The 451,611-nt window shown below is 45.1% G+C and carries 538 protein-coding genes, 1 tRNA gene, 1 other RNA gene, 9 pseudogenes and 4 riboswitches (2 of these 553 running past the window's edge); of the genes and pseudogenes, 448 read left to right on the top strand and 101 right to left on the bottom strand.

The genetic code is table 11. The features are described 5' to 3' along the window. The 11 genes from recO to QRX25_RS12195 form a co-directional block, all read left to right on the top strand. A protein-coding gene (recO, locus tag QRX25_RS12245) for a DNA repair protein RecO (protein ID WP_014470678.1) crosses the window boundary here: on the top strand, positions 1-482 show its 3' portion. Its footprint begins 286 nt before the window's first position; 482 of the gene's 768 nt are visible here — the last part of the coding sequence; the start codon falls outside the window, past its left edge; it ends in the stop codon at positions 480-482. 302 nt (positions 483-784) lie between these two features. Further along, a complete protein-coding gene (glyQ, locus tag QRX25_RS12240) occupies positions 785-1,672 on the top strand; it encodes a glycine--tRNA ligase subunit alpha (protein WP_013352917.1) in 888 nt (295 codons plus the stop codon). Next, entirely contained in the window at positions 1,665-3,704 is a 2,040-nt protein-coding gene (gene glyS / locus QRX25_RS12235) for a glycine--tRNA ligase subunit beta (RefSeq protein ID WP_212098494.1), read from the top strand. Before glyQ ends, glyS begins: the two co-directional genes overlap by 8 nt. Positions 3,705-3,804: 100 nt before the next feature. Further along, entirely contained in the window at positions 3,805-4,443 is a 639-nt protein-coding gene (ccpN, locus tag QRX25_RS12230; protein WP_014470676.1) for a transcriptional regulator CcpN, read from the top strand. Positions 4,444-4,468: 25 nt separating this feature from the next. Then, the gene (locus QRX25_RS12225) at positions 4,469-5,281 is read left to right on the top strand and encodes a pyruvate, water dikinase regulatory protein (RefSeq protein ID WP_013352914.1); all 813 of its coding nucleotides are present in this window, start codon (positions 4,469-4,471) and stop codon (positions 5,279-5,281) included. Between the two features lie 255 nt (positions 5,282-5,536). After that, complete coding sequence (locus QRX25_RS12220; protein WP_013352913.1) at positions 5,537-6,043, top strand: YaiI/YqxD family protein; 507 nt, start codon at positions 5,537-5,539, stop codon at positions 6,041-6,043. Positions 6,044-6,064: 21 nt separating this feature from the next. Beyond that, entirely contained in the window at positions 6,065-7,876 is a 1,812-nt protein-coding gene (gene dnaG / locus QRX25_RS12215) for a DNA primase (protein WP_065522749.1), read from the top strand. 193 nt (positions 7,877-8,069) lie between these two features. Further along, positions 8,070-9,191, top strand: coding sequence for an RNA polymerase sigma factor RpoD (gene rpoD, locus QRX25_RS12210; protein ID WP_013352911.1), 1,122 nt, complete (start codon positions 8,070-8,072; stop codon positions 9,189-9,191). Positions 9,192-9,542: 351 nt separating this feature from the next. After that, on the top strand, positions 9,543-9,905 hold the full coding sequence (gene cccA, locus QRX25_RS12205) for a cytochrome c550 (protein WP_013352910.1): 363 nt from the start codon (positions 9,543-9,545) through the stop codon (positions 9,903-9,905). Positions 9,906-10,030: 125 nt separating this feature from the next. Beyond that, on the top strand, positions 10,031-10,735 hold the full coding sequence (locus QRX25_RS12200; protein WP_212101735.1) for a tRNA (adenine(22)-N(1))-methyltransferase: 705 nt from the start codon (positions 10,031-10,033) through the stop codon (positions 10,733-10,735). Then, a complete protein-coding gene (locus QRX25_RS12195) occupies positions 10,728-11,849 on the top strand; it encodes a Nif3-like dinuclear metal center hexameric protein (protein ID WP_212098491.1) in 1,122 nt (373 codons plus the stop codon). Before QRX25_RS12200 ends, QRX25_RS12195 begins: the two co-directional genes overlap by 8 nt. A 19-nt stretch (positions 11,850-11,868) precedes the next feature. Here the strand turns inward: QRX25_RS12195 and QRX25_RS12190 are convergent, their stop codons facing one another. Together QRX25_RS12190 and vrrA are read right to left on the bottom strand one after the other, a co-directional pair. After that, positions 11,869-12,813 carry a 4-hydroxy-3-methylbut-2-enyl diphosphate reductase gene (locus QRX25_RS12190; protein ID WP_065981902.1) on the bottom strand — a complete coding sequence of 315 codons (945 nt, stop codon included), beginning with the start codon at positions 12,811-12,813 and terminating at the stop codon, positions 11,869-11,871. Between the two features lie 122 nt (positions 12,814-12,935). Next, a complete protein-coding gene (gene vrrA / locus QRX25_RS12185) occupies positions 12,936-13,652 on the bottom strand; it encodes a VrrA/YqfQ family protein (protein ID WP_065981901.1) in 717 nt (238 codons plus the stop codon). A 165-nt stretch (positions 13,653-13,817) separates the two neighbouring features. Here vrrA and QRX25_RS12180 point away from each other — a divergent pair, with 165 nt between their 5' ends. Further along, positions 13,818-15,134: a DEAD/DEAH box helicase gene (locus tag QRX25_RS12180; RefSeq protein ID WP_065981900.1), complete on the top strand. Its 1,317-nt coding sequence runs from the start codon at positions 13,818-13,820 to the stop codon at positions 15,132-15,134. An 11-nt stretch (positions 15,135-15,145) separates the two neighbouring features. Then, positions 15,146-16,039: a deoxyribonuclease IV gene (locus QRX25_RS12175; RefSeq protein ID WP_115997651.1), complete on the top strand. Its 894-nt coding sequence runs from the start codon at positions 15,146-15,148 to the stop codon at positions 16,037-16,039. A gap of 30 nt (positions 16,040-16,069) precedes the next feature. Here QRX25_RS12175 and QRX25_RS12170 read toward each other — a convergent pair whose 3' ends face one another. Then, the gene (locus tag QRX25_RS12170) at positions 16,070-16,324 is read right to left on the bottom strand and encodes a DUF2624 domain-containing protein (RefSeq protein ID WP_003153013.1); all 255 of its coding nucleotides are present in this window, start codon (positions 16,322-16,324) and stop codon (positions 16,070-16,072) included. 117 nt (positions 16,325-16,441) lie between these two features. Here QRX25_RS12170 and QRX25_RS12165 point away from each other — a divergent pair, with 117 nt between their 5' ends. Both QRX25_RS12165 and zur read left to right on the top strand, forming a co-directional pair. Further along, entirely contained in the window at positions 16,442-17,323 is an 882-nt protein-coding gene (locus QRX25_RS12165; protein ID WP_045510535.1) for a YitT family protein, read from the top strand. A 123-nt stretch (positions 17,324-17,446) separates the two neighbouring features. After that, positions 17,447-17,857, top strand: coding sequence for a zinc uptake transcriptional repressor Zur (gene zur, locus QRX25_RS12160; RefSeq protein ID WP_013352901.1), 411 nt, complete (start codon positions 17,447-17,449; stop codon positions 17,855-17,857). A gap of 31 nt (positions 17,858-17,888) precedes the next feature. Here the strand turns inward: zur and QRX25_RS12155 are convergent, their stop codons facing one another. Next, positions 17,889-18,470 (bottom strand): nucleotidase, encoded by a 582-nt coding sequence (locus tag QRX25_RS12155; RefSeq protein WP_013352900.1) that lies wholly within the window; start codon positions 18,468-18,470, stop codon positions 17,889-17,891. A 133-nt stretch (positions 18,471-18,603) separates the two neighbouring features. Between QRX25_RS12155 and QRX25_RS12150 the strand changes: the two genes are divergently transcribed. Next, entirely contained in the window at positions 18,604-18,981 is a 378-nt protein-coding gene (locus QRX25_RS12150) for a DUF308 domain-containing protein (RefSeq protein WP_115997649.1), read from the top strand. 30 nt (positions 18,982-19,011) lie between these two features. Here QRX25_RS12150 and ispG read toward each other — a convergent pair whose 3' ends face one another. The 3 genes from ispG to QRX25_RS12135 all read right to left on the bottom strand — a co-directional run bounded on the left by ispG (position 19,012) and on the right by QRX25_RS12135 (position 21,421). Next, positions 19,012-20,130: a flavodoxin-dependent (E)-4-hydroxy-3-methylbut-2-enyl-diphosphate synthase gene (ispG, locus tag QRX25_RS12145; protein WP_182425410.1), complete on the bottom strand. Its 1,119-nt coding sequence runs from the start codon at positions 20,128-20,130 to the stop codon at positions 19,012-19,014. Between the two features lie 132 nt (positions 20,131-20,262). Beyond that, positions 20,263-20,568, bottom strand: a complete 306-nt coding sequence (yqfZ, locus tag QRX25_RS12140; protein ID WP_115997648.1) for a protein YqfZ — start codon at positions 20,566-20,568, stop codon at positions 20,263-20,265. An 88-nt stretch (positions 20,569-20,656) separates the two neighbouring features. Next, positions 20,657-21,421, bottom strand: coding sequence for a DUF1189 domain-containing protein (locus QRX25_RS12135; protein WP_013352896.1), 765 nt, complete (start codon positions 21,419-21,421; stop codon positions 20,657-20,659). Positions 21,422-21,581: 160 nt separating this feature from the next. On the opposite strand from QRX25_RS12135, the gene QRX25_RS12130 reads away from it, so the two are divergent. The 9 genes from QRX25_RS12130 (at position 21,582) to pstB (QRX25_RS12090) (ending at position 31,033) form a co-directional block, all read left to right on the top strand. After that, positions 21,582-22,064: a DUF456 domain-containing protein gene (locus tag QRX25_RS12130; protein ID WP_013352895.1), complete on the top strand. Its 483-nt coding sequence runs from the start codon at positions 21,582-21,584 to the stop codon at positions 22,062-22,064. Between the two features lie 165 nt (positions 22,065-22,229). Further along, positions 22,230-22,835, top strand: a complete 606-nt coding sequence (sodA, locus tag QRX25_RS12125) for a superoxide dismutase SodA (protein WP_014470669.1) — start codon at positions 22,230-22,232, stop codon at positions 22,833-22,835. Between the two features lie 119 nt (positions 22,836-22,954). Further along, complete coding sequence (locus QRX25_RS12120) at positions 22,955-24,244, top strand: MFS transporter (protein ID WP_212098489.1); 1,290 nt, start codon at positions 22,955-22,957, stop codon at positions 24,242-24,244. Between the two features lie 101 nt (positions 24,245-24,345). After that, on the top strand, positions 24,346-26,493 hold the full coding sequence (gene pbpA / locus QRX25_RS12115; protein ID WP_065981895.1) for a penicillin-binding protein 2A: 2,148 nt from the start codon (positions 24,346-24,348) through the stop codon (positions 26,491-26,493). A 156-nt stretch (positions 26,494-26,649) separates the two neighbouring features. Next, complete coding sequence (locus QRX25_RS12110; protein WP_045510545.1) at positions 26,650-27,552, top strand: phosphate ABC transporter substrate-binding protein; 903 nt, start codon at positions 26,650-26,652, stop codon at positions 27,550-27,552. 48 nt (positions 27,553-27,600) lie between these two features. Then, entirely contained in the window at positions 27,601-28,530 is a 930-nt protein-coding gene (gene pstC, locus QRX25_RS12105) for a phosphate ABC transporter permease subunit PstC (protein ID WP_013352890.1), read from the top strand. Next, on the top strand, positions 28,530-29,414 hold the full coding sequence (gene pstA / locus QRX25_RS12100; protein WP_065981894.1) for a phosphate ABC transporter permease PstA: 885 nt from the start codon (positions 28,530-28,532) through the stop codon (positions 29,412-29,414). The genes pstC and pstA overlap by 1 nt, the downstream gene beginning before the upstream one ends. 18 nt (positions 29,415-29,432) lie before the next feature. Continuing rightward, positions 29,433-30,239 carry a phosphate ABC transporter ATP-binding protein PstB gene (gene pstB, locus QRX25_RS12095; RefSeq protein WP_013352888.1) on the top strand — a complete coding sequence of 269 codons (807 nt, stop codon included), beginning with the start codon at positions 29,433-29,435 and terminating at the stop codon, positions 30,237-30,239. Between the two features lie 11 nt (positions 30,240-30,250). After that, on the top strand, positions 30,251-31,033 hold the full coding sequence (gene pstB / locus QRX25_RS12090; protein WP_013352887.1) for a phosphate ABC transporter ATP-binding protein PstB: 783 nt from the start codon (positions 30,251-30,253) through the stop codon (positions 31,031-31,033). 98 nt (positions 31,034-31,131) lie between these two features. Here the strand turns inward: pstB (QRX25_RS12090) and QRX25_RS12085 are convergent, their stop codons facing one another. Further along, entirely contained in the window at positions 31,132-31,596 is a 465-nt protein-coding gene (locus QRX25_RS12085; RefSeq protein WP_212098487.1) for an endolytic transglycosylase MltG, read from the bottom strand. Then, positions 31,593-31,946 carry a hypothetical protein gene (locus tag QRX25_RS12080; RefSeq protein ID WP_003153047.1) on the bottom strand — a complete coding sequence of 118 codons (354 nt, stop codon included), beginning with the start codon at positions 31,944-31,946 and terminating at the stop codon, positions 31,593-31,595. The genes QRX25_RS12085 and QRX25_RS12080 overlap by 4 nt, the downstream gene beginning before the upstream one ends. A gap of 347 nt (positions 31,947-32,293) precedes the next feature. Here QRX25_RS12080 and rpmG (QRX25_RS12075) point away from each other — a divergent pair, with 347 nt between their 5' ends. The 3 genes from rpmG (QRX25_RS12075) to yqgO all read left to right on the top strand — a co-directional run bounded on the left by rpmG (QRX25_RS12075) (position 32,294) and on the right by yqgO (position 33,321). Then, positions 32,294-32,443 (top strand): 50S ribosomal protein L33, encoded by a 150-nt coding sequence (rpmG, locus tag QRX25_RS12075; RefSeq protein ID WP_003153056.1) that lies wholly within the window; start codon positions 32,294-32,296, stop codon positions 32,441-32,443. A gap of 79 nt (positions 32,444-32,522) precedes the next feature. Continuing rightward, positions 32,523-33,077 (top strand): 5-formyltetrahydrofolate cyclo-ligase, encoded by a 555-nt coding sequence (locus tag QRX25_RS12070; protein ID WP_212098485.1) that lies wholly within the window; start codon positions 32,523-32,525, stop codon positions 33,075-33,077. A 70-nt stretch (positions 33,078-33,147) separates the two neighbouring features. Next, complete coding sequence (gene yqgO / locus QRX25_RS12065) at positions 33,148-33,321, top strand: protein YqgO (RefSeq protein WP_115997645.1); 174 nt, start codon at positions 33,148-33,150, stop codon at positions 33,319-33,321. 77 nt (positions 33,322-33,398) lie between these two features. Here the strand turns inward: yqgO and nhaC (QRX25_RS12060) are convergent, their stop codons facing one another. Further along, complete coding sequence (gene nhaC / locus QRX25_RS12060) at positions 33,399-34,763, bottom strand: Na+/H+ antiporter NhaC (RefSeq protein WP_212098483.1); 1,365 nt, start codon at positions 34,761-34,763, stop codon at positions 33,399-33,401. Between the two features lie 200 nt (positions 34,764-34,963). On the opposite strand from nhaC (QRX25_RS12060), the gene QRX25_RS12055 reads away from it, so the two are divergent. The 5 genes from QRX25_RS12055 (at position 34,964) to QRX25_RS12035 (ending at position 38,806) form a co-directional block, all read left to right on the top strand. Continuing rightward, a complete protein-coding gene (locus QRX25_RS12055; RefSeq protein WP_014470666.1) occupies positions 34,964-35,188 on the top strand; it encodes a YqgQ family protein in 225 nt (74 codons plus the stop codon). A gap of 18 nt (positions 35,189-35,206) precedes the next feature. Further along, positions 35,207-36,169: a glucose kinase GlcK gene (gene glcK / locus QRX25_RS12050; protein ID WP_013352882.1), complete on the top strand. Its 963-nt coding sequence runs from the start codon at positions 35,207-35,209 to the stop codon at positions 36,167-36,169. Positions 36,170-36,251: 82 nt separating this feature from the next. Continuing rightward, positions 36,252-37,376, top strand: coding sequence for a M14 family metallopeptidase (locus QRX25_RS12045; RefSeq protein ID WP_212098480.1), 1,125 nt, complete (start codon positions 36,252-36,254; stop codon positions 37,374-37,376). A gap of 72 nt (positions 37,377-37,448) precedes the next feature. Then, the gene (locus tag QRX25_RS12040; protein ID WP_212098477.1) at positions 37,449-38,486 is read left to right on the top strand and encodes a YqgU-like beta propeller domain-containing protein; all 1,038 of its coding nucleotides are present in this window, start codon (positions 37,449-37,451) and stop codon (positions 38,484-38,486) included. 5 nt (positions 38,487-38,491) lie between these two features. After that, positions 38,492-38,806, top strand: a complete 315-nt coding sequence (locus QRX25_RS12035; RefSeq protein ID WP_065981889.1) for an MTH1187 family thiamine-binding protein — start codon at positions 38,492-38,494, stop codon at positions 38,804-38,806. A gap of 33 nt (positions 38,807-38,839) precedes the next feature. Here QRX25_RS12035 and QRX25_RS12030 read toward each other — a convergent pair whose 3' ends face one another. Then, on the bottom strand, positions 38,840-39,013 hold the full coding sequence (locus QRX25_RS12030; RefSeq protein WP_013352878.1) for a DUF2759 domain-containing protein: 174 nt from the start codon (positions 39,011-39,013) through the stop codon (positions 38,840-38,842). 154 nt (positions 39,014-39,167) lie between these two features. Here QRX25_RS12030 and QRX25_RS12025 point away from each other — a divergent pair, with 154 nt between their 5' ends. Then, the gene (locus QRX25_RS12025) at positions 39,168-39,806 is read left to right on the top strand and encodes an MBL fold metallo-hydrolase (protein ID WP_065981888.1); all 639 of its coding nucleotides are present in this window, start codon (positions 39,168-39,170) and stop codon (positions 39,804-39,806) included. A 39-nt stretch (positions 39,807-39,845) separates the two neighbouring features. On the opposite strand, the gene QRX25_RS12020 is transcribed toward QRX25_RS12025, so the two are convergent. Next, the gene (locus tag QRX25_RS12020; protein ID WP_003153078.1) at positions 39,846-40,091 is read right to left on the bottom strand and encodes a DUF2626 domain-containing protein; all 246 of its coding nucleotides are present in this window, start codon (positions 40,089-40,091) and stop codon (positions 39,846-39,848) included. 235 nt (positions 40,092-40,326) lie between these two features. Between QRX25_RS12020 and mgsR the strand changes: the two genes are divergently transcribed. Beyond that, positions 40,327-40,707, top strand: coding sequence for a transcriptional regulator MgsR (mgsR, locus tag QRX25_RS12015; protein WP_115997640.1), 381 nt, complete (start codon positions 40,327-40,329; stop codon positions 40,705-40,707). 64 nt (positions 40,708-40,771) lie between these two features. On the opposite strand, the gene QRX25_RS12010 is transcribed toward mgsR, so the two are convergent. Beyond that, positions 40,772-40,842, bottom strand: a tRNA-Gln gene (locus QRX25_RS12010). Between the two features lie 66 nt (positions 40,843-40,908). Here QRX25_RS12010 and rsbRD point away from each other — a divergent pair. Continuing rightward, positions 40,909-41,739: an RsbT co-antagonist protein RsbRD gene (gene rsbRD / locus QRX25_RS12005; protein WP_212098474.1), complete on the top strand. Its 831-nt coding sequence runs from the start codon at positions 40,909-40,911 to the stop codon at positions 41,737-41,739. Between the two features lie 37 nt (positions 41,740-41,776). Here rsbRD and QRX25_RS12000 read toward each other — a convergent pair whose 3' ends face one another. Beyond that, entirely contained in the window at positions 41,777-43,078 is a 1,302-nt protein-coding gene (locus QRX25_RS12000; protein ID WP_212098471.1) for a hemolysin family protein, read from the bottom strand. A 146-nt stretch (positions 43,079-43,224) separates the two neighbouring features. On the opposite strand from QRX25_RS12000, the gene QRX25_RS11995 reads away from it, so the two are divergent. The 9 genes from QRX25_RS11995 to QRX25_RS11955 all read left to right on the top strand — a co-directional run bounded on the left by QRX25_RS11995 (position 43,225) and on the right by QRX25_RS11955 (position 48,524). Further along, positions 43,225-44,175, top strand: coding sequence for a magnesium transporter CorA family protein (locus QRX25_RS11995; protein ID WP_212098468.1), 951 nt, complete (start codon positions 43,225-43,227; stop codon positions 44,173-44,175). Between the two features lie 192 nt (positions 44,176-44,367). After that, the gene (gene comGA / locus QRX25_RS11990; RefSeq protein ID WP_115997636.1) at positions 44,368-45,438 is read left to right on the top strand and encodes a competence type IV pilus ATPase ComGA; all 1,071 of its coding nucleotides are present in this window, start codon (positions 44,368-44,370) and stop codon (positions 45,436-45,438) included. Continuing rightward, positions 45,425-46,462, top strand: a complete 1,038-nt coding sequence (gene comGB / locus QRX25_RS11985) for a competence type IV pilus assembly protein ComGB (RefSeq protein ID WP_212098466.1) — start codon at positions 45,425-45,427, stop codon at positions 46,460-46,462. The genes comGA and comGB overlap by 14 nt, the downstream gene beginning before the upstream one ends. A 4-nt stretch (positions 46,463-46,466) precedes the next feature. Next, entirely contained in the window at positions 46,467-46,775 is a 309-nt protein-coding gene (gene comGC, locus QRX25_RS11980; RefSeq protein ID WP_115997634.1) for a competence type IV pilus major pilin ComGC, read from the top strand. Continuing rightward, positions 46,765-47,202 carry a competence type IV pilus minor pilin ComGD gene (gene comGD, locus QRX25_RS11975; RefSeq protein WP_045510590.1) on the top strand — a complete coding sequence of 146 codons (438 nt, stop codon included), beginning with the start codon at positions 46,765-46,767 and terminating at the stop codon, positions 47,200-47,202. The genes comGC and comGD overlap by 11 nt, the downstream gene beginning before the upstream one ends. A gap of 31 nt (positions 47,203-47,233) precedes the next feature. Beyond that, complete coding sequence (locus QRX25_RS11970) at positions 47,234-47,500, top strand: type II secretion system protein (RefSeq protein ID WP_258415241.1); 267 nt, start codon at positions 47,234-47,236, stop codon at positions 47,498-47,500. After that, the gene (comGF, locus tag QRX25_RS11965; RefSeq protein WP_249199234.1) at positions 47,409-47,909 is read left to right on the top strand and encodes a competence type IV pilus minor pilin ComGF; all 501 of its coding nucleotides are present in this window, start codon (positions 47,409-47,411) and stop codon (positions 47,907-47,909) included. Before QRX25_RS11970 ends, comGF begins: the two co-directional genes overlap by 92 nt. A gap of 1 nt (position 47,910) precedes the next feature. Then, entirely contained in the window at positions 47,911-48,288 is a 378-nt protein-coding gene (gene comGG / locus QRX25_RS11960) for a competence type IV pilus minor pilin ComGG (protein WP_212098464.1), read from the top strand. Between the two features lie 56 nt (positions 48,289-48,344). Then, complete coding sequence (locus QRX25_RS11955; protein WP_016938971.1) at positions 48,345-48,524, top strand: YqzE family protein; 180 nt, start codon at positions 48,345-48,347, stop codon at positions 48,522-48,524. A gap of 40 nt (positions 48,525-48,564) precedes the next feature. Here the strand turns inward: QRX25_RS11955 and QRX25_RS11950 are convergent, their stop codons facing one another. Continuing rightward, entirely contained in the window at positions 48,565-48,894 is a 330-nt protein-coding gene (locus QRX25_RS11950) for a DUF3889 domain-containing protein (protein ID WP_045510605.1), read from the bottom strand. 257 nt (positions 48,895-49,151) lie between these two features. Here QRX25_RS11950 and tapA point away from each other — a divergent pair, with 257 nt between their 5' ends. From tapA to tasA, 3 genes are all read left to right on the top strand, one after another. Beyond that, positions 49,152-49,823, top strand: coding sequence for an amyloid fiber anchoring/assembly protein TapA (gene tapA / locus QRX25_RS11945; protein ID WP_212098462.1), 672 nt, complete (start codon positions 49,152-49,154; stop codon positions 49,821-49,823). Then, positions 49,795-50,379: a signal peptidase I SipW gene (gene sipW / locus QRX25_RS11940; RefSeq protein ID WP_212098460.1), complete on the top strand. Its 585-nt coding sequence runs from the start codon at positions 49,795-49,797 to the stop codon at positions 50,377-50,379. Before tapA ends, sipW begins: the two co-directional genes overlap by 29 nt. A 64-nt stretch (positions 50,380-50,443) precedes the next feature. Then, positions 50,444-51,229 (top strand): biofilm matrix protein TasA, encoded by a 786-nt coding sequence (tasA, locus tag QRX25_RS11935; RefSeq protein WP_013352862.1) that lies wholly within the window; start codon positions 50,444-50,446, stop codon positions 51,227-51,229. A 47-nt stretch (positions 51,230-51,276) separates the two neighbouring features. Here the strand turns inward: tasA and sinR are convergent, their stop codons facing one another. The 4 genes from sinR to QRX25_RS11915 form a co-directional block, all read right to left on the bottom strand. Then, on the bottom strand, positions 51,277-51,612 hold the full coding sequence (gene sinR / locus QRX25_RS11930; protein WP_014470659.1) for a transcriptional regulator SinR: 336 nt from the start codon (positions 51,610-51,612) through the stop codon (positions 51,277-51,279). 33 nt (positions 51,613-51,645) lie between these two features. Then, complete coding sequence (gene sinI / locus QRX25_RS11925; protein WP_013352860.1) at positions 51,646-51,819, bottom strand: anti-repressor SinI; 174 nt, start codon at positions 51,817-51,819, stop codon at positions 51,646-51,648. Between the two features lie 179 nt (positions 51,820-51,998). Beyond that, positions 51,999-52,793: a YqhG family protein gene (locus QRX25_RS11920; protein ID WP_065981875.1), complete on the bottom strand. Its 795-nt coding sequence runs from the start codon at positions 52,791-52,793 to the stop codon at positions 51,999-52,001. Between the two features lie 20 nt (positions 52,794-52,813). Further along, positions 52,814-54,484 (bottom strand): DEAD/DEAH box helicase, encoded by a 1,671-nt coding sequence (locus QRX25_RS11915; RefSeq protein WP_065981874.1) that lies wholly within the window; start codon positions 54,482-54,484, stop codon positions 52,814-52,816. A gap of 144 nt (positions 54,485-54,628) precedes the next feature. Further along, positions 54,629-54,729: riboswitch (glycine riboswitch) on the top strand. 178 nt (positions 54,730-54,907) lie between these two features. On the opposite strand from QRX25_RS11915, the gene gcvT reads away from it, so the two are divergent. From gcvT to gcvPB, 3 genes are read left to right on the top strand one after another with little or no spacing between them, the layout of a single operon-like run. Next, complete coding sequence (gene gcvT, locus QRX25_RS11910) at positions 54,908-56,008, top strand: glycine cleavage system aminomethyltransferase GcvT (RefSeq protein WP_115997629.1); 1,101 nt, start codon at positions 54,908-54,910, stop codon at positions 56,006-56,008. A gap of 14 nt (positions 56,009-56,022) precedes the next feature. Continuing rightward, positions 56,023-57,369: an aminomethyl-transferring glycine dehydrogenase subunit GcvPA gene (gcvPA, locus tag QRX25_RS11905; RefSeq protein ID WP_212098458.1), complete on the top strand. Its 1,347-nt coding sequence runs from the start codon at positions 56,023-56,025 to the stop codon at positions 57,367-57,369. After that, entirely contained in the window at positions 57,362-58,837 is a 1,476-nt protein-coding gene (gene gcvPB / locus QRX25_RS11900) for an aminomethyl-transferring glycine dehydrogenase subunit GcvPB (protein ID WP_065981871.1), read from the top strand. The genes gcvPA and gcvPB overlap by 8 nt, the downstream gene beginning before the upstream one ends. 47 nt (positions 58,838-58,884) lie before the next feature. Here the strand turns inward: gcvPB and QRX25_RS11895 are convergent, their stop codons facing one another. Further along, on the bottom strand, positions 58,885-59,268 hold the full coding sequence (locus QRX25_RS11895; protein ID WP_013352854.1) for a rhodanese-like domain-containing protein: 384 nt from the start codon (positions 59,266-59,268) through the stop codon (positions 58,885-58,887). Between the two features lie 193 nt (positions 59,269-59,461). Here QRX25_RS11895 and lipM point away from each other — a divergent pair, with 193 nt between their 5' ends. The 3 genes from lipM to QRX25_RS11880 all read left to right on the top strand — a co-directional run bounded on the left by lipM (position 59,462) and on the right by QRX25_RS11880 (position 61,814). After that, a complete protein-coding gene (gene lipM / locus QRX25_RS11890) occupies positions 59,462-60,298 on the top strand; it encodes an octanoyltransferase LipM (protein ID WP_065981870.1) in 837 nt (278 codons plus the stop codon). A 99-nt stretch (positions 60,299-60,397) separates the two neighbouring features. After that, complete coding sequence (gene mntR / locus QRX25_RS11885) at positions 60,398-60,826, top strand: transcriptional regulator MntR (protein WP_065981869.1); 429 nt, start codon at positions 60,398-60,400, stop codon at positions 60,824-60,826. Positions 60,827-60,938: 112 nt separating this feature from the next. Further along, complete coding sequence (locus QRX25_RS11880) at positions 60,939-61,814, top strand: patatin-like phospholipase family protein (RefSeq protein WP_212098456.1); 876 nt, start codon at positions 60,939-60,941, stop codon at positions 61,812-61,814. Here the strand turns inward: QRX25_RS11880 and QRX25_RS11875 are convergent. Both QRX25_RS11875 and QRX25_RS11870 read right to left on the bottom strand, forming a co-directional pair. Beyond that, positions 61,811-62,206: an SA1362 family protein gene (locus tag QRX25_RS11875; RefSeq protein WP_013352850.1), complete on the bottom strand. Its 396-nt coding sequence runs from the start codon at positions 62,204-62,206 to the stop codon at positions 61,811-61,813. The genes QRX25_RS11880 and QRX25_RS11875 overlap by 4 nt on opposite strands. A gap of 36 nt (positions 62,207-62,242) precedes the next feature. Beyond that, positions 62,243-63,199, bottom strand: coding sequence for a DUF1385 domain-containing protein (locus tag QRX25_RS11870; RefSeq protein WP_212098453.1), 957 nt, complete (start codon positions 63,197-63,199; stop codon positions 62,243-62,245). A 221-nt stretch (positions 63,200-63,420) separates the two neighbouring features. On the opposite strand from QRX25_RS11870, the gene QRX25_RS11865 reads away from it, so the two are divergent. The 26 genes from QRX25_RS11865 (at position 63,421) to spo0A (ending at position 85,779) form a co-directional block, all read left to right on the top strand. Further along, positions 63,421-63,951 carry a YqhR family membrane protein gene (locus QRX25_RS11865; protein ID WP_065981867.1) on the top strand — a complete coding sequence of 177 codons (531 nt, stop codon included), beginning with the start codon at positions 63,421-63,423 and terminating at the stop codon, positions 63,949-63,951. Positions 63,952-64,080: 129 nt separating this feature from the next. Next, entirely contained in the window at positions 64,081-65,142 is a 1,062-nt protein-coding gene (locus QRX25_RS11860) for a M24 family metallopeptidase (protein ID WP_212098450.1), read from the top strand. Positions 65,143-65,166: 24 nt separating this feature from the next. After that, positions 65,167-65,724, top strand: a complete 558-nt coding sequence (efp, locus tag QRX25_RS11855; RefSeq protein WP_013352846.1) for an elongation factor P — start codon at positions 65,167-65,169, stop codon at positions 65,722-65,724. A 147-nt stretch (positions 65,725-65,871) separates the two neighbouring features. Further along, positions 65,872-66,153 (top strand): YqhV family protein, encoded by a 282-nt coding sequence (locus QRX25_RS11850; RefSeq protein WP_212098447.1) that lies wholly within the window; start codon positions 65,872-65,874, stop codon positions 66,151-66,153. A 76-nt stretch (positions 66,154-66,229) separates the two neighbouring features. After that, a complete protein-coding gene (spoIIIAA, locus tag QRX25_RS11845) occupies positions 66,230-67,153 on the top strand; it encodes a stage III sporulation protein AA (RefSeq protein WP_065981865.1) in 924 nt (307 codons plus the stop codon). Further along, complete coding sequence (gene spoIIIAB / locus QRX25_RS11840; protein WP_013352843.1) at positions 67,147-67,662, top strand: stage III sporulation protein SpoIIIAB; 516 nt, start codon at positions 67,147-67,149, stop codon at positions 67,660-67,662. Before spoIIIAA ends, spoIIIAB begins: the two co-directional genes overlap by 7 nt. Positions 67,663-67,684: 22 nt before the next feature. Beyond that, positions 67,685-67,891 (top strand): stage III sporulation protein AC, encoded by a 207-nt coding sequence (gene spoIIIAC / locus QRX25_RS11835; RefSeq protein WP_003153142.1) that lies wholly within the window; start codon positions 67,685-67,687, stop codon positions 67,889-67,891. A 12-nt stretch (positions 67,892-67,903) separates the two neighbouring features. Then, complete coding sequence (gene spoIIIAD / locus QRX25_RS11830) at positions 67,904-68,293, top strand: stage III sporulation protein AD (RefSeq protein ID WP_076982559.1); 390 nt, start codon at positions 67,904-67,906, stop codon at positions 68,291-68,293. A gap of 26 nt (positions 68,294-68,319) precedes the next feature. Further along, positions 68,320-69,528, top strand: a complete 1,209-nt coding sequence (gene spoIIIAE / locus QRX25_RS11825; RefSeq protein WP_065981863.1) for a stage III sporulation protein AE — start codon at positions 68,320-68,322, stop codon at positions 69,526-69,528. A gap of 16 nt (positions 69,529-69,544) precedes the next feature. Continuing rightward, positions 69,545-70,165 (top strand): stage III sporulation protein AF, encoded by a 621-nt coding sequence (spoIIIAF, locus tag QRX25_RS11820; protein ID WP_212098444.1) that lies wholly within the window; start codon positions 69,545-69,547, stop codon positions 70,163-70,165. Continuing rightward, positions 70,158-70,850, top strand: a complete 693-nt coding sequence (spoIIIAG, locus tag QRX25_RS11815; RefSeq protein ID WP_212098441.1) for a stage III sporulation protein AG — start codon at positions 70,158-70,160, stop codon at positions 70,848-70,850. The genes spoIIIAF and spoIIIAG overlap by 8 nt, the downstream gene beginning before the upstream one ends. Positions 70,851-70,853: 3 nt before the next feature. Continuing rightward, the gene (locus QRX25_RS11810) at positions 70,854-71,510 is read left to right on the top strand and encodes a SpoIIIAH-like family protein (RefSeq protein ID WP_065981862.1); all 657 of its coding nucleotides are present in this window, start codon (positions 70,854-70,856) and stop codon (positions 71,508-71,510) included. Between the two features lie 152 nt (positions 71,511-71,662). Continuing rightward, positions 71,663-72,142 carry an acetyl-CoA carboxylase biotin carboxyl carrier protein gene (gene accB / locus QRX25_RS11805; RefSeq protein WP_013352837.1) on the top strand — a complete coding sequence of 160 codons (480 nt, stop codon included), beginning with the start codon at positions 71,663-71,665 and terminating at the stop codon, positions 72,140-72,142. Between the two features lie 14 nt (positions 72,143-72,156). Beyond that, positions 72,157-73,509, top strand: coding sequence for an acetyl-CoA carboxylase biotin carboxylase subunit (gene accC, locus QRX25_RS11800; protein ID WP_065981861.1), 1,353 nt, complete (start codon positions 72,157-72,159; stop codon positions 73,507-73,509). Between the two features lie 21 nt (positions 73,510-73,530). Beyond that, positions 73,531-73,938, top strand: a complete 408-nt coding sequence (locus tag QRX25_RS11795) for an Asp23/Gls24 family envelope stress response protein (RefSeq protein ID WP_013352835.1) — start codon at positions 73,531-73,533, stop codon at positions 73,936-73,938. Positions 73,939-74,202: 264 nt separating this feature from the next. Continuing rightward, positions 74,203-74,595, top strand: a complete 393-nt coding sequence (nusB, locus tag QRX25_RS11790; RefSeq protein ID WP_003153163.1) for a transcription antitermination factor NusB — start codon at positions 74,203-74,205, stop codon at positions 74,593-74,595. An 11-nt stretch (positions 74,596-74,606) separates the two neighbouring features. Then, complete coding sequence (folD, locus tag QRX25_RS11785) at positions 74,607-75,458, top strand: bifunctional methylenetetrahydrofolate dehydrogenase/methenyltetrahydrofolate cyclohydrolase FolD (protein WP_013352834.1); 852 nt, start codon at positions 74,607-74,609, stop codon at positions 75,456-75,458. Positions 75,459-75,581: 123 nt separating this feature from the next. Next, a complete protein-coding gene (gene xseA, locus QRX25_RS11780; RefSeq protein ID WP_212098438.1) occupies positions 75,582-76,925 on the top strand; it encodes an exodeoxyribonuclease VII large subunit in 1,344 nt (447 codons plus the stop codon). Beyond that, positions 76,925-77,179 carry an exodeoxyribonuclease VII small subunit gene (locus QRX25_RS11775; RefSeq protein WP_007408352.1) on the top strand — a complete coding sequence of 85 codons (255 nt, stop codon included), beginning with the start codon at positions 76,925-76,927 and terminating at the stop codon, positions 77,177-77,179. The genes xseA and QRX25_RS11775 overlap by 1 nt, the downstream gene beginning before the upstream one ends. Continuing rightward, positions 77,169-78,059, top strand: a complete 891-nt coding sequence (locus QRX25_RS11770; RefSeq protein WP_065981859.1) for a polyprenyl synthetase family protein — start codon at positions 77,169-77,171, stop codon at positions 78,057-78,059. The genes QRX25_RS11775 and QRX25_RS11770 overlap by 11 nt, the downstream gene beginning before the upstream one ends. Positions 78,060-78,202: 143 nt before the next feature. Next, entirely contained in the window at positions 78,203-80,104 is a 1,902-nt protein-coding gene (gene dxs / locus QRX25_RS11765; protein ID WP_115997626.1) for a 1-deoxy-D-xylulose-5-phosphate synthase, read from the top strand. Beyond that, the gene (locus QRX25_RS11760; protein ID WP_065522788.1) at positions 80,101-80,946 is read left to right on the top strand and encodes a TlyA family RNA methyltransferase; all 846 of its coding nucleotides are present in this window, start codon (positions 80,101-80,103) and stop codon (positions 80,944-80,946) included. Before dxs ends, QRX25_RS11760 begins: the two co-directional genes overlap by 4 nt. A gap of 96 nt (positions 80,947-81,042) precedes the next feature. After that, a complete protein-coding gene (gene ahrC / locus QRX25_RS11755) occupies positions 81,043-81,492 on the top strand; it encodes a transcriptional regulator AhrC/ArgR (protein ID WP_013352828.1) in 450 nt (149 codons plus the stop codon). A gap of 31 nt (positions 81,493-81,523) precedes the next feature. Further along, entirely contained in the window at positions 81,524-83,254 is a 1,731-nt protein-coding gene (gene recN, locus QRX25_RS11750) for a DNA repair protein RecN (protein WP_115997625.1), read from the top strand. 163 nt (positions 83,255-83,417) lie between these two features. Beyond that, the gene (gene spoIVB / locus QRX25_RS11745; protein WP_115997624.1) at positions 83,418-84,698 is read left to right on the top strand and encodes a SpoIVB peptidase; all 1,281 of its coding nucleotides are present in this window, start codon (positions 83,418-83,420) and stop codon (positions 84,696-84,698) included. Between the two features lie 280 nt (positions 84,699-84,978). Beyond that, positions 84,979-85,779, top strand: a complete 801-nt coding sequence (gene spo0A / locus QRX25_RS11740; protein ID WP_045510705.1) for a sporulation transcription factor Spo0A — start codon at positions 84,979-84,981, stop codon at positions 85,777-85,779. On the opposite strand, the gene QRX25_RS11735 is transcribed toward spo0A, so the two are convergent. The 7 genes from QRX25_RS11735 to QRX25_RS11705 form a co-directional block, all read right to left on the bottom strand. Then, positions 85,774-85,908 carry a hypothetical protein gene (locus QRX25_RS11735; RefSeq protein WP_258415239.1) on the bottom strand — a complete coding sequence of 45 codons (135 nt, stop codon included), beginning with the start codon at positions 85,906-85,908 and terminating at the stop codon, positions 85,774-85,776. The genes spo0A and QRX25_RS11735 overlap by 6 nt on opposite strands. A 60-nt stretch (positions 85,909-85,968) precedes the next feature. After that, positions 85,969-87,150 carry an alanine racemase gene (alr, locus tag QRX25_RS11730; RefSeq protein ID WP_212098435.1) on the bottom strand — a complete coding sequence of 394 codons (1,182 nt, stop codon included), beginning with the start codon at positions 87,148-87,150 and terminating at the stop codon, positions 85,969-85,971. A gap of 185 nt (positions 87,151-87,335) precedes the next feature. Continuing rightward, positions 87,336-87,548 (bottom strand): spore germination protein, encoded by a 213-nt coding sequence (locus tag QRX25_RS11725; RefSeq protein ID WP_013352823.1) that lies wholly within the window; start codon positions 87,546-87,548, stop codon positions 87,336-87,338. 124 nt (positions 87,549-87,672) lie between these two features. Next, entirely contained in the window at positions 87,673-87,885 is a 213-nt protein-coding gene (locus QRX25_RS11720) for a spore germination protein (protein WP_014470647.1), read from the bottom strand. A 126-nt stretch (positions 87,886-88,011) separates the two neighbouring features. After that, positions 88,012-89,130 (bottom strand): NADH-dependent flavin oxidoreductase, encoded by a 1,119-nt coding sequence (locus QRX25_RS11715; protein WP_212101730.1) that lies wholly within the window; start codon positions 89,128-89,130, stop codon positions 88,012-88,014. A 93-nt stretch (positions 89,131-89,223) separates the two neighbouring features. After that, a complete protein-coding gene (locus tag QRX25_RS11710; RefSeq protein ID WP_014470646.1) occupies positions 89,224-89,361 on the bottom strand; it encodes a hypothetical protein in 138 nt (45 codons plus the stop codon). Between the two features lie 292 nt (positions 89,362-89,653). Next, positions 89,654-90,286, bottom strand: coding sequence for a helix-turn-helix domain-containing protein (locus tag QRX25_RS11705; RefSeq protein WP_212098433.1), 633 nt, complete (start codon positions 90,284-90,286; stop codon positions 89,654-89,656). A gap of 147 nt (positions 90,287-90,433) precedes the next feature. On the opposite strand from QRX25_RS11705, the gene ytaF reads away from it, so the two are divergent. From ytaF to prpB, 10 genes are all read left to right on the top strand, one after another. Further along, on the top strand, positions 90,434-91,069 hold the full coding sequence (gene ytaF / locus QRX25_RS11700; RefSeq protein WP_212098429.1) for a sporulation membrane protein YtaF: 636 nt from the start codon (positions 90,434-90,436) through the stop codon (positions 91,067-91,069). Between the two features lie 332 nt (positions 91,070-91,401). Further along, complete coding sequence (gene yqiH / locus QRX25_RS11695) at positions 91,402-91,695, top strand: lipoprotein YqiH (protein WP_497748154.1); 294 nt, start codon at positions 91,402-91,404, stop codon at positions 91,693-91,695. 19 nt (positions 91,696-91,714) lie between these two features. Beyond that, a complete protein-coding gene (locus tag QRX25_RS11690; RefSeq protein WP_045510717.1) occupies positions 91,715-92,341 on the top strand; it encodes an N-acetylmuramoyl-L-alanine amidase family protein in 627 nt (208 codons plus the stop codon). A gap of 87 nt (positions 92,342-92,428) precedes the next feature. Then, complete coding sequence (locus QRX25_RS11685; protein ID WP_212098426.1) at positions 92,429-93,166, top strand: glycerophosphodiester phosphodiesterase; 738 nt, start codon at positions 92,429-92,431, stop codon at positions 93,164-93,166. Positions 93,167-93,305: 139 nt separating this feature from the next. Next, positions 93,306-94,487, top strand: a complete 1,182-nt coding sequence (locus QRX25_RS11680; protein ID WP_212098423.1) for an acetyl-CoA C-acetyltransferase — start codon at positions 93,306-93,308, stop codon at positions 94,485-94,487. Positions 94,488-94,507: 20 nt separating this feature from the next. Then, entirely contained in the window at positions 94,508-95,359 is an 852-nt protein-coding gene (locus QRX25_RS11675; protein ID WP_065981850.1) for a 3-hydroxybutyryl-CoA dehydrogenase, read from the top strand. A 30-nt stretch (positions 95,360-95,389) separates the two neighbouring features. Next, entirely contained in the window at positions 95,390-96,523 is a 1,134-nt protein-coding gene (locus QRX25_RS11670) for an acyl-CoA dehydrogenase (RefSeq protein ID WP_065981849.1), read from the top strand. A 23-nt stretch (positions 96,524-96,546) separates the two neighbouring features. Next, positions 96,547-97,644, top strand: a complete 1,098-nt coding sequence (gene mmgD, locus QRX25_RS11665; protein WP_013352810.1) for a citrate synthase — start codon at positions 96,547-96,549, stop codon at positions 97,642-97,644. 25 nt (positions 97,645-97,669) lie between these two features. Next, positions 97,670-99,097, top strand: a complete 1,428-nt coding sequence (locus QRX25_RS11660; protein ID WP_212098420.1) for a bifunctional 2-methylcitrate dehydratase/aconitate hydratase — start codon at positions 97,670-97,672, stop codon at positions 99,095-99,097. An 18-nt stretch (positions 99,098-99,115) separates the two neighbouring features. Then, positions 99,116-100,021 carry a methylisocitrate lyase gene (gene prpB / locus QRX25_RS11655; protein ID WP_065981847.1) on the top strand — a complete coding sequence of 302 codons (906 nt, stop codon included), beginning with the start codon at positions 99,116-99,118 and terminating at the stop codon, positions 100,019-100,021. Between the two features lie 28 nt (positions 100,022-100,049). On the opposite strand, the gene QRX25_RS11650 is transcribed toward prpB, so the two are convergent. Next, a complete protein-coding gene (locus QRX25_RS11650) occupies positions 100,050-100,292 on the bottom strand; it encodes a DUF2627 domain-containing protein (RefSeq protein WP_013352807.1) in 243 nt (80 codons plus the stop codon). A 153-nt stretch (positions 100,293-100,445) separates the two neighbouring features. On the opposite strand from QRX25_RS11650, the gene QRX25_RS11645 reads away from it, so the two are divergent. From QRX25_RS11645 to QRX25_RS11610, 8 genes are all read left to right on the top strand, one after another. Beyond that, positions 100,446-102,515: a sigma-54 interaction domain-containing protein gene (locus tag QRX25_RS11645; protein WP_115997619.1), complete on the top strand. Its 2,070-nt coding sequence runs from the start codon at positions 100,446-100,448 to the stop codon at positions 102,513-102,515. Positions 102,516-102,637: 122 nt separating this feature from the next. Continuing rightward, entirely contained in the window at positions 102,638-103,531 is an 894-nt protein-coding gene (gene yqiS / locus QRX25_RS11640) for a phosphate butyryltransferase (RefSeq protein ID WP_115997618.1), read from the top strand. Positions 103,532-103,544: 13 nt separating this feature from the next. Next, entirely contained in the window at positions 103,545-104,639 is a 1,095-nt protein-coding gene (gene bcd, locus QRX25_RS11635; RefSeq protein WP_013352804.1) for a branched-chain amino acid dehydrogenase, read from the top strand. A gap of 17 nt (positions 104,640-104,656) precedes the next feature. Further along, positions 104,657-105,772 carry a butyrate kinase gene (gene buk / locus QRX25_RS11630; protein WP_115997617.1) on the top strand — a complete coding sequence of 372 codons (1,116 nt, stop codon included), beginning with the start codon at positions 104,657-104,659 and terminating at the stop codon, positions 105,770-105,772. Next, positions 105,762-107,183: a dihydrolipoyl dehydrogenase gene (gene lpdA / locus QRX25_RS11625; protein ID WP_065981844.1), complete on the top strand. Its 1,422-nt coding sequence runs from the start codon at positions 105,762-105,764 to the stop codon at positions 107,181-107,183. The genes buk and lpdA overlap by 11 nt, the downstream gene beginning before the upstream one ends. A gap of 22 nt (positions 107,184-107,205) precedes the next feature. Further along, a complete protein-coding gene (locus tag QRX25_RS11620) occupies positions 107,206-108,198 on the top strand; it encodes a thiamine pyrophosphate-dependent dehydrogenase E1 component subunit alpha (RefSeq protein WP_212098417.1) in 993 nt (330 codons plus the stop codon). Positions 108,199-108,210: 12 nt separating this feature from the next. Beyond that, on the top strand, positions 108,211-109,194 hold the full coding sequence (gene bfmBAB, locus QRX25_RS11615) for a 3-methyl-2-oxobutanoate dehydrogenase subunit beta (RefSeq protein WP_045510749.1): 984 nt from the start codon (positions 108,211-108,213) through the stop codon (positions 109,192-109,194). Between the two features lie 21 nt (positions 109,195-109,215). Further along, positions 109,216-110,475, top strand: a complete 1,260-nt coding sequence (locus tag QRX25_RS11610) for a dihydrolipoamide acetyltransferase family protein (protein ID WP_065981842.1) — start codon at positions 109,216-109,218, stop codon at positions 110,473-110,475. Positions 110,476-110,520: 45 nt separating this feature from the next. On the opposite strand, the gene QRX25_RS11605 is transcribed toward QRX25_RS11610, so the two are convergent. After that, the gene (locus QRX25_RS11605; protein ID WP_212098414.1) at positions 110,521-111,417 is read right to left on the bottom strand and encodes a YegS/Rv2252/BmrU family lipid kinase; all 897 of its coding nucleotides are present in this window, start codon (positions 111,415-111,417) and stop codon (positions 110,521-110,523) included. A gap of 180 nt (positions 111,418-111,597) precedes the next feature. On the opposite strand from QRX25_RS11605, the gene brxB reads away from it, so the two are divergent. The 6 genes from brxB (at position 111,598) to QRX25_RS11575 (ending at position 116,114) form a co-directional block, all read left to right on the top strand. Continuing rightward, positions 111,598-112,035, top strand: a complete 438-nt coding sequence (gene brxB, locus QRX25_RS11600) for a bacilliredoxin BrxB (protein ID WP_003153223.1) — start codon at positions 111,598-111,600, stop codon at positions 112,033-112,035. A 246-nt stretch (positions 112,036-112,281) separates the two neighbouring features. Then, complete coding sequence (artP, locus tag QRX25_RS11595; RefSeq protein WP_045510764.1) at positions 112,282-113,049, top strand: arginine ABC transporter substrate-binding protein ArtP; 768 nt, start codon at positions 112,282-112,284, stop codon at positions 113,047-113,049. A 61-nt stretch (positions 113,050-113,110) separates the two neighbouring features. Further along, positions 113,111-113,770: an arginine ABC transporter permease ArtQ gene (artQ, locus tag QRX25_RS11590; protein ID WP_212098411.1), complete on the top strand. Its 660-nt coding sequence runs from the start codon at positions 113,111-113,113 to the stop codon at positions 113,768-113,770. Then, entirely contained in the window at positions 113,763-114,485 is a 723-nt protein-coding gene (gene artM / locus QRX25_RS11585) for an arginine ABC transporter ATP-binding protein ArtM (protein ID WP_212098408.1), read from the top strand. Before artQ ends, artM begins: the two co-directional genes overlap by 8 nt. A gap of 76 nt (positions 114,486-114,561) precedes the next feature. Then, complete coding sequence (locus tag QRX25_RS11580; protein ID WP_115997835.1) at positions 114,562-115,515, top strand: aromatic acid exporter family protein; 954 nt, start codon at positions 114,562-114,564, stop codon at positions 115,513-115,515. A gap of 68 nt (positions 115,516-115,583) precedes the next feature. Continuing rightward, a complete protein-coding gene (locus QRX25_RS11575; RefSeq protein WP_065981837.1) occupies positions 115,584-116,114 on the top strand; it encodes a L,D-transpeptidase in 531 nt (176 codons plus the stop codon). A 13-nt stretch (positions 116,115-116,127) separates the two neighbouring features. On the opposite strand, the gene prli42 is transcribed toward QRX25_RS11575, so the two are convergent. Continuing rightward, complete coding sequence (prli42, locus tag QRX25_RS11570) at positions 116,128-116,223, bottom strand: stressosome-associated protein Prli42 (RefSeq protein WP_016939040.1); 96 nt, start codon at positions 116,221-116,223, stop codon at positions 116,128-116,130. Positions 116,224-116,316: 93 nt separating this feature from the next. Here prli42 and mce point away from each other — a divergent pair, with 93 nt between their 5' ends. From mce to QRX25_RS11555, 3 genes are read left to right on the top strand one after another with little or no spacing between them, the layout of a single operon-like run. Next, a complete protein-coding gene (gene mce, locus QRX25_RS11565) occupies positions 116,317-116,745 on the top strand; it encodes a methylmalonyl-CoA epimerase (RefSeq protein ID WP_115997612.1) in 429 nt (142 codons plus the stop codon). After that, positions 116,732-118,255 (top strand): acyl-CoA carboxylase subunit beta, encoded by a 1,524-nt coding sequence (locus QRX25_RS11560; RefSeq protein ID WP_212098405.1) that lies wholly within the window; start codon positions 116,732-116,734, stop codon positions 118,253-118,255. The genes mce and QRX25_RS11560 overlap by 14 nt, the downstream gene beginning before the upstream one ends. A gap of 16 nt (positions 118,256-118,271) precedes the next feature. Next, a complete protein-coding gene (locus QRX25_RS11555; RefSeq protein WP_014472086.1) occupies positions 118,272-119,387 on the top strand; it encodes a tripeptidase T in 1,116 nt (371 codons plus the stop codon). Positions 119,388-119,475: 88 nt separating this feature from the next. Here the strand turns inward: QRX25_RS11555 and QRX25_RS11550 are convergent, their stop codons facing one another. Both QRX25_RS11550 and QRX25_RS11545 read right to left on the bottom strand, forming a co-directional pair. Next, on the bottom strand, positions 119,476-120,312 hold the full coding sequence (locus tag QRX25_RS11550; protein ID WP_212098403.1) for a membrane protein insertase YidC: 837 nt from the start codon (positions 120,310-120,312) through the stop codon (positions 119,476-119,478). 33 nt (positions 120,313-120,345) lie between these two features. After that, complete coding sequence (locus tag QRX25_RS11545; RefSeq protein ID WP_013352788.1) at positions 120,346-120,627, bottom strand: hypothetical protein; 282 nt, start codon at positions 120,625-120,627, stop codon at positions 120,346-120,348. Positions 120,628-120,702: 75 nt separating this feature from the next. Here QRX25_RS11545 and QRX25_RS11540 point away from each other — a divergent pair, with 75 nt between their 5' ends. Both QRX25_RS11540 and gnd read left to right on the top strand, forming a co-directional pair. Next, positions 120,703-121,947 (top strand): DNA polymerase IV, encoded by a 1,245-nt coding sequence (locus QRX25_RS11540; RefSeq protein WP_212098401.1) that lies wholly within the window; start codon positions 120,703-120,705, stop codon positions 121,945-121,947. Between the two features lie 108 nt (positions 121,948-122,055). Next, positions 122,056-123,465 carry an NADP-dependent phosphogluconate dehydrogenase gene (gene gnd, locus QRX25_RS11535; protein WP_003153241.1) on the top strand — a complete coding sequence of 470 codons (1,410 nt, stop codon included), beginning with the start codon at positions 122,056-122,058 and terminating at the stop codon, positions 123,463-123,465. An 88-nt stretch (positions 123,466-123,553) separates the two neighbouring features. Here gnd and zwf read toward each other — a convergent pair whose 3' ends face one another. Continuing rightward, on the bottom strand, positions 123,554-125,023 hold the full coding sequence (zwf, locus tag QRX25_RS11530; RefSeq protein WP_013352785.1) for a glucose-6-phosphate dehydrogenase: 1,470 nt from the start codon (positions 125,021-125,023) through the stop codon (positions 123,554-123,556). A gap of 208 nt (positions 125,024-125,231) precedes the next feature. On the opposite strand from zwf, the gene rnz reads away from it, so the two are divergent. Next, entirely contained in the window at positions 125,232-126,158 is a 927-nt protein-coding gene (rnz, locus tag QRX25_RS11525; RefSeq protein ID WP_115997610.1) for a ribonuclease Z, read from the top strand. Between the two features lie 79 nt (positions 126,159-126,237). Further along, entirely contained in the window at positions 126,238-126,387 is a 150-nt protein-coding gene (rpmG, locus tag QRX25_RS11520; RefSeq protein ID WP_003226511.1) for a 50S ribosomal protein L33, read from the top strand. Positions 126,388-126,434: 47 nt separating this feature from the next. Here rpmG (QRX25_RS11520) and QRX25_RS11515 read toward each other — a convergent pair whose 3' ends face one another. From QRX25_RS11515 to QRX25_RS11505, 3 genes are all read right to left on the bottom strand, one after another. Continuing rightward, positions 126,435-127,208 carry an alpha/beta fold hydrolase gene (locus QRX25_RS11515; RefSeq protein ID WP_212098399.1) on the bottom strand — a complete coding sequence of 258 codons (774 nt, stop codon included), beginning with the start codon at positions 127,206-127,208 and terminating at the stop codon, positions 126,435-126,437. 115 nt (positions 127,209-127,323) lie between these two features. Then, positions 127,324-128,340 carry an NADPH dehydrogenase NamA gene (gene namA / locus QRX25_RS11510; protein WP_212098397.1) on the bottom strand — a complete coding sequence of 339 codons (1,017 nt, stop codon included), beginning with the start codon at positions 128,338-128,340 and terminating at the stop codon, positions 127,324-127,326. Between the two features lie 136 nt (positions 128,341-128,476). Beyond that, positions 128,477-128,800: a GlpM family protein gene (locus tag QRX25_RS11505; RefSeq protein ID WP_065981829.1), complete on the bottom strand. Its 324-nt coding sequence runs from the start codon at positions 128,798-128,800 to the stop codon at positions 128,477-128,479. Positions 128,801-128,938: 138 nt separating this feature from the next. Here QRX25_RS11505 and QRX25_RS11500 point away from each other — a divergent pair, with 138 nt between their 5' ends. Further along, a complete protein-coding gene (locus QRX25_RS11500) occupies positions 128,939-129,817 on the top strand; it encodes a LysR family transcriptional regulator (RefSeq protein WP_065981828.1) in 879 nt (292 codons plus the stop codon). Between the two features lie 437 nt (positions 129,818-130,254). Here QRX25_RS11500 and proC read toward each other — a convergent pair whose 3' ends face one another. Beyond that, the gene (proC, locus tag QRX25_RS11495) at positions 130,255-131,097 is read right to left on the bottom strand and encodes a pyrroline-5-carboxylate reductase (RefSeq protein WP_212098395.1); all 843 of its coding nucleotides are present in this window, start codon (positions 131,095-131,097) and stop codon (positions 130,255-130,257) included. A gap of 395 nt (positions 131,098-131,492) precedes the next feature. Here proC and QRX25_RS11490 point away from each other — a divergent pair, with 395 nt between their 5' ends. The 4 genes from QRX25_RS11490 to coaA all read left to right on the top strand — a co-directional run bounded on the left by QRX25_RS11490 (position 131,493) and on the right by coaA (position 135,635). After that, complete coding sequence (locus QRX25_RS11490) at positions 131,493-132,452, top strand: MBL fold metallo-hydrolase (RefSeq protein ID WP_065981826.1); 960 nt, start codon at positions 131,493-131,495, stop codon at positions 132,450-132,452. A 5-nt stretch (positions 132,453-132,457) separates the two neighbouring features. Then, a complete protein-coding gene (locus QRX25_RS11485; protein ID WP_065981825.1) occupies positions 132,458-133,234 on the top strand; it encodes an SDR family NAD(P)-dependent oxidoreductase in 777 nt (258 codons plus the stop codon). A gap of 17 nt (positions 133,235-133,251) precedes the next feature. Beyond that, positions 133,252-134,601 (top strand): D-serine ammonia-lyase, encoded by a 1,350-nt coding sequence (dsdA, locus tag QRX25_RS11480; RefSeq protein ID WP_212098393.1) that lies wholly within the window; start codon positions 133,252-133,254, stop codon positions 134,599-134,601. A 74-nt stretch (positions 134,602-134,675) separates the two neighbouring features. Next, a complete protein-coding gene (coaA, locus tag QRX25_RS11475) occupies positions 134,676-135,635 on the top strand; it encodes a type I pantothenate kinase (protein ID WP_013352774.1) in 960 nt (319 codons plus the stop codon). A 20-nt stretch (positions 135,636-135,655) separates the two neighbouring features. Here coaA and QRX25_RS11470 read toward each other — a convergent pair whose 3' ends face one another. The 5 genes from QRX25_RS11470 to QRX25_RS11450 form a co-directional block, all read right to left on the bottom strand. Then, complete coding sequence (locus QRX25_RS11470; RefSeq protein ID WP_115997606.1) at positions 135,656-135,820, bottom strand: DUF4083 family protein; 165 nt, start codon at positions 135,818-135,820, stop codon at positions 135,656-135,658. Between the two features lie 88 nt (positions 135,821-135,908). Beyond that, positions 135,909-136,979 (bottom strand): AI-2E family transporter, encoded by a 1,071-nt coding sequence (locus QRX25_RS11465; RefSeq protein ID WP_115997605.1) that lies wholly within the window; start codon positions 136,977-136,979, stop codon positions 135,909-135,911. 73 nt (positions 136,980-137,052) lie between these two features. Then, positions 137,053-137,259 (bottom strand): YqzH family protein, encoded by a 207-nt coding sequence (locus tag QRX25_RS11460; RefSeq protein WP_014470629.1) that lies wholly within the window; start codon positions 137,257-137,259, stop codon positions 137,053-137,055. A gap of 100 nt (positions 137,260-137,359) precedes the next feature. Next, the gene (locus tag QRX25_RS11455) at positions 137,360-137,704 is read right to left on the bottom strand and encodes a YolD-like family protein (RefSeq protein ID WP_115997603.1); all 345 of its coding nucleotides are present in this window, start codon (positions 137,702-137,704) and stop codon (positions 137,360-137,362) included. A gap of 14 nt (positions 137,705-137,718) precedes the next feature. Next, entirely contained in the window at positions 137,719-138,945 is a 1,227-nt protein-coding gene (locus QRX25_RS11450; protein WP_212098390.1) for a DNA polymerase IV, read from the bottom strand. A gap of 215 nt (positions 138,946-139,160) precedes the next feature. On the opposite strand from QRX25_RS11450, the gene QRX25_RS11445 reads away from it, so the two are divergent. The 5 genes and pseudogenes from QRX25_RS11445 to QRX25_RS11425 all read left to right on the top strand — a co-directional run bounded on the left by QRX25_RS11445 (position 139,161) and on the right by QRX25_RS11425 (position 141,504). Beyond that, on the top strand, positions 139,161-139,631 hold the full coding sequence (locus tag QRX25_RS11445) for a GNAT family N-acetyltransferase (protein WP_212098387.1): 471 nt from the start codon (positions 139,161-139,163) through the stop codon (positions 139,629-139,631). A 12-nt stretch (positions 139,632-139,643) separates the two neighbouring features. Beyond that, positions 139,644-139,858: pseudogene (locus QRX25_RS11440) on the top strand (hypothetical protein). Positions 139,859-139,887: 29 nt separating this feature from the next. Beyond that, positions 139,888-140,856, top strand: a complete 969-nt coding sequence (locus QRX25_RS11435; protein ID WP_212098384.1) for a GNAT family N-acetyltransferase — start codon at positions 139,888-139,890, stop codon at positions 140,854-140,856. Between the two features lie 71 nt (positions 140,857-140,927). Continuing rightward, positions 140,928-141,290: an iron-sulfur cluster biosynthesis family protein gene (locus QRX25_RS11430; protein WP_013352765.1), complete on the top strand. Its 363-nt coding sequence runs from the start codon at positions 140,928-140,930 to the stop codon at positions 141,288-141,290. Further along, positions 141,265-141,504, top strand: coding sequence for a DUF2552 family protein (locus QRX25_RS11425; RefSeq protein WP_003153307.1), 240 nt, complete (start codon positions 141,265-141,267; stop codon positions 141,502-141,504). The genes QRX25_RS11430 and QRX25_RS11425 overlap by 26 nt, the downstream gene beginning before the upstream one ends. Before the next feature lie 39 nt (positions 141,505-141,543). On the opposite strand, the gene QRX25_RS11420 is transcribed toward QRX25_RS11425, so the two are convergent. Further along, positions 141,544-142,458, bottom strand: a complete 915-nt coding sequence (locus QRX25_RS11420) for an alpha/beta hydrolase (protein ID WP_212098381.1) — start codon at positions 142,456-142,458, stop codon at positions 141,544-141,546. Between the two features lie 142 nt (positions 142,459-142,600). Between QRX25_RS11420 and QRX25_RS11415 the strand changes: the two genes are divergently transcribed. After that, positions 142,601-142,825 (top strand): YqkE family protein, encoded by a 225-nt coding sequence (locus tag QRX25_RS11415; RefSeq protein ID WP_014470623.1) that lies wholly within the window; start codon positions 142,601-142,603, stop codon positions 142,823-142,825. A gap of 33 nt (positions 142,826-142,858) precedes the next feature. Here the strand turns inward: QRX25_RS11415 and QRX25_RS11410 are convergent, their stop codons facing one another. Further along, positions 142,859-143,779: an aldo/keto reductase gene (locus QRX25_RS11410; RefSeq protein ID WP_212098378.1), complete on the bottom strand. Its 921-nt coding sequence runs from the start codon at positions 143,777-143,779 to the stop codon at positions 142,859-142,861. A gap of 62 nt (positions 143,780-143,841) precedes the next feature. Next, entirely contained in the window at positions 143,842-143,964 is a 123-nt protein-coding gene (mciZ, locus tag QRX25_RS11405; protein WP_003153315.1) for a Z-ring formation inhibitor MciZ, read from the bottom strand. Between the two features lie 78 nt (positions 143,965-144,042). Between mciZ and QRX25_RS11400 the strand changes: the two genes are divergently transcribed. Next, positions 144,043-144,597 (top strand): NUDIX hydrolase, encoded by a 555-nt coding sequence (locus QRX25_RS11400; protein WP_014470622.1) that lies wholly within the window; start codon positions 144,043-144,045, stop codon positions 144,595-144,597. Then, positions 144,597-145,760 carry a TIGR00375 family protein gene (locus QRX25_RS11395; RefSeq protein ID WP_212101727.1) on the top strand — a complete coding sequence of 388 codons (1,164 nt, stop codon included), beginning with the start codon at positions 144,597-144,599 and terminating at the stop codon, positions 145,758-145,760. The genes QRX25_RS11400 and QRX25_RS11395 overlap by 1 nt, the downstream gene beginning before the upstream one ends. A gap of 9 nt (positions 145,761-145,769) precedes the next feature. On the opposite strand, the gene QRX25_RS11390 is transcribed toward QRX25_RS11395, so the two are convergent. Next, a complete protein-coding gene (locus tag QRX25_RS11390; RefSeq protein WP_013352758.1) occupies positions 145,770-146,123 on the bottom strand; it encodes a helix-turn-helix domain-containing protein in 354 nt (117 codons plus the stop codon). 175 nt (positions 146,124-146,298) lie between these two features. On the opposite strand from QRX25_RS11390, the gene QRX25_RS11385 reads away from it, so the two are divergent. From QRX25_RS11385 to lysA, 24 genes are all read left to right on the top strand, one after another. Next, complete coding sequence (locus QRX25_RS11385; protein WP_065981814.1) at positions 146,299-147,288, top strand: type I asparaginase; 990 nt, start codon at positions 146,299-146,301, stop codon at positions 147,286-147,288. Positions 147,289-147,325: 37 nt separating this feature from the next. After that, complete coding sequence (gene aspA, locus QRX25_RS11380; protein WP_003153322.1) at positions 147,326-148,753, top strand: aspartate ammonia-lyase; 1,428 nt, start codon at positions 147,326-147,328, stop codon at positions 148,751-148,753. Positions 148,754-148,894: 141 nt separating this feature from the next. Beyond that, complete coding sequence (gene nhaC, locus QRX25_RS11375; RefSeq protein WP_065981813.1) at positions 148,895-150,301, top strand: Na+/H+ antiporter NhaC; 1,407 nt, start codon at positions 148,895-148,897, stop codon at positions 150,299-150,301. A gap of 12 nt (positions 150,302-150,313) precedes the next feature. Continuing rightward, positions 150,314-151,627: an NAD-dependent malic enzyme gene (locus QRX25_RS11370; RefSeq protein ID WP_115997598.1), complete on the top strand. Its 1,314-nt coding sequence runs from the start codon at positions 150,314-150,316 to the stop codon at positions 151,625-151,627. A gap of 115 nt (positions 151,628-151,742) precedes the next feature. Further along, the gene (locus tag QRX25_RS11365) at positions 151,743-152,033 is read left to right on the top strand and encodes a hypothetical protein (RefSeq protein ID WP_212098375.1); all 291 of its coding nucleotides are present in this window, start codon (positions 151,743-151,745) and stop codon (positions 152,031-152,033) included. Between the two features lie 54 nt (positions 152,034-152,087). After that, a complete protein-coding gene (brfA, locus tag QRX25_RS11360) occupies positions 152,088-152,315 on the top strand; it encodes a ribosome rescue factor BrfA (protein WP_249199231.1) in 228 nt (75 codons plus the stop codon). Between the two features lie 76 nt (positions 152,316-152,391). Further along, positions 152,392-153,036, top strand: a complete 645-nt coding sequence (gene spoIIM / locus QRX25_RS11355) for a stage II sporulation protein M (RefSeq protein ID WP_013352752.1) — start codon at positions 152,392-152,394, stop codon at positions 153,034-153,036. A gap of 112 nt (positions 153,037-153,148) precedes the next feature. Beyond that, the gene (gene fur, locus QRX25_RS11350; protein ID WP_013352751.1) at positions 153,149-153,598 is read left to right on the top strand and encodes a ferric iron uptake transcriptional regulator; all 450 of its coding nucleotides are present in this window, start codon (positions 153,149-153,151) and stop codon (positions 153,596-153,598) included. A 114-nt stretch (positions 153,599-153,712) separates the two neighbouring features. Further along, complete coding sequence (locus QRX25_RS11345) at positions 153,713-153,940, top strand: YqzK family protein (RefSeq protein ID WP_013352750.1); 228 nt, start codon at positions 153,713-153,715, stop codon at positions 153,938-153,940. Positions 153,941-153,947: 7 nt separating this feature from the next. Beyond that, entirely contained in the window at positions 153,948-154,838 is an 891-nt protein-coding gene (gene xerD / locus QRX25_RS11340; protein WP_065981810.1) for a site-specific tyrosine recombinase XerD, read from the top strand. A 169-nt stretch (positions 154,839-155,007) separates the two neighbouring features. Then, positions 155,008-156,192: a phosphopentomutase gene (gene deoB / locus QRX25_RS11335; protein ID WP_065981809.1), complete on the top strand. Its 1,185-nt coding sequence runs from the start codon at positions 155,008-155,010 to the stop codon at positions 156,190-156,192. An 11-nt stretch (positions 156,193-156,203) separates the two neighbouring features. Further along, positions 156,204-157,022 (top strand): purine-nucleoside phosphorylase, encoded by an 819-nt coding sequence (locus tag QRX25_RS11330; RefSeq protein ID WP_013352747.1) that lies wholly within the window; start codon positions 156,204-156,206, stop codon positions 157,020-157,022. 136 nt (positions 157,023-157,158) lie between these two features. Then, on the top strand, positions 157,159-158,328 hold the full coding sequence (locus QRX25_RS11325) for a D-alanyl-D-alanine carboxypeptidase family protein (protein WP_212098372.1): 1,170 nt from the start codon (positions 157,159-157,161) through the stop codon (positions 158,326-158,328). Between the two features lie 95 nt (positions 158,329-158,423). Next, positions 158,424-158,777, top strand: coding sequence for an anti-sigma F factor antagonist (spoIIAA, locus tag QRX25_RS11320; protein WP_013352745.1), 354 nt, complete (start codon positions 158,424-158,426; stop codon positions 158,775-158,777). Continuing rightward, on the top strand, positions 158,774-159,214 hold the full coding sequence (gene spoIIAB, locus QRX25_RS11315) for an anti-sigma F factor (RefSeq protein ID WP_003153347.1): 441 nt from the start codon (positions 158,774-158,776) through the stop codon (positions 159,212-159,214). Before spoIIAA ends, spoIIAB begins: the two co-directional genes overlap by 4 nt. 11 nt (positions 159,215-159,225) lie before the next feature. Then, complete coding sequence (gene sigF, locus QRX25_RS11310; protein WP_212098369.1) at positions 159,226-159,993, top strand: RNA polymerase sporulation sigma factor SigF; 768 nt, start codon at positions 159,226-159,228, stop codon at positions 159,991-159,993. Positions 159,994-160,119: 126 nt separating this feature from the next. Then, the gene (gene spoVAA / locus QRX25_RS11305) at positions 160,120-160,740 is read left to right on the top strand and encodes a stage V sporulation protein SpoVAA (RefSeq protein WP_065981807.1); all 621 of its coding nucleotides are present in this window, start codon (positions 160,120-160,122) and stop codon (positions 160,738-160,740) included. Continuing rightward, positions 160,730-161,155: a stage V sporulation protein AB gene (locus QRX25_RS11300; protein WP_065981806.1), complete on the top strand. Its 426-nt coding sequence runs from the start codon at positions 160,730-160,732 to the stop codon at positions 161,153-161,155. The genes spoVAA and QRX25_RS11300 overlap by 11 nt, the downstream gene beginning before the upstream one ends. A 12-nt stretch (positions 161,156-161,167) precedes the next feature. After that, positions 161,168-161,620 carry a stage V sporulation protein AC gene (gene spoVAC / locus QRX25_RS11295; RefSeq protein ID WP_007612334.1) on the top strand — a complete coding sequence of 151 codons (453 nt, stop codon included), beginning with the start codon at positions 161,168-161,170 and terminating at the stop codon, positions 161,618-161,620. Between the two features lie 11 nt (positions 161,621-161,631). After that, positions 161,632-162,648 carry a stage V sporulation protein AD gene (gene spoVAD, locus QRX25_RS11290; protein ID WP_212098366.1) on the top strand — a complete coding sequence of 339 codons (1,017 nt, stop codon included), beginning with the start codon at positions 161,632-161,634 and terminating at the stop codon, positions 162,646-162,648. Beyond that, the gene (gene spoVAE / locus QRX25_RS11285; RefSeq protein ID WP_007409415.1) at positions 162,649-162,999 is read left to right on the top strand and encodes a stage V sporulation protein AE; all 351 of its coding nucleotides are present in this window, start codon (positions 162,649-162,651) and stop codon (positions 162,997-162,999) included. A gap of 3 nt (positions 163,000-163,002) precedes the next feature. After that, positions 163,003-163,611, top strand: a complete 609-nt coding sequence (gene spoVAEA, locus QRX25_RS11280; RefSeq protein ID WP_115997594.1) for a stage V sporulation protein SpoVABEA — start codon at positions 163,003-163,005, stop codon at positions 163,609-163,611. After that, complete coding sequence (locus tag QRX25_RS11275; RefSeq protein ID WP_065981803.1) at positions 163,565-165,046, top strand: spore germination protein; 1,482 nt, start codon at positions 163,565-163,567, stop codon at positions 165,044-165,046. Before spoVAEA ends, QRX25_RS11275 begins: the two co-directional genes overlap by 47 nt. A gap of 124 nt (positions 165,047-165,170) precedes the next feature. Beyond that, positions 165,171-166,490 carry a diaminopimelate decarboxylase gene (gene lysA / locus QRX25_RS11270; protein WP_212098363.1) on the top strand — a complete coding sequence of 440 codons (1,320 nt, stop codon included), beginning with the start codon at positions 165,171-165,173 and terminating at the stop codon, positions 166,488-166,490. Positions 166,491-166,536: 46 nt separating this feature from the next. Here the strand turns inward: lysA and QRX25_RS11265 are convergent, their stop codons facing one another. Then, positions 166,537-167,436 carry a DUF1002 domain-containing protein gene (locus QRX25_RS11265; RefSeq protein ID WP_212098360.1) on the bottom strand — a complete coding sequence of 300 codons (900 nt, stop codon included), beginning with the start codon at positions 167,434-167,436 and terminating at the stop codon, positions 166,537-166,539. A gap of 285 nt (positions 167,437-167,721) precedes the next feature. Here QRX25_RS11265 and QRX25_RS11260 point away from each other — a divergent pair, with 285 nt between their 5' ends. From QRX25_RS11260 to ribT, 9 genes are all read left to right on the top strand, one after another. After that, positions 167,722-168,153, top strand: coding sequence for a peptidylprolyl isomerase (locus QRX25_RS11260; protein ID WP_038463262.1), 432 nt, complete (start codon positions 167,722-167,724; stop codon positions 168,151-168,153). Between the two features lie 148 nt (positions 168,154-168,301). Next, complete coding sequence (locus QRX25_RS11255) at positions 168,302-168,793, top strand: CcdC protein domain-containing protein (protein WP_212101724.1); 492 nt, start codon at positions 168,302-168,304, stop codon at positions 168,791-168,793. A gap of 81 nt (positions 168,794-168,874) precedes the next feature. After that, complete coding sequence (gene sipS, locus QRX25_RS11250) at positions 168,875-169,450, top strand: signal peptidase I sipS (RefSeq protein ID WP_038462897.1); 576 nt, start codon at positions 168,875-168,877, stop codon at positions 169,448-169,450. Between the two features lie 245 nt (positions 169,451-169,695). Continuing rightward, complete coding sequence (locus QRX25_RS11245) at positions 169,696-170,040, top strand: hypothetical protein (RefSeq protein WP_065981798.1); 345 nt, start codon at positions 169,696-169,698, stop codon at positions 170,038-170,040. Positions 170,041-170,158: 118 nt separating this feature from the next. After that, a riboswitch (FMN riboswitch) is annotated at positions 170,159-170,306 on the top strand. 131 nt (positions 170,307-170,437) lie between these two features. Next, positions 170,438-171,553, top strand: a complete 1,116-nt coding sequence (gene ribD, locus QRX25_RS11240; protein ID WP_212098357.1) for a bifunctional diaminohydroxyphosphoribosylaminopyrimidine deaminase/5-amino-6-(5-phosphoribosylamino)uracil reductase RibD — start codon at positions 170,438-170,440, stop codon at positions 171,551-171,553. Further along, positions 171,534-172,181, top strand: a complete 648-nt coding sequence (gene ribE / locus QRX25_RS11235; protein ID WP_045510904.1) for a riboflavin synthase — start codon at positions 171,534-171,536, stop codon at positions 172,179-172,181. The genes ribD and ribE overlap by 20 nt, the downstream gene beginning before the upstream one ends. A 14-nt stretch (positions 172,182-172,195) precedes the next feature. Next, positions 172,196-173,392, top strand: coding sequence for a bifunctional 3,4-dihydroxy-2-butanone-4-phosphate synthase/GTP cyclohydrolase II (locus tag QRX25_RS11230; RefSeq protein ID WP_212098354.1), 1,197 nt, complete (start codon positions 172,196-172,198; stop codon positions 173,390-173,392). A 32-nt stretch (positions 173,393-173,424) separates the two neighbouring features. Continuing rightward, positions 173,425-173,889, top strand: coding sequence for a 6,7-dimethyl-8-ribityllumazine synthase (gene ribH, locus QRX25_RS11225; protein ID WP_013352730.1), 465 nt, complete (start codon positions 173,425-173,427; stop codon positions 173,887-173,889). Between the two features lie 116 nt (positions 173,890-174,005). Then, the gene (gene ribT / locus QRX25_RS11220; RefSeq protein WP_065981795.1) at positions 174,006-174,380 is read left to right on the top strand and encodes a GNAT family N-acetyltransferase RibT; all 375 of its coding nucleotides are present in this window, start codon (positions 174,006-174,008) and stop codon (positions 174,378-174,380) included. A 65-nt stretch (positions 174,381-174,445) separates the two neighbouring features. Here ribT and QRX25_RS11215 read toward each other — a convergent pair whose 3' ends face one another. Next, entirely contained in the window at positions 174,446-174,967 is a 522-nt protein-coding gene (locus tag QRX25_RS11215) for a DUF309 domain-containing protein (protein WP_065522835.1), read from the bottom strand. A gap of 87 nt (positions 174,968-175,054) precedes the next feature. Continuing rightward, positions 175,055-175,144 (bottom strand): YjcZ family sporulation protein, encoded by a 90-nt coding sequence (locus tag QRX25_RS11210; protein ID WP_076983148.1) that lies wholly within the window; start codon positions 175,142-175,144, stop codon positions 175,055-175,057. A 207-nt stretch (positions 175,145-175,351) separates the two neighbouring features. Here QRX25_RS11210 and QRX25_RS11205 point away from each other — a divergent pair, with 207 nt between their 5' ends. The 14 genes from QRX25_RS11205 (at position 175,352) to QRX25_RS11140 (ending at position 188,312) form a co-directional block, all read left to right on the top strand. After that, entirely contained in the window at positions 175,352-176,107 is a 756-nt protein-coding gene (locus QRX25_RS11205) for a segregation/condensation protein A (protein WP_065522836.1), read from the top strand. Next, positions 176,097-176,690, top strand: coding sequence for an SMC-Scp complex subunit ScpB (scpB, locus tag QRX25_RS11200; RefSeq protein ID WP_013352726.1), 594 nt, complete (start codon positions 176,097-176,099; stop codon positions 176,688-176,690). Before QRX25_RS11205 ends, scpB begins: the two co-directional genes overlap by 11 nt. A gap of 90 nt (positions 176,691-176,780) precedes the next feature. Then, a complete protein-coding gene (locus QRX25_RS11195; RefSeq protein WP_065981794.1) occupies positions 176,781-177,266 on the top strand; it encodes a DUF3907 family protein in 486 nt (161 codons plus the stop codon). A 111-nt stretch (positions 177,267-177,377) separates the two neighbouring features. Further along, positions 177,378-178,529, top strand: coding sequence for a D-alanyl-D-alanine carboxypeptidase family protein (locus QRX25_RS11190; protein ID WP_212098351.1), 1,152 nt, complete (start codon positions 177,378-177,380; stop codon positions 178,527-178,529). Further along, complete coding sequence (locus tag QRX25_RS11185; RefSeq protein WP_071348077.1) at positions 178,517-179,107, top strand: nucleoside recognition domain-containing protein; 591 nt, start codon at positions 178,517-178,519, stop codon at positions 179,105-179,107. The genes QRX25_RS11190 and QRX25_RS11185 overlap by 13 nt, the downstream gene beginning before the upstream one ends. A 4-nt stretch (positions 179,108-179,111) precedes the next feature. Continuing rightward, positions 179,112-179,648, top strand: coding sequence for a spore maturation protein (locus QRX25_RS11180; protein ID WP_013352722.1), 537 nt, complete (start codon positions 179,112-179,114; stop codon positions 179,646-179,648). Positions 179,649-179,740: 92 nt separating this feature from the next. Continuing rightward, positions 179,741-180,475, top strand: a complete 735-nt coding sequence (gene rluB, locus QRX25_RS11175; protein WP_115997589.1) for a 23S rRNA pseudouridine(2605) synthase RluB — start codon at positions 179,741-179,743, stop codon at positions 180,473-180,475. Positions 180,476-180,559: 84 nt separating this feature from the next. Continuing rightward, complete coding sequence (resA, locus tag QRX25_RS11170; RefSeq protein WP_065981792.1) at positions 180,560-181,099, top strand: thiol-disulfide oxidoreductase ResA; 540 nt, start codon at positions 180,560-180,562, stop codon at positions 181,097-181,099. Continuing rightward, positions 181,096-182,724, top strand: coding sequence for a cytochrome c biogenesis protein ResB (resB, locus tag QRX25_RS11165; protein ID WP_212098349.1), 1,629 nt, complete (start codon positions 181,096-181,098; stop codon positions 182,722-182,724). The genes resA and resB overlap by 4 nt, the downstream gene beginning before the upstream one ends. Positions 182,725-182,742: 18 nt before the next feature. After that, positions 182,743-183,918, top strand: a complete 1,176-nt coding sequence (gene ccsB / locus QRX25_RS11160) for a c-type cytochrome biogenesis protein CcsB (protein WP_212098346.1) — start codon at positions 182,743-182,745, stop codon at positions 183,916-183,918. Positions 183,919-183,999: 81 nt separating this feature from the next. Beyond that, a complete protein-coding gene (gene resD, locus QRX25_RS11155; RefSeq protein ID WP_003153397.1) occupies positions 184,000-184,722 on the top strand; it encodes a DNA-binding response regulator ResD in 723 nt (240 codons plus the stop codon). Further along, positions 184,719-186,500 (top strand): ATP-binding protein, encoded by a 1,782-nt coding sequence (locus QRX25_RS11150; RefSeq protein WP_065522841.1) that lies wholly within the window; start codon positions 184,719-184,721, stop codon positions 186,498-186,500. Before resD ends, QRX25_RS11150 begins: the two co-directional genes overlap by 4 nt. A 191-nt stretch (positions 186,501-186,691) precedes the next feature. Then, complete coding sequence (gene sigX / locus QRX25_RS11145; RefSeq protein WP_013352716.1) at positions 186,692-187,276, top strand: RNA polymerase sigma factor SigX; 585 nt, start codon at positions 186,692-186,694, stop codon at positions 187,274-187,276. Continuing rightward, the gene (locus QRX25_RS11140) at positions 187,212-188,312 is read left to right on the top strand and encodes an RsiX family anti-sigma factor (RefSeq protein ID WP_457758486.1); all 1,101 of its coding nucleotides are present in this window, start codon (positions 187,212-187,214) and stop codon (positions 188,310-188,312) included. The genes sigX and QRX25_RS11140 overlap by 65 nt, the downstream gene beginning before the upstream one ends. A 44-nt stretch (positions 188,313-188,356) precedes the next feature. Here the strand turns inward: QRX25_RS11140 and serA are convergent, their stop codons facing one another. Next, a complete protein-coding gene (gene serA / locus QRX25_RS11135) occupies positions 188,357-189,934 on the bottom strand; it encodes a phosphoglycerate dehydrogenase (RefSeq protein WP_212098343.1) in 1,578 nt (525 codons plus the stop codon). Positions 189,935-190,141: 207 nt separating this feature from the next. Continuing rightward, positions 190,142-190,276: riboswitch (FMN riboswitch) on the top strand. Positions 190,277-190,423: 147 nt separating this feature from the next. Here serA and fmnP point away from each other — a divergent pair. Then, positions 190,424-190,996 carry a riboflavin transporter FmnP gene (gene fmnP / locus QRX25_RS11130; RefSeq protein ID WP_013352713.1) on the top strand — a complete coding sequence of 191 codons (573 nt, stop codon included), beginning with the start codon at positions 190,424-190,426 and terminating at the stop codon, positions 190,994-190,996. 137 nt (positions 190,997-191,133) lie between these two features. On the opposite strand, the gene QRX25_RS11125 is transcribed toward fmnP, so the two are convergent. Further along, entirely contained in the window at positions 191,134-191,382 is a 249-nt protein-coding gene (locus QRX25_RS11125; protein WP_003153403.1) for a ferredoxin, read from the bottom strand. A gap of 269 nt (positions 191,383-191,651) precedes the next feature. Between QRX25_RS11125 and QRX25_RS11120 the strand changes: the two genes are divergently transcribed. The 17 genes from QRX25_RS11120 (at position 191,652) to fni (ending at position 207,499) form a co-directional block, all read left to right on the top strand. Then, on the top strand, positions 191,652-192,710 hold the full coding sequence (locus QRX25_RS11120; RefSeq protein WP_212098340.1) for a YpbB family protein: 1,059 nt from the start codon (positions 191,652-191,654) through the stop codon (positions 192,708-192,710). Then, positions 192,703-194,193, top strand: a complete 1,491-nt coding sequence (locus QRX25_RS11115) for a RecQ family ATP-dependent DNA helicase (RefSeq protein WP_212098337.1) — start codon at positions 192,703-192,705, stop codon at positions 194,191-194,193. The genes QRX25_RS11120 and QRX25_RS11115 overlap by 8 nt, the downstream gene beginning before the upstream one ends. A gap of 14 nt (positions 194,194-194,207) precedes the next feature. After that, positions 194,208-194,795, top strand: coding sequence for a CPBP family intramembrane glutamic endopeptidase (locus QRX25_RS11110; protein WP_212098334.1), 588 nt, complete (start codon positions 194,208-194,210; stop codon positions 194,793-194,795). Then, a complete protein-coding gene (locus tag QRX25_RS11105) occupies positions 194,773-195,549 on the top strand; it encodes a LysM peptidoglycan-binding domain-containing protein (RefSeq protein WP_212098331.1) in 777 nt (258 codons plus the stop codon). The genes QRX25_RS11110 and QRX25_RS11105 overlap by 23 nt, the downstream gene beginning before the upstream one ends. Before the next feature lie 63 nt (positions 195,550-195,612). Continuing rightward, on the top strand, positions 195,613-196,071 hold the full coding sequence (locus tag QRX25_RS11100; protein ID WP_013352708.1) for a YpbF family protein: 459 nt from the start codon (positions 195,613-195,615) through the stop codon (positions 196,069-196,071). Positions 196,072-196,157: 86 nt separating this feature from the next. Beyond that, positions 196,158-196,946 (top strand): metallophosphoesterase, encoded by a 789-nt coding sequence (locus QRX25_RS11095; RefSeq protein ID WP_212098328.1) that lies wholly within the window; start codon positions 196,158-196,160, stop codon positions 196,944-196,946. Between the two features lie 151 nt (positions 196,947-197,097). Next, complete coding sequence (locus tag QRX25_RS11090; protein ID WP_065981782.1) at positions 197,098-197,682, top strand: genetic competence negative regulator; 585 nt, start codon at positions 197,098-197,100, stop codon at positions 197,680-197,682. Positions 197,683-197,843: 161 nt separating this feature from the next. Continuing rightward, entirely contained in the window at positions 197,844-199,118 is a 1,275-nt protein-coding gene (gudB, locus tag QRX25_RS11085) for an NAD-specific glutamate dehydrogenase (RefSeq protein WP_065522848.1), read from the top strand. 105 nt (positions 199,119-199,223) lie between these two features. Beyond that, a complete protein-coding gene (locus QRX25_RS11080) occupies positions 199,224-200,207 on the top strand; it encodes a YpdA family putative bacillithiol disulfide reductase (protein WP_212098325.1) in 984 nt (327 codons plus the stop codon). Between the two features lie 98 nt (positions 200,208-200,305). After that, positions 200,306-200,962, top strand: a complete 657-nt coding sequence (gene prsW / locus QRX25_RS11075) for a glutamic-type intramembrane protease PrsW (protein ID WP_065981780.1) — start codon at positions 200,306-200,308, stop codon at positions 200,960-200,962. Positions 200,963-201,094: 132 nt separating this feature from the next. Next, positions 201,095-201,964 carry a spore cortex-lytic enzyme gene (sleB, locus tag QRX25_RS11070; protein WP_065981779.1) on the top strand — a complete coding sequence of 290 codons (870 nt, stop codon included), beginning with the start codon at positions 201,095-201,097 and terminating at the stop codon, positions 201,962-201,964. Positions 201,965-201,988: 24 nt separating this feature from the next. Beyond that, on the top strand, positions 201,989-203,338 hold the full coding sequence (gene ypeB / locus QRX25_RS11065) for a germination protein YpeB (protein ID WP_115997581.1): 1,350 nt from the start codon (positions 201,989-201,991) through the stop codon (positions 203,336-203,338). A gap of 87 nt (positions 203,339-203,425) precedes the next feature. Then, on the top strand, positions 203,426-204,082 hold the full coding sequence (locus QRX25_RS11060; RefSeq protein WP_115997580.1) for a flagellar brake protein: 657 nt from the start codon (positions 203,426-203,428) through the stop codon (positions 204,080-204,082). 46 nt (positions 204,083-204,128) lie between these two features. Then, positions 204,129-204,305, top strand: a complete 177-nt coding sequence (locus QRX25_RS11055) for a YpfB family protein (RefSeq protein ID WP_212098318.1) — start codon at positions 204,129-204,131, stop codon at positions 204,303-204,305. A gap of 79 nt (positions 204,306-204,384) precedes the next feature. Beyond that, positions 204,385-205,059 (top strand): (d)CMP kinase, encoded by a 675-nt coding sequence (gene cmk / locus QRX25_RS11050; RefSeq protein WP_045510976.1) that lies wholly within the window; start codon positions 204,385-204,387, stop codon positions 205,057-205,059. A 227-nt stretch (positions 205,060-205,286) separates the two neighbouring features. Further along, complete coding sequence (gene rpsA, locus QRX25_RS11045) at positions 205,287-206,435, top strand: 30S ribosomal protein S1 (protein WP_065981776.1); 1,149 nt, start codon at positions 205,287-205,289, stop codon at positions 206,433-206,435. 14 nt (positions 206,436-206,449) lie between these two features. Further along, complete coding sequence (gene fni / locus QRX25_RS11040) at positions 206,450-207,499, top strand: type 2 isopentenyl-diphosphate Delta-isomerase (protein WP_065981775.1); 1,050 nt, start codon at positions 206,450-206,452, stop codon at positions 207,497-207,499. 34 nt (positions 207,500-207,533) lie between these two features. Here fni and QRX25_RS11035 read toward each other — a convergent pair whose 3' ends face one another. Next, the gene (locus QRX25_RS11035; protein WP_003153429.1) at positions 207,534-207,665 is read right to left on the bottom strand and encodes a YpzI family protein; all 132 of its coding nucleotides are present in this window, start codon (positions 207,663-207,665) and stop codon (positions 207,534-207,536) included. A gap of 75 nt (positions 207,666-207,740) precedes the next feature. On the opposite strand from QRX25_RS11035, the gene QRX25_RS11030 reads away from it, so the two are divergent. From QRX25_RS11030 to QRX25_RS10860, 35 genes are all read left to right on the top strand, one after another. Then, entirely contained in the window at positions 207,741-208,343 is a 603-nt protein-coding gene (locus QRX25_RS11030) for a YphA family membrane protein (RefSeq protein WP_212098315.1), read from the top strand. A 191-nt stretch (positions 208,344-208,534) separates the two neighbouring features. Then, positions 208,535-209,845, top strand: coding sequence for a ribosome biogenesis GTPase Der (gene der / locus QRX25_RS11025; RefSeq protein WP_013352693.1), 1,311 nt, complete (start codon positions 208,535-208,537; stop codon positions 209,843-209,845). A 17-nt stretch (positions 209,846-209,862) separates the two neighbouring features. Further along, the gene (locus QRX25_RS11020) at positions 209,863-210,900 is read left to right on the top strand and encodes an NAD(P)H-dependent glycerol-3-phosphate dehydrogenase (protein ID WP_212098312.1); all 1,038 of its coding nucleotides are present in this window, start codon (positions 209,863-209,865) and stop codon (positions 210,898-210,900) included. A 320-nt stretch (positions 210,901-211,220) separates the two neighbouring features. Further along, positions 211,221-211,424 carry a DUF2768 domain-containing protein gene (locus QRX25_RS11015; RefSeq protein WP_014470045.1) on the top strand — a complete coding sequence of 68 codons (204 nt, stop codon included), beginning with the start codon at positions 211,221-211,223 and terminating at the stop codon, positions 211,422-211,424. Positions 211,425-211,444: 20 nt separating this feature from the next. Beyond that, a complete protein-coding gene (locus tag QRX25_RS11010; protein WP_065981773.1) occupies positions 211,445-212,179 on the top strand; it encodes a YphF family lipoprotein in 735 nt (244 codons plus the stop codon). A gap of 185 nt (positions 212,180-212,364) precedes the next feature. After that, positions 212,365-213,843 carry a stage IV sporulation protein A gene (spoIVA, locus tag QRX25_RS11005; RefSeq protein WP_065981772.1) on the top strand — a complete coding sequence of 493 codons (1,479 nt, stop codon included), beginning with the start codon at positions 212,365-212,367 and terminating at the stop codon, positions 213,841-213,843. Positions 213,844-214,218: 375 nt separating this feature from the next. Then, positions 214,219-214,497, top strand: coding sequence for a non-specific DNA-binding protein Hbs (gene hbs / locus QRX25_RS11000; protein ID WP_003153447.1), 279 nt, complete (start codon positions 214,219-214,221; stop codon positions 214,495-214,497). 185 nt (positions 214,498-214,682) lie between these two features. Beyond that, positions 214,683-215,255 carry a GTP cyclohydrolase I FolE gene (gene folE, locus QRX25_RS10995; protein ID WP_003153448.1) on the top strand — a complete coding sequence of 191 codons (573 nt, stop codon included), beginning with the start codon at positions 214,683-214,685 and terminating at the stop codon, positions 215,253-215,255. A gap of 20 nt (positions 215,256-215,275) precedes the next feature. Continuing rightward, on the top strand, positions 215,276-215,503 hold the full coding sequence (gene mtrB / locus QRX25_RS10990; protein WP_003153449.1) for a trp RNA-binding attenuation protein MtrB: 228 nt from the start codon (positions 215,276-215,278) through the stop codon (positions 215,501-215,503). A 156-nt stretch (positions 215,504-215,659) separates the two neighbouring features. After that, the gene (hepS, locus tag QRX25_RS10985) at positions 215,660-216,415 is read left to right on the top strand and encodes a heptaprenyl diphosphate synthase component 1 (RefSeq protein ID WP_014470046.1); all 756 of its coding nucleotides are present in this window, start codon (positions 215,660-215,662) and stop codon (positions 216,413-216,415) included. Between the two features lie 5 nt (positions 216,416-216,420). Beyond that, a complete protein-coding gene (gene menG / locus QRX25_RS10980) occupies positions 216,421-217,122 on the top strand; it encodes a demethylmenaquinone methyltransferase (RefSeq protein ID WP_013352687.1) in 702 nt (233 codons plus the stop codon). A gap of 28 nt (positions 217,123-217,150) precedes the next feature. Next, on the top strand, positions 217,151-218,113 hold the full coding sequence (hepT, locus tag QRX25_RS10975; RefSeq protein ID WP_045510990.1) for a heptaprenyl diphosphate synthase component II: 963 nt from the start codon (positions 217,151-217,153) through the stop codon (positions 218,111-218,113). 120 nt (positions 218,114-218,233) lie between these two features. Continuing rightward, entirely contained in the window at positions 218,234-218,680 is a 447-nt protein-coding gene (gene ndk / locus QRX25_RS10970; protein WP_013352685.1) for a nucleoside-diphosphate kinase, read from the top strand. Positions 218,681-218,869: 189 nt separating this feature from the next. After that, positions 218,870-219,640, top strand: coding sequence for a protein-glutamate O-methyltransferase (locus QRX25_RS10965; protein ID WP_115997575.1), 771 nt, complete (start codon positions 218,870-218,872; stop codon positions 219,638-219,640). 71 nt (positions 219,641-219,711) lie between these two features. Then, a complete protein-coding gene (gene aroC / locus QRX25_RS10960) occupies positions 219,712-220,884 on the top strand; it encodes a chorismate synthase (RefSeq protein WP_013352683.1) in 1,173 nt (390 codons plus the stop codon). Continuing rightward, positions 220,884-221,972, top strand: a complete 1,089-nt coding sequence (gene aroB, locus QRX25_RS10955; RefSeq protein ID WP_013352682.1) for a 3-dehydroquinate synthase — start codon at positions 220,884-220,886, stop codon at positions 221,970-221,972. The genes aroC and aroB overlap by 1 nt, the downstream gene beginning before the upstream one ends. Further along, positions 221,969-222,352 carry a chorismate mutase gene (aroH, locus tag QRX25_RS10950; protein WP_065981768.1) on the top strand — a complete coding sequence of 128 codons (384 nt, stop codon included), beginning with the start codon at positions 221,969-221,971 and terminating at the stop codon, positions 222,350-222,352. Before aroB ends, aroH begins: the two co-directional genes overlap by 4 nt. Before the next feature lie 222 nt (positions 222,353-222,574). Then, complete coding sequence (gene trpE / locus QRX25_RS10945; RefSeq protein ID WP_212098309.1) at positions 222,575-224,122, top strand: anthranilate synthase component I; 1,548 nt, start codon at positions 222,575-222,577, stop codon at positions 224,120-224,122. Further along, complete coding sequence (trpD, locus tag QRX25_RS10940) at positions 224,094-225,110, top strand: anthranilate phosphoribosyltransferase (protein ID WP_065981766.1); 1,017 nt, start codon at positions 224,094-224,096, stop codon at positions 225,108-225,110. Before trpE ends, trpD begins: the two co-directional genes overlap by 29 nt. Next, positions 225,103-225,855 carry an indole-3-glycerol phosphate synthase TrpC gene (gene trpC / locus QRX25_RS10935; protein WP_212098307.1) on the top strand — a complete coding sequence of 251 codons (753 nt, stop codon included), beginning with the start codon at positions 225,103-225,105 and terminating at the stop codon, positions 225,853-225,855. Before trpD ends, trpC begins: the two co-directional genes overlap by 8 nt. A gap of 4 nt (positions 225,856-225,859) precedes the next feature. Beyond that, positions 225,860-226,513 carry a phosphoribosylanthranilate isomerase gene (locus tag QRX25_RS10930; protein WP_212098304.1) on the top strand — a complete coding sequence of 218 codons (654 nt, stop codon included), beginning with the start codon at positions 225,860-225,862 and terminating at the stop codon, positions 226,511-226,513. Beyond that, positions 226,494-227,696 (top strand): tryptophan synthase subunit beta, encoded by a 1,203-nt coding sequence (gene trpB, locus QRX25_RS10925; RefSeq protein ID WP_212098302.1) that lies wholly within the window; start codon positions 226,494-226,496, stop codon positions 227,694-227,696. The genes QRX25_RS10930 and trpB overlap by 20 nt, the downstream gene beginning before the upstream one ends. Then, positions 227,689-228,486 carry a tryptophan synthase subunit alpha gene (gene trpA, locus QRX25_RS10920; RefSeq protein ID WP_065981762.1) on the top strand — a complete coding sequence of 266 codons (798 nt, stop codon included), beginning with the start codon at positions 227,689-227,691 and terminating at the stop codon, positions 228,484-228,486. The genes trpB and trpA overlap by 8 nt, the downstream gene beginning before the upstream one ends. 11 nt (positions 228,487-228,497) lie before the next feature. Next, a complete protein-coding gene (hisC, locus tag QRX25_RS10915) occupies positions 228,498-229,580 on the top strand; it encodes a histidinol-phosphate transaminase (RefSeq protein WP_065981761.1) in 1,083 nt (360 codons plus the stop codon). A gap of 51 nt (positions 229,581-229,631) precedes the next feature. Then, on the top strand, positions 229,632-230,747 hold the full coding sequence (locus tag QRX25_RS10910; RefSeq protein ID WP_065982892.1) for a prephenate dehydrogenase: 1,116 nt from the start codon (positions 229,632-229,634) through the stop codon (positions 230,745-230,747). Between the two features lie 11 nt (positions 230,748-230,758). Continuing rightward, positions 230,759-232,045, top strand: coding sequence for a 3-phosphoshikimate 1-carboxyvinyltransferase (aroA, locus tag QRX25_RS10905; RefSeq protein WP_065981760.1), 1,287 nt, complete (start codon positions 230,759-230,761; stop codon positions 232,043-232,045). Positions 232,046-232,360: 315 nt separating this feature from the next. Then, complete coding sequence (locus tag QRX25_RS10900) at positions 232,361-233,632, top strand: tetratricopeptide repeat protein (protein ID WP_045511027.1); 1,272 nt, start codon at positions 232,361-232,363, stop codon at positions 233,630-233,632. Between the two features lie 73 nt (positions 233,633-233,705). Continuing rightward, positions 233,706-234,245, top strand: coding sequence for a ReoY family proteolytic degradation factor (locus tag QRX25_RS10895; RefSeq protein WP_045511030.1), 540 nt, complete (start codon positions 233,706-233,708; stop codon positions 234,243-234,245). Positions 234,246-234,299: 54 nt separating this feature from the next. Then, a complete protein-coding gene (locus QRX25_RS10890) occupies positions 234,300-234,746 on the top strand; it encodes a DUF2487 family protein (protein ID WP_065981759.1) in 447 nt (148 codons plus the stop codon). A 137-nt stretch (positions 234,747-234,883) separates the two neighbouring features. Then, the gene (locus QRX25_RS10885; protein ID WP_013352668.1) at positions 234,884-235,387 is read left to right on the top strand and encodes a Rieske (2Fe-2S) protein; all 504 of its coding nucleotides are present in this window, start codon (positions 234,884-234,886) and stop codon (positions 235,385-235,387) included. Between the two features lies 1 nt (position 235,388). Further along, positions 235,389-236,063: a menaquinol-cytochrome c reductase cytochrome b subunit gene (gene qcrB / locus QRX25_RS10880; protein WP_003153485.1), complete on the top strand. Its 675-nt coding sequence runs from the start codon at positions 235,389-235,391 to the stop codon at positions 236,061-236,063. Between the two features lie 31 nt (positions 236,064-236,094). Next, positions 236,095-236,862 carry a menaquinol-cytochrome c reductase cytochrome b/c subunit gene (locus QRX25_RS10875; protein WP_045511037.1) on the top strand — a complete coding sequence of 256 codons (768 nt, stop codon included), beginning with the start codon at positions 236,095-236,097 and terminating at the stop codon, positions 236,860-236,862. A gap of 108 nt (positions 236,863-236,970) precedes the next feature. Further along, the gene (gene lhaT / locus QRX25_RS10870) at positions 236,971-237,564 is read left to right on the top strand and encodes a lipoprotein heptaprenylglyceryl N-acetyltransferase LhaT (RefSeq protein ID WP_201261272.1); all 594 of its coding nucleotides are present in this window, start codon (positions 236,971-236,973) and stop codon (positions 237,562-237,564) included. A 67-nt stretch (positions 237,565-237,631) separates the two neighbouring features. Then, the gene (gene ypjB, locus QRX25_RS10865) at positions 237,632-238,414 is read left to right on the top strand and encodes a sporulation protein YpjB (protein ID WP_065981756.1); all 783 of its coding nucleotides are present in this window, start codon (positions 237,632-237,634) and stop codon (positions 238,412-238,414) included. A 30-nt stretch (positions 238,415-238,444) separates the two neighbouring features. Continuing rightward, a complete protein-coding gene (locus tag QRX25_RS10860; protein ID WP_212098300.1) occupies positions 238,445-239,620 on the top strand; it encodes an oxalate decarboxylase family bicupin in 1,176 nt (391 codons plus the stop codon). A 21-nt stretch (positions 239,621-239,641) separates the two neighbouring features. Here the strand turns inward: QRX25_RS10860 and QRX25_RS10855 are convergent, their stop codons facing one another. Further along, entirely contained in the window at positions 239,642-240,514 is an 873-nt protein-coding gene (locus QRX25_RS10855; protein WP_013352663.1) for a YitT family protein, read from the bottom strand. Between the two features lie 142 nt (positions 240,515-240,656). On the opposite strand from QRX25_RS10855, the gene QRX25_RS10850 reads away from it, so the two are divergent. The 18 genes from QRX25_RS10850 to QRX25_RS10765 all read left to right on the top strand — a co-directional run bounded on the left by QRX25_RS10850 (position 240,657) and on the right by QRX25_RS10765 (position 256,876). Next, positions 240,657-240,992, top strand: a complete 336-nt coding sequence (locus tag QRX25_RS10850; protein WP_003153495.1) for a nucleotide pyrophosphohydrolase — start codon at positions 240,657-240,659, stop codon at positions 240,990-240,992. A gap of 10 nt (positions 240,993-241,002) precedes the next feature. Further along, positions 241,003-241,806, top strand: coding sequence for a 4-hydroxy-tetrahydrodipicolinate reductase (gene dapB / locus QRX25_RS10845; RefSeq protein WP_013352662.1), 804 nt, complete (start codon positions 241,003-241,005; stop codon positions 241,804-241,806). A gap of 23 nt (positions 241,807-241,829) precedes the next feature. Continuing rightward, positions 241,830-242,243, top strand: a complete 414-nt coding sequence (gene mgsA, locus QRX25_RS10840) for a methylglyoxal synthase (protein ID WP_065522868.1) — start codon at positions 241,830-241,832, stop codon at positions 242,241-242,243. Next, positions 242,236-242,949 carry a bacillithiol biosynthesis deacetylase BshB1 gene (bshB1, locus tag QRX25_RS10835; protein ID WP_212098298.1) on the top strand — a complete coding sequence of 238 codons (714 nt, stop codon included), beginning with the start codon at positions 242,236-242,238 and terminating at the stop codon, positions 242,947-242,949. Before mgsA ends, bshB1 begins: the two co-directional genes overlap by 8 nt. Further along, entirely contained in the window at positions 242,946-244,079 is a 1,134-nt protein-coding gene (gene bshA / locus QRX25_RS10830; RefSeq protein ID WP_014470055.1) for an N-acetyl-alpha-D-glucosaminyl L-malate synthase BshA, read from the top strand. Before bshB1 ends, bshA begins: the two co-directional genes overlap by 4 nt. 4 nt (positions 244,080-244,083) lie before the next feature. After that, positions 244,084-245,274: a CCA tRNA nucleotidyltransferase gene (locus QRX25_RS10825; RefSeq protein WP_212098296.1), complete on the top strand. Its 1,191-nt coding sequence runs from the start codon at positions 244,084-244,086 to the stop codon at positions 245,272-245,274. Continuing rightward, on the top strand, positions 245,259-246,236 hold the full coding sequence (locus tag QRX25_RS10820) for a biotin--[acetyl-CoA-carboxylase] ligase (RefSeq protein WP_212098294.1): 978 nt from the start codon (positions 245,259-245,261) through the stop codon (positions 246,234-246,236). Before QRX25_RS10825 ends, QRX25_RS10820 begins: the two co-directional genes overlap by 16 nt. Before the next feature lie 244 nt (positions 246,237-246,480). Further along, positions 246,481-247,314, top strand: coding sequence for a 3-methyl-2-oxobutanoate hydroxymethyltransferase (gene panB, locus QRX25_RS10815; protein WP_065981751.1), 834 nt, complete (start codon positions 246,481-246,483; stop codon positions 247,312-247,314). A 3-nt stretch (positions 247,315-247,317) separates the two neighbouring features. Beyond that, complete coding sequence (panC, locus tag QRX25_RS10810; RefSeq protein WP_115997564.1) at positions 247,318-248,178, top strand: pantoate--beta-alanine ligase; 861 nt, start codon at positions 247,318-247,320, stop codon at positions 248,176-248,178. A gap of 1 nt (position 248,179) precedes the next feature. After that, entirely contained in the window at positions 248,180-248,563 is a 384-nt protein-coding gene (gene panD / locus QRX25_RS10805; RefSeq protein ID WP_013352654.1) for an aspartate 1-decarboxylase, read from the top strand. A 121-nt stretch (positions 248,564-248,684) separates the two neighbouring features. Then, positions 248,685-251,471 (top strand): ATP-dependent DNA helicase DinG, encoded by a 2,787-nt coding sequence (gene dinG / locus QRX25_RS10800; protein ID WP_212098292.1) that lies wholly within the window; start codon positions 248,685-248,687, stop codon positions 251,469-251,471. 147 nt (positions 251,472-251,618) lie between these two features. Beyond that, entirely contained in the window at positions 251,619-251,789 is a 171-nt protein-coding gene (locus QRX25_RS10795) for a YpmA family protein (RefSeq protein ID WP_003153512.1), read from the top strand. Positions 251,790-251,800: 11 nt separating this feature from the next. Continuing rightward, positions 251,801-252,286: a cell wall elongation/penicillin-binding protein regulator TseB gene (gene tseB, locus QRX25_RS10790; protein WP_212098290.1), complete on the top strand. Its 486-nt coding sequence runs from the start codon at positions 251,801-251,803 to the stop codon at positions 252,284-252,286. A 22-nt stretch (positions 252,287-252,308) separates the two neighbouring features. Beyond that, positions 252,309-253,490: a pyridoxal phosphate-dependent aminotransferase gene (locus tag QRX25_RS10785; RefSeq protein ID WP_212098287.1), complete on the top strand. Its 1,182-nt coding sequence runs from the start codon at positions 252,309-252,311 to the stop codon at positions 253,488-253,490. 134 nt (positions 253,491-253,624) lie between these two features. Then, complete coding sequence (gene asnS, locus QRX25_RS10780; RefSeq protein ID WP_065981746.1) at positions 253,625-254,917, top strand: asparagine--tRNA ligase; 1,293 nt, start codon at positions 253,625-253,627, stop codon at positions 254,915-254,917. Between the two features lie 94 nt (positions 254,918-255,011). Then, complete coding sequence (gene dnaD / locus QRX25_RS10775; RefSeq protein ID WP_013352649.1) at positions 255,012-255,710, top strand: DNA replication protein DnaD; 699 nt, start codon at positions 255,012-255,014, stop codon at positions 255,708-255,710. Positions 255,711-255,728: 18 nt separating this feature from the next. After that, a complete protein-coding gene (nth, locus tag QRX25_RS10770; RefSeq protein WP_016939068.1) occupies positions 255,729-256,388 on the top strand; it encodes an endonuclease III in 660 nt (219 codons plus the stop codon). Continuing rightward, positions 256,385-256,876 (top strand): YpoC family protein, encoded by a 492-nt coding sequence (locus tag QRX25_RS10765; RefSeq protein WP_212098284.1) that lies wholly within the window; start codon positions 256,385-256,387, stop codon positions 256,874-256,876. Before nth ends, QRX25_RS10765 begins: the two co-directional genes overlap by 4 nt. A gap of 78 nt (positions 256,877-256,954) precedes the next feature. On the opposite strand, the gene QRX25_RS10760 is transcribed toward QRX25_RS10765, so the two are convergent. Continuing rightward, entirely contained in the window at positions 256,955-259,738 is a 2,784-nt protein-coding gene (locus QRX25_RS10760) for a PBP1A family penicillin-binding protein (RefSeq protein ID WP_212098282.1), read from the bottom strand. A 38-nt stretch (positions 259,739-259,776) separates the two neighbouring features. Further along, the gene (gene recU, locus QRX25_RS10755) at positions 259,777-260,385 is read right to left on the bottom strand and encodes a Holliday junction resolvase RecU (protein ID WP_014470057.1); all 609 of its coding nucleotides are present in this window, start codon (positions 260,383-260,385) and stop codon (positions 259,777-259,779) included. 41 nt (positions 260,386-260,426) lie between these two features. Here recU and QRX25_RS10750 point away from each other — a divergent pair, with 41 nt between their 5' ends. Further along, positions 260,427-261,389, top strand: coding sequence for a DUF2515 domain-containing protein (locus QRX25_RS10750; RefSeq protein ID WP_212098280.1), 963 nt, complete (start codon positions 260,427-260,429; stop codon positions 261,387-261,389). 42 nt (positions 261,390-261,431) lie between these two features. On the opposite strand, the gene sspM is transcribed toward QRX25_RS10750, so the two are convergent. Next, on the bottom strand, positions 261,432-261,536 hold the full coding sequence (sspM, locus tag QRX25_RS10745; protein WP_212098278.1) for an acid-soluble spore protein SspM: 105 nt from the start codon (positions 261,534-261,536) through the stop codon (positions 261,432-261,434). Between the two features lie 202 nt (positions 261,537-261,738). Between sspM and QRX25_RS10740 the strand changes: the two genes are divergently transcribed. Then, a complete protein-coding gene (locus tag QRX25_RS10740; protein WP_045511092.1) occupies positions 261,739-261,984 on the top strand; it encodes a DUF5446 family protein in 246 nt (81 codons plus the stop codon). A 45-nt stretch (positions 261,985-262,029) separates the two neighbouring features. Continuing rightward, positions 262,030-262,398, top strand: coding sequence for a YppE family protein (locus tag QRX25_RS10735; RefSeq protein ID WP_212098276.1), 369 nt, complete (start codon positions 262,030-262,032; stop codon positions 262,396-262,398). A 38-nt stretch (positions 262,399-262,436) separates the two neighbouring features. Here the strand turns inward: QRX25_RS10735 and QRX25_RS10730 are convergent, their stop codons facing one another. Continuing rightward, the gene (locus QRX25_RS10730) at positions 262,437-262,619 is read right to left on the bottom strand and encodes a YppF family protein (protein WP_003153532.1); all 183 of its coding nucleotides are present in this window, start codon (positions 262,617-262,619) and stop codon (positions 262,437-262,439) included. Between the two features lie 184 nt (positions 262,620-262,803). On the opposite strand from QRX25_RS10730, the gene QRX25_RS10725 reads away from it, so the two are divergent. Continuing rightward, a complete protein-coding gene (locus tag QRX25_RS10725; protein ID WP_065981740.1) occupies positions 262,804-263,229 on the top strand; it encodes a YppG family protein in 426 nt (141 codons plus the stop codon). Between the two features lie 29 nt (positions 263,230-263,258). Here the strand turns inward: QRX25_RS10725 and QRX25_RS10720 are convergent, their stop codons facing one another. Then, complete coding sequence (locus QRX25_RS10720; protein WP_081309503.1) at positions 263,259-263,672, bottom strand: Hsp20/alpha crystallin family protein; 414 nt, start codon at positions 263,670-263,672, stop codon at positions 263,259-263,261. A 136-nt stretch (positions 263,673-263,808) separates the two neighbouring features. Here QRX25_RS10720 and QRX25_RS10715 point away from each other — a divergent pair, with 136 nt between their 5' ends. Then, positions 263,809-264,315 carry a PTS sugar transporter subunit IIA gene (locus tag QRX25_RS10715; protein WP_013352638.1) on the top strand — a complete coding sequence of 169 codons (507 nt, stop codon included), beginning with the start codon at positions 263,809-263,811 and terminating at the stop codon, positions 264,313-264,315. Positions 264,316-264,413: 98 nt separating this feature from the next. Beyond that, positions 264,414-266,231, top strand: a pseudogene (locus QRX25_RS10710) (DEAD/DEAH box helicase); the annotation flags it as partial. Positions 266,232-266,254: 23 nt separating this feature from the next. On the opposite strand, the gene QRX25_RS10705 reads toward QRX25_RS10710, so the two are convergent. Continuing rightward, positions 266,255-268,078 carry a recombinase family protein gene (locus tag QRX25_RS10705; protein ID WP_212098274.1) on the bottom strand — a complete coding sequence of 608 codons (1,824 nt, stop codon included), beginning with the start codon at positions 268,076-268,078 and terminating at the stop codon, positions 266,255-266,257. 111 nt (positions 268,079-268,189) lie between these two features. Next, a complete protein-coding gene (locus QRX25_RS10700) occupies positions 268,190-268,585 on the bottom strand; it encodes a helix-turn-helix domain-containing protein (RefSeq protein ID WP_212098272.1) in 396 nt (131 codons plus the stop codon). A 149-nt stretch (positions 268,586-268,734) separates the two neighbouring features. Here QRX25_RS10700 and QRX25_RS19775 point away from each other — a divergent pair, with 149 nt between their 5' ends. From QRX25_RS19775 to QRX25_RS10335, 74 genes are all read left to right on the top strand, one after another. Then, positions 268,735-268,947, top strand: coding sequence for a helix-turn-helix transcriptional regulator (locus QRX25_RS19775; protein WP_212098270.1), 213 nt, complete (start codon positions 268,735-268,737; stop codon positions 268,945-268,947). 51 nt (positions 268,948-268,998) lie between these two features. Further along, positions 268,999-269,202 carry a hypothetical protein gene (locus QRX25_RS10695; protein WP_212098268.1) on the top strand — a complete coding sequence of 68 codons (204 nt, stop codon included), beginning with the start codon at positions 268,999-269,001 and terminating at the stop codon, positions 269,200-269,202. 435 nt (positions 269,203-269,637) lie between these two features. Further along, positions 269,638-271,050 carry an AAA family ATPase gene (locus QRX25_RS10690; RefSeq protein ID WP_212098266.1) on the top strand — a complete coding sequence of 471 codons (1,413 nt, stop codon included), beginning with the start codon at positions 269,638-269,640 and terminating at the stop codon, positions 271,048-271,050. A gap of 26 nt (positions 271,051-271,076) precedes the next feature. Then, a complete protein-coding gene (locus QRX25_RS10685; RefSeq protein WP_212098263.1) occupies positions 271,077-271,310 on the top strand; it encodes a hypothetical protein in 234 nt (77 codons plus the stop codon). 3 nt (positions 271,311-271,313) lie between these two features. Next, positions 271,314-271,964 (top strand): AAA family ATPase, encoded by a 651-nt coding sequence (locus QRX25_RS10680; RefSeq protein ID WP_212098260.1) that lies wholly within the window; start codon positions 271,314-271,316, stop codon positions 271,962-271,964. Further along, positions 271,961-272,350 carry a hypothetical protein gene (locus QRX25_RS10675; protein WP_212098258.1) on the top strand — a complete coding sequence of 130 codons (390 nt, stop codon included), beginning with the start codon at positions 271,961-271,963 and terminating at the stop codon, positions 272,348-272,350. Before QRX25_RS10680 ends, QRX25_RS10675 begins: the two co-directional genes overlap by 4 nt. Further along, positions 272,347-273,336, top strand: a complete 990-nt coding sequence (locus QRX25_RS10670; RefSeq protein ID WP_212098254.1) for a metallophosphoesterase family protein — start codon at positions 272,347-272,349, stop codon at positions 273,334-273,336. Before QRX25_RS10675 ends, QRX25_RS10670 begins: the two co-directional genes overlap by 4 nt. An 11-nt stretch (positions 273,337-273,347) precedes the next feature. After that, entirely contained in the window at positions 273,348-273,599 is a 252-nt protein-coding gene (locus tag QRX25_RS10665) for a hypothetical protein (protein ID WP_212098251.1), read from the top strand. Next, positions 273,596-273,871 carry a hypothetical protein gene (locus tag QRX25_RS10660; RefSeq protein WP_212098248.1) on the top strand — a complete coding sequence of 92 codons (276 nt, stop codon included), beginning with the start codon at positions 273,596-273,598 and terminating at the stop codon, positions 273,869-273,871. The genes QRX25_RS10665 and QRX25_RS10660 overlap by 4 nt, the downstream gene beginning before the upstream one ends. Next, positions 273,871-274,512: a hypothetical protein gene (locus QRX25_RS10655; RefSeq protein WP_212098245.1), complete on the top strand. Its 642-nt coding sequence runs from the start codon at positions 273,871-273,873 to the stop codon at positions 274,510-274,512. Before QRX25_RS10660 ends, QRX25_RS10655 begins: the two co-directional genes overlap by 1 nt. Before the next feature lie 29 nt (positions 274,513-274,541). Then, positions 274,542-275,105, top strand: coding sequence for a hypothetical protein (locus QRX25_RS10650; RefSeq protein ID WP_212098242.1), 564 nt, complete (start codon positions 274,542-274,544; stop codon positions 275,103-275,105). Between the two features lie 25 nt (positions 275,106-275,130). Beyond that, positions 275,131-275,433, top strand: coding sequence for a hypothetical protein (locus tag QRX25_RS10645; RefSeq protein WP_212098239.1), 303 nt, complete (start codon positions 275,131-275,133; stop codon positions 275,431-275,433). Then, positions 275,433-275,972, top strand: coding sequence for a hypothetical protein (locus QRX25_RS10640; protein ID WP_212098236.1), 540 nt, complete (start codon positions 275,433-275,435; stop codon positions 275,970-275,972). The genes QRX25_RS10645 and QRX25_RS10640 overlap by 1 nt, the downstream gene beginning before the upstream one ends. After that, complete coding sequence (locus QRX25_RS10635) at positions 275,935-277,599, top strand: DEAD/DEAH box helicase (protein WP_212098233.1); 1,665 nt, start codon at positions 275,935-275,937, stop codon at positions 277,597-277,599. The genes QRX25_RS10640 and QRX25_RS10635 overlap by 38 nt, the downstream gene beginning before the upstream one ends. Before the next feature lie 111 nt (positions 277,600-277,710). After that, positions 277,711-278,451: a hypothetical protein gene (locus QRX25_RS10630; RefSeq protein ID WP_212098230.1), complete on the top strand. Its 741-nt coding sequence runs from the start codon at positions 277,711-277,713 to the stop codon at positions 278,449-278,451. A gap of 22 nt (positions 278,452-278,473) precedes the next feature. Beyond that, positions 278,474-281,566: a DNA primase small subunit domain-containing protein gene (locus QRX25_RS10625; protein WP_212098227.1), complete on the top strand. Its 3,093-nt coding sequence runs from the start codon at positions 278,474-278,476 to the stop codon at positions 281,564-281,566. Between the two features lie 26 nt (positions 281,567-281,592). Continuing rightward, on the top strand, positions 281,593-282,204 hold the full coding sequence (locus QRX25_RS10620) for a hypothetical protein (protein ID WP_212098224.1): 612 nt from the start codon (positions 281,593-281,595) through the stop codon (positions 282,202-282,204). A gap of 4 nt (positions 282,205-282,208) precedes the next feature. Then, positions 282,209-282,889 carry a sigma-70 family RNA polymerase sigma factor gene (locus QRX25_RS10615; protein ID WP_212098221.1) on the top strand — a complete coding sequence of 227 codons (681 nt, stop codon included), beginning with the start codon at positions 282,209-282,211 and terminating at the stop codon, positions 282,887-282,889. 43 nt (positions 282,890-282,932) lie between these two features. Further along, complete coding sequence (locus QRX25_RS10610) at positions 282,933-285,389, top strand: bifunctional 3'-5' exonuclease/DNA polymerase (protein ID WP_249199227.1); 2,457 nt, start codon at positions 282,933-282,935, stop codon at positions 285,387-285,389. Further along, on the top strand, positions 285,386-285,715 hold the full coding sequence (locus QRX25_RS10605; RefSeq protein ID WP_249199225.1) for a MazG-like family protein: 330 nt from the start codon (positions 285,386-285,388) through the stop codon (positions 285,713-285,715). The genes QRX25_RS10610 and QRX25_RS10605 overlap by 4 nt, the downstream gene beginning before the upstream one ends. After that, the gene (locus tag QRX25_RS10600) at positions 285,712-285,963 is read left to right on the top strand and encodes a hypothetical protein (protein WP_212098218.1); all 252 of its coding nucleotides are present in this window, start codon (positions 285,712-285,714) and stop codon (positions 285,961-285,963) included. The genes QRX25_RS10605 and QRX25_RS10600 overlap by 4 nt, the downstream gene beginning before the upstream one ends. Further along, on the top strand, positions 285,947-286,474 hold the full coding sequence (locus QRX25_RS10595) for a hypothetical protein (RefSeq protein ID WP_212098215.1): 528 nt from the start codon (positions 285,947-285,949) through the stop codon (positions 286,472-286,474). Before QRX25_RS10600 ends, QRX25_RS10595 begins: the two co-directional genes overlap by 17 nt. Positions 286,475-286,507: 33 nt before the next feature. Then, entirely contained in the window at positions 286,508-287,251 is a 744-nt protein-coding gene (locus tag QRX25_RS10590) for a 3D domain-containing protein (protein ID WP_212098212.1), read from the top strand. Between the two features lie 171 nt (positions 287,252-287,422). Then, positions 287,423-288,868, top strand: coding sequence for a DNA cytosine methyltransferase (locus QRX25_RS10585; protein ID WP_212098210.1), 1,446 nt, complete (start codon positions 287,423-287,425; stop codon positions 288,866-288,868). A gap of 12 nt (positions 288,869-288,880) precedes the next feature. Then, the gene (locus tag QRX25_RS10580; protein WP_212098206.1) at positions 288,881-289,771 is read left to right on the top strand and encodes a hypothetical protein; all 891 of its coding nucleotides are present in this window, start codon (positions 288,881-288,883) and stop codon (positions 289,769-289,771) included. Between the two features lie 113 nt (positions 289,772-289,884). Further along, positions 289,885-290,163: a hypothetical protein gene (locus QRX25_RS10575; protein WP_212098203.1), complete on the top strand. Its 279-nt coding sequence runs from the start codon at positions 289,885-289,887 to the stop codon at positions 290,161-290,163. Beyond that, positions 290,160-290,435 (top strand): DUF5052 family protein, encoded by a 276-nt coding sequence (locus QRX25_RS10570; RefSeq protein WP_212098200.1) that lies wholly within the window; start codon positions 290,160-290,162, stop codon positions 290,433-290,435. The genes QRX25_RS10575 and QRX25_RS10570 overlap by 4 nt, the downstream gene beginning before the upstream one ends. A gap of 11 nt (positions 290,436-290,446) precedes the next feature. Continuing rightward, the gene (locus QRX25_RS10565; protein ID WP_212098197.1) at positions 290,447-290,905 is read left to right on the top strand and encodes a hypothetical protein; all 459 of its coding nucleotides are present in this window, start codon (positions 290,447-290,449) and stop codon (positions 290,903-290,905) included. 265 nt (positions 290,906-291,170) lie between these two features. Continuing rightward, complete coding sequence (locus QRX25_RS10560) at positions 291,171-291,380, top strand: hypothetical protein (protein WP_212098194.1); 210 nt, start codon at positions 291,171-291,173, stop codon at positions 291,378-291,380. A 4-nt stretch (positions 291,381-291,384) separates the two neighbouring features. Further along, on the top strand, positions 291,385-291,585 hold the full coding sequence (locus QRX25_RS10555; RefSeq protein WP_212098191.1) for a hypothetical protein: 201 nt from the start codon (positions 291,385-291,387) through the stop codon (positions 291,583-291,585). After that, on the top strand, positions 291,585-291,836 hold the full coding sequence (locus QRX25_RS10550) for a hypothetical protein (RefSeq protein WP_212098188.1): 252 nt from the start codon (positions 291,585-291,587) through the stop codon (positions 291,834-291,836). Before QRX25_RS10555 ends, QRX25_RS10550 begins: the two co-directional genes overlap by 1 nt. A gap of 283 nt (positions 291,837-292,119) precedes the next feature. Continuing rightward, the gene (locus tag QRX25_RS10545) at positions 292,120-292,326 is read left to right on the top strand and encodes a hypothetical protein (RefSeq protein WP_212098185.1); all 207 of its coding nucleotides are present in this window, start codon (positions 292,120-292,122) and stop codon (positions 292,324-292,326) included. Next, positions 292,323-292,550 carry a hypothetical protein gene (locus QRX25_RS10540; RefSeq protein ID WP_212098183.1) on the top strand — a complete coding sequence of 76 codons (228 nt, stop codon included), beginning with the start codon at positions 292,323-292,325 and terminating at the stop codon, positions 292,548-292,550. Before QRX25_RS10545 ends, QRX25_RS10540 begins: the two co-directional genes overlap by 4 nt. Further along, a complete protein-coding gene (locus QRX25_RS10535) occupies positions 292,550-292,672 on the top strand; it encodes a hypothetical protein (RefSeq protein ID WP_258415744.1) in 123 nt (40 codons plus the stop codon). The genes QRX25_RS10540 and QRX25_RS10535 overlap by 1 nt, the downstream gene beginning before the upstream one ends. Then, positions 292,669-292,941, top strand: coding sequence for a hypothetical protein (locus QRX25_RS10530; RefSeq protein ID WP_212098181.1), 273 nt, complete (start codon positions 292,669-292,671; stop codon positions 292,939-292,941). The genes QRX25_RS10535 and QRX25_RS10530 overlap by 4 nt, the downstream gene beginning before the upstream one ends. 181 nt (positions 292,942-293,122) lie before the next feature. Further along, positions 293,123-293,281, top strand: coding sequence for a hypothetical protein (locus QRX25_RS10525; RefSeq protein ID WP_212098179.1), 159 nt, complete (start codon positions 293,123-293,125; stop codon positions 293,279-293,281). Beyond that, on the top strand, positions 293,278-293,718 hold the full coding sequence (gene yqgA, locus QRX25_RS10520) for a cell wall-binding protein YqgA (RefSeq protein ID WP_212098177.1): 441 nt from the start codon (positions 293,278-293,280) through the stop codon (positions 293,716-293,718). The genes QRX25_RS10525 and yqgA overlap by 4 nt, the downstream gene beginning before the upstream one ends. 14 nt (positions 293,719-293,732) lie before the next feature. Then, positions 293,733-293,927 (top strand): hypothetical protein, encoded by a 195-nt coding sequence (locus QRX25_RS10515; protein ID WP_212098175.1) that lies wholly within the window; start codon positions 293,733-293,735, stop codon positions 293,925-293,927. 152 nt (positions 293,928-294,079) lie between these two features. Beyond that, positions 294,080-294,442, top strand: coding sequence for a YopX family protein (locus QRX25_RS10510; RefSeq protein WP_212098173.1), 363 nt, complete (start codon positions 294,080-294,082; stop codon positions 294,440-294,442). Positions 294,443-294,729: 287 nt separating this feature from the next. Continuing rightward, positions 294,730-295,560, top strand: coding sequence for a poly-gamma-glutamate hydrolase family protein (locus QRX25_RS10505; protein ID WP_212098170.1), 831 nt, complete (start codon positions 294,730-294,732; stop codon positions 295,558-295,560). Positions 295,561-295,568: 8 nt separating this feature from the next. Next, positions 295,569-297,323, top strand: a complete 1,755-nt coding sequence (locus QRX25_RS10500) for a right-handed parallel beta-helix repeat-containing protein (RefSeq protein ID WP_258415749.1) — start codon at positions 295,569-295,571, stop codon at positions 297,321-297,323. Positions 297,324-297,326: 3 nt separating this feature from the next. After that, entirely contained in the window at positions 297,327-298,160 is an 834-nt protein-coding gene (locus QRX25_RS10495; RefSeq protein WP_212098166.1) for a thymidylate synthase, read from the top strand. Between the two features lie 58 nt (positions 298,161-298,218). After that, a complete protein-coding gene (locus QRX25_RS10490; RefSeq protein ID WP_258415752.1) occupies positions 298,219-298,614 on the top strand; it encodes a hypothetical protein in 396 nt (131 codons plus the stop codon). A 48-nt stretch (positions 298,615-298,662) separates the two neighbouring features. Further along, positions 298,663-299,049 carry a hypothetical protein gene (locus tag QRX25_RS10485; protein ID WP_212098162.1) on the top strand — a complete coding sequence of 129 codons (387 nt, stop codon included), beginning with the start codon at positions 298,663-298,665 and terminating at the stop codon, positions 299,047-299,049. 199 nt (positions 299,050-299,248) lie between these two features. Next, the gene (locus QRX25_RS10480; protein ID WP_212098160.1) at positions 299,249-299,599 is read left to right on the top strand and encodes a hypothetical protein; all 351 of its coding nucleotides are present in this window, start codon (positions 299,249-299,251) and stop codon (positions 299,597-299,599) included. A 13-nt stretch (positions 299,600-299,612) separates the two neighbouring features. Continuing rightward, positions 299,613-299,918 (top strand): hypothetical protein, encoded by a 306-nt coding sequence (locus QRX25_RS10475; RefSeq protein WP_212098159.1) that lies wholly within the window; start codon positions 299,613-299,615, stop codon positions 299,916-299,918. Then, complete coding sequence (locus tag QRX25_RS10470) at positions 299,915-300,514, top strand: terminase TerL endonuclease subunit (RefSeq protein WP_212098156.1); 600 nt, start codon at positions 299,915-299,917, stop codon at positions 300,512-300,514. The genes QRX25_RS10475 and QRX25_RS10470 overlap by 4 nt, the downstream gene beginning before the upstream one ends. A 23-nt stretch (positions 300,515-300,537) precedes the next feature. Then, positions 300,538-300,843, top strand: a complete 306-nt coding sequence (locus QRX25_RS10465) for a hypothetical protein (protein WP_212098153.1) — start codon at positions 300,538-300,540, stop codon at positions 300,841-300,843. Continuing rightward, positions 300,836-301,207, top strand: coding sequence for a hypothetical protein (locus QRX25_RS10460; protein WP_212098151.1), 372 nt, complete (start codon positions 300,836-300,838; stop codon positions 301,205-301,207). Before QRX25_RS10465 ends, QRX25_RS10460 begins: the two co-directional genes overlap by 8 nt. Before the next feature lie 323 nt (positions 301,208-301,530). Further along, positions 301,531-301,884, top strand: a complete 354-nt coding sequence (locus QRX25_RS10455) for a hypothetical protein (RefSeq protein WP_212098149.1) — start codon at positions 301,531-301,533, stop codon at positions 301,882-301,884. A gap of 277 nt (positions 301,885-302,161) precedes the next feature. Continuing rightward, positions 302,162-302,497 (top strand): HNH endonuclease, encoded by a 336-nt coding sequence (locus QRX25_RS10450; RefSeq protein ID WP_212098147.1) that lies wholly within the window; start codon positions 302,162-302,164, stop codon positions 302,495-302,497. Positions 302,498-302,577: 80 nt separating this feature from the next. Further along, a complete protein-coding gene (locus tag QRX25_RS10445; protein WP_212098145.1) occupies positions 302,578-302,919 on the top strand; it encodes a P27 family phage terminase small subunit in 342 nt (113 codons plus the stop codon). After that, on the top strand, positions 302,900-304,606 hold the full coding sequence (locus QRX25_RS10440; RefSeq protein WP_212098143.1) for a terminase large subunit: 1,707 nt from the start codon (positions 302,900-302,902) through the stop codon (positions 304,604-304,606). The genes QRX25_RS10445 and QRX25_RS10440 overlap by 20 nt, the downstream gene beginning before the upstream one ends. Before the next feature lie 4 nt (positions 304,607-304,610). Beyond that, positions 304,611-305,933 carry a phage portal protein gene (locus QRX25_RS10435; protein ID WP_212098140.1) on the top strand — a complete coding sequence of 441 codons (1,323 nt, stop codon included), beginning with the start codon at positions 304,611-304,613 and terminating at the stop codon, positions 305,931-305,933. A gap of 82 nt (positions 305,934-306,015) precedes the next feature. Then, positions 306,016-306,777, top strand: coding sequence for a head maturation protease, ClpP-related (locus tag QRX25_RS10430; protein ID WP_212098137.1), 762 nt, complete (start codon positions 306,016-306,018; stop codon positions 306,775-306,777). Next, on the top strand, positions 306,777-307,952 hold the full coding sequence (locus QRX25_RS10425; protein WP_212098134.1) for a phage major capsid protein: 1,176 nt from the start codon (positions 306,777-306,779) through the stop codon (positions 307,950-307,952). The genes QRX25_RS10430 and QRX25_RS10425 overlap by 1 nt, the downstream gene beginning before the upstream one ends. Continuing rightward, positions 307,942-308,481, top strand: coding sequence for an Ig-like domain-containing protein (locus QRX25_RS10420; protein ID WP_212101712.1), 540 nt, complete (start codon positions 307,942-307,944; stop codon positions 308,479-308,481). The genes QRX25_RS10425 and QRX25_RS10420 overlap by 11 nt, the downstream gene beginning before the upstream one ends. 1 nt (position 308,482) lies before the next feature. Beyond that, positions 308,483-308,737: a head-tail connector protein gene (locus QRX25_RS10415; protein WP_212098131.1), complete on the top strand. Its 255-nt coding sequence runs from the start codon at positions 308,483-308,485 to the stop codon at positions 308,735-308,737. A 9-nt stretch (positions 308,738-308,746) separates the two neighbouring features. Then, the gene (locus QRX25_RS10410; protein ID WP_212098128.1) at positions 308,747-309,094 is read left to right on the top strand and encodes a phage head closure protein; all 348 of its coding nucleotides are present in this window, start codon (positions 308,747-308,749) and stop codon (positions 309,092-309,094) included. Then, positions 309,091-309,513 (top strand): hypothetical protein, encoded by a 423-nt coding sequence (locus QRX25_RS10405; protein WP_212098125.1) that lies wholly within the window; start codon positions 309,091-309,093, stop codon positions 309,511-309,513. The genes QRX25_RS10410 and QRX25_RS10405 overlap by 4 nt, the downstream gene beginning before the upstream one ends. Next, positions 309,510-309,854, top strand: a complete 345-nt coding sequence (locus QRX25_RS10400; protein ID WP_212098122.1) for a hypothetical protein — start codon at positions 309,510-309,512, stop codon at positions 309,852-309,854. Before QRX25_RS10405 ends, QRX25_RS10400 begins: the two co-directional genes overlap by 4 nt. 7 nt (positions 309,855-309,861) lie before the next feature. After that, complete coding sequence (locus QRX25_RS10395; protein WP_212098119.1) at positions 309,862-310,494, top strand: major tail protein; 633 nt, start codon at positions 309,862-309,864, stop codon at positions 310,492-310,494. A 59-nt stretch (positions 310,495-310,553) separates the two neighbouring features. Further along, entirely contained in the window at positions 310,554-310,895 is a 342-nt protein-coding gene (gene gpG, locus QRX25_RS10390; protein WP_212098117.1) for a phage tail assembly chaperone G, read from the top strand. Between the two features lie 29 nt (positions 310,896-310,924). Beyond that, positions 310,925-311,137 carry a hypothetical protein gene (locus QRX25_RS10385; RefSeq protein WP_222891143.1) on the top strand — a complete coding sequence of 71 codons (213 nt, stop codon included), beginning with the start codon at positions 310,925-310,927 and terminating at the stop codon, positions 311,135-311,137. A gap of 16 nt (positions 311,138-311,153) precedes the next feature. After that, entirely contained in the window at positions 311,154-316,649 is a 5,496-nt protein-coding gene (locus QRX25_RS10380; protein WP_212098113.1) for a phage tail tape measure protein, read from the top strand. Then, positions 316,649-317,470 (top strand): phage tail family protein, encoded by an 822-nt coding sequence (locus QRX25_RS10375; RefSeq protein ID WP_212098111.1) that lies wholly within the window; start codon positions 316,649-316,651, stop codon positions 317,468-317,470. The genes QRX25_RS10380 and QRX25_RS10375 overlap by 1 nt, the downstream gene beginning before the upstream one ends. 4 nt (positions 317,471-317,474) lie before the next feature. Then, the gene (locus tag QRX25_RS10370) at positions 317,475-319,058 is read left to right on the top strand and encodes a phage tail protein (protein WP_212098109.1); all 1,584 of its coding nucleotides are present in this window, start codon (positions 317,475-317,477) and stop codon (positions 319,056-319,058) included. A gap of 110 nt (positions 319,059-319,168) precedes the next feature. Next, complete coding sequence (locus QRX25_RS10365) at positions 319,169-321,640, top strand: peptidase G2 autoproteolytic cleavage domain-containing protein (protein WP_212101709.1); 2,472 nt, start codon at positions 319,169-319,171, stop codon at positions 321,638-321,640. A gap of 13 nt (positions 321,641-321,653) precedes the next feature. Beyond that, positions 321,654-323,336 (top strand): XkdV family phage structural protein, encoded by a 1,683-nt coding sequence (locus QRX25_RS10360; RefSeq protein ID WP_249199222.1) that lies wholly within the window; start codon positions 321,654-321,656, stop codon positions 323,334-323,336. Positions 323,337-323,350: 14 nt separating this feature from the next. Beyond that, the gene (locus tag QRX25_RS10355) at positions 323,351-323,620 is read left to right on the top strand and encodes a YomQ N-terminal domain-containing protein (protein ID WP_212098104.1); all 270 of its coding nucleotides are present in this window, start codon (positions 323,351-323,353) and stop codon (positions 323,618-323,620) included. Next, positions 323,621-323,785 (top strand): XkdX family protein, encoded by a 165-nt coding sequence (locus QRX25_RS10350; RefSeq protein ID WP_249199220.1) that lies wholly within the window; start codon positions 323,621-323,623, stop codon positions 323,783-323,785. A gap of 36 nt (positions 323,786-323,821) precedes the next feature. Beyond that, positions 323,822-324,160, top strand: a complete 339-nt coding sequence (locus QRX25_RS10345) for a hypothetical protein (RefSeq protein ID WP_212098101.1) — start codon at positions 323,822-323,824, stop codon at positions 324,158-324,160. Positions 324,161-324,185: 25 nt separating this feature from the next. Then, a complete protein-coding gene (locus QRX25_RS10340; RefSeq protein ID WP_212098098.1) occupies positions 324,186-324,449 on the top strand; it encodes a phage holin in 264 nt (87 codons plus the stop codon). Between the two features lie 55 nt (positions 324,450-324,504). Further along, entirely contained in the window at positions 324,505-325,446 is a 942-nt protein-coding gene (locus tag QRX25_RS10335) for an N-acetylmuramoyl-L-alanine amidase (RefSeq protein WP_212098095.1), read from the top strand. Between the two features lie 39 nt (positions 325,447-325,485). On the opposite strand, the gene QRX25_RS10330 is transcribed toward QRX25_RS10335, so the two are convergent. From QRX25_RS10330 to QRX25_RS10310, 5 genes are all read right to left on the bottom strand, one after another. After that, positions 325,486-325,764: a hypothetical protein gene (locus QRX25_RS10330; protein ID WP_212098092.1), complete on the bottom strand. Its 279-nt coding sequence runs from the start codon at positions 325,762-325,764 to the stop codon at positions 325,486-325,488. Further along, on the bottom strand, positions 325,765-327,480 hold the full coding sequence (locus QRX25_RS10325; RefSeq protein WP_212098089.1) for a ribonuclease YeeF family protein: 1,716 nt from the start codon (positions 327,478-327,480) through the stop codon (positions 325,765-325,767). It lies immediately after the preceding gene. An 80-nt stretch (positions 327,481-327,560) separates the two neighbouring features. Then, positions 327,561-328,592 carry a DUF4917 family protein gene (locus QRX25_RS10320; RefSeq protein WP_212098087.1) on the bottom strand — a complete coding sequence of 344 codons (1,032 nt, stop codon included), beginning with the start codon at positions 328,590-328,592 and terminating at the stop codon, positions 327,561-327,563. A gap of 437 nt (positions 328,593-329,029) precedes the next feature. Beyond that, positions 329,030-329,365 carry a YolD-like family protein gene (locus QRX25_RS10315; RefSeq protein ID WP_212098085.1) on the bottom strand — a complete coding sequence of 112 codons (336 nt, stop codon included), beginning with the start codon at positions 329,363-329,365 and terminating at the stop codon, positions 329,030-329,032. A gap of 84 nt (positions 329,366-329,449) precedes the next feature. Further along, the gene (locus QRX25_RS10310; RefSeq protein ID WP_212098083.1) at positions 329,450-329,650 is read right to left on the bottom strand and encodes a helix-turn-helix domain-containing protein; all 201 of its coding nucleotides are present in this window, start codon (positions 329,648-329,650) and stop codon (positions 329,450-329,452) included. Positions 329,651-329,780: 130 nt separating this feature from the next. Between QRX25_RS10310 and QRX25_RS10305 the strand changes: the two genes are divergently transcribed. The 3 genes from QRX25_RS10305 (at position 329,781) to QRX25_RS10295 (ending at position 332,139) form a co-directional block, all read left to right on the top strand. Further along, complete coding sequence (locus QRX25_RS10305) at positions 329,781-330,578, top strand: helix-turn-helix domain-containing protein (RefSeq protein ID WP_212098081.1); 798 nt, start codon at positions 329,781-329,783, stop codon at positions 330,576-330,578. A gap of 292 nt (positions 330,579-330,870) precedes the next feature. Further along, complete coding sequence (locus tag QRX25_RS10300) at positions 330,871-331,953, top strand: response regulator aspartate phosphatase (protein WP_212098079.1); 1,083 nt, start codon at positions 330,871-330,873, stop codon at positions 331,951-331,953. Between the two features lie 21 nt (positions 331,954-331,974). Then, positions 331,975-332,139, top strand: a complete 165-nt coding sequence (locus QRX25_RS10295) for a hypothetical protein (RefSeq protein ID WP_212098076.1) — start codon at positions 331,975-331,977, stop codon at positions 332,137-332,139. Positions 332,140-332,165: 26 nt separating this feature from the next. Here the strand turns inward: QRX25_RS10295 and QRX25_RS10290 are convergent, their stop codons facing one another. Beyond that, entirely contained in the window at positions 332,166-332,381 is a 216-nt protein-coding gene (locus QRX25_RS10290) for a helix-turn-helix transcriptional regulator (protein ID WP_212098072.1), read from the bottom strand. A gap of 298 nt (positions 332,382-332,679) precedes the next feature. Here QRX25_RS10290 and QRX25_RS10285 point away from each other — a divergent pair, with 298 nt between their 5' ends. The 14 genes and pseudogenes from QRX25_RS10285 to QRX25_RS10220 all read left to right on the top strand — a co-directional run bounded on the left by QRX25_RS10285 (position 332,680) and on the right by QRX25_RS10220 (position 341,015). Continuing rightward, a complete protein-coding gene (locus QRX25_RS10285; RefSeq protein ID WP_212098069.1) occupies positions 332,680-332,874 on the top strand; it encodes a hypothetical protein in 195 nt (64 codons plus the stop codon). Between the two features lie 3 nt (positions 332,875-332,877). After that, positions 332,878-334,035, top strand: a complete 1,158-nt coding sequence (locus tag QRX25_RS10280) for an FtsK/SpoIIIE domain-containing protein (protein ID WP_212098065.1) — start codon at positions 332,878-332,880, stop codon at positions 334,033-334,035. Beyond that, complete coding sequence (locus QRX25_RS10275) at positions 334,035-334,688, top strand: replication-relaxation family protein (protein ID WP_212098062.1); 654 nt, start codon at positions 334,035-334,037, stop codon at positions 334,686-334,688. Before QRX25_RS10280 ends, QRX25_RS10275 begins: the two co-directional genes overlap by 1 nt. A 269-nt stretch (positions 334,689-334,957) precedes the next feature. Continuing rightward, entirely contained in the window at positions 334,958-335,176 is a 219-nt protein-coding gene (locus QRX25_RS10270) for a hypothetical protein (RefSeq protein WP_212098059.1), read from the top strand. 114 nt (positions 335,177-335,290) lie between these two features. Next, entirely contained in the window at positions 335,291-335,536 is a 246-nt protein-coding gene (locus tag QRX25_RS10265; RefSeq protein WP_212098056.1) for a hypothetical protein, read from the top strand. A 229-nt stretch (positions 335,537-335,765) separates the two neighbouring features. Further along, the gene (locus tag QRX25_RS10260) at positions 335,766-335,945 is read left to right on the top strand and encodes a DUF8096 family protein (protein WP_212098053.1); all 180 of its coding nucleotides are present in this window, start codon (positions 335,766-335,768) and stop codon (positions 335,943-335,945) included. A 90-nt stretch (positions 335,946-336,035) separates the two neighbouring features. Continuing rightward, positions 336,036-336,485 (top strand): annotated as a pseudogene (locus QRX25_RS10255) (Zn-binding domain-containing protein); the annotation flags it as partial. Between the two features lie 19 nt (positions 336,486-336,504). After that, complete coding sequence (locus QRX25_RS10250; RefSeq protein WP_115997557.1) at positions 336,505-337,743, top strand: ribonuclease H-like domain-containing protein; 1,239 nt, start codon at positions 336,505-336,507, stop codon at positions 337,741-337,743. A gap of 121 nt (positions 337,744-337,864) precedes the next feature. Beyond that, positions 337,865-337,972, top strand: a pseudogene (locus QRX25_RS10245) (hypothetical protein); the annotation flags it as partial. Between the two features lie 83 nt (positions 337,973-338,055). Then, the gene (gene cotD / locus QRX25_RS10240; protein ID WP_212098049.1) at positions 338,056-338,298 is read left to right on the top strand and encodes a spore coat protein CotD; all 243 of its coding nucleotides are present in this window, start codon (positions 338,056-338,058) and stop codon (positions 338,296-338,298) included. Positions 338,299-338,386: 88 nt separating this feature from the next. After that, positions 338,387-338,935, top strand: coding sequence for an SLOG family protein (locus tag QRX25_RS10235; protein ID WP_065981737.1), 549 nt, complete (start codon positions 338,387-338,389; stop codon positions 338,933-338,935). Positions 338,936-339,014: 79 nt separating this feature from the next. After that, positions 339,015-339,314 (top strand): cell division regulator GpsB, encoded by a 300-nt coding sequence (gene gpsB / locus QRX25_RS10230; protein ID WP_003153541.1) that lies wholly within the window; start codon positions 339,015-339,017, stop codon positions 339,312-339,314. A gap of 55 nt (positions 339,315-339,369) precedes the next feature. Further along, positions 339,370-339,751: RNase P RNA component class B (gene rnpB, locus QRX25_RS10225), an RNA gene on the top strand. Positions 339,752-339,848: 97 nt separating this feature from the next. Then, entirely contained in the window at positions 339,849-341,015 is a 1,167-nt protein-coding gene (locus tag QRX25_RS10220; protein ID WP_115997830.1) for a THUMP domain-containing class I SAM-dependent RNA methyltransferase, read from the top strand. Between the two features lie 41 nt (positions 341,016-341,056). Here QRX25_RS10220 and QRX25_RS10215 read toward each other — a convergent pair whose 3' ends face one another. Next, complete coding sequence (locus QRX25_RS10215) at positions 341,057-341,209, bottom strand: YpzG family protein (protein ID WP_003153548.1); 153 nt, start codon at positions 341,207-341,209, stop codon at positions 341,057-341,059. A gap of 166 nt (positions 341,210-341,375) precedes the next feature. Here QRX25_RS10215 and QRX25_RS10210 point away from each other — a divergent pair, with 166 nt between their 5' ends. The 5 genes from QRX25_RS10210 (at position 341,376) to pbuX (ending at position 347,416) form a co-directional block, all read left to right on the top strand. Then, positions 341,376-341,567, top strand: a complete 192-nt coding sequence (locus QRX25_RS10210; protein ID WP_065981736.1) for a hypothetical protein — start codon at positions 341,376-341,378, stop codon at positions 341,565-341,567. A 103-nt stretch (positions 341,568-341,670) separates the two neighbouring features. After that, positions 341,671-343,590: an ATP-dependent DNA helicase gene (locus QRX25_RS10205; protein WP_212098046.1), complete on the top strand. Its 1,920-nt coding sequence runs from the start codon at positions 341,671-341,673 to the stop codon at positions 343,588-343,590. 110 nt (positions 343,591-343,700) lie between these two features. After that, the gene (locus tag QRX25_RS10200; RefSeq protein WP_212098043.1) at positions 343,701-345,203 is read left to right on the top strand and encodes a carboxypeptidase M32; all 1,503 of its coding nucleotides are present in this window, start codon (positions 343,701-343,703) and stop codon (positions 345,201-345,203) included. A 132-nt stretch (positions 345,204-345,335) separates the two neighbouring features. Next, positions 345,336-345,435: riboswitch (purine riboswitch) on the top strand. A gap of 95 nt (positions 345,436-345,530) precedes the next feature. Then, positions 345,531-346,115 carry a xanthine phosphoribosyltransferase gene (gene xpt, locus QRX25_RS10195; protein WP_065981733.1) on the top strand — a complete coding sequence of 195 codons (585 nt, stop codon included), beginning with the start codon at positions 345,531-345,533 and terminating at the stop codon, positions 346,113-346,115. Then, positions 346,112-347,416, top strand: coding sequence for a xanthine permease PbuX (gene pbuX, locus QRX25_RS10190; RefSeq protein WP_212098040.1), 1,305 nt, complete (start codon positions 346,112-346,114; stop codon positions 347,414-347,416). Before xpt ends, pbuX begins: the two co-directional genes overlap by 4 nt. Positions 347,417-347,459: 43 nt before the next feature. Here pbuX and QRX25_RS10185 read toward each other — a convergent pair whose 3' ends face one another. Then, a complete protein-coding gene (locus QRX25_RS10185; protein ID WP_025852637.1) occupies positions 347,460-348,656 on the bottom strand; it encodes a site-specific integrase in 1,197 nt (398 codons plus the stop codon). A gap of 364 nt (positions 348,657-349,020) precedes the next feature. Then, the gene (locus QRX25_RS10180) at positions 349,021-349,398 is read right to left on the bottom strand and encodes a helix-turn-helix domain-containing protein (protein ID WP_014418220.1); all 378 of its coding nucleotides are present in this window, start codon (positions 349,396-349,398) and stop codon (positions 349,021-349,023) included. A 152-nt stretch (positions 349,399-349,550) separates the two neighbouring features. Between QRX25_RS10180 and QRX25_RS10175 the strand changes: the two genes are divergently transcribed. From QRX25_RS10175 to QRX25_RS09940, 49 genes and pseudogenes are all read left to right on the top strand, one after another. Further along, the gene (locus QRX25_RS10175) at positions 349,551-349,769 is read left to right on the top strand and encodes a helix-turn-helix transcriptional regulator (protein WP_025852635.1); all 219 of its coding nucleotides are present in this window, start codon (positions 349,551-349,553) and stop codon (positions 349,767-349,769) included. 12 nt (positions 349,770-349,781) lie between these two features. Continuing rightward, a complete protein-coding gene (locus tag QRX25_RS10170) occupies positions 349,782-350,096 on the top strand; it encodes a hypothetical protein (protein WP_047935883.1) in 315 nt (104 codons plus the stop codon). Continuing rightward, complete coding sequence (locus QRX25_RS10165; protein ID WP_212098038.1) at positions 350,093-350,863, top strand: phage antirepressor KilAC domain-containing protein; 771 nt, start codon at positions 350,093-350,095, stop codon at positions 350,861-350,863. Before QRX25_RS10170 ends, QRX25_RS10165 begins: the two co-directional genes overlap by 4 nt. 100 nt (positions 350,864-350,963) lie before the next feature. Beyond that, complete coding sequence (locus QRX25_RS10160; protein ID WP_212098036.1) at positions 350,964-351,536, top strand: helix-turn-helix domain-containing protein; 573 nt, start codon at positions 350,964-350,966, stop codon at positions 351,534-351,536. Then, positions 351,533-351,790: a YqaH family protein gene (locus tag QRX25_RS10155; protein WP_212098034.1), complete on the top strand. Its 258-nt coding sequence runs from the start codon at positions 351,533-351,535 to the stop codon at positions 351,788-351,790. Before QRX25_RS10160 ends, QRX25_RS10155 begins: the two co-directional genes overlap by 4 nt. After that, positions 351,787-351,984 (top strand): YqaI family protein, encoded by a 198-nt coding sequence (locus QRX25_RS10150; RefSeq protein ID WP_052586181.1) that lies wholly within the window; start codon positions 351,787-351,789, stop codon positions 351,982-351,984. The genes QRX25_RS10155 and QRX25_RS10150 overlap by 4 nt, the downstream gene beginning before the upstream one ends. 101 nt (positions 351,985-352,085) lie before the next feature. Further along, positions 352,086-352,274 carry a YjzJ family protein gene (locus QRX25_RS10145; protein ID WP_099744998.1) on the top strand — a complete coding sequence of 63 codons (189 nt, stop codon included), beginning with the start codon at positions 352,086-352,088 and terminating at the stop codon, positions 352,272-352,274. Continuing rightward, positions 352,271-353,191, top strand: coding sequence for a hypothetical protein (locus QRX25_RS10140; RefSeq protein ID WP_212098032.1), 921 nt, complete (start codon positions 352,271-352,273; stop codon positions 353,189-353,191). Before QRX25_RS10145 ends, QRX25_RS10140 begins: the two co-directional genes overlap by 4 nt. Then, positions 353,115-353,948, top strand: coding sequence for a PD-(D/E)XK nuclease-like domain-containing protein (locus QRX25_RS10135; protein ID WP_373925695.1), 834 nt, complete (start codon positions 353,115-353,117; stop codon positions 353,946-353,948). Before QRX25_RS10140 ends, QRX25_RS10135 begins: the two co-directional genes overlap by 77 nt. 197 nt (positions 353,949-354,145) lie before the next feature. Beyond that, positions 354,146-354,847, top strand: a complete 702-nt coding sequence (locus tag QRX25_RS10130) for a DnaD domain protein (RefSeq protein WP_212098028.1) — start codon at positions 354,146-354,148, stop codon at positions 354,845-354,847. Continuing rightward, positions 354,732-355,679 carry an ATP-binding protein gene (locus QRX25_RS10125; protein ID WP_212098026.1) on the top strand — a complete coding sequence of 316 codons (948 nt, stop codon included), beginning with the start codon at positions 354,732-354,734 and terminating at the stop codon, positions 355,677-355,679. Before QRX25_RS10130 ends, QRX25_RS10125 begins: the two co-directional genes overlap by 116 nt. Then, complete coding sequence (locus tag QRX25_RS10120) at positions 355,676-355,807, top strand: hypothetical protein (protein WP_289707640.1); 132 nt, start codon at positions 355,676-355,678, stop codon at positions 355,805-355,807. Before QRX25_RS10125 ends, QRX25_RS10120 begins: the two co-directional genes overlap by 4 nt. 106 nt (positions 355,808-355,913) lie before the next feature. Beyond that, positions 355,914-356,342: a RusA family crossover junction endodeoxyribonuclease gene (locus tag QRX25_RS10115; RefSeq protein ID WP_047935875.1), complete on the top strand. Its 429-nt coding sequence runs from the start codon at positions 355,914-355,916 to the stop codon at positions 356,340-356,342. A 48-nt stretch (positions 356,343-356,390) separates the two neighbouring features. After that, a complete protein-coding gene (locus QRX25_RS10110; RefSeq protein ID WP_212098023.1) occupies positions 356,391-356,555 on the top strand; it encodes a hypothetical protein in 165 nt (54 codons plus the stop codon). 82 nt (positions 356,556-356,637) lie between these two features. Beyond that, positions 356,638-356,841 carry an XtrA/YqaO family protein gene (locus QRX25_RS10105; protein ID WP_212098020.1) on the top strand — a complete coding sequence of 68 codons (204 nt, stop codon included), beginning with the start codon at positions 356,638-356,640 and terminating at the stop codon, positions 356,839-356,841. A gap of 35 nt (positions 356,842-356,876) precedes the next feature. Beyond that, the gene (locus QRX25_RS10100; RefSeq protein ID WP_212098017.1) at positions 356,877-357,134 is read left to right on the top strand and encodes a hypothetical protein; all 258 of its coding nucleotides are present in this window, start codon (positions 356,877-356,879) and stop codon (positions 357,132-357,134) included. Between the two features lie 298 nt (positions 357,135-357,432). Next, the gene (locus QRX25_RS10095) at positions 357,433-358,134 is read left to right on the top strand and encodes a hypothetical protein (protein WP_289707639.1); all 702 of its coding nucleotides are present in this window, start codon (positions 357,433-357,435) and stop codon (positions 358,132-358,134) included. 90 nt (positions 358,135-358,224) lie between these two features. Next, positions 358,225-358,349 (top strand): annotated as a pseudogene (locus QRX25_RS19840) (hypothetical protein); the annotation flags it as partial. Positions 358,350-358,363: 14 nt separating this feature from the next. Beyond that, positions 358,364-358,878 (top strand): annotated as a pseudogene (locus QRX25_RS10090) (sigma-70 family RNA polymerase sigma factor). Positions 358,879-358,982: 104 nt separating this feature from the next. After that, positions 358,983-359,183, top strand: coding sequence for a hypothetical protein (locus QRX25_RS10085; RefSeq protein WP_289707638.1), 201 nt, complete (start codon positions 358,983-358,985; stop codon positions 359,181-359,183). Between the two features lie 33 nt (positions 359,184-359,216). Then, positions 359,217-359,408, top strand: coding sequence for a hypothetical protein (locus QRX25_RS10080; RefSeq protein WP_094296131.1), 192 nt, complete (start codon positions 359,217-359,219; stop codon positions 359,406-359,408). Between the two features lie 7 nt (positions 359,409-359,415). Then, positions 359,416-359,628 carry a helix-turn-helix domain-containing protein gene (locus tag QRX25_RS10075; RefSeq protein ID WP_072177182.1) on the top strand — a complete coding sequence of 71 codons (213 nt, stop codon included), beginning with the start codon at positions 359,416-359,418 and terminating at the stop codon, positions 359,626-359,628. Between the two features lie 138 nt (positions 359,629-359,766). Next, on the top strand, positions 359,767-359,916 hold the full coding sequence (locus QRX25_RS10070) for a hypothetical protein (protein ID WP_169800257.1): 150 nt from the start codon (positions 359,767-359,769) through the stop codon (positions 359,914-359,916). 252 nt (positions 359,917-360,168) lie between these two features. Further along, positions 360,169-360,381 (top strand): helix-turn-helix domain-containing protein, encoded by a 213-nt coding sequence (locus tag QRX25_RS10065; protein ID WP_032863616.1) that lies wholly within the window; start codon positions 360,169-360,171, stop codon positions 360,379-360,381. A gap of 189 nt (positions 360,382-360,570) precedes the next feature. Next, on the top strand, positions 360,571-361,383 hold the full coding sequence (locus QRX25_RS10060) for a hypothetical protein (protein ID WP_032863619.1): 813 nt from the start codon (positions 360,571-360,573) through the stop codon (positions 361,381-361,383). A gap of 22 nt (positions 361,384-361,405) precedes the next feature. After that, positions 361,406-362,125 (top strand): hypothetical protein, encoded by a 720-nt coding sequence (locus QRX25_RS10055; RefSeq protein ID WP_032863621.1) that lies wholly within the window; start codon positions 361,406-361,408, stop codon positions 362,123-362,125. A gap of 306 nt (positions 362,126-362,431) precedes the next feature. Further along, positions 362,432-362,797, top strand: a complete 366-nt coding sequence (locus QRX25_RS10050; protein ID WP_212098009.1) for an HNH endonuclease — start codon at positions 362,432-362,434, stop codon at positions 362,795-362,797. A gap of 228 nt (positions 362,798-363,025) precedes the next feature. Continuing rightward, a complete protein-coding gene (locus tag QRX25_RS10045; RefSeq protein ID WP_046341352.1) occupies positions 363,026-363,541 on the top strand; it encodes a phage terminase small subunit P27 family in 516 nt (171 codons plus the stop codon). Further along, entirely contained in the window at positions 363,538-365,247 is a 1,710-nt protein-coding gene (locus tag QRX25_RS10040) for a terminase large subunit (protein WP_212098007.1), read from the top strand. The genes QRX25_RS10045 and QRX25_RS10040 overlap by 4 nt, the downstream gene beginning before the upstream one ends. 13 nt (positions 365,248-365,260) lie before the next feature. After that, the gene (locus QRX25_RS10035; RefSeq protein ID WP_174532511.1) at positions 365,261-365,431 is read left to right on the top strand and encodes a hypothetical protein; all 171 of its coding nucleotides are present in this window, start codon (positions 365,261-365,263) and stop codon (positions 365,429-365,431) included. Positions 365,432-365,435: 4 nt separating this feature from the next. Continuing rightward, the gene (locus tag QRX25_RS10030; RefSeq protein WP_174532512.1) at positions 365,436-366,716 is read left to right on the top strand and encodes a phage portal protein; all 1,281 of its coding nucleotides are present in this window, start codon (positions 365,436-365,438) and stop codon (positions 366,714-366,716) included. Further along, on the top strand, positions 366,679-367,305 hold the full coding sequence (locus QRX25_RS10025) for an HK97 family phage prohead protease (RefSeq protein WP_099743834.1): 627 nt from the start codon (positions 366,679-366,681) through the stop codon (positions 367,303-367,305). The genes QRX25_RS10030 and QRX25_RS10025 overlap by 38 nt, the downstream gene beginning before the upstream one ends. A gap of 38 nt (positions 367,306-367,343) precedes the next feature. Further along, positions 367,344-368,636: a phage major capsid protein gene (locus QRX25_RS10020; RefSeq protein ID WP_193350271.1), complete on the top strand. Its 1,293-nt coding sequence runs from the start codon at positions 367,344-367,346 to the stop codon at positions 368,634-368,636. Positions 368,637-368,658: 22 nt separating this feature from the next. Next, positions 368,659-369,084: a collagen-like triple helix repeat-containing protein gene (locus tag QRX25_RS10015; protein WP_099743836.1), complete on the top strand. Its 426-nt coding sequence runs from the start codon at positions 368,659-368,661 to the stop codon at positions 369,082-369,084. 17 nt (positions 369,085-369,101) lie between these two features. After that, positions 369,102-369,404 (top strand): head-tail connector protein, encoded by a 303-nt coding sequence (locus QRX25_RS10010; RefSeq protein ID WP_212098005.1) that lies wholly within the window; start codon positions 369,102-369,104, stop codon positions 369,402-369,404. Further along, positions 369,394-369,708, top strand: a complete 315-nt coding sequence (locus QRX25_RS10005; protein ID WP_064107591.1) for a phage head closure protein — start codon at positions 369,394-369,396, stop codon at positions 369,706-369,708. The genes QRX25_RS10010 and QRX25_RS10005 overlap by 11 nt, the downstream gene beginning before the upstream one ends. Then, a complete protein-coding gene (locus QRX25_RS10000; RefSeq protein ID WP_099743838.1) occupies positions 369,709-370,107 on the top strand; it encodes an HK97-gp10 family putative phage morphogenesis protein in 399 nt (132 codons plus the stop codon). Next, positions 370,104-370,487, top strand: coding sequence for a tail completion protein gp17 (gene gp17 / locus QRX25_RS09995; RefSeq protein ID WP_014418191.1), 384 nt, complete (start codon positions 370,104-370,106; stop codon positions 370,485-370,487). The genes QRX25_RS10000 and gp17 overlap by 4 nt, the downstream gene beginning before the upstream one ends. 14 nt (positions 370,488-370,501) lie before the next feature. Further along, on the top strand, positions 370,502-371,110 hold the full coding sequence (locus QRX25_RS09990; RefSeq protein WP_099743839.1) for a major tail protein: 609 nt from the start codon (positions 370,502-370,504) through the stop codon (positions 371,108-371,110). Positions 371,111-371,175: 65 nt separating this feature from the next. After that, positions 371,176-371,544 carry a phage tail assembly chaperone G gene (gene gpG, locus QRX25_RS09985; protein WP_212098003.1) on the top strand — a complete coding sequence of 123 codons (369 nt, stop codon included), beginning with the start codon at positions 371,176-371,178 and terminating at the stop codon, positions 371,542-371,544. 205 nt (positions 371,545-371,749) lie between these two features. Continuing rightward, positions 371,750-376,237, top strand: a complete 4,488-nt coding sequence (locus QRX25_RS09980; protein ID WP_212098001.1) for a phage tail tape measure protein — start codon at positions 371,750-371,752, stop codon at positions 376,235-376,237. Then, positions 376,231-377,070 (top strand): phage tail domain-containing protein, encoded by an 840-nt coding sequence (locus QRX25_RS09975; RefSeq protein ID WP_212097999.1) that lies wholly within the window; start codon positions 376,231-376,233, stop codon positions 377,068-377,070. The genes QRX25_RS09980 and QRX25_RS09975 overlap by 7 nt, the downstream gene beginning before the upstream one ends. A 14-nt stretch (positions 377,071-377,084) precedes the next feature. Then, entirely contained in the window at positions 377,085-378,788 is a 1,704-nt protein-coding gene (locus tag QRX25_RS09970; RefSeq protein ID WP_212097998.1) for a phage tail spike protein, read from the top strand. Between the two features lie 52 nt (positions 378,789-378,840). Further along, a complete protein-coding gene (locus QRX25_RS09965; protein WP_212097997.1) occupies positions 378,841-381,405 on the top strand; it encodes a peptidase G2 autoproteolytic cleavage domain-containing protein in 2,565 nt (854 codons plus the stop codon). A gap of 13 nt (positions 381,406-381,418) precedes the next feature. Further along, positions 381,419-382,915, top strand: a complete 1,497-nt coding sequence (locus QRX25_RS09960) for an XkdV family phage structural protein (protein ID WP_212097996.1) — start codon at positions 381,419-381,421, stop codon at positions 382,913-382,915. Beyond that, positions 382,912-383,274, top strand: coding sequence for a YomQ N-terminal domain-containing protein (locus QRX25_RS09955; RefSeq protein ID WP_212097994.1), 363 nt, complete (start codon positions 382,912-382,914; stop codon positions 383,272-383,274). Before QRX25_RS09960 ends, QRX25_RS09955 begins: the two co-directional genes overlap by 4 nt. Next, positions 383,271-383,459, top strand: a complete 189-nt coding sequence (locus QRX25_RS09950; RefSeq protein ID WP_373925701.1) for an XkdX family protein — start codon at positions 383,271-383,273, stop codon at positions 383,457-383,459. Before QRX25_RS09955 ends, QRX25_RS09950 begins: the two co-directional genes overlap by 4 nt. A 51-nt stretch (positions 383,460-383,510) precedes the next feature. Continuing rightward, the gene (locus QRX25_RS09945) at positions 383,511-383,933 is read left to right on the top strand and encodes a phage holin family protein (RefSeq protein WP_212097992.1); all 423 of its coding nucleotides are present in this window, start codon (positions 383,511-383,513) and stop codon (positions 383,931-383,933) included. 45 nt (positions 383,934-383,978) lie between these two features. Next, the gene (locus QRX25_RS09940) at positions 383,979-385,139 is read left to right on the top strand and encodes an N-acetylmuramoyl-L-alanine amidase (RefSeq protein WP_212097990.1); all 1,161 of its coding nucleotides are present in this window, start codon (positions 383,979-383,981) and stop codon (positions 385,137-385,139) included. Between the two features lie 276 nt (positions 385,140-385,415). Here QRX25_RS09940 and QRX25_RS09935 read toward each other — a convergent pair whose 3' ends face one another. Beyond that, complete coding sequence (locus QRX25_RS09935; protein ID WP_212097987.1) at positions 385,416-386,354, bottom strand: DUF6414 family protein; 939 nt, start codon at positions 386,352-386,354, stop codon at positions 385,416-385,418. 180 nt (positions 386,355-386,534) lie between these two features. Between QRX25_RS09935 and QRX25_RS09930 the strand changes: the two genes are divergently transcribed. Beyond that, positions 386,535-388,025 carry a glycosyltransferase gene (locus QRX25_RS09930; protein WP_212097984.1) on the top strand — a complete coding sequence of 497 codons (1,491 nt, stop codon included), beginning with the start codon at positions 386,535-386,537 and terminating at the stop codon, positions 388,023-388,025. A gap of 93 nt (positions 388,026-388,118) precedes the next feature. Here the strand turns inward: QRX25_RS09930 and QRX25_RS09925 are convergent, their stop codons facing one another. Continuing rightward, positions 388,119-388,811 (bottom strand): hypothetical protein, encoded by a 693-nt coding sequence (locus QRX25_RS09925; protein WP_212097981.1) that lies wholly within the window; start codon positions 388,809-388,811, stop codon positions 388,119-388,121. A 178-nt stretch (positions 388,812-388,989) separates the two neighbouring features. Here QRX25_RS09925 and QRX25_RS09920 point away from each other — a divergent pair, with 178 nt between their 5' ends. Continuing rightward, positions 388,990-389,133 (top strand): hypothetical protein, encoded by a 144-nt coding sequence (locus QRX25_RS09920; protein ID WP_212097978.1) that lies wholly within the window; start codon positions 388,990-388,992, stop codon positions 389,131-389,133. A 248-nt stretch (positions 389,134-389,381) separates the two neighbouring features. After that, on the top strand, positions 389,382-389,612 hold the full coding sequence (locus QRX25_RS09915) for a helix-turn-helix domain-containing protein (RefSeq protein WP_212097977.1): 231 nt from the start codon (positions 389,382-389,384) through the stop codon (positions 389,610-389,612). Between the two features lie 619 nt (positions 389,613-390,231). On the opposite strand, the pseudogene QRX25_RS09910 reads toward QRX25_RS09915, so the two are convergent. Beyond that, positions 390,232-390,675 (bottom strand): annotated as a pseudogene (locus QRX25_RS09910) (GNAT family N-acetyltransferase); the annotation flags it as partial. A 166-nt stretch (positions 390,676-390,841) separates the two neighbouring features. Here QRX25_RS09910 and QRX25_RS09905 point away from each other — a divergent pair. The 7 genes from QRX25_RS09905 to QRX25_RS09875 all read left to right on the top strand — a co-directional run bounded on the left by QRX25_RS09905 (position 390,842) and on the right by QRX25_RS09875 (position 397,908). Continuing rightward, positions 390,842-391,942, top strand: a complete 1,101-nt coding sequence (locus QRX25_RS09905; RefSeq protein ID WP_212097975.1) for a type III polyketide synthase — start codon at positions 390,842-390,844, stop codon at positions 391,940-391,942. Continuing rightward, positions 391,942-392,448: an isoprenylcysteine carboxyl methyltransferase family protein gene (locus QRX25_RS09900; protein WP_045511148.1), complete on the top strand. Its 507-nt coding sequence runs from the start codon at positions 391,942-391,944 to the stop codon at positions 392,446-392,448. The genes QRX25_RS09905 and QRX25_RS09900 overlap by 1 nt, the downstream gene beginning before the upstream one ends. A 72-nt stretch (positions 392,449-392,520) precedes the next feature. Continuing rightward, positions 392,521-392,616, top strand: coding sequence for a Fur-regulated basic protein FbpC (fbpC, locus tag QRX25_RS09895; RefSeq protein WP_025284905.1), 96 nt, complete (start codon positions 392,521-392,523; stop codon positions 392,614-392,616). A gap of 183 nt (positions 392,617-392,799) precedes the next feature. Further along, positions 392,800-396,381, top strand: a complete 3,582-nt coding sequence (gene dynA, locus QRX25_RS09890; protein ID WP_212097973.1) for a dynamin GTPase — start codon at positions 392,800-392,802, stop codon at positions 396,379-396,381. 67 nt (positions 396,382-396,448) lie between these two features. Continuing rightward, positions 396,449-396,706 carry a YpbS family protein gene (locus QRX25_RS09885; RefSeq protein WP_065982890.1) on the top strand — a complete coding sequence of 86 codons (258 nt, stop codon included), beginning with the start codon at positions 396,449-396,451 and terminating at the stop codon, positions 396,704-396,706. Positions 396,707-396,782: 76 nt separating this feature from the next. Next, on the top strand, positions 396,783-396,926 hold the full coding sequence (ypzF, locus tag QRX25_RS09880; RefSeq protein ID WP_014418168.1) for a protein YpzF: 144 nt from the start codon (positions 396,783-396,785) through the stop codon (positions 396,924-396,926). Between the two features lie 94 nt (positions 396,927-397,020). Beyond that, complete coding sequence (locus tag QRX25_RS09875; RefSeq protein ID WP_065981726.1) at positions 397,021-397,908, top strand: 5'-3' exonuclease; 888 nt, start codon at positions 397,021-397,023, stop codon at positions 397,906-397,908. 5 nt (positions 397,909-397,913) lie between these two features. On the opposite strand, the gene sspL is transcribed toward QRX25_RS09875, so the two are convergent. Genes sspL through QRX25_RS09860 form a run of 3 tightly spaced genes read right to left on the bottom strand, consistent with a single transcriptional unit; the run spans position 397,914 to position 399,173 of the window. Continuing rightward, positions 397,914-398,042 carry a small, acid-soluble spore protein L gene (sspL, locus tag QRX25_RS09870; RefSeq protein ID WP_003153575.1) on the bottom strand — a complete coding sequence of 43 codons (129 nt, stop codon included), beginning with the start codon at positions 398,040-398,042 and terminating at the stop codon, positions 397,914-397,916. Between the two features lie 51 nt (positions 398,043-398,093). After that, on the bottom strand, positions 398,094-398,486 hold the full coding sequence (locus QRX25_RS09865) for a reverse transcriptase-like protein (protein ID WP_014470262.1): 393 nt from the start codon (positions 398,484-398,486) through the stop codon (positions 398,094-398,096). 6 nt (positions 398,487-398,492) lie between these two features. Continuing rightward, positions 398,493-399,173 (bottom strand): queuosine precursor transporter, encoded by a 681-nt coding sequence (locus tag QRX25_RS09860; protein ID WP_013352616.1) that lies wholly within the window; start codon positions 399,171-399,173, stop codon positions 398,493-398,495. Positions 399,174-399,254: 81 nt separating this feature from the next. Between QRX25_RS09860 and QRX25_RS09855 the strand changes: the two genes are divergently transcribed. Beyond that, positions 399,255-399,926, top strand: coding sequence for a ribonuclease H family protein (locus QRX25_RS09855; protein WP_212097971.1), 672 nt, complete (start codon positions 399,255-399,257; stop codon positions 399,924-399,926). 2 nt (positions 399,927-399,928) lie between these two features. Next, the gene (locus QRX25_RS09850) at positions 399,929-400,111 is read left to right on the top strand and encodes a zinc-finger domain-containing protein (RefSeq protein WP_013352614.1); all 183 of its coding nucleotides are present in this window, start codon (positions 399,929-399,931) and stop codon (positions 400,109-400,111) included. A gap of 26 nt (positions 400,112-400,137) precedes the next feature. Here the strand turns inward: QRX25_RS09850 and QRX25_RS09845 are convergent, their stop codons facing one another. Continuing rightward, the gene (locus QRX25_RS09845; RefSeq protein WP_013352613.1) at positions 400,138-400,395 is read right to left on the bottom strand and encodes a DUF2564 family protein; all 258 of its coding nucleotides are present in this window, start codon (positions 400,393-400,395) and stop codon (positions 400,138-400,140) included. Positions 400,396-400,557: 162 nt separating this feature from the next. Here QRX25_RS09845 and QRX25_RS09840 point away from each other — a divergent pair, with 162 nt between their 5' ends. Beyond that, a complete protein-coding gene (locus QRX25_RS09840) occupies positions 400,558-400,740 on the top strand; it encodes a hypothetical protein (protein ID WP_065981724.1) in 183 nt (60 codons plus the stop codon). 51 nt (positions 400,741-400,791) lie between these two features. On the opposite strand, the gene cspD is transcribed toward QRX25_RS09840, so the two are convergent. From cspD to metA, 4 genes and pseudogenes are all read right to left on the bottom strand, one after another. Beyond that, positions 400,792-400,992: a cold-shock protein CspD gene (gene cspD, locus QRX25_RS09835; protein ID WP_003153604.1), complete on the bottom strand. Its 201-nt coding sequence runs from the start codon at positions 400,990-400,992 to the stop codon at positions 400,792-400,794. Between the two features lie 15 nt (positions 400,993-401,007). Further along, positions 401,008-401,119 (bottom strand): annotated as a pseudogene (locus tag QRX25_RS09830) (hypothetical protein); the annotation flags it as partial. Positions 401,120-401,210: 91 nt separating this feature from the next. Next, complete coding sequence (locus QRX25_RS09825) at positions 401,211-402,353, bottom strand: diglucosyl diacylglycerol synthase (RefSeq protein ID WP_013352611.1); 1,143 nt, start codon at positions 402,351-402,353, stop codon at positions 401,211-401,213. 224 nt (positions 402,354-402,577) lie between these two features. Further along, positions 402,578-403,483 carry a homoserine O-acetyltransferase MetA gene (gene metA, locus QRX25_RS09820; RefSeq protein ID WP_212101703.1) on the bottom strand — a complete coding sequence of 302 codons (906 nt, stop codon included), beginning with the start codon at positions 403,481-403,483 and terminating at the stop codon, positions 402,578-402,580. Positions 403,484-403,765: 282 nt separating this feature from the next. Here metA and QRX25_RS09815 point away from each other — a divergent pair, with 282 nt between their 5' ends. The 10 genes from QRX25_RS09815 to QRX25_RS09770 all read left to right on the top strand — a co-directional run bounded on the left by QRX25_RS09815 (position 403,766) and on the right by QRX25_RS09770 (position 412,220). Further along, positions 403,766-404,248: a glutathione peroxidase gene (locus QRX25_RS09815; RefSeq protein WP_065522892.1), complete on the top strand. Its 483-nt coding sequence runs from the start codon at positions 403,766-403,768 to the stop codon at positions 404,246-404,248. A gap of 11 nt (positions 404,249-404,259) precedes the next feature. Next, positions 404,260-404,868: an HD domain-containing protein gene (locus QRX25_RS09810; protein WP_065981722.1), complete on the top strand. Its 609-nt coding sequence runs from the start codon at positions 404,260-404,262 to the stop codon at positions 404,866-404,868. Between the two features lie 69 nt (positions 404,869-404,937). After that, positions 404,938-406,071 (top strand): conserved virulence factor C family protein, encoded by a 1,134-nt coding sequence (locus tag QRX25_RS09805; RefSeq protein WP_065981721.1) that lies wholly within the window; start codon positions 404,938-404,940, stop codon positions 406,069-406,071. Between the two features lie 256 nt (positions 406,072-406,327). Beyond that, entirely contained in the window at positions 406,328-408,004 is a 1,677-nt protein-coding gene (gene ilvD, locus QRX25_RS09800) for a dihydroxy-acid dehydratase (RefSeq protein ID WP_065981720.1), read from the top strand. 82 nt (positions 408,005-408,086) lie between these two features. Continuing rightward, positions 408,087-408,521: a BrxA/BrxB family bacilliredoxin gene (locus QRX25_RS09795; RefSeq protein ID WP_003153619.1), complete on the top strand. Its 435-nt coding sequence runs from the start codon at positions 408,087-408,089 to the stop codon at positions 408,519-408,521. Positions 408,522-408,559: 38 nt separating this feature from the next. Beyond that, positions 408,560-409,330, top strand: coding sequence for a class I SAM-dependent methyltransferase (locus QRX25_RS09790; protein ID WP_212101700.1), 771 nt, complete (start codon positions 408,560-408,562; stop codon positions 409,328-409,330). A 260-nt stretch (positions 409,331-409,590) separates the two neighbouring features. After that, positions 409,591-410,199, top strand: a complete 609-nt coding sequence (locus QRX25_RS09785; RefSeq protein ID WP_045511176.1) for a YpjP family protein — start codon at positions 409,591-409,593, stop codon at positions 410,197-410,199. 99 nt (positions 410,200-410,298) lie between these two features. Then, entirely contained in the window at positions 410,299-411,093 is a 795-nt protein-coding gene (locus QRX25_RS09780; RefSeq protein WP_007612094.1) for a thymidylate synthase, read from the top strand. Next, the gene (locus tag QRX25_RS09775; RefSeq protein WP_212097970.1) at positions 411,090-411,575 is read left to right on the top strand and encodes a dihydrofolate reductase; all 486 of its coding nucleotides are present in this window, start codon (positions 411,090-411,092) and stop codon (positions 411,573-411,575) included. Before QRX25_RS09780 ends, QRX25_RS09775 begins: the two co-directional genes overlap by 4 nt. A 21-nt stretch (positions 411,576-411,596) precedes the next feature. Next, positions 411,597-412,220: a lysophospholipid acyltransferase family protein gene (locus QRX25_RS09770; RefSeq protein WP_065981716.1), complete on the top strand. Its 624-nt coding sequence runs from the start codon at positions 411,597-411,599 to the stop codon at positions 412,218-412,220. Positions 412,221-412,261: 41 nt separating this feature from the next. Here the strand turns inward: QRX25_RS09770 and trhA are convergent, their stop codons facing one another. After that, on the bottom strand, positions 412,262-412,900 hold the full coding sequence (gene trhA / locus QRX25_RS09765) for a PAQR family membrane homeostasis protein TrhA (RefSeq protein WP_065981715.1): 639 nt from the start codon (positions 412,898-412,900) through the stop codon (positions 412,262-412,264). Between the two features lie 16 nt (positions 412,901-412,916). Beyond that, entirely contained in the window at positions 412,917-413,903 is a 987-nt protein-coding gene (locus tag QRX25_RS09760; protein ID WP_065981714.1) for a sigma 54-interacting transcriptional regulator, read from the bottom strand. A gap of 184 nt (positions 413,904-414,087) precedes the next feature. Between QRX25_RS09760 and ilvA the strand changes: the two genes are divergently transcribed. The 5 genes from ilvA (at position 414,088) to QRX25_RS09735 (ending at position 417,788) form a co-directional block, all read left to right on the top strand. Beyond that, positions 414,088-415,356, top strand: coding sequence for a threonine ammonia-lyase IlvA (gene ilvA / locus QRX25_RS09755; RefSeq protein WP_115997548.1), 1,269 nt, complete (start codon positions 414,088-414,090; stop codon positions 415,354-415,356). Between the two features lie 92 nt (positions 415,357-415,448). After that, on the top strand, positions 415,449-415,700 hold the full coding sequence (locus QRX25_RS09750) for a DUF2535 family protein (RefSeq protein WP_212097969.1): 252 nt from the start codon (positions 415,449-415,451) through the stop codon (positions 415,698-415,700). 99 nt (positions 415,701-415,799) lie between these two features. Beyond that, positions 415,800-416,381 (top strand): cytochrome c oxidase assembly accessory protein ScuA, encoded by a 582-nt coding sequence (gene scuA / locus QRX25_RS09745; RefSeq protein ID WP_065982889.1) that lies wholly within the window; start codon positions 415,800-415,802, stop codon positions 416,379-416,381. A 78-nt stretch (positions 416,382-416,459) separates the two neighbouring features. Next, positions 416,460-417,215, top strand: coding sequence for an SGNH/GDSL hydrolase family protein (locus QRX25_RS09740; RefSeq protein ID WP_212097967.1), 756 nt, complete (start codon positions 416,460-416,462; stop codon positions 417,213-417,215). A gap of 9 nt (positions 417,216-417,224) precedes the next feature. After that, a complete protein-coding gene (locus QRX25_RS09735; RefSeq protein WP_013352593.1) occupies positions 417,225-417,788 on the top strand; it encodes a YpmS family protein in 564 nt (187 codons plus the stop codon). 50 nt (positions 417,789-417,838) lie between these two features. Here the strand turns inward: QRX25_RS09735 and QRX25_RS09730 are convergent, their stop codons facing one another. Continuing rightward, positions 417,839-418,264, bottom strand: coding sequence for a MarR family transcriptional regulator (locus tag QRX25_RS09730; protein WP_013352592.1), 426 nt, complete (start codon positions 418,262-418,264; stop codon positions 417,839-417,841). Between the two features lie 133 nt (positions 418,265-418,397). On the opposite strand from QRX25_RS09730, the gene msrA reads away from it, so the two are divergent. Together msrA and msrB are read left to right on the top strand one after the other, a co-directional pair. Continuing rightward, positions 418,398-418,931 carry a peptide-methionine (S)-S-oxide reductase MsrA gene (gene msrA, locus QRX25_RS09725; protein WP_065981711.1) on the top strand — a complete coding sequence of 178 codons (534 nt, stop codon included), beginning with the start codon at positions 418,398-418,400 and terminating at the stop codon, positions 418,929-418,931. Then, on the top strand, positions 418,932-419,366 hold the full coding sequence (msrB, locus tag QRX25_RS09720; RefSeq protein WP_065981710.1) for a peptide-methionine (R)-S-oxide reductase MsrB: 435 nt from the start codon (positions 418,932-418,934) through the stop codon (positions 419,364-419,366). Positions 419,367-419,406: 40 nt separating this feature from the next. On the opposite strand, the pseudogene QRX25_RS09715 reads toward msrB, so the two are convergent. The 7 genes and pseudogenes from QRX25_RS09715 to QRX25_RS09685 all read right to left on the bottom strand — a co-directional run. Further along, positions 419,407-420,027, bottom strand: a pseudogene (locus tag QRX25_RS09715) (polysaccharide biosynthesis protein); the annotation flags it as partial. An 11-nt stretch (positions 420,028-420,038) separates the two neighbouring features. Next, positions 420,039-421,682, bottom strand: a complete 1,644-nt coding sequence (locus tag QRX25_RS09710) for a recombinase family protein (protein WP_289707637.1) — start codon at positions 421,680-421,682, stop codon at positions 420,039-420,041. Between the two features lie 23 nt (positions 421,683-421,705). Then, the gene (locus QRX25_RS09705) at positions 421,706-422,134 is read right to left on the bottom strand and encodes a YrvL family regulatory protein (RefSeq protein WP_065981707.1); all 429 of its coding nucleotides are present in this window, start codon (positions 422,132-422,134) and stop codon (positions 421,706-421,708) included. Between the two features lie 72 nt (positions 422,135-422,206). Beyond that, entirely contained in the window at positions 422,207-422,428 is a 222-nt protein-coding gene (locus QRX25_RS09700) for a hypothetical protein (RefSeq protein WP_115997543.1), read from the bottom strand. A 20-nt stretch (positions 422,429-422,448) separates the two neighbouring features. Beyond that, entirely contained in the window at positions 422,449-423,603 is a 1,155-nt protein-coding gene (locus QRX25_RS09695; protein WP_212097963.1) for an alpha-hydroxy-acid oxidizing protein, read from the bottom strand. A gap of 177 nt (positions 423,604-423,780) precedes the next feature. After that, positions 423,781-424,125, bottom strand: a complete 345-nt coding sequence (locus QRX25_RS09690; RefSeq protein WP_115997541.1) for a BLB8/JUQZ-1 family protein — start codon at positions 424,123-424,125, stop codon at positions 423,781-423,783. Positions 424,126-424,486: 361 nt separating this feature from the next. After that, on the bottom strand, positions 424,487-424,954 hold the full coding sequence (locus QRX25_RS09685; protein ID WP_065981703.1) for an SDR family NAD(P)-dependent oxidoreductase: 468 nt from the start codon (positions 424,952-424,954) through the stop codon (positions 424,487-424,489). A 318-nt stretch (positions 424,955-425,272) separates the two neighbouring features. Between QRX25_RS09685 and phyC the strand changes: the two genes are divergently transcribed. Continuing rightward, on the top strand, positions 425,273-426,424 hold the full coding sequence (gene phyC / locus QRX25_RS09680) for a phytase (protein WP_212097961.1): 1,152 nt from the start codon (positions 425,273-425,275) through the stop codon (positions 426,422-426,424). Positions 426,425-426,473: 49 nt separating this feature from the next. On the opposite strand, the gene QRX25_RS09675 is transcribed toward phyC, so the two are convergent. Both QRX25_RS09675 and QRX25_RS09670 read right to left on the bottom strand, forming a co-directional pair. Then, positions 426,474-427,430, bottom strand: coding sequence for a CgeB family protein (locus QRX25_RS09675; protein WP_212097959.1), 957 nt, complete (start codon positions 427,428-427,430; stop codon positions 426,474-426,476). Positions 427,431-427,435: 5 nt separating this feature from the next. Then, positions 427,436-427,867: a hypothetical protein gene (locus QRX25_RS09670; protein ID WP_212097956.1), complete on the bottom strand. Its 432-nt coding sequence runs from the start codon at positions 427,865-427,867 to the stop codon at positions 427,436-427,438. 209 nt (positions 427,868-428,076) lie between these two features. On the opposite strand from QRX25_RS09670, the gene cgeC reads away from it, so the two are divergent. The 15 genes from cgeC (at position 428,077) to yodN (ending at position 439,367) form a co-directional block, all read left to right on the top strand. Continuing rightward, positions 428,077-428,376 (top strand): spore maturation protein CgeC, encoded by a 300-nt coding sequence (gene cgeC / locus QRX25_RS09665; RefSeq protein WP_212097953.1) that lies wholly within the window; start codon positions 428,077-428,079, stop codon positions 428,374-428,376. 63 nt (positions 428,377-428,439) lie between these two features. Further along, a complete protein-coding gene (locus QRX25_RS09660; RefSeq protein WP_212097950.1) occupies positions 428,440-429,711 on the top strand; it encodes a glycosyltransferase family 2 protein in 1,272 nt (423 codons plus the stop codon). A 38-nt stretch (positions 429,712-429,749) separates the two neighbouring features. Then, a complete protein-coding gene (locus QRX25_RS09655) occupies positions 429,750-430,529 on the top strand; it encodes a GNAT family N-acetyltransferase (protein ID WP_115997536.1) in 780 nt (259 codons plus the stop codon). A gap of 76 nt (positions 430,530-430,605) precedes the next feature. After that, a complete protein-coding gene (locus QRX25_RS09650) occupies positions 430,606-430,743 on the top strand; it encodes a YjcZ family sporulation protein (protein WP_013352577.1) in 138 nt (45 codons plus the stop codon). Positions 430,744-430,961: 218 nt separating this feature from the next. Next, the gene (locus tag QRX25_RS09645) at positions 430,962-432,293 is read left to right on the top strand and encodes an aspartate aminotransferase family protein (RefSeq protein WP_212097947.1); all 1,332 of its coding nucleotides are present in this window, start codon (positions 430,962-430,964) and stop codon (positions 432,291-432,293) included. A 6-nt stretch (positions 432,294-432,299) separates the two neighbouring features. Further along, entirely contained in the window at positions 432,300-432,989 is a 690-nt protein-coding gene (locus QRX25_RS09640) for a CoA transferase subunit A (protein WP_065521073.1), read from the top strand. Further along, positions 432,974-433,669, top strand: a complete 696-nt coding sequence (locus QRX25_RS09635; protein WP_065981695.1) for a 3-oxoacid CoA-transferase subunit B — start codon at positions 432,974-432,976, stop codon at positions 433,667-433,669. The genes QRX25_RS09640 and QRX25_RS09635 overlap by 16 nt, the downstream gene beginning before the upstream one ends. Further along, the gene (locus tag QRX25_RS09630) at positions 433,641-434,942 is read left to right on the top strand and encodes a peptidase (protein ID WP_373925694.1); all 1,302 of its coding nucleotides are present in this window, start codon (positions 433,641-433,643) and stop codon (positions 434,940-434,942) included. Before QRX25_RS09635 ends, QRX25_RS09630 begins: the two co-directional genes overlap by 29 nt. Then, on the top strand, positions 434,920-435,762 hold the full coding sequence (gene ablB, locus QRX25_RS09625) for a putative beta-lysine N-acetyltransferase (protein WP_249199331.1): 843 nt from the start codon (positions 434,920-434,922) through the stop codon (positions 435,760-435,762). The genes QRX25_RS09630 and ablB overlap by 23 nt, the downstream gene beginning before the upstream one ends. 12 nt (positions 435,763-435,774) lie before the next feature. Beyond that, positions 435,775-437,196, top strand: coding sequence for a lysine 2,3-aminomutase (gene kamA / locus QRX25_RS09620; protein WP_014470283.1), 1,422 nt, complete (start codon positions 435,775-435,777; stop codon positions 437,194-437,196). Continuing rightward, a complete protein-coding gene (locus tag QRX25_RS09615; RefSeq protein WP_065981693.1) occupies positions 437,193-437,471 on the top strand; it encodes a YokU family protein in 279 nt (92 codons plus the stop codon). Before kamA ends, QRX25_RS09615 begins: the two co-directional genes overlap by 4 nt. A 74-nt stretch (positions 437,472-437,545) precedes the next feature. Next, a complete protein-coding gene (locus tag QRX25_RS09610) occupies positions 437,546-437,770 on the top strand; it encodes a YozE family protein (RefSeq protein WP_013352567.1) in 225 nt (74 codons plus the stop codon). 177 nt (positions 437,771-437,947) lie between these two features. Next, positions 437,948-438,106, top strand: a complete 159-nt coding sequence (locus QRX25_RS09605) for a hypothetical protein (protein WP_222891141.1) — start codon at positions 437,948-437,950, stop codon at positions 438,104-438,106. Further along, positions 438,103-438,501, top strand: coding sequence for a VOC family protein (locus QRX25_RS09600; RefSeq protein ID WP_212097941.1), 399 nt, complete (start codon positions 438,103-438,105; stop codon positions 438,499-438,501). Before QRX25_RS09605 ends, QRX25_RS09600 begins: the two co-directional genes overlap by 4 nt. Positions 438,502-438,686: 185 nt before the next feature. Further along, positions 438,687-439,367, top strand: a complete 681-nt coding sequence (yodN, locus tag QRX25_RS09595; protein ID WP_065981691.1) for a germination protein YodN — start codon at positions 438,687-438,689, stop codon at positions 439,365-439,367. Here the strand turns inward: yodN and QRX25_RS09590 are convergent. Next, a complete protein-coding gene (locus QRX25_RS09590) occupies positions 439,364-439,507 on the bottom strand; it encodes a hypothetical protein (RefSeq protein ID WP_012117771.1) in 144 nt (47 codons plus the stop codon). The two genes, yodN and QRX25_RS09590, sit on opposite strands and share 4 nt — an antisense overlap. A 118-nt stretch (positions 439,508-439,625) precedes the next feature. Here QRX25_RS09590 and QRX25_RS09585 point away from each other — a divergent pair, with 118 nt between their 5' ends. The 3 genes from QRX25_RS09585 to yodL all read left to right on the top strand — a co-directional run bounded on the left by QRX25_RS09585 (position 439,626) and on the right by yodL (position 440,865). Further along, on the top strand, positions 439,626-439,799 hold the full coding sequence (locus QRX25_RS09585) for a YozD family protein (protein WP_013352563.1): 174 nt from the start codon (positions 439,626-439,628) through the stop codon (positions 439,797-439,799). Between the two features lie 74 nt (positions 439,800-439,873). Continuing rightward, the gene (locus tag QRX25_RS09580) at positions 439,874-440,485 is read left to right on the top strand and encodes a phosphatase PAP2 family protein (RefSeq protein WP_065981689.1); all 612 of its coding nucleotides are present in this window, start codon (positions 439,874-439,876) and stop codon (positions 440,483-440,485) included. Between the two features lie 59 nt (positions 440,486-440,544). Then, complete coding sequence (yodL, locus tag QRX25_RS09575) at positions 440,545-440,865, top strand: shape determination protein YodL (RefSeq protein WP_003153700.1); 321 nt, start codon at positions 440,545-440,547, stop codon at positions 440,863-440,865. A 117-nt stretch (positions 440,866-440,982) separates the two neighbouring features. Here the strand turns inward: yodL and yoyE are convergent, their stop codons facing one another. Then, a complete protein-coding gene (gene yoyE / locus QRX25_RS09570; RefSeq protein WP_003153701.1) occupies positions 440,983-441,108 on the bottom strand; it encodes a protein YoyE in 126 nt (41 codons plus the stop codon). A 137-nt stretch (positions 441,109-441,245) separates the two neighbouring features. On the opposite strand from yoyE, the gene deoD reads away from it, so the two are divergent. Next, entirely contained in the window at positions 441,246-441,944 is a 699-nt protein-coding gene (deoD, locus tag QRX25_RS09565) for a purine-nucleoside phosphorylase (protein WP_014470285.1), read from the top strand. An 83-nt stretch (positions 441,945-442,027) separates the two neighbouring features. Continuing rightward, complete coding sequence (locus QRX25_RS09560) at positions 442,028-442,846, top strand: M15 family metallopeptidase (protein WP_115997531.1); 819 nt, start codon at positions 442,028-442,030, stop codon at positions 442,844-442,846. A 44-nt stretch (positions 442,847-442,890) separates the two neighbouring features. Here QRX25_RS09560 and QRX25_RS09555 read toward each other — a convergent pair whose 3' ends face one another. Next, positions 442,891-443,139, bottom strand: coding sequence for a hypothetical protein (locus tag QRX25_RS09555; protein ID WP_065981686.1), 249 nt, complete (start codon positions 443,137-443,139; stop codon positions 442,891-442,893). 92 nt (positions 443,140-443,231) lie between these two features. Further along, entirely contained in the window at positions 443,232-443,933 is a 702-nt protein-coding gene (locus QRX25_RS09550; protein ID WP_115997530.1) for a class I SAM-dependent methyltransferase, read from the bottom strand. Between the two features lie 146 nt (positions 443,934-444,079). On the opposite strand from QRX25_RS09550, the gene ctpA reads away from it, so the two are divergent. Next, positions 444,080-445,486, top strand: coding sequence for a carboxy-terminal processing protease CtpA (ctpA, locus tag QRX25_RS09545; protein WP_065981684.1), 1,407 nt, complete (start codon positions 444,080-444,082; stop codon positions 445,484-445,486). A gap of 54 nt (positions 445,487-445,540) precedes the next feature. Here ctpA and QRX25_RS09540 read toward each other — a convergent pair whose 3' ends face one another. Next, on the bottom strand, positions 445,541-446,266 hold the full coding sequence (locus tag QRX25_RS09540) for a GntR family transcriptional regulator (protein WP_065981683.1): 726 nt from the start codon (positions 446,264-446,266) through the stop codon (positions 445,541-445,543). Positions 446,267-446,515: 249 nt separating this feature from the next. Between QRX25_RS09540 and bglA the strand changes: the two genes are divergently transcribed. After that, positions 446,516-447,958 (top strand): 6-phospho-beta-glucosidase, encoded by a 1,443-nt coding sequence (bglA, locus tag QRX25_RS09535; protein ID WP_212097937.1) that lies wholly within the window; start codon positions 446,516-446,518, stop codon positions 447,956-447,958. Between the two features lie 152 nt (positions 447,959-448,110). Then, positions 448,111-449,589, top strand: a complete 1,479-nt coding sequence (locus QRX25_RS09530; RefSeq protein WP_212097934.1) for a glycoside hydrolase family 30 protein — start codon at positions 448,111-448,113, stop codon at positions 449,587-449,589. A 35-nt stretch (positions 449,590-449,624) separates the two neighbouring features. Here QRX25_RS09530 and QRX25_RS09525 read toward each other — a convergent pair whose 3' ends face one another. Next, a complete protein-coding gene (locus QRX25_RS09525) occupies positions 449,625-451,115 on the bottom strand; it encodes a sodium:solute symporter family protein (RefSeq protein WP_212097931.1) in 1,491 nt (496 codons plus the stop codon). Next, entirely contained in the window at positions 451,115-451,315 is a 201-nt protein-coding gene (locus QRX25_RS09520; protein WP_065981679.1) for a DUF3311 domain-containing protein, read from the bottom strand. The genes QRX25_RS09525 and QRX25_RS09520 overlap by 1 nt, the downstream gene beginning before the upstream one ends. 185 nt (positions 451,316-451,500) lie before the next feature. On the opposite strand from QRX25_RS09520, the gene QRX25_RS09515 reads away from it, so the two are divergent. Next, positions 451,501-451,611, top strand: partial view of a ring-cleaving dioxygenase gene (locus QRX25_RS09515; protein WP_212097928.1) — the beginning only. 813 nt of this gene lie beyond the right edge of the window; only the first 111 of its 924 coding nucleotides appear in the window; its start codon is at positions 451,501-451,503; its stop codon lies beyond the right edge, outside the window.

Genomic DNA, 451,611 nt, shown 5'->3' with positions numbered 1-451,611 from the left:
AACTTACAGACAAAGGAACGGAAGAGAAGAAACCGAACCCCTATTTATTCGAATTGATTCTCGAATCCTTTAAGAGGCTGAATGAAGGGACTGACCCGGACGTGATCACCTTCATCGTTCAGATGAAAATGCTCGGCGTCATGGGACTGTATCCGGAGCTGAATCATTGTGTCCACTGCAAAAGCCGGGACGGGACGTTTCATTTTTCGGTAAGAGATAACGGTTTTATCTGCCACCGCTGCTTTGGAAAGGATCCGTACAAAGTTCCGATTTCGCCGCAAACGGCAAGGCTGCTAAGGCTTTTTTATTACTTTGATATCGGTAGGCTCGGCAGCGTCTCGTTAAAACAGGAAACGAAAAACGAACTTAAACGGGTTATCGATCTGTATTATGAGGAATATTCAGGGCTTTATTTAAAGTCTAAACGGTTTTTAGACCAGATGGAAAGCATGAAGCACCTTTTGGATGAAAACAAAAGTTGACATTCTGCCCATCTTTTTATATGATCATTTATTATAAAATATGTTGCAGTGACAGAAAGAAGTACTTGCGTCCAACTCATATAAGCGACCTTAGGACAGTGTAAGCTAAGGATGAGCGCGCAACGAAAGGCATTCTTGAGCAACCCTTTAAAAAGAGGCTGAGTGATTCACATCCCTCAGCAACTAGGGTGGAACCGCGGGAGAACTCTCGTCCCTATGTTTGCGGCTGGCAAGCATAGAGACGGGAGTTTTTTGATTGCCGCCGCACTTGTAAAAGAATGGAGAAAGTGGAGGTGCTTGAAATGAACATTCAAGATATGATTTTAACCTTGCAAAAGCACTGGTCGAGTGAAGGCTGTGTGCTCATGCAGGCGTATGATGTGGAGAAAGGCGCAGGCACAATGAGCCCGTATACATTTTTACGGAGCATCGGGCCGGAGCCGTGGAAAGTGGCTTATGTTGAGCCGTCCAGACGGCCTGCGGACGGGCGATACGGAGAAAACCCGAACAGGCTTTATCAGCATCACCAATTCCAAGTTATTATCAAGCCGTCGCCTGATAACATCCAAGAGCTTTACCTAGATTCATTGCGCGCGCTCGGCATTAATCCGCTCGAGCATGATATTCGTTTCGTAGAAGACAACTGGGAAAACCCGTCTTTAGGCTGTGCGGGACTCGGCTGGGAAGTATGGCTTGACGGGATGGAAATCACCCAGTTTACGTACTTCCAGCAGGTGGGCGGAATTGAATGTAAACCGGTGTCTGTTGAGATCACGTACGGCATTGAACGTCTTGCGTCTTATATTCAGGATAAAGAAAACGTCTTTGATCTTGAATGGACGTCAGGATTTACAGTGAAAGATTTGTTTATGATGGCTGAATATGAACATTCCGTTTATACTTTTGAAACATCAGATGTGGATATGCTATTCCATTTGTTCAGCACTTATGAAAAAGAAGCGATCAGACAAATGGATAATGGGCTTGTGCATCCGGCCTATGATTACGTACTGAAATGCTCGCACACATTTAATCTGCTCGATGCAAAAGGCGCGATCTCGGTGACAGAGCGGACGGGTTATATCGGCCGTGTCCGCAACTTAGCGAGAAAAGTAGCAAAAACGTATTATGAAGAACGGGAAAAATTAGGGTTCCCAATGCTTAAAGAGGAGGGCTCTTCCCATGAGTAAACAAGACTTGCTTTTAGAGATCGGACTCGAGGAAATGCCGGCGCGTTTTTTACATGACAGCATGGTGCAGCTCGGTGAAAAGCTGACTGGCTGGCTGGCTGAAAAAAATATCGCCCACGGCGAAGTGAAACTTTTTAATACACCGAGACGTCTGGCAGTATATATAAAAGACGTAGCAGAAAAACAGGCTGATATTCAGGAAGAAGCAAAAGGTCCGGCGAAAAAAATCGCTTTGGATGCTGACGGGAACTGGACAAAAGCCGCTATCGGATTTTCCAAAGGCCAAGGTGCCGGAGTGGATGACCTGTATATAAAAGACGTAAACGGCACGGAATATGTCTTCGTCCAAAAATTCCAGGCTGGACAAGAGACGAAGACACTTTTACCGCAGCTGGAAAACCTGATTACCGGAATGCATTTCCCTAAAAACATGCGCTGGGGCAACCAAGACCTGCGCTATATCCGCCCGATCAAATGGATTGTGGCTCTCTTCGGAAAAGACGTTATTCCGTTTGAGATCACAAATGTTCAGACGGGACGGAACACACAGGGACACCGCTTTCTCGGTCAAGAAGTATCTATTGACGCACCGTCATCATACGAAGAGCTGCTGAAAGAACAGCACGTCATTGCTGATCCGAAAGTACGCAAACAAATGATTCAAAGCCAGCTGGATGCGCTTGCGGCCAATAAGAAATGGAATATTCCGATCGATGAGGATCTGCTGAACGAAGTCAATCATCTTGTGGAATATCCGACAGCGCTTTACGGCTCTTTTGAATCCGAATTTCTTTCTTTGCCTGAAGAAGTGCTTGTGACAACAATGAAAGAGCATCAGCGCTACTTCCCGGTAAAAGATGAAAACGGGAATCTGCTGCCTCATTTTATTACGGTAAGAAACGGGAACAGCCATGCAATTGAAAATGTTGCCCGCGGAAACGAGAAGGTGCTGAGAGCGAGACTTTCAGATGCTGCGTTCTTCTACAAAGAAGACCAAAAGCTGAACATAGATGCAAATGTGAAGAAATTGGAAAATATCGTTTTCCATGAAGAACTTGGCTCTCTTGGAGATAAAGTCAGAAGAGTGACCGCCATTGCGGGCAAACTTGCCGTCCGCCTGAAGGCTGATGAACAGACGCAAAAACTTGTCAAGCGCGCCGCCGAGATTTCTAAATTTGACCTGGTTACACACATGATTTATGAGTTCCCTGAGCTTCAAGGCGTCATGGGAGAAAAATATGCGCGCATGCTCGGCGAAGATGAAGCCGTCGCTGCCGCGGTAAACGAGCACTATATGCCGAGAGCGGCCGGGGGAGACGTGCCTTCAACCTTTACCGGCGCGGTTGTGGCGTTAGCTGATAAACTGGACACGATTGCCTCCTTCTTCAGCATCGGCGTGATTCCGACAGGTTCTCAGGATCCGTACGGTTTGCGCCGTCAGGCAAGCGGCATCGTTTCCATTCTGATCGACCGCAACTGGGGCATTTCTTTGAAAGAGCTGCTGGCATTGACAGAAACGGAAAAAGAAAATGAGCTCCTCGATTTCTTTACACAGCGTCTGAAATACGTCTTGAACGCTGAAGACATCCGTCATGACGTTATTGAAGCCGTTCTGGACAGCACTGACCTTGAGCCGTATGCAGCTGTTCATAAGGCAAGAGTGCTTGAGAAACACCTCGGCACACCGGGCTTTAAAGAAACAGCTGAGTCACTGGGACGGGTCATCTCCATCAGTAAAAAAGGCGAGAGCCGCGATATCAAGCCGGATCTGTTTGAAAATGAACAGGAGAAAAAGCTGTTTGACGCTTATCAAAAAACAAAAGACAGCGTCGCGGAAAGCTTTGCCTCCAAAAACTATGAACAGGCGCTTGCCGCTCTCAGCGGATTAAAGGAGCCGATCGAAGATTACTTTAATCATACGATGGTAAATGCGGACAATGAAGCATTAAAAACCAACCGTTTAGCGCAAATGACCGCTCTTGCAGATGTGATCAAGTCTTTTGCTAATATGAATCATCTTATTGTAAAATAAAGAAAAAGACGGTTGCTGTGTGATCGGCAATCGTCTTTTCCCCTTTTACATAACATCACAGAATGAAAAACATAGATAAAGAAACCCTTCCATAAAGGTGGTGAGTACGATCGAATTAAATAAACGGCAAGAACAAATTTTACAAATTGTAAAGGAAAACGGCCCGATTACCGGAGAGCATATTGCAGAACAGCTCAATTTAACGAGAGCCACACTGCGGCCGGACTTGGCCATACTTACCATGTCAGGCTTCTTAGAGGCCCGTCCGCGGGTCGGTTATTTTTATACGGGGAAAACGGGAAATCAGCTGCTTGCCGATAAACTGAAAAAGCTGCAAGTGAAAGATTTTCAATCCATTCCTGTCGTCATCAATGAAAATGTCTCGGTATACGATGCCATCTGCACCATGTTTTTAGAAGATGTCGGCACGTTATTTGTCGTAGATCGTGATGCTGTCTTAGTCGGTGTGCTGTCACGCAAAGATTTGCTGCGGGCGAGCATCGGCCAGCAGGAACTTGCCTCAATACCGGTTCATATTATTATGACAAGAATGCCGAATATCGCCGTCTGCCGGCGTGACGATTATGTGATGGACATCGCCAAGTTTTTAATCGAAAAACAGATCGATGCCCTGCCCGTTATTAAAGATACGGATAAAGGCTTTGAGGTCATCGGCCGGTTTACGAAAACGAATATGACCAAGATACTTGTCAGTTTATCAGAAAATGAAATCATATAAGCTTGAAAACTAACGGGGGGATAACATGGACAATCGCATCATTTACGTAGTATCAGACTCAGTCGGAGAAACCGCCGAACTCGTTGTAAAAGCCTCGCTCAGCCAGTTTAACGGCTCAGCCGATGACACGCATATCAGAAGAATACCTTACGTGGAAGATATCGGCACCATTAATGAAGTCGTGTCTCTCGCCAAAGCGGACGGCGGCATTATTTGTTTTACGCTCGTTGTTCCTGAAATCCGCAAATACTTAGTTGAACAAGCGGAAAAAGCGAATGTGCTGTATTACGATATTATCGGTCCGCTCATCGATAAAATGGAAACGGCCTACGGTCTGACGGCGAAATATGAACCGGGCCGCGTCCGCCAGCTTGATGAAGATTATTTCAAAAAGGTCGAGGCGATCGAGTTTGCCGTCAAATATGACGATGGCAGGGACCCAAGAGGCATTTTAAAAGCCGATATCATCCTGCTCGGAGTATCCAGAACGTCTAAAACCCCATTATCTCAATATCTTGCCCATAAGCGTCTGAAAGTGGCCAACGTGCCGATCGTTCCTGAAGTCGATCCGCCGGAAGAACTGTTCAGCGTTGATCCGAAAAAATGCATCGGTTTAAAAATCAGCCCTGATAAACTGAACCATATTCGAAAAGAACGGTTAAAATCTCTCGGCTTAAACGACAAAGCCATTTACGCCAACATCAACAGAATTAAAGAAGAGCTGGAGTATTTCGAGAAAATCGTGGCCCGGATCGGCTGCCAAGTCGTTGATGTTTCGAATAAAGCGGTCGAGGAAACAGCGAATATCATTCATCATCTGAAAACAAAGGGCCGATAACTCAGGATGCTTTATCCTGGGTTTTTGGGTATGCAAATAGGGAATAAACAAAAAGGATGGCATCTTCGCGGAGTTTGTATTATAATAAAAAATTGTGATAAAATGTTTATTTTTAGGTTTAAGCTTAGTGTGATACGAATAAACTATTACGAGTAAGATGTCAAGAATAACTCCCGGAAATTTTTCGACAAAGACAAAAATAGATCCGCAGTCATGGAGCATATGCGATTTCGCTTGTTTTTATGCAGGAGATTGATGGAGGGATGGAGAATTAGTCTTCTAAATGAAAAAGAAAAGACGATTTTTGTCGATGCAGACGCATGCCCCGTAAAAGAGGAAATATTGCTCATTGCATCGCAATTCAGCGTTCGGGTTATTTTCGTCGCATCATTTGAACACTACCAGCTTTCCAGAAGCAAAAACGAGAACTGGATATACGTTGATCCTCATAAAGAAGCGGCAGATTTATATATCGCAAACCATGTGAGATCGGGAGACATCGTAGTCACGCAGGATATCGGTTTGGCATCTCTTTTGCTGAACAGAAATATTGCCGTCTTATCGGAAAGAGGCCGTTCTTATACCGAAGACACGATTGACTTCGCTCTGATGAGCCGTCATATGTCGGGCAAAATGAGAAGAAGCGGCATCCATTCCAAAGGACCTAAAAAATTAAATAAAGAAGATCGGAATCGATTTGTTACCCTGCTTAAAAAAATCCTGTCGAATGATGAAGGGATTTCAAATCAAAACATCGAATAATGTACGACGGAGTGTTATAAGATGGGAAACCGCATACCAGATGAAGTAGTTAATCAGGTGCAGCAGTCAGCAGACATTGTTGAAGTCATAGGTGATTATGTCCAATTGAAAAAGCAAGGCCGCAACTACTTTGGGCTCTGCCCGTTTCACGGTGAAAACACGCCCTCGTTTTCCGTCTCCAGCGATAAGCAGATCTTTCATTGCTTCGGGTGCGGAGCGGGCGGGAACGTTTTCTCTTTTTTGCGGCAGATGGAAGGCTATTCATTTACGGAAGCTGTTTCTCACCTTGCGGATAAATATCAGATTGATTTCCCTGATGATATAACGATTCACTCTGCATCCAGGCCGGAATCTTCCGGAGAGCAGAAGATGGCGGAAGCTCACGAGCTTCTAAAGAAATTTTACCATCATTTGCTAATGAATACAAAGGAAGGCCAGGAAGCGTTAGATTACCTTTTATCAAGGGGGTTTACGAAAGAGCTCATAGATGAGTTTGAAATCGGCTACGCGCTGGATTCTTGGGATTTCATGACGAAATTCTTGAAAAAGCGCGGTTTTGAGGAAGAACAGATGGAAAAAGCGGGTCTGTTGATCAGAAGGGAAGACGGCAGCGGGTATTTTGACCGTTTCAGAAACAGAATTATGTTTCCCATTCATGATCATCACGGAGCCGTGGCGGCTTTTTCAGGAAGGGCGCTCGGAAGCCAGCAGCCGAAATATATGAACAGTCCGGAAACGCCGCTGTTTCATAAATCTAAGCTGCTGTATAACTTTCATAAGGCGCGCCTGCCGATCAGGAAAGAGGAGAGAGCCGTTCTGTTTGAAGGCTTCGCGGATGTCATATCCGCCGTCAGCTCAGGCGTAAAAGAAAGCATCGCCACAATGGGGACGTCGCTCACCGAAGAGCATGTGAAAATCCTCAGAAGAAATGTTCAGGAGGTCATTCTCTGCTACGATTCGGATAAAGCCGGGTATGAGGCTACGCTGAAAGCGGCCGGCCTGCTGCAAAAAGCTGATTGTAAGGTAAGAGTATGCATGATGCCTGACGGGCTTGACCCTGATGATTATATCAGAACCCGGGGCGGAGAAAAATTCAAGACCGATATCATTGATGCAAGCGTTACGGTCATGGCCTTTAAAATGCAATATTTCCGCAAAGGGAAAAACTTATCTGACGAAGGAGACCGGCTCGCTTACATGAAAGAAGTGCTGAAAGAAATCAGCGCACTTTCCGGGTCGCTTGAGCAGGAAATGTATGTGAAGCAGCTCGCCTCCGAATTTTCTCTTTCGGTAGAATCTCTGACCGAACAGCTTTCCATCTATGCCAGACAAAACGCCCCCGGCGACAAAAACGCCGAACCGCAGACAAGACGGGCCCGGGTGACGACAAAAGCGAAACGGCGCCGTCTCCGTCCCGCCTATGAGAATGCGGAAAGGCTTCTTCTCGCTCATATGCTGAGAGACCGAAACGTCATTAAGAAAGTGATTGAACGTGTCGGCTTTGAATTTAACATTGACGGACATCGTGCGCTGGCAGCATATCTGTACGCTGTTTATGAAGAGGGCGCTGAAATGACGCCGCAGCATCTTATGGCGAGAATGCAGGATGAGGAAATCAGCCAGCTGCTTTCAGATATAGGGATGCTCCAAGTGAACGAGGAGCTCTCAGAGGCCGAGTTATCCGATTACGTAAAAAAAGTGTTGGATCACCGAAAATGGTCAATGATAAAGGAAAAAGAAGCAGAAAGAGCGGATGCAGAAAGGCAGAAAGATTTTGTGAAAGCTGCGTCTCTGGCTCAAGAAATTGTCGCATTGAACCGATCATTAAAATAACATCAAAAAAGAGGCTCGCGTTCTTATTGGCAATGATTCCTTGCGGAGGAGCAAATAGATCGCTTAACCTCATCATGAATTGTCATTTATTATCCGCTGCCCTGCATGCTGAAAAAGAAAGAAAGCTCCCGGGACGGATAAGAAACATACCGCTTTTAGAATTCGTTGCAAGCTTTGGAAGGAGGGATCCATAATGGCTGATAAACAAACCCACGAGACAGAAACAGAACTTACACTGGATCAGGTAAAAGACCAGCTGACTGAAACTGGGAAAAAACGTGGCGTTTTAACATATGAAGAAATTGCTGAACGCATGTCCAGCTTTGAAATTGAATCAGACCAAATGGATGAGTATTATGAATTTTTAGGAGAACAAGGTGTTGAATTAATTAGTGAAAATGAAGAAACAGAAGATCCTAATATTCAACAGCTTGCCAAAGCCGAAGAAGAATTTGACCTTAATGACCTCAGCGTACCGCCTGGTGTAAAGATCAATGATCCAGTCCGCATGTACCTCAAGGAAATCGGACGGGTAAATCTTCTTTCTGCTAAAGAAGAAATCACCTACGCTCAAAAAATTGAAGAGGGTGACGAGGAATCTAAACGCAGATTGGCTGAAGCAAACCTTCGTTTAGTTGTCAGCATTGCTAAACGGTATGTCGGCCGCGGCATGCTTTTCTTAGACTTAATCCAAGAAGGAAACATGGGTCTTATGAAAGCCGTCGAAAAGTTTGACTACCGTAAAGGATATAAATTCAGTACGTATGCAACTTGGTGGATCAGACAGGCGATTACACGCGCCATCGCTGACCAGGCGAGAACGATCCGTATCCCGGTTCACATGGTGGAAACCATCAACAAATTAATCCGTGTGCAGCGTCAGCTTCTTCAGGATCTGGGCAGAGAGCCGACACCGGAAGAGATTGCTGAAGACATGGATCTTACACCTGAAAAAGTCCGTGAAATATTAAAAATTGCCCAAGAGCCTGTTTCTTTAGAAACGCCGATCGGTGAGGAAGACGACTCACATCTCGGTGATTTCATCGAAGACCAGGAAGCGACGTCTCCGTCGGATCATGCGGCATATGAGCTTTTGAAAGAACAGCTGGAAGACGTGCTGGATACGTTGACGGATCGTGAAGAAAACGTGCTGCGTCTCCGTTTCGGTCTGGATGACGGACGCACAAGAACGCTGGAAGAAGTCGGCAAAGTGTTTGGAGTAACGAGAGAGCGTATTCGCCAAATTGAAGCAAAAGCGCTTCGTAAATTGAGACATCCTAGCAGAAGCAAACGTCTGAAGGATTTTCTCGAGTAGAATGGAACGGGTCTGTTGATCCGTTCTTTTTTTTATGTATAAGATATATGGATAATATACCTTTATTTTACTGGATAAGCATTTGTTTTGCAAATGAGTTCGGAAAAATGCGGCATGTCCTTTTAAGGGGGATAATGGGATAAGTTTATTTATATTCCTTATTGTAAGCGTATACAATTCATTATACAATAGAATAAAGATAATTTTGGATAAACAAAACAGTTATTTTTGTTTTATGTATAAATTGTGAAATCAGTGAAATGGCTTAATGAGACCATTTACATTTTGTAAAAATAAGTTAGAATTAGAAGTGTTTACATAGGGGGAGAATGAAAAAAGGGGGATGGAGATATGAAGTGGAATCCGCTGATTCCTTTTTTGCTCATTGCAGTTCTGGGAATAGGGCTGACTTTCTTTCTGTCAGTGAAAGGAAATGGAGATGCGCATCAGATCGCAAGCGGCGGTGAAAGCAAAAATGCCGAAAAGGAAACTGCAAACGCTTCACCTGAAGAAATTTATAAAGCGAACTGCATCACCTGTCACGGGGAAAACTATGAAGGTGTCTCAGGGCCGAACTTAAAAGGCGTCGGCAAAAGAAAAGATGTCGCTGCGATTAAAACAAGAATTGAAAAGGGCGGCAACGGGATGCCTGCGGGCCTTGTTCCGGCCGAAAAGCTGGATGACATGGCAAAATGGGTTTCTAAGATTAAATAAAATTTTACAGGTCCCTATATAAAAGACATATGAAAAACTCTATCCGCCGCTTGGATTCCGGGCGGTTTTTTTATATGATAGTAAAGGAAAAAGAACCTGAGAAAAGTTGTGATATTGTGAATGAAATGAAGTTATCTAAAAGATTGCAGTCTGTAGCGGAATATATCCCTCCGGGTGCCCTGGTTGCTGATATCGGGTCAGACCATGCGTATCTTCCTTGCTATGCCGTTTTGAATCATTTAGCGAGCCGCGCAATCGCCGGGGAAATTACAGACGGCCCGTTTCTATCCGCCAAACAGCAGGTGGAAAAACTGGACTTAAGCACTCTTATCTCCGTAAGGAAAGGTGACGGGCTGAGCGTCCTTGAAAAGGGAGAAGCGGACGCCATTACAATTGCGGGCATGGGCGGAGCGCTGATCGCTCATATTTTGGAGTCCGGAAAAACAAAACTGACGGGGCGTGAACGGCTGATTCTGCAGCCGAATATTCATGCCGTTCATATAAGAGAGTGGCTTTATCAGGAAGGCTATGAACTGATTGATGAAGTGATCCTTGAAGAAGACGGAAAGTGTTATGAAATACTCGTCGCGGAAACCGGCGACCGTGATGCGCCTTATCGGGACGTCTCGATGGCTGCCGGAATGCTTGCCGGTCCGTTTTTGTTAAAAGAGAAGAATGAAGTGTTTCTTCGGAAATGGAGCCAGGAACTTAAGCATACTGAACAAATTTATGAACAGATCAGCCGCAGCGCAAAGCATGAAAACCAAGAAAAATTAGCTGAGCTGAAAGAGCGGATCTCTCTGCTGAAGGAGGTAATCGGACATGCCTAAACATGTAAACGGACAGGAAATCATCCAGTTGTTTGAACAATTTTCACCGAAGGCTTTTGCGGTGGAAGGAGACAAAATCGGTCTGCAGATCGGCACATTGAATAAGCCGGTGAAAAACGTCATGGTGACGCTGGATGTTCTGGAACAAACGGTGGATGAAGCCATTGAGAAAAAGGTTGACTTAATTATCGCCCACCATCCGCCAATTTTTCGGCCGCTTAAACAGATCACCACTGATCAGCCCGGCGGAAGACTGATTGAGAAATGTATAAAGCATGATATTGCCGTATATGCGGCTCATACGAATCTTGATGTGGCGGACGGCGGAGTTAACGATCTGCTTGCGGAAGCTCTCGGCCTGACAGATACGGAAGTGCTCGTCCCGACATATTCGGACCCGCTGAAAAAGCTTGCCGTGTTTGTCCCGAAAGACTATGAAGAAGCTGTCAGAACCGCACTTGGCAATGCAGGGGCGGGACATATCGGCAATTACAGCCATTGCGCGTTCTCTTCTGAGGGGATCGGCAGTTTTAAGCCTCTGGACGGAGCGGACCCGTTTATCGGACAGACGGGAGAACTGGAACTCGTTCATGAAGTGAGACTTGAGACCATTTTTCCGGCAAGTATGGAGAAAGCCATCGTAAAAGCGTTGAAAAAAAGCCATCCGTATGAAGAGGTGGCGTATGATATTTATCCGGTGGAGCAGTCTCCGCTTGAAAAAGGGCTCGGCCGCATCGGAAAACTTCAGCAGGACATGACGCTTGAAGAGTTTGCGCTGTTTGTAAAAGAGAAGTTTGACGTTAACGGAGTCCGGATGGTCGGAGAGCGAAACAGCAAGGTGAAAAAAGTCGCGGTGCTTGGCGGGGACGGAAATAAATACATTTATCAGGCTAAGCGGAAGGGTGCAGATGTTTATGTGACGGGCGACCTTTATTTTCATGTAGCGCATGACGCGATGATGATGGGATTAAACGTCGTGGATCCCGGGCATTACGCTGAAAAGATCATGAGAAAAGGCACAGCAGAGAAGCTTACGGCAATGGCCGGAGAGAAAAACTATGACGTGCGTATTTTCGCTTCCGAAACAGATACAAATCCATTTGCCTTCTTATAAAAAAACTGAGGCCGCGGCCTCAGTTTTTTATTTTTACTTTCGGAAGGATTTTTTTGAGCGGCACATTGTGCTCAAGCTGCCATGTGGACTCATCGTTATGGTCGAACTGCTCTAAAAAGCGGATTACTTCCTTTGTAATTGGTGTCGGTGTTGATGCGCCTGCGGTAACGGCGACAGTATTGACGTCTTTCAGCCATTCGAGTTTCAGTTCACTGAGATCCCCGATGCGATAGGCTTTTGTTCCGGCGATTTCCTCTGACACTTGAGCCAGTCTGTTGGAGTTATTGCTTTTCGGATCGCCGACAACAATGGTTAAGTCCGCTTTTTTTGCCTGCTCTGATACAGCTTCTTGACGAACCTGTGTAGCCAGGCAGATTTCCTGATGATATTCCACGTGCGGGTACTTTTCTTTGACTGATTCCATAATATCATGGACGTCCCACTGGGACATTGTCGTTTGGTTTGTAACGATTAATTTTTCAGCCTGAATATCGAGGTTTCTCACGTCTTCCTCTGTTTCAACGAGATGAACGATTTCAGGGGCGACGCCGACGGCTCCTTCAGGCTCGGGGTGGCCTTTTTTGCCGATATAAATGACGTGATAGCCTTCCGCTTTTACTTTTCGGATTAAGTCATGTGTTTTTGTGACGTCCGGGCATGTGGCGTCAATCGTAACAAGCCCTTTTCCCTCAGCGGCTTTTCTTACTTCCGGAGAAACTCCGTGAGCTGTGAAAATAACGGTTCCTTTTTCAATCTGCTTTAAAATCTCCAGACGGTTTGTGCCGTCAAGCGTGTAAATGCCGTCTTCTTCAAACGCATCTGTGACATGCTTATTATGAACGATCATTCCGAGTATATATATAGGTCTTGGCAGTGTTTTATCGAGTGACGCGTTTTTGGCTATGACCATGGCATCAACAACGCCGTAACAATAGCCGCGCGGCGAGATTTTGATAACGTCCAATGTAGATGTCCTCCTGTCAAAAGTGAGTGTAGAGGCAATATAAAAAGCCGTAGTTAAACGGCTTAAATCTTGCATTCTTCTGATCTCATTATAGCTAATCTTTCGTGAGATATCAAAGAATGTTAAATATATAATTTCGGTTTTGATCTGCCCGATGTTCTTTTTGGACGCGGCTGTTCTTCTGATTTTGCTTCAGCGTCATCTTTTTCTTTTGAAGCGGATGCTTTTTCAGACGTTTTCTTTGACGTTTTAGATGAGGCGTCAGATTTGTTTTCATCTTCTGTTTCGTCTGTTTTTTCAGCTTCATCCTTTTTGTCTTGTTCGTCTGTTTCTTTTGTCTCGTCAGATTTATTCTCATCTTTATCTTCTTTATCATCATCGTTGCTGCTTAATTGACTGTAAAGCTTCATCATGGCGGGCAGATTCCGTACTAAAGGGCCGTACTGCTGGATCATCGGCGTAACCTGCTGCGCCACGCCCAGCACCTTCTGGACGTTGCCGAGCATGCTCGACAGGGATGCCGGACTTGCCAGACTCTGAATTCCCTGCAATCCCTGCAGTCCGGCGCCTGCTCCTCCGCTGGCCGCTGTCGGAGCGGACGCGGCAGCGCTTCCTCCTGAACCGGGTAAAAAACGGGAAAGCATTCCTTTTAAGCCCCCTCCGCCTGTGCCTGCGTTTCTCAGGCCTGCTCCTGCAATCTGCTGCTGAGGGAAAAACTGCCGGCCCTGCTGCATCAGCTGCCGGCCCGGCAATGACGGTCTGCCTCCCATCATCATACGCGGATTCATTAACGGCCGGCCCTGCTGCGCCATATTTCTCATCGGCTGCTGTGGAAACATACTTGTACCTCCTTTCTGTCTCTCTGCTATTACAATATGCATCGGAGGAGGCATTTGCTTTTCTATCTCGAAAACAGGATTCCCCCAAGACATGGTGTTTTTAAGTGAAATCGGTTATAATGTGATGATGGACACAGAATGTGCCGCTTTAAGGAGCTGGGAAAAATGAAAGAAACTAAATTTGATGGATACAACTTAAAACCGTTTATTATAGATGCAGTTCACCGCCTTGGTTTTTATGAACCGACAGATATTCAAAAGAGGCTGATACCTGCTGTATTGAAAAACGAAAGCGTCATCGGGCAGTCCCAGACGGGGACGGGAAAAACCCACGCCTATTTATTGCCTATCCTGAATCGGATTGATCCGGGTTCTGATACGGTACAGGCTGTTATCACAGCGCCGACGAGAGAACTTGCCAATCAGATTCATCAGGAAGCGCTCAAAATCACACAGGGTGCAGAAGACGAGCCGATCCGGACAAAATGCTTTATCGGCGGAACGGACAAGCAAAAATCAATTGATAAGCTGAAAACACAGCCTCATCTCGTCGTCGGAACTCCGGGCCGGATTGCGGATCTGATTAAGGCGCAGGCATTGAACGTCTATAAAGCGCAGTCTCTCGTCATTGACGAAGCTGATCTGATGCTTGATATGGGGTTTTTGGAAGACGTTGATTACATCGGGTCGCGTATGCCGGAAGAACTTCAGATGCTTGTTTTCTCAGCTACGATTCCGGAAAAGCTGAAGCCGTTTTTGAAAAAGTATATGGAAAATCCGAAATACGCGCATGTTGAGCCGAAAAGAATCACAGCCGAAAAGATTGAACATGTTTTGGTTCCTTCTAAACAGCGTGATAAAGACAAACTGCTTTTTGATATGATGTCTAATCTGAATCCGTATTTGGGCATTGTGTTTGCAAATACGAAAAACACTGCTGATCATATTGCGAAATACCTGACTGAAAAAGGCATGAGAATCGGCCTTCTGCACGGGGGATTAACGCCGCGTGAGCGTAAAAAGGTAATGAAGCAGATTAATGATCTGGAGTTCACTTATGTCATTGCGACGGACCTTGCGGCAAGAGGAATTGACATTAAAGGCGTAAGCCATGTCATCAACTACGAGCTTCCGGACGATCTGGATTTTTATGTTCACCGCGTCGGAAGAACAGCGCGCGCCGGCTCATCAGGCCAAGCACTGACCATTTATGAGCTTTCTGACGAAGATGCGCTCGTAAGACTCGAGAAGATGGGCATTGAGTTTGTTTATGCGGAGCTTGTAAACGGTGAATGGAAAAAAGGCGATGACCGCCACCGCCGCAAGAAGCGTAAAAAGACGGAAAATGAGGCAGACCAAATTGCGAAGCGCCTTGTGAAAAAGCCGAAAAAAGTAAAGCCGGGCTATAAAAAGAAAATGAGCTATGAAATGGAAAAAATCAGAAAAAAACAGAGAAGAAACCAATCTAACAAAGGGAAGTAGGGGGAATCGGGTTGCTGAAAATAGGTTCACACGTCTCAATGAGCGGAAAACATATGCTCCTTGCCGCAAGCAAGGAAGCCGTTTCGTACGGGGCGAACACATTTATGATATATACGGGCGCTCCCCAAAATACGCGCCGCAAAAAAATTGAAGACTTGAATATTGAAGCGGGCCGCGCCCATATGAAGGAAAACGGCATCGACGAGATTGTCGTGCATGCGCCATATATCATTAATATCGGAAATACGACTAATCCGGCAACGTTTGAGCTGGGCGTTGATTTTCTCCGTTCTGAAATTGAAAGAACGGCAGCGATCGGCGCGAAACAGATTGTGCTTCATCCAGGGGCGCATGTCGGTGCCGGGGCTGAAACGGGCATCAAAAAAATCATTGAAGGATTAAACGAAGTGATTGATCCGGATCAAACCGTGCAGATCGCGCTGGAGACAATGGCGGGTAAAGGGTCAGAATGCGGAAGAAGCTTTGAAGAGCTTGCCGAGATCATTGCGGGCGTTACACATAATGAACATCTTTCCGTCTGCTTTGACACTTGCCACACGCATGATGCAGGATATGATGTTGCCAATGATTTTGACGGTGTTCTCAATGAGTTTGATAAAATCGTCGGCATCGACCGGATAAAAGTCCTTCATGTGAACGACAGTAAAAATATCAGGGGAGCCCGGAAAGACCGTCATGAAAATATCGGGTTCGGTGAGATCGGTTTTAACGCACTGCAGTACATTGTTCATCACGAGCAGCTGGCCGATATTCCGAAAATCCTTGAAACACCGTATGTGGGCGAAGACAAGAAAAATAAGAAGCCGCCGTACCGTTTTGAAATCGAAATGCTGAAAGAGAAGCAATTTGATAAGGAGCTTCTTGAAAAAATATTAGCTCAATAAGAAGAAGGAGGGGAATTCACCCCTCCTTTTTTACCCTGAGAATTGATTGAAAAGTTCGTCAACTTTCCGCGCCGTTTCTTTTGAGGTTATCGTTTCCACTTTTTTCAGCAGGCGCAGCCGCTCCTGTTCATCAAAAATATTGATGTTTTTTCCGTGCATCAGAGCCGCTACCTCAGCCGCTTGACTTCTCGTAATGCTGATTCCGTATTGCTTGGAATATTTCAGCAGATCGTCCGCAGTGACTTGGTTGAGCCGCTGCAAAATAATTCTTTGTATTAAAATCATCGATACTTCACCTCTTTAGACATAATGTATTGAGCAAATCATTAAAATGTTACAGCTTTTAATGGTAAAATGAAGTTGCTTACTGTTTAAAATAGTTATTAAAGGAAAGGAGATTTTATGACCCCAAATAAACAGCATAAAAGAGAGTCATTTTTACACTTTATCTTCAGGGTCATCTTGATTCTGGTCGGAGCGGGCTCAGCCGCCGCAAGTATTGAATTGTTTCTGGTCCCAAATAATGTGATCGACGGAGGAATTATCGGTGTTTCATTAATTTTAGACCACCTCTTTATGTCCAATCCCATCCTCAATTTTGCCTTATTCGTTGTGTTACTCAACATTCCATTTATGATTTTCGGGTATAAATATATCGGAAAAACATTTCTCATCTCTACGGTTATCGGGATCGTCGGTTTAGCGCTGATTGAATCCTCATTGCATCATGTGGAGGCCATTACGACTCAGCCTATTTTGGCGACGGTATTCGGGGGGCTTTTGCTCGGTTTCGGGGTAGGCCTTGTCATCCGAAACGGAGGCTCGATGGACGGTACTGAAATTCTCGGTATCCTTCTCACAAAAAAGCTGCCCTTTTCAGTCGGAGAATTCGTTATGCTCATTAATGTGTTTATTTTTATTTGGGCCGGTTTTGTATACGGGCCGGAGCAGGCGATGTATTCTTTCATGACGTATTATATTGCCATGAAAACGATTGACGCCGTCATCCAGGGTCTTGATGAAACGAAAGCGGTCATTATTGTTGCAGATCAGTACGCGGAAATTTCAGACGCGATTTTGCACCGGCTTGGACGGGGTACCACCAAGCTTCAGGGAAAAGGCGGATATACGGATGAAACCAAAGAAGTCATTTACGCGGTCGTGACAAGGCTAGAAGTGACAAAATTGAAATCCATTGTGTTTGAAATTGATAAAAACGCATTTATTACGATCATGAATACACATGAAACGAGGGGCGGTAAGTTCAAAACCGCGATTCACTAGGCTTTCATTTACTTTTCATCATTTTATAGGTATAATTTTATACAGCATAGGAAAATGGCCTGCTGTTCAGACAGCTGCCATTTTCTTTTTGGAGCGATACCGTGATGTAAAGGGGAGGTCCTCATGAACGTACAAGAAGCGTTGAACCTGCTGAAAGAAAAAGGGTATAAATATACGAGTAAGCGAGAAGACATGCTGCAGCTTTTTGCTGATTCTGATAAATATCTGACCGCCAAAAACGTGCTTGCCGCATTAAATGACGACTACCCGGGTCTGAGCTTTGATACCATATACAGAAATCTTTCTTTATATGAAGAACTCGGCATTTTGGAAACAACGGAGCTTTCCGGGGAAAAACTGTTCCGTTTTACATGCTCTTATACCCATCATCATCACCATTTTATCTGTTTAACCTGCGGAAAAACGAAGGAAATTGAGTCTTGTCCGATGGATAAGCTTCACGATAATTTGGAAGGGTATGACATTAGCGGTCATAAATTTGAAATTTACGGCACCTGTCCGGCGTGCCGATAAAAAAACCTCCTGTATAAGCAGGAGGTTTTTTTCAGCTTTTGACATGCTGAAGGCTGTGTTTGTTTTTATTGATCCAGGCGACGGCTTCAAGCCAATTCCGCACCCTGATAATATTGGAATCGATGGGGAGCTGATTGTAAGGGGAATCAAAAAGGATAACCGGAATGCCCGCTTCTTTTGCGATCATTGTCGCGTTGCCGTGGTGATCTTCAAAAAACAGATCGATGCCGTGTTTTTTGACGGCTTCCACTTTGTGATGGCCGCCGACAAGCTCAATGTGATCATAATGAATGTCCCGGTTTGCAAACCAGTCCAGCGTTACATCTTCTAAGTGGCCGCGTCTTGCCGTTATGTAAATGAGACGATGTTCTTCTTTCAGCCCGTCCAGCGCTTGCTTGGCAAATTCCGCGAGCTTTGCTTCTTTATATATGACTGCTTCATGAACGTTCATCCATTCCCAAAATTCCTCGGTTGTAATGTTCAAAAGCTTAGTCAGATCATAATCAGTCATATCATCCAAGGTAATGGAAAGATGAAATGAGCGGTTTAAATAAGGGACAAATGTATCCTGTGCCGTAACCGTGCCGTCAATATCTATACCTAACCGTAACATGTCCACACTCCTATATTTTCATCCCTTCAAGTGTAACATAAACAATTAACAATACCAGCAAAGTTTAGCAAACATGATTCTGTAAAAAACGCGGAAACTAAAAAAGCTCCTTTCATAAAAGAAAAAGGGGGAATTGAAGGTGGCATACGATTACGAAAATCGAAAAGGCAACGACTACTATGTGGATCATGGATCAGAAGGAACGGATATCACGCGTGATGTTTATTCAGAAGAAACAGCGGCTGAAATTGCAGAGCCATATCGTGCTTCTGACCGGACAGCAGACCGCGATGATAACCAGGACGGAGTAAGTGAAGGCCGGGGAATAGGGTATGCAGCATTGGCTATTTCTATCATTTCCCTGTTTGTGCTCCCTGTTTTATTAGGGGCATGCGGCATTATCGTCGGCTATATCGCCAGAAGAAGAGGAGCAGGCGCTTTAGGCGGATGGGCGATGGGAATCGGTATTGTTTCCCTTGTGCTGGGCATATTCATTACACCGTTTTTCTAAAACACAAAAAAAAGCTTGGCGGAATATCCGTCAAGCTTTTTGTGTGTCTTGTTCTGCTTTGGCTTTTTCCGCCTCAAGCTTTGCGTAGTGTTCTTCTGCCAGCTTGTCGATTTCTTTTTTCAGCTCTTCGACCATTGTTTCTTCAGGGACTTTGCGGACGATTTGGCCTTTGCGAAAAAGCAGTCCTTCGCCGCGCGCGCCGGCAATACCGATATCGGCTTCTCTCGCTTCGCCTGGTCCGTTAACAGCGCATCCGAGAACGGCTACTTTAATCGGCGCTTTTACTTTCGAAATGTATTCTTCCACTTCGTTTGCGATGCTGATGAGATCAATTTCGATCCGTCCGCATGTCGGGCATGAAATAAGCGTAGCCGCGTTTGAAGCGAGACCGAACGATTTCAGCAGCTCTCTGGCTACTTTTACTTCTTCAACCGGGTCAGCGCTCAGAGAGATCCGAAGCGTGTTTCCGATTCCTTTGCTTAAAATCGCTCCGAGTCCGGCCGCGCTTTTTACCGTTCCGGCAAACAGCGTGCCTGATTCTGTAATTCCGAGGTGGAGCGGGTAATCAAATGCTTTTGACGCTTTTTCGTATGCTTCTATGGCGAGATTGACGTCAGACGCTTTCATGCTGACAATGATGTCGTGGAAGTCAAGATCTTCCAAGATTTTAATGTGATGAAGCGCACTCTCAACCATGCCGTCAGCAGTCGGATAGCCGTACTTTTCCAAAATGCGTTTTTCCAATGATCCTGCATTTACGCCGATCCGGATCGGAATTCCTTTTTCTTTCGCCGCTTTTACGACGGCTTCCACTTTTTCGCGTCGGCCGATGTTTCCCGGGTTGATTCTGATTTTGTCGGCGCCGCCCTCAATTGCTTTTAATGCAAGCTTGTAGTCAAAATGAATATCGACAACAAGAGGGATCGAAATTCTTTTTTTGATGTCGGCAATCGCGTCAGCCGCGCGTTCGTCAGGGCATGCAACCCGGACAATTTGGCAGCCGGCTTCGGCTAATCGGTTGATTTCCGCTACTGTTGCTTCTACGTCGTGTGTTTTGGTCGTCGTCATACTCTGAATGACGACTTCGTTATTTCCGCCTATTGTTAAAGGTCCCACTTTGACGGGACGCGTTTTTGTACGATGTGTGATTTCACTCACTTGTCAATCGCTCCTTAATTGTAGTTACCGCTTTTGCAGGCAGAGCCTTTTACATGTCAGGCAACTTCTATTTACATGTTATATTGTAACAGTGTATTTGCCGAACTGACAAGAAATTAACGTTTAATTACGGTAGACGGGGAATTTATAAGCGGTGCCTGCCTGAATGGCGTTTGCTTTTACATTCGGATTCAGCGTTTCAAAATCTTGCGCAATATCTTCCGGCGCTTTATGTGCGCCGACTATCGACATCACCGTATCACCTTTTTTGACCGTAACCGTTCTGTATGATGCTTCCTGGTTTGCAGGCTGAGCCGCCGCCGCTGCGTATGCAGGAAGGTCTTGAGCAGGGATCGTCCCGATTTTCAGATCGTAAAAGATAATAAATATCACAAATAAACTGCCGAATAAAAAAGTAAGCCGCTTCATTCCAACCGCCTCCCGCATACATTTTTACTTCATTGTATGCTTGTCCCATTTTGTTCATGACAAAAAAGAAGACCGCCGGGGGGCAGTCTTACACAGCTGTTTTTCTTGGCGGTATCTCTTTTAAGACGAGGAAAAGGATGATAAAGTTTACAAACCAATTCACTAAAAATTCACTCGGCACCGTAATGACAAGCGCGCGCATAATCGTAAAGAATATGGTGGAGAGCGTAATGGAATAAGCCGAAAGCTTCCAGAGCTGCTGATAATTCAATGTCTTTCTTTGCGCATTTTTTATGATCAGGCCGATGACGGCGAGAAATGAGACTTCGATGAATTTGCCGGCTGCCGTCATGATAAACAGCAAAATGGAAAGGACGGTGACGATCATCGTTTTATTTTGGTTTAAAGCTGATATGATTTCTTTTTTTGTGATATCAGCAGGCATTAATGAATAATTCATTTCTGTCGCCTGTCCGTCTACGGCAAGCACCATTTTATTCTTTAAAATGCCGATCGCGTTTTGTTTCGCCGCTATTTGTTTCGCGCCGTAAGCATCAGTGGGATCAAACACGATGACAAACCCGTTCGCTTCCGTTTCCTTGGAGGCGGAGGCTTTCGTCTGCAATTCGCCGTTTGAAATTTTAAAATCAGGGAAATCTTTTTCTAACACGGTTTTGAAACCGTTCATTGAGTTTACGGTGCCGGAGCTAAGGTAATAAGCGCTCGGCAGCGTAAAAAGGACAGACAGCAAAAATACATAAAGGATCGCTTTTCCTATCCCCTGAAAGCGTGTTTTCGCAATATCTGCCGGAGAGTATGTACTTTTCAATAAAGCGGTAAATATGTTCAACATCTTCACTTCCTAGCCTAAACTGGTATATGTTGCTTATTGTATCGTTCACCGGGGATGAACACAAGCGAGAGTATTTAAAGCGGTGATAAGGAATCATACATAATAAGAAAAAAGCGGAAAGCGGTGATCGCTCCGCAAAACAAAGGAGGGTGTTTTTGTTATGAGCGTTTTGTATTGGGTGATTATCATCGCGGTCTTCGCCGTTGCTTTTATCGGTCTGGTGTATCCGGTGATACCAAGCGTTATTTTTATAGTGGCGGGTTTTCTCCTTTACGGATTTTTGTTTTCCTTCAGCCCATATTCCTACCTGTTCTGGCTCATTGAGGCGGTATTTGCGGCTGTTTTATTCGCAGCTGACTATGTGTCAAATTTACTTGGCATTAAAAGGTACGGCGGGAGCAGGGCAGCGATCTGGGGAAGCACGATCGGATTATTGATAGGGCCCTTTGTTATTCCAGTGGCAGGCATTATTTTAGGCCCGTTTATTGGTGCTGTCTGCGCTGAGGTGTTTGTTCATCAAAAGGATATTAAATCCGCTGCAAAAGTGGGGCTGGGCTCTTTAATCGGCTTTTTAACAAGCGTCGTCGCCAAAGGAGTCATTCAGCTCTTTATGATCGGATACTTCTTGTGGACGGTGCTTTAGAAGGTTTAATTTCGGCTGTGAACGGATAAAGTGTAGTATGTCTGCTGGAATCGCCGGATTGTGAGCTTTTTCATTGATTACCATGCTTTCTTTTGTTACATTGAGATTAGAAAAGTTCGCGCATAGCGGCATTTCAGTACATATATTTAAAGGAGGAAAAAAATTATGGCTTACAAACTTCCAGAATTGCCTTACGCTTATGATGCTTTAGAACCGCATATCGATAAGGAAACGATGACGATTCACCATACGAAGCACCATAACACATACGTTACAAACCTAAACAAAGCGATTGAAGGATCAGCGCTTGCAGAGAAATCTGTAGATGAGCTTGTTGCTGATTTAAACGCAGTGCCGGAGGATATCCGCACGGCTGTCCGCAACAATGGCGGCGGACATGCGAACCACTCTTTATTCTGGACTCTTTTATCTCCGAACGGCGGAGGCGAACCGACTGGTGAGCTTGCTGAAGAGATCAAAAGCACGTTCGGAAGCTTCGATCAATTTAAAGAAAAATTCGCTGCAGCAGCTGCCGGCCGTTTCGGTTCCGGATGGGCTTGGCTTGTTGTAAACAACGGCAAACTTGAAATTACAAGCACGCCAAACCAAGATTCACCGCTTTCAGAAGGCAAAACGCCTATCCTCGGTCTTGACGTTTGGGAGCACGCTTACTACCTGAACTACCAAAACCGCCGTCCTGATTACATTTCAGCTTTCTGGAATGTTGTGAATTGGGATGAAGTTGCCCGTCTTTACAGCGAAGCAAAATAATTGAGTTAAATCATCACAAGGTCTCCCGCGGGAGGCCTTGTTTTTTTATTGACTTTGATTCCTTTTACATATCTCAGTTTGAGTGAGACAAACTAATGTGTAGTAAAGGGGAGTCAATGATGAGCAAAATAAAAAAAATTATCGGCGACATCGAAATAAATAAAGGGCTGCTGCTGTTATTGACGATTGGCGGCCTGTACTCTTTGGGCATCGCGCTGTCAAATACGTTTGTCAACGTGTATTTGTGGAAGCAGTCGGGAAAATTTATTGATTTGGCCATATACAATTTATCAGTCGTGACGATGCAGCCGTTTACCTTTCTGCTGGCGGGGCGGCTGGCTAAAAAAATTGACAGGGTGTTTATTCTTAGGTTCGGCGTTATCTTTTTGGCTGCTTTTTATTTAAGTGTGCTGCTTGCCGGGCAAAATGCGGCTTCCCGTCTCGTTTTGATAGGGGCCGTGCTTGGAGTGGGGTACGGCTTTTACTGGCTGGCTTTTAATGTGCTGACTTTCGAAATAACGGAACCTGAAACGAGAGATTTTTTTAACGGATTTTTAGGCATTTTGTCTTCATCGGCGGGGATGATCGGTCCGATTGTGGCCGGATATGTCATTTCAAGACTTGAAAACAATACGGGTTATACAGTCATTTTCAGCCTGTCGCTCGGCTTATTTGCTCTCGCCGTGGTCATGAGCTTTTTTCTGAAGCGGAGGGAGTCGAAAGGCCGGTTTATGCTGAAAAAAGTTTTTGAGGAGCGCCACACAAATCTGAATTGGCGCCGGATTACCAACGCGCACTTTTTTCAAGGCTTGAGAGAAGGGATTTTTGTTTTTTTAATCAGCGTATTTGTGTTCATTGCGACAAACAGTGAGCTGGCGCTCGGGACGTTCGGTCTCGTTAATTCTGCGGTTTCTTTTTTTGCCTATTATTTTGCATCAAGGCTCATCAAAAAAAGAGCGCGTAAAAAGGCGATTCTTATCGGCGGATTGATTGTGTACGGCGCCCTGTTTCTCATTATTTTTCATATGAGCTTCACAACGCTTCTTATGTACGGAGTATTTATTGCCATCGGCTATCCCGTTCTGCTTGTGCCGTATGTCTCGCTTACATATGATGTGATAGGCCGGGCGCGGCTTGCCAGAAAGGCCAGAATTGAATACATTGTGCTCAGGGAATTGTTTTTAAATGCAGGCCGGATCGTTTCCATCCTGTGCTTCCTTTTAATCGTTACATTGCTGAAGGAAAAAGTGGGGATACCGACGGCACTCGTGCTGCTCGGAGCCGGCCATCCGCTGATTTATTACTTTATAAAAGACATCAAACTGGATCCGGAAACTTCTGATGAAACAGTGGAAGAAGACCGACAAAAACGGGCGGCTGAACCGAATTTTATAAAAGGAGAAAGATAAAAGGGTTATCTGTAGAAAAATATCGAAAAAACCTTTAGAATGAAAAATGGCACCTGAACAAAGGGTGTCATTTCTTTCTGTAAATAAGAAAAGGTGATGTCATGAGGAGAAATAAAAAGAAAATAGCAATAAACAAAGAAAAGAAAAAATCACTGCCGATCCGGCTTAATTTTTTGTTTTTGGCCGCGTTTCTTATTTTCACGTGGATTATCGTCGAGCTTGGCATCAAGCAGATCGTTCAGGGTGATGACTATAAAAACGCCGCCAACAAGCAAGAGGAGTCTGATGTCAGCACGGCGGTTCCGAGAGGGAAAATATACGACCGGAACCTTAATCCCATCGTAACGAATAAAGCATTAAATGCGATTACATATACACGTTCAGCCTCAACCACCCAGGCACAGCGTTTAAAAATCGCAAAAAAATTGTCTGGTATGATTAAGGTAAGCACCAAAAAGGTGACTGAACGGGACAAAAAAGACTATTGGATGTTAACAAGGCCTGATGAGGCAAAAAAACTGATTACGGCTAAAGAAAAGCAAAAAGCTGAGGACAAAAAGCTGTCTGACGATGATTTATACCAGCTCCAGTTGAAACGGATCACGGACAAACAGCTGAACGAACTCACTTCAAAAGATATGCAGGTCCTTGCGATCAAAAGGCAGATGGATTCAGGCTACTCACTGACGCCTCAATACATCAAAAATGAAGGTGTGTCGGCTAAAGAAATGGCCGTCGTCAGCGAACATTTAGATGAACTGCCGGGGGTTGACGTGACGTCTGACTGGGAACGGTCTTATCCTTATAAAAGCCTGATCCGCACATTGCTCGGCAGTGTGTCCAGTGCGAACGAAGGCCTTCCGTCCAACCTGCTGGATCACTATCTGTCACTCGGCTACAGCCGGAATGACAGGGTCGGGAAAAGCTATTTAGAATATCAATATGAAGACCTGCTGCAGGGACAAAAAGAGAAAGTGCAGAACTTGACCGACTCATCCGGAAATGTCACGGGCAGCAAAGTGATTTCAAAAGGACAGGCAGGTAAGGACTTGGTTTTATCCATTGATATGGATCTGCAGAAGTCCGTTGAAAAAATCATTGAGAAAAATTTAAGGTCGGCAAAAGCGAGACCGAGCACGAAGCTTCTTGATCGGGCCTTTGTCGTCATGATGAACCCGAAAAACGGCGAAGTGCTGACTATGGCCGGCAAACAGATTACGAATGACCATGGAAAGTACAAAATTAATGATTATGCCCTCGGCGCAATGACTTCCTCCTATGCAATGGGATCGGCGGTCAAAGGTGCGACGGTATTGACGGGACTCCAGACGGGCGCGATTAATTTGAACACCGTTTTTCAGGATGAACCTATGTATTTCAAGGGAAGTAAAAACCCGAAAAAATCATGGACGAATTTAGGTCCCGTAGACATCCAAAAAGCGCTTCAGGAATCATCAAACGTATTCATGTTCAAAACGGCGATTGCCGTCGGTAAAGGGGAGTACAAAAAAGGTCAGTCCCTGCCGCTTGATATGAAGGCATTTGATACTTTCAGATACTACTTCAATCAGTTCGGACTGGGAGTTAAGACTGGAATTGACCTTCCGAATGAAGCGACAGGGTATCAAGGGACACAGCGAATTTCCGGTCTTCTGTTAGACTTTGCCATCGGACAGTATGATACGTTTACACCGCTGCAAATGGCGCAGTATGTATCAACAATCGCCAATGGAGGCTATCGTGTGAAACCTCAGCTTGTAAAAGAGGTCAGACAGCCTGATTCGAAAAAAGGAATCGGCGCCGTTGTGCAGTCTGTTCAGCCTCAAGTACTGAACAAGATTGATATGAATAACGCAGACATCAAAGAAGTGCAGGCGGGTTTCAGACGCGTCATGACGAAAGGGACAGCCGCAACTGATTTTGCGACTGCGAAATACAGTCCTGCCGGTAAAACGGGAACGGCACAATCTTTCTATGACGGTCCGGACAAATCAGAGACGGGCGAAGCAACATATAATACGACTCTTGTCGCTTATGCACCTGCTGATAATCCGGAAGTTGCTATTTCTGTAGTCGTTCCTTGGGCCTATATTAATTACAGCGATCGATATTCGATTACGGATGATATAGGAAGAGCAGCCCTGGACAAATACTTCGAGCTGAAAAAGAAGCAAGAAGATAATAATACGAAGCAAAAAAACGAAGATAAAATTCAGGAAGACGCTGAAAACGGCAATACAAATAACTGATAGAAAAAACGCTCACAACCTGTGGGCGTTTTTTTTATACAAAAAAACATCTGGATTTACAAAACCTTAACATTTGATTTATACGCATTTTACACGAACCCTTTACTCTATACGTGTAGGACAAATTACACATTAAACGCAGGGGGAATTCAGGAAATGAAAAAAAACAAATGGATGCTTATGCTTCTGATGGCTGCTGTTATGATCGTTGCTGCAGCATGCGGAAATGCAAAGGAAAGCGGCAAGACGGACGGCCAATCTGCAAGTGAGGATAAAAAAGCATCAGGTTCTTTAACCATTTCTGGTTCATCAGCCATGCAGCCGTTAGTACTGGCAGCGGCGGAAAAGTTTATGGAAAAACATCCGGATGCTGATGTGCAGGTACAAGCGGGAGGTTCAGGAACAGGTCTTTCACAAGTGTCTGAAGGCGCAGTGCAAATCGGCAACTCAGATGTTTTTGCCGAAGAAAAAGAAGGCATTGATGCGAAAGCCCTAAAAGATCACCGTGTAGCGGTAGTAGCGATGGCGGCTGCGGTTAACCCGGGTGCGGGCGTGAAGGATATAACCAAAAAACAGCTGGCAGACGTCTTTACAGGCAAAATCAAAAACTGGAAAGAGCTTGGCGGTAAAGATCAAAAGATTACACTCGTAAACCGTCCAGATTCATCAGGAACACGCGCTACATTCGTCAAATACGCTCTTGACGGAGCAGAGCCGGCAGAGGGCATCACGGAGGATTCCTCCAATACAGTCAAAAAAATCATTGCGGAAACACCGGGAGCAATCGGTTATCTGGCATTCTCTTATATAAACGATGATAAAGTAACGCCTTTATCGATCGGCGGCATCAAACCGGAAGAGAAAAATGTCGTCACAGGCGAATATCCGATTTGGGCTTACGAGCACTCTTATACGAAAGGTGATGCGTCAGGCCTGACAAAAACATTTCTTGACTATTTGAACAGTGATGATGTTCAGAAAAGTATCGTAAAAGATCAGGGCTACATTCCGATCTCTGATATGAAAGTCACACGTGACGCAAACGGCAAGCAAAGCTGAGGGGAGGGCGGGCTCCCCGCCTCTTCTTCTTTATAGGAGTGTAAACAAATGATAAATCACAGAGAAAAAGAGTCAGTAAGCGAACGCTTAATAAGCTCAAAACAAAACAGGCAATTGGATGAAGTCCGCGGAAGAGTGATTGTGTCTGTCTGTGCGGCGATTATCATTGCGGCATCAGCGGCGATCACAATCTTTCTCGGCATTAAGGGGCTGCAATCTTTTTTTGTAAATGGTGTAAGCCCGATTGAGTTCTTAACAAGTCTGAATTGGAATCCAACCCAGGCAAAGCCTGAGTTCGGCGCGCTGCCTTTTATTTTCGGATCATTTGCGGTCACGGTTCTTTCCGCCTTGATCGCAGCGCCCCTCGGTATCGCGGGTGCCGTGTTTATGACGGAAATTGCGCCGACTTGGGGGAAAAAGGTGCTGCAGCCGGTAATTGAGCTGCTTGTCGGCATTCCGTCCGTCGTTTATGGATTCATAGGTCTTACAGTATTGGTTCCGTTTATCGGCTCTTTTAAATCAAGCGGAACGGGTCACAGCCTTCTGGCGGGAACGATCGTGCTTTCGGTTATGATTCTGCCGACCATTACGTCGATTTCCGCTGATGCGCTTGCTTCACTTCCGAAACACCTTCGCGACGGTTCATATGCGCTTGGTGCGACGAGATGGCAGACAATCAGGAAGGTGCTCATCCCGGCGGCGTTTCCGACATTGCTGACCGCTGTCGTGCTCGGGATGGCAAGAGCGTTCGGAGAAGCTCTCGCCGTACAGATGGTCATCGGAAATACAAAGCTTCTGCCGGAAAGCCTGCTTGATACGGCGGGAACATTAACGACGATAATCACCTTAAACATGGGCCATACCACATACGGCAGTATTGAAAATAATACGTTATGGTCGATGGGGCTTGTTCTTCTCATTATGTCGTTTCTGTTTATATTGCTCATACGCTACTTGTCATCTAGGAGGAAAGTGTAATGAACCGGAAAATGACGGATAAATTGGCCACCGGTGTATTCGGTTTATGCGCCGCTGTGATCGCGGCGATTTTGGCAGGATTGTTTTTGTATATTCTGATTCACGGCGTCTCTGAAATCACCTTGCATTTTCTTACGTCAAAATCGAGCGCCATCGCGTCCGGCGGCGGGATACGGGATCAGCTTTTTAACTCCTTTTACATTCTGTTTATCACCATGCTGATCACGATACCGCTTGGTGTGGGGGGCGGCGTCTTTATGGCTGAATATGCGCCGCAAAATAAAGTCACAGATTTTATCAGAACGTGTATTGAAGTTCTATCGTCGCTTCCGTCCATTGTGATCGGGATGTTCGGCATGCTGATGTTTGTGAACCTGACCGGATGGGGCTACACGATTATCGGCGGCGCGCTCGCATTAACGGTCTTTAACCTTCCCGTAATGGTTCGGGTGACAGAAGGCGCGCTCACCGCAGTTCCTAAGGAGCTGAAAGAAGCTTCTCTCGCTTTAGGCGTATCGAGATGGCATACCGTCAAAACTGTGCTGATTCCGAGTGCGATTCCTTCGATTTTAACCGGAGCCATTTTGGCATCAGGAAGAGTGTTCGGAGAAGCGGCGGCATTGTTATTTACAGCGGGGCTGACAACGCCGCGTCTGAACTTTACGGATTTGAACCCGTTTTCAGAAGCCTCTCCTTTAAACATTTTCAGGCCGGCTGAGACGCTGGCGGTTCATATATGGAGTGTCAATACGCAGGGGATCATTCCCGATGCAGAAGCGATTGCAAACGGCGGCTCGGCAGTGCTGGTGATCTCGGTGCTCTTGTTTAACCTTTGTGCAAGATGGCTCGGATCTGCCATTTATAAAAAGCTTACGGCAAATTAATCGAAAAGAGGCGAAAACATGATAGATCACATCGTAAGGGAACAATCCGAACAGACAAAGCGATCGCCGGAGTCTTCGATTTTGGAAGTGAATGATTTATCAATTTATTACGGTGACAAACAAGCGGTTAAACATGTAAACATGGATATTGAAAAACATGCGGTGACGGCTCTGATCGGTCCGTCCGGCTGCGGTAAATCAACATTTCTGAGACAGATTAACAGAATGAATGATGCCATCCCTTCTGCGAGAAGCGAGGGGGATATCCTTTATGAAGGACTGAATATTCTGGGAGATGAGATTAATGTCGTGTCTCTCAGACGGGAGATCGGTATGGTGTTTCAAAAACCGAATCCGTTCCCGAAATCCATTTACAATAACATCACACATGCGCTCAAGTATGCGGGTGAACGCAGAAAAGCCGTTTTGGATGAAGCTGTAGAAGAAAGTTTAACGAAGGCGGCGCTTTGGGATGAAGTCAAAGACCGGCTTCATTCATCGGCTCTTTCGTTATCAGGCGGCCAGCAGCAGCGGCTGTGTATCGCCCGTACGCTTGCGATGAAACCCGCCGTGCTTCTTTTAGATGAGCCGGCCTCAGCTCTGGACCCCATTTCAAACGCCAGAATCGAGACGCTGCTGACTGAACTGAAGAAAGATTATTCGATTATTATCGTTACGCATAACATGCAGCAGGCCCTGAGGGTGTCTGACCGCACGGCTTTCTTTTTAAACGGAGAAGTAGTGGAATACGGGCAGACGGAACAGATATTTACGAGTCCCAAGGAGCAAAAGACAGATGACTATATTAACGGAAAGTTCGGATAGGGGGAAGGACCGTGAGCGTTGTGAAAGAAGCGGTGCACACACAGAATTTATTTGATATTCACGGCATGAACGTATGGTACGGGGCTCATCAAGCTTTAAAAGACATCACGATCGGGTTTGAGGAGCGGAAGGTAACTGCCATCATCGGTCCGTCCGGCTGCGGAAAATCCACTTTTATTAAAACATTAAACTTAATGCTGCAAATGGCTCCGAATGTCAAAGTGACAGGTGACATGATCTATAACGGACGCAATCTGCTGAAGGAGAAGACGGATGCGGCAGAATTAAGAAAACAGATCGGTATGGTGTTTCAAAAAGGCAATCCGTTTCCGCAGTCCATATTTGAAAATGTTGTGTACGGCCCGAGAATACACGGCGAAAAAAATAAAAAGAAACTGCTTGAAATCGCCGAGGAATCTTTAAAGGCAGCAGCGCTCTGGGATGAAGTGAAGGATCGTCTTCACCAGCAGGCGCTTTCACTGTCGGGCGGCCAGCAGCAGCGGCTGTGCATCGCAAGGGCGCTCGCCACAAAACCGGATGTCCTTCTGATGGATGAACCGACGTCTGCCCTCGACCCCGTGTCCACCCGGAAAATAGAAGAGCTGATTTTGACTTTGAAAGAAAAGTACACAATTGTCATTGTGACGCACAATATGCAGCAGGCTGCGAGGGTCTCTGACCAAACCGCGTTTTTCTATATGGGCGAACTGGTAGAGTGGGGCGATACGGGAAAAATCTTTTCACAGCCGGATCATCAAAAAACGCATGACTATATCAGCGGAAAATTCGGATGAAAAAACGGGCCCGGCCATAGACCGGGTCCGTTTTATATTGCTCATTAAAAAAGCCTGCTGGCCGTATCCATCTGAATGGACGATGCCTGCAAGCTTTTTTAGCGGGTTAATATTTTGACGATTTTCTTGAAGCTCATATCTGAGTCGACTTTGAAATGGCCGGCACGGATTTCTTTGTGGTAGCCCGCGTCAATTACGTAATCATTAAAGTCCTTCGCTGAAGGAATAATCCCTTCTTTTTCGAGAATGGATGACACATCAGCAGTGCTCATTCCGTCTTTAATCGTCAGTTTATATGTTACCTTTTTCTTTTTGGCGTCTGAGTTTTGATCGTTGCTCAGCGATTTTTCTTTAGAGTCAAGCAGTTTTTGATAGTCATCCCGTTTGACAGAGACTTTTTGCTGAGAGTCGAGGTAGCTGTTTACTTCTTTTTCTGTTAATGCTGTTTTTTCAGTTTTAACGGCAGCTGCCTGGTCATGGTCAGTCAAATAAAAGACAGCGGCGAGGACGGCCGTCGCTAAAATCATGCCTGCTGCAAAAGCCTGAATGCCACGTTTTGTCATACGAGCACCTTCTCATTATCTTTAATAATGGTATTGACGTCCTCGACAGACACGTGCTCCGCCTTTGCGATGGCTTCGGCAGACATCCCGTTGTTATATTTTGAAATGATTTGTTTGGCGATTTTTTGGTTAATACCGCTGCTTTTGGCTTTGCGGATCACGAGGTTGGTTTCCAGCAATTCTTCTTCAAGCACCGTCATTTTCTTTTTTAACTTGTAAATTTCCTGCATGGCGGAAAGCTGAAGCGTTTCAAGCTCCTGTTCCACGTCTTTCATCGGATCTCTTTGAGAATATGAGAATGCAATAAGCGCTATACTGACGATAAACAACGCAATAATAGCAATTTCCACGTTTCATCACCTTCTATTATTAATTTGCCCTTCTTTTTTATACCATAAAACGCCGCCATTCTAAAGGAAATAGAGAAAAAAACGGAATTTTGTCGGGAAATCTTTTTTATTCGGGGAGCAAACGGATATTTCTCTATAGATTTCGCATGTGAATGTCCTTTTTTGTCCTGTTTCGTCATATTTTGTATCCGTCTTGCGCAAGCTCATTCAGGGGATCAGAAGCGTAAACTGATGTTTTCTGCACTTAAACAACATTTCATGTAAATCAGCTCTAGCATTCCGTCCATTATAGTGGTATTATATATAAGTCTGAATAAGTAAATGATATTTAGTTTGGAGGGAAAATAATGCGCGTTAATATTACTTTGGCTTGCACTGAATGTGGTGAGCGTAACTATATTTCTAAAAAGAACAAACGCAACAATCCGGACCGCGTTGAATTTAAAAAATATTGCCCACGTGATAAAAAATCTACGTTACACCGTGAAACAAAATAAGCTGTTTAAAACGGCGGAAAAAAGCTGGAGCTTTCAATAAAGTTCTGGCTTTTTTGTCTTTCAGGGAGGTTTGAGGAACGTGAAAGCACAAATCAGAACCGATATAAAAGCAAAGCTTTCTGATATAACAGAAAGTGAATGGGAGGAAAAATGCCGCAGCATGCGTGAAACGCTGTTTTCTTTAAAAGAATGGAAACAAGCCCGCATGATCGCCGTTACCGTCTCGAAACGCTTGGAAATCCCGACACGGCCGATTATTGAACAGGCTTGGAAAGAGGGGAAACAAGTCTGTATCCCGAAATGCTTCCCAAAAACGGGAGCAATGGAGTTCCGTACATTTTCTGGGGATGATCAGCTGGAAACCGTATATGCAGGCCTTAGTGAACCGATCGAAAGCCTGACGGAAAAAGTGGCCCAAAAAGACATTGATCTTGTACTTGTGCCAGGTGTAGCTTTTGACCGGGAAGGCTTCAGAATCGGATACGGCGGAGGATATTATGACAGGTTCCTGACCGGCTATGACGGCCGTACCGTATCGCTTCTCTTTGACTGCCAGCTGACGGACCGAATTCCCCGCATGCCCCACGATATTCCGGTCGATACGATCGTGACTGAATCTGAAACCATCGCTTAATCGCATAAAAAACGTCTTGCACCGGAATAATTTTTGCTGTTTGACAAACGATAGGGGCAGGAGGGATAAGATGAAAAAATTGTTGATCTACTCACTATGCGCCGTATCTGTTTTAGCTGTTTACCAAAACCGCTATCGTCTGATGAACAGCGTGCTCAGCCAGCCGGGGATCAGACGGTCGTTTATTCATCTCTTTTTAAAAATACCGTTTATCAGAAATAAGTTCATTCAGCAGGCATTTTAAACAAATCCCGTTTCTTCAGCGGGATTTTTTGCATGAAAAAACCTGCCGGGAAAAAGACGGCAGGTTTCTTCGGATTGTCAGTTTTTTTTCAGGAAACCGAGCAGGATTGAGATCATCGGAGAAATGTACAGGAAAAAGGTAAACGGCAGGTAGTCGATGACGGGAACCCCTAATGCGCTTGCCATAAAAGCGCCGCTTACTCCCCATGGAATCAGCGGGTTGATCAATGTTCCGCCGTCCTCCAGCGACCGCGCAAGGTGAATCCGCTTAATGCTGAGCCTGTCATATAAAGGTTTATAGGACTGACCCGGAATTAAAATTGACAAGTACTGCTCGCCTGTCGCGAGATTTACGCCTATGCTTGAGAAGACGGTCGCCAAGACAAGCCGTCCTTTCGTATGCACGCCTTTTATCAATCCTTGAAGCAGTGCTGCGATCAGGCCCGTTTTTTCCATCAGGCCGCCGAGCGCAAAGGCAATCATGATCAGAGAGACGGAACCCATCATGGATTGGAGCCCGCCTCTGTTGATAATGCTGGCTACAGCCTCATCGCCGGTTTTAAATGCCGTGCCGCTTTGCAGAGCGGAAATAAATCCTTGAACGCTGCTGTCAGGAATGAAAACAGCCGTCAGAATCCCAGCGGAAATAATACCGGCGGTAAGCACCGGAATAACGGAAACCCGTCTGACCGCCAGAATGATTACCAACAGAGGTGAAAGTAGCGACCAAGGCGTAACGTGCACGGCCTGTTTAATTCCGGAAATGACCGCCTCAATATTTTGCGTTGAAGCGGCATTTATTGAAATGGATGAACCGAGAATATAAAAGAGAACAATTGTAATCAGCAGTGCCGGAACGGTCGTGCCCATCATATGGCGGATATGTTTAAAAATCGGAATTTCGCCGATTCCGGCGGCAAAATTCGTCGTGTCGGACATCGGTGACATTTTATCACCGAAACAAGCCCCGCAAATGACTGCTCCCGCCGTCCATTCGAGCGGAACACCCGCCGCGCTTGCTACCCCTAACAGCGCGACGCCGATTGTACTGACAGTTGTCAGACTTGAGCCGACAAGCGTGCTGATGATCATGCAGGAAAATAATGCGGTCAAAAGCAGCTGACTCGGCTGTATAATCGATAAAGCGTAAACGGTGACGGTGGGAATGGCACCGCTGTACATCCAGGCGCCGATCAGCACACCGATCAAAGACAGCACGATAATCGGCTGTACTCCGTTTTTCAATCCGTTGACAATTCCTTTTTCAAGACTGTCCCACGAGAAACCGAGCCACAAGCCTGCCAGAGCCAGAATAATGACGCAAAAAAACAGCGGCATATGCGGCTCCGTATGAAAGAAAAACAGGCAGGAAATAATGACTGCTAACATCAAGACAAATAAACTGATGGCTGAGATGAACGTCAGCCTTTTTTCTTGTTTCAAAACAACACCCCATCAAACTTTAATCCTTTTGTGCTTTTGGGCACGAAAGTATTGTAACAGAAAAACGCATAAATGAGTGTTTTTTTACAATTATGAATATACATTTTATCAAAATGCCGCTAGGATATTTTCTCCAATCGTTTTTTACTTGACGCCCGCTTCAGAGATGAAATACGCTTATACTCATAAGAAGAGTGGAAATGGTGAAGAAGATGAATTCATTTTATGACGTGCAGCAGCTGTTTAAGTCATTCGGCCATATCGTTTATTTCGGTGACAGACAAGCCGAAATTGACTTTATGAAAGATGAATTAAAGGAGATGTACTTGTCAAACGTGATTGAAAGAGAATTATGGCTGAAAGCCGCCGGAGTTCTTCAACAGGAATCAGAACGGATCAAAGGAAGGTCCAACAGCAGGATTTAATAAGAAAAGGAGATCATTATGGAAGAGACATGGTTTGCGGGGATTGATCTTGGCGGAACAACCATCAAGCTGGCCTTTATCAACATGTACGGTGAAATTCAGCACAAATGGGAGGTTCCGACCGATAAATCAGGAAACACAATTACGGTCACGATCGCTAAAGCGCTAGACCAGAAACTAGAAGAATTGAATAAGCCGAAACGGATCGTAAAATGGATCGGCATGGGGGCGCCCGGACCCGTGGAAATGGCGACGGGGATGGTTTATGAGACGACAAATCTGGGGTGGAAAAACTATCCCTTGAAAGACCATCTCGAGGCGGAAACGGGTATTCCGGCCGTCATTGAAAACGATGCTAATATCGCGGCGCTCGGAGAAATGTGGAAAGGTGCAGGCGACGGGGCTAAAGATGTCATTTTAGTGACGCTTGGAACCGGAGTCGGCGGAGGCATCATCGTCAACGGAGAAATCGTTCACGGTAAAAACGGTGCAGGCGGAGAAATCGGTCATATTTGCAGTATCCCGGAAGGCGGGGCCCCGTGCAACTGCGGGAAATCCGGCTGTATTGAAACGATTGCGTCAGCAACCGGCATCGTCCGCATCGCGAAAGAAAAGCTTGCAGCGGTTTCCGACTCTTCGCTCCTGCAAGTGCGCGATCTCACGGCACGTGACGTGTTCGAAGCGGCAAAACAGCAGGATAAGACAGCGCTGGAAGTCGTCGATTATGTCGCAAAACATTTAGGCCTTGTGCTCGGAAACCTGGCAAGCGCCATGAACCCGACGAAAATCGTGCTCGGCGGAGGCGTCTCCAAAGCAGGTGAAATACTGCGGTCAAAAGTGGAAGAGACCTTCAAAATCACCGCGTTCCCGCGTTCTGCGGAAGCGGCTGATATTTCCATTGCGGCACTTGGAAATGACGCCGGAGTCATCGGCGGGGCGTGGATTGCCAAAAATGAATGGCTTAAATATCAAAACTGCTAGAGAAAGTCTGCCTGCCCATATAGCGGGCGGCTTTCTTTTTTTATCTCCCACGTCATATAGTTTTTAAAAAAGGGGGATGAACATGGCGGGAATTCGTGTCAAACCTGAAATGAAACATCATATGAAAGCTGTCGCAAAGGTGCTTTCAATTGATGAAAAACTGTTGAAAGACGCCAATAAAACGGCGGAAAGCGAGGAATTATTTTGTCCCGGCTTTGTCATGAGCGGGCAGTCAGAGGGTACTATCGGGACGCTGAGCGGGCTTTCGCAATATATCCGGCGCTGTAAAAGCGTTCTTTCCAGTGATCAATGGGTGAAGGAAGAAAAAGTGTACGGCGCTCAATCGGTTTTCGAAGAAATTGAGAAAATAACGGATGTCTTTCCGTTTGTCACGTGCCGTAAAATCGGCAGTTCCGTGTTGGGAAAACCGCTTTATGAGCTGAAAATAGGTGCGGATACAGCCGAAAGAAAAGTGCATGTAAATGCCTCTTTTCATGCTAATGAATGGATCACCACCTCGGTTGCGCTAAAATGGTGTAAAGAATATTGCGCGGCGTTATGCGAAAACAAGACGGTTTTTGGGCATTCCGCGCTTGATATATTCAGCCGTACATCACTGTCATTCGTTCCGCTCGTAAATCCCGACGGTGTTGATCTCGTACTTTACGGATGTGAAGATTTATCAGAAAAAAGTGAATTTCTTAATGAGTTAAATGAGTACCGCCCGGATTTCCGCGAATGGAAGGCGAATATAAACGGCGTTGATTTAAATAAACATTTCCCATCCAATTGGGACATTGAACAGAGGCGCAAACCGAAAGCCCCTTCGTACCGGGATTTTCCGGGCATGGCGCCGCTCACTGAACCGGAAGCGCAGGCGATGCACCGGCTGATAACCGAACAGCCGCCTGACAGGGTGATCGCTCTCCATACGCAGGGAGAAGAGATTTATTGGGGATACGAAGGATGTGAACCGGAACAATCAGCTCAGGTCATCCGGGAGTTTGAAGAGATAAGCGGAAACCGCTATCAAGGTGTAAAAACCATTGACAGCCATGCCGGTTTTAGAGATTGGTTTATACAGCAATACGGAAAAGAGGGCTATACCGTTGAACTTGGAAAGGGAAAAAACCCTTTGCCTTTTCATCAGTTTGCTGATATTTATCAAGCGACGGAAGGCATTTTGTGGAGGTCGCTCGTTTTTTGAGACATCTGTGAAATTTCTCATTTGTTTACATAAACAAATATGGGACAATAGAAAAGAATGGGGGGAAGGCTGGTGAGATACTTGTTTTGTGTTCTGCTGTCCGCATTCGTTCTGTGTTTAGCGGCCTGTGAACCATCTCATCAGCAGCATGACACAGGCGTTTCGGCAAAATCAGCAGAACAGAAAATCGTTCCGCTCAGTAAAAATGAAGCGGAGAAAGCGGAAGGATGGCTGGATAACAGAACCATTCTGTATACAGTGCATCATCAGCTGATGAAATATGACCTTTTCAGCGGAAAATCCGAACGGCTCTATGAAACAAAGGGCCATATTGTCAATGTAAAGATCAGCCCGAAAAAACAGCTGATTCTCGTTCAGGTGACAAACAGCGGGCAGACGGAGCTTGTGCTTATGAACAAGGAGGGGAAAAGACTTTATTACAAAGCCTTTAACTCTTATGAGCTGGAGACGGCTTGGAATCCGTATGACCCGTATCAAATGATGATTACCGTTTTTACTGAAACATGGGACTTCACAACCTATACGGCCGATATGAAAAACGGCATTTTAAACATGAGTCCGGTTCAGACACCTTTTGTCCATTGGACGGCTTCTGATGAATTTCAATATATCAAGCAAGGGAAAACGGAAGAAGAGGGTCCTTTATATTCTTATGACTTGCAGACGAAAAAAGAAAAAAGAGTGCTTCATCACGTCATCTGGGCCGATTCCCGCCTGGGTATGACGATTGCCGTCAGACAAACTGATCAATCAGACGGCGACGGCGAGTTTCTTTTCCGAAAACCGGCATCCGTGACACACCGCTTTCCTCTTCAAAAAAAGTATGAGAGCTTTGCGCCGATGGAATATGATTACGATCAGACGCACAAGCGGTTTTACACATTTAAGCCGGAGGGCCGTTTATACAGGCTGATCAGCTTTGACTTAGGGGACGAACGGGAGCGGACGGTGATCGCGAATACGGCAATGGAGCCGATTCAGATCTCACCGGATGGGGAATACGCTCTATACGGCTTTACGTATGACCGTCTGATTTCGCTGAAAACAGGTATGACAGAACCAATCATAACAAATGAAAAAGGAGTTTGAATCAAATGGCAATTGCAGATGTGACAATTATTCCGATCGGAACAAAAACACCGAGCGTCAGTGAGTATGTAGCGGACGTGCAAAAGATTTTGGAAGGCTACAAAGCTGCCGGCAAAATCAAATTTCAGCTCACACCGATGAACACTTTGATTGAAGGTGAGCTGAGTGACTTGTTTGCAGTCATTCAGGACATTCACGAAGCCCCGTTCCAAAAAGGGCTGAACAGAGTGGCGACCAATATCCGCATTGATGACAGACGTGATAAAGAAACGACGCTGGAGAGCAAAATCAAAAGTGTCAGCAAACATTTGCAGCAATAAAAAATAAGCCTGTATCCAAATGGATACAGGCTTTTAATGTGCAGTCGGATAGCCGCTGGTTATAACGGTCATTACGGTAAACCAGCCAAACACGCCCAGCGTGGCGGCGGCTAACAAAAATCCCAGGATATTTCTCTGTCTGACAGCCCGCAGGACTCCTAATACAGCTAATAATGCGACAAGGCCGAAGATTACAACAAGTAACATCATGCTCCCCCTTTGTCATTGGAACCTGAAAATCTTTCCATTTCATTTTAACCGTTTTCATTTTATTTGTCGATAGCGTTTTCCCAGCCGCATTCATTGAATCTTCCGCAGAAAACCTTCATAATAAGGGCATATACATAAAGAGGTGATGAAAGTGAAATGGAGACGAATGCCGGCCGGTCCGATTCAGGCAAACGCGTATTTTCTCGTCAGTGAGGATCAGTCCTGTCTTATTTTTGATCCGGGCGGGGAAGCGGACAAAATCAACAATTACATAAAAGAAAACAATCTGAAGCCGCTTGCCGTCTTGCTGACGCACGCCCATTTTGACCATATCGGCGCGCTTGACGAGGTAAGAGACAGATGGGATGTTCCCGTGTATCTTCACAAAAATGAAGAAAAGTGGCTGGAGGACTCTTCCTTAAACGGATCAGGCCTATTGCGGGGCATCGCCGTCACGGCACGGCCCGCTGATCGGCTGATTGAAGGCGATGGCGTTTTGGACATCGGACCGTTCCATTTGGAGACGCTGTTTACGCCGGGTCATTCACCTGGAAGCGTTTCTTATTATGTAAAGGACGCCGATCTTGTGATTTCAGGCGATGTGCTTTTTCAGGGGGGCATCGGCCGCACGGATTTACATGGAGGAAGTCAGGACGTATTGCTAGATTCCATCCATCAAAAATTGCTCACATTGCCCGGGCATACACTTGTGTTAAGCGGGCACGGCCCGGAAACGGACATCCAGACAGAGCAGGAGAGAAACCCGTTTATCAATGGTTTTTCACTGTAAATGAAAAAAGACAGACCGTCATCGGTCTGTCTTTTTTAGTCAGTGGGTTCCGCCGCCCGGTGTCATAATAAAAATAGAGTAATATGTAAATCCGGCGAAAAATACGGTTAAGTAAGCTCCGAAAATATAAATATACATCCGCTCAGTCAGATTCAAATAAGAAAGAAACACGAAAAAGATCGTCTGTCCAAAAAACAAAAGAGATGCGTCCTTCATGCCGCCTAAAAAAAACATTACTGCAAAAATCCCCGTCCAAAATCCTAACACCCGGAACATGCGATTCATTCCTTATCCCCTCCCGAGAGTCTATCTGAAGTTTATTATAATAGATCGGCAGTCGAAATGTAAACATTTTCATGATTATATTTATTGTGGAATTTATGTCTTTCCCTGTGTTTTATATCTTATGCCGCTCTGAACAAAAGATCCGAAAAATTTTTTGAAATACGTTTAGTGAAAAAAAGTTCAGGGTACTTATGTTTACAAAGAGACGGATTATCCGAGGGAGGAATTTTTAAAAATGAAAGAACTTATTTTTTATTCATACCCGAGCTGCACATCATGCCGAAAGACGAAACATTGGTTAAAAGCCCACAATATTGACTTTCATGAGCGCCATTTATTCAGGGAGACACCGACAATTGATGAATTGAAACAAATCTTATCCTTAACGACCGAAGGAATTGATGAAATATTAGCGACGAGAAGCCAAACATTTAAAAACCTCAACCTGAACCTTGAAGAAATGACTGTAAATGAAGTGCTGAAGCTTCTGACTGAAAAACCGAAGCTGCTGCGGCGTCCGATCCTGATCGATAACAAAAAGCTCGTTATCGGATATAATCCCGGAGAATTAATGAAGCTGACGAAGAAAAAAACGGTACATCAATCCGTATCATAAGAGAAAAACGAAGATCCGCTGATCAAACATTATCAGCTAATCTTCGTTTTTTGCGGTTACAGGACTGGGCTAGCTGGATTCGAACCAACGATCACGGAGTCAAAGTCCATTGCCTTACCGCTTGGCTATAGCCCATCGGATGTAATTACAGTATGTGCGTCCGGCGGCAATTTATACATACAAAGTGAATGGAGGAAACCCGTGAAACATTTGAATGAAGTATTATATGAAACATTGATTGAAGAATCAGGTGAAATCACACGCCAATGGCTGCTCATACCCGAATCGGCGCGGCCTTCAGGTGATCAGAAAGCAGAAACGCAGCACCGCCTGTTAATTGAAATCGTTGCCAGGATTCTATCGGGAAAAGACGGCGGGGACGAGGAACTGACAAAGTGGGCGCTGCAGTTCGCAAGAGACCGGGCCGTGCATGAAGTCCCGGTCTATGAAAGCGTCGCGCGCTTTAAAGAATTCCGGAGCTTGGTCTGGAATCGCATACAGACATGCACTGAAACGATGTCCGAGAAGCCCGGGACGTCTGCGGTATTTCAATGGGGAGAGAAGCTGAACAAAGCAATTGACCATATGATCGAAGTCTTTACAGAGGAATATTATAAAGTGACGATTACGCAATTAAACGCCCAAAAAGAAATGATTAATGAATTAAGCGCGCCGATTATGCCGATTGCCGACGGTATTGGGATTTTGCCGCTTGTCGGCGAAATTGACACATACCGGGCAAAGATCATTTTGGAATCGGTGCTTGACCAATGTTCTTCGCTCCGGCTTTCCTATTTGTTTTTAGATATCTCAGGCGTGCCGATTGTGGATACAATGGTCGCTTATCAAATTTTTAAAGTGATTGACAGCACAAAACTTCTTGGCATAGAAACGACAATCTCAGGCATCCGGCCGGAAATCGCCCAAACCGTCGTGAAGCTCGGCATCGACTTTTCTCAAGTGAAAACAGAACAGAGCCTGACGAAGGCGCTGGCGAAAAACGGATTTGTCTTAAAAGAATCATTAAGATGATAAAAAGCTGAATGGCCGAGAGGGATTTCTCCCTCAGCTATTCAGCTTTTTCAGCTTCAATCGTCTTAATATGGTGGCTGTCGATTTCTTTTACCGTGAATGTGTATCCTTCAAAATCAATCGTGCTCCCAGGCTTTGCATCAATATGCTGAGTCAGAAACCAGCCCCCGAGTGTATCGACTTGATCAGCCGTAATCTCTGTTCCGAGTACATCATTGACGTCACTGATCAGCAATTTGGCGTTCAGGAGATAGCGGCTGTCCCCAAGCTTTTGAACGGAGGGTGTCTCATCCGTGTCAAATTCGTCCCGGATCTCGCCGACGATCTCTTCGATGATGTCTTCCGCCGTTACTAATCCCGCGGTTCCGCCGTACTCATCAATGAGAATGGCCATATGAGCATGTTCCCGCTGCATTTTAACGAACAATTGATAAATCGGGATCGTCTCAATCACATGGATCGCCGGCTGAATGTAAGGGCTGAGCTCGTGTTTTGTAAACGGAGCTCCTTCTGATAGGAATCTGAATAAAACTTCTTTTATATTGATGATGCCGACAACATGATCTTTGTCTCCCTTTATGACGGGATACCTGGTATATTTATTTGTTTTGATAATATCCCGGAGTATATGTCCCGATCCGCTGTCAAGCGGCAGGCTTACCATTTCATTCCGGGGCACCATGATTTCTTTTGCAGTGCGTTTATCAAATGTGAAAATGTTATTTACGTAATGCAGCTCGCTTTTTTTGATCATGCCGTTTCGATAGCTTTCGGCAAGGAGCACCCGCAATTCCTCTTCCGTATAGGCCATTTCATGTTCGGAAGCCGGCTTCAAGCCGAACAGGGCTGTAATCAGGCGTGCGGAATGATTAAGCAGCCAGATGAACGGAAACATTAACTTATAAAACAAAATCATCGGTTTAGCAAACAAAAGTGTAATCCGCTCAGCTTTTTGGATAGCAAAACTTTTCGGTGCGAGTTCACCGATGACGACATTCACATATGTAACCAGCAGAAATGCAATGATGAGTGACAGTACATGGGCAACCGCTTCATGAAGTCCGGTTTTTAAAAATAACGGCTGAAGCATTGCTTTGACTGTCGGTTCACCCAGCCAGCCGAGTCCCAAGGCGGTTACGGTGATGCCCAATTGGCACGCCGATAAATATTCATCAAGGTGTGTAATGACATGCTTGGCTGCTTTTGCCCCTTTCACCTCTTCCTGAATGAGCTGATTGATGCGGGAGCGCCTTGCTTTAACAATTGAAAACTCTACAGCGACAAAACATGCCGTTAATAAAATAAATAGTACGATGGCAGACAGTTTGATGATATACAATGGAACGCCTTCCGAGAAGGAAGGCTTGCACCTCCCTTTTTTCGGAATAATACCACTCTGGAAAGCTGGTCAAACATCAAACCTGGTTTAGCTCGATGCAATTACGGTAATTAAAAGAAGAAAGCGATACTGGAGGCTGACAAGAGATGAAGGTACATTCGGGAGCGGACTGGGTTTGGTACCAGCTCGGTCCGCATGAAAAAACAGAAGCGAAAAAAATGATCCGCCACAATCATTGGCCGCAATGTGAAAAGTGGTTTGAACATGAAAACCATATAAACTTTCTGCGCTCAGATACAAATGAACAGAATAATGAAGCGGTTTTCGGTTCTTTAATCTATCATCAAGGATTAGATGATGAAAAAAATCATACCGTATTTCACTTTTATATTACGAGAGACTTCTTTTTTACGATTAATTTTGATTTTTCGCTGCTGCGCGGTATAAAAGAAAAGCACGCCACACAGCAGATCCAAACCTGCGAAGATGCGATAGAAGGCTTTTTTATTCTGCTCGGCGAGCTGATGAATTCCTATCTTATCGGATTAGATGAATTTGAAGTCAAGCAGCGGACGCTGAAATGGCAGATTCATGATGACAACAGTAAAGGAATCTTGGAAAACGTGCATAAACTGCGCCATGAACTGTTCATTTGGAAAGGGCTGACGCTGGGAGCTAAAAAAGTGGAAATGGCTTTAAAAGAAGCTTTTCTCCCGAAAAATGACAAGCAGAAAGATTATCTCAGGGCTCATCAAAAGATGGAAAGAGGCATTACATATATCAATGAATTTGATCAGGAACTGAGCAATCTGCTGCACGCCGAGGAAGTCATTACATCCCAAAGAGGAAATGAAATTGTGAAAGCACTGACGATCTTTACAACTCTTTTTACACCGATGACGGCGCTTGGAGCTCTCTGGGGGATGAACTTTGATAACATGCCGGAGCTTCATTGGAAATATGCGTATATCGGTTCCATTGTGCTTATTATCGTATCAACCCTGCTAATTTATATTTATCTGCGGCAGAAGGGCTGGACAGGGGATATTCTGAAGGAGAATCAAAAGAAATATTTGCGGAAAGAAAAGAAACGTTAAGCAGAGCAGGCGCACGCCTGCTTTTTTTATGGCCGAAAATTGCTGAATGGAGCCGGGTTTTCTTCAGTAAATCAATATTAAGCGGCTTATTTTTGCTTTTTTTACGATTTACACTGTGCAAAAAGCATCATTTCTCCTTTGATCACTTTTGTGTATTTGATTTACAATACGTGTCGGAAGGAGGGAAGTCTTATGGAGAATATTGAAACATACAGCAGGAACATCATCAACGAGGCCTATATGGCAAGGGCTTCAGATATACACATTGTGCCGAGGGAAAGGGATGCTTTCATCCATTTTCGCATCGGTCATGCTCTTGTGAAAAAAAGAGTCTTAAAAAAAGAGGAATGCGTAAGGCTTATTTCTCATTTTAAATTTTTATCGGCCATGGATATAGGAGAAAGACGAAAGCCGCAAAACGGATCACTGTCTCTGCCGCTTCCAACGGAAACCGTTCATTTGAGGATGTCAACCTTGCCGACAATGAATGATGAAAGTCTTGTCATCAGGCTATTGCCTAAGAGGCAGATTCCCCCTCTGGATAAACTGTCCTTATTTCCGGGGGCAGGCGCCGCATTATTATCCTTTCTGAAGCATTCGCACGGCCTGCTTCTTTTTACCGGCCCGACCGGATCTGGAAAAACAACTACCCTTTACTCGCTTGTCAACTATGCAAAACGGCATTTCAACCGGCGGATTGTCACGCTGGAAGATCCCGTAGAAACGAGAGATGAAGATGTTTTGCAAGTTCAGGTGAATGAAAAAGCCGGAGTCACATATTCCTCCGGTTTAAAAGCGATTTTAAGACATGACCCCGATATGATCATCTTAGGGGAAATCAGAGATGCCGAGACGGCTGAAATCGCAGTCCGTGCGGCCATGACGGGCCACCTCGTACTTTCAAGCCTGCATACAAGAGATGCCAAGGGCGCCATATACAGGCTGCTGGAGTTCGGGGTGAACATGACGGAAATTGAACAAACCGTAATTGCCATCGCCGCTCAGCGTCTGGTTGATTTAACGTGTCCGTTTTGCGAAACGGACAACTGTTCCGTGTACTGCCGTCTGTACAGGCAGACACGCCGTGCGGGGATTTATGAACTGCTTTACGGAAAAAATCTCACCCAGTGCTTTCAGGAAGCAAAAGGAGAGCACGCCAATTTTCAATATCAGACGCTTCGCAGGCTGATCAGAAAAGGTATCGCGCTCGGTTATGTCACGACTGATAATTATGATCGGTGGGTGTATCATGAAGCGGATTAAAAGAACCTGGCCGTTGAAGGATCAAGCGGCTTTTTTGAAAAGGCTCGGTGAAATGACGGAAAAAGGGTACAGTCTGATTGAAGGGCTCAAACTGCTGAAACTCCAGCTCCATAAACGTCAGCTTGCAGAGCTGACGGACGGAATCCGCCGGCTGAGGGAAGGCGATGCGTTTTACCAAGTGCTTGAGGCACTGTCTTTTCATAAAGAAGCCGTCTCCATCTGCTATTTCGCGGAGAAACACGGAGAATTGCCGGGGGCGATGAAACAAAGCGGCGAATTGTTGCAGAGAAAGCTCATGCAGACGAATCAAATCAAAAAAATGCTCCGGTATCCGATGTTTTTAATATGTTCCGTCTGCGTCATGTTTTATATCCTGCAAAGTTTGATTATTCCGCAGTTTTCAGGGATTTATCAATCAATGAATATGAATACTTCCGGTGCGACTGCTTTCATCTTTGCGTTTTTTCAGCATTTTCATGAAGCCTGCGCACTGGGGATGGCAGCCGTTCTCAGCTTGTTTTTGTACGTTTGGTTCTTATGTAAGAAAAAATCCCCGCAAGACAAAATGCTTATCGTTGTGAAAATCCCCCTGATAGGAAAAGCGGCCGTTCTTTTTAACAGCTACTTTTTCTCTTTACAGCTCAGCAGTCTTCTGAAATCCGGTCTTTCTATCTATGACAGCTTAACTGCTTTTAAAGAACAATCTTTTCTGCCTTTTTACCGTGAAGAAGCAGAGATGCTCATTACACGTTTGAAAGCCGGCGAAACCATAGAATCTGCTCTTTCCGGGCATCCGTGTTATGAAAAAGACCTTGCGGCTGCAGTCAGTCACGGACAGGCAAACGGCCGGCTTCATCGCGAACTTTATACGTACAGCCAGTTTATGATGGAGCGTCTTGAACAAAACGCGGAGAAGTATACCGGTATTCTCCAGCCTGTCATTTACGGTGTTGTGGCCGGTATGATTTTACTTGTTTATATGTCAATGCTGATGCCGATGTACCAGATGATGAACCAAATGTAAGGGAGTGCTTCGTCTGAAAAATCAAGAAGGATTTACATTAATTGAAATGCTGATCGTTTTATTTATTGTTTCCATTCTGCTTTTAATCACGATTCCTAACGTTACAAAACATAATCAAAGCATTCAGCATAAAGGCTGTGAAGGACTGCAGAATATGGTGAAAGCCCAAGTGACGGCGTACGAAATCGACCATGAAGGAAAAATGCCGGAGATGAACGACTTACAATCAGAGGGATATATCAAAAAGAATACAGCCTGCCCGAATGGAAAACAGATTTTAATAAAGGGCGGGGAAGTTACAGTTGAACAATAACCGGCTGACAGAAAACGGATTCACCCTTCTTGAAAGCCTGGTTGTGTTAAGTCTGGCGTCTGTATTGCTGACTGTTTTGTTCACGGCGGTTCCGCCGGTTTATACCCATTTGGCCGTGCGGCAAAAAACAGAACAGCTCCAAAAAGATATTCAGCTTGCTCAGGAAACGGCTATCGCAGAACATAAAAGAACAAAAATCACTTTTCTCCCAAAAGAGCATAAATACAAGCTGCAGTCAGCAGGAAGGATTGTCGAGCGTTCCTTTGATTCGCTTCACATTACACTTGTGACTTTACCGGAGAGCCTTGAATTTAACGAAAAAGGCCATCCGAATTCCGGCGGAAAGATTCAATTGAAGAGCGCGGGATTCACTTATGAAATAACAGTTTACTTAGGGAGCGGAAATGTCCATGCAGAACGGAAATAAGGGGTTCTCTACTATTGAAACACTATCAGCAATGGCTATTTGGCTGTTCCTTATGATTTCTATCGTTCCGGTCTGGACGGGCATGCTGACAGACAATCTGAAAATAGAAGAACGCCAGGAAGCGTACCAGCTTCTTCATAAACATATCAGCGCATATATGATGTCCGGAAAAAAGCAGCCGTCTCCCGGTGTGACGTGGAAGGAGGATGGTGATTATTACAAAGTCTGTGCGGCTGTCCGCGGCGAAAAAGAAATGTGCCTCAGCATTCTCAAAACAGAATGGCTTTACGCTTCTTAATGTTTTGGTCTCCTTGGCAGTCTGTCTCTTCTTATCAGGCACTCTGAGCCCGATTTTACATTTGTTTTTATCAGGCCGGACCGATAACGGCGGAATAGACAGCCGGGAGTATCATATTGCCGTTCAGCAGATCATGAATGAATGTAAACAGGCTGAGACTGTGAAGCCTGCGGATGGCGGACGGTCGTTAACCTGCCGGAAAACAGGAGGCGAAGAAGTCCGTTTTGAAATCTATCACACGATGATAAGGAAAAGAGTGAACGGAAAAGGCCACGTGCCGATCCTGCATAATGCTGCTTCATTAACGGCTGATGTGAAAAACGGCCTGATTTTAGTGGGAATCACAAGCGTTACAGGTAAAAAGAAGCAGACGGCTATTCCGGTTTACAGCTCTTTAAAAGGTGATTAAAATGTACAAATCTGACGGGTTTATATATCCGGCGGTTCTGTTTGTTTCTGCCGCAGTTTTACTTGTCATCAGCTATACTTCATCTGATTTCATCACCCGAAAAACATTTGCAAAAGAGGCCGGGGAGTACTGGATTGGTGAGAACCTGCTTCAAAACGGCGCCCTGCTGTCAAGCCGTCATATGATACAGGGACAAAAGACTCAGTCGGGTACACAGCGTTTTCCGTACGGAACTGTCTCCTTTTACATCGACGGGAATGATCGCCGGGAAACGGTTCAAGTTACAATAAAGGCGGTAACAGCATCAGGGACGAGACGGGAGGCTCACCTTTTATTCAATCATAAGAAGAAAAAGCTGATTCAATGGACAGAAGTATAAAAAAGAGGCGGCGGGACAACACTTCATAATAAAGACAGCAATATGAGGTGAGAGCCATGAAAACAAACGATTATGTAAAATATATGACTGAGCAATTCGTTAAATATTTCGATACGCCGAAACAGGAACGGAAAGAGCGAAAAGAAGTGCGGAAAGAAAAGAAAGTGCCGGCTTCTCAGCACTGGTTCGGAATATTGCCATATGGTTTTAAGCTGTGGATGCAGCGGAAAAAATAAAGTGCAGCACCTGAAAGGTCCTCCTGATATAGGAGGGCCTTTATTGGTATTCCTCAATAACCGCAATTTTATTTACCTTTTGGCTGTAGGGATTAAAAGAAATCGTAACAAACACACCAAATTCTTTAGCGCCATCCCGCAATGTCAAGTGATATTGTTTGACTGCTTCATCCGTTCTTTTCCGATCCCACACCTTTTGAATAAATAACGTTTGAGCGAGCGGATATCTTTTTTTAGCTTCTTTTTCTGCGATTTTTTCCCATTTTGATTTATGGTGAACAGCATAATAAGGCACCGTTTCCGCTTGAGCAATCCCTGAAACTCCGAAACCAAGAATTGAAAGGCAAATCAGACTTTGTTTGATCATCATTCTTCGTCCTTTCGCTGTATATACTTTCCATTTTGTGCTGGTCACTCCGTTATTTTCTCACATTTTATTAGAAAAAATTCCAAAAAGGTGTGTAATTTGGAGCAAAACGTTGTTTTTAAAGGATATATTCTTAAAAACGAACAATTTGATCGTTTTTGACATTTTCCAAGACGGTAAACCTTGATTATACTTTGTTCATGCGGTTCTTTAAAGAGAACGAACATCATATTTATAAACAGTTTTACAGGGGGTAAGGCATGTTCCGATTGCTGCGAACGGAAAAAAAGGGCAAGGTGAGATCGAGAATGATGCTGTTTTTACGGCTGTCGTTCATTTTCTGCCTGCCCGTGACGATATGTGCTCAGTTTACGGGAGACACAAGTTCCTCCTTTAATGATGTGAAAAGCTTCAGTCTCCCGGTTCAAACGTGCGGAGATTTTCGATATACAGATGACAATTGCCGCTATGACGAACGCTGGGATCAAAGTGATTTACATATCACCAATCAAACTGATACGTCAGGCACCGTGTGTGCGCCGCTTCAACTTTATGCGGAGCTGGAGAATAGGGGGAAAGAGCGGACTGTTTCTGACTGGAAATGGGAGCTCCATAAAATCGCCTCTCAGCAACAGCCTTTACAAAACGGCAATGTCGTGGATAAAGGGCTTATTACTGATAAAAAAAGCAAAACGATTTATAAAATGGAGTCAAAGCGGGCCTTGCAGCCGGGAATTTATGCATTCAAGGTTTACAAGCCTGAAGGATATCCTGCGAACGAAGAAAAATTTGAGTGGTCAAAACCGATGAAGCTTGTCAAGTGCCAGGAACAGGCGACGGCTTCCGATTCGAAGAAAACAGAGAAAAAACCGGCTGAGCCGGTAAAAGAAAGCGGGGAAGAACATGAAAAAAACACTGAAACTGATCAGTAATATTTTGTATGCCGTAATCTTCAGCTTGATTATTGTGCTGACATTGACGGTAATCTCGACCCGGGCTTCCGGCGGTGAGCCGGCCATCTTCGGCTATACGCTGAAATCCGTGCTGTCGGGTTCAATGGACCCGGAATTTAAGACGGGTTCACTCATAGCGGTAAAGAAAATTTCTGATGTGAATGACTTAAAAAAAGGCGATGTCATCACTTTTACACAAGATGACGGATCAGCCGTAACACACAGAATAATCGGGATCACAAAAAAGGGCGGGCACCTGATGTTTGAGACAAAAGGAGACCATAATGCCGCTCCGGATGCCGCACCCGTTCCAGCTGAAAAAGTGGCAGCTCTGTATACGGGATATCAGCTCCCGTATGCGGGATATGTAATACATTTGGCCAGCCAGCCGATCGGAACAGCGATTTTGTTAATCGTTCCCGGCGTCATGCTTTTAATTTACTCAATAACAGTCATTGCCAGCGCTCTCCGCGATATCGAGCGGAAAACGAAAGCGCTGGAAGAACATGAGAGAAACGGGACCATGTCCACATGAATAAGGTTGCAACCTGGCGACAGGATTTGATAACAAAAAATGAAAAAGTAAGGGGAGTACAAACATGGGTATGAAAAAGAAATTAAGCTTGGGCGTTGCCTCAGCCGCACTCGGTTTAGCATTAGTAGGAGGAGGCACATGGGCCGCATTTAATGATGTGAAGTCCACGGACGCCACATTTGCGTCAGGAACGCTTGATTTATCGGCTAAAGAACAATCAGCCAATGTCAATTTGTCAAACTTAAAACCAGGAGACAAATTGACAAAAGATTTTGAATTCAGAAACAACGGTTCACTTGCCATTAAAGAAGTGCTGATGGCTTTGAATTTTACTGACTTCAAAGGAGCAAAGAAAGGAAACGAATCTGCGGAGGATTTCCTCAGCCAGTTTGAAATTACGGTTCTGACAGTCGGCAAAGAAGGGGGCAACGGCTATCCTAAAAATATCATTTTGAAGGCGGCCAGCCTGAAAGACTTATACTTAATGTCTGCAAAGCAGGATAAAGCTGCTGCCGAAGCGATCAGCAAGCACATTGATCCGAAGTTCTTGAGTGAGAGCGGAAAAGTCAATGTAGCAACCATTAACGGCAAAACAGCGCCTGAGTATGACGGGGTTCCGAAAACGCCTGTAGATTATGATCAAGTGCGGATGGAAATCCGATTTAAAAATGATACCGCAAAAGACGCAAACGGTCTGAGTGTCCAAAATAAATTCCAGGGCAATGCGATTTCTCTTCAATTCTCATTTGAAGCAACGCAATGGAACGGATTGACCATTACGAAAGATCATACGGATAAAGACGGTTACGTGAAGGAAAATGAAAAGGCTCATAGTGAGGATAAAAACTGATCCGAATGCCGGACAGATAAAAGAGGAGTTGTGCACATATGGCGGCACTACTCCTCTTTTTGCGCTTTTCTCCATTTTTGATATTCTAAAAATTCACGAAATTGTTTTTTTGATACCCCGGATGTCATCGCATCACGAACTAATTTCTCCCATTCACTATCTAATTGACCATCGTATTCGGTTTCATGTTTTTCATCAAGTAAAGTATGAACCGAGACGTCCAGAACAGCGGAGACTTTTTCTAGAAATTGAATGGAGGGGTTCGTCTGTAAATTTCGTTCTATTGAGCTTAAATAAGACTTCGCTACCCCAGCTTTTTCAGCTAGTTCTGATAGTGAGTAGCCTTTTTCTTTTCGGTATTGTTTAATACGCTGGCCAATCAATGTCATCACCTTCCTTGTGATATTATAGCACATTCAGAAAGGATTTACGGTATGACTTCTGGCGGCCTGGATATGTTGAGAAGACTTTTTATGCGAATGCAGGTATTTGCGTATCTCTTCTAGGCTGATATTTGCTTTTTGGGCTTCTAATATCAGTTCAACCCATTCCTTATCTAATTGCGAAAACTCTGTTTTTGCATTTTTCATGCATTTTCTCCTCCTAAAATACTTGTTTATGTATTTCAGCCAATCCGGCCATGACCTTATCTTTATTTCATGTCTGGAAGTGATTCATCGCATGCGAAACGCCAGAAATTTTTTCTGTATACCTTTATTATAATATAGAATTTCTAAAAAAAACGGGAAAGCTGTCGAATGGATAACGCTTATCCAGAAAAATTACTTTGCAGGAAAAATAAACCGCCGTTCTCGATCTGAATGTGAATTTTCGGCTGATATAAGGCTTTCAGCGCTTGTTTTTCCAATTGGTATTCCTCAGGCTTTTCCTCTGTCTGCTCATAAAACTGATCGAGAAGCCTGAGGTCCTTCTTCCATCTGGCGATCGCATTGTCAGCCCAGTCTGACGGCTCTTTGGCGGCAGCGTTTTTCAAATAATGCTCCATCCTTTTAATCCCGCTTTCCGGCTTAATCATCGGCGATATGGTAAAGCAATAGTCTGATATTTGTGATGTCAGCGGAAGCGGTGCAAGCTTCTGCTGAAATCCTTCTATAATTGTTCCAGATACAAGATGCAGGCCTAAAGACAAAAGTCTGTCTTTTTTCATGTCGGATTGGTATGAAATCACTACATTTAATCCAAGCCAGGGCTGAAGCGGGACTCTGGCTCCGGCTGATACAATTTTCTCATATATTCTTGTAAATCTCCCATTTTGTTTAACTGCTTGAAAGATTTGAAAGAGCCGCGGGGCTCCGAAGTAAATAAATTCGCCGTCCATATCATCCGGAGCCGTTTCTTTATCAGTGATGAAAGTGATCTTCATCGGATTCGGTTCTCCGCCCGTTTTTTCACGCCAATGCCAATAAAACGGCCGGTTCATAATTTGTTTGTCCATCTCAACCGTCAATTGAACCGTCATAAAACCCGGCCCGTGTTCAGTAATCGGGCAGTGGTTCGCTTCAAAAAAGCGCAGTAAAAATTGGTGAACCTCCTGCTGTCTCATGTCGCGCTTCCTCCTTTAGATTAAGAGCCTTTTTTTCTGGCTTGCTTTTCCGTACCGTACGATAGAAAAGAGGTAAGATTGTCCATTTTGATTCGCATTTCTTCCTCTGTCAGCGAGTGGCATAAAATATCATGTAAATGGTCTTCAAAATTGTTCACTTTGATTTTTGTTAAAATGTCATCTAATTCTCCGACGACATTTTCGAATAAATGAATTTTGTCATACAGAAGTTTTAAGATATGCTCTTCTACCGTATGTTTTGTCGCCATGTTGTAAATGTGGACATCTCTTTCCTGACCGAGTCTGTGTATCCTTCCGATTCTTTGTTCAAGCCGCATCGGATTCCACGGGAGATCATAGTTGATAATATGATTACAGAATTGCAGGTTGATCCCTTCGCCGCCGGCTTCCGTAGCGATCAGCACTTGCACTTTCCCCCGGAAGAGATCCTTCATCCAGTCTTTTTTTCCGCGCTTAAATCCGCCTCTGAACGGAACAGAGCTTATGCCGTTCTGCTGAAGAAACCATTGCAGGTAAATCTGTGTCGCCCGGTACTCAGTAAAAATAATGACCTTGTCATTAATCTTTTGGATCAAGTCAACAACTTGGATCGCTTTTGAATTTTGCGTGACTTGATTGATGCGGTCCATTAAATTCGCAATCGTCTGTTCATCGAATGCGGGCGCTTTTTGCTCCTTTTGATCAAGCATTTTTTTAAGTGTCATATACACGGCTTCCCTGCTTGAACAGCACTCTCTTTGCAGCGTCATAATGGAAAATGCGCTTGTCGGCTTTTCCGTGCCGTTTTTCAGTGCGGCAATGTCATCGTAAAGCGCCTGTTCCGTCGGTGAAAAGGTGATCGGCACTGTTTCGACGTGGCGCTTCGTCCATGTAAGCCCTGTGTCGCTCCGTGTGTTGCGGATCATTACCTTATTGACGAGCTCTTTCAAATGCTCATGAGCGTCAATTCCGTCCTTTTGATTGAACGTTTCTTGAAACCCGCTTTCATTTCCTAAGTGGCCGGGCTTTAACAGTGACACCAAATTAAAAATTTCTTCGATCCGGTTTTGGATCGGGGTTGCCGTCAGAAGCAGGCAGTATTTCTTCACAAGACTTCTCGCAAATTCATAATTTTTCGTTTTGCTGTTTTTGAGCTTGTGCGCCTCGTCAATAATGACGAGATCATACGGAATAGAAAGCACAATCTCCTTGTGAGGTGAGCGTTTGGCCGTATCAATAGAAGAAACGACAATATCGCACTGCTCCCACACATAGCTTTTCTTCTGTTCAACAGCCGGTATTAAAAACTTCTCCTGAAGCTCTTTCACCCATTGGGAAACGAGTGATGCCGGCACAAGAATCAGAATTTTTTTGGCCAGCCCGCGAATCATGTATTCTTTTAAAATCAGGCCCGCTTCCACCGTTTTTCCGAGCCCCACTTCATCAGCCAAAATCGCCTTGCCGTTCATTTTTTCAACGACTTTCTGGGCAACTTCAAGCTGATGGGGAAGCGGAGTGAAATCGGGCAGGTATAAAGGAGCCCTCAACCCTTCAAATTCAGGAATGGCGAGAGTCTGCTGGACTTCAGCCGACAGTTTGTACAACTCCCAATTTGACCAGGGACCGTCCGTTTTCAGCCGCTCAGAAAACTCTCCCGGCCAGTTTGCATCAAATATGATCTCTGCTGTCATATGTAACAAAACCGCCTTTCTTTTAAAAAACTGATTTATCATAATTTTTGTTGCCGGACGTAAGTGAGGGTGGTAGGATATAAGTAATGATTTCACCCAAGATATTGCTTTAGTATGTCCATAACAATTGGTAAATATGAGCGAATGACAGTAAGGGGAGAGACTCGGAAGAAAGATGTGCATCCGGGCGCCGAAGGAGCAAACTGCGGAGTGAATCTCTCAGGCAAAAGAACTCTTGCTCGACGCAACTCTGGAGAGTGTCTGCGAGCAGAAAAGGCAGACCACCAAAGGGGACGTCTTTATGAAGTTTTCATAAAGTAAACTTTCAGGTGCCGGGACAGAGAAACCTTCATTTTCATGAGGTGTTTCTCTGTCCTTTTTTATATGTCTTTACAATGCGCCAATGACTGAAGGGGGAAGATGATGCTGAAACGAACACCGCTTTATGACGTATATAAAGAATACGGCGGAAAAACGATTGATTTTGGAGGATGGGAGCTGCCTGTTCAATTTTCTTCTATTAAAGAGGAGCATGAAGCCGTCCGCACAAAAGCGGGCCTGTTTGATGTGTCCCATATGGGAGAAGTCGAAGTATCCGGTCAAGACGCCCTGTCTTTTCTGCAAAAAATGATGACAAATGACGTTGCCGACTTAAAGCCGAAAAGCGCGCTCTATACCGCCATGTGTTATCCCGACGGAGGCACGGTCGATGACTTGCTGATTTATCAGAAAAGCGAAACCTGCTATCTGCTCGTGATCAATGCGTCTAATATTGAAAAAGACATCGCTTGGCTGAAGGAACATGCAAAAGGGGACGTCACATTAACGAATCAGTCTGACGAGATTTCACTGCTTGCCGTTCAAGGGCCGAATGCTCAGGCGGTTCTTTCGAAGCTGACTGAATGTGATTTGGCTTCCTTAAAGCCGTTTACGTTTATTGATGGAGCGGACGTTGCCGGACGCCAAGTCCTGCTTTCAAGAACGGGATATACCGGTGAAGACGGGTTTGAGCTTTATTGCCGCAACGAAGACGCGGTTCATCTTTTTAAGGAGATTCTTGCAGCGGGAGAGAATGAAGGACTCGTTCCGTGCGGTCTCGGCGCCCGTGATACGCTGAGATTTGAAGCAAAGCTTGCTTTATACGGTCAGGAATTGACGAAAGACATTACGCCGATCGAAGCCGGAATCGGATTTGCCGTAAAGCACAAGAAAGATTCCGATTTTTTCGGGAAGTCTGTATTGAGTGAACAGAAAGAAAAAGGAGCTCCGCGTAAGCTGGTCGGGCTTGAGATGATTGAAAAAGGGATTCCGAGACACGGATACGCCGTGAAAAAAGACGGTGTTGCAATCGGTGAAGTCACGACAGGCACACAATCTCCGACTTTAAAGAAAAATATCGGCCTTGCCTTAATCAAAACGGAATTCAGTGAAATCGGAACGGAAGTAGAAGTGGAAATCCGCAAAAAAACGGTAAAAGCGAAGATTGTCCGCACACCGTTTTATAAACGTCCAAAACAGAGCTGAAAAAGGAGAGTCATATGAAGCATCGATATTTGCCCGCGACAGAACAGGATAAAAAAGAAATGCTGAAAGCCATCGGCGCAGAAACAATTGATGAACTGTTTGCCGATATCCCGGAAGATGTGAGGTTTCAGAAAGACTACCAAATTAAAAAAGCAAAATCAGAAACAGAGCTGACGAGAGAGCTGACAAAGCTTGCAGCGAAAAATAAGGACGCTGTTACATATGCATCTTTTCTGGGCGCAGGTGTGTACGATCACTATCAGCCGGTTATCGTCGACCATGTGATTTCCCGGTCAGAGTTTTACACGGCATATACGCCTTACCAGCCTGAAATTTCACAAGGAGAGCTGCAGGCGATTTTTGAATTTCAAACGATGATCTGTGAATTAACGGGGATGGATATCGCAAACTCCTCCATGTACGACGGGGGAACGGCGTTGGCGGAAGCGGCGATGCTTGCGTCGGGCCATACGAAAAAGAAAAAAATCGTCATTTCCGCGGCCGTTCATCCGGAATCACGGGATGTCCTGAAAACATACGCAAAAGGCCAATATATTGAGGTTGTAGAGGTGCCCGCGAAAAACGGCGTCACAGACCTTGAAGCATTAGAGCATGCAGTTTGTGATGAAACGGCCGCCGTGATCGTCCAGTATCCGAACTTCTTCGGACAAATTGAGCCGTTAAAGGACATTGAGCCGCTTGCACATAAAGGAAACAGCCAGCTGATTGTTTCTTCAAATCCGCTCGCACTCGGTATTTTGACACCGCCTGGGGCATACGGAGCTGATATCGTCGTCGGGGACGCGCAGCCTTTCGGTATACCTGCGGCGTTCGGCGGCCCGCACTGCGGCTATTTTGCAGTAACGAAAAAACTGATGAGGAAGGTGCCGGGCCGTCTTGTCGGCCAAACGGAGGATGAAAACGGGCGAAGAGGGTTTGTTCTCACCCTTCAGGCGCGCGAGCAGCATATCAGAAGAGACAAAGCCACCTCCAACATTTGCTCAAACCAGGCGCTGAACGCTTTAGCGGCCTCAGTTGCGATGACGGCGCTCGGAAAAAATGGCGTCAAAGACATAGCCCGCCAAAATATACTGAAAGCTGATTACGCGAGACGCCAAGCGGAAAAAGCCGGCTTGCACATAGCGTTTGACGGCCCGATGTTTAATGAGTTTGCAGTCAGGCTGAATGAGCCTGTCAAAGAAGCAAACCGCAGGCTCTTACAACAAGGCATAATCGGCGGATATGATTTAGGCCTGGCGTATCCGGAACTGAAGCAGCATATGCTCATTGCCGTCACAGAGCTGAGAACAAAAGAAGAGATCGATTCGCTTATTGCGGGATTGGGGGATCAACATGAATAATCAAGATCAGGCGCTTATTTTTGAAATGTCCCGCGAAGGGCGTGTCGGTTACAGCCTTCCGGAGCTTGATGTACCGGAAACGGAGCTTGAAAGCCTTCTTCCGGGTGATTATATCCGCAATGAAGACGCAAAGCTTCCGGAAGTATCAGAGCTTGATATTATGCGGCATTATACCGCACTTTCAAAGAGAAACCACGGGGTTGATTCAGGTTTTTATCCGCTCGGCTCCTGTACGATGAAATACAATCCGAAATTAAATGAAAAGATTGCCCGGTTCCCAGGCTTCTCTGCTATTCACCCGCTTCAGGACGAGGACACGGTTCAGGGAGCGCTTGAGCTTTTATACGATTTAAGCGGACACTTGGAGGAAATTACGGGTATGGACGAGGTGACGCTGCAGCCTGCGGCGGGCGCTCACGGCGAATGGACAGGCCTGATGATGATCCGCGCTTATCATGAAGCGCGGGGAGACTTCGGACGGACGAAGGTGATTGTTCCCGATTCAGCCCATGGGACGAATCCGGCATCCGCCACGGTCGCCGGATTTGAAACGATTACCGTCAAGTCAAATGAACACGGGCTGGTTGACATTGAAGATTTGAAAAGAGCGGTAAATGAAGAAACAGCGGCGCTGATGCTGACGAATCCGAACACCCTCGGCTTATTTGAGGAAAACATTACAGAAATGGCTGATATCGTCCATCAGGCCGGCGGAAAGCTTTATTATGACGGAGCGAATTTAAACGCCGTTTTAAGTAAAGCAAGACCGGGAGATATGGGATTTGACGTCGTTCATCTTAATCTGCATAAAACATTTACCGGGCCGCACGGCGGAGGAGGACCAGGCTCAGGCCCGGTCGGAGTAAAGAAAGAATTCATTCCGTACCTGCCGAAACCCGTCCTCACGAAAAAAGAGGGCCGTTTGACTTTTGACTATGACCGTCCGCAATCGATCGGGCGCGTAAAGCCTTATTACGGAAACTTCGGCATTAACGTCAGAGCCTACACGTATATCCGCTCCATGGGGCCTGACGGCTTAAAAGCTGTGACCGAAAATGCGGTTTTAAATGCAAATTATATGATGAGAAGACTCGCGCCTTATTATGATCTGCCGTATGACCGTCATTGCAAGCATGAATTTGTGTTATCGGGAAGAAGACAGAAAAAGCTCGGCGTAAGAACGCTTGATATTGCCAAACGGCTTTTAGATTTCGGCTATCATCCGCCGACTGTGTATTTCCCTCTCAATGTGGAAGAAAGCATCATGATCGAACCGACGGAAACGGAATCGAAGGAAACGCTTGATGCCTTTATAGATGCCATGATTCAAATTGCGCGGGAAGCGGAGGAATCACCTGAAACCGTTCAGGAGGCGCCGCATACCACGGTTGTCAAAAGAATGGATGAAACCAAGGCCGCAAGAAAGCCGGTTTTAAAATACGAACATACATCTGCCGGCAGCCGCTGACGGGTGTAAAAAAAGAGCTTCCGTATAAAACGGACAGCTCTTTTTTATTATTGGTTCTTTGCTTTAATTTTTCCGCCCCATTTTTTAAATCCGCCTTTCAGGTTGTAAATATCCTTGCAGCCGTGTTTGCGGAGCGTCTGTGCCGCGCGTCCGCTGCGGACATTGTTTTGGCAGTACAGGTAAACGGGTTTATCAGGACGGATTTCGCTTTTGCGCTGTTTCAGCTGTGACAGCGGAATGTTGCGCGCGCCGAGAATATGGCCGCCTTCAAATTCATTCGGCTCACGGACGTCAATCAGCTGCGCTTTTCTGTAGCCCGCGCGGAATTCCTCTTCCGTAAGTGTTTTCATTAAACGCTGCTGGTAAAAATACGACACGATCATATAAACGATAAACGCCGCAACAATAATTAAAGCAATCATATTAGACAATGCGATTCTACTCCTTTAGCTTATAAAATCAAAAACCCTGCTTGTGAAAACAAGGCTTACCGGACGTTTTGGGACAAATACTATTATAGTAAAGCATGAAGCGATTGTCATCCTTAATGAAACGAAATATTTTTCATTTTCACGTCAGTTTGTTAAACTGATTTTATTAAAACGATAAAGAAGGGTTCAGTGTATGGAAAAAGAAACATGGCGGTTTATTGACTCAGGGAATGAAAGCCCGGCATTTAACATGGCGCTGGATGAAGCGCTTTTATATTGGCACAGCCAAAAAAAAATTCCTCCGGTGATCCGTTTTTACGGCTGGAATCCGGCAACGCTGTCTGTCGGGTATTTTCAAAATATTAAGAAGGAAATTAACTTTGACGCAGTACATAAACACGGCCTCGGGTTTGTCAGAAGACCGACAGGCGGACGGGGTGTTCTTCATGATAAAGAATTGACATACAGCGTAATCGTTTCAGAGGATCATCCGGAAATGCCGGCCACGGTGACAGAGGCGTACCGGGTGATTTCAGAAGGCATTCTGCAGGGATTCAGAAACCTTGGGCTTGATGCCTACTTTGCGATTCCGCGTACGGAAAAGGAAAAAGAAAGCCTGAAAAATCCGCGCTCGTCCGTCTGCTTTGATGCGCCTTCGTGGTATGAGCTGGTCGTCGAAGGGCGGAAAGTGGCGGGAAGCGCGCAGACACGTCAAAAAGGCGTTATTCTTCAGCACGGCTCCATCCTGCTTGACATTGATGAGGATAAGCTGTTTGATCTGTTTTTATATCCGAGCGACAGAGTCCGTGAGCGCATGCAGCGGAATTTCAAAAACAAAGCGGTAGCCATCAACGCTTTAGCGCAAAAACCGGTAACGATGGATGAAGCCAGAGTCGCTTTTAAAGCCGGTTTTGAGGAAGGCCTGAACATTCATCTTGAGCCTTACACACTCACGCCTGAAGAGCTTGCGTTTGTCAATGAGCTGGCCGAGACGAAATACGCGTCTGACGAATGGAATTATAAGCGCTGATTAAGGCTTGACAGACCGGAAGCATCCTTGTTTTTTCATGACCGTTAGTGTAAACTTGTAATGGTTTATAAAGTTAAGGTGCTTTTTGGGAGGGGTACGATGACAACACCAAGTATGGAAGATTATATTGAACAGATTTATATGCTGATAGAAGAAAAAGGATATGCGCGGGTTTCTGATATCGCGGAAGCTTTGGCAGTCCATCCCTCCTCTGTAACGAAAATGGTTCAAAAACTAGATAAAGACGAGTACTTGATTTATGAAAAATATCGCGGGCTCGTATTGACGTCAAAAGGCAAAAAGATCGGCAAACGCCTCGTATACAGACACGAATTGCTTGAGCAGTTTTTAAGAATCATTGGTGTTGATGAAGAGAAGATTTACAATGATGTAGAAGGAATCGAACATCATCTGAGCTGGAACAGCATTGACCGCATCGGCGATCTCGTTCAGTATTTTGAAGATGACGAAATCCGGAAAAAAGAATTGAAATCCGTACAGAAAAAAACCGAAAATCCCGGTGAATAAAGGGCAGCCCGAAATAGGGCGCCCTTTTTTTAATGTCTTCATTCTTTGGTCTATTTCACCAAGCCGTTTCTTAAAATAATAATACACCTTGGATGGAAGGGAGAGGGCGCGTATGCAGATTGACGGCGTATTTTCGGGCGGGGGGATAAAAGGGGTGGCGCTTGCCGGCGCGTATGAAGCGCTTGAAGAAAAGGGCTATTGTTTTGAAAGACTCGCCGGAACAAGCGCCGGCGCGATTATTGCCGCATTTATCGCTGCGGGCTACACGAGCAGAGAGGTTCATTCCATCATAGATGAGGTGGACGGAAGACAATTGCTTGATCAGAGGTACTCCTTCCTCCCGCTGAATATCCTGCAGTGGGTGTCGATATATTGGCGCCTCGGATTATACAAAGGCGATACGCTGGAAAAATGGATTGCGGATAAATTAAAAGCAAAGGGCATCATCGCGTTCGGCGATATGAAAAAAGGATCGCTCCGTCTGATCGCTTCAGATTTGACGAACGGAACGATGATCGTGCTTCCTGACGACCTTCCCCGCTACGGATTAAATCCGGAGATGTTCCCGGTTGCCAGAGCTGTCAGAATGAGCTGCAGCATCCCTTATTTTTTTGAGCCGATTAAACTGAAGACCGAAAAAGGCACCTCAACGGTCGTTGACGGCGGGGTGCTAAGCAATTTCCCGATTTGGCTGTTTTCAAAAGAGCGCAAGCGGCCGGTCATCGGAATTTCGCTTTCGCCTCACGAAAAAGAGCGCCCGAAAAACTCAATCCGCAACGCTTTTGAGCTGTTCGGCGCTTTGTTTGAAACGATGAAAGACGCTCATGATGCCAGGCATATCGCGACGAAGTACGAACAGAATATTATTTTTATTCCGGTGGAAAATGTGATGGCGACGGAGTTTCATCTCACACCGCAAAAAAAACTAGCTCTCATTGAGCTAGGAAAAAGCAGAACAGAGCAATTTTTGAAGCAATGGAGCTATTAAAAAAGCGCTCTGTTTTTCTTTTTATTCTTTTTACCTTCTATGACGGTAAGCTGGGTCTGGCTTTTTTTCTTAAGAATCATCGGCTTCGGTCTGCTGCTGCTCGGCACGCTCCGCAAATGGCTGACCCGTCCTCTGTGAGCGGCGCGATGCTTCGCTTTTTGCTCCTTCATTCGGAGCCGCGATTGTTTGGCCGCTTTTTTGAAAGCGGTTCCGTCACGGCCGGCGCGGCGGTTCAGAACCGATCTCACGATAAAATAAATGATGACGCCTGCGATAATGACGGTAATCGCTCTTGAGATCATCTGCCCGGGGTTTGTTACCGCCGCATAAATGAAACCAAATGCACCAAGCGCTATTAATACAGCAAAAAAAGGTTGTACACGATGATTCATAACTGCCCACCTCCGAAAATAATAACAGGTAACGGTTCAGATTACGTTGTCAGACGGCTTTTCGCTCTGTTCTGAAATGTCTTCCAGTCTGAGAAGCTCGCTAAAGCTTTCTATGGCAACCTCGACCTGGTCATCTTCCGGTTCCTTTGTCGTTAAAAGCTGCAGCCACAGGCCGGGATAACCGAGCACCTTCAAAACGGGGATATTTCGCACCCTGTTCGTCAGCTGAAGCACTTCAAAGGAGATGCCGAGGACGACGGGTATAAGCGCAATCCTGTCTAAAATCCGCACCCAAAGCGGATCTGTCGGAACGAGTAAATAGACGAACATGCCGACAATGATCGTAAATAAGATAAAGCTTGAACCGCAACGGTAATGAAGCCGTGACTGTTTCTGAACATTTTTTATTGTAATTGGCAAATTCTGTTCATAACAGTTTATGACCTTATGTTCGGCTCCATGATATTGAAACACTCTTTTAATTAACGGCGTCATTGATAAGAAATAAATGTAGCCGAGAAGCAGGATAAGCTTAAACACGCTTTCTATTCCGATCTGCGCGGCGTCTGAGGAAAAAACGGGCCTTACAAGCTCCGCTAAAAAGACCGGGACGAGCGTAAAAACGAATTTGCTGAACAAAAACGATAGAACGCCGATTACCGCCAGGCTGAAAAACATCGATAAGCCCGAACCTTTCTTATCTTCCTGTTCCAGCTTGGCGTCATCTTGAGGATCAAGCCCGTAACGTTCGCTGGAAAAATTTAAGTGTTTTGTGCCGTTTGCGCTTGCCTCAATAATTGCGATGATTCCCCGCAAAAAAGGAATCTTCTTTAAAGCCGAAAGCTTGGAATTCGGCACTCTCGGAAGCTTAAAAAAATCAATGCTTCCGTCATTCCTGCGGATGGCGGTAACATAATTTTTTCTGCCGCCGAACATTACCCCTTCAACGACAGCCTGACCGCCGTATGCGGGCGGCGTTTTTTGTGTGGACATTGTTTATCAACCTGCCTGTTTTCTTAGGATTTACTAACCATTTCCTTTCACTCTATTGTACAGGAAACAGCGGTAAACCTCTAGTTAGACAGCCGGAAAATCAATGCTTTTTCTACAAGCAGTATACCCTGTTTCCTAAGATTTTACTCATTGATTGAAAATATGGCGGAACTTTTTATGACTTTTCAATTTTGGGGCATTCTATGACTGGAGGTGCCATGATGACCAGCGAAAAACATTCAGAACAGGAAGAAAAAAAGAAGCAGGATGATGATCAGCAGCCTGTATCATTTACCGGCAGAATTTGCGGTATCGGATTTGCCGGGGGTGTATTTTGGAGTTTGATCGGCTATCTCGGGTATCTCTTTCATTTTTCAGAGATCAGCCCCAACATGATTCTTCAGCCGTTTATGATCGGAGAATGGAAAAAACAATGGCTCGGTACGATGGTCAGCATCGTTGTCATCGGGTTAATTTCGATTGCCGGAGCGTTCATTTATTTCGTCTGCCTGAAGCGTTTTAAAACCATGTGGCCGGGGATGGTGTACGGCGTCATTTTATGGTGCGCGGTTTTTTTCTTATTCAATCCGATTTTCCAAGATGTGAAGTCTGTCACTGAATTGAAATCAGATACAATCGTGACGACGCTTTGCCTTTATATTCTGTATGGTTTGTTTGTCGGCTACTCGATTTCCTTCGCCTACAATGAACTTACGTCAGACAAGCTTGCCAGGGCGCTCGGCAACAAGTGAATAAGTGTATAATCCCTGTCCGGTATGGTAAAATGTTCACGAGAAGTGAACATTTTTTATGCTGAAAACCGGGCGGGGACGCTCCCGGTGTCAGGCGGCAGTCAAGAATCGGCGAGGAGGAGAAAGGGAATGAAACTTGAGAAATTGCGAAATCTTTTCGGTCAGCTGGATATAGACGGAATCTTGGTGACAAGCTCCGCCAATCTGCAGTATATGACGGGATTTACGGGTTCGTCAGGCTTGGCGGTCATATCGAAAGAACGTGCGGCATTTATCACGGATTTCCGTTACACCGAGCAGGCGAAGACGCAAGTGAAGGGCTTTGAAATTATCGAGCACGGCGGAAGCTTAATCCAAACGGCTGCTGACACGATTCTTGAGTACGGCATTAAAAAACTCGGCTTCGAACAAAACAGCATGACGTACGGAACATATGCATCCTACCAAGCGGTGCTGCAAGAAGCGGAGATGGTTCCCGTCGCGGATTCCGTTGAAAAGTTGCGCTTGATTAAGTCAAGTGAAGAGATTAAGATATTAGAGGAAGCTGCGAAGATTGCGGATGATGCGTTTGAACATATTCTGACGTTTATCAAACCTGGCATCTCAGAGATTTCAGTCGCAAACGAGCTTGAATTTTATATGAGACGTCAAGGAGCAGACGGTTCTTCCTTTGATATGATCGTCGCCTCAGGAGTCAGATCCAGCCTTCCGCACGGAGTGGCAAGCGGCAAATTGATTGAAAAGGGAGACTTGGTCACGCTCGATTTCGGCGCTTATTATAAAGGCTATTGTTCTGATATCACACGCACCGTCGCGGTCGGAGAGCCAAGTGATAAACTGAAAGAAATTTATCAGGTCGTATACGATGCCCAGGCGCTCGGTGTTTCGCATATTAAACCCGGCATGACGGGAAAAGAAGCGGATGCCCTGACGAGGGATCACATCACCGCAAAAGGCTACGGACAGTATTTCGGCCATTCAACAGGACACGGGTTCGGAATGGAAGTCCATGAATCACCGGGACTGTCTTTCAGGTCATCGGCCGTTCTTGAGCCGGGCATGGCGGTAACGGTTGAGCCGGGCATATACATACCGGAAGTTGGGGGCGTCAGAATCGAAGATGATATCATCATCACTGAGGACGGCAACCGGACAATTACGCATTCCCCTAAAGAATTAATTATTTTGTGATCGGAATATAGGAGGACATCAAACATGATTTCAGTTAACGATTTTCGTACAGGACTAACGATTGAAGTAGACGGCGGCATTTGGCGCGTCGTTGACTTCCAGCACGTAAAGCCGGGAAAAGGAGCGGCATTTGTCCGTTCTAAATTGCGTAATCTGCGCACGGGCGCTATTCAGGAGAAAACATTCCGTGCAGGTGAAAAAGTGGCGAAAGCGCAAATCGAAACAAAAACGATGCAGTATCTTTATGCCAACGGAGATCAGCACGTGTTCATGGATACAAGCTCATATGAACAGCTGGAATTGAATGCAAACCAAATCGAAGAAGAATTAAAATATCTTCTGGAAAATATGTCTGTACACATCATGATGTATCAATCTGAAACACTCGGTATTGAACTGCCGAACACAGTTGAACTGAAAGTTGTTGAAACAGAGCCGGGAATTAAAGGCGATACGGCGTCAGGCGGCACAAAACCTGCCAAAACGGAAACAGGTCTTGTCGTAAACGTACCGTTCTTCGTGAACGAAGGCGATACGCTTGTTGTAAATACATCAGACGGCTCTTACGTGTCAAGAGCGTAGTCAAAGGAATTCGGAGTCTGCTCCTTTTACGGGGCAGGCTTTTTTTGCGTTTTAAAACAGAATCTTTCTTCTATATGAAAATAGTGAGACTACTTCCGTCAGCTAGAGCATATAGTGTAACAAAATGCTTGAAGTTGGGGGATTGCAATGAAATTTTTGTTTGGTTCAATCAATTCTACTGTTTTAACGATGGCCGGTTTACGAGTTTTGTCCTCTCTCATTGAATTATCGGCCGCCATTATTATGATTATCACAAACGACATCAGAAAAGCGGTTGTGGTTAATAGTATTTTGGCGGTCGTCGGTCCGATGATTTTTATCATTACGATGACGATCGGCATTTATCAGATTGCCGGACAGCTCTCATATGCTAAATTGATTTTGATTTTTGCGGGAGTGGTGCTGATTTTAGCGGGTGTGCATAAATAGAGGCCCGGGTGTCATAAAGTTTGTCCCGGATCATACATTTTAAAGAAGCCAATCGGTAAAAAAGGAGGAGACTCTATTGAATGAAATTACAGAGGTTCTCCCTGAATTATTGAAACATGCCATCTCCGCCGTGCCAGAAGAAACGTGGCGGGATACAGAAGAAATCAGAATACGGGTCGACAGGCCGGTTGAACTGATCCGGAAAGGACAACCTTTGTTTTTGTCATATATCTGTACGGCCGGCGACGCACAGCTGATCCTCAGCCGGCTCAGCAATTACAGCATGTACACGCTGGAAGAAGAGCTGAAAAAAGGATATATCACAATCAGGGGAGGCCACCGTGTGGGGCTGGCCGGAAGAGTCATCGTCGAAAACGGAGCCGTCAAAGGACTCCGGGATATTACGTCTTTTAATATTCGAATCGCCCGGGAGAAGCTTGGAATCGCAGAACCGCTTATTCCTTTCTTATGGAAAGAAAACTGGCTGAACACACTCATCATCGGCCCTCCGCAAACAGGAAAAACGACCTTGCTTCGTGATTTGGCCCGGCTTTCCAGTACCGGATCGAAACGCATTCCGGCGAAAAAGACCGGTATCGTCGATGAGCGATCAGAAATTGCCGGCTGCCTGCGGGGCATTCCCCAGCACAGTTTCGGCCGCAGAGTTGATGTCCTTGATGCCTGTCCGAAGGCGGAAGGGCTGATGATGATGATCCGCTCTATGAGTCCTGATGTCATGATCGTGGATGAGATCGGGAGAATGGAAGACTCTGAAGCGCTGATGGAAGCGCTCCATGCGGGTGTATCGGTTATCGTATCTGCGCACGGATGGAATATAAAAGATTTGGTGAAAAGACCGTCACTGAAAATGCTTTGGGAGGAAAAAGTGTTTGACCGGTATGTTGAACTGTCAAGGCGCCGCGGTCCCGGAACAATTAGCAGGATGTACGGAAAGGATGGGGAGCAGCTGCCGCATGCTGAAAGCGTGATGACATGCTGAAGCTTTTGGGGGCCGTGTTCATTCTGACGGCGACGACATGGACGGGATTTGAGATCGCCAAAATCTATATTGAAAGGCCGAGGCAGATCCGTCAGCTGCGTGCGGCGCTGCAATCACTTGAAGCGGAAATTATGTACGGACATACGCCGCTGCACACCGCCTCGGGACACATCGCCAGACAGCTTTCCAAACCTGTATCACTATTGTTTCAAGCTTTCAGCCAAAGGCTTGAACAGGGAAGCGATTCCGCCAAAACGGCCTGGGAACAGAGCTTGAAACATAACTGGCCTTCCATGGCGATGAAAAAAAGCGAATATGATGTGCTGAAGCAATTCGGAGAGACGCTCGGGCTTCATGACCGGGTTTCTCAGCAGAAACATATCAAGCTTGCGCTTACACATTTGGAAGCGGCGGAAGCGGATGCCGGACGGGCGCAGGCGAAAAATGAAAAAATGGTGAAAAGTTTAGGATTTTTAGCCGGACTGTTACTCATTCTTCTATTGATGTAAACATGAGGGGAGCAAACATAAAATGGGAGTCGACGTAAATGTCATTTTTCAAATCGCCGGAGTCGGTATCGTGGTTGCGTTTCTGCATACCATACTGGACCAAATGGGGAAAAAAGAATATGCCCAATGGGTGACGCTGCTTGGCTTTATCTATATTTTATTTATGGTGGCGACGATTGTCGATGACCTGTTTAAAAAGATTAAAGCTGTGTTTCTATTCCAAGGATAGGGGGGCTTACAGATTGAGATTGTTCAAATTGTAGGTTTAGGCCTGATCGCCACATTTCTCTCCCTGATCGTAAAAGAACAGAAACCGACTTTCGCGTTTATGATTGTCGTCTTCAGCGGCTGCGTGATCTTTCTTTATCTCGTCGACCAGATTTATGACATTATCAGAATGATAGAAAAAATAGCCGTCAATGCAAACGTCAATATGGTCTATGTGGAAACCATTTTAAAAATTATCGGCATTGCCTACATCGCTGAATTCGGAGCGCAGCTTACAAAAGATGCGGGCCAAGGAGCGATTGCTTCTAAAATAGAGCTGGCCGGGAAGATTTTGATACTGGTGATGGCCGTGCCGATACTGACTGTTATTATTGAAACGATTCTCGGACTTATTCCTTCTTGATCATAAATGGAAAGGGGGCACAAAAAATGAAGCGCTTTCGGTGGGCGGGGGCTTTTTTGTTTATCCTCTTATTTTTTCAGACTGAATGTGTACAAGCTGCCGGAACGGACGATGCGGCGCAGGAAACCGCAATTCATCAAGAAACGGCTGATGAAGTGGCGAAAAAGCAGGCCGAAGCGCTGAAAACAGAAGGTATCGGAAAGTTTTGGGACGATATTATGACAGAATACGGCGGTCTTCTTCCTGAAAGCCAAAAGGGAAGCATCATCGACTTTATTAACGGAGAAAAAACGTTCTCGCCAGAGGCGTGGCTGAAGGCCTTATTTTCCTACCTGTTTCATGAAGTGCTCGCAAACGGAAAACTTCTGGGAACTTTGATCCTTCTCACCATTTTTTGTGTCATTCTGCAGCTTCTGCAAAATGCGTTTCAGCAGAGCACCGTCAGCAAAGTGGCGTATGCGATCGTTTATATGGTGCTGATTATTCTCGCTTTAAACAGCTTTCATGTTGCCGTCAATTATGCCAGTGAGGCGATTCAGACGATGACCAGCTTCATTCTCGCGCTGATCCCGCTTCTGCTCGCGCTTTTGGCTTCTTCCGGGGGAGCCGTCTCCGCTGCTTTTTTTCACCCCGTTATTTTATTCCTGATGAATACGAGCGGCCTGCTCATTCAAAACATCGTCATGCCGCTGATCTTTCTGTCAGCGATTTTAAGCATCGTCAGCACGATGACGGATCAGTACAAAGTCACGCAGCTTGCCAATCTGCTCAGAAATATCGCGATCGGCGCGCTTGCCGTATTCCTCACCGTATTTCTCGGCGTCATCTCCGTACAGGGAGCCTCGGCCGCCGTGACGGACGGGATTACGCTCAGGACTGCAAAATTTATAACGGGCAATTTTATTCCCGTGCTCGGCCGGATGTTTACGGATGCGACCGATACGGTAATCAGCGCCTCGCTCCTATTAAAAAACACTGTGGGAATCCTCGGTGTCGGAATTTTAATCTGCATCTCCGCATTTCCGGCGATCAAAGTGCTCTCTCTCGCTTTTATTTATAAGCTCGCGGCCGCCATTCTGCAGCCGCTCGGAGGCGGGCCCGTCATTACGTGTCTCGGCGTCATCAGCAGAAGCGTGCTGTATATTTTCGCGGCGCTCGCCATCGTCTCACTCATGTTTTTCCTCAGCATTACAGTCATTATTACAGCAGGCAACCTCACCATGATGATGAAATAAAGGAGGCCCATTGGATATGAGCTTTTTAACAGAATGGCTGACAAGCATTATTTTGTTTATCTTATTTGCCATCGTCATCGACATGCTGCTGCCGAGCTCCAGTATGCAAAAATACGCAAAGATGGTTGTCAGCCTGCTGTTAATCATTGTCATGCTCAACCCGATATTCAAACTTTTCAAAACAGACCCGGAGATCATCTTCGATTATTTGACAAAACAAGAGCAATTTCAATCCGCTGACATAAAAAATCAAATCAAATCAGAAAAAAAAGAAATACAAGCATCAAACCGCGCATATGTTTTAGAAGAAATGGCTGTCCAACTAAAAAAGAAAGCGGAGGAGATGTTCAGTCATGACGAATACAAAATAGATGACATCCGCCTTACAGCGGAAGAACAGGTTCGTTCAGAAGAAGATGTAAAAACGATCAGCGTGTATATGGCCCCATCTTCTGAAAAAACCGTGCAAACCGTCGCACCGATCGACATCCGCACAGACCGCAAATACGAACCGGAAGGCGCAGCCGACAAAAAAGAGGTTGCACACATCAAAGAAAAACTTGCGGATATATGGGAAATCGGCAGTGAGAAAATTACGGTTTATATGGAAGGCGGGGAGAAAAACGGCCATGAATAAAAACGGACTATGGAACATACTCAAAAAACAGCTGATGATCGGACAGGCGAAAGACGGAGAAAAACCAAAACTGACAAAATATCATTACTTTCTGTTCGTGTTTGTGCTCGGGGTATCTTTTATGCTGGTCAGCCAGATGTTCTCTTCACCTGAGAAAACCGGGAAGGACCCAACGGCGCAGACCGTCATGTCCGGCCAAACGGAAGACAAGAGCGGGCAAAAAAGCGCACCTGTTTTTAAGGCGTCAAAAGACAGCAGCGCCAAAAACACGATCGATGATTACGAGAGAGATTATGAAAATCAGCTGAAAGAAATCCTTGAAACGATTATCGGCGTGGAGGATGTATCGATTGTCGTAAACGTAGACGCGACATCGTTAAAAGTGTTTGAAAAAAATAAAACGAAAAAAGACACCACCACTGAAGAAACCGATAAAGAAGGCGGCAAAAGAAGCGTAACCGATCAAACCTCTGAAGAACAAATTGTCATGATCCGAAACGGGGATCAGGAAACCCCGGTTGTCGTTCAGACGAAAAAGCCTGATATCCGCGGTGTACTCGTTGTCGCTCAGGGAGTGGACAACGTTCAAATAAAAAAAACCATCATTGATGCCGTCACAAGGGTGCTTGATGTTCCGAGCTACCGTGTAGCGGTTGCCCCTAAAAAAATCAAGGAGGATTCATAAATTATGCTGAAAAAACAAACGGTTTGGCTTTTAACAATGCTCAGTCTCGTCGTGGTATTAAGTGTTTATTATATTACGTCGCCGGAAAGCAAAAATGCCGTGCAGATGAAAAGTGAAAAAAACAGCGGAGAAATCGCCACAGAAAAAACGCCGGCTCCTGCTCCTGAAACGAAAGAAAAGACCGAAGGCGGCACAGAAAAAGAAGACGGAACAAAAGGCACGAAAGATTCTAAAGGCGCAAAAGAGGATAAAGAAACATCAGCAGAAGCGTCGGACAAAGACGGATCGGTCGCCACAGAAACAGCTGACGAAAATTTATTTACCACATACCGCATGGAACTTGAAGACGCGAGAAGCAAAGAAAGGGAACAGTTAAACAGCATTGTTTCAAGCGATGATGCGACAGCAAAGGAAAAAAGCGAAGCCTACGATAAAATGACGGCGCTCAGTAATGCTGAAGGGACAGAAAAACAGCTGGAAACACTCATTAAAACACAGGGCTACAAAGATGCGCTCGTGGATGCTGAAGGAGACAAAATCAACATTACGGTCATGTCTGACAAACATTCAAACGCAAAAGCTTCCGCCATCATTGACCTGGTGGAAAAAGAAATTAAGAATATGAAAGACGTCGCCGTGACGTTTGAACCGACAAAATAATAGGCCTGAAAAGCCCGCACCCGCTGCGGGCTTTTCTGATGTCATTTTAGATCAGTGTTGAATTTACACAACCGCTCCTGTAAGATAAACATAGTATGTACTTTTAGTAGTAACCCATAAATTTCTATTTTTTATACATAGGAGTGGAACTGATGTTAAAAATCAACGAAATTCATGAACTGATAAAAAGAATCGATGAATCATCCATTGATGAATTTGTTTACGAAATTGAAGGCGTAAGCCTGAAGCTGAAAAAAAATGAAGCGCCGGCAGTGAATGTAACGGGACAAGCTCAAGCTGTTCCTGCTGCTTTCGCACCTGCTCCGCAGGCTGCAAAACCGGAAGCGGGTGAAGCCGCTCCTGTTCAGGAAGCGCCGAAACAAGACGAAAACCTTCACAAAATTACGTCTCCGATGGTCGGAACGTTTTATGCTTCTTCATCGCCTGAAGCCGGCCCTTACGTAAATCAAGGATCAAAAGTGAGCGAAAATACAGTGGTTTGTATCGTAGAAGCAATGAAACTCTTTAACGAGATTGAAGCGGAAGTAAAAGGAGAAATCGTTGAAGTGTTAGTTGAAAACGGCCAGCTGGTCGAATACGGACAACCTCTATTTCTTGTAAAAGCTGAGTAAGGAGACCTGCTATTATGATTAAAAAGCTATTGATTGCCAACCGAGGAGAAATTGCCGTCAGAATCATCCGGGCCTGCAAGGAGCTTGGCATTGAAACTGTAGCCGTTTATTCTGAGGCAGATAAAGACGCCCTGCATGTCCAAATGGCCGATGAGGCTTTTTGTATCGGGCCGAAAACATCAAAAGAAAGCTATTTAAACGTAACGAATATCGTCAGCGTCGCAAAGCTGACCGGCACGGATGCGATTCATCCGGGATACGGATTTCTAGCTGAAAACGCCGACTTTGCCGAGCTGTGCGAGGAATTAAACGTGACGTTTGTCGGACCTACGGCAGACGCCATTTCAAAAATGGGGACAAAAGATATCGCCCGCGACACGATGCAGCTGGCGGGCGTGCCGATTGTGCCCGGTTCAAAAGGAATTATAAAAAATACGGAAGAAGCGGTTTCGCTTGCACGTGAAATTGGGTATCCTGTCATTATAAAAGCCACTGCGGGCGGAGGCGGAAAAGGCATCCGGGTCGCGCGCACAGAAGAAGAACTGATTAAAGGCATTGAAATTACCCAGCAGGAAGCCGCTACGGCATTCGGAAATCCGGGTGTGTACATCGAGAAGTACATAGAAGATTTCCGCCATGTTGAAATTCAGGTGCTTGCGGATAATTACGGAAACACGATCCATCTTGGAGAGCGTGACTGTTCTATCCAAAGACGTCTGCAAAAACTTCTTGAAGAGTCGCCGTCACCTGCGCTTGATTCTGAAATCAGGGAGCAGATGGGCGAAGCAGCGGTAAAAGCAGCGAAGGCTGTCGGTTACACGGGAGCGGGCACAGTAGAGTTCATTTATGACTACAGAGAGCAGCGCTACTACTTCATGGAGATGAACACGCGTATTCAAGTGGAGCACCCTGTCACTGAAATGGTGACGGGAACGGATCTGATCAAAGAACAGATCAAAGTGGCATCCGGACAGGAGCTCTCGCTCAGACAGGAAGACGTTGAATTTAACGGCTGGGCGATTGAATGCCGTATTAACGCTGAAAATCCTGCGAAAAACTTCATGCCTTCACCTGGTAAAATTAACATGTACCTGCCGCCGGGCGGACTCGGCGTGCGTGTGGATTCAGCCGCATATCCGGGCTATTCGATCCCGCCGTACTATGACAGTATGATTGCCAAAGTCATCACATACGGAACAACGCGTGATGAGGCGATCGCACGGATGAAACGCGCGCTGAGCGAATTCGTGATCGAAGGTATTGAAACAACGATTCCGTTCCATCTGAAACTGCTTGAACACGAAACATTTGTCAGCGGAGAGTTTAATACAAAGTTTTTAGAAACATATGATGTAATGGGCTCATAATTTTTGCGGGAGGTGAATTGAATGGAAGACAACAGTGTGCTTAAAATGGATCATGATGAGTCTCATTTAGGCAAGGTTGAAATTGCTCCTGAGGTCATTGAAGTCATTGCCGGCATTGCCGCTTCCGAGGTTGAAGGAATTGCTGAAATGCGCGGCAATTTCGCCACGGGCGTCGTAGAACGTTTCGGCAAAATCAATCATGGCAAAGGCGTAAAGGTTGATTTAGCCGATGACGGGATTACCATCGACGTCTATTGCGTCGTTCAATTCGGGGTCTCGATCCCGAAAGTGGCGGCAAGCGTTCAGGAGAATATCCGCCAAACTTTATTAAATATGACGTCTCTGACCATTAATGAAATCAATATTCATATCGTCGGCATTCAATTTGACACGAAAGCCCAAGAAGTCGAAATCGACGAAGAAATGTAATGAGCGTATAAAAACCAAGGGGATGGGCAGCCCTTTGGTTTTTTATACGTTTCCCTTCATTTCAGGCATGAAGAAAGCCGGCTTACAAACGGCAGCCGAGTTTCTTCATGCTGTGAAATCCGAATGAAATCAAAAGGGTTTGTGAAAATATTCGGCATTAGGGTGAAAAAACCTAAATTTCGACATGCGATTGGGAAAAAAATATGTTATGATCTCTTTAAGCTTAACGACAAGCGGATAAAGCGGATCTGAAGGAGAAAGAAAATGAAAAGAAGAACAGCTAGAGAAAAAGCTTTGCAGGCACTTTTTCAGATTGATGTCAGCGATATTGCACCGAACGAGGCCATTGAGCACGCGCTTGATGGTGAGAAAACAGATGCCTTCTTTGAACAGCTGGTGTACGGAGTGATCGAACATCAGGTTCAGCTTGATGAAATGATTTCCGGCCATCTTGTCAATTGGAAGCTTGACCGGATTGCAAACGTAGACCGCGCGATCCTGCGTCTGGCGGTGTATGAAATGGTTTATACTGACGACATTCCTGCTAACGTGTCATTAAACGAAGCAATCGAGCTGGCAAAACGGTTCGGCGACGATAAAGCTGCAAAATTCGTAAACGGGGTTCTTTCTAACATTAAAACTGATATCGAATCGTAGGAGGAAAGAAAATGACTGCAACAATCATCGACGGAAAAGAAACGGCTAAAGAAAAACGCGAACAATTGGCAAAAGAAGTAGAAGAGCTGAAAGCACAAGGCGTAGTGCCGGGCTTGGCGGTCATTTTAATCGGCGACGATCCCGCTTCTGTTTCCTATGTGACAGGCAAGAAAAAAGCCGCTGAAACAATGGGAATGAAGTTTAAGCTTGACCGTTTTGACTCAAGCTTAACCGAAGCGGAGCTTTTAAAAGTGATTGATCAGTACAATCAAAATCCGGAATTCCACGGCATTCTCGTCCAGCTGCCGCTGCCGGATCATATTTCTGAAAAAGCCGTAATCGAGCGGATCTCCCCTGATAAGGATGTTGACGGTTTCCACCCTCTCAACGTCGGGAAAATGCTGCTTGGCGAAGATACATTTCTTCCATGCACGCCGCACGGAATTGTCGAGTTATTGAAAAAGACGAACGTAGATCTTTCCGGCAAAGAAGTTGTTGTAGTCGGACGAAGCAATATTGTCGGTAAACCGGTCGGCCAGCTGCTGCTGAACGAAAATGCGACCGTCACATATTGCCATTCCCGTACAAAAAATATGTCTGAACATACGAAAAAAGCAGATATTCTTGTGGTTGCGGTCGGTAAAGCGAACTTTATCAAAGCCGATCAAATCAAAGAGGGCGCCATTGTCATCGATGTCGGCGTCAACCGTCTTGAAAGCGGAAAACTCTGCGGAGACGTTCAGTTTGATGAAGCGAAAGAAAAAGCATCTTTCATTACGCCGGTGCCGGGCGGAGTAGGTCCGATGACCATCACAATGCTTGCGCATAATACTGTTAAATCTGCCAGACGTACGTTATCATAGATAACCGGAGACAGTCACAAAAAGTGTGACAATGAGCACGATACCCGCTTCTTCAGGCTCCTTTCAGCCAGAGCGGGTTTTCTTAGTTTAGGGCAAAAAGCCTTTATGAAAGGAGTGCAGGATGTGAGTGAAGCGGCATATGTCACGGTTTCCGCACTGACCAAATATATTAAACGAAAATTTGATGTGGATCCTCATCTTGAAGACATTTGGATTAAGGGTGAGCTGTCCAACGTTAAAATCCATACGAGAGGCCACATCTATTTTACATTAAAAGACGAACATGCCCGCATGCAGGCCGTCATGTTTCAAAGACAAAGTTCAAGGCTTGCGTTTAAGCCCGAGGACGGAATGAAGGTCATCGTAAGAGGCGGCATCTCCGTCTATGAACCGAGCGGAAGCTATCAGCTTTACGCAAAAGAAATGCAGCCGGACGGTGTGGGTGCGCTTTATTTAGCATATGAAGAATTAAAGAAAAAGCTTGCCGGCGAAGGGTTGTTTGATGACCGGCATAAGCAGGCCATCCCCGCTTTTCCAGCCACGATCGGGGTTGTCACGTCGCCGACGGGAGCGGCCGTCAGAGACGTCATTACCACACTCAAAAGAAGATACCCCTTGGTGAAAGTCATTGTTCTTCCCGCGCTCGTTCAGGGTGAAAATGCCAGCAGATCGATTGTGAAGCGCATTGAAGAAGCCAATGCACAAAAGATGTGCGACGTCCTGATCGTCGGAAGGGGAGGGGGCTCGATAGAAGAATTGTGGGCATTTAACGAAGAAATCGTGGCCCGGGCGATCTTTGCTTCCGCCATTCCGGTTATTTCGGCCGTCGGACACGAAACAGATTTTACAATCAGTGACTTTGTCGCAGATATCCGGGCTGCAACGCCGACGGGTGCGGCAGAAATCGCCGTTCCCCACACGACGGACTTAATGGAGCGGACAAAAACGGCGGAAGTCCGTCTGACAAGAGCGATGCAGCAGCATATCAGCAAGAAAAAAGAACGGGTGCAAGCGCTCCAGTCATCCTACGCATTCCGTTTTCCGAAACGATTGTATACCCAAAAAGAACAGCAGTTTGACCTTTTGTATCAGCAATTCCAAGCACAGCTCACAGGGCTTACGGAGCGGAAACAAAGGCAGCTGGAGCGGAATACGTACAGATTAACGGCGCTTCATCCTGAAACCCAGCTGAAACAGGCGAAAAAACGGTATGAAGAGCGCTCAAATCAGCTGACGCGGAGCATGAATGTCCAGCTGAAGCAGCTTCATTCGCAGTTTCAGACGGTTCTTGGTAAACTGAATGCATTAAGTCCCCTTCAAGTAATGGAGAGAGGGTACAGTCTGGCCTATAAAGACAAAGAGCTGATTAAAAGCGTTGATCAAGTGGAACAAAATGACACGCTTGAAGTAAAGATGACAGACGGCGTTCTGACGTGTGAAGTATTGCAAAAGAGAGGCGAACGATAATGACAGAAACTAAAAAAAGTGAAGAGCTGACATTTGAAGAGGCGATGAAAGGCCTCGAAGGCATTGTGGCAAAGCTTGAAGAAGGCGACGTGCCGCTGGAGCAGGCGATTAACTATTTTCAGGAAGGGATGGCCCTTTCAAAAATGTGCCATGAAAAGCTTCAGCATGTCGAAAAACAAATGGACTTTATTCTAAAAGATAACGGAGAACTTGCACCTTTCAGCGTTCAGGAGGAAGACGAAGGTGACAAATAAACTGGACGCATTTTTAGCATCACGCAAACAAATGATTGAACAGCAGCTTTCTTTGTATACAGCACGGCTGGACATGCCCGAATCCCTCAAAAAATCCATGCTGTATTCTTTGGAAGCGGGCGGGAAAAGGCTGCGCCCCCTCGTTGTCTTGGCCGTTTTGAATGCTTACGGAAAAGATGAAAAAGACGGAATTCCGGTCGGATGCGCTGTCGAAATGATTCATACGTATTCCTTAATCCATGATGATCTTCCTTGCATGGACGATGATGATTTGCGCCGGGGAAAGCCGACAAATCATAAAGTCTTCGGAGAAGCGGCAGCCGTACTTGCCGGAGACGGGCTTCTGACAGAAAGCTTTAAATTGATCACATCTCACGTGTCTGAGGCGGTTTCAGCAGAGAAACGGCTCCGTCTCGTCGATGAACTGATCAGCGCGGCAGGAACGGAAGGAATGGTCGGCGGCCAGGCTGCCGACATGGAAGCGGAGCAAAAGCAGGTAACGCTGGAAGAGCTGGAATCCATTCATGAGCGGAAAACGGCCAAGCTCCTCGGTTTTTCCGTGACGGCGGGCGCCATTTTGGCAGATGCGCCGGAGGATGAAATCGAGAAGCTGCGCTTGTTCAGCAGCCATATCGGCATCGGGTTTCAAATCAGAGACGACATCCTTGATATCGAAGGTCATGAGGAGAAGATCGGCAAACCGGTCGGTTCAGATACGACGAATGAAAAGTCAACGTATCCGTCGCTTTTAACGCTCGAAGGCGCGAAAGAGAAGCTTGCGCATCATATCAGCGAGGCGAAACAGATCGTAAACGGCCTTTCTCTTGAGAAAGAATTGCTGCATGATCTCTGCGACTTAATTGCGGCGAGAGATCATTAAAACGATCCCGATTTGAAGGGGCTGCCGCTCCTATGGTAAAATGTAAGCAGTTTCGATGAAAATACAAAGAGAGTCTTTTTCTTTTTTTCAAAAAGACACTGTTTAATTTGCAGAAATTCATGCTGAAAGTGAGTTGATCCGCTTTGGATCTTTTATCAATACAGGACCCGTCATTTCTTAAAAAGATGTCAATTGAACAGCTGGAAGAGCTGAGTGAGGAAATCCGCAATTTTCTCATTACATCGCTGTCTGCCTCAGGGGGCCATATCGGGCCGAACCTCGGGGTTGTCGAGCTGACAATTGCGCTTCACAAAGAATTTGACAGTCCGAAAGATAAATTTTTATGGGATGTCGGACATCAGTCCTATGTTCACAAACTGTTAACCGGACGCGGCAAGGAGTTTGAAACCTTGCGCCAATATAAAGGGCTTTGCGGTTTCCCGAAACGCAGCGAAAGCGAACATGACGTATGGGAAACAGGCCACAGCTCAACATCGCTCTCAGGGGCGATGGGAATGGCTGCCGCCCGTGATATTAAAGGGACGAAAGAATATATCATCCCGATTATCGGAGACGGGGCTTTAACCGGAGGAATGGCGCTTGAAGCGCTGAACCACATCGGCGATGAGAAAAAGGACATGATCGTCATCCTGAATGATAATGAGATGAGCATTGCGCCGAATGTCGGGGCGATTCATTCTATGCTGGGCAGGCTTCGCACGGCCGGCAAATATCAATGGGTAAAAGACGAGCTTGAATATTTATTTAAGCGCATCCCGGCCGTCGGCGGAAAATTGGCCGCCACAGCGGAACGGATAAAAGACAGCTTAAAATATATGCTTGTGTCAGGCATGTTTTTTGAAGAGCTGGGCTTTACGTATTTAGGCCCGGTTGACGGACATTCCTACCATGAACTGATTGAAAACCTGCAATACGCCAAAAAAACGAAAGGCCCTGTCCTTTTACATGTCATCACGAAAAAGGGAAAAGGCTATAAACCGGCTGAGACCGACACAATCGGCACATGGCACGGGACGGGTCCGTACAAAATCAATACGGGTGATTTCGTCAAACCGAAAGCCGCGGCGCCTTCATGGAGCGGACTTGTCAGCGGCACCGTGCAGGAGCTGGCGCGAGAGGATGACAGAATTGTCGCGATTACACCGGCCATGCCTGTCGGCTCTAAGCTGGAAGGGTTTGCGAAAGAATTTCCTGAGCGCATGTTTGACGTCGGAATCGCAGAACAGCATGCGGCGACGATGGCCGCGGGAATGGCGCTTCAGGGCATGAAGCCGTTTCTTGCGATCTATTCGACCTTCTTGCAGCGGGCCTACGATCAGGTCGTCCATGACATCTGCCGTCAAAACGCGAATGTATTTATCGGCATTGACCGGGCCGGTTTGGTCGGTGCTGACGGAGAGACGCATCAAGGCGTCTTTGATATTGCCTTTTTGCGTCATATACCGAACCTTGTTTTGATGATGCCGAAAGATGAAAATGAAGGCCGCCATATGGTCAATACAGCCCTTAATTATGAAGAAGGTCCGATTGCGATGCGCTTCCCGCGCGGAAACGGACTCGGCGTAAAGATGGATAAAGAGCTGAAAAGCATTCCGATCGGAACATGGGAAGTGCTCCGTCCCGGAAAAGACGCGGTTATTTTAACATTCGGAACAACGATTGAGATGTCGCTTGAAGCAGCTGAAGAACTGCAAAAAGAAGGCCTGTCCGTGCGTGTCGTCAATGCGCGGTTCATAAAACCGATTGATAAACAAATGATGAAGGCGATCCTTAATGAAGGTCTGCCGATTTTAACGATTGAAGAAGCCGTGCTTGAAGGCGGATTCGGAAGCACGATTCTTGAATTCGCTCATGACCTCGGCATGTATCATACGCCGATTGACAGAATGGGCATCCCTGACCGGTTTATTGAGCACGGAAGCGTAACCGCCCTGCTTGAAGAAATCGGTCTCACGAAGGCTGAGGTTATGAACCGGATTAAACTGCTGATGCCGCCGAAGACACATAAAGGAATTGGATCATGACAGCAAAAAAAGAACGATTAGATGTACTTCTTGTAGAAAAAGGACTTGCGGAGACGCGGGAAAAAGCGAAACGCGCCATTATGGCGGGGATCGTGTACTCAAATGAAAACCGATTGGACAAGCCGGGTGAAAAAATCGCCCGGGATCTTCCGTTAACGGTAAAAGGAAACCCTCTTAAATATGTCAGCAGGGGCGGATTAAAGCTTGAAAAAGCTCTTGAGGTGTTTCCCGTCTCAGTAACAGGCAAAACGATGATTGACATCGGCTCGTCGACAGGAGGATTTACAGATTGCGCCCTCCAAAACGGCGCCGAACGGTCATACGCAGTAGATGTCGGCTATAATCAGCTTGCTTGGAAGCTGAGACAGGACGAGAGGGTCGTCGTAATGGAACGGACGAATTTCCGCTATTCCGAGCCTTCAGATTTCACAGAGGGTTTGCCGGAATTTGCGACGATCGATGTGTCTTTCATCTCACTCCGCCTCATTCTGCCGGTTTTAAAAACGCTGCTTGTACCGGGAAGCGATTGTATCGCTCTGGTGAAGCCGCAATTTGAAGCCGGACGGGAATCAGTCGGAAAAAAAGGCATTGTCAGAGATCCCGGCGTTCATGCTGACGTTCTTCGCCGTATGAATCAATTTGCCGCCTCTGAAGGATATACGGTGAAAGGACTGTCCTTCTCACCGATTACAGGGGGAGACGGCAATATTGAGTTTCTGCTTCATCTGAACTGGGAGGGAGAAGACGGAAACGGCACTGAACTGCCGGAAGAAGACATTCTCCGTACCGTCCGCGAAGCACATGAGACATTAAAAGCCAAAAAGACAGATGTACCGGAATAATAGGAGGCTATTATTCCTTTTTTCTGCCATCATGTACTTTTTATCAAGAAGCGGTTAACATAATGACAAGAAAAGCTTGAAAACAGAGGTGCTGACATGACAAAAGGCCAAAGGCATATAAAAATCAGAGAGCTTATTACAAGCCAGGAGATTGAAACGCAGGATGACTTAGTTGACATGCTGAGAGAAGAAGGGTATAAGGTAACCCAGGCGACTGTTTCCAGAGACATTAAAGAGCTGCATCTCGTAAAGGTGCCTACTAATAACGGCTCCTACAAATACAGCCTGCCGGCGGATCAGCGGTTCAATCCGCTGTCAAAACTGAAGCGTTCATTAATGGATGCGTTCGTAAAAATTGACTCAGCAAGCCATATGATCGTATTAAAAACGATGCCGGGGAATGCACAGGCAATCGGTGCGTTGATGGATAATCTCGAATGGGAAGAAATCATGGGCACGATTTGCGGAGATGACACAATCTTGATCATCTGCAGGACGCCTGAAGATACAGAAGGCGTTCAAAGCCGTCTTTTGGAGCTGCTGTAGCGTAATTATCAGATAAAAGGTGGAATGCTGTTTGTTAGCTGAACTATCAATAAAAAACTTTGCCATTATAGAGGAACTGACGATTTCGTTTGAACGGGGGCTCACCGTCCTGACGGGAGAAACAGGAGCCGGCAAGTCAATTATTATAGACGCTGTTTCCCTGTTAGTCGGCGGCCGCGGGTCGTCTGAATTTGTCCGTTACGGTGAAACAAAGGCCGAGCTTGAAGGACTGTTTCTTTTAGACAGCGGCCATCCCGTTTTTGAGGTGTGCCGTGAGCAGGGAATAGACGCATCTGACGACATGATTGTCATGAGAAGGGACATCAATGCCGGAGGAAAAAGCGTCTGCCGTGTCAACGGAAAATTAGTAACGATCGCGGCTTTAAGGGAGATCGGCAGACTTTTATTAGATATTCACGGACAGCATGATAACCAGCTGTTGATGGAGGACGACAAGCATTTAGAGCTTTTGGATAAATTTGCGGGCGCTGAGGCCGAATCAGCGCTTCAGGCTTACCGGGAAGGCTATGACCGTTATATGAAGCTGCTCAAAAAAGTGAAGAAGCTGTCAGAGAGCGAGCAGGAAATGGCGCATCGGTTAGATCTGATCCAATTTCAGCTTGAAGAAATTGAATCGGCGAAGCTTGAATTGAATGAAGACGAGATTCTTCAGGAAGAACGGAAGCAAATATCCAACTTTGAAAAAATTTATGAATCATTGCAAAACGCCTATAATGCGCTCCGCAGTGAGCAGGGGGGTCTCGACTGGGTCGGAATGGCCTCTGCCCAGCTTGAAGACATTTCGGATATCAATGAACCGCTGCAAAAGCTGTCCGAAAGTGTGTCAAGTTCCTATTATCTGCTGGAAGATGCGACCTTTCAGATGCGCAATCTGTTAGATGATCTGGAATATGATCCGGAACGGCTGAATTTTATTGAAACCCGTTTAAACGAGATTAAACAGCTGAAGCGCAAATACGGAGCGACAGTAGAAGATATTCTGGAATACGGCTCAAAAATAGAAGAGGAAATCGATCAAATCGAAAACCGTGACAGCCACCTTGAAACGCTGAAGAAGGAACTGGAGTCCGTCGGCAAAGATGTGGCCGTAGAAGCCGCCAACTTATCAAAAATCAGAAAAGCATGGGCCAAAAAACTGGCTGAAGCGATTCATCAGGAATTAAAAAGTCTGTATATGGGCAAATCTACATTTGATACGGAATTTCTCGTGAAAACCGATCCGTCAGCCGGTGAAGCGCCGGTTGTCAACGGCCAGCCCGTGCAGCTTACCCAAAAGGGTATTGACCTTGTGAAATTTTTAATTTCAACAAATACCGGTGAGCCTCTCAAGCCGCTGTCAAAGGTTGCGTCCGGCGGCGAACTTTCAAGGGTGATGCTGGCGATAAAGAGTATTTTTTCTTCCCAGCAGGATGTCACTTCCATCATCTTTGACGAAGTGGACACCGGTGTAAGCGGGCGGGTTGCGCAGGCCATCGCGGAAAAAATCCATAAAGTATCTACCGGTTCACAGGTGCTCTGCATTACACATCTCCCGCAGGTTGCCGCCATGGCGGACACGCACCTTTTGATCGCGAAGGAATTAAAAGACGGCCGGACGACAACGCGTGTCACGCCGCTTTCCCAGCAGGACAAGGTAGCGGAAATCGGCCGCATGATTGCGGGCGTCGAAGTGACAGATCTGACAAAACGGCATGCAAAAGAGCTTTTAAAACAGGCCGGACAGGTAAAAACGACAGGATAAGCTGCTGATACAGGCAGCTTATTTTTTTGTTCCATTTCTCTAACAGTGTATCCAATGTTTTTCTTCGTATGCCGGTTATAAATCAAGCGCAGGAAGGCAAAAGTATAGATGTAGCAGAAAAAGAAAGTGGTGTGGGATAGGAGCGAGGAGAGTGAAGGAATGAATGCACGATAACATGAGGAAAGCAATAGGTGTAATTCTCCTTGTTTCTTTACTAAGTGTAGGCTTTTTTAAGCCGTTTAAAGAATATTTACTGATACCGTCGCAAATGAGCGTCTTTGAAAAACAGACACAAGCCGTTTCAGTCAATGCATCAATAAGCGCCGAAAAGGGCGAATTATCAGAAGCCTTTACGCTGAAAGAAGAGCACGGTCATGCAAACATAACAGGGCAAAAACAAGGCCGGTCAGAAGTAGTATATGATCTTGCCGGATTTCCCATTAAAAAAACGAAAGTGCGAGTCCTTCCTGAATTAAAGGTCATTCCGGGCGGACAGTCCATCGGTGTAAAACTGCATTCAGTCGGTGTTTTGGTCGTCGGCTTTCACCAGGTGATGACAAAGGATGGAAAAAAGTCTCCGGGAGAACAAGCGGGAATTGAATCTGGCGACATCATTATTAAAATGAACGGACATAAAATTGAAAAAATGAGCGACATCGCCCCGTTTATTCAAAAAGCGGGCACAACTGGAGAATCATTGGATTTATTGGTGAAACGCGATAAGCAAAAAATCAAGACAAAGCTGATTCCGACAAAGGATGAAGCTGAAGGGAAATATCGAATCGGCCTTTATATCCGCGATTCGGCAGCCGGCATCGGCACTATGACATTTTTTGAACCGAAAACAAAAAAATACGGCGCATTGGGCCACGTCATTTCTGATATGGATACGAAAAAACCGATTGTTGTAGAAGACGGAGAAATCGTCCGTTCAACTGTAACCTCCATTGAAAAAGGAAAAGGCGGCAATCCCGGCGAAAAACTGGCAAGGTTTTCGTCAGAACGGAAAACGATCGGCGATATTAACCGCAACAGTCCGTTCGGCATCTTTGGGAAACTGCATCAGCCGATTAAAAACAATATTTCCGACAAAGCCCTTCCGATTGCTTTGTCAAATGAAGTAAAAAAAGGACCGGCGCAAATGCTGACGGTTATTGAAAACGATAAAGTAGAGAAATTTGATATTGAAATCGTCAGCACCACGCCGCAAAAATTCCCGGCGACAAAGGGTATGGTATTAAAGGTAACCGACCCGAAACTGCTGAAAAAAACCGGCGGAATCGTTCAGGGAATGAGCGGAAGCCCGATCATCCAGAACGGGAAAGTCGTCGGAGCCGTTACCCACGTGTTCGTCAATGATCCGACAAGCGGCTACGGCGTTCATATCGAATGGATGCTTTCTGAAGCGGGCGTTGATGTTTACGGAAAAGATAAAGCAAGCTGACTGCCGGATGATCCGGCAGTTTTTTTATTTGATGCGTTCTTCACTTCTATCCTGGATTCATGTAAAATAAGACATGAAGATTTTTCGACAAATTCACGTTTCCTGATTTGTCAAACTTAATTTTTAGTCGAAAAACCTAGAAAATGCTAGAAAAACAAAGATATACCACTATTATTGGTAAATATGGATTTTTTAAAAGGGGAAGTAGTGGTTTTGTCGAATGTAACATGTAGCAGTCAAATGGGTTGCGTCCTGTTAATACATTGGGGGAGGAAGAAACGTGGAGAAAATTAAAGTTTGTGTTGCTGATGATAATCGAGAGCTTGTAAGCCTGTTGAGTGAATATATAGAGGGACAGGATGATATGGAAGTGATCGGCGTTGCTTATAACGGACAGGAATGCCTTTCTTTGTTTAAAGATAAAAATCCCGATGTGCTCGTTTTAGATATTATTATGCCGCATCTGGACGGTCTTGCGGTTTTGGAGCGCCTCCGGGAATCAGAACTTGCGAAGCAGCCGAATGTCATCATGCTGACGGCATTCGGTCAAGAAGACGTTACGAAAAAAGCCGTCGATTTAGGTGCGTCTTATTTCATCCTGAAGCCGTTTGATATGGAAAACCTTGTCGGCCATATCCGCCAGGTAAGCGGAAATGTCAGCAGCGTCACACACCGTGCGCCGTCCGCGCAAAGCAGCATCATCCGCAGTCAGCCTGAGCCGAAGCGGAAAAATCTTGATGCCAGCATTACAAGCATTATCCATGAGATCGGTGTGCCTGCCCATATCAAAGGCTATCTTTATTTGCGTGAAGCCATTTCCATGGTGTATAACGATATTGAACTCCTCGGCAGCATCACAAAAGTCCTTTATCCCGACATCGCCAAAAAATTCAACACGACCGCAAGCCGTGTAGAACGCGCCATCCGCCATGCCATTGAAGTCGCATGGAGCAGGGGAAATATTGACTCCATTTCTTCGCTGTTCGGGTATACTGTAAGCATGACAAAAGCAAAACCAACCAATTCAGAGTTCATCGCGATGGTTGCTGACAAGCTGAGATTGGAGCATAAAGCTTCATAACGCAAGCTGAATGGCAGGATGTCTTTTCACGTCTTCTTTTCCGTGCATAATGCGGAAGAGAAGGCGTTTTGTGCTTTTGCTGGTGAAAACTAGTGAATCACTCGCACCGGCACCTGAATTTTTATACATAAGCAAAATCCCTCTGGTCCGAGGAATCTTGATGCTGCATAAAAGCGGGATTTATGGCACCTACACGTATAATACGGGAGCTGATACTTTGATGATCTCGCCGTCTCTGATATAAAAGCGGGGGACGCGGCGGCTTAACGTAGATACGACTTCATAATTAATCGTACCGAGCATTTCGGCAATCTCATCAACTGAAATCTCGGCTCCTTTTTGTTTACCGTAGATGACGACTTCTTCTCCTTGTTTGCCCTCACTCTCACCCAAACTGACCATGATCATGTCCATCGTCACTCTCCCCGCCACCGGCACCCGTCTGCCGCGATAAAGAATAAACCCGCGGTTGGAAAGGGCGCGCGAGTAACCGTCAGCATAGCCGATCGGAATTGTCGCGATGATTTCACCCGGTTTGGCGATATAGGTCGCACCATAACTGACGGTCCGAGGCTCTGTCACCATGGCTTTCACATAAGCGATACGCGCCTTTAAACTGAGTGCGGGCGTGAGTTTCACGATGTCCAGCTCCTTGATATAGGCGGACGGGTATAATCCATATAAACCGATGCCTAAACGGATCATATCGGCGCTGAATTCCGGGAAAGCGATAGCGGCTGCTGTGTTGCACATATGCACGGTAGGGAGCGTAATGTCTTGGCTTTTTAAAAAACGGAGAAAGCTGATAAATTTTTCGTGCTGCAGCATCGTCAATTCAGTATCAGGTTCATCCGCTGTTGAAAAATGTGTAAAGATGCCATCCCATGACAGGTATGTACTCGACTTGAGCGCTTTTACAACTGCTAACAGGTCTTCTTCTGTGCGTACACCGAGCCGGCCCATCCCGGTATCCACATTAATATGAATGGACAGCCGTTTCGAAACCGCTTCTTTTTCCAATATCTGATTCGCTTTTTTGATCCAGCTGACTTGAAACGCTGACAATGTTATATTCCAGACGGCAGACTTTTTCACACAGCTGAGAGCGGTAAAGCCGAGCACAAGGATCGGTGCCGTAATCCCCGCTCTTCGTAACACAATTCCCTCTTCGACGCTGGCGACTGCGAGCTCGCTCGCTCCGCTTTCCAGTGCCTGCCGCGCAACTTCGACAGACCCGTGGCCATACGCGTTTGCTTTTACGACGGCCATAATCTTAGACTTATTCGGAATATGGCGGCGGATCGCCCGTATATTCTTTTTTATCGCATCAAGGTCAACTTCAATCCAAACTTCCCGGCAAAGTTTTTTCATCGCGATTCCTTCTTTCCGTAATGAGATTCAGTACTGTCGTGTTTTCATGCTTTCAATCTGCATTCTATTCACTCTTAACTGAAATCATTCAAAACATGAGAAGGTGATCGCTGATTGTTTTCAGTGATTCTGTCGGCCTGCTTATATTTACGCTTTACGTGTCTATAAGGGCTGCGTGGCAGCCCTTAAATTGACTTCACAATATTCTGATCTGAAAATTGATGCTCAAACATTTTGGCCTGGCTCACAGCATTGCTTTGAATGACAATACCGATATTTCCCCCTCCGGCACCGAAAACGGTTTTTGATGCAGTCACCGGACTGATGGATATAGCGCCGCCAACATTGACAACTCCGTTTCCTGATACGTTGTTTATCGTAATCGGGCAACCGCTCATTCTATTTTTTCTCCTTTCTCTCTAAGTCTACTATCTATATGTACGCTGTGATATGAAATAAGATTAAACAAAACGGTAAAAAAATCCGGCTGCCGTGAGCCGGAAAAGGAGGGTAATACAGATATCATAGTGTTTTCATTACATTTTGATCAGAGAATTGAGAACTTGAAGATTGAGCCGTGCTGGATTGATTCATTTGGAGAACCATACCGATATTTCCTCCTCCTGAGCCGTAGACGGTTTTTGATACGGTTAAAGGACTTATCGAAAACGCGCCGCCGACATTGACAACCCCGTTTCCGGAAAGACTGTTAATCGTAATAGGAAATCCAGCCATCATATACGGACTCCTTTCTATTAATCTATTTACTATATGTACGCAGTGTGTCAGAAATAAGAGTAAACAAAGCGGTAAAAATTTATGAATCAAAAAAACTGCCGGACATCCGGCAGTTTTTTGTGGTTATTTTTCAAACGGCACCCAGCCGCCTGTATTCTGGATCATTTCCCATAACGGTTCAGGGAGTCGGTATTTCTCAATTTCAGATGCTTTAATGGCTTTTTCGATTTCCTGCTCGCGGCCTTCTTTGATCAGCACCGACCATTCGGGGTTGATCAGAATGACACGTCCCAGAGCCACCAGCGGAATTCCGCTTTCTAATACGGCTAGTGCTTCATCCGCGGTATAGATAGAACCGACCGCCATCAGCGGCACTTTATGGCCGACACGTTCGTTTAATAAATCCATCCGTGTACGTGAAGTATCTGCGCCGCGGCGGGCTTTGGAAGTGACGTCCATCAGTGAAATATGCAGGTAATCCAAGTTTTGTTCCGCAAGCGCGTCGGCGAGCAGGAAGGTTTCTTTCATTGTAATCCCAGGTGTTTCCGGCTCTTCCGGTGACAGGCGGTAGCCGATAACAAATGGATTTTCAGCGTGTGCAGCAATCGCCTGTTTGACAGCGTCAACGACTGCAAGCGGGAACGCAAGGCGTTTTTCATCGCTTCCGCCCCAACGGTCTGTGCGCTGATTTGTTTTCGGAGAGTAAAATTGTTGAATCAGGTACCCGTTTGCCCCGTGAATTTCAACACCGTCAAAGCCGGCTTCAATCGCTCTGCGTGTCGCTTCGCCGAACGCTTTTACGATGTGCTCAACTTCTTGTTCAGTAAGAGCCCGGGAAGTTTGTCTGCCGTCTTCTTCTGAGCCGCTCGGGCTGACGACGTCTTTGTTTGGCACGAGTTCAGGAGGGCTTTCCAATCCGCCATGGTGAATCTGCACAACGGCTTTCGCTCCTTGAGACTGGATCGCCTGAGCGAGTTTTTTCAAGCCGGGAATGTGAGAATCATCATAGATACCGGGCTGGCCGGGAAACGCTTTGCCATCAGGTGTTACGTTTGCACATGCCGTAATGACCATGCCCATTTCTTTTGAACGGGGAATAATGTAGCTTAATTCACGGTCTGAAATTGTTCCGTCATCGTTTGATGAATAGTGTGTCATCGGTGCGACAGAAATACGGTTTGGTATGGTGACGCCGCTTTCGAACGTAAAAGGTTCAAACAGCGGTTTATAAATTTGCTTCATCATTTCGCCTTCTTCCTTAGAAGTTTAACTCGTCCGTATTCTAGCTTATGTTTTAATTGTGTGCAATTATTTTGCCTGTGCTTTATCCTGAGATTATGATCGGCTGAACCATTTAAATGAATGGAACGGTTTTCTCCGTTCTTTTTCAGGATCTTTATACCCGCCTGAAATTTGATGGCCGATCGAGCTGAATATGACAGCAGCGGCGAAGAGGAGAATGATTTTTTTCATATGCATATCTTCTTTCTAATCATTTACAAGATTATTTATAAGCATACGCTTGTGCGAAAAAACCGTCAATTTGTTTTTTATTCTTTTTTCCACTTTCCTGCGGCGAATATCGTTCCGATCTGAATCACAACACTTAACAGAGCGCACACTGCCACAACTGTGTTGCTGTCCATAGAAGACACCCTCCTTTTTGTTAGGTTAATGTATCATATGACAGCTGTCTCTGTTTTGACAAAACCGTAATGCGGTGTTTCATATTTTTCAACAAAAAAGGGCGCTTTTTTAAGCGCCTTTACTTTTTTTTCAGCCGATGCAAAGCGATTTGAACGGCGATCGCGTCGTCCAGATAGCCAATCGGAAACATGTAATCCGGAATGACGTCCGTCGCCAAAATATAATACAGCAGCGCGCTCCCGAGAATCGCGCGGTCTTCAGCCGGTGTTGATTCATCCATATACTGATGATGCATGTTTTTCAAGTGATCAATAAAAGGGCCGACGCTTTCTTCGTTATCCATTTTCTTTTGAAACTCATCACAAATCAGGCGATGGCCCTGCTGGGTTTTGGCATATTGTTCATATCTGGTCAGCTCGCGTTCAATTTGCTCGCGGGAAAAAGGCTGATCAAACATCTCCGCCATATTCAGCATATCCTGAATCGCGTGCATCGGATCTTGCGGCGCAGCTTCTTTATCATGGCCGATGTCTATGCCTGACGCCTCAAGCAATTCCTCCAGCGGGGTGCGGAGGTGTTTTGAAAATTCCTGAAGATGCTTTAAATTGGCCTTCTGTTTGCCGTTTATAATCCGGGAGATGGTGGCCGTATCAATGTTGGTTAAGGCGCCGAGTTTTCTCATGGAGAGCGAGTGCTTATCAAGCAGTGATTTTAAAAGGGGGCCCAATGTCTTTTTTTCATTTTCTGCCAAGGGTGTCACCTCGTTTCCGCCGGAATGATGATAATCAGTCAATAATTTTTTGCAGAAAAGGTACCTTTTCTGTGCTGCTGAATAGGATAGTGTAGATTCAACAGCGCAACATGTTGAAAAGACATCAAAGAATGGGGAGAAAATAACATGGCTTGGTTATTGATTTTAGGTTTGGCAGTGTCCTCGAGCATTGATAATTTAGGAGTGGGGATGTCATACGGCATCAGAAAGATCAAAATATCGCACATGTCAAATATGATGATCGCTTTTATCTGTTTTTTATTCAGTTATATCGGGATTTATTTCGGCAAATGGATTTCAGCCGTTCTGCCGGGTTTTCTTCCCGTCTTGCTGGCGGCTTTTATCTTATCTGTCATCGGCATCCGCATCATCCTGCTGGCTGTGCCGAGAAAAAAAGAACATTCAGCGCGTGCTGATGTGTCATCAAGAAAAAAAGGCCGTTTTGCCGGTCTGTTACAAAACCCGGAGACAGCGGATGCTGACGGTTCGGGAGAAATCGGTATATTGGAATCCATGGTCCTCGGAGTGGCCGTATCCGCAAATGCGCTGACTAACGGATTAAGCGCGGGCCTGATCGGGCTTTCTCCCGCCGCAATTTCCATCACTGCGGCGCTCGGAAGTTTTCTGACCATATGGCTCGGCTGCTTGCTTGGGAAAAAAGCTGCGTCATTGCGCATCGGATCTTTCCATGTCGGACAGTTCAGCACGGTGCTGAGCGGAGTGATCATTCTCATCATTGCCGTCAATACGCTGCTCTTTTAAGTTGTCCCGTTCATTTTATGAAAAACGCAAAATAAATATGAACAATTCTATTCGGGAGAGCGATGGTGAGGCTCTCTTTTTTTGATTGATCTGATATTTTTTCAAAATGAATAGAAAGTCGTCCGTTTCCGTTAATTTCTGCATATCCGCTCTTCAGACAGAACCTTTTTCATAGACGGATCAGCTCGTTTTCTTTCTAAGTTCAGGTAATCAGCGGGTCAGAAATCCTTCATTCCAAATATGGAAAAGCACTGGAGGGAAGAAGGCGCCCTTTACAAATCGGCCATTCTGTTCAAAGATAAAGCCGAATGAGAAAACGTGAGGTGATCTGTGTGAAGTCTGTCATACTTCTGATCTTCACCGCATGGCTGTTATCAGGCTGCGAGTATACCGCGGAGGCGGATTCGGCGCCGTCATTTACACAGGAAGGAACATTTATAAAAGCGTCCGGAAACGATACGATCGCGGTGAAAATTGACGGAGAGCGGCAAGAGGTGAAGGTGCCTTTCTCTAAGCGTTTTGAATGTCAGTCTCTGCCTGAACATACGGCGGTGCAAATCACCTATAAAAAAGAGAGCAACGGGCAATTACGGCTTGAAAAACTGAAAAGAGAAACAGATATGTAAAGAACGGGGAGGAAAAAACGTGGGTTTACTGACAAAAAGCGCTGCAGCATTCGGTGCCGCTCTGCTTCTTCTTGCACCGTCCGCTTATGCAGCTGAATCTGTGCAAGGAAAAACCATTTATATCGATGCCGGACATGGCGGAGAAGACAGCGGGGCCGGCGGAAATGGACTGCTGGAGAAAAATATCAATTTAGCGGTGTCAAACAAGGTGGTCGCCAAATTGGAGGCAGAAGGCGCAAAACCTGTTGCTTCAAGAACGGATGATACTTTTTTAAGTTTGGACGAGCGGGTGGCGAAAGCAAGCGCCAGCCAATCCGATTTATTCGTCAGCCTCCATACGAATTCAGCCGTATCAACGGCATCGGGCACAGAAACGTATTTTAACTCAACATATGAAGGAGCAGACAGCGAGAGGCTTGCTTCTGACATTCAACAGCAGCTTGTCTCGTCTTTAGAGATGAGGGACAGAGGTGTAAAAGAAGCCCCTTTTTATGTCATTACATATTCAAAAATGCCGAGTGTGCTGGCTGAATTAGGCTTTATCACAAATTCTCAAGATGCGGACAAGCTGAAAAACGAGACTGGACAAGAGCACGCCGCAGACGCTGTTGTAAACGGAATCGAAACCTATTACAGCGGGCAATAATTATAAAATATGTGTAAATAGCGCCCTCCTTATGTGCATAACGATTATAATAGAGAAAACCGATGACAAACACCTGAGGTGACACATATGACGAATATTTTTGCCCACCGGGGGGCGTCGGGCGACTATCCCGAAAATACGATGCTCGCGTTCACAAAAGCGATTGAGGACGGAGCTGACGGAATTGAACTTGACGTACAAATGACAAAAGACGGCCGAATCGTGGTTATTCACGACGAAACCCTTGACCGTACGACGTCTTTGAAAGGCTTTGTGAAAGATACGGCGTATGACAAAATCAGAACCGCCGATGCCGCCGGCAAATGGAAAGATTCGTTTAAAGGAGTCAGAATTCCGCTTTTGTCAGACGTGCTGCGTTTTGCGGAGCGTGCTGATTGTCTGATCAATATTGAGTTGAAAAACAGCGTGTTCCGTTACGAGGGAATGGAAAAAGAAGTGATCAAAAAAGTCAGGTATTACGGACTGGAACAGCGCGTTATTTTTTCTTCATTTAATCATGAGAGCCTCGCGCTTTGCCACGCCTTGGCACCTGAGATAGAACGGGCGGTGCTGACGATGGATGTGCTTTACCGGCCTGAACGGTATCTTGCTTCAATTCCCGCTTCTGGTTATCATCCGAAGCTCGGCACGCCGGCGGTCAGCGCTGAAGTGATCAAACATCTTGCAAAACACCAAACGGCGCTCCGTCCGTTCACCGTCAATCGGCCGGAAGATATGAAGCAGCTGATAAGAGCGGGAGCAGACGCATTTTTTACCGATTATCCAAAGCTGGCTCTTTCTATAAAAGAAGAATGCTGCAACTAAGAGGACTGTTCAGACAGTCCTCTTTTTTATGGGCGGAAACAGCACAGGGCGATCATAACTTGGTCAGCCGGTTCATATATTGGAACAGGGCGTTTTGTGTAAGCGTTATCTTTTATCTTATTGAAAGTGAGGCAAAATTGTGGGAAAAACGGTTATCGTCAGTGCGGCTAGAACGCCGTTCGGAAAATTCGGAGGGGCATTAAAAGAGGTAAAAGCAGCCGAGCTTGGGGGCATTGCCATAAAAGAAGCAATCAAGCGCGCCGGCATCAGTGAAAGCGAAGCAGAAGGTGCGGTGATGGGAATGGTCGTCCAGGCGGGCGCGGGACAGATTCCGGCGCGGCAGGCTGCGAGGCATGCCGGGCTTCCGTGGTCCGTTCCGGCTGAAACCATTAATAAGGTCTGTGCATCGGGGCTCAGAGCCGTTACCATCTGTGATCAAATCATCCGGGCAAAAGATGCGGACGTGCTGATTGCAGGCGGTATGGAAAGCATGAGCAACATTCCGTACGCCGTTCCGGCCGGCCGCTGGGGTGTGAGAATGGGAGACGGGGTTTTTCAGGATTTGATGGTTCATGACGGGCTGACCTGTGCGTTCGATCATGTGCATATGGCTGTCCACGGAAGCTCTGCGGCCAAAAAGTACGGCATTTCCCGAGATGAACAGGACCATTACGCTCTTTTAAGCCAGAAACGCGCGGCTGAGGCAGCTGAGACGGGTAAATTGCATGAAGAAATCGTCCCCGTCACCTGGACCGGTAAAAAGGGCAAACAGCATACTGTTGCAGCAGATGAGGGGCTGCGTCCTGATACAAGCCTTGACCAGCTCGCAAAGCTCAAACCTATTTTTACAGCAGACGGAACGGTCACCGCCGGAAACGCTCCCGGTGTAAATGACGGCGCCGGAGCATTTGTGCTGATGTCGGAGGAAAAAGCCGCGAAGCAGCATGTCAGACCGCTCGCTGCGATACTTGGTTTTGCGTCTGTCGGACTGGAAGCGTCCGAGCTTGCAAGCGCGCCGGGAGAAGCTATCAGCCGGCTCTTGAAAAAAACCGGATTGTCCGTTGACGACATCGATTTGTTTGAAGTAAATGAAGCATTTGCGTCCGTCGTCCTCGTGAGCGAAAAAATAGCCGGGTTCAGCCGGGAGAAAGTGAATGTTAACGGGGGGGCAATTGCGTTTGGCCATCCGATCGGCGCAAGCGGAGCCAGAATCATCATGAGTTTGATATACGAATTAAAGCGGCGCGGCGGAGGTTTAGGCATAGCGGCTATATGCAGCGGAGCGGCTCAAGGAGACGCCGTCCTGCTGGAGGTGTACTGATATAACGAAGGGAGCGTCAGATGAAGATGAAAACAATCATGGTCGCAGGTGCCGGACAGATGGGAGCCGGCATCGCACAGACAGCTGCCGAAGCTGGGTTTACCGTCATGTTATATGACTGGGAGCCGGAAATGGTGACAAAAGGCCTTTACCGCATAAAAACAAACCTGGAGAAAGATCAGGCGAAAGGACGCAAGACACAGCATGAAACAGATGCCGTTTTCAGCCGCATTTCCCCGGCAGAATTAACGGACGCGGGAAATGCTGATTTTGTAATAGAAGCGATTGCCGAAAACAAAAAAGCAAAGGCCGAATTGCTCGGCACACTTGATAAACTGTGTCCTCCTCATACCGTATTGGCAAGCAATACGTCTTCTCTTCCCATTACGGAGCTTGCCGCTGTCACAAAAAGGCCTGAAAAAGTAATCGGCATGCATTTTATGAATCCGGTTCCCGTCATGGAGCTTGTCGAAGTCATCAGAGGGCTTGCCACATCGGAAGAAACATCGGAAACAGTAAAGAAGCTTGCCGTTCAGATGAAAAAAATACCTGTCGAAGTCAATGACTTTCCAGGCTTTATATCTAATCGCATATTAATGCCGATGATTAACGAGGCCGTTTATTGCCTTTATGAAGGTGCGGCCTCAAAGGAAGCGATTGACGATGTGATGAAGCTCGGCATGCGTCATCCGATGGGGCCTTTAACATTAGCCGATTTCATCGGATTGGATACGTGCCTTTCCATTATGGAGGTTCTCTATTCGGGACTCGGAGATTCGAAATATCGCCCATGCCCTCTGCTCAGAAAATATGTCAGCGCCGGCTGGCTCGGCAAAAAAAGCGGGCGCGGTTTTTATGAGTACAACAGATGACATAAAAATCATTTAGGGGAGGCGCCAGTCGTGCATTTTACAGATGAGCACATCATGATGAGAAAAATGGTGCGTGATTTTGCGCGCAAGGAAGTCGCGCCGATGGTTGAGATCATGGAAACAACCGATGAATTTCCGGACCGGCTGATTAAAAAAATGGGGGAAGCGGGGTTAATGGGGGTTCCCGTCCCGGAAGCTTATGGCGGTGCGGGCGCTGATATAACATCTTATATTATAGCGATTCATGAAATATCAAAAGTAAGCGCGGCCGTCGGCGTTATTTTATCCGTCCACACATCGGTAGGGACAAACCCGATTTTGCATTTCGGGACAGAAGCCCAAAAACAAATGTACATTCCAAAGCTGGCAGCGGGCGAATATGTAGGAGCGTTTGCACTTACTGAGCCTCAATCCGGATCTGATGCGGGAAGCCTGAAAACAACGGCCGTGCGAAAAGGCGGTTCCTATATTCTGAACGGTTCAAAAATCTTTATTACAAACGGCGGAGCGGCAGATCTGTATCTGACATTTGCCTTAACCGATCCGGCTAAAGGGAGGAAGGGGATCTCCGCTTTTATCGTTGAAAAAAACACACCCGGCTTTTCTATCGGAAAAAAAGAAAAAAAGCTCGGACTGTTAGGTTCCAACACCGTCGAATTGCAATTTGACCAAGCGGAAATTCCAATTGAAAATCGGCTCGGCGAAGAGGGCGAGGGTTTTTCAATCGCCATGAAAAACCTTGATGTCGGGCGGATCGGCATAGCGGCTCAGGCGCTCGGGATTATCGAAGCGGCGCTCGGCTGCTCTGTCGAGTACTCCAAAACCCGCAGCCAATTCGGCAGGCTCATCTCCTCGAATCAGGCTGTTTCTTTTAAACTTTCTGACATGGCGACGAATGCGGAAGCTGCCAAATTATTGGTCTATCATGCTGCTGATCTGTATCAGCGCGGGCTTCCGTGCGGAAAAGAAGCATCAATGGCGAAACAGTTTGCGTCTGATGCGGCGATGAAAGCGGCGGTGGAGGCCGTGCAGATTCACGGCGGCTACGGCTATATGAAAGAGTATCCCGCGGAGCGTTTATTTCGGGATGCGAAGGTCACGCAAATTTATGAAGGCACCAATGAGATTCAAAGGCTGATTATTTCTAAGTATCTTCTTCAATAAAATGTGCGAAAAGGAGCGAAATCATGGAATCTTATTCTCCCGGTTTAGATGGCGTCATTGCGGTGGAAACGGGAATTTCTTTTCTGGATACACAGCAGGGCAGTATTTTGATCAAGGGCCACGATCTGATTGAGCTTTCTAAAACGGCCGGCTATATGGACATTGTCCATCTCTTATTGGAAGACAGACTTCCTGATGCGAAAGAGAAGGCGGCGCTTGAAGAAGACGTCCGGCGCGGCGGATACCTTCCTGAGGAAATCTTGCACATCTGCCGTCTGCTGCCTGAACATACTCACCCGATGGACGGACTGAGGACGGGTTTGTCCGCACTTGGAGGCTTTGACAAGGACATTGATGACCGCACCTCATCTGTAAATCAGCACCGTGTCCGCGGGCTGATAGGCAAAATGCCGAATCTGACCGTCAACAGCTATCGTGTCATAAATGGGCTGGAGCCTTTAGCGCCTGTCGGGACCTTATCGTACAGCGCAAACTTTTTATATATGATTACCGGAAAAACCCCGTCATCCTTGGAAGAAGAAATATTCGACCGGTCGCTTCTTTTATACAGTGAGCATGAATTGCCGAACTCAACGTTTACGGCCCGAGTCATTGCTTCGACACAATCGGATATATACGGCGCTCTGACCGGAGCCGTCGCCTCATTGAAGGGAAACCTTCACGGTGGAGCGAACGAAGCGGTGATGTACATGCTTGAAGAAGCGAAGGATACAGACGGGTTTATACAATTGTTAACTCAAAAACTCGCAAACAAAGAAAAAATCATGGGCTTCGGTCACCGTGTCTACATGAAAAAAATGGACCCGAGGGCGCTTATGATGAAAGAAGCATTGAAAAAGCTGTCTGATCTTTCGGGTGATTTCCGTCTTTATAACATGTGTGAAGCCGGTGAAACCGTCATGCGGGAGAAAAAAGGCCTTTATCCGAATTTAGATTACTACGCAGCGCCGGTCTATTACATGCTCGGCATTCCGATTCCGCTGTACACGCCTATATTCTTCAGCGCACGGACGGTCGGCCTATGCGCGCACGTCATTGAACAGCACAGCCGAAACCGGCTTTTCCGCCCGCGTGTCCGCTATACCGGAGCGCGCCTGTAAACAGATGAGAAAGGAAGATGAAAACATGACAGAAACCCGCCGAATGGACGCCGTGATCGAAGAGATTTCTGATTACGTGCTCCATCAAGAGATTGACAGTTCAGAAGCTTTCACTACGGCAGAACATGTGCTTCTTGATACGATAGGCTGCGGAATTCTGGCGCTCAGCTATCCTGAATGTACAAAGCTGCTCGGCCCGATTGTCCCGGGCACCTCCGTGCCGAACGGAAGCAGAGTCCCCGGCACGCCTTTTGTTTTAGACCCCGTCACGGCCGCTTTTAATATCGGATGTATCAACAGGTGGCTCGATTATAATGATACGTGGCTTGCCGCGGAATGGGGGCATCCGTCTGACAATCTCGGAGGCATTTTGGCCTGTGCGGACTATATTTCCAGGGTGAGGATGTCTGAAGGGAAAGAACCGCTTACCGTGCGCGATGTGCTTCGCGCAATGATCAAAGCGCACGAAATCCAAGGTGTTCTCGCTTTGGAAAACAGTTTAAACAGAGTCGGACTTGACCATGTGCTGTTTGTGAGAGTGGCGACTGCGGCTGTGTGCACGCAAATGCTGGGCGGTTCAAAAGAGGAAATCAGCAACGCCGTATCACACGCCTGGATTGACAATTCAAGCCTTAGAACGTACCGGCACGCACCGAACACCGGATCGCGCAAATCATGGGCGGCCGGTGATGCGACGAGCAGAGGCGTGTATTTGGCCCTCATGGCACTGAAAGGTGAAATGGGATACCCGACGGCCCTGACCGCACCGGGATGGGGATTTCAAGATGTATTATTTAATCAGCAGGAAATGAAGCTTGCCCGTCCGCTTGGGTCCTATGTTATGGAAAATGTCTTATTTAAAGTATCCTATCCGGCTGAATTCCACGCCCAGACAGCTGCGGAATGCGCGGTCCAACTCCATCCTGAGGTGAAAGAGCGCATCGGGGAAATCGACAGAATCACCATTTTGACGCATGAGTCAGCGATCCGGATTATTGATAAAAAAGGGCCGCTTCACAATCCGGCTGACCGGGATCATTGCCTGCAGTACATTACGGCAATCGGGCTGCTTTTCGGAGATATTACGGCAGACCATTATGAAGAGGAAACGGCGTCTGACCCGAGAATTGATACATTGCGGAGCAAAATGGAGGTGACGGAGCATAAAGCGTACTCAAAAGATTACTTAGACCCGCATAAGCGATCCATCTCAAATGCCGTGCAGGTGCATTTTACAGACGGCACAGCTACGGAACGAATTGAATGTGAATACCCGCTCGGGCACCGATTCCGCAGAAAAGAAGCCGTTCCGAATATTCTTGCCAAGTTTTCAGCAAACGTCAGCACTCATTTTTCACTGAAGCAGCAGCATAAAATAGAAGAAGCCTGCAAACATAGCGGACGGATGCAGCAGCTCAGCGTTATTGAATTTATGGACTTATTTCTCGTATAAAGTAGGAGGGTGACAAACATGACGTGGATCGTCAGCAGGCAGTCGTCTCAAGAGGAGCTTGCAGAGCGGTTCCGTACGCAGATGACAGCGCCGGATCTATTGCAGATCCCCGGCGCTCACGATGCGATGGCTGCTCTTATCGCCAAGAAAACGGGGTTTTCAGCTCTTTATTTGTCAGGTGCGGCTTACACGGCGAGCAGAGGGCTTCCTGATTTAGGCATCATCACGTCGGCGGAAATGGCTGAACGTGTTAAAGACCTGGTCCGTGCCTCTGACCTGCCCGTCCTTGTGGATATTGATACGGGTTTCGGAGGAGTGCTGAATGCCGCCCGGACGGCGAAAGAAATGTATGAAGCGCGCGCAGCCGCCGTCCAAATGGAGGACCAGCGCCTGCCGAAAAAATGCGGGCATCTGAATGGGAAGCAGCTCGTGCCGATTGAAGAAATGGCGCAGAAAATTCAAGCGGTCAAGCAGGCAGCGCCGACTCTTCTCGTTGTTGCGAGGACAGACGCCAGACAGCAGGAAGGGCTGGAGGGCGCATTAAAAAGAGCGGCCGCTTATATAAAAGCGGGTGCTGACGCCATTTTCCCGGAAGCGCTCCAATCAGAAAGTGAATTCAGAGCGTTTTCCAAACAAATCAGTGTGCCGATTCTCGCAAATATGACTGAATTCGGAAAAACGCCATATTACAGCGCTGAAGAATTCTCCGGCATGGGCTGTCAGATGGTCATTTACCCTGTCACGTCACTCAGGACGGCGGCCAAGGCTTTTGAGCGTATTTTCCGCCTTATAAAAGAAGAAGGCTCGCAAAAAGAGGGACTTTCGGATATGCAGACGAGAAAAGAATTATATGAAACGATCGCTTACGATGACTATGAAGAACTTGATCAATCCATTGCAAAAACGATACTGCCGGATGACTGAAAAAAGCCCTTTTTTGCAAGGGCTTTTTTTACAGCTTTTTTTTCCTGAACCGCGGGCTGACTTGATTGCGTTTCCGATCTCTGTACAGAATAAATCCGGCCAGAATATAAAGGCCGAACAAAAAAAACGCCAGTCCGGCCGCTCCCTGAAGAAAAAGGGACGGAAACGGGGCAAACGTATGCCCGAATAATGCATCTCTCATCAGCTTAATGCCGAGCGCCGCAACAGCGCCGGGGAGGACCAGGATCAAAAGCGCAACAAGCCGGCTCATATTCAGAAAACCCCTTTTCGATATGATTTCCTTTATTGTCCAATCGAAAAAAAATTTTGTCAAGAGATGAAAACATGGTAACATAGGGGTTGTGCAAATTATTGCAACGGAAAATACAGGTGTGCAAATTTTTTCATACAAAGGGGTATCGGGATGCAGAAGGTGCTGATTATAGGTGCTGGTAAAGGAGGCACGGCGCTCTTACAGATTTTGATGAAAACAAAACTGATCCGGATTATTGCGGTGGTTGACCAAGATCCGGAGGCGCAAGGGCTGCAAGAAGCCCGGAGATATGGAATTGCAACCTCATCAGATTGGAAACCTTACATAACCGAAGATATAGATATTATCATCCATACAACGGGTGACAAAGCGGTCATGGATGAGCTGCTCCATGAGAAAAAAGAACAAACCATCGTCATGCCGGGGAAATTGGCGTACATGGTGTTTCAGCTGATGGAGGAAAAGCAGCAGCTTATTCAAATGCTGAAGTCGCAGACGTATAAGCATGACCGGATTTTTAATTCAACCCACGACGGCATGATTTTTATAGACGTCAACGAAACAATCATTTTATTTAATCAGATGGCTGAAAAAATGGTCGGTCAAAAACGGGAGCATGTCATCGGCCGCCAAATTAAAGATGTAGTGCCGAACACAAAACTGCCGCGGATTCTGGAAACGAGAGAGCCGGAATATAACCAGAAGCAGCTTCTCGGAAAGCACCTGCAGATTGTCACGACAAGACTGCCGATTATTGATGAAGGCGGAAAGCTTCTCGGTGCGTTATGTGTGTTTAAAGACATCACGGATGCAGTTGAGCTGGCAGAAGAGGTAACGAACTTAAAACAAATCCGCACCATGCTTGAAGCGATTATTCAATCGTCAGACGAAGCCATTTCCGTCGTTGATGAAAACGGCATCGGAAAGTTAATCAACAAAGCGTATACAAAAATGACCGGCCTGTCAGAAAGCGAAGTCATCGGAAAACCCGCCTCCACCGATATCTCAGAAGGAGAAAGCATGCACCTGAAAGTATTGGGGACAAGGCGGCCTGTACGGGGTGTAAGAATGAAAGTCGGCCCCAATAAAAAGGATGTCATCGTGAATGTTGCCCCGGTTATTGTGGACGGCATTTTAAAAGGCAGCGTCGGAGTCATTCACGACGTGTCAGAAATTAAAACACTGACTGCTGAACTGAACCGGGCGCGGCAGATCATCCGCACGCTTGAAGCGAAATACACGTTTGACGATATTATCGGCACGAGTGAACAAATGCTGGTCGCCCTTGAACAGGCGAAGCTTGGGGCGAAAACGCCGGCGACGATTCTGCTGCGGGGAGAATCCGGCACCGGAAAAGAACTTTTCGCCCACGCCATCCATAACGAAAGCGACAGAAAATACAATAAGTTCATTCGGGTTAATTGTGCGGCCCTGTCTGAATCCCTGCTTGAATCCGAGCTTTTCGGCTATGAGGAAGGCGCGTTTACGGGCGCGAGGCGCGGGGGCAAAAAAGGGCTCTTTGAAGAAGCGAATAACGGCAGCATTTTCTTAGATGAAATCGGAGAGCTGACCCAAAGCACCCAGGCGAAGCTGCTCAGGGTTCTGCAGGAAAAAGAAATTACCAGAGTCGGCGGTGCTAAAGCGATTTCTGTCAATGTCAGAATTATCGCAGCGACAAACGTCAATATCGAAAAGGCCATGGCGGAAGGAACGTTCCGGGAAGACCTGTATTACCGAATTAACCGGTACCCGATCTCAATCCCGCCGCTTCGGCAGCGCAAAGAGGATATTGAAGCGCTGAGCATACGGCTCATCGAAAAAATCAATCAGGATTACGGACGCAACGTAAAGGGGCTCGCGCCGAACGCGCTGCGTGCTTTATCAGCCTACAGCTGGCCGGGAAACGTCCGAGAGCTCGAAAATGTTCTCGGCCGGGCGATGATATTTTTAGAGCCGCACATGGAGCGGATAGAACAGCAGCATCTGCCTGTTTTTGAAACAGAGCTGAGTGAAAAAAGCGGCGCCCAAAGTGATTTTCCGGATGTGGAAGGAGAAAAACTCTCTCAGGCCGTTGAAAAATTTGAAGCGCACGTCATTCAAAAAACGCTTGAAAAGCATAAATTCAACCGAACCAAAACGGCAAAAGCGCTTGGCGTCAGCATTCGGAATCTGTACTACAAAATGGACAAGTACGGCCTTGCAAATGACGGCATGCAATAAATTGCAGAGAAAGCGCAAACAGCTGCATGTTTTCTTGAAAAAAGGCCGGAATATCCCTCCCGCACATTTGGCACGGAACTTGCATTGATAAAAGCGGATTCGAACAAGGAAGGTGGTACAAAATGAAGCTGAAAGACTTAGTTGAAAAAGCCGCGGCAAAAAACGCAAAAACCATTGCAGTGGCCCACGCAGCAGATAAAGAAGTAATCCAGGCCGTCAAAATGGCGGCAGAGCACTTGTCGGCACGATTTTTACTGACGGGTGACAGCGGAAAGCTGAAAGAGCTTCTGGCAAATGAGCCGAAGTTCAATGCTGAAATTATCCACGCCGATTCACCCGAAGAATCTGCGGCAAAAGCAGTGCGCGCAGTGCGCGAACAAGAGGCGGATATTTTAATGAAAGGGAATCTGCCGAGCTCAACTCTTCTGAAATCGGTTTTGAACCGCCAGGAAGGGCTGCGTTCTAAAAGTGTGTTATCACATGTAGCCGTTTTTGAGGTGCCGGACTATGACCGGCTGATGTATGTGACTGATTCAGCGCTGAACATCGCACCGTCTCTTGAAGAGCTCCGGCATATTCTGCAAAATGCGGTTCATGTCGCGCATTCAGTAGGGAACCCCATGCCGAAAGCCGCAGTCCTTGCCGCTATTGAAACGGTTAATCCGAAAATGGAGGCGACGCTGAACGCGGCTGCGATCGTCCAAATGTGCAATAGAGGCCAGATTACAGGCTGTATCGCGGACGGACCGCTTGCTTTGGATAATGCTGTATCTCAAGCTGCCGCACTGCAAAAAGGGATTTCCGGAAGCGTAGCGGGCCAGGCGGATATTCTCTTGGTTCCTTCAATAGAGGCTGGAAATATGCTTTATAAGTCAATGATTTATTTTGCGAAAGCAAATGTAGCTGCCGTCATCGCGGGTGCGAAGGCGCCGATTGCATTAACGAGCAGAGCGGATACTGCAGAAAATAAACTGTATTCAATTGCGCTTGCGATTTGCGCATCACAAGAACAGTAGGAGGAACGTACCTATGGAAATTTTTAAATATATGGAGACTTATGATTATGAACAATTGGTATTCTGCCAAGATGAACAGTCAGGTTTAAAAGCGATTATCGCGATTCATGATACAACGCTCGGCCCTGCACTCGGCGGAACGAGAATGTGGACATATGACAGTGAAGAAGCGGCAATTGAAGATGCATTAAGACTTGCAAAAGGCATGACTTATAAAAATGCGGCTGCCGGTTTAAACTTAGGCGGCGGGAAAACCGTTATTATCGGGGACCCGCGCAAGGATAAGAATGAAGAAATGTTCCGCGCATTCGGCCGGTACATTCAAGGCTTAAACGGAAGATATATTACCGCTGAAGACGTCGGCACAACCGTTGAAGATATGGATATTATTCATGATGAAACTGACTATGTAACAGGGATTTCTCCGGCATTCGGTTCATCAGGAAACCCATCTCCGGTTACGGCGTACGGCGTCTACAAAGGGATGAAAGCTGCTGCTAAAGCGGCGTTTGGCACTGATTCACTGGAAGGAAAAACAATTGCCGTGCAAGGTGTGGGGAATGTGGCTTACAATCTTTGCCGCCATCTTCACGAAGAAGGTGCTTCTTTAATCGTGACGGATATCAATAAAGAATCTGTTAAACGTGCCGTTGAAGATTTCGGGGCCCGCGCAGTTGATCCGGATGACATTTACTCACAGGCGTGCGATATTTATGCTCCGTGTGCCCTCGGCGCCGTCATTAACGATGACACGATTAAACAGCTGAAGGCGAAAGTTATTGCGGGAGCGGCCAATAACCAGCTGAAAGAAACACGTCACGGCGATACGATTCATGAAATGGGAATCGTGTACGCGCCGGATTATGTCATCAATGCCGGCGGTGTCATTAATGTAGCTGATGAGCTTTACGGCTATAATGCTGAGCGGGCTTTGAAAAAGGTTGAAGGCATCTATGCAAATATTGAACGGGTGCTCGATATTTCTGCGCGTGACGGCATTCCGACTTACTTAGCGGCTGACCGTCTGGCTGAAGAACGAATTGAGCGCATGCGCCGTTCAAGAAGCCAGTTTCTGCAAAACGGCCAAAGTGTATTAAGCAGACGATAGGAAATTGATCTGGAGGTATGAAAATGTTCGAACAGGAAAAACGCATTCTCATTCTGAATCCAGGCTCAACATCAACGAAAATCGGTGTCTTTCACAATGAACGCTGTATCTTTGAAAAGACGCTGCGGCACCCCGAAGAAGAGCTGAAAACATTTAACAGCATTATCGACCAATACGAATTTCGAAAAATAAGCATACTTGAGTCTCTGCACGAACAGGGCATCAACATTTCAAAGTTTGATGCCGTTTGTGCCAGAGGCGGCCTGATCAGGCCGATTGAGGGCGGCACATATGAAGTGAATGACGCCATGATCACTGATTTGAAAAACGGGTACAACGGCCAGCACGCTTCGAATCTGGGCGGAATTATTGCCAGGGAAATAGCTGACGGACTTAATATCCCGGCGTATATCGTCGATCCTGTCGTGGTGGATGAGATGACACCGCTTGCTAAAGTATCTGGAATGCCTGAAATCAAGCGGAAAAGCATTTTTCACGCTTTAAACCAAAAAGCCGTTGCTCGTCAGGCGGCGGCGTCTCTCGGCAAGCGGTATGAACAGATGAAGATGATCGTCACTCATATGGGCGGCGGCATTACAGTCGGCGTTCATGACTGCGGACGGGTGACTGATGTCAACAACGGGCTTCACGGAGAAGGGCCATTCAGTCCGGAACGTGCGGGAACCGTTCCGGCGGGTGATCTGGTGGAGATGTGTTTTTCCGGCAAGTATTCAAAAGCCGATATGATGAAAAAACTTGTCGGCACGGGCGGACTCTCCGGCTACCTGGGGACAACGGACGCGGTGAAAGTGGAAAAACGCATTCAGGACGGAGATGAAAATGCGAGGCTCATTTATGACGCCATGGCTTATCAGATAGCGAAAGAAATCGGGGCGGCAAGCGCCGTTTTAAAAGGAAAAGTAGACATTATCATCCTGACAGGCGGATTGGCGTACGGGAAAGATTTCGTTTCCGCCATCAGATCGTACATAGATTGGATTTCGGATGTACTGGTGTATCCGGGAGAAAATGAACTGCAATCTCTTGCGCAAGGCGCGCTTCGGGTTTTAGCCGGTGAGGAGCAGGCGAAACAATATCAGATCGGTGAAGGAGTGAAAACAAATGGCGACTGAGTATGATGTGGTCATTCTGGGCGGCGGCACGGGCGGTTATGTTGCCGCCATCAGAGCGGCCCAGCTCGGCTTAAAAACGGCCGTTGTAGAAAAAGAACAACTCGGCGGAACATGCCTTCATAAAGGATGTATTCCGAGTAAAGCGCTGTTAAGAAGCGCAGAAGTGTATCGAACCGCAAAGGAAGCGGCAGCATTCGGCATTGAAACGGAAGGTGTCTCCCTCCGTTTTGACAGCGTGCAAAAACGAAAGCAGGGAATCGTTGACCGGCTGGCCGGAGGTGTCGCCCATCTGATGAAAAAGGGGAAGATTGATGTATTCAACGGGTACGGACGTATGCTCGGCCCTTCCATCTTCTCACCTCTTCCGGGTACCATTTCCGTCGAATACGCAAATGGTGAAGAAAACGACATGCTGATACCGAAACAATTAATTATCGCAACCGGTTCAAGGCCGAAAATGCTTCCAGGTTTAGAAGCAGACGGTACTTATATTCTGACGTCAGATGAAGCGCTGCAGCTTGAACGTCTGCCTCAATCCATGATAATCGTCGGCGGCGGTGTCATCGGTATTGAATGGGCATCCATGCTGAATGATTTCGGCGTCAATATCACTGTAATTGAATACGCGGACCGCATTTTGCCGACTGAAGACCGTGATATTTCAAGCGAAATGGAAAAACTGTTAACGAAAAAAGGAATTAAGATCGTAACGGGTGCGAAAGTGCTTCCGGATACATTGGAAAAAGCGGACGGCGTTTCAATTGAAGCTGAAAAGAATGGTGAAAGCGAAACGTATCACGCGGAACAAATGCTTGTTTCCATCGGCCGCCAGCCGAATATTGAAGGTATCGGGCTCGAAAATACGGACATTGCAGCGGAAAACGGTTCTATCGTCGTAAACGAATCTGGACAGACGAAGGAATCGCATATTTATGCGATCGGTGATGTCGTCGGCGGGCTGCAGCTTGCACATGTGGCCTCCCGTGAAGGCATCATTGCGGTTGAGCATATGGCGGGTCTTAATCCGGCTCCGCTTGATGCCGCCCTTGTGCCGAAATGCATTTATTCAAATCCGGAAGCGGCGAGTGTCGGTATGACAGAAGAAGAAGCCGCCGGAAAAGGCCATGAACTTAAGATCGGGAAGTTTCCGTTCATGGCGATCGGAAAGGCTCTTGTATACGGAGAAAGCGACGGCTTTGTCAAAATCATCGCCGACCGCAATACAGATGATATTCTCGGTGTTCATATGATCGGTCCGCACGTTACCGATATGATCTCTGAAGCGGGGCTTGCCAAGGTCCTCGATGCGACGCCGTGGGAAATCGGTCAGTCCATACACCCGCACCCGTCGCTTTCAGAGGCGATTGGAGAAGCTGCGTTAGCCGCAGACGGAAACGCGATTCATTTTTAAAAGGAAAGAAGGAGGGGTTTGAATGACTACAAACCGCCATCAAGCATTAGGGCTTTCTGACGCGGAAGCCGTTGAAATGTACAGAACCATGCTGTTAGCCAGAAAAATCGACGAAAGAATGTGGCTGTTAAACCGTTCGGGCAAAATTCCGTTCGTTATTTCATGTCAAGGGCAGGAAGCGGCTCAAGTAGGCGCGGCCTATGCTTTAAACCGTGATACCGACTATGTGCTTCCGTACTACAGAGATATGGGGGTTGTGCTTGCATTCGGGATGACTGCAAAGGATTTGATGATGTCCGGTTTTGCGAAAGCGGCTGACCCGAACTCAGGCGGAAGGCAGATGCCGGGCCACTTCGGGCAAAAGAAAAACAGAATCGTAACGGGCTCATCCCCTGTGACGACACAGGTGCCTCACGCGGTCGGAATCGCGCTTGCGGGACGCATGGATAAAAAGGATATCGTCTCTTTCGTTACCTTTGGAGAAGGATCTTCCAACCAGGGAGATTTTCACGAAGGGGCAAACTTTGCCGCCGTGCATAAACTGCCGGTCATTTTCATGTGTGAAAACAATAAGTATGCTATCTCTGTCCCGTATGACAGACAGGTGGCCTGCGAGAATATTTCCGACCGGGCGGTAGGCTACGGCATGCCGGGAGTCACTGTTGACGGAAACGACCTGCTGGGAGTTTATCAGGCTGTGAAAGAAGCGCGTGAACTGGCGTCTAAAGGCGAAGGCCCTACATTAATAGAAACGGTTTCCTACCGTTTGACGCCGCATTCCAGTGATGACGACGACAGCAGCTACAGAGAACGTAAAGAAGTAGAAGAAGCAAAGAAACAAGATCCGCTTCTTATATACAAAGCATACCTGCAAGAAGCCGGGCTTCTCGGCGAAGAAGAAGAAAAGGCCATGCTGGATGACATCATGGCCATCGTAAACGAAGCGACAGACGAAGCGGAGAAAGCGCCATACGCATCTCCTGAATCAACGCTTGATCACGTTTATGCGAAGTAGGGAGGAATACTTATGTCTGTAATGTCTTATATTGACAGTATTAATGCAGCAATGAAAGAAGAAATGGAAAGAGATCCGCGCGTTTTTGTTCTCGGGGAAGACGTCGGGAGAAAAGGCGGCGTGTTTAAAGCCACGGCAGGTCTTTATGAGCAGTTCGGAGAAGAGCGGGTTATGGATACGCCGCTTGCGGAATCAGCGATTGCCGGTGTCGGTATCGGCGCCGCGATGTACGGCATGCGTCCGATCGCGGAGATGCAGTTTGCCGATTTCATTCTTCCTGCGGTCAATCAAATCATTTCAGAAGCGGCAAAAATCCGCTACCGTTCAAACAATGATTGGACCTGTCCGATGGTCATCAGAGCGCCTTACGGCGGCGGCGTGCATGGCGCATTGTATCACTCCCAGTCTGTGGAGGCGATTTTTGCCAACCAGCCGGGACTTAAAATTGTCATGCCTTCAACTCCTTATGATGCAAAAGGGCTGTTAAAAGCTGCAGTCCGTGACGATGACCCCGTGCTGTTTTTCGAACATAAGCGGGCATACCGCCTAATTAAAGGCGAAGTCCCTGCTGATGATTACGTTCTTCCGATCGGTAAGGCCGATGTAAAACGCGAAGGCAGCGACATTACTGTCATTACGTACGGATTATGCGTCCATTTCGCTCTGCAGGCTGCCGAGCGTCTTGAAAAAGACGGAATTTCCGCGCACGTATTAGACTTGCGTACGGTCTATCCGTTAGATAAAGAAGCCATCATTGAAGCCGCGTCTAAAACGGGAAAAGTTTTGCTGATCACAGAAGATACGAAAGAAGGCAGCATTATGAGCGAAGTCGCCGCCATTATTTCTGAGAACTGTTTATTTGATTTAGACGCGCCGATCAAGCGGCTTGCGGGTCCTGATGTTCCGGCGATGCCTTATGCGCCGACGATGGAAAAATACTTCATGATGAATCCTGACAAAGCAGAAGCCGCGATGAGAGAATTAGCGGAGTTTTAAAGACGTAAGGAGGTTTTTGACATGGCGATTGAACAAATGGCGATGCCGCAGCTCGGAGAGAGTGTAACAGAAGGGACGATCAGTAAATGGCTGGTATCCCCCGGTGATCATGTGAATAAATACGACCCCATCGCGGAGGTCATGACAGATAAAGTGAATGCGGAGGTGCCGTCTTCTTTTACGGGCACGATTACAGAACTTGTAGGAGAAGAAGGGCAGACTCTTGCGGTCGGCGAGATAATCTGCAAAATTGAAACAGAAAAAACGGAAACCCAAGAAGCGCCGAAGCGGGAAGAAGAGCAAAGCACACCTGCAAATAATGCTTCACACGGTGCAGGCAAAGACCGGTCAAATAAAGCGCGTTATTCGCCGGCCGTGCTCAGATTAGCGGGAGAACACGGCATTCAGCTTGAACAAGTTGAAGGAACGGGTGCAGGCGGCAGAATTACACGGAAAGACATTCAAAAGATCATTGATTCGGGAATGCAGCAGAAGACGGAAACGCCAAAAGCGGCTGCCGTTCAAGCCCCGCAAGAGCCGAAACAGCAGCAAAAACAAGCACCGGCGCCAGCTCTGTCAGCCGGTGATATTGAAATTCCGGTTACAGGCGTCAGAAAAGCCATCGCAGCCAATATGCATAAAAGCAAAACAGAAATTCCGCATGCCTGGACGATGATGGAAGTCGACGTCACAAACATGACGGCATACAGAAACAGCATAAAAGACTCGTTTAAACAGAAAGAAGGCTTCAATTTAACATTTTTTGCTTTCTTTGTGAAAGCGGCGGCGCAGGCTCTCAAAGAATTCCCGCAGATGAACAGCATGTGGGCGGGAGACAAAATCGTCCAAAAGAAAGACATCAATATCTCCATTGCCGTTGCCACAGAAGATTCGCTGTTTGTTCCGGTTATTAAGCATGCTGATGAAAAAACGATTAAAGGCATAGCGAGAGAAATAACAGACCTTGCGAAAAAAGTGAGAGACGGAAAACTTACCGCCGATGATATGCAGGGCGGCACATTTACCGTCAATAACACGGGATCTTTCGGCTCGGTTCAGTCTATGGGCATTATCAACCATCCGCAGGCGGCGATTCTTCAGGTAGAATCAATCGTCAAACGTCCGGTTGTCATGAATAACGGGATGATTGCCGTGCGTGACATGGTTAATCTTTGCCTGTCTCTGGATCACAGAGTGCTCGACGGGCTCGTGTGCGGCCGCTTCCTCGGACGCGTTAAAGAGATTTTAGAAAACATTGACGAAAATACTTCAGTCTATTAAAAAAAAACTCCTTTTGCCAGATGGCAAAGGGAGTTTTTTTAAGTTTCATTCTGAATCTTCGGGAACAAGCATAGTGAGATGATGTTTTTTCACTTCGATCGTGCAAGGTGTCTTTCCGTATACCTCGCCATCCGTATCAGCGTCCATCTCGCGTCCGGTTTCGATTTCAATTCTGGAGGCCTGAATATAGGACAGCTCTCCTTTGAAATCATCAAATGAACCCTGCTCCATTGTCATCAGCTCCCGCAACGCTGCAAGGCTTGTGTTGCGGCAGATTAACACATCGGCTAAGCCGTCCTGAAGGCTGGCATCAGGCAGGGGAACTCTGTTTGTCCCGATGTAATGCCCGTTCATGACAAGCACCATAACGGCTTCATCTTCTTTCACCTCACCGTCGATCGTCAATTTGACGGGAAAAGGGTTCGCGCTTGTCATCGTCCGCAAGGCGCTCGTGAAGTAGCTGATTTTTCCCAGCCATGCTTTTTCTGTTTCATTGATATGGCTGGAGGCTTCAGTGATCAGCCCGATGCCCCAGAAGTTCAGAAAATAGCCGTCATCCGATTTACAGACGTCAATCATCCGTTTATGCCCGGCCGCGAGCGTTTCAGCGGCCTTTTGAAGGTTTTGCGGAATGCCGAGCGCCCGTGAGAAATCATTACACGTTCCTCCCGGCAAAATGCCAACAGCGGGTCTGTGATCAAGCTTGCTGATGCTGTTGATGCATTGATGCACCGTACCGTCTCCCCCTAAAATATAAAAATGGTCAACTGAGCTGTCGAGATTTTCACAAAACTGACGGGCATCATCCTGATGTTTGGTCGGTTTAATCAAAAGCTCATCAGCTGACTGGGCCAAAATGGGGACGACCGTGCCGAGCGTTTTATCAATCTGTTTCTGACCGGCGTTACCGTTATAAATTAATACTGCTTTCCGTTGGCTCATACGACTGCTCCTTTATTTCAGACAATCTCCTTAACAAGTTTCCCGTTTTTAAAAGGTCATAAACTTACATAGAGGAACATAAAAGAGACAAAAAACATTCGGATATGAGCGGTGTCATTTGCCGATAGGGCAGGTTCCTTGCTATCATAAGAGTAGATGATCAAAAAGGAGAGGTCCCAGTTGAATATGGATTTTAATTTATTTATGAATGATGTCGTGCGTCAAGCCCGCCAGGAAATCACGGCCGCCGGGTATACGGAGCTGAAAACCGCTGAGGAAGTGGACGAAGCGCTTTCGAAAAAAGGAACGACACTCGTCATGGTCAACTCTGTGTGCGGATGCGCAGGCGGAATTGCAAGACCTGCGGCGTACCATTCCGTACATTACGATAAACGCCCCGATCAGCTTGTGACAGTATTTGCCGGACAGGACAAAGAAGCGACAGCCAAAGCGAGAGAATACTTTGAAGGCTATCCGCCGTCCTCTCCGTCATTTGCGATTTTAAAAGACGGGAAAATCATGAAAATGGTGGAACGCCATGAAATTGAAGGACATGAGCCTATGGCCGTCGTCACAAAACTGCAGGAAGCATTTGAAGAATATTGTGAAGAAGTATAAGTGAAAGGAAAACCCCGGAGCCGAGCGCTTGCGGGGTTTTTTTATATTGGGTTTGTATAAATATAAATTATTTATGCACCGGCGTTCAGTTGTCACTCATTCGGGAAACAATGACTATAATAAACACAGAAAGGGAAATATATTTTTCGAAAATAGTATTGCATAACTATTAAAAAGTGTTTAAAATACAGATTAACGAATAAATATTCAATTTTAAGAGATAAGCAGATATGGGGGAAAATAATCATGAAGAAATGGCTGTTGGTATTGGTTGCCGCATGTATCACCTTTGCGCTGTCCGCCTGCGGATCAGGCAATTCAGGCTCAGAGGGCGGAAAGAACAAATTGATTATGGGTACATCGGCTGATTATAAACCATTTGAATATAAAGACGGCGATCAGATCGTCGGGTTTGACGTTGATTTGGCAAAAGCTCTGGGCAAAAAGACCGGCTATGACGTTGAGGTGCAGGACATGGACTTTAACAGCCTGATTACAGCCCTGAAGTCTAAGCAGGTTGATATGATTTTATCAGGAATGACACCTACGCCGGAACGGAAAAAGCAAGTGGATTTCTCCGGTATTTATTATACTGCTAACAATATGATCGTTACGAAAAAGGGAAGCAGCATTAAATCCCTGAATGATCTGAAAGGCAAAACCGTCGGTGTTCAGCTCGGCTCCATTCAAGAAGAAAAAGGCAAGAAACTTGCTTCGAAATACGGTTTCCAGCTTGAAGACCGCAACCGCATTTCAGACTTAACGGAAGAGATTAAATCCGGGCGTTTTGATGCCGCGATTATCGAAGACATCGTAGCACAAGGCTATTTCAGTTCAAATAATGATCTGCAGGGCTTTGCATCAGCAGATGCGAAATCAGACGAATCGGGTTCCGCGATTGCGTTCCGCAAAGACAGTGATCTGACAGCGAAGTTTAACAAAGCGCTGAAAGAAATGGAGAAAAACGGAGAAATCGAAAAACTGAAGAAGAAATGGTTCACCAACGAGAAATAAAAGAAAGCTCAACTTTTCGTTGAGCTTTTTATCTTGAATACAGGTAAAGGAGATCAAACGTATGAATTTGGATTTCTCAGCGACAATACCCCAAATTCCTTTTATATTGGAAGGCCTTGCCGTCACATTGAAAATTGTGCTCGTTTCAGCGGTCATCGGCCTTATATTAGGCATCGTGCTCAGTTTGTTTAAAATCAGCACGATCAGTCTGCTGAAATGGATTGCGGATTTTTATACTTCGATATTCCGCGGCACGCCGCTCGTGCTGCAGCTGATGATCATTTATTTCGGGATGCCGCAGCTTCTCGGCTTTCAGATCGACCAATTTTGGGCGGCGGTCACCGCATTATCACTTAATTCAGCAGCTTACGTCTCTGAAATTATCAGAGCGGGAATCAACGCGATTGACAAAGGACAAAAAGAAGCGGCCGTCGCTCTCGGCGTGCCGTACGGAAAAATGATGAAAGATCTGCTGCTGCCGCAGGCATTTAAAAACATTTCTCCGGCCATTATTAACGAATTAATCACCTTGACGAAAGAATCGGCGATCGTCACCGTAATCGGTCTCGGCGATATTATGAGACGGGCCTACCAGTCCGGGGCCGCAACATACAACTATTTAGAGCCTCTCATTGTGGCCGGTTTCATCTATTACGTGCTCGTTTTGATCTTAGCATTCATCGGAAAAGGCGTAGAAAGGAAGCTGAAAGCCAATGATTAAGGTCGACAACCTGTCAAAATCATTCGGAAAACATGAAGTACTGAAAAACATTTCAACACAGATCGCAGAAGGGGAAGTCGTCGCTGTCATCGGACCTTCCGGCTCCGGCAAATCAACGTTTCTGCGCTGCTTAAACCTGCTGGAAACTCCGAGCGGCGGATTGATTGCCATTAAAGAAAAAGAAATCACCGCCGCTAAAACGAATAAACTGAAAGTGCGGGAAAATATCGGGATGGTATTTCAGCATTTTCATCTGTTTCCGCATAAAACGGTGCTTGAAAATATCACATACGCGCCGGTCAGCGTGAAGAAAGAGTCCAAAAAGGCGGCGGAAGAAAAGGCGTGCGCTCTCCTTGAAAAAGTCGGACTGCTTGAAAAACAGAACGACTATCCGAACCGTTTGTCAGGCGGGCAGAAGCAGCGTGTCGCCATCGCGCGTGCCCTTGCCATGAATCCTGACATCATGCTGTTTGACGAGCCGACCTCAGCTCTTGACCCGGAAATGGTCAAAGAAGTCCTTGAGGTTATGAAAGAGCTTGCTCAAACGGGTATGACGATGGTCATCGTCACGCACGAAATGGGATTTGCCAAAGAAGTCGCAGACCGTGTATTATTTATGGATGAAGGCACGATAGTGGAAGACGGGCCGCCGGAAGAATTTTTTCTTTCTCCGAAGTCAAAAAGAGCACAGGACTTTTTAGAAAAAATATTATAAAATATAACTGTAAGAAAAGAAGAAGATTGCTCTTCTTCTTTTTTTTGAGAAAGAAACAAACAGAATGGAGCAAGCAATGTTTAAAATCGGTTACCGCACACTAAAGACCGCACTTGGAACGGCGCTGGCCATTTATTTAGCTCAGCTGTTGCATCTGCAAAACTTCGCATCCGCAGGAATCATCACCATATTGTGCATCCAAATTACGCAAAAGCGGTCGCTTCAGGCCTCGTGGGCCCGATTTGCCGCCTGTTTATTGGCAATCGTCTTTTCATATGTCTTTTTCGGACTGATCGGCTATTATCCGTTTGTGATTGGAATATTGCTGGTGCTGTTTATTCCGGCTACAGTCGTTTTGAAAATAAACGAAGGGATCGTCACAAGCTCAGTTATCATTCTTCATCTATATATGTCCGGCGGCATTACGATGGCGTTTATCTGGAATGAGTTCCAGCTGATCATCGTAGGTATCGGTGTCGCGCTGTTAATGAATCTGTATATGCCGAGCCTCGACAGGAAACTTGCGGCGTACCGGAAAAAAATTGAGGACAATTTTGCCGTCATCTTCGCTGAAATCGAACGGTATTTGTTAACTGGTGAGCAAGATTGGACGGGGAAGGAAATACCGGAGACCCATCAGATGATTCAAGAGGCGAAAAACCTTGCCTACCGGGACGTGCAGAATCATATTTTGCGCCATGAAAATCTCTATTATCATTATTTTAAGATGAGACAGAAACAATTTGAAATTATCGAACGGCTGCTGCCGAAGATTACCTCTATTTCAATAACGGTGGAGCAGGGAAAAATGATTGCCCATTTCATCCATGAATTAAGGGAAGCCATTCATCCCGGCAATACCGCTCATAAATTTTTAAAAAGACTTGCAGATATGAGAACGGAATTTGAAGAGATGCCGCTCCCGGCAACACGCGAGGAGTTTGAAGCGCGGGCGGCTTTGTTTCACCTGCTCGGTGAGATGGAGCAATATCTCGTGATTAAAAGTTATTTCAAAGGCATCAAGCTGTAAAAAACACATGGATCATCGCATGAGTCCTCCTTTCATTGGTCATTCTAATGAAAAAAGGAGGGGAGCCCATGCGATTTTTTTTATTGTCAGCCGCCCTGCTGCTGTCCCCGCTTTGGCCGCTTGGCGCGAATCCTTTGCCGGGTGACCCTTATATAATCGTCAATAAAGCCACAAATGCGCTTGCGGTTGTGAAGGATAATCGAATAGAAGGCATTTATCAGGTGGCGACGGGAAAGACAGATGATCTGACGCCTGAAGGAGAATTTACGGTAACGGTTAAAGCCGTAAATCCGTATTACCGGAAGAAAAATGTAGAGGGAGGCGCGCCGGAAAATCCGCTCGGCGTCCGCTGGATCGGTTTTGACGCGAAAGGAACCGACGGCAGGATATACGGCATTCACGGGACAAACAGAGAAGAGCTGATCGGAGGGTTTGTATCAAACGGCTGCATCCGTATGAAAAACCGGGATGTCATTCATATTTTTCGGATCATCCCTGAGGGAACAAAAGTGTTGATTACAAAAGAAAACCGCTCATTTGAGGACATTGCAAAAGAGCGGAAAGCCCTCATAAAAAAGCAGGAAATCCCTGTGCAATGAGGCGCCTGCTTTTTTATCGCAAATACATCATAATGCCTGAGAGGACGGTTGACAGTATAAATACGCCTAAAATGACGATGACTGCGCTTTTCATGAATTTTTGAGACATCGTTTCACTCCTTAAGATTACTGTTTATCATTTTAACGTGTTTTGCTTGTATGAACAAGCCATATCCTATGGCGGAAAGCAGGTGGCAGCGCTATGAAAAAACTTGATCATGTCGGTATTGCCGTCAGCTCTATTGATGCCGCAAGAGGATTTTACGAACGGATGCTTGGGCTTACTTATATGGGAGACGAGCTGGTAAACGGACAAAATGTGAAAGTTGCTTTTTTAGAAGCGGGAGGCACAAAGCTTGAGCTGATTGAGCCGCTGTCTGACGCGTCTCCCGTCAGCTCTTTTTTACAGAAAAGAGGTGAAGGACTTCATCATTTGGCGTTCCGGTGCGACGACATTAAGGAAACGATCAAGGAGCTTGAATCATGCCGCATGACATTGATCCATCATGAACCGCAGAACGGAGCGGGCGGGAAGAAAATCGCATTTCTCTCTCCAAAAGAAGCGAACGGGGTCCTGATTGAGCTTTGTGAAACAATTGATAAAGGAGAAACTCAAGATGAGCATGAGTGAGCATATCAGACACTTAAACGAAAAACGTTCCTTTTTAACAAACGGCGGCGGAGCGGAAAGAAATGAAAAACAGCACAAAAAAGGCAAGCTGACGGCAAGAGAAAGAATTGCCTATTTATTGGACAAAGACAGTTTTTCAGAGCTTCAGCCATTTGCAAAAAGCCGCATGCCCGGGTGTCAAAATGCGCCGGGAGACGGGGTCATTACCGGATACGGCACAATTGACGGACGGCCCGTGTATTTGTTTGCTCATGACTTTACCGTACTCGGCGGGACGCTCGGCGAGACACATGCGGAGAAAATCGCAGCGGTGATGGATCTGGCCGCGAAAAATAAAACCCCGATCATCGGGCTGAACGACTCAGGTGGTGCGAGAATTCAAGAGGGTGTGGTATCATTAAATGGATACGGTCATATCTTCAGGCGCAACGTCCTTTACTCGGGAGTGATTCCGCAAATTTCTGTCATCCTTGGGCCGTGTGCCGGCGGTGCTGTTTATTCACCCGCTCTCACGGATTTTGTGATTATGGCGGAAAATACGTCGCACATGTTTATTACAGGCCCGAAAGTCATTGAACAAGTTACGGGTGAACAGATTGACGCGGAAAGTTTAGGCGGTGCGGGAATACATAATGTGATAAGCGGAAATGCCCACTATTCCGCACGTACGGAAAAAGAGGCTCTTTCCGCAGTGAAAACGCTGCTTTCTTATCTTCCGCATGGGAGACAGACGGCATCACCTGTTAAAAAGGAAGACGCCAGACCGTTATTAAATACCCTCGTTCCCGCGGACAGTTCGAAACCTTACGATATGTTACAGGTGATAAAAGAACTGGCGGATGACGGAACGTTTTTTGACATTCAGCCGTACTTTGCCAAAAACATTGCTGTCGGTTTTCTGAAGATCGGACGGCGCACAGTCGGTGTTATCGCAAACCAGCCGAAACATTTGGCGGGGAGCCTGACGATAGATGCCGCTGACAAAGCGTCGAGATTCATCCGTTTTTGCGACGCGTTTCATATTCCGCTGTTAACGATCGCTGATGTTCCGGGATTTCTGCCGGGCCTTCAGCAGGAGCACGCGGGAATCATCCGTCACGGAGCAAAATTGCTTTATGCTTTTGCCGAAGCGGCCGTGCCGAAAGTGACGCTCATCATCAGAAAAGCTTACGGAGGCGCTTATGTCGCCATGAATTCGAAAGGCCTCGGGGCAGATCTTGTATTCGCCTGGCCGAATGCGGAAATCGCCGTGATGGGAGCTGAAGGCGCGTCGTCGATTTTATACCGCAGAGACATACAGGCTTCTGATGATCCGGAAAAAACGAAACGCGAAAAAAAAGCCATATACGAACAGGAAAACGCCGGTCCGTATAAAGCGGCGGCCTGCGGAATGGTGGATGATATCATCCGGCCGGAAGACTCGAGGAAAAAATTGATTCAGGCATTTGACATGCTTGCGCATAAGGAAGAGGAAAGACCGAAAAAAAAGCACGGTAATATACCGCTTTAAACGGAGGGAACTGTAAATGGTAAACGAAAAACGCCTGCTGGAAGAATTTCTGGAACTCGTCCAAATTGATTCAGAAACAAAGCATGAAGCGGAAATCAGCAAAGTGCTCAAACAAAAATTCACTGATTTAGGATTGAGCGTAAAAGAAGACGATACAAAAGAAGTGACGGGCCACGGAGCCGGCAACTTAATCTGTACTTTAAAGGGCACAAAAGATGCAGATACGATTTATTTCACATCGCACATGGACACGGTTGTCCCGGGCAAAGGCGTTAAGCCGGTTGTGGAAGACGGTTATGTGAAAACCGACGGCACGACGATTCTCGGCGCTGATGATAAGACGGGCCTTGCCGCAATGTTTGAAGCCATCAGAGTACTCAAAGAACAAAACATCGAGCATGGAACAATTGAATTCATCATCACAGCCGGAGAAGAATCAGGGTTAGTCGGGGCAAAAGCAATGGATCGTTCAGATATTACCGCGAAATACGGTTTTGCGCTTGATTCAGACGGGAAAGTGGGCAACATCATTGTAGCCGCGCCGACACAAGCGAAAGTGAGAGCAACCATTTTCGGGAAAACGGCTCATGCCGGAGTGGAACCGGAAAAAGGCATCTCCGCTATTACAATCGCGTCAAAAGCGATCTCAAAAATGCCGCTCGGCCGTATTGATGAAGAAACAACGGCTAATATCGGGCGTTTTGAAGGCGGCACACAAACCAATATCGTCTGCGACCAGGTCGATATTCTGGCTGAAGCGCGTTCATTAGTCCCTGAAAAAATGGAAGCGCAAGTGCAGAAAATGAAAGAAGCTTTCGAATCTGCGGCAGCTGAGATGGGCGGACGCGCAGAAGTGGACATCGCAGTCATGTATCCGGGTTTCAAATATCAGGACGGCGATCAGGTTGTGGAAGTCGCGAAAAAAGCGGCGGCAAAAATCGGCCGGCCGAGCGAACTTCAGACAAGCGGCGGCGGAAGTGACGCGAACGTCATTGCCGGCCACGGCATTCCGACAGTCAACCTGTCAGTAGGCTATGAACAAATCCACACGAAAAATGAAAAAATGCCGATTGAAGAGCTCGTGAAAACGGCGGAAATGGTCGTTGCCATTATCGAAACAGCGGCAAACTGAAAACGAAGCACCCAATGAATTGGGTGCTTTTTTTCGCATCTGCAAACGCATGAAAAAACCTGCCGGAACTCATCCGGCAGGTTCAGTATTATGACTTTACGGGCTCCGCTTGTGCCGCAGCTTGTTTCTTTTTATGATGCGTCTGCTGTAAAAGTACGTTTTGCACTGTCAAAAACAGTCCGCTTGTAAACCAGTAAAGCGGAAGCGCAGCCGGAACGTTAAGTGAAAAAATAGTCATCATGACAGGGAAGATAAAGACCATGATTTTTGCTGACTGCATCGCGGCCGGGTTTTGAGCGGCCGGTGAATATTTCTCGTTTAATTTTTGGGAAACATAAGCCTGTAAGAAATACATGGCCCCCGCGCACAGTGATACAAGCATATCAGAATGCCCTAGACTGAACCACAGGAATGAGTGTGAAGCGATTTCCGGCGTTGAGCGGATGGCGTAATAAAAACCGATCAAAATCGGGAATTGCACCAGCATCGGAAGACATCCCATTGCCATCGGATTCAGATTATGCTCACGGTAAATCTTCATCATTTCCATTTGCAGTTCTTTTTGTTTTTCCGCATCTTTCGTTTTTTTCATTTTAGCCTGAATGCTGTCGACCTGCGGTTTGATCACAGCCATTTTTTCCTGGAACACCCGCTGTTTCTTAAATTGGTTCACAAACAAAGGCAATACAACGATCCGGACGATAATCGTCACCAGAATAATCGACAGTCCGTACTCACCGTGGAACAGGCCCGCCACACCTTTTAAAAGGGCCGAAAACGGCTCGATCAGGTAATCGTGGAAAAACCCGATATTTCCGAGTCCTCCCGTCTGAGTCTGAGATGTCGCCGCAAACGCCGAGCGGCCTGTGAACAGCACGATAAAAAACAATCCGAATGCAATCCATTTTTGATATGTTTTAGACAATTCATGTCTCCTCCTTTTTATTATCACTTGCCGTTATAAAAGGAGGAAGCTGACATCTTCATCATCATTCGCCGGTGAATTCATGCGGATGACTTTACGTATCCAAGTTGTAATGCGATGATATATAATAATAAGAAAGTCTGTTCGGTTCAGCTGAACGACTGCTTGATGTTCATCTATTCGTTTCGTTCTCCAATGCTCGCCTGCGCGGCACTCACGCAAAAGAAATGCGATGCCGATCGCGGTCAGAGCGGGAAGAATAATTGTGAAAAAATCGACTAAAAATAAAAAGTCATTCATTGACTCAAGAATCATTTCATCACATCCATTCAGCTTTTATTTTACTACATATATATGAGGTTTGTCTATGAAAGGAAAGGAGGCGCCGGGATGGCCGGAAAAGGGAGAATTATATTTCATATCGATATGAACAGTTTCTATGCCTCCGTAGAAATGGCGTATGATCCGTCTTTAAAGGGAAAACCTCTCGCCGTTGCCGGAAACGTGAAGGAACGGAAAGGAATCATCGTAACCTGCAGCTACGAAGCAAGAGCGCGTGGCGTAAAGACCACCATGCCGGTGTGGCGGGCAAAACGCCTCTGTCCGGAACTCATCGTCGTGCCTCCGAATTTTGACCGCTACCGGAGTTCGTCAAAAGAAATGTTCAGCATCCTGAGGGAGTATACGGATTTAGTCGAGCCCGTTTCAATTGATGAAGGATACATGGATATTACGGACACACCGCACAGACACAGGGCGTATGAGACCGCCAAAGACATTCAGGCAAGACTGCAAAAGGAGCTTTTGCTTCCGTCAAGCATCGGTATCGCTCCGAATAAATTTCTCGCCAAAATGGCGTCTGACATGAAAAAACCGCTCGGCATCACCATTTTAAGAAAAAGAGAGCTGCCTGACGTATTGTGGCCTCTTCCGATTGAAGAAATGCACGGTATAGGAACGAAAACTGCGGAAAAAATAAAAACGCTCGGCATCAAAACGATCGGTGATTTGGCAAAAGGAGATGAAGGTGCGCTGAAAACGCTGCTCGGTATAAACGGCCCGAGGCTGAAGGATAAAGCAAACGGCATCCACCATGCAGAAGTCGATCCCGAGCGGATTTATGAATTTAAAAGCGTCGGCAACTCATCCACCCTGTCGCATGATTCGGCTGACTGGGATGAATTAACCGGCGTGTTTGACCGGCTCGCGCTGTCTGTAAGCGAACGGCTCCAGCGTAAGGAGGTCATGGCCTGCCGGCTGTTCATCATGATCCGTTATGCGGATTGGAAAACGGTCACAAGAAGTATGACCCTCAGCAATCCGGTTGATCAGAAAAAAGACATCATGGAAGCGGCAATGGAGCTGTTTGACAAACATTGGAATCAAAATCCCGTAAGGCTTCTCGGCATCACCGGAACGGAACTGGTCGAAAAACAGCAGGCGTATAAACAGCTTGATCTGTTTTCGTTCAAGGAGGATGCAAAGGACGAGCCGATTTTTCAGATGATGAATCAGCTGAATGAAAAATACGGCCGAAACCTGATCCGAAAAGGCGCCGTTATAAAAAAAGAAGAAAGCAAAACAAAGGGAACGAGCTTTAACAGAGACTTTTTTCAGGATGAAAAGAAAAGCTGAATAACTTGAAAAAAGGGGTTATCTATGATAATTTCTTTAGTATAAATATCATTTTATTTTAATTTAAATTTTAAAATGGTTAAACGTTTGAAGAAGGGACGTTAGAATATGTCAAAACAACAAATCGGAGTTATCGGTCTTGCGGTAATGGGTAAAAATCTGGCTCTTAACATCGAAAGCCGGGGATTTTCTGTGTCTGTGTACAACAGATCAAGCAGCAAAACGGAAGAGTTTTTAGAAGAGGCAAAAGGCAAAAATGTTGTCGGTACATACAGCATCGAAGAGTTTGTCCAGTCTCTTGAAACGCCCCGCAAAATTCTATTAATGGTTAAAGCGGGAACTGCAACGGATGCGACGATTCAATCTCTTCTTCCTCATCTGGAAAAAGACGATATTTTGATTGATGGCGGAAATACATACTATAAAGATACACAGCGCCGGAACAAAGAGCTTGCCGAAAGCGGCATTCACTTTATCGGAACGGGTGTATCAGGCGGTGAAGAGGGAGCGCTGAAAGGGCCTTCTATTATGCCGGGCGGCCAAAAGGAAGCGCATGAACTTGTGAAACCGATTTTAGAAGCCATTTCTGCTAAAGTGGACGGAGAAGCTTGTACGACATACATCGGTCCGGACGGAGCGGGACACTATGTGAAAATGGTGCACAACGGTATCGAATACGGTGACATGCAGCTGATCTCTGAGTCATACTTCATTCTGAAACAGGTGCTCGGACTGTCTGCAGAAGAGCTTCACGAAGTATTCGCTGAGTGGAACAAAGGGGAACTTGACAGCTATCTGATCGAAATCACGGCTGACATTTTCACCAAGAAAGATGAAGAAACAGGCAAACCGCTTGTTGATGTCATCCTTGATAAAGCAGGTCAAAAAGGAACGGGTAAATGGACAAGCCAAAGCGCTCTTGACCTAGGCGTGCCGCTTCCGATTATCACGGAATCTGTGTTTGCGCGTTTCATTTCCGCAATGAAAGAAGAGCGTGTGAAAGCAAGCGGCCTTCTGTCAGGACCTGACGTTAAGCCGGTCACTGAAAATAAAGAAGAGCTGATTGAAGCGGTCAGAAAAGCACTCTTCATGAGTAAAATCTGTTCTTACGCACAAGGCTTCGCCCAAATGAAAGCCGCGTCAGAAGAATATAACTGGGATCTGAAATACGGTGAAATCGCTATGATCTTCCGCGGCGGCTGTATCATCCGCGCGGCGTTCCTGCAAAAGATCAAAGATGCGTATGACCGTGAGCCGGAGCTTGACAACTTGCTTCTTGACAGTTATTTCAAAAATATCGCAGAAAGCTACCAAGGCGCTCTTCGCCAAGTCATTTCACTTGCGGTAGCCCAAGGCGTGCCGGTACCTTCGTTCTCAAGCGCACTTGCGTATTATGACAGCTACCGTACGGCAGTGCTTCCTGCAAACTTAATTCAAGCGCAGCGTGACTACTTCGGCGCGCATACGTATGAACGCACGGATAAAGAAGGCATTTTCCATACTGAATGGATGAAGTAATGAAAAAGCCCCCGCAATAATTGCGGGGGCTTTTCTGATATGTAAAAACCGCGGGACCGTGATGAACGGCGCCGCGGTTTTTTGATTATTATATATTCCACCAGTGAAGGCCGTCTTTTTCCAAGAGGTCATCCGAAGCCTTCGGTCCCATTGACCCGGCTTCATAATTCGGAGAAAGGGTTTTGTCGGCAGCCCATGTTTCGGAAATCGCATCGACGAAATTCCAGGAAAGCGCCACTTCATCCCAATGGGCAAAGTTCGTCGCATCGCCGAGCAGACAGTCGTGAATTAATTTTTCATAGGCTTCTGGTGTGTTCATTTCATCACTGCAGTTGCTGCAGTAATCCAGCTTAATCGGCTGAGCGTGTGCGGCTCCGCCTAATTTTTTAGCGTTCAGATATAAAGTGATGCCTTCATCCGGCTGAATGTGGATGACAAGCAGGTTCGGATTTACATTCGTTTCATTGCCGTAATAAAGGTTCATCGGAATGTCTTTAAATTGAACGACAATTTTCGTTGATTTTTCTTTCATCCGTTTTCCTGTGCGGATATAAAACGGAACGCCGGCCCAGCGGAAGTTATCGATTAACAGCTTTCCGGACACGAATGTTTCCGTATTGGAATCCGGCGCTACGTTATGCTCATCCGTATAACTCGCGACAGGGGTGCCATCGATCGTTCCGGCTTGGTATTGACCGCGGACGAAGTAATCATTCACTTCGTTTTGAGCGACAGGGCGGAGAGCTCTCAGCACCTTCACTTTTTCGCTGCGGATTTCTTCTGTGTTCAGTTTAATCGGCGGTTCCATCGCTAAAAGAGCGACCATTTGTAAAATATGATTTTGAACCATATCGCGGAGTGCGCCGGATTTTTCATAATATCTCGCACGGTCCTCAACGCCGAGATCTTCACTTGACGTAATCTGGATGTTTGAGATGTAGCGGTTATTCCACAGCGGCTCAAACAGCGCATTCGCAAACCGGATGACTTCGATGTTTTGAACCATTTGTTTGCCTAAGTAATGGTCGATCCGATAAATTTGATCTTCTGTGAACGCTTCGCGTATTTCTTTGTTAAGCTCTTTCGCACTCGGCAGGTCGTGTCCGAACGGTTTTTCAATTACGAGACGGGACCAGCCTTTTGTCGCCGTGACACCTTCGTTTTTAAGCGATTTTGCGATAGTGCCGAAAAATTCAGGGGCCATCGCCAAGTAAAACATTCTGTTGTTCGGGATTTCATATGTATGCTCAAGCCGGTCAAGCAGGACATTCAGCTCTTGATAGGAACCCGGATTCGTTACATCAAACGGATGGTAATAAAAATGAGACGTGAAATCGTCTGTGTCTTTTTGCCCAGCCGAAGAAACAGACGTTTTAACGGTTTCCCGGAGGTCCTCGTTTGACCAAGGTCTTCTTCCAACACCTACAACTGCAAACTCTTCACCAATTTGACCATTTTTATATAAACGATGAATGGATGGGTAAAGTTTTCGTTTTGCCAAATCCCCTGTGGCACCAAATATTACAATTACTGCTTTTGGTTTGTCGTTTGTTTTCACTTAGAGTACCTCACTTTATCTGAAGCATGGTTTAAAACCCCGCATATTTCCTTCATTTTAAATCTAAAATTCATTGAAAGCAAACATTTCAGCCTGTTTTTTGCGGTTTGCGGAAAAAAATTAATCATGCCGGGGGCACCCCTGGCGAATTCACATTTTCAGCCTGATCCTGTATCCTTAGTAGTACAAAGATCTAGGAGGAAGCATTGTGGAATTAATATTTTTAGGGACGGGGGCCGGCATGCCGGCAAAGACGAGAAACGTAACGTCCGTCGCGCTGAAGCTTCTTGAAGAAAGGCGTTCCGTATGGCTGTTTGATTGCGGGGAAGCTACTCAGCATCAGATTTTACATACAACAATCAAACCGAGGAAAATTGAAAAGATATTCATCACACATCTTCACGGCGACCATGTTTACGGCCTTCCGGGTCTGTTGGGAAGCCGGTCGTTTCAAGGCGGTGAAGAAGAGCTGACGATTTACGGGCCAAAAGGCATAAAAGCATTTATCGAAACAAGCCTGAAAGTGACGGCGACACATTTGACTTATCCTCTCGCCGTACATGAAATTGAAGAGGGAACGGTTTTTGAGGATGACCAATTCATCGTAACCGCAGCATCCGTCATTCACGGTGTAGAAGCGTTCGGCTACCGGGTTCAGGAAAAGGATATTCCCGGTGCATTGCAGGCCGGCAGACTGAAAGAAATGAATATTCCGCCCGGCCCCGTCTATCAGAAAATCAAAAAAGGCGAAACAGTCACGCTTGACGATGGAAGAATAATTAATGGACAGGATTTTTTGGAGCCGCCGAAAAAGGGAAGAATTGTCGCTTTTTCCGGGGATACCCGGGTATCAGAGCGGGTAACGGAGCTGGCGCGCAATGCCGATGTACTTGTTCATGAAGCGACGTTTGCCAAGGAAGATGCAAAGCTCGCGCATAATTATTATCACGCGACGACAGAACAGGCCGCGCAAACAGCAAAAAAAGCAGGCGCCAAACAGCTGATCTTAACTCATATCAGCGCCAGGTATCAAGGCGAAGCGCCGATAGAGCGGCTGGAACATGAGGCAAAAGCGGTATTTGAAAACAGTAAGGTCGCATTTGACTTTATGGAGGTCGCCGTGGAGCGCTCTTAAAAAAATGTGCGCTTGACATTTTTGTTTGATGATCTATAATAAAACGTAATTATTACGATTTGTTTGAGAGGTGAAAATGATGCGTGTGAATGTTACATTGGCTTGCACAGAGACAGGGGACAGAAATTATATTACGACGAAGAACAAACGGACGAATCCGGACCGGTTAGAACTGAAAAAGTATTCACCCCGGTTGAAAAAGTATACTTTGCATCGTGAGACAAAGTAGATCACGATAAAAAAGCCATTGTGCCCGGCACAATGGCTTTTGTTTTATCAGTTTACCGCCTGATAGGCAGGCGCATTCATTTGCTGGCGCGCCGCACACCAAACATCATAAATGGCAAGGTGGACGATGTGCGGTTCATCATGATGAATGGCGTGAGAACTGTTTTTGGCCTGAATCCATCCGCTTTGATGCGAGATATCAAGCATGTTTCTGTGCAGGTTCACCCATTGTTCATGCGCGTGCTTTAAGCGCTCATCCCGCTCTCCCGATGACAAGATCAACAGCGGCATATCGCTGAAATGAAGCTGCTGGTGCTTGATCTGCCGAAGACTCGTCAAAAATTCCGCATGTGATCCTTCTAGTATGAACTGTTTCAGATAGGCGGCTTTCATTTCCTCGGGTAGAAGCGGAAGCACTTTCGTCTCCTGATCCTCAGAAACCGGGTCAAGCAATACCATCCCGAGAATATCCCGGCGGTTTCGGCTCGCCCAGAGTCTGCTGATAATCGTGCCGTATGAATGCGAGACAACAAGGTAAGGAGGCTTGACGCCGGCTTTAATCAGAAGGGCGTTTAATTCCTGTACCATGTGATCCGCCGTTCTCTTGTTTCTGCTTTGTCCGCTTTTGCCGATTCCGGCCCTGTCATATGTGAAAACCCCAAATTCTTCATCTATGTCAGCGAGTAATGATGTCCATGTTTCAGAAGAAGTGCCGTAGCCGGCTTCAAAGACGATCGTCACTTCGCCGGCACCTTTACGGTGTTTAGTATAAAACGGACATCCGTCAATCAGGTATGTCCTTTCCATCCATGCTGCTTTCATTGGAGTCATCTCCTCTAATTGGTTCTATAGGGAAGACGGAGAAGCTTCAGCAATCGTTTCTCAAAAAATAAAAAAAGAGACAGCCGGATAGAAAAATCTCCGGCTGTCTCTTCTGTCACCATGCTCTGTCGTATTGAACCGGCGACGGTATTTCCGTATTCAGCTGCTTCGCTGCACTCCTTGCAAAGTGCGGATCGCGCAGAAGTTCTCTCGCGACAAAAATAAGGTCAGCGCGGTTATTTTGCAGAATTTCTTCCGCCATTGTTCCCGTCGTTATCAAACCGACGGCGCCTGTTGCGATTTCGGCCTGCTCGCGGATTTTCTCTGCGAAGCTCACTTGGTAGCCGGGGAAGACGTTAATATCAGCTTGAACGAGTGCGCCTGAGCTGCAATCAATCAGGTCGACTCCCTGTTCCTTCATCCACTTCGCAAAACCGATGTGATCGGCAATGTCCAGCCCCTTGTCTGTATAATCAGATGCAGAAACACGGACAAATAACGGGCCGTCCCATACTTCCTTGACAGCGTCAATGGTCTCACCTAAGAAGCGGTAGCGATTTTCATGTGAGCCTCCGTATTCGTCTGTGCGGTGATTTGACAGCGGTGACAAAAATTCGTGCATTAAGTAGCCGTGTGCCGCATGAAGCTCGATGATGTCAAAGCCGGCTTCTTTCGCGCGCGCCGCCGCCTGTTTGAATTCCTGAATGGTTTCTTTAATTTGTTCTGTCGTCATTTCAACCGGTGTTTTGGACTGCTTGTCGAACGGAATGGCTGAAGGAGCGTAAATGTCTCCGTCAAGCTCAGCTTTACGTCCCGCGTGCGCGAGCTGAATGCCGATTTTTGATCCTTGCGCTTTCACTTGTTCCGTCAGTTTGGCAAAACCTTCGATATGATCGTCGCTCCAAATGCCCAAATCCTGATCGGAAATGCGCCCCTGCGGATTGACAGCTGTCGCTTCAACGATTATCAGGCCGACCTGTCCGATTGCGCGCGATATGTAGTGCGCCATATGAAAAGGCTGCAGTTTTCCGTCCTTCTCATGTGAGGAATACATACACATCGGTGCCATAACAATACGGTTTTTGATCGTTACATCTTTAACGGTCCACGGTGTAAATAATTTTCTGGCCATTTATTTCGCCTCCCGGAATGTTTTAGAAATTGATTATAACAACTTATGATCATTCAGTCATATAAACTGCTCACAACTGAGCGTATTGTTCTTATTGTTCTGACCGGGCATTTTTTTATACAGGGGGGCTGTATCTTCATAACAGACATTTACAGGCGATCATATAGCAAATATAGATAAGAAACGCACCGATGACGGAGTGGCTTCCTTTGAACCAGTTTGTCAGGATAAAAATACTGCTGATGAAAATCACCGCGCCGAACGCACCGAATATTCCGTTTTTTTGAGCTGCTCTGAAATCGTCGGCGCTCATATTTTTCAGCTGCAATTGTATATTCAGCAACGTCATGATCGGCAGCAATGTGATAACGCCTGATAAAAATAAGTATTTCGATTTGCTTAAAAACGCGGCAGCCACCATAACGGTGCCGCCGATAAAAAATTGAATGAGAAAACTCATGCTGAAACGCTCACCTTCTGTTTGTTATCAAGTATAATTATGGAGACATTGCCATTTTATTTTTGATTGATGTATAAGTAAACTAAATATAACTAATGCGCTGAATAATAAGAAATGATATCTGGGAGATGAAGCCGGTTGGATTTAAAGAAACATTTAGCCTTTATTAAAACGGTTGAAAGCGGCAGCCTGACCCAAGCCGCTGCCATATTAAATTACACACAGCCGAACATCAGCCAAATGATCAGTAAATTAGAAGAAGAGTACGGTTTTCCGCTTCTGATCAGACAGCGGCATGGAGTGAGGCCCACCGCAAATGGCTTGAAAGTGTTACATATTATGAAGGAAATTCAAAAAAACTATGAAAAACTGTCTGAAACCGTTGATAATATTAATGGATTAGAAAGAGGAGAAATCCGGCTCGGCACTGTTACGAGTGTGGCGGTAAAATGGTTGCCGAAAATTTTGAGGGAATTTAATGTGCTGTATCCTTCCATTAAGGTGCATTTGTTTGAAGGGAATTCAACTGAACTGGAAGAATGGCTGAAAGACGATCAGGTTGATGCGGCGATCGGGACATCCCACAGCGGGAAGTGGCATTTTTACCCGTTGGCCGAGGACCCGATTGTAGCGGTGATGAGTCCGCAGCATGAATTGGCGCAATGTGAAACGGTTCCTTTACATGTCATGGAGTCCGTCAAGTGTATCGTGCCTTATCCGGAGACACATTTTGATGTGCTGAAAGTGCTGAAGGAAGAAAAAATCACGCCGCGGATCGCCTATCAAATCAGAGGGGATGAAGCGATTATCGCAATGGTGCGGAACAATCTGGGGATCAGCCTTTTGCCGCAGCTTTTGGTGAATGATTGTGATGTGCTTATCAAACGGCTCGACCGGTATGTCTGCAGGCAGATCGGCATTTTGACAGCTCATGCAAAGGAGACGCAGACACCTTCTGTTCAGAAACTGATTCAATGCATAAAAGAATGGGTTGCGATCCATCAGGCTTCTGTCTGAAGAAGCCTGATATGCCGTTTAAGCAGGCTCAGGATAATAGACCAGCATAAAATAAGTGACCGGTTCATCCGAGGAATTAAGATAACTGTGCGGGCCCCGGTAACCTCCAAGGGCCTCACCGGGGCCCGCACATGTTTTTCGTCCTGAAGCTCAACCGTCAATTCACCGCTTTTGATTAATGTATTCTTCCCCTACATGTGATTTTGCCACATGGGCGCAGCCCGGCTTCAAGTCAACTATGTAAATGTCAAACTTTTTTTCAGGATGATAAGGAAAAACAGGATAGACCAATATAATTTTTTTATTATCAGTCACGGGTTCAATGTTGGAAAGCCGGCTCGTCCTCTTTCATAAATGCGGGAAAAGAAACCTGTAAGCCGTTAGCGATCTTCCGGAAATTATAAATGGACGAAAAAAAGCATGGTAAGCCCCATGCTTTATGATTGATCCGTCTTTTGCAGAACGGAGCCTGCGAATTGTTCTTTAATTTCGGCGCTCCGGGCTGCGGTTTCTGTAATGCAGTGAATGATGGCTTCTTCAAAGCGGCGCTCGTTTAATGCGCGCAGGCCTGCTTCTGTTGTGCCGCCCGGGCTTGTGATTTCCTTGCGCAGGCGCTCAGGTCGTTTGCTGCTTTTTCTGAGCATTTCCGTTGCTCCGGCCATGGTTTGTAAAATCAGCTCTTTTGCCGTCTCTTCCGGCAGGCCGACTTGAAGGGCGGCCTTTTCCATCGCTTCGACATATCGATACACATAGGCGGGGCCGCTTCCGGCAATGGCTGTGACGGCATCAAGGTGTTTTTCCTCAAAGAGCGTCGCTTCTCCGATTGTTTCCAGCAGTTCTTTTGCCGTCCGGATTTCAGCCTCACTCGCCTCAGGGCTTGCAGAAAAACCGGTCGCCGATTGTTGAATGGTCGCTGATGTATTCGGCATCGCCCGGATGATGGTGAGCTTTCTGCCGAAATAATGCTGAATGGTGTGAATCGTCAGCCCTGCGATGACAGAAATCACAAGCTGATCTTTAACGTATTCGCGAATGTTCTCAATGCTTTCTGCCGCATCTTTCGGTTTAAAGGCGAGAACGATAATGTCGGTATTGCTGAAAAACTCTTCTTTATCCCGGCACGGTTTCACGCCGTACGTGTCTTGCAGCTCTTCAAGCCGGCTGTCATTTGACCGGTTTGTCATGTATATATGTCCGGGGGCTGTCAGTCCGCTTTGCAGCAGTCCGTTTACCATTGCTTCCGCCATTGATCCGGCCCCGATAAAACCGATTTTCTTCATATAAATCCTCCTTCTTTCCAAAACACAAAAAACCTTCCCGTCAAAAAGGACGAAAAGGTTTCGCGGTACCACCTTACATTAGCACGAATCAGCCGTGCTCAGCTCAAATCCCGTAACGAGGGGATACGTTTAGGTTTTCCTAACCGCTCTGAGGGCAGGTTCTGTAAACAAGAGGGCCGCAATGTCTTTCAGCCGGGGACATTGCTCTCTGCTGCCGTTGTTTATATACTAGTTCCTCGTCATCGCGTTCCGTTTTTTCTAGTTTGTTGTTCATTATGCTATGCGGCAGAGCGGGATGTCAATCTTTTTTTCTGATATGCGGCGATAATGACACAGGGATGAGAAAAGGCTAAAATATGAGTATTCAGGAATGAAAAGAACGAAGGAGCGTAAATATGGCAGCGAGGAAGATCATTCCGATACGTGTGCCGACTCCGTTTGCAGTCGGCGACGTTATCGTTTATTTAGTAAAAGATGACGCATTAACCCTTATTGATTGCGGCCCGAATACAAAGGAAGCGGCTGAATCACTCTCAATGCAGCTTAAAGAACACGGGGTGTCCGCTGCGGATATAGAACAAGTGGTGCTCACTCATCATCACGCGGATCATTCAGGTTTGCTGCACATTTTTTCTGATGACACGGAAGTTGTCGGGCATCCGCTGAATGACAGGTACATTACTCAGGATCAGTCGTATATCGCCCGGCAAGAGGATTTTTTTCTGTCTCTTATGACCGAAATGGGCGTTCCTCTGACACCTGAAGACATACATAAAACAGTTAAGCTGTCATACTTATTTTCAGCAAACCGTCCGTTAACGAAAACAGTTGGAGAAGGCGGAAAAATTGACGGGCTTGACGGCTGGACGGTGCTCGAGATTCCAGGTCATGCCGCTTCTCATATTGCGCTTTACCATGAAAAAAACGGTGAAATGTTCAGCGGTGATTTGCTTTTGTCCAACAGTTCCACCAATCCGATTCTGGAGGCTCCGGAAAAAGGGAGTGTGCGCACATCCCCGATGCTCGACTATTTGAAATCAATGAAGCGGCTGTATGACATCAACCCGGCCTTTTTATATCCGGGGCACGGCGATCTGCTGACAGACGTAAGGCCCGCTGCGGACAGGCGGCTTGAAAAACTGAGAAACCGGGCGGACTATGTGCTGCACCTGTTGTCAGAGGAAACGCTGACGGCTTTCCAAGTATGCCGGCGGCTGTTTCCGGCTGTGTATGAAAACGAATTATTTTTAACAATGTCAGAAACGATCGGCCATCTTGACGTGCTGTCCGCTGAAGGGAAGGCCGTATCTTTTCAGTCGGGAAACACTTTGATGTTTAAAGCTGTAAAGGAGTGAATGAAATGGGCAGATTAACGGATAAACGGATTTGGATCACAGGAGCATCAGGCGGACTTGGAGAACGGCTTGCATATTCCTGCGCGGCAGAAGGTGCCCATGTTTTTTTATCCGCCAGGCGGGAAGACCGCTTGCAGGAAGTGAAACAAACGATTACCGCGCGGGGCGGACGGTGTGATGTCATTCCGTTTGACGTCCGGCATGCAGAAGAAGCTGAAAACGTAAGGCGTTTGATCGGTCATGTTGACGTATTAATTAACAACGCGGGGTTCGGTATTTTTGAAACTGCCGCGGATTCATCTTTAGATGATATGAAGTCAATGTTTGAAGTCAATGTATTCGGATTAATCGCCTGTACGAAAGCCTGTCTACCGGTGATGCTTCATGCTAAAAGCGGCCATATTATCAATATCGCTTCACAGGCCGGCAAACTGGCGACCCCGAAATCAAGCCTTTATTCCGCTACGAAACATGCCGTTTTAGGGTATTCCAATGCCCTGCGGCTCGAGCTGGCCGGTACGGGTGTAGCTGTGACAACGGTTAATCCCGGACCGATCAAAACAGACTTCTTTACAATTGCAGATAAAGAGGGCGGTTATGTTAAAAGCGTCGGCAGATGGATGCTTGATGCCGACCGTGTGGCGGAGCGCATTACGTCCGTGATTTTGACGGATAAACGGGAAATTAATCTTCCGGGATGGATGAGCCTCGGGACGAAGCTGTATCAGCTTTTCCCTTCGTTTACAGAAAAACTGGCCGGCCGCGTATTAAAGAAAAAGTAACAAGGGGGAGAAGGCAAATGTCTGATCGGGATATACGCACGGCATTGATGGAAGAGCCTTTCGTCAGACAAATGGCGGAGGCGCGTGAAGTATTTTGGATCAACCCGCACAAAAACGATGATCACATAAAACATGCCGCTGAATGGAAAGAGGAGATTGCTGAAGCGGAAGAAAGGCTGCGCCGGTTTGCGCCTTATATCGCGTCAGCTTTCCCGGAGACGAAAGAGGCGGGAGGTCTCATTGAATCTCCGCTTGTCTTGATCAATGAAATGAAGAAACGTCTGGAACACAGCGCCGGCCGGGCTTTCCCCGGGCTTCTGCTTTTGAAATGCGACGATGAACTGCCGATTTCCGGTTCCATTAAAGCCCGCGGCGGGATTTACGAAGTGCTGAAGCATGCAGAAGACCTCGCGCAAAAAGCGGGAATGCTCTCAAAAGACGATGATTACAGCATATTGACTGAGAAGCGGTTTACCGATTTTTTCTCGAAATATTCTATAGCCGTCGGCTCTACAGGCAATTTAGGTCTGAGTATCGGCATAATCGGCGCGAAGCTCGGCTTTTGTGTGACCGTGCATATGTCCGATGACGCAAAGCAGTGGAAAAAGGAGTTGCTCCGGGAAAAAGGGGTCCGCGTCATCGAATACGAAGCAGACTACAGTCTGGCTGTTAAAAAGGGGCGTATTCAGGCGCAGCAGGATCCTTATTGTTATTTTATTGATGATGAGCATTCCCGGGATCTGTTTTTGGGCTATGCTGTTGCGGGGAGCCGTGTGAAAAAGCAGCTCGATCAAATGGACATAAAGCCTGATGCTGATGAGCCGCTTTTCGTCTATCTGCCGTGCGGGGTCGGAGGAGGACCGGGCGGCGTCGCGCTTGCACTAAAACTGATCTATGGCGAACATGTCCATATTTTTTTCGGGGAGCCGACGCAGTCACCGTGTATGCTGTTAGGGCTGTTTTCCGGTTTGCATGACGGAATCAGCGTGCAGGATATCGGTCTTGATAATCAAACGGCCGCCGACGGACTTGCGGTGGGAAGGCCGTCCGGACTGGCCGGCCCTCTTATGGAACCTATACTCAGCGGCTGTTATACCGCTGATGACAGCACGCTTTTTTCGCTGCTTTATCAATTAAGAGCGTCTGAGAATAAGAGCCTTGAGCCTTCTGCCCTCGCCGGTATGGCCGGAGCTGTCAAGTTCGTTCAGACCGAAGCGGGAAACCGTTATATAAAAGAGCGGGGGCTTGAGATGAAAAATGCCGTGCATCTTGTGTGGAGCACCGGCGGGAGCATGGTTCCGGACGAGGAAATGGAAAAGTACAGCCGTATCGGTTCCTCGTTTGCGAAAAAAATGGGCAGACAGTGAAGCGGTTTTCCGTTACAATCTTTGTAAGCGTTTGTTTTTAACCGGAAAGCCATACAGAGAGATTGGTGTGAATTGTGAAAAGTAAAGAATTGAACTTACATACATTGTACACGCAGCACAGCCGCGAGTCGTGGTCCGGATTCGGCGGTCATCTTTCCATTGCCGTTTCAGAGGAAGAAGCCAAGGCCGTAGAGGGACTGAACGACTACCTATCGGTTGAAGAAGTAGAAACGATTTACATTCCGCTTGTGCGCCTGCTCCACCTTCATGTCACGTCTGCCGCAAGACGGAATCAGCATGTCAACGTGTTTCTGAAGCATCCGCATTCAGCGAAAATCCCGTTTATTATCGGAATCGCGGGCAGCGTCGCCGTCGGCAAAAGCACGACGGCGAGAATTTTGCAAAAGCTTCTTTCCCGTCTGCCGGACAGGCCGAAGGTGAGTCTGGTGACAACCGACGGTTTCTTGTATCCGACGGCGGAATTAAAAAGGAAGAACCTTCTGTCCAGAAAGGGATTCCCGGAAAGTTATGACGTAAAAGCGCTGCTTGAGTTTCTGAACGATATAAAATCAGGGAAAGAGAGAGTGGAGGCGCCCCTATATTCCCATCTTACTTATGACAGGGAAGAGGGCGCCGTCGAAGTTGTCGAAGGTGCGGATATCGTCATTATCGAAGGAATCAATGTCCTGCAGTCGCCGACTTTAGAGGACGACAGGGAAGATCCGCGGATTTTTGTATCGGATTTCTTTGATTTTTCGATTTATGTGGATGCCGAAGAAAGCCGGATTTTTACGTGGTATTTGGAGCGTTTCCGCCTTTTAAGAGAAACCGCTTTTCAGGACCCGGCTTCTTATTTTCATAAATTTAAGGATTTGTCTGATGCAGAAGCGGATGCCATGGCCGCCTCCATTTGGGAGAGCGTCAACCGTCCGAATCTGTATGAAAATATTCTGCCGACAAAATTCAGATCAGATTTGATTTTGAGAAAAGGTGACGGCCATAAAGTTGAAGAGGTGCTGGTAAGGCGGGTGTGACACAAATCCGCGGCCGCCCCTTATTTGCGGTTTTTTTCTTCGCGCAGCGCATCGAGTTTCTTTTCGATCCTGTCCAATTGCAGTCGGCGCTGCTTCATGCTTCTGAATACGTATATCACGGCAAACAGGAAAATCGCGGCTGCAATAAATGAAACCAATTGAAAAATGACATCACCGATGTTCATCTTTTGACCTCCGTGTGCGGCGGGCTTCTTCAGCCCGCCTTTTTTCATTTTAACCGATGTGAAGGCATGAGAGGTGAATCGTTTCTCTCTAGCCTTGTTTTTTTCTGAGAATGAACAGTTTCTGCATATGGCTTATGATCACCTTTGCAACCGCATATCCGGGAATGGCCAGCAGCATCCCTGCAATGCCCGAGAATTTACCGGCGGCAAGCAGAAGAAAAATGATGGTCAGCGGGTGAATGTCAAGCTTCCGGCCCATAATTTGCGGGGAAATCAGCTGGCTTTCAAGCTGCTGGACAATGACGACGACTATAACCACCAGCACCGCCCGCGTCGGTGAATCGAACAATCCGACAATGACTCCCGGAAATGTGCCGATCCAAGGCCCGATAAACGGAATCAGGTTTGTCACCATGGCGAACGCGCCCAGAACAATCGGATAATCGAGCCCGATTATGAAATAGCCGGTCGTAACGAGAACACCGACACAAAAACTGACGAGCAGCTGTCCTTGTATGTATGAACTGAGAGCCTCATCCATGTCCTGAAGGATTTGTTTTCCTTCTTTCTGATGTTTTTCCGGAAGAAGCCGCAGCAGCCGCCGGGGCGCTTTATTTCCTTCCTTTAACATGTAATACAGCGCAAACGGAATAATGGCGGCGGTGATGGCGGCATTGGCAGCCGCACCGGCCAGGCTGCTGAGAGAATCAGCGATTGAACCTGAATAATTTGCGGCTTTGTCCGCTGCTTTTTTAAAGGAATCCTCATGCTGAATCCGGGAAAACCATTTGCTGTCCTGAAGGTGTCTGATCCAATTTTCAGCTTTTGCGGAAAGCTCCGGGATATGATCTGTGAAGGCTGTAAACTGTTTTTGAACGGCAGGGCCCGCCGTATAAAGGAAGAGGACAAAAAGGCCGGCTGTTCCCGCATAAATCGCTAAAATCGCGATGCCTTCGGGCAGCTTTACTTTCTCATGCAGCACTCTGACGATCGGGCGGCACAAATAGTAAAGGACGCCCGATAATACAATGGGCGGAAACAAGGTTTTAATCGTAATCACAACAGGCTGGAACAAAAAGTCTATTAATGTTCCGAGATAAATAATGAGAAATAACAAAAGAACGGCATATCCGATCTTGAAATAAGGCCCGACTGGCATCTCCTGCACCACGCAATCTTTAAGGGTTTACTCTCGACCGTTTCCCTTATCGCCCGGTGCATAAACGTCAGTGTCAGGAGAACTGGCCCTGGTTGGTGACGTAATCGTAGATAATATCTTCTACATGGGCATGGAGATCCTCATCGGGTTCTTCGTTCCTTCTTTCTTCTAAAGCTTTTTTTAAACGCTGTTTTTCATAGGGGCTCAGCGGATCTGTCGACACATTCCGTCCATACTGGCGGAGGGCTTGTCCCAGCATTTTTTCTATAAATTGATCCATCATATATTCTCCTATTCTTATCATTCATCTTTATTCTACTAAATATCATATGATCCTCCCACTCTTCTATCATATTTTCTGTCAGGACGGGATGGGCTTTTTATTCCAATTCAGCTGAGAGAATAAGATGAAACGGCAGCGTTAATGCATCTTCATCGTTTATGATTTTTAAACGCTTTTCGTCGTGCATCACTTGTTTTATCCATCCCCAAAACCGGCGGGGGCCGTGTGCTGAAGCGTAGGTGACCGAAATGGCCCTGTCTTCTTCAATCGACGCCGCAATGGTGCGGTTCATGTCGTTCATTTGCTCTTCGCTCAGTTCCGGAGGCCGGAATTCCCGTTCTTTTCGTTTTTTTGCAAGCAGCTGCTCCCGATGTTCGGGCAGCATCATCCGGCTTGACTCCCACATGACATTATACCCGGGTGTTAATTTGTTCGGATTCATGTATATCACCTCAATTATTTGTAGTGCCCGCCGATTTTTTCGGCCCGGTGAAAGGCTTGGCCGGCCTCTGTCAGCGAAGCGGCATGGAGCAGCGACGCGGGGCCGTACCGCTCATGAATATCATCCAATACTTTGCCGAGGCTGATCTTTTTTTCCAGGGAATCGAACAGGCTCAGCTGAACATAATCACAGGGCTCCAGCTGGGAAAGGGCGACGCCGGCGCTGCGGACGGGCTCACCGTTCCAATGCTCTTTGAAGAGCTTGACCGCCGCTTTAAAAATATCCATTCCGAAATTGGTCGGAGAGACGAGCTTTCTCTGTCTGTGAAAACCTGAAGGGCAATCAAAATCAGCGCCTCTGATGCTGACCGAAACCGTATGGCCGATGTACTGTTTGAAACGGGCGCGGCGGGCCACTTCTTCGCTTAACTCCAGCAAAACGACTTTGATATCCTCAAAGCGGCAGTAGTCCCTCGGGAGCGTCATGTTATGGCCGATCGCTTTTTGCCGGCTGTGCGTGTTTACGGTGACCGGAGAGGGATCGATGCCGCGGGCCGTCCGCTGAAGCAATTCGCCGTTAATGCCCCAGCGTTTTTTCAGCAGTTCGGCAGGATGCCCGGCAAGCCCGCCGATTGTGCTGATGCCCATCCGTCTTAAATGATGCTCCATCCGTTTTCCGATGCCGAATAGTTTTCCGACCGGCAGAGGCCACAGATCCTGCCTGATATTTGACATATCCAGCCTGTGGATGCCGGATGCGTTTTTTTTGGCAAAATGGTCGCAAGCCATTTTCGCGAGCGCTTTATTCGGCCCGATGCCGACACGGGCATAAATACCGAATTCACGCATAATCGCTTGTTGAATGCTTTCGGCGATTGTAAAAGGATCACCGAACAGCCGCCTGCTTCCGGTCACGTCGAGAAACTGCTCATCGATGGAGTAGGGTTCTACAAGATCGGTATACCGCTCAAACAGCTCGGTAATCATGACGGATACATCAATATACCGCTGCATCCGCGGACGGACGATAACGGCGTCGGGGCATTTGGCCTGCGCTTCCCACAGCCGTTCGGCGTTTTTTACGCCGTATCGTTTGGCGAGCGGACAAGCCGCAAGCACGACCCCGCTGCGTCTTTCGGGATCTCCCGAGACGATGACGGGCCGGTTTTTAAGATGAGGCGCTTCCGCTTTTTCTACAGACGCATAAAACGATTGCATATCAACAAGAAGAATATCAGCCATAAAAAAACCTCCGGGAACGTTTGTTCTGTTTTTCATTGTACCCGAACAATGACCGCGTTTATACTGGTAAATCATTCCCCGGCTGGAAGAAGGCTGATTCGTTCGCTTGAAAAGAAATCATTTACAATTGCAAATAACCCACATATAATTTTTTATATTCCAATGAGAAGAGCTGACATTCATTTTGCCGGACGAAAAGGAGAGTCAATCGAAAAATGGATATTCGAACAATCGCCTCTGAAGACTATGAAATGGTTACGTCTGTTTTGAATGAATGGTGGGGCGGCAGGCAAATGAAAGAAAAACTGCCGCGCTTGTTTTTTGAACATTTTCAGGACACGAGTTTTATTACGTACGGGCCGGAGGGAATGACCGGTTTTTTAATCGGGTTTCAGTCACAGTCAGACCCTGAGACGGCCTACATTCATTTTTCCGGTGTGCATCCGGATTTCAGAAAAATGCAAATTGGAAAACAGCTCTACGACCGATTTATGGAGACGGTGAAAAAAAGGGGCTGCACAAAAGTCAATTGCGTGACGGCGCCCGTCAATAAAGTGTCAATTGCTTATCATACAAAGTTAGGCTTTGAACCTGAAAAAGGAACCAAAACCGTAAACGGAATCCCTGTTTTTGCGAATTATGACGGCCCGGGCCAAGACCGGATTCTGTTTGTGAAATACATATAGAGGAGGCCGAATATGGGTTTTTTAGCTGACACGCCCAAACCGCCTTATTATGCGGTCATTTTTTCATCAATAAAGGGAGAATCTGAGCATACTGACAGCGGGGCTTTTAGGTTAAGAAAGCGTTCATGGATGCGATGAAACGGCGGAAAGACCATACCGGCCACAAGGCGGCAAAACAAAAAGGAAAAAGTGCGTACGCGATCCGCATAACGAAAACGGAGTCATAGCGGATGTTTGCATCGAAAGGAGCGGAAGGTTGATTACATTTTTACAGCATACACAAGAACAGACGGCGCGGGAAATTGCGGCGGTTCAGCGCTGCTCTTATCAAAAAGAAGCCGAGCTGATCGGCTTTTTCGGCATTCCCGCTCTGCATGAGACACCGCGTGACATACAGCGGTCACGGGAGACGTTTGCCGGTTTCAAGGCAAAAGATCAGCTCATAGGCGTCATTTCGTATGAAAAAAAGGGATATGAACTTGTCATATGCCGGCTGACGGTGCACCCGTCCGGCTTTCGGAAAGGAATCGGACGGGCGCTTCTTCAATTTGTGATAAACGAGAACCGGGACGCTCAAAAAATAGAGGTGGCTACCGCCAAACAAAACGTTCCGGCAGTCTCTCTCTATTTAAAAACCGGGTTCACGGAAGCCGGACAGATTGAGACGCCGGAAGGGCTGACCCTCTCGTTTTTTCATCTTTATCCGAAGAGAAAAGCGGAAGTCATTCCGTACAAGCCGGAATGGAAAGAGATGTTTGAGAGAGAGAAGGCGAATTTGATCCGAATCTTCGGTCCCGCACTCCGTTCTGTCAGCCACATCGGAAGCACCTCCATCCCGGGGATGGCCGCAAAACCCGTCATTGATATACTGGCGGAGGTCAAAGATATTTTGGATGCTGACCGATACCTTCCGCAGCTGGAAGCACTCGGCTATGAGGCAAAAGGGGAGAACGGGATAAAGGGAAGGCGTTTTTTTCAAAAAGGCGGCAACAAGCGCACACACCACGTCCACATATACGAAACAGGACATCCGGACGTAAAGCGTCATCTGCTGTTCCGGGATTACCTCACCGCAAGGCCTGAAAAAGCGGCTCAATACATGGAGCTGAAACAGCAGCTCGCTGAGACATACCCGTACGATATGGGAAAGTATATTGAAGGGAAAAATGACTGGATCAAGGCGGCTGAACAAGAGGCGAAGGACTGGGAGAGCGGTCTGCTGTAAAAAAGCAGAAACAATGCATACAGCGGCGCGGTATGCTACAATTGGCGAAAATGAAAAACGGAGGATCATCTATGCAAATACATGTGACGGATGCGGCGAAACATACATTCCAGCAGGCGATGGACGCCAACCCGCAGAAAAAAGCGCAGCTCCGCTATGACGCAGAAGGCTGCGGATGCGCGGTCAGCGGCGTGCCGACCATCTGGCTGACGGACGAATTAACGGGGCAATGCGAACGCATTGAAACCAACGGACTTCCGCTTTACATCCAGACCTCTCAAAAAGTGTTTTTTGACGAGGAAATGACAATCGATTACAATGAAAAGGCGAAAACGCTCGTCTTAAAAAGCCCGGCAGAGATGCTGAGCCCGAGAATGAGCATATTAGTAAAGCAGGGAGAAACTGAAAGTGAATCAAAAGCTGAAAGCCATTAAACAGACGGCACAGCATAAAACGTGGGTGTCCTTCCTGAACAACAACCACCCGTACAGTCTGCTGCACTGGTCCATCGGAGGCGCTGAATCCGTTCAGAAGGATGTCTGGCTGCTTCAGGATGAGATGACCTTCAAAGCGCAGGAATTTACGACAATCGACCTCGCCATTGACTGGATCGGAGAAAATATGGACGGGATTACCGACGTTTTATGACGGGAAAGCGAAAGAACCAGCATACGTTCTTTCGCTTTTTTACGTTTGCGTCATGGTATCTAAAAAGGTTTGAACGGCTTTACGGTAGCTTTCCGGATTTTTGGTGTACGACATGGCATGCCCGCCCGATTCGGCAAGATACAGCATCTTCGGGCCGCGTTTTCTGCGGTGCAGCAATTCGGAAGAAGAAGGAGGTATATAATCATCCTCCTTACTGTGAATAAACAGCACGGGCTGCCGGATGCGGCTGATAACCGACAAAGGCGATACATCACGGATACGGTATCCCTCTCTCATCCGTAAAAAGAAATCAGCCAAAGGCAGAATCGGCCACGGAGGCAGCCGGAATTCCCGCTTCAGTCTGTAGGCGAGCTGATCGTGAAAGCTTGCGAAAGGGCAGTCCGCAATATAAAAATCAGCGCCGTCGCCGTTCTGATGCCCGCCCGCATATAATAAGGCCGTCACCGCTCCCATCGATTCGCCGTGGATGCCGATTTGACCGCCGTCTCCGGTTTTGTTTCTCACCCAATTCACGGCTTCTTCCAAATCATCTTTTTCAAAATAGCCGTAGCTCGTCGTTCTGCCGCCGCTTTTACCGTGCCGTCGGTGGTCATACATAAGCACATTCCAGCCTAAATCTAAAAACAAATCCATGTATTTCAATGAGTTGAACGAATTCACGGTAACGCCGTGACAAACAATCATGGTGTTTGCCGTATCATACGGGGCGATGTAAAAGCCTTTGATCTCATACCCGTGGCGTGACAAGATGACGGCCTCTTCTTTTTCCATGCTCTGAAAGGAATCAAATACATCATGTCCGTCCGCCGTTTCTCTTTTCATGATATCTTCATCCGTCTTTTTCTTAATAAACATAATCAGATTCGTAAGAGCAAATCCGGCAGCCAAAAAGACTGCGCAAGCCGAACCGAACACCGCCAGCCATTTTTTCACGCAGGCCCCCTCCTTTAAATGACAGAAATATAGAAAATCCTTTCCCGGGTTTTCAGGCCGCTGAACGAAAGAAGGACAGTTGCCGGCCTCCGGCGCTCCGTGGTACACTTGCTTCAGCATATTCAGATACGGGGGCGTAATGATGAAAAAGCAGCTGCCTAAAGAAAAACACAGCTTAAAAGACGATCTGGAGGAAGATCTGAAGGCCAAGCTTTTGCAAATGAAAAGTGAGCTGAAGGAAGAAGACGAGAAAAAACAGGCACAGAAAAAGGCCGAACAAATCAGAAAGCGAAAAGAAATAGAAAAAAATAAAAGCTTTGAAGAGCTGCTGAATGAAAGCAGTCTCGATTGGCACAAATATAAATAAAACCGGCATCTGAAAAGGTGCCGGTTTTATTGTTTAAGAACGATGGGCTTCGTATACGTCCCGTTTTGTATGACATTGCAGGGCTTTGATTTCCTGGCTGCTTAAACGCCGGGCCTCTGCTGCCGAGCAGTTTTCTCTCAGCTGCTCAGGTGAGCTGGCTCCAGTGATGACAGAAGCGACGGCCGGCTGTGAAAGCAAGTATTGAAGAGAAAGCTCCGTCATGCTCAGATCAGGGGCGGCAGCGTTAATCGCTTTCTTGGTTTCTGCTAGTTCTTCAAAAGAATATGTTAAATAGCCGTTCTCTTTTACGCTTGCGGCCGCTTGATCAAGCGGTTTTTCCGTAAGAAGCCCTTTAGCGACCGGTCCTCTGGCGACTATGCTGATTCCGTTCTCCTCTAAAAGGGACAGCCACTCCTCGGGACGCCGGTCCAGCAGGCTGTACTGCATCATAATGCTGGTGATATTTGATTTTTTCACATATTCTTTAATGACATTCGGACGAATGGAGGAAATGCCGTAATACCGGATGACACCTTCCTGTTTTAAGTCCTCGAATGCTTCGATCGTTTCGTCGATGTTATCCTCCATCGTGCCGCCATGCAGCTGATAAAGGTCGATATAGTCCGTTTTCAGCCGGCGCAGGCTGTTTTTGACCGCTTCTTTTATGTATCCTTTGGAAGCGTCCCAATGCCAGCCGTCTTTCTCATCATTCCAGCGGTTTCCGGCTTTTGTGGCTAAAATGATATCGTGTCTGCGGTTTTGGACGGCCTCTCCGACAATTTCCTCATTTCTGCCGAAATCATAAAGATCGGCAGTGTCTAAATAATTGATTCCAAGCTCGATCGCTTCATCCAAAATAGACAGCGCTTTAGCTTTATCCGTGCCCAGCGACATGCAGCCGAGCCCAATTTCGCTTATTTCTAAATCAGAACGTCCTAGCGTGCGTTTTCTCATTGTTTCGCTCCTTTTTATGGTCTTTTATTGACCGTAATATAAAGGCGCGAAGTTTTCAACTGTTAAGGTCCGGTGATCCAATCTCCGACATAGCGGAATGTCCGCCCGTACTCCTTCAGTTTAGCCCGCACTTCCCAAGCTTTTCCGACCAATACGATGCTCTTATCCTTCCGGTATACCTTCAATCGAAAAGCACCTCCCTCTTATGCATGTATGATAAAATATATGAGGCATAATAGAGAGACAGAACGGGAGATGAAATGATGGAACATTTAGAAGAAAAAACACTAGCGAAAAAAAAGCTGTATGACGGGAAAGTCATAGATCTTTACTTAGAAGATGTAGAGCTTCCGAACGGAAAAACAAGCAAGCGGGAAATCGTCAAGCATCCGGGGGCGGTGGCCGTCCTTGCGGTGACAGAAGAAGGAAAAATCATTTTGGTGAACCAGTTCAGAAAGCCGCTGGAACGGACTATTGTTGAAATTCCGGCCGGCAAGCTTGAAAAGGGGGAAGAGCCTGAGCATACCGCTTTAAGAGAGCTAGAGGAAGAAACGGGATATACGGCGGAAACCTTGACGAAAATTACCGCTTTTTATACATCACCGGGATTTGCTGATGAAATCGTGCATCTCTTTCTTGCTGAAGGGCTTTCACCGCTAGAAGAAAAGCGCGAGCTGGATGAGGATGAATTTGTCGAAGTGATGCAGGTCACGCTTGATGAGGCCGTGAAGCTGACCGAAGAGCGCCGGGTGTATGACGCTAAAACGGCGTACGCGATTCAGTATCTCCAGCTGAAAGAAGCGCTGAAGGAAAAATGATGAAAACCATTTATGCGGATCTGCATATTCATATCGGGCGCACCAATACGGGAAAACCGGTCAAAATCACCGGAGCCAAAACATTGACGCTGCACCGGATTTTAGAAGAAGCAAGCGAGGGGAAGGGAATTGAACTTTTAGGCATCATCGACTGCCATTCCCCGGAAGTCATTGAAGAAATCGAGCGCGGAATTGAAGAAGGCAGATACCGTGAGCTGAAAGAAGGCGGCATCCGGTATCGGAATACGACGCTTCTGTTGGGAAGTGAGCTTGAAATCTATGATCATACATGCCTCGGGCCGATTCACGTTCTCGTCTTTATGCCGGCTCTTGCCGAAATGAAGATGTTTTCCGAGTGGCTCGCAAAAAGGCTTACAAATATCCATCTCAGTTCACAGCGCATTTATGAAACAGGTTTGAATCTTCAAAAGAAAACAAAGGAATTGGGCGGGCTGTTTATTCCCGCCCATATGTTCACCCCGCATAAAAGCCTGTACGGAAAAGGGGTCAGATCTTCTTTGAGAGAAGTATTCGACCCGGCGCTCATTGATGCGGCGGAACTCGGATTAAGCTGCGACACCGATATGGCTTCGCGGTTAACGGAACTTGACCCATATACATTTTTAACAAATTCTGATGCGCATTCCTTAGGGAAAATCGGCAGAGAATATAATGAGTGTATTCTTGAGGAAGCGAATTTCACGGAATTTTCGCTGGCTTTAAAAGGGAAGGACGGAAGAAAAATCACGGCGAATTACGGCCTGAACCCGAAGCTCGGGAAGTATTACCGGACGGCTTGCGACCGCTGCGGCAGCCCGGTTGAAAAAGGAGCTTCCGCATGTCCGGAGTGCGGGGGAAAAACAATGACAAAAGGGGTCAGTGAACGGCTCGAGGAACTGAGCGGCCCGGAAAAAAGCCGCGTGCCGCGGCCTCCGTATATTCATCAAATCCCGCTGCAGTTCATTCCCGGAGTCGGGCCGAAAACATTAGAAAAACTGAAGCGGGCTTTCGGGACGGAGATGGCGATTCTTCATCGGGCGGAAGAAGAGGACTTGGCGCGTGTCGTACAGCCTAAAATAGCGGCCGTCATTCATAAAGCGCGCACCGGACAGCTCGCCCTTGAGGCCGGGGGCGGGGGAACGTACGGCCGGATCAAGCCGTAAAGCAATTTTTCAGCGGAGCTCCTCCTGTACCTTCTTTTTCGTGCGGACAAACGCAATTAATTCGATGATTTCATCCTGATTAAGCGGCTGCCCGTCAACGGTCAGTGTGCCGCGGCCTTGTGCGGCTTTTGTTAATTCGATGGTCTGGGTAAACGGCTCCGCCTTTTTTTCAGTGCGCCCCAGTAAATCGTCGCACGTCGTGTCAAACAGATCGGCAAGCGTTCCCAGCGCCTCGAATGACGGACGCCGGTAGCCTGATTCATACCCGGCGTACGTGCTCTTGGCGATGCCGAGCCGGTCAGCCGTATATTGAAGAGACCAATTTTTCTTTTTTCTCAGTTCAGTTAAACGATCTAAATTCATATTAAAAACCGCTCCTTTTCACTTGAGCAAATTATATCATATCGATATGTAAAAGTGTACGCGAATTGAATAATAATCACTTGATTAATTTCATTCGTCTGTCTATAATTTGATTAAAAGTATGCGAAAAGCGAATGCTTAACACATCTTGAGAAATGATGAAGAGGTGCAGGGTATGAAAAAATTATTGCTGTTAACAACCGGAGGAACAATCGCCTCAGTCGAAGGAGAAAACGGGCTTGCACCCGGAGTGAAAGCAGATGAATTGTTAACCTACGTATCAAAACTTGATAACGATTACACGATGGAAACCCATTCGTTAATGAACATCGACAGCACAAATATGCAGCCTGAATACTGGGTCCAAATAGCTGATGCTGTTAAAGAAAAATATGACGCTTACGACGGGTTCGTCATTACACACGGTACAGACACAATGGCTTATACATCAGCGGCATTGTCTTACATGCTCCAGCATGCTGATAAACCGATCGTCATTACGGGTTCGCAAATCCCGATTACATTCCAAAAAACCGATGCCAAAAAAAATATCACGGACGCGATCCGCTTCGCATGTGAAGGTGTGGGCGGCGTATATGTCGTATTTGACGGCAGAGTCATTCAAGGCACCCGCGCCATTAAATTAAGAACGAAAAGCTATGATGCATTTGAGAGCATTAACTATCCGTATATCGCGTTTATTACCGAAAACGGAATTGAATACAATAAACACGTGCACATGCCAGAAGACGATGCCTTTACGGTGAATACTTCACTTTGCACGGACGTGTGCCTGCTCAAGCTCCATCCGGGACTTAAACCGGAAATGTTTGACGCGTTAAAAGGCATGTACAAAGGAATCGTCATTGAAAGCTACGGCAGCGGCGGCGTACCGTTTGAAGGAAGAGACATTCTCGCCAAAGTCAATGAAATGATTGAAAGCGGCATTGTCGTTGTCATTACGACACAATGCCTTGAAGAAGGAGAGGACATGAGCGTCTATGAAGTCGGACGAAGAGTCAATCAAGATCTCATTATCCGCTCCAGAAATATGAACACAGAAGCCATCGTCCCGAAATTAATGTGGGCGCTCGGCCAGTCTCACAATTTGGCTGAAGTTAAAAGTATTATGGAGACACCGATCGCAGACGACGTTGTACTGTAAAAATATGACCAACACAAAGAGAAAGTAGGGTTTTAGCATGACAAACGCGCAAAAAGAATATCGTCAGGAAAAAGATTTCCTTGGAGAAAAACAAATTGAAGCTGATGTGTATTACGGGATCCAAACGCTGCGCGCAAAAGAAAACTTTCCGATTACCGGCTACCGCATCCATGAAGAAATGATTAATGCGCTCGCCATCGTCAAAAAAGCGGCCGCGCTAGCCAATATGGATGTAAAACGGCTGTATGAAGGAATCGGAAACGCGATTGTCCAGGCCGCAGACGAAATTCTTGAAGGAAAATGGCATGACCAATTCATCGTCGATCCGATCCAAGGGGGAGCCGGAACGTCCATGAACATGAATGCCAACGAAGTAATCGGCAACAGAGCGCTTGAAATCATGGGCCATAAAAAAGGTGAATACATTCACCTCAGCCCGAACACACACGTCAATATGTCACAATCGACGAACGACGTGTTCCCGACAGCGATTCATATTTCTACCTTAAAACTTCTTGATAAGCTTCTTGATACGATGGCGCATATGCTGAGTGTCTTTAAAGATAAAGCGAAACAATTTGATTCCGTCATTAAAATGGGGCGCACACACCTTCAGGACGCTGTGCCGATCCGTCTCGGACAGGAATTTGAAGCATACAGCCGCGTGCTTGAGCGTGATATAAAGCGAATTAAACAATCCCGCCAGCATCTGTATGAAGTAAACATGGGGGCAACTGCCGTAGGTACGGGACTTAACGCTGATCCGCGCTACATAGAACAGGTTGTGAAGCACCTTGCTGACATCAGCGGACTGCCGCTTGTCGGCGCCGGCCATTTGGTTGATGCCACACAAAACACGGATGCGTATACGGAAGTTTCAGCTGCGTTGAAAGTATGCATGATGAATATGTCTAAAATCGCCAACGATCTGCGCTTAATGGCTTCAGGTCCGCGCGCGGGACTTGCGGAAATTTCCCTGCCCGCCCGTCAGCCGGGATCATCCATTATGCCGGGGAAAGTCAACCCTGTAATGGCAGAGCTTATCAACCAAATCGCCTTCCAGGTTATCGGGAATGACAATACGATCTGCCTCGCTTCAGAAGCGGGCCAGCTGGAGCTTAACGTAATGGAGCCGGTGCTCGTATTTAACCTGCTGCAATCCATCAGCATTATGAACAACGGTTTCCGCTCATTTACCGATCATTGTCTGGCGGGAATTGAAGCCAACGAAAAACGCCTGAAGCAATACGTGGAAAAAAGCGTCGGCGTCATTACAGCAGTCAATCCGCATCTTGGGTATGAAGCGGCTGCGCGAATTGCCCGTGAAGCAATCATGACGGGGCAATCTGTAAGGGATCTCTGCCTTCAAAATGATGTACTGACAGAAGAAGAATTGGATATCATTTTGAATCCGTATGAAATGACAAAACCGGGGATTGCCGGAAAAGATCTTTTGGAAAAATAAATTTTTAAGCGATAACGGCCGCCTTTTCACGTTTTTTGGTGAATAGGCGGTTGCCATACAAAGGGATGAGGCAGTATAGTATAACTTGTTATATTATTTGATGAAAGCGTTTTAGCTTTTTTCTTCTAGGGGGATTTTCTTGTGAAAGAGGTCAGATTGCCAAATTTATTGGAAATTATCATCTTATTATTCGGGTTTTTAGCGCTTGTCTTATCATTTACGGTGTTTTTAGACCTGCCGATTCAGCTTGCTCTGTTTATATCCTGGTTTATTGCTATTATTCTCGGAGTAAGACTGGGCTATTCATATAAAGACTTGCAGTCCTCTATTGTCACCGGGATATCGAACGGTCTTGAAGCGGTTTTGATTCTTGTTTCGGTCGGTGCGCTCATCGGAACATGGATTGCCGGCGGGGTTGTGCCGACTTTAATTTATTATGGTTTAGAGTTTATTAATCCTCATGTTTTCCTGCTTGCCACGTTGGTTATTTGTTCCGTTATGTCCATTGCGACCGGAACGTCCTGGGGCACGGTGGGAACGGCGGGAATCGCCATGATGGCCATCGGAGAGGGAATGGGCATACCGCTTCCGCTCGTAGCGGGAGCCGTTTTGTCCGGCGCTTACTTCGGGGACAAGCTTTCACCGCTGTCTGACAGTACGGTGCTTGCTTCCACGCTTTCTAAGGTGGATGTGCTGTCTCACGTCAGAGCGATGATGTATCTGTCAATTCCGTCCTATATTATTACGGCCATTCTTTTTACCGTAACGGGATTTATATACGGCGGAAAAAATATTGATCTTGATAAAGTTGAATTTTTAAAATCTTCATTGCAGAAAACGTTTGATATTCATATATGGATGCTCATTCCGGCTGTTGTCGTCGTTGTCCTTCTGATTTTGAAAAAGCCGTCTATGCCCGTCATCGTCATCGGAGCATTGCTTGGCGCAATCTGGGCCTCTGTCTTTCAAGGCATGAATTTTGCCAGTGCCATCGCGACTGCTTACAGTGGTTTTTCCATTAAAACGGACGTCGAATTTCTGAATGGCCTGTTAAACCGCGGGGGTATCACCGGTATGCTGGATACGTTGGTCGTTATCCTGTTCGGTCTCGGTTTTGGAGGAATTCTTGAAAAGCTCGGCGTATTAAAAGTGATTGTCTCAACTTTTGAGAAAAAACTGACCTCACCGGGAAATGTAACGCTTTCGACGTTGATCGTCGCTCTTTTAGGAAACATTTTCGGCTGTGCGATGTATGTGTCATTGATCCTGACGCCAAAAATCATGGAGAACAGTTATGATAAACTGAAACTTGACAGAAGAATTTTATCCCGGAACACAGAGGTGGGCGGTACGCTTACTTCAGGGATGGTGCCGTGGTCTGACAACGGAATCTATATGGCCGGCATTCTGGGAGTATCCACATTTTCTTATCTGCCGTTCATGTGGCTCAGTTTCGTGTCTATCGGACTGGCAATATTGTACGGATACACTGGGAAATTCATTTGGTACACGAAAGAAAAATCCATGCAATCTCAAAAATTGGGTTAGGAGGTTCATTTCATGATTACAAAGCATATGATTCGGACTTTAATGATTGAAACGCCGACTGTTCCCGGAAATCTCGGAAAAGTGGCAACCGCCATCGGTGTGATGGGCGGAGATATCGGTGAAGTTGAAACCGTTAAAGTCGGCCCGAACTACACGATGCGCAACATTACGGTGCAGGCCGAAAATGAGGAGCAGCTGCAGGAAATCATTCAAGCCATTGAAGCTCTCGGTGAAGGCATCCGGCTTCATACAGTCTCAGATGAAGTGCTCTCTGCCCATGAAGGCGGAAAAATTCAGATGAAAAGCAAAATGCCGATCCGGACATTGGCTGAGCTTGGCCGTGTTTATACGCCGGGTGTCGCTGATGTGTGCAGACTGATCGAAAAGGAGCCTGAAAAAGCGTCCATCTATACGACAATCAGCAATTCTGTCGCCATTGTCACCGACGGCACGGCGATTCTCGGTCTCGGCAATATCGGCTCTGTCGCCGGAATGCCCGTAATGGAAGGGAAAGCAGCGCTTTTTGACCAGCTGGCAGGCATCAGCGGAATTCCGATTTTGCTCGATACCTCTGATCCGGAAGAAATCATTCGCACGGTAAAACATATTTCTCCGGGGTTCAGCGGAATTCTGCTTGAAGATATCGGTTCGCCTCACTGCTTTGACATTGAGGATCGGCTGAAGGAAGAATTGGACATTCCGGTTATGCACGATGACCAGCACGGCACGGCGGTCGTCACTCTCGCTGCCGCCATTTCCGCTTGTAAAAGCGCCGGCCTTGATTTAAAAGAAGCGAAGGTCGGACAGATCGGTCTCGGCGCGGCAGGCGTCGCCATCTGCCGCATGTTTATGGCATACGGGGTCAAAGCGGTCTGCGGAACGGACAAGTCGGAAGACGCAATGAACCGCCTCGCTCAATACGGAGGTCAGCCGCTCGGAAGCATCAAGGATTTAATGGACACGTGTGACATCGTGATCAGCACTACCGGAGTTCCGGGTCTTATTAAAAAAGAAGATGTCAGAAAGGGACAAGTTATTCTGGCCTTATCTAATCCGAAACCGGAGATTGAACCGGAAGAGGCATTACAAGCCGGAGCCGCCTATGCAGCCGACGGCCGTTCAGTCAATAATGTCCTCGGCTTCCCGGGTATTTTCCGCGGCGCGCTGAATGCTAAAAGCAAGAGAATTGACCATGAAATGCTTGTGGCGGCCGCAGAAGCCATCGCCTCTTGCACGAAACACGGTGATCTCGTGCCTCAGCCTTTGGACGCGGACGTGCATCGGGCCGTATCAGCAGCCGTAGAACGGGCCGCGGCGGGAAAATAAATAATGCTTGCAGCACCGACATATGTGTCCGGTGCTGTTTTTTTTATCATGAATAGGAAGCGGAATTCTTTGGCAGGCTAACAGAAAGCAAAAGACGGAGTAAAGAGGTGTCAATGTGGATTATTTTCCGCTGATCCATACAAATATTTGGGATGCTGTGATCGGCGTGCCGATCGTCTTATGCGTCACACAGCTGATCAAAGTGTTCTGCCGGGTTCCGGGCATATTCGTTCCTACGGTTGCCCTTGTTGTCGGTAATGTTGTGTCTATCGTTTTCGGTCACCACGAACACGTGTATGCGGGGATTTTTATGGGATTCTTTTACGGATACGCCGCGATCGGGAGCTTTTCATCTGCCAAAACGTCTCTGCGCGCTTACCGGACGAAACATAAGCCGTATTCATGAACACACTTGGATTTTTTTGTTATGATAGAGAAAAGGAAAAGGAGTGATCGGCACATGGCGAAGAGCAATGCAAAAAAAATGCGGGAGCATCTCAGAAGAAACGGAATGCGTGACGCAGTCTTGTCAAGGGGGGAGGCGCCGTCCTTCAGCACGCATGAAAGAGTGACAAAAACGAAAAAAGACAGGCTGGAAAGAATAAAACATAAAAAAAGGAACCTCTGTGATCACCGGAGTGATGACGGGGGTTCTTTTTTTATGCCGGAATCTCGCGCCTTTCTATGATTTCTCTGTCATGTTTTCTCTTTTCTTTCATACAATCTACTAAATCAAGTCAATAGATTAGCGGGAGGAAAGCGGTATGAGAAAACAATCGTACAAAGAACTGTTTTTTCGCCATGTAAAGGATCATCTGTCACTTTATATATTTGTGTTCGTCTTGTTTTTAATGGGCGTCATTTTCGGCGCAATCATTGTCAACAGCATGACTATCACGCAGAAAGAAGATTTGTATTACTATTTAAGCAAGTTTTTCGGACAGCTGTCTGACGGAAAACATGCGGGCTCTTCAGAAATGTTTTGGCAGGCCGTCTTTCATGATGTAAAATATTTGGGTCTGATGTGGATCCTCGGCATTTCCGTTATCGGTCTTCCGGTTATTTTCATTATGGTGTTTTTGAAAGGAATCGTCGTCGGCTTCACGGTCGGATTTTTAGTGAATCAAATGGGGATGAACGGATTTTTCCTGTCATTCATTTCGGTGCTGCCGCAAAACATCGTTCTCATTCCGGCATACCTTATCATGGGGACATGCTCCATCGCTTTTTCACTGAAACTGATCCGGCAGCTGTTTGTCAAACGCAGCCTTCATGACGCGCCGATTCAATGGTTCGGACGCTACGCCTTCGTGCTGATTCTTATCGTCTTCTTCTCGGTCATCGCTTCGCTGCTGGAAGCCTACGTATCTCCAGTGTTTATGGAAAAGCTGTCATCACGTATATTTTAGAATAATTATCACAAAATAATACTTTTATTTATCAGTTTATAATAATTATAGTTGGAACTCTCCGCGTATTTTGTTATAATGAGTCATGGAATGCGGCGTAGGAGGGAAAGACATGGAAAACCGTATTGATCGAATTAAAAAGCAGCTGCACTCGTCAAGCTACAAGCTTACGCCACAGCGTGAAGCAACGGTAAGAGTGCTGCTTGAAAACGAAGAAGACCATTTAAGCGCAGAAGATGTATACCTCCTCGTAAAAGAGAAATCTCCTGAAATTGGTCTCGCTACAGTATACCGTACATTAGAATTATTAACAGAATTAAAAGTCGTTGATAAAATTAACTTCGGGGACGGCGTATCCCGCTACGACCTTCGCAAAGAAGGCGCGGCCCACTTTCATCATCACTTGGTGTGCATGGAGTGCGGTGCCGTCGATGAAATTGAAGAAGATCTGCTTGAAGACGTTGAAGAAGTGATTGAACGTGATTGGAAATTTAAAATTAAAGATCATAGATTGACTTTTCACGGAATCTGCCACCGCTGCCGCGAGGATGAAACAGAATAAAAGCCTATGAACCTTTTCTGTCAGGAAAGGGTTTTTTGCTGTTTTTATGTATAAAAGCCTTTGAAATTGGCATAAGGTGTACTAACAGCCGCCAAAGAAAGGATCGATCGAAAGATGGGCAGATTCATAAAAACAGCCGCGGATACGATCAAAGTGTTTATTCTGTTCACAGGTTTTACCGCACTGTTCTATTATGCTATGATATGGGTGAATTCAGAGTATGAAAACTATCATCGGTACGATAAACCGGAAGGCTCCGCCGTCAAAGTGGCCAAAACGGAACATGAGGAGAAAGACGGCTGGTTCGGCCGATTGATCTTTTTTTACCAAAACGGGGAGTAGATCAAGAGTGAAGGATCAAATTAAGGATTTCATCCATTATGTGAGGGTTGAAAGAGGGCTGTCCCAAAATACGATGATGTCCTATGAGCGTGATCTGAAAAGTTATTCTCTCTTCTTAACTGAAACCCTTCAGATCACTTCATGGAATGATGTGACCCGTCTTCATATTATTCAATATTTAAAGCATTTAAAGGACTCCGGAAAATCCGGTAAGACGTCTGCCAGACATTTGGCGTCGATCCGGTCTTTTCATCAATTTCTGTTAAGGGAAAAAGCCGCGGATAAAGATCCTTCGGTACATATTGAAACACAAAAAACAGAGCGGGCGCTTCCAAAAGTGCTGGCGCTGCAAGAAGTAGAGCGGTTATTGGACACGCCTAAGCTTGACAGTCCGTTCGGTCTCAGGGATAAAGCCATGCTTGAACTGCTGTATGCAACGGGTATCAGGGTCAGCGAGATGATCGAGCTGAAATTATCTGATGTCCATTTGATGATGGGATTTGTCCGCTGCTTCGGAAAAGGGCGGAAAGAGCGGATTGTGCCGATCGGTGAAGCCGCCTCCCATGCGATCGAAGCATACATTGAAAAAGCCAGAGGGAAGTTATTAAAGAAGAACGTGACCGAAGCGCTTTTTCTGAATCATCACGGCCGACAGATCAGCCGTCAGGGATTCTGGAAAAACCTGAAAAAAATCGCACTTGAGGCGGGCATTAAAAAAGAACTGACGCCGCACACGCTCCGGCACTCTTTTGCAACGCACCTGCTTGAAAACGGGGCGGACCTGCGCGCCGTACAGGAGATGCTCGGACATGCCGATATTTCCACCACGCAAATTTACACGCATGTGACGAAAACAAGGCTGAAGGACGTGTACAAGCAGTATCATCCGCGCGCTTAGGAGCCGCTGCCAGAGGGGCTGCGGCTTTTTTCTGTCGGATTGGCGGAATACAGAGAAGGTTCTTATTATTTGAATGGGCATTGTCAACAAGAATGTAAACGGTTTATACTTGAGTTGTCTGACCTCTGTAAGCTACAATGGACAGATGGAAGAAAAGGAGGCTTTTATGATGTCTGAATACAAATATAAACGTGTATTTTTGATCGTAATGGATTCTGTCGGAATCGGTGAAGCGCCAGACGCGGCCGATTTTAATGATATAGGCGCAAATACGCTCGGACATATCGCAGAGCACATGAACGGTTTACATATGCCCCATATGGCCCAGCTCGGTCTCGGACTGATCGGAGACATTAAGGGTGTGGAAAAAACGGGGCACCCTCTTGCGTACTACGGTAAAATGCAGGAGGCGTCAAATGGGAAAGATACGATGACAGGCCACTGGGAGATTATGGGCCTTTATATTGAAAAACCGTTTAAAGTGTTCCCGGAAGGATTTCCGGATGAGCTTCTTCAGGAGCTTGAGCGGCGTTCGGGACGGAAAATCATCGGAAATAAGCCGGCTTCAGGCACGGCGATTCTGGACGAGCTCGGTAAAGAACATATGGAAACGGGTGCGCTGATCGTTTATACATCAGCAGATTCTGTTTTGCAGATTGCGGCTCACGAAGATGTCGTTCCGCTTGACGAGCTGTACAGCATCTGTGAAACAGCCAGAGAACTGACGCTTGATCCGAAATACATGGTCGGCCGGATTATCGCAAGACCGTTCGTCGGAGAACCGGGCAGCTTCACGCGTACGCCGAACCGCCATGATTATGCCCTCAAACCGTTCGGCCGCACGGTAATGAACGGAATGAAGGACAGCGGATTTGACGTCATTTCCATCGGCAAAATATCTGATATTTATGATGGAGAAGGCATTACGTCTTCACGCCGCACGGTATCTAATATGGACGGTATGGACAAAGTCATTGAAACGATCGGTGAAGATTTTACGGGCCTGAGCTTTGCCAACCTCGTTGATTTTGATGCGCTGTACGGACACCGCCGTGATCCGGAAGGGTACGGAAAAGCGCTTGAGGAATTCGACGCGAGGCTTCCGGAAGTGTTTGAAAAAATGAAAGAAGACGATCTGCTCATCATTACGGCGGATCACGGCAATGACCCTGTCCATCACGGGACAGACCACACGCGGGAGTATGTGCCGCTTCTTGTCTACAGCAAAAAGCATAAACACACTGAACAACTGCCGCTTGCGGATACATTTGCCGATATCGGCGCAACCATTGCGGATAATTTCAAAACAGAAAAGCCGGAATACGGAAAAAGCTTTTTATCAAGATTACAGTAGGGGGACTTTTTTTGAAACAAAAGATTGAACGTGCTGCTGCATTTATTAAAGAACACGTGAAAGAAACGCCGAAGATCGGTCTGATTTTAGGGTCAGGGCTCGGAGTATTGGCAGATGAAATTGAAGGAGCTGTTAAGCTTACATATGAAACGATTCCTGATTTTCCGGTCTCAACGGTAGAAGGCCATGCCGGCCAGCTTGTGATGGGTACGCTTGAAGGTGTGCAGGTTATCGCGATGCAGGGCCGCTTTCATTACTATGAAGGCTACTCAATGGATCAGGTAACGTTTCCCGTCCGCGTGATGAAGGCGCTCGGCGTTGAATCTCTCATCGTGACGAACGCAGCCGGCGGTATCAACACTGAATTCCGCGCCGGTGATTTGATGATTATTACCGACCATATCAACTTTACGGGCACCAACCCGTTAATCGGTCCGAATGAAGCTGAATTCGGAGTCAGATTCCCGGACATGTCAGAAGCCTATGACAAAGAGCTGTCAAACTTGGCTGAAAAAACGGCGGATGAGCTTGGCATTCCGGTTCAAAAAGGTGTGTATACGGCTGTTACGGGGCCATCTTACGAAACACCGGCAGAAGTTCGGTTTTTAAGAACGATGGGATCTGACGCTGTCGGCATGTCGACTGTGCCGGAAGTTATCGTCGCCAACCATGCAGGTATGCGAGTTCTCGGCATCTCCTGCATTTCCAACGCTGCGGCCGGTATTCTTGACCAGCCGTTATCCCATGATGAAGTGATGGAAATGACGGAAAAAGTAAAAGGCGGCTTTTTGAAGCTTGTAAAAGCCGTAGTTGCACGATCTCAAAAATAAATAAACATCCGGCAGCTGTTTCTACGGAAGCAGCTGTTTTTTTGTGCCCTCAAAACGAAACATTTTCCAGATGAGGCGTATAAAACCACCGGGCTTGGAAAAAATAAAAAGGATTATGAAATGGAGGGCTTTGGAGATGAAACGTCTTATATCCACTTTGTTGATTGGCATTATATTAACCGCATCGGCACCGTCCGCTTTTGCAAAGCCGGACGGAAAACATACATCGGAGCTCGCTCATGAAGCCAAAAGCGCCGTGCTGATTGAACGCGATACGGGAAGCATTCTTTACAACAAGAACAGCCGGGAGCGTCTGGCCCCGGCAAGCATGACAAAAATCATGACCATGCTTTTAATTATGGAAGCGCTTGACAAAGGAAACATTAAGATGAGCGATAAAGTCAGGACGAGTGAACATGCCGCGTCTATGGGCGGCTCGCAGATTTTCCTTGAACCAGGAGAGGAAATGACGGTAAAAGAAATGCTCAAAGGAATTGCGATCGCTTCCGGAAATGACGCATCTGTCGCGATGGCAGAATATATCGCCGGTTCGGAAGAGGATTTCGTCAGCCGGATGAACAAAAAAGCAAAAGAATTGGGATTGAAAGATACCTTCTTCAAAAACCCGACGGGACTGCCTGAAAAAGGCCATTACAGCTCTGCTTACGACATGGCGAAAATGGCGAAGGAATTATTGAAGTATGACAAAATCACTCAATTTACGGGAACGTATGAGGATTATTTAAGAGAAAATACAGACAAAAAGTTCTGGCTCGTCAATACAAACCGGCTGATCAAATTTTATCCGGGTGTAGACGGTGTGAAAACGGGTTTTACAGGCGAAGCGAAGTATTGTTTAACTGCCACAGCTAAAAAAGGCAATATGAGGGTCATCGCAGTCGTTTTCGGAGCCAGCACTCCGAAAGAAAGAAATGCCCAAGTGACAAAAATGCTTGATTATGCCTTCAGCCAGTTTAAAACACATCCATTGTATAAACGGAATCAAATCGTCGGATCGGTCAAAGTCAAAAAAGGTAAGCAGAAACTGATCAAGCTGACCACCTCTGAACCGATTTCCCTTTTAGCCAAAAAGGGAGAGAACATGGACAAAGTTAAAAAAGAAGTGAAAATCAACAGCAATGTAACGGCTCCAGTTAAAAAAGGAGAGGTGCTCGGCAGCCTCGTTCTGAAAAAAGACGGAAAGGTGCTCGTTGAAAGCCCCGTCACGGCAAAAGACGACATGGAAAAAGCGGGTTTTCTCACTTTTCTGAAGCGGACGATGGGAGATTGGACAAAATTTAAATAATTGTGGCGAACGGACACTAGTTTTGTCATAGTGAAGGAATTGCTTTCCCGAAAATCGAAACACTCATTATCCGATCATATCAAGGAGGAATGAGCATGAGCCTTGGAATTGACTTTCATGTCAAAGAATCCGTGCTTTGTATTCGATTAACAGGTGAACTTGACCACCATACGGCAGAATCATTAAAACAAAAGGTGACTGAATCGCTGGAGGCTGATGGCATCCGTCACATCGTGCTGAACCTTGAAGATCTTTCCTTCATGGACAGCTCGGGCCTCGGCGTGATATTAGGACGTTATAAACAAATTAAACAGCTCGGCGGAGAAATGGTCGTGTGCGCGATTTCGCCTGCGGTGAGACGTCTGTTTGACATGTCGGGTCTGTTTAAAATCATCAGGTTCGAACAATCAGAACAAAAAGCGCTTTTAACGTTGGGGGTGGCATCATGAAAAACGAGATGCATCTTGAATTTTCAGCCCTCAGTCAGAATGAATCGTTTGCGCGTGTAACGGTCGCTTCTTTTATTGCGCAGCTGGACCCGACGATGGACGAGCTGACGGAAATCAAAACCGTCGTATCAGAAGCGGTAACAAACGCGATCATCCATGGCTATGAAGAAAACTGCGACGGAAAGGTGTACATCTCCGTCACGCTGGAGGATCACGTCGTCTATCTGACCATACGGGACGAAGGCCTCGGGATCACGGATCTGGAGGAAGCGCGCCAGCCGCTCTTTACGACAAAGCCCGAGCTTGAGCGCTCCGGAATGGGCTTTACCATTATGGAAAACTTCATGGATGATGTCACGATTGATTCCTCGCCGGAGATGGGGACGACGATACGCTTAACAAAACACCTATCAAAAAGCAAAGCGCTTTGTAATTAAGGAGATTTGTTATGGATGTGGAGGTTAAGAAAAACAGCAAAAACGCGCAGCTCAAGGACCATGAAGTCAAAGAATTAATCAAAAAGAGCCAAGAGGGCGACCAGCAGGCAAGAGACCTCCTCATAGAAAAAAACATGCGTCTTGTGTGGTCTGTCGTGCAAAGGTTCTTAAACAGAGGCTATGAGCCGGACGATCTGTTTCAGATCGGCTGTATCGGATTGTTAAAATCCGTTGATAAATTCGATTTGTCCTATGATGTCCGTTTTTCAACTTATGCCGTGCCGATGATTATCGGAGAAATCCAGCGCTTCATCCGTGATGACGGAACCGTCAAAGTGTCAAGATCTTTAAAAGAGCTGGGCAATAAAATCCGCCGGGCGAAAGATGAGCTGTCAAAAACATACGGAAGAGTGCCGACCGTTCAGGAAATCGCGGACCATTTAGAAATTGATGCGGAGGATGTGGTGCTTGCGCAGGAAGCGGTGCGGGCGCCTTCATCCATTCATGAGACGGTATATGAAAATGACGGAGACCCGATCACCCTGCTCGATCAGATCGCCGATCATTCAGAAGAGAAGTGGTTTGACAAAATCGCCCTCAAGGAAGCGATCAGTGATTTGGAAGAAAGGGAAAAACTCATTGTCTATCTGAGGTATTACAAAGACCAGACCCAGTCGGAAGTAGCCGAACGGCTCGGGATTTCACAAGTCCAGGTATCGAGGCTGGAGAAAAAAATATTAAAGCAGATTAAAATGCAGATGGATCATACGGAAAGCTGACCTTTTACGGGCCGGCTTTTTTTATTTGTGCATCAGTGGTAATTTATGGTCTTTTGCCGCTGATGAATGAGAACAAAAGTGAACCACATACTACATATATAACCACCCGAAAGATGGTGATGCAAGATGGAAAGACGAATATTCCTCAGACTTCGCCACCGCGTGAAGGCTCATACCGGAGATATCATCACAGTCGGCGATGCCGCGCAGATCGCGGGACAGCAAAAGCTGAAAAAAAAACTGTCGGCACTGCCGCTGTATCAGATCACGAAAAAAGACAAAAATATCGTCGTGCTGGACATTATAAGAGTGCTGAAGGCCATTCATACCGCTTTTCCCGCTCTTGATGTACAGACCGTCGGCGGCGCTGAAACGATAGTGGAAATCCATTACCAGAAAAAGCAGCTGTCAGCCGTTTTGTTTGTCGGTGTCTGGCTGCTGCTTTTTATCGGTTCATGTCTCGCCATTATGAATTTTCATGAAGATGTCAGTATGAGAGATGTTCATATCGCCTTATATGAAATCATAACGGGCAGACGGAATGAATATCCGTATCTGCTTCAGATTCCGTACAGCATCGGCCTCGGTCTCGGTATGATCGTCTTTTTCAATCACATCTTCAAAAAACGCCTGAATGAAGAGCCAAGCCCGCTGGAGGTCGAGATGTTTAATTATCAGCTTGATCTCGATCATTATGTCGCAATGCACGAAAATGAAGAAACGATGAAAGATCTGCATGATCGTTAGCATTCTTTTCGTTATATTTGTCGGGCTTGGCGGCGGGCTGACCGTGGGAGCGGGCTTTGTAGCTTTTTTAACCGTTATGGGAATCGTCCCCCGCCTTATGCAGCTGACAAAAACAATGCGTTTTGTACAGGCCTACGAAGGGGCTGTTATTTCAGGGGCTGTGTTTGGCGGCTGGGAAACCTTAAATATGAATCATTTTTTTTTATCTGAATGGCTAGCCGTTCCGGTCGGGCTTTTGGCCGGCATGTTTATCGGCATGCTGGCTGCCGCGCTTACAGAAGTGCTGAATGTACTTCCCATTCTTGCCAAACGGATCGGCTTCGGCAGCAAAATCATCATTTTGCTGATGGCCATTGTGCTCGGCAAAATAGCCGGCTCTTTATTTCATTGGCTGTATTTTATCCATCATTCATAAGGAGGAACAGACGTGACAAACTTAAAAGAAAATTACAAAACAAAAGTGAAAGACTATCAGCCGAAACCGCCATATGTCTGGAATTGTGTCAAAGCTTTTCTGATCGGCGGTTTGATCTGTCTGATCGGGCAGGCTCTTCAAGATTTTTACATCCACTTTTTTAATTTTAACGAAAAAACAGCGGGCAACCCGACGTCCGCCACTCTTATTTTAATTTCAGCCCTGCTGACCGGATTCGGCATTTATGACAGACTCGGTCAATTTGCCGGAGCGGGTTCAGCCGTGCCGGTGACGGGATTTGCAAACAGTATGACAAGCGCGGCTCTGGAACACAGAAGTGAAGGGCTTGTGCTCGGAGTGGCGACAAACATGTTTAAATTGGCGGGAAACGTCATTGTATTCGGCGTCGTGGCGGCCTATATCGTAGGGCTGATACGGTTTGCTTGTGAAAAACTGTTTTCATAGGAGGAGAAAAAATGAAATTGACCGGAAAGCAAACCTGGGTGTTTGAAAACCCGTTATTTATAAATGCGGCGGGGACGGCAGCCGGACCGAAAGAAAAAGACGGCCCGCTCGGCTCGCTGTTTGATAAGACATACGATGAAATGCATTGCAATCAGAAAAACTGGGAAATGGCGGAACGCCAATTAATGGAAGATGCCATCAACTCCGCTTTGCAAAAACAAAACCTGAAAAAGAGCGATATTGATTTGTTGCTCGCAGGTGATCTTCTAAATCAAAATGTGACGGCCAATTACGTCGCAAGACATCTGAAAATTCCGTTCCTCTGTCTGTTCGGCGCCTGCTCGACGTCAATGGAAACGGTTGCTGTCGCATCGGCACTCATTGACGGCGGTTTTGCGAACCGGGCGATTGCGGCCACGAGCAGCCATAATGCGACGGCAGAACGGCAATTCCGTAATCCGACGGAGTATGGCGGGCAAAAACCGGATACGGCCACTTCAACGGTCACGGGGGGAGGGGCGGTCATCATCAGCCAAAACCCTTCTGATATCAGGATTACAAGCGCGACAGTGGGAAAAGTAAGCGACCTCGGGATTACAGACCCGTTTGATATGGGCTCCGCCATGGCGCCTGCTGCTGCCGATACAATCAAACAGCATCTGAAGGACTTGAACCGCACGGCGGATGATTACGATCTGATTTTAACGGGAGACCTTTCAGGCGTCGGCTCACCGATCTTGAAAGATTTGCTCAAAGAAGAAGGCTATCCCGCCGGAACGAAACACGATGACTGCGGTCTGCTCATCTATACGCCGGATCAGCAGGTATTTGCGGGCGGAAGCGGCTGCGCCTGCTCCGCGCTTGTTACGTACACACATATTTTTAATCAATTGAAAGCAGGGACTCTAAACAGGGTACTCGTTGTCGCGACAGGAGCGCTTTTAAGTCCGACAATGATTCAGCAGAAGGAAACCATTCCGACCATCGCGCACGGTGTGGTATTTGAGCGGGCGGGAGGTGCATCATAAATGGAATATCTGTTGGCTTTTGTTTGCGGGGGAATCATTTGCATTATCGGTCAGCTGCTGCTTGACATTTTTAAACTGACACCCGCTCATGTGATGACAACTTTTGTGGTCATCGGCGCCTTGTTGGATGGGTTCGGAATATATGACAAATTTATCGAATTCGCAGGCGCGGGCGCGACGGTTCCTATCGTCAGCTTCGGACACAGCTTATTGCACGGCGCCATGCATCAAGCTCACGAGCATGGATTTATCGGGATCGCCATGGGGATTTTTGAACTTACTTCCGCCGGTATATCTTCAGCGATTTTATTCGCATTTCTTGTAGCCGTTATTTTTAAACCGAAAGGATAATGCCTGATGACGAAACGGAAGGTCATCCTTGTGACAGACGGGGACGTATACGCCGCCAAAACGATTGAATATGCCGCGGAAAAAACAGGCGGACGGTGTATTTCCCAATCAAAGGGCAACCCGTCAACCAGAAGCGGTCCGGAACTTATTCAGCTGATTAAAGCCGCGCCGAATGACCCGGTGTTTGTCATGTTTGACGATTCGGGCCTGCAAGGTGAAGGACCGGGCGAAACGGCGCTGAAATATGTCGCCTCACATCAAGACATTGAAGTGCTGGGGGTGATTGCGGTCGCTTCTAAAACCCATCAGGCTGAATGGACGAAAGTAGATGTCTCCATTGACCGTGATGGAGAAGTGACGGAGTTTGGCGTCGACAAAATCGGAATGAGAGAAATGGACGAGCACAGAATGAACGGAGACACGGTGTATTGTCTTGACAAACTGGACGTTCCCCTCATCGTAGGCATCGGCGACATAGGAAAGATGGGAAGAAAAGATGATATCTCCAAAGGCTCGCCGATTACGATGAAGGCTGTCGAATTCATTTTAGAAAGGAGCGAATATCATGCCGGAAAAACCGGAAAACATGATCAAGGTGTACCGGGATCCTAGAAAAAATGAACAATTTTTTAAAGACCGCGTCGGGATGGGAACGAGCTATGATGTCGGCGTCCGTAAAGTTCGAGTATTAGACCGGGAAGTCCAGATTTACTTTGTCAACGGATTAACCGATACTTTGTTTATCATTCATTTAATGGAACAGCTCGTCGACGTCAATAATTATGACGAGAATGCGGATGAAGCGATTGACGTTGTAGAAAACAGGCTTGTCAATCAGCAGGTCCAAAAAGTGAAAACGCTCGACGAAGCAACGGATCAAGTGCTTTCCGGACTTGTCGCTGTTATCGTTGAAGACGCGGGCTTCGCTTTCGTCGTCGACGTCAGGAATTATCCCGGACGCACGCCCGAAGAACCGGATACGGAAAAGGTCGTGCGCGGGGCAAGAGACGGTTTTATAGAAAGTATCGTCATTAATACAGCATTGATCAGAAGAAGAATCAGAGACGAAAGGCTCCGCGTCAAAATTACGAAAGTCGGTGAGCGCTCTAAGACCGATCTGGCCATAGTGTATATAGAGGACATCGCGGATCCGGATCTTGTCAGCATCGTCGAAAACGAAGTGAATGCGATTGACATTGACGGGCTGACGATGGCTGATAAAACGGTGGAAGAATTTATCGTCAAGCAGGGCTACAACCCGTTTCCGATGGTCAGATACACGGAGCGCCCGGATGTGGCCGCCAATCATATTTTGGAAGGGCACGTCATTATTGTCGTCGATACGTCACCGAGCGTTATCATTACGCCCACAACGATTTTTCACCATGTTCAGCATGCGGAAGAATACAGGCAGGCTCCTTCTGTCGGGACATTTTTAAGATGGATCAGGTTTTTCGGTATTATCGCTTCAACTGTTCTGCTTCCGATTTGGTTCCTGTTTGTTCTCGAACCGTCTCTTCTGCCTGAAAGATTGGATTTTATCGGCTTAAATAAAAATACGCATATCCCGATCATTCTGCAAATCTTTTTGGCCGATCTGGGCATTGAGTTTCTCAGGATGGCCGCGATCCATACGCCGACCGCTTTATCGACCGCCATGGGGCTGATTGCGGCGGTGCTGATCGGACAAATCGCCATAGCGGTGGGGCTGTTTTCAGCCGAAGTGATTTTGTACGTATCGATCGCCGCCATCGGATCATTCACCACGCCGAGCTATGAACTCAGCCTCGCCAATAAAATGGTACGTCTCATCTTAATGATTCTCGTGGCCATTTTCAAAGTGAAAGGCTTTGTTATCGGCTTTACATTGCTGCTGATCGTAATGGCGAGTATCCGCTCATTTCATACGCCGTATTTATGGCCGTTTTTACCATTTAACGGCAAGGCGCTGTGGCAGGTGCTCGTCCGGACGACAGTGCCGGGAGCAAAAGTCAGACCGAGCATTGTTCACCCGAAAGACCGTCAAAGACAGCCAAGCGGTTCATAATCGCATTGAAACCGACAGAAGATTATGATATTGTATGTCTTAACTTATACGGGACCTGTATAAGGACAGCTCAAAAAAAGCTGTCCTTTTCACCCATATGCGGATCAGAAAGAGGGAATGAGCATTGTTCTTACATGGCACAAGCAGACAAAACAAACTAGGTCATCTGGAAATCGGAGGTGTGGATGCGCTGTATTTAGCGGAGCATTACGGTACGCCTCTTTATGTTTATGACGTGGCTTTAATACGTGAGCGCGCTAAAAGCTTTAAACAGGCATTCATTGAAGCGGATTTAAAAGCGCAGGTCGCATATGCGAGCAAGGCGTTTTCTTCCGTTGCAATGATACAGCTTGCTGAGCAGGAGGGGCTTTCATTGGACGTTGTGTCCGGCGGAGAGCTGTTTACGGCGGTTTCGGCCGGTTTTCCGGCTGAGAGGATACATTTTCACGGCAATAACAAAAGCAGGGAAGAATTGAAAATGGCGCTCGATCATCAAATCGGCTGCATCGTCGTTGATAATTTTCATGAAATATCTTTACTTGCGGAACTGTGCCGCAAATCAGGGCGCGCCATGGATGTGCTTCTGCGGATCACCCCGGGGGTAGAGGCGCACACGCATGATTATATTACGACAGGGCAGGAAGATTCCAAATTCGGCTTTGATCTGCATAACGGGCAAATAGAAAAGGCGATTGAGCAAGTATTACAGTCAGACTATATCCGTCTTCTCGGCGTTCACTGCCATATCGGATCGCAAATTTTTGATACGGCGGGCTTTGTCCTGGCCGCGGAAAAAATCTTTGCAAAACTGAATGAATGGAGAGAATCATTCGGCTTTGTCTCTGAAGTGCTGAATTTAGGAGGAGGCTTCGGCATCCGCTACACGGAGGAGGATGAACCTCTTCATCCCGCCGACTACGTGGAAAAAATTATTGAAGCGGTAAAAGAAAACGCAGAACTATACGCTTTTGACATTCCGGAAATCTGGATTGAACCGGGACGTTCGCTCGTCGGAGACGCCGGAACGACGCTTTATACCATCGGTTCGCAAAAAGAAGTGCCCGGCACCCGTAAATATGCAGCGGTTGACGGAGGCATGAGCGATAATATCCGTCCAGCGCTTTATCAGGCAAAATATGAAGCCGTATCGGCAAACAGAATCGCAGAACACCACGACACAACGGTATCCATCGCGGGTAAGTGCTGTGAAAGCGGAGATATGCTTATCTGGGATATAGACCTTCCGGAAGTGAAAGAAGGCGATCTGCTCGCCGTTTTCTGCACGGGAGCATACGGATACAGCATGGCTAACAACTATAACCGCATTCCGCGTCCCGCCGTTGTATTTGTGGAAGACGGCGAAGCGCATCTTGTCATTAAAAGGGAAACCTATGAAGACATTGTCAAGCTGGATCTGCCGTTTAAGACGGGAGTCAAACAATAAACAAAAAAAGAGACCGGGGCGATACAGTCCCGGTCTCTTTGTAGTTTTAGCTGTTAGAGCTTGATCCGCTGTCTCCTGTAAATACAGATACGATCGCATTCCAAATCGAAGCGAAGAAATCAATGACTTTTTGAATAAAGCTTTTGCCTTCGTCGGATTGAATGAACTTTGTGATTTTGTCTTTAGCCTTATCAAGCTGATTGCCGACTTGGCCCCAATCAATCTTGGCATTTTTCATTTTATTAAACAATGAAACAAGCTGGTCTTTTTGAGCGTCAGTCAGTGTAATGTTAAGGTTTGATGCCGCATCATCGACTTTTTTCTCGATTCCTTCTTTTGTATCGGGCACACCGTTTTTCGCGAAATCGTCTTTAATGTTTGCGATAAGCGCGGAGGCGTTTTTATCTCCGATTTTATCTCCGAGTTTTGATGTTGTGACAAGTTCTTGGTTGGCTACTTGTTTTACATCTTCTGAAATCGCTTTGTCTGATGAAACTTCATATGCCTTAATGATCCCTGTTAATGCTGCGGTTCCTGATACTTCAAACGGCGCCGTCACGTTTACTTTCGCATCTTTCACGCCTGCTGTCATCAGCGCGTTTAAGTACATTTCATCCGTAATGGAATTGATATTATGGGTTTGGACGTCAAGCCCGGACCCTTTCTTTTCCACCGTGATGGATGATGAAGAAATGGCTCTTGTGCCGATTTGGGCATTCGATATATATTTTCCCAGATATTCATGTTCTTCTTTATTAGTGACCGTCACTTTTGTCGCGTTATCAGGAACATTTAATTCGTCAAGCACTTTTTGACGGTCTGCGTTTGACAGATCTGCTCCCAGTGTGACGATGACATCTCCGACTGCGGCATCGGCCAGGCTGATTTTCGGTATTGTGCACAATACAACGGCCGCCGCCAGCAATCCAATCCACATTTTTTTCAAAGCGGTTAACCTCCTTCTTTTCACAAATGCCGTTTTGAAGCGGTTTGTGAGGCCCTGCGTGAAGCAGTTCCGTTACATAGACGGCTGTGAAGCTGTTCTGGTTTCATTTTCTTTCTTTGGAAGCTGGGAGATTCGTTTTCCGGCTGAAGGTGTGGTATAATAAGCCGCGAAAAGAAGAGCAGACGCATCTTCCTTCAAAAGAATATCAAAAAGAAAGCCGGCTTACAATTGAAAATTCATGCAGGAGAAGGCTTTGACAAAAAACATATGGAAGTAGGAATGAGAATGAAAACTGGTTACATCGAAATGGAAAACGGCAGCAGAATCGAATTTGAACTTTATCCGAATGAAGCGCCTAATACAGTCGCTAACTTTGAAAACCTGGCGAATACGGGCTTTTATGACGGCGTTATTTTCCACCGCGTGATTCCGGGCTTTGTCAGCCAAGGCGGAGATCCGACTGGGACAGGCATGGGCGGAAGCGGAAAAACGATCAAATGTGAAACAGAAGGCAACCCGCATAAGCACGAAGCCGGTTCTTTATCAATGGCGCATGCCGGTAAAGACACGGGTTCAAGCCAATTCTTCATCGTACATGAGCCGCAGCCGCATTTAAACGGCGTTCACACTGTATTCGGAAAAGTGACAAGCGGTTTAGAGCACGCGAAAAACATGTCTAACGGAGACAAAATGAAAGAAGTCCGTGTAGAAGGTTAATGACGGAAAACCCGCCTTTTCAGGCGGGTTTTTTTATGTATATGAAAATTCTCATGTGTAAATCATGAAAAAATACATATATGAACTGTAGCGGTCACTCTGGTATAGTGTAAAAGACCGATTACAACAATGAAAAGAGGTAAAAATGTTGGTTCAATTGGCAACCGTTTTATTTGTCATTATCATTATTGCACTTATTTTTTGGTTCAGAATGAAAAAGGGGAACAGGCCGATTAAAGGCGGCGGCTTCGGCATCATTCTTCCGCTTTTGATTATCGCCGTCATTTTTTCGTTCAGCATCAGCCAGCTCATGAATATCCCGGGAAAGCCGTTTCATCTTCCCGCTGTTTGGGAGCTAGCCATCGCCGGACTGTTAGGCGCGGTATTTGGCGTCATTATGCTGTCACAAACCGCATATGAAATCCGGGAAGACGGCTTTGTCTACTCCAAGCGGAATAAAAACTTTAAATATGTCATTATTGCGATTATTGCGATCCGTATCGTGCTCAGTCAATATTTCAAAAACATTGACGCGGCGGAATTTGCCGTTTTAACAATGGAGCTTGCTTTTGTGTATTTGTGCATTTGGCGGATCGGAAGCTTCGTGAAATACCGTAAAATCAGCAGATCCAGCTTGTGAAATGAAAAAAATGGATGAGGTGCGGGGCTTATTTGCCCTCTGTGCAGGGATTCATGGTAAAATAAAAAACAACCATGGCTAATGGGAGGAAATCACTTGAAATCAGAAAAAGAAAAAACTTCTAAAAAAAGCGCCGTACTTGATTGGGCGAAAGCCATTATCATCGCTGTCGTTCTGGCAGTGCTCATCCGCAACTTTTTATTTGCTCCTTATGTCGTTGACGGGGAATCAATGGAACCGACTCTGCATGACCGCGAGAGGATCTTTGTCAATATGACGGTCAAATACATAAGCGACTTCAAACGCGGCCAGATCGTCGTTCTGAACGGAGAAAACGAGCACTATGTCAAACGGATTATCGGACTTCCCGGCGACACGGTGCAAATGAAAAACGATCAGCTGTACATCAACGGCAAAAAAGTGTCCGAACCGTATTTAGCGGCAAACAAGAAAAAGGCGAAGCAGGACGGCTATGACACGCTGACGGATGACTTCGGCCCGGTGAAAGTGCCGGACGACAAATATTTCGTCATGGGTGATAACCGCAGAAACTCTATGGACAGCCGCAACGGCCTCGGTCTTTTTACGAAAAAACAAATAGCGGGAACATCAAAATTCGTCTTCTTCCCGTTTAATGAAATCCGCAAGACAAAATAAACCGTACGAGCAGTTTTCTTTAGAGAAAACTGCTTTTTTTTATAAATTTATCTTTCTACCCACAAAAACAGAACATAAATTCGTATATCTATTTAATAGATAGAAAGTTTTACAGATACATGAAACATCTTCCCTTTATGACTCGTTATATGAATAACTCACGCAGGGAAGAACGGTTTTCTATTCATGAAAAAAAGGAATATGACATAGTAATGAATAGATTGATACGGGCTGGAGGTAGAAAAATGGAAAGAATTAAAACAAAAGCAGCCATTTTACTTGTACTGCTGCTGTTATTGGCGGGCGGTTTTATGGTCATAAACGATATTGAACTGAAAGACGTGCCGACTGCGATCGGACAAACCCTGTCTCAGGAAAAAGAAGAATATACAGTGAAAACATATAAAATTACGAAAATAGAAGGAAATGAATACCATGGTACGGCAGCAAACGGCACAAAAATCATTTTTAACGGCGACAAGCTGACACAGGATCTCTCCGATGTGAAAAAAGGAGATAAGATTAAAGCGTATTTCAGCAAATCGAACCGGATTGACGGCTTATTGAAGGTTGTTAAAGTAAACGAATAAATGAAGGCGCCTTTTTGGAAAAAAGGCGCTTTTTATTTTTCTGAATAATTAGGTGCAAATTCATTGCGCCTCCTGTAAAGGATGTTATAATAGCGGATAAGGACAAAAAAATATTGATTGTATCCTTCGGGGCTGGGTGAAAATCCCGACCGGCGGTAATAAGGCGCTCCTGCGCTTTACAGCCCGTGACCCGTATGCATCTGTATACGGTGGATTCAGTGAAAAGCTGAAGCCGACAGTGAAAGTCTGGATGGGAGAAGGATGAGAGAAGCTATGCAAAAAATAATCATACTGTATAGTCTTATTTCCTATGGATTAAAACTGGTAAAGCCCCGAACTGTGTAAACATTCGGGGCTTTTTTGACGCCAAATTGCGTGGAAGAAGGGAGGGATAAAGATGGAAGAATATTATATGAATACGGCGATAGAGCTTGCCAGACGCGGTGAAGGACAGACACAGCCGAATCCTCTTGTTGGCGCCGTCGTCGTCAAAAACGGCCAGATCGTCGGAATGGGCGCCCACTTGCAATACGGAGAGGCCCATGCGGAGGTGCACGCGATCAATATGGCAGGCAGCCATGCAAAAGGCGCTGATTTGTATGTGACGCTGGAGCCTTGCAGCCATTACGGAAAAACACCGCCATGTGCCGAACTGATCATGAAATCAGGGATAAAAAGGGTGTTTATCGCTGTAAAAGACCCAAATCCGCTTGTAGCCGGAAAAGGCATCACAATGCTGGAAGCAGCGGGCATCGAAGTGAAAACCGGGATTCTCAGGCAGCAGGCAGAAGAGCTGAATAAAATGTTTCTTCACTTCATGCGGACCGGACTTCCGTATGTCACCTTGAAAGCGGCCGCAAGCCTTGACGGGAAAACAGCGACTGAAACCGGTGACAGCAAATGGATTACATCAGAGGCGGCTAGGCTTGATGCCCAGCAATACAGGAAATCGCATCAATGCATTCTTGTCGGAGCAGGCACAGTCAAAGCCGATAATCCAAGCCTGACATGCAGGCTTCCCGATGCGGTGAAGCAGCCGGTCAGAGTCATTCTCGATACAAAGCTGACCGTTCCTGAAACGGCAAATGTGCTCACTGACGGGGCTGCGCCGACATGGATATTTACAGCCGCAGGTTCTGATGTTCAAAAGAAAGACCGGCTGACCGCACTCGGAATAAAAGTCTTTACGCTTGAAACAGACCGCATTCACATCCCTGAGGTGCTCAGCATTCTCGCTGAAAACGGCATAATGTCCGTTTATGTGGAAGGAGGAGCATCTGTACACGGGAGTTTTGTCAAAGCGGGCTGTTTCGACGAGCTTCATTTCTATTTCGCCCCTACATTAATCGGAGGAACGCTTGCTCCCAGCTTGATCTCCGGTGAAGGTTTTCAATCAATGAAAGATGTCCCCCATTTACAATTCACACAAATTACCCAAATCGGGCCGGATATAAAACTGACGGCCATACCTAAAGATGGAAAGGATGGTGACGATGTTTACAGGAATCGTTGAAGAAACAGGCACGATCCAAGCAATCAAAAAGACAGGCCTTTCCATGGCATTAACCATCGCCGCTTCAAAAGTGACAAGTGATGTGAGCCTTGGCGACAGCATTGCGGTAAACGGCATCTGCCTGACCGTAACCGGATTTTCTGACAATCAATTTACGGTTGATGTCATGCCGGAGACAGTTAAAGCCACTTCGCTGAACGGCTTGTCAAAAGGCAGTAAAGTGAACCTGGAAAGAGCAATGTCCGCCAACGGACGGTTCGGCGGCCACTTTGTATCAGGGCACGTAGACGGGACGGCGGAAATTACACGGATCGAGAAAAAAAGCAACGCGGTCTATTACGACTTAAAACTTTCTCCCGAATTGACGAAAACGCTCGTATTGAAAGGTTCGATTACGGTAGACGGCGTGAGCCTGACGATTTTCGGCTTATCAGACGAAAGTGTGACGGTATCCGTCATTCCGCATACTATCTCAGAAACGATTTTTCGGACGAAAGCAGTCGGATCGATCGTCAATATTGAGTGCGACATGATCGGCAAATACTTATACCGCTTTTTGCACAAAACAGAACAAACGAAAAGCAATCAAACTATCACAGAAGCCTTTTTAAGCGAGAACGGCTTTTAGAAAGGGAGATCAATATGTTTCATCCGATAGAAGAGGCAATAGAAGCGCTGAAAAAAGGTGAAGTCATCATCGTTGTCGATGATGAAGACAGAGAAAACGAAGGAGATTTCGTAGCGCTCGCTGAGCATGCTACGCCTGAAGTGGTGAATTTTATGGCGACCCACGGGAGAGGCCTGATCTGCACGCCGCTTTCTGAAGACATCGCCGGCCGGCTGGATCTTCATCCGATGGTCGATCATAATACAGACTCACATGAGACCGCGTTTACAGTCAGCATTGACCACAAGCTGACAAAAACGGGCATCAGCGCTCAGGAACGTTCCTTTACGATTCAGGCGCTGCTGAACGAAGAATCTGTCCCTGACGATTTTCAGCGTCCGGGCCATATTTTTCCCTTAATCGCAAAAAAAGGAGGCGTCCTGAAGCGGGCGGGCCACACGGAAGCAGCCGTTGACCTTGCAAAAGCATGCGGTTCTCAAGGAGCGGGCGTCATTTGTGAAATTATGAATGAAGACGGCACAATGGCCAGAGTGCCGGAGTTAGCCGAAATCGCCAAACGCCACCAGCTGAAAATGATTACGATAAAAGACTTAATAGAATACCGCTACAACATTACGACACTTGTGAACAGAGAAGTTGACATTACGCTGCCGACTGACTTCGGCACGTTCCGGGTTTACGGATATACAAACGAGGTTGACGGAAAAGAACATCTCGCCTTTGTCATGGGCGATGTCCCGTTTAACAGCGAACCCGTTCTTGTCAGAGTGCACTCAGAATGCCTGACTGGCGATGTGTTTGCATCCCACCGCTGTGATTGCGGGCCTCAGCTTCATGCCGCGCTTGCGCAAATTGCTGAAGAAGGCCGAGGCGTCTTATTGTATTTGCGTCAGGAAGGCAGAGGAATCGGTCTCATCAATAAGCTGAAAGCGTATCGATTGCAGGAACAAGGGTACGACACGGTTGAAGCGAACGAAGCGCTCGGCTTTCTGCCTGATTTGCGCAACTATGGCATCGGCGCCCAGATTCTCCGCGATTTAGGGGTTCAGCATATGAAACTTTTAACCAATAACCCCCGGAAAATCGCCGGTCTTGAAGGGTACGGACTAAGCATCTCAGATCGGGTGCCGCTTCAAATGGAAGCGAGTGAGCACAACAAGCAGTATTTACAAACCAAAATGAAAAAACTCGGACACTTGCTTCATTTCTAAAAACAAATCTCACAAAAAAGGATGGATAACATATGAATATCATACAAGGAAACCTAGTTGGAACAGGACTTAAAATCGGAATCGTCGTCGGCAGATTTAATGAATTTATTACGAGCAAGCTGTTAAGCGGAGCGGAAGACACATTGATCCGCCACGGTGTAGAATCAAATGACATTGATGTCGCTTGGGTGCCGGGAGCGTTTGAAATCCCGTTTGCCGCAAAAAAAATGGCGGAAACGAAAAAATACGATGCCGTCATTACACTCGGCACGGTGATCAGAGGAGCGACAACGCATTATGATTATGTCTGCAACGAAGCGGCAAAAGGCATCGCTCAGGCGGGAACGGCGACGGGCGTCCCGGTTATCTTCGGCATCGTGACGACTGAAACCATTGAGCAGGCTATCGAACGCGCCGGAACAAAAGCCGGAAATAAGGGGGCGGATTGCGCAGTATCCGCGATTGAAATGGCAAATTTAAACCGCTCATTTGAATAATTTGTTGAAAAGCGTTTAAAACCGCGGCGAAAATGATATAATGTGAGAAAACGGATCGCCTTTATGTATCCGTTTGATAGGACATGAATGGACATTTTGGATATAGAGGGGTTTTTATGTTAATTCGTTATAAAAAATCGTTTGAAAAGATTGCGATGGGTCTTCTGTCATTTATGCCGAATGAAAAAGATCTTAAGCAGCTTCAGCAGACAATGAAGGACTATGAAACGGATACTGGCCGCCAGCTCTTTCTTTGGAAAGAGGATGAAGATATCGTCGGAGCGATCGGAGTCGAAAAAAAAGACTCGGAGGTTGAAATCCGTCATATCAGCGTGAATCCTTCTCACCGCCATCAAGGAATCGGAAAGCAAATGATGGACGCCTTAAAACGTCTGTTCAAAACGGAGGCGCTCGTTCCGAATGAATTAACGCAAAGCTTTTTTGAACGCTGTCAACATCAAACAGATCAGGATATTTCATATAATAACTGACAAATGCTCCCGGAATCATCACGGTTTCGGGAGCTGTTTTTATATAGAAAAAGCAGAGCTGACGGTCAGCCTCTGCTTTTTTTTCTTTTCTCAATTTCCCGTTCGCGTTCCATGATGACATCCGTCCTGTCCCGCAGACGGTGTTTATGAATAAGAAAGGTATCGGATACGCCGTCTTGCCCCCATATATAGCCCTTGCGGCGGCATTCGGCAAGACATGCTTCTTTCAAAGTTTCATCTGTAATCGGCAGCATAACACTTTTGTACGGCAGGCCCGCTTCTATGTTGTCAGACAGCGATTCTATCAGCTCAATCAGCTTCGGATGACTGAGACCGAGAGAGCTGACAGCCTGCTTTTCAGACCGCAGAATACGTAAGCTGTTGGCAATCAGCCGTTTAGCCCCGGCTTCATTCCCCCTTCGCTGGTGATACAGTGCGACGGCAAGCTGAATCAGGCCGACCCAATGAATGCTCCGCTTCTCAGGCGGGCTTTCTTTCCAATATTCCTCTAACAGTTCATGACACTCAAAATAATCTCTTGATGCGTGAAATTCGGCCAAAAAGCCGATATAAGCTTTTGGATACAAGCCGCTTCCCCCTTTTATGCTAAACCCAGTGTACCACAGCGCTATGAAAAGGAAAAAAGAGCGGCTTGGTGTCTGAAGCCTGATGAACTAGCAGATGTAAGATGCCCCTACGACAACGAGCAATATAAACAGAACGACAATTAATGCAAATCCTCCGCCGAAACAAGCTCCGCCCATGTGAAATCAGCCTCCCTTTGTTTCATGTTTACACGGCTATCATATGTGCATCCGCCTTTAAAGGTATAGGCATATATCTTCTTTTTCAGTATTTTCTAAATAACGGAGCACGATTAGAAAAGTATTGGACGCGAGCATTTCGGTGGATTATACTAAAGGGTAGCCAGTTTTTCCGGCAATGAGAGTGATATTGAAAATGGTGAGATAATGGTAGAATATCAAGTGAAAATTGATACGTTTGAAGGCCCATTGGACCTGCTGCTTCATCTGATTAACCGTCTTGAAATCGACATATACGACATACCCGTGGCAACCATTACTGAACAATATTTATTATATGTACATACAATGCAAGTGCTTGAACTTGATGTCGCCAGTGAATATCTGGTCATGGCGGCGACTCTTCTCAGCATTAAAAGCAGAATGCTGCTTCCGAAACAAGAGGAAGAGCTGTTTGAAGACGAAATGCTTGAAGAAGAAGACCCTCGGGACGAGCTGATTGAAAAGCTGATTGAGTATAGAAAATATAAAACCGCTGCGAAAGATTTAAAAGAGCGGGAAGAAGAAAGACAAAAGTCATTTACGAAGCCGCCGAGTGATTTAAGTGAGTATGCTAAAGAAATCAAACAGACGGAGCAGAAGCTTTCGGTGACCGTTTATGACATGATCGGCGCGTTTCAAAAGGTGCTTCAGCGTAAAAAAATTACGCGGCCGAAAGAAACGACCATTACAAGACAGGAAATACCGATTGAAGACAGAATGAACGAAATCGTAAAAAGCTTAAAGACGGCGGGAAGAAGAATAAACTTCACGGAGCTTTTTCCTTCTCGGCAAAAAGACCATCTCGTCGTGACGTTTTTAGCAGTTCTGGAGCTGATGAAAAATCAGCAGATTATCATCGAACAGGAAGAAAACTTTTCAGATATATACATTACGGGGAGTGAATCCATTCATGGCGCTTGATATCGTGAATTGGAAAGCGATTGTGGAAGCCCTGCTGTATGCGGCGGGTGATGAGGGGCTGACCAAAAAGCAATTGGTGACAGTGCTTGAAATAGAAGAAGCGGAGCTGGCCGGAATTATGGAAGAAGTGGCCGCACAGTACAAGGAAGACGGCAGGGGCATCGAGCTGACCGAATATGCGGATACGTATATGCTTGGAACGAAAAAAGAATTCGTGCCTTATTTGAAAAAATTAATCGAAGTGCCGTCAAAGGGGCTGTCACAGGCCTCTTTAGAAGTGCTGGCGATTGTTTCGTACAAGCAGCCGATCACACGGGCAGAAATTGAAGATATCCGGGGCGTGAAGTCTGAACGGATCCTGCACAGCCTCGTGTCAAAAGCGCTGCTGTGTGAGGTTGGACGCGCCGACGGTCCCGGCCGGGCGATTTTATACGGCACGACACCTGTATTTCTTGAACAATTCGGCTTAAAAACACTGGACGAGCTCCCGCCGCTTCCTGAAAATGCGGAAGAAGACGTCCTCCAGGAGGAAGCCGACTTGTTCTTTGAAAACTTCAACCAAACTTTTGAGGATATTAAATAATAACGGTTTTTCATCATACGATAGTAGGGAAAGGCCATTGATGAATGACGCACATTGACGAAGTACAAGAGAGGAAGGAAACGGACGAAAATGGGAAATTCGAGTGTGAGGGCCCATACTGAAGAAACTGGTAAATTTTTAGCCGAGGTTGTCACGATGGTCAGCAGTTATTTAAATCATACAACATTACCGGAGATGCAGGCTTCGGGAAAGGCGGATGAGGCATACTGCCGCGACGTGCTCAGTGTGCTGAGACGGATGACCGTCTTTTGCGAAGGCGCCCAGGAAGCCTGCCGCCGGCTCTTAATGCAGGAGCCGTTTCATGAGGCGAGAGCGGAAAAAACCCTGTATAAAGTGTATCATCAGTGCGTGGAAGAGTTTTTTATGCCGAAAAAGGATACATGGTATGAAAACAGCCGCGCCGCATATACAGGACAAAGCGCGATTGAATTTTACCAGCGAGTGCCGGACTCGCTGCGGAGCCTTCTGCTTTCGCTCAGCAGTGAGTTTCTGCGCATGCGGGAAGAATTGGCGCAATATGAAGCATCAGGCTCAAACATGGTATCAGCCAGATAAAAACTCTCCCTTTTGGGAGAGTTTTTTTATGTAAAGTGATGTAATTGGTATTCATAAGTCATGGACATGCGCATAAACTTGTACAAACCCACAACAAGGACGTGAGCATTCATGCGCTTTCTCAAAAAAGCTGCCGTATTTCTTTTGACTTTTGTTATTCTTCTTTCCATTACAGACGGAAATACGGCACATGCCCAAATACATGTCAGCGCAAAAAGCGCGATTTTAATTGACGGAACATCTGGCAGGGTATTATTCGCTAAGGATGAACATCATAAGCGGCGGATCGCAAGCATTACTAAAATCATGACGGCGGTGCTGGCGATTGAATCAGGGAAGATGGAAGAGACCGTGACTGTTTCCCCGAATGCCGTAAAAACGGAAGGTTCAGCAATTTATCTTCAGCCGGGACAGAAAGTAAAGCTGAAAGATCTCGTATACGGGCTTATGCTGAGATCAGGAAATGACGCCGCTGCGGCAATAGCCGAATATGTCGGCGGAAGCCTTGACGGTTTTGTATTTATGATGAACCAAAAAGCCGAGCAAATCGGGATGGAAAATACAAAATTTCAAAACCCGCACGGACTGGATGACCACGAAAGTTTATATTCAACGGCGTATGACATGGCGCTTTTGACCAAATACGCGATGAAGATCAAGGAATACCGGACCGTTTCAGGCACAAAAGTGTATAAAGCGGAAACGATGGACCGGGTGTGGAAAAATAAAAACAAGCTTCTGACAGGGCTCTATCCTTACAGCACGGGCGGAAAAACGGGTTACACAAAAATCGCGAAACGGACCCTCGTTTCGACGGCTTCAAAAGACGGAACGGATCTCATCGCAGTCACCATTAATGATCCGGATGACTGGGATGACCATATGAATATGTTTAATTATGTCTTTGAGAACTATAAAACCTATGTCGTCGCCAAAAAAGGCGGCATCCCGAAGCTGAAAAAGACGTTTTACGGAAAACACGCTTTTATCACCCGTGATGTCAAATATTTGTTAAAAGAGGATGAAATCGACGATGTGAAAATCAGCACAACCTTAATAAAACCGAAAAAAGCCTGGAAAAAGGATGCCTCTCTCATTCCTGATGTCGTCGGCCGGATGACCGTTATGCATGACGGGAAAGTGATCGCCAAGATCCCCGTCTATTATGAAAACGAGCGCCATAAAAAGCCGAAAAAGCATTTCATTGAAACATTTACGAGCCTGTTTATGAGCGCGGCGGGCGGTTCAGTATGGTCAATTTAATCTGGGTCTGTCTGACGGTAATCGGACTTATTTTTGCGATGTTTAACGGTACCTTGCAGGATGTGAATGAAGCGGTTTTTAAAGGAGCGAAAGAAGCAGTTACGATCTCGTTCGGATTAATGAGCGTTCTCGTGTTCTGGCTCGGTCTGATGAAAATAGCCGAGCAGTCCGGCCTTTTGGATATATTCAGCAGAATGTGCCGCCCGTTTATTTCTAAGCTGTTTCCTGATATTCCCCCTGATCATCCGGCTATGGGATACATCTTATCAAATCTCATGGCGAATTTTTTCGGGTTGGGAAATGCTGCGACACCCCTTGGCATTAAAGCTATGGAGCAGATGAAAAAGCTGAACGGCAACAAGTCTGAGGCCAGCCGTTCCATGATTACCTTTTTGGCGGTAAATACTTCGAGCATTACATTGATACCGACAACCGTCATTGCCGTCCGCATGGCTTATTCGGCGAAATCACCGACCGATATCGTCGGACCGACTATCTTAGCGACTTTAATTTCGGGAATCGGCGCAATTTTCATTGACCGCTACTTCTGGTACCGCCGCAAAAGAAAAGGGAGGTAAGCGAATGGAAATGGTGAATTGGCTGTCTTTAGCCATGATCCCGATTATTATCGCCGGTATATTGATATACGGCACGATCAAAAAAGTGCCGACGTATGAATCATTCGTTGAAGGCGGAAAAGAAGGAATTGAGATTGCGTTTTCCATCATTCCGTTTTTGGTCGGGATGCTTGTGGCGATCACCGTATTCCGGGCTTCAGGCGCGCTGGATTTTGTTATGGGGCTTTGCAAGCCTTTCTTTACGGCGCTCGGCATTCCGGCAGAGGTCGTGCCGCTTGCTCTGATCCGTCCGATTTCAGGTACGGCGGCGCTCGGGATGACGACAGATTTGATCGCCGTGTACGGGCCTGATTCATTTATCGGCAGACTGGCTTCTGTCATGCAGGGATCGACTGACACGACGCTGTATGTCCTGACGGTGTACTTCGGGGCGGTCGGCATAAAAAAAATGGGAGATGCTTTAAAGGTGGGTCTTCTTGCTGATTTGATCGGAGTGGTTGCATCAATCATCATAGTTACGTTATTATTTGGAAGCGCCTGAATCAGGCGCTTTTTATATATCAGAATAACTCTCCTTGAAAAAGCTTGTTTGTTCAAGGGGAAAAAAGTAAGATTATACTTGAGGTGAACGACATGGAAAGACTGCAAAAAGTTATTGCTCATGCCGGCGTGGCATCACGCAGAAAGGCAGAAGAGCTGATAAAAGAAGGAAAAGTAAAGGTGAATGGAAAAGTAATAACAGAGCTCGGCGTAAAAGTGACCAGCTCTGATCAGATTGAAGTAAACGGATTAAAGGTGGAGCGGGAAGAACCCGTGTACTTTCTGCTTTATAAACCGAGAGGAGTGATCTCAGCAGCTGACGACGACAAAGGGCGGAAAGTGGTGACCGACTTCTTCAAAGAAGTGCCGCAGCGCATTTATCCGATCGGCAGGCTTGATTATGATACGAGCGGTCTTTTATTGCTGACAAATGACGGCGAGTTTGCCAACAAACTTATGCATCCGAAATACGAAATTGATAAGACATACGTCGCCAAAGTGAAAGGGATTCCTTCCAAGGAACTTCTGAGAAAGCTTGAGCGCGGCATTCAGCTTGAAGAAGGCAAGACGGCTCCGGCCAGAGCGAAAATGCTTTCCCTGGACAAAAGAAAGCAGACGAGCATCATTCAGCTGACGATTCATGAAGGCCGGAACAGACAGGTCCGCCGCATGTTCGAGGCGATCGGTCATGACGTGCTGAAACTCAAACGTGAAGAATACGCATTTTTAGATTTAAGAGGCCTTCACACAGGAGACGCAAGAGAATTGACGCCGCATGAGGTGAAAAGGCTGCGGGCTTTAGCCGACCACGGTAAAAACGCTTTCTAATTTTCACATAACCTTCAAAAATTACAAAACGTGAAGATGATATAATTGAATGGATTTGCAGGCAGGGGAGGGGAGCAGTGTACAATGAACAAAAAACGGCGGCGTTTATTCATTCGGACCGGCATCCTTCTCATCTTACTCTGCGCGCTCGGATATACCATCTATAACGCTGTTTACACAAACGGCGAGCGTATATCTGAGGGGTCCAAAGCCCCGAATTTCGCGCTGAAAGATACAGAGGGCAGAAACATAGAACTGAGTCAGTTAAAAGGAAAAGGTGTTTTTCTGAATTTCTGGGGAACGTGGTGCGAGCCTTGCAAGCAGGAATTCCCTTATATGGAGAATCAATATAAGCATTTTAAAGACCTCGGTGTTGAGGTGGTTGCGGTAAATGTCGGCGAATCAAAAATTGCAGTACATAATTTTATGAAAACATACGGCGTCAATTTCCCGGTTGCGCTTGATACTGACCGGCAAGTGCTGGACGCGTACGGCGTAGCGCCTATCCCGACGACATTTTTGATCAATCCCGACGGAAAAGTTGTGAAAGTGGTGACCGGCACGATGACAGAACGCATGGTTCATGACTATATGAATTTAATTAAGCCGGAGGCGTCTTCATGAAAAAGGTCAAATGTGAATGCGGGCACGTGAATCCAGCCGGAACGGTTTTGTGCGAGTCATGCGGGAAGCCGCTTGATGATCAAAAGTCGCCGCTTGCCGATATGCGGTACGACGGCAGCGCAAGACGTTCGCAAACATATAACAAAACAATCGTAGATAAAGTATGGAATTTCTTTTCTTCCGTTAAAGTCGGAATATGGCTGATCGTCATTACTCTGGCGGCTTCAGCATTCGGCACGGTTTTTCCGCAGGAAGCTTATCTGCCGCCGGGCGCCCAGCCGGATACATATTATGAACAGCAGTACGGCATAATCGGCAAAATCTATTATCTGCTTGGATTTCATCACCTGTACGGTTCATGGTGGTATATGCTCCTGATCGCATCCATCGGCATATCACTTGTCATCTGCAGCCTGGATCGGGTGATTCCTCTGTACAGAGCGCTGAAAAATCAAGGAGTTCAGCGGAATCCGGTCTTTTTGAGGAGGCAGCGCCTATACAGCCGGACGGAAACCGGGCTGAGCGCGGACGCGGCTGATGGCATCAGAACACGTTTGAAAAAAAAGCATTATAGAGTGCGAGAACAAGAGGGAAGCATTCTGGCAGAAAAAGGGCGCTTTTCAAGGTGGGGGCCCTACGTCAATCATATCGGCCTGATCATTTTTCTGATCGGAGCCATGCTGAGGTTTGTCCCGGGGATGTATGTCGATGAAACCCTCTGGGTCCGAGAAGGCGAAACCGCCCAGATTCCCGGCACTGACGGCAAATATTACTTAAAAAACAACCGGTTCGCCATGCAGACCTATAACAAAAACACTGAGAAAAAAGTATTCGCCGACGCCATTGACAGAGCCGGAAACGGCAAAGTCGCTAAATCCTTCATCACGGACGCGGTTTTGTACAAGAGGGAAGGCGACATTGTATTCGGTGAAAAGCCGAAGCTTAAAAGAGTCAAAGAAAACAATATCCGCGTCAATGAACCGCTGCGGTTCGACTCCTATTCCGTGTACCAGGTGGACTATAAAGAAAACCAGCTCGATCAGATGGTGTTTCAGCTGATCGACCAAAAAACAAAACAGTCATTCGGCAGACTGAAGATCAATCTTCTTGATCCAGACACGGACTATGATCTTGGTAACGGTTACAAAGTGCAGATCGCCAGTTATCTTCCTGATTTTTATTTTAACAAGGACGGAGAACCGAGCACGAAAACGAAGGTTCCGAACAATCCGGCTTTTGTCTTTAAAGTCACGGCTCCTGACAAGCCGAAAGGGGAGAAAAGCTTTGTTGCGATTCAGCAGACTGTTGAAGGTTCCGCGAATAACAAGTACAAATTAAAATTTGACCACGTGGAAACGAAAAACATTACAGGACTGACCGTCAGAAAAGATTTAACCTTATGGGTGCTTGCCGTCGGCGGCGCGATCTTTATGATCGGCGTCATTCAAGGAATGTACTGGCAGCATAGAAGAATCTGGATCAAAACCGGTGACAATGAAGTGCTTGTGGCGGGTCATACGAACAAAAACTGGTTCGGTTTGAAAAAGGATATTGAATATGTTCTTAACGGGACTGGGATTAAAGAGCCGGCCGATCAAAAAGAACTGGTCAAAAATCAGGCCTAATGAAAAAGGAGTGGTGTCATGGCGGAGCTGAGCGCAAATTTTCTTTATGCTGCCTTTTTGATTTATTTAATTGCCGTCCCGGTTTTCGGCGGCGCCATCCGGAGAACAAAAGGTGCAAAGGACGGTAAGGGCCGCTGGTCGGCAATCGGAATCACGTTAACCATTCTCGGATTTCTTTGCCATCTCGGCTACTTCATTGCGAGGTGGTCGGCAAGCGGACACGCGCCTGTCAGCAATATGTTTGAATTTACCACGTCATTCGGCATGATGCTTGTTCTCGCTTTTATTATTATTTACTTTATTTACAGACTGCCGTCTTTAGGCATGTTCACATTGTCTATCGCGCTGTTGCTTATCGCATACGCAAGCATGTTTCCGACCGACATTACGCCGCTTATTCCGTCACTGCAAAGCAATTGGCTGTACATTCACGTCACAACGGCGGCGCTCGGGCAGGCGATTCTTGCGATCAGCTTTGTAGCCGGAGTCATTTTCCTGTTAAAGCATGTCGACCAGTCCAGACCGGGCAAAAAAACGTTCTGGCTCGAAGTCATTATGTTTATCCTCATGACGACCGTGGCATTTATCGCCGTCACGTCGGCATTCCGGCTGGCGGACTACAAAGCCGAATTTAATTGGGTGGATAAAAAAGATGCCAAAAGCGTCATGGTATATGATATGCCTGCGCTTGTCGGTCCGCATGAAGGAGAACTGCTTACAGAAGGCGCAATGAAGCCGTTTATTGATCTCCCGGCCATTTTTTCAGGCAGAAAGGTCAATACGGTGATCTGGTCGTTTGGCGCAGGTCTCGTCTTATACGGCGCGCTCAGGCTGATATTCAGAAAGAGAATCAGTGCTCTTTTAAGCCCGCTCGTCAAAAATGTGAATCTCGACTTGGTAGATGAAGTCGGCTACCGCGCCGTTTCCATCGGATTTCCGGTATTTACACTCGGCGCGCTTGTGTTTGCGATGATTTGGGCGCAGCTTGCATGGACGCGTTTTTGGGGCTGGGACCCTAAGGAAGTATGGGCGCTGATCACCTTTTTATTTTACGCAGCATACTTGCACTTGCGGCTGTCAAGAGGCTGGCATGGCGAAAAATCGGCATGGCTCGCCGTCATCGGCTTCGCCATTATTATGTTTAACTTAATTTTTGTAAATCTCGTGCTTGCCGGACTTCATTCGTACGCATAGATGCCGAAAGCCGATACAGTTCTCAAGCCGCCGCACAGTTTGTTAAAATGAAAGTAACAGAAGGAAAGCAGGGGGAAAACGATGGATCAAACAAATGAAACTAAAATATTAGTAGTAGATGATGAAGCCAGAATTCGCCGCCTTTTAAGAATGTACCTTGAACGGGAAAACTATGTGATTGAAGAAGCGGAAAACGGCGATGAGGCCATTAAAATGGGGCTGGCATCAGATTATGATCTGGTGCTCTTAGATTTAATGATGCCGGGAACAGACGGAATAGAAGTATGCCGGCAGCTCAGAGAAAAAAAAGCGACGCCGATTATCATGCTGACGGCAAAAGGGGAAGAAGCCAACCGCGTTCAGGGGTTTGAAGCGGGTACGGACGATTATATCGTGAAGCCTTTCAGCCCGAGAGAAGTGGTGCTTCGGGTAAAAGCGCTTTTAAGAAGAGCTTCCCAAACATCTTATCTGACAGCAAATACGCCGACAAAAAATGTGCTCGTTTTTTCGCATCTTTCCATCGATCACGATGCTCACAGAGTGACCGCGGACGGCACGGAGGTGAGCCTGACGCCGAAGGAATACGAACTGCTGTACTTTCTTGCGAAAACGCCGGACAAAGTGTATGACAGAGAAAAGCTTTTAAAAGAAGTGTGGCAATATGAATTTTTCGGAGACCTCAGAACGGTGGATACCCATGTAAAACGGCTCCGTGAAAAACTAAACAAAGTATCCCCGGGAGCGGCGAAAAAAATCGTCACCGTCTGGGGAGTCGGGTACAAATTTGAGGTAGGCGCTGAATGAAGTTTTGGAAAAGCGTAGTAGGAAAGCTTTGGTTTACCATTCTTTCACTCGTATTAATTGTTTTATTTATTTTAACGGTGCTGCTTCTCGAGTTCATAGAGAATTACCACGTAGAAGAAGCGGAAAAAGATTTAACGCAGCTTGCCGATAAAATAGCGGTCATTATAGAAAATCATGAAGACCAGCCGCTTGCCAGATCCATCACGTGGGAGCTGGCGGACAACTTAACGAGCATCGCGATCATTCAGGATGATCAGCACGTCTGGTATTCGCCCAATGACGATAATCATTTATCATCTATTACCTTGGAGCAGATCAAACGCGACCGGGATTTGCACAAGGCGCTGACAGACCGCAAAAAAGTAAGCAAACGCGCGGCGCCCAATGATGCCGGTTCCGATAACGAACGGCTGATCGTCGGCGTGCCGTATGAAAAAGACGGCAAAAAAGGCATGGTCTTTTTATCTCAGTCGCTGCTTGCCGTCAAAGATACGACGAAACATACGACACGGTATATCTTTCTTGCGGCGGGCATTGCCATCGTTTTGACAACGTTTTTCGCGTTCTTTTTATCCAGCAGGGTGACGTACCCGCTTCGGAAAATGCGGGAAGGCGCCCAAGACTTGGCGAAAGGGAAGTTTGATACAAAAATTCCGATTCTGACTCAAGATGAAATCGGGGAACTGGCCATTGCTTTTAATCAGATGGGCCGGCAGCTCAATTTCCATATCAACGCGCTGAATCAGGAAAAAGAACAGCTGTCCAATATTTTAAGCAGTATGGCAGACGGGGTCATCACCATTAATATCGACGGCACCATTTTGGTGACGAACCCGCCGGCCGAACGTTTTCTGCAGGCTTGGTATTACGAGCAGAATATGAACATTAAAGAAGGAGACAACCTTCCTCCTGAAGCAAAAGAGCTTTTTCAAAATGCCGTGAGCACAGAAAAAGAGCAAATGATTGAAATGACGCTTCAAGGAAGATCATGGGTTTTATTGATGTCGCCTCTTTATGCGGAATCACACGTCCGCGGCGCCGTGGCCGTGCTCCGTGACATGACCGAAGAGCGCAGGCTTGATAAATTGCGTGAAGATTTCATTGCCAATGTCAGTCATGAACTCAGAACTCCGATTTCTATGCTGCAAGGATACAGTGAGGCAATAGTGGACGACATTGCAAGCACCGAAGAGGAGAAAAAAGAAATCGCGCAGATCATTTATGATGAATCCCTTCGCATGGGCCGGCTCGTCAATGACTTGCTGGACTTGGCCAGAATGGAATCCGGACATACGGGCCTGCACTATGAAACGGTGAACCTGCATGAATTTCTGGAGAAGATTTCCCGCAAATTTTCCGGGGTAGCGAAGGAAAAAGGGGTTTCGCTCACAGAAGACATTGCGGTGTCTCAGCCGGAGTGTGTCTTTGACGAAGACAAAATGGAACAGGTGTTTACCAATCTTATAGACAACGCGCTGCGTCATACAGAGTCAGGCGGAAGCGTTCATATCGCGGCTCAGACCGTAAAAGACGGACTGAAAATCGAAATTAAAGATTCCGGCTCGGGAATACCTGAAGAGGACCTGCCTTTTATTTTTGAACGTTTTTATAAAGCGGACAAGGCGAGAACAAGGGGCAGGGCGGGAACCGGACTCGGGCTCGCCATCGTAAAAAATATCGTGGAAGCCCACGGCGGCTCAATTGCAGTGCACAGCAGCATCGACAAAGGGACGGCGTTTACATTTTATATTCCGACAAAAGTGCAGGATGGCGTCTGAAATTGACGAACAATCTTGTTCCATACGAAACACCCGCAGAACATGCGGGTGTTTTTTTGTTAATTTCTCCTTTAAAAATTTAAGAATATGTTAATATAAATTCCCTTCCAAATTCCAGTTTCTCGTAATATAGTTGTAATGTAACTTTTCAACGCATTTATACGACAAAAAAGTGAACGGAGGGGCTTCCCATGGAAGAAACCTTTCAGATATTATATGATGCATACCATCAAGATTTATACCAATTTTTATTTTATATGGTAAAAGATAAAACACAGGCTGAGGATTTGGCGCAGGAAGTGTATATCCGCGTCTTGAATTCCTATCATACATTCGAAGGAAGAAGCAGTGAAAAAACATGGCTGTTGTCCATCGCGCGCCATGTAGCGATTGACTGGTTCCGCAAGCAGCAGACGATCAGACAGCGTATTATGGGTACGTTTGATTGGGATACACAAGATGTCAGAGATCAGCATTTGCTTCCGGACGAACTCGCCGTACAGCATGAAAACGTCCGGGAAATTTATACCGCGCTTGATCACTGCACCATTGATCAAAGAGCTGTTATTATCTTGAGATTTATTCAGGGATATTCCATTCAGGAAACAGCTGCCGCTCTCGGCTTCTCGGAAAGCAAAGTCAAAACGACCCAACACAGAGGGCTCAAAATACTTCGGAAACAGATGGAGCTTTTGAGGGAGGAGCTAATGGATGATGAAGTCATATTGGAACGAAGAAAGAGTAGAGGAGTTGTTAAGACAACTTCCGGCGGTTAGAGATCATCGTTCACCAAAGGCCATTTACCGGAATATTGAAACGGGTAAACAGTATAGAAAAAAACCGGCCCGAAGCAGGATCGGCCCCGCAACAGCCGCCATCTGCGCATTGTGCATCGCTCTGATTATATCTCCTCACCTGCTGACAAAAAAAGAATCTTCCGGTGATCTTACAGCTGACAGCGGTCAGGCTGAAAAAGCCAGTCAGTCAGCTTCTGTCAAGCCGGAGCAGAAGACGTTTGTCGTCTCAAACCAAAACAAAAACAATTACATTACGTTGGCGTTTGCGGATTCAGAAACATCGGCCGTTATTCCGATCAGTTTTGAAAAAAGGAAGCCCGATGAATCGGTTTCAGAGGCTTTATCTGAAGCAGAAAACCTGGAAGTGCCCGAATCCTTCCTGTCTGTACCCCGGCTTTTGAACGGTGTTCAGGTTAGGGCGGATAAGAAGGATCTGCTTGTGCAAGTAAACGGACGGCTATCAATTGAATCAGTGGCCGAAGCTGATTTATTGAAAAAGGTGCTGAAGGAGACTTTGACCTGGAGTCCTTACGAGCGGATTAAAATGACAAAAATTAAAAATGGAGCAGGACAGGATTTTTATAAAGCATACGGCATTGCCGCTGAGATGACCGTACATAAGCAGACAAAACGGGCGTATTTTTCTTACCGTGACAATCTGGGACAAGAGTATCTCATTCCGTCTGAACAAACCTATTCTTCAGTAAAGCAAGCCATTGACGGAATGAAAACAGATAAAGACTCACAGACCGCAGGCGTCATTGAAGCAGATGCGATTGCATCAGTATCCGAAAATAAAAACGGCCGGCAGCTGCGGATCCAATTGTCCGAAAAACATACGGTGGAAGATTCGCTAGAAGGGATTTTAATGATTGAAGGGCTTTTGTTAACCGCGAAGGAATTCGGTTTTTCTGAGGTGCTGTTCACACATGCGCGTGCAAAGAAAGTCGGTAATTATGATGTGACAAAACCAATCGCTGTGCCTGCCGCGCCTAATCCGCTTCCCATCCATTAAACGTTAAAAACCCAAAACATTTATATGTTTTGGGTTTTTGTCTGTTACGGAAGGTCAATCAATTTAACTGACACAATATCCTGAATTGAAGCCAGCTCATTGACGACTTTATCATCCAGGTGTTTATCAAAAGAAAGCATCATAATGGCTTCTCCGCCTTTTTCTTTACGGCCTACCTGCATGGTGGCGATATTGATATCGTTATCGCCGAGGATGCGTCCGACGCGTCCGATTACCCCAGTCGTATCCTGATGCTGGATATATACGAGGTGGCCGGCAGGGTGTAAGTCAATATTAAAGCCGTTCAGTTCAACGATTCGTTCACCGAAGTGAGGGATATACGTAGCCGTTAACGTAAAGGTGCTCCGGTCTCCGGTCACTTTTACGCTGATGCAGTTATCATATCCTGTTTCATTGGAGGAAATCTTTTCGCTGAAGCTGATACCGCGTTCTTTTGCGACACCGCCGGCATTCACTTCATTGACCGTTGAGTCTACACGCGGTTTTAAGAAGCCGGACAGCAGGCTTTTTGTAATAAACGATGTTTCAAGTTTGGCGATGGTGCCTTCATATTGAATCGCAACATCCTTGACGGGTTCCTTCATACATTGTGACACGAGACTTCCGATTTTATCGGCAAGTTGGTGATAAGGCTGAATTTTTTTGAATTCATCCTTCGTCATCGCTGGCAGGTTGATCGCTGACATGACAGGCAGGCCTTTTGCAAACTGAAGCACTTCTTCAGAAACCTGCGCCGCAACATTGAGCTGTGCTTCTTTCGTTGAAGCGCCTAAGTGAGGTGTGGCAATCACTAACGGATGGTCAGGAAGTTTTGATTCAACAGGCGGCTCGACTTCAAACACGTCAAGCGAAGCGCCTGCGACATGCCCGCTTTCCAGCGCTTCCAAAAGCGCCGCTTCATCAATGATTCCGCCTCTTGCGCAGTTGATCAGGCGGACGCCTTTTTTCGTTTTGGCGATGGTCTCTCTATTAAGCAGTCCTTTTGTTTCCTTTGTTAAAGGGGTGTGAACGGTAATGATGTCCGCGCTTTCAAGCACTTCTTCGAAGGTCCGGCTGTTTACCCCGATTTTGCCGGCTCTTTCTTTGGTTAAGAACGGATCGAACACATGAACCGTCATACCGAACGCTCTGGCGCGCTGGGCGATCTCGCTTCCGATCCGGCCGAGACCGATAATCCCCAGAGTCTTTCCGTAGAGTTCCGCCCCAACAAAAGCCGTCCGGTTCCATTCTCTAGATTTTACTGAGATATTGGCTTGCGGGATGTGTCTCATTAATGAAGAAATCATCGCGAATGTATGCTCTGCCGTTGAAATGGTGTTTCCGTTTGGCGCATTTATCACGATAACTCCATGTTTTGTGGCCTCATCGATGTCGATGTTATCCACCCCGACACCGGCTCTGCCGACGATTTTTAAAGAGGTCATTTTTTCAAACAATTCTTCGGTTACTTTCGTGGCACTGCGGACTAACAGGGCATCAAAGGTATGTAATTCATCTTCTGCATCCGCGACGTTTTTTTGAACAATTTCTATAAAGTCTGATTCCATCAGCGGCTTTAAGCCGTCATTGCTCATCTTATCTGAGACCAAAACTCGAAACATTGTTAGATTTCCTCCTAGTTTAGCTGACTAAATATCTGATAATTTATCATATTCTCAATAGAGTGTCAATGCGTATTGACGCAGTAAAGGAGAAAAGGAAAGCGATCATTCAGATAAAAAATGAGCTTCGCCAATATTTTATATAAAATTGAGCAGTTCGCTATACAATTGCAATATGATCATATATAATGTGAATAAATTCATAAGATCAATCTTCGGGGCAGGGTGAAATTCCCTACCGGCGGTGATGAGTATCATACTCTAAGCCCGCGAGCTGCTTCGGCGGCAGGATCCGGTGAGATTCCGGAGCCGACAGTATAGTCTGGATGGGAGAAGATGGAGGTTCAGCAGACGTTTTGATGCTTATATCAAACGTTTCTTTGCCAAGCCTTAGTAAACTCCCGCTTTTTTATAAAAGCGGTTTTTTTATTGAGGTGTAAAAGAACCTTTCCTCTTTTCGAGAGATTTGATCGAAAAGGAGAGAGCATTGTGAAAGTGAAAAAATTAGTTGTTATCAGTATGCTTAGCAGTATTGCCTTTGTGCTTATGCTGTTAAATTTCCCGTTTCCGGGTCTGCCGGATTACTTGAAAATTGATTTCAGTGACGTTCCTGCAATTATCGCCATTTTGGTTTACGGGCCTGCGGCGGGGATTGCGGTTGAAGCAATTAAAAATATTCTGCAGTATATCATTCAAGGAAGCATGGCCGGCGTGCCTGTCGGGCAGGCGGCCAATTTTATCGCGGGGACGCTGTTTATACTGCCGACGGCGTTTATGTTTAAAAAACTCAAGTCTGCAAAAGGGCTTGCGGTGAGCCTGCTGGCCGGAACTGCGGCGATGACCGTGCTGATGAGTATTTTGAACTATATTCTCATCCTTCCCGCGTATACTTGGTTTTTACATTCACCGGCACTGTCAAACAGCCAGTTAAAAACGGCGGTTGTTGCAGGAATTCTGCCGTTTAACATTGTGAAAGGCATTATCATCACCATCGTCTTTACGTTCATCTTTACGAAGCTTAAACCTTGGATTGAGCAAAAACGCAGCGTTCAAACACAATAATGACTGAAAGCGTCCGCCTCGTAAAACACAGGCCGGGCGCTTTTTTCGTTTGTTGGATCGGCAAAAAAATAAGACTCCGGCCGATAACAGCCGAAGTCTTATTCACGTATAAAGCTCCTCTCACGGGGAGGGCTTTTTTATTCGTATTTCAGCGGGTCGCCTTCAAACGGTTCATCCGCAACTTTGATTGAATCAGTAGGGCATCCTTCAAATGCGTCAATCATATCTTCTTCCAGCACTTCCGGAACTTCGACGACACCTTTATTTTCGTCAAGCGTAACGAATGCAATGCCTTCATCATCATAATCATAAATGTCTGGTGCCGCAGCTCCGCAAGCGCCGCATGCAATACACGTATCTTTATCTACGATTGTGTACTTTGCCATGAAAAAAACCTCCCAGATTGTTCGTGTTGGAACAAATGGTTTACCTTATATATATTTAAATATAACACCTATTCCTCTTACTTATTGTAATGATGTTGGTGTCAAATTTCAACAGAAAAATGATTGAGAATGCTTATCACATAAGGGATTCTCTATAGCACTTCCCCCTAAAAGATGACTTTAAACGTCAAATTTATATGAAAATCTGTTAAAATAAAAAGAACAAAAAAACGAAACTTGTTGAGAAAAGAAATGTAGGTGTGTTTAGATTGGCGATAAACTACTTTGATACCGTGGTTCTCGACTGTCTGGACAAAATAGACGGCGAACGGACTCCGAGTGCTGTGTTTCATTTATTAAAAGGAAAAAAGTCGTCTCAAACCATTCAGGATGCCGGTTTATTTCAGATCGCTAAATATTTCGGCATGGCTTCACAGTGCGAACGCGGCGATATTGCTGCTTCGATGCATAAACTCACCGGGGACTCATACATTACAGCCGGAAAAGAAGAGGGAACATGGAAAGTGACTGCACGCGGCGTTCAAACGCTTGAACGGGCGTTTGCCGAGCGGCCTTGGCCGAAGCACTGCCACGGCGCGAATTATCAAACGCCGGCCGTCATCCTGTGGAAGCGGCTTTCCCTGCTCATTCAAGTCCTGTCAAACAAAGAGCATCAATACAGTCAATATATCCCGGTTACAAACGATGTACAGACGCTGAGATGGGTCAAACGGTTTATGCAGAGAACCAGAGATGTCAAAGAGCTCTCCGTCCAAATGCATGACACGCTGTTTCAGCTTCTGCAAGGCGTGAGTGAACGGCAGGCACTTATTTTCGTCTATTCTCTAACCTCATTCGACAGAATCGGCAGCACGAATAAGCAGCTCGCTCTTCAGCTGAACGAAGATGAATGGTATGTGTCCGTTCAGTTTTGGGGAGCGGTACATTATGTTATTCAATCGCTTCCGCAATGTGCACATCCAGCTCTGCGCGAACTGTTGTCTGACCTGCAAGCGGAAAGCGCGCTCACGCAGTCTGCCAGAAAAACCTATGAGCTTTTGGAAAAAGGGTTTCCGATTGAACGGATCGCCGCGGTCAGAAATTTAAAAACCGCCACAATCGAAGATCATATCGTAGAAATATCGCTGCATCAGCCTGCATTTTTTATAGAACAGTACATTTCTAAAGAGGAACAGCGTATGATAACGGCATTTGCAAAACAGCATCAAACGAATAAAATTAAACGGATTCGCGAAGGAATGCAGATGCGCTTCAGCTATTTTCAGATCAGGCTGGCGCTGACAAAGACGGTGAAACAGCATGACTGAGCTGCACAAAGCTTTATACCAGAATTTTGGTTTGCATTCGTTTAAAAAAGGGCAGGAAGAAATCATCACCAGCGTGCTTCAAAAAAAGGATACGATTGCCATGCTTCCGACAGGCGGGGGGAAATCATTATGCTATCAGCTTCCGGGTTACATAATGGACGGGCTGGTACTGATTATTTCACCTCTTCTTTCATTAATGGAAGATCAGGTGCAGCAGCTGAAAGCGAAAGGAGAAAAGCGGGTTGCGGCATTAAACAGCATGCTGAATTCTGACGAGCGGCATTTTATCCTCAGCAACATCAGCCGTTACAAATTTCTTTATATGTCTCCTGAAGCCCTCTCGTCACCTTATGTGCTGAACCGTTTGAAAAACGTCCCGGTCAGTTTATTTGTCATTGATGAGGCTCATTGCATATCAGAGTGGGGACATGATTTCAGGCCTGATTATTCAAAGCTCGGACCTTTCAGACAAGCACTCGGCAAGCCGCCTGTATTGGCGCTGACCGCAACAGCGACGAAAGAAACGCTCAGGGATGTGACGGATGTGCTCGGACTTGAGCATGCGGTGCGCCATCTATATTCGGTCAACCGGCCGAATATTCTCTTGGCGGTTGAACATTTGGCTGATAATGCCGAAAAAATCAGCAGGGTCACAGAGCTTGCTGAAAAGCTCGAGGGCCCGGGCATCGTATATTGTCCGACCAGAAAATGGGCGGAAGAGCTTGCGGCCGAGCTAAACGAAAATACGGGAAAGCGGACGGATTATTATCACGGGGGAATGGATACAGGAGACAGGATATTAATTCAGCAGCAATTTATCCATAACCAGCTTGATTGCATTTGCTGCACCAATGCGTTCGGCATGGGTGTGGATAAGTCTGATATCCGCTTTGTTATTCACTTTTATCCTCCCCAAACGGCCGAGGCCTTTATGCAGGAAATCGGAAGAGCGGGCCGCGACGGCAGACCGAGTGTCAGTATTTTGCTGAGAGCGCCGGGCGATACCGAGCTTCAGCAGCAGATTATTCAGACAGAAAGTTTGTCCGATTACGACCTGGAAGGTATTCTGACCGTCATACGGGACGCCGGTACGAGCGATGAGCGAAAGCTTCGGGACGTTCTGATAAGTAACGGCGTTCAGGAAACACAGGCGCGAACGGCCATCCACCTGTACCTGCAAGGAAAAACCACTAAAGAGCAGCTGCAGGAAGAACTGACATACCGCGTGGAAAAAAAGCTGCATAAAATGAACCGTTTTTCGGCGTTATTGGAGCGGAAAGAATGTATAAGAGAAGCGCTATTAGCTTACTTTGATGAATCGTATGAGCCTGAAGGTCAAACCGGGCAATGCTGCAGCAGCTGCGGAATTGATCTGGCCCCATACGAGCAAAAAGGAGAACGGAAAAACATGGAGCGGTTTGAAGATTGGAAGCTGGAATTAGACCGGATTTTCGGTTTAGAGTCTGCGGGTGAGTTCAGCTGAAACGGCAAAGCGAATTGATCCATCAGCTCTCAGACCGGGAGATTGTTATACAGCTTTATGCCACCCAATTGCTCATATTGGCGGCTTCTGCTGTCATCGGCTTTTTCTGTTTCACCGATGTTCACGATTTTTTAAAGCTGTGGCATATACGTGACGATAATATCATATGGTACGGTGTAACTCTTGCTGTCCTTGTCATTTTTGCCGATCTGGCGGTGATGAAATGGTGTCCTTCGCATTTATATGATGACGGCGGTATTAATGTATTGCTTTTTAAGAAAAGGCCGGTATTGCACATTTTGTTTTTGACGCTTCTCATTGCGTTCAGCGAAGAGATTTTATTCAGAGGCGTTCTGCAGACACATATCGGCTTATGGGCGGCCAGTTTTATTTTTACCGTGCTTCATTTCAGATACTTGGCGAAATGGCTTCTGTTTATTATGGTTGCGGGCATCAGTCTTTTGCTGGGGCTTACCTATGAATGGACCGGCAATTTATTCGTTCCGGTTACAGCACATTTTATTATTGATGCGGTATTTGCCTGTCAGGTCCGTTTTCAATATGTTAGGAGGGGTTTGCATGACGGAAATGTCAAGAGTTGAAAGAAAAAAAGCTCAGCAGCTGCGTGCCGAGCAGCAGATTGCCGCGGCCGCGGATGAACAAATTGAATATCTTGAAGACAGCCTCCCGACAAGACAATCTGTAAAAGAGGAGCGTAAAAAAAAGGAAGAGCAGGTGAAGGAAAAAACCAAAACAAAAACGCCGCTGTTCACTTTTCTGGCCGTCCTGTTTATTGTTGTGACAATCGGTGTCTTTTTCGGTCTTCTGTATATGACAAACAGCAGCAGATTTGACCCGAAGGATTATGAAGATGTCTTTATAGACCACAGTGAAAGCGCGCCTGCCGTGATTCCGAAAGCGGACGTGCAGAAAGAAACATCAGAAACCGCTCTTTTAAAAAAGCCGGAAAAAAAGTCTGAGGACAAAGAAAAGAAAGAAGCGGCTCCATCTGAAAAAACGAAAGAAAAACCGAGTGAAAAAACACCGAAAAAAACGGAAACAGCTTCAGAAAAACAGGTAAAGCCGACAGAAACCGAATACGCGGAGACAAAACAGCAGTCTCCGCCGGCTGTCCGTGAAAAGCGAGTTCCGGCTGCCGGCAGTGATCAAGCGGAGACCGTCCAGCCAAAAGTGCGGACCGTCCAGCATACCGTCCAGCCGAAAGAAACGCTTTACCGCATTTCAATGAAATATTATAAAAGCCGTGCGGGCGAAGAAAAAATCCGCAGTTACAATGGGTTAAACGGAAACGATGTGTATACAGGCCAGGTTCTGAATATCCCGCTTTCCGAATAAATACATATTTTCACCGCGGTTTTCATATAGTGTACCAATGAAAACGGACAAGGTGTGAAACGAATGGATTCTTTATGGAAGCAATTAGACCGATTTGCTGACGGACCGACGAAACAAATGCTTCAGGCGCTGGTTAAACGGAAATTAAAATACGAAAATTATGCCAAGCAATGCCGAAGATGGCAGTGGGCGTCCCTCGTTTGCTTTTCCCTAATGTGCGTACTGCTGATTTTTAAAAGCTTCAATGCTCCCCAAGCTTCTCCGCAGCTGATTCTGCAGGAAATATTAGGCCATACGGTTTATTTGTGCTGGATTATGGCTTCCGCTTTTGCGTATTGCACTTCTTATTATTTTAAAAAAAAGGAAGAAAAAGCCGAGGGTGAATTTCATAAGCTGAGATGTGAAATTATCCAAAAAAGCACGGATTTATGGCCCCAGCCGGAAAAATGGGGAGCGAGAGAATCTGTTTTTCACCTGATGAAACATCGGTATGATATCAATCTTTATTTTGAAAGCAAATAAAAAGAGGCGTTTTCCGGAAAGGATAGAAACGTCTTTTTTTGTTTGTCCGTCTAATGTAAGACAATGACAGAATGGAGAGTGCGTTTATGAAGCTTACAGCGGGAATTCTTGGCTCATTGGCGGGAGCGGCTGCGGTTATGGCGGCCGTCATGTACAAAACGGCAAACGGCAGCCACCTGAAAACACATACATTTATGCTTGATAAAATGAAAGGGATGAAGCCGCTCACCATCTTTTTTATATCTGACGTGCACCGCCGTTTAATTGATGAAAAGCTTCTCCGGGAAGTATCAGTTTATAAGCCGGATGCCGTTTTACTCGGCGGTGATTTGGCGGAGGGCGGAGTTCCATACGCCAGAATCGAGGAAAACATCAAACGTCTGACTGCTCTTGCGCCTGTTATTTATGTGTGGGGAAATAATGATTACGAGGTCAGCCAGCAAAAATTGCTTTCTCTTTTTCAGGCATATAAAGTGATCCCGCTGAGAAATGAATCGGTTCAGTTTGTTTATAAAGGGGAAACCGTTACGATCTGCGGGGTGGATGATATCAGAATGATGATGGATGATTACGAATCTGCAATCAGACATACGGACGAAAACAAAGTAAACCTTCTGCTATGCCATAACCCGGACATCCATGAGCAGATGAATGAGACTGACGGAATTGACGCTGTGTTCAGCGGCCATACGCACGGCGGCCAAATCCGTTTCGGCCGGTTCGGGCCGTATGAATTGGGCAGGACGGGAACGGTAAAGAAAGCGCATTACCTGATCAGCAACGGCTACGGGACGACAAAAGTTCCGCTGAGGCTCGGAGCGAAACCTGAGACGCATATCATCACCCTGTGCGGACCGGATGAGCCGTTTTCCTGAAACAAATCCGGCCGAGGTGATAAAAAACGGCATTCTGCTTGTCTTCCCGCTGTACACGGTGTAAACTGATAACAAATTAAGAACCTATGACTCATTTATTCATATACTGTGTTATATGATTTGTGTGCAAGAAGAGGCAGGAGGGAACATTATGCGGCTTGAGCGTCTGAACTATAATAAGATTAAAATCTTTTTAACCCTCGACGATCTGACTGATCGGGGACTTACAAAAGAAGACCTCTGGAAGGACTCGTTTAAAGTCCACCAGTTATTTAAAGATATGATGAATGAAGCAAATACAGAGCTCGGCTTTGAAGCGAATGGTCCGATCGCGGTGGAAGTATATTCTCTTCAGGCACAAGGCATGGTTGTGATTGTAACGAAAAATCATGACGCGGACGCAGAAGACGACGAATATGACGACGATTATATCGAGATGCAGGTCAAACTTGACGAAAGCCCGGATATTATTTATCAGTTTCATTCGTTTGAAGATATCATTCAGCTTGCCGGGAGCCTTTATCGCATCGGTATTACCGGCGGAACCGTCTACCACTATGAGGACCAGTACTATGTAAGTCTTGAAGACCTCGGCTCCCGTTCTGCAGAAGGCGTTGTCGCGGTGCTGGCCGAATACGGGCACCCGGCGACGATTACGATTTACAGGCTCCATGAGTACGGAAAACTCATCATGGACGGCAATGCTGTGGAGACCATCGAGAAACATTTTTCATAAAAAAAGAGACGAAACGGCAGCTGTTTTCAGCGGCCGTCTTTTTTTAAGCGAAATAATGGAAAAATCATTGTCTTTCTTCTATGCACGGAGATATTGAAGGTGTATACTAGTCACTGAAAGGGAGCATGAGAGAAACAGAAGATTTTAGGAGGTTAACTCAAATGGCAGCCGATCGATTCACCGGTCATAATGAAGAAGACAAACATGATGTATTAAAATCAACCCAAACCGTAATACATAAAGCTCTGGAAAAATTGGGGTATCCAGAAGAAGTGTATGAACTGCTGAAAGAGCCGCTCAGATTATTAACGGTTAAAATTCCGGTTCGGATGGATGACGGGTCTGTGAAAATATTTACAGGCTATCGTGCGCAGCACAATGATTCCGTAGGTCCGACAAAAGGCGGTATTCGTTTTCACCCGAATGTAACTGAAAAAGAGGTGAAAGCACTTTCTATCTGGATGAGTTTAAAATGCGGAATTATTGATCTTCCTTATGGCGGTGGTAAAGGCGGAATTGTTTGTGATCCGAGAAATATGTCATTCAGAGAGCTTGAAAGACTGAGCAGAGGATACGTCAGAGCAATCAGTCAGATTGTCGGACCGACTAAAGACGTCCCGGCACCTGACGTATTTACAAACTCGCAGATTATGGCTTGGATGATGGATGAATATTCAAGAATTGATGAATTTAACTCACCCGGCTTTATTACGGGAAAACCGCTTGTACTGGGCGGATCCCACGGCAGGGAATCAGCTACAGCAAAAGGCGTCACCATCTGCATAAAAGAAGCGGCCAAGAAAAAAGGTCTTGATATTCAGAACGCGCGCGTTGTCGTACAAGGTTTCGGAAACGCGGGCAGCTATCTGGCTAAGTTTATGCATGACGCCGGCGCGAAAGTTGTCGGAATTTCTGACGCGTACGGAGGTCTTTACGATCCGGACGGTCTTGATATTGATTATCTGCTTGACCGCAGAGACAGCTTCGGAACAGTGACGAAGCTTTTCAATGACACCATTACGAATCAGGAGCTGCTTGAGCTTGACTGTGATATACTTGTCCCGGCAGCGATAGAAAACCAAATTACAGATGAAAACGCTGACCGCATTAAAGCGAAAATCGTGGTAGAGGCGGCAAACGGACCGACGACACTGGAAGGAACGAAAATCCTGACAGATAAAGGAACGCTGCTTGTTCCCGATGTTTTGGCGAGCGCCGGCGGTGTAACGGTTTCTTATTTCGAATGGGTTCAAAATAACCAGGGCTTCTACTGGAGTGAAGAAGAAGTCGAAGAAAAACTGGAAAATATGATGGTAAAATCGTTTAATAATATTTATGAAATGTCCCAAAACCGCCGGATTGACATGAGGCTTGCGGCTTACATGGTCGGCGTGCGGAAAATGGCGGAGGCTTCGCGCTTCAGAGGCTGGATATAAACCAATCGTTTGCATAAACAAAAAAAATCTCCTATGATGATATAGGAGATTTTTTATATGAGTGGAAACTTATGATGGAAATGCCAATCGCAGGAGTTGAAGGACATGACAGAAGAAAAAGCAATTATAATAGGCGGAGGTCCTTGCGGATTATCGGCGGCTATACATCTGAAGCAAATTGGCGTGAACGCCCTTGTAATTGAAAAAGGAAATGTCGTAAACAGCATTTATAATTATCCGACACACCAAACGTTTTTCAGTTCAAGTGAAAAATTAGAAATCGGCGATGTCGCCTTTATTACGGAAAACAGAAAACCGGTCAGAATTCAGGCTCTCTCGTACTACAGAGAGGTTGTCAGAAGAAAAGAGCTGCGCGTAAACGCCTTTGAAACGGTGGAGCGCGTGACAAAGCAGGAAGACGGCCGTTTTCTTGTAGAAACGTCAAAAGACCGCTATCTCACTCCGTTTTGTATTATTGCGACAGGATATTATGATCATCCGAATTTTATGAACATACCGGGTGAAGAGCTTCCTAAGGTGTTTCATTACTTTAAAGAAGGCCATCCTTATTTTGATAAAGATGTTGCCGTAATCGGCGGGAAAAATTCAAGCGTGGACGCGGCTTTGGAACTGGTGAAGTCCGGCGCGCGCGTCACGGTGCTTTACAGAGGGAATGAGTACTCCCCGAGCATCAAGCCGTGGATTCTGCCCGAGTTTGAGGCCCTCGTCAGAAACGGCACGATCCGGATGGAATTCGGCGCTTGTCTTGAAGAAGTGAGGGAAGATGAGATCATTTTCCGCTCAGGCCGGAATGAGACGGTCAGGCTGAAAAACGATTTTGTATTTGCCATGACGGGATATCATCCGGATCACGGTTTTCTCGAAAAAATCGGTGTCCAGATTGATGCAGAATCAGGCAGGCCGTTTTTCCGGGAAGAAACGATGGAAACAAATGTTGACGGTGTTTTTATTGCCGGAGTCATTGCGGCAGGAAATAACGCCAATGAAATTTTTATCGAAAACGGCCGTTTTCACGGCGGCTTGATCGCAAACGAAATTTCCAAACGGCTGGGCGCAGAGAGCATATGATTATTCATATGCTCTTTTTTTTTTAGAAATTGGAAGATGTAAAAATATGAACAACATGGTACGATAGATATAGGAATATAAAGGAAAGAGGTTGCCTGATGTTTGCAATCATCTCTGCAGGAATCGCTCCCGGCATTGCGCTGTTAAGCTATTTTTATTTAAAAGATCAGTATGACAATGAACCCGTACATATGGTGCTGAGGTCTTTTTTTCTCGGAGTTGTACTTGTGTTTCCGACCATGTTTATCCAATATGTTCTTGAAAAAGAGCATGTAGGGGGAGGAAGCTTTTTCGTTTCCTTTTTGTCTTCGGGTTTTTTGGAAGAATCGGTGAAATGGTTTGTTCTGATGATCAGTGTGTACCCGCATGCTCATTTTGATGAGCATTATGACGGAATCGTTTACGGGGCCAGTGTGTCGTTAGGCTTTGCCACACTTGAAAATATTCTCTATTTATTCAGCCACGGTGTTGAACATGCTTTCATCAGGGCGCTTCTGCCGGTCTCCTGCCACGCGCTGATCGGGGTGATTATGGGATTTTATCTCGGAAAAGCCCGCTTTTCACAGAAAAAAGCCCGCGTCAAGTGGCTTGTGATTTCGCTGGTCGTGCCTTCATGTCTGCACGGTTCTTACGATTTTATTCTGACCGCCCTCAATCATTGGGTATATTATATGCTGCCGTTTATGCTGTTTTTATGGTGGTTCGGGCTGCGGAAGGCAAAAAAAGCACGTTCCGTCAATATGATTCAAGTGTGAAGAAACTGCGCATCGCGTGCGGTTTCTTTTTTTTATGCCTTGACGGGGGATAAGAAGGAAATGGTGTATAAAAATAACCGCGTGACAGACAATACGGGTACAGTTTAAATTTTGCTGAGGAGGCTTGAAAAGATGAAGTGCAAAGGAGCGTTTATGGCATGTCTCATTCTATTTTCTTTCGCTGCCGCTTTTTTTGAACATGAAACGGCCCATGCGTTTTCAAATCAAGTGATTCAAAGAGGCGCGACTGGTGATGATGTTATAGAATTGCAGGCACGTCTTCAATATAACGGATTTTATAATGGAAAAATCGATGGTGTTTACGGGTGGACCACATACTGGGCCGTACGAAATTTTCAGGAGAAATTCGGTATGAAGTCGGTTGACGGTCTCGTCGGTGCAAAAACCAAACAGGTGCTGATTTCAAAATCAAAATATTACCGCGAATATGTAATGGAGCAGATTCAAAAAGGGAATACGTTCACCCATTACGGCAACGTCCCTTTAAAAAACCAAACGAAACCGTCAGCTGGCGCACAGAAGCCGTCGGCGGGAACGAGTAAGCCTGCTCAAAAACCGCAAAACAATACAGGCGGTCAGTCAGATCAAAAGCAAAACACGACAGCGGCCAATATGCCGGGCGGTTTCTCAAACAACGAAATCAACCTTCTGGCGCAGGCTGTGTACGGGGAAGCGCGCGGTGAGCCGTTTGAAGGACAGGTTGCCATCGCGGCTGTCATTTTAAACCGTATTAACAGCCCGTTATTTCCGAATACGGTGGCCGGCGTCATTTTCGAACCGCTCGCTTTTACCGCGGTTGCCGACGGCCAAATATATATGCAGCCGAATGAAAGAGCAAAAGAAGCGGTTCTTGATGCGATTAACGGCTGGGACCCTTCTGAGAACGCGCTTTATTATTTTAATCCTGATACAGCGACAAGCAAATGGATTTGGGGACGGCCGCAGATTAAAAGAATCGGAAAACACATTTTCTGTGAGTAAAAGTACGAAAAATGAGGTGTTAACATGATTAGAGGAATTATTATCGCTGTTCTCGGTGTCGTGATCGCCGCAACCGGATACTGGGGTTATAAAGAGCATCAGGAAAAGGATGCGGTCCTTCTGCACGCGGAAAATAATTATCAGAGGGCTTTTCATGAACTGACTTACCATGTTGATCAGCTTCACGACAAAATCGGGACGACGCTTGCCATGAACAGTAAAAAATCTCTGTCTCCGGCGCTCATTGATGTATGGAGAATAACATCTGAAGCTCATAACAATGTGAGCCAGCTGCCGCTGACACTTATGCCTTTTAATAAGACGGAGGAGTTTTTATCCAATATAGGAGATTTCAGCTATAAAACATCCGTCCGGGATTTAGATCAAAAACCGCTTGATAAGAAAGAATATACGACATTGAACAGCCTGTATAAACAGGCGGAGAACATTCAAAACCAGCTTCGCAGCGTTCAGCATCTCGTCATGAGCAAAAATTTACGGTGGATGGATGTTGAAATGGCGCTCGCTTCTGACAAAAAACAAAGTGATAATACGATCGTCAACAGTTTTAAAACAGTCGAAAAAAACGTAGGCGCTTTTTCTGAAGACAACACCAGCCCAACGTTTACGGCCGCAAATACAGAACGAAAAGGTTTTACTCATCTGAAAGGCAAACAAATTACAGAAAAAGAAGCGGTAAAAATCGCGGAACGGTTTGCGCCTGATCATAATTATTCCATTAAAGTGGTCAAGAGCGGCCGGAAGACGAATCGGGATGTATACAGCATCCGCATGAATGATGCCGATCAAAAATCTTTGATCTATATGGATATTACCCAAAAAGGCGGACATCCGGTATATTTAATTCAAAAGCGGGCCGTGAAGAAACAAAAGATCAGCCTTAATGAAGCATCTAACCGGGCCGTCGCGTTTTTAAAGAAAAACGGTTATGAAACAAAAGATCTCGAAATTGATGAAAGCGCGCAATATAATAACATCGGCGTCTTCTCTTTTATTCCCGTTGAGAAAAACGTCCGCATATATCCGGAAGCCATCCGAATGAAAGTGGCGCTGGATGACGGTGAAGTCGTCGGTTTTTCCGCGCGTGATTACCTGGCCGCGCATCACACGAGAACGATTCCGACTCCGGCTTTATCGGCTGATGAAGCGAAAGCGAAGCTGAATAAAAATGTTGAAGTGCGGGAGACGCGGCAGGCACTGATCACGAATGAACTCGGTCAGGAAGTGCTTTGCTACGAAATACTCGGGACGATCGGGAAAGACACGTTTCAAATGTTCATAAATGCGGACGATGGCAAAGAGGAAAAAATAGAAAAACTTAAAAGTGTAGAACCTATATATAAAGACCTATAAAAATAAAGGAGGAAAGGACTAAAAGTCTTTTCCTTTTTTTCATTACATGCTTTAATAAAAGCATAAATAATGAAAGAGTGAAGGCCCATGATAGCTGTCGGAGATTATATTTGGATTGAATACATAGAGAACAATGAGCCAAAAAAAGCGAGGAGCAAGGCTGTCAGCATTGAAAACGGCGAACTGCACATCTCATACCCCGTCGATCTGGATTCGGGACGGACGGTCTTTTTACACAAAGGACTTGAGATAACAGCGGAATTTATGGGAAATGGCCAAGTGCCGTATCAATTTAAAAGCATAATCAAAGGAAAGAAAAAAGATCCTATCCCGATGATCGGATTGGAAATCCCTCCTAAAAAGGAAATGAAGCGGATTCAAAGACGCCGGTACGTCCGTGCAGACGCTGTATTGAATGTATCCATCAAAATAGAAGCGAAAAAAACCGCCTTTCAAACGGTTTCCTCTAATATCAGCGCCGGCGGAATCGCAGTTGTGATCCCTGAGCATATTTCCGTGGAACCGGGTGAAAAGCTGTATGTCTCATTCTCTCTTCCGGGTAAGGAAAATACAGACGATATATCAGCTGAAGCGGTTACCCAGCGGTTTTTTTATGATGAAAAGGCGGATAAACAAAAAATGACGCTTGAATTTACAGAAATCGATGCCGGATCGCAGCAGCAATTACTCCAATACTGTATGCGCGCGCAGCTGCAGCAGAGAAGAAACAGTCTGCCGGAATAAACGGCAGCGTAGTTTTCCATACTAATCCTAACGGAGGTGCGCGTGTATGAAAACGTTTGAACGTCTGCTGGTCAAATTGGTCTGCATTCAGCTCGTTATTTTGGGCGCGGTACAGTTTTTGCTTCATTATCAGCCTATTGAACCTTATATTTCGAAAGCCGTGAAATATGAGGGAGTTGATAAAATGGATAAAAAAGAATGGATTGAGACGATAAAGCGGTAAGTCAGCTCAATTTTTTTCGCCCTTTTTCGGGCAGTTCATGATACAATCCATAGAGGAGTAAAGAGCAAGGAGAGAGATTATGGACAAGAAATTATCAATTGCGATCGACGGTCCGGCGGCTGCCGGAAAAAGCACCGTTGCTAAAATAGTGGCTGAGAAGAAATCATACGTGTACATTGATACAGGAGCGATGTATCGTGCCATTACATATACGGCGCTCAGGCAAAATGCCGAATTAACGGATGAAGCCGCGCTCACAGAGCTGTTAAAGCATACGAAGATTGAGCTTGTATCCGCTCCGGAAGGACAAATCGTTCTGGTAAACGGAGAAGATGTGACAGAAGAAATCAGAAAAGACGAAGTCAGCAACCAAGTATCCATCGCCGCCAAGCATAAAGGCGTCAGAGAAGAAATGGTGAAAAGACAGCAGCAGCTCGGAGAAAAAGGCGGCGTCGTCATGGACGGCCGTGATATTGGGACTCACGTGCTGCCTGATGCGGAAGTGAAAATTTTCCTGCTGGCGTCCGTAGAGGAAAGAGCGAAGCGCCGGTTTGAAGAGAATAAGAAAAAAGGCTATGACGTGAATTACGAAACGCTCATTGAAGAAATTGCAAGACGCGACAAACTCGATTCAGAGAGGGAAGTTTCCCCGCTGCGCAAAGCGGAGGACGCGATTGAAATCGATACGACGTCACTCAGCATTGCCGAAGTCGCAGGAAAAATTCTGGAGATCGTTGAACAGAAATCACGTTAACTTGGCCGTAGCGCATTTTGAATTTTTTTCTTAAGAACAAGATGTTATTGCTTGACAAACCAGTCCTTTTATTAGAAGTTAATACTAATAAAACTTTTTATTGATCATTCAAAATCTTTTTGGATGATTCTTTAATACATATTCGGCTGAAAAGCGGACATTCACATGTTCAGCTTTCAAACCGTTTTAATTAAGCTGTGTAGGTTTGGACCAAGGAGGTTATTCAAATGACAGAGGAAATGAATCAAATTGATGTTCAAGTGCCAGAGGTTGGAGATGTAGTAAAAGGGATTGTGACAAAGGTAGAGGACAAGCATGTAGATGTCGAAATTATCAATGTCAAACAGTCCGGAATCATTCCAATCAGTGAATTATCAAGTCTTCATGTAGAGAAAGCATCGGATGTCGTAAATGTTGACGACGAGCTTGACCTGAAAGTAACAAAAGTGGAAGACGATGCTTTGATTTTATCTAAACGTGCCGTTGATGCTGACCGCGCTTGGGAAGACCTTGAAAAAAAATTCGACACAAAAGAAGTGTTTGAAGCTGAAGTGAAAGATGTGGTGAAAGGCGGTCTCGTCGTTGATATCGGCGTTCGCGGCTTCATTCCCGCATCACTTGTCGAAGCTCATTTCGTCGAGGATTTCACTGACTATAAAGGGAAGACCCTCTCTCTTATCGTCGTTGAACTTGACCGTGATAAAAACCGGGTGATTCTGTCACACCGTGCTGTAGTAGAAAAAGAACAGACAGCCAAAAAACATGATTTTCTCCAAACGCTTGAGGTTGGAAGCGTTCTTGAAGGAAAAGTACAGCGCCTGACTGATTTCGGCGCATTTGTCGACATCGGCGGAATTGACGGACTCGTTCATATTTCGCAGCTGTCTCATTCACACGTCGAAAAACCGTCAGACGTGGTGGAAGAAGGTCAGGACGTAAAAGTGAAAGTATTGTCCGTAGACCGCGATAACGAGCGTATTTCTTTATCTATTAAAGAAACGCTGCCGGGACCTTGGAGCCAGATCGGCGAAAAGGTAAAGCAGGGAGATGTGCTTGAAGGAAAAGTGCAGCGCCTTGTAAGCTTTGGCGCCTTCGTTGAAATTCTTCCGGGCGTGGAAGGTCTTGTGCACATTTCACAAATCTCCAATAAACATATCGGAACGCCGCATGAAGTGCTGGAAGAAGGACAGACTGTTAAAGTGAAAGTCCTTGACGTGAACGAAAGCGAAGAACGCATCTCCTTAAGCATGCGTGAGCTTGAGGAAGCGCCGAAAGCCGATCAGGAGGACTTCCGTCAATACCAGGCGAAAGAAGAGCCGAGCACCGGCTTCCAGCTTGGCGATTTAATCGGAGACAAGCTCAATAAATTAAAATAAATTGGTGATAAAACGTGACACGAGCAGAACGAAAAAGAGAACATATAAATCATGCGCTGTCTACCGGCCAAAGCCGGGAAACGGGGCTTGATGATATTACGTTTGTTCATGTCAGCCTGCCAGACCTTGCATTGGAAAAAGTGGATATCTCAACGGAAATCGGCGGACTCACAAGCAGTTCGCCGATTTTTATCAATGCGATGACAGGCGGCGGCGGACAGCTTACATACGAAATTAACAGGTCACTGGCAAGAGCCGCCCGAAAAGCCGGCATACCGCTTGCTGTCGGTTCGCAAATGTCAGCCTTAAAAGATCCCTCTGAACGGTATTCTTACGAAATCGTCAGAAAAGAGAATCCGGACGGGTTAATATTTGCGAATTTAGGCAGCGAGGCGGACGCCGAGCAGGCGAAAAGGGCGGTTGATATGATTGAGGCGGACGCCCTGCAGATTCATTTAAATGTGATTCAGGAGATCGTCATGCCTGAAGGCGACAGAAGTTTTACGGGTGCTCTCCGCCGTATTGAGCGGATTGCAGATGAAGCGGGTGTGCCCGTTTTCGTTAAAGAAGTCGGCTTCGGCATGAGCAGGGAATCGGCACGGCAGTTATTTGATGCTGGGGCGGCGGCAGTTGATGCCGGCGGATACGGCGGGACAAATTTCTCTAAAATAGAAAATATGCGCAGAGAGAAGGCGCTTCAATTTTTTAATACGTGGGGAATTTCCACTGCAGCCAGCTTAGCGGAAATCCATTCGCTTTCTGTTGATCAATCAATTATCGCATCCGGAGGGCTGCAAAGTGCGCTGGATGTCGCTAAAACGATTGCCCTCGGCGCTTCTTCTGCGGGAATGGCGGGCATTTTCCTGAAAGCTCTCACCTCAAAAGGAGAAGAGGGTCTGTTTGACGAGATGACGGCGCTGTTGCAAGAGCTGAAAATGATTATGACCGTCCTTGGGTGTCAATCGGTTGCCCAATTGCAAAAGGCGCCTTTGGTCATAAAAGGTGACACACATCACTGGCTTTCTGAACGGGGAATTGACACATCCCGTTTCAGCAGACGTTAAAAGGCATGCGGACCCGCATGCCTTTTTTTGCTGTTTACGATTTTCTTTTTCGGAATTCCCCGTTTTGCTCGAGGCTTGTCGCACCTTTATGGTGAATCGAATCGTCGCGGTCCGATTCCACCCGGCGGGAGGCTTTCAGTTTTTTCTCCTGTCTGTCTTTACCCATCATCATCCGCTCCTTTCAGCTTTATTGGTTTAAAAAATACGTTACCGCTCCATACTGGTCAGAGGAGGAGCGATTATGGAATCGTTTTATTATTACTGGTCGATGTGGTTTTTATGGATACTTGCGACTTTTATTTTTGCCAAAACGAAAAGCCGTTTTTACGTATCAGTCTTTATTTTGACTAATATGATGGCAAGCATACATCAGATGACGGCTTATTTTACGCTGAACGCGGCATATGTCATGTTTTTTGCTGCGGCATTCGCTTACGCGGGGAGTCTCGGCATGCATAAACGGCTTCGTTATATTGTGATTCATCTGACGGCTTCGGCAGCGTACGGCTTTATTTTTCTTTTTGCATTATATGACCCTGTTTGGTTTATCATAAAACCTGAATGGGCGGCGGTCATACTGCTTACCGTGATTACGGTCTCTGTTGAGGGGCGATTTCCTGAAAGGCTTTGTCTTTTTGTTCTCGGCATGTGCCAAGGAGAGCTATTGTATTCAGCGGTCATTCATAAAATTGCGGGTGCGGCAGCCGTCGGCGGCTATCAATGGCTTTCAGGCTGCTCGGCGGGAGTGATCCTGCTTGTCGGGCTGACTACATATGAACAGCTCGCCGCACGCATCAGCCAAAAAAGCAAAAAGCAGGGCAAAGGGGCGACAAAAATGTCTTGAAAACGGACGGAGACTGTTACATGAATGCGAAACATTTTGAAGAATACATTGTGATCTCAGTGAAAACTGATATAATAAATGAGTTAAGCCCTTCTGTTTGAAGGGTTCTTTTCATAGCGAAGATGATTTTTAATAACCGGTTGAACAATTTTTGTGAAAATGTAAGCGGCTGGATTGAAAGGAAGGGTACTATGGGTAAACCTGTCGTAGCCATTGTCGGAAGACCGAATGTGGGAAAATCCACAATCTTTAACCGGATTGCGGGTGAAAGAATTTCAATAGTAGAAGATACCCCCGGAGTGACGCGGGACCGGATATACAGTTCGGCGGAATGGCTGAATTATGATTTTAACCTGATTGACACGGGCGGAATTGATATCGGAGACGAACCGTTTCTGACACAGATCCGCCAGCAGGCTGAAATTGCCATGGACGAGGCTGATGTGATCATCTTTATGGTGAACGGCCGCGAAGGTGTGACGTCTGCGGATGAAGAAGTGGCAAAAATACTGTACCGGACGAAAAAACCGGTCGTATTAGCCGTTAATAAATTAGATAATACCGAAATGAGAGCGAACATCTATGACTTTTATGCGCTCGGCTTTGGAGAGCCGTACCCTATTTCGGGTACTCACGGTTTGGGATTGGGAGATTTGCTCGATGCTTGTGCCGAGCATTTTAAAAACATTCCGGAAACGAAGTATAATGATGATGTCGTTCAATTCTGCCTGATCGGCCGCCCGAATGTCGGGAAATCCTCCCTTGTCAATGCGATGCTCGGCGAAGAGCGGGTTATCGTGAGCAACGTGGCGGGTACGACAAGAGACGCTGTGGATACGGCATTCACCTATAACCAGCAGGAATTCGTGATCGTCGACACTGCGGGGATGAGAAAAAAGGGAAAAGTATATGAAACAACAGAAAAATACAGCGTGCTTCGGGCGTTAAAAGCCATTGACCGCTCAGACGTCGTCGGCGTTGTGCTGAACGCAGAAGAAGGCATCCTCGAACAGGACAAGCGGATCGCCGGATACGCCCATGAAGCCGGAAAAGCCGTCGTCATTATCGTAAACAAATGGGATGCCGTTGATAAAGACGAAAGTACGATGAAAGAATTTGAACAGAATATACGCGAGCATTTCCAATTTCTCGATTATGCGCCGGTGCTGTTTATGTCGGCACTGACGACAAAGCGGATTCATACACTCATGCCTGCGATTATTAAAGCGAGTGAAAACCACTCTCTCCGCGTACAGACAAATGTCTTAAATGACGTCATCATGGATGCGGTCGCCATGAATCCGACTCCGACGCACAACGGCTCACGCCTGAAAATTTATTATGCGACTCAAGTCGCTGTTAAGCCGCCGAGCTTCGTTGTTTTTGTCAATGATCCGGAACTGATGCATTTTTCTTATGAACGCTTTTTAGAAAACCGAATCCGGGATGCTTTCGGATTTGAAGGTACGCCAATTAAAATATTTGCAAGAGCAAGAAAATAAAAAGGTGTGATACAGAGATGAAAAAAGTGGCAATGCTTGGAGCGGGAAGCTGGGGCACTGCACTTTCTTTAGTGCTGGCTGATAACGGACATCAAGTCATGATGTGGGGACATCGTGCCGAATTGATCGATCAAATCAACGAACTGCATGAAAACAAAGATTATCTGCCCGGGGTGGAGCTATCAAGTTCTATCATCGGAACAGCTGATGTAAGCGAGGCTTTAAAAGGAGCTGATTTCATCATTGTGGCGGTTCCGACAAAAGCCATTCGGGAAGTGCTGAAAAAGGCTCTGCCTTACATCCCGAAACACTCGATTTTTGTTCATGTCAGCAAAGGGATTGAGCCGGATTCGCTTCTCCGCATTTCAGAATTAATGGAGGAGGAGCTGCCTGAGGAGTACAGAAAAGACATCGTCGTGCTTTCAGGACCGAGCCACGCTGAGGAAGTCGGATTAAGACACCCGACGACCGTTACATCATCTTCAAAAAATATCGAGGCTGCAGAAGCGGTTCAGGATTTATTTATGAACCAGCATTTCCGCGTGTATACCAATCCGGATATGATCGGTGTTGAGATAGGGGGAGCTCTAAAAAACATCATCGCTCTGGCAGCGGGAATTACAGACGGATTGGGATACGGAGATAATGCAAAAGCGGCCTTAATCACCCGCGGTCTTGCTGAAATCGCCAGACTCGGCACAAAGATGGGCGGAAATCCCCTTACTTTTTCCGGCCTGACAGGCGTCGGCGATTTAATTGTGACGTGTACAAGCGTTCATTCACGGAACTGGCGCGCCGGCAACCTGCTTGGAAAAGGGTATAAGCTTGAAGAAGTCCTTGACCAGATGGGAATGGTTGTTGAAGGTGTGCGGACGACGAAAGCGGCGTATCAGCTGTCTCAAAAATACCAAGTGAAAATGCCGATTACAGAGGCGCTTCACCAAGTGTTATTTAACGGGCAGAAGGTAGAAACGGCCGTAGAGTCCTTAATGGCCAGAGTGAAAACCCATGAGATGGAAGACTTGGTCAACACATTCGAAAACCGGGTAAAGTGACAATAATATGCCGTCAGCATATTCTGAAGTGACGAAAGTCCAAAACGCAGAACTCTCCGGCTGAAATCGCTCAAAACATTTGCTGATTTAGGCAGAAGAGGATGCAGACGTACGCATCTACGCATACTATAGCATCGAAGTCCAAGAGAGTGTATCTCAGGCGTATAGGTGAATATAGTCAACTTGACTGAAGCAAAGTCCCCCTCTTTGCTTCAGTTTTTTTTGTTTTTTTCAATAGATGGAAAACCTGTTGATCTTTTCAACATTTGTATATTAAAATGAAATATAACGCTTACAATGATTGGACGGGGGGCACGGACGTGAGTGTGGCATTGATGAAAATGTGGTTTGCGCTTGGTGCTATGGGATTAATGTTTGTGGCGGTGGCCTCTATTTATGTCAGCAGGTACAAAGTTAAAAACAGGCTGATAAAAGCAGCAGTTTCTTCACTCGCTTATGCCTGTATGGTCATCTCGGGATTGATCGTGTTAATGGTCGTTTTCAGCGGGCCTGTCAATGAATAAAGCAAAAAAGGGGGCGCGGAATGCATAAGTTAAAAATGGCCGTCATAACGGCAATTGCGGTGCTTCTGCTGTCCGGCTGTCTGTATCCTGAAGCGGAAAAAACTGAAAATAAAGTATCTTACAAGCTTCAGCTTCAGCAGGTTCAAGCGGCAGTGGATGAATTTAAAAAGGCGAACGGCGGACTTCTGCCGATTCAGACAAAAGATATGAAAACACCGATCTATCAAAAATATCCGATAGATTTTAAGCGGCTCGCGCCCAGATATATAGAGGAGCCGCCGTCCTCTGCTTTTGAAAGCGGAGGAATGTACCAATACGTGCTTGTCGATGTGGAAAATAAGCCGACTGTGAAGCTGATCGATCTCCAAATGGCGGAGGCAATCCGCGACATAAAGCTGCGTGTCAAAATGTATCAGGAAAAGCATACATATCCACCCTATGAGGACACCGTTTCAAAAGGGCTGTTCACTTTAAATAAAAAAAAGCTCGGCATGAAAGACTCTCCTTCTGTCAAAAGTCCGGTTTCAGGCACGTCTCTGCCGCTTTTAATCGGCGCTGACGGAGAAATCTATGCCGACTATCGCGTCGATCTCGCCCGTTGTCTGAAAGAAAACAAAAAGAAAATCAAACCGGGCGCGGAAATTCAGGATATTTTATGGGAAGAGACTCCCTTCGTCCCGGCCTTTTCAGTCAAATACACCGTAAATGAAAAACAGGAACCCGTTTTTTTAGAAAGTAAAACGAAACAGGAATGAACCTTTCTCCCGCGCATACAAATAGGGAGAAAGGTTTTTTTGATTCCGATAGAAAAGATTGCCTGAAAATTTTCTAAAGATGTCATATTGAAATAGGACAACGTCATACACATATAGTGTCCTGTATTTGATTGAAGAATGGTGAATGAAAAATGATAAGGATAGGAAGTCCGGGAGGGGATCACTTGGAAAAGGTCGATATTTTCAAGGATATCGCTGAACGAACAGGAGGCGATATATACTTAGGAGTCGTCGGCGCTGTCCGTACAGGGAAATCTACATTCATTAAAAAATTTATGGAGCTCGTGGTGCTCCCGAATATCAGCAATGAAGCCGACAGAGCGCGGGCGCAGGATGAGCTTCCGCAAAGCGCAGCAGGAAAAACGATTATGACCACAGAACCAAAATTTGTGCCGAATCAAGCCATGTCCGTACATGTGGCGGAAGGACTTGATGTCAATATCCGCCTTGTGGATTGTGTGGGATACACTGTTCCCGGGGCGAAGGGATATGAAGATGAAAACGGTCCGAGAATGATCAATACACCATGGTACGAAGAACCGATTCCCTTTCATGAAGCAGCGGAGATCGGTACGAGAAAAGTCATCCAGGAACATTCCACAATCGGGGTCGTTATTACGACAGACGGTTCAATCGGCGATATTGCGCGGGGCGATTACGTAGAAGCGGAAGAAAGAGTCATTGACGAGCTCAAGGAAGTCGGCAAACCGTTTATTATGGTCATCAACTCGGTGAAGCCGTATCACCCGGAAACAGAAGCGCTCAGAACTGAATTAAGCGCGAAATATGATATTCCTGTCCTCGCCATGAGTGTTGAAAGCATGCGGGAAACAGATGTGTTAAGCGTCCTCAGAGAAGCGCTTTACGAGTTCCCTGTGCTGGAAGTGAATGTCAACCTTCCGAGCTGGGTCATGGTGCTGAAAGAAAATCACTGGCTCAGAGAGAGTTACCAGGAATCAGTGAAAGAAACCGTAAAAGATATCAAACGCCTGCGCGACGTCGACCGGGTTGTCGGCCACTTCAGTGAGTTTGAGTTTATTGAAAGCGCAGGCTTGGCCGGAATTGAACTTGGCCAGGGTGTCGCGGAAATTGATTTATACGCGCCGGATCATTTATATGACCAGATTTTAAAAGAAGTGGTCGGCGTCGAAATCCGCGGAAAAGACCACCTGCTTGAATTAATGCAGGACTTCGCCCACGCGAAAAAGGAATATGATCAGGTATCAGACGCGCTGAAAATGGTGAAACAGACCGGCTACGGCATTGCCGCTCCGGCCTTAACGGATATGAGCCTTGATGAACCGGAAATCATCAGACAGGGATCAAGGTTCGGAGTAAGGCTGAAAGCGGTCGCCCCGTCCATTCATATGATCAAAGTAGATGTGGAAAGTGAATTCGCTCCGATCATCGGGACGGAAAAACAAAGTGAAGAGCTTGTCCGCTACTTAATGCAGGACTTTGAGGATGATCCGCTTTCTATCTGGAACTCTGACATTTTCGGAAGATCATTGAGCTCGATTGTGAGAGAAGGAATCTCGGCAAAACTGTCGCTCATGCCTGAAAATGCGAGATATAAACTGAAAGAAACGCTGGAGAGAATTATAAACGAAGGCTCAGGCGGCCTGATCGCAATTATTTTGTAAGCTGAAGGACCTCTTCCTGATACGGGGGGTCTTTTTTTATGTCTGCTTAGATACTGGAAATCAATCAAGGATTAGGAGGAAAAAAGCAAAAAAAGGAATATTTGTTCGGGAAAACACGTGAAAACCTTGACGAGCAAGGGATTGGGGCTTTAAAATGCTTGATATGGCTTTTTATATGTGTTACTCTACTTACAGAAAATCTTCACTTTGTTGGACAAACATTCCTCGAAGTGTCTGTTTTCTTATGAAAAGCCGTTTACTTGTCTGTTCTTCCCTGGATTGATTTTTTATCAGACAGGTTTAGAATCAGACTGAACTGTGAAGAAATGATAATAAACTGCTGAATTAATACCCTTTTGGGAGGAGGTGAAAGGCATGAACAAGACAGAACTAATCAATGCGGTTGCAGAAGCAAGCGAATTGTCTAAAAAAGACGCTACAAAAGCAGTTGATTCTGTTTTTGATACGATTTTAGATGCACTTAAAAATGGTGATAAAATCCAACTGATCGGTTTCGGTAACTTTGAGGTGCGCGAGCGTTCTGCACGTAAAGGACGTAACCCGCAAACAGGTGAAGAAATCGAAATCCCTGCAAGCAAAGTACCTGCTTTCAAACCAGGTAAAGCTCTTAAAGACGCTGTTGCAGGAAAATAATTGTGAATATAGATCGTGTATGCATCTGATACATACACTTTGTTTCTTCACAGAAAAGCCCCTTGATAAAGGGGCTTTTCATATTTAAGCAGCCTCGGTCTCCGGCAGGACTTTCGTTTTGCTTTTGGCGCGGCAAATGTGCTAGAATCGAAATTAAATGTATTCAATGGTGGAGGACACAGACAATGAAAGAAGTTAATAAAGAACAGATTGAACAGGCAGTTCGCCAGATTTTAGAGGCGATTGGAGAAGACCCGGACCGGGAAGGGCTTTTAGATACGCCGAAACGCGTAGCAAAAATGTATGCTGAAGTATTCTCGGGATTAAACGAAGACCCGAAAGAGCATTTTAAAACCGTTTTCGGCGAGGATCATGAGGAGCTTGTTCTTGTAAAAGATATCGCGTTTCATTCTATGTGTGAACATCATCTTGTTCCTTTTTACGGAAAAGCGCATATTGCCTACATTCCGCGCGGCGGAAAAGTGACGGGCCTGAGTAAATTGGCGCGTGCGGTGGAAGCTGTCTCAAAACGCCCGCAGCTGCAGGAGCGCATTACTTCAACGATTGCAGAAAGCATCGTAGAAACCTTAGATCCCCACGGCGTCATGGTTGTCGTCGAAGCTGAACATATGTGCATGACGATGAGAGGCGTTAGAAAGCCAGGGGCAAAAACAGTAACTTCCGCTGTAAGAGGTATTTTTAAAGATGACGCAGCGGCGCGTTCTGAAGTGTTAGAACATATTAAACGTGCGGATTAATAATGATAGAGGGTGCAGATATGAATTCAAAGCATTCAAGTGATTTTGTCGTCATTAAAGCGGTCGAGGACGGTGTGAACGTCATCGGTTTAACGAGAGGAACAGATACGAAATTCCACCATTCCGAAAAACTGGACAAAGGTGAAGTGATTATCGCTCAGTTTACAGAGCATACATCCGCCATCAAAGTGAGAGGCAACGCCCTCATCCAGACCGCTTACGGAGAAATGAACAGCGAAAAAAAATAAGCCGGCTGTTTCCCGCTTTTGCTGATTGCCCGCAAACGGCGGGAGAATACAGCCAATTTCTTTTTTTTATGCTATAATGATACCTGCGTATAATAATGACGAATAAATCTCATACATATTAGAATAAATGTGAATTTGGGGACAAGGGTGATATTTTTGCAAGACATCTACGGAACTTTAGCGAATTTAAATACGAAATTAAAACAAAAGCTGTCTCATCCTTATTTAGCGAAACATATTTCTGCGCCGAAAATCGATGAGGATAAGCTACTTCTTTTTCACGCTTTGTTTGAAGAGGCTGACATTAAGAACAACGACAGAGAAAATTACATAGTAACTGCGATGCTTGTCCAAAGCGCCCTTGATACCCACGATGAAGTGACAACAGCCAGAGCGTTAAAGCGAGACGAAAATAAAAACCGGCAGCTAACCGTGCTTGCCGGCGACTATTTCAGCGGACTGTACTATTCGCTTTTATCTGAAATGAAGGATATCTATATGATTCGGACGCTCGCTACGGCAATTAAAGAAATCAATGAGCATAAAATCCGTCTGTACGATCGGTCTGTCAATGACTTGAATCAATTGATTGAAAGCATGGCGATTGTGGAAGCGGCCCTGTTTCACAGAGTGTCAGACCACTTCAATCTTCCGCGCTGGAAAGAGCTGGCGAGTGATTTTTTTGTATATAAGCGGCTGATGAACGGCAATGCTATATTTCTCGATGTCATCGGCAATATTGTAAAGTCAGGAAAATCAAAGGCTGACATACTGGAAGAAAGCTTCCGAAAGGCGAAGCAAAGTATTGAAACGCTGCTGCCGCTCAATTCACCAATCCAAAATCTAATGCTGAACCGGCTTCAAGCGATCAGCCAAGACAAAACATATCATCAGAAAGTGGAAGAAGGGTAATCAACATGCAGGAGTCAAAAGAACAGCGCGTACACGGCGTGTTTGAAAAAATCTACAAAAATTATGACCAAATGAACTCTGTCATCAGTTTTCAGCAGCATAAAAAATGGCGCGACAAAACGATGCAGATCATGAATGTGAAAGAAGGCGCAAAAGCGCTTGATGTCTGCTGCGGAACGGCTGACTGGACGATTGCCCTCGCAGAAGCGGCCGGTAAAAGCGGCGAAATCAAAGGACTGGATTTCAGCAAAAATATGCTGAGCATCGGCGAGAAAAAAGTAAAAGAGGGCGGTTACAGCCAAATTGAGCTTTTGCACGGAAATGCGATGGAACTCCCTTTCGATGATAATTCTTTTGATTTTGTCACCATCGGCTTCGGACTGCGGAACGTTCCCGACTATCTGACCGTGCTGAAAGAAATGCGGCGGGTCGTCAAACCGGGCGGGCAGGTCGTATGCCTAGAAACATCCCAGCCGGAAATGTTCGGTTTCAGACAGGCATATTTCCTCTATTTTAAATACATCATGCCTTTCTTCGGAAAAATGTTTGCAAAGAGCTATAAAGAATATTCCTGGCTGCAAGAATCAGCAAGAGAATTTCCCGGTATGAAAGAGCTTGCGCGTCTGTTTGAAGAAGCGGGCCTGACGAATGTCAAATACCATTCGTTTACCGGTGGAGTGGCCGCTACGCATATCGGTTGGAAATGATGAATATACAGATGTTTGGGTGAATGATATGAAATTTAAAATGGCCTATTCTTTTTTAAATGACGATATTGATGTGATCGAAAGGGAGCTTGAGCAGACGGTGCGGTCTGACTATCCCTTGCTGAGCGAAGCGGGGCTCCATCTGCTTCAGGCGGGAGGCAAGCGCATCCGCCCTGTTTTCGTATTGCTTTCCGGCATGTTCGGTGACTATGACATTAATAAAATAAAATATGTAGCGGTGACGCTGGAAATGATTCATATGGCGTCCCTCGTGCATGACGACGTCATCGATGACGCCGAGCTGCGGAGAGGAAAGCCGACCATTAAAGCCAAATGGGACAACCGCATTGCCATGTACACCGGTGATTATATGCTTGCGGGCTCGCTTGAGATGATGACGAGACTCGATGAGCCGAAAGCCCACCGGATCCTGTCCAAAACCATCGTAGAAGTTTGCCTCGGAGAAATTGAACAGATCAGAGATAAATACAATATGGAACAAAACCTCAGAACCTATTTGCGCCGCATCAAACGGAAAACGGCTCTTCTCATCGCCGTCAGCTGCCAGCTCGGCGCAATCGCTTCGGGAGCTGATGAGAAGATTCATAAAGCATTATATTGGTTCGGCTATTACGTAGGCATGTCCTATCAAATTATTGATGACATTCTTGATTTCACTTCCACTGAAGAGGAACTGGGAAAACCGGTCGGAGGAGATCTGCTGCAAGGAAATGTCACTCTGCCCGTTTTGTACGCGCTGCGTCAGCCTGAATTGAGAAATCAGCTGAAATTAATTAACAGTGAAACAACACAGGAGCAGCTCGCCCCCATTATTGAAAATATAAAACGCACAGACGCGATTGAAAAATCAATGGCCGTCAGTGACAGGTACTTAAAAAAAGCATTTGAAAAGCTGAATACACTGCCGAGAGGTCGTGCGCGCTCATCATTGGCCGCAATCGCCAAATATATCGGCAAACGAAAATTTTAAACCCCTTTTACGAACAAGATGTGAACATTCTCCGCCCTGGATTGATTAATTGTCAGAAAGATGTTACGATTTCGGTGTGCAACTTGAAAGCCTATACATAATGATGGGGTGGAGAATCTTATGGAAAAAACTTTTATCATGGTAAAACCGGACGGCGTGCAGCGCCAGCTGATCGGAGAGATTTTATCAAGATTTGAACGTAAGGGCTTACAATTGGCAGGAGCCAAGCTAATGCAAGTTTCAGAACAGATGGCTGAAAACCATTATGCTGAACATAAAGGGAAACCGTTTTTCGGCGAGCTTGTGGAATTCATTACATCAGGACCCGTATTTGCAATGGTATGGGAAGGGGAAAATGTAGTAGAGATCACAAGACAGCTAATCGGAAAAACAAACCCGAAAGACGCACTGCCGGGCACGATTCGCGGTGATTACGGCATGTTTGTCGGCAAAAATATCATCCACGGTTCAGACTCCTTAGAAAGCGCTGAGCGGGAAATTCAGATTTTCTTTAAACAGGAAGAGCTTGTACCGTATCAAAAATTAATGGCCGACTGGGTGTACTAAGCCGTCAGCCTTTCTTTTTCTCGTATTATGAAAAGGTTTACATCGTTTAAGAAAGACAGAGGCCTTGCTGCCCTGTCTTTTCATTTCTTACAAATCAGCCTGCGGGCTGATTTTTTTATTGAAATCATACAATTTAGAAAGAAAACAGGCTATACTAGGACAAAAGACAGCGAGATTGGGAGAGAAGCAATGGAGCCTTACGAAATTTTTATCACGAAGTGGAAAAAAATAACCGGCGTTGATTTATCTTTATACAAAGAAGCACAGATGAAAAGGCGGCTGACGTCCCTTTATGAAAAAAAGGGATTCAGAGACTTTCAGGAATTTGCCGCCGCTTTGGAAAAAGACAAGCTATTATTAAATGAAACATTGGACAGGATGACGATCAATGTTTCTGAATTTTACCGAAATTATAAACGGTGGGAAGTTCTTGAAACTTCCATTCTTCCGTTATTAAACCATAACAAACCGTTAAAAATATGGAGTGCGGCCTGTTCAACGGGGGAAGAACCCTATACCTTGGCGATGATTCTCAATCAGCAGACGGGACTGGCCGGATTTGATATATTGGCGACAGATATTGATGAAAAGGCGCTCAGCAAAGCCAAGCGGGGCATCTACCAGGAGCGCTCGCTGCAAGAGGTGCCGGCTTCCGTAAAAAGCCGCTTTTTCACCAAGCAGGACGACAACAGCTATCAAGTAAAGCAAGAGATTCAGAAAAACATCCGTTTTAAGCGGCACAACCTGCTTGCTGACAGCTATGAACAGGATTTTGACCTGATCGTCTGCCGCAACGTTTTTATTTATTTTACTGAAAAAGCGAAAGAAGAGCTGTATGTGAAAATGGCGGGCAGCCTGAAAAAGAACGGAATTCTGTTTGTCGGAAGCACAGAACAGATTTTCAGCCCGGAAAAATTCGGCCTTGAAAGCACCGATACATTTTTTTATCAAAAAAGATAGAAGACATTTTATGAAAACTTGTGTTATAGTTTTACTTAAAAGCGTTAATGTGATGAAGGGAGAAGGAAGAAATGAGATACTTAACAGCCGGAGAGTCACACGGTCCGCAGCTGACGACGATTATAGAAGGAGTGCCTGCGGGGCTTTATATAACTGAGGAAGACATTAATTTTGAGCTTGCCAGACGTCAAAAAGGGCACGGCCGCGGACGCCGTATGCAGATTGAAACGGACAGGGCGAAGATCACGAGCGGCGTGCGGCATGCACGGACACTCGGTTCACCCATCGCGCTCGTTGTAGAAAATAAAGACTGGACCCACTGGACAAAAATCATGGGGGCAGCACCGATTACAGAAGAAGAAGAAAGTGAAATGAAACGCCAGATTTCAAGACCGAGACCTGGGCACGCAGATTTAAACGGGGCCATTAAGTATAATCACCGCGATATGAGAAATGTGTTAGAACGATCTTCCGCGCGTGAGACAACGGTTCGCGTGGCTGCCGGAGCCGTTGCTAAAAAGATTTTAGCGGAGCTCGGCATTAAAGTCGCCGGACATGTTCTGCAAATCGGCGGGGTAAAAGCCGAGAAAACCGATTACACATCCATTGAAGATCTCAAGCGGGTAACTGAAGAATCACCGGTCAGATGCTATGACGAAGAAGCAGGCCGTCAAATGATGGCAGCCATTGATGAAGCGAAGGCAAACGGCGACTCAATCGGCGGAATCGTTGAAGTGATTGTCGAAGGCATGCCCGTCGGTGTCGGAAGCTATGTCCACTATGACCGTAAACTGGACAGCAAGCTCGCCGCTGCCGTTCTGTCGATTAACGCGTTTAAAGGCGTAGAGTTCGGCATCGGTTTTGAAGCGGCCGGCAAAAACGGCAGTGATGTTCATGATGAAATCGTGTGGGATGAAGAGAAAGGCTATACACGGGCGACAAACAGGCTCGGAGGATTAGAAGGCGGTATGACGACAGGAATGCCGATCGTCGTACGCGGCGTTATGAAGCCGATCCCGACTTTATACAAGCCGCTGAAAAGCGTCGACATTGAAACGAAAGAACCGTTTTCAGCGAGCATTGAACGTTCAGACAGCTGCGCCGTTCCTGCAGCAAGCGTAGTGGCAGAAGCAGCAGTGGCCTGGGAAATCGCAAATGCCGTCGTAGAACAATTCGGCCTCGACCAAATTGACCGCATCAAAGAAAATGTAGAAAATATGAGAAAATTATCGAGGGAATTCTGATGAAGGAGCTTGAGGTTCGGACAGCTTCCTCCGCATATCCCGTGTATATCGGTGAAGGCATTAGGAAACAGGCCGCTGCCCTTTTGGCTTCGCTGAACAGGCCGCTGACAAAAATTCTGCTCGTTATCGATGCTGAAGTCGACCGGCTTTACGGTGATGAAATGTTCACGCTTTTAAACGAAACATGGGACGTGAAAAAAGTGATCGTTCCAAGCGGAGAAGAAGCGAAATCACTGGAAGAGTATGAACGGATTCAAACGGAAGCAATCGCTTTCCATATGGACCGTTCCTCATGTATGATCGCGTTCGGAGGCGGCGTGACGGGTGATTTGGCCGGCTTTTGCGCAGCGACTTTTATGCGCGGAATTGATTTCATCCAAATGCCGACGACGCTGCTGGCCCATGACAGCGCGGTCGGCGGCAAGGTGGCTGTCAATCATAAACTCGGAAAGAACTTAATCGGCGCGTTTTATCAGCCAAAAGCGGTGATTTATGATACAGAGCTTCTGAAAACCCTGCCGGAACAAGAGCTGAGATCGGGCATGGCTGAAGTAATCAAACATGCGTTTATCGCTGATCACGCTTTTTTAGAAAAGCTGCTCACGTTTGATACGTTACACGGACTGACAAGCGCTGAGCTGAATGAAATGATTTATAAAGGAATTTCAATAAAATCGGCCGTCGTGCGTGAGGACGAAAAGGAAGAGGGGATAAGAGCTTTCCTGAATTTCGGCCATACGCTCGGCCACGCCGTTGAGGCGGAATACGGCTACGGCCGGATTACACATGGAGATGCAGTAGCCCTCGGTATGCAGTTTGCCCTTTACGTAAGTGAACAGGTTGCGGGATGCAAGATGAACAGAAAAGAACTCACGCAATGGCTGAGAGGACTCGGCTACCCGGGAAGCATCAGACAAGATATCGAAACGCCTGTTCTGTCCGCCAGAATGATGAATGATAAAAAAACACGCGGAGGCATGACTCAGTTCATCGTATTGAAGGAATTAGGCGAAGCACAGGACTGTATGCTTTCAAAAGATGAGCTTGAAAACTTGCTGAACAAATGGCGAATGGAGGAAACAGCATGATGATACGCGGCATTCGCGGAGCAACAACGGTGGAGCAAGACACCGAACAAGAAATTTTAGAAAAAACACAGCAGCTGCTTGAAAAAATCATTGAACAAAATGGATGCAAACCGGAAGACGTTGTGCAGATCCTGTTATCCGCCACGCCTGACATCCATTCTGTATTTCCGGCAAAAGCGGTCCGCAGCCTTTCCGGATGGCAGTACGTCCCGGTGACGTGCATGCAGGAAATGGATGTCGCCGGTGCTCTGAAAAAGTGTGTCCGCGTCCTGATGACGGTTCAGACGGATACGCCTCAGGATGAAATCAGACATGTTTATCTAGAAAAAGCCGTTGTGTTAAGACCGGATTTATCATTGACAAAAAATACTGACATGTAATACGATAAACAAAGCTTAGAAATACACAAGAGTGTGTATAAAGCTGATAAGTAAGATATTGAACAGTTGAGTTTAGAATAGGGTAGCAGAGAATGAGTTTAGCTGAGCTGAGATAAACACGTTTTATTCTGCCCAAAAGAAGCCTTTCTTTTGGGTTTATTTCTTATACGCAACACTCCTCTCACTCTTCATCTCATTCTCCTTACCGCAAGGAGGAGAATCATGAATTTACAATCGGATGTTTCTTTATTTTTAAAGGACAGTCTGACACACCGCACCATTCCAATCGCAGAGACTTTTACAGTCGACACGATCACACCCATTCAGATGGTTGAAAAACTGGACAGAAACATTACGTATCTGTTGGAAAGCAAGGATGAGTCGTCAAGCTGGTCAAGATATTCTTTTATCGGCCTCGATCCTTTCATCACAATTAAAGAGAGTCATAACACATTCGCTGCCGCTGATCCGAAAGGGCATACGCTGTTTGAAGCCGGAGAATTAAGAGCCGTGCTTGACTGGATGAATGAAAGCTTCCGTATTAAAACGCCCGAGCTTGATATTCCATTTTCGGGAGGGGCAGTCGGCTATCTTAGCTATGACATGATTCCTCTGATCGAGCCTTCTGTGCGACGGCATGCGAAAGAAACAGATCTGGAAAAATGCATGCTGTTTGTCTGCCGGAAAATCATTGCGTACGATCACGAAACGAAACAAGTGCATTTTATTCAATATGCGGCGCTTAACGGCCGGGAGACAGAAGAAGAAAAACGGGCCGTTTTTAAAGAAAATTGCGCGGACCTTCGGGAGCTTATCGGTATTTTAACAGAACCGAAGGATATAAAAGAGCCGTTTTTTTCAAAGGAAACGTTTGACACGCCGAGCTTTGCCAATGTGACATCTAATTATACGAAAGAAGGGTTTATGGCCGGCGTCAATAAGCTGAAAGAATTTATAAAAGCGGGAGACATTTTTCAAGGAGTGCTGTCGCAAAAGTTTGATATCCCGGTATCCAGAAATTCATTTGAGCTGTACAGGGTGCTTCGCATCGTCAACCCTTCACCTTATATGTACTATATCAAACTGCCGGACAGAGACATTGTCGGCAGTTCGCCAGAGCGGCTGATCCGTGTGCATGACAGGCATCTGGAAATTCATCCGATTGCCGGAACGAGAAGAAGGGGCGCCGGAAAAAAAGAAGACGAACGCCTGAAAAAAGAGCTGATGAATGACGAAAAAGAAAAAGCTGAACATTACATGCTCGTCGATCTGGCGCGCAATGACATCGGCAGAGTCGCGGAGTATGGTTCCGTAACCGTTCCTGAATTCACAAAGGTCGTTTCTTTTTCTCATGTGATGCACATCATTTCCGTTGTAACCGGCCGTTTAAAACAGGGCGTCCATCCCGTTGACGCGCTGATGTCGGCATTCCCGGCAGGAACACTCACGGGCGCTCCGAAAATCCGCGCGATGCAGCTTTTAAATGAATTAGAACCGACTTCAAGAGAAACCTACGGCGGATGTATCGCTTATATCGGATTTGACGGTTCGATTGATTCGTGTATTACCATCCGCACCATGAGTGTCAAAAACGGTACGGCGTCGGTGCAGGCGGGCGCGGGAATAGTCGCTGATTCCGTCCCGGAAGCTGAATATGAAGAGAGCTGCAGCAAAGCGGGGGCGCTTTTAAAAACGATTCAAATTGCAGAAGACATCTTTTCTGGCGGGGAGGAGAAGACTGATGAACAAATTTCTGCAATTGTGCGTTAATGGCCGCACGCTGAAAACCGGAGAAGCCGAAAAGCTGATGGAGATGATGATGAACGGAGACATGTCTCAGTCTGAGATCGGCGGTATTTTATCAGTATTAGCCCACCGCGGTGAAACGGCGGAGGAGCTCGCCGGATTTGTGAAAGTGATGCGTGCGCGTGCACAAGCGGCAGATGGCTTCGAGGATGTCGTTGATACGTGCGGGACAGGCGGAGACGGGATTTCTACGTTTAACATATCGACGGCAGCGGCAATTACAGCCTCTGCCGCCGGAGCTAAAATTGCCAAGCACGGAAATCGTTCCGTTTCGTCAAAAAGCGGCAGCGCGGATGTGCTGGAGAAACTGGGGGTTTCCATTCAAGCCACTCCAGACAGCGTCAAACGCAGCATCGAAACGAAACAAATGGGGTTTTTGTTTGCCCCGCTGTTTCATTCGTCAATGAAGCACGTCGCCGCCGCGAGAAAAGAGCTTGGCTTCCGAACCGTGTTTAACCTGCTCGGCCCGCTCAGCAACCCGCTGCAGGCGAAGCGGCAGGTGATCGGCGTCTATTCATCTGAAAAAGCGCGCCTGATGGCAAGCGCTCTGGAACAATTTGATGTCAGGCACGTCATGCTTGTGTCGGCGCGTGACGGATTAGATGAACTGTCCATCACAGCACCGACCGATGTCATTGAGCTGAAAAACGGGGAACGTCTGGAATATTCCGTGTCACCCGAACAATTCGGTTTTGCAGAAGGTTCACTGAAGGATATTCAGGTGAGTTCAGCGGAAGAAAGCGCGCTCCTCATTCAGAATATTTTTGCAAATGAAGCCCCGTCATCCGCTCTGCACATTACCGCCTTAAATGCGGGCGCGGCCATTTATACGGCAGGTCTTGCAAAAGATCTGGGAGAAGGAACAAAAACAGCTTTAGAAACCATTCAAAACGGAGATGCCAAAAAGCAGCTCGAACGTCTGAAACAGAAAGAGGAAGAAATATATGCTTGATCAAATCATTCAGCAGAAAAAAGAAGAAGTCAAATCCATCGTGCTGCCGGAAATCCGTCAAATTGAACGGAGATCCTTTAAAGAAGCGATTCTGAACCCGAACCGTTTTATCGGACTGATCGCCGAAGTAAAAAAAGCTTCGCCGTCTAAAGGACTGATTAAAGAGCATTTTGTTCCCGAAAAGATTGCGGCAGATTATGAAGCCGCCAAAGCGGATGCCATCTCTGTTCTGACGGATACCCGTTTTTTTCAGGGAAGAAATCAATTTTTGACAGATGTTAAACAAACCGTTTCTCTTCCCGTGCTGAGAAAGGATTTTATTATTGATTCCCTGCAGGTGGAGGAATCGTACCGGATCGGCGCCGATGCGATTTTGCTGATCGGGGAAGCGCTGGAACCTTCAAAGCTTCATGAGCTTTATCTGGAAGCCCGTGAGAAGGATATGGACGTTCTCGTGGAAGTCCATGATGAAACCGTTCTTGAACGGATTTTACAGGTGTTTCAGCCGGAAATTCTCGGCATAAACAACCGGGATTTAAAAACGTTCCGTACTTCTGTTTCACAAACGGAAAAAATGGCGGATCTTGTGCCGGACGGCTGTCTGCTGGTCAGCGAAAGCGGCATCGGTTCTTTGGCTGACCTGAAATTCGTCAATAAGCACGGGGCGCGGGCTGTATTGATCGGAGAATCTTTAATGAGAGAGGATTCGCAGCAAAAGGCGATCCGCGGGCTGTTCGGGGAGTGAGGGCATGAAAAAGCCTGAAATAAAGTACTGCGGCATCCGCTCAAAGCGTGATTATGAGCTTGCGGCAGCCTCAGAAGCGGATTATCTGGGATTCATTTTTGCCGCAAGCAAACGAAAGGTCACGCCGTATGAAGTACGGAAATGGAAACAGGAGATTCGGACAGATAAGAAACATGTCGGAGTATTTGTAAATGAAACGATAGAAAACATTGCGCAAATCGCTTCTGAACTGTCCCTTGACGTCATCCAGCTGCACGGTGATGAATCGCCTGAGGATGCCCTCCGTCTCCGTCCGCTTGTGCGCTCGGAGATATGGAAAGCGCTCCATCACGGGGAAGGGACGCTCCGTCAGATGGCTAAATTTGCACCCGCCGTCGACGGCTATGTCATTGATTCTTCAGTAAAAGGAATGAGAGGCGGCACGGGAATCGCGTTTTCATGGACCCGTGTCCCCTCGTACCGGAAGCGGGCTCAAAATGCAAACAAGCGCTGTTTTATCGCGGGCGGCGTTAATCCTGAAACGATTACTGATTTACTCAAGTCGGGCCCGTGCGGTATAGATCTTGCCAGCGGGATTGAAAAAAACGGACAAAAGGATCAAACACTGATCCGGCTTTTAGAAGAAAGGATGAACCATTATGTATCCATATCCAAATGAAATCGGAAGATACGGCGAATTCGGAGGCAAATTTGTCCCTGAAACATTGATGCGGCCTCTTGAAGAAATCGAAACGGCTTTCAAAGAATTAAAGAATGATCCCGTATTTCATGCCGAATATAAAAAACTATTGTTTGATTATTCCGGAAGACCGACGGCATTGACGTTAGCAGACAGGGTATCGGATGATTTGGGCGGGGCGAAAATCTATCTGAAAAGGGAAGATTTAAACCATACCGGTTCTCATAAAATTAACAACGCGTTAGGACAGATTCTGCTTGCCAAAAAGATGGGCAAAACGAAAATCATCGCCGAGACCGGTGCGGGACAGCACGGTGTTGCTGCCGCGACAGCCGCCGCAAAATTCGGTTTTGAATGTACGGTTTTTATGGGTGAAGAGGACGTTGCGCGCCAGTCGCTGAACGTATTCCGAATGAAACTGCTCGGCGCGGAGGTCGTGCCGGTCTCTAGCGGCAACGGCACATTGAAAGATGCGACGAATGAAGCGATCAGATATTGGGTTCAGCATTGTGAAGACCATTTTTACCTGATCGGTTCTGTCGTAGGTCCGCACCCGTATCCGTACATTGTTCGCGAGTTTCAGAAAATCATCGGCGAGGAAGCGAAAGAACAGCTCCTCAGGATCGAAGGGACGCTCCCGGACAAGGTTGTTGCATGTGTCGGCGGCGGAAGCAATGCGATGGGCATATTTCAGGCCTTTTTAGACGAAGATACTGAGCTGATCGGCGTCGAGGCGGCCGGAAAAGGAATTGATACGCCTCTGCATGCGGCGACGATAGCAAAAGGGACGCTCGGGGTGATTCACGGTTCAATGACCTATTTAATACAAGATGCATACGGACAGATTATCGAACCGTATTCCATTTCAGCAGGCCTTGATTACCCGGGGATCGGGCCTGAGCATGCCTATCTGCATAAAAGCGGCCGTGTAACATATCAAAGTGTGACAGACGAAGAAGCGATTGCCGCGTTGCGTCTGCTTTCTGAAACAGAAGGCATTCTTCCGGCTATTGAATCTGCACATGCCTTGGCAAAAGCATTTGAAATGGCGAAAGACATGGATAAAGACAAAATCATTCTCGTCAGTCTGTCGGGAAGAGGAGATAAAGACGTTCATACGCTGATGAATGTTTTGGAAAACGGGGTGGAGACACATGTTTAATCTGCATGATTCTGAAAAATTATTTATTCCTTTTATTACGGCGGGCGATCCGCTTCCTGAAATTTCTGTTGAACTGGCAAAATCTTTGCAGAATGCAGGCGCTTCAGCCCTTGAAATCGGCGTCCCCTACACAGATCCGCTCGCGGACGGCCCCGTCATACAGCGGGCTTCAAAACGGGCTCTGGAAAACGGAATGAATATCGTAAAAGCCATTGAACTTGGCGGCAAAATGAAAAAAAACGGCGTTCATATTCCAATTATCCTCTTTACGTATTATAATCCTGTGTTACAATTAGAAAAAGAATGCTTTTTCGCTTTACTGCGGGAAAACGACATAGACGGTCTGCTTGTACCGGATCTTCCGTTAGAAGAAAGCGCCCTTTTGCAAAAGACATGCAAAAAGGAGAACATCGCTTATATCTCGCTGGTCGCGCCGACAAGTGAAAGCCGTTTGAAAATAATTACTGAACAGGCCGGCGGCTTTGTGTATTGCGTATCTTCTTTAGGAGTGACGGGCGTACGCAGCGAATTCGATCCGTCTGTATACTCTTTCATCCGTAAAGTGAAAGAATTCAGCTCTGTTCCGGTTGCGGTCGGTTTTGGCATTTCAAGCCGCAAACAGGTTGACGAGATGAATGAAATATCAGATGGTGTCGTTGTCGGAAGCGCGCTTGTCAGAAAGGTTGAAGAGCTTGAAACAAAGCTTGTGAATTCCGGCACAAGAGCTGATGCGCTTCTTGAATTTGAGGAGTACGCAAAGACGTTCGGACGACTGTACAGTGTAAAATGAGGTGACTGGATTTGCAGATTAAAGAACAGCTGCGGCAGCTGAAACCGTATCAGCCGGGCAAACCAATAGAAGAAGTGAAAATGGAGTACGGGCTTGAGAAAGTAGTAAAGCTCGCATCTAACGAAAATCCGTTCGGCTGTTCACAGGCCGCTAAAGATGCGCTGCATCAGGAAATTGAGCAGCTTGCGTTGTATCCCGACGGTTACAGCGCCGCTTTGAGAACGCGGCTCAGTGAACATCTGCAGGTCAGTGAATCTTCGATCATTTTCGGAAACGGCTCTGATGAGCTTGTGCAGATTATCTGCCGTTCTTTATTAGATGATCAGGCAAACACGATTACCGCCGCTCCGACTTTCCCGCAATACAGACACAATGCGGTGATTGAAGGCGCTGAAGTGCGCGAGGTGCCGCTCCGCAGTGACGGCGCTCATGATTTGGACCGGATGCTTGAAGCGATTGACAGTAAGACGAAAGTCATATGGGTATGCAATCCGAATAATCCGACGGGGACGTATACTTCTGAACAAGAGTTAATTGCCTTTTTAGACAGAGTTCCCGAGCATATTCTCGTTGTACTTGATGAAGCGTACTACGAGTATGTCACAGCGGAAGATTACCCTGAAAGCATTCCGCTTTTAAAGCAATATCCGAATATCATGATCCTCCGCACATTTTCAAAAGCATACGGACTGGCCGCGCTTCGCGTCGGTTACGGCATTGCGAATGAAGCGCTGATCCGCCAGATTGAACCGGCGAGAGAGCCGTTCAATACGAGCAGAATCGGCCAGGCTTCGGCACTGGCTGCGCTTGACGACCAGTCGTTTATTAAGGAATGCGTCAAAAAAAATACAGCGGGTCTTAAGCAGTATTATGATTTTGCCGAAACCCATGGTTTAACTTGTTATCCTTCACAAACAAACTTTGTGCTCATTGAATTTAACCGCCCTGCGGATGAACTGTTCCAAGCCCTGCTAGAAAAAGGGTATATCGTCCGCTCAGGACAGGCGCTCGGATTTCCTGCTGCCCTGAGGATTACGGTTGGTACGAAAGAGCAGAATGAGGAAATTCTGACAATTTTAGCTGAAATATTATAAGAGGTGATCAAGCGTCACCTCTTTACTCTATTAAACTAGATGAAAAAGGAAATGAGTGAAATGAAGGACACAATATTGCTTGCGGGAATCGGTCTGATCGGCGGATCGATTGCATTGGCCATTAAAAAAGAGCATCCGCATAAACGGATTATCGGTGTAGATATTTCGGAAGAACAGCTTACTGCCGCGCTGAAGCTCGGGATTATTGACGAGCGGGCCGGCTCATTTACGGAAGGGGCGCAGCAGGCGTCAGTTGTCATTATCGCCACGCCTGTCGCGCAAACGCTGAAAATGCTTGATATGCTTGCCGCATCGGGCATTACCCATGAACTCTTGATTACAGATGTGGGCAGCACAAAGCAGAAAGTCGTCAGTTATGCTGACAAAGTGCTTCCGGCTCACTATCAATTTGTCGGCGGCCATCCGATGGCGGGGTCTCATAAATCCGGGGCCGCTGCCGCGAAAGATTTTTTATTCGAAAACGCGTTTTACATTTTAACACCGGGAAAATCAACTTCTAAAGAGTCAGTAACGCATCTGAAGGAGCTTCTGAAAGCGGCAAACGCCCACTTTGTGGAGATGACTCCCGAGGAGCATGACGGCGTAACAAGCGTCATCAGCCATTTCCCTCATATCGTTGCCGCAAGCCTCGTACATCAGGCTCACCAATCTGAAGAAGATTATCCGTTTTTGAAGCGTTTCGCAGCCGGCGGTTTTCGGGACATCACAAGGATAGCCTCAAGCAGCCCGGCGATGTGGAGGGACATACTCCTTCATAACAAAGATAAACTGCTTGACCGCTTCAAAGAATGGAAACGGGAGATTGACACGATTGAATCTTATGTAGAAAATGAAGATGCGGACAACCTGTTCGGTTACTTTAAAAAAGCGAAGGATTATCGCGACGGCCTGCCGCTCCGTCAAAAAGGGGCGATCCCGTCTTTTTATGACCTTTATGTCGATGTTCCCGATCATCCGGGGGTCATTTCGGAAATTACGGCGATTTTGGCTGAAGAAAAAATCAGTATCACCAACATCCGCATTATCGAAACAAGAGAAGATATTAACGGAATTCTGAGAATCAGTTTCCAGACTGATGATGACCGCAAGCGGGCGGAAACCTGCATTCAATCCCGCGCCAAATATGAAACATTTTACGCTGACTGAGGTGGAGAACATTGAAAAGAGAAAAAGTGACGTCTTTAAACGGGGAAATTCATATTCCGGGGGATAAATCCATCTCCCACCGTTCTGTTATGTTCGGAGCGCTTGCAGAAGGAACGACAACGGTAAAAAACTTTTTGCCCGGAGCCGATTGCCTGAGCACCATTGCCTGCTTCAGAAAAATGGGTGTCTCCATTGAACAGAACGGAAGTGATGTAACGATACACGGGAACGGCATTGACGCACTTTGTGAGCCTGACAGCCTTCTTGATGTCGGAAATTCCGGCACGACCATCCGCCTGATGCTCGGCATTTTAGCCGGACGCCCATTTCACAGTACGGTAGCGGGCGACGAAAGTATTGCAAAGCGTCCGATGAAGAGGGTGACGGAGCCTTTGAAACAGATGGGAGCCGTGATTGACGGAAGAGCGGACGGAGAATTTACGCCATTATCCGTAAGAGGCGGACAATTAAAAGGCATTGATTACGTTTCCCCCGTCGCAAGCGCGCAGATCAAATCTGCCGTGCTGCTTGCCGGATTACAGGCAGAAGGAACGACGACAGTGACAGAGCCTCATAAATCAAGAGACCATACAGAACGGATGCTGAACGCTTTTGGCGCTGAGCTTGCGGAAACAGAGACGAGCGCTTCTGTAACGGGCGGTCAGAAGCTTCGGGCAGCTGATATTTTCGTGCCCGGCGATATTTCTTCAGCGGCCTTTTTCCTTGCGGCAGGCGCTGTCGTTCCCGGAAGCCGGATTGTGCTGAAAAATGTCGGCCTGAACCCGACACGCACGGGAATTATTGATGTCTTAAAGCAAATGGGGGCTTCACTTGAAGTGATTCCGTCAAAAGCGGACAGCGCGGAGCCTTACGGTGATCTGGTTATCAAAACTTCAGCTTTGAAAGCGGCAGAAATCGGCGGAGAAATCATTCCCCGTTTAATTGACGAGATTCCGATTATCGCTCTTTTGGCCACGCAGGCTGAAGGTACAACTGTCATTAAAGACGCGGCAGAGCTGAAAGTGAAGGAAACGAATCGGATCGACACCGTCGTATCAGAGCTCCGGAAAATCGGCGCAGACATTGAAGCGACTGAAGACGGCATGAAAATACACGGCAAAAAAACGCTTGCGGGCGGCGCGGGTGTATCAAGCCACGGCGACCACCGGATCGGCATGATGCTCGGTATCGCTTCATGTCTGACGGAAGAGCCGATTGAGATCCATGATACAGATGCGATCCGCGTTTCATATCCGACATTTTTTGAGCATTTAGATCAATTATCCAAAAAAGCCTGAAGATGATTCTTCGGGTTTTTCTTCATGTGTCATAAAGTCTTGGGCTTTGACATAGCTTGTCTTAAACGGAAAAATAAAAGGAAGGGGGGATGCGTTTTCGTTACAGAAACAGCCGGAATCAATCGAGCTGTTTGCGTATAAAGATGCCGTCCCCTTTTTTGCCGTTTTCCTCTTAACAATTTTTTGATAAACTATAATGCCGGGTGAAGCATCTTATTTGCGGGCAGCTCCTGTCTGAATTATGATAAGAATAACCCGAATAAAAACCCTTTTCATTGGTTGATGAGGTATAGGAAAAGAAAGGACCGGTCTGATTTGAATACATTGATTCAAGAAGCCATAAAATTAGTTGAAGCAGGTGAAACCGAAAAGGGACTCAAAGCGCTTTCAAAAGCTGAAACACAGCTTCATGACGAAGACAAAGCTATTGCAGCCCAGCTCTACTATGAATGGGGAAACGCAGAAAAAGCGTTAACGCTGATCAGTGATCTGCATGACCTTTATCCTGAGGAGTCTGAGCTGACGAATTTTTACGCCGAATTGTTAATAGATATTGATGAAGAAGAAAAAGCTCTTGAGGTGCTGGAGACGATTTCTCCGGAAGACCCGTCTTACGCAGAAAGCCTTCTTTTAATGGCTGATCTGTATCAGATGCAGGGTTTATTCGAAGTAAGTGAGCAAAAGCTGTTACAGGCGAAAGCGATGTTAAAAGATGAGCCTGTTATTGATTTCGCTCTGGGGGAATTATACTTCACACAGGGATCATACGCGAAAGCCGTTCCGTATTACGAAGAGACGGCAAAAGAGCGGAACGAAATCGGCGGCGTAAATGTTCATCAGAGGCTGGCTGAGTCATTGAGCGCGGCGGGGGAATTTGAAGAAGCGCTTTCATGGTATGAAAAAGCGGCTGCAGAACATACAGAACCGAATACGATTTTCGGATACGGATTCACAGCCTATCAGGCGGGAATGCTCAAAACCGCCATCAAGCAGCTGTCTGATTTAAAAGGGCTTGATCCTTCTTATTCATCGCTTTATATGCCGCTTGCAAAAAGCTTCGAAGCAGAAGGCATGTATGAGGATGCATTAAAAACCGCTAAAGAAGGTATTACTTACGATGAATACAATAAAGAGCTTTTTCTCTATGCGGCGAAAATGGCGTTAAAGCTCGGGAACGAAGACGAAGGCAAAAAGCTTCTTCAGGAAGCGCTGGCGCTCGATCCGGGTTATGTGGAAGCGCTCCATACGCTTTTAGCCGTCTATCATAAAGAAGAAAGCTTTGAAGAGATTATTGATCTGATTCAGGAAGTCCGCGGTTACGGAGAAGAAGACCCGAAATACAATTGGTATTTGGCAAGTGCCTATACGGGTCTCGAGCAGTATGCGGAAGCGAAAAAAAGCTTCGAAGCTGCGTATCTCCATTATCAGGAGGATCGGGACTTCTTATATGAATACGCTCACTTCTTATTGGAGGAAGGCCTTCAGAAAGAAGCGCTGCCGCTTTTAAAACAAGTGCTTTCAATGGATGGAACAAACGAAGAGCTTGAAGAAACAATCTTACGGATAGAGGATGAATTTTTGAGATAAGCAGGATTTTGGACCATGCTTGCTGAATGTATAAGTGATGTCAGATTATACGATCGATAGAGGAGGGAATTACATGCAGACCCCTGTTTCTGTCAATGAAAAAAAGGATTTTATCCGTTGGTTTTTAAATCATTATCAGCTTAAACGCCGGGAGTGCGTCTGGATTTTAAATTATTTAATGAGTCATGATACATTAATGGAAAAAGTCCATTTTGTAGAACAAGCCGAATTTTGCCCGAGAGGCATCATCATGTCTACTCATTGCGTTGATGAAGTGCCGTTTAGGTTTTACAAAGAAAATGTCATGACCACGGACGCGGAAAAATCTTTTCACGACATCCGGCTAAATAAACAGCAGGATTTATTTATCCAGCTGAATTTCCGTTCGGCTTACAGCTCGCCTGAATATGCTGCTGTTCTTGAATCAAATCCGCATCTGCCGAAAGACCTGTTTGAAAATAAACAGGATCAGGGGATGGCTGAAAAAATATTAGAACACGCCATTTCCACTTTCCAGCGGGAAAAGCTGCTTAAAGATATCGACGAGGCGCTGGACCGCCACGACAAAGAAACATTTGAAAAGCTTTCCCGCCAGTTGAATCAGCTCACATAAATGACAGCCTTGCAGAATATGCAAGGCTTGTTGCGTAAAGAGGAGGAACCAGACATGAGATGGAGGGCCGCTGATGCCGCGATCTATTTACAATCTGCAGATTACATTGATACCGCTATCATTCCGTTAATTTCCATATCATCTTCAGGAGGCTTAAAAGAAGCCGTTGAACAGGGGGAAAGCACCCAATTGCTTTCTGAAGAGCTTGAGCGCCAATTGAAGGGACGGGTATATTTATTCCCCTCTTATACATATGTTGATATAGATCAATCACAGATCGCCCTGCTTCAAAAACTCAAAGAAGAGGTGATGACCAGCTTCCGGCACGCCTTGTTTCTGACGGCAGACGAAAAATGGAAGGACTCTGAAATAGGCTCTGATGTCATCTGCATACCTGCCGTTCCGTTTGAACATATGAAAGACTCTTTAAAGAGAAAAATAGCGGATGACAAGTGCGGAGAAATTTTGAACGTTTTGTTACAGAAGTGGAACAATTCTTAAAAACTCCACGCATCCCGCAAAACAGCCGTTTTGCCTCTGTTGACCTTGCTGAAAGATTCATATATTATGAGGGTGACAAATCTCAGAATTATTTTCTATTTTAGTTAATTTTTGGTCAATCTTTAGGGGGGGAAGAGATGGGCGGAAAACAAGATATATCAAGAAGACAATTTTTAAACTATGCGCTCACCGGCGTGGGCGGATTTATGGCCGCCAGTGCGCTTATGCCTATGGTCCGTTTTGCGCTGGACCCGGTATTAAAACCGACGGGAAATCAAAAAATGGTGCAGGTTGTCAGTGTGGATGAGCTGACGAAGGAACCGAAGCGGTTTGACTTTAAAATTCATCAAGTCGACGCTTGGCACAAATCGGAAGAATCCAGATCAGCCTGGGTCTATAAGCATGGGGATGAAATTATAGCGCTTTCGCCGATCTGCAAACATTTAGGCTGCACCGTAAACTGGAACAATGATCCTAAAAATCCGAACAAATTCTTTTGTCCCTGCCATTACGGGCTGTATGAAAAAGACGGCACGAACGTTCCGGGCACGCCGCCGCTCGCGCCTCTTGACCGTTATGAGCACAAAGTAAAGGACGGCTTTTTGTATCTTGGAAAAGCAAAGCCTAGGGGGGAAGGGTGACATGCTGAACAAAATATATGACTGGGTGGATGAACGTCTCGATATTACGCCGATGTGGCGGGATATCGCTGACCATGAAGTGCCGGAACATGTGAATCCAGCTCACCATTTCTCGGCTTTTGTCTATTGTTTCGGCGGATTGACGTTTTTTGTAACCGTTATCCAAGTGCTGTCCGGGATGTTCTTAACCATGTATTATGTGCCGGATATTAAAAACGCGTGGGAATCTGTGTATTATTTGCAGAATGAAGTCGCTTTCGGACAGATTGTAAGAGGAATGCATCATTGGGGCGCAAGTTTAGTTATCGTGATGATGTTTTTACATACACTGCGGGTTTTCTTTCAGGGAGCCTATAAAAAGCCTCGGGAATTGAACTGGATCGTCGGTGTTCTGATCTTCTTTGTGATGCTCGGTCTCGGTTTTACAGGGTATCTGCTTCCGTGGGATATGAAGGCGCTGTTTGCGACAAAGGTAGGACTTCAGATTGCGGAAGCGACGCCATTGATCGGAGCGCAGGTGAAAACTCTTCTTGCCGGCCACCACGATATTGTTGGGGCCCAAACGTTGACGAGATTCTTTGCGATTCACGTATTTTTTCTCCCTGCCGCTTTGTTTGCGCTCATGGGCGCCCACTTTGTCATGATCCGCAAGCAGGGAATTTCAGGACCGCTTTAATACAGATCTGATATAAAAGGGAGGGGATGACATGCATCGGGGGAAAGGAATGAAGTTTGTAGGAGATTCAAGGATACCGGCTGAAAAAAAACCGAATATACCGAAAGACTATTCAGAGTATCCGGGAAAGACAGAAGCGTTTTGGCCGAACTTCCTGCTGAAAGAATGGATGGTCGGAGCCGTTTTCCTCGTCGGATTTCTCGTTTTAACGATTGTGCACGAGCCGCCTTTGGAACGGGTTGCGGACCCGACGGATACGGGGTATATTCCGCTGCCGGATTGGTATTTTCTATTTTTATACCAGCTTTTAAAATATGAATATGCCGCAGGGAGCTACACTGTAATCGGCGCGATGATAATACCGGGGCTTGCTTTCGGGTCGCTGCTTTTGGCGCCGTTTCTCGACAGGGGTTCTGAAAGAAGGCCGTGGAAGCGTCCGGTTGCAGTCGGCATGATGCTTTTGGCGCTTTGCGCTACGATCTTTTTAACGTGGCAGTCAGTCGCGACGCATGACTGGGCGAAGGCGGAGGAGCAAGGGAAAATTAAAAAAGAAGCTGCTATTGATACAGAATCAGACGGTTATAAAGTATTTAAAGAACAAGGCTGTATATCCTGTCACGGGGATAATCTTCAAGGCGGAGGCGCCGGTCCGTCTCTGGTCGATAATGGGCTGAGCCCGGAAGAAATTAAAAAGATCGCAGTCAAAGGAAAAGGGCAGATGCCTGCCGGTGTTTTTAAAGGGAATGACAAACAGCTTGATCAGCTGGCGAAGTTCATTTCTGAAACAACATCGAAATAACGTATTGTGAAGCGGACAATAGCAGGATATACTTTTATGAAAAGAGCTGACCGGATGTCAGCTTTTTTTGTATGATACATATCTTTTTATGGACTGAGAGTTGATGGTATGAGGTGGATTTCTTATCTTTTAGGGCGGCGCGGCATGCTTCTGCTTGCTCTTGCCGTTAATTTTATCGGTACGGTGTACGGCTATTATTGGTATTTGCCGCAGCTTGCGGACACGCCGCTGCGTTTTCTGGTGTTTGTGCCTGACAGCCCGACAGCGACGTTTTTCTTCCTGTTTGTGCTTCTGGCATTTCTCATCGGAAGAAACGCGCCGCTGTTTGAAGCGCTTGCGCTTGTAACCCTTGTAAAATACGGGCTGTGGGCGGTCGGAATGAATATCTTTGTGCTGATCAAAATGGGGCAGATGCCTTGGGAAGGGTACATGCTGATTGCTTCACATTTCGCCATGGCCGTTCAAGGCGTTTTATACAGCCCGTATTTTCGGTTTCGATTATGGCATCTCGTCCTTGCCGCTGTTTGGACGCTTCATAATGACGTCATTGATTATCTTTTCGGCATGATGCCTCGCTACTCAATGCTTAGTGCCTATATGCAAGAGATCGGCTATGCCACATTCTGGCTGAGCATTTGTTCACTCGGTCTTGCATACTTTTTGGTGATTTCCAAAAGGCGGATAAAGCTTGACTTACACTGATAGAATCTTGGTCTAACCTTGTCCCGCTCCTCATATTCTGTAAAGAGAAGGAGTGGGAGGGACCTCTATGAAACGAAAGCTGACGATCTGTCTTTTGCTTGCTCTTATGTGTTTCATCACAACTGCCAAAGCTGAAGGTGAGGGGGGTCTCAAGGAACTGAACGACCTTTCGGATACCGTTTTCCAAATGACTCGGCATTCGCAGTATGATGAGGCCCTGCAAGTGCTTGGCTACTTTAAGAAAAAAATGACACACGTAAACTCACTGACCGGCGCCGAAGTCAGGCAGGTGACTCTGGGCTACAATGATTTAGTGCGGGTCTTGAAACAGGCAGATGCCTCAAATACCGAAAAAATACGGGCAGCCGCCCAGTTCAGGTTGGTAATGGATGCGATGGAAGATCACTCCGATCCGCTGTGGGGTTCGCTTGAACGACCGATTATGGCTACATTCAGCGCCTTAAAAGAAGATGTCAGCGGGAACGGAAGTGAGAATTTCAATGAAAAGTGGAATGAATTTATATCATTATATGATTTGATTTATCCCAGCCTGACAATGGATGTGTCGGCCGGCCAGCTTGATACGGTGGCGAAACATATCGAGGTGATTGAGCAGGAAGGGTTTCAGCAGATGACAAAAGGAACAAAGCTTGAACGGCTGACGCTTCTCCAGCAGGATTTAAAAAAGGTATTTGACAAGGTGGAACGGGATGACGCTGATCCTTCGCTGCTCTGGGTCATTCTGACAACAGGCGGTATCATTATTACTGCGCTGACATATGTCGGCTACCGAAAATACAGAGCGGAAAAAAAGAAAGAGAAAAAGCGTGAATATCCTAAGTCTAAATAAACACAAATTGCTGTAAAGGAGCTAAAGAAGGTGAAAAAACTCATCCAGCAATTGGCTTCAAAACACCTCCCGCAGCCGATCAGAGGCAGAAAAGGGGCGACTGATGAAGGCCCGCGAAACCTCGCTCGTGACTTCCAGAATCCTGACATGCTCGTTCCGCCCTCAACGGATGCAGGAACGGTTCAAAACTTGAAATTCTCTTTTTCTGATACGCATATGAGGCTTGAAGACGGCGGGTGGTCAAGAGAGGTGACGGTCAGAGAACTGCCGGTGTCCAAAAACATCGCGGCGGTGAACATGAGACTGAAACCGGGAGCGGTGCGGGAGCTTCATTGGCATAAAGAAGCCGAATGGGGATATGTGATAAGCGGAGAAGTCCGTTTAACCGCGGTCGACCAAAATGGGCGGAATTTTATTGATAACGTCAGGGAAGGCGATCTGTGGTACTTTCCTTCGGGCATTCCTCACTCCATTCAAGGAATGGAGCAGGGCAGTGAGTTTTTGCTTGTCTTTGATGACGGCTCTTTTTCAGAAAACAGCACCTTTTCAGTAACGGACTGGTTTGCTCATACTCCGCGCAGCGTGCTGCAGGCGAATTTCGGTGTTTCAGGATATGATTTGGCTTACATCCGCGCAAAAGAGCGATACATGTTCCAGCTGGAACCGCCTCCCCCTATTGAACAGGCAGCAGTTTCTTCCCCGGAAGGCACCGTTTTGGAACCGTTCAGCTACAAGCTTTCACTGCAGGAACCTCTTGTAACCAGCGGAGGAAAAGTAAAGATCGTCGATTCAAAAACGTTTAAGGTGTCAAAAACGATTGCCGCCGCTCTTGTGGAAGTCGAGCCCGGCGGCATGAGGGAATTGCATTGGCATCCGAATACGGACGAGTGGCAGTACTATCTTTCGGGAGAAGCGAAAATGACAGTGTTTGCGGCGGAGGGAAGAGCGCGGACATTTAACTATCAAGCGGGTGACGTAGGATATGTTCCTTTTGCGATGGGGCATTATATCCAGAATACTGGTGACACCGTGCTTCGCTTTCTGGAAATTTTCAAAAGCGACCGTTTCGAGGATATCTCCTTAAACCAATGGCTGGCGCTGACGCCGCAGCGCTTTGTCGAGCAGACGCTCAATGTCAGCCCGGCATTCACCCGCCGGTTGAGAAAGAAAAAATCACCGGTTGTCAAATGGAAACACGAGGAGTAGGCGGCAAGAGCCGCCTTTTTATTATCGTCTGATCGGATTTTTATTTTCATCAAGCGTAAATCCTTCGCCGAGCACATCATGGACGTCGCTTACAGCAACAAAAGCATGCGGGTCAACAGAAGTAATGACGCTTTTCAAAAGCACAATTTCGTTTTTCGGAACGACGCAGTAAAGAACGTCTCTGTCTTCTTTTGTATATGATCCTTGTCCTTTTAAAACGGTGACGCCGCGCTCCATCTCTTCAATGATCTTTTGCTGGATCAAATCGTTCTTCGAAGAAATAATCGTTGCCCCTTTTGCGGCATAACCGCCTTCCTGTATAAAATCAATCAATCTCGCAGCGACAAAAACGGCTACAAGCGTGTACATCGCTTCCTTGTAAGAAAGATACGTAAACAAAGAAAGGAGAATGACGCAGGCGTCAAAAGCAAACATCGTCCGGCCCATCGGGATTCCGAAGAATTTATTAATCAGCCTGGCGATGATATCGACTCCTCCCGTCGTGCCGCCGTATTTGAAAATAATGCCGAGACCCGCTCCGATAAATACACCGGCGAACAAGGCGGCGAGCGCTAAATCATGCGACAGGGGCATATGAATTTCGTAGCGCTGAAAAATACTCAGAAAAACGGAAAGAGAGACGGTTCCGATCAGGGTATAGACAAACATCGTCCGGCCGAGCATTCTCCAGCCGATGAAAAAGATGGGAATGTTTAAGACCAGGTTGGAAATAGAAGGGCTGATGTGGAATAACGCATATAAAAGCAGCGTAATGCCGGTGAATCCGCCTTCCGCTAAATTGTTCTGCATATTAAAGTGAACCAGTCCGAATGAAAAAACAGCGGCGCCGATTAAAATAAAGCAAATGTTTTTGATTCTGATTTCTCCAAGCATTGCATCAAACCCCTTTTCCTTCCATAAGATCGCGTAAATATTATAGTGGATACAAAAGAAAACAGCAAACTCCCGTTTTAAACATTTGTCAAATGTACTTGAATTAGCTAACATGGAAGAGATGACAGGAGGTATTCGCACAGTGAGTGACAAAACGATGAAAGACTTACAAGCTGAGGTCGATGAATATATCGGCCAATTCAAAGAAGGCTATTTCAGCCCGCTTGCCATGATGGCCCGTCTCACAGAAGAACTGGGCGAACTCGCAAGAGAAGTCAACCATTACTATGGGGAAAAACCGAAGAAAACGACGGAAAATGAGAAAAGCATGGAAGAGGAAATGGGCGATGTGCTGTTCGTCCTCATCTGCCTCGCCAACTCCCTTGATATTTCATTGGAGGAAGCTCATAACCGCGTTATGCATAAATTTAATACACGGGATAAAGACCGCTGGACGAGAAAAGAAGAAGGAAAGTAGGAGAAATCACATGTCAAATGAAACCATTAAAGTCGTCATTGCCGGACCGAGAGGCAGAATGGGTCAGGAGGCCGTAAAACTTGCCGTCCGCACGCCTCATTTTGAGCTTGTCGGCGCCATTGACCATACATACGATCAGCAAACATTGCGGGAAGTGATGTCAGCTGATTCAGACGCTCTTATCTATACGGATATCCGCGCATGTTTCCAGGAAACAAAACCGGATGTGCTGATCGATTTGACAACGCCTGAAATCGGCAAAAAACATACGAAAGCCGCTCTTGAACACGGCGTTCGCCCTGTTGTGGGAACGACTGGATTTTCTGAAGCGGATTTACAGGAACTTCACGCTCTCACCGAAGAAAAAGGGATCGGCGCTATCATCGCCCCGAATTTTGCGTTAGGCGCGGTGCTGATGATGAAATTCTCACAAATGGCCGCCAACTATTTTGAAGATGTAGAGATTATTGAGCTCCATCATGATCAAAAACTGGATGCACCGAGCGGAACGGCGCTGAAAACTGCGGAAATGATCTCAAACGTCCGTTCAGAAAAGCAGCAGGGTCATCCAGATGAAAAAGAAATTCTGCCGGGCGCCCGCGGTGCCGAATTAAACGGAATCCGCCTTCACAGTGTGCGTCTCCCGGGCCTTATCGCCCATCAGGAAGTCATGTTCGGCATGGACGGCCAGACGCTGAAACTGCGCCATGACTCCTATAACCGGGCTTCCTTTATGTCAGGAGTGAAGCTGTCAGTAGAGCAAGTGATGAAAATCGACCAGCTTGTATACGGACTCGAAAATATTATCGACTGAATCGGCAAGGGGGAGAACATCAAATGAAAATCGCTTTAATTGCTCACGATAAAAAAAAGCAGGATATGGTTCAGTTTACGACCGCATATAAAGATATATTGAGCCATCATGAGTTATACGCGACGGGTACGACAGGCTTGAAAATCCAAGAAGCGACCGGATTGTCCGTTGAACGTTTTCAATCCGGCCCGCTCGGCGGAGATCAGCAAATTGGCGCATTAATTGCAGCAAATGCCTTGGACCTCGTCATTTTTCTGCGCGACCCGTTAACTGCGCAGCCTCACGAACCGGATGTCTCGGCGCTGATCCGGCTGTGTGACGTATACGCGATCCCGCTTGCCACAAATATGGGAACAGCGGAAATCCTCGTCCGTACGCTGGACGGCGGGGCGTTTGATTTCCGCAATCTCGTGCGCGGAGGAGAGCCGAATGCCTGAACACGTTGATATCCTTGCGTTCGGCGCTCATAGCGATGATGTCGAGATCGGTATGGGCGGCACGATCGCAAAATTTACGGCACAAGGAAAAACCGCGGTGATATGCGATCTGACCGAGGCTGAACTATCATCTAACGGGACGGTAAGCATAAGAAAAGAAGAAGCGTCGGAGGCGGCCCGAATTCTCGGCGTAAAAGAGAGAATCCAGCTTACGCTTCCCGACCGCGGGCTTTTGAAAAGTGAAGATGCCATCCGTAGGATTGTCAGTGTCATCAGAGCCTGCCGGCCGAAAGCCGTTTTCATGCCTTATCCGAAAGACCGCCACCCAGACCACGGCAATGCTGCGGCATTGGTCGAAGAGGCGGTGTTCTCAGCGGGAATTCATAAATACAAAGATCATCATCAGCTGCCGGCTCACAAAGCTCAGAAAGTATACTATTATATGATCAACGGATTTCACCGTCCGGACTTTGTAATCGACATAACGGAAACCATCGATCTGAAAAAGGAAAGCCTGAATGCCTATCAAAGCCAGTTTATTCCTACGGCGCAGTCAGTGAACACACCGCTGACAAACGGTTATATCGAAATGGTGGAAGCGCGGGAAAGACTGTATGGCAAAGAAGCCGGGACGGGGTACGCCGAAGGTTTCTTTTCAAAACAGCTTCCCGTTTTGAATGATGATGTTTTTGGGGGCGGACAATGAGACCATTAAAAATAGGGATTACATGCTACCCGAGTGTCGGAGGCTCGGGTATTATTGCGACGGAACTCGGCAAGCTGCTTGCGGAAAAGGGGCACCAGGTTCATTTCATTACATCAAGCATCCCGTTCAGATTAAATACATATCATCCGAATATTCACTTTCATGAGGTGGAGGTCAACCAATACGCGGTATTTAAATATCCGCCGTATGACCTTTCGCTGGCGAGCAAAATCGCTGAGGTTGCCGCAAGGGAAAATCTTGATATCATCCACGCGCACTACGCGCTGCCGCATGCGGTATGCGCTTATCTCGCTAAACAGATGCTCAAGCGTGACATCGGCATCGTTACGACGCTTCACGGTACGGACATCACCGTTTTAGGATATGATCCGTCACTAAAAGATTTAATCCGTTTTGCTATCGAATCGTCCGACAGAGTGACGGCGGTATCAACCGCGCTTGCCGGTGAAACATATGACTTAATTAAGCCGAATAAAAAAATTGAGACCATTTACAACTTTATTGATGAACGTGTTTATCTTAAGAAAAATACAGAGAGTATAAAAGAGAAACACGGTATTTTGCCGGATGAGAAAGTCGTCATTCATGTTTCAAACTTCAGAAAGGTAAAGCGCGTGAAGGATGTCATCCGTGTTTTCCGTAATATCGCAGCTAAAACAAAGGCAAAGCTTCTGCTTGTCGGCGACGGACCGGAAAAGTGCGTCGCTTGGCAGCTTGTCGAGAAATACGGTCTGCAGGATCAAGTGCTGCTCCTCGGAAACCAGGACAGGGTGGAAGAGCTGTATTCCATCAGCGATCTTAAGCTTCTTCTGTCTGAAAAAGAAAGTTTCGGACTCGTTCTCCTTGAGGCGATGGCCTGCGGCGTGCCGTGCATCGGAACTAATATCGGCGGGATACCGGAAGTGATTAAAGACCAAGTAAGCGGTTTTCTGGTGGAAGTCGGCGATATTCAGGCGGCTTCTGAAAAAGCGCTTGCGATTTTAGAAGACAAACAGCTCAGCAAACGTTTGACTGACCATGCGCTCAAAATGGTGGAGACCGCCTTTTCTTCGCAAAGAATCGTCAGTCAGTATGAACGGATTTATGACGAATTGGCAGGACCGGAGTGATCTTATGGAACAGGAATTTGTCAAAGCCCTCCCCATCCTTCACCATCTGATGAAGGCTGGTCATCAGGCGTACTTTGTCGGTGGAGCCGTCAGAGACAGCTATATGAAACGAAAAATAGGTGATGTGGACATCGCAACCAGCGCTTCGCCGAATGAGGTGGAGCGCCTCTTTGAGCGGACTGTCGATGTAGGCAAGGAACACGGCACCGTAATTGTCTTATGGAAAGATGAAACCTATGAAGTCACCACCTTCCGTGCCGAATCAGAATATAAGGATTATCGGCGCCCTGAAGCCGTACGGTTCATTACTTCTTTATCAGAAGACTTAAAGCGGAGAGACTTAACGATTAATGCGATGGCGATGTCTGCCGAAGGAGATCTGGTTGATTATTTCGGCGGCGCACACGATATCGGGAAAAAGCTGATCCGTACGGTGGGAAACCCTGAAGACCGTTTTCGGGAAGACGCTCTGCGGATGATGAGAGCCGTCCGATTTATGAGCCAGCTCGGCTTTGTGTTAGAGGAAAAAACAAAAAAGGCCGTCATAAAAGACAGGGAGCTTTTGGCGCATGTATCAGTAGAACGAAAGACCGTCGAGTTTGAAAAGCTTCTCCTTGGCACATCCTCAAAAGAAGCGATTCAAACGATGGTGCAGACGGGACTGATACAGGAGCTGCCCGGTCTTTCCGGTTATGAGCAGCAAATGCTCGAAGTAAGTGAATTCCCGTTTTCTTCCTTGGATGCGCGCGAAGAACGCTGGGCAGCGCTGTTATTATTTCTCGGCCTTAGTCCGAAAAATGCCGAACCGTTTTTAAAACAATGGAAACTGCCGGGAAAAGTCATAAAAGGAGCGGTGAGGATCATAAGCGTGTATCCGGCGCAGTTGGAAGCAGAAGCGATGTACCGGGCGGGAGAGGCGCTGTTTTCAGCTGTTAAAATCGGAATGCTGAAAAAGCAAAAGACGATTGATGAACAAAAGCTGAAAGAGGTTCAGAGCCTCTATGAGCAGCTGCCGATCAAAAGTCTCCGTGATCTCGACATTTCAGGCGCCGATCTGATGGAGCTCAGAAACCGCCGCGCGGGTAAATGGGTGGCCGAAGAACTGCGCCGGATTGAAGAAGCGGTATTGGCAGGAAAGCTCCCCAACCGTAAACATGACATAAAGGAGTGGCTCGCATCATGGGATCAACATTAAAAACCCAATTAATTGATTTATTTTCTGAGGCGGGTGACGGCTTTATCTCCGGGCAGAAAATAAGTGACGCGCTCGGCTGCTCGAGAACTGCCGTTTGGAAACATATAGAAGAGCTCCGCAAAGAGGGCTATGAGGTTGAGGCGGTCAGGCGGAAAGGGTACAGGCTCATCAAAAAGCCGGGAAAACTCAGTGAATCCGAAATCCGTTTCGGGCTGAAAACAGAGGTTTTGGGCAAACAGCTGTATTACCGGGACGTCCTGCCGTCCACCCAAAAAACGGCCCATGAACTTGCCAATGACGGTGCGCCGGAAGGGACGCTCGTAGTCGCCGATAAACAAACGGAAGGCAGAGGAAGAATGTCCAGAGTATGGCATTCACAGGAAGGAAACGGGATATGGATGAGCCTCATCCTCAGACCGGACATTCCATTGCAAAAAACGCCGCAGCTTACCCTGTTATCTGCCGTTGCGGTCGTACAGGCCATTGAGGCCTTTACCGGTGTACAGCCCGCCATTAAATGGCCGAATGACTTAATGATTCACGGTAAAAAAGCCGTCGGGATTTTAACTGAGCTTCAGGCGGAAGAAGACCGTGTCCGTTCGGTTATTCTCGGGATCGGTATCAACGTGAACCAGCAGGAAACCGATTTTCCCGGCGAGCTTCAGGAAATTGCGACAAGCCTCAGCCTGGAGGCCGGCGAAAAAATTGACAGAGCGGGTCTGATACAAGAGATTCTGCTGACTTTTGAAAAACGCTATCAGGATTATTTGAAGCACGGCTTTACACCGATCAAGCTATTATGGGAAAGCTATGCGGTCGGACTGGGGAACGAGCTCAGAGCGAGAACGCTGCAAGGGACGTTTTACGGAAAATCGCTTGGCATTGATGATGAAGGAGTTCTTCTCTTGGAAACGAAAGACGGAATAAAGAAAATATATTCTGCCGATATTGAGCTCAATTAATCTTAGTTGGTACAAGTCTTGTGAATTTGGTATACTTCCTATGGGCAGTATCATAATGAACTGCACCTGATCAGCAGAACAGAGACTACGAAAAGTCTGCCTTGATCCAAAAAAGGACTGGGACAGAGGGATGACATTCGCCGAACGTTAAACAAGTGGGAATCCTTCTTATTTTACAGAAGGCTTTTTTGCTTGCAAAGAATTGGCGGCTCATCTCCTCACCGTTTAGAGGAGGAGAATCAGAATGAAAACAAAACTGGATTTTATGAAAATGAAGGAAAACGGAGAGCCGATCGTGATGCTGACCGCTTACGATTATCCGCAGGCCAAGCTCGCGGAACAGGCTGGAGTCGACATGATTTTAGTCGGGGATTCGCTCGGAATGGTCGTGCTCGGGCTCGATTCAACCGTCGGCGTAACGGTCAGTGACATGATTCATCATACAAAAGCGGTAAAACGCGGTGCGAAAAATACGTTTATCGTAACTGATATGCCGTTTATGTCTTACCACCTTTCAAAAGAGGATACATTGAAAAACGCCGCGGCCATTATTCAGGAAAGCGGCGCTGACGCGTTAAAGCTTGAAGGCGGAGACGGCGTTTTTGAATCCATCCGCGCGCTGACTCTCGGAGGCATTCCTGTCGTCAGCCATTTAGGGCTTACACCGCAGTCTGTCGGAGTATTAGGCGGATATAAGGTACAGGGAAAAGACGAGCAAAGCGCGAAAAAGCTCATTGAAGACAGCATCAAATGCGAACAGGCGGGAGCGATGATGCTCGTCCTTGAATGTGTGCCTGCTGAACTGACAGCTAAAATAAAAGAAGAAGTATCCATTCCCGTTATCGGAATCGGAGCCGGTTCAAAAGCGGACGGCCAAGTCCTTGTTTATCATGACGTTGTCGGCCACGGCGTGGAGAGAACACCGAAGTTCGTGAAGCAATACGCCAAAATCGACGGGACGATTGAGTCCGCGCTCAGCGGTTACGTCCGTGATGTGAAAGAACGGGTTTTTCCGGAAGAAAAGCACTCCTTTCAGCTGAATCAAACTGTGCTGCAAGGCTTGTACGGAGGGAAGTAAGCGATGAAACAAGTGACAGAAATTCAACAGCTGAAAGAACTGATTGCACAATACCGCTCAGAAGGCCGGACGATCGGATTCGTTCCGACGATGGGTTTTCTTCATGAAGGGCATCTGACGCTGGTTGAAAAAGCGACCAAAGAAAACGATATTGTCGTGATGAGCATCTTTGTTAATCCGACTCAATTCGGACCGGGCGAGGATTATGAAGCTTATCCGCGTGATTTAAACCGCGATGCCCGGCTTGCGGAACAGGCGGGGGCAGATGTATTGTTTACGCCGTCTGCTAGTGACATGTATAAGGGTGAGCAAAATGTTGCCGTGCATGTAAAAAGAAGAACTGACGTGTTATGCGGCGCCTCCCGCATCGGCCATTTTGACGGAGTGGCTACTGTTTTGACGAAGTTTTTCAATCTCGTCAAACCGACCCGCGCCTACTTCGGCCTGAAAGATGCCCAGCAGGCGGCGGTTGTGGACGGATTGATTGAGGATTTCTTTATGGATATCGAATTGGTTGCGGTGGACACGGTCAGAGAAGAAGACGGGCTTGCTAAAAGCTCTCGCAACGTCTATCTGACTGAGCAGGAACGAAAAGAAGCGCCGATGATCTATAAAGCGCTGCAACAAGGCGCCGAGCTGATCAGAGACGGTGAAAGAAACCCGGAAAACGTCATAAAAGCCGTCACCGACATCATCGAAAACACAAGCGGCGTCATTGATTATGCCGAATTGTACGCTTATCCGGAGCTGACTCCGCTTAAAACGCTAAACGGCAAGATCATTCTGGCCTGCGCCGTTCAATTTTCTAAAGCAAGACTGATTGATAATATCATTATTGATATTGATGAATGGGAGAGATCATAATATGTACCGTACTATGATGGCCGGAAAACTGCACCGCGCTACCGTGACGGAAGCCAATTTAAACTATGTCGGCAGCATTACGATCGACGAAGATCTTTTGGATGCCGTCGGAATGCTCGTTAATGAAAAAGTTCAAATTGTGAATAATAACAACGGAGCGAGACTTGAAACGTATATTATTCCCGGTAAACGGGGGAGCGGCGTCATCTGTTTAAACGGAGCCGCCGCCCGTCTCGTCCAAGAGGGAGATAAAGTCATTATTATTTCTTATCAAATGATGTCTGATCAGGAAGCAAAAACCCATCAGCCAAAGGTGGCGGTGCTTGATGATCAGAATAAAATCGAGCAGATGCTGGGTCAGGAGCCGGCGCACACGATTTTGTAAAAGAGCCCCCTTCATGGGGGTTTTCTTTTAAGATTTAGGGGCAAAAGCTGTTTTTCCGCTCCATTTCTCAACAAAACGTGTTACACTTTTCTCGTATGCAAGAATTGAGGTGTCCATTTTAATGAACAAGCAACGGTTCGTTGTCATAGATGTCGAAACAACAGGAAATTCGCCGAAAAAGGGCGATAAAATCATTCAAATCGCAGCGGTTGTCATTGAAAATGGACAAATAACTGAGCGGTTTTCAAAATATATCAATCCGAATCAGGACATCCCGCCGTTTATTGAACAGCTGACCGGAATTTCAACCGGTATGGTTGAAAATGAACTGCCGTTTGAAGCGGTCGCAGAAGAGATTTTTCATCTGCTTGACGGCGCGTATTTTGTTGCGCACAATATTCATTTCGACCTCGGATTTGTCCGGCATGAACTGAGCGAAGCGGGCTATGAGCTGACGGATTGCGAAGTGCTTGATACGGTTGAGCTCTCGCGTATTGTTTTCCCGGGATTTGAAGGGTATAAGCTCGGTGAATTGTGCGCGGAGCTGAATATTGTTCATGACCGGCCTCACCGCGCAGACAGTGATGCGGAGGTTACGGGGCTGATCTTTTTAGACATTTTACATAAACTGAAACATTTGCCTTTGCCGACGTTAAAGCAGCTTAGAAGGCTTTCACAGCATTTTATCAGCGATTTGACGCTGCTTTTGGATTCTTTTATTCATGAAAACAGGCCGGCGGCAGAAGAGAGCTGCATTCCATATGCCTCATTTTCAATTAAAGAGCCCGATCAAATCCCGGCATCCCGGCCGGTGAACGCTGCCATTGACCTTGAAAAATGGAACGAAGAAAAAGAACGGCTCTTATCTGACATCATCCCCCGCTATGAAAAGCGGAAAGGGCAGCTTTCGATGATGGATGAAGTGCTTGGTGCCTTCCGCAATCGGGAGCATGCGCTTATTGAAGCGGCGCCCGGCATCGGAAAAACGATCGGTTATCTCGTTCCGGCTGTTTTATTTGCCAAAGCGGAACAAACTCCCGTCATTATCAGCACGTACTCTACTCTTTTGCAGCAGCAGATCATGTCTAAAGATCTCCCGCTTTTGGAACGTATGTTTCCTTGGCCGGTTCAGGCCGCTATTTTAAAAGGGAAATCGCATTATCTGTGCTTGCGCAAGTTTGAACATATTCTGCATGAGGAAGATGACAACTATGATGCGGTTTTGACGAAGGCGCAGCTTCTCATCTGGCTGACGGAGACTGAAACGGGCGACTCAGCTGAGCTGAATCTTCCTTCGGGCGGGAGATTGCTGTGGGAGCGCATGTCCTATGATGAGGATTCTTTTTTGAAAAAAGGGAAGGAATCGGCCGCCGGATTTTATGAACGGGCTAAAGAAAAAGCGCAGGCCGCAGATTTGATTATCACAAACCATGCTTTGCTGTTTTCAGATCAAAGCAGTGAAACAAAAAAACTGCCTGCAAGCGGAACGGTCATCATCGATGAAGCGCATCATTTCGAACGCGCCGCCAGCGAGCATTTAGGCCGCAGAGCTTCATACATCGGGCTGCACACAAAGCTCAGCCGAATCGGAACGTTGAAGGAACACGGGCTGTTAAAGCGGATGAGAAAACTGTTTTATACGTATGATCTGCCGGCGGAAAGTTTTTTTGACGCCGATGAGTGGATGAAGCATATTCAATCTGAAAGCGACGCATTTTTCAGTTCAGTGCATTCTTTTGTTAAACGAAGAAAACCTAAAGACGATCTGAACCGTCTCGTCTATAGTCTGAATCATAAAAGCCAGGATAAAGGGCTTTTCATGATAACGGACGGAGCGGAGCGGCTTTGTGCGATGCTTGATCAGCTGCTCGACTTGTTTTCCGTGCAGGAGAAACTGTTACATCAAAAGCTTGATGAGATGAAAAGCGGAGCGGCTTTTTTAGCGGCTGAATATGTAAAGTGTATCAGAGGGCTGAGAGAATACCGCGATACGTTCAGCCGGCTGCTGTTTGAAAATGATGAGAAAGAGGCCGTTTGGGTTGAAATTGATGCGAAAGGGGCAAAAAACGCCGTCAGTATCTATGCACAGCCCCTGGAGCCCGGTGAAATGCTGGCAGACCAGTTTTTCGCCCGCAAAAAAAGCGTTGTGCTCACATCAGCGACCTTAATGGTGGAGCAGTCTTTTCAATTTATGATTGAAAGGCTGGGACTTTCGGATTTTTATCCGCGCACCAAAAGCATCCCGTCTCCTTTTTCTTATGATGATCAGATGAACGTCATCATTCCGAAAGAAATGAAATCCGTCAAATATGACGGAGAGCGGGAAGTCATTGAGCATATTGCCAAGTATGCAGAAATCATGTCAAAGGGAAAACAGCCGAAGATCCTTATCCTGTTTACATCTCATGATATGCTGAAAAAAGTGTATCAGGAATTGAAACTCAGTATGGAGATCTCAGGCATTCAGCTTCTCGGCCAAGGCATCTCGGGCGGGAGTCCCGGTAAATTAATGAAAACCTTTAAAACGGCCAGCCGGGCGATTTTGCTCGGGACGAATCATTTCTGGGAAGGCGTTGATTTTCCGGGAGATGAATTGTCAACCGTCATGATCGCAAGGCTTCCTTTCCGTGCGCCTGATAACCCGCTTCATGCCGCAAAATGCGAATTCGCTAAGAAGCAGGGGAAAAACCCGTTTCAGACCATTTCCCTGCCTGAGGCCGTGTTAACGTTCAGACAGGGAATCGGGCGGCTGCTCCGTACGGCGGGAGACAAAGGAACGATTGTGCTGTTAGATCAGCGTGTCAAGACGGCTGGGTACGGACGGCTGTTTCTTGAAGCGCTCCCGACGTCATCCCTTTTGGAACTGACGGATGACGAACTCGCAGATTATGTCAGCCAAACGGAATAAAAGCCGCATAAACGCGGCTTTCGTGGTGTGGGATGAGGAATTGTTTATATAGTAAAAGCGGGTTCATGCCGCCTTGTGATTTTATTATGCCGCGCGTGCATCCCGTTATGACTAACAAAATTTGTTCGACCGATGGAGGGTATAAAAATGGAAAGCAAAATTGAGATTCTTTCTACGATTAATGTGGAGCATTCGGATGATTTATATAAAATCGTCGATACATTAAACCGGACTTTGAAAAGGGACAATCTGATGTTCGGACTTGCGCTTGACGAAGAAAATCAAAATGAAGCGGTCTTCACCATTTATCGCACATAGGTGAAAAAAAGATGAGAAAAAAAGCATTAATATTTACAGCCGTATTTGGTATTATTTTTTTAGCAGTTCTTTTATTTTCGGCCAGCATTTTTAAATCTGCAATGGCTCAAAAAGAAGAAGGTCACGAAACAGCTGCCGCTGCCGCTAAAGAAAAAACGAATCTGACAGATGCTGAGAAAGTGGAAACCTTTGTCGGCAAACAGAAGTATTACGTTGTTTCCGGAACGGATAAACATGGAAAAGACATGTATGTATGGGTTCCGGCCGACAAAAAAGCAAAAATTCTCTCGAAAAAAGCCAGTGACGGCATTTCAAGCGGCAAGGCTGCCAAGATTGTTCAGGGCGAAGGGCTTGTTTCCAAGCTGAATGACGTCCACCCGGCGAGAGAAAACGATGTCCTGCTGTGGGAAGTGACCTACATCAACAAAAACGGGCAGTATAGTTTTAGCTATGTGGACTTTACAAGCGGCAAGATTCTCAAAAACATCACACCGTGAGACGTATTAGGGGGAGTTCAAGTTGAAATTGGCAAAAAGAGTATCCGCATTAACACCGTCTGCAACACTTGCAATTACCGCAAAAGCGAAACAGCTGAAAGCAGAAGGCCATGATGTCATCGGCCTGGGAGCAGGAGAACCGGATTTTAATACGCCTCAGCACATTATAGATGCCGCGGTGCGTTCCATGAATGAAGGGCATACGAAATATACGCCTTCTGGCGGTCTGCCGGCGCTGAAAGACAGTATCGCTGAAAAATTCAAAAACGATCAGGGAATTGAATATCAACCGTCTGAAATCATTGTCTGCACCGGAGCGAAACACGCCCTGTATACGTTATTTCAGGTCATTCTCGATGAAGGGGACGAAGTGATTATACCGACTCCTTACTGGGTAAGCTATCCTGAGCAGGTGAAATTGGCGGGAGGACGTCCCGTCTATATCGAAGGATTGGAGTCCAATCAGTTTAAAATTTCACCGGAGCAGCTGAAGCAGGCGGTCACGGAGAAAACAAAAGCAATCATTATCAACTCACCGAGCAACCCGACAGGTGTCATGTATACGAAAGAAGAGCTTGCGGAACTCGGAAAAGTGTGCCTTGAGCATGACATTCTGATCGTTTCTGACGAGATTTATGAGAAGCTTACATACGGAGGAAAAAAACACGTCTCAATCGCACAGCTTTCAGATGAATTGAAAGAGCAGACGATCATCATTAACGGCGTGTCGAAATCCCACAGCATGACGGGCTGGAGAATCGGTTATGCGGCGGGTTCCGAGCCGATTATTAAAGCGATGACGAGCCTTGCGAGCCACAGCACATCAAATCCGACGTCCATCGCGCAATACGGCGCCATTGCGGCATACAATGGGCCGGCTGAGCCGCTGGAAGAGATGAGACAGGCATTTGAGCACAGACTGAATACGATTTACGCTCAGCTCAGTGAAATTCCCGGCTTTACCTGTGTCAAGCCTGAAGGGGCGTTTTACTTGTTCCCTAATGCCAAAGCGGCAGCAGAAAACTGCGGATTTAAAGATGTCGATGAATACGTGAAGGCGCTTCTGGAAGAAGAAAAAGTCGCCATTGTGCCGGGCTCGGGCTTCGGTTCACCGGACAACGTCCGCTTATCTTACGCAACGTCACTTGATCTTTTAGAAGAAGCGGTCGAGAGAATCCGCCGCTTTACGGAAAAACACAGCTGATTCTGAAAAAGCGGCTTTTGAAGCCGCTTTTCATCTGCATTGACCCCGTAAGAGTAGAACGGGTATAATAAAGTGATGAAAAAAGAGATTCAGGCAGATTCCTGAATGTCTTTCTTGTTCTGGAGGGAAAGATTTTGAAAACAACAATCAACCAAGTGTATAAACACACAGGCGAGGAAGTAACGATTGGAGCTTGGGTCGCGAATAAACGCTCAAGCGGTAAAATCGCATTTTTACAGCTGAGAGACGGTACGGGCTTCATTCAGGGAGTTGTCGTCAAAGCTGAAGTTGAAGAAAACATCTTCCAAATCGCAAAATCAGTGACGCAGGAAACGTCACTTTACGTAAAAGGGATTGTGAAAGAAGACGAGCGTTCACCGCTTGGCTATGAGCTTGCGGTTACGTCCATTGAAGTCATTCACGAAGCGACTGATTATCCGATTACGCCTAAAGAGCACGGCACGGAATTCTTAATGGACCACAGACATTTATGGCTCCGTTCGAAACGCCAGCATGCGATTATGAAAATCCGCAACGAAATCATCCGTGCGACTTATGAATTCTTCAACAAAGAAGGCTTCGTGAAAGTTGATCCGCCGATTTTGACGGGAAGCGCTCCTGAAGGCACGACTGAGCTGTTCGCGACGAAATATTTTGATGAAGACGCCTTCTTGTCTCAAAGCGGCCAGCTGTATATGGAAGCTGCAGCAATGGCGCTCGGAAAAGTATTCTCATTCGGACCGACATTCAGAGCGGAAAAATCAAAAACGAAACGCCACCTCATCGAATTCTGGATGATTGAGCCTGAAATGGCATTTGTCGAATTTGAAGAAAACCTTGAAGTTCAAGAGAATTACGTTGCTTATATCGTACAAAGCGTGCTGAAACATTGTAAGATCGAGCTGAACACATTAGGAAGAGACACGTCCAAGCTTGAACAAATCAAAGCGCCGTTCCCGCGCATTACGTATGATAAAGCGATCGAGTTCCTGAAAGAAAAAGGATTCGACGATATTGAATGGGGAGATGACTTCGGTGCGCCGCATGAAACTGCGATCGCAGAAAGCTATGACAAACCGGTGTTTATCACTCATTATCCGACGTCATTAAAACCGTTTTATATGCAGCCTGCCAAGGATCGTGACGATGTCGTGTTATGTGCTGACTTAATCGCTCCGGAAGGCTACGGGGAAATCATCGGCGGTTCAGAACGCGTTCACGATATGGATTTATTGGAAGAAAGATTAAAAGAACACGGTCTGGATTCAGATGCTTACAAATGGTATGCTGAACTCAGACAATACGGTTCTGTTCCGCACTCCGGCTTCGGCCTCGGACTTGAGCGGACAGTGGCTTGGATCAGCGGAGCGCCTCACGTGCGTGAAACGATTCCGTTCCCGAGACTTTTGAACCGTCTGTATCCGTAATAGTTATAAAAAACGAAGTCTCCTGTAAGGGAGACTTTTTCTAAGTAAAGGGGAAAGCTCCCGGAGATAACCTTTTACAGTAAGAGGTGTAAGCATGAAAAAACAGCAATTTATAGATATGCAGGAACTCGGCATTTCAAGCATTCCCAACCTGCTGCTGACACATTATCGGCAGCTCGGGCTGAACGAAACCGAATTGATCCTGCTCTTGAAGATTAAAATGCATTTGGAAAAGGGCTCTTATTTTCCGACGCCGTTTGAACTTCAATCAGGCATGTCCATTTCTGCTGAAGAATGTACAAGCTGTCTGAGAATGTTTATTCAAAAAGGCTTTCTGTTCATTGAAGAATGTGAAGACCATAACGGCATAAAGTTTGAAAAATATTCTCTGCAGCCGCTATGGGCGAAGCTGTATGATTACATTCAGCATTCACAAAACGAAACGCAGGAAAGAACGTCAGAAAGAGAACAAAAAAGCCTGTACACCATCTTTGAAGAAGAATTCGGAAGACCGCTGTCTCCGCTTGAATGTGAGACGCTGGCCATATGGCAGGACCAGGATCAGCATGATGCGATTTTGATTAAACATGCGTTAAAAGAAGCTGTTTTATCAGGAAAGCTCAGTTTTCGCTATATTGACCGGATTTTATTTGAATGGAAAAAGAACGGCTTCAAAACGGTTGAGCAGGCGAAGGCACACAGCCAAAAGTTCCGGCGCGTTCAAACGAAACAAAATGAACCGCAAAAAGAGTATACGAGGCAGGTGCCTTTTTACAATTGGCTGGAACAGTAACATGAGAAGGAGAGAAACGTGTTAAATTTAAAGCAGATTGAATATTGTCTTGATAAAATCGGCGATATGTTTCCGCACGCAGAATGTGAACTTGTCCATTCAAATCCTTTCGAACTGGTTGTGGCAGTCGCTTTATCTGCGCAATGTACGGATGCTCTCGTCAACAGAGTGACAAAAACGCTATTTCAAAAATATAAACGGCCCGAAGATTATTTGGCCGTACCGCTGGAAGAACTCCAGCAGGATATTAAATCTATCGGCCTGTACCGAAATAAAGCCAAGAATATTCAAAAGCTGAGCAAAATGATTATCGAAGAGTACGGCGGGGAAGTGCCGAAAGACCGAGATGAGCTTGTGAAGCTGCCGGGTGTCGGACGGAAAACGGCAAATGTGGTCGTATCCGTTGCTTTCGGCGTACCTGCAATTGCAGTAGACACTCATGTGGAACGGGTCTCGAAACGGCTCGGCATCTGTCGCTGGAAGGACTCTGTATTAGAAGTAGAGAAAACATTAATGAAAAAAGTGCCGAAAGAGGATTGGTCTGTCACGCATCACAGATTAATATTTTTCGGACGGTATCATTGTAAAGCGCAATCCCCCCGCTGTGCGGAATGTCCTTTGCTTTCGCTATGCAGGGAAGGGCAGAAGCGTGACAAAAAAGGGCTGGTGAAACGGTGACGGCAATTGACATTCTGGCAGGCTATGAAACATACTTGCGCAGCCTTACGGACCTGGAAAGCCTCGAGATCAAAACGGTGCTGCGCCGCCATCCGCTGTATATGGATTTCAGCGGCCAGCCGAAAGTGCAGCCATGGAGGGAAAGGAGCGAATATGTTCCGTTTCTTTTTCAGATTTGGATCGAGACGAAAGAAGCGCTGCTCCCCGTTTTTCAAACAAGGAAATCGAGATGTGATCAAAACGACATGCTGAAAGGGATCGTCTGTCTGATTGCCGCTTTTCATTGGACGGCAGGGGAGCGGGTCACATCACTCGATTGGTCTGTACTTGAAACAAAGCATTTTCCCGCGGAACCGATTAATTGGGCGGAGAGAATGGCGTTTATTTTAACAAAACCGACTCAATTTCACTCGTTTATTCAGCTGGATGAATTAATGATGGAGATGAAAAAGCAATATCATAAATATGAAGTCATGAACAAATCATAAAAAACCTCCTTTTCTCGTAAGGAGGTTTTTTTGCATGAAAAAAATCCTTCACCTGTTTGAGGTGAAGGATTTCGCACGCTAATTAGCGGAATTTGACTGGATGGTTGACGAATTTGACTGACCATTGACATTTGAAGATGAGTCTTGGTTTTTGTCCGTTTGACCGCTGTCAGGCTTAGTCGAGCCGTCTGAACCGGAATCGGAACCATTGTCAGAGCTGTTATCTTGCTGCCCGTTGTTATCCGTCCCGTTACCAGGCTGATTCGGATTGTTATTATCCGTTTGATCCTGGTTGGATTGATCCGGATTTTTATTCGGGTCATCAGTAGGTGTTTGATCCGAACCGTCTGACGTATCTGTCTGATTGTCGTCTGTGTTTGAATCATCGGTTTGGGTCTTGTCTTTATCCTTATCATCATCAGACTTCTGTTCATCGTCAGTCGCTTTATCTTTATCTGCATCGTCTTCTTCATCTTTCGGAACTTTGAAAGATGCTGATGCCGTATCGCTCTTTCCGTCATCATTTTCCGCTGTCACTTGGAAGCTGTAGGTGGAGCCTGGTGTGACATCTGAGACGATGGCTTCTTTTGCCGAACTGTTTTGAATGTCACTGTAGCTTCCGCCGTCAACGGATTGTTTGACATTGAAAGTTGCATCGCCGTCATAATCCCAGCTTAAGGTTAATGATTTTTTATCTTTGTCGTACTTCACTTGCAAGCCAGTCGGTTTATTAGCTTTTTCTTTCTTGTACGTTTTAGAAACGGCAGTAGGCTCCGTTCCTTTCACGAAGTACTCCGTCACTTTTTTATCATCCGGCGTATTCGGTCCGGCTAAAGCGGCGGGGTTCGAGCCTTTCTCAACTGTTTCTTTCACGACGCTGTCAGGCTGCTTGAAGCTTCCTTTACCGTCATCAACATATGAGATCAGCTTTTGGAAAATCCGTTTTGCAACTTGCTGGTCTGTCGATGACAGTGATTTTTTGCCTGCTTTGTTACCAGACTCTACACCGGTCCAAACCGCCGCTGTGTATTGAGGGGTGTAGCCGACAAACCATGAGTCTGGGACTCCGCCTGGAGCAATGTTATATTTTTGAATATCACCTTTAGTAAAGTTTGTCGTACCCGTTTTACCGGCGACTTCCACGTTCGGTACTTGTGCCAGTTTACCTGTTCCCGATTCGACAGCTGATTTCAGCATGTCTGTAACCATGAATGCTGTGTAATCGCTCATAGCACTCTTCGGTTTCGGTGTTAAATCAAGCTTAGTGCCGTCATTAAATTCAATCGATGTGACCGCGTGCGGTTCATTGTACGTTCCGTTATTTCCGAACGCACTGTAGGCGCCTGCCATGGTCAGAGTTGAAACACCGCGGTTAGTATCCCCAAAACCGCCGATAGAATAGGGTTCATATACTTGATCTTTGTTTAATCCCAATCCTAAGTCGTTTGCGAAGTCGACGGCATTATCTTTTCCTGCTGCTTGGTATGCCTTTAAAGCAGGAATATTACGTGAGTCTGCGAGGGCCTCGCGCATAGATATCTGACCTCTGTATTTATTGTCATAGTCATGAATCGGTGTGCCGTCAGAGTACGTATATGGAGAGTCGTCAATCTGCTCGTAAGTCGACCATTTTTTATTTTCAATGACCGGCCCGTAATCAAGAATCGGTTTTATTGTTGAACCTGGCTGCGTTTTACCTTGTGTTGCATAATTGAATCCTCCGGTAGTTCTGTTTCGTCCTGCTCCGATGGCGCGGATTTCTCCGTTTGTCGTATCAAGGAGGGTGACGCCGCCCTGCATGCCTTGGGTAAAGCCGACCGTGTCGCCGTTCATCAATTGATCAAGATAATCTTGTGCTTTCGTATCAAGAGTCGTGTAAATTTTTAATCCGTCAGTTGAAATATCGACGTCTTTCTTTTCTTTTGTCTCAATTTCTTTCATGACTTCTTCGACAAAAGCGCTGTATTTATTTGTATCTTTTTTATCGTATTCCTTTTGGCTGACGACGCCTTCATCTTTCATGGACACTTTCTTTGCTTTTTGGTATTCAGAATTCGAGATGAATCCTTGTTTTTCCATTAAGCTGAGAACGATGTTCCGGCGTTTTTCAGAAGCCTTCGGATTTTTAACCGGGTTATAACCGGTCGGGCTTTGCGGCATTCCGGCAAGCGTAGCCGCCTGTTCAACCGTAAGCTTGCTCAAATCTTTCACGCCGAAGAATTCTTCAGCCGCTTTACCGACGCCATAGGCGCGCGGTGAGAAATAAATTCTGTTTAAATACATTTCTAAAATTTCATCTTTAGAATAATGGCGCTCCAGCTGCAGTGAAAGCCATACTTCCTGGGCTTTCCGTTTAATCGTTTTCTGGTGAGTCAGAAGCGAGTTTTTCACAACCTGCTGGGTGATTGTGCTTCCTCCCTCTGAACCGAAACCATCCGTAAAGTTGGCGACCAAAGCGCCGCCGATCCGGATCGGGTCTATTCCATGGTGCTTATAAAAACGGGCGTCCTCTGTTGCAATAAATGCTTCCTTCACAACATCGGGTATATCCTTAATCGGGACGTAGGTTCGTTTTTCGCCGCCCACTTCCGCGATTTCTTTGCCGTTTTTATCGTAAATTGTTGAAGAGTAAGGCGTTTTCAGCTTGGCTTCGTCCAAAGACGGCGCGCCGGAAACTAAAACGGCAAATGCCGCAGCTCCGCCGACGATGCCGAGGACAAACAGAATAACCAAGGACAGTACAATCTTTTTGAATAAACCGCCTTTACGCTGTTTCTTGCCTTTTTTCGGTGAAGAAGGCTTGGGGCTTTTCGTCTGCCTTGCCTTGCGGCGTTCTTCACGGCTCTTAAATTGATCTGACATAACATCTCAACCTTTCGTTAATGAACCTTTCGCTCAGTCTACTGTTCCTGCGAAAAATAAAGCTGTTCAATAATACTAATATAATCAATTCTCGGTGAGTATCCAAGGGAAATCGGAAAGGAAGCATCTTCTAATTCGTCTTTGCGAATTGACTTTCTGCCGTTATTCTCCTTTCTTTCCCAAAAGACAAACAGCTTGTCGGCTTCGAGGAAATAAACCTTTTCGAAAGCGGATATAATAACAAAACAAATGCCGTCTTGCCTGACTACCTGCTTCATATGCTCAATCTGATGATCATGAAAATTCTGCAGGGGAAATGCCGTTTTGTTTTTTGTTTCTTTTGCCTCAAAATCAATGTAGCGTCCTTTATAAATTCCGTTGTAATCGGTTGTCGAAGACTGCTTAAAATAAGCTTCCTTAATAACTGCGGCGCTTCTTTTCGGATAATGGACGTTTACAATCTGGACGGGTGTCGGCTTTTTGTGAATGACAGCAATTTGGTTAGCCAGATAATATTGATTCGTTTCATTCAGGTCGTCTTCGAGGGTCATGCCGCGATTACTGTATGAATGGGACCGTTTCTGGCTGTTTTGGGATGAAACCGTTTTGTTCGGCTGAAAAGTTTTTCCATTCGGATACCGAATCACTTTTTCCATCCTCCTTATCAAACTAATAGTGACGGAAGTGAATGAACGTGCATAAACGACAGACCGTAACCGCCATTCTTCGCCAGATTGAAAAAGAGACGAAAAGAAAAAATGCCGATAACGTTTCCCGGACGAATGCCTATAAAGCATATTATGACCGCCACCCTGAGATCAAGTGGTCGCTTTTGGCATCCTTTGTGTCCCGCAATGCGGGCTGGTCGATGACTGATTTAAAAGGCATCCTCTACCAGGAGGGCCTTGACAGCAGGCAGAAAAACTGGTTTTTTCTCTCGTATGAAAGGGCGAATTGGCTTATTTTTTCTGATGCCTATCCTCAGCTTCTGGTCTACCAGTGGTCAAAACAAATCGGCGAACCTCTTTTCCGCCATCTTCCTTATTTCCGCGTCTCGGCTTTTATGCAGGAAGAATGGCTCCGTTTTTGGCGTGACGGAGATACGGAACGGCTCATGTATGCTCTTATTATAAATGAACAAAACACTATCCAAGCACCTATTATACAAAATCCTTCGTTTAAAAAGAATGTTTTTGGCACGATTCCTTTTTATTTAAGTGATTGGTTTCACTTTAATACGGTGATATTTCCCTCATTTGACGGATGTTTATACGGAATTTCCGTCAAACGGTTTTCAAAAACGGAAGAAAGAATTACGCTTGGAAAACAGCTTGCCCGTCTTTTGTTCAGACCTGATCTTCACGCTTCTTTTTACCGATTTCTTGATACCGTTCCTCATACCGGCTCTCGCTTTGATATGGAGAAAATGATCGGCATCAAAAAAAGAACATCACCGATGCTGAGGACAACCTATCCCATTGTTGCCCACTCATTAGACGGCAAAAAGACGGATTGGTTTCAAAAAAGGTTATGGAAAGGGGCTTTTTTACAGGAGAAAATGCCGGAACAGCTTGAACTGACCGACTGGTATTTACAGAAAAGACGTGAGCTCCATGCGCTTTTCGCGGTCAAAGAGTGGCTGAAGAAATGAAAAAGCCCGAAACCGCATCGAACGGTTTCGGGCTCTGGTGTCTTACGTGGAAGGGCGGTTTGGGCCGCCTAATTTTTTATCAAGCGTATCAGATGTTTTTGCTTCATTTTTTTGCTGTTTACCTGCATTTTTCGGTCTCGTTTTCATACGGCACCTCCTCAACTGTATCGTTTGCATTAACGCGCCGGTTCATACAAAGTTTGCGGCACTTTTTTGTCGAAAAGCCCGCCTTTTAGGATAATCTCTGTTTGTTTGCCGAACTGCTTCTAGTTTTGTCATGTGCAGAGGAGAGCGGTATGAAAACGAGAATTATATTCGGAGAGACGCAAGTGAAAAGGGAGGAACATGAATGTCTGTTTACACGAGTAAGGCCGATATTCTCCGTCTGCTTTCTGATATCGAAGTCCGGATTTCTGCCGCTGAAAAGACGCTTACCAAGGCAGTTAAGTCCTGTCAGGCGGAAGCTGAAGAAATCAGGCAGGAACGGCTTGCCCGCCTTGAAGAAGAGGCCCGCGAGCTTCATGTTTGTATTGATGATCTGTTTTTGCCTGACCGGCGTAAAAAGGATTTGCCGAGAGCCTGCCGGATTAGCTGATTTTGTGCAAAAACTTTGGTACGATATGTACTGAGGTGAGTCCGTTTGCAGACACAGTCGTTATTGGAACTGACAGAACAAATGATAGAGGCGGCTCTTGAAGCCGAAATCAGGTATCAGGAAGGAAAAGAAACCGGCCGTTCATATGATTTTTTTGACATCATTAAACCTGACGTTGAAAAAAAAGACCGGCTTTGCGCGTTTTGGACTGAAGCAGCGCTTGCGTTTATTCAGGAAAACCGTCCGAAATACGTTCATCATGCACAAATTCAAGCCGTTACAGAAAATTTCGGAGAGCTGATGCTCCAATCATATGTTCATCATATTCATAAAAAAAGATACAAGGATTTAACAGAATCTGTTTTATATACGCTTCGTATACTAAGAGATGAAATTGAAAAAGAAGGCAGCTGAAAATGGCTGCCTTCTTTTATATAAAGGGGGCGGGTATGTTATTCATACGCCGGGTTTTCTGCTCCACTTGCTTCGAGAACCTTCATACTGTTTCGAAATTCGGTTGCCGTGAGATGGCCTTGAATATAGAGAAACTTTGCAAAGTCCATCAGTTTATCTGCACAATCTGTTTCATATTTTTTCACTTCTGCAAAACGTTTTCTTAAGTATGATACGTTCATAATGGTGCATCCCCTCTCATGTATGTTGAGATTATGTTAACATAACGATTCGACTTTTTTCTGTTTTTAAAAAATTAAGACTTTCGACAGCATTTGACAAAGATGAGGCTCTCCGAAAGCACATAACCAAGGCGGAATTCATACATATATAGAAGAAACTTAGTGAGAACAGGGGGAATGTCATATGCAATGGAGAGCGCAGTCATATCAAAATATGTACCAGCAGCCAATGGGATATTTCTATCCGCAACAGATTCAGCCGTTGCAGCAACCGTTGCAGCAGCAGCCGTATCCGCAGCAGTATCATCAGCAAGGGCAGTTTCCGCCGCAATTTTATCCGAATCAGGAATACGGTCAAATGCAGCAGCCGTATAATCCCGCTCCTCCTCAGGCAGGCATGCCTGGGGGGCCGCCGGGATTCGTGAATCCTTACCCCGTTCCCAGACCGAATCAGCAGCAGTCTTCCCAATTCTCAGGCATACTCTCCCAGTTTAAAAAGACGAACGGACAGTTTGATTTTAATAAAATGATAGATACGACGGGGCAGATGGTAAGTGCCGTAAACCAGGTCGGATCGCTTGTAAAAGGATTTACCAGTATCTTTAAATAAAAAGCATGAATGATATCCATCATTCATGCTTATTTTTTAGGGAAAAAGAGGGTAAGCGTCTGCTCATTCCAGGATGTTTCCATATCTTCTTCACGCACTTCATAAGGGAGGACAACGGTTCTTGTCATGCTTGAAGACATATGGGATGAATGCGCCTGCTTATGATCGTGCCGAATGGTCACGTGAAGATAGCGTCCTTTCGTTTCCACCAGCATATCCCCGTCACGGAATGTCTGAGGGATGCTGATGTCAACCGAGAGGCCCGAAGGCTCTTCCCTGACGTCAATCGTCACTTGTGCTTCAGTGAAAGCCGAATTGACAAGATGCTGAAAGCCCTGCATCAATTCTGAGAAGGGGCCTGATTGAAAAAATTGATCCATCGCATGGCTGATGATGTCTTCATTTCTTTCTAAATAACGTTTATCGTTTTCATTTTGATCCATATGACCACCGCCTTTTTACAACAGACTATGCGATGTTATCCCGTATGGTTAAGAATTGAAGGAAAAAAGAAAGTATGGTTAAATAGTGGAGAATAAACTGGTAACGGATTCAGATTTAGGAAGGGAGCACAACACATTGCTGAAAAAATTATTTGGATTGGGAGACAGCCGGAAAAAGCCGGCCGAGGAAGTGATTTTTTCTCCGGCTGACGGAGCGGTGATGGATTTGGCTTCAGTGCCGGATCCCGTATTTTCACAAAAAATGATGGGGGACGGGATCGCCGTCGAACCTGCAAACGGAGACATTGTTTCACCGGTTGAGGGAGAAGTGATTCAGCTGTTTCATACAAAACACGCTGTCGGCATCCGCACCCTTTCTGGAGCGGAACTATTGATACATGTCGGTTTAGATACCGTAAACATGAACGGCGAAGGTTTTGAAGCGCACGTAAAAGAGGGAGACAAAGTCAAGACAGGCGACCTGCTTTTAACCTGCAATCTGGATTTAATAAAAGAAAAAGCAAGCAGCACCGTCATCCCTATGGTCATTATGAACGGTGATGCCGCTGAGCCTTTGCAATTTGCAGGCGCAAATGAAGCGAAAAAAGGACAAACAGAGCTTTTTACGATAAAAATGAAGTAGGCAGGGGCTGATTCCCTGCTTTTTTTCTTGTGCAGTATTTTCATCTAGCCAGGCAAACAAATATTCGGTAAACTGTACCTCATAAAGAGGTGTGGACGATGAAGAAAAAATCACTGAGCGAACTAATTCAGGAATTAAAAGATCATGAAAATATTGTGTATTGGCATGAAGAGGAACCGCGGGAGGCGAAAACCATGCCAATGCCGGATAAGGTAGACCCGAAAATCCGGGCGGCTCTCGAAAAGAGGGGGATCGAGCGGCTATTTACACATCAATACTCCGCTTTTCAGACGGTTCAAAACGGAGAAAGCATTGTGGCCGTCACACCGACGGCCTCCGGAAAAACATTGTGTTATAATCTTCCGGTTCTCCAGTCCATCGCGGAAGATTCCTCAAGCCGCGCGCTTTATTTATTTCCGACAAAGGCGCTCGCGCAGGATCAAAAAAGCGAGCTGAACGAAATCATAGATGAGACGGGCATGGACATCAAAAGCTTCACTTATGACGGCGATACCTCTCCGGCCATCAGGCAGAAGGTCAGAAAAGCCGGACACATTGTCATTACAAATCCCGATATGCTTCATTCAGCGATTCTCCCCCATCATACAAAATGGGTGAGTCTGTTTGAAAACCTGAAATATATCGTCATTGACGAATTACATACGTACCGCGGCGTATTCGGCAGTCATGTGGCGAACGTCATACGCCGTTTAATGAGAATCTGCGCTTTTTACGGAAGCACGCCGTTATTTATCTGCACATCCGCCACAATCGCCAATCCGAGAGAATTGGCGGAGCAGCTGACGGGAAATTCTGTGAAACTGATTGACGACAACGGTGCCCCGAGCGGAAGAAAGCACTTTGCTTTTTACAACCCTCCGATTGTGAATAAACCGCTGCATATCCGAAAAAGCGCCACCGTGGAAGTGAACGAACTTGCCAAAACGTTTTTGAAAAATAAGATTCAGACGATTGTTTTTGCAAGAAGCCGTGTCCGGGTTGAAATTATTTTAAGCCACATTCAGGAAATCGTAAAAAAAGAAATGGGCGCGAAGTCTGTCAGAGGCTATCGCGGCGGATATCTTCCGAAAGAAAGAAGAGAAATCGAGCGGGGGTTAAGAGACGGCAGCATTCTCGGTGTTGTCAGCACAAATGCACTGGAGCTCGGCGTTGATATCGGCCAGCTTCAGGTCTGTGTGATGACGGGATACCCGGGCAGTGTCGCGAGCGCATGGCAGCAGGCGGGCCGGGCCGGACGGCGGCAGGGAGAGGCGCTGATTGTAATGGTGGCGAATTCTGATCCGATTGACCAATATATTGTGCGCCATCCTGATTATTTCTTTAAACGCTCGCCTGAATCTGCACGGATAAACCCTGATAATCTCATTATACTGGTCGATCATCTGAAATGCGCTGCGTATGAGCTGCCTTTCAGGGCCGATGAAACATTCGGAGAAAATGATGCAAGAGATATTCTCGAGTATTTAGAGGAAGAAGGCGTCCTTCACGAAAACCGTGAACGCTATCACTGGGCGAGCGAATCATTTCCTGCTTCAAACATCAGTCTCCGTTCGGCCTCACAGGAAAACGTGGTCATCGTTGACCGGTCAGAGACGGCTGATGTAAAAATCATCGGAGAAATGGACCGTTTCAGCGCGATGACGCTTCTTCATGATGAAGCGATTTATCTTCATGAAGGAGTTCAGTACCAGGTTGAAAAGCTTGATTGGGAGCACAAAAAAGCATATGTGCGAAAAGTCGATGTCGAATATTATACGGATGCCAATTTAGCGGTGCAGCTGAAAGTGCTGGAAATTGACAGATCAGACAGCAGAAGGAAAACGGCCATACATTTCGGTGACGTGACAGTAAACGCCCTGCCGACGATATTTAAAAAAATAAACTTAGTCACTTACCCACCAAAAGAATATAATTCCCCCTATTGCATATCGAATTTTTCTTTTATTCTACGTACAGTTGTTGTAGACATCCTTGTATCCCTCGAGATTTGACGTAGAGACGCGTTAGGGTTCTTCTGTACATATTCCTCGAGAATCTTTCTTTTCCCCTCAGGATCGTGTTTAATCGCTTTTATCTGGTTCTCGAATTCCCCGTATTTATTTCGTAACCTTACGATGGTGCTTGGAGCGATATTTAATTCAGCCGCTATTTTTGACTGCGGTATACCAGGCTTATCTTTCATCAATTGCTGTATTTTTTGATATTTCCCCCAAGGGTCTCTGTTGTCCTTCTGATTAGCATTTCGCCGCTCGTAAGGGTTTGGGTCTACTTTAACGCTTATCTCCAAGGGAGCGCCGTTAGGAAGCTCACCGGCCATCACGATATGATCCGAGTAAACAGTAGTCTGTGGAAACAGCTTACCGATCATGTCCATTTGTTCGTTTTGTGTCAACCAAGTGTCAAAGCGCTCGGCAATCTTAAAATACTCTAGAATTAAATCATAATTGAATTGTTGCGATTCGACGATTGATAATTGTGCATTTAATTGCTTAACTCTCTTTTCGTGAGTGGTGATCTCATTCATCAGAAAACCATGCTGCTTGTCCAATTGCTCTTTTGGGAATTTTCCGTCTAAATAAAGAGGGAGGAGACGATCTACTTTTTCACGTGCGTCAGCTAAAGACTTTTTCGCAGCTTTCACTTCATCTCTAAGCCGTACCGCGTCACTTTCATCAAAATCCATTTGAATATGATCTCTTGCTAGTTCCTCGCTCTTGATGATGTTTTTAATTGCTGAGACAATATTTTGTTCAACACGAATCATATTGATAGACAAATCGCACTTAAAATCGTCTTTTTGACGTTCTGGTCGGCCGTGCGTGATATAAAAATGTATTCCGTACTCTTTTGTTCCCGACATGTGTATTGTCAATTTGCGCCCGCAGAGACCGCATGTCATATGCGTACGTCTTAACAACTGAGGGACCTCGTTTTCACGGGTCTTTTTTTGGTATTTCAGTTCTCTCATTTCTTGAAGCTTCTCATACGACTCTGCACTCCTGAGTTTCGGGTAAATATTCTCAATTTCAATAGTTTCGCCATTAGAGAAAGTTTTTCTCATGACACCGTGATACGCTTTATTTTTTAATTTAGAGGCTATAACAGTATCAGACCATTTTTTACCTGTAGGTGTTAAAGTGATTTTGTTCAGCTCTTTGGCGATCCGTTTGAAACTGTAGCCCTTATTTAGATACAGATCATCGATGAAAGGGATAACCCAAGACCATTTTTCATTAACACTGTATGTTCCAGTGTTTTTGTCGTAATTATATTCGATAGGAGTCTTTCCCCATCCTTTACCTTCTCGCGTGCGCTGACGTTTCCCCCGCATCATACGTCTATTAATAGCGCGCTTCTCCCGGCGTGCTATCAGGTTTTTGATGTCGCTGATAAATTCGTCGTCTTCATTGTCCAAATCAGTTATGCTGCCTGGCTCAGCAATTCGTACGTTATTTTCTCGGAGTGCGGATTTTAAAAATTCCCATGAAACGGTATCTAAACGGCTAAGTCTGTCTTGGTCGATACACAAAACAACGTCACAGCCGCCTTCCTCCACAAAATCAAGAAGAGCATTAAGCCCAGACTTGTCCAATTTTGCACCGGAGTCCACGTCTCTAAATTCTTTTGCAATTATCCAGTTCTGGGATTCCGCGTATTTTCTTAATTCTTGTTTTTGTGCTTTTAAGCTGTACTTATGTTCTTGCATTTTTGTGGATACTCGATAGTAAAGAGCTGCGCGCATTTTTGAACCTCCTATAGGGATTAATATTTATGTATAAAAATAATAAAGCCTGCTACAAAACAGGCATAGTGAGCGTTATTATGTGATTATTTGTGTCTCTTATAGGGATACCTAACGGTCTTTCCTTTGGGAGAGCAGGTACTTTATATACTTGACCGCGTCTTCTGCCTCTTCCTTCGTCAGTATGGATTCATTATCGTCGCTTGTTTTGTACTCTTCGGCTAACTCACTTACTTTCAAGTTTAGTTCTGAAGGGAATAGCTTCGTGTATTCGTTGACAAAGCTTTTCTCGGATTCACTATAATGTGGGTTTTCTTCGTCTATAAAATAATCCACAGATACCTCAAAGACTTTAGAAAGCTTAACCAAAGTATCTCTGGAAGGTTTCTTCTTATTTAGTTCGAACTGTGATACTGCGGTTTGATGTGTTTCTAAGCAGTCAGCAAGGTCGCCCTGACTCATGTTTCTTTCCTTTCGTAATTTCTTAATTTTCTCCCCCAGTGTCATTTGTATAAACCTCCTCAATGTCCAAAATACGGAAACGAAAAAAAGAATTTCTAAATAATTGCTAAATAAAGGTTGACTTTAAGACTACAGGTCTTATAAAATAAGAATCACCAAGTAAGACCTGTAGTCTTAAAAAGGGTTGGTGGTCAATGGTAAACAAGAGACTAATCAAACTTAGAAAGAACTTTGACCTGAGCCAAGAAGAACTTGCAGATGTTATAGGCGTTCACCAGACTATGATTAGTAAATGGGAGCTAGGTTTAAAGGATCCCAATAAGGTCCATAAGATCAAGCTTGCTAAGTTCTTCAAAGTGACAGTCGAATATTTGTTTTACGAGTCTTATTATGACACCGTGTCATAATTTTTCTTTTAGTCATTTTAAGACCTGTAGTCTTGAAAGGAGGGGTGTAATATGCCTGATTACTTAATAAACCCTGAAACGATTCGGAAAAGTGCTCACTTACCGGATAAACTCAGTGAATTGTCCAAACACGATCCTCAGGCAGCTCTTGAAATCCTCCAATTTTGGGGAGACGGTGTTAAACCAATTGTTGAATTATGGGATCTCGTTTGTGACAAGCTTCAAAAAGTACAGCTGTCAGTAAAGCACGGCTAGCGTTATTAAGAAATTTACCATAAACGCATTTGAGTATAAAACACTTAAAGATATTTTTTATGAAAATAAATCATATTTTTAATAAAAGTACGAAATACGAGATACGTTTTGGTTAACGTAATAATAACATCATTATGTAATGAAGTAAATACAAAAATGAAAAAACCTAGAAAAATGTGTAATTTTTTTAGGTGGTTGTAACTGAAAGGGGGTGAGAATTAGTTTTGAACGACGGGAGTGGGGGTTCTAACAGGAGGCAGGAGAGGATTTTTGCAAGCAGGCTTTGTAGGGCGTCTGATGTGAAAAAAGCTTGTAAAAGGGCGAAGCTTCTTTTTACAACAGGGAACGCTGACGATTACGTTATCGCTCACACAATAATTCTTCGGTTGGCTGGCCTGAAATCGCGACAGTTTTCTGAAATGGAGGTGTGCAATTATGACAGCAGTCAAACAAATACTAATTAAAGGATTTCAGTCACATATTGAATCAGACATAGGGTTATCTAACGGATTAAACGTTATTACAGGACCTTCAGACAGTGGAAAGACAGCAGTTCTAAGGGCTGTAAGATGGGTAGCGTTTAATGAACCGGCAGGGGAGGCTTTTCTGAATAGGGTTGTAGGAGAAACAGAGGTTTCACTCACACTCGATACTGGACAAGTTATCACGAAACGCCGTAGGAGAGGCAAGACATCGTATTTGTTTCAACAAAATGAAGATGACGAGGGTAGCTTATTTGAAAAATCCGAGGTTCCAGAGGAAGTAACAGCTGCGTTGGGGATTCGAAAAGAGACCTTCGGGGATTTTGAGACAACCTTAAACTTTGCGTATCAGCTTGACGCGCCTTTTCTAATAAGTGAGACAGCCAGCGCGGGAGCTAAAGTCCTCGGGAAACTGGCGGGAACAGCAGCAGTAGACATGGCAGTTAAGTCAGTGAATAAAGATACAATCGCCGCTCGAAATGAACGATCGAGAGCGACGCAGGATATCGAAAAGATAAATGGTGAGTTGTTAAAGTACGCAGGTGTAGAGGAAGCGAAGGAGCAGCTAGAGTTAGCACAATATGTATTGGATGAAGCAGAGCGGAAGATTGAACGCTTATCAGAATTAAAAGGTTTTCTTGAAACCTACGCGTATCAGTTGGAAGTATTCAGGTCAGTAACGGAAAAACTGGATAAACTGCAAATTGTCTCAGTACTAACTGAGCAATTGGAACAAATAGAAAAAGCCCAGTATAAGCGAGTAGGATTACTGGACTTGAATTGTCAGTTGCAAAAAGCGGCGGCAACCGCTAAAGAGACTGACACGGTATTGAGCAACCTTACAGGGATTCCGGCGGCAACCGAAATCCTAACCGGTGTAGTAACCAGCCATGAGAAAGGTCATTTGTTAAATAGCTTATACAAAGAATACACGAAATATACCCTTCTCGTAAATAATTCTGCTGAAAAACTGCAACGTATAGGTGACTTACATTCTCTGAATAGCCTCTTACATTCTGTAGAAGAAAGTCTGTATACACGAAAAACACTGTCAAATACAGCTGAGGATTACAGAGCCTCAAATAATAAGCTCAGGGCGTCGCAGGAGCGTTTGGAAATGTTCCGAGACCTATGGAGAGGACATGCTCTATTAAGAGTCCTAGAAGCTAATAATGCATCTCTAAGCAATCTGAAATCTTTAGTCAGCTCTTACGATAAGTGTAGGTCATTCATTTCTATGTCAGAAGATGTGATGAAAGAGGCCGAAGAACATGTTTCTAAGGCTCAGGCAGAGATAAACCAGGCATTCAAAGAAGCTGGCGGCATTTGCCCGCTCTGCGAAAGCCCAGTAGTTTGCTCGCATTAATTTAAATGAGAAAGGGACGATGTAACGTGAATACCCAGGAACGTATCGAAACAGCCAAAAGCAACTTAAATAAAGCAGAAAAAGCAAAGCTCCAGGCCGAAACGCAAAAAGAGCACGCTGAAAAGCAACTTGAAGAAGTAAAACAAAAGATGGCGGTAGCTGGTGTTACTCCGGAAAACATAGAAAGCACAATTCAGGAATTGGACGAATCAATAAAAAAAGATTTAGAGAAAATCGAAAATCTTATCCCGCAGGTGTAACGAATGTATCAGCTGATGAAAGTGAAAGCCGATGTAAGGCAGGCATCAAATAAGATATCCGCATTAATTGGTCAGCGGGATCTTCTTAGAAAGCAGAAGGATGAAGCGCGAAAAAGATTGGAAGCGGCTGAGCAGGAATTGGGCAACTTCGATTTAGTTCAGATCCTGCTGCAGAAGACAAGCGAGTATGCCCGACAACAGGCAAAAAAACAGATTGAGGACATTGTAACCAGCGCGTTATCTGTTGTGTTTGGTAAGGATTATCGGTTCAACATAAATATCGAGGTTAAAGCGAACCAGCCAGTAGCAGAATATTGGCTCACATCAGAAGGTGTCACCACACAATTGAAACCGCCAGATTACGATAGGGGCGGTGGAGTGGCTGACGTTGTTAGTCTTGCCTTAAAACTTGCGGTCGGTGAATTATCCGGGGTTCGGGGCCCGCTGTTTCTTGATGAAGCCGCAAAGCACGTATCTCAAGAGTATGTGCAAAACGTAGCTTTTTTTCTAAAGGAATTCAGCCGAAAATTCAATCGACAAATGGTACTTGTTACGCATTCACCTACTCTAGCTGAGACTGGAGACACGAGCATCTCAATCAATCAACAGAATGGAGAAAGCCGAGTTGAGACAATACAGGAGGGAAATCGATGAAAATTCGCAAGGTTTTAGCTGATATTTTGAGACCTACGGAAAATAAAGAAAAAATTTGCCATGTAGACGCGGGACTGTTCCTGAATTTAGAAATCGCAGAACACGAAGTGGATTTCGTGAAAAATAAAATAGATGCTTATATTCGTTACCTTATAGCAAAAAAAGTGGAAGATCCGATTTCTGACGCGAAAGAAAAATACCTTGGGGAGTTTAGTAAGGCTTCAGAGAAACTTCAGGTCGCATGGAATGATATTCACAAAAGCGCAGGACTTTCGGATAAAGAAATTGAGGATTATAACTATTCAGTATCAAGTTTCGGGAATTTATATCGGCATAAATCCACCAAAAGCGAGGATCTCGCTACGAACAAAAGGTGCAGCAGATGACACGATTACTTTACACAGGGGATTGGCATCTGCGCGGGACCACGCCAAGGAACCGGAAAGACAACTACAAGGAATCGCTAAAAGAAAAATTGTTGGAGATTTTCAACTTAGCACGTTACCGGCAGGTGGACGCGATTATAACAGCAGGTGACACATTTCATACTCCTGAGGTGGCAACGGGTGTACTCCTAGAATTTGCGGAGCTAATCGCTGAAAACTGTCCAGTCCCGCTATACACTACAGCAGGCAACCACGACATCTACGGATACAACTTAGATACATACAACAGGACAAGCCTGAGAGTTTTGGAAAAAATAGTGCCGCAGCTTGAAGTAATAAACGATCCGGGTGTCCCCAGGTTTCTAGGTGGCAGAGGGGATTTTCCAGAAGTGCAGCTCACATTTACTCCATACAGCGCGGAAATTGATAAAAAAGGATACGGATATGCGCCGGCTTGCAAAAGTAATGCAGAATTAAAGATCCACATAGCGCATGGGATGTTGCTGGATCATACGCCACCGTTTGATCGTTTTACATTAATCAAAGACGTGGAGACAACCGCAGATCTTGTACTCACCGGTCACGATCACACTGGTTACGGAATTTATGAGCGGGCTGACGGTAAGACGTTTGTAAACTGTGGGGCTATCTGCAGGCTTTCCGCTTCTCAAACTGAGATTACAAGAAAAATAGAGGTTCTCCTAATCGATATTCAAAACGGTAAATACGATTTAGAATTGGTCCCGCTACAGTCAGCAAAGCCTGGAGAACAAATTTTAGATCGTAGCGCAATTGAGCGTGAGCAGGAGCGGCAGTACGCAATGGAGGAGTTCGCATCGTTGATTCAGTCAAACACCGGGGAGAAAGTCTTGGTGGACGTTAACTCTATTATTGAGAGCATCGCAGAACAGGAGGGTTACCATCCCTCTGTTGTGAGGATCGCTTTAGAGAAAATAGCAGAATCAAAAGAAAATATGAAAGCATAAGGAGGCTAAACATGATAGTTGACAAACCGCAGTTTGATGACTCTTTACTCAAGTACGGCACACCAATTTCTGTGATCACAGAAGGAAACCGAGTGTGGGCGGGTTTAATAACCCTGAATAACGGAAGTAATCTGTTGATTTCCTGTTTACCCAAAAAACAAACACTAGCTATGAAGACAGTAACCGAAACAGTTCACATTTCAGACGTACTATCCGGCAAAACAAAGATCGAGCTGCTTGTACCGAAGGAGGATGAAAAATGAACAGTATTCTTGTAAATAAACCGCAGTTTGACATCGAGGCGCTTAAAGCTGGGACGGCAATTAGTATTTATACAGATTCATATGATTTGGCTATTAATAGAGGAGTCGATGTGAACGCGGTTGTTATAGGAATTACACCACTTGAATTGCGCGTAATATTTGCAACTGAGAGTTCATACGATACTGCATATTTAACTATCGATGATGTGGTCAAGAAAAAAGTGAAGATTACGTTATTGCACAAAGTAAAATCCGAGGAGGAATCGAAATAATGGCTATTTCTTATTTCACATTCATTAAACACGCAGAAAAAATGGTGAAGAATATCGGCTTTTCAAAGCCGGCTTTAAAAGGGGTTTACCACACAATTAACGGTTCTGCTGTTGTATCCGATGGCCGCCGCTTATATATCGCAAAAAATATCCAAAGCCGTAACGACTCAGTTTCAATTGATCCAGCTACTGGTAATCTGCTTGAGGGTGAGTACCCGGATGTAAATGCTTTGGCTCCTCAGGGTTTTAAAGACGAACTCCATATACAGAGCACAACGTATCTTCATTTGGTTATAGACGCGTTTATAAAGGCTGGTGTAGTTCCAAACCCGGGGGAGAAAAAAGGAAAAAAAGAAGACGTTGTCCTGACTTTAGAATCGAATGTAAGAGGTAGAGACACGGAACTCGCGATCCTAAGTAAAGCACTGGACGTGGCGATTGACTTAGGTGAAACACAATACTCGAGGGACTTCAAATACGATATAAACGCTGAATACCTACTACAAGCATTGTCTTTATTCAAAGACGCAGGTTATGCGGAAGTAATCATACGTTTTTATGACGATGACTCGGCCATTAAAATTGTCAGCCTAGATGAAAAACAGACGCTTACAGCAGTTATCCCAGTTGTTCTTGATTAATTTCATTATATGAAGGAGTGAATGATCATATGCAATTTAATTTAGAAGATAAAATCACAACACTTGTAGGCGAGTACGGAAAAGAAAAAGTGATTGAAGCGGCAGAAAAGCTGCTGGCGGCTTCGGTCAAAAAAGTTCCGGAAGGATACGATTCGGTAATTGCCCCGGATAATGTGCAATTTGTAGCTCAGACAATTGATGCGGCAATTGAGGATATTGTTGAAGCAGGGCAGAAAGTGGACGCTGCTTATGGAGAGCGGGCTAGCCTGCTGAAGCAGAAAACAACTTTAGAGACTGCTGTCCAGTTAAAAGAAGCTGAGGCTATTATGCAGATTCAGGGAGAAGGGCGTAGCCAATACGTGATCTGGAACGGCGAAAAGATCGCTCTAACAAACGATACTCTAAGGGATTCTTACCGCCGATCTGCTGCAGAAAGCGAACACAGACAACTGGCTGACGTAAAGGCTCAACTCGCAGAAATTGAGGTCAATATCATGGCAGCCAAAGACGCCTACGCTACAGCGAAAGAAGCCGCTGATTTACTTAAAGCGAAAGCTCATGTACAGGGGAATTTGCTCAAGTTTTTAGCATAGAAAATCAAATTTAGGGGGCTTTATTATGAGTGAAAAAATTGTGGAACGAGCTTTTGTGCAAGGAACAGTTAGTTTCCGGGTAAGCTGTAACGAATTAATGGGACTTGTCCCTACAGAAGTCGCAGACGATGATCGTAAATTGGAAGCATGGCTCGAGGATAAAGCTTTTAAGTTAATTGATATTTCGGATGCTTCCGTAGAAATAGACAACGATGTCCGAGTACTTATCTCGGAAGAAACTGCGAATCAGCTGACGGGTGAGATAGTGTCAGATGATGACTGGAAAAAAATTCGCGAAGAGTCTAAGAAGAACAAAGGCGAAGGGTAATGGATCCTAAACAACAGGCAATACGGAGCAAACAGCGGGAACGGCGACAACGCGGCAGTGACTTCGAAGCCGAGATAAAACGAAGCTGGCCTTTTGTGGAAAATGTTTGGCATATGAAACTAAAAGATGGAGGCGGCAATACAAACGCCGCTGATCGGATAGTTTTAACGAATCAAGTAAACATGCTAATTGAAATGAAAAGGACCAAGAGTAAGAGCTTTGATCTTGGATTCCTCAGACAGAATCAGATTAAAGGTCTGATTGATTTCGACCAGGTCATCGATCGAAACTTCGGTATAGTAACAGTCAGCTTCCATAATCCTGATATCGGTCTCGACGAAACATACGCTTTTCGTCTCACTGAAGCTCTGCAGTTCATGCGCCACCACAACAGGCTCAACATTAGATTAACCGAGTTTCAATCTGAAGCGCTCCCTGCTGTAAAAATACCAAGAATTAATGCAGCACAACCACGGTATGACTTAAAGGAGTTGGTACGGTTTGTTACAGATATTTATCAGTTGGAATATCAGAATTAAAGGTGCATCGACTCCGTTAAAGGCGGCAATTACGAAGGCACTCACGTACGAAAACCCGGCATATACAGCAGCCAAAAAGCGCAGGCGTCGGGTTTGGGGGATAGAGCCTAAAATCGAGCTGTATCTTTACGATCGGGGTGACCTGATTTGCCCGAGAGGTTTCGAGAAAGAGTTAAACGATATCCTGATTAATCACAATCAGGATCCTGAAAAAGTGATAGTCCGAAACACACAGCAAGGCCGTGAGGTAGATTTCGGGCCATGGAATGATTCTTTTAAAGTGAGAGATTATCAGGCTCCTTTTGTAGAGTCCCTGTTAAAAGGCAGCGGTGTCGGAATTGCCCCTGCCGGCTCAGGTAAAACAATCATGGGGATGCGTACGATTTTCGAATACGGTCGTTCAACACTCTGGCTGACTCATACAAAGGATCTAATGTATCAAACAGCAAAGAAAGCGGAATTAACGCTGGGAGGGGTCGGTCGAATAGGTTTCTTCGGAGATGGAAAACACGAGTGGGGAGATGGAAAACTGATTATTGCCACTGTTCAAACACTGGGAGCGAATCCTCACCTGGTAGATGCTTTGAACGACTTTATCGGAATGGTGATTATCGATGAAGCTCACCACTTCCCGGCAATTCAGTTTATCGAAACAGTAGGAAAGTTCAAAGCGGACAAGCTGATAGGCGTAACAGCAACTCCTGAGAGAAAAGACGGGCTGCATTTTTACTTGTACCAAGGAGTAGGACCGGAACTTCATCGAGTGGATCGCTCGACGCTCTATACACACGGAGAACTCATAAAACCAAATGTGAAGTTTGTTTTTACCGATTTTGATTACGAGACAGCTTCTTTACGTAATGAAAACAATAGCGTAGACGCTGGCGGTGAGGACCTTGATTATACGGATTTAATCAGGCATCTGATTGAAGACGAAGAACGGCTCGAACTGGTAGCTAAGTCTATCTTAGACAATGCCACAAATAACCACAGCATTGTTATTACTGAAAGTGTACGGTACTGCTACTTGCTTAAAGAGAAAATCGAACAGCTGGCCGCTTCTGTAAGTTGTCCGACAATGGCTGTGGTTCATGGAGGGATCAGCCGCTATAAATGGGTAACGAAAAGGCCTCCGGAGCATTTGATCCTCGAAGAGAAAGCAACAAAAGCCGGCATTAAGTTTAAGGTAGAAGCCTACACGGAAGACGAATTTAAAAACTGGCAGGTTAGCAGCAAGGAAAGAAAAGAAATCCTGGAGGCTTGCAGTAAGAAAAAAATCGATATCTTATTTGCTACTCAGCTTGCTCGTGAAGGCTTAGACATGCCGCACCTTACAATTGGTCATATGGTTATGCCGAAGCGGGGAGATAAGAGAGGAGACGCTTCAGGATCTGCAGTCGAGCAAGAGATTGGGCGGATCATGCGGCCGGACCTGAGTAACCCTGACAAACAAGCAACCTGGTTCGATTATGTTGATTACAAAGTTGGCGTATTTAAAGATCAGTACTACAGCCGACGCAGAGTCTACACTCGCTTAGGGTTGAAGGTTCCTAAAAAACCGAGAACAGAACAACAAATGATTGAAGACTTTCTCGGAAGCTCTGCGATATTTGATCTTCCCATTTAAGGAGGTGGGTGACAATGGAGGCAGCCGTAACAGTTGCCGGAATAAATAAGCAATAGTGATTTATTATTCTCGTGTGTTAACAAATTTAAAAAACGAAAGAGGTTATAAAACATGACTGAACAAATGAATAATGAAAACGTACAAACCACAAATGAAGTAGCAGAAACAAAAAACCAATTAGCGGCGGTAAAAACCGGTAGTAATTACATCACAGCGATTTTAGAAGATATCCAAAACGGATTTATCGAGGCGAACGAAGGCCTGGATATGGACTTTGTTCATATGGGAGACTGGCTCACAAAAGATTCAAAAGGAAATTTCGTTGAAAAAGACGATGAATCTGTTTCCTACGGTGACACAATTGATATCGTCGTTGGTCAAGGTGAAAAACGTTATTCCCTATGGGGCTTAGAAGGAAGCCCGGAAGATGGAGAGTTAATTGTCGCAGAAAAGGAATTAGCAGACGCGCAGGAAAAACTCACTGCATGGCTTGCGGAAAATCCGGATGCCGCTGAGCGATACAGGCTTGATGACATCAAACTTCGCTACATGGCCTTTGTAGTTCCAGTAGATACATTGAAGCCTGACGATTTCCCAAAAGTTTATCTCATGTCCTTCTCACCAACAGATACAATCCGATGGGGTCAGTTCGCATTTGGTGTCTACAAAGGGAAGTACAAAGCACTGAACATTCCGCGAGGCACTGGTGTTAACAAGATTGTAACGCGGCTGATTACGAAAGAATATAAGGGTTCTTCAGGTGGTACGAAGTTTATCGGTCTAGAATTCCATGCAGTCGGGCTATTTAAACCTGAAGACTATGGCATTAATCCGGACGAGCAACAAGCGTAAGTATTGAAAGGGGCGTCACGTAATGGCAGCAAAGAAAGAACCGAAGCTCAAAGATTTTAAATATGTTGACGCCTGGCATATTGATCCGCACGGGAAAAACAACTCATGGATTCGAATGGAGTCAAAAGACGTTCTACGGTGGCAGCAGGAAGAAGCATTGAACTTTAACTGCTTCGCTACCGTACAGCGTTTTGCAAATTCGGAAAAAGTCGAGGGAGAGCCTTTCCTGGCCCCTCTCTACTTCGACTTAGACTATGATCGGGATCCCGCGGTCAGCCAGGCTGATGCCGTAAAGCTAATTGAATTTTTTACCCAGGAGCTCGATGTCCGAGAAACTGACATTCATATCTATTTTTCAGGATCCAAGGGCTTTCACATCTTAATTGGATCACAGGCAGTCGGTATTAAACCGAGAGCGGACCTACACAAGATTTTTAAACATATAGCAGGGTATCTTGTTCACCGATTGGAACTCACTTCACTTGATTTAGTCGTATATACCAACAGGAGGCAGCTGCGCCTACCGAACTCCATTCACGCGAAAACGAAACGATACAAAATTGAACTTAGTTTTGAAGAAATCAAGACTCTAACTTTAGAAGAAATTCAGGAATTGGCGGAAACACCGCGTAAAAGAGAAGACTTGCCATTTACAGCAGATGAACGTAACGGAGCTGCAGGCATCCGAGGGAAAACAAACCATTTTTACTCTGATAAAGTAACGGAATACGAACAGGCTGCTGCTACACAAAGCAAGCGATACGATAAAGAAGAATTTATTTTTAAGAAAGGCCGGCCGCCAGTATGTGTTCAAGACATTCTGGAGAACGGCTGGAAAAAAGAAGGCGACAGAAACCAGGCGACCGTACAACTCGCTTGTTACTATAAAGACGCAGGCCACACCAAGGATGAAACAATGAAAGTCCTTGAGGAGTGGGTGCTTCGCTTTACGTCTGCAGATAGTAATTATCAACAAAGGCAGCGTGTAGCGAATACCCGCAGTGTGATCGATAGCGTATTCAGCGAAGATAACGACTATAAATTTCACTGCTCCTTTATCCGCAGTTTACACGGCGAAAAGAAACCAGGAGAAAAAGATTATGATCGGGTAGCTTGTGCGGGCGAACTTTGTCCATGTATCAAGAAGCACAAAGAGGAAGAGGTAACAGAGGTCATGCATCTGGCGGAGACCGGGAACGCGGATCACGCTGGTAAAGCCGTCAAAACGCATGTCATGGTTGCCGGCAAGAAGCATACGCCGTACATCGTGCCCAAGAAAATCGAATATCATTGCTGGGGCCGAGATAACTGTAAGAAGACGCACTGCCCGCTTTACGATATTCCTAGCCACACGCTATACAAAGAGCTCGGCGTGCAGGATAGAGAACTGATTCAAATGACAAACATCGGTGACGACAACATTAAAGGGATCCTTCGAGACATTTCAGGAATTCCAAACTGCGCTAAATACAATTTAGAAGTTGAAGAGAGTACAAACGTAGAAGAGTTGCTAGTCATTCCGATGGCTGAGGACGAATCAGACGGGCAGAAAGAAGATAATTCAGACGGGAAATACGTACTTCGTCGAGTGTATGCGATTGGCGGTCTCCCAGTCTCCGAAAATAAGTACTATGAGCTCACTGGATACGTGTATCCGCATCCGAAAAACCAAGAGAGTACTTTGCTACTCAGAGATGCTAAACCTCTCCAGGACGTCGTAGAAAGCTTTTCAATGACAGACGAGGTTAAGGAGGACTTTAAATCTTTTACGCCACAGGATTATACGGGAAAAGGGATTGAAGAAAAAGTCGCCGCTCTATGTGCCGATCTTACATACAACGTGACGCACATCGTAGAGCGGGACGAGACACTTTTAGGTGTACTCCTCACAATGCACAGCGTTCTTCGATTTAAGGTTCCATGGGATCTGAATCCCATCCGCGGCTGGGTAGAATTAAAAGTCGTCGGCGACACAGGGACGGGAAAAAGCGCGTTGATCGAAAAAACAATGAAATACGCAGGCCTTGGTACTCGAGTCAACGCGGAGAGCACGAGCCGAACAGGGCTGACCTATAAGATGGAGCAGTCAGGCTCAGGTGGTGCCTGGTACATTGTCTGGGGTGCATGGCCTTTAGCAGATAAAGAAATGATCTGGATTGATGAAGCAACAGGAATTACCAAAGACGATTACGGGGAAATGACGCTTGCCCGCTCCGACGGAAAACTGGAAGTCAAACGGGCTGTAACAGCCGAAACACCGTGCCGCGTACGCGCTATTATGTCGGGAAACGTACCTAGAGGCCGCCGGCTTGCCGATTATGCACAAGGCGTTGAAGCATTAAAAGATATTTTCAATAACGAGGATATTCGTCGCTTTGACTTTGCCATTTTTATGAGGTCGACAGATGTAGATTCTGAGCTTTATAACCAAGAATTAGGAACCTATCCTAATATGATCAGCAGCCGTGCGTTAAAGAATAATATCCTATACGCGTGGTCTCGGAAACCGGATGATGTGTTATTCGCAGAAGGAACGATCGAAAAAATGCTTTCCGTTTCGACTGAGCTAAGTAAGGTATACGGTAATGCAACAGACGTACCACTGGTGAGCCCATCCGATCAGAGAAACAAGATTGCGAGATTGTCGGTAGCATTGGCCGCTCTAACCCACAGCGTTGACGAGTCAGGCGAACGGATTCAAGTATGGCCGGGACATGTAGAGTTTATTGAGCGGTATCTAAAGGCACTTTACAATAGCCCGGGTTGCGGCTTGAACTACTATTCTAAACTCGCAATACGTGAAGAAGAAATGACGGAAGCTCGCTACAACAGAATAACCGGCGACCTGAAAAAGATCGATACGCTGAAAAATGAATTTAAGTTCTTCGAGTTAATTAAGCTTTTCGCACAGCAGAAAGCGCTCCGGCTTAACGATATAGAGGCGATGCTGTCCATCGATCGTGAGGAAGTCAAAGAAATTATAAACACGTTAACTCGCATGCGGATGACAATCAGCACATCAGGCGGCTTCCGAAAAACGCCGCGATTTAATGCTTATATAGCGTACTGCATGCAGATAGGTTTATTCGATCAAATGGACGATGACGATTATTAAAAAGAGCAGAGGGGAGTGGAAGCACGTTGACTGATTTAACTGTTGATTCTTATCAGGAACTAAAAATTAGGGGACTCACTGAAATGGATATCGCAAAACACTTCGGAATTTCGTATCCGACACTTCATAAGTGGAAAAAGAAGAATTTAAAAGCCAAGCCAGTGAAAAAAGAAATTCTCCTTGAAGAAACTAAGAAGACAAAGGAACTCTTGAGGTCTTCAAAACTAAATCTAGAGAGTGACAATGCGCTAAAAGATCAGTTGAAAAAAGCGAAAGACGACATTGCGGCATTAGAACAAAGGCTGAAAAAGGAGCAAGAGGAACAGCAGCGCCTTCAGGCTCAGTGCTTAGATCTGGATAGGCGTCGGAACGTACTTCGGGAAGGAGCGGAGAACCTGAAAAAGGAAAAAGAAGATAATGAAAAGCGCCTTAATGAATTGAGAATCGAAAATGATCGGTTCAAGCAGGAGGTCGAACAACTCAAGAAAGCATCGAATACATCGAGAACATCGAAAGCTGATTCGCGGGCCGCTTTGGACGTTTATAAAAGAGCGACATTACAGTTATTAAAAGAGCAAGTCGATAGCGGTGATGCAGTAGCAGAATTGCTGCACGAATTGCTCCAAAAGGAGGAGTAACATTGTGGAAAAGCTGATTAATGGGCGCATGATGACGCGGGACGAGGCTGTTATGAGTAATATGCCTCTTGTTGCAAAAATCGCTAAAAACAAAGCGTCTCAATTACGTTTTACAAGTTTAGAAATTTCGGATTTAGTAAGTGCGGGAAGTGTTGGTCTTATGAAAGCTTACGACTCTTATGATTCGAAACAAGGTGCAAAATTTTCACATTACGCGTATATACAGATCGAAAGCGAGATTAATTTTGAAATTACAAAAAACGGATATAACTCAGTTTATTTTCCAATTTGGTTAAAAAGACTTGCGCGAAAAATTGCGGCTAACAAGTGGGCCGAACTATCGTGCGAAGACTTAGCTGAACGTATGAATGAGACGATTGAAAACGTTCAGTTTGCGAAAGCATGCTTAGCTGCACAGCGAAGTTATGTGAGCTTTGAAGGAGAAAGAAATCTCTCAGATATTTTGGGCTATACACAGGAATCAGAGTTGATCGTAAGAGACTTCATGTCGAGATTGGGGAAAGTCGATCAAGAAATTCTAACGATGAAGCTCCGTGGTGAAAAACATACAGTTATTGCGCAGCATGTCGGGTGTACTGCAAACAATATCAAACACAGGTTAAATAAAATCAGAGAGAAATACTTTGCTTATACGAACGGCCATCGTGTAAACGTTTCTGTGTAACACGTGTGTTAACAATTTTAAAAGATAAATAGAAGGTGAAATCATGAGACTCGGAAGTTTGTTCGGGACACCGAAAACTTTAGCATCTAATGTCAAAAAGAAATCTAATGAACCGGCACAGCCGCAGAATCACGTTGCTAATGTTTTAAAGGAAAAGCCTAAGCCGGGTGAATTTCGAATTGCATGGCCGAAATTAGAACCGCAAAAGGTGAAGGATTACAAAGCAATTCTAACTCTGAAAGATCTAGAAGCATATCTGAACCACTGTATCGAGACAGGGTATGCGTCCTTTGACTGGGAGACAGCTGCAGACGAGGAAACACGAAATTGGTTCTCCAGTCTTTCTGATGAAGAGAAAGAGCAGCACAGAAAAGAATATCTTCGATCACCTTTGGATCCATGGAAAGGTGAAATTTGTACACTGTCGATCGCGGCAGCACCACATGAAACACGCGTTATTCCTATCAGCCACAAAAAAGGCCGTAACTTTGAAGGACATCTAACGAGAGACAAGGCTCGTCAGCTGGTCCTGGACACACTCGAAAAGATGATTTTTACAAACAATAAGGTCTTAAAAATCGCGGTAAATCTATCGTTCGAAACGAAATTCGCAGCGAAGTACGGGAAATACATTCTCGGTCGAGTCGCTGACCCGCTCATGATGTGGGTAAGATGCCTGCAGGTAGCCGCTCCACAAAAGATCATTGATCCCAAAAAACCGAATAGCGGTTGGGGGCTGAAGCCTGCCACGAAAAAAGTTTTCGGCGTAAATATGAACGAGTTCACGGAGCTCCTGAAAAAGAACGATGCAGACTTTTTTGACGAGATTCCGGCAGACTCAGGGGAGGGATTGCTATATTCGGCCGAGGATAGCGATTACGGTCTTCAGCATTACCTTTACTGGAATGAGATCGCGAAACAAATCCCGCGTTATGAAGAATGGCTGCACAACATAGAAATGCCTTTCCAAAGAGCGATCGGGCTTATGGAGTATTGGGGTATGAAGTGGGATGCTGATCAAGCGGATGTAAAACGTCAGGAAGCGGAAATGATGCAGGAACAGGCCGCTGACAACATCAAAAAAATTGCCTACGACGCATTAGGGCTTAATGTCGATACGGGAGCCTCAGGAAAAACCAAAGAGGTGAAGAGCGTCATTTTCGACCATTTCAAGCTTCCGGCAGCCAAGTGGTCAGAAAAAACCGGAGCGGCAAGCCTTGATCTAGAGGCACTTATTGATATGATCTTCATGCTTGAAAACAATCTGGAAGCGATTAGTGAGGAAAAATATTTGGCGGTTCCACTACCCGAAGGATGGGAGAACATTGACCCCGACGCCTCGTACGGAAAGCCTGGTTTTAACGGTGAGATCACAAAAGATGAACGATATGCGATCCGAATTAAAAAACGGCAACCGCATCCGTACAAAGAACAGGGCATCGCGCTACTTCGTGAGTTGATGAAAATTCAAAAGTATTCCACGCTGCTCTCCAGCCATATTAAAGGTCGCGAAAAACATGTGAACCGTCGGAGCGGCCGGATACATGCAGGGTATAGCACTTTTACTGAGACGGGACGTTGTAACAGTTTTAATCCTAACGGCCAAAATGTTCCACGACTAGATAACGATGAGTTCGGAATAAGAAATTTTCACGTCCCGGATAAAGGAAAAGTTTATTTCCTGATCGATTTCTCAGGATTTGAGCTGCGTTTAATGGCTTGGAAATCTGGAGACGAGGTCATGATTGATCTATTTTCTAATAACGGGGACATGCACAAAAGGACTGCGTCTGTGATGACCGGAAAACCGGAAAGCGAAATTGTGAAAAAAGAGCGTTCTGACGCAAAGGCAGGAAATTTCGGTATTGCATATGGCGGTACAGAGCACGCCCTGCAAAAGACCTTTAAAACGAAATATTTTGTTCGAAAAACCCTGGATGAATGTGCAAACATCGTAAACGCTGTAAAAAAAGCATATAAGCGAATACCGGAATATCAAAGAAAAATTGTATTGGAGTCTCGTGAAAAAGGCTACGTGCAGACAATATACGGATACATTCGTCTTCTTCCCGGAATTAACAGCGCAAACAGGTACGACCGCTCTAGCGCTGAACGTCGCGCGGCTAACACGCCAATTCAGGGTAGTGCTGCTGACATTATGAAAAAATGCCAAAACGCTGTGTATGAAAAGATCGGCAGAGATACCTACGACTCAAGATTGGCCGAAGTGACAGGCGGAGAAACAAACAAACCCGAGAGCCCAGTTTTATTTATTCACGGCCATGTTGACATGATTGCTCAAATACACGATGAAATGATTTTCGAAATAGATGACGATCCTGTCCTTATTGAAAAAGTAAAAGATTGGGTTCAGGGAGTCATGCAAGAGCCGCCGCTTCCAGATTTTCCGGTTCCGGTAGTGGCTGACCCATCGGTCGGTTACCGCTGGGGCGAGAAAAAAGATTACGAAGATTGGGAGAAAGAGAGGCTGAACAGATGAATGTTCGAAGAGAACTTGAAACTATGTGTCAAAAGGTCCCGAATACAGTTTCCCGTCCTACAAAATTAATGCTTCTTGTAAATGATGAAGTGCTAATTGAGCGTAGAAAACAAAATGAGAAATGGGGTATCCAGCGGCACAGTTTCGGCGACTGGCTCATGATTTTAGGTGAGGAGTTCGGGGAAGTGTGTGAAGCAATGCAACGGAATAAAGCCTGGGGCAAGAAAACAGATGCTCACGATCTTAGTAAAGAATTAATTCAATTGGCGGCAGTGGCTTCCGCCATTGCAGAGCATGTTATTGATGAAAGAGAGTTGACACCATGATTAAAGCGAAAATTAAGTATCGTAAAAAACCAAGCCGTCGTGTAGGATACATTGCTCGAAGACCGGTGGATCACTGCCCCGGACGATATAACCCATTGGTATTATTTTGGAGCGTTAATGGTTACCGGAAAGATTACGAGCAAGTGTTAAAACAGTCGGCACGGACCACCCGCTTGCCGCCGTATGAACAATTATTGTTTGATCATACCTTCAGGAAATGGAGAGAGACAGATGAATCAAAATTTTAATATGGACAAGCCGCCTGCTGATTGGGACTTATTTCTGGCCGAGGCTACAGACGTTTTCGTAAGGAAGGACGCTGATTACGACAGCCGCTTCATGAGGGGAATGATTGATTTAGACGCGAAAACATTGTGGGCCTGGGAAGTGGATAAGAAACTGGATCGGATCAGAACATGGACAAAGCGTGGCGAGCTTCAAGTAAAGGGGGAAGGCGTTTCAAACTCGGTAATAGACCTGTTTAATTACACGGTGCAATATTTTTATCTAACCAATTCTTATCATGTTTCTGAGAATCAAAATAAGGAAGAGTTTCTGAAGTTGTGGCAATACAACCGGGAGCAGCTTTTCTTTAAAGTTGCTTATAACTACTCAATCGCAGAATGGCTGCAGTTTTTAAAAACTACGGGACGCATTGCCGCTGACGAGCAGTTACTGCTTCTCACACTGCGCGCTTATATGGGGGACCGTATTGTTATCAAGGATTATCAAAAGGCAATCAGATCAATATTGTCTTAGTCGTGTGTCACAATATTTAAAAGAAAAAGGGGTGTGTTACTCATTACTATTCTTATAGCTTGTTCAATATTTTTCTCCATGGGGGTGCCTGTTTATGGCGAAAAGCAAAGCGAACAACCGCAAGAAAGGATATCAGAGGAGACAACAAGACAGGCAACTCGAGCGGGAAAAGAGCCATTTACGCAAAGCGAAGAAGAAAAACGAACAGAAGATCATTGTCAAAGGCTTACGGAAAAAAGACAACCTGCAGCAATCTTGCCAAGACTTAGCCGACCAGCTTCACGAATCGAGGCAAAACGAGGCTCTGTTGAAAAAGTACCTGAAAACAGAAGAACAAAAGAACGAAAAGCTTCAACTTCAGATCGAAAAGCTCGCAAAGAAAAACAAGCACCTGAAAAACAGCCTATTGGTTCACAGAATGCAGCTAACAGCAGCTCTTCTGGCGGTGATCGTTCTAATGATATCGGCGTTTTTAAGATAACAGCTTACACAGCTGGGGTAGAAAGCACCGGGAAGCAGCCGGGTGATGAGGGTTACGGAATTACAGCCGACGGTTCTACAGTGCAAGAGGGCGTCACAGTGGCGGCGGATCCCGCTGTCATCCCGTTAGGAACTGTCGTTTATATAGATGGAATCGGCCAGCGGACAGTACAGGACACAGGCGGCGGAGTGAAGGGCAAGCACCTAGACATTTACATAAACAACTTGGATCAGGCCTTAGCGTTTGGCGTACAGGAAGCGGCGGTACATGTCGTTTCTAGGGGAGGTAGTCAATGACCAGTGTAAGACGTAATGACAAATATCGAATGCTGATGTCTATAGGCATCGCGTATGTACCAAAATCAGAAGCTAAAGAATTCAGGAACCTCCTCAAAATACAGAATGTTAAGAACTATAAAGAAAAAACCATCGGCGAGATTGTTAAGTTCGAGCGGTAGGGGGCAGGTCATGATCAGTAAAACGAAAGAAATCATTGTTGACAATTTCGCCGGAGGAGGCGGAGCAAGTACGGGTATTGAATTGGCAACCGGTGTCTCGGTAGATATCGCTATTAACCACGACCCTGATGCTATTGCAATGCACATGGTAAATCATCCCGATACAAAGCATTATTGTGAGTCTGTTTGGGATGTGGACCCTCGAGAAGCGGCCGCCGGCAGGCCCATAGGTTTAGCCTGGTTCAGCCCCGACTGTAAGCACTTCTCTAAGGCGAAGGGTGGGAAACCAGTAGAAAAGAAAATACGCGGGCTAGCTTGGGTAGCTGTACGATGGGCCGCCACAGTGAGGCCGAGGGTTATCATGATGGAGAACGTAGAAGAGTTTCAGACGTGGGGCCCGCTGCGAAAAGACGGCCGACCGGATCCCGTGCAGAAAGGTCGTACATTCCGATCGTTTGTGAATGCGTTAAAGGTCCACGGATATAGTGTGGAGTGGAAAGAGCTCAGAGCCTGTGATTATGGTGCGCCGACAATACGAAAAAGGTTGTTCTTAATCGCTCGCTGTGACGGTAGGCCTATCATTTGGCCCGAACCAACACACGGAGATCCGGAAAGCGTAGCTGTTAAGACTGGAAAGCTGAAACCTTGGAAGACAGCTGCAGATATCATGGATTGGACGCTCCAAACAAAATCAATTTTCAACAGAAAAAAGCCTTTGTCTGAAAATACAATGCGGCGCATTGCCCGCGGCATCCAGCGTTTTGTTTTGAATAATCCTGATCCATTTATCATTAAAGTTAATCATTCTGGTGATTTTTTTAGAGGACAGAAACTTGATAAGCCCTTACAGACTGTAACAGCGAAAAATGGTTGGGGTGTAGTTGACCCAGTATTAATTCAAATGGGTTACGGTGATCCGGAAGGCCGGCGGGTGCTTGACCTGAAAAAGCCGCTCGGCACTATAACGGCAGGCGGCAATAAATTCGCCATTGCCACAAGTCACTTAATCAAGTTGCGCGGCACATGCAAGGACGGCCAAACGGTGACGAGCCCAATGCCGACCATAACAGCAGGCGGGCTGCACGTCGGTGAAGTCAGGGCTTTCTTGACGAAATATTACGGATCAGATATCGGGCAGGCTCTCGATAGCCCGCTGCATACAGTCACTACGAAAGACAGATTTGGGCTAATCACGATTAAAGGCGAAAACTATCAGATCGCTGACATTGGAATGCGAATGCTTCAGCCTCATGAACTATTCGCTGCTCAAGGATTCCCAGCGGGCTATGTGATTGATAGAGATGTGAACGGTGTGAAATATTCAAAAGCGAAACAAGTTGCGCGTTGCGGTAATGCTGTCCCGCCGCCCTTCGCCGAACAGCTGGTTCGTGCAAACTTACCAGAACTTTGCGGGCACGATGTGCCGATTTTTAGGGATAGTAAACAAGCAAACTAGGAGGCTGATTTTATGAATTTACCCGAGAAATTAGTAATCAACGGCATGCCGTATAAAGTTCTGCAGGTGGAAGGATTTATCGAAGAGGATCACAAAAGCGGCGTACAGCTGGGAGACATAAATCCATGGAAACAGCAAATACAAGTTTCGAAAGAAGCTGAGGGTGAGTACGCCGCGAAAGTCCTTTTACACGAAGCAATTCACGGAATCCTGAGCGAATATGGACTCGACCGGATAAACAACGAAAGGACGGTAAGCGTGTTGACTGCAGGGTTTTACGACTTTATAAAAGCAAATGATCTTAATTTTATACGAAAAGATACAGGGGCTAAGCCTAGCAAAAATCAAATTAAAGCAAAGCGCATTGCTCTTCTTGAGGGGAATGAGCTGGTTTTGCCGTCAGTTACAAGTTACAAAGATCCCCAGAAAAAGGTTTTAGATTTGTACCAGCAAACAGAAGAGAAACCAGTATCAGCTACAGAAGCGACAAAGCGATTCCGTGCCGCGCAGCAGGAAGAGAGCCGGTCACGGCAATTGCCGCTCCTTGGCTCCGGATCAACCGGCTTTTCGATCGCCGAGAGGCTTCAAGGTTCGTTTCTACAAACAGAGCAGGAGACTGCGGTACAGGAAACAGAGGAGATGTGTGAGAAGCAGGAACCTGAACACTGGAAAACTGGGGTCAAGAAAGAAAATGGAGAAAAATACTACAAAACGTACTACATCTGTCCAAACTGCGGTGACCGTAGTCGCAGGTACGTACTTTCGGAAAATGAGTACGTAAAGTGCCATGAATGCGATACAAAAATTAAGAAGATAGATGCTACAGCTAAGGGTTTCCCTGATCGTGATGCTTTCGGCAATTTTTTCAATGCATTTGATTTTTATGAGGAGGCCGATGCATGAATTCCCGGACATACCATCTGCTCGGCATTATCGGTAGCTCTGTGGCAATTGTCCTATCCGTAATTGCGTTAATTATGTCTCTAAATTAAAAACATTCAATGGAGGACTTCTTTATGAAAAAGACCGAACTTGTACAGGCATTCGAAAAAGCAACAGAATTGGGTGTCTCTTATATAGGAATTCGAGTCAGAATGAAAGGTTATCCGGATGACGAGTTGATTATAAACCCGATGCCGAATTTCTCAATGAAACTAGAATACTATCAGAAGGTTTATGCTGATGACCTTCAACACAGATTTTCTCCAGATGTCCGAATCATAGATGTAGCTTACGGCAATAGCCTCGCATTCATCGAAGAAGCCATTAAGCATAAAGGAGAGAACGCCCAATGAAAAAACGTATCACGTTAATAATTACTGCTGTTTTATTGCTTTGTGGTCTAGTTGGCTGTGAAACTTGGGATCGTGTCATGAAGGATACGAGTTCCAGTGTCAACGGGTTGAAACGTACAGCTGTCGTATATGATCAAAACGGAAATGTCATCAAGACATACAAAGGAAAGTTCGACGTTGAGATCAATGAATACGGTAATAAAGTGAAGTTCGATATAGACGGAAAGCGTGTCATGATTAACAACGCTGTTGTAATTGTGGAAGAGGACTGAAGGAGGTAGCGATGGAAACTAAGGACGTTTTTCTGAAGAAATTAACAATGGATTATCCGATTGACCTTGAAGAGGCCAGTGCAATTTTTGAAGCCGCGGATAAGGATCGCAACTATGCAAATAGAGCGGCCGCTCTCACGTTGTACGGAATAAACGCTGATAATGTCATTTACTTTCTGAAGGGACAATCTGAGATATTTCGAGATGCTGCCGTTCCTGAAGAACTCTTCCGCGCTTATCGAAGTAGTTGGACAAGCAAAGATTTTAGGGAAATCCAAGAGCAGTACGCGACAATAGCCTCGATTGTGGATAGTCAGGGAATCGAAGCTGCGTTGCTGGATCCAGAAAAGGCGACTATTACACTTTCGATGACTGATGATCCGACTTTAAAAAGCAGAATAACCGCTGCTCAGCATGCATACCAAAAGTTGCAGGTTATCCTGAAGCCTTACCGCGCAGGAAACCTATAGATAGGAGTCGTTGCTATGACGGTTGTTCTCGTGATTATAGCGTTAATTACGCTTGCTACGTATCCTCCCGAGGTTGCTCTATTCTGGGCTGTCTTATCTGCAGGGAGCATGGTTAGTGAAGCTATTGAAGACACAAAGAACAAGAATCATGTGTTAAAGTCTGCTCCAAAAACTCGAAGACCACCAAAGCCGCCTAGCCGAAATTAAAATGGGTAAGATTTTCTTGTACAGATAGTAGGGACTTAAATCGAAAGGGCGTTAGAGTATGAAAAAATACACAGACATTGAGCTTGAAATAATGAAAGAAGGAATAAAGAATGAATTACCTGCAATGGCGATTCTCATCCCAGAAGTGTCACAGGTCGCTATCCGGTTTTATGACGAATTTAAAAATAGCAACAAAGTCAATGAAAAAGACGTTGTTTCCTTAGCAGCCAAAATGACCGCAACCTTTCTTGGTATGGACGGCCGTTAACCATATGAAAGGCAGCGAGGCATTGCTCCGGGCGATCGCCGCGGAAGGTGGTACGATCGCCGCGGTCCGCTTGAATGAATGGATGAAGATGTTGCAAGGATCCGGGTTGGTCAAAGCTTCAATGAATCAAGACGATAACCTTTTCTACTGGGAGCTTACGGATAAAGCAAAGGCTTTTCTTAAAAAGAAGGGAGCGCTTAAATAATGGATTGGTACAAACTAGCGTTTTGCATACTGCTGGCCGGCCTGTTTGCGGCAAGTGTATACCTAGAATACAGAAATAAAAAGAAAATGCAAAAAGCTCTACAATTGATCACTGAGATTAGTGAATCTTATTCCAGCCGTTTAGAAACCCTGGATGAAATTATTAAGGATTACACAGAAGCTTATCAAAAAATGAAGAAACTTGAGAAGGAATCGGCGCTTCAGCAACAAACAAGGACGTTTCTACAATGATTTATATTGTTGTCGGAATTTTTAGTGTGCTTCTGGCCGTGTATTGTTGGATGTCTGTAACGGAGCGGAACATTAGGAAATGGGAGGATGAACGCTGATGAAACACCTCTACAAAGTAGGCGACTACATCTTCCTTACACACTTTAAGAAGGTTGTGCAGCTCAAAAAAGACCACATGGTTCGCACAGCTTATGATGCAAAGACTGCTGTTCGGCCCGCTACAGATAAAGAAATCAAAAAGTTTCAGCAAAAGCGGAGAATATAGGGCTCTATGAAAAGGGGAATGAGCTACATTATAAAAATTGGTGAATATTACTACGTAAAAGATTACAGGTTCTATTCCGCCACCGGAGACATCGCAGTTTTAGCGACTGATAAGGTTCAAGAGGCTTATGTATGGAATGAATACGCTGACGGTACAGTTAATTCACTTGCAGTGTTAATTAACGGTCAAGTTGTACCTATGGAACAGAAGGAGGGCGCGGAGTGATGTTTAAACTGTTTTATCGCAGGTACGGGGAGGTTAACCGCTTAGAGTGCCAAACAAGAGGAGAAGCTTACCGCGAAGCTAATTACATTACCGGCTATGGACTAGGCTGTGTGGATTGCATAACAGATGAAAATAACGTGATTATATATGACGGATTGCGAAATGTGCTCGATGTAACTTCGAACCGAAAAGGCGAAGTTTATGAAGCGGAGGGGGCGGAGTGATGGAAGATATTATTTGCCCTAGCTGTGGCGAAAGTGAATTAGAACTATGGCATATGGACATTTACGAATGCCCGGAGTGCGGGGCTATGATTCCCGGTGAAGTACTGGAGGACGCGGAATGACTACCAAAAAAGTTAAAAAAGTAACAGTCGAAATTACAGCAGAAAAGGGAATTGTCCGCCTGTTCAGCGCAGATGGGGAAGAAATCAACAGATCAGAGACCGTCCATTCTTCCCCCGGAGGGACTACAACATCTTTTGACAAGGGTGATTTTGAGACGATGGATGACGAAGTGCTTTCGGAAGAACTGTGGTTTGCGATAGAACAAAACTTTTTTGTATACCATGTACTCAAAGCTTTACACATCGACGCTCAGGAGGGCGCGGAATGAGGTTTGCATTTAGAGTGTTGATAATTCTCATGATGTCAGTCATTGCTAATTCCATAGGAGCAATTCTGGATCAGTATTTCGACAATCAGAGTTTGAGATTAAATTGTGTGGCAGTTGCCGCAGTTATCAGTGGGTACTTGGTTCGTGGATGGTGGCCGCCGGAAGAGAAGGAGGGTGCGGAGTGATGGAATGTCCCGATTGTGAAGGTACAGGGTACGATACATGGTTTGATGGAAATGTGAAAATGCAGGACCGTGATGTCCCATGCTCTAATTGCGGCGGACATGGAGAGATTGAAGAAATCATTGAATACAAAAAGAAACTGGGGGAAGAAGCATGAGAAAACTATTCAAATCAATCATTCTATCAGCAGCATTACTTATGGGAGCGACGGCCGTTGCGCCGCCTGCTTCCGCCGCATGGTCGCCGTGGGGAAATTACAAAGGCGGCACGATGCGCGTATACACGGACGCGACGACGTACACAGCGAGAGCGGCCACGATCGACTATAAAATCGAGAAGAAAGGCAGTAAGAAATACTATTACAAAGCGATCCTGTACAAATGGACTGATTCCGGTTTGATCCATACAGGACAGGTAAGTTCAGGCTCATTCACAAACTCAACACCGTTAAAAAGTTTTAGTGTGACCTCGGCCCGAAGAAATTGCGGAAACGGAACGTACATCATCAAGTACAATCTGTATGCTAAATCAAACTGGACTGGATACGTAGGAAGCCCGACGAGTTCCGGATTTTTCATCACATACAATATGTAGGAGGTAAAAAGAGAGTGGAAGAAAGATGTTATTTAGAAATGGGTTACGAAGAAATAGGGAGACTTGACGGAGTTAAATACTTAGGGAAAATGACTGTTACTGGGGATCTGTTTTATGTGTCTATTGTCGGAGGTCATTCGGTCGGACACCCTGTCTCTATGAGAAGAGCGGAGATCGATTTGTTTCAGCAGTTTATGGATCGGAAGTAATCAATGATATTCACTGTGTTCTAAATTTCGTGTGTAACAAGTTTTATTATATGAAAAACATAAAAACAAATACGGAAATCGGCGCAGGTTAGCTTAATAAGGCGGCATTAATTAACGTTAGAAATGACATCATTTATGGAGGGCGATGTGAAATGAATATCATCAAAATCCGGTATGCATTCCGGCATAAGAAGACAAATGAAATTGTCTTGCATTATTACACCTTGAGCGAAATTGAATTTTTCGGCGAGACAATCTACTCAGGTAAATCAAACTATGAGCTGGTCAGCCGGGATGTTTGGACAGGCAAAAAGCTTATGGGAAAAGAAGTATATGCCGGAGATATTATCAGTTATAAATCACACGGACGGGTGTTTAATCTAGTCGTTAAATGGTCAGACGATGATGCTGGTTTTTATGCGGGTGGAATACGCTGGGATTTTGTTCAAATGAATGGTGAGTTAATCGGCAACGTGCATCAGAATCCTGAATGGCTAGGTAGTGCAACGAAATGAGTTTAAAAAAAGAAGAATTGCATGGATACCACTGCGATGACTGTGAAGAATGGACGTTTATCAAAAGTCTCAAGTATCCGGCAAGTGTCCATTGCGCGTACTGCGGCGTTCAAGGTCTTGCGATAACATCTGAAGATTTAAAAAAACTCATAACCTGAGTGAAGGGAGGCATTGAAAGGAGGTGATGAATTATGTAACCCATGTAGAGAAAAATTTAACACTCAAAAAGTTTCGATGGAAGTTACGTCACTGGAGAAAGTAAAAATTAAAGATGGAGCGTGGTATGTGTGGTTCAAAACAAAAACAGAATAGCGGCACCCTCAAAAAAGGTTAAGGGGGCAGAGAAGGGGAGCTTTGGCGGGCCATCCCTTCTCTACCAAGCACTTCGCAGAGGCGCGAAGCTATATAAGTATAGCATGCTCCTACTCATTTTTTCAATGGTGTTTACCGGATTCGGTATTACATCCGGCGGGAACGATGCACTAGCTGCGGACAAGTATCAAAATTTTGAGGACTTGAGGGCAAATGAGGATCCCGGTAATTACAATATTTTCACTAAGGATATCGAGACCCCAGTATTAATTCTCGCGCCTCACGGTGGCGGTATAGAGGGCGGTACAAGTGAGCTAGCAAGAGAGCTCAGTGGCTCGTACTCTACTTATCTCTTTGAGGCGCTAAAAGTACCAGGTGCTTCCGACCTGCATATTACAAGCACCCACTTCGATGAACCTCAAGCGCTGGGTATGCTGGGCAGGCATGATCTGACTATCTCGCTTCACGGCTATGCTTCAAGCGAAAAGCATACGTTAGTAGGCGGGACGGACCGAGAGTTGGCCGCAAAAATGACAGATGCCCTTAACATTGGAGGCTTTTCTGCAGAGTTGCTGACGAGCAATGCACCGTTAGCCGGTACCAGCCCGAATAACATTGCAAACAGAAACCGTACAGGGAAAAGTATTCAGCTTGAAATAAGTACAGAACAGCGGCGATCGATGTTTGACAAATTTTCTATAACCGGACGAGCCGGCTCGAAAAACGCGGAGTTCTATCAATTTACTGATCTCATCGCGAAATTCATTGATGAAAACGTAAATGAAAAGGCGGGTGACCGTCGATGAACAATCCCGTGAATCAATTACGATACTCGCTCTCTATCGATCCTGAAGACTGGGGAATAAATTCGAATGGCGAAAATCCAGCAGAAACTACCCAGGGGTTCAATGACGCTGTTCAATATGCGGCGCAGCAGTCATTAAGTCATGTTTACATTCCTAAAGGGGATTATTTGATCGATGCCGTGAGCAAGTTCGGACGGCTTCCGGAGTTCGGCGGCGGGATTCGCATACCGTCCAACATGGAAATTGAAATGCACCCGGAGGCGCGGTTTCGTGTTCTTCCTAATAGCTCGCAGGGTTATTCCTGCTTTTATGTAGGAAAGGCTGAGAATGTCAAAATAAGCGGCGGGAAAATCATCGGTGATCGGGACCTGCACGATTATACGGTTCCAGAGGGGAGTTTGAAAAAGACCCATGAGTGGGGTTTCGGGATCCATATTCACGGCAGTCGAAATGTATTAATCGAACATGTTCATATTTCTGACTGTATAGGGGATAACATTTGGATCGCGGCCGATGGCATGATGAACTGGTCGGGAACCTATACGCCGGCCAAAAGCGTAACAGTGAAGAAATGCGTTTTAGCCCGGGGACGCAGAAACAATTTAGCGACGAACGGATGTGAAGGGTTGCTTGTGGAAGATAACGACATTGAGGAAGCGGGCGGGGCCGAGATAGGCCCGCAGCTCGGAATCGATCTCGAGGGCTACGGGGATAAAGGAATCAAATACGATCACCCGTATGAACTAAGAATTGTAGGGAACAGGTTTAGGAACAATGGACGGGGAGCATTCCGAGCCCACACGAGCGGGAAAGTAATTGTTGAAGGTAATTTTAGCGATGACGTTTTTTCTTACGGTTACAGCACAGACGTGCTCATCAAAGGTAACCACATCATAAATGAGAGTGGGAGATTGAAAGATTACGGGATTGACTCTATAGGCGTTTCAAGTACTGAGACCGGTAACCGCGTGAACATTTCCGGCAATACCATCCGCGGTTTCAGAACCGGTATTTGCGCCAGAGGTAAAGGAGTCATTGTCACCGAAAATACGTTGGAGGAAATTACATCAGTAGCAATTCATGCGTACCAGTGTGAAGACGTTCTTATAACGGGTAATCGTATTGACGGTAACTGTATTCATTTTCAAGTGCAGTTAGGTCTCGACGTAACGATCAGTAACAATAAAAGTAAGGGATCCTCAGATAAATATACCATCAAGCTAATGGATTCCGACACTGTTTCACTTAGTAACAACAAAACAAGAGGATATGGAGGCCTGTATTGTGAGCGGTCTACAGGAGTCCAAGCTATGAGGAATGACTTCACACTAACCGCTTCTGGTTACGGTGTTTTCTGGGAAAAGCAAAGTGAAGTTCATTTAGAAGGGAACATCATAAGAAACGCTCAAAATACCGCAATTCTTGGGTATGCCGACCGCTACATTAGTTTCATCCGCGATAACCGAATCATTGACTGTAAGGCTATTATCGCACTTCACCTTATAGGCGGCCGAGCTCATTCTATTTTTGGGAATACCTTGTTGTTCAATAGGACAAAGGATCAAGGTTATGGGGTGTACTTAGACGGTACAGACGGAACGCGGTTAATTCAAAATGAGATCCATTCCGTGAGTGATAAGAAACTGACATATTCGTTTTACACAGAAAAAGCTAACAGCTCAGAGCTAATATACAACACATATAGCTGCGGGGTAGTTAAAACGGCCGAGAATGATTTGTTAATTGAATACACTAGGAGGTAAGGCATGGCGGACCAACAGTATTTCGATTTATGTGAAACAGTAAAACAATCTGGTGTAGTAAAAGAAGATCGAACAGGAACCGGGACTATATCTTATTTTGGGTATCAAATGCGTTTTGACCTGCAGAAAGGCTTTCCGCTGCTCACAACGAAAAAGTTGCATTTTAAATCAATCGCACACGAATTGTTGTGGTTTCTTCGGGGTGATACCAACACGGAATATCTTACGGAAAACGGAGTCCGCATCTGGAACGAATGGGCTGATGAAAACGGAGAACTCGGTCCGATTTACGGCAAGCAATGGCGCAGCTGGGAAAGCCTAGAAATAAAAAAATCACATGGACTGAAGATTGTAGAGGGGAATTCTATTGATCAAATCAGGAACGTAATCAATCAGATACGGACAAACCCGGACAGCCGCCGGCATATCGTCAACGCGTGGAATACTGGAGATCTCGAGAAAATGGCGTTACCTCCTTGTCACTTGCTGTTTCAGTTTTACGTAGCAAACGGGCAGTTGTCCTGTCAGTTGTACCAGCGGTCGGCCGATATTTTTCTAGGCGTTCCATTTAACATCGCGTCATATGCGTTACTCACTCATATGATCGCACACGTTACCGGGCTGCAGGTAGGGGAGTTTATTCATACAATTGGTGACGCTCATATCTATCAGAACCATTTGGAACAGATCGAATTGCAGATGAAAAGAAAGCCGCGACGTTTACCGCGACTGGATATCAATCGTACTGTGACGGATATTGACGACTTTTGTTTTGAAGATTTCGAGGTTCACAGGTATGACCCACATCCTCATATCAGCGGAAAGGTGTCAGTTTAATTAAATAAAGGCGTGTTTCTACGTGAAGCACGCTTTAAAACGAGAGGAGCAGCCGATGATGAGCGAGAAAGGACAGCATACATTGCATATGTGTGTAGTTGACGAATATATCGGGTCCGAAGTGCCGCCTTATCTCCGCAAAGAAAGGCAGCGCTGGATCGAAGGTCTTGCGTGGATATGCGTAGGGCATTCGTGTAATGCGAGCGATATTAGCAAAGAAGAGGCGATGAGGTACATCGAAAAGGCCAGCGAGGAAATGGGTCTTGTAGATGCTGCAACTTCACTCAAGGCACTATTACATCAACCTTATTTCGGAGGCTGCCAGAGTATCGCGGACTTCATCGCGAAAATTAACCGAGACATGGACGGAATGGAAAGCAAAGAGAAATTCCGGTTCCTATACGAGAACGTCGGTACAATGGCGTTTCGTTTCGTGTGGGTCTTAATTAAATAAAGTTACAACATATCATGCAGGTTTAGATCAAGAGAGGGGCCCGGACGAATGAAGATAAACATAAAAAGGATCGAGCGTTTGGAAGTTGAGAACGTCTATAACGGGGACTGCTTATTGACATCGTTTGCTTTCGGTATGAGAGTCGAAGCTATTATCGAATTCGATTCCGGAAATCGTGCGGAAGTTGATTTCGAGTTTCCTAAAGCTATTGATTTCTCATTCGCTGAAGCTGAGCGAATGATACGGAAGGAGTTATCAGACGAATCGGACAACAATGAGGGCCCGGTAAGCATAGCAGAAGCTGCCGCGAATCTAGCCGAGGCCGCACAATCTGAAGACGACGTTGACACAAGCAGGCTTAAAACAGGACTAGCAGAAGGATTCAAAAAATATGTCGGCGCATTAGATGCCGCTGCACGAAAGAGGAAACACTAAATGCGAGCGATATGCAAAACCACGTCTGGAGAAACAATCGCCTTAACAGGTTCCGCGGTAAAAATTTTGCGTGAACATATAACTCAAGGTTCCGAAAATAAAATTAGCCCTGCGATTCCGCTAGGGTGGATCACAATTGGAAATACCGCTGTGAACTTCGCAAACGTAGAAACAGTGTTTTTCGAAGAAGGTGAGCGGGATGAAAGGGTTTGACATAAGAGGGCGGATTCAATTAAATGACTGCACGTACTTAACGATAGAAGCAAGTGATAGTGTAATCGAACAGCTGAGACGACACTTCGAAGATCCTGATTTTAGTTTTGATGAAGTTGAAAAGATTTGTTATCGCTTTTACCGAGTGCAGCGTGATTACCCGGAAAAAAATCTTTACGGAAGTAGTGATCTAGTAGTGCCAAGAGATCCTGTATTATCATTGGATGACCGATACAAACCAGGATTCTTGTATGACCGGTACCTACCTGAAAGCCTTTATTTACGCTTAGACAGCGACGGTGTTTACGCTCACTCTTTTGGCGCATTATCTTGGTGAAAGAAGGTCAAATATGGATACGACAAAAACTAAACAGTTCCGGCAAAGATTCATCTTATTCGGGTATTGGTGCTTTTACCCATCAGGCGGTATGAACGACGCAGTTCTATATTTCTCAACACCGGAAGAGCTGGAAACATATCTTAATCAAGAAATAAGTAAAGAGTACAATGATTTATATGATCACTATCAAATATTAGACACAGTCAGTGGGATCATTACGTTATTTGAGGGTGAAGATATCACGCATTTTATGGAGGACGGTATAAACCGCTGGCTGGAGGATATCCAATATGAGAATGGAGACGATAAGAAATGACAGACAAGCGCGTAACCATCGAACAAGTAATAGGCGGTTTTTACCATGCAAATACGAATGACTTTACAAGCGCAGTAATTGAGATTTTAAAATCTGACGGGAGTGTAGACGTATTTCACCGCTCCTGGATTACGGCGGAAGCTTTATATAATCATACAGACTTAGTCCGTGATGACATACGGGAGTTATACCGTGAAGATACCTTTGAGCTGGTACATTCTAAATACTTAGACTATACATTCGTGTCTGACTGGTTCGTGGAATACAAAGAGAAAATCCCAATTAAAGCGATTGGTTACGATCCTTATAACGGAACTGCGCTTGCTAATCACTTAAAAGATCTTGGATTCAATACGATTCCGATACGGCAAGTAGCATTAACTTTAAATAAACCTACTGAGCATCTGATCCGAATTGAATCAGCAGGAAAAATAACATTTGATAACATGATGCGCTGGTATTTCTCGAATGTTGAAATAAAGAGCGATAAAAATACAAATCATTTTCCCGGTAAAAAGAAGCGAACGTGTAGCATCGCTGGGTTTAATGCCTTAATAAACGCACACGCCGCGGCCCTCTTCTGGGTGACGGTTTAATTAACGAGAGGGGCTTCAGATATATGAAGGTTAACTGCGATACATGTAACAAGTCGTTTGACGTTTGGGCTCAAGAAAGGCAGCGCGGCAAAGGTATCGTGGAGACATTCTTCGTCTGTCCGCATTGCAAACGGCATTATACATCAGCTGTTACGAACCATGAAATCAGAAAGAAGATAGCCGCTCTGAAAGTACTCTGGGAAATCGAGGGACCGCCAACCGATAAAGAGGCGCGGAAACGATACGACGCCAAGGCTGCAAAACTTAAAACGACAATCGATCAGAAGATGGCCGAACTCAAACGAAAGGTGTGCGGTAAGAATGAATGAAAACCAGGGAACACAACTGCAGGATATTAATTCGTTGGTCGAGCAAATAAAGACGGCTTTAGAAAGTGTAAGAGCTGAGGGGAAAAGGCCGCCAGATGAAATATTGATAAGTACTGATATTAAGGAAATGCTTGAGTCTGAATCCGGTTATCAAGCCACACGAGTTCGAAGTCCAAAAACAGCTTTTGGTATCCCTATCGCCGAAGCTGAGATTAACGAACCGTTTATGTTCTGCTGGATAGCCACTTGTTTACCATGTAATGCAATAGATAACCCGGAAAAAAGAAAGAGGATATACGAAAGCAGCGCCTCGTTAATATTACTTGATGAATATGTAAGGTCAAGAAAACAAAACGAGCAGTAAACAGGAGTAATCGAAAGAAAACGAGAGGTTCGTAACTAGTATAACTGAGTTTCCGAAATGCCGGAACACGAGGGAATATGGACGAATATCAGAACTCCAGTAAAAATATATTCTTTGCGGTTTTTACGAGGGGGGTATACAGAGTTGAAAAACTCCAGTGAATAAAAACGAAAGAACAATAACCCCCTAAAAGAATTATATACACTATATATAAATAAATAATACATTATATTAATTTTATTATTATTTATTATATGTAGTTATTAATTATTAATAACTAAGAGGTGGTCTTTTTGGAAGGGAATGTCCGTGTGGAGGATTTCATGAGCAAGAGCACTATCAAGAAGCTATTAGAAAACTATACAGAGCTCGCTGCCGGGGAGCGGCCGGACGACGTTGTATCCTCTGGGGGACCGAAGGCATACGACGGCGTGACTGGAACGCAGCTGAATAAAATCATGCTGGACTCAGCTATCGAGAACTTGCCGCCGACTATCCGCTCCTGTGTTAAATGTAGGTATGTATACAAACTGCCGATGAGCTTGGCTATTGATACACTTGGCATCCCAAAGAAAGCCTATTACAAAGGATGCAGTAAAGCTGTTGATTTGATTTATAAGGAACTCAATGGGAAGTCTGCTAACGCAAAGGCTTTCCTAGAAAAAATTATAAAATAATGCTTGACAAAACAGGGGATTCAACGTATTATTTGTGGTAAGGTGGTATTACTATGTGAACCACAGAGTGCGAAGAACATTCTTATATATAATAATTGATAAGCGTCCATTTGATGGGCGCTTTTTTTATTGGGGTGATAACTTTGATTGTCTTATGTGAGGGCTGCGGCAAGCAGTTGGACAGGCGTGAGATACCTAATTGGAGATACTTCTGTGATGACGAGAAGTGCCGGCAGGCTGCGCACGAAGCGCACCTCAAGTCGTTAGGTGACACCAAGTGAATTACTATGACAAGCATAAGAGAGACCGGCAGTCACGTTCCTTTTACAAGAGTAAGGAGTGGCAAAGGTGCCGGCAGTTTGTTCTAAGGAGAGACAACTACCTATGTCAAGACTGCCTAAAGAACAAGCGGATCACTCAAGCCGATACTGTACATCACATCGATGAATTGAAAGACCATCCGGAAAAAGCGTTAGACGAGGCCAATCTGATTTCCTTATGTTTCAGTTGTCATAACAAGCGTCACCCGGAAAAGGGCTGTAGAAGCGGCGGAGAAACGCCTAAGAAGCGGAGAATAAATATCTATGTAGAAAAGGCCAATCCGGAAGTATAGCCCCCCCTACCCTTAAATGTGCTTATTCAGAATTAAGGGACCGGGCGGGGCCCGTCGCTCACACCGCGCCGAAATTTTTCATGAAAGGGGGGTACTTACCCATGGAAAGAAAAAAGACATTCGAGCGGATAAAACGGTACTTAGGCGAATCTTATCAAGAATCGGACGACGAACTGATTCACATTTATTGTGATACGTACGAATTTTATTGCAGATTACGTGATGAAGTATCGAAATCCAAATTAATGATGCAGCACACGAATAAAGCGAAAGAGACAAATCTGGTAAAGAATCCGTTGGTCATCGAACTAACAAAAGCTACGCAAACGCTGAATAACTTGCTGAGATCGCTCGGCCTGACAGCGGCACAACGCAAAACAGTGCTGAAAGAAGGCGATAGTGATGAATTACCTGATTACTAAGCCGAGTGATACGCTTTTAACGCACTTGTATGCGGAAGAAGTGATCCAAGGTGATATTTTAGCGAGTAAAAAGGTTATCTTAGCTTGTAAACGACACATGAAGGATTTAGACCGCGCCGGAACCGAGGGTTTTCCTTGGGTGTTTGATGAAGAAAGGGCACATAACCCGATTAGATTTATGGAGAAGTTTTGTAAACCGTCCCAAGGTGACTTTAGTTCGCTAGTACTGCAGCCTTGGCAGCATTTTATTGTTGGGTCATTATGCGGCTGGGTGCATAAAGACACTGGAGTTCGTCGGTTTAGAGAAGGTTTAGTCTTTATCGGGCGAAAAAACGGTAAAACAACCATGATTTCAGCACTTTCAAACTACTTTTTGATGGCAGACAAGGAGCCTGGAGCTCGGATATATTTATTGTCAAATGCCAAGGAGCAGGCTAGACTTCTTTTTGATGAATCGAAAGCCATGGTCGACAGTTCGCCAGTCTTAGAGAAACGGTTGTTGAACTTACGTGACGCAATAAAGCACCCAAAGTCAAAGTCGAAAATCGAGCCGCGCGCCAGTGACAGTAAAAAGCTTGACGGTTTAAATACGCATCTCGCTGTATTCGATGAAATCCACGAATTTGTTGATTATAAACTCATAAATGTTATAAAAAAGTCACGTGGATCACGGAAACAACCTTTAATTCTTTATATAACAACGGCGGGGTACCAGCTAGACGGTCCGCTGGTTAATTATTATGAGCAAGGCGCTGACGTTTTGGACGGTGTTTTTCCTGACGAGCGAACGTTTTATTACCTAGCGGAGCTTGATTCTGCTGAAGAATTCGATAAACCTGAAACTTGGGTAAAAGCGAATCCAAGTATGGGTCTGTCTTTAAACCTAGAAATTCTCAAAGAGGACTGGGAAAAAGACAAAAGGACGCCAGAAGAAAGGCTCGATTTCATAACAAAGCAGTTTAACTGGTTCTCGAGATCATCGGATTTGTCTTACCTGGATTATGAAACAATACAGAAAAACAAAAAAGTGATAGACATAAACGAATTGAAAGGTAAGGCCTGCACAGGAGCTTATGACCTTTCAGAGACTGAAGACTTTACGAGCGCGTGTCTTGAATTCCCTCTGCCGGAAACGGGAGAGATTTTTGTGTTGTCTCATTCATGGATCCCTCGTAAAAAAGTCCTGGCAGACAACGAGAAAATACCATATACGGAATGGGCAGAGCAGGGTTTACTAACGATAACAAAGCATGATTATGTTCAATACGAGCTGGTATATGACTGGTTTATCGAACAAGCTCAAAAGTACCAAATAGACCTAATCAAATACGACAGAGCAAACGCCTTCAGACTCAACAAAGATTTAGAGGCTTATGGTTTCAAAACGGAAAAAGTTCGTCAAGGATTTGAAACTCTGAGTCCTGCTATGAAAGATTTAAAACATTTGTTTATTGACGGCAAGGTAATATCGAATCAAAATCAGCTGCTTCGGTGGTATATCAACAATGTTAAGCTCGTCAAAGACAGAAACGGGAATTTAATGCCTACAAAACAGAACAGGTATCGCAAAATTGACGGGTTTGCGGCTCTGTTGAATGCTCATACAAACGTAATGACGGATCTCACTACGCCGGTCTCTACCGGAAATGTCAAGGTGTGGTCAATCAAAGAATTGATGGGGAGGTGACAACTTGGGCTTATGGAATAGGGCAGTGGGAGGCTTGCGGAACAGCGTTAAAAATGGCATACGAAAGGTTTTTTCGTCGGTTAAAGGTCCTGGTTACGATTTTTCTCGCTGGTTTTCCCCTTTCAGTAGTAGTTTTGGCACCAGGGCAGAGCACTCGTTAACCAGCAGTGAACCTGTGTATGCCGCGGTATCGCGGCTTGCGAACTCGCTTAGCAGCATGCCGCTGAAGATGTATAAAGCGTACAAGCCAACAGAATCCAGTTCGTCAGCACTTCTTACGGATCAACCAAACAACAACATGACAACTGAGGAATTCATAAACCTCCTAGAGGTACACCGAAATGTCTACGGTAACGGTTATGCGATCAAGAAATACGACAGGTATTTTCAGGTAGAGGGGCTTGAAATACTTGATCCTTTGCGTGTTTTTCCTGTTTACGAAGAAGGAACTAAGGAGCTGTGGTATGAAGTTCACGGCGACTACAACGTCTATCATGTCCATAACACAAGCATGATTCACGTACACACTACCACGAAAGATGGAAAAAAAGGTATCTCTCGGTTGGATGTGTTACGGGGAACCCTAAACTTTGACACTGAAGTCCGCACTTTCGCGTTGGAGCAGATGGATGGAGCTAAACTATCATTTATTTTGAAACTCGAAGCGAACGTAAGTGAAGAAAAAATCGATAAAATGAGAGAAAGTTTTCAGACCTTTTACCGAGATAATGGCGGTGTGATTATACAAGAGGCTGGGACTGAATTAAAGGAACTTGAAAAGCAGTTTATCGATAAAAGTGTGTTTGACGTGGACAAAGTAACGCGGTCCCGGGTCGCTTCAGTTTTTCATCTCCCTTTGTTTATGGTCGGGGAGTCGGATGGTAACGGCGTAACTCAAAAAACAGAAGAATTGTACAGTAATTTCGTAAAAGGTACGCTTCTTCCCATCGTCAGACATTATGAAACCGAATTTAACCGTAAACTGCTCACAACAGACGAACGAACATCCGGTTATTACTTTAAATTTAACATGAATGCGCTGCTACGGGCAGATACAGCGGTTCGTGGAACTTTTTATCAGCAAGGGATTCGAAACGCTTTTCTGACGCCGAATGAAGTTAGGGCGTGGGAAGAATTACCGCCGCTTCCGGGAGGGGACGTTCTACTCGCAAGTAAGGATCTATTTCCACTGGAGCAAGTAGCAAACCAAAAAATCACGGAAGGCATGGAGCCGGGAACGCCGAAGGAGAATCAAGCACCAGAAAAAGAAAAATTAGATGATGATATCGGTAATGCCTCAGGTAGGGGACGAAATTACGGGTTATAAAGCCGCTTGTTTCTTTATTTCGTGTGTTTGTGAACGATTTATTCAATTTAAATTTAAACACTTGAGAGGAGGTGAGTTAGAGATGTCAGTAAAAAAGGCAAAAAAATTCTGGGAAGTAAAAGCGACGGCTAACGATAGTTCAGTCGGAGAAGTGAGCATTTACAGTGAAATAGATTCTTCTGTTTGGTGGGGCGACGAGGTAACCGCTCAGACATTCAAAGAAGACCTGGATGCTTTGGGGGATGTAAAAACCCTGAATGTGTATATCAACTCACCTGGGGGAGACGTTTTCCACGGATCAACGATCTACAGCATTTTAAAAAGGCATAGCGCTACGGTCAATGTTCACGTTGACGGTGTAGCGGCCAGCATCGCAAGTGTCATCGCAATGGCGGGTGACACTATTTTTATGCCTGCGAACACAATGATGATGATTCATAATCCCTGGACTTTCGCTATCGGTAATTCCGAAGAATTACGAAAACAGGCAGACGATATGGACAAGATACGTGACAGCATGATTGAGACCTACTTGGGGAAAGCCGGCGAGAAACTTGATAAGGATCATCTTATCGAACTGCTTAACGCTGAGACATGGTTAACAGCTCAGGAGTGTTTAAACCTGGGGCTGTGTGACGTTGTCGGAAAAGCGAAAAACGTGGCGGCAAATTGGAACAAGGAGCTGTTCGCTAAATACCGCAATACGCCAGCTGCGCTACTTAATGCGCAACAAACAGCGCCGACTGCTTCACAGTCAGAAAAGGATCGATTATTCCGGGAACGCTTAAAGGTTGAAGCTGAAACAGAGCTTATGGAAATTAATAAAACATTGGAGGAACTATAATGAACCTTTTTCAATTAAAAAATTCACTTACAACAGTAGGGGCAGAATTAAAACGTGTAGAGGAAGAGATCGCGGCAACTGCAGCAGATCCTAATATTGATATCAAAAATCTAGAAAACCTGGAAACGCAAAAGATCAATTTGAAAAAGCGTTTTGACATTTTAAAGAACCAGCACGATTCCCTGGAACAAGAACAAGAAGAAGAAATCAAGGCTCGGGCAAATCAAAACGGAGCTAGTCAAGTTAAAGGGATGGACAGTCCAGATCCTAAACAGCGAAAAATTGCTGCAAAAGCCGAATTGTTCCGTGCTACTATGCGCGGCAGGGAAGTGTCAGAAGAAGTTAAAGCGCAACTGGGTGGGGTGAAAGCCGTCCTCGGTGATAACGGCGATTCCGGCGGCGAAAAGCTTTTGCCTACAACTATGACAACTGAACTGTTACATGAACCATTTGTCAAAAATCCGCTTCGGGGACACTCAACATTCACGAATGAGATCAACTTGGAACTGCCTAAAATTTCATTCCAATTAGATGACGATGAGTTTATCGGGGATAAAGAAACAGCAAAAGAGCTCAAAAGCACTGGGGACATCGTAAAGTTCGGCCGAAATAAATTTAAGGTGTTTGCGCCTATTTCTGAGACAGTCTTACGAGGAACAGATACGAATTTAGTTCAGACCGTAGACCGTGCTTTAGAAAGTGGACTCGCTGCTAAAGAAAAGAAAGTGGCATTTGCTACAACCCCTAAAAAAGGCGAGGAACACATGTCTTTTTACTCAGCCGAGATTAAAACAGTGGAAGGCAGTACTAAATTAAAAGCAATTAAAGCGGCCATTGCTGATTTACACGAGGATTACCGTGCAAATGCAAAAGTTGCGATTACCTATGCAGAATATATGGATATTGTTGAAGATCTTGCTAACGGAAACGCTACGCTTTTCAATGCTCAACCCGAGCAGATCTTAGGAAAGCCTGCAATTTTCTGTGACGCTGCTGTTGATCCGATTGTCGGTGATTTTTCATACTCTCATTTCAACTATGATCTGCCGGTCACGTATGAGCGGGACAAAAATGTGAGAACAGGTATCGAGGACTTCGTTTTAACCGCCTATATCGATCACCAAATTAAGTTAAAGTCCGCTTTCCGTATTGTCAAAGTGAACGATACACCCTAATGCGCCCCAAGGGTTAACGGCGTCCGTTACGGATACAGAGGCGTCCCTTAACTGGGATGCCGTTACCTTTGAAGGGGGCATTAAAGAGTATGAAGTATACAGGGACGGCGTCTCCTTAGGCACTCGTGTTAAAACGTCGTTTTCAGAAAGCGGCTTGAAACAGGAGACAACATACCGTTATCAGGTGAGGGCTATTTCTGCGGCCGGAAAAGCCTCGCCGTTAAGCGACGAATTAATTGTTACGACAAAGTCTACGGATCCAACAAGCGTAACTGTCGAGCCGACCGCGAAGACATTAGCCGTCGGCGAGACTTTTCAAATAAAAGCATCTGTATTACCGGCCGAAGCGAAACAGGATGTAACCTATACTTCTGGCACTCAGTCGGTGGCATCGGTTAGTAGCGGGGGGCTAGTGACAGCAAAAACAGCGGGGAATACAACGATCACTGTTTCTTCAAAACACAAGACATCCGTGAAAAAGTCTCTAACTGTTACCGTTACACAACCAACTGTTCCGGACGGTGAGTAACATGGCTGTGAATTTAGAGGATATGAAAGGCTATTTAAGAGTAGACGGAGATGAGGAGGACAACCTTATCTCCTCCTTAATTTCTGCGGCGGAAAAGCACCTGCAGGAATCAGGAGTTAAGGACACTGAGAATGATCTTTATTCGTTGGCCGTTAAAATGCTCGTAACCGAGTGGTATGAGAACCGGGGCGCGACTGATGAAGCCAATAAAAAGCTGTCCTATTCTCTCCAGAGCATTATTCTTCTTCTGAAATGAGGTTTTTTAATGAAAACCGGGGATTTTAACCGCCGTATTTCAATTTTATCGCCCGAAACCACAACAGACGAAGAAGGTTTCACCATTGAAACGTGGGAGATTGTGGCTGAAGTATGGGCGGCAGTAAAAACGACACAAGGACGAGAATTTTATGCAGCGGCCGCTGTTCAAGCTGAACGGAAGCCTCGATTTGTTATCCGATTCTCTAAACGGATGAAGAGCCTTCTGTGCAACGATATGCGCAACGATATGCGCATCGGTTATGACGGAAGACAATTCGAAATTACAAGCGTTATAAACGATAACGAGGCAAATGTAACATTCACCATAGCAACCGAGGAGATTGGTATCAAATGAGCATGCGAGTTAGTGGAATGCGGCAGCTGGTATCAGAGGTCAGAAAACTCGGAAATCGAGCAAAATATGTCGAAAAGGGCGCGTTAGAGGCCGGTGCAGAACCGGTTTTCAACGAAATGGAAGCCAACAAGCGTAGCTCACAAAGCGTCATCCTTAAAGGTGAAGTGAAAAATGGGGTTATTGATATCGGTCCCAGTGAGCTTGATTTTATATCACGGTTTGCAGAGTTCGGTACAAGTCCGCACTTGATCGAGCTGAAAAACAAAAAGGTCATGTCTGATGGGTCAAACATCTACGGTAAGAAGGTAGATCATCCGGGTCATAAGGCTGAACCTTTTGTAGAACCCGCTTTGATCAATAAACAAAGTGAGGCCCTAAGTGAGATGAAAAAATACATCCAAAGGAACTTAATTCGATGAATGTGCGTGAAATTATCGTGAAAAGCCTTAAACCACTGGGAGTACCTGTGGAATTTCTTTCTTACAAAGGAAAAGACGATACCTACATTCGCTTTTTTTTCTATAATCAGAGGCCGGCTTTTTCGGCTGAAGATGAGGAATCAGTGAAAGGTCATTATGTGCAAATTGATATCTTCACTAAAAATGGGAATGAGTTTTCAAGACTGGAAAAGGAAGTCCCGAGCAAGTTGAAGGCTGCGGGATTCACATTTAGAAATCAATATGACGATTACGAGCATGAAACGGAGATCTATCACAAGATTCTCCGTTTTTTTTATGCTCAAAACACAGAAGAGGAGTGATTAACCTATGGCTGAAGGAGTACGCGTAGGTCTAAAAAATATTTATTTCGCGCCGATTACTGAAGAAACCGAAACATCAGTTACTTATGCAAAACCTGTAAAAATCGGTAATGCAATCGAGGCCAGTATTTCACCAAGTACAAACAGTGAGACATTGTACGCAGATGATGGCCCCTCAGAAGTTGAAACAGCTCAAGGTGCTACAGAAGTCGAAATAGGAACAGATCAGCTTTCAACAAAATCTCAAGCGCTGTTGCTAGGACATAAAATTAATGCCGACGGGGTTTTAGAAAAACGTGATACAGACAAGGCACCGTACGGCGCTTTGTTATTCGAATCGGCCACTACTGGCGGTAAATCGAAGCTATACGCTCTATATAAAGGCAAATTTATGCCACAAGAGGAATCTTTTGCGACAAAAACGGATAGTCCGGAATTCCAAACTGATTCAATTTCGGGCACGTTTGTACGTAGGGAGCATGATAACTTATGGCAACGCTCTGTTTTTACAGGTGATGATGGGGTCAAACCGGAAGTAATTGCAAATTGGTTTAAAGCGGTATACGAGCCATCTACGGGATCAGCGGAAGAAGTGTCTTTAAGTAAAAGCAGCTCTGTATCTGGATCAAAAACATCTTAAAGAGAGGGTAAATCCTCTCTTTCTTTTTTGTACAAAAAACAATAGGAGTGTGTTGTTAAATGCAATTAACATTAAACATTAATGGAGAAGACAAAGTATTCGTAGCCCCGTTTATCAAAGGACGCTTGTTAAGAAACGCAATAAAGCTTACAAAAGAGACAAATTTTGACGAGTTAAATGAAGAAACCCTTGATAACTTAGTAAATTATGTCGTTGAAGTATACGGTAAACAGTTTACACAGGATGATTTTTATGACGGCATTTCAGCTCCGAACATGATTGATACCATCACTGAAACGATTTACGAAGTCGTTGGTACAACAAATGTAAAACAAAATGAACAGGCAGCCGGTCTTGACGGTGAGCAACACAGTGAGGCTGTTGATTTGGTAAAAAACTAACACCGGGGTACCTGCTCCCGCTGCCTTTCTTGGAGGAGTTGGAACAGGACCTCAAAAAACTATACTTAGAAAATGCAGAACGGCCAGCTGATATTTACTATCTCGACGAGATGGATATCAGCTGGTTTTTTGAATTAAGCCATTTTGCAGATGGAAATTCACCTCAGGTCAGTAATCGAGGCGCTAGAAAAACGAAAAAACAGCCAAAACTCGGCTTTATTGATCAAATTCCAGGTTTTTAGAAGGGAGGTAACCTAATTGGCAGCAGAATCTATAGGCTCGTTACGCGTCAGCCTAGGTTTAGAGAGTCTTGATTTTTCTAGAGGACTCAAGAATGTAAATGAAAAATTAAAGGCTTTGGACGCGGAGTTTAAGGCAGCCATGGCGGGCGCTGGGAAGTTTGATAACAGCTTAAACTCCCTTCGATCAAAGGCCGATGTGTTATCAAAAACCATACAAACCCAAAAAGCAAAATTAAGTGAACTAAAACGGCAGTATGAAGAAAGCGTAAAAACTACAGGAAAGTATTCAACCGAATCTGCAAAGCTTTTAACCCAGTATAACAAAACAGTGGCCGCTATGCGTAAAACGGAAGATCAGCTTGACCTGGTCAACAAGAAAATTAAGGAGCAGAGCACAGGTTTTGGACAACTTGGCGCCAAAATTAACGCAAGTATCAACACTGTAACAACAAAGATGCGGGCCCTCGACGCCGAATTTAAAGCGACCACAGCCGGTATCAAGAATTTCGGCTCTTCGGCTGATCAATTAAGGCAAAAAGCGGATTACTTAAATAAATCAGTAAGTCTGCAGCAGCAGCGCTTGAAGGATTTACGGAGACTGTACTTAGAAGCTAAGCGCGCGAAAGGAGCCGATGCCCAAGAAACACAAGAGCTTAGTGCTCGGATGCATGAGGCTACGGCGCAGATGAAAGAAACACAAGCAGCCTTACGTAATACAAATGCACAGATTGAACGGCAGGCTAACTCATGGAACAGACTCGGTGACAGGGCCCAGGAGAGCGGGGAACGTTTACGTACAGTAGGCGGGACTTTGCAATCAATAGGATCGGAAATTGCTACATCCTTTGGAGTTGCGACGCTTGCTGTCAGTGGAGCGCTTGGGCTGGCTACGAAAAAATCAATGGATTTCGAACAGCAAATGTCGAACGTGAAGTCGGTCATGGATCCTGCTGAAGCAAATAAGTATAGCGATGCACTGACAGCGCTGGCCGTCAAACTAGGAGCGGATACAAAATACTCCGCTCTCGAGGCCGCGCAGGGTATGGAAGAACTCGTTAAGGCGGGTGTATCTACAAAGGATATTATGAATGGTGGTTTGTCGGGTGCTCTTTCTCTCGCAACAGCTGGCGATCTTGAACTAGCAGACGCTGCAGAAATCGCCTCTACCGCGCTCAATGCGTTCAGAGACGATAATTTAAGTGTTGCAAAGGCTGCCGACATTCTAGCAGGAGCGGCCAATGCTTCAGCTACTTCTGTCGGAGAAATGAAGTACGGATTAGCCATGACGTCAGCGGTAGCCGCGGGCATGGGTTTATCCTTTAAAGATACATCTACTGCGCTTGCAGTATTTGCGCAGAATGGGCTGAAGGGCTCTGATGCGGGTACATCACTGAAAACGATGTTAAGCCGTTTAGTGCCGATGACAGATGGTGCCTATACAACAATGGAGTCTCTCGGTCTTGTTTCATTAGACACGAAAAAAGCCTTTGAGTCTCTGGCTAAACAGGGCTTTAAACCGGCTAGCCAAGATCTCGGGGACATTTACAAAGCGATGGATGCTTATGTTATCAAGACAACCGGCTTAAAAAAAGGTACTGCCTCATTTGAAAAAGCATTCTCTAAGGCATCGATCGCGCTTGGAGTAATGGACAACAAATTTTTCGATGCTCAAGGAAACATTAAAAGCATGACCGAGATATCTGGGGAGCTCTCTAAGGCCTTAGATGGCATGTCAGCGAAAGATAAACAGGAAGCGCTGTACAAAATTTTCGGCTCCGATGCTATCCGCGGAGCATTAATCCTTGGTAAGTCCGGGGCTAAAGGTTTTACCGAGATGGCTAATGCGATGGATAAAATCAAGGCCGCTGACGTTGCCGCTGAAAGAATGAACAACTTGAAGGGGAGAATTGAAGAATTATCAGGTGCTTTTGAGACTGCTCAGATAAATATCGGAAGCGCGCTTACCCCGGTAATATCTGCATTAGTGGCTGTCTTACAAAAGGTCGTAGATACTTTTAACAACCTGTCACCTGGTATGCAGAAATTCGTTGCTATTACATTAGCTGTAACGGCAGCTATTCTAGGCCTCGTAGCCGTTCTAGGTGCTTTTTTAGCAGCTGTCGGAGGGGCGCTTGTTGGTTTAGGTTCATTACAAATCGCTTGGGGGCTTTTAGCGGCTCAAATTGGGGCAGCAGGTGGTATGATGGGCGTATTTACGTCGATTTTAGCGGCCCTGACGAGTCCGATCGCGCTAACAATAGCCGGAATAACGGCATTAGTAACTGTTTTTGTGCTCGTATATAAACACTCAGAGCAGTTGCAGAAGCTTCTCGGCGTAGTGTTTAACGGAATCAAAGCAGGTGCCTTAGTCGCATATGGAGGCGTCAAGGTAGCCTTTGACGGAATCATTGCGGTTGTTGATCGAGTGTCAGCGTATCTACTCGAAAAAGGACCGGCCATGTGGAACGGGTTTGCGGCAGGTGCGGTCAACATAGGGACTGCAATCCAAAACGGATTTAATTCAGCGATCAGCGTAATCGGCTCATTCTTTTACGATATTGGACAAAGAGCGTTAAATTTCTTTGGGAAAGGAGTAGCTGATAAGGTTTCAGAGACTGCCGATATCTTTTTTGGTCAGTTAAAAACAGCTTTTTCGAGTGTAAGTGGTGTTGTTTCAATTGTCGCTCCGACAATTACAGCACTTGGACTGGCGTTATCGGGTGTATCGGGACCAATCGGGTTGGCGATCACTTCACTTGTTAGTTTAATGGGTTTTCTATTCCGCTTATATCAATCTAATGAGCAGTTTAGAAACACGGTTATATCGGTATGGTCGCAAATTTCGAAAACGATCGGCAGTGCTATTGCGGCTATTCAGCCGGCCCTAGACGCGTTTGGTCAGTACTTTAATGATATTGCCGTGGCGGTAGCTCCTGAATTCGCTAAAACGCTGGATGTAATTGTGACTAGTTTAGCTACCTTAAAGCCGGCATTTACGGATTTGATGTCAGCCGTAGGGGAGCTGGGCCCGTCCTTTGCTCAACTAGGATCAACACTAGGATCGTTTGCTGGGGATATAGGGAAGGTGTTTTCGGAGGCGGTTACTGAAATCACGCCTGTTATCGGGCAGTTAGCATCTGCTTTTGTGCAAATTTTTCCGGCAATTGTATCTTTCGCAGCCGAATTTATTAAAATATGGGCGCAAATTCAGTCCAGTCTTTTGCAGGTAGTGATATCAATAGTTTCGCAAGCACTCCCGCTTCTCGTCAATGCATTCACAACTATGATTCCGCCTATTTTATCTATGGTGCAGTCTGTATTCCCAGTTGTCTTAGATGTGATTAAAGCATTAATCCCAATTATCACTTTCATTGCACAGGCCATTTTGCCGGATTTATTAGGAGCCGTACAGGTTGTGTTTCCGGTTATCTTGTCTGTAGTACAAGCAGCGTTACCGGTGATCACACTCATAATTCAAGTCCTGGCATCGATTATCAAAGACTTAGCCACCAGCGTTTTGCCGTTAGTCCTAAGCGCTGTTCAAGCTATTTTCCCAGTAGTGACTTCGATTATACAGGTTGCGGCAAACGTTATCGTCACAGTGCTTCAGCTAGCTGTGGCAGTAATAAAAAATGTTCTTATTCCGGCCATTCAATTCATACTACAAGCTGTGCAAATTGTTTTTCCGGTTATTGTAAGTGTCATTCAAGGGGCTCTAAACATTGTAACCAATATCATAAGACTATTCTCCGCGCTGCTTCGTGGTGACTGGCAAGGGGTATGGAATGCGGTTTTAGGGATTCTGAAAAGCGTTTGGTCGATAATCGCATCGGTAGTAACCGGGGCAGTTAATCTAGTCCTGTTAGTCGTAAAAAATGCGTGGAATATAATCAAGTCAGTTACATCATCTGTTTTCTCAGCAATTGCAAGTTTTCTTCAAAGCATTTGGAACTCAATATGGAGCACTGTAACGAATTTAGCAGGGAAAGTTGCATCGGGAGCGACGAGTGCATGGAATTCTTTATGGGGAAACACAAAACGATTGTTCGGACGGATTAAAGATTTTGCAGTTTCTACTTTTAATAAAATGGTGGATAACGCAAAAGCACTCCCGGGTAGAATCGGAGACGGGATAAAAAGCATGGCTGGAAGTGCTATGGACGGTGTTAAGTCGCTAGGAAACAAACTGCTCGGCGGTATGGAAGGAATCGTGAACGGGCTAACACAGAGCGGGATTAACAAAGTTCTTGGATCGCTTGGTGTAGATAAAAAGCATCAGATACCGAAGATGGAAATTCCGCGATTTGCTAAAGGGACACCGGCTGGAGGTCATAAGGGAGGCCTTGCTATCTTGGGTGACGGAGGCGGGCCAGAGCTGTTTAGAACGCCTTCAGGCTTTACGGGGTTAAGCCCGGGCACCGACACCCTCTTTAATTTACCAAAAGGGACACAGGTCTTACCGCATGATATGACTAAGCAGTTACTGGCGCAAGGTGTTCCAGCTTTTAAGGACGGGACAAAAAAGAAATCACTTTTCGAAAAAGCAACCGATACAGTAACAAGCGCGAAAAACGCAGTTGTAAATACGGTAAAAGGCGCGGCCGGCAAAGTGAAAGACTTTGCCTTTGACGTATGGGATTACGCAACGAATCCGAAGAAATTGCTGTCAAAAATCATCAGCAGCCTGGGATTAAAGCTGCCGGAAATCCCTGCAGCGTTTGGTGAGATGGCAAAAGGCGCGTTTAATAAAGTCAAATCATCTGCTGTGGGGTTTTTAAAGAAACAGTTAGAGGATTCCGGTGGGGGTTTCGGGAGCGGAGAAAAAGCAACAGGAAACGTGAAGCAGTGGATTCGTAAAGCAATGCAAATTACAAAAGTTCCGGGTAGTTGGTTCAATCCACTAACGACTATCGCAATGAAAGAATCAGGAGGGAGGACGGGCCCTTCAACGATAAACAAATGGGATAGTAACTGGCTGCGGGGTACGCCTTCAATGGGGCTGATGCAGACAATTAAAACGACGTTCGATTCCCATAAAATGAAGGGTATGGGCGATATAATGAATCCAGTCCACAACGCGGTCGCGGCCATCCGTTACATCATCTCGCGGTACGGAACAGTATTCAATACGCCAGGAATCAAATCGATGCGAGCAGGCGGCCCGTACAAAGGATACAAAATTGGCGATATTGTAACGCAAAAGCAGCTCGCTTGGGTAGCTGAAGAAGGTCCTGAAGCAATTATCCCGTTAAAAAATAACCGTCAACGAGCAGTACAGCTTCATAAAGAAGCGGGCCGGCAGTTAGGCATTGATTCAGGATCCGATCAGACTGTAGTGGCCCAGGCCTTGGAACGCCTAATCGGTGTTGAACAGAGATCGCTGGCTGTACTGAATCTTATCGCCCAGAAGAATCCGAATCTGTTTCTTGACGCAGATTCTTTGTCTAATTATATAGAGAACTCACAAGCTCAGAATATTACAAAGAAAAAACTACTGAGAGGTGATCGGTAATGTATCTAATAATTATAAAAAATGGTACGGTGATCGATCACCGTAAACAAGGACTTAAACTTCTAAGCTTTAAAGTGGACTCATTATCACATAGAACCGAATGGCAAGAAATTGACGGTAGGCACGGGTCAATTGATATGGGAACAACCTTTGACATTAGAAAGCCGACAGCTGTATTTCTATTACAAGGTGAAGATCATCTTGACTATAATTTGCTCATTAGCGAAGCTTATGAGCTTTTTTCTACGGAAGATGAAATTGAAATTATCGACTCCCGGCAACCCGGAAAAGTATGGTCAGTAAAGGTTAGCAGCGTATTTGAGCCTGAGGATATCACGCCGAGAAGCGGCAAACTGACAATTGAGTTCACAGCCGCTTTTCCTTTTGCAAGTTCTCTGGGATCCACTCTTGATCCTTTAACATTCGACTCAGATAAATGGCAAGTTGCCCAGGGGATGCTGCCTTCTGATGACCTTTCATACAGACACAAGACGACGCATTTTCGAATATATAACGCGGGTAATGTGACAATAGATCCGAGTATGGATATGCCTTTAAATATTCAATACAAAGGGGCCTCCAATAATTTAGTCATTAGGAATAAGACTTCGAACCAAGCGGTGTCTTATACAAAAAAGACCGGATCTTCTGATGTAATAAAACTTGAAGGACTGAGGCATCTAAAGAATGGAATCAGCATTTATGCTGACACAAATCGCGGCTATATTAACCTATTACCAGGGTGGAATACATTTGAGCTTACCGGGACAATGGGTAGTTTCGAAATAGAATTTGATTTTTATTTCTTTTATAGAGGGTGACGTTATGGCGATCGCAGCAGTCAGGGATTTGGCAGGCATAGCGGAGCCGCTCCCCGGTTTTTTAGTAACAAGAAGTAACGGTTTGGAAGGCGAAAAGTCGTTAACGATTACCGGACTTTATACGGAGATAAATCGCCATGGATACCGATATGTGAAGAACGAAAATACTATCTTATACAAAAACGAAGAATATATTATCAAGAATTACAAAGAAAAAACCTATAAAAATGGCAAAGGCGTCACGGCCACTGCTTTACATCGTATTTTTGATGACCTAATTAATTACCGAATTTATGAAGAAATAACCGGGACATTTAGAATTGAAGAGTTAATGAAGTTTGCTCTCAAGGGGAGCGGCTACACTTTTGAGGTGGATAACACAAACCTCAAGACTTCGGTCAGAGTTGAAAACTTTGGATGGGACAATGCTTTGTCATTATTTCGGAGCATACTCGAGAAATTCGGGGCCGAGTTTGACTATTCAGGAAAACATATCTTTGTCGCGAAAAAGATCGGGACTTATAAAGATTCGCCGATCATGCACCATAAGCTCAATGTAAGCGAACCAGAAAAAGAAATTGATACAAGTAATTTTGCAACTTATATTCGCGGTTATGGGAAGCAGGACGATAAAGGAAACTATTTGGTGCAGGCGGAGTATACAAGTCCGCTTGCCGCTATATATGGAATTAAGCATGCCGAACCTGTTAAAGATGAACGGTTTACAGATAAGGAATCCTTGTTGACTGAGATGAAAAGCAGGCTCGGTGACAGCCTTGATATTTCTCTGACGTTTACGGCCATTGAACTGAAGAATATGGGATTTAAAGACGTAAATAAAGGAGATAGCTTGTGGTGTGTAATTGAACCGCTTGACGTTAATGTACAGCTGCGCGTTTTGTCAATTGAAGATTATTCAAATGACAGAAAGTCTCCAGTCTTTACATTTGGATCAGTTTCCAAGAAAGCGTCGGACATAATTGCTGAGTTCAATACGACCAAAAAAACCGTAGATAAAGTTGTCGATCAGTCAACAGGTAAAATTAAAGATTCGGCTCTAAATAAGGCAGGACTTGTATTAAAAACAGACTTTGACCGCCATGTCTCTAATTCAAATATTCATGTTACAGCGGACGAAAAAGCTGTATGGAACTCGAAAGAAAAAGAAGGAGCCGCAAGTGCTGCTCTACAAGCAAGCCGGGAATACACGGATGCTTTAGAGCGGAAAATGTCGGTGGCTGCTTGGATATCCCCACCGCTTAAAAATGGATGGAAGCAGTATGCATCATCGGATGGAGTTTTCACGATTCAATATTCGAAGGATATTACTGGGACCGTGTATATAAGAGGAGCGATCGCCGGCGGTACTGTAGGAGCCTCGGCACCGGCTTTTACACTGCCAGCCGGTTTTAGACCTCCGTTTCCTCACTTTTATAGTGGGGTTGCCAGCTCTGCCGGCACGGGGAGTTCGCCTCAAACGCACCGCACTAGAATAAACCCTAACGGTGACGTACTTATAGAAAGTTGCTCAAATACGGTAAATCCAAACGTATTCATTTCAATAAATACTCAGTTCAAAACAATTTAAATGGGGGTGATCTCACGGTGAAATTTCAGTACAAAAAAGCTAAAACTAGCGGGTTCGATCGTCAGTATATTAAAGACTACAACAAAAATATTGAAGATATAGGAACAGATATGTCTGATCTCAGCAATTCCCTTGCTGATCATAGAAACGCAAAAACCGCCCACACGTCGGATCAAATCGACCATGGCGGTTTTTCTTTGCGTAATTACATCGACGGATTGTACAACCGTATAAAAAATCTCATTTTAAATGCAGACGGTACCAATGTAAAGGAAGTCGTAGATGCCCGTGTGGATGCCGACGGTGATATTGCGCCGCTTCTCAAAGAGCGGCTTGACAAGGAATACAACAAGCTGCTGCGCAAAATAGTAAGGAACGTTAACGTAGACGACTACGGGGCTGATCCTACAGGCGAAACTGATAGCTCAGAAGCGTTTAAAAGGGCGATTGGTAACGGTAAAGTGCAGCTTAATTTATCGGCCGGCAAGTATGTTGTCAAGGGCGTCAAGCTTCCCTCATGGACTTATCTTATTGGACAAGGGAAGGGTATTACCATCCTGCAGCTTCACGAGGATACGCCTGCAAGCGAGTGGGTTGTTACGAATGCTGATCATGTGAAGGGGAACCGAAATATAGTTGTGGAAGGGGTATCTTTAGACTGGAATCCGGACCGTCAGGGTGGCGTAGGAGCAACTGGGGGATTGAGCTCCAGCTGCTTACTTTTTGCTCAGGTTGAGTTTGGTATTGTTCGAGATGTTGAGGCGATCAACCCAGGGCTGCACTGTTTTGATATTTCTTCACCTTCCTATAACATCAAGGATGAAAATTATACGGAAAAAGGTTGCCGTTATATATGGATCGATCAATGTTATGGATCCGGTTACGGCGATGATGGAATTACGACTCATTATAGTGAGTATGTCTTTATAACACGGAATGTTATGGTTAATCCTAGCGGAAAAGCCCATAAAGAAGGAGAATCGAACTCAAACGGGATTGAGGTAGATGACGGCTCTAAGCACGTGTGGGTGATTAATAATTATACCGAGGGGAACGTACGCGGTGTAGAAGTTAAAGCACACACTGAATGGCCCGCTCCTAGCGATGTTCATATCACTAGTCACACATCTTATCATGATGTGCGTTCCTATGACCTGCGTCACATCGGGCATCACCTGGTAAATGAGCCGTGGAGTGAGCAGGCCCGTGACGTGACACTCTTGGATTGTACAGCGAGGGAACCGATTTATAATCCACTGTATAAAGGATTAGATCCCAAGGCGTTATCTATATCGGCATATCAGAGAGTAAAAGTCATCGGGTTTACAGCGATAGGGGACCCGACATACGATTACAAAAACGGCTCAATGATCGCGATACAGTACAAGAGTAGAAAAATAAGCATCACGAATCTGCAGATGAGCGGGTTTAGAACGGCTGAATATGACATTCACGTAACAGGCGGTGACCAGAGAACGGACGATGTGCTCATTTCGGATTTCGTTATCCACGATTCCGCTCAAAACGGTATCGGAATAGGCGGCGGGGTTTATAATGTAAATCTGGAAAATGGAATTTTGCATGTCCCAAGTGGTACGGCCGGTATAACGTCGCCTAATACTCAAACTAACATCCTATTAGTTCGGGCTTATGGCTATACACAGGCGGCTGTCTTAGCTGGACAGAACTATTCTACTGTTCCAAATAACATCAAAGGAGGCTTCAGGTCGGCGGCGTCATCCGGACATCCACTGTCCAAATATAGTGCGATTATTGCGAACACTGGCTCGGCTTACGCGAAAGGTGAACGAAACCTAATTGCAGGGAACGCGGGTGGAGCCTCCACTGAAGGATCACGAAATGGTGTTATGTTTTCATATGACTGTCATACAGTAGGTGACGGAGCTTCTGCAGGTGTTATGTTTTCAAAGGCTACAAAGAATAGTAAGTCTTATTGCCTTGCAATGGGTCACGGTGACGGCAGTGCGTCAGAAGCGAATAAAAAAATCGAAATTAATGCTAAAGACGGGACTGTCCGAGCTACAGGTGCCATCGAAAGCGTATCGAATTTAAAGGACTTAGCAGAGTATTTTGAATCAGCTGACGGGAACAAGATCGAGGCGTCTCATCTTGTGACCTTAGATGGTGACAAAATACGTAAAGCAGAAAAAGGCGACAAAATACTCGGTGTCGTCTCAAAGACTGCTGGTGTCGTGCTTGGTGGTGCTGCATTCTATTGGAATGACCGTTTTCTCCGGGATGAATTCGGGGGCATTATTTATCGAGAAGTTATTGATGGCGGTGAGGTTATTACAATTCCTGTCGAGAATCCGAACTATGATCCAGAAGCCGAGTACACGCCGCGGGAAGAGAGAGACGAGTGGCATGTCATTGGTTTAATTGGACAAGTTTATGTGCGGGTGGATGAAACTGTAACAGTCGGTGACAGCGTGTCAGCAGTTAACGGAGTTGCTACTAGGGCAGAAAGCAATGGCTACGGAATCGTTATGAAAATGAAGTCCCCGTATGATCCTGAAAAGGGTTACGGAATTGCTAAAATGTTCGTTTCACCGCAACACTAAGGAGGGAAGCCGATTGATCCATAACGATGCAGATCTGTTGTTCGAAATTAATGCGCGAACAAAATCCCGAATCAAGACCGGAATTCAATTCACTACACAGGATATCGATACGGCCCGACTAATCTTCCGTCTAACAAAAGACGGTGTACCATTACCGCTTTCTGCAGTGAGCGGGAAATTGGTAATGATTATGTCGGACGGCAGCCGCTTTATTAAAGACATTGAACTATCGAACCCACTTGAAGGCATTGCCCAATACACATTAACTGCAGACGAGATCAAGCACGCTGGAGAAGTATCTGCAGAACTGAATTTATATTATGCGAACAGTCAGTCGCTTTCCGTACACAAGTTTTCATTTGTGATTGATAAAGCTTTAATAGACATGGACATAGTCCCGCTAGCGGAGTATTACATTGACGATTTTGAAGCTTTGCGTACGAAGATAAATGATCTTTATGACGAAATGATTCAGACCATTGACGACCTGCGGAAAAAGTTCGAAGACCTGGATAACATTGAAACAAAAGAAGGGGCGCAGAAGAAGGCGGATGCTGTTCAAGGAAATCTTAATAATCATTCAAATGACGCAGACGTCCATGTAACAAAATCTAAACAGGAAAAGTGGGATGCAAGCCAGCTCTTCAAATTAACGCAGGATAATGGACTAGCGAAGTATCTAAGTGGCGTTGACTTTAACACGGTGACAGATACGGGCTTCTATTACATGAGCAGTGTTACGACAGCGCTGAATGGTCCAGTCAATAACAACGGCTATCTGTTCGTTCACAACTATGGCACGTATGCATACCAGGAATATACGTCATATAGCAGTAGCGACTCGACATCTTCAGGCCGCCGAAAATTTATGCGTAATAAAGTATCAGGATCCGATTCATGGACGACTTGGCGTGAGTTCGAATCAGTGGACGGCGCGCAGTCAAAAGTTGATGTCCACGCAAATAAAACTGATATTCACGTAACAAAAGCTGAAAAAGACAAGTGGAATGGAGCCCAGCTCTCGAAATTCACTAAGGATGACGGTTCTGTTTTAATCAATATTTCAGATGGAATCGATTTTCATAAAGCTGCAATTGGGCAAAATAAGACGTTCACATTTTATACCGCAAGTACCGGATTAAACACACCTCAAAAACCGGCTCGCGGTATTTATTTGCATTCTTCGACTACTTCTGGCGACGCCTTAGCTTTATGTAATGATGGTACTGTCTGGCGTAAATCATTAGTCAGTGGGACATGGTCGGATTGGATTGCGATAGAAACGTCGACTGGAGCTCAGCAAAAGGTAGACGTACATGCAAATAAAGGGGACATTCATGTCGTTCAAGCTGATAAAGATAAATGGAACTCGCCTTGGTCCTCCACCTGGAACAATGTAACTTTAATTAACGGAGCGCAGCAGTATGCAGGTGCTCCTTTTAATTTTTCTGTAGTCAACAATGAGTTGAAATTGTGCGGCTCTTTTGGGAAGTTGCCGGCGTCCGGTACGATAGTAGCAAAATTCGCTTATAAACCTACTCAGGTTTTCGACTTACTGGTTCCGACAATTGGCTCTTACGGACATGCTCGGTTTGCTCTAACAACAGACGGAGAGCTGCGCTTTGATGGACTTTCAGCGACTGATTCTGCAAGTGTAACACGCGTGTCTTTTAATGAAGGAATTCCGTTATGGTAGAGGAGGCGAATAAGTTGCACGTCTTATTTTATGACAAGAACTTCCTATACATTTACGAAGAATACATTGACTCAGATACTTTACCGCCAAACAGTACAGATGTAGTTCCGGATCCGTCGATCATTACTCCGCGTTTTGATAAAAAGAAAAACGCTTGGGTGGAAGCTGCTACGGATGAGTATAAAGATAGCATTAAACCTGATCCACCTTCACCTAGCGAGATTAAAGAAGTCAGGAAGCAGATTGCTGATCTATATTACCTTATCGCAATGGGGGGAGCTTAAATGGAAATGGACTGGTTTACACGGATAAAAGATTTATATGATTCCGGCCTCTGGACGAAAAAGAAAGTACACGACACGGTAGGTGTCGGACGTATCACGCCTGAACAATACAAGGAAATAACAGGCGACACGTATGATCCAGATAACCCGCCTGTCGATGAATAGACAGCTTTTTCAATTTACTTGAAGGAGGTGAATAGGTTGGTTGATCGAAAAAAGGGGGGCAAGTCAGAGCCTGGAAAGGATGGTGAAGACTTTGCAATGGAACACATAGTGCAGGACCACGAAAAACGCATCATAGCACTGGAAAAAGGGCAGGAAGAGTTGAAGAACGGCATGCTCAAAATAGAAAATACGGTTCTAAGCGAGGGCCGAGAGCAACGAAGCATGCTGAATAAGATGATTCAGTACTCATTTGAAGACAAGCAGCACAAACGAGACAACAATGTGAAATTAAAGCAACTGAAATGGACTACTATTTCTGGAGTCGTTTCTTCAGGCGGGATACTATACCTGATCGTCGAAAGGATTTTCGGATAACTTATCATTCAGGAGGAATTGAATTATGAAAAACATGGACAAAGGCACTGTCATCCGGACAGTGCTTCTTTTAATTGCATTAATCAACCAAACAATGTTGATGTTTGGGAAATCCCCTTTAGATATTACGGAAGATCAGGTGAATCAACTGGCTGATGTGCTTTACACCGCCGGCTCTTTAATCTTTATGATTGGAACAACAGCGGCTGCATGGTTTAAAAACAACTACGTAACGACAAAGGGACGTAAGCAAAAATCCGTTTTAAAACAGCACAATCTAACAAAATGACGAGGCTGCCGACTTGGTAGCCTTTCTTTATTTTCAAAAAAGGAGACGATAAAACATGGTAAAAATCACTCGAGACTTTATCCCAGCTGGGCGTAATAACAGACCGGGGTATTCAATGAATCCTGCTTATATCACAGTTCATAACACATCTAATACTGCTGAAGGCGCAGATGCTGCAAGTCATGCCCGATATGCTAAAAACCCAGCAACAGCAACCAGCTGGCACTTCACTGTGGATGATAAAGAGATTTATCAACATCTGCCATTGAATGAAAACGGATGGCACGCGGGAGACGGAAACCGCGGAACCGGCAACCGGAAGTCTATCGGTATTGAAATTTGTGAGAATAGCGATGGAAATTTTGAAAAAGCCGTAGCTAACGCGCAGTGGCTGATCAAAAAGCTGATGAATGAGCAGGGTATTTCACTTGCAAACGTGGTACCTCACCAACACTGGTCCGGAAAGTACTGCCCGCGTAAACTACTTGACCGCTGGGACTCATTTAAAGCAGGTATCAACGGGGCGTCGTCTTCACCTGCGAAGACAGAAACAAAGGCCGGCGGCGGATCGACCTACACCGTTAAGAAAGGAGATGTACTATCAGTAATTGCACAGAAAACAGGTGTAAGCATGGCAACACTGCAGAGCTTAAACGGCATCAAGGATCCGAATTTTATCAAGGTAGGCCAAGTATTGAAGCTGACGGGTTCGGCTAGCTCTCCAACAAACGGTAAGAAATCATCTTACACGCTGCCGTCAGGCATTTATAAAGTGACAAGCCCTTTAGCTAAGGGAACGGCCGTGAAACAGATTCAGTCTGCCTTGGCCGCTCTTTATTATTACCCAGACAAAGGAGCAAAGAACAACGGAATCGACGGCTATTACGGGCCAAAAACAGCAAATGCGGTTAAACGGTTCCAGTCTATGCATGGGTTGACAGCGGACGGAATTTACGGTCCGAAGACGAAAGCGAAAATTGAATCGCTGTTAAAATAAGAAATGCCCCTCTCTATATGGGAGGGGCTGTTTTTTACGTTAACGCTGTCTCCAATTAATAGCGCCGTCAGGGTAAACAGCGGGAACAATAATACCCTTTTTAATACCGTTATCGGAAACGAACCAGTTTTCATCGTTTAACCACTCTTGATCATATTTCGTTTCATCGAAATTACCGTCTTCGTCAATGAGATCATTAAATAGGCCACGAAACATCTCGATATTTTCATATGGACTGAGTATACCGTACATCCACATGCCTTCACCGCTGACATCGTGAATCTCTCCTAACTTTTCATCTTTAAAGTAAAGGAACACTTATTTTCCCTCCTTAGATTGCAGTTTTAAAAACTCGCTCGGTATTTCGCCTCTTATTAAATATTCTGTGTCTCTTTTCGTCCAGCTTAGTGCTCGTTTTTTCCAGTAATCTGAGTGTTTATCATTTTTAATCAGCCGCTCGATTTGTTTAGGCGAGAGTATAGCTACACCTTTTACTTTGCCTGAGCGGATTGCTTTTCGAAGAGCCGGCAGGTCTACTTCTATTGTACGATCTCCGTAGCTAGTGATGATGTTTTTATTTATGGTGAAACTGGTATAGGGGCTGTTGGACTTTGCCGCGCCCCTGAAGCCTCCCAGAATATGTTCTGTAACAGTAACCTGGCGTCCTTTATACATTCCGCTTTTATTCGCTGGAATCAAATTTCCTGAATTAGGATCAATGTGTGACTTAACAACGCCATTAGGAGCTTTAGTGGAAAAAAAGTCATCGTCTCCGCGGTATAAGTTTCTCGATTTTCCTGAACCCGCGTTTGCCTTTAAGACTTTTCCTGCTCCAATCATACCAATAGGACCGATTGCAGCTAATGCCTGATGGAGGCCAGATTCTCGCCTTTCGTCAGAAATCTTATTTCCGAACATATCCCGGCCGGTTACGGCTTCGCTGAAACCATTTGCTGATGCAAGTCCGTATAAGCCTTTCTCAGAATGCTGAAGAGCTTGAAATGTTTTCGGGGTTTTATAAATTTCGAGTGCTTTATCAGCTTTGTATATCGCTTTTCCAGTTGAATAAACTGCTTTTCCGCCTTTAAAGATGCGGCCTGCCCATCCAACAATCGGGATGTAGCCGGCAGCAGCCATTCCGCCAGCGGCCACTCGCTGCCCGGCAGTGAGTTTTTCTCCTGTTACGGGATCAACTCCGTCTACAGCCCGTTTATAATCGTAATATCCGGTAACCTCTCCTGTAAAATCACAAACAACATTCCACGTTTTTTCGTACCAAGGCCTATTTGCAAGCTCTTCCTGTTCCTTCGCTATTCTTCGCTCCTCTGCCTGCTGTTTTTTGAACGAAAGATAATCAGATGACTGCTTATGTAACTCAGGTTGCATCTTATGGATATCGCTTTCTCGGTACGCTTTTGCGTTATAGTTGATCGGGGTAGCATTTTTACCTTCACCTGTGGCGGAAAGAAGAGCTTGGAAATCTGCAGCAATGAACTCTTCATTTATTTCTGTTGCTTCGTACTCTGAGGTGAGCGCTCTGTCCAGATCATTTACGTTTTGAATGGTATCTGTCTGGACTTTTCCTGCAGCACCCAGTTCCCGATCGACTTCATGTGTAGAAAAGGGCTCGAGGGAGACAATATCACTGATTTCATTGAGTATGTTTTTTATTTCTTTCCGCTGCTCGTCAATTATGGACTTTGATTTTAAGCGGGCATGGGCCAGTTCGTGTTCTAAGAAAGACTCTTCAACATATGAATCAGATAGACCGGCATCCTCAAGGGCCGCAGGAATGCTGGAAAGGAAAGCGATTTTCATATCAATAAGATCGAGCCACTGATCAGTAACTCCTGCATGATCTTGAAAAAACGCCTTTATATTATCCGCGCCTTTTCCGGAAAACTCATCAGTACCAAGATCGACGACACCCTGAAAAGCTTTCTTCAGTTCGAGCATCTGATTCCGTAACTCTTTATACTCGTTTGCGCGTTTTTCTGCAGCAGAAAGCATTGTTTTCGCTTCAAAAACTTTCATAGACATACCCTTTCATATGGATTTATAACAAGATTTTACCATATGATTTGGGCACCTGCAGTTAAATGCCAAATTGTTGCCTACAGTCTCAAAACGAAAAAAGGGAAACCTCCTTTTTTCCTTAATAACTGGGGTACCTTTGAATTTGCTTTTTCGCTTGCAAACTCGAAAAAGCTTGTAGAGCGGAAGAAAAGTAATGTTTTCCCTGTGTCTCTGAATAATTTATCAATTTTATATTTGATATCTGCTGCAGTATTGTGTTCAGTCTCGTAAACCCCGTAAGCTATATATTCGGCGTTTGAGTCCGATACGGCTTCAATAAGATGTCCGTCAAATTCTTTATTGAGGTCTTGCCCAAAAATAGTTAAGCCGCCGCTAATGTGCTTTAGGCTAGTATAACAATGTGAAAGGTACGGATTCTGTTTTATTTGAGCTAACTTTTTATGGGAAGTACCTTCTGAAACATATAAAGGGAATTTCTTCTTTTCATATTGACCTGTAATTGTCATTAACAAGTCACTACCGAAGGACTCTGTTTTAACAACATCGCCGCTTTCTTCGTAAAAATGAAGGGCCCCATGCAGGTAAAATACACGTAATCTATTAGTTACAAACGCGTCTTCTGAAAATGTTAATGTCTCGTATCTCCGAGTAAACCCATCACTGACTAATTTGTTCTTAAACATAGGAGCGCATCCCCAATATGTCAGTAAATCGTAATTTGTGGTAAAGATATTATGATTAAACATACTGAAGATCCATGCTATTTTTTCTTGATTTACGTCCCCATGTGGTGGGTGCATATTTTTTACAGCTTTGATCAAAAGGTTTTTAATATTACGGTAACTCTCATGGAGGTGAGCCGACGATATTTGATATGCATTGTTCACCGCTTCTGTTTTCAAGAGAGAATTAAGAACCATTTCGAAATTTGTAGTGTTTAATACTGTTTCAAACAGTTCTCTATCCGCAAGAGTTAATTCATCCTTTATCTTTTCGTAAAGCCCTGTGTAACCAAAATCACGGTTAATAGCTTGTGAAAAACCATTTCCATACAAAAAATTATCTAATACTTCGGGATGAGCTCTAACTATGTCTTCGAACGTATTCAATGCTATAACACCTCATTTTGTTTATTATGCGCCGCGTTGCGTACAAGTTAAACAGAGTAGTATACTTTTAATAACAAATTTCGGAGGTACAATAAGTGGAATACAAAACAATAACTGTTACAAAACCTCGTTTCGGGATCGGGAGAATCCTGTGTTTATTGGTTGGATTATTTCTTTTAGCCAGCGCCTTACTTGTGAGCCTGACTATCATCGGAATTTTCGCTGGCGCAGTCTTATTGATAATAAGTTTACCTTTTTTTGCTGCTGCGAAAGGTGGGGCCCGATTTACATGTCCGAACTGTGGCTATGAAAGAAATGGAGTGGCGAATGGGAAGGTAAATGCCTCCTGTAAACGCTGCAGGCAGAATATAGCTGTCACTTGGATAGACAAATCCACAAAAAATTCAGAAAGCCTAAGTTAGAAATACACCCTTTCCTTAAACGGAAGGGGTGTTTTTTACGCTTATAATTGACTGAAACTGCACTAAATTTGTCTCACTTCTGCTGTTCTTCACACGAAATTCTTTTCGAACATGATCAACATAATGCACCGAGCCCGTGATTTCGTGTATGTACCCATTGTCATATACCTCAAATAGAAGCGGCGCACCCGTCTCCATGGACTGAGCCACGGTAATTTCCATCTCCTCAATACATTGCGCATCAAGAAGGGGTTTTTGAATCTTGTGTTTTTCAGCCTCCAGTCGTTGGAATCCCTCTCGTAATTCGGGGAGTATAAATTTTGAAGACCAAATGCTTTTATCATTAATCATCGTAAACACCTCGAGACAGATTATATGCGAATGTATGTTCTGTTATCAAGGGCTAAAATTTTACTATTAGCAGGAAACTCAACATCAGCTCCGGAGGTCAATTAGTTCATTCGCGTCAGTAATGTCGAGTACAAGGACGATCCGTTCGAGTGCGTCCATTGGGCAACGCTTGACTTTATTATTGCAGAGCACGCTTATCGTTCTTTCCGAGAGTCCAGTCTTTGCGGCAAGGTCTTTCTGCTCGATGTTTCGATCTTTAAGTATTTCTTTTAAACGAAACCTCACTTTTTCAGCACCTCCACAGTGTCGATTGCATTTAGTGTAATTTATTTTGGTGAATTACGCAATACGTAATTGACAATTACGTTTAGTGTAATTACAATTACGTTAAACGTAAATTACGGGAGGCGTAATCATGCATTATCTCGCAGAGTATCAATCTTTTGATTCAACACAAGCATTAAACAATGCGGTTTATGAGCACATTAAACGCAATTCATTTGATTTAAACGAAACAGAAAGACTAACTCTTAAAAAAATTGCTCGATATGCTGTTAAATTTTCCGGGGCCGCTCATTTGAAAGCTGAGACATTAGCAGAGCTAATCGGGAAATCGGTAAAAACAGCCCGTCGCGCGCTAAACAAACTAGTCGAACTGGAAATCATAAAGAAAGTAGCAACCACTCGAAAAGTGAATGGAGGCCATGGTGCGAATATTCTTGTTGTCCTACCAGTCGGAACAGCTTCTAAAAACGATAATGACCAGTCGATAATGACCAGCCGCCAGGAAAGCGCAGAGCCTAGCGGGGCAAGCGATCCAGATCCGAAATTGAAAAATGAACCATCGAATCCTATTAAACAAGTCAATTATCAAAATCTTGATACGGCAGTCATCCCAGCTGAAGCATTAAAAAACACTATTCCTGAAGTCATCTATACTGCAATGAGCCGCTATTTTGAAGCAGACGAGATATACAAGTATTACGGTGTATTGCTACGGGCAAAAGCAAGCGTGGACCGCAATATCCTCTTAGAGGACCATGCAATCTGTTTCACTCAAGTTTGGCATGCATCGATAATGAAAGCGAAACGTGGGGGGATTAAAAATTTCGAGAAGTATCTCTATACGGGTTTCCGTCAAGCTGCAGTTGAAATTAAGAGGCGGACAAGCAAAGGTAAGATGATGGAACAGTTCAGGGCGTTATTTGACTAAATTGTTATTTTTGTATTTAAGTATTTACTTCATTACAAAAATGGTTTAGAATAAACGTAGGTTATCCAATAAATTCAATTTAAGGTCCCCAGTTATTGACTCCGCTTTATTGATTGAGAACGTTCGTTCTGTTAAAATCGGAGGGGCGGTAGGTAATTCGACATCATTTATCAGAAAATAAGAAATATTGCATTTCTTGGATTGTCTAATTTCCATATTTTCTGTAAAATGAAAGCTAAAAATGTAGAAAACGTGTCAACTACTGGGGAAATTACTGCAGGGGGGAAATTGCGTGAAACATAAAATAGCGTCTGAAGAAGTCGTTAATGTGTTAAATAACTGGTATTCTGCAATTATGAAAGGTGAAATACAAGCTGCGTTAACATTAAAGGAAGACTCTGAGCGTATGCTCCCGGATATGGAAGACAACGAGTCAGTGATCCTTTATTGTCAATTAATACAATTAAAGCACAGAATGTTGCTCCAAAGAATGGATGGGAACATTGATCTTCCAGAGCCGGATCAGGCAAATAGCAGTATTGACGGTGTTCTCGAGTATTATTACTACTTTTTCAAGGGGATATACGAAGCCCACAGAAGCCATAACAGTAATGCCATTGATTTTTTCAAGGCAGCAGAATCGAAGCTGAATTGCATAGACGATGAGCTGGAGATCGCCGAGTTTCATTATCGAATAGGGACAACTTATTACCACATGAAATCCACAATATTGTCAGAGAACCACCTCAACCAAGCACTTCGAATTTTTTGTAAGCATCGAGATTATAGCCGCCGCCGTTTGACTTGCAGTATTGCGCTTGCCCTTAACTATATTGATGAGATGGAATTCGCTAAAGCCGAAGCTCTTTTAACTGAGTGCGCTCAAATGTCTCAGGCTCTTGAAGATCGTTACATTTTCGGATTATCCGTATTTAACTTAGGTTACATGAAAATTAAGGAAAATAAACTGAATGATGCTGTTCTTTACATAGAACAAGCTCTCGCCATTGACGAGTTAAAAGAGAACGCGCCATTCGCTTATCTACATTGTGTTTATGAAGCAGCAAGAAGTTACTTTAAACTTGGACAAGTAAAGGAAGCGTTAGAACGGCTTCAGGAGGGTTTTCTGAAGTCAACAGAAGCTGATAAAAAAATATTCTTTTTAAAATTTAAAACGTTGCATTCATTGTACGTTTTAGAGGATAATAAGAAGGTAACAGAATGTATCCAATTGTTAGAAAAGAAGAAATCTTTTGTAGACGTAGAAGCCTTGGCGCTTGATATCGCCCACTTCTACAAACACAAAAAAGATTTCGAAAAGAGTGTTAGGTACTACGAGAAATCAATCAACGCAACAAGGAACATTCTGAAGTGAAAACAGGGGAGAGACGGCGTTATGAAAAAAGCGGTTGTAAGTGTCTTGGCAGCAGTACTGATCTTATCAGCGGGTTACGTGTTTGTTCCTAAGCAGCAAGAAAACAAAATTGCGTCACGCGGAGCTACACATAGTGTAAACGCTGATTCTGACATTGTGGTTGCATCTAGAGGAGCTACCGCATAACGAAACCTGCTGAAGAGCAGGTTTTTTTATTTTGTATCATAATCGTTGTCGAAAAACCAGATATCTTCAATTGATCTGTTTAAGAGCTTGGCAAGCTTGTATGCTACGGGGAGGGTAGGGAGGCTCTTCCCGTTTTTTAATGCAGAAAACGATGTCTCACTTATGCCTACTTTGGAAGCAAGGAATTTTTGAGAACGACCATCCTCCTCTAATATCTTCCTCAGATTAGTTTTCATTTTCATGCTCTCACCTCTACTACAGTTTCAACAACAGTTATTATTTTTCCTTTTTATTTAAGTGGACTTGCATTTTTGTTTAAGTCCGCGCTTATACTCTAATGCAGGTTACAGTTCCTCGTTTCGTCATTCGTTCATTCTTCACTCTTTCCTCTCCTAACAATTTTTTAGTTGTTAGGTGTGGCGTTGTTCTTGGTTGGTTTACTTTAGTAGGCGGTTCTCTAGTTGTAACGTAAGTAAATACTTTAGTAAGGAAGTGGTCGATATGTTGGGAGTTAACTTTAGTTGGTCAGGAGTTTTCTCTATGGAGCCGGTCATGCTCGGAGCTTACGCGCTAGTAGGCGGAGTAGGGCTTGTATGTATCGGGGCTGCATGGATGGAATCAAAAATGTGGGGCGGGCCCTTTGAGTACGTTGCTACTTTTGTAAATGGTCTGTTAAAAATAGGCTTACCGGCCTCGTACTTTTTCCTTTTACTGCGTTTTGTGATGGGGTTGTAAGTCATGCCTGGACTCGTCCAAAGATACCGGGCAAAACAAAGGTTGAAATATGCTTTCGGAGCTGCCGGCCTCTTTATTAGCAGAAAATTGTCGAACGGTAATGAAGCACGCCGCTACCCTAAAATTCACGATGTTCAACTTACCGGTAGTCATATTCGTTACGTATTTACTTTGCTGAACGGAATGGATCCTAAAGATGTAATAAAGAAGGAGTTTGTGTTCCAACAGGTATTCGGCCGTAATCTTGAATTAAAAGGGGACATGAAAAGGTTTGTATTGTACGTGTACTCCAAAGAAATGAAGGAAATCGTTGCGTACGATCCATCGATTATGCTCCCAGCAGTCAAAACATTAAAATTACCTGCTTTATGTGGGGCCGACAGGCACGGCAAAATTATCGCATACGACATGACTGTTAACCCCCATATCCTCATAGGCGGTCGCACGGGCTGGGGGAAATCAACTCAACTGCGTCAGCTTTTAACAACGATGATTCTAAGTAAAAAACCTGAGGAGTTAGAACTGTACCTCGGCGACTGTAAAAAAGCAGAATTTCACTTATTCCGTAATGTGGAACACGTTAAAGCCAACCTTGTTCAAGAAAAGGACATAGGGCGGATGATTGAGCATATAAGCGCCGAAATGGATAAAAGAAGTGACCTGTTGGATGCTTTTTCAGTGGAACACATAGATAAGCTGCCGTCCGATAAAAGAAAACCCTATATTGTGCTGTGTATTGATGAAGTGATAAAGCTCAGTAAGAATCAGAGAATAATGGATCAGCTTATAGATCTGACGTCATTAGGTCGCGCACTGGGCATTTTTGTTATCTTGTCAATGCAGCGGCCAGTAGCCAAGGTTATTGATACAACGGTTAGAGCGAACCTTAATGTGGCAATGGGGTTCCGTGTCCGGGATGCGATAGAGGCGAGAGTGCTCAGCACACCAGGAGCCGAAAAACTCCCGGTTCCCGGTAGGTTCTATATGGATATTGAGGGAGACATGACAGAGGTGCAGGCACCTTTTTTAACTCTGGAGGAGGCACGGAAACTGTTGGAACCGTTCAAAGTAGCACCGGAAACCGCTAAGCATGTATCGGATGATGAGTTAACCATGGCTGAAGAAGAAAGTGACCAAATCTTTGGAAGGTGGATTGAATAATGAAAGCACGGGACAAAAGCATAATAGAGGCATTAGAAAGCTTTAGAGCACTGGACCGCGATCAGCTGGCCGAAATGTTTTATAGCCACACAAAAAGTCCAGTCACTAATGTCAATTTCGCGCTGAAACGACTGAGAGACCGGGGCTACATTGAAGCGGACCAAAACAGGAAACCTTATGTTTACTTTCCGAAGCCCTCCAGGATTAAAACCGGCGGGCAAAAAGTTGACCATTTCTTGGCTATAGCCGATTTTTATCTCCAGTTAAAGCGTGCAGGCGGAGACTTAAAATTCTTCCACGTTGAGCCTGGTTATACAGAACATGTCCGACCAGACGTCTGTGTTATGTGGCGTGGTTCAGTCTGGTTTGTAGAAGTTCAGCGTACACACTACACCCAAAAAATAATGAACGAAAAAATGACTAGATACTCAAATTATTATCAATCAGGTGCTTGGCAACTGCTCCCTTTCCATAAAGAAAAGGCACCATTTCCTTATGTATGGATCATTACGGATCACAAATATCCGATTAAGACTGTAGGCTTTCGCGTGTTCCAGTCAAAAAATGTTGAGGCTTTATTAAGCGAGGTAGCCGCCAGGCAAAAGGCAGCACAGCAGGCGAAGCCTTCAGCAGGAGCACGGCTGTCGTCATAAGTAGGCTATTACTACGTAATAATAAATAATTAATAAGTATGAATATAATAATATAAATAAAATATAATATGTTTATTATTTATATATTATATGTGTATTTCTTTAGGGGGGTTATTTTTGTTTCTCCCTGTACACTTCAACTTTTCGACTTTAAGAACCCCCTTGTTAAAACAAATCAAAAATATATTTTTCTTATTTAAGTATTTACTTATTTACAAAAATGTGATAAATTATAATCAGCATACTATACACAACTGGGGGGTTACATATTGGCAAAAGGACGTCCTAAGCAATTTGAAAAGATGATCGCTTATAATACTCGACTTCAAGCCGAGACCAAGCTTCAGGCTGACGCGCTTGTTGCAACATCTACGAAATTTGAAGGGCAGCGGGAGTTGTTCGAAGAAATGCTACGTCTTTATAAAGAAGCTTACCCCGAGCATTATGCAAAGGCTGAGAAATACCGTGAGCTGTTGAAAGACAGTTAAGGAACCTGACTAAAAGTTGGGTTCTTTTTTTATTTTGTATTTTTGTATTTACTTATTTACTTAAATACAAAAATGGTGTATATTAAGATTAACAAATTAAAGGAGTGGTTTTCCATGACTTTTAAAACAAACCTCTTTTTGCGAATTAACCAGATCAAAACGGATATTGAGTTAGAACTTATTTCAAGACGTTCTGTTGAGCGGCTTATTGAGTTGCAGAGTGCTGCCGCCGCCATCCACGGAATTATTTGGCCGTTAAGGTATGAAGGTGGTTTCGATTTTATCGACAAAGCTACTGCGGAGCTTGAACAACTTAATATTATGATTGGTGAGAAGTTAAAAAAGAGGGTGCGCCGATGAAAATAAAAGCGAGACACTGGACGGCATTAACTTCTGACGAACGTGCGCGTATGATTAAGTGGGCAGCTGAAGGTAACCAGCTTAAATACTGGATTAAGCAGTTGTAAAACGGAAAAAGTAAGTTAGTCGTAAGCTTTAGGAAACCTTCGCACCTAAACACCGGATCTTTTGCTGTTATTTCGTGATATAATCGTCCTGACAACGATGTAGGACACGGAGGAAGATGAAAATGGATGAAAAATACGAGACTAACGGTATTGATACCTCAATTACTTATGAATACAAGGAATTTCCGGACAAGCGGGCAGGACGATGTGATAATTGCGACTATACGCTGTTCAAAAGCTCTGTGAAGAGTGGAAAGTTTCTTCGGGAGTGCCGGCGGTGTGGAATGAAAAAGAACATCTAAGATATAGGACCGTATTAGCAAACACATCCACCACACCCTGATTCAAAAGGGTGTATTTATATAATTGGTGGGTAAGTACATAGCTTAATTAAAATTAAAATGACGACATTTGAAAATATAGGATCAGGACCGATTCATCTTCCTGAAGAAGAGCTGCATACCAGTGCAGCGTGGCTTGAATTAAAAGAGACGGATTCGGAGATCGGCGAGAAAACGCTTGAACAGCTGCTTTTAGGCATTGCTCACGTCCTGCAGCATATCGTGCCTGTATACGTCATGTGCGACCGAAATGACGTGCATGTCGTGCCGCAGATCAAAGCCGCCCATACGGGATTGCCGACAATCTTTCTGTATGATCATTATCCGGGCGGAATCGGGCTTGCTGATGAAGTATATAAACGATTTGATGAAATCAATGAAGGGGCTGAGCGTCTGATCAGACAATGTCCATGTCAAGACGGATGTCCTTCCTGCATCGGCTCTGAAATAGAGGGAATTGATGCAAAGAAAGCGATTCTCCGGCTCTTGAATTACGTGTAAAAGAAAAGGGGGACGAAAGATGTCCTTGAAAAATAAATTAAAGCGGATGAAAAACCACCTGAATGTCCCGGAAACTGAGAAAAAGCCGGCAGCTTCTTCGCTCCCGGTCCCGGATATTCAAGTCCCGTTTAGAGAAGAATGGGAGGCATTAGGAGTGAAGCCTTTCTTCTTTGAGGATGAATACTGTCTTATCCGCGAAACCGTTTATCCGCTTTCGCACCGCCACGGACGGTACAGCTTCAATGAACTTGATGACGTCATGGCGTTATGGAATAAAGGCGGTTTGACGCATACTTTATCAGCCGAAGGATACGAAAAAAACCAGCTGTTTTTCTTTGATACGGAAACGACCGGACTCGGCGGCGGGGCCGGCAATATGATCTTTTTGCTCGGTCATGCAAGAGTATATGAAGACCGTGTCATAGTAAAACAGCATCTGCTTCCCAAGCCGGGAAACGAGGCGGCTCTTTACAAAAGCTTTTTGAGTGAGGTTGACATTACGTCTCTTGTTACGTATAACGGCAAAGCCTTTGATTGGCCGCAGGTAAAAACAAGGCACACGTTGCTTCGGGACAGGCTTCCGAAACTTCCTGAATTCGGCCACTTTGATCTTCTGCACGGGGCGAGACGGCTTTGGAAACATAAATTAGAGCGTGTATCGCTTTCGGCTGTTGAAAATGAAGAGCTGGCCTTTAAAAGGGATGAAGATACACCCGGGTATTTGGCTCCGATGCTGTATTTCCAATTTTTAAAGGCTGAGGACCCGGCTCTCCTGAAAGGAGTGCTCTCCCATAATGAACAAGACGTGCTCTCCCTTATCGCTCTTTACATTCATATGTCAAAAAAGATTTTTGCCTCCTCTGATCAGACGTCAGAACGTCAGGAAGCGTACGCCATGGCGAAGTGGTTTATTGCTCATAAAGAAACCGATCGCGCTGTTTCACAGCTGGAAGCGCTGCAAGGCAAAGACTTTGAAGATTCGGATCGGGCCCTTTTTGACTTAGCGATGCTTTATAAAAAACAAAACCGAAGGCAAGACGCAGTGCCCCTTTGGGAGAAACTGACGGACTCTGCTCTTCACATCTGCAGACATCAATCAGCGGTAGAGCTGGCAATCTATTTTGAGCATCACGCAAAAGATTTCAAAAAAGCTCTGCAGGCCGCGCAAAAAGCTGCTAAAGACGTTGAAATATCGGAAAAAGAAGCCGAGAAACTCCAAGTAAGAATTGCCCGGCTGAAGAGGAAATATTCCTCTTGAAATATTGCCCGGGAAAGCGCAAAAGCCGAGCTGTTTCGCCAAAAATATTTTTTTCTGAATCCGCATCGATTTTGTTGTAGAATGGTGCCGCATCCTGTAAAATAGCGTTAGTTATTTATAGGGGAGAGTTGGTATGTATAAAGGTGTTTTTTACTTGTTCTTTGTCGTGGTTTTTTTGATTGCGTTTGTATTTACGAATTTTAAAGACAGCTTGCTGATGCATTTCTAATTTGGGTGATTGAATTAGAACATGCACCCGCTTTTCTTCATAACTTAACAGTGTAATAAAAGTTAATGGAGAGGGGATTTAGCATGTTTCATCATCATCATCATTGCTGCAGACCAAACGTAATGCCGCCGATTGTCCATCCGACTAATTGCTGTGAACACCATTGTTTTACTAACACAGTTGTGCCGCATATTCATCCGCAACATACAACTAACGTAAATCACCACAACTTTGAGCACGTTCATTACTATCCGCACACTTTTTCAAATGTTGATCCGACGACACACCAGCATTTTCAGTGCGGAAGCCCTTGCTGCGATTATTAGTATTGAACGCTTAAGCAAGGTCGGTAAGGATATCAGTAAATCAAAATGGGGCCCGATGGGGAGCCCCATTTTTTAAGCAGGTGATCAATTGAAAGTATTAGCCGTAACGGGGTACAAGCCGTTTGAACTCGGTATCTTTAAACAAGATGACCGGGCGCTTATTTATATAAAAAAGGCGATAGAAACCAGACTCAGAAGCTTTCTTGACGAAGGCTTGGAATGGATTCTCATATCCGGACAGCTGGGGACGGAGCTTTGGGCGGCAGAAACGGCGTACGATCTCAGAGAAGAGTATCCGGAATTAAAGGTTGCCGTTATCACGCCATTCTACGGCCAGGAGGAAAAGTGGAAAGAACCGAATAAAGAAATGTATGAATCGGTGCTTGCACAGGCAGATTATGAGGAGAGCCTGACGCATCGGCCGTACGAAAGCCCGCTTCAATTCCGGCAGAAAAACGCGTTCTTTATTGAAAAGTCAGACGCGCTTTTGCTTTTATATGATCCGGAGATGGAAGGGTCGCCGAAATATATGCTGCAGCAGGCGGAAAAACGCCGCGAAAAAGACGGTTATCCGATTTATTCGATTACGATGGACGATCTCCGGGCTGCCGTTGAAGAAGAAGACTTCTTTACATAACATGCCAGAGAACATTTGACAACGGGACGTGTTTCTGAATAAAATATAACATGATGATTCACGATACGAGGTGAAAAAGATGCTTGCTGATAAAGTAAAGCTTTCTGCGAAAGACATTTTGGAAAAAGAATTTAAAACAGGCGTTAGAGGTTACAGACAAGAAGACGTTGACAAATTTTTAGATATGATTATTAAGGATTATGAAACCTTCCATCAAGAAATTGAAGAACTGCAGCAGGAAAATCTGCAGCTGAAAAAACAGCTTGAAGAAGCAAGCAAAAAACAGCCGGTGCAGTCCAATACGACCAACTTTGATATTCTGAAAAGGCTGTCCAACCTTGAGAAACATGTATTCGGCAGCAAGCTTTATGACGAATAAGACAGATGCACTTGTCAAATGAGACAAGTTGCTTTATAATGAACAAGTGTTCTTAACGTTCGGGTAATCGCTGCAGATCTTTGAATCTGTAGAGGAAAGTCCATGCTCGCACGGTGCTGAGATGCCCGTAGTGTTCGTGCCTAGCGAAGAAATAAGCTAGGGCAGCCTTGATAGGCTGACGGCAGGAAAAAAGCCTACGTCTCCGGATATGGCTGAGTATCCTTGAAAGTGCCACAGTGACGAAGTCTCATCAGAAATGATGAGAGTGGAACGCGGTAAACCCCTCGAGCGAGAAACCCAAATTTTGGTAGGGGAACCTTCTTGAAGGAACTGAACGGATAGAAGGACAGAATACTTTCTGTAGATAGATGATTGCCGCCCGAGTACGAGGTGATGAGCCGATTGCAGTACGACGGAACAAAACATGGCTTACAGAACGTTAAACATTTATTGATATGACAAATTAGAGCTCTCCTTTAAAGGGGAGCTTTTATCTTGAATGAAACGAAAGCTGAAAAGAGACAGGGTGATACGATGAAGAAGTACACACTAATAGCGACGGCGCCGATGGGAATTGAAGCGATTGTCGCCAAAGAAGTGCGTGATTTAGGATATGAATGCAAAGTAGACAACGGAAAAGTCATTTTTGAAGGAGACGCGCTCGCGATCTGCCGCGCTAACTTATGGCTGCGGACGGCTGACCGCATTAAAGTGCAGGTCGCCGAGTTTCAGGCAAAAACGTTTGATGAGCTGTTTGAAAAAACAAAAGCGATTGACTGGCGCGCATACATTCCGGAAAACGCAAAGTTCCCGGTAATCGGAAAGTCCGTGAAATCAGTTCTTGCCAGTGTGCCTGACTGCCAGCGCATCGTCAAAAAGGCGATAGCGGAAAAGCTGAAGCTGCAATCAGGAAAACAAAATGAATGGATTGAAGAAACGGGTCCCGAATACAAAGTGGAGATTTCACTTTTAAAAGATAAAGCCGTCATCACGCTGGATTCATCGGGAACAGGCCTTCACAAACGGGGATACAGGGTTGATCAGGGCGGAGCTCCGATTAAAGAAACGCTCGCTGCAGCGTTAGTTCTGTTAACCAACTGGACGCCTGACCGTCCGTTCGTTGATCCGTTCTGCGGTTCCGGCACAATAGCGATTGAAGCCGCCTTAATCGGGCAAAACATTGCTCCCGGATTTAATCGTGATTTCGTCTCAGAAGACTGGGAATGGATCGGAAAAGAACTGTGGGACAAGGCGCGTCTTGAAGTGGAAGAAAAGGCGAACTATGATCAGCCGCTGCAGATTTTTGCAAGTGACGTGGATCACCGGATGGTAAACATCGCCAAAGAAAACGCAGAAGAAGCGGGGCTCGGGGATCTGATTGAATGCAAGCAAATGCGGGTGCAGGATTTCACGACGAAACTCGAATTCGGCGTAATCGTCGGAAACCCTCCGTACGGCGAACGGCTCGGCGAAAAAAAGGAAGTCGAGCGGATGTATAAAGAAATGGGCCGGGCATTCGAATCTCTTGATACATGGTCTGTCTATATGCTGACGTCAAATGAACAATTTGAAGAAGCCTACGGAAGAAAAGCGACAAAAAAACGCAAGCTCTTTAACGGTTTTATCAAAACGGATTATTATCAGTATTGGGCTAAAGTGCGGCCGCAGCGGAAAAAGCCGCAACAAAGAGAAGACGCCTGACTACAGCGTCTTCTCGGGCATCTTTACGTTTTATTCTGCCATTACCAGCGGTGCGCTTTTGCGTTGCTCCGTAAAATAATGTTGGTCTGGGACATTTCGGTGTGGCCGTTCACTTGCGATTTAGAGCGTTTCGGCCGCGTCCAATTGTGATGAAACAATTCAGAATGCTGATCTAATCGATCTTTATAACTCATGTAACCATCACTCCCGGATAGAATAAATTTGTGAAGATGGATATTCGATCGAATATCTGTTGTAGTTTGTGCAGGTCAGGTGCGGATCATTCAGGAAGGCATGTATAGAAAGTGAAGCATCGGCATAGAATGATGATTATTTCTATTTGAGAGGTGATCTTATTTTATGCTGAACAGTGAGCACTTCAGTAAAATACAAAAGGCGTTGGAAGCAACTGCGTCCCAGCTGCAGGAAGCCGGAGCGGAGTTAGATCCTTCCGTTGTGACACACGCACAGGAAGAACTTGAAAATGCGGTAAAACATACACATTCAACAGACCATCCGTTTTTATGTTCACATGTCATTAATCGGAAATAACAATTACAAAAACTTGGCGCGGCCAAGTTTTTTTGTTGTATTGAAAAGGGTTAAATGATATTATAGATGGTCTGAATGCCGAATAGTTAGGGGTTGGAGTTGGGTGACAACATCACGTTTGCCTTTTGCTTTAACAAAAGAAAAGAATTTTTACGAAGAATTGAACAATTGGATTGGTGACGTGTTTTACGATATCCTTCCCGAAAAAGGCTTTGACCTTCGGGATGAGCAGGTATTTATGGCGTTTCAGCTTGAACGGGCATTTAAAGAGAAAAAGGTCATGTTCGCTGAGGCAGGAGTCGGTACGGGGAAAACGCTGGTGTATCTGCTGTTTGCCATCAGCTATGCCAGATATACGGGGAAACCGGCCATTATTGCATGCGCCGATGAAACGTTAATTGAACAGCTTGTCAAAAAAGAAGGCGACATTTCCAAGCTGACAGAACATTTGAATTTGCAGATTGATACACGGCTGTCAAAATCCCATGAGCAGTACCTGTGTCTGAAAAAGCTTGAGAAAACGATGCAGCGTTCTGATGATGAAAAGTGGCTGGATCTTTATGAGTCGCTTCCTTCATTCGTTCATGAATCACAAGCAATGCAGCGCTTTTATCCGTACGGCGACCGCAAGCAGTACGCGGATTTGACGAATGAAGAGTGGTCAAACGTAAGCTATGATTCCTTCCAGGATTGTTTAACATGTGATATGAGACATAGATGCGGTTTAACACTTTCAAGAGATCATTACAGAAAATCAACGGATCTGATTGTTTGTTCCCATGATTTCTACATGGAACATGTATGGACAGAAGAATCACGCAAAAGGGAAGGGCAGCTGCCGCTTTTGCCGGATCACAGCGCCGTCGTGTTTGACGAAGGGCATCTGCTGGAATTCGCCGCGCAAAAAGCGTTAACCTATCGTGTGAAGCAATCGACGCTCGAGCTGTTTTTAGAGCGCCTGCTTCAAAATGACATCAGAGAGGAATTTGCCGAACTGATTGAAGATTCCCTTGCCGCAAACGATGAATTTTTCTATGTGCTGTCAGAGGAATCGAAGGAAATCGCCGGTTCTCACCGATTGGATATCCAAAACGACCAGCGCGTTAAGCGTGCCGCTGACGAACTGTGCCGTCTGCTTGATAAAATCGGCGAGGCGCTCGTATTTGAATCCGAAATGTATACGATCGATAAGTACGAGCTGTCAGTCGTAGAAGAATACGTCGAACAAATGGCATATTCACTTTCGCTGTATCAAAAGGATGCCATCAGCTGGCTTGAAAAGCAGGATACAGACTCAACATTTGTCGTGATGCCGAGAACTGTAGCCGAAGTGCTGGGAGAAAAGGTCTTTTCTAAAAAGATCCCTTATATTTTCTCATCAGCCACTCTTTCTGAGGGCGGTTCATTTGATTATATTGCAGATAGCCTTGGAATCCGCGATCCTTTATCATTTACCGTTGAATCTCCGTACGACTACGAGGAGCAAATGTCTGTTACGCTTCACGGTGATATGACGTCTGAGCAGAAAACAGCCAGAACGATTGAAACGATTAAGGAGAATGAAGGCCGCACCCTCGTTCTTTTCCCTTCTTTTGAAGATATGAAGGAATTTAAAGAACAGGCTGCCGCATGGGAACTGCCGTATCCGATATACTTCGAAGGTGACGAAGAGATCAGCAGCCTGGTCGAAAAATTTCAGCGGGATGAAGAATCGGTGCTTTGTTCCGTCCACTTATGGGAGGGTCTTGACATTCCTGGTGACTCGCTCCGAAATGTGACCATTTGGGCGTTGCCGTATCCGCCGCATGACCCTGTATTTACCGCAAAGCGGAACGGAGCGAAAAAAGACCCGTTTGAGGAAGTTGATCTGCCGTACATGCTGCTGAGAGTCCGGCAGGGAATCGGCCGCCTTATCCGCTCTAATCAAGATAGTGGAACCATATCCATTTATGCGGGCGGAGAAAGCGAACGGGTTCTGGCCGAAGTCAAAAAGGTCTTGCCTGTTACACCGAAAATCGTATAAAAACACATGCTGCAGGATTTTCATCCTGCGGCTTTTTTTATTCCGGGAAGTTGACTTTATCACGGCGTTCCATTAGCCTGTAATTGATAGTGAAAAGGGAGGGAACGGATATGGATTTACATACATATGAAAAAGAGTTTTTTGATCTGCTAAAAAGAGTATCCCACTATGAAGAAGCCATTGCGCTTATGCATTGGGACTCAAGAACGGGAGCCCCGAAAAAAGGCTCTGATGACCGTGCGGAAAGCATCGGTCAGCTGTCGGCTGACGTTTTTCAAATCCAGACATCCGACCGGATGAAAGAGCTGATTGACATCCTTCTCGCGCATGCCGAAGAGCTGCCTGAAGATACAGTGAAAGCGGCGGAACTTGCAAAAAAAGATTATGATCATAATAAAAAAATTCCTGAAGATGAATATAGAGAATACGTCATTTTGACATCGAAAGCTGAAACGGCTTGGGAGGAGGCAAGGGCGGCTTCTGATTTTTCTATGTTTGCTCCTTACCTTGAGAAGCTGATTGACTTTAATAAGCGGTTTATTTCTTATTGGGGTTATGAAGACCACCCGTATAACGCATTGCTCGATATTTTCGAACCGGGTGTTACGGTAAAGGTGCTGGATCAGCTGTTTTCTGAATTGAAGGAAGCGATTATTCCGCTTGTCAAAAAAGTGACGGCATCTGGCAATAAACCGGACACCTCCTTTATAACAAAAACATTTCCGAAAGAAAAACAAAAAGATCTATCATTGTATTTCTTAAAAGAGCTCGGATATGAGTTTGACGGAGGCCGCCTGGACGAGACGGTGCATCCGTTTATGACGACAATCAACCGCGGCGATGTGCGGGTCACGACCAGATATGACGAAAACGATTTCCGTACCGCGATTTTCGGAACGATTCATGAATGCGGGCATGCGATCTACGAGCAGAATATTGACGAAGCGCTGAGCGGAACGAACTTATCTGACGGTGCATCCATGGGAATCCATGAATCCCAATCGTTATTTTATGAAAACTTTATCGCCAGAAATCAACATTTCTGGACCGCATATTATGAAAAAATGATTGAGGCTTCGCCTGATCAATTTCAAGATGTAAAAAGGGAGGATTTCGTACGCGCCGTCAACGAGGCGAAACCGTCCTTTATCCGAATTGAAGCCGATGAGCTGACGTATCCGCTTCATATTATTATCCGTTATGAAATTGAAAAAGCGATTTTCAGCAATGAAGTGTCGGTGGAAGAACTGCCTGCATTGTGGAATCAAAAATATCATGATTATTTAGGCATTACGCCGCCATCTGACGCAAAAGGCATTTTGCAGGATGTTCATTGGGCAGGCGGCGATTTCGGTTATTTCCCTTCCTATGCGCTCGGATATATGTATGCGGCTCAGCTGAAGAATACCATGCTTGACGATCTGCCTGAATTTGATCAATTAATAGAACGGGGCGATTTTGAGCCGATTAAGCAATGGCTGACCGAAAAGGTTCATCAGCACGGAAGACGGAAACTGCCGCTTGATATCATTAAAGATGCAACGGGAGAAGAGCTGAATGTCCAATATCTCATTGAGTATCTCGTCGGCAAATATTCAAATTTATATTTATAAACGAAACGCCCGGTATACGCCGGGTGTTTTTCTAAAGATTCTAAAAAGACGAATAATAGAAATTGATTCTTTGTAAAAGTTCGGAAATATTCAAATTTCTCTATGCAAAAGGACTGTATCTTGATATAATTTGATTAATATCATACGAACACTCATATAATCGCGTGGATATGGCACGCAAGTTTCTACCGGTCACCGAAAATGACCGACTATGAGTGAGCAATGGGACGGTTTTTCGGCCGTTACGTGTAGATTATTCGGCATTGCTTGCTCTTTTTTGAGAGCGGGCAATGCTTTTTTTATTTTATATAAGCGGGGGTAATCATTGTGGAAGCATTAAAACGAAAAATAGAAGAAGAGGGAATCGTTCTTTCTGACCAAGTGCTGAAAGTTGATTCTTTTTTAAATCATCAAATTGATCCGGTTCTCATGCAGCAGATCGGCCAAGAATTTGCGCGCCGTTTCGAAAAAGACGATATCACAAAAATCGTCACGATTGAATCTTCGGGCATTGCCCCTGCGGTGATGGCAGGTCTTGAGCTCGGTGTTCCTGTCATCTTTGCGAGAAAAAGGAAGTCTCTCACGTTAACGGATGACCTGTTGACGGCGTCCGTCTATTCTTTTACGAAAAAAACAGAAAGTCAGATTGCTGTCTCCGGCAGTCACTTATCTAAAGAAGACCGCGTGTTAATCATTGACGACTTTTTAGCGAACGGACAGGCGGCAGAAGGGCTTTTGTCCATCGTGAAACAAGCTGGTGCAGCTGTTAGCGGAATCGGGATTGTTATCGAAAAATCATTTCAGCCGGGAAGAGATGAGCTGGTGAAAAAAGGATGCCGGGTCGAATCACTGGCGAGAATTCAATCGCTTGAAGACGGAAAAGTGACATTTGTACAGGAGGTCCGTTCATGAAAAACGGCTATGCCAAAACACTTTCCCTCGGTATTCAGCATGTGCTTGCCATGTATGCCGGCGCCGTTGTCGTTCCATTAATTGTAGGAGCGGCACTGGGGCTGAACGCAGAACAGCTGACTTATCTCGTTTCAATTGACATTTTTATGTGCGGGGCGGCTACGCTGCTTCAAGTGTGGAGAAACAAATTTTTCGGCATCGGCTTGCCCGTTGTGCTCGGCTGTACGTTCACAGCGGTGGCGCCGATCATTTCCATCGGTAAGGAATACGGGATTTCGGCCATTTACGGAAGCATTTTGGCATCGGGTCTGCTTGTCATTCTGCTGTCTTTTTACTTCGGCAAGCTCGTCGCCTTTTTTCCGCCTGTCGTAACTGGATCTGTTGTAACAATTATCGGAATGACCTTGATGCCGGTTGCGATGAATCACATTGCCGGCGGGGAAGGCAGCAAGGATTTCGGTGATCCGGCTAACCTTGCCCTCGGATTTACGGTGCTCGTCATCATTGTGCTGCTTTACCGGTTTACAAAAGGATTCTTGAAATCCATTTCGATTTTAATCGGTATTGTCATCGGGACGGCTATCGCTTATTTTATGGGAAAAGTGCAATTTGACAATGTGGCGAACGCTGATGCCATTCAGATGATTAAACCGTTTTACTTCGGGACGCCGACATTTCATGCGGCACCGATTATTACGATGTCCATCGTTGCCATTGTCAGTCTTGTTGAATCCACAGGCGTCTATTTCGCTCTCGGTGATCTGACAAATCGGCGCCTGTCTGAACGTGATTTAGCAAAAGGCTATCGCGCGGAGGGACTGGCGGTATTCATCAGCGGCATTTTCAATGCGTTTCCGTACACGGCCTATTCCCAAAACGTCGGGCTCGTGCAGCTGACAGGAATTAAGAAAAACGCGGTCATCGGAGTCACGGGTGTACTCTTAATGCTCTTCGGCCTTTTTCCGAAAATCGCAGCCTTCACGACCATCATCCCATCTTCGGTGCTGGGCGGTGCGATGGTAGCCATGTTTGGCATGGTCATTTCTTACGGCATTAAAATGCTCAGCCAAATTAACTTTAAAAAGCAGGAAAACCTTCTGATCGTCGCGTGTTCGGTCGGATTGGGACTCGGTGTAACCGTCGTTCCCGATATGTTTAAGCATCTGCCGTCTTACTTAAATCTTCTGACCACAAACGGAATCGTCGCCGGAAGCTTTACCGCCGTTCTTTTGAATATTGTTTATAATATGATTCCTAAAACGAAAAAAACCCTTGATGTGACAAGGGTTCAAGAGGGTTAGTCACCCGTTTTTCTTAAAAAAATAACATTTTAATAACATTTCTTTATGAAATCCCGAGATCGAGGATGCTTCCGAAAGTTTGCTGAACTTTTTGCGAGGCATCCTCTTTCATTTTATTTGTAACGTGGGTATAGATTTTCATTGTTGTTTTCACATCATCGTGGCCGACTCTTTTCATCACAGTCGCAATATCGACACCTGCTTCAGCTAACATACTGATATGTGAGTGTCTGAATATGTGAGGAGTCGCATGTTTTTTTATGGATGTTTTTTTTAGAATTCTTTCCATCCGATATATGATGCTTTTTGGCAGGTAAGGGTACCCGTTTGCTCTTGCGAAAATAAAGTTTTCATTATGGTACTCAGATAATTTTGTTTGTGATTGCAAATGCATCTTTTTCACTTTCGTTTTATAAGCTTTCAGCATGGCTATAATTTGATCGTCTATAGCAATTGTTCGAATTGATCCAGGTGTTTTGGGTGGAGTTAATTCATACTCTCTCATGTTATTACTTTCTGAATAAATTGTTTTAGTTATCCGGAGTTCTTTTGTTTCGAAATTGATGTCAGACCATTTGAGGGCACATAACTCCCCGGATCGCATACCTGAAAAAGCAAGTAAATAAAATCGTTCCAGATCCATGTGTAGACCGTGATTTTTAACTGCTAAAAGAAATTCCTCGATCTCCGATTTTTCGAGGTATTTTTCAGCTATGTTGTTATTTTCAATTTCTTCAACGGTTATTCTTTTTTTAGGCACTATAGCGTCTGCAATAGGATTGCTCTTGAGAAACTTTACTTTAACAGCATACTTAAATATCATGCCTGCTGTCGTATGTACTCCATTCATAGTGCTTCGTGAATACCCTTGTTCTGCTAGTTTGTTAAGTATTTTTTGATACTGTCTCAAGGTTATTTTATTGATGATGGATTTGGCAATGTAGGCATTTAATATTTTTATCTCTTCTCGTCTGATTCGGACAGTGTTCTTTTTCTTCCCTGTTAACATATACTCTTCCAACCATTCGGCTGCGACTTGATCAAAAGTTATCTTTTTCACTCTTGATTCATCGATGCCATCTTCATTTAAAGCTGCAATTGCATCACGGACTCTTTGCTCGGCTTCTTTTTTTGTTTTGCCCCGCCGCGGAATTTGCTTTCGTTTGCCGGTGACTGGGTCACGAGGGCCTTCTCCAACTGCTAACCATTTTTTACCCTTGATTAATTCTTTGGTATACATTCTTTCACCTCTTAGACTAAGTATAGGAGTTGTTTTAAATACAAATGAAATTAATAAGTAGGGGGAGGAGAGTTGATGCATTCTGAAAAAGAACTTATGTTCTGGTGTTTTGTTTAAAGAAAAGCCCTAAAAGGGCTAATCAAAATTTTAAAAAACAGGACTTTTCTCAACGACTCGATTTTTACTGATGAGATTCCGTTCAAGTCCGGATCAGTTTCAGATGAGAATAAGATTGAAACCTCTTGAACCATAAGGGATTAGGAACATGGTGAAATTATCCTTTCGGATCGGGTTCATTTGTATTCCGGTTCAAGTTCCGATCTTATTAGTAAACAGAAATAACTTAATAAACAATAAAGAATAATTACTTTTCCTCTTTTTTGTTTTTGAAATTCTCTGCAATCATTTTTTCAATTCCATCAAGTCGCCTTAGAGCATCTGCAAGATATTTATCTTTTTCATCCTCCGTCATCAGTTCCTGTCCTTCGACATTATCAAAACGAACATCATTCTGCTTACGGAGTTCTTTAGCTTTATCTTGGTAGTACTCTTGACCTCTTAACAAGTAATCTGTAGAGACTTCAAAGAAATCAGCTATTTTAACTAATGTTTCATAGTCTGGCTGTCTATGGCCTCTTTCATAATTAGCATATGTGCCCCTGTGAACGCCAACCTTTTCAGCCATTTGTTCTTGTGTTAACTTCTTGCCTTTACGGAGTTGAATTAACCGGTCTTTAAACATAATTTCACCTCATTCAATAAACATTATAACGTGTCGAAATGAAACAAATAAAGTTTTGTGTCAAAACGACGAAAAAGTTATTGACATTGTTTCTAATGGACGATATCATAAAAACAAATGATTCGTTTCGACGCAAATAGGGGGTGAATCTATTGAGGAAATGGTTGATAGACATCCGTGGAGACAAAAGCCAACAGGAAACAGCTGAGGAAATTGGTATCTCTAGAGGTGCTTACGCGAACATTGAATTAGGAAAGAGAAATCCTTCAGTAAAACTAGCAAAGAGAATTGCTAACAACTTTGATGTCGATTGGACGCTTTTTTTTGAAGAAAATGTCGTCGTTTCGAAACAAAAATCAAACACAGCATAGGAGGTACCAAATATGTTTACCATGCAATACGACGATAACTTCATTGATCAAATTGCAGCAAAAATTGCTGAAAGAGCAACAGATATGTTGGTCGAGCGGCTAGGGGCGTTGAATGAGCTTCCTCACATCTTAACCAGAGAAGAAGCGATGAAAGTACTCAGATGCGGTCAAACAAAAATGTCTGAACTCATGTCGCGACCTGATTTCCCGGTAAATGATGAGTTCGGCAAGAAAATTCCAACTCAGCTGCTTTTTAAATGGATTGAAAGAAATACCCGTTGGGTGGAAGAAAACACTCAGTATTTCCGTAAGGGGGCAACCGCATGAATCAAGTACAAACATTCAGAAATGGAATCTTCCAAGTTGAAGCCAAAATTGAGGATGATCAAATTCTCTTCAATGTTGAACAGGTAGCAAAATCACTTGGCTTCACACAAACCAAAAATAACAAAGAGTACATCAGGTGGGAAACGATCAACAGGTATTTAAACAAGTATCTTTCCCAAGAGGTTGGGAAAGGCGATTTCATCCCTGAATCACTGGTGTACAAGCTAGCTTTCAAAGCATCTAATCAAATTGCTGAGCAATTCCAAGATTGGTTAGCAATTGAAGTCATCCCTACAATCAGAAAAACTGGGGGATATGTCGCAAATGATGAACAGTTCATTCAGACATATTTGTCGCATGTAGACGAACATACTAAATTACTTTTCAAAACAACCCTTCACACACTAAAAGAGCAAAATAAGCAAATTGAATCTATGAAGCCAAAAGCTCTTTTCGCCGAAGCTGTGGAAGCGTCTGAATCGTCTGTGCTTGTTGGCGAGCTAGCGAAAATCATTCAACAGAATGGCGTTAAGATTGGGCCTAACAAGTTATTTCAATGGCTCCGTGATAATGGTTATCTGATTCGTAAGACAGGCGAGTCTTTCAATCTACCGACACAGCGAAGTATGGATATGGGTCTCTTTGAAATTAAGAAGAGAACAATGAATAACCCTGACGGTTCAATTAGAACCACACGAACACCAAAGGTAACAGGAAAAGGTCAGATTTATTTTGTGAACAAGTTTATTTCGTCAGAAACTGCTTGAAACAATTTCTATAAAACTGTGGAAATCAAATTGGACAACCTTATTCCTTCATTACTTAAATTTTACCAGTGAAAAACTGAATATATCAGGAGGCAAACATATGGAGAACAACCCATACAATTTGCGAAATTTACCGCAGATTATGCGTGGTGTCCGAAAATCGGCGGGCCTTGCACAGTATCAAATCGGTAATTTAATTGGGGGAAAGGATCAACGATATGTTTCTGATGTGGAAAATGGCTTTAGTAAACTCACTCCTGAACTATGCATCAAGTGGTTTGAAGCATGTGAAGCCTATGAACATATTGATCTCGTGCATTATCTTTTCCATCTGCACCCAACAGCGGCTGCGCCCATTGATCCTGCATTAAATGAAAGTGCAAGTGCTGCGGTAATCAATATGGTCCATCAGTTGGAAGAGGCCTTAGAAGCAACAAAACACCTAGCCCGTTGGCTGGCACGTGATAGGCCGGGTAGGAGGGCAGGGGAACTGCCAATGAGTGATATTAAACAGATTTTCGATCTTATCCCGGCAAACAAGACACTCATCTATTCACTAGCCCGCGGACACGGTTTAAAGATACAAGAACTAGCGGATAGATGGACAAGAAAAGCGCTAGTTGATCAAGTAGCAATGGCAAAACATGAGGAGAGGCAGGCAATTACGATATGAACACCAATCAATTTCTTACATCAGATTTAGAAGCAGCTAAACGGAAAGTGGATTCAGCTGAAGAGTTGGCAATTATGCTATGCGAGGCATTACGTGACGGTGATTACGAGGAAGCTATTAGCTTAGCCGGAAGCATAAAAGTTTTGACGGAGGATATTAACCGGTTAGCAAACAAAGGCCGTTTGTACGATGTAGCTATGAAAATGCAGCAGCGCGGTATTAATTTAACTGTAATAAGCAGGTGCTCGCAATGAACATTGAAAATCCAATGGTCTTGAACAACTGGCACGACAAAACGTCAGAACCTGAAATGAAAAAGGATTTTTTTGGGGACACCATAATGCCATCAGATGATTATGTAATCGACAGCAGCGAGGTAATTTTGAGGGATAATCTTGAACGGTACTTAAAGGAGCAGCTTGGTTTTGAATTTCAAACAGCGCAATAAAAAAGCCCACTCGGCAAAGTGGACTTCGTAAGGCGTTTTGATTATTGATTGGAATCTAATTATATCAAAACGCCTCATAGAAAACAATGGAGGTTTTATAAATGGCAAAATCAATTACAGTGTCATTCAGCGACCGGGCGGACGACCAGGAACGTTTAAGTCAGGTTGGCGGTTCAATTACATTTGACAAGTATGGCTGTCCTGTATTCAGTTTTCCGTCAATGGACGCATACCGAGAATGGCAGAGGCGCGGCACAGAAGCTTATTTAAGAGAGGTGGCAGCAAAATGAATGGATTGTCTCAGGTAGATTACTCAGATTATATGCCGGCACCTCAACAGGTAACCAGCGTGACTACTGAAGCTATGGTCAGTCGTCAAGCTCAAGAGGTACAGGCTGCTATGGTCATCGCTAAGAAATTCCCGAGGGATGTATACGCGGCGTTCGATCGGATTAAGAAAGCATGTGAACGGAGACTGTTGGCCGAGAATGCGGTGTACGAATATCCACGTGGCGGCTCAAAAGTATCCGGTCCGTCTATACGTCTCGCTGAAGCGTTGGCGCAGAACTGGGGGAACATTGATTACGGGATTATGGAATTGGAACAGAAGGCAGGAGAATCGTCTGTAATGGCTTATGCTTGGGACCTTGAAACGAATACCCGTCAAACCAAGATTTTCACGGTTAAGCATGAACGGAAAGCGCGGGGAGCTATTACAAAGCTTGATGATCCAAGGGATATTTATGAAATGGTTGCCAATCAAGGCGCGCGCCGGTTGCGTGCCTGCATACTTGGAGTAATTCCAGGCGATATCGTAGATGCTGCGGTGGACATGTGTCAGCAAACTTTGATCAGCGGTCATAAAGAACCTTTGGAGGATCGTCTCAGAAACGCTTTATCTCTATTCAAAAAAGAGTTTGGTGTTACTAAAGAAATGATTCAGGAATACATCGGCAGTGATGTTGATGCCTTCACAGAACAAGACTTTTTGAAGATCGGGCGCATCTATACTTCTCTGCGTGACGGCATGGCAAAAAAAGAGGATTACTTCAATATCAAGGCCACAGGCGCGACTAGGTCAAAGGCCGAAGAAGAATTTAAAAAGCAAAAAGAGCAAGCTGAGAAGGCAGATGAAAAAAAGAAAAAGGCTGGTGATCCTGCTAATGAGGGCGATTCCGGCGCTAAACAAGGAGAATTACTATTCTAACGAGATTGATAGATATTATATGTCAAATTCACAATATAAGAGCTTTCTGCAATGCGAGGCGGCAACAATGGCCAAGATTAACGGTGAATGGGTGCCGCCGGGTTCAGAGGCTCTCCTCTTCGGTCAATATGTTCATGCCTGGCTTGAAGGGAAACAGGCTTTTGATGAATTTAAAAAGAACACTCCATCACTTTTTACACAAAAGGGCCAGCTGTTCAAGCAGTATCAATTGGCTGATCTAATGATTGAGGCAATTCAACATGACGAACTCTGTATGTTCGTTCTGCAAGGAGCAAAGGAAGTTATCGTAACGGCCGAACTCTTCGGTGTTCCGTGGAAAGGCAAGCTGGACGTATACAACCCGGCCGGCAGCCGTTTTGCAGATCTGAAAACAACCCGTTCACTTCGAGAAAAGGTGTGGAATCCGGAAATAGGCTATTGCTCGTTTGTCGAAGCATACGGATACATCGGACAGATGGCGCTCTACGCAGAAATGGAAAAGCGTATGACTGGGCGTAACGAGTGGCTTGAGCCTCTTATCGTAGGAGTGTCTAAAGAGGCCCCCCCGGATAAGGCAGTCATCAATATAGATAAGGGCCGAATGGAAGTAGAGCTTGAAGAGATGGAACAGCATATGGATCGTATTCTGCAAGTAAAATACGGCGGTGAAAAACCGGAGCGGTGTGAGAGATGCAAATATTGCCGTGCAACAAATCAATTAAACAGCATCATTCATTTCTCGGAGCTGATCAGCTGATGGAAAAGGATTTAATTAAGGTTCCGATTCCTCATTGTTATTACTGGCTGGTTAAGACAGTAAGACGTGATATGAGGAAGGGCTTATATACACGGTATGTAACGGACTATCTGAAGACCAATGAACCATCTTTAGAATTAACAGATATTGATTTTAAGGTTCTAATAGCAGTGTGTAAAAGGAAGTAGGTGAGCGATATGGATAATCAAGGTTTAGGGTATGTCATTTTACCCCGCCTGCCATTTAAAGATTCACGCGATGAGACAATATACGATCATTTATTCAAACGGGCAGAGTATCGAGCAGATAAAGATTTAGAACTTGGTCAGACAATCATCAAGCTTGTGGATCTAGCAAAGCGCTTTAATTGGTCATCCGATCAGATCAAATACTCGTTAGACAGAATGGTCAAGCAGGAGTATTTAAAACTGGACCGGCTGCCGCAAAAACGCGGGTTTATCGTCACAGTCTTGAATTATGCGGAGTACATACAGCTAGGAAATTACAACAAAAAGAAAGACCCGTCACCAGAGCCGCTAGAAAGAAAGGAAGTCGATGAAAAAATGAAAAATGCCTTTGAACTATTCGAGAACAAAGTCGCTCGTACTATCGGACCAATTGAAGCTCAGCGAATTGGCTATATGGTTGAAGATTACGGCGAGGAGAAGGTCATGGAGGCTATGAAACAGGCTTTCAGGAACAAGGGCAGCAAGGTTGGTTTAAATTACATTGAAGCAATTCTATCAAATCCGTTTACACAGAAGAGAAAGGAGAAAAAACAGCATGATAGCTCACAAAACACAAAGTACGGACATGGCAATGGCGGGCATTCTCAAAAAACTACGGGACAGGTCAGCGCAATTTTCAGCGGAACAGGCCGTCTCAGAAAAAAAGGCTGAATATGATTGCCCTGACTGCAAGGACAAAGGCATCATCGTTTATCGGGTTCACCAAGATACCGAACGTCAGCTGAGAAAAGAACAGAAAACAATGGAGAGTCTTAAACCTGATCAAATGGTAAGGGAAGAGGATTACCTTGCAGGAAAAGTGTGCTTACCTGATAAGGCCCGGGAGTGGAAAACCACGTACTCCAAGCAATGTAAGTGTGTAAAACGGAAAAAGATCGCCCGGCTTATGAAGGCCAGCGGCATTACGGAGGAATTTGAAATGCTTTTATTCGGTAATTTCATTACAGATGGCAAGCCGGACATGATCAAGGACGCGTATGAGTGCGCTATGGAATACTTTAAGGATTTTCAAAAGATAAAAGGAGAACGTTCGAACAGCATCGCCCTGCTTGGGCAACCTGGCAGCGGAAAAACGCACCTATTAACGGCAATCATGAACAACCTTATTAAGAAAAAGTCTATTTACTGCATGTATTTCCCTTACGTTGAAGGTATGGGAAATTTAAGAGACAACTTTGATCAACTGGAGTCCAAGCTTGATGCAATGAGAAAGGCTGATGTTCTATTCATAGACGATTTATTTAAGCCAGTAAAGGGAGAACCGCGGGCGACAGATTGGCAGGTTGAGCAGATCCAGTCGGTCGTTAATTATCGCTACCTGAACCACAAGCCACTGCTGATTTCCTCAGAATTGGATACAGCAGCATTATTAGATATAGACGAAGCGCTCGGATCTCGGATACATCAGATGTGCCGTAATTATACGGTAATCATCAAGGGAGACCGAATGCAATTAAATCATAGGTTAGGAGAATGGGAATGAGCTTAAAAACGAACGTTCAAGGATCCGGAGGGATTTATATGTTCGGCCCGGCTGAACAGACAGGCGGACAGGACCTCACACCAGCGATTAGGATCCTGGAGGAGAAAATAAGGCAAATGGAGCTGTGAGGAGTGCTTAAAGCAGTTGCGGCGCTGCCAGTCATATTACTGACTGCACCTTACAAGGAAAAGCAGATCGAGCATTGGGAACAGATTGACGGGAGGTAAAAAGCTGTTGAGTTCTATTCAGTTTATTGTTTACGGAGAGCCGATCGCACAAGGACGGCCGCGGGGATCCATTCAAAACGGAAAGGTTAGAATGTACGATCCTGTAAAGTCAAAAAATTTTAAGCAGTACGTGGCACTGGTTGCGTCTCAGCATCGACCGAAGCAGGTTATTACTGGTCCTGTCGCAATGGAAGTCAGAGTATTCAGACCGATGCCGAAAGCTGTATCCGGATCCAAGAGGAAAAAGGAGAACGCTGAAAAAGGACTTTTACGCCCTGTAACAAAGCCGGACGTCGATAACTATGTAAAAGGTGTCAAAGACGCTTTAAACCATTTGATATACAAGGATGATAGTCAGGTAGTCGATTTGAAAGTCAGCAAGTTTTACAGCGAAGAGCCGCGGGTGGAAGTCATTATAACGGAGATTGTGTCATGACACGCTTTTTCTATGGATCCTAAATCAAATAATCAGGAGGTCAACAACATGCAAGAAAACAACAATAATCCTTATGTGTCAGGACCGGTGAAGGAATGGAAGATGACGCCGGAAGAACTAGCAGCATATGTCGAAAAACATCCAATCATATACCGAGAGGAACTAAAGCCGTCTCCAGCGTTCACAATGAGCGGCTGGGAGAACCCCTACTAAGGGCATAAAAAAACACCGAAGCTTATGCCTCAGTGCTTATGATTCGAATTGGTACTTCTATCATAGCACAGGAGGAGTCTAGGTGTACAACCCCCAAGAAATTAAAAATCATGAAGGAAGTATTCAGCAAAGTATGGAGCCTGGGAAAATCCGTATCATCGTTTTAGATGGTACTGAAGGAACAGCGTATGTATTGGATGTCCCAGAGCACGGAAAGACCATCATCCAAACCTCAAAAGGCAGCTTTGCACGAGTCGATCACGAAATAGGATTCAAGGTGAAATAAAACGAATGTAATTATTCAGCAAAGGGGTTTTTGAATTGATGCCATTACAAGTCAAATTACAACGTGTCGTCAAAGCAACGAAAGATGAAGCGATGACCGTCGAACAGGCAGCAGAATATTTGAAAGTTCCCAAACAATATATACCGGTCCTTGTAGCGCGTTCAGATGATTTAAAGATGATTGGTGATGAAACAATTATTGCAAAACGGGATAAAATGAATGCTTGGTTGATATGGACTGCAGTTGTGATTGTGTTCTTCGTTATCTCCGCATGGGATAGATTAGTGGGTTAACAAACCAGCTTGGTTAGGGTCAACCTCCAGAACTCTGTGTAAGTGAACATATGCCCGATAAAACAAACAAACGTTGAACCTGTTTAATGACTTAACATAGAGGTATAACTCAATTTCAGATTAAATTAAGCAAATGCTGGGATCTTCCGATATAGAATATGTAAACATATTACTAAAGAAAAAAGGAGGATTTAATTGACAGAGTTTTTGGAAGGTTATTGCTAGTTTCCTGAATGTACCGAGTGGAATTGTCTTAGGTATAGCGATCTTTACAGGGGGAATTATTAAGGGGGGACCATTGACTTTTATTACTTCTCATCATGTGGAAAAGGCGTTATTAACTAAAGAAAAACGTTTTATGTTAGAGCTCTTTTTTTATTTGGTAAAGTCAATATGCTTTTCATGTCTTTTTTTATTATTTGTATTCTCTTCTAACTTTTATGACTTTATAGGGAATAATATGTTTGTCAGCTCTACTATTGCAGGAGTTTCATTAATTTTAGGTCAACTTATCTTCGTATTTTTCGCCTTGTTAAATGATAATTCTGGGATAAAAGTTGTTACAGCTCTAAATGAAAAAATTTCATACAAATGGAAAATGGCGCTATTCTTTATTTTCTTTATATGCTTTTTAATTGCATATTTTTATGTGAATGGTTTGATTGTGTATTCCTTTAAAAGTAGTGTTATTAGTATTGGGGATATTTTGTCTATATTTATCATTTCATTTATTTTTTCTCTGGCTATTCCGAAAATATTTAGCTCGTTCTCAAAATATTTACAATGGGAAATTAAAAAAGGAGTTTATGTATCCGATCCAGATAGTGAAAAGGATAGTAAAGAGAGCAGTAAGTGGTTTATATTGTATCCAATAAATAAAGAAGAAGTTTTATTAGGGGATAACCCTGTAGCTAAAAAATCCAAGTCCATCAGAATTGTTTCAAGAGATTTTATCCTTGACAAGGAAATTAAAGTGAAAGATTTGATAGAAACTAAATAAGTCCAAGACGGAAAGCCTGCGGACACTGAACTTACAGCATTAGCGCTGTTCGTTCGGTGTCCGTTTTTTATTTGAACGGAGGAATGACATAAAGCAGGAAAGAAAAAGCCCAATAAAAACACGCAGGAGCGATCGGATCGCTTTTGGCGGCAAATGATGGGGCAGACATGCAAAGACTTAAACGAGGCAAGGACGGCGCATTTAAGCGCAAATAATGGGAGGAATCAGAATGCAGGATTTAATCATTGAATACAAACGAGCTTTAAGAGAAACAAGAAAAATGTATCGGTTCTACAAAGATACAGCTGAAGTCAATCTGACGGCTGAACAGATCAACGATAAAAAGATTATCAGTAGCATGATCAGTGATATTGAATTCACTCTCGAATGGCTGCAGAGTGGAAGACAGCCCGGCGCCCGCCGTGGTGTTGATAGAAGAGACGCTTATCAAAGAACGATTCTTGCTGATCCGCGTTTAATTGATGCGCTGCCGGAAGAATATGCAATCGTTCAGGAAGCTGAAGGGGAGGTAAGCGATTGGGATAAGGAAAGAATCGCTGACGCCCTTCCGTGCTCACAGAAAGAGAAAAAGACATATTCATTATGCATGCTGTGCAAAACATGTCTTTCGAAGAGATAGCGCAGTTATTGGGGATTAAAAAAGGAACTGTGCAGAAGAACATTGAACGTTCCCGTTTGAAAATGAAAAATAGAGCAGATCACAGCCTATTCTGTTTAGCATGAATAGGCTCTTTTATATTGGAGAAATAATGAAAAAAATCCATGAAATAACTTGACGTAAGTAAAGTAGTGAGGTATAATTAAAGTATAGAAAGGAGGGAAAGAAAGTGGCTGAAATCGCATTAGTACTGGGGATTATCCTCACAACTCTCACAGTTGTTGAAAAAGTCCTCATCATAAGAGAAAAGCTTAAATCAAAAAGCCCAAAATCAAAAAACGCCGTCGACCAAGAAAGCGCAGATGATTTTGAGCCGAGGGAGAAGGTAGTGCTTCTCCCTTGCTCCAAGTATAACAAATCCAGCGAATAAAGAAAACACTTGAAAGCCAGCCACTTTCAAAAAATGAAAAGTGTACAGTCTACTACCGATATTGTTGTTCTTCTCGCCCTGGCGTATATGCTGTTTTTCCGTCAGGATGTGGCAGCAGGGCCATTGAAAACAGCTCTCGACATCAGTCTAATCATTTTATTTATTGTTTCGATCATTGAGAAAGCATTTTCCCTTTACTTGAAATATCGCGAGAAAAAAGGATGATTCAAAAATGTACAAGCCTAAAGAGCGTGATGCAATCAAGAAATTCTTGAATGAAGAGATACTCAATACAAGTGAAGCGCTTGAGATATTGGGGTTCACCCGTCAGTATCTGAACCAGTTAGTAAAGACCGGCGAATTGGAGCCAATGAAAGAAATGCCTCGGGACAGGCTTTTTCTGAAAGAGGATATTTTGGATTTTCAAAAGAATAGACGGAAATGAGCATCCGAAAAATAGGGTGCTTTTTTTATGTAATGAAAAATATTTATTGGAAAAAAATCAATATTTTTCATATATTTATATTGACGGTGGTAAATATAAGTGTTATAATTAAAGTATCGAAAGGAGGTGTTAACGAGCATGGAAATCGTTGAATTCATCCTTAGGGATACAGCTTGGTTAGTCGGAATTCTCGTTGGGATTACGACACTGATCAAGAACATCAAAGACCTAAAGGGTGAAAAAAACAAAAAACGACGTTCTCCCGGCAAGAAGAAACGTCGCAATTAACACACGAGGGGAATAACTTCCCCTTCTAATAATATAACATTAAACAAAACCATTGAAAAATTCCATGCTCGGGGATAATGAAAAAAATATTAGACTCAACAACACTGTTATTTTTCGTCTTATTCTGCTTACAATTCGCTCGAATGGATTATAACAACCTTACTGTACTGGACATAATATCAATAGTGCTGGCAGTTATCTGGCTTACGCTGACAATTATAAACGTAGTTATGAAATGGAGGAATTCAAAGGATGGATAAGTTTGTATTTAGTGATGTCGAAGAATTGAGAGAGTTCCTTGATAAAGAAGTCATAACCACCTCAGAAGCGGTCGAAATCATCGGATGCAGTCGACAAAACCTTAAACAGCTAGTTGATCATGGAACGCTGAAGCCAATCAAAACAACGAATAGAGATCGTCTTTTCTTAAGAAAAGATATTGCGGCTTATAAAAAGAAACGTTAATTCCATCTATAATAAAATGATGTTTTTCGTCTTACAGTTGCCACCTATTTATGAAGAAAACTTATTATAGACTTTACCTTGCTTCCTAACAATTATAAAATTACAACATCCATTGTTTTATTAACACCTGTTTTAGATTAAAATGATATTGCTCAGAAAATTTTTTTGACTCTCTGTGAGGTGAGTAATATGGACTTGAAAAAATGGTTCGCAAACAACAAATGGATCTATTTGACCGTATTATATATAATCGCAATGATCTTCCAATTCTCAATTAATAAATGGCGTTTTATTATAACTCCTGCTGGGATTGGTCTTATTATAGCTCTTTTAACTACTATATTAACCAATTCAAAGGCAGTTAAAAAATTTCTGCGCAAGATCAAATACTTTATTGGTTTCTCTATGTTTAAGTGGGAAGCACAAGCAGACTTTACAATAAAACGTGATAACATCAATTCTACATTAGAAGCAGAAGAAGAGAAAATCTTAAAAATCCTGCTATTATCACTTAAAAATAACAAAGAAAACCATAATAAAAAAGATGTGCGTATATCTTATAGTAAGCATAGAAATATGATATTAACCATTAAGGACTATGTCGTCGACATGGAATTTTCTCTAACAGACTTAGCTGGTATTGATGATGACGGTGATGAAGTAATAGCACTAAAAATAAAGACAATTGCCTCCTTGCGTTATAAGGACAGCAATAAAGCTATTGAAGGTATACTGTTAGAGTTTTATTATCAACTCTGTAAAAAATATGAACCATCGTATGAAAAGTACACATTTACGATAGAGCCAGAAAAAGCAGGTAAAGATTACATGAAAAAGATTTTTATTAACGAATACGATCCTGATGAAATCACGGCCTTTGAAATTAGAAACAATAATACACGCTATAATGAATTTGTCACACAAAAAAGTATAAATTTTGTAACAAAAAGGAGAGATGAACTAAAGAATTTGGTAAAAAGTGCGATATTAAGATTGTCTTAACCAAAAATGGAGGGTTGCAATCTTGGCACAGTCTATCAAAATGCACAAATTACAAACGACACCGGAAAGTTATCCTGTGGAGTCAGAAGAAGTAAACACAGGTATTAGTGCTGTATCATTTAAAACGAAGGTTGAACACATTGGACAAAGTGAATATGATGGTAATTTAAAAAAATTAAAAATCACTCATGAGGTTGGGGGAGTTTTCCAAGGGAAGGGCATTCTTGAGGATGGTTCTATCCATGATATTATAGCTACTGCCTCATCTGAAGAGTTTCCTTGTTTTGTTAAAGAAGAAAGGTACTTATATACTTCAGGTACCAGAAGAGAAGTTTCATCACAAGCATTAAGGAGACTAAGAAGATTTAGGAAACATGATAATCAACTTATTGCTGAAAACATAAAACTAAACTTGTTAGACTTTAAAAGCTACCTAGAGGATTCAGAGGAAGGCAATATAAAGGGTGGCTGGTTTAGAGGCATGGCGGTTAGAAATGTTGAGGTGGCATACCTAGGCGGTGGAGCTGTTACTGAGAGTGATGATTGGGATCGTTATGAAACGAGTGGTGGAGAAATCTCGGCTCTTCGAATAGACCTGCCTTTAGGAGATTTAGAAGATGAGCCTACCAAGGTCTTATTAACGCGTGACGGTAACTGTGTCGTATATAAAAATGTGGGAGAGTTTGGATTGTTAAATATTGCAATGCCTCTCTTTAATGCAGTTGAGCAATTTATTGAATAAGAAATCAATAAACTTAAGCATCCTTCGGGGTGCTTTTTTATATTCCCTGTAAACTGATTCCGGTAAATCTCAAGGAGACAATTGGCGGCTAACGGCTTGAGTACGGTGTCGGTTTAGAGGGAATGTAAGGAGGTTGCAGCATGGGATTCATAACACAGTATGGAGAGAGCATAGAAAAAGAGACGAAGACATGTAAGGGCATAATTATGGCGGGACAGAATGAAGGGATATTGATGGAATCAATGTATATGAACTTCAATTCTTTTTGGCATTCACACCGAAACAAAGGAACAAGGATGTAAGTTCATGCCGCCCAAGCCCCTAAAGGAATGTGCCGCCCGTGGTTGCCGTGCCCTTACTCGGGATAGGTACTGTGATACACACAAGACACAACAACAAGAAGAAACAAAACATTACAACAAACATTCAAGAAACAAAACAATAACAAGTTTTTATAAATCAACTGAATGGAAACGAACAAGACAACTTGCTTTGATACGAGACAATTATCTCTGTCAGCATTGTTTGAAAGCACACTGCTTCACTCCGGCTGACATGGTGCATCATATAGTGGAAGTAAAGCAAGATTGGTCGAAACGATTGGACATAACGAACCTTGAAAGCTTGTGTAATGCCTGTCATAACAAGACTCACGGCAGAAAGGGCAAGTGACCCTCCCCCCCCTAACAAATCTCTGGAAGGGAAACGAACGGAGAACGGCGATCCCCCTTCTGTAAACAAACACCGCTTTTCAAAGTTCCGAAAACAGCAAAAAGCCCCCTTGGCGAATTTGCCGAGAGGGCTTGATACGACTGGTTTTATGATTGATTCCATCGTATCACGATTGATGAAAAAAACAAGCAAAAAACTTACTTTTTTGAAACGAAATGAGGTGAAAACATGCCGAGACCTGCTAAATCTGCAACACTTCAATTAATTCAAGGCAATCCTAACAAAAAGAATACGGATGAGCTGGCTGCCCGTGCTGAGCACGAAAAAAAGATAAAAATGCGCTCCGACAATATTAAAGCGCCGCCTTGGTTAAATAAAGTTGCGAAAAAAGAATTTAAAAGGGTTGCTGCTTTGTTATCTGAGGTGGAGATTATCACTGAAGCAGATATCAGCATGTTGGCCGCCTATTGTAATGCATACTCTCAGTATATTTCCATTTCAGAAATCATTGAAAAAGATGGGATTATGGTGCATACCGAGGGACAGGATGAGGATGGAAATCCTATTCAGTTGATTGGTGAAGAGCATCCGTTATTGAAGCGGCAAAAGAATTACTATGATCAAATGAAATCAGCTGCGAATGATTTCGGCCTTACGCCATCTGCCCGAGCAAAACTCGCGATTACCCGAACACAGGAGGAGCGAGAAAAGACGGCTGCAGAAAAGGAGTTTGGTAATGTATGAAGACAATAAAACAATTTCTTATTGATTACTCACGCGACGTTATATCGGGTGAGATTGTCGCATGTGAAAAACACGTATGGGCTTGTCAGCGTTTTTTAAATGATATCAGCCGGGAAGGTACCAGAGAGTTTCCGTACGTCTTTGATGATGAGAAAGCGCGTCGCTTTCTTTACTGGATGACACAATTCAAGCATACGAAAGGGCCGTTGCAAGGTGAAAATATTGTGCCGGAGCCTATTCAAATATTTATTTTCGGCAATGTGTACGGGTGGGTGCATAAGGATAACGGCTATCGACGATTTAAAAAAGTGTATTGGCAGGTTGGCCGTAAAAACACAAAAACACAAAGCCTAGCATGTGTTGGATCCTATGAGGCAATGGCTAACGACGAATACATGTCCGAGGTTTACATAGGTGCAACAAAAACGGAACAGGCGAAAATCTGTTGGAATGAAATTAAAGCACAGATTATGCAAAGTGACCTTTTGAATAAGCCAGAGAAGAAATACCGAATTGCTTACGGTAAGATTGAGCACCCCAAAACACAATCGAAAATCGAGGCGCTCTCTAAAGATGCCGGAAAAACAGGGGACGGGTTCAACCCGCAATGCGGGATCATCGATGAATATCACGCCCATAAAACCTCAGAGATTTACGATGTACTCGCTTCTGGTATGGCTGCTCGTGCTCAACCGTTAATGATGATTATTACGACAGCAGGGTTTGAACTAAATAATCCCGCCTATCGTGTGGAATACGATTACGTTTCACGTATACTGGATCCCAATAAAGTTGAGCAAAATGAAAAGTATTTTGTAATGATTAATGAATTAGATAAAGACGATGACATTAAAGATGAGCGCAATTGGATAAAAGCAAACCCTATTGTGGCAGCCAACGAACACGGGCTAAATTACTTGCGTGGAGAATTGGAAGTAGCGCTTGCTGTGCCGGAGAAGATGAGGAATTTCATGACAAAGAATATGAACATTTGGGTTAATATGCGCGAGAATGGTTACATGGATATGCAAGCTTGGGCGGATTGCGGTTCGGATGAATTTCCGGAGCTGAAGAACCGAGAATGCTATGTTGGCATTGACTTGTCAAAAACGATTGACTTAACCGCAGCATCTTTCATCTTTCCGTTAGATGACGGTAGTTTTGCTGTTGATAGTCACGGTTTTATGCCAGAGGATACATTCCATGAGCGGATGAACACGGATAAGGTCCCTTATGATGTATGGGAGAAAAAGAACTGGTTAACAACAACAGATGGAGCTGTCGTCGATTACGATTATATCAGAGCGTATATTAAGAAAATGGAGAAGGAACATGGCTGGCGCATCAAGGAAATTGGATACGATCCATATAACGCTACTCAGTTCGCTCAGCAAATGGAGGCAGACGGATATGTAATGGTTGAAATCCGCCAAGGAGTGGCTACTCTCTCAGAGCCGACAAAAGACTTCAGAGCAAAGGTCAAGTCTAAAAAAATCATACACCCGAAAAATGATCTTCTAACTTGGGCAATGGGGAATGCTGTAACAAAAGTGGATGCTCAAGAGAACATCATGCTGGATAAATCAAAATCAACCCAACGGATTGATCCGGCCGCCGCGCTTGTGAATGCGTATGTACGGGCTTCTCAAAACAATAATGAGGTTGATTTAAACGCATATATCAAGTCAGCTTCATTCTCTTTCTAAAGGTGGTGTAGGAGTGAAGAAAATACTGACAGTCATGATGCTTTTTTTAAATGATTTTCTTTTTATCATAGGTGCTGCTTTTATAACTGCAGCTGCATATCGTTTTCACACAGACATCGGTCTTGTTTTGACAGGTGTCTTTTTTATATTTTATGCACTGCTGCTCAGTAAGAAAAGGAGGTGATTAATTGTTTTTGGAAGGGCTGTTTTCTAAGAGATCAAATGATGCAGAGCCTTGGGGCCTCGCAAATCCTCCTGATTGGATTATAGATATGTTCGGCGGCTCAAAAACAGCTAGTGGTGAACGCGTCAGTGAATCAACAGCACTCATCCACCCTGATGTTTTTTCGTGTGTAAATGTATTGTCTGATGACATTGCAAAGCTTGCCGTCCATACATTCAAAAAGAAGCAAGGAAATATTATAAGCAGTATGGATCATCCGGTTGCCCAATTGCTTTATCTCAAACCGAATCAATACATGACGGCTTTTACTTGGAAAAAACTCATGATGACTCATGCTTGTACGTGGGGGAATGCCTATTCTTATATAAAAACAGATCGGAATGGCTTTATTACAGCTCTATTGCCATTAAATCCTGCCAATACGCAAGCATATGTAAACCCAAACACAGGTATGCTGTGGTATGAAACTGTCATTAATTCCAAAAGTGTTGAATTGTATGCAGATGAGGTCTTGCATTTCAAGGGTATGACAGAAGACGGGATCAACGGTAAGAGTCCTATCGGAGTTATAAGGGAGCATATAGGTGCGCAGTCGGCAGCCACAAAATTTAATGCGAAATTATATAAAAATGATGCGACACCTCGTGGAATTTTAAAAGTTCCGACTTTAATAGACGAAGATGCAAAACAGCGGGCTAGAGATGAATGGGAGAAGGTGAATGCCGGGCGGAACATTGCAATTATAGATGCCGGTCTTTCTTATGAATCAATATCTATGCCGTTGCAAGAAGCTCAGTTTGTGGAGTCTATGAAATTTAATAAGGCACAAATCGCATCTATTTTTAAAGTTCCATTGCACAAAATCAATGAGCTGGACCGGGCAACATTCAATAATATTGAACACCAATCGATTGAATACGTAAAAAACACGCTGCAGCCGTGGCTGGTTTCTTTTGAACAGGAAATTATTACGAAACTCTTTACTGATGAAGAGATTAAAGACGGGTTCTATATCAAATTCAATGTAAACAGCGAGCTGCGCGGTGATGCGAAATCTAGAGCGGAATATTATGAAATTATGGAACGGATCAGTGCATTAAATATAAATGAAATTCGTGCTTTTGAAGAGAAAAACGCAATTGAACACGGTGATAGGCACCTTGTATCGCTTAACTATACATTCCTTGATTCATTGGAGGAGTATCAAATGAACAAATCAGGTTCCGTTAAGGGAGGTGAGGACATACATGAGCAAGGAAGTTCGCCACCTAACAACGAAGATTGAGTTGCGTTCTGCTGGTGAAGGAGAAGAAAAAAGAGATTTTATTGAGGGATACGCCTTAAAATTTGAAAAATGGTCCGAGCGATTAGGCGGATGGTTTAAAGAAATCATTAGCCGGGATGCATTAGCTTCCACCGACCTTTCAAACGTAGTTGCGCTTTTTAATCACCGCCAGGATTATCCATTAGCGAGAAACACCGTTTCTGGCGATACTGGGCGGCTTGAACTGGAGACAGATGCTATCGGTCTAAAATTCCGTTTTACCCCCACAGATACGACGTATGCTAAAGATTTAATGGAGAATATCAGAAGTGGAGTCATTAATCAGTGTTCCTTTGCTTTTTCACTGAACTATAACAAGAATGAGCCGGATGAATGGCGCCATAATGATGAAGAAGATGTTTATGAACGTCGCATCAATAACATCGAACGTATTTTTGACATATCGCTTGTTACAACACCTGCTTATAACGATACGGAGGCTGTAATCGGTGAACGCAGTTTAGAAAAAGTCGAACAGATTAAAGAAATGCGCGATGCACCAATAGAAAAACTAAAAATGGAATTAGAACTGTTAGACCTAACGTTGTAGGTCTATTTTTTACGTTCAAATCTAAGGAGGATACCCGAATGCCAGTTGCAATGACAAAAAAGGAACGTGAATTAAGACAAAAATTCACACAAAAGAAACAAGAGGCTTCAAATCTTTTGGAGGATGGAAAGCCTGAAGAAGCTCGCAGCATGCTTGAAGAAGCAAAAGAGCTGCAGAGTCAAATTGAATTAATGACAGAGGGCCGCAGTTTAGAACTTCCGGGGATTGGCGAGGAACGAAACTTTGCTGCAGAAATCAAAAGTGAACCAAAGAATGAGCCGGAAGAGCGTGATATCTTAACAGCGACGAAAGAATACCGGGAAGCGTGGTTGAAAGTACTAACCGGCCGCAGCCATGATCTTGAAACAGAAGAACGAAACATGATGGAACGCGTTTTGAAAGAGAACCGTTCATTGTCTGCAGGCAGCGATAAAGATGGCGGCTATACAGTGCCGGATGATATTTCAAAAGAAATTTTGAAATCTATCCAGGAACTAAACTCTGTTCGTAATCTGATCCGTGTTGTTCCGAAAACTGCGCCATCCGGAAATTATACGGTTCGTAAAGGTGTTGCCGGAAAACTTTATAACACAGCGGAGAAAGAACAGATTAAAGAACTGAAGAATATGGAATTTGATCAAATTTGGTATAACGTCAAGAAATTCGCTGGAATCATGCCTGTTTCCAGTGAGTTGTTAAATGATTCATTTGTAAATTTTGTTCAAGAGATCGTGGACTGGCTGTCTGAATCAGCCGTTGTAACAGAGAATGATGAAATTTTTTATGGAGACGGCGGAGAGAAAAACGTTGAAGGTATCATTAGCAGCGGCAAATTCAAGTCTATTAAAGCGCCGTCACTCATTACGATTAAGTTTTTAAGAAAAGTGAAAAACCAAATTAAGCGCGGTTATCGACGAAACGCTGTTTGGGTGATGAATACTGAAGCGTTTGAAACACTAGCAAATATTGAAGACAAAAACGGTCGCGGCATTTTAGCGGAGGATCCAAGGAATGAGGATAATTTCTTGCTATTTGGGCGTCCGGTTGAAATCTATGATGAAGTCCTTACGGATGATAAAACACAGAAAACACACATTCTTTTCGGCGACTTTAAACGCGGCTACTTCATGTTTGATCGTCAAAAATTCGAAATTAAATCTACAGATGTTGGCGGAGATGCCTTTCTTACGGATCAGACATATTTCCGCGGTATTGAGCGGTTCGATGGAAAAGTAGTAGATCCAGAAGCTGCAATCATTGTAACTGATCTTGTTGTTGGTGAGGATGCAAAAGTGGAAACACCTGAACAATCTGCTGATCTTGGAAACTAATACTGAAAGGATTGATTAAAAGATGGCAAAACTAAATAACATTTTAAACGAAAGTAACGGTGTGCTAACTTCAGCAAGAGACAACGGGGAAGGGGCGCCTATTACGGATATTTCTGTTGCTGACAATAGTGAAGAAAACCCACTCTTTGTAAAAGGACTAAAAGGAGATCCAGGTGAGCAAGGACCAAAAGGCGATAAAGGAGATACGGGGAAACAAGGACCGCAGGGGGAACCCGGTCCAGTTGGTCCGAAAGGCGAAAAAGGTGATCCAGCAGTTATTGATGAGGGCAGCATTGTACATGAAATGCTTGCTGATAAATCAGTTCGCAGCAATAACATTGGAACAGGCAGCGTCATGATGGATCATCTGAACAGTGAAGTGAAGGCTGTACTTGACGGTATGCAAAAACAAATTGATGAACTGAAATCCACCACTCCTGCAGAATGAAAGGCAGGTGATGCCAGATGACAGAAGCTGAAAAAATAGAATTAGAAAAAGCGAAAAAATTCCTCCGGGTTGATGGTGACCTGGAGGACGATTTAATTCTCGCGTTCATTGCCTCCGCAAAAGAATACATCACTTCGGCAACGGGCCTTGCTTTTCCCAATCAATCAGCACGGGCCGCCATGTGCGTAAATGCTTTTGTGGCACATTGGTATGAGAACAGGGAAATAGCTGGTACAACATCTAATTTAGACGGCGTGCTGACCTCGTTAATCAATCAACTGAAATATACATTGCCGGGGAGGGTGTCAGATGCTGAATGATATGCGTTACCGCATTCAATTTCAAAAAAAGAAGCCCGGCGGCCGTCTGCCTGTGGAGGGAAATGATAGCTGGGAAACAGTTATTGAATGCTGGGCAAAGGCTGAGGGCTTAAAGGGCCGGGAATATTATGCGGCAGCAGCCATACAAAAAGAAAAAACAGTTCAATTTACGATCCGGCACCGGGAAGATATCAATGAACACATGCGAATCGTCTTTCAGGGAAAAACATACGAAATTGATGCTATCTTGCCGAACTATTCGCGCCGACATTTTATTACGATCAAAGCAAATGTGGTGAGCTAAATGAATTTTGAATTAGAATTGAAAGGTTTTAAGGAATTGGAGTCCACTTTCGCTGAACTGGCCCGTAAGGATGAAAAGATCCATAAAGCAGCTGTGAAAGCAGGAGGAGCAATTTTAGCGGCAGAGATCAACGATGAAGCGCCGCGTTCTGCCATCGGCGGCAGTCACCATCACATTGATGAGGATATTATCGTCGGCAGCCGAATCAGAAGGGATGAAGACGGAGAAATATATGCGGTTGTAGGACCGACCAAAGATACTAAATTCCGTGTTCACTTGCCGGAATTTGGCACCCTCCATCAGGCTGCCAATCCCTTTATTCAACGGAGTATGATAAAGGCAAATGACAAGATGCTTGAATCAATGGAAAAAGTCATAAAGGCAGGCTTTAAACTGTGAATCTAGTAGAAAGGTCATCACAACTAAAAAATAAAGTATTTGAAGCGCTGGAAAAAGATCCAGCGCTTTTAATGCTGACTGGCCCTGAAAATATCTATGAACTGGCTGTGCCAGAAGGTTTGGAAAGCCAACCTCCATATATTGTGGTTCAAGAATTAGAGTACAGAACGACTGAATGGGCAGATGGGCATCCAATTAAAGATAGCACTTTGTATCAAATTGATGTGTATCACAACCAGTCGTGTGATCCAATTATGGCGGCTATCTTGGATGTTATGGGGAAACTGGATTTTCAAACGACAGTTCTTATCAATGAATTTTTACAATCAGAGCGCCTCATTCGAAAAGGTTATCGGTTTGAGGCAAACATTTTATTATAATCGGAGGTTTTATGATGCCTGAATACAGCTCAATGGTGGGATTAGAAGGCGTTCAATACGCACCATTAAAAAAAGAAAACGGCTTTTGGGTTGCCAGCAAGATTGTCGACTATCCACATGCAATAAATGCAAAGATGGCAACTGATTCATCTACAGAAAAGCAATATGCTGATAACAAGGTAGTTGACCTTGCTGTTTCAACTGGTTCAACGAAATTAGACTTAGAGATGAGAGATGTTCCGCCAGAACACCTTGTCAATTTGTTTGGGATAGAGGAAACCACAGACGGACTGTATTTATTTAAGAAGAATGTTACTCCGCCTTGGATTGCTATGACTTTCTTTGGTGTGAAAGCTAATGGAAAAAGACGTTATGTCGGCTTAGTCCAAGGTCGGTTTACGCTGCCTGATGACGACTGGAATACAAAAAAAGAAAAAGTGGACTTTCAAACTTCTAAGTTGTCAGCTGAATTTCTTGAAAGAGACCAGGATGATGTATATAAAGTGATCGCGGATGAAGATGCTCCTAATTTCGATTTAGATAAGTTTTATGAAAAAGTGTATGGCAGTGCCTATACATCATCCACCGCCGATCAAAAAACAAGTACAGATCTAGGTGCTTAACTTAGGGATTAGGGAAGCTTAAGAGCTTCCTTCCCTTTGTATTCGTATAAAAAGGAGGAGTCAACATGGCTCAAAAACATATCTCTATTAAACTATGGTTCGAAGATGAAAAGAAATTTAAAACATTTATTGCACCCCGGACAAATACAAAAACACTTCTTGAAGCATTACGATTAAATGCAGAAGCGGAAAAAACAGCGGATAATTTGGAGAAAAGCATCAAAATCCTCGAAAAACAGCTGCAATTTATTGTCGGGATATTCCGCAATCAATTTACTTATGATCAATTATTTGAGGGGCTGGAATCTTTTGAAGTGGCGAAAGAAGTGAGCCGCATTCTCTCGGAAGTTGCCGGCTATAAAGAAATTGAGGCTGCTGATCAGGATTTTTTGCCGGAACAGACGGAGAAGAATACACCTACGAACGCGGAATAGAGCAAATAAACGAAATTTACGCCACTCTCCTACAACAAGGGTGGAGTATGAGCGCAATTGACGAGATGGACATATATCACTATTTAGAGATACTGACCGAAACTAATAAACCAGAAGAAGTGAAATTTGAAGATGTCTTCTTTTAGACGGGCTTATAGCCTGTCTTTTTTGTTGAATTTTTGCCAGGAAAGCGGGGTGGATACATATGGCTCAACCAATAGGAAATATGGTCGTTAAGGTCGGTCTTGATGATACAGGATTTAACCGAGGCATTGAAGGCTTAAAAAGGCAGATGCGCCTGGCAAATTCAGAAATGAAGGCAGCCGGAAGCATTTATAAAAATGCTGGCGACCAATCAAAGCTCTTGCAATCACAGATGGAGGGCTTAAGCAATAAGTATAAGATTCAAGGCAGATTAGTCCAAGAACACCGTCAACGATATGAAGAACTGGTCAGACAGAAAGGAAAAGACAACCGAGAGACACAGATTCAGGCGCGGCGTTTGAATGATGCTATTGCGGTCCATGAGAATCTCGGCAAAGAGCTGAATAAAGTCGGTAAAGAGTTTCAAACCATGTCAGACAGCAGCAGTCGGGCTGCAGGCATTTTTTCTGTTTTTAAAAAGGATTCAAAGGATGTATCAGAAGAGCTGAACGCTGTTTATAAATCCGCGACAGCCACGGGAAAGGCGTTAGCGGGAATTGGTGCCGCCGGAGCGCTTGGGATCGGTGCAACCGTTAAGGCCGCAGCGAGCTTCGAGAAAGATATGAGCCGTGTTGCCGCATTAGCGAATGCAACGGACGATCAAATGACATCATTAACAGAAACAGCCCGTCATCTCGGCGCCGTCACACAGTATACGGATGGGCAAGTAGCCGAAGGTATGCAGTATTTAGCGATGGCCGGCTATAAGACGAACCAAATTATCGGTGCAATGCCAGGCTTGCTTGCAACGGCTGCCGCCGGACAAACCGACCTCGGCGTTACGGCTGATATCGTTTCTGACATCTTAACTGAATTTCATATTAAGGCAGAGGACACAAACCGTGTTGCTGATGCAATGACGTATACGTTCACAAACTCCAATGCCACTTTGCAGGAGATTGGCCAAACGATGAAATACGCGGCTCCGGCTGCAAAAACTGCAGGCGTCAGCATGGAAGAGTTGGCCGCGGCAACGGGTATTATGGCAAACAGCGGCATTAAAGCAGACATGGCCGGAACAGCCCTCCGAGCAACGCTGACCCGTTTGGCGGCTCCGCCTAAGCCAGCTGCTTCCGCTATTGAGGAATTAGGTCTGAAAGTGACGGACTCTACCGGCAAGATGCGCCCGCTGGCTGACATCATGGGGCAGATCACAGAGAAAACAAAAAATTATACTGAAACAGAACAGATCCGGATCGCCAAGCAGCTTGCCGGACAGAATGCTCTATCAGGATTTATCACACTTATGCATGCAGGGAAAGATAAACTGCAAGAATTTACAGAGGAAATAGAAAATAGTGGGGGCATTGCTGAAAAAGTGGCTGACAAGCAGATGGACAACCTGGCCGGATCCGTAGAATATCTGAAATCTGCAGCAAACAACGCGGTGATCACCATGGGAAACCAGTTTATACCGATCATCAGGGCTACTACTGATGGACTGACATCATTAGTGACATGGTTTGATTCTTTACCACACTCTGTGGCGAGCACTATCGCTATTACAGGTGGAGCAGTTACGGTATTTTCTCTTTTGGGCGGAGCTTTTCTGCTGGTACTTGGAGCATTACCGAGGATTGCAGCAGGCTGGAATATGCTGCGCACGGCCGGCGGATATTTAACCGGTAACGTCAATCGGGCGTCGGCAAGTCTCGGTATTTATACGACTGAAGCCGTTGCGGCAGGCGCTGCATCCCGAACTGCTGCAGCAGGTATAGCGACAACCTCCACTGCGGCAACGGTAGCAGCTACGCGGATGGAAAGGCTTAACCAAACAAACACTGTGGCAACGACACGAGTTGGCCGGCTGGAGCAATCGGCAAATAAAAGCTCGAAAGCGATGCGCGGACTTGGCGGCGCTTCCCGTATGGCCGGTACTGGTCTAACTCTTTTCGGCGGTCCAATCGGGACAATTGCCGGACTCGTTCTTACCTTTGCTCCTGAGCTGTTAAAGTTCGGCGCCGGAATTATCAAAACCGGATTAAATGCCGTAAAAGGGGCGGGCGGATTTATGAAGCTTGCAAAAAGCGGTTTCGGCCTCTTTAACATACTTAAAAAAGGCACTGCTGTTGTCGGTCTTTTACGTGGCGGACTTGGATTGTTAGGCGGACCAGTCGGCGCGCTAATTACGGGTGTGACTCTCTTAGCTGATGCCGGATTTAAGTATTATGACAATTTGAAGAAACGAGTGCTTCCAGCGACAATTGATTTTGGAGACGGTGTATCAAAATCCACAGCAAAAGCTGTAAACGCCTATGAAGACATGAACATTGAGGTTACTGCCAAGCTGAACACCCTGAAAGCAACCAATGCTACCATCACGAACGATATCGCAGATGATATGTCAAAGCGCTTTAAAGACATGGGAGATTCTTTGAAAAATGGATACAAAACCAGCGCAACAAATGCAACTAAAGTGCTGAAAGAATTTTATGCTTCTAATAACGGAATGTCTGACAAAGAGGAAAATAAAATTATTGGCAAGATTGATGCCTACAATGAGAAAAAACAAAAGAAGATCCAAAAGTATGTTGACAGAGTGGATGAAATTTATAGAACTGCTGCCCGTGAAAATCGGGAAACTACAGACAAAGAAAATAAAGAAATAGCTAAAATTCAAGGTGAAATGCTTGCTGAAATGGAGACTGCACTCTCACGAAGCAAGGCTGAGCAGACAAAGATATCTAAAAAGTTAAAAGAAGAGACGTCTAATCTTTCTGCTAAACAAGCGGCTGCTGTTATAAAAGACAGTAACAAGGCAAAAGAGAAAACAATTAAAGCAGCTGAGAAACAACGTGATGCCGTTATTGATGCCGCTGATGAACAGTATTATGTGAAAGGTTCAATCTCTAAGAAAGAACACGATAAAACCGTTAAAAATGCAAGGAGTCAGGCTAAAAAGACAATTAATGAAGCAGAAGAAACTCATAAAGGTGTCGTAAAGGAAGCGAAGAAGCAAGCTGAAGGGCATATTGATCAGGTTGATTGGGAAACTGGACAAATACTCAGTGCCTGGGATCTACTTAAAGTTGATTTGGCAACCAAAGTAAATGCTATTACTGATGGGATAAATGCATTTTTAAAATTTGTTCACGCGCCTACAATTCCAGAGTGGAAGCCAGCAGGATACGATAGTCGCCAGTCTTCCACAATGCAAATTGCACCGGGATTAGCCTATGCCAAAGGAACAGACTTCCATCCCGGTGGCCGGGCATTAGTCGGAGAAGAAGGGTGGGAGCTTGCTCACACGCCTGGCATCGGCACTTACATTGTCGGAATGGGCGGCCCGCAAGTGTGGGATCTTCCGCGTGGTACGTCTGTTCTTCCGCACGCTCAGTCGAAAGAAGCAGCTGCCACAGGGCTTCCCGGTTATGCAAATGGGGTCGGAAGCTTCTTCAAAAATGCGTTTGAGGGATCAAAAAAGCTGGTGAAAGGCGCTGTCTCTGTCGGCAAGAATGTCATTGGCAAAACGAAGGATGTCGCTTCTAACGTTATGGAAATGATTATGAAAGGGCCGCAAAAGATAATCAGTAGCATTTTCAAAGGCATGATCCCGTTTAAAACAGGAACCGGAATAGACGGATTAGGGACTGGCATTCTCAAAACGTTAAAAAACGGTGCCCTTCAATTTCTAAAAGGGGTCTTGCCGGATGCGGGATTTTTTACGGCCGATGCCTATAAAGGCGCAACCGGGTCTGCACAGGTCCAAAAATGGGTATCGGAAGCGGTCGGCATCGCTGGTGTCCCGTTTTCATGGGTTCCCGGCTTAATCACGATTGCCATGAAGGAGTCAGGAGGAAACCCGAATGCCATTAACCTTACAGATTCAAATGCAAGAGCGGGAAATCCTTCAAGGGGGTTAATGCAGACCATTCCGAGTACGTTTTCCTCTAACGCATTTCCGGGTCATAACAACATACTTAATCCGGTGGACAACATTCTTGCAGCCATTAATTACATCAAAGGGCGATATGGAGATATATCCAACCATCCAGGCTTGAAATCAATGGCGCGCGGCGGTCCGTATGTGGGGTATGCAAAGGGCGGTACTTCTCCGGGGCGAGGTGGCTCCAAGCTTGCCGTCCTCAACGAACGAGGATACGACGAAACCACTATTACGAAAGATCCGGCATACCGTGAGAGGAATATCGGATTATGGGCGCGTGTCGGGCGCGAGCTTGGCGTTCTCCCTTCGTTACAGGAAGGGATGATCTCGAAGGCTTTGCTGTTGCTTCAAAAAGCAGCCGTAGCACAGCCTGAAAGTGATAAAAGCGTCAATATTGATATGACTCGGGTCGTGGAGAATCAAGAAAGGCAGATCAGCATGATGGGACAGCAGATCGACGCTCTACAGCAAAACATTCAGCTATTACAGCAGCTGGTATTAAAAGACAACAACACCTATATTGACGGTGTCCGAGTAGACCAAACAAGCGCTGACCGATATAGAAGAAAACAATATAGAAACGGGGGTAAGCCGGCTTGGTAAAACTATTTTTGGATTTTGATAACGGATTGGGGGAGCAGAGCCTTGACAGCTTGCTCCCTCAATTTGAAGTGTTGAGTTTTTTGGCGGAAGCGCCGATTATCAATCGGGAAACGATCACTATTCCGCGGCGTCATGGTGTTGTCTCAGCACAGCACCCACGTGACGTGACCTATTCATCAAGAAAGGTCACTGTAGAAATATATATGAAGTCAAAAATTCATAACAATTTTTATATGCTTAGGCATCAGCTCTATGCCTTATTGGTGAAGCCATTTGCCTATTATATCTCTACTGACTTATGGCCGAATCGCCGTTTCCTTGTCACGTGTGATGGGAATTTCAGCATTTCCAAAGAAAAGGAGAAAACACATGCTGTTTTTTCGGTCGAGTTTACCAATATTACCGGGATGGCAGAATCTAAACATTCAACCAAAACAGCGCAGAATCAGTCAGGGGAGAACTGGAACATTGGTATGAACCTGCAATCAGATGACAACCTGGCCTATTATTTTAAGAATCAGAAACGCTTTTCTGTCTTTAATTCCGGAGACGTCCAAATCAATCCTCTTGATCATGCGTATAACGTCCTATTGAACGCCAAGGGAAAGAATGTAACGCTAATCAATCATACCAATGGCGAGAAATTAACGATTGAACAGGAGTTGAAGAAGTCACAACAGGTATCGTTTTTAAAGCAGTACGCGCTGCTCAATAATAAACCAATAAAAACATCTGGACGTCTGCCGAATCTCGAAATTGGATGGAATGAGTTTGAAGTTCAGAATGCTGATGATTTTGTCATAGAATTTGACACACGGCTCTACTACTTGTAAGGCAGGCGGTTTATATGGCGAATACAGATTTTATTAAAGAGATTGCCGGAGACGCCCAGCAAATATATAAAAAGCACCGTATTCTCGCATCACTGATCATTGCGCAGGGATGCTTAGAAAGCGCTTGGGGCACAAGTGAATTGGCGACAAAAGGGCATAATCTTTTCGGTATGAAGGGTGAATACAACGGCCAGTATGTCATTATGCAAACATGGGAAGTTATCAACGGAGAAAACATACAAGTTTCGGCTAAATTCAGGAAGTACCCTTCGTGGAAAGAATCTATACAAGATCTGGCGAACCTGTACTTAAATGGCCTTAGCTGGGACAAAAACCATTATAAAGCTGTCGTTGGGGAAACAGACTATCAGAAAGCAACCGCGGCTCTCGTCAAAGCCGGGTATGCTACTGACCCAAATTACGCAACTAAATTGAACAGCCTTATTTTGACCTATAAATTAACGAAATATGATACAAACGAGGGAGTACCGGACGAACCGGGTAATCCGAGCACACCAGATCCTGAGCCGGATATACCAAGTAAAGAATTTGACGGTAAAGACATTACGCTAAATCAAAATTTGCCGAAAGACGTTTATTTTCCTCAGCTGCATGTTTCCAGTCAAGACGGAAATCAAGTGGTCGAGGTCATTGGCGCCGATCCGGATTTATTAGATGATACCACGGGAAAAAAAGACATTGAGTTTACGATCACTCGTACTGCTGATAACGGCATTGAATATGATTTGCTCATAAATGACAATATCCTTTATCTGGACGAAAAAAAATTCAACCATCAAAAATACTTTATTACGATGGTTGAGGTTGATCAGGAAAAAACACTCAGCAAGAAAGTTTCTGCAAGCCATGTTTTCGTTGCCGTTTTGAACAACCATTATGTAGAAGAGACGATCAGCGGTACACTGACTGTACGAAAAATGCTTGATTTCACATTGAAGGGGACGAAATTCTCTTACATTTTCAAAGACAAGGAAAGTGAATTTAAAAGTGTGGAGCAGGAGAATTTTGGTGATAAGTTCGCGAATGAGCTGATAAGCGAAATTGTGGAAGACTACGGCTTAGAGCTTGATGTAGATAATTACAAGATTTACGTTTATAAAAAGATGGGAAAGCGTATCAATCACACTCTCGACTCTCGTTATAATATGCCCGGCATTAAAATTAAAACATCGACAGACGGCTGCTCTACCCGAGCACGGGGATACGGAGCGATTAAGGAAAACAGCAGCACCGACAGCAAAAAAACGGAGTACGTCTTTGAGCCGGTCCTTTACAAGCACCCTGACGAAAACAAGTTCTTGCTTGATGGCATGCCGCGGTGGGCTGAGCCGCTGCGCGACGAGCGTTATAAAAAAGAGTCTAGCATGATGGAGGCGCTTAAAAAATACGTGAATCCTTACCCGAAAATGGAGATCGAAGTGGATTATGAATACATCTATGAGCCAAAACTTCTTGACATACAAGATGATTTTTGGAAAGGAGACACACTTCATGTGTTGGCTGATACAGTTTATGGCGTAACCTATGAAGACGATGTCCGACTGCTTTCCATTCAATACAAGCCCTTAAATCCATATGCGAAGCCAACATTGAACTTTGCTAATTTCCGTAAAGACATCCAGGATATTCGGATGGAGCAAGAAAAGCGATTAAAAGATCAAAAGCGTTATGTACAAAAACTGAGAATGATGATTTAGAAGCGCTCTTTTCAAGAGTGTTTTTATTTTGTCTTGAAAGGAGAGTGACACATTGGGATTCAAGTTAATCAAGGATTATGACACCACTAGAAACGCAAGGTATATTGCTGAACAAAGAGCAGATGCTGAGACCGTTGAAAACGGATTGAATAGTCTTGAAAACGAGATAAACAGCCATAAAAAGAGCAATAAAGCCCACTCGTCGGAGCAAATTGACCATGGCGGATTTTCTTTACGCTCATATATCGATGGTCTATATAACCGGATTCGCAACCTGATTTTAAATGCTGATGGAACTAATGTAAAAGAAGTAGTAGATGCACGGGTTGATGCTGAAGGAAATATAACCCCTTTGCTCAAGGAGCGGCTGGATAAAGAATATAACAAGCTTCTCCAAAAGATTAAACGAACCGTCAATGTAGATGACTTCGGTGCTGATCCAACCGGAGAAAGTGATAGTTCAGAAGCGTTTAAAAGGGCAATTGGTACTGGTAAGGTTCGCCTCATGCTATCAGCCGGCACATATGTTGTTAAAGGAGTCAAACTTCCGTCTTGGACATATATGATTGGTCAAGGTATGGGTGTCACTACACTAAAGCTCCATGAAGATACACCGGCCAGCGAGTGGGTTGTTACAAATGCTGATCATACGTTAGGCAACCGGAATATTGTTGTTGAAGGTATGTCTCTTGATTGGAATCCGGAACGTCAAGGCGGTGTAGGAGCGACTGGGGGGATACATTCAAGCTGCTTGACGTTTGCGCAAGTCAAGTTCGGTATCATCCGTGAGGTTGAGGGTATTAATCCGGGGTTGCATTGCTTCGATATAACTGCACCGACATACGATATTACTGCGAAAAATTATACCGCAACTGGCAGTAAGTATATTTGGATTGACCGCTGTGTTGGCTCCGGTTATGGAGACGATGGCATTACCACACACTATAGTGAATACATCTTCATTACACATAACGTCATGACAAATCCTACTGGGAAGGCACACCGCAAAGGCGGGGCCAATTCTAACGGTATTGAAGTGGATGATGGTTCTAAGCACGTATGGGTAATTGACAACTATACAGAGGGTAATGTCCGCGGTGTAGAGGTTAAGGCACATACGGAATGGCCGGCGCCTTGTAACGTCCATATTCGCGGCCATGAATCCTTCCGGGACGTTCGGTCATTTGATTTGCGACACATTGGCCATCATTTAGCGACGGATCCGTGGAGTGAGACAGCGCGTGACGTGACGTTAGTAGATTGCACGTCAAGAGAACCAAGATTCAATTCGCTTTATGAAGGACTAGCTCCAAAGGCACTAGTTGTTTCGGCATATCAGAGAGTGAAAATCATTGGTTTTACAGCGATTGGGGATCCGACATACGACTATAAAGGAGATTCAGTTATTGCATTTCAATATAAAAGTCGGAAGATAAACGTTACCAATCTTCAAGTAACTGGATTTAAAACTGCTGAATATGACATTCGGATTGTTGGCGGCGATCAACGAACAGATGATGTCTTCATTTCCGACTTTGTAAGCCATGAATCTGCACCTAACGGGATCGGAATAGGAGGCGGCGTATACAATGTAAATTTAGTTAATGGTTTACTGCACGGCTCGAATGGTATAACTGGCATTACATCGCCTAATACTCAAACGAACATTCTTGCAGTAAGGGCTTACGGCTATACAAACGCGGCGGTAATAGGAAACCAAAAGCACTCTGTCGTTCCTAATAACGTCAAAGGCGGTTTCCGCGCAGCAACATCTTCCGGGCATCCACTTACGAATTATAGTGCTATCATTGCAAATACCGGATTAACAATTGCAAAGGGTGAACGAAATCTGATTGCTGGTAACGCAGGTGGAGCTACCACTGAAGGGTCACGAAATGGTGTTATGTTTTCGTACGATTCGCATACGACCGGAGACGGAGCTTCTTCGGGTGTTATGTTTTCAAAGGCTACAAAGAATAGTAAATCTTATTCCCTAGCGATGGGTCACGGTGATGGCAGCGCTTCAGAAGCGAATAAAAAGATCGAACTTAATGCTAAAAATGGGACTGTTCGAGCTACAGGCGCTATTGAAAGTGTATCTAATTTAAAGGACTTAGCGGAGTATTTTGAATCTGCCGACGGTTCAAAGATTGAAGCATCTTATCTTGTCGCGTTAGAAGGCGATAAGGTTCGTAAAGCTCATGTAGGGGACAAGATTCTTGGCGTTGTTTCAAAAACAGCCGGCGTTGTGCTCGGTGGAGCATCGTTTTATTGGAATGATCGTTATCTTCGCGATGAATTTGGCGGGCTGGTTTATCGTGAGGTGAATGATGGAAATGAAATTCTTCAGATCCCTGTTGAAAATCCGAATTATAAGCCTGAAGCGGAATACAAACCAAGAGAGGAAAGAGACGAGTGGCATGTAATCGGTCTGATCGGTCAAGTCTTCGTTAGGATCGACGAAACAGTAACAGTCGGCGATAGTGTTTCAGCCATCAATGGTGTCGCAACAAAGGCGGAAAGCGCCGGATACGGAACTGTTATGAAAATCAAAATTCCGTTCGATGTAAAAAAAGGTTACGGGGTAGCGCAGATGCTAGTTACGCCGCAACATTAAGGAGGAATCAAAGATGTATAAAACAGGGGGCGTGTCATTCGATATAAATGCGGGGCGGGCAAACGGTCGAACCACTAACATACAATTTATGACGCAAGATACGGGCAGCGCGAAGCTGTCTTTTTCTTTTACAAAGGATGGCGTACCATTGCCTCTGTCAGCTGTGGACGCAAAAATCGTTCTGCTATATGCTGACGGATCATTTTATAAAAAAAGCCTTACGCTTATAGACAAAGTCAATGGTACAGCTGAATACATTTTGTCTAATGAGGAACTCAAGCATTACGGAACCGTTAAGGCTGAAATCAAACTGTATTATGCGAACGGTCAAGCCCTAGCGACTTCATTTTTCACCTTTTCTATCGCTAAAACGTTAGAAGATCAGAACATCATCCCGACAGCTGACTATTATATTGATGATTTTGAAACACTGAGGGATGGGATCAACCAGACTGTCAAAGAAATCAGCCAAACCGTTGAGGAATTACGGGAGAAATTTGCCGATCTCGAAGCCGTTGAAACAAAAAAGGGCGCTCAGGAGAAGGCCGATGCTGCAGAGAAAAATGCCAAGGCTTACACGGATGAGCACGCGAATGACGAAGAGAAGCACATCACAACTGACGAAAGAAAGGCGTGGAACGACAAGGAAACCCCGCCCGGCGCCCAAATGAAAGTAGATGCCCATGCAAATAAAGCAGATATGCATGTTACAAGAAGCGACAAGGATAAATGGAATGCAGGTCAGCTCTTTAAAATAACGCAGGACAACGGCAAGATCTTTTTTAAAAGCAACAGTGAGACAACGGATTATAACGAACTTACTGCAACTGGAATGTACCTGGTATACAACCTTGGATTAAACGGACCAGGTTTGACTCAGTGCTTTCTACTAGTTATGAGCAATGGGAATACGCTCGTTCAAACTGCGTGCGACGCGTCCAATGGGTTGAAATCCATGTATCGAATTCGTAAGTACGATGCGGCAACATGGACACCTTGGATTGAATTAGAGACCACTGGCGGGGCCCAATCAAAAGTGAATTCACATGCTAACACTAAGGAAATTCATGTTACTCAAGCTGATAAAGATAACTGGAACGACTATGTTCGTCAATTTATGGCACATAATTATAATCAAGATAGGCATCTTTCAGCTGCCGAACGTGCTAAATGGAATGGCAGCATTTCCTATTCGAATATTACGTTGAAAAACGGTGCAACTGTTGGTACTAGGGTGCCCATTTATGCAAAATGGGGTGCGCTTTTATTATTCAGGGGGCATGTGAGAACAGATGCTGAAATTATATTTGGATCAATTCCAGCTGAATACGCTCCCATAGGCGGTGCTGTCGTTTCAATACCTCTTAGTGGAACAGGCGGAACGGCTAATTTAATTGTATATGATAATGGTGACTTGAAAATTAAATATCCAACACCCGTTGACTCAAATAAATTAGACGGCTTTTATATAGATGTACCAGTGCCGCTGCAACAGGGAGGAGCAACATGATCCAAGCCTACAAATATGGAGAAGATTTTATTTCTATTGGGCCTATTATTGTAAGGGAAGTAGATGAAAACGGGGACTATATCATTCCTGATAATTCCACGCTAATTCAACCACCTTCATTTTTTAAGCCGAAATTCGATCCTAGCAAGCAAGTATGGGTAGAAGCGGCAACACGAGAAGAAAAGGATGCCATATTAGAGCAGGCAAAAAGTGTACGAGAACCAACAGCTGTTGATATTCTCAGACAACAAAATGCCGCCATCATGGAGCAGCTGGCAGAAGGTCAAAGCGCAGCCGAGGAACAGTCAAAAATATTGGCTGACTTGCTTCTTATGTTAGCAGAGGGAGGAAAAGCATAGTGGATTGGTTTTCAAATATAAAGACTATTTATGGCTGGGGCCGAAACTATTATACGAATGCTAATGTCGCCCGTTTTGTTGAATTGAACAGAATTACTGAAGAGCAATATAAACAAATCACTGGTTTAACCTATCCCGCTACAGAACAGCCAATCAGTGTGGATGTGGGCGGAATAAGGAGCTAATAAACACCTGCAGAGGTGTTTTTATTTTGCCTCAAGGGAGGTGATCAACAAATGGAGGGAATACAAGTGTGGATGAACTTTGAAAGCTTACAGATCGCAAGAACATATCTTTTCGGGGAGGTGAAATACCTTGACTTACTTCTCATCCTCAGTATTCTGGATGTCGTGACAGGAATTATTAAAGCATGGAAGCTCAAGAAGCTTCGCAGCCGTAACGCATGGTTCGGGTACGTCCGTAAGATGCTCAGCTTTTTAGTTGTTATTGTGGCTAATATTATTGATACAATCACAAATTTGAACGGTGTTCTGACTTTCGGGACCGTTCTTTTTTATATTGCAAATGAAGGACTGTCAATTACAGAGAACCTTGCGCAGATCGGCGTTAAAATCCCGGCCGTCATCACTGACCGGCTTCACGTAATTGAAAGCGACAACGACCAGACAAAAGAAAAAGACGATCAAGCAGCTGGTTAATCCGGCTGCTTTTTTTAATCCAAAAACAGAATAGGAGAGATTTTAATGTCAGCATACAGAAACCAATATATTGATATTAACAAATGGACGCGGCCGGGAATTAAAAACAACGGCGTGAAGAAGCTGGCGGTGCATTACACGGCAAACCCTGGCGCGCCTGCTGCCAATCATTATAGATACTTTGGTCAAACGCTTCCCGCCCAGAATAGAAATCTATCTGAGAAAAAACAGACGTTTGCATCTGCACATATCTTTGTCGATCGTACAGAGGCTATTTGCATTATTCCGTTGAATGAGGTGGCCTATCATGCGAATGACATTCTGCAATTCGTCAACGGGCAGCCTTACCGGGGCGTCGCGGCGCTGAAACCGAATGCGAATTTCTTATCCATAGGCGTGGAGCTTTGCATCGAAAAGGACGGAACTTTCCATCCTGATACCATTGCCCGCGCAGAACAAGTTTGTGCCGAGCTGTGCAAAATGTATAAACTTAATCCAATCAATGACATTGTTCGTCACTATGACATTACACATAAAATTTGTCCGGCGCCGTGGGTAAACAACTCGCAGGGTTTTGCCGATTTTAAAGCCCGTGTCAAAAAGAGAATGGCCGGAGCGGTTGTAACGGTGCCAGTTGTATCAAATCCAGATGTTACCCATACAGATACAGGGAGATTCATTAAAAACACGGTGGTTTCAAGTGATGGCCTTGTTCTACGTACAAAACGGAGTGCCTCTTCTTCTATGGTGCTTAACCTGCCGAACGGTACGGTCGTAAAATATCAAATTGGTTCGACTGTGAATGGTTGGGGCTATGTTGAGTATACCAATTCCAAAGGCCAAACATTTCATGGATATGTCAATGTCTCTTATATCAAGAGTGATAATGAGTTAAAAAGCGGTAGTAAGAAAAAAGTAACAACCTCAAAGCTTAAAACCGCCAAAAAATCAAAGATCAGCCTGCCTGCGGGTATTTTTAAAGTCACAAACCCGTTAACCCGAGGGGAGTCTGTAAAACAGATCCAGACTGCGTTAGCGTCTCTTCATTATTATCCGGATAAGAACGCAAAAAATTTTGGTATTGATGGTGCGTATGGACCGAAGACGGAGAATGCAGTGAAACGTTTCCAGTCAATGTATGGCCTTCCTCAAGACGGTATTTACGGACCAGATACAAAGGCGAAAATTGAAGCCTTATTGAAATGAAAAAAGCTCCTGAATGAAAGGAGCTTTTTCACATTATAATTTTGTATGCATAAAATGGTTTATGATATGATATTTTAAAACTGAGGTGAAAAAAATGTTCAAATTTGGTCGTAACGTAATAAAACAAGCAGTTGATCAGATTAATCATTTAAATGACCAGTTCGATAAAACACAAAAAAATAATAGGATACGTACGGAAGCTCGAAGTAATAATTTAGACAACAAATTTGAAGAGTTCGATAAAATAAGAAAAAAAAGAAGAGATTTATTTAATAATTATTCAAAATAAATAGCGATTGGACTAACAATATTATCGCCTTCGTTAATAAGTTGCATTGATCCTAATGCGACATCAAGGAATAAATTTGGCATTTTATAGAATTCATCTGCTTTTAATTCTTCAAGATTAAAACCATTAAACACCCTTTGTTTCTTTGAAGTGAAACGTCCAAGTAATTTAACTTTCCTATTGTTTTCTGATCTTAACGAAAGCGAAGTTGTGGATTCCCTTAAATTGGAATTTTTAATTACCCCTGCATTATTCCCTACTTTAATAAATGAATGATCATCGAATATATCAGATAAATAATCACTAAATGCGTGAAGTTGTTTTAATATCAACAGTGTTGGTTTAACAGAATCATGTATAGTTACAATTTTTTCAGCTACACCCATTAATTCACGATCTTTAGCATTGGGGTTAGTTTTATTTGTGAGTTTTTTTGCATCTTTATATGTCATTGGAGAATCAGCGATTTCTGCTAATAATAGATTTTCTGTTTTTTCGGGATTGCAAAACCTCTTAATTAGTGAAAAATCATTTAATCTCAATTCAGATTCAATTATAAAAAAGTCGCCCTCTTTTAAATCAGAATCTGTTTCTTTCAGTAAGCCCTCCTCAGTCAACTTATCCATTAATAATGATAAAGAATAATCGTGAAAAGATTTATTAAGAATATCTTTTTCTCCTTCTAAAAAAGACCGCCCTTCATGAAAGCCTTCTTGTGCATCAGCACCTAATTTTCCATTCACATTTAATGAAACGATGCCTAGTCTAGCGCCGAGTTCGGCATTTTTACGATTTGAATAATTAGAACCATCACTTTCAGTTTTTTGAGAATCACTATGATGTGAAATGTCTGTAGTAAGCCCTTGATCAAGTTGTGCTAAATTTGAGTTCATTAGCTCAGTATCTAAGTATAGTATTTCTTTCATTATAATCCCCCTTTTGATAAGGATAATTATACCATGGAATTTTATAGAATGGTAAAAATTATTTTTCTCCTGTGAATTAATTGAAATAAAAAGTATCATTCTCTTTTTATATGACTATTTCATTAAAATTTCATTTATAGTAATATAATCTAGTGAAAAAATATGAAAAGGGGATAAAATATGTCTCTCGTTAGTCCTGTTTTTTTGTTTAATTCCTTAAATGCAAAAAGAGGCGGTATGACCAAAGCAACAATACATAGAGCGAATACACTTGTTTCAGAGTATAAAGAAACTCAATTTCTAACCATTCTTTTTCAAAAGAATCATAAAAGTATTATTCAAAATCTTTATAATACCAAGGAATTGGATGAAAGAGTGAAGGTTTATAATTTATTCAATGATCTAGATCCTTCTAAGAACAGTAAAGAAGATCATCGTATAAAAGGGGATCCGAATAGAGAAGAAGAAGGCTTCATCGTTTTTAAAGCAAACAATGCTTTTCGTTACTTCAAAGATGGTCTGTATGTAAAGTACAAAAAGTTCGATAACAATGGACGGCTTGCATATATTGATTACATGAATGAAGCTAGACACAGGCTTCGCAGAGAAGAATATAACGAGGATGGTTATTTAGTACGTGAACGCCAAATGGATTTGTTCAGCAACAAACCAAAGTTAGACCGTTATTTCGGAAAGGATGGGAAATGTTATCTCACAACATGGTTAAAGCCTAAAGATGAAGAGATATTCCGCTGCAATCTTTTCTATTCCGAGCCTTTAGAATTTAAGAACCTCGAAGACCTTGCGGCATATTGGATAGCTAATCGAACAAAAGAGATTGAATCACCAATCATCATGTCTGACAACCCTAAAAATTTCAGTCTATTATTGGATAAAAGATTATCTGATGTGAGAAAAGTAGTCGTGCTGCACACTAATCATTACGATTTAAATGAAAAGGGTGAATTTGAACTAAGTCAACAATACAATGCTTTATTCAAGAATCCTGATAAATTCGATCAGATTGTGTTTTTGACTGAGGAACAAAAAAATGACTTTTCAAACGAGTTTGGAGAGCGGTTGAATTATCGCGTTATTCCACATGGTATAAGTAAACCTGACATCGAGAAGGATAATTCTAAGGTTAATCCGCACCTAGCGGTAACTTTGTCCCGCTATCATAAAGAAAAGGGACTAGAGGAAGCTATAAAGGCATTCAAAAAAGTAGTTGATGTTATTCCAGATGCGAAATATGAAATTTATGGCGTGGGCGAGCATGAAACATACTTTCAAGAACTAATTGAAAAATTAAACTTAACGAAAAATATTGAATTAAAAGGGTTTACAGACAACAAAATTGAGGTTTATCAAAAAGCGGCTTGTTCTATCCTCACTTCAAAATCTGAAGGATTTGGACTAACCATTCTTGAAAGCTTAGCTGCAGGTACACCGGTAATGTCATATGATATTAAATACGGCCCTAAAGATATGATACAGAACGAGAAAAATGGTTATCTTGTTAAAACCCAAAATGAATTGGCAGACAGGGTAATAAAAATCATGTCTGAAGAAAAAACAAGAAAGCGTTTGTCTAAGAGCACGAAGTCTATATTTAAAGGGTTTGGCCAAAAAGTTTATCAGAAAGCATGGTTTGCCTTATTAAACGAATAAAAAGAAGCCTCTTTCATTTTGAAAGGGGCTTCTTAATAATTCAACTTTATTCTTATGTATGATGACCATTATAACTGAATACATTACGATTGCTCACCAAGTTAAATTAATATCAAAATCCTTTACATTTGTAGTCACATCTTTATCCGGCCAAAAATCCCATTTTATTCTGACTGATTTGATTTCATTAGGATCCTTCAATTTTTTTATTGGATAAAGCACATACCCTTCTTTTTTTGCTCCAGACATAATTTCTCCACCAATATCTTCACTGAGTGATAAACTGGCATCTATTTGTTCCTTAGTATTGGTAAGTAGTGTGCCTTGATTTGGAAAAGTTGAGATATCCTTTTTACTTTCATTATCAATGACAAAATGAACAGCTATAGCTCCTTCAGCACCGGACTCCATTTTGTCTTTAACGATTCCAATACGATCGATTTTAAACGTTGTATCATTTTTCTTTTCTGACCAATTTAAATCATGAACTACAGTAGAATCATCATCTGACACAAATACTTCCTTGTCTTTAGAAGAAATTTCATTTTTTTCTTCATCTAAAGATGTAATGTTCGTATTATCACCTAATTCTGTTCCTGTGTCTCTATTTCTGGAACTTGTGTCTGAAAACTGTCCTCCCAAATAGAAAAAGAATATAGATGCCACAAAACAAAGTGGGGCTGTTAACTTACCAAGTTTTCTTGTTCGTTTGATGAAAAATAAAATCAAGCCTGCTATAAACCCAATAAACAAAAAAACCCCTATAAAACTTAGAAATATACCCATAATATCCCCCTAAATTTAGACGATGATTCCATTTTAATGGAATGAAGGATGTTTATCCATAGTTTTATTTGCGAAGATATGAATAAAAAATTTTCAATAAAGGAGATTATTTCACGTAAATCTATTGACCGTTGTAAATAGGTTTAGTATAATAAAAGTATCGAAAGGAGGTGCTAAAGTGGACGAGATCAGAAACATAGTTCTTATCATCGGTGGAATCGTGACCATTGTCAAAAATATTTATGATATTTGGCAAAAGGAAAGCGAGAAGCGAGAGAAGAACAGAAAAAAGCGCTCCCGCCGGACAAGCAAGAAGCGCTAAAACATAGTAAGACAAGGGGAGTAATCCCCTTGCTCCTACATTATATCACGTCCACGACGATATGAAAAAATATTTAAAGCACTACAATACATTAGATATGACGACGTTGTTTATTATATTAGTGGGTATTGTTACAATTGATTTTGAAACAGCTGGAACATTGGGAAAGATTGCAGGTGTCATCTTATATATGGCTGCGATCGTCACCATACTAAAAGGTTTTATTCTAATTTGGAGAGAGAACAGACATGACAGAAAATGAAAAAATACAGTTTATTCAAAAAGAAGTACTGACTGCAGCGGAAACCGGAGAATTGCTCGGTGTCACGAGGCAGCGTTTGAGTGCTCTTGTGAGCTCTGGGAAATTGAATCCGGTTAAGAAAATAGGAACAGTGAGTTTATTCCTTCTGAGTCATGTTGAGGCCCAAAAAAAAGAACTGGAAGCTGGTCGGAAGAAGTACAGGCCGTATGATGATTAATGATTTATATTTCGAAAAAAATAACACAAAAATAACAAAAATCACATCCAAGGATGAAAATGCGTGAATTCGTTTCTGCTTAAGAAGTGCTCAAAAGCGTGAATTTAAAGGGAAATAACAAGTTATGAAAGTGTACGGTAAGTGACCAACTTATTTATAATATGATTCCTAAAACGAAAAAAACCCTTGATGTGACAAGGGTTCAAGAGGGTTAGTCACCCGTTTTTCTTAAAAAATAACATTTCTTTATGAAATCCCGAGATCGAGGATGCTTCCGAAAGTTTGCTGAACTTTTTGGGAGGCATCCTCTTTCATTTTATTTGTAACGTGGGTATAGATTTTCTTCGTGTGAAAAAGACACATATTGAGCGATGCGTGTAAGTGAACAGTTAACCAAATGTAATAGAAAAAAGGGGAATTAAGGGATTATGTCATAATCGAATACCATTGTCCGGACTGGGATTACACAAAACTTGATTTAGAAATTCAACGAGATGCCCGCTGCGAGCATTGGCTGTCTTCCGTAAAAAGCACGAACGGGACATTTTTAGTAAGGACCTCGCCGTCTCTTTTTATAGTCGCAATATCTATTGAAAATTGGCATCTGCTTTAGATGCTATGAGCGCTGGTTGCGAACATCGGTTTTCAGCGTCACTCTGACAGCTTGCCACACGTCAAACGCATGGGTCAGCATCAAAAGTTTACACTCCGTATTGACACCTGTCCGCTGCACGGAAGAGGCATACCATGTGCTGCCGATCTCACACACTTCAGGCGCTGCATCGGGCGGCCGCGTAAACACTTCAGCATCCATAAACCTCGTGCTCCCGACGATTCGATCCGTTTTAAGGCACCGTACTGCAAAAGGCAATGCAAGCCCTTTTCCATAATCGGAAAGCGCACGCTCAATATAACGCTTTGTTTCTTGGATTCCGTCAGGTACATGGCTGTAAGCGTAAGTTGTTCTGTTTTCTGAAGCGGCTTCGCAGAGTGCCTGAGAGTGATCCAGCTTCATCGGCTCTAACTGAACGAGTGTCCCTTTAAGTATCACGGGTGTCAGCATTCCTATCACAACCTTTTTATATGAATGGATCAAGTATAGTCGAACGATTTGTCATTCAAAAGGGCCAATTTTCAATGAAAATGGCAGGTCAGCGAAATCCTTCATTCAAACCTTGTGCATACATTCAGGAAAAAAGCGGAAACCTTTATATGAAGAGGTGATGGGTATGGCATATGTGTTATCGGTCGGAACGAGCATTCCGGAGCATCACGTCTCGCAAGAAACGGCGGCGGAATTTGCGAGAGGGATGTTTGCCAATTCATTTAAAGATATTGACCGGCTGTTAAAAGCCTTTCAAAACGGCGAAATAGAATCAAGACAGTTTGTACGGCCGATTGAATGGTATAAAACGGAACGGGGTTTTTCAGAAAAGAACCGGCTGTATACGGAAGAAACCGTTAAGCACAGTGTGGATGCGGCGGTTGATTGTTTAACAAACCCGGAATGTTTAACAACCCCCTTTCCATATGAAGAAGTGGATGCGATCTTTTTTATTTCCAGTACCGGGCTTTCGACACCCAGCATTGAAGCGAAAGTGATGAATCAGCTTCCGTTTTCTGCGAAAACAAAACGGATCCCGATCTGGGGCTTAGGATGCGCGGGCGGAGCGGCAGGTCTGTCCAGGGCGTACGAATACTGCCGTGCCTACCCTGAAGCATACGTGCTTGTCATCGCGGCCGAGCTTTGCAGCTTAACGTTTCAGCCGGAGGACAAGTCAAAAAGCAATTTAATCGGAACCTCCCTGTTTGCGGACGGAATTGCCGCCGTACTAATTGGAGGGGAGAAGGCGAGCCGGAAAGACGTCAAACAGCCGCTCGTTCCGCGGATATTCGCCACCCAATCGGTAATGATGCCGGATGCGGAAGATGTGATGGGCTGGGAATTCACGGACAGCGGATTTCAAGTCATTTTTTCCAGAGACATTCCCACTCTTGTATCACATTGGCTGAAGGATAATGTTGATGAATTTTTATATGAACATGGAGTCCTGTCTCACGACATTAAAACCTTTCTTGCCCATCCCGGCGGGAAAAAGGTCATTGACGCTTATTTAACGAGTCTTTCAATGGACATCGGGCAGCTTGCGGCATCTCAGAAGGTGCTGCAAAAACACGGGAACATGTCTTCAGCAACTATTTTTCATGTCATAAAAGAACAGTTGCTGCATGGACGGCAGAAAGAACACGAAAAAGGGCTGATCGGCGCTCTCGGACCGGGATTTTCGTCTGAGCTTTTGCTGTTCAGCTGGGAAAGGGGGGCATCTTAATGTTTTGGCTGTTTATCATACTCCTTGCTGCCCAGCGGATTGCGGAGATGATCGTGGCCCGGCGCAATGAGCGGAAAGTGAAAAAACAAGGCGCCGTCGAATACGGAGAAGGGCATTACCCCTTTCTCGTCCTGATGCATGTGCTCTTTTTTGTCTCTCTTATAGCCGAGGTGGCGGCGTTTCATAAAGCGCTTTCTCCAAGGTGGGCCGCCATTATATGTATCATTTTCTTTGTGCAGGGGATCAGGTATTGGGCGCTTTTATCACTGGGGCGATATTGGAATACGAAAATCCTTGTCGTGCCGGATGCGGAGCTTGTCAAAAAGGGGCCGTACAGGTGGATGAAGCACCCGAACTATGCGGTCGTCATCTTAGAATTTATCTTGCTGCCGCTGTTATACGGGGCGTATTGGACACTGTTTCTCTTTTCAATCCTCAATGCCTGCATGCTTACTGTGAGGATTCGCGCCGAAGAGAAGGCTTTAGAAGAAAACACCGCAAAATAGCGATTGAAAATCATTCTCACTCATGATAAGATATAAATATGAAAATGATTCTCATTCAAGGTGGTGCCAAAAATGACAATGTTATTTTTATTTGCAGCCGTTTGTACATACAGCGTTTTAATTGGCTTTGTATTGAAAAAAGTTTCGAATAAATCGATGTCCTCTTAAACATCTGCGGTTTTTCCTGCCGCGGGTGTTTTTTTCTTTAACAGCTGCCGATATCGGCGGCTTTTTTGCCGTTTCCTGAAGAAAAGTGAACCATTCTTGTGTAAAATGGGAGAGAGGTTTTTTTCAGAGCTTTCTAAAAATGAAATCGTCATTGATGCGACAGACACAAAGGGGTAAAGACACATGACAGAAGCAGAACGCCATAACAGGGAGATTTTCAGCAGAACGGGTGCCTTATACGCACAATTTTTGGATCATCAGGATGAAAAACGAGCCGATCAGCTCGCGGCCATTATGAAAAAAGCGGCTGATGAAGAGGTTTATATCGCATTTACCGGGCATTATTCGGCGGGAAAGTCTTCTTTATTAAACACATTGCTCGGTGAAGATATCCTGCCGACAAGTCCGATTCCCACAAGCGCCAACCTTGTTGTCATCCGGCACGGTGCAGATAAAGTCGTCCTTCATACGACTGACGGGGCTTATGCAGAAATCAAAGGAAGTTACGATAAAGAACAAGTGCAGCAATTCTGTAAAGACGGAGAGCAAATTGAGACGGTGGAAGTCTATGCAGGCTTTGAGGAGTCAGAGCCTTATGCGGCCTACATTGACACACCGGGGATTGATTCGACGGACGAAGCGCATTTTTTATCAGCCGCTTCGGTTCTTCACCAGGCAGACGCTTTATTTTACGTCGTTCATTATAATCATGTTCATTCAGAAGAAAATATGCTGTTTCTCAGCTCCATTAAAGACCGTACTCCGAATCTGTTTCTGATCGTCAACCAAATTGACAGGCATGATGAAAACGAGACGAAGTTTGAAGAGTACCGGAGACAGGTGGAAGATATGCTCGAAGGCGCGGGAATACCGAAGGAATCGCTTTTCTTTACGTCTGTCACAGAGCCTGATCATCCTTTAAACGGGATGGAAAAGCTGAAAAAACATCTGCAGCAGCTGAAACAGCAGGCAAAAGCAAATCTATGGTCCTTAACGGAGCGAAAAGTCGCCCGCTTAGTCAAAGAGCATACAGACATGCTCGTAAAAGATGATAATATCGGCGGCCAAGAGCAGTTTGACAAACAAGAAGCACTCGTCCGTTCTGTCGAAGCTGAGCTTGAAAAAACCGTTCAACAGGCTGAAACAGCAGAGAAAGACATCAGAAACGACGTACAGAACATATTGCAAAATGCTAATCTGACACCGTTTGAGACGAGGGAGCTTGCATCTGCTTATATCGAATCACAGCAGCCCTCATTCAAAACCGGACTTTTCTTTTCAAAAGCGAAAACGGCGGCGGAAAAAGAGAGAAGGCAGGCTGAATTTTTTGCCGATATCAAAAAAAGAACGGAAGGGGAAGCGGATTGGCATATTATCGACACATTTACGAAAGCTGCCAAGAGGTATGAAGCGGAATCTGACGAACTGATCAAGAAAATACAGGCGTACCGCACACCGCTTTCTGATGATATCACCGCTCAGGCCCTTAAACAGGGAGCGGCATTTTCATCTGAATACGTATTAACCTATACGAAAGATCTCGCAGAAATGATCAGACGGGAAGCCAAAAGACAGACGGCGGAACTTATTGAGGAGCTGACAGCTTATATTCAGGCAAAAAACGGACCGCTCATAGAGAGCCTGAAAAAACGGCTTGAGAAAGAAAGGAAAATAAGGGATGAGCTCGCGCAATCGGCAAAAGCAGAACGCAATGCCGGAGAAAAAGCCGCCCGTGTCCGCGCTTTGTGGGAAGGAGAATCGGCCTATAATACGGAAAGCAGCGACTGGTATTTGCGAAAAAAACGCCTTGCGAATGCGCCTGTCCAAAAAGAGAAACCAAAAGAGACTATACATCATGAAGTAAACCAGCCTGCGAAAAATGCGATAAAGGAACTTCCCATAAAAGAGCAGGTTGACCGGTTCTATGAACTTGCCGGGATTCTTGACTCATCAAGCCTGTTAGGAAAGCAGGCAGAAGCCTTTCGAAGCAGGATTAAGCGGCTTGAAAACCGCCAATTTACTTTGGCGTTATTCGGCGGCTTCAGCTCCGGTAAATCGTCTTTTGCCAATGCGCTGGTCGGTGAATACGTGCTTCCGTCATCACCGACGCCGACAACGGCCACCATCAACAAAATAACCAAACCGCAAGACGGCAAACCGCATAAATCTGCGGAGATCGTTTTTAAAACGGAAGAGGAGCTTGACGCTGAAATGCTTCAGCTGACAGAGCTGAAGGATGCTGACGTAAAGGGGCGTTCACTGAACGAGAGATGGAATTATGCCATTAAAAAGGGAAAAGTGCCGGAGGACCTTACGCCGGTGATTCAGACGATGCTTCAGGCGTTTCATACGTATGAAGAACAGATCCGTCAAAGGCTGACATTGACGGTGCCGGTTGAAGATTTAAAACCGTACGCAGCTGAAGAAAAAACGGCCTGCTGCGTGAAAGAAGTCACCGTATATTATGACTGCCCTCTCACGCAAAAAGGCATTACCATCGTTGATACGCCGGGAGCAAGCAGTATCAACAAGCGCCACACGGAGCTTGCCTTTCAATATATAAAAGATGCTGACGCTTTCTTTTATATGACGTACTATCAGCATTCTTTTTCAAAAGGAGACAGGTCTTTTCTGAAGAAACTCGGCCTCGTCAAAGAATCATTCGGCATGGATAAAATGTTTTTTGTCATTAATGCCGCCGATCTGGCAAAAACGGAAAGCGAGCTGGAAACCGTCAAAGATTACGTTCGCTCAGAACTTTCTAAAGAAGGAATTAACCGGCCGACATTATATCATGTGTCAAGTAAAGAAGAGCTTGCGGGGAAAAAAGAAGCTTTCTATAACAGGTTCTCTGATGTAAGAACAGGGCTTGCGCACTTTATTGAAGAAGATGTAATGAGGGCCAGCTGCGCCCAGCTGAAAACAGAGGCTGACAAATTGTGCGATATGGTGGAACAGCTTCACGAATCTCTTCACCAGTCGGCAGAAGAAAAAGAAAAAAAGAAACAGCGTCTGGAGTCTTCTTATGAAAAAGCTCTTGCTGCTATTTCAAAGCGCCGTACGTCTGAGGTCATCATTCGAAAAGTGATGAAAGATACGGAAGAACAGCTTTATCACATTAAACACCGCCTGTCGTTTTATGCGAATGATATGCTGAAAACCGCTTTCCATCCGGGCCTTCAAAACGGCGATTGGAAACAGAATATATCAGCGGCACTCAAGGAAGCGCTCAAGGAATTCCGTTTCGAATACATTCAAGAGCTGAAGACGCTCGATATCCGGATGACCGGCTTTATTGAACGCCATATGACTGAGGAATGGATGGAAAACTGCCGGAAGCAGCTTATGGAAGACGGGGATTTCTCCATTTATGTCAGCGCTGAAAACGAATTTGCCGTTCAGCTGAAAGAGGTCGCTCCGGTAATTGACGCCTCGGCATTCACTCAACACGTAAAGGAAGTTAAATCGCCGAAGCAGTTTTTTGAACAGAACGGAAAAGCGGCATTTGTGGAAGGACTCAGGCTCAGCCTGCAAAAAGTGACAGAAAAGTGGCTTGAGCAGGAGAAAGAAAGCCTTTCAGCACGCTATACTGAGCAGGTGCGCCGGCTGCAAGAAGATATGGCGGATAAAAGCCTGTCCCAGATCCGCGAGCAGCGGGACACTTTTTTACAGGGGCTTGCGGAGAATACCAATGCAGGGGAAATTGAACACCTTTACAAGGCCGAAAAAGCATGGAAAAAGAAAGATGAAATGCTGAAAATTTAAAAATCAGGTTGGCGGGTATATAACAGTCGTGGTAGACTAAAATGAAAAAAGCGAGATGAAACCTTTTATGTCAGAAGTCCATAAAGCAATTTCAGCACACTCCGCAAAACAGCATCATCACGTCAAGTCATTTGTAGAGCTTGAATATCAGCGTGAACAAGCCATTGAAGCAGCCGTTCTCAAATGCAGACAAAATGAACCGTTCACGACGGATGCCATTAATGAAATTACCGCAAAAATGAACCAGCTGGCCAAAAAAGGCATTGTGCCGGCAAGACGTTTTGTGACTGAAGATATGGTAAAAGAATTCGTCAGCAGACAGTAATGGATGAACATGCCGCGTGTGGCATCAGTGCATGCTGCGCATACTATCCGTATCTTCTCTAAGGGGGGATACGACAATGGGCAGAACAAAACTGGGAAACAGAAATGCTCAGCAGAATAACAATGCCAAAAAGAAAAACGGCTTCGGACAAAAATTTGATTCCTATGCCGGCCGTGAAGCTGAAAAGCTGATAGCAAGCAATAAAAGACACGGTGAATGACGAAGTGGCAGCATCTTCTAAAAGAGAGGATGCTGTTTTTTTACGGCCTTCTTTGGTAAAATAGGAACATTGAATAAAGAAGGAGTTTCGATATATGAATAACAAATTACTGCTCGTTGACGGCATGGCGCTTTTATTCCGATCATTTTTCGCGACGGCCGTTCATCGCAATTTTATGATAAATGAAAACGGAATTCCGACAAACGGCGTCAATGGCTTTTTAAAGCATCTCATTACGGCGGTTGAAACGTTTCAGCCCACACATGTCGTCTGCTGCTGGGATATGGGAAGCAAAACGTACCGCAATGATTTGTTTCAAGATTATAAGGCCAACCGAAGCGAACCGCCGGTTGAGCTGATTCCGCAATTTGATTTAGCAAAGGAAGCGGCAGCTGAACTCGGTATTTTAAATATCGGCATAAAAGGCTATGAAGCGGATGACTGTATCGGTACGCTCTCTGCCTTATTTTCCGGTGAAGCGGAAATTACAATCGTAACGGGTGATAAAGACCTACTTCAATTGCTGAATAAACAAGTTCAAGTAGCGCTGCTGCAAAAGGGCATCGGCAACTATAAAGTATATACAGAGGAGATTTTCAGAGAAGAAACAGGGGTTCCGCCAAAAGCGCTGATTGACATAAAGGCGCTGATGGGAGACACAAGCGACAACTACCCCGGCGTTAAAGGCATCGGAGAAAAAACGGCGTACAAGCTGATCCGTGAATATCAAAATATAGACCGGTTACTGGAAAGCCTCGCTCACTTGCCGAAGGGCCAGCAAACAAAAATTCAGCAAAGCTTAAAAGAATTGGAGCTGTCAAGGCAGCTTGCTGAAATACATTGCGAAGTGCCGTTAGTCTGTACGTTTGAAGAATCGCTTTTTTCTTTGAAGATGGAAGAGGCAGCTCTCATGCTCAGACGCCACCAGATAAAAGGAATTGAAAGAATGCTCGAAAAGCTGAACGCCAGAGAGATCAGCTGATCCCTCTAGCGTTTTGTATTGCTTTTTTTTGCGTTGTTTTCAAGGGCTGATTTCGGGTCTTTGTGCGCATTTCCCTCCATATTTCCCTGAGGATTCACGCCTCCGGTCAGCCGGCCTTTATTTTCTTTTCTCATAGCTGTTCACCTCATTTGTAGGATGAACAGTAAGACACAATTTCATTCCGGTTATTTATTCAGCCGAATCGCTTTTTTTGCAAGCTGATCGGCTGTTTGATTTTGTCTGCCCGGAATCCACTTAATAAAAAACAATGGAAACCCGGCCTTTAATCGGATGATTTCGTCAACAAACGGCTGGAAAGTCTTGTTTTTCACCGCTTCCAGATCTGCGGCCCGCTCCACGATATCCGAATCCGTCCGGAATGACACGGACTCATATCCGCGGGCGGCACACAGCTTCATTCCTTCAATTAAGGCGAGAAATTCAGCTTCCTGGTTTGAATGGTCGCCGATCGGAATTGAGAAAGATTCTGTTTTCCCGTCATGCTTAATAAAAATACCGATACCGGACGGGCCCGGGTTTCCGGCGCTCGCACCGTCTACATAAATTTCAGCGGGCATCATCCGTCACTCTCCATTCGGTGTCATTCGTTTTGCCGCATATGCATAAGGGACAGAAATGAGTGATACCGCAAATTTAATCAGATAAGTTGAAATAAAAATGCTGAACCACACTCCCGCGGAATAAACGCCGATAAAGGCGACGGCAGTGAAGATAAATGTATCCAGCAGCTGGCTGAGCGCCGTGCTTCCGCTGTTTCTGAGCCAGAGAAGCCTGTCTGAAGGAAAGATTCGCCGAATGGCGGAATATACATAAACATCTATCGTTTGGCTGAAAATAAAAGCCAAGAGGCTCCCGAGCGCAACACGAGGCAGAAAACCGAAAATCGTTTCAAGGGCAGGCTGCGCGATATCTGAAGCAGCCGGTTTATATAAAAGAGCTCCCTGCATGGCGCATGTCAAAGCCAGCAAAGTGGAAAAGCCGAGCCAGACGGCTTTACGCGCTTCCCGGGGACCGTATTTTTCATTCAGCACATCCGTTGCGAAGAAAACGGTGCCGTACATGATATTTCCCAATGTCGCCGTAAGCCCGAACAGCTCAACTGTTTTGACAACCTGCAAGTTGGCGCACACCGTGGCGAAACCGATCCATACAAATAGGCCCGTTTTGCCAAATCCTTTATAAAACAAAAGAACAATGATAAAATGAATGATCGCAAATAAGATCCATAATACATCATTAAACAAAACCTGCTGACTTCCTTTCAATTGGAGAATGGTTTGATTATAGCACACGCCCGTCAACTAATGAATGGTAAGGTGATTTCAATGAATCTTAAGCCGTATATCGAAATAGAAGCAAAAGGAACAGGCCCTGTCTCGTTTTTTTCAGAAGATTGGCTGACCGTTCCGAAAGCGCGCATGCTTGCAAGAGAAGTCAGCCGCTTTCCTTATATAAAAGACATTTATTTTGAGGATGAAAAAGGCGCAAGCTGGACGCTTAAAGAGCTGGAAAAGCTTACTGAAGAGCTTGCGCACGAACCTGACGACATTACGTTGTTTTTCGACGGCGGCTTTGACAAAAAAAGCGGCCTCGCCGGACTCGGAATTGTCGTGTATTATTCTCTCGGAGGCAAGCGCCACCGCGTGCGGAAAAACAAAAGCTTAACGCTTCAAACGAACAATGAGGCGGAATATGCCGCTTTGTACGAAGCGCTTAAGGAAGTGCAGGATCTTGGCGCAAGCAGAAATTCAATCACGATAAAAGGGGATTCCCTGGTCGTTTTACATCAGCTTGACGGCAGCTGGCCGTGCTATGATGAAACGCAAAACGGATGGCTCGATAAAATTGAAGCGCTGCTCAAATCCTTAAAGCTGACACCGACATATGAAGCCGTAAACCGAAAGGAAAATCAAGAAGCGGATGACCTTGCCAAAAAAATTCTTTCAGGCCGGCAGATTGAAAGCCGCATAACATTAGATGGTAACGGAGATGACTGATATTGGATAAAAAAAGCATTTATAAAGAATTGACAGAGCTTCAGGATGAATATTGCAAAGACTGCTTCGTGAAAAAGCATTTCCGTAAGGAGTTTGGAAAAGCGTACGCACATTCTTTCTGCATCAATCAATGCACAGTGGGGGAGAAGCTGAAAGCCTACGGCAAGGTGCTGACAAATCAATAAAAAATAAAACCGCAGCTTCTGCGGTTTTATTTTTTGAATTCATCGAGCTGATGCTGGCAATCGTCCAGAAGCATTCGCTGCTGCTGCAGGAAATCTTGGTCGAGAGCTTGCAGCTCACTCGATTGTGACATCGTTCTCGCATCCTGAATCGCCTGGTAAGCAGATTCAAGCAAAGTTGAATTTTGTCCCCGAGTAGCCGCTCCTGTTGTTTTCTGGGCCGTTTCCACCGCTAATTCAAGCTGGCGTTTATCCGTCAGTCCGTTCGGAAAAAATTCAGAATCCATTAAAAAAACACCTCCGTGAATAGTTTGGAGATTTTTTTTAGGAATATGTACGAAAAATAGAAAAAAATACAGAAAATAAGCCGATATAACTATTGAACCTGATTAATTAGGTCTTATTTACTATTATTCAGGGTATCTTGGGAGAGAAGGGAAAAACCAGCCGTGAATGATAATGATTTAAAAAAAATCCTTCAGCAGACATTTAAAGAAATATACGGTGATTTGGGAAGTTTAGCGGAAATGGCGAAAAGAGGAATGCCGTCAATGGAGAAACAGATTGAAGAAATCGAGCAGCGGTGCAAGCAGAATCTTGTAGCGATCGAGATTCAGACGGCAATCAAATAGGAGAGGCATACGCCTCTCCTCTATTTGTCATCTGATCAACATGTATTGAGTTTAGAGTTTTACAACATTAGAAGCTTGAGGTCCACGATTACCTTCGACAATTTCAAAAGAAACTTCTTGTCCTTCTTCTAATGATTTGTACCCTTCTCCTTCGATAGCAGTGAAGTGAACAAATACGTCGTCTCCGCCTTCAACTTCGATGAAGCCGAATCCTTTTTCGTTATTGAACCATTTTACTTTACCGTTTTGCATATTGCTTAATTCCTCCTAGTACTGTAGCACCTTCGTGCTAAAAAAAATTTTGTCATCATCCAACCGTACGTATGTAAACGTTGTTAAATGATGGTTCAACTATACACCATATGGGAGCGGGCGTCAAGCGGCCGCTCCCTATTTTTTATCTTTATTTTTCCAGCAGCAAACCTTATACGGAAAAAACAAAAAGCACACGAGCGTTCGTGTGCTTTTCTTTATGATAATGCCATATCTGCCTTCCCGGCCATCAGTTCAGATTCTTTTATAATGTCCTGCAAAATGACTTCAGAAGAGTTGGGGAGATGAAGGCTTTTAATATTGTTCTTCATCCGGTTCAGCTTTTCCTCATCGGCAAGAAGGGAGGTGACAGACTCTAAAATTTCTTCGTGGCGGTTGACCACGACAGCCGCACCGCGGTCTTCAAAGAAAATGGCGTTTTCCTTTTCCTGTCCGGGCACCGGTTTGTACAGAATGACCGGTACGCCGATCGCTGTCGCTTCCGTCAGTGTGATACCGCCTGGTTTTGTAATCATGCAGTCCGTAATCCGGAACAGCTCGTCAATTCTTTCTACATAGCCGAGCACTTTCAGACGGTCGGTATTGTCACCTTCCAGGCTGCTGAGTGAATCTTTCAGCGAGCTGTTTTTGCCGCATACCACCACAACCTGCACCTGATCGTCATGAACGAGGTTTTCGCACAGTTCTTTTACGTTTTTCAGCACACCATGCGCTCCCGCCATAATAAGAAGAACTTTTTTGTCGGGAGAGAGATTGTATTTTTTATAAATCGGCTCTTTCGGCATTGTTTCCTCGAATTGAGGCCTGATGGGAATGCCTGTGATCTTTACGTTGTTCGGATGAGTGCCGATTTCAATCAGTTTTTCCTTCACGTAATCGGTTGCGACATAATATTTATCAACATTTTCATGAACCCAGATTTTGTGAAGGCAGAAATCGGTCATAACGTTGAACGTCGGGATCACTTTTCCGGTTCTCCGTCTGTATTCCGGTACGACAATCATCGGAAATGTATTGATAATAATGTCCGGCTTATGCTCTTCGACGAGCTGGCCTAAACGTTTATTTCCCATTTTAAAATAAATATTGAATTTGCGTTTATTATAGATTTTGTCAACTCCGTAATAAAACAAACGATAAAACTGTTTCCCGATTGAGAAGCTTTTTAAATAAAGGTATTGAGTAACCTCTGAAACAATCGGATTTGACTCTTGATACAAATTGGAAACCGTCACATTCAAGCCGAGACGGAGACATTGTTCGTAGAGCGTTTTGGCCACTTGAACATGTCCGTTTCCGTAATTTGCAGTCAAAATTAATACTTTTTTATTGGTATTCAAGTAAATTCACCTCAATGTAATCAACAACAAGCAAGCTTCATGCATCGTAAGGAGTTATTGTCTATAGATAAACATAACACAAGTACATCATTTTATAATAAGCGCGGCAACATATTTAAACTAAATTTAATTGATATGTTCCAGTATTTTAAAGTTTTGTTATACCCATACTGAATCAAGAGTATTTTATCATATTTTTGTCACCGTATCACTCAAAACAAAAATTAATCCCATTCATACGGGGTTTCCTGATATACATAATAATTCAGCCAATTCATAAACAATAACGTCGCATGAGCTTTCCAGCGGTTTACTGGTTCTTTCCCGCCGGGTGTAAAATAGTGCTTAGGAGCTTCTACGTTTGAAAGATTTCTTTCTATATCCCTCTCATACTCCTGAAGAAGCGTATCGGTATCATATTCCGGGTGTCCCGTTAAGAAAATCTGCTTTTCGTCTTTTGATACGATTAAACAGACCCCGGCTTCCTCAGAAACGCTCAGCACATCCAGATCCGAAGCCGCTTGCAGCTGCTCCGTATTAATATCTGTATGCCGTGAGTGGGGCACATAGTATAGCTCGTCAAATCCTCTTACTAATCTCTCATGTTTTTTAAGAACGGTATGCTCAAACACTCCGAAGATTTTTTTCGGCATCTCCACTTTCTCAATTCCGTAATGGTAGTATAAACCGGCTTGAGCGCCCCAGCAGATATGGAGCGTTGAAGTGACGTTCGTTTTGCTCCATTCCATAATTTCCTTCAATTCTTCCCAGTAAGAAACATCTTCAAACGGCAGGTGCTCAATCGGAGCCCCGGTAATAATCATTCCGTCAAACCGCTTGTGGCGGATGTTGGAAAATTCCGTATAAAATTCATCCAAATGCTGCCTTGCTGTATTTTTTGGAGTGTGTGTGCTCGGAATTAAGAATGTAAAGTGAACTTGTAAAGGCGAGTTCCCCAGCAGCCTGAGCAGCTGGGTTTCCGTTTGGATTTTTTTCGGCATCAGATTTAAAATGACGATCTTCTGCGGCCGGATATCCTGATGAAAAGCCCGGCTTTCATCCATTACAAAGATGTGTTCACTTTCAAGCACCTGCTTAGCCGGCAGGTGATTTGGTATATTGATAGGCAACATGCCACCTCCGTTATTCCCCGTTAATTTTCTTCATTATAGAAATTTTTAAGCCATTTTTCAATCCATCCCGGCGTAATAAACCGCAATTAGCGCATAATGACAGGATAAAAGGGGCAAATGGGCATAAAATCGGAGCGGCTCTTTATTATGACGGGTAAAGAGACGTTTGGTTCCGCGAAAAAAGCGTTTACCGTTAAATGGAAGGGAAAAGCGCTTTCCGTTTGTTTTGCAGTGTAAAACAGGTAAAATAAATGAAGAATGAAAGAAGGAGGGCCGTAAATGACAATTTACGATATAAACGTACGGACCATAACAGGCGAAGACGTAACGCTATCGGCATACAGGGGCAAAGTGATGATCATTGTGAATACAGCGAGCAAATGCGGATTCACGTCCCAGCTCAAGCAGCTTCAGGAGCTCTATGATACATACCAGCAGGAAGGTCTTGAAATATTAGGATTTCCCTGCAACCAATTTATGAACCAAGAACCCGGAGACGAGGCGGAGATTCAAGAGTTCTGTGTGAAAAATTACGGAGTCACATTCCCGATGTTTGCGAAAGTTGATGTCAATGGAGCAGGCGCTCATCCTCTTTTCACATATCTGACGGAGCAAGCGAAGGGGATGCTCGGCACAAAGGCGATCAAATGGAATTTCACTAAGTTTATTGTGGACCGTAATGGTGATGTCAAAGGGCGTTTTTCTCCAAACGTCAATCCGAAAGAGCTTGAAGATACGGTGCAGAGGCTTTTGGCCCGATAAGAGGTGATACGGTGAACGAAAAAGAGCAGCTGGAAAACGTCAGGAATTGGGTCAGAGAAAAGCTTATCAATGAACGTACGGGACATGATTGGCTTCATATTTCCCGGGTCGCAAACCTTTCTGTTTATATTGCAAAGGAAGAAGGCGCAGACTTATTTATCACTGAGGCGGCCGCGCTGGTTCATGATCTCATTGATGCCAAGCTCGATGAAAGCGAAAGGCTGACGGCAGGCGAAGTGACAGAACGGCTGGCTGCTTTCAAAATCGCGGAAGGCCCCATCCAGGAGATTGCGGATATTATCACGAGGATGTCATTCAGACACAGGAAACTGCTGAAAAAGCGGCCGCTGTCATTGGAGGGGAAAGTTGTTCAGGATGCAGACATGCTTGATGCGATCGGCGCTGCGGGCATCGGCAGGGCATTTATGTTTGCCGGCGCGAAGGGACATCCGATGTACGGAACTCAAACAAGTGTGCTGGCTCATATAGAGGATAAATTAATCACGCTTAAAGACTTAATGAATACAGAAACGGGTGCTGGTTTGGCAGAGGAGCGGCATCAATTTCTATTGCAGTTTGCCGCCCGGATTCAAAAAGAGGCCGGCATGGACAAAAGCTAAGCGGCGCAATAGAACGCTTGTGCCGACTATGTTAGAATAAGTGTCAGATTGTGCATAGGAGGACCCAATATGAAGATTAAATCAATAGAACCGACGCCGAGTCCCAACACGATGAAAGTGATTTTGACTGAAGAGCTTCCGGCAGGCAAAAGCAATAATTACAAGCCGGACCAAGCAGAAGGTGCTCCGGCCGTCGTACGTGATATTTTAAACATTGAGGGAGTAAAAGGTGTTTACCATGTTGCCGATTTCCTGGCTGTGGAGAGAAACGCCCGTTTTGACTGGAAAGAAATTCTGCCGCAAGTCCGATCTGCCTTCGGAATGGAACAAACAGAGCAGTCTGAGAGCCGTTCTGAACAGGAATCATTCGGCGAAGTGAAGGTTTTCGTACAAATGTTCAGCGGAATTCCGATGCAGGTCAAATTGACAGACGGCGAACGTGAAGAACGGTTCGGCCTTCCGGAACGTTTTCAACAAGCCATATTAAAGCTGCGTTCCGAAGCATCAAATGTTGTATTTGAGCGCGCCTGGAAAGAACAAGGCGTCCGCTTCGGAGATTTTACCGAAATCGGACACGATGTCACAGAAGAGCTTCAGGCTGCTTACAGTGATGAGCGGCTCAAACGCTTGACGGAAGCAGCTGCACAGCAAAAGGGTGAGGCCAAACCGGCAGTGCAGCGGAAGGCTTATAAAGTGACACTGGATATGCTCGATGATGAAGACTGGAAGCAGCGATATGCCCATCTTGAGCAAATGGATCCGGATGAAGACGATTTACCTGTGTTGGAAAAGGCGCTTCATGATCCGAAAACCTCGATTAGAAGACAAGCCGTCGTTTATTTAGGAATGATTGAAAAGCCGTCTGTGCTTCCGCTGTTATACAAAGCGCTTGAAGACAAAACGGTGACAGTCAGAAGAACGGCTGGCGACTGCCTGTCGGATATCGGCGATGCGAGCGCCATCCCGGCAATGATGAAATCGCTCAGTGACTCAAGCAAGCTCGTGCGCTGGCGTGCGGCCATGTTTTTATATGAAGTCGGTGATGAAAGCGCGCTAGAAGCATTAAAAGCGGCGGAAGACGATCCGGAATTCGAAGTCAGCCTGCAAGTCAAAATGGCGATTGAACGGATTGAGCATGGAGAAGAGGCGAAAGGTTCGGTCTGGAAACAGATGACTGAAAGCAGAAAAAAAGAACAGTTATAACAAAAAAGGTGCGCCGTGCACCTTTTTTGTTTGAATTCACTTTTTATAAAAATTATTTAGAATATTGTTGAAAAATGATTCAAAACTCTATATAGTAAGTACAATATTAATTGTTGGAGGGTTTTTATCGATATACTGAAAGAAATAAAAGAGACAGGGCGGCGACGCTGTAAACAGGCGGTAAGCAAAACGCGCCCTGAAATAAACTGAAAATTTTAAAAATAATGTACAGTCTAAAAACAGTAGGAGGATCACCATGGCAGAATTACGCAGCAACATGATCACACAGGGAATTGACAGAGCGCCGCACCGCAGCCTTCTTCGCGCTGCCGGCGTAAAAGAAGAAGACTTCGGCAAGCCGTTTATCGCGGTCTGCAATTCATACATCGATATCGTTCCCGGGCATGTTCACCTGCAGGAATTTGGAAAAATCGTAAAAGAAGCAATCAGGGAAGCGGGCGGAGTGCCTTTTGAATTTAACACGATTGGAGTAGATGACGGAATCGCAATGGGGCATATCGGCATGAGATATTCGCTGCCGAGCCGTGAAATCATTGCCGATTCAGTTGAAACGGTCGTCTCGGCTCACTGGTTTGACGGAATGGTCTGCATTCCGAACTGCGACAAAATTACGCCGGGGATGCTTATGGCGGCTATGCGGATTAATATTCCGACCATTTTTGTCAGCGGGGGGCCGATGGCAGCCGGCCGCACAAGCGACGGCCGCAAGATCTCGCTTTCTTCAGTATTTGAAGGCGTAGGCGCATACCAAGCCGGGAAAATCGGCGAAAGCGAACTGCAGGAGCTGGAACAGTTCGGCTGTCCGACGTGCGGTTCTTGTTCGGGCATGTTTACGGCAAACTCGATGAACTGTCTGTCTGAAGCGCTCGGTCTGGCGCTTCCGGGCAACGGAACAATTCTTGCGGCTTCTCCGGAAAGAAAAGAGTTTGTGAGAAAGTCAGCGGCCCAATTGATGGAGACTATCAAAAAAGACATTAAGCCGCGCGATATCGTCACCGAAAAAGCGATCGATAACGCGTTTGCGCTAGACATGGCTCTCGGCGGTTCAACCAACACAGTGCTTCATACGCTTGCGCTTGCCAATGAAGCGGGCGTTGAGTACTCTTTAGAACGCATTAACGAAGTGGCTGAACGCGTACCGCATTTATCGAAATTGGCACCGGCCTCGGACGTATTCATAGAGGATCTGCATGAAGCAGGCGGAGTCTCGGCGGCTCTTAATGAATTGGCGAAAAAAGAGGGCGCGCTCCATCTTGACGCGCTGACCGTAACAGGCCGGACACTCGGAGAAACAATAGCAGGCCATGAAGTAAAGGATTATGATGTGATTCATCCGCTCGATAATCCGTTTACTGAAAAAGGCGGTTTGGCCGTGCTGTTTGGGAATTTGGCTCCGGACGGCGCCATTATCAAAACAGGCGGCGTGCAGGACGGAATTACAAGACACGAAGGCCCTGCTGTCGTCTTTGATTCACAGGATGCCGCGCTTGAAGGCATTATAAACCGCAGAGTAAAAGAAGGAGATGTTGTCATTATCCGTTATGAAGGGCCAAAGGGCGGACCGGGCATGCCGGAGATGCTCGCACCGACTTCTCAGATTGTCGGAATGGGGCTTGGCCCGAAAGTGGCGCTTATTACAGACGGCCGTTTTTCAGGAGCGTCCCGCGGCCTTTCGATCGGGCACGTATCGCCTGAAGCGGCTGAAGGCGGCCCGCTCGCATTCGTTGAAAACGGCGACCATGTCATCGTTGACATAGAAAAACGGATTTTGGACGTGCAAGTGCCGGAAGAAGAGTGGGAAAAACGTAAGGCGGAATGGAAAGGTTTTGAACCGAAAGTCAAAACGGGATATCTTGCCCGGTATTCCAAACTCGTGACAAGCGCCAATACGGGCGGAATCATGAAAATTTAAATCAGCGGCCTGAACAATTGAATTCCGGCTCCCTCTATAGTATCCTTGACTTCATATAAGGATTTTAGAGGGGGCTGTTTTTATGTCAATGGCTTATGAAGAATATATGCGCCAGCTGGTCGTGCCAATGCGACGCGAGCTGACGGGTGCGGGTTTTCAGGAATTAACGACCGCAGAAGAAGTGGAAAGCTTTATGGAACAAGCAGAGGGTACGACATTGGTCGTTGTCAACTCCGTGTGCGGCTGTGCCGCCGGTCTTGCCCGTCCGGCTGCGACTCAAGCTGTTTTGCAGCATGAAAAAGCGCCTGATCATACGGTTACCGTATTTGCCGGTCAAGATAAAGACGCAACTGCAAAAATGCGTGAATATTTTACGGGGCAGGAACCTTCCTCGCCTTCAATGGCACTGTTAAAAGGCAAAGAGGTCGTTCACTTTATTCCCCGCCACGAAATCGAAGGACATGACATGGAGGAAATTATGAAAAATCTGACGGATGCCTTCGATGCACACTGCTAAATGCCCGAATTCCGGGCATTTTCTTTTTGGAGAAAATGATGATTACAACCAGTTACAGACCAAGCGAATATACGATACACACAGCACAGTCACTCAGTGACAAGCTGGGTGACACTTACTGCAGCCGCAATAAACAGCCCATTGAAAAAATGCTGGAACGAGCAGCAAACGATCTTTTGGTCATCGGAAAGGAACGGTTCGAACTTTACACGAAGCAAGGGGAGAAGTTCTTTTTTCATCCGAATACAGCGATGTTCCGCGCAAAGCGTTTTTTGAGAGGGGAAGCCGAGCCGATGATAAAAGCAGCCGGATTACGCGAGGGGGACTCTTTTTTAGATTGCACGCTCGGCCTGGCATCTGATGCGATTTTGGCAAGCATGGCAGTCGGAAAGAGCGGACAAGTAATCGGCCTGGAGAAAAACAAGCTTGTTTCATTGCTTGTTGAAACAGGGCTCCAAACGTGGGAAACCGGTATTGAACCGCTGCAAACCGCCATGAAACGTATTCAAGTCAAGCATGCCGACTGCGCCGATTATTTGCGGAATCTTCCTGATTCATCGGTGGATGTCATCTATTTTGACCCGATGTTTCACGAACCAGTTGAAACGTCTGACGGCATTGCGCCCCTCCGTGCACTGGCAGAAGAGGGATTTAACGAAGAGTGCCTCACGCATGCCGTTCGGGCGGCGAAAAAATGCGTAGTGCTTAAAGACCATTGGAAAAGCCCGCGGTTTGAACGATACGGCTTCAAGGTGCTGAAAAGAAAGACGGCGCTTTTCCATTTCGGTGTCATTCATGTAAGCTCATGATGTCATGGGCTTATATGTTGTTAATCAGTGATTTCCATGACGACAAAATAAAGCAGCGTGAGAAGTGATACAGTCGCAAATAAAGCGTTAATCATCTCATTCCCTCCTTTTTCTATTTCTTATTGTAAGCGGTTTATCCGCTCGGTCACAGTTACTAATTTCCCATATTGTATGATCATGCGCTGCCGGACATGACGCCGCTCTTTGATCTATGCTAAAATAGAGGGAAAGAGGACAATAAAACAGAGGGGAACAATATCATGAAATTGTGGATGAAAAAGACCCTTGTGGTTCTGTTTACCATTGTAACGTTCGGCCTCGTGTCTCCTCCGGCTGCTTTGATGACAGACAAGCCTTCAGGACAGTCGAGCAGTCTTGAGCAGAATGATTACACCGCTTTTTATGATGAACACGCCCTGCAGGGGGATGAGAAGGCAAGGCGGGAGCCTGAATTACTGTTTCAATCGTATCAGCAGCAGCTTCTTGGTGATGCTGAAAATCAATCATTTTTAAAATTCGGCAGCAAAATTTCTCCGGTCATTGAAGATGATTACAGAAATGAAATTCTGCCGAAAATCGAAGATGTGATTACAGGGCATTTAGCCAAGTTTCAGGATGATGAAGCGTATCAGGATGTGGTCATTTCCAGCAAACCGTCGGCCGGAAAAACTGAAAAAATTTTTCATGTGTATAACAGGCTGACGGGTGAAGATCTTTTAAGGTTCCACGTCCGCCGGGATCATCCTCCGCAAGACGGCTACTGGTTTAATTTTCATTACCATACCGCTGAAGACGGATTTCAATCACATCATGAGCTCGGCAGCATTTACTGGGACCGCAATACGCCGCCTGACTGGATGAGCGTGTAATACCGTGAAGAAATAAAAAAATCATTTCTGAGAAATTTTGCAGAAATGATTTTTTATTGTGTTACACTACTAAAAGACTACTTTAAAAGGATGAAAAAGATGAAACAATATAAAGATTTGTGCCGTCATGTGTTAGAAAACGGAGAAAAAAAAGGAGACCGTACGGGAACGGGTACGATCAGCACGTTCGGCTACCAAATGCGGTTTAACCTTCAGGAAGGTTTCCCGATGCTTACGACGAAAAAACTCCATTTTAAATCAATCGCCCATGAGCTGCTTTGGTTTTTAAAAGGTGACACGAATGTCCGCTACCTTCAGGAAAACGGAGTCCGCATCTGGAACGAATGGGCGGATGAAAACGGAGAACTCGGACCGGTTTACGGCTCTCAATGGCGTTCATGGCGCGGAGCGGACGGCGAGACGATTGATCAAATCTCCCGGCTGATTCACGACATCAAGACAAATCCGAATTCCAGACGTTTAATCGTCAGCGCGTGGAATGTCGGCGAAATTGATCATATGGCGCTTCCTCCTTGCCACTGTCTGTTTCAGTTTTATGTCGCGGACGGAAAGCTGTCGTGCCAGCTTTATCAGCGCTCAGCGGATGTATTTCTCGGCGTGCCGTTTAATATTGCGTCTTATGCGCTTTTAACAATGATGATTGCGCATGTGACGGGGCTTGAACCGGGTGAGTTTGTTCATACGTTCGGAGACGTCCACATTTACCAAAATCATGTGGAGCAGGTGAATTTGCAGCTGACAAGGGATGTCCGTCCGCTGCCGAAACTGCGGTTTGCGCGAAACGTGGATTCTATTTTTGATTTTGCGTTCGAAGACTTTATCATTGAGGATTATGACCCGCATCCGCATATAAAAGGAGCTGTCAGCGTATGATATCGTTTATTTTTGCGATGGATGAAAACCGGCTGATCGGAAAAGATAACGATCTGCCTTGGCACCTTCCGGATGATCTCGCATATTTCAAAAAAGTGACGACGGGACACACCATTGTGATGGGTCGGAAAACATTTGAATCAATCGGGCGTCCGCTTCCGAACCGGCGTAACATCGTAGTAACCTCGCGGGATGAATCCTTATTCCCGGGCTGTACTGTCGCCGGCTCGGCTGAGGAAGTGCTCAAGCTGATCCCGGCTGATGAAGAATGCTTTGTAATCGGCGGCGCCCAGCTGTACAGTGCGCTCTTCCCTTATGCGCACAGGCTCTACATGACAATCATTCACGATGTCTTTGAAGGAGATCGTTTTTTTCCGGAGTTTAATGAAGATGAATGGGAATTGACATCCCGCAATCAGGGAGTAAAAGATGAAAAAAACCCTTACGATTATGAGTACCTTGTATACGAGAAAAAGAATTGAGATCAAGCAGGGGGACAAGAATTGATTCGTTACGGCTGCCTTGTAATGTACGTTGTATTTATGTTCATGAAAAATATTCAGGAATATTTCAATCAAAAAGAGCTTGACCCGCGGCTTTCTTTTCAAAAACAGATGAGGCTGGTGTACGAGCGGCCGAAAGCGTTTATGAGGGGATGCATTGACATGTCGGGATCGGTAATCAGCATTCATCATGATCAGCCGATACCGGACGGCCCTGTATTGTATGTGCATCCCGGATTAGGCCCGGCTGATCTTGTGCTGCTTGCGGGACATCTTGAAGAGCCGGCTGGTTTTATCGCCGGCGAGAAAGCTTTCCGGATGCCGTTTCTCGGAAATTGGCTGAAATTGATGGGCGTCATTTGTGACGGAGACAGCCGGGATGCCGTGCTTCACGAGGCGGAAGTCCGCCTGCAAAAAGGGCAAAGCCTGATTCTTTCTGAAGACGGAAAAATCAATCCGGAGGAGCTGGCCCTGCGTCTCGATCTTCCGATTGTTCCGGTCAACACAACGGGAACAGACCGGCTGCTTCGGGGCAGGTTACTGAAACGGCTGAAACCGGCAGACATTGAACTGCATGTAAAGCCCGCTTATTATCCGGCTGTTCAGAAACGGCTTCGTGCATAAAAAAAGCACAGTCTCTCGTAAAGAGACTGTGCTTTTTTATTTCAGATAAAAGGGACTTTGACGCAATAAAATAATATACAGAAAAACATCGAAGCGCTGCCGCCTAAAACAAAGCTGTGCCAAATGGCGTGATGAAACGGAATCTTTCTCCAAATGTAAAAAATCGTGCCGGCGGAATACAATAAGCCGCCGAGAAGAAGAAGACCGAAGCCCGGGCCTGACAGCGAGGCGTACAGCGGTTTGATGGCGACAATAATCAGCCAGCCCATCATTAAATAGACAAGCGTTGAAAAAATGATAAACCGCTTCACGAAAAAGATTTTAAACACGATACCTCCGACGGCAAGCGACCAAACGATAATTAACAAAGTCAGGCCGAGTGCGCCTTTAAGCGGTCCTAATAAAAATGGCGTATATGTCCCCGCTATTAATACGTAAATAGCGGAATGGTCCACAATCTCAAGAATGTCTTTCGTTTTTTTATGCTGAATGCTGTGCAAAAGAGTCGAGCTGAGATACAGCAAAAGCATTGAGGCTCCGAAAATCGAGAAGCTGGCGATGTCTGTCGGCGAGCCGTATTTCACCGCGAAGATAATGAGAAAAATAAGCGCCGGGATCGACAGCAATACACCGATTCCGTGTGTAATGGCATTTGCGATTTCTTCTTTTATCGTGAACAATTAAATGTCCTCCTTTTTAAAGGATTTGTTTTTGCAGTGACTGCAAAAAGCCCAACCCTTCTAATGTGATTTTTGTTCCTGCGCGTCCCCGTCCCTTTGTGACATAATTCATCTTTTCTAAGTAATCAAGCCTGTTTCTGACCTGCTGGGGCGTCAATGTCATTGTGCTGTTTTCGCTTAATTCGGATATGCTCCGTCTGCTGGCGGGTTCGCCTTTTGCATTTAAGTCTTTGATTGATTCCAAAATAAACAAAAATTCTTCTTTTTCCATCAGTGTCAGCCGTTTTTCTTTTTTCTTGGCGGTTTTCGCTTTCTGGCTGTTTTTAATATACGGCGGGACATCCTCGGGATAAATCGTGCCGCCGGATGCTGCCGCAGCCATATAATACGCCGCATTTTGAAGCTCTCTGATGTTGCCGTTAAAGGTGTGCCGTGCACACAGAGGATAAACGGACGGATCGATATGCAAATGCTTCCCCGAAGCTGCCAGAATATGCTGAAGAAGAAGCGGTATATCGCTTTTTCGTTCAGATAAAGCAGGGAGCGGAAGACATAACACGTGAAGCCTGTAGAATAAATCTTTGCTGAACGTGTTTTCCGCATCGGCAAGATCCGCCGTGCTGCTTGCAATGATGCGGGCGGAAAGCCCGGCGTCCAGCTCGGAAAGAAGGCGGGCCTGTACTGAAAGCGGCATGTCTCCGATTTCATATAAGAATAATGTTCCGTATCGGGTTCTATTTAATGCGCCTTCAGCACCGAACAGTTCATGCTCAAGCCGCTCTTCGCTTTGGCTGCAGTGAACGGTAATAAACAGTTCGCTGTTTCTGCGGGATTTATGGTGGATCGCTGCGGCCATTTGTTTTTTTCCGGTTCCGACTTCACCCGTTATGAAGACCGGCAAATCCGATAATGCAAATTTGGCGGCCAATCGTTTCGCTTCTAAAAAAGATTTATGTTCGCCGGCTAGTTGATGAAAAGGATCAGTCTGTTCAATTACATTCATTAATTGGCTCCTTTTGGTTCTAATTGGTTTAAGTATAACACGTTTGTGCCTTTAGAAAAATCATTTTCTCATCAATCGGTTCATTTATGTTTATTTACAAAATTAAAATAATTGTCTTATTATTTGAATATTCGTGTTATAATGGCATATTAAATAGGGATTTAAATAAGAAAGGACTCTGTAAATGAAACCGTTGCTTAAAGAAGACTCTCTCATCCAGGTAAAAGACATTTTAAAAGCGCACCAAAACGTAAAGGACGTTGTGATACATACGCCTTTGCAGAGGAATGACAGACTTTCTGAAAGATATGACTGCAATATCTATTTAAAAAGAGAAGACCTGCAGGTGGTCAGGTCATTTAAGCTCAGAGGGGCTTATAATAAAATGAGGCAGCTCTCAAAAGAGCAGACTGAAAACGGAATTGTATGCGCAAGTGCGGGAAACCATGCGCAGGGGGTTGCGTTTTCATGCAAACATCTCGGCATTCACGGCAAGATTTTTATGCCGTCAACCACACCGAGACAAAAGGTATCCCAAGTGGAGCTGTTCGGAAAAGAATTTGTTGAAATCATATTGACGGGTGACACTTTCGATGATGCCTATAAAAGTTCTGCGGAATGCTGCGAAAAGGAAAACCGCACGTTTATTCATCCGTTTGACGATCCGGACGTCATGGCCGGGCAGGGAACGGCTGCCATTGAAATTTTAAATGACATTGATGTTGAACCGCATTTTCTTTTTGCGAGCGTAGGGGGAGGAGGACTCCTATCCGGTCTCGGCACTTACATGAAAAACATCTCGCCGGATACAAAAATCATAGCGGTAGAGCCGAAGGGCGCAGCCTCCTATTTTGAATCGAAAAAAGCAGGACAAGTCATTGAACTTGAGAAAATCGATAAATTTGTCGACGGGGCGGCCGTAAAAAAAATCGGCGCGGAAACGTTTCAAACGCTTGAAACAGTCGTCGATGACGTTCTGCTTGTCCCGGAAGGAAAAGTGTGCAGCACGATTCTCGAATTATATAATCAATGCGCCATCGTAGCTGAGCCGGCGGGTGCATTGTCCGTGTCAGCACTTGATCTGTACAAGGAAGAGATTAAAGGGAAAAACGTCATCTGCGTAGTCAGCGGAGGGAATAACGATATCGGCAGAATGCAGGAGATGAAAGAGCGCTCCATGATTTATGAGGGGCTGCAGCATTATTTTATCGTTAATTTTCCCCAAAGGGCGGGGGCGCTTCGCGAATACCTCGATGAAGTGCTCGGGCCTGATGATGACATCACCCGGTTTGAATATACAAAAAAGAATAACAAAAGCAGCGGTCCTGCATTGGTCGGCATTGAGCTGAAGCATCGGGAAGATTATGGCGCGCTCATTGCCCGTATGAACAAAAAAGGATTTCATTACGTAGAGGTGAATAAAGATCAGGATCTGTTCCACCTGTTAATCTGACTTTTTTTAGAACGGCCGCGCAAAATGACAGACACGCCTTCTCAGATTGTATATAATAAAAAGAAAACAATCGAAAAAGAAGGATTGATATCTTGTTACTCAAAAGCCTAGAGTTCAAACGACGGGACGGGATTCAGGTAAAAGTGACAGAAATACCGGTTGTCACGGAAGGTGAACATTATTTTTTTCAAATCCATCAGCACCTTGAGCTTTATTTGAGAGAAGTTTTTGCTTCACAAAGTGAGAGAACAGTGTATTCATTCCGACAATATGTTAAGCGCCGTATGAAGTGGAAAGATTACGAGGCCGTTTTCAACCAAGAGATATTAAAACATAACGCATAACGGTGCACATTCCTTAGCGCCTTCCTTTTGATAAAGGAGGGTGCGGGAATTTTTTTATGACGAATGCTGTAAGCGTTTTATCCATGGGGGGGAATGAAAATGAAAATAATGAAAAGCTTCGCTGCTGTCTTTTGTTTGCTGCTCTTGTGCGCCTGCGGGGGGAAGACGATAAAAGACCCGCTGAACTATCAGATTGAACCGTTTTCATATCAGAACCAAGACGGGAAAACAGTGTCACTGAAAAGCCTGAAGGGAAAGGTCTGGATTGCCGATTTTGTTTTTACAAATTGTAAAACAGTCTGTCCGCCGATGACAGCCCATATGACTGAACTGCAAAAAAAATTGAAGGCTGAGAACTTGGACGTGCGGATTGTGTCATTCAGTGTAGATCCTGAAAATGATACGCCGAAACAGCTGAAAGCATTTGCTTCCAAATATCCGCTCTCACTTCGCAACTGGGATTTTCTGACCGGTTACAGTCAAAAGGACATTGAGGATTTTGCGCTGAACAGCTTTAAAGCCATCGTCAAAAAGCCGGAGGGAGAAGATCAGGTCATACATAAAACTTCTTTTTATTTAGTCGGGCCTGAAGGCAAGGTGCTTAAGGATTATGACGGCGTGCAGAAAGTTCCATATGATGATATCCTGTCAGATGTCAAAGCGGCTGAGGAGCTCAAGTAAACTGGCAGATTAGACATTTTCAAATCTGAAAAAACATGTTACACTTTCCACTAGTAGACGGGGGAAGGAGCAACAAGATTGAAGCTGCGAATGTTCTCATTGATCGCCGGACTGGCTTTGCTTTTATCAGCTTGTTCTGTCCAGCGCACCGGTTCTCATGCTGAAGAACCGAAAACGAAAGATCATATTGTCATAGCTGCGGTCGGTGATTCGTTGACTGAAGGAGTAGGAGATCCGGAGGGTTTAGGATACGTCGGCAAGGTAGCGGATTCCCTCAAGAAAAAGGGACATGTGAAAACGGTAGATATTAAAAATTATGCGGTGCAGGGCGACAAAACGTCGGACCTGCTGAAAAAGCTTGATGATAAAAAAGTGCAGAAATCATTGAATGGCGCCGACTATATCTTTTTTACCATCGGCGGTAATGATTTAATGAAGGTGCTCCGCCAGAACGTCATGCAGCTGACGATTCAGCCGTTTCAAAAGGAAGAGAAACCTTTTGAAAAACGGTTCAAGGCGATCATTTCAAAAATCCGCAAGTATAATCAAAACGCTGAGCTGGTGTATGTCAGCATGTATAATCCTTTCACATTTACGCTGCCTGAGTTAAAAGAGATTAACGGGGTTGTGACCGATTGGAATCTGATCGCCGCAAAAGAGCTGAAAAAAGATCCTCACGCCGCCGCGGTAAATGTTGAAGACTTGTTCAGTCAAAAAAGCGGCAGCAGACGGATTTCAAAGGATGATGATTTTCATCCGAATGCAAAAGGATATGCACTCATCGCCGATCGATTGTACGGCATCATTGAAAAACAAGGGTTACCAGCAGAATAGGGTGAAATGATGAAGAAGTGGAAATCGCTGTTTTTTGTTCTTCTTGCACTCAATGTGATTGCCGCCGCGGTAATCGTGACATTGATGGTTATGCCGGGAGAGCAGGCGAAAATACAAGATCAGACAAAAAGCGAGTACGGCTTTCATATCACAAGTTCCAAAGAATCACTTTCAAGGTTTGTGAATGCGTACTTAAAAGAGAAGGCATCGAATCAGCTTGACTACAAAGTGGACATCAATAACGACGTGCATGTAGCGGGTAAAATCAAGGCATTCTCAACATCTATTAATGCGGTTGTCACATTTGAACCGTCCGTGCAAAAGAACGGTGATGTGGTTCTGAAAGTGACGAAGTTTTCCTTAGGCGAATTAAGCCTGCCGATCAGCTTTGTGCTGAATTATATGGACAGCTTTTACGAACTGCCATCATTTGTGCACGTCCATCCAAGTGACAAAAGCATCGAGGTCCGTCTGTCGGAAATGCCGTTAGACAACGGCATGTATGTAAAGGCAGATAAAATCAATCTCGACACGGATGAAATTGAATTTTCCTATTATCATCCGAAACGATAAGTTTTCATTAAAAAAACACAGATCCTTTCAGGGATTTGTGTTTTTTCGTTTCAGCGTTTTTTGTCCAGTTTGCTGAACAGTTTGATTAACGTTGCAAGCTCTTCATCAGAGTAGCAGTCAAACCGTTTAAAAAAGTATTCTGTTTTTTTCTGGTTGAAGTGATCGACAATTTTCTCCCCGTCTTCCGTAATATGGATTCTGATAATACGTCTGTCCTCTTTAGAACGGATGCGGGTGATCCATTCCTTTTCTACTAAAGCGTCGGTCACTGCGGTAATGTGGCTTGCGGAGACCTCAAGAATAGGAGCGAATTCCGTTACTTTCTTAGGGCCTTGTTCACTGAGAATCCGCAGAATGGTGAATTCGTTTCTGGACAGCTCTTTATCTAGAATTTCATTAACTTCATTTCTGATTTGTTTAAACACTTTTCGAAGCAAAGCTTCCATATCATACATCATTTGTGTCCTTACCTTCAAATCATGAACCTCCAATATGTAGTCAGCGTGGCATTCGGCTTAAGCTTCCCCTGAAGAAAGCAGAATTATTTTTATTCTGTTTATACATGCTATAATATAATAATACCACGTATGAACAAAGGAGGGCACCCGTATGTCAGAAAAAAAAGAAATCGCCACATTTGCAGGCGGCTGTTTTTGGTGCATGGTGAAGCCGTTTGACGAACAGCCCGGAATTGAAAGAGTGGTGTCCGGATATACAGGAGGCCATACTGAGAATCCGACCTACGAAGAAGTGTGCAGTGAAACGACCGGCCACAGAGAAGCCGTTCAAATCACATTTGATCCTGATATTTACCCGTATGAAAAGCTTGTCGAGCTGTTTTGGCAGCAAATCGACCCGACTGACGCAGGCGGCCAGTTTGCAGACCGGGGAAGTTCATATCAAGCGGCGATTTATTACCATAATGATGAACAAAAAGAAATTGCTGAAGCCTCAAAAAAACGGCTTGAAGAAAGCGGCATTTTTAAAAAGCCGATCGTGACAGAAATTTTAAAAGCTGAGCCTTTTTATGAAGCGGAAGGCTATCATCAGCACTTTTATAAAAAAAATCCTGATCACTACGGGCGCTACCGTGTAGGATCCGGACGTCAAGGATTTCTCGATGAACATTGGAGGGACAGATAGATGGCTCTTAATAAAGAAGAAAAAATCAAATCATTAAACCGCATGCAGTATGAAGTCACACAAAATAACGGAACAGAGCCGCCGTTTCAAAATGAATTCTGGGATCACAAAGAAGAGGGGCTTTATGTTGATATCGTATCAGGAAAACCTCTGTTTACTTCTCTGGATAAATTCGATTCTCATTGCGGCTGGCCCAGTTTCACCAAACCGATTGAGGAAGAAGAGGTTGACGAAAAACTGGACACAAGCCATGGGATGATCCGGACGGAAGTGAGAAGCAAAACAGCGGATTCCCACTTAGGCCACGTTTTTAATGACGGCCCGGGGCCAAGCGGTCTCCGTTATTGCATTAACTCTGCGGCACTCCGTTTTGTTCCGAAAGACAAGCTGAAAGAAGAAGGCTATGAAGCCTATCAGCATTTATTTGAGAAATAGAGCTCGGCAATGAGGCCTGCCTATCAGACAGGCCTTTTTTCTATGCTTTTTTTTCTTCATGTAATCGTTCAATAATCTTTACGACTGTGTCTCTTGTGATGAGCGGCGCTTGATCGGATTGATATCTGGGGAGATTTACCTTCCGGAATTCCGGATGTTTGGCGGGGTCCGGCAAAATCGCGTAAAGATTGCCCCATTCATACAAAGCTTCCGTCTCATGCGGAGAGGTCAGTTCTTCATGAAGCTTCTCACCGGGGCGTTTTCCTACTACAACAGCGGCGGGACGCGGCAGTCCGTGCCGGATCGCATATTCCTCAAATCCGTGAAGCAGTTCTTCAAGCCTCAGGGACTCCATTTTAAAAATAAACGTTTCTCCGCCCTTTGTGATCACTGCAGATTGCAGGGTAAGCATTGCTGCGTCATCAATCGACATAAAAAACCTCGTCATGTTTTTATCCGTAATGGTGAGCGGGCCGCCTTCCATCATCTGTTCAAATAAAATAGGAATAACGGAACCGCGTGAACCGAGCACATTGCCGAAGCGGACCGAACAAAACACCGTACCGCGGTTTTGAACATGGTGATTTGCCTGATGAAACAGCTTCTCGGACAACAGCTTCGTAGCTCCCATTGTGTTTACCGGAGAAACAGCTTTATCGGTTTTTTAGGATATTAACCAAAAGGCGAAGAATTCCCTGTCAAAAAAAGATATCTGAGCACAGGAAGGATTTCAAACTGAGCTGGAATGGGTCCTTTTCGTCTGGCGGTCATTTTGACTATCACTTTTTGAAAAATGATTCTTAAAAGTTTATTTTTCTCTTCCCGGCTTTCGGCGGTGTCATATATATGTGCGGCATGCGGTATAAGGGAGCTGAAACAGGCAGTATCAATTTCTGGTTTGCGGCCGGAGGAATGATTCATTTCCTTTTTCACTTGCTGCAGGCCGTTCATTTCCTGGTCCAAGGCAGACTTCCTCTGTAAAAACATTTCATCTGAATAGATTCCGTTCTCGTATTTATCAAAAATGAAATGTAATTTATTGTGAAGTTCCTTCTCGCGCCGCTTGAGCTGTTCTTTCATTTGTTCTTCGGCCTTTATGCTGTTTCTGCTTTCGTATGCAGTGATCATTGATTCGATTTGTGTAAACAATTCTTTTTTATTTAATGAGTCAAGAGACCTTAAATAATCCAAGATCGCTTCTTCGACATCATCATATCTGACGTTCATACATGTATTGCGGCACCTCAGCAGTTTCACATGATATACGCTGGTTGTGCCGTCCTTATTGCTGCGTTTTCGTCTGGCTTCATATTTTGACAGCGGTGCTCCGCATTCAGCGCATGTACAGACACCCGCTAAGGTATTCACTTGAAAGTCACTTCTGGCGGGGAGAAGGGGGATTTTGTGCCGGATCTTTTTTTGCACCTGATCGAATTGTTCTTTATCAATAATAGGAGCATGTGCATCAGGAACAGATATTTGCTCGCTTTCAGGTCTTATCAGGCGTTTGCCGTCTTTTGTTTTTTCCCTGACCTTATATTTAACAGTGCCGATATAGGCTTCATTTTGAAGAATGGCTTTAACGGTGGAAGGATTCCATTTCTTTTTACCGGATGGAGAGGGGATCTTAAGCGCCGTTAAGTGGGAAGAAATCGCAGTGTAGCTGTAATCTTTCCCATTCAGCCCATTTAAAAAAAGATTGAAGATCAATCGGACGACTTTCGCGTTTTCATCAGCCGCTTCCAGCTTGGATTGTTTTTTGTTTAAAGTGTACCCGTACGGCGCCATACCGGATATCCATTTTCCTTGAGCGGCATAAGTATATTTGGCACCCGTCATCCGTTCTCTTGTCATTTCAAACTCTTCTCTGGCCATAAATAACTCGAAGCGGATCTGTCTCATGTCGGCAGGATTTCTCGGGTCATATACTTTATAAGGCGTAATAATCAGAAGTCTGCGGCTCTGCAGCAGATTGACGATCCGCCCGGCATCACTATAGCTTCCTCTGCTGAGACGAGTGATTTCTTTGACTGCAATCGCTTGAAATGCACCATTTTCAAGGTCCCGTAAACAATCTTGAAAAACCGGCCGGCCTTCAATGTTTTCACCTGATCCGATCTCCATTTTTAAAGTGAAAGGGACTTGAATAGCGGTTAACACGCTTTCCATCAGTTCCTTTTGTTCCGTCAATGTATCTTCGCCGGTTCTTTTTTCGCGTTCCGCATCCTGGCGTGAGCGTCTGATATACCCTAAAATACTCGTAATCTCATAAGATTGAACAATGGATCGCAAGTCCAAAACTTCACCCCCATACATGTTCATAGTTGCGCAAAAGGGTTTCAAGCCGTCTGTTTCCGGTCAAATACAGCTTCGGTAAGTGAAAGGATGGCCGCAGCAACGATGAGAACATGTTGCGGAATGAAAATACCGCTTACCATGCTGTCAGCAATATATAAAGTAATGAAGCTGATAATGAAATCAGTAATCATTTTTAGCAAACGGTACAGCGCTTTGTTTTTGACCGTTACAGAGGCCGCCGTCAGCAGGATTTTTCCGATAAACTCAAAAAAGCTTCCGATCAAAATGACCGACATGATCAAGAGGAAAATGGAACGGTTTGATTCATATGTAATCCCGAAAAGTTTGAAAAAGCCGATAACGCCGAAAAATAAAGGAAAAGCAAATAATATAAGGGCGATCAGAATGAGCGGGCAGAAACCAAGAATGACAGCTGCGTTGATTTTATATTTTGAGTTTTTACAGGACATGGCTTCACGACACCCCCGCACCATTGTTTTTGCTATTTTATCACGTTTTGGAAAGAAAAGGAGAGAGCCGTGTTATTGACTGTCTCCCTCATCTCCATAACTCGGCGGATAAGCGCCGAATTGACGTGAATAGAGCATTGTCAACCATTGATCATGCTTTTTAACTAGCGTTAACATTTCATTTGTGGCCGCCAGTTGCTGTTTCATAATTTTGTGCAGGCGGCGGATTTGCTTTTGATTCATGCAGTCAGGCTGGCTTATGCAGCAGTAAAAAAATTGCGGGTGCCAATACATCATATTCCTCCTTATCTGTGTCATTCGGAAATATGCTGAAGCAGGGAACGGTCAATATCTGAAATGGACTTGATCCCGGCATTGGTCATACTTATATCAATATCTCTTATGAAATGACTTATCACGCGCCTGACGCCCGAACTGCCCGCGACAGCTAAGCCATATATATAGGTGCGGCCTAAAAAAACCGCCGATGCCCCAAGTGCGAGTGCTTTAATGACATCGCTGCCTCCTCGGATTCCGCTGTCTAAAAGGACGGGTATACGGTTCTGAACCGTTTCAGATATTTTTGGCAGAGCTTTGAGTGAAGCGATTTCTCCATTCAGCTGTCTTCCGCCGTGATTGGACACGATGATGCCGTCTGCGCCGTATTGTACGGCTAATTCCGCATCGCGGGGATCGAGAATGCCTTTCAGCAGAATGGGGAGGTTTGTATGTGTTCGCAGGCAGGCAAGATCGTTCCAGGTCAGAGCGGGTTCGTGAAAAATATCTATAAAAAAAGCGATTGCAGTATTCATGTCTTTTTCGGGAGGCAGCTTAACCTTAGACCGAAAGACGGGATCAGTCAGAAAATTTGCGATTCCCAATCCTTTTTTTGACGGATAATAACCGTTGCGTATATCTCTTTCCCGCCACCCCTGTTCCGGCAGATCGAGAGTGACAACGATGGCTGAATACCCCGCTTGCTCTGCCCGGCGAACGAAGCTGATCATGATATCCCGGTCTTTCGGCCAATACAGCTGAAACCAGCGGGGACATTTTCCCATAACCGCCGCAACGTCTTCAATTGAGTAAGAGGAGTGAGTGCTTAATATAAACGGAATCCCTGTTTCGGCTGCCGCTTTTGCCGATGCCAAGTCACCATGAGGATGAGCGATCTCCTGCACCCCGATCGGAGCCAGAAGAAAGGGGGCGGGGAACGTCTGACCGAACAGAGACACAGTTATATTCCGTTTGGATACATCTCTTAGTTTGCGGGGGCGGATATTCCATTCAAAAAACGCTTCTCTGTTTGAGCGCATCGTATCCTCTGAGCCTGCTCCGCCTGAGATATAGCCGAACGGGCCGTCAGGCAAAATCCGGCGCGCCCTGTACTCCCATTCGTCATGCGACACGGGGAGCTTTTGGACATGAGAGGAAACGTTCCTGTCCCGTGAATCAAACTCATTGTTCATTCAAAAACCCCCCGCTCATTTTTTTCTAGGGTATGAAACCTGCCCAGTCCTTGTTCATACCGTTTAAAAGAATTCTTCCAAGCGGCCGGAGGATGAGTGCGAACAGCCAAATGTAAAGATTGTCCAAAAAAATAACACCCGCAGTATCTGCGGATGTTTGTCCAAAAAGTTCTATAGTCAGCGGGCTTCGACGGTAATTTTATAGATGACGTAATTATCATTCACATCATAGGCGTATACGACAGCCGTGCCAAGTGACGAATGGGAGGATACAACACCGGAGGAGCTGATGCTGATCAGATTGCTTCCGGATATAATTTCCCAGCGCTTATAGCCCTTTAATAAGGACACGTTGGAGTTTCTCAGCATATGAAAATCAACGGTGGAAATGGGACTGCCGAGCTGTACAATCTGATCAGGGCCTGCGGGTTCATGAGCTGACACAGAACCGGTAAATGAAGGAAGAGCCAATGCGGAAATGGACAAAGCAGATACAATCAATACTTTGCAACACTTTTTCATCAGAAATGCCTCCCCATAAATTTAATCGCGGTACAACGCCAGTATATCATGTAAAATATTAGAAATTAGTGGATGTTTTGTGAAACTGATTGGTTGAAACGCCGACGTCAAACTACTCCTCATGCCGCTTCATAAAAGAGCAGTCAAGAGACAATCATCTGCTGACATATAATGCTCCTGTGAAAACGGGGGTTATGAGATGCCTTCTGAGGAATATGAACAATATAAGAAGAGAACGATAAAGACCGTTCAAAAGGGAAATTATTGCATAAGGATTGTCGATCAGACAGACGGAACAAAAAATGAAAGGGTGTTTTATCAGGAATTAGCGCGGCTGTTATTTGAAAGGGCTCTGAAGAAATCAGAATAGCCCTTTCTTTTTGCTTTTTTTATCGTTCATATCTAAAAAAACCGTTTTATCGGTACTGATATTAATCACATGCGTCACCTCTTGCAGCAAAGCGGCTTCTGCGACATTTTGTCCGCCGATAAGGTTGGTTTGAATGGCTTCAAACGGATGATCCTCACAAGTCGGAACCTGCTTCAGCGCAGCGGCGTGAAAGACAATATCAACACCTTTCATCACTTGGTTTACTCTTCTGTAGTCACGTACATCACCGAGTACAAACGACAATCTTTTTTCATCCGCGTATTTTTGTTTCATCACATATTGTTTGCTGTCATCTTTGCTGAACACAATGACTTCTTTAGGTGTTAAGAGCAAAAGGCGTTTTACAATTTGGCTTCCGATTGATCCTGTCCCGCCGGTGACGAGAACAGTTTTATCGTGAAAAAATGGTTTTAGCTCAACTGCTTGCTGTTTAGGCATGGCTTATCCTCCAACTCTCGTTTCTCTACCATGCATCATATGTTGAACAATTTCAGCGAGTTAATGAAAGCAACCAATAAATCAAAAATTAGAGAAAATCATTAATCTGATGCGCTTTCATTACGCTTTACTCGATTAATAGAAAGTAAATTACTAATAAAACAATGTACTAAATATTCATCTATAATTTTTGCTCCCGTCCTTTTTTCTTCTTTCATCAAAAATTTACACATTCGACAATTTTCACAAAAACTTTACACTGACAATCATGTATGTATTTTACAATTGAAGTGCACGTTCATAAAAGGAGGAAGTAAAATGAATCATTCAAAAACACTTTTGTTAACCGCGGCAGCCGGACTGATGCTGACATGCGGTGCGGTTTCTTCCCAGGCAAAGCATAAGCTGTCCGATCCTTATCATTTTACCGTGAATGCGGCGGCGGAAACGGAACCGGTTGATACGGCAGGTGACGCGGCTGATGATCCTGCGATTTGGCTGGATCCCAAGACTCCTCAGAACAGCAAATTGATTACGACCAATAAAAAATCAGGTTTAGTCGTTTACAGCCTTGATGGTAAGATGCTTCATTCCTATAATACCGGGAAGCTGAACAATGTCGATATCCGTTATGATTTTCCGTTGAACGGAAAAAAAGTCGATATCGCGGCAGCATCCAATCGCTCTGAAGGAAAAAATACCATTGATATTTACGCCATTGACGGGAAAAACGGCACATTGCAAAGCATTACAGATCCAGACCATCCGATTGCATCGGCAATTAATGAGGTATACGGTTTTACCTTATACCACAGTCAAAAAACAGGAAAATATTACGCGATGGTGACAGGGAAAGAGGGTGAATTTGAACAATACGAATTAAAGGCGGACAAAAATGGATACATATCCGGCAAAAAGGTACGGGCGTTTAAAATGAATTCCCAGACGGAAGGGATGGCAGCAGACGATGAATACGGCAGGCTTTATATCGCAGAAGAAGATGAGGCCATTTGGAAGTTCAGCGCCGAGCCGGACGGCGGCAGTAACGGAACAGTTATCGACCATGCCGACGGCAGGCATTTAACTCCTGATATTGAAGGATTGACGATTTACTACGCTGCTGACGGGAAAGGCTATCTGATGGCATCAAGCCAGGGAAACAGCAGCTACGCCATTTATGACAGAAAAGGACAGAACAAATATGTTGCGGATTTTCGCATAACAGATGGTCCTGAAACAGACGGCACAAGCGATACAGACGGAATTGACGTTCTGGGTTTCGGACTTGGGCCTGAATATCCGTTCGGTATTTTTGTCGCACAGGACGGTGAAAATATAGATCACGGCCAAAAGGCCAATCAAAATTTTAAAATCGTGCCGTGGGAAAGAATTGCTGATCAAATCGGCTTCCGCCCGCTGGCAAATAAACAGGTTGACCCGAGAAAACTGACCGACAGAAGCGGAAAATAAACATGCAAAAAGCAGCTTATACAAGCTGCTTTTTGATGTGCAGAGCGTTTCATGAGAAAGTTTTGGAACGGATAGCCGTGAGCACAGCCGGAATCCGGTCATACGTGTAAGCCGGCACTGTCTCTTGATAATTAAGCGCCGCGATTTGTTCACGTTCACGTGGGTTTGTCATATAAAAATGGATCTTTTCCGCAAAATCCGCAAGCCCGCTGTAAGAAACAAAGGATGAAAAAGGGGGCGCGGGAGAAAGGTCTGTCAGTTGAAATGCCTGACAAGCCGCAATGTCAAAGCTTCTCGTATTTAAACTGATATTTTGGATGCCGCTTCTATTTTGGTTGAGCGCAAACCGATAAGAACGGTGCGGGTTCAAAACCACATCTGCGCTGTTGTAATGCAATGCGGCATGTTCGGGTTCAATCCATTCATCCATGATGAGCACATTTTTCTGTCTGGCGATTTTTTTAGGCAGATGTCTGCGCCATCCCTTCCCGATGATCCGAAGCGTATACGGAAGCTTCGCAGCTGCTTTCACCAGTTCAACGCGATTCGGGTACGGGTATCCGATCAGAAGCAGATTTGTGTGAAGAGAAGCGTCAGCCGCTTGTTTTGTAAAAAGCCGCTGATTAACGGGGATCGGGACATAATATACGTGCTGTAAGCCCATTTGCCGATAAGCATCAAGAGCGTTTTGTTCTATGGTCAAAACGGCATCGGCGAGCGGGGCGATTGTCTTGCTCACATCGAAATAAAAAGGATCCTCCGTCAGCCATAGATAGACGGGAATCTGTTCTGTCCTCAGCCATTGAAGCCATTCAGACGGAATACGGTCGCCCGCCATCATGAGACTGATGTCAGGTTTGAATGCCCGTATACTGCGGATTGAATCTTCCTGAAGCTCAGAAACAGAAAAAAAGCGGACGGAAGACTGTAAAAAGCCTTCCTCGATCCAGCGGTCAAAATACGTGTAAATGCCTTTATATCCTGAACGGATATATAAAACTTTCATCTGCTTTACGAAGTGAACGTGACACTTTCAACTTTGTCAACGTCAAGCAATGTTGTAGAAGAGCCTGCCGGTGTAACGGAATTTTCCTGCGTCACATAAACGATGCCGTGAACTTCGTCAAAGAAAACAAATTGAACCGGGCCGATCATGTCTCCAGAATCCATCACAATGCTGATGACAGTGCCGGGCTGTACTCTTGCAAAAATCCATCTCGCCGCTAGTGAAATACCGCTTCCCAGAACAGATTGAGTGCTGAGACTGTCTTTCGCAGCAGCTTCATCCACTTTTGCATCAATTGCAGATTCTAATAAATCTTTTATCTTGTTTTCCACGTTATCTCCTCCATCTGTGCCGCTAGATAAGGCGCTGTTGTCAAATATAGGGGTCAAAAGAGTTTTCAATAGCTTCTTTTTGAGCTCTGAACGATCTTCGCTCATGGGGACATACACCTCCTTTAACAATTTCAACCTCACGTTTATTCATATTCCTGATTGATGAGATTGGTATAAGTCGAATGCCGTTTTGCCGTATTTTTTTCATATTTAAGAAAACCGCTGAATTTAAGAATCAGGCTTTGTTTGCCTATGCGGATTGCAAAAGAGCAACATACGTTGTATAGATTAAAAAATGAAGGAGAGGAATTATTTTGGATTCAGAAGAAACTGTAAAGCACGGGGGTTTTGAGGAGGAATTTCATCTCTTACTGCTTCTTCTTCTTTTATTATCACGCCAGCCGTCCGGAGATCAATCAGATTTGCGGCGCCAGCTTGTGATGGCAAAAGAGCTTGGAGTTCCTATATCACGCGTCAATCTGGTTAACGGCAGCACACTGCAAAACGTGATTGTCAAAGAAGTGCTGTCTGATTTGGCCGTTTTTCAAAATCCGCTCAATAATACGAGATCAAATGTGGCGATTTCAAGTATCGTCAGCTGGGGTGCTTTTTAATAACAGATATCAGGCTCTGTTCTTTCGGAGCCGTTTTTTATGTTAACAGAAGGGGTGATGGGGGTGGAAAAGAAGGTCTCAATTATCTTAACGAGTTATAACAAACCAGATCTTGTTAAACAGGCGATTGAAAGTGTTTTGCATCAGACCTACAGCAATTGGGAGCTGTTTGTAATGGATGATCATTCAAATGAAGAAACCTCGGCCGCCATCAGCCCGTATATAAAAGATCACCGCATATACTATTACAACAGTTTTATCAAACCGGACGAACGGCTGAAATCGACCCGGTATGCCGTTTTGATTAATGATGCGCTTACAAAGGCTTCAGGCGAATACGTTACTTATCTGACAGACGACACCGTATTTCATCCGGATAGGCTCAGCCGCATGGCGGAAGCGCTTAATCAATTCACCGAATTTGATGCCGTCTATTCCAGTCAGAAGGTGATACATGTAAATGAGCGCGGAACAGAACAATCCCACTTCTATCGTTTTGCTGAAGACGTGCTTGATCAGGCCGCTTTTCTCGTTGATCACTGTTCAGTGATGCACCGGAGATCATTGCTACGGCGTGTGAAGGAGAAGTTCGGCAGTTTTTGGGACGAAGATGTCATGCATTGGAATCATGGCGACTCTGTTTTTTGGAGCAGGCTCAACACATTTACATCATTTCTGCCGATAAAAGAAGTGTTGGATACAACCTATAAAACACCCCACTCATTCCAGAACACGTATCAATCGCTTCCGCCGGTGCTGATTGATGGGGCTTTTGTTAAGGGGACGGATCAGAAAGTATATCAGCTTGACCGAAATAAAAGAAAGCCTGTAAACGAGCGCTGGCGTACTTTATATGAAGGAAGAACCGTCATCATTCCTGATCCGTTTTTATTTCAATACGAGGAAGACAGCTCCGTCAGTATTCCGAATTTTCAGCTCATTAGCGATCAGTTTCATGTCTATTTTTTAGAAGACGGGGCGAAAAGGCTGGTTGATTCTGGCGCCTTCCGCTTTTACCAATTTAAACGGCATGACATCCTGGCTTTAGAACGGGACGAAATACAGGCGCTGCCGGACGGTCCGCCGATCAGCTGGGAGAGATCGGGCTGTATTCAACATCTTCCCGGGAGAATGCTGTTTCGCATTGAACGGGAATTTTATGTTTATTTGAGAGGAGTTCTCCATCCGATCAGTCATAATGTAGTGAAACGATTTTTTGCAAAGCAGAAGGCGATACCCATTTCCTTTCAGCAAATTAAACAATTACCAATTGGAAAGCCGTTCTATCCGGTGTACGATGAAATTATAAGAAATCTCAATATAACAAAAGGATGAGAGATGCAGTTGGATGTGTAAGGAAAAGGAGAGCTTTTATGACCGATCAATTTGCTAAAACCGAGAAACAATATATAGAGCTTACATCCGGCATTCAGAGGTTCGAGCATTACAGTGTATGTACAGACCCTTTGCTGCCGCAGATTTTTTCGCATAACTTTGTTCAGCTGCACCGTACATTTCCATTAGACAGACTGCTGCCGTTTTTTGCGTCCGTTCCGAACATGCTTCAAGCCAATTATATTCATGTGAAAGCGGCTCCTGAGCACACATTTCCGCTTTTTCTGAAACAAACATTGGTAAAGCAGGGCTACGTAGTGGAAGATGAGCTGTTTTTTGCAAGGAAACTGGAAAATGGGGATCGGCAGGCCGGACATCCGCTCACCGCTTGGGGGACGGAAAAAAGCCTCGCCGACGGGTCATCTATTATGAACATTTATGATGCCCTTTACATTGGCGAGGCGGCGGCCGAACAAAAGCTTGAGCGGAAATATCCTTTGTATAAGGACGGGACGGTTATGCTTGTCGTGTGCTACAGCGACGCCTCCCGAACGATCCCGATCGGCTGCGGAGAGCTTTTCATCAACAAAGCAGATAAAACCGCCAAAATTGAAGAAGTCGCAATTCTGGATCAATTCCAACGAAAAGGCTACGGGTCAATATTGATGAACGAGCTGATGGCTGCGGCAAAGCTGAGCGGCATGGAAACCGTATATCTTGTGACGTCCGGGATGGACGGTGTAAACCGTTTTTATGAAAAACTCGGCTTTAAAAGATTTCGGCGCGTGCATACGATTTTTCATTATTTTCTTACATAGATGGGCATTTGCATAAAACAATTGGGAGTTGGCCCGCATACAATGCCGTATATCGCAAGAAGAAAGGATGATTCGTATGTACGGATATGGGGGCTGCGGCAGTTATGGCTTCGGTTATGGGTACGGCGGCTGCGGAGGCGGAACCAGCACATTTGTACTGATCGTGGTATTGTTTATTTTATTAATCATCGTCGGTGCGGCTTTTATTTGTTAGACTGAATAAATCCTATAATGAAAATCAGCCTGCAGAGAACAACACTTTCTGCAGGCTTTTTGTTGTTTTCATCTTTAAAAAGCATGTTTTCCAGAACGCTCCTCCAGCAGCCTGTTTTACAGAAAGGTTTTTTCTGTAAAAAAACTTTCTGAAGGATAAGAATGCCGTTATTCATCTGTTCATACAATGAAGCAAATGGGTTTTTGAGGTGGAAAGATATGGGGAGCTATTTAATTAAACCGGAGCTTGACGGGATTTATCCGACAGTCAGCCATGGAAAAGGATCATATGTATATGATCTGGGGGGAAACAAGTATCTAGATGGGTCATCAGGAGCGGTCACTTGCAATATCGGCCACGGGACGGAGGATATTATACAAGCTTTAAAAGAGCAGCTTGACTCCGTTTCGTTTGTGTATCGCTCGCAATTCACCAGTGAGCCCGCAGAGGAGCTCGCTTCATTTCTGGCAGACCATCTGCCGGGCGGGCTGAACTGGTCATTTTTTGTAAACAGCGGCTCAGAGGCAGTCGAAACAGCGATGAAAATGGCCGTTCAATATTGGCAGGAAAAAGGCCAATACCAAAAATCCGTCTTTTTATCGAGATGGAGCAGTTACCACGGTATTACTTTGGGAGCGCTTTCACTATCGGGGTTTTATGAACGGAGATACCGCTTCACCCAGCTGCTCGAGCGGTTTCCCGCCGTTTCAGCGCCAAATATGTATCGTTCTGAGCTGCAGGGAGAGGAATTTGTGAAAGCTGCGGCAGCTGAACTGGAAACGACTGTTAAACGGATCGGTGCCTCATTTATCGCGGGTTTTGTCGCAGAACCGATTGTCGGAGCAGCCGGGGCGGCCATCACTCCGCCGTCAGGTTATTATGAAGCGCTTGAGGATGTCTGCCGCAGGCACCGTATTTTGTTTATCGCGGATGAAGTCATGACGGGGCTCGGGAGAACAGGGCGAATGCTTGCTTCTGAGCATTGGGGGATCGTACCTGATATCGCAGTGCTCGGAAAAGGGTTAGGCGCCGGTTACGCTCCGATCGCGGCAGCCGTCGCGTCTGATGACATCATTGATACGATCAAGCGGGGCTCCGGAGTCATTATGAGCGGACATACGTACAGCGCCAACCCATACTGTGCAAGAGCAGCGCTTGAGGTGCTTCGCTATGTCAAAAAACACGAGCTGCTTCAGCAGGCAGAGGAAAAAGGCGCGATACTGATGCGGAAATTAGAACAAATCAAAGAGCGCAGCGGGGTAATCGGAGATGTCCGCGGTAAAGGCCTGCTGATCGGAGTTGAGTTCGTTAAAGATAAAACGACGAAGGAAGTTTTTCCGAAGAAACAGGGGTTCACAGAAAAAATGATAAAAGAAGCAAAAAAACGGGGCCTGCTTATTTATCCTTCAAAGCCCGGTATTGACAGCGGAGAAGGAGACGCCGTCATCATCGCGCCGCCGTTCACGATTTCGCATGCTGAGCTGGATGAACTGTCAGATCTATTTTCACAGGCTGCAGAAGAAGTTGAAAAAATGATGAAGAGGGATTGAGCTGACATGTCTATTTTTCATAAACAAATCGATATTCATGAAGCAATTGCCGATGTCAAGGACGAATCTGTCATCATGTTCGGCGGTTTCGGGGGAGTGGGGTCACCTCCGTCATTAATCGAAGCGATTTTAGAAAGCGGCGTTAAAGAGCTGACCGTCATCTGCAATGATGCCGGATTTCCAGAAATCGGCATCGGCCCGCTTATCGTGCACGGGCGGGTGAAAAGGCTGATCGCTTCCCATATCGGCTCAAACCCTGTAGCCGGCAGACAAATGACTGACGGAACGCTTGAGGTGGAATTTTCGCCTCAAGGGACGCTTGCCGAACGGATTCGCGCAGGCGGAGCCGGGCTTGGCGGTATTTTAACTGATATCGGCATTGATAACGCAACCGTTTGTGAAAACAAAGAAACCGTAACGATTGACGGAAAGCCCTATTTAGTTGAAAAAGCGCTGACGGCTGATTTCGCTTTTGTGTCCGCACATACTGCTGATGAATTCGGAAATCTGACGTATGACAAAACGGCGCGCAACATGAACCCTCTGATGGCGGCCGCAGCCGAAAGAACTTTTGCCGAGGCGGTAACGATTGTGCCGGCAGGCGAACTTGACAGCGAGCATATTGTGACGCCGGGCGTTTTTGTAGAGGGCGTCGTGCAAACTGAAGGAGTGAAGTGGAAATGGGCTTGGGAATAGCGGAAAGAGAGAGTATCGCGAGGCGGGCCGCCAGTGAAATCACATCAGGCATGATCGTCAACTTGGGGATCGGCATTCCTTCTTTAGTGCCGAATTTTCTGCCGGCCGGCATGGAAGTGATGCTGCAGGCGGAAAACGGCGTCCTCGGGATAGGCGGAAGCCCCGAGCGAGGTGCGGAGGATGAGCTTTTATGCAATGCGGCCGGATATCCTGTCAGTACGGTAAAGGGAGCTTCCTATTTTGATTCAGGTTTGTCTTTTGCCATGATCAGAAAAGGGCTGATTGATATTACTATTTTAGGCGCGCTGCAGGTCAGCCGGACCGGAGATCTCGCCAATTGGCTCGTACCGGGGAAAAAAGTGCCCGGAATGGGAGGGGCGATGGAGCTGGCCCAAGGCGCGAAAAAAGTGGTTGTCGTCATGAGCCACACTGATCAGAAGGGCCGGCCGAAACTGGTCGAAAGCTGTTCATTGCCGCTTACGGCCGCGGGCTGTGCAGACCTCATCATTACAGAGAAAGCCGTAATCAGCATCGATGATGAGGCTTTTGTTCTTGAGGAACTGCTGAATGGCTCGACCATAGACGATGTTATTCAAACAACGGATGCTGAAATCAGATTGGGAGAATGTTTTCTTAAAAGGGGGCCTGTCCATGGATCAATTAGAAAAGAAAGTCACTGAGTGGGCGGAAGAAAACGCAGCAAAAGCGGTAAGTCTGCTGAAACGGCTGATCGGGGAAAAAAGTATGTTCGGAAATGAATTTAACGCACAGGCAGTTGTTTTAGAAAAACTGAGACAGTTTGACATGGATATTGATGTGTGGGAGCCGAGTATTAAACAATTGAAAGAACATCCTTATTTTGTATCGGAACGCGAAGACTTTCATGAAAGCCCGAATATCACCGCCGTAAAGAAAGGAGCCGGCGGAGGAAGATCACTGATACTGAACGGACATATTGATGTTGTCCCGGAAGGAAATCCCGCCGCGTGGACGTATGAACCGTTTACCGCTGTTGAAAAGGACGGAAAAATTTACGGCCGCGGTTCAACGGATATGAAAGGCGGCAATACAGCCCTCTTGTTAGCGTTAGAAGCGCTTGAAGCTTGCGGCGTTACGTTAAAAGGAAATGTTCTGTTTCAAAGTGTCGTAGATGAAGAGTGCGGCGGCGCCGGAACACTGTCGGCAGTAATGAGAGGCTACAAGGCTGACGGGGCGCTTATTCCGGAACCGACTAATTTAAAGCTGTTTGTTAAGCAGCAAGGGTCAATGTGGTTCCGCATTACGGTAAGAGGATTGTCCGCACACGGCGGCACCCGCTATGAAGGGGTGAGCGCGATTGAAAAAAGCCTGCATGTCATCACGGCCCTTAAAGAACTGGAACACGTCCGCAACGCCCGCATCATTGACCCGCTTTACCGGGATGTTCCGATTCCGGTTCCCATTAATATCGGCACCGTCCAAGGAGGAACATGGCCATCTTCGGTAGCTGACCGCGTCGTGATAGAAGGCAGATGCGGAATAGCTCCGGATGAAACGCCAGAAGCAGTAAAAGAAGAGCTCGCAAGCTGGCTCAAAGATTTGGAGTACCGGGATGAATGGTTTAAACACCATCCGGCGGAAATTGAATGGTTTGGGGCTCAATGGCTTCCGAATGATCTCCCGGATGAGCATCCGCTGATTTCCGCTTTGGAATCTTCTTTTGAGAAATTGAAAGGGGCAAAACCGATCCGTGAAGCATCCCCGTGGGGAACGGACGGAGGGCTTTTGCATCATGCGGGACAGACGCCTGTCATTGTCTTCGGGCCGGGAGAAGTCAAAGCGGCTCACCAGGCAAATGAATACATTGAAGTCCGGGCGTTAATCGATGCCGTCAAAATCATTTCTCTTTTTATGATGGAATGGTGCGGGGTGGCAGATGGGGGTGACGGAGCTGATAAAGGAACTGAGGGTTGAAAGCGGATCGGCTGAGATTGATGCAGACCGTTTCAATGAGCGAATCAGGGTCATTCGTTATGACGGGCAGCTCGCGTCGCTTATTCCGGCCGTTTTGGCGGAAGCAAAGCAAGAAGAAGCCCAAAAGGTGATTTTCTTTGCCAAGCGCGGCGATGAGCCGGAACTTGTCAAGCATCTCTTTTTTCATGAGGGGGTCATAGACGGATATTACAACGGGCATGAGGCTGCTGTGATGGTGCGCTATTTATCAGAGAAACGGAGACAGTCAGATTCATATGTATCTGAAGATTCGATGGTTGACCGTATATATGAGACACCGCCGGGGGGAATGACTCAGACAGAAAGCGGGCTGTTGTTCAGAAAAGCGGATGAAGGTGATGCAGACCGATTATCGCTCTTATATAAACATGTTTTTCTTACCTATCCGACTCCTGTCTTTAATCCCCTCTACATTAAAAAAACAATGAGAGAAAACACCATCTATTATGCCGCATTCGATCAGGAGCGTCTCATCGGCGCGGCAAGCGCAGATATCAATCCCGTGTTGGGGCACGCTGAAATGACCGATTGCGCAGTGCTGTCAGATTACAGGGGGAATTCCGTAACGGCACGCCTGTTTAAAGCCTTGGAGCAGGAACTCGCGGGCCAGGGAATCATTCATCTTTTTTCCTTGGCCCGTGCAGCGTCTTACGGAATGAATGCCGTTTTGTATCATGCGGGATACGGCTACAGGGGCAGGCTTGTGAACAACTGCCGGATTTCAGAAGGGCTCGAAAATATGAATATATGGTGCAAGACATTACGTTTTAGCCATTCATAAGGAGGAATTTGTTTGACAAACAAATGGTTTCAGCCGAAGCGTCATTGGAAGGAGATTGAATTGTGGAAAGATGTGCCGGAAGAAAAGTGGAATGATTGGCTGTGGCAGCTGACCCATACTGTAAGAACCGTCGATGACTTGAAAAAAGTCATTCATTTGACTGAAGAGGAAGAAGAAGGCGTCAGAATGTCTGTAAAAACCATTCCCCTGAACATTACGCCTTATTATGCTTCTTTAATGGATCCCGACAACCCGAGATGTCCGATCCGCATGCAGTCCGTGCCTCTGTCAGAAGAAATGCACAAAACAAAATATGACCTTGAAGATCCGCTGTTTGAAGATGAAGACTCACCGGTGCCCGGCCTTACGCACCGCTATCCCGACCGCGTTCTTTTTCTGGTGACAAATCAATGCTCGATGTACTGCCGATACTGCACCCGCAGACGCTTTTCCGGACAAATCGGAATGGGTGTGCCGAAAAAACAGCTTGATGCGGCGATCGCTTATATCCGGGAAACGCCCGAAATACGTGACTGCCTGATTTCCGGCGGAGACGGGCTTTTAATTAATGATCAGATTCTGGAATATATTTTGAAAAACCTTCGTGACATTCCTCACCTTGAAATTATCCGGATCGGAACGAGAGCGCCCGTCGTTTTTCCGCAGCGGATAACGGATAACCTTTGTCAGATTTTGAAAAAATATCATCCGGTCTGGCTGAACACTCATTTTAATACGAGCATCGAACTGACGGAAGAATCGGTTGAGGCGTGTGAAAAGCTTGTCAATGCAGGTGTTCCGGTCGGTAACCAGGCCGTTATTTTAGCAGGTATTAATGATTCGGTGCCGATTATGAAAAAGCTCATGCATGATTTAGTGAAAATCCGCGTCCGCCCGTACTATATTTATCAATGTGATTTGTCGGAGGGGATCGGGCATTTCAGAGCGCCTGTATCAAAAGGTCTTGAGATCATCGAAGGACTGAGGGGACATACAACGGGCTTTGCCGTTCCGACTTTTGTCGTCGATGCCCCGGGCGGAGGCGGTAAAATCGCCCTGCAGCCGAACTACTTGCTCTCCCAGAGTCCGGAGAAAGTTGTGATCAGAAACTTTGAAGGGGTGATTACGTCTTATCCCGAACCGGAAAACTATATCCCGAATCAGGCCGACGACTATTTCGAATCTGTTTTTCCGGGAACGATGGCCAAACGCGAGCCGGTCGGACTAAGCGCTATTTTCGCGGACAAAGAGGTTTCTTTCACACCGGAAAATGTATCGAGAATCAACAGAAGGAAAGCGTTTACATCAAATCCTGAGCATGAAACGCTGAAAGACCGCAGGGAAAAGAGAGATGAATTGAAAGAAAAGAAATTTATAGCACAGCAAAAGAAAGAGCAAAAAGAAGAAACGGAAGTCGGAGGTGAGTCGCCGTGAAGCCATGCGAATGGTGCAGCAATCAAAAGGCGTCAGCTTGTCAGGCGACTGTATACTGGGAGCTTCCTGACGGTACGAGGGCTATAGAAATTACAGACACACCCGCGTTCGCCTGTTCATCCTGCGGCATGACTTATCAGGAAGAAGCGGTCATCGGCGAAATTGAAAATCAGCTTTTTTTAGTCGACGCAAAAAAATTACCGGAAACACTCACATATCAAGAGCTGATGCAGACAGAACGGATATTGAAACGGAATTATTTTGACTTCTCCTAGTTTTCTTTTGTTGTAATTTCACTCTTGAAATGTATAATAGTACAACAAAAGACAGTCATCAGGAGGGGAAACCCATGAAATCCTTTTACCACTATTTGATGAAATACAGGCACCCTAAGCCGAAGGACGCGATCAGCCAGTTTGCGAACCAGGCATACGAAGATCACGGTTTTCCGAAAACGTCAAGCGATTATCACGAGCTCAGTTCTTATTTAGAACTGAGCGCCGACTATTTGGAAACGATGTCGACATTTGATGAAGCTTGGGAAAAATATGAGACCGAAGTGCATCACGCCTGACGTAAAACCGCACATTGTGCGGTTTTTCTGTTGAAACCGCCCGCTGACTTAGAGAAGTGATCCGATTGTGAGGCGCAGAATGATCAAATCTCAAAAACGCACCGGCACGTCTTCCATTTCGGTCAGCACTGAAACGACGGCACGTATCATAATCAAGCTGTAAATGGTATATTTGAAGTGAAAAACGGTAAAATTACCGAAACCGCAAGCGGCAGAACGGCAGCTGTTTTATATTCCGGCGATATCACCGGACAGGTTTCTGCCAGCGGAGCCCTGTGTAAGGAGCTTCTATGGGAAATAATCATACAATCTAATGAAGTGAGGGGAATCGAATGATCCATCAGGTGGGGCAGATCATGCTGTACGTCAATAATCAGGATGAGGCACTGACGTTTTGGACGGAAAAAGCGGGATTTCATGTGGTTGCAAAAGAAGATAACGGACAAGGCATGAAGTGGATTGAAATTGCCCCTTCATTGAAAGCCGAAACGAGTTTTGTTCTTCATGATAAACAAACCATTGCAAAAATGCAGCCGGAATTAGAACTCCATACTCCTTCGATTATGTTTTTTACTGAAGATCTTGATCAGTTATATCAAGATTTTTTAAATCAGAATATCACAGTCGGCGATATTGTCGACATGCCTTCTGGCCGGGTATTTAACTTTGCCGATCATGAAAACAATTACTTTGCCGTTATGGAGAAAAAAACAAAAACCTCTTCAAAATAGGGGATCATGCATCATCTGAAACTATTTTTAACAGTACGTGAAAAACCGCACATGACTTGGTGCGGTTTTTTTTGACTTTTGAACATGCGCAGAAATGGATATTTCCTGTGGTTTTCATGCCCATGCGAAATAATGGCGGCCGGCATACGATAGCGTATGACAGTCCGCGGCAAGGGGGAGACAGCATGAAGCCAAATAAACCGAAATTTCAAGTGGGAGATATCGTGGTCGTCGTGATGTACGGAACCGTCGGCACCATTACGAAGGTTCATCAAATTGATAAACATTATCTTTACGAAGTCAATCATAATGAAGTGCTTTATTTCGAATCGTCTATCCAGCTTTATCAAGATTATGAGGGCGTGATCGTCGATATGGAAAAATTAGATATTGAATATGAATTTCTGATCGGCGACGTAGTATATGTAAAGGACTACGGAAAGGAATTATTCCGTGTCATCGGCCACAGAACTGAAATATGGAGATATTTAGAGGATGGCTGGGAGGACATTATTTATGAGCTGACTCGGCTGAAAGACGGAGAGTGGCTTGAAACGGAGGAAGAGGATCTCACGCTGGTTCTGAGAAAATATGAAATGGATCAGTTTGTGCATCAGCTGCTGTTTGTCCACTATGTTGGGGAAGCATCTCATGAGATCGGCGAGGATACCGCCGCGTCTGCTCTTCTTCAGTTTGAAGGCGATGCTGATGATCCCGATACACTGCATGTGCTGGCGGTATCGATCGTAGATGAGCTGCTTGATATTTATAACGATTATAAGATTCTTTATGAAATGTTCGGTGACGAAGAATATAAAGATATGATGAATTTTGTGCTGGAAAGCCTCGGGGAGCATTTCAGCTAGCCGGCAAAAAAACGGACGGTGACATATAAAAACCAGGGCAGACAGCCGGCAAAGATCACAAACGACATTCCTTTCAGCACTTTTTCCAATACGATATCAAATCCATCTCCGTCCAATAAAGCCATCATTTTCGTCATCATCTTTTCTCCCTCCGGGGCTTGTTTTTTTAAAAGTATATGAGCGGACAAAACGTTTAGAACTTTCGGGTATAATTTGAAGGGTTTTTTCATAAAACATAAAAAAGGAGGCGGTGTTTGCATGAAAGAAATAGATCTTGTGATTGACACAGAAGAGATAGCTGATTTTTTTTACAGCCAGCTTGCAATGCGCGGGTACATACCGAGTGAAGAGGAGATCTTTGAAATAGCCGACATCACCTTTGATTATTTATTAGAAAAATGTATGATAGACGAAGAGCTTGATGAAGACTGAAACTGCGGAACCGAAGTGAAAAAAGCTTCGGTTTTTTAGGTCGGCTCGGGAGAATGATAAATGGGGGGAAAACGTTGTACAAGCCAGCAAGTCTTTTCGCATTGTTTATTCTGCTCGCAGCAGCGATCCGGATAGAAGCCGTTCAGGCTTTTGATGAGCGGGTGATAGAAGCGGCGGTCAGGATCAGGGCTGCCTGGCTGAATGAATTGATGTTATGGATAACGGAGCTCGGCACGACCGCGGTGCTTTTGCCGCTTCTTCTTTTGACAGGCGCGGCCCTGTATATGTACAAAAAAACGCCGGATGTTGTTTTTTTGCCGCTTCTCTTTCTCATTGAACGAATTGTAAACATTAAAATAAAAGAATTGATTGAAAGAGCCAGACCCGCTTTTGAACCGCTCGTCCATGAAACCTCATACAGCTTTCCGAGCGGCCACTCCATGAATGCGGCAGTGGTATATCCTGTCATCGCCTGGTTTTTGATCAAGCATGTTCCTTTTTTTACGAAAAGAAAGCGGGCTGTCTCCGTCTTTACCGGAGGTCTCGTCCTCTTAATCGGGCTCAGCAGAATTTATTTGGGTGCGCATTTTCCGACGGATGTCCTTGCGGGATTCAGTCTCGGATTATGCCTCGTCTCGCTTTTTGCGCTCTTTGACGAAAAGTATCACCCGTTTCGACAAAAATAGAGACAGGAAAAATGAGAAAAAACGCTAATACTATTAAGAAATAAGAGGGAGGGATCTTGATGCTGTTATCGCTGCCCGTGTTTAAAAAAAAGACTTGTGCCTATGATGTGACGATTTTTCAAACACCCCGCTACGGCGAGAAAAAGGGATACAGGGTCGTCTATCGGACAGAGCTGGCCGCTGACAATCATCAAGACGCACTGGAAAGGGCATTTTCTGTTTTTAATGTGCCTGATACGGTTCCAAACGACTATCAAGCCAGATTCATAGCGACCGGAGATGTCATACTCATAGACGAAGGAAGAAAAGGAAAGACCTATTACAGGCTTAACCCTGCGGGATGGAGCAAAATTAACCGTCTGCTCGTCCAGCCGAGGTAAAACGGGGCCGGCTGAAAGTTCAGCCGGCTTCCGTTTTGTCTTCGAAGGCAGTTTTAAGGCTTCCGTTTTGTCTTCGAAGGCAGTTTTAAGGCTTCCGTTTTGTCTTCGAAGGCAGTTTTAAGGCTTGCGTTTAGCGGCGGAATGCTCTTTTCCGTGCGCTTCGTCAGCCGCAATCACGTCTGAAACGGGTACATGATTGTTCTTTTTCTGTCCGGTCACCCGGTTGCGCTGTTTTTTACCCATTGTGCTCACTCCTTTTTCTTAGGCTTGTCTTCCCGCCATATTCTGCCCAAGATCGCCCTGATCAATGCTGATGATTGTCTCTTACCGTTATTCAGTGTACAATGGGTGGGAGTTTGAATAGGCAGGAGGAAAAGGAAATGAGTGTACATATAAACGCAGAAAAAGGTCAGATTGCGGATACAGTGCTTTTGCCGGGAGATCCGCTGAGAGCGAAATTTATTGCGGAAACGTATCTTGAAAATGTGGAATGTTATAATGAAGTCAGAGGAATGTACGGATTTACGGGTACATTTAACGGCAAAAAAGTATCAGTGCAAGGCACCGGCATGGGTGTTCCGTCTATCTCTATCTATGTGAATGAACTGATTCAAAGCTATGATGTTCAAAACTTAATCAGAGTCGGTTCATGCGGAGCCATCCGTAATGACGTGAAGGTGCGTGACGTGATTTTAGCGATGACGTCTTCAACGGATTCACAGATGAACCGTGTCGCCTTCGGAAGTGTAGATTATGCTCCTTGCGCAGACTTCGAACTGCTTCATAAAGCGTATCAGGAAGCGCAAAAAAACAATCTTCCTGTAGCGGTCGGAAGCGTATTCACCGCCGATCAGTTTTACAATGAAGACTCTCAAATCGAAAAGCTTGCCAGATACGGCGTTCTCGGCGTAGAAATGGAAACGACTGCTTTATACACGCTTGCCGCAAAATACGGCAAAAAAGCGCTGTCTATCCTGACTGTAAGCGATCACGTGCTAACTGGAGAAGAGACAACGGCAGAAGAGCGTCAAACAACTTTTCATGATATGATAAAATTGGCGCTGCATACTGTATCGTAAACTTGGGATGAGGGTCATGCTGATAAAAGCAGCCCTCTTCTTTATGCATCGCCCTGATTCAAAAATAGAAAGGTAAGGGTAAAATGAAGAAATCCACTAAATGGTTCTCGCTCGCTGCTGCTCTCAGCGTAACTGCAATCGTGGGAACCGGCTGCAGCATTTCAGGCGGCGACAGCCATAAGGACACAAAAACAGCAGCCGAAACAAAACAATCAGATGACACATCTAGCAAAAAAACAACGAAGTCAGAAGACAGCGAATTTGTATTGGAGAGCAAATATTTTAATGATGTTAAAGAAGTGAACGGGCTTGAGACCATTCAAAACCCGGCAAATACACTTGCGCTCGTGAATAAGACATACACGCTGCCGGGAGATTATAAACCGAATGATCTCGTCATCCCGAAAGTTGAATTTTCTTTCACTGAGAAAATCGAGAAACGATATATCCGCAAACCTGCCGCCGATGCTTTGGCAGAACTATTCAAGGCGGGGAAAAAAGAAGGCTATGATCTTGTTGCCGTTTCAGGATACCGCTCATATGACAGACAGAAAGTGATTTTCGATAATGAAGTCAGTCTGAAAGGTGAAAAGAAGGCGAAAGAAGCAGTTGCATACCCGGGACAAAGCGAACACCAGACGGGGCTTGCCATGGACATTTCCAGCAAAAGCAACGGATATGAGCTGAACGAAGCGTTCGGAAACACGGCAGACGGCAAATGGGTAAAAGACCATGCGTATGAATACGGCTTTATCATCCGCTATCCTAAAGGCAAAGAAAATGTGACAAAGTATGAGTATGAGCCATGGCATTTGCGTTATGTAGGCAAAAAAGCCGCAAAAGCCATCCATGACCATCAATTAACACTTGAAGAATACTTTAATGAAGTAAAGAAAGTGTAATAAGAAAAAGCCCGCTTGAAAAACAGAAAGCGGGCTTTCTTTTATTACCAGAAAAGTAAACCTCCAAGCGCAAATCCGGTAATTAAACCAAGGCCGATACCGTAGGCTGCTCCCCAGCCTCCCCAGCCCCAATATCCGAACCCGTACCCTCTGTGACGGCCGCCGACAGGGGCGATATACACTTTGCTGTTTGTCACCCGCACGATTCTTCCGACATGCACTCTGCCGTTTCGTTCTGTAATTCTTGCTACTTTTCCTTGGTGCTGTCGGCAAATATGATAATAGTTTTGCATCTTTTCTCCTCCTATCTAACCTATCTTTCTATGTCAGCTTATGATAGAGTGCCATAAAAAGGTTGGACGAAAACAGGAGGACAACTGCCGATTTACTTGTAAGCGACAAAAGCGCAGTGTCCCATATGTTCACTGTACGTCTGCATAAGTTCGTAATGAGCCGTCAGCGTATCGTAGTGGACAGGCCCGATGACGGGCGACAAATCCATTTCTGTAGTGGGATCCTGCGCATTGTTTTCATAGAAAGCGGGAATGAAATCAGCTTTTTGAAAGCCTTGCTGAAGCAATCTCTGCTTCCATGCCGCTTCATCTTGCAATACGGTAAAACCGTAGAAGTCTTTTATCTGCGTAATAGCGTTTTTCGGCAGGGGTTTTTTTAAAGCTGCTTCAATGCCGATCAGCATGCCCCCGGGTTTAAGGACCCTCAGTATTTCAGAGAGCGATGAATCAAGATTGGAAAAAGTGAGAACTGATTCAGAAAGAACGGCAGAGAATTGATTTTCCGCAAACGGAAGCCGCTCAAGCTCCGCCAAATAGACCGGAATGGTTAAGTCTTCAGCGGCAAATCGCTTTGCTGCTTTTTCAAGCATGAGGGGGTCCTTATCGACACAGGTGACGGGATACATCAGATGGCTGAGATAAGCGGCTGTCTGTCCCGTTCCGCAGCCGGCGTCAAGGATCGGCTCGCCAGGAGGAGGGGCCGCTTTTGTGAGAACGGATTTAGAAAAAGCGAGCCCGCCGGGGTGGGCTCCTCCGACTCCGAATAAGGACAGCATTTCTAAATATTTGCTCAAAGTCCGAATCCTCCTTTCTTCCTCAGCATATGTTGAGAGAAAAGCATAGGTTTGGGTATACGGGAAAGAAGGGCGCTTCACGTTTGAAGTTGACGAATGAGCGTTCGTCTATGATAATAATGTAAGAATAAAAAGGTGGTGTTTTCTTGAAGCGGCAATTTAAACTGTTTTTTATCATATTGATCACTGCGGTCGCAGCCTCGGCGCTTACGCTGTTTATCACGGGCAATACGACCATTTTAGGACAAGGCTCGGCTGCTTTGACGAACAGTAAATTTGAGAAATTCAATAAAGCCTACGAGCAGATTAAAAGTGATTACTACCAAAAAACAGATGACAGCAAATTAGTAGACGGAGCGATAAAAGGCATGATCAGTTCCTTGGATGATCCGTATTCTTCTTATATGGATCCGCAGGAAGGAAAGTCGTTTGGAGAAACCATTTCCGCTTCGTTTGAAGGAATCGGCGCACAAGTGGAAGAAAAGGACGGCAGCATCCTGATCGTATCACCGATCAAAGGGTCGCCTGCGGAAAAAGCGGGAATTAAACCGAATGACCAGATCTTGAAAGTGGACGGTAAAAGCGTCAAAGGCCTTAATGTAAACGAAGCCGTCGCGTTAATCCGCGGCAAAAAGGGAACAAACGTCAAACTCGTGCTGCACAGAGCGGGTGTCGGCGATCTGAACCTGTCGATCAAACGTGACACCATTCCGGTCGAAACGGTGTACTCTGAAATGAAAAAAGGCGGCATCGGCGAGATCCAAATTACATCCTTCTCCGAATCGACGGCAAAAGAGCTGAATTCGGCCATTGACAGCCTCGAAAAACAAGGGGCGAAAGGGTATATTCTGGATTTAAGAGGCAACCCGGGCGGACTGATGGATGAAGCCATCAAAATGAGCAACATGTTTATCGATAAAGGAAAAAATATCATGCAGGTTGAATATAAAGACGGCACGAAAGAGGTCATGAAAGCGACGAAAGAACGCAAAGTGACAAAACCGACAGTCGTTCTCGTCAATGACGGCACCGCGAGCGCCGCGGAAATCATGTCGGCTGCGCTGCATGAATCATCGGGCATCCCGCTGATCGGCGAGAAAACGTTCGGAAAAGGGACCGTGCAGACGGCAAAAGATTACAGTGACGGATCCACCGTTAAACTGACAATCGCAAAATGGCTGACAGCGGACGGAGAATGGATTCATAAAAAAGGCATCAAACCGCAATATCAAGTCAAGCTTCCTGATTATGCAAACCTGCCTTATTTAGATGCGGAAAAAACGTATCAATACGGAGATTCCGGAACGACCGTCACAAATGCGCAAAAAATGCTAAAGGCGCTGGGATACAGCGTAAATGTAAACGGCACGTATGATAAAGCATTTGAACAAGCCGTCAAACAATTCCAAGCAAAAGAGAAACTGAAAGAAACAGGCATTTTAACGGGAGACACAACGGCAAAATTGATGACGGACCTGCAAAAACAGCTTGCAGACAACGATACACAAATGAAAAAAGCCGTTGAAACATTAAATAAGAACATGAAGAAGTAAAAAAACACCCAGTGCGTCTTGCGCATTGGGTGTTTTCTGTTAAAGCACCACGGCTTACCTCGTTTCCTGTTCAAATAGGTGGCTGTTCGCCTGGATGAAAAACTGTGATTGTTCGTAGTGATAGGTGACTTTTGAAAAGTCAAACGGCTGGCCGTTGGTTAAATGAAAAATCGTTTCAACGCAAAGCTTAGGCGCTCCTGTAAACAGCCCTAAGTACTCCGCTTCTTCCTCATTTAACATCCCCGCGTACAGGTATAAATCTGAAAAACCGCGCTTCAATCCGAGACCATCCCTAATATAATCAAAAATCGAATCTGACACGATCTCTTTATTCAAATACGTAATAATCGATTTGTTATAAAATGACTCCTCGATACATAATGTCTTCCCGTCAATATACCGGATTCGTTTGACATAATACACGTCGCCGTCAGACGGCATATTCAGATTTTGCGCAGCCTCAGGCGTAGGCTTTCTCACTTCCAGCGCTAATAATGTTGAGGTGACATTAAAATCTTCAAGTGATTCTTTAAATCCCTGATTAGAAAGCAGGCTGATATACCCTTTTCTTTTATTCCGTCTAACAAAAATGCCGCTTCCTCTCACTTGAAACACAATCCCCTTTTTTTCTAATAAATCCAAGGACTTGGTGATCGTGCTTTTGCTCACGTTAAACTGAGTCATTAAAGTTTGCAGCACAGGCAGTTTATCCCCTTGCTGAAGCTGATGCTCTTCTATGTATTTTTCAATATCCATCGCGATTTGCTGGTATTTTAACATATACATTCCTCATTTATTTATTGTCCCGCTATTTCAGAATTATAGCATATTCGTTTTTAAAAGCCATTTCGCAAAATAAGTATAACTGTTTATGTATTGATAAATTGTACCGGTACAATTATAATGTGAGTGTATAATATGAAAAGTAAAGGATTGAATTCTTTCAAACTTGCAAAGCGGATGTTTGAAGCTGCCGCGGCGGACTATTCGGCATGACAAGCGGCGGTCAAATAAAGGAGGATATGAACGATGGGAACATTGCCAAAAGACTTTTTATGGGGAGGCGCTCTAGCCGCCCATCAATTTGAAGGGGGATGGAACAAAGGCGGCAAAGGGCCGAGTGTAGTGGACGTCATGACGGCAGGCGCGCATGGTGTGCCCCGAAAAATAACAGATACAATTGAAGAGCGGGAATTTTACCCGAATCATGAAGCTATAGATTTTTATCATCGTTATAAAGAGGACATCGCATTATTCAGCGAGCTGGGTCTAAAATGTTTAAGAACGTCCATCGGCTGGAGCAGAATTTTTCCTAAAGGTGATGAAACGGAGCCTAACGAGGAAGGACTGGCTTTTTACGACCGGGTGTTTGACGAATTGCTGAAGCATGGGATTGAACCGGTTATCACGTTGTCACATTTTGAAATGCCGCTGCATATCGCAAGGGAATACGGCGGATTCAGAAACAGAAAAACTGTCGGATTTTTTGTAAAATTCGCTGAAGTGTGTTTTGAACGATACAAACATAAAGTGAAGTATTGGATGACGTTTAACGAAATCAACAACAAGATGGATGTGAATAATCCGATCTTTTTATGGACGAATTCAGGTGTCGCCGTCAAAGAAAACGAAAACGCAAAAGAAGTCATGTATCAGGCCGGCCATCACGAACTCCTTGCAAGCGCACTGGCTGTTTCGAAGGGAAAAGAAATCAACCCCGATTTCAGAATCGGCGCGATGGTGTCACATGTTCCGATTTATCCGTACTCTTCCAACCCGGACGATGTGATGCTGGCTGAAGAAACGATGAGACAGCGTTTTTTCTTCCCGGATGTGCAGGTTCGCGGATATTATCCAAGGTATGCGTTAAAAGAGTTTGAAAGAGAAGGCTATCAGATACACTTTGAAGACGGTGATGAAGAGATTTTGAAAAACGGCACGGTGGACTATCTTGGATTCAGCTATTACATGTCCACAACCGTAAAAAGTGATGTGTTAAACGATAATACCGGGGATGTCGTAAACGGAGGATTGCCAAACGGCGTGGAAAACCCCTATATTACAGCGAGTGATTGGGGCTGGGCGATTGACCCGACCGGTTTACGGTACACATTAAACCGTTTATACGACCGCTACCAGATTCCGTTATTTATCGTGGAAAACGGATTCGGCGCCATTGATACGGTAGAAGAGGATGGTTCCATTCATGACACGGCGAGAATTGAATATTTAGCGTCACATATAAAAGCTTTGGAAAAAGCAGTCACATATGATGGTGTGGATGTAATGGGCTATACACCGTGGGGAATCATCGATATCGTATCATTTACAACCGGAGAAATGAAAAAACGCTACGGCATGATTTATGTTGACCGGGATAATGAAGGCAGCGGGTCAATGAAGCGGTTTAAGAAAGACTCATTTGAATGGTATAAAAAAGTGATTGAAACAAACGGCTCATATATATCCTAAAGGTGTATGTTAAAAGAGAAGGCTTCACGACCGTGTGAAGCTGTCTTTTTATCAGTATATTTGAAAGCGTATTCATTTTGGCGGAAAGGAGGTGACTGTCCTGATTTTCATTCTGAATCGTTTATAAAACCCAGGAAGGAGATGATGAGGTAATGTTTTTTAAAAAAGGTCTGTACATGACGCTGGCTTTTCTTTTGCTTTCTTTTTTATTATCAGGCAGCATGGAAACCGAAGTATATGCGGCTGATCGGAAAGCTCCTGACAAAAACAAAGTAAGGGTGTGGTACAGCTCGGAAAAAGATCCTGCTTCCCGTACATGGTATGACGGTCCTAAAGAAGTGAAATACACCTTAGATGAACAAACACCCCTGACTTTGACAAAAAAGAAGGCTTCTGACTCCACTGCCGTGTATATTGATCCGTCGCACCGCTATCAAAGTGTGTTAGGCATAGGGTCATCTCTGGAAGAATCCACTATCTATAATTTATCGAAAATGTCGCCCGGAAAAAGAAAAGAAGTGTTGAAAAAACTGGTTGATCCCAATGTAGGCATCGGCATGGACGTCATGCGCATAACGATTGGGACATCAGATTTTACGGCCCAGGAATTTTATACGTATGACGATATGCCTGAAGGCCAAATAGATCCTAAGCTCAGACATTTCTCGATCCAAAAGGATATTGATTTACACATTACAGCAACCATCAAGGAAGCGCTGGCGATAAATCCGAAGCTGAACATTATTGCCTCGCCGTGGAGCCCGCCCGCATGGATGAAAACGAATGAAAATCTCAAGCGAGGAAAGCTGAAAGATAAATATATCAGCGAGCTGGCCGTTTATTTCCGCAAATTTATTGAAGCGTACGAAAAGCAAGGGATCCCGATTTATGCGATGACTCTTCAAAATGAACCTTTGCTGGAAATTGACTATCCGAGCATGTATATGCCGCCGTCTCAGCAGCGCAAACTGGCGCAGGCCTTAAAAAAAGAAATGAAAAAACATTTAATTGACACGAAAATTTGGGTTTATGATCACAATGCAAGCGGGGCATGGAACTATATTCCGCCGATTTTAGATGATAAAAAAGGAAACCAGGCGGCAGACGGCATTGCTTTTCATGATTATGACGGAGACCTTTCCGTCATGTCGGAAATCGGAAGGCGATATCCCGATAAATCTATTCACTTAACGGAGCGGTCTGTCTGGGGGACAGAAGGAGCGGACAGGATCGCACAGTATTTCCGCAACGGCGCGTCCAGCTATAATGCGTGGGTGACGATGCTTGACAGTCAAATTAAGACGCATCATTGGATAGGCACCCCGGATCCGACGCTGTTTATTCAGGACGCTAAGAATCCTGACCGCTATTGGAATATCCCGATTTATCATATGACAGGTAACTTTTCAAAATTTGTCGATCGCGGAGCAAAACGGATAGAAAGTAATTACGGCTCCAAAAACACAGTTTCGAATGTATCGTTTCTTAATCTTGATCAATCCATTGTAACAGTCGTGATCAACCAGACATCTACGGAGCAAAAATTCCATGTCGTTTCAGAGGATCGGCAGTTCGAAGCCGTTATCCCGGCTAAAACCGTTGCTACCTACAAATGGCAGCACAAAAAGTAAAAAAGCCGGCACATTTACGTGCCGGCTTCTTTCTGTTAAGCGCCTTTTTGATTCAGTTTGTCAGAGGGCGATTTTCCGAATAAACCGTCTTTGACAGCGTTTGAAGCCGCTTTTTTTACAAAAAACGGGTTCAGGATGATAACGGCTGCCATGTTAGCAGTCAAACCCCAGAAGCCTTCATAAACACCGTGGGCGGATTGGGTGATGTTTACGGTGAATGTCACAATAAGACCGACGAGAAGTCCGATGATGGTTGCTTCCTTCGTCTGATTTTTCCAAAAAAGACTGACGGCGATAGCCGGAAAAATCTGAACCATGCCGGAAACACCGAGAAGCTGAAGCGTAACGAGCGCCGTCGGGAACAGCATGCCAAATAATAGCGCGAGCCCGATGACGACAAATACCATTGAACGGGTGATGATCGTCAGCTTGTTTTGTGATACGTTCGGATGAATCAAATCCCGATATAAGTTATTCGCAAATAAGTTTGATGCCCCGATCGCCATAATAGAGCAGGGAATCAAAGACGCAAGGGCGATCGTGGAATAAGCAAAGCCCTGCGCGACCCCGCCGTATGACGTTTGAATCAGCTTCAATAAAGCGAGCCGCGGATTAGTATCTTCCGGCAGGACAAGAAACGCGATAAACCCGAGAAAAATAACAAGAATCAAAACAATATTATAAAGCGGCAGAAACATGCTGTTCTTGCGGACGGCATCTGCGCTTTTTGCCGTGAATACGCCAGTCGCTGCATGAGCCCACATAAAGAGCGCCAGCGCAGATACGATGGAAGCGGTGATAAACCAAGGAATTCCTTTCGGCCCCGTGGTAGGAATCGTCAGCATTTGCGGCGCTTTTTCCGCCAAGGTGTCAATCATCGGCGCCCAGCCGTGAAAATGAATCAGCGGGAGTGACACGACCATAAACAGCATAATCACCCACACCAGGATGTCTTTAATAATAGCCGTAAACGTCGGCCCTTTAATTCCGCTGAAAAAGGTATACAGCGCTACAAGCATAAAGGAAATGATAACGACCATATTGACATTAATGACACCCGTTCCGGCCACCTGAAGCGTATCCTGAATGCCGCTCAGCTGGAGACAGATATAAGGAATGAGCATAAGAACGCCGACAATGGCGACAAGACTTGCCAAAAGCTTACTGTCAAAGCGCTCACGTGCGTAATCGGCAAGCGTCGTTAATTTGTGGATTTTTGCCACTTTCCAAAGCTTAGGCAAAAAGAAATAAGCAATAAAATACGCCAAAACAGAATACGGGATTGCAAAAAAGGCAACACTTCCCCCTGTATAGGCGGTGCTTGTCAAGCCTAAAAACGTATAAGCCGTATAGAGGTCCGCACCGACTAAAAACCAGACGAGGAGACCCCCGAACCGTCTGCCGGCGACAGACCATTCCTCAACAGAAGTGCGTGATGATTTGTCTCTCCCAGCTATAAAGCCGATGCAGACAACAGTTAAAACGATGACGGCTGTAATGATCAATGCTGTTATATTTGCGGGCATCAGTCCAAACCTCCTTGTTTCTTCTGCAGCCTATAAATAAGAAACGAACATAAAGGAGTGACTGCGATCCATAAAAGCAGCCAGAAATGAAAAAAAGGCAGCCCGATAATGATCGGATGAACCCGATTAGCGGCTGACAGAAAGGCCAGCTGGCTGAAAGGGATTAAAATAAGAATGAAAATTAGTGCTTTTCTGACCATTTACTTTCCTCCTGAACCTTGATAATGCTCCTTATCATAGCAGTTGTCAGATAAGATCACAAGGTATTTTTCAGAAAAAAAAGAATTCTATAATTTTTTTAATTAAAACACTTTAGTTGCAACTTTATTCATATTAAATTAAAATAATTAATATCTTGAATTCAAGATATTTAGGAGTGAATACTATGAATACACTAGGATTGCACCATGTTACCGCATTTGCGAAAGATCCTGCTGAAAATCTTCGGTTTTATACTGAAGTATTGGGCTTGCGGCTCGTTAAAAAAACCGTTAAT

The organism is Bacillus sp. L381 (assembly GCF_030284525.1).
Taxonomy (GTDB): Bacteria; Bacillota; Bacilli; order Bacillales; family Bacillaceae; genus Bacillus; species Bacillus amyloliquefaciens.
Note: the sequence above shows the minus strand (reverse complement) of the source record. Positions and strands in the feature narration are given on the sequence as shown.

What these genes read in the sequence shown, in the direction of transcription:
- glyQ (WP_013352917.1), top strand. Translation starts at nt 785, where the DNA reads ATGAACATTCAAGATATGATTTTAACCTTGCAAAAGCACTGGTCGAGT.
- glyS (WP_212098494.1), top strand. Translation starts at nt 1,665, where the DNA reads ATGAGTAAACAAGACTTGCTTTTAGAGATCGGACTCGAGGAAATGCCG.
- QRX25_RS12225 (WP_013352914.1), top strand. Translation starts at nt 4,469, where the DNA reads ATGGACAATCGCATCATTTACGTAGTATCAGACTCAGTCGGAGAAACC.
- QRX25_RS12220 (WP_013352913.1), top strand. Translation starts at nt 5,537, where the DNA reads ATGGAGGGATGGAGAATTAGTCTTCTAAATGAAAAAGAAAAGACGATT.
- dnaG (WP_065522749.1), top strand. Translation starts at nt 6,065, where the DNA reads ATGGGAAACCGCATACCAGATGAAGTAGTTAATCAGGTGCAGCAGTCA.
- rpoD (WP_013352911.1), top strand. Translation starts at nt 8,070, where the DNA reads ATGGCTGATAAACAAACCCACGAGACAGAAACAGAACTTACACTGGAT.
- cccA (WP_013352910.1), top strand. Translation starts at nt 9,543, where the DNA reads ATGAAGTGGAATCCGCTGATTCCTTTTTTGCTCATTGCAGTTCTGGGA.
- QRX25_RS12200 (WP_212101735.1), top strand. Translation starts at nt 10,031, where the DNA reads ATGAAGTTATCTAAAAGATTGCAGTCTGTAGCGGAATATATCCCTCCG.
- QRX25_RS12195 (WP_212098491.1), top strand. Translation starts at nt 10,728, where the DNA reads ATGCCTAAACATGTAAACGGACAGGAAATCATCCAGTTGTTTGAACAA.
- vrrA (WP_065981901.1), bottom strand. Translation starts at nt 13,652, where the DNA reads ATGTTTCCACAGCAGCCGATGAGAAATATGGCGCAGCAGGGCCGGCCG.
- QRX25_RS12180 (WP_065981900.1), top strand. Translation starts at nt 13,818, where the DNA reads ATGAAAGAAACTAAATTTGATGGATACAACTTAAAACCGTTTATTATA.
- QRX25_RS12170 (WP_003153013.1), bottom strand. Translation starts at nt 16,324, where the DNA reads ATGATTTTAATACAAAGAATTATTTTGCAGCGGCTCAACCAAGTCACT.
- QRX25_RS12165 (WP_045510535.1), top strand. Translation starts at nt 16,442, where the DNA reads ATGACCCCAAATAAACAGCATAAAAGAGAGTCATTTTTACACTTTATC.
- zur (WP_013352901.1), top strand. Translation starts at nt 17,447, where the DNA reads ATGAACGTACAAGAAGCGTTGAACCTGCTGAAAGAAAAAGGGTATAAA.
- QRX25_RS12155 (WP_013352900.1), bottom strand. Translation starts at nt 18,470, where the DNA reads ATGTTACGGTTAGGTATAGATATTGACGGCACGGTTACGGCACAGGAT.
- yqfZ (WP_115997648.1), bottom strand. Translation starts at nt 20,568, where the DNA reads ATGAAGCGGCTTACTTTTTTATTCGGCAGTTTATTTGTGATATTTATT.
- QRX25_RS12135 (WP_013352896.1), bottom strand. Translation starts at nt 21,421, where the DNA reads ATGTTGAACATATTTACCGCTTTATTGAAAAGTACATACTCTCCGGCA.
- QRX25_RS12130 (WP_013352895.1), top strand. Translation starts at nt 21,582, where the DNA reads ATGAGCGTTTTGTATTGGGTGATTATCATCGCGGTCTTCGCCGTTGCT.
- sodA (WP_014470669.1), top strand. Translation starts at nt 22,230, where the DNA reads ATGGCTTACAAACTTCCAGAATTGCCTTACGCTTATGATGCTTTAGAA.
- QRX25_RS12120 (WP_212098489.1), top strand. Translation starts at nt 22,955, where the DNA reads ATGAGCAAAATAAAAAAAATTATCGGCGACATCGAAATAAATAAAGGG.
- pbpA (WP_065981895.1), top strand. Translation starts at nt 24,346, where the DNA reads ATGAGGAGAAATAAAAAGAAAATAGCAATAAACAAAGAAAAGAAAAAA.
- QRX25_RS12110 (WP_045510545.1), top strand. Translation starts at nt 26,650, where the DNA reads ATGAAAAAAAACAAATGGATGCTTATGCTTCTGATGGCTGCTGTTATG.
- pstC (WP_013352890.1), top strand. Translation starts at nt 27,601, where the DNA reads ATGATAAATCACAGAGAAAAAGAGTCAGTAAGCGAACGCTTAATAAGC.
- pstA (WP_065981894.1), top strand. Translation starts at nt 28,530, where the DNA reads ATGAACCGGAAAATGACGGATAAATTGGCCACCGGTGTATTCGGTTTA.
- pstB (WP_013352888.1), top strand. Translation starts at nt 29,433, where the DNA reads ATGATAGATCACATCGTAAGGGAACAATCCGAACAGACAAAGCGATCG.
- QRX25_RS12085 (WP_212098487.1), bottom strand. Translation starts at nt 31,596, where the DNA reads ATGACAAAACGTGGCATTCAGGCTTTTGCAGCAGGCATGATTTTAGCG.
- rpmG (WP_003153056.1), top strand. Translation starts at nt 32,294, where the DNA reads ATGCGCGTTAATATTACTTTGGCTTGCACTGAATGTGGTGAGCGTAAC.
- yqgO (WP_115997645.1), top strand. Translation starts at nt 33,148, where the DNA reads ATGAAAAAATTGTTGATCTACTCACTATGCGCCGTATCTGTTTTAGCT.
- QRX25_RS12055 (WP_014470666.1), top strand. Translation starts at nt 34,964, where the DNA reads ATGGTGAAGAAGATGAATTCATTTTATGACGTGCAGCAGCTGTTTAAG.
- glcK (WP_013352882.1), top strand. Translation starts at nt 35,207, where the DNA reads ATGGAAGAGACATGGTTTGCGGGGATTGATCTTGGCGGAACAACCATC.
- QRX25_RS12045 (WP_212098480.1), top strand. Translation starts at nt 36,252, where the DNA reads ATGGCGGGAATTCGTGTCAAACCTGAAATGAAACATCATATGAAAGCT.
- QRX25_RS12035 (WP_065981889.1), top strand. Translation starts at nt 38,492, where the DNA reads ATGGCAATTGCAGATGTGACAATTATTCCGATCGGAACAAAAACACCG.
- QRX25_RS12030 (WP_013352878.1), bottom strand. Translation starts at nt 39,013, where the DNA reads ATGTTACTTGTTGTAATCTTCGGCCTTGTCGCATTATTAGCTGTATTA.
- QRX25_RS12020 (WP_003153078.1), bottom strand. Translation starts at nt 40,091, where the DNA reads ATGAATCGCATGTTCCGGGTGTTAGGATTTTGGACGGGGATTTTTGCA.
- mgsR (WP_115997640.1), top strand. Translation starts at nt 40,327, where the DNA reads ATGAAAGAACTTATTTTTTATTCATACCCGAGCTGCACATCATGCCGA.
- QRX25_RS11995 (WP_212098468.1), top strand. Translation starts at nt 43,225, where the DNA reads ATGAAGGTACATTCGGGAGCGGACTGGGTTTGGTACCAGCTCGGTCCG.
- comGA (WP_115997636.1), top strand. Translation starts at nt 44,368, where the DNA reads ATGGAGAATATTGAAACATACAGCAGGAACATCATCAACGAGGCCTAT.
- comGB (WP_212098466.1), top strand. Translation starts at nt 45,425, where the DNA reads ATGAAGCGGATTAAAAGAACCTGGCCGTTGAAGGATCAAGCGGCTTTT.
- QRX25_RS11970 (WP_258415241.1), top strand. Translation starts at nt 47,234, where the DNA reads ATGGCTATTTGGCTGTTCCTTATGATTTCTATCGTTCCGGTCTGGACG.
- comGF (WP_249199234.1), top strand. Translation starts at nt 47,409, where the DNA reads ATGGTGATTATTACAAAGTCTGTGCGGCTGTCCGCGGCGAAAAAGAAA.
- comGG (WP_212098464.1), top strand. Translation starts at nt 47,911, where the DNA reads ATGTACAAATCTGACGGGTTTATATATCCGGCGGTTCTGTTTGTTTCT.
- QRX25_RS11955 (WP_016938971.1), top strand. Translation starts at nt 48,345, where the DNA reads ATGAAAACAAACGATTATGTAAAATATATGACTGAGCAATTCGTTAAA.
- QRX25_RS11950 (WP_045510605.1), bottom strand. Translation starts at nt 48,894, where the DNA reads ATGATGATCAAACAAAGTCTGATTTGCCTTTCAATTCTTGGTTTCGGA.
- tapA (WP_212098462.1), top strand. Translation starts at nt 49,152, where the DNA reads ATGTTCCGATTGCTGCGAACGGAAAAAAAGGGCAAGGTGAGATCGAGA.
- sipW (WP_212098460.1), top strand. Translation starts at nt 49,795, where the DNA reads ATGAAAAAAACACTGAAACTGATCAGTAATATTTTGTATGCCGTAATC.
- tasA (WP_013352862.1), top strand. Translation starts at nt 50,444, where the DNA reads ATGGGTATGAAAAAGAAATTAAGCTTGGGCGTTGCCTCAGCCGCACTC.
- sinI (WP_013352860.1), bottom strand. Translation starts at nt 51,819, where the DNA reads ATGAAAAATGCAAAAACAGAGTTTTCGCAATTAGATAAGGAATGGGTT.
- QRX25_RS11920 (WP_065981875.1), bottom strand. Translation starts at nt 52,793, where the DNA reads ATGAGACAGCAGGAGGTTCACCAATTTTTACTGCGCTTTTTTGAAGCG.
- QRX25_RS11915 (WP_065981874.1), bottom strand. Translation starts at nt 54,484, where the DNA reads ATGACAGCAGAGATCATATTTGATGCAAACTGGCCGGGAGAGTTTTCT.
- gcvT (WP_115997629.1), top strand. Translation starts at nt 54,908, where the DNA reads ATGCTGAAACGAACACCGCTTTATGACGTATATAAAGAATACGGCGGA.
- gcvPA (WP_212098458.1), top strand. Translation starts at nt 56,023, where the DNA reads ATGAAGCATCGATATTTGCCCGCGACAGAACAGGATAAAAAAGAAATG.
- gcvPB (WP_065981871.1), top strand. Translation starts at nt 57,362, where the DNA reads ATGAATAATCAAGATCAGGCGCTTATTTTTGAAATGTCCCGCGAAGGG.
- lipM (WP_065981870.1), top strand. Translation starts at nt 59,462, where the DNA reads ATGGAAAAAGAAACATGGCGGTTTATTGACTCAGGGAATGAAAGCCCG.
- mntR (WP_065981869.1), top strand. Translation starts at nt 60,398, where the DNA reads ATGACAACACCAAGTATGGAAGATTATATTGAACAGATTTATATGCTG.
- QRX25_RS11880 (WP_212098456.1), top strand. Translation starts at nt 60,939, where the DNA reads ATGCAGATTGACGGCGTATTTTCGGGCGGGGGGATAAAAGGGGTGGCG.
- QRX25_RS11875 (WP_013352850.1), bottom strand. Translation starts at nt 62,206, where the DNA reads ATGAATCATCGTGTACAACCTTTTTTTGCTGTATTAATAGCGCTTGGT.
- QRX25_RS11870 (WP_212098453.1), bottom strand. Translation starts at nt 63,199, where the DNA reads ATGTCCACACAAAAAACGCCGCCCGCATACGGCGGTCAGGCTGTCGTT.
- QRX25_RS11865 (WP_065981867.1), top strand. Translation starts at nt 63,421, where the DNA reads ATGACCAGCGAAAAACATTCAGAACAGGAAGAAAAAAAGAAGCAGGAT.
- QRX25_RS11860 (WP_212098450.1), top strand. Translation starts at nt 64,081, where the DNA reads ATGAAACTTGAGAAATTGCGAAATCTTTTCGGTCAGCTGGATATAGAC.
- efp (WP_013352846.1), top strand. Translation starts at nt 65,167, where the DNA reads ATGATTTCAGTTAACGATTTTCGTACAGGACTAACGATTGAAGTAGAC.
- QRX25_RS11850 (WP_212098447.1), top strand. Translation starts at nt 65,872, where the DNA reads ATGAAATTTTTGTTTGGTTCAATCAATTCTACTGTTTTAACGATGGCC.
- spoIIIAB (WP_013352843.1), top strand. Translation starts at nt 67,147, where the DNA reads ATGCTGAAGCTTTTGGGGGCCGTGTTCATTCTGACGGCGACGACATGG.
- spoIIIAC (WP_003153142.1), top strand. Translation starts at nt 67,685, where the DNA reads ATGGGAGTCGACGTAAATGTCATTTTTCAAATCGCCGGAGTCGGTATC.
- spoIIIAE (WP_065981863.1), top strand. Translation starts at nt 68,320, where the DNA reads ATGAAGCGCTTTCGGTGGGCGGGGGCTTTTTTGTTTATCCTCTTATTT.
- spoIIIAF (WP_212098444.1), top strand. Translation starts at nt 69,545, where the DNA reads ATGAGCTTTTTAACAGAATGGCTGACAAGCATTATTTTGTTTATCTTA.
- spoIIIAG (WP_212098441.1), top strand. Translation starts at nt 70,158, where the DNA reads ATGAATAAAAACGGACTATGGAACATACTCAAAAAACAGCTGATGATC.
- QRX25_RS11810 (WP_065981862.1), top strand. Translation starts at nt 70,854, where the DNA reads ATGCTGAAAAAACAAACGGTTTGGCTTTTAACAATGCTCAGTCTCGTC.
- accB (WP_013352837.1), top strand. Translation starts at nt 71,663, where the DNA reads ATGTTAAAAATCAACGAAATTCATGAACTGATAAAAAGAATCGATGAA.
- accC (WP_065981861.1), top strand. Translation starts at nt 72,157, where the DNA reads ATGATTAAAAAGCTATTGATTGCCAACCGAGGAGAAATTGCCGTCAGA.
- QRX25_RS11795 (WP_013352835.1), top strand. Translation starts at nt 73,531, where the DNA reads ATGGAAGACAACAGTGTGCTTAAAATGGATCATGATGAGTCTCATTTA.
- nusB (WP_003153163.1), top strand. Translation starts at nt 74,203, where the DNA reads ATGAAAAGAAGAACAGCTAGAGAAAAAGCTTTGCAGGCACTTTTTCAG.
- folD (WP_013352834.1), top strand. Translation starts at nt 74,607, where the DNA reads ATGACTGCAACAATCATCGACGGAAAAGAAACGGCTAAAGAAAAACGC.
- QRX25_RS11775 (WP_007408352.1), top strand. Translation starts at nt 76,925, where the DNA reads ATGACAGAAACTAAAAAAAGTGAAGAGCTGACATTTGAAGAGGCGATG.
- QRX25_RS11760 (WP_065522788.1), top strand. Translation starts at nt 80,101, where the DNA reads ATGACAGCAAAAAAAGAACGATTAGATGTACTTCTTGTAGAAAAAGGA.
- ahrC (WP_013352828.1), top strand. Translation starts at nt 81,043, where the DNA reads ATGACAAAAGGCCAAAGGCATATAAAAATCAGAGAGCTTATTACAAGC.
- spoIVB (WP_115997624.1), top strand. Translation starts at nt 83,418, where the DNA reads ATGCACGATAACATGAGGAAAGCAATAGGTGTAATTCTCCTTGTTTCT.
- QRX25_RS11735 (WP_258415239.1), bottom strand. Translation starts at nt 85,908, where the DNA reads ATGTATAAAAATTCAGGTGCCGGTGCGAGTGATTCACTAGTTTTCACC.
- alr (WP_212098435.1), bottom strand. Translation starts at nt 87,150, where the DNA reads ATGAAAAAACTTTGCCGGGAAGTTTGGATTGAAGTTGACCTTGATGCG.
- QRX25_RS11725 (WP_013352823.1), bottom strand. Translation starts at nt 87,548, where the DNA reads ATGAGCGGTTGCCCGATTACGATAAACAACGTATCAGGAAACGGAGTT.
- QRX25_RS11720 (WP_014470647.1), bottom strand. Translation starts at nt 87,885, where the DNA reads ATGGCTGGATTTCCTATTACGATTAACAGTCTTTCCGGAAACGGGGTT.
- QRX25_RS11715 (WP_212101730.1), bottom strand. Translation starts at nt 89,130, where the DNA reads ATGAAGCAAATTTATAAACCGCTGTTTGAACCTTTTACGTTCGAAAGC.
- QRX25_RS11710 (WP_014470646.1), bottom strand. Translation starts at nt 89,361, where the DNA reads ATGAAAAAAATCATTCTCCTCTTCGCCGCTGCTGTCATATTCAGCTCG.
- ytaF (WP_212098429.1), top strand. Translation starts at nt 90,434, where the DNA reads ATGGCTTGGTTATTGATTTTAGGTTTGGCAGTGTCCTCGAGCATTGAT.
- QRX25_RS11685 (WP_212098426.1), top strand. Translation starts at nt 92,429, where the DNA reads ATGACGAATATTTTTGCCCACCGGGGGGCGTCGGGCGACTATCCCGAA.
- QRX25_RS11675 (WP_065981850.1), top strand. Translation starts at nt 94,508, where the DNA reads ATGAAGATGAAAACAATCATGGTCGCAGGTGCCGGACAGATGGGAGCC.
- mmgD (WP_013352810.1), top strand. Translation starts at nt 96,547, where the DNA reads ATGGAATCTTATTCTCCCGGTTTAGATGGCGTCATTGCGGTGGAAACG.
- QRX25_RS11660 (WP_212098420.1), top strand. Translation starts at nt 97,670, where the DNA reads ATGACAGAAACCCGCCGAATGGACGCCGTGATCGAAGAGATTTCTGAT.
- prpB (WP_065981847.1), top strand. Translation starts at nt 99,116, where the DNA reads ATGACGTGGATCGTCAGCAGGCAGTCGTCTCAAGAGGAGCTTGCAGAG.
- QRX25_RS11650 (WP_013352807.1), bottom strand. Translation starts at nt 100,292, where the DNA reads ATGAGCCGGCTTGTTGCGCTTTTGATCCTGGTCCTCCCCGGCGCTGTT.
- QRX25_RS11645 (WP_115997619.1), top strand. Translation starts at nt 100,446, where the DNA reads ATGCAGAAGGTGCTGATTATAGGTGCTGGTAAAGGAGGCACGGCGCTC.
- yqiS (WP_115997618.1), top strand. Translation starts at nt 102,638, where the DNA reads ATGAAGCTGAAAGACTTAGTTGAAAAAGCCGCGGCAAAAAACGCAAAA.
- bcd (WP_013352804.1), top strand. Translation starts at nt 103,545, where the DNA reads ATGGAAATTTTTAAATATATGGAGACTTATGATTATGAACAATTGGTA.
- buk (WP_115997617.1), top strand. Translation starts at nt 104,657, where the DNA reads ATGAAAATGTTCGAACAGGAAAAACGCATTCTCATTCTGAATCCAGGC.
- lpdA (WP_065981844.1), top strand. Translation starts at nt 105,762, where the DNA reads ATGGCGACTGAGTATGATGTGGTCATTCTGGGCGGCGGCACGGGCGGT.
- QRX25_RS11620 (WP_212098417.1), top strand. Translation starts at nt 107,206, where the DNA reads ATGACTACAAACCGCCATCAAGCATTAGGGCTTTCTGACGCGGAAGCC.
- bfmBAB (WP_045510749.1), top strand. Translation starts at nt 108,211, where the DNA reads ATGTCTGTAATGTCTTATATTGACAGTATTAATGCAGCAATGAAAGAA.
- QRX25_RS11610 (WP_065981842.1), top strand. Translation starts at nt 109,216, where the DNA reads ATGGCGATTGAACAAATGGCGATGCCGCAGCTCGGAGAGAGTGTAACA.
- QRX25_RS11605 (WP_212098414.1), bottom strand. Translation starts at nt 111,417, where the DNA reads ATGAGCCAACGGAAAGCAGTATTAATTTATAACGGTAACGCCGGTCAG.
- artP (WP_045510764.1), top strand. Translation starts at nt 112,282, where the DNA reads ATGAAGAAATGGCTGTTGGTATTGGTTGCCGCATGTATCACCTTTGCG.
- artQ (WP_212098411.1), top strand. Translation starts at nt 113,111, where the DNA reads ATGAATTTGGATTTCTCAGCGACAATACCCCAAATTCCTTTTATATTG.
- artM (WP_212098408.1), top strand. Translation starts at nt 113,763, where the DNA reads ATGATTAAGGTCGACAACCTGTCAAAATCATTCGGAAAACATGAAGTA.
- QRX25_RS11580 (WP_115997835.1), top strand. Translation starts at nt 114,562, where the DNA reads ATGTTTAAAATCGGTTACCGCACACTAAAGACCGCACTTGGAACGGCG.
- QRX25_RS11575 (WP_065981837.1), top strand. Translation starts at nt 115,584, where the DNA reads ATGCGATTTTTTTTATTGTCAGCCGCCCTGCTGCTGTCCCCGCTTTGG.
- prli42 (WP_016939040.1), bottom strand. Translation starts at nt 116,223, where the DNA reads ATGTCTCAAAAATTCATGAAAAGCGCAGTCATCGTCATTTTAGGCGTA.
- mce (WP_115997612.1), top strand. Translation starts at nt 116,317, where the DNA reads ATGAAAAAACTTGATCATGTCGGTATTGCCGTCAGCTCTATTGATGCC.
- QRX25_RS11560 (WP_212098405.1), top strand. Translation starts at nt 116,732, where the DNA reads ATGAGCATGAGTGAGCATATCAGACACTTAAACGAAAAACGTTCCTTT.
- QRX25_RS11555 (WP_014472086.1), top strand. Translation starts at nt 118,272, where the DNA reads ATGGTAAACGAAAAACGCCTGCTGGAAGAATTTCTGGAACTCGTCCAA.
- QRX25_RS11545 (WP_013352788.1), bottom strand. Translation starts at nt 120,627, where the DNA reads ATGATTCTTGAGTCAATGAATGACTTTTTATTTTTAGTCGATTTTTTC.
- QRX25_RS11540 (WP_212098401.1), top strand. Translation starts at nt 120,703, where the DNA reads ATGGCCGGAAAAGGGAGAATTATATTTCATATCGATATGAACAGTTTC.
- gnd (WP_003153241.1), top strand. Translation starts at nt 122,056, where the DNA reads ATGTCAAAACAACAAATCGGAGTTATCGGTCTTGCGGTAATGGGTAAA.
- rpmG (WP_003226511.1), top strand. Translation starts at nt 126,238, where the DNA reads ATGCGTGTGAATGTTACATTGGCTTGCACAGAGACAGGGGACAGAAAT.
- QRX25_RS11515 (WP_212098399.1), bottom strand. Translation starts at nt 127,208, where the DNA reads ATGAAAGCAGCATGGATGGAAAGGACATACCTGATTGACGGATGTCCG.
- namA (WP_212098397.1), bottom strand. Translation starts at nt 128,340, where the DNA reads ATGGCCAGAAAATTATTTACACCGTGGACCGTTAAAGATGTAACGATC.
- QRX25_RS11505 (WP_065981829.1), bottom strand. Translation starts at nt 128,800, where the DNA reads ATGAGTTTTCTCATTCAATTTTTTATCGGCGGCACCGTTATGGTGGCT.
- proC (WP_212098395.1), bottom strand. Translation starts at nt 131,097, where the DNA reads ATGAAGAAAATCGGTTTTATCGGGGCCGGATCAATGGCGGAAGCAATG.
- QRX25_RS11490 (WP_065981826.1), top strand. Translation starts at nt 131,493, where the DNA reads ATGGCAGCGAGGAAGATCATTCCGATACGTGTGCCGACTCCGTTTGCA.
- QRX25_RS11485 (WP_065981825.1), top strand. Translation starts at nt 132,458, where the DNA reads ATGGGCAGATTAACGGATAAACGGATTTGGATCACAGGAGCATCAGGC.
- dsdA (WP_212098393.1), top strand. Translation starts at nt 133,252, where the DNA reads ATGTCTGATCGGGATATACGCACGGCATTGATGGAAGAGCCTTTCGTC.
- QRX25_RS11470 (WP_115997606.1), bottom strand. Translation starts at nt 135,820, where the DNA reads ATGAACATCGGTGATGTCATTTTTCAATTGGTTTCATTTATTGCAGCC.
- QRX25_RS11465 (WP_115997605.1), bottom strand. Translation starts at nt 136,979, where the DNA reads ATGCCAGTCGGGCCTTATTTCAAGATCGGATATGCCGTTCTTTTGTTA.
- QRX25_RS11460 (WP_014470629.1), bottom strand. Translation starts at nt 137,259, where the DNA reads ATGGATCAATTTATAGAAAAAATGCTGGGACAAGCCCTCCGCCAGTAT.
- QRX25_RS11455 (WP_115997603.1), bottom strand. Translation starts at nt 137,704, where the DNA reads ATGAATCCGAACAAATTAACACCCGGGTATAATGTCATGTGGGAGTCA.
- QRX25_RS11450 (WP_212098390.1), bottom strand. Translation starts at nt 138,945, where the DNA reads ATGGCTGATATTCTTCTTGTTGATATGCAATCGTTTTATGCGTCTGTA.
- QRX25_RS11445 (WP_212098387.1), top strand. Translation starts at nt 139,161, where the DNA reads ATGGATATTCGAACAATCGCCTCTGAAGACTATGAAATGGTTACGTCT.
- QRX25_RS11430 (WP_013352765.1), top strand. Translation starts at nt 140,928, where the DNA reads ATGCAAATACATGTGACGGATGCGGCGAAACATACATTCCAGCAGGCG.
- QRX25_RS11415 (WP_014470623.1), top strand. Translation starts at nt 142,601, where the DNA reads ATGAAAAAGCAGCTGCCTAAAGAAAAACACAGCTTAAAAGACGATCTG.
- QRX25_RS11410 (WP_212098378.1), bottom strand. Translation starts at nt 143,779, where the DNA reads ATGAGAAAACGCACGCTAGGACGTTCTGATTTAGAAATAAGCGAAATT.
- QRX25_RS11400 (WP_014470622.1), top strand. Translation starts at nt 144,043, where the DNA reads ATGGAACATTTAGAAGAAAAAACACTAGCGAAAAAAAAGCTGTATGAC.
- QRX25_RS11395 (WP_212101727.1), top strand. Translation starts at nt 144,597, where the DNA reads ATGAAAACCATTTATGCGGATCTGCATATTCATATCGGGCGCACCAAT.
- QRX25_RS11390 (WP_013352758.1), bottom strand. Translation starts at nt 146,123, where the DNA reads ATGAATTTAGATCGTTTAACTGAACTGAGAAAAAAGAAAAATTGGTCT.
- QRX25_RS11385 (WP_065981814.1), top strand. Translation starts at nt 146,299, where the DNA reads ATGAAAAAATTATTGCTGTTAACAACCGGAGGAACAATCGCCTCAGTC.
- aspA (WP_003153322.1), top strand. Translation starts at nt 147,326, where the DNA reads ATGACAAACGCGCAAAAAGAATATCGTCAGGAAAAAGATTTCCTTGGA.
- QRX25_RS11370 (WP_115997598.1), top strand. Translation starts at nt 150,314, where the DNA reads ATGATTACAAAGCATATGATTCGGACTTTAATGATTGAAACGCCGACT.
- brfA (WP_249199231.1), top strand. Translation starts at nt 152,088, where the DNA reads ATGGCGAAGAGCAATGCAAAAAAAATGCGGGAGCATCTCAGAAGAAAC.
- spoIIM (WP_013352752.1), top strand. Translation starts at nt 152,392, where the DNA reads ATGAGAAAACAATCGTACAAAGAACTGTTTTTTCGCCATGTAAAGGAT.
- fur (WP_013352751.1), top strand. Translation starts at nt 153,149, where the DNA reads ATGGAAAACCGTATTGATCGAATTAAAAAGCAGCTGCACTCGTCAAGC.
- QRX25_RS11345 (WP_013352750.1), top strand. Translation starts at nt 153,713, where the DNA reads ATGGGCAGATTCATAAAAACAGCCGCGGATACGATCAAAGTGTTTATT.
- deoB (WP_065981809.1), top strand. Translation starts at nt 155,008, where the DNA reads ATGTCTGAATACAAATATAAACGTGTATTTTTGATCGTAATGGATTCT.
- QRX25_RS11325 (WP_212098372.1), top strand. Translation starts at nt 157,159, where the DNA reads ATGAAACGTCTTATATCCACTTTGTTGATTGGCATTATATTAACCGCA.
- spoIIAA (WP_013352745.1), top strand. Translation starts at nt 158,424, where the DNA reads ATGAGCCTTGGAATTGACTTTCATGTCAAAGAATCCGTGCTTTGTATT.
- spoIIAB (WP_003153347.1), top strand. Translation starts at nt 158,774, where the DNA reads ATGAAAAACGAGATGCATCTTGAATTTTCAGCCCTCAGTCAGAATGAA.
- sigF (WP_212098369.1), top strand. Translation starts at nt 159,226, where the DNA reads ATGGATGTGGAGGTTAAGAAAAACAGCAAAAACGCGCAGCTCAAGGAC.
- spoVAA (WP_065981807.1), top strand. Translation starts at nt 160,120, where the DNA reads ATGGAAAGACGAATATTCCTCAGACTTCGCCACCGCGTGAAGGCTCAT.
- QRX25_RS11300 (WP_065981806.1), top strand. Translation starts at nt 160,730, where the DNA reads ATGATCGTTAGCATTCTTTTCGTTATATTTGTCGGGCTTGGCGGCGGG.
- spoVAD (WP_212098366.1), top strand. Translation starts at nt 161,632, where the DNA reads ATGAAATTGACCGGAAAGCAAACCTGGGTGTTTGAAAACCCGTTATTT.
- spoVAE (WP_007409415.1), top strand. Translation starts at nt 162,649, where the DNA reads ATGGAATATCTGTTGGCTTTTGTTTGCGGGGGAATCATTTGCATTATC.
- QRX25_RS11275 (WP_065981803.1), top strand. Translation starts at nt 163,565, where the DNA reads ATGCCGGAAAAACCGGAAAACATGATCAAGGTGTACCGGGATCCTAGA.
- QRX25_RS11260 (WP_038463262.1), top strand. Translation starts at nt 167,722, where the DNA reads ATGAAAACTGGTTACATCGAAATGGAAAACGGCAGCAGAATCGAATTT.
- sipS (WP_038462897.1), top strand. Translation starts at nt 168,875, where the DNA reads ATGGGAGGAAATCACTTGAAATCAGAAAAAGAAAAAACTTCTAAAAAA.
- QRX25_RS11245 (WP_065981798.1), top strand. Translation starts at nt 169,696, where the DNA reads ATGGAAAGAATTAAAACAAAAGCAGCCATTTTACTTGTACTGCTGCTG.
- ribD (WP_212098357.1), top strand. Translation starts at nt 170,438, where the DNA reads ATGGAAGAATATTATATGAATACGGCGATAGAGCTTGCCAGACGCGGT.
- ribE (WP_045510904.1), top strand. Translation starts at nt 171,534, where the DNA reads ATGTTTACAGGAATCGTTGAAGAAACAGGCACGATCCAAGCAATCAAA.
- QRX25_RS11230 (WP_212098354.1), top strand. Translation starts at nt 172,196, where the DNA reads ATGTTTCATCCGATAGAAGAGGCAATAGAAGCGCTGAAAAAAGGTGAA.
- ribH (WP_013352730.1), top strand. Translation starts at nt 173,425, where the DNA reads ATGAATATCATACAAGGAAACCTAGTTGGAACAGGACTTAAAATCGGA.
- ribT (WP_065981795.1), top strand. Translation starts at nt 174,006, where the DNA reads ATGTTAATTCGTTATAAAAAATCGTTTGAAAAGATTGCGATGGGTCTT.
- QRX25_RS11210 (WP_076983148.1), bottom strand. Translation starts at nt 175,144, where the DNA reads ATGGGCGGAGCTTGTTTCGGCGGAGGATTTGCATTAATTGTCGTTCTG.
- QRX25_RS11205 (WP_065522836.1), top strand. Translation starts at nt 175,352, where the DNA reads ATGGTAGAATATCAAGTGAAAATTGATACGTTTGAAGGCCCATTGGAC.
- scpB (WP_013352726.1), top strand. Translation starts at nt 176,097, where the DNA reads ATGGCGCTTGATATCGTGAATTGGAAAGCGATTGTGGAAGCCCTGCTG.
- QRX25_RS11195 (WP_065981794.1), top strand. Translation starts at nt 176,781, where the DNA reads ATGGGAAATTCGAGTGTGAGGGCCCATACTGAAGAAACTGGTAAATTT.
- QRX25_RS11190 (WP_212098351.1), top strand. Translation starts at nt 177,378, where the DNA reads ATGCGCTTTCTCAAAAAAGCTGCCGTATTTCTTTTGACTTTTGTTATT.
- QRX25_RS11185 (WP_071348077.1), top strand. Translation starts at nt 178,517, where the DNA reads ATGGTCAATTTAATCTGGGTCTGTCTGACGGTAATCGGACTTATTTTT.
- QRX25_RS11180 (WP_013352722.1), top strand. Translation starts at nt 179,112, where the DNA reads ATGGAAATGGTGAATTGGCTGTCTTTAGCCATGATCCCGATTATTATC.
- rluB (WP_115997589.1), top strand. Translation starts at nt 179,741, where the DNA reads ATGGAAAGACTGCAAAAAGTTATTGCTCATGCCGGCGTGGCATCACGC.
- resA (WP_065981792.1), top strand. Translation starts at nt 180,560, where the DNA reads ATGAACAAAAAACGGCGGCGTTTATTCATTCGGACCGGCATCCTTCTC.
- resB (WP_212098349.1), top strand. Translation starts at nt 181,096, where the DNA reads ATGAAAAAGGTCAAATGTGAATGCGGGCACGTGAATCCAGCCGGAACG.
- ccsB (WP_212098346.1), top strand. Translation starts at nt 182,743, where the DNA reads ATGGCGGAGCTGAGCGCAAATTTTCTTTATGCTGCCTTTTTGATTTAT.
- resD (WP_003153397.1), top strand. Translation starts at nt 184,000, where the DNA reads ATGGATCAAACAAATGAAACTAAAATATTAGTAGTAGATGATGAAGCC.
- QRX25_RS11150 (WP_065522841.1), top strand. Translation starts at nt 184,719, where the DNA reads ATGAAGTTTTGGAAAAGCGTAGTAGGAAAGCTTTGGTTTACCATTCTT.
- sigX (WP_013352716.1), top strand. Translation starts at nt 186,692, where the DNA reads ATGGAAGAAACCTTTCAGATATTATATGATGCATACCATCAAGATTTA.
- QRX25_RS11140 (WP_457758486.1), top strand. Translation starts at nt 187,212, where the DNA reads ATGATGAAGTCATATTGGAACGAAGAAAGAGTAGAGGAGTTGTTAAGA.
- serA (WP_212098343.1), bottom strand. Translation starts at nt 189,934, where the DNA reads ATGTTTCGAGTTTTGGTCTCAGATAAGATGAGCAATGACGGCTTAAAG.
- QRX25_RS11125 (WP_003153403.1), bottom strand. Translation starts at nt 191,382, where the DNA reads ATGGCAAAGTACACAATCGTAGATAAAGATACGTGTATTGCATGCGGC.
- QRX25_RS11115 (WP_212098337.1), top strand. Translation starts at nt 192,703, where the DNA reads ATGACTGAGCTGCACAAAGCTTTATACCAGAATTTTGGTTTGCATTCG.
- QRX25_RS11105 (WP_212098331.1), top strand. Translation starts at nt 194,773, where the DNA reads ATGACGGAAATGTCAAGAGTTGAAAGAAAAAAAGCTCAGCAGCTGCGT.
- QRX25_RS11100 (WP_013352708.1), top strand. Translation starts at nt 195,613, where the DNA reads ATGGATTCTTTATGGAAGCAATTAGACCGATTTGCTGACGGACCGACG.
- QRX25_RS11095 (WP_212098328.1), top strand. Translation starts at nt 196,158, where the DNA reads ATGAAGCTTACAGCGGGAATTCTTGGCTCATTGGCGGGAGCGGCTGCG.
- QRX25_RS11090 (WP_065981782.1), top strand. Translation starts at nt 197,098, where the DNA reads ATGCGGCTTGAGCGTCTGAACTATAATAAGATTAAAATCTTTTTAACC.
- gudB (WP_065522848.1), top strand. Translation starts at nt 197,844, where the DNA reads ATGGCAGCCGATCGATTCACCGGTCATAATGAAGAAGACAAACATGAT.
- QRX25_RS11080 (WP_212098325.1), top strand. Translation starts at nt 199,224, where the DNA reads ATGACAGAAGAAAAAGCAATTATAATAGGCGGAGGTCCTTGCGGATTA.
- prsW (WP_065981780.1), top strand. Translation starts at nt 200,306, where the DNA reads ATGTTTGCAATCATCTCTGCAGGAATCGCTCCCGGCATTGCGCTGTTA.
- sleB (WP_065981779.1), top strand. Translation starts at nt 201,095, where the DNA reads ATGAAGTGCAAAGGAGCGTTTATGGCATGTCTCATTCTATTTTCTTTC.
- ypeB (WP_115997581.1), top strand. Translation starts at nt 201,989, where the DNA reads ATGATTAGAGGAATTATTATCGCTGTTCTCGGTGTCGTGATCGCCGCA.
- QRX25_RS11060 (WP_115997580.1), top strand. Translation starts at nt 203,426, where the DNA reads ATGATAGCTGTCGGAGATTATATTTGGATTGAATACATAGAGAACAAT.
- QRX25_RS11055 (WP_212098318.1), top strand. Translation starts at nt 204,129, where the DNA reads ATGAAAACGTTTGAACGTCTGCTGGTCAAATTGGTCTGCATTCAGCTC.
- cmk (WP_045510976.1), top strand. Translation starts at nt 204,385, where the DNA reads ATGGACAAGAAATTATCAATTGCGATCGACGGTCCGGCGGCTGCCGGA.
- rpsA (WP_065981776.1), top strand. Translation starts at nt 205,287, where the DNA reads ATGACAGAGGAAATGAATCAAATTGATGTTCAAGTGCCAGAGGTTGGA.
- QRX25_RS11035 (WP_003153429.1), bottom strand. Translation starts at nt 207,665, where the DNA reads ATGGGTAAAGACAGACAGGAGAAAAAACTGAAAGCCTCCCGCCGGGTG.
- QRX25_RS11030 (WP_212098315.1), top strand. Translation starts at nt 207,741, where the DNA reads ATGGAATCGTTTTATTATTACTGGTCGATGTGGTTTTTATGGATACTT.
- der (WP_013352693.1), top strand. Translation starts at nt 208,535, where the DNA reads ATGGGTAAACCTGTCGTAGCCATTGTCGGAAGACCGAATGTGGGAAAA.
- QRX25_RS11020 (WP_212098312.1), top strand. Translation starts at nt 209,863, where the DNA reads ATGAAAAAAGTGGCAATGCTTGGAGCGGGAAGCTGGGGCACTGCACTT.
- QRX25_RS11010 (WP_065981773.1), top strand. Translation starts at nt 211,445, where the DNA reads ATGCATAAGTTAAAAATGGCCGTCATAACGGCAATTGCGGTGCTTCTG.
- hbs (WP_003153447.1), top strand. Translation starts at nt 214,219, where the DNA reads ATGAACAAGACAGAACTAATCAATGCGGTTGCAGAAGCAAGCGAATTG.
- folE (WP_003153448.1), top strand. Translation starts at nt 214,683, where the DNA reads ATGAAAGAAGTTAATAAAGAACAGATTGAACAGGCAGTTCGCCAGATT.
- mtrB (WP_003153449.1), top strand. Translation starts at nt 215,276, where the DNA reads ATGAATTCAAAGCATTCAAGTGATTTTGTCGTCATTAAAGCGGTCGAG.
- menG (WP_013352687.1), top strand. Translation starts at nt 216,421, where the DNA reads ATGCAGGAGTCAAAAGAACAGCGCGTACACGGCGTGTTTGAAAAAATC.
- hepT (WP_045510990.1), top strand. Translation starts at nt 217,151, where the DNA reads ATGAAATTTAAAATGGCCTATTCTTTTTTAAATGACGATATTGATGTG.
- ndk (WP_013352685.1), top strand. Translation starts at nt 218,234, where the DNA reads ATGGAAAAAACTTTTATCATGGTAAAACCGGACGGCGTGCAGCGCCAG.
- QRX25_RS10965 (WP_115997575.1), top strand. Translation starts at nt 218,870, where the DNA reads ATGGAGCCTTACGAAATTTTTATCACGAAGTGGAAAAAAATAACCGGC.
- aroC (WP_013352683.1), top strand. Translation starts at nt 219,712, where the DNA reads ATGAGATACTTAACAGCCGGAGAGTCACACGGTCCGCAGCTGACGACG.
- aroB (WP_013352682.1), top strand. Translation starts at nt 220,884, where the DNA reads ATGAAGGAGCTTGAGGTTCGGACAGCTTCCTCCGCATATCCCGTGTAT.
- aroH (WP_065981768.1), top strand. Translation starts at nt 221,969, where the DNA reads ATGATGATACGCGGCATTCGCGGAGCAACAACGGTGGAGCAAGACACC.
- trpE (WP_212098309.1), top strand. Translation starts at nt 222,575, where the DNA reads ATGAATTTACAATCGGATGTTTCTTTATTTTTAAAGGACAGTCTGACA.
- trpD (WP_065981766.1), top strand. Translation starts at nt 224,094, where the DNA reads ATGAACAAATTTCTGCAATTGTGCGTTAATGGCCGCACGCTGAAAACC.
- trpC (WP_212098307.1), top strand. Translation starts at nt 225,103, where the DNA reads ATGCTTGATCAAATCATTCAGCAGAAAAAAGAAGAAGTCAAATCCATC.
- QRX25_RS10930 (WP_212098304.1), top strand. Translation starts at nt 225,860, where the DNA reads ATGAAAAAGCCTGAAATAAAGTACTGCGGCATCCGCTCAAAGCGTGAT.
- trpB (WP_212098302.1), top strand. Translation starts at nt 226,494, where the DNA reads ATGTATCCATATCCAAATGAAATCGGAAGATACGGCGAATTCGGAGGC.
- trpA (WP_065981762.1), top strand. Translation starts at nt 227,689, where the DNA reads ATGTTTAATCTGCATGATTCTGAAAAATTATTTATTCCTTTTATTACG.
- QRX25_RS10910 (WP_065982892.1), top strand. Translation starts at nt 229,632, where the DNA reads ATGAGTGAAATGAAGGACACAATATTGCTTGCGGGAATCGGTCTGATC.
- QRX25_RS10895 (WP_045511030.1), top strand. Translation starts at nt 233,706, where the DNA reads ATGCAGACCCCTGTTTCTGTCAATGAAAAAAAGGATTTTATCCGTTGG.
- QRX25_RS10890 (WP_065981759.1), top strand. Translation starts at nt 234,300, where the DNA reads ATGAGATGGAGGGCCGCTGATGCCGCGATCTATTTACAATCTGCAGAT.
- QRX25_RS10885 (WP_013352668.1), top strand. Translation starts at nt 234,884, where the DNA reads ATGGGCGGAAAACAAGATATATCAAGAAGACAATTTTTAAACTATGCG.
- qcrB (WP_003153485.1), top strand. Translation starts at nt 235,389, where the DNA reads ATGCTGAACAAAATATATGACTGGGTGGATGAACGTCTCGATATTACG.
- QRX25_RS10875 (WP_045511037.1), top strand. Translation starts at nt 236,095, where the DNA reads ATGCATCGGGGGAAAGGAATGAAGTTTGTAGGAGATTCAAGGATACCG.
- lhaT (WP_201261272.1), top strand. Translation starts at nt 236,971, where the DNA reads ATGAGGTGGATTTCTTATCTTTTAGGGCGGCGCGGCATGCTTCTGCTT.
- ypjB (WP_065981756.1), top strand. Translation starts at nt 237,632, where the DNA reads ATGAAACGAAAGCTGACGATCTGTCTTTTGCTTGCTCTTATGTGTTTC.
- QRX25_RS10855 (WP_013352663.1), bottom strand. Translation starts at nt 240,514, where the DNA reads ATGCTTGGAGAAATCAGAATCAAAAACATTTGCTTTATTTTAATCGGC.
- dapB (WP_013352662.1), top strand. Translation starts at nt 241,003, where the DNA reads ATGTCAAATGAAACCATTAAAGTCGTCATTGCCGGACCGAGAGGCAGA.
- mgsA (WP_065522868.1), top strand. Translation starts at nt 241,830, where the DNA reads ATGAAAATCGCTTTAATTGCTCACGATAAAAAAAAGCAGGATATGGTT.
- bshB1 (WP_212098298.1), top strand. Translation starts at nt 242,236, where the DNA reads ATGCCTGAACACGTTGATATCCTTGCGTTCGGCGCTCATAGCGATGAT.
- bshA (WP_014470055.1), top strand. Translation starts at nt 242,946, where the DNA reads ATGAGACCATTAAAAATAGGGATTACATGCTACCCGAGTGTCGGAGGC.
- QRX25_RS10825 (WP_212098296.1), top strand. Translation starts at nt 244,084, where the DNA reads ATGGAACAGGAATTTGTCAAAGCCCTCCCCATCCTTCACCATCTGATG.
- QRX25_RS10820 (WP_212098294.1), top strand. Translation starts at nt 245,259, where the DNA reads ATGGGATCAACATTAAAAACCCAATTAATTGATTTATTTTCTGAGGCG.
- panB (WP_065981751.1), top strand. Translation starts at nt 246,481, where the DNA reads ATGAAAACAAAACTGGATTTTATGAAAATGAAGGAAAACGGAGAGCCG.
- panC (WP_115997564.1), top strand. Translation starts at nt 247,318, where the DNA reads ATGAAACAAGTGACAGAAATTCAACAGCTGAAAGAACTGATTGCACAA.
- panD (WP_013352654.1), top strand. Translation starts at nt 248,180, where the DNA reads ATGTACCGTACTATGATGGCCGGAAAACTGCACCGCGCTACCGTGACG.
- dinG (WP_212098292.1), top strand. Translation starts at nt 248,685, where the DNA reads ATGAACAAGCAACGGTTCGTTGTCATAGATGTCGAAACAACAGGAAAT.
- QRX25_RS10795 (WP_003153512.1), top strand. Translation starts at nt 251,619, where the DNA reads ATGGAAAGCAAAATTGAGATTCTTTCTACGATTAATGTGGAGCATTCG.
- tseB (WP_212098290.1), top strand. Translation starts at nt 251,801, where the DNA reads ATGAGAAAAAAAGCATTAATATTTACAGCCGTATTTGGTATTATTTTT.
- dnaD (WP_013352649.1), top strand. Translation starts at nt 255,012, where the DNA reads ATGAAAAAACAGCAATTTATAGATATGCAGGAACTCGGCATTTCAAGC.
- QRX25_RS10760 (WP_212098282.1), bottom strand. Translation starts at nt 259,738, where the DNA reads ATGTCAGATCAATTTAAGAGCCGTGAAGAACGCCGCAAGGCAAGGCAG.
- QRX25_RS10750 (WP_212098280.1), top strand. Translation starts at nt 260,427, where the DNA reads ATGAACGTGCATAAACGACAGACCGTAACCGCCATTCTTCGCCAGATT.
- sspM (WP_212098278.1), bottom strand. Translation starts at nt 261,536, where the DNA reads ATGAAAACGAGACCGAAAAATGCAGGTAAACAGCAAAAAAATGAAGCA.
- QRX25_RS10740 (WP_045511092.1), top strand. Translation starts at nt 261,739, where the DNA reads ATGTCTGTTTACACGAGTAAGGCCGATATTCTCCGTCTGCTTTCTGAT.
- QRX25_RS10730 (WP_003153532.1), bottom strand. Translation starts at nt 262,619, where the DNA reads ATGAACGTATCATACTTAAGAAAACGTTTTGCAGAAGTGAAAAAATAT.
- QRX25_RS10725 (WP_065981740.1), top strand. Translation starts at nt 262,804, where the DNA reads ATGCAATGGAGAGCGCAGTCATATCAAAATATGTACCAGCAGCCAATG.
- QRX25_RS10720 (WP_081309503.1), bottom strand. Translation starts at nt 263,672, where the DNA reads ATGGATCAAAATGAAAACGATAAACGTTATTTAGAAAGAAATGAAGAC.
- QRX25_RS10705 (WP_212098274.1), bottom strand. Translation starts at nt 268,078, where the DNA reads ATGCGCGCAGCTCTTTACTATCGAGTATCCACAAAAATGCAAGAACAT.
- QRX25_RS10700 (WP_212098272.1), bottom strand. Translation starts at nt 268,585, where the DNA reads ATGACACTGGGGGAGAAAATTAAGAAATTACGAAAGGAAAGAAACATG.
- QRX25_RS19775 (WP_212098270.1), top strand. Translation starts at nt 268,735, where the DNA reads ATGGTAAACAAGAGACTAATCAAACTTAGAAAGAACTTTGACCTGAGC.
- QRX25_RS10695 (WP_212098268.1), top strand. Translation starts at nt 268,999, where the DNA reads ATGCCTGATTACTTAATAAACCCTGAAACGATTCGGAAAAGTGCTCAC.
- QRX25_RS10690 (WP_212098266.1), top strand. Translation starts at nt 269,638, where the DNA reads ATGACAGCAGTCAAACAAATACTAATTAAAGGATTTCAGTCACATATT.
- QRX25_RS10680 (WP_212098260.1), top strand. Translation starts at nt 271,314, where the DNA reads ATGTATCAGCTGATGAAAGTGAAAGCCGATGTAAGGCAGGCATCAAAT.
- QRX25_RS10675 (WP_212098258.1), top strand. Translation starts at nt 271,961, where the DNA reads ATGAAAATTCGCAAGGTTTTAGCTGATATTTTGAGACCTACGGAAAAT.
- QRX25_RS10670 (WP_212098254.1), top strand. Translation starts at nt 272,347, where the DNA reads ATGACACGATTACTTTACACAGGGGATTGGCATCTGCGCGGGACCACG.
- QRX25_RS10665 (WP_212098251.1), top strand. Translation starts at nt 273,348, where the DNA reads ATGATAGTTGACAAACCGCAGTTTGATGACTCTTTACTCAAGTACGGC.
- QRX25_RS10660 (WP_212098248.1), top strand. Translation starts at nt 273,596, where the DNA reads ATGAACAGTATTCTTGTAAATAAACCGCAGTTTGACATCGAGGCGCTT.
- QRX25_RS10655 (WP_212098245.1), top strand. Translation starts at nt 273,871, where the DNA reads ATGGCTATTTCTTATTTCACATTCATTAAACACGCAGAAAAAATGGTG.
- QRX25_RS10650 (WP_212098242.1), top strand. Translation starts at nt 274,542, where the DNA reads ATGCAATTTAATTTAGAAGATAAAATCACAACACTTGTAGGCGAGTAC.
- QRX25_RS10645 (WP_212098239.1), top strand. Translation starts at nt 275,131, where the DNA reads ATGAGTGAAAAAATTGTGGAACGAGCTTTTGTGCAAGGAACAGTTAGT.
- QRX25_RS10640 (WP_212098236.1), top strand. Translation starts at nt 275,433, where the DNA reads ATGGATCCTAAACAACAGGCAATACGGAGCAAACAGCGGGAACGGCGA.
- QRX25_RS10630 (WP_212098230.1), top strand. Translation starts at nt 277,711, where the DNA reads ATGACTGAACAAATGAATAATGAAAACGTACAAACCACAAATGAAGTA.
- QRX25_RS10625 (WP_212098227.1), top strand. Translation starts at nt 278,474, where the DNA reads ATGGCAGCAAAGAAAGAACCGAAGCTCAAAGATTTTAAATATGTTGAC.
- QRX25_RS10610 (WP_249199227.1), top strand. Translation starts at nt 282,933, where the DNA reads ATGAGACTCGGAAGTTTGTTCGGGACACCGAAAACTTTAGCATCTAAT.
- QRX25_RS10605 (WP_249199225.1), top strand. Translation starts at nt 285,386, where the DNA reads ATGAATGTTCGAAGAGAACTTGAAACTATGTGTCAAAAGGTCCCGAAT.
- QRX25_RS10600 (WP_212098218.1), top strand. Translation starts at nt 285,712, where the DNA reads ATGATTAAAGCGAAAATTAAGTATCGTAAAAAACCAAGCCGTCGTGTA.
- QRX25_RS10595 (WP_212098215.1), top strand. Translation starts at nt 285,947, where the DNA reads ATGAATCAAAATTTTAATATGGACAAGCCGCCTGCTGATTGGGACTTA.
- QRX25_RS10585 (WP_212098210.1), top strand. Translation starts at nt 287,423, where the DNA reads ATGATCAGTAAAACGAAAGAAATCATTGTTGACAATTTCGCCGGAGGA.
- QRX25_RS10580 (WP_212098206.1), top strand. Translation starts at nt 288,881, where the DNA reads ATGAATTTACCCGAGAAATTAGTAATCAACGGCATGCCGTATAAAGTT.
- QRX25_RS10575 (WP_212098203.1), top strand. Translation starts at nt 289,885, where the DNA reads ATGAAAAAGACCGAACTTGTACAGGCATTCGAAAAAGCAACAGAATTG.
- QRX25_RS10570 (WP_212098200.1), top strand. Translation starts at nt 290,160, where the DNA reads ATGAAAAAACGTATCACGTTAATAATTACTGCTGTTTTATTGCTTTGT.
- QRX25_RS10565 (WP_212098197.1), top strand. Translation starts at nt 290,447, where the DNA reads ATGGAAACTAAGGACGTTTTTCTGAAGAAATTAACAATGGATTATCCG.
- QRX25_RS10560 (WP_212098194.1), top strand. Translation starts at nt 291,171, where the DNA reads ATGAAAAAATACACAGACATTGAGCTTGAAATAATGAAAGAAGGAATA.
- QRX25_RS10555 (WP_212098191.1), top strand. Translation starts at nt 291,385, where the DNA reads ATGAAAGGCAGCGAGGCATTGCTCCGGGCGATCGCCGCGGAAGGTGGT.
- QRX25_RS10550 (WP_212098188.1), top strand. Translation starts at nt 291,585, where the DNA reads ATGGATTGGTACAAACTAGCGTTTTGCATACTGCTGGCCGGCCTGTTT.
- QRX25_RS10545 (WP_212098185.1), top strand. Translation starts at nt 292,120, where the DNA reads ATGAGCTACATTATAAAAATTGGTGAATATTACTACGTAAAAGATTAC.
- QRX25_RS10535 (WP_258415744.1), top strand. Translation starts at nt 292,550, where the DNA reads ATGGAAGATATTATTTGCCCTAGCTGTGGCGAAAGTGAATTAGAACTA.
- QRX25_RS10530 (WP_212098181.1), top strand. Translation starts at nt 292,669, where the DNA reads ATGACTACCAAAAAAGTTAAAAAAGTAACAGTCGAAATTACAGCAGAA.
- yqgA (WP_212098177.1), top strand. Translation starts at nt 293,278, where the DNA reads ATGAGAAAACTATTCAAATCAATCATTCTATCAGCAGCATTACTTATG.
- QRX25_RS10510 (WP_212098173.1), top strand. Translation starts at nt 294,080, where the DNA reads ATGAATATCATCAAAATCCGGTATGCATTCCGGCATAAGAAGACAAAT.
- QRX25_RS10495 (WP_212098166.1), top strand. Translation starts at nt 297,327, where the DNA reads ATGGCGGACCAACAGTATTTCGATTTATGTGAAACAGTAAAACAATCT.
- QRX25_RS10490 (WP_258415752.1), top strand. Translation starts at nt 298,219, where the DNA reads ATGAGCGAGAAAGGACAGCATACATTGCATATGTGTGTAGTTGACGAA.
- QRX25_RS10485 (WP_212098162.1), top strand. Translation starts at nt 298,663, where the DNA reads ATGAAGATAAACATAAAAAGGATCGAGCGTTTGGAAGTTGAGAACGTC.
- QRX25_RS10480 (WP_212098160.1), top strand. Translation starts at nt 299,249, where the DNA reads ATGAAAGGGTTTGACATAAGAGGGCGGATTCAATTAAATGACTGCACG.
- QRX25_RS10475 (WP_212098159.1), top strand. Translation starts at nt 299,613, where the DNA reads ATGGATACGACAAAAACTAAACAGTTCCGGCAAAGATTCATCTTATTC.
- QRX25_RS10470 (WP_212098156.1), top strand. Translation starts at nt 299,915, where the DNA reads ATGACAGACAAGCGCGTAACCATCGAACAAGTAATAGGCGGTTTTTAC.
- QRX25_RS10465 (WP_212098153.1), top strand. Translation starts at nt 300,538, where the DNA reads ATGAAGGTTAACTGCGATACATGTAACAAGTCGTTTGACGTTTGGGCT.
- QRX25_RS10460 (WP_212098151.1), top strand. Translation starts at nt 300,836, where the DNA reads ATGAATGAAAACCAGGGAACACAACTGCAGGATATTAATTCGTTGGTC.
- QRX25_RS10455 (WP_212098149.1), top strand. Translation starts at nt 301,531, where the DNA reads ATGAGCAAGAGCACTATCAAGAAGCTATTAGAAAACTATACAGAGCTC.
- QRX25_RS10445 (WP_212098145.1), top strand. Translation starts at nt 302,578, where the DNA reads ATGAAAGGGGGGTACTTACCCATGGAAAGAAAAAAGACATTCGAGCGG.
- QRX25_RS10440 (WP_212098143.1), top strand. Translation starts at nt 302,900, where the DNA reads ATGAATTACCTGATTACTAAGCCGAGTGATACGCTTTTAACGCACTTG.
- QRX25_RS10430 (WP_212098137.1), top strand. Translation starts at nt 306,016, where the DNA reads ATGTCAGTAAAAAAGGCAAAAAAATTCTGGGAAGTAAAAGCGACGGCT.
- QRX25_RS10425 (WP_212098134.1), top strand. Translation starts at nt 306,777, where the DNA reads ATGAACCTTTTTCAATTAAAAAATTCACTTACAACAGTAGGGGCAGAA.
- QRX25_RS10415 (WP_212098131.1), top strand. Translation starts at nt 308,483, where the DNA reads ATGGCTGTGAATTTAGAGGATATGAAAGGCTATTTAAGAGTAGACGGA.
- QRX25_RS10410 (WP_212098128.1), top strand. Translation starts at nt 308,747, where the DNA reads ATGAAAACCGGGGATTTTAACCGCCGTATTTCAATTTTATCGCCCGAA.
- QRX25_RS10405 (WP_212098125.1), top strand. Translation starts at nt 309,091, where the DNA reads ATGAGCATGCGAGTTAGTGGAATGCGGCAGCTGGTATCAGAGGTCAGA.
- QRX25_RS10400 (WP_212098122.1), top strand. Translation starts at nt 309,510, where the DNA reads ATGAATGTGCGTGAAATTATCGTGAAAAGCCTTAAACCACTGGGAGTA.
- QRX25_RS10395 (WP_212098119.1), top strand. Translation starts at nt 309,862, where the DNA reads ATGGCTGAAGGAGTACGCGTAGGTCTAAAAAATATTTATTTCGCGCCG.
- gpG (WP_212098117.1), top strand. Translation starts at nt 310,554, where the DNA reads ATGCAATTAACATTAAACATTAATGGAGAAGACAAAGTATTCGTAGCC.
- QRX25_RS10375 (WP_212098111.1), top strand. Translation starts at nt 316,649, where the DNA reads ATGTATCTAATAATTATAAAAAATGGTACGGTGATCGATCACCGTAAA.
- QRX25_RS10370 (WP_212098109.1), top strand. Translation starts at nt 317,475, where the DNA reads ATGGCGATCGCAGCAGTCAGGGATTTGGCAGGCATAGCGGAGCCGCTC.
- QRX25_RS10365 (WP_212101709.1), top strand. Translation starts at nt 319,169, where the DNA reads ATGTCTGATCTCAGCAATTCCCTTGCTGATCATAGAAACGCAAAAACC.
- QRX25_RS10350 (WP_249199220.1), top strand. Translation starts at nt 323,621, where the DNA reads ATGGAAATGGACTGGTTTACACGGATAAAAGATTTATATGATTCCGGC.
- QRX25_RS10340 (WP_212098098.1), top strand. Translation starts at nt 324,186, where the DNA reads ATGAAAAACATGGACAAAGGCACTGTCATCCGGACAGTGCTTCTTTTA.
- QRX25_RS10335 (WP_212098095.1), top strand. Translation starts at nt 324,505, where the DNA reads ATGGTAAAAATCACTCGAGACTTTATCCCAGCTGGGCGTAATAACAGA.
- QRX25_RS10325 (WP_212098089.1), bottom strand. Translation starts at nt 327,480, where the DNA reads ATGAAAGTTTTTGAAGCGAAAACAATGCTTTCTGCTGCAGAAAAACGC.
- QRX25_RS10315 (WP_212098085.1), bottom strand. Translation starts at nt 329,365, where the DNA reads ATGATTAATGATAAAAGCATTTGGTCTTCAAAATTTATACTCCCCGAA.
- QRX25_RS10305 (WP_212098081.1), top strand. Translation starts at nt 329,781, where the DNA reads ATGCATTATCTCGCAGAGTATCAATCTTTTGATTCAACACAAGCATTA.
- QRX25_RS10295 (WP_212098076.1), top strand. Translation starts at nt 331,975, where the DNA reads ATGAAAAAAGCGGTTGTAAGTGTCTTGGCAGCAGTACTGATCTTATCA.
- QRX25_RS10290 (WP_212098072.1), bottom strand. Translation starts at nt 332,381, where the DNA reads ATGAAAATGAAAACTAATCTGAGGAAGATATTAGAGGAGGATGGTCGT.
- QRX25_RS10285 (WP_212098069.1), top strand. Translation starts at nt 332,680, where the DNA reads ATGGAGCCGGTCATGCTCGGAGCTTACGCGCTAGTAGGCGGAGTAGGG.
- QRX25_RS10280 (WP_212098065.1), top strand. Translation starts at nt 332,878, where the DNA reads ATGCCTGGACTCGTCCAAAGATACCGGGCAAAACAAAGGTTGAAATAT.
- QRX25_RS10275 (WP_212098062.1), top strand. Translation starts at nt 334,035, where the DNA reads ATGAAAGCACGGGACAAAAGCATAATAGAGGCATTAGAAAGCTTTAGA.
- QRX25_RS10265 (WP_212098056.1), top strand. Translation starts at nt 335,291, where the DNA reads ATGACTTTTAAAACAAACCTCTTTTTGCGAATTAACCAGATCAAAACG.
- QRX25_RS10260 (WP_212098053.1), top strand. Translation starts at nt 335,766, where the DNA reads ATGGATGAAAAATACGAGACTAACGGTATTGATACCTCAATTACTTAT.
- QRX25_RS10250 (WP_115997557.1), top strand. Translation starts at nt 336,505, where the DNA reads ATGTCCTTGAAAAATAAATTAAAGCGGATGAAAAACCACCTGAATGTC.
- cotD (WP_212098049.1), top strand. Translation starts at nt 338,056, where the DNA reads ATGTTTCATCATCATCATCATTGCTGCAGACCAAACGTAATGCCGCCG.
- gpsB (WP_003153541.1), top strand. Translation starts at nt 339,015, where the DNA reads ATGCTTGCTGATAAAGTAAAGCTTTCTGCGAAAGACATTTTGGAAAAA.
- QRX25_RS10220 (WP_115997830.1), top strand. Translation starts at nt 339,849, where the DNA reads ATGAAGAAGTACACACTAATAGCGACGGCGCCGATGGGAATTGAAGCG.
- QRX25_RS10215 (WP_003153548.1), bottom strand. Translation starts at nt 341,209, where the DNA reads ATGAGTTATAAAGATCGATTAGATCAGCATTCTGAATTGTTTCATCAC.
- QRX25_RS10210 (WP_065981736.1), top strand. Translation starts at nt 341,376, where the DNA reads ATGCTGAACAGTGAGCACTTCAGTAAAATACAAAAGGCGTTGGAAGCA.
- QRX25_RS10200 (WP_212098043.1), top strand. Translation starts at nt 343,701, where the DNA reads ATGGATTTACATACATATGAAAAAGAGTTTTTTGATCTGCTAAAAAGA.
- pbuX (WP_212098040.1), top strand. Translation starts at nt 346,112, where the DNA reads ATGAAAAACGGCTATGCCAAAACACTTTCCCTCGGTATTCAGCATGTG.
- QRX25_RS10185 (WP_025852637.1), bottom strand. Translation starts at nt 348,656, where the DNA reads ATGTATACCAAAGAATTAATCAAGGGTAAAAAATGGTTAGCAGTTGGA.
- QRX25_RS10180 (WP_014418220.1), bottom strand. Translation starts at nt 349,398, where the DNA reads ATGTTTAAAGACCGGTTAATTCAACTCCGTAAAGGCAAGAAGTTAACA.
- QRX25_RS10170 (WP_047935883.1), top strand. Translation starts at nt 349,782, where the DNA reads ATGTTTACCATGCAATACGACGATAACTTCATTGATCAAATTGCAGCA.
- QRX25_RS10165 (WP_212098038.1), top strand. Translation starts at nt 350,093, where the DNA reads ATGAATCAAGTACAAACATTCAGAAATGGAATCTTCCAAGTTGAAGCC.
- QRX25_RS10160 (WP_212098036.1), top strand. Translation starts at nt 350,964, where the DNA reads ATGGAGAACAACCCATACAATTTGCGAAATTTACCGCAGATTATGCGT.
- QRX25_RS10155 (WP_212098034.1), top strand. Translation starts at nt 351,533, where the DNA reads ATGAACACCAATCAATTTCTTACATCAGATTTAGAAGCAGCTAAACGG.
- QRX25_RS10150 (WP_052586181.1), top strand. Translation starts at nt 351,787, where the DNA reads ATGAACATTGAAAATCCAATGGTCTTGAACAACTGGCACGACAAAACG.
- QRX25_RS10145 (WP_099744998.1), top strand. Translation starts at nt 352,086, where the DNA reads ATGGCAAAATCAATTACAGTGTCATTCAGCGACCGGGCGGACGACCAG.
- QRX25_RS10140 (WP_212098032.1), top strand. Translation starts at nt 352,271, where the DNA reads ATGAATGGATTGTCTCAGGTAGATTACTCAGATTATATGCCGGCACCT.
- QRX25_RS10135 (WP_373925695.1), top strand. Translation starts at nt 353,115, where the DNA reads ATGAAAAAAAGAAAAAGGCTGGTGATCCTGCTAATGAGGGCGATTCCG.
- QRX25_RS10130 (WP_212098028.1), top strand. Translation starts at nt 354,146, where the DNA reads ATGGATAATCAAGGTTTAGGGTATGTCATTTTACCCCGCCTGCCATTT.
- QRX25_RS10125 (WP_212098026.1), top strand. Translation starts at nt 354,732, where the DNA reads ATGATAGCTCACAAAACACAAAGTACGGACATGGCAATGGCGGGCATT.
- QRX25_RS10120 (WP_289707640.1), top strand. Translation starts at nt 355,676, where the DNA reads ATGAGCTTAAAAACGAACGTTCAAGGATCCGGAGGGATTTATATGTTC.
- QRX25_RS10110 (WP_212098023.1), top strand. Translation starts at nt 356,391, where the DNA reads ATGCAAGAAAACAACAATAATCCTTATGTGTCAGGACCGGTGAAGGAA.
- QRX25_RS10080 (WP_094296131.1), top strand. Translation starts at nt 359,217, where the DNA reads ATGAAAAGTGTACAGTCTACTACCGATATTGTTGTTCTTCTCGCCCTG.
- QRX25_RS10075 (WP_072177182.1), top strand. Translation starts at nt 359,416, where the DNA reads ATGTACAAGCCTAAAGAGCGTGATGCAATCAAGAAATTCTTGAATGAA.
- QRX25_RS10070 (WP_169800257.1), top strand. Translation starts at nt 359,767, where the DNA reads ATGGAAATCGTTGAATTCATCCTTAGGGATACAGCTTGGTTAGTCGGA.
- QRX25_RS10065 (WP_032863616.1), top strand. Translation starts at nt 360,169, where the DNA reads ATGGATAAGTTTGTATTTAGTGATGTCGAAGAATTGAGAGAGTTCCTT.
- QRX25_RS10060 (WP_032863619.1), top strand. Translation starts at nt 360,571, where the DNA reads ATGGACTTGAAAAAATGGTTCGCAAACAACAAATGGATCTATTTGACC.
- QRX25_RS10050 (WP_212098009.1), top strand. Translation starts at nt 362,432, where the DNA reads ATGCCGCCCAAGCCCCTAAAGGAATGTGCCGCCCGTGGTTGCCGTGCC.
- QRX25_RS10045 (WP_046341352.1), top strand. Translation starts at nt 363,026, where the DNA reads ATGCCGAGACCTGCTAAATCTGCAACACTTCAATTAATTCAAGGCAAT.
- QRX25_RS10040 (WP_212098007.1), top strand. Translation starts at nt 363,538, where the DNA reads ATGAAGACAATAAAACAATTTCTTATTGATTACTCACGCGACGTTATA.
- QRX25_RS10025 (WP_099743834.1), top strand. Translation starts at nt 366,679, where the DNA reads ATGAGCAAGGAAGTTCGCCACCTAACAACGAAGATTGAGTTGCGTTCT.
- QRX25_RS10020 (WP_193350271.1), top strand. Translation starts at nt 367,344, where the DNA reads ATGCCAGTTGCAATGACAAAAAAGGAACGTGAATTAAGACAAAAATTC.
- QRX25_RS10015 (WP_099743836.1), top strand. Translation starts at nt 368,659, where the DNA reads ATGGCAAAACTAAATAACATTTTAAACGAAAGTAACGGTGTGCTAACT.
- QRX25_RS10010 (WP_212098005.1), top strand. Translation starts at nt 369,102, where the DNA reads ATGACAGAAGCTGAAAAAATAGAATTAGAAAAAGCGAAAAAATTCCTC.
- QRX25_RS10005 (WP_064107591.1), top strand. Translation starts at nt 369,394, where the DNA reads ATGCTGAATGATATGCGTTACCGCATTCAATTTCAAAAAAAGAAGCCC.
- QRX25_RS10000 (WP_099743838.1), top strand. Translation starts at nt 369,709, where the DNA reads ATGAATTTTGAATTAGAATTGAAAGGTTTTAAGGAATTGGAGTCCACT.
- QRX25_RS09990 (WP_099743839.1), top strand. Translation starts at nt 370,502, where the DNA reads ATGCCTGAATACAGCTCAATGGTGGGATTAGAAGGCGTTCAATACGCA.
- gpG (WP_212098003.1), top strand. Translation starts at nt 371,176, where the DNA reads ATGGCTCAAAAACATATCTCTATTAAACTATGGTTCGAAGATGAAAAG.
- QRX25_RS09980 (WP_212098001.1), top strand. Translation starts at nt 371,750, where the DNA reads ATGGCTCAACCAATAGGAAATATGGTCGTTAAGGTCGGTCTTGATGAT.
- QRX25_RS09970 (WP_212097998.1), top strand. Translation starts at nt 377,085, where the DNA reads ATGGCGAATACAGATTTTATTAAAGAGATTGCCGGAGACGCCCAGCAA.
- QRX25_RS09960 (WP_212097996.1), top strand. Translation starts at nt 381,419, where the DNA reads ATGTATAAAACAGGGGGCGTGTCATTCGATATAAATGCGGGGCGGGCA.
- QRX25_RS09955 (WP_212097994.1), top strand. Translation starts at nt 382,912, where the DNA reads ATGATCCAAGCCTACAAATATGGAGAAGATTTTATTTCTATTGGGCCT.
- QRX25_RS09945 (WP_212097992.1), top strand. Translation starts at nt 383,511, where the DNA reads ATGGAGGGAATACAAGTGTGGATGAACTTTGAAAGCTTACAGATCGCA.
- QRX25_RS09940 (WP_212097990.1), top strand. Translation starts at nt 383,979, where the DNA reads ATGTCAGCATACAGAAACCAATATATTGATATTAACAAATGGACGCGG.
- QRX25_RS09935 (WP_212097987.1), bottom strand. Translation starts at nt 386,354, where the DNA reads ATGAAAGAAATACTATACTTAGATACTGAGCTAATGAACTCAAATTTA.
- QRX25_RS09930 (WP_212097984.1), top strand. Translation starts at nt 386,535, where the DNA reads ATGTCTCTCGTTAGTCCTGTTTTTTTGTTTAATTCCTTAAATGCAAAA.
- QRX25_RS09925 (WP_212097981.1), bottom strand. Translation starts at nt 388,811, where the DNA reads ATGGGTATATTTCTAAGTTTTATAGGGGTTTTTTTGTTTATTGGGTTT.
- QRX25_RS09915 (WP_212097977.1), top strand. Translation starts at nt 389,382, where the DNA reads ATGACAGAAAATGAAAAAATACAGTTTATTCAAAAAGAAGTACTGACT.
- QRX25_RS09905 (WP_212097975.1), top strand. Translation starts at nt 390,842, where the DNA reads ATGGCATATGTGTTATCGGTCGGAACGAGCATTCCGGAGCATCACGTC.
- QRX25_RS09900 (WP_045511148.1), top strand. Translation starts at nt 391,942, where the DNA reads ATGTTTTGGCTGTTTATCATACTCCTTGCTGCCCAGCGGATTGCGGAG.
- fbpC (WP_025284905.1), top strand. Translation starts at nt 392,521, where the DNA reads ATGACAATGTTATTTTTATTTGCAGCCGTTTGTACATACAGCGTTTTA.
- dynA (WP_212097973.1), top strand. Translation starts at nt 392,800, where the DNA reads ATGACAGAAGCAGAACGCCATAACAGGGAGATTTTCAGCAGAACGGGT.
- QRX25_RS09885 (WP_065982890.1), top strand. Translation starts at nt 396,449, where the DNA reads ATGTCAGAAGTCCATAAAGCAATTTCAGCACACTCCGCAAAACAGCAT.
- ypzF (WP_014418168.1), top strand. Translation starts at nt 396,783, where the DNA reads ATGGGCAGAACAAAACTGGGAAACAGAAATGCTCAGCAGAATAACAAT.
- QRX25_RS09875 (WP_065981726.1), top strand. Translation starts at nt 397,021, where the DNA reads ATGAATAACAAATTACTGCTCGTTGACGGCATGGCGCTTTTATTCCGA.
- sspL (WP_003153575.1), bottom strand. Translation starts at nt 398,042, where the DNA reads ATGAGAAAAGAAAATAAAGGCCGGCTGACCGGAGGCGTGAATCCTCAG.
- QRX25_RS09865 (WP_014470262.1), bottom strand. Translation starts at nt 398,486, where the DNA reads ATGCCCGCTGAAATTTATGTAGACGGTGCGAGCGCCGGAAACCCGGGC.
- QRX25_RS09855 (WP_212097971.1), top strand. Translation starts at nt 399,255, where the DNA reads ATGAATCTTAAGCCGTATATCGAAATAGAAGCAAAAGGAACAGGCCCT.
- QRX25_RS09845 (WP_013352613.1), bottom strand. Translation starts at nt 400,395, where the DNA reads ATGGATTCTGAATTTTTTCCGAACGGACTGACGGATAAACGCCAGCTT.
- cspD (WP_003153604.1), bottom strand. Translation starts at nt 400,992, where the DNA reads ATGCAAAACGGTAAAGTAAAATGGTTCAATAACGAAAAAGGATTCGGC.
- QRX25_RS09815 (WP_065522892.1), top strand. Translation starts at nt 403,766, where the DNA reads ATGACAATTTACGATATAAACGTACGGACCATAACAGGCGAAGACGTA.
- QRX25_RS09805 (WP_065981721.1), top strand. Translation starts at nt 404,938, where the DNA reads ATGAAGATTAAATCAATAGAACCGACGCCGAGTCCCAACACGATGAAA.
- ilvD (WP_065981720.1), top strand. Translation starts at nt 406,328, where the DNA reads ATGGCAGAATTACGCAGCAACATGATCACACAGGGAATTGACAGAGCG.
- QRX25_RS09795 (WP_003153619.1), top strand. Translation starts at nt 408,087, where the DNA reads ATGTCAATGGCTTATGAAGAATATATGCGCCAGCTGGTCGTGCCAATG.
- QRX25_RS09790 (WP_212101700.1), top strand. Translation starts at nt 408,560, where the DNA reads ATGATTACAACCAGTTACAGACCAAGCGAATATACGATACACACAGCA.
- QRX25_RS09785 (WP_045511176.1), top strand. Translation starts at nt 409,591, where the DNA reads ATGAAATTGTGGATGAAAAAGACCCTTGTGGTTCTGTTTACCATTGTA.
- QRX25_RS09780 (WP_007612094.1), top strand. Translation starts at nt 410,299, where the DNA reads ATGAAACAATATAAAGATTTGTGCCGTCATGTGTTAGAAAACGGAGAA.
- QRX25_RS09775 (WP_212097970.1), top strand. Translation starts at nt 411,090, where the DNA reads ATGATATCGTTTATTTTTGCGATGGATGAAAACCGGCTGATCGGAAAA.
- QRX25_RS09760 (WP_065981714.1), bottom strand. Translation starts at nt 413,903, where the DNA reads ATGAATGTAATTGAACAGACTGATCCTTTTCATCAACTAGCCGGCGAA.
- ilvA (WP_115997548.1), top strand. Translation starts at nt 414,088, where the DNA reads ATGAAACCGTTGCTTAAAGAAGACTCTCTCATCCAGGTAAAAGACATT.
- scuA (WP_065982889.1), top strand. Translation starts at nt 415,800, where the DNA reads ATGAAAATAATGAAAAGCTTCGCTGCTGTCTTTTGTTTGCTGCTCTTG.
- QRX25_RS09735 (WP_013352593.1), top strand. Translation starts at nt 417,225, where the DNA reads ATGAAGAAGTGGAAATCGCTGTTTTTTGTTCTTCTTGCACTCAATGTG.
- msrA (WP_065981711.1), top strand. Translation starts at nt 418,398, where the DNA reads ATGTCAGAAAAAAAAGAAATCGCCACATTTGCAGGCGGCTGTTTTTGG.
- msrB (WP_065981710.1), top strand. Translation starts at nt 418,932, where the DNA reads ATGGCTCTTAATAAAGAAGAAAAAATCAAATCATTAAACCGCATGCAG.
- QRX25_RS09710 (WP_289707637.1), bottom strand. Translation starts at nt 421,682, where the DNA reads ATGTATGGGGGTGAAGTTTTGGACTTGCGATCCATTGTTCAATCTTAT.
- QRX25_RS09705 (WP_065981707.1), bottom strand. Translation starts at nt 422,134, where the DNA reads ATGTCCTGTAAAAACTCAAAATATAAAATCAACGCAGCTGTCATTCTT.
- QRX25_RS09700 (WP_115997543.1), bottom strand. Translation starts at nt 422,428, where the DNA reads ATGTATTGGCACCCGCAATTTTTTTACTGCTGCATAAGCCAGCCTGAC.
- QRX25_RS09695 (WP_212097963.1), bottom strand. Translation starts at nt 423,603, where the DNA reads ATGAACAATGAGTTTGATTCACGGGACAGGAACGTTTCCTCTCATGTC.
- QRX25_RS09690 (WP_115997541.1), bottom strand. Translation starts at nt 424,125, where the DNA reads ATGAAAAAGTGTTGCAAAGTATTGATTGTATCTGCTTTGTCCATTTCC.
- QRX25_RS09685 (WP_065981703.1), bottom strand. Translation starts at nt 424,954, where the DNA reads ATGCCTAAACAGCAAGCAGTTGAGCTAAAACCATTTTTTCACGATAAA.
- phyC (WP_212097961.1), top strand. Translation starts at nt 425,273, where the DNA reads ATGAATCATTCAAAAACACTTTTGTTAACCGCGGCAGCCGGACTGATG.
- QRX25_RS09675 (WP_212097959.1), bottom strand. Translation starts at nt 427,430, where the DNA reads ATGAAAGTTTTATATATCCGTTCAGGATATAAAGGCATTTACACGTAT.
- QRX25_RS09670 (WP_212097956.1), bottom strand. Translation starts at nt 427,867, where the DNA reads ATGAGCGAAGATCGTTCAGAGCTCAAAAAGAAGCTATTGAAAACTCTT.
- QRX25_RS09655 (WP_115997536.1), top strand. Translation starts at nt 429,750, where the DNA reads ATGACCGATCAATTTGCTAAAACCGAGAAACAATATATAGAGCTTACA.
- QRX25_RS09650 (WP_013352577.1), top strand. Translation starts at nt 430,606, where the DNA reads ATGTACGGATATGGGGGCTGCGGCAGTTATGGCTTCGGTTATGGGTAC.
- QRX25_RS09645 (WP_212097947.1), top strand. Translation starts at nt 430,962, where the DNA reads ATGGGGAGCTATTTAATTAAACCGGAGCTTGACGGGATTTATCCGACA.
- QRX25_RS09640 (WP_065521073.1), top strand. Translation starts at nt 432,300, where the DNA reads ATGTCTATTTTTCATAAACAAATCGATATTCATGAAGCAATTGCCGAT.
- QRX25_RS09635 (WP_065981695.1), top strand. Translation starts at nt 432,974, where the DNA reads ATGGGCTTGGGAATAGCGGAAAGAGAGAGTATCGCGAGGCGGGCCGCC.
- QRX25_RS09630 (WP_373925694.1), top strand. Translation starts at nt 433,641, where the DNA reads ATGGATCAATTAGAAAAGAAAGTCACTGAGTGGGCGGAAGAAAACGCA.
- QRX25_RS09610 (WP_013352567.1), top strand. Translation starts at nt 437,546, where the DNA reads ATGAAATCCTTTTACCACTATTTGATGAAATACAGGCACCCTAAGCCG.
- QRX25_RS09600 (WP_212097941.1), top strand. Translation starts at nt 438,103, where the DNA reads ATGATCCATCAGGTGGGGCAGATCATGCTGTACGTCAATAATCAGGAT.
- yodN (WP_065981691.1), top strand. Translation starts at nt 438,687, where the DNA reads ATGAAGCCAAATAAACCGAAATTTCAAGTGGGAGATATCGTGGTCGTC.
- QRX25_RS09590 (WP_012117771.1), bottom strand. Translation starts at nt 439,507, where the DNA reads ATGATGACGAAAATGATGGCTTTATTGGACGGAGATGGATTTGATATC.
- QRX25_RS09585 (WP_013352563.1), top strand. Translation starts at nt 439,626, where the DNA reads ATGAAAGAAATAGATCTTGTGATTGACACAGAAGAGATAGCTGATTTT.
- yodL (WP_003153700.1), top strand. Translation starts at nt 440,545, where the DNA reads ATGCTGTTATCGCTGCCCGTGTTTAAAAAAAAGACTTGTGCCTATGAT.
- yoyE (WP_003153701.1), bottom strand. Translation starts at nt 441,108, where the DNA reads ATGGGTAAAAAACAGCGCAACCGGGTGACCGGACAGAAAAAGAACAAT.
- deoD (WP_014470285.1), top strand. Translation starts at nt 441,246, where the DNA reads ATGAGTGTACATATAAACGCAGAAAAAGGTCAGATTGCGGATACAGTG.
- QRX25_RS09560 (WP_115997531.1), top strand. Translation starts at nt 442,028, where the DNA reads ATGAAGAAATCCACTAAATGGTTCTCGCTCGCTGCTGCTCTCAGCGTA.
- QRX25_RS09555 (WP_065981686.1), bottom strand. Translation starts at nt 443,139, where the DNA reads ATGCAAAACTATTATCATATTTGCCGACAGCACCAAGGAAAAGTAGCA.
- QRX25_RS09540 (WP_065981683.1), bottom strand. Translation starts at nt 446,266, where the DNA reads ATGTTAAAATACCAGCAAATCGCGATGGATATTGAAAAATACATAGAA.
- bglA (WP_212097937.1), top strand. Translation starts at nt 446,516, where the DNA reads ATGGGAACATTGCCAAAAGACTTTTTATGGGGAGGCGCTCTAGCCGCC.
- QRX25_RS09530 (WP_212097934.1), top strand. Translation starts at nt 448,111, where the DNA reads ATGTTTTTTAAAAAAGGTCTGTACATGACGCTGGCTTTTCTTTTGCTT.
- QRX25_RS09525 (WP_212097931.1), bottom strand. Translation starts at nt 451,115, where the DNA reads ATGCCCGCAAATATAACAGCATTGATCATTACAGCCGTCATCGTTTTA.
- QRX25_RS09520 (WP_065981679.1), bottom strand. Translation starts at nt 451,315, where the DNA reads ATGGTCAGAAAAGCACTAATTTTCATTCTTATTTTAATCCCTTTCAGC.